A 457,628-nucleotide genomic window follows, 5' to 3' on the forward strand; every position below is an offset into this window, starting at 1 on the left:
CCAGGTCGAGGGGCCGCTCCAGGGCATGGGCGATGGCCCGCGACAGTTCGGCCTCGTCGCCGGGGCGTGGGATGGCCACCCGGCGCACGTGACGGGTCAGGTCGAAGTCCGGGCAGTCGATCCACTCCTGGCTCAGCGGGTGCGCCCGTAGCAGCTGCGTGCATCGGGTGATCGGCTGGATACGTTCGGCCAGAAGGCTTTTGAGGCATTCATAGTCGGGTGCGGTGCCGTCGACGATGGCGACCGCGCCGATCGCCAGGCTCGCGTGCTGATCCGGATCGTGGGCTTGAAGGAACGCCGTGTCCAGTGTCTGTGCCATGCCGGCCCCCGATGTAGTCCGCTTTTTGAACTTGTACCAGTATCTGTGGAGCTCACGATCCGCGGTAGTGCCGCAGCGTTAAGACCTTGTTTAGGAGTTGAAGATCGGTTTAACAACGGTTGTACTGGGCCGCGGTTAAATCGAACACCAGTTCGATATACTGGCGTCCGTGGGCTGGTCTAATGGGCCGCCGAGCTGGGCGGAAATGGAGCGGGTGCTCGACAGCAAGCCGCGCCATGCCGGGGAGTCGGCGGGCCCGGAATCCGACGGCCCCCTGTCGCGCAGGCGCGCGACGTACCAGCCGCCGGATGGCGGCCGGGCGTCCCGCTCGTCCGTCGCTTACGCCGAGCTGCATGCGCATTCGGCATTCAGCTTCCTGGACGGGGCGAGCACGCCCGAGGAGCTGGTCGAGGAGGCGGCCCGGCTGGACCTGCGCGCCCTGGCGCTCACCGACCACGACGGTCTGTACGGGGCGGTGCGGTTCGCCGAGGCGGCGGCCGAGCTCGACATGCGCACCGTGTTCGGCGCCGAGCTGTCTTTGGGGCCTCAGAGCCGCGAAGGCGGCGACATCGGGGCCAGTGCGCGCACCGAGGCGCCGGATCCGCCCGGCCCGCACCTGCTGGTGCTGGCCCGCGGGGCCGAGGGGTACCGGCGGCTGTCGCGGCAACTGGCCGCGGCGCATCTGGCCGGCGGCGAGAAGGGCAAGCCCCGGTACGACTTCGACGCGCTGACCGAGGCCGCCGGCGGGCACTGGCACATCCTGACCGGCTGCCGCAAAGGCCATGTCCGCCAAGCGCTTTCCGACAGCGGTCCGGCGGCTGCGGAGCGTGCGCTGGCCGATCTGGTGGACCGGTTCGGAGCGCAGCGGGTCAGCATCGAGCTGACCCATCATGGTCAGCCGCTCGACGACGAACGCAACGCGGCCCTGGCCGCGCTGGCCCCCGCTTCGGGGTCGGCGTCGTCGCCACCACCGGCGCGCATTTCGCGGGGCCGTCGCGGCGCCGGCTGGCCATGGCGATGGGCGCCATCCGGGCGCGACAGTCGCTGGATGCGGCCGCCGGGTGGCTGGCCCCGCTGGGCGGTTCGCACCTGCGCTCGGGGGAGGAGATGGCCCGGCTGTTCGGGCCTGTGCACCTGGGGGCCGCGACGTGGTGACCGCGGCCGCCGAGCTGGGCGAGCAGTGCGCGTTCGGGCTGGCGCTCATCGCGCCGCAGCTGCCGCCGTTCGACGTGCCCGCCGGGCACACCGAGGACAGCTGGCTGCGGCAGTTGACCATGGCCGGGGCGCGCGACCGCTACGGGTCGGCCGAGCACGCGCCGCGCGCGTACGCCCAGATCGAGCACGAGCTGAAAGTCATTGCCCACCTGACGTTTCCGGGCTACTTCCTGGTGGTGCACGACATCGCCCGGTTCTGCCGGGACAACAACATCCTGTGCCAGGGCCGGGGATCGGCGGCCAACTCCGCGGTCTGCTACGCCCTGGGCGTCACCGCGGTGGACCCGGTGGCCAACGAGCTGCTGTTCGAGCGTTTCCTGTCGCCGGCCCGCGACGGGCCGCCCGACATCGACATGGACATCGAGTCCGACCAGCGCGAAAAGGTCATCCAGTACGTCTACGACAAGTACGGCCGCGACTACGCCGCCCAGGTCGCCAACGTCATCACCTACCGGGGAAAGATCGCGGTGCGCGACATGGCCCGCGCCCTGGGTTTCTCGCAGGGCCAGCAGGACGCGTGGAGCAAGCAGATCAGCCACTGGAACGGGTTGGCCGACTCACCCGACGTCGAGGGCATTCCCGAACCGGTGGTGGACCTGGCGAACCAGATCCGGAACCTGCCGCGGCACATGGGTATTCATTCCGGTGGCATGGTCATCTGCGACCGTCCGATCGCCGACGTGTGCCCGGTGGAGTGGGCACGGATGGAGAACCGCAGCGTGCTGCAGTGGGACAAAGACGACTGCGCGGCAATCGGATTGGTGAAGTTCGACCTGCTCGGGCTGGGCATGCTCTCCGCGCTGCACTACGCCATCGACCTGGTGGCCGAGCACAAGGGGATCGAGGTGGACCTGGCCCGCCTCGACCTCTCCGAACCGGCGGTGTACGAGATGCTGGCCCGCGCCGATTCGGTCGGCGTGTTCCAGGTGGAGTCGCGCGCGCAGATGGCCACCCTGCCGCGGCTGAAGCCGCGGGTGTTCTACGACCTGGTGGTGGAGGTCGCGCTGATCCGCCCCGGGCCCATCCAGGGCGGGTCGGTGCATCCCTACATCCGCCGGCGCAACGGGCTGGACCCGGTGGTCTACGACCACCCGTCGATGGAACCGGCGCTGCGAAAGACGCTGGGAGTGCCGCTCTTTCAGGAGCAGCTGATGCAGCTCGCGGTCGACTGCGCCGGATTCAGCGCCGCCGAGGCCGACCAGCTGCGCCGCGCCATGGGATCCAAGCGCTCGACCGAGCGCATGCGCCGGCTGCGCGGCCGGTTCTACGACGGCATGCGCGCGCTGCACGGCGCCGACGACGAGGTGATCGACCGCACCTACGAAAAGCTGGAAGCCTTCGCCAATTTCGGCTTCCCGGAAAGCCATGCGCTGAGCTTCGCGTCGCTGGTGTTCTACTCGTCGTGGTTCAAGCTGCACCACCCGGCGGCGTTCTGCGCGGCGCTGCTGCGTGCCCAGCCGATGGGGTTCTACTCGCCACAGTCGCTGGTGGCCGATGCGCGCCGGCACGGCGTGACGGTGCACGGCCCGGACGTCAACGCCAGCCTGGCGCACGCCACCCTCGAGAACGCCGGCACCGAGGTCCGCCTCGGCCTGGGCGCGGTCCGCCACATCGGCGACGACCTGGCCGAACAACTGGTGGACGAGCGAAAAGCCAACGGCCCGTTCGCTTCTCTGCTGGATTTGACGACCCGGCTGCAACTGAGCGTGCCGCAGACCGAGGCGCTGGCGACGGCCGGGGCGCTGGGCTGCTTCGGCATGCCGCGGCGTGAGGCGCTGTGGGCGGCCGGGGCCGCGGCCACCCAGCGTCCGGGCCGGCTGCCCGGCGTGGGCTCGTCGTCGCACGTGCCGGCGCTGCCCGGGATGAGTGAGCTGGAACTGGCCGCCGCCGACGTGTGGGCCACCGGCGTCTCCCCGGACAGCTACCCGACGCAGTTCCTGCGGGCCGACCTGGACGCGATGGGGGTGGTGCCCGCCGCGGGGCTGGGCTCGGTGCCCGACGGTGACCGGGTGCTGATCGCGGGCGCGGTGACCCACCGGCAGCGGCCCGGCACGGCGCAGGGGGTGACGTTCATCAACCTCGAGGACGAAACCGGGATGGTCAACGTGCTCTGCGCGCCGGGGGTGTGGGCGCGGCATCGCAAGCTGGCGAATTCGGCCCCGGCGCTGCTGGTGCGCGGGCAGGTGCAAAACGCCAGCGGCGCGATCACCGTCGTCGCCGAGCGGCTGGGCCGCATCACCCTGGCGGTCGGCTCGAAGTCCCGCGACTTCCGCTGAGATCTTCGCGCCGAGTGCGCATTTCACGACGCGACACGCCGCAAACGCGTCGTGAAACGCACGTTCGCCAGCCGGCGCGTCAGCCGGTGGGCGTCGTCCACTCTTTGGTCGGGGTGATGACCAGCCGGGTGCTGTAGGAGCCCATCGCCTCGGTCAGGCCGAACTGGGCGGCGACCTCGCTGTACTTGGCCCAGTACGGCTCGTCCTCGCGGCAGTCGACGCCGGTGGCCTCCACCGTCGCGGTGCCGCCGACGACGATGATGCCGCCGCCGTTGCCGTTGGAATCCAGGTTCAGGCTCACCCGCGGGTGCGCCTTGACGTGGGCGACCTTGGCCGACTGCGGCATCGAGTACACCGTGAGCTTGGCGCCGTCGAAGTAGAACCAGATCAGCCGCGGAACCGGTTGCCCGGACTTGGCGACGGTGGTCAGCCACCCGTAATGGTCGGATGTAAGCCTGCCGGCGACCTCTTGCGTGAATTCGATGCTCATGGCGCCACGCTAGTCTCCACACATGCCCCTGAACTTGTCCGTCGATGAACTGCTCACCACCACCCGCTCGGTCCGCAAGCGTCTCGACTTCGACAAGCCGGTGGGCCGCGACGTGTTGATGGAATGCCTCGAACTGGCGCTGCAGGCGCCCACCGGCTCCAATGCGCAAGGCTGGCAATGGATTTTCGTCGAGGACGCCGAGAAGAAGAAGGCGATCGCCGACATCTACCTGGCCAACGCCCGCGGCTATCTGAGCCTGCCGTCGGCCGAGTACCCCGAGGGCGACACCCGCGGCGAGCGGATGCCCAAGGTCAAGGACTCCGCGATCTACCTCGCCGAGCACATGCACGAGGCGCCGGTGCTGATGATTCCCTGCCTGGAGGGGCGGGTGGAGAAGGCGCCGTTGGGGCTCAGCGCGTCGTTCTGGGCGTCGCTGTTCCCGGCGGTGTGGAGCTTCTGCCTGGCGCTGCGCTCGCGCGGGCTGGGCACCTGCTGGACCACGCTGCACCTGATCAACGACGGCGACAAGCAGGCCGCCGAGGTGCTCGGCATCCCGCATGACCGGTACAGCCAGGGCGGGCTGTTCCCGATCGCCTACACCAAGGGCACCGACTTCCGCCCGGCCAAGCGGCTGCCCGCCGAGCAGCTCACCCACTGGGACACCTGGTAGATCACCTCGCCCCGGCGTAGCCGTGCTGGCGCCAGGCCTCGTAGACCGCGATCGCCGCGGCGTTGGACAGGTTCAGCGAGCGCCGGCCCGCCAGCATCGGGATGCGCACCTGGGCGGTGATGTGCGGGTCGGCCAGCGTGGCGGCGTCCAGCCCGGTGGGTTCGGGGCCGAACATCAGCACGTCGCCGGCCCGGTAGTCCACATCGGCGAACGAGGTGGGCGCGTGCGAGGTGAACGCGAACACCCGCCGCGGTGCGAGCGCGGCCCAGGCGGCCGCCAGCGAGGCGTGCACGGTGACCGAAGCGAGGTCGTGGTAGTCCAGCCCGGCCCGGCGGAGCTTCGGTTCGGACAGGTCGAACCCCATCGGTTCGACCAGATGCAATTCGCAGCCCGTCGCGGCCACCGTCCGGATGGCGTTGCCGGTGTTGGGCGGGATCCGAGGGGACACGAACATCAGCTTGAACACAACGCCGATAATGGTCGCATGGTCGAGCAGAGCTACTGGATGCAGAAGGTCGCTGCCGATCCGGGGCATTCGCAGTGGTACATCGAGCGTTTCCGCGCCATGGCCCGCGCCGGTGACGACCTGGCCGGCGAGGCCCGGTTCGTGGACGCCATGGCGCCGCGCGGCGCACGGATCCTCGACGCCGGCTGCGGGCCGGGCCGGCTGGGCGGCTACCTGGCCACGGCGGGCCACCGGGTGGTCGGCGTGGACGTCGACCCGGCGCTGATCGAGGCGGCCGAGCAGGACTACCCCGGCCCGCGCTGGCTGGTCGGCGACCTGGCCGAGCTGGACCTGCCGGCGCGCGGCATCGCCGAACCGTTCGACGTCATCGTGTCCGCGGGCAACGTCATGGCGTTTCTGGCCCCGAGCACCCGGATCCAGGTGCTGAGCCGGCTGCGGGCGCATGTCGCCGACGACGGCCGGGCGGCGATCGGCTTCGGCGCCGGCCGCGATTACGAGTTCGACGAATTCCTCAACGACGCCGCCGACGCGGGCTTCGCGCCCGACCTGTTGCTGTCCACCTGGGACGTGCGGCCGTTCACCGACGACTCCGATTTCCTGGTCGCGCTCCTTCGGCCCGCCTAGGGGTTTCGCACCCGGCGGTGTTTGCCAGGGGTGACGGCGCGGGCCCGGCGCCACCTTGGAGGGACCTGTCTGCTCAGTAACGATTCTGGTGGCCTGCGCCGCGGGCTGTCATACTCGTCGGATTGCCACACCCACACGCACACGCCTGTCTGGCGCGGGGCGGGCGAAATAAAGCAGGAAGTTTCATGAGCCACTCGTTTCACTCAGCGCTCAGGGTCAGCGCGGCGGCCGGTCGTCCGGCCGCGATGACGTGACCATGTTCACCCGCCCGACCAACCCGGTCGAGGCGGATGTCGTCGAGACCGCGCCGAAGCCCGGCGCCGGGGCCGCGCCGACCAAACGCCCGCCGACCTGGTCGCTGAGCAACTGGCCGGTGCGCTGGAAGGTGCTGGCGATCGTGCTGGTTCCGCTGGTTCTGGCGACGGTGTTCGGGGTGCTGCGCATCCACGGCGCCATGGCCAACGCGGCCGGGCTGCGGCTCGCCGCCACCCGGGCCGACGTGGTGCCGGTGATCACCAAGTACATGTCGGCGCTGGACGTCGCGCTGCTGGCCAGCTCCACCGGGCGAGACGTCGACGGGGCCAAGAAGAACTACGAGGCGCGCAAGGGCGAACTGCAGGCCAGGCTGGACGACACCGACGTCAGCGACGACGTCCGCTCCGGGGTGAACAACCTGCTCGACGGTGGCCAGATGCTGGTGAGCAAGGCCGCCGACCCGGCCCTGGGTTTGCGGGAGCGGGTGACGCTCTACGCGCCCATCCTGCTCACGGCCGAAGACGTCATCAACGCCTCGGTGCGAGTCGACGACGAGAAGATCCGGGCGCAGGCGCAGGGCCTGAGCCGGGCCGTGGGCGCCCGCGGGCAGATGACGATGCAGAAGATCCTGGTCACCCGCGGGGCCGACCTTCCCGAGCCCCAGCTGCGCACCTCGATGGCCACGCTGGCGGGCACCGAGCCGTCGACGCTGTTCGGCATGAGCGAGGTGCTGGGCGCCGGATCGCCGGAGGCCAAGACGCTGCAGCAGCAGATGGTCAGCCGGATGGCGATCATGTCCGACCCCGCCAGCGTGCTCGTCGACAACCCCGACCTGCTGCGTTCGATCCAGACCACCGACGACATCGCCGACCAGGTCATCAAGAACACCACCGGTTCGGTGACCAGGACGGTGCACGCCCGGGCCGCCGAGCGGCGCTCGGCCGCGATCCTGGACATGGTCCTGGTGCTCGGCGCAATCGTGATCGCGCTCGCGGTGGTGCTGCTGGTGGCGCGCGCCCTGGTGCGGCCGCTGCGCATCCTGCGTGACGGCGCCCTCAAGGTCGCCCACACCGATCTCGAGGAGGAGGTCGCGCTGGTGAAAGCCGGTGGGGCCGAACCGATTCCGACCCCGCTTCCGGTGTACACCACCGAGGAGATCGGCCAGGTCGCCCACGCGGTCGACGAGCTGCATACCCAGGCCCTGCTGCTGGCCGGCGACGAGGCGCGGTTGCGGCTGCTGGTCAACGACATGTTCGAGACCATGTCGCGGCGCAGCCGGACGCTGGTGGACCAGCAGCTGGCGCTCATCGACCGGCTGGAGCGCAACGAGGACGACCCCGAACGCCTGGACAGCCTGTTCCGCCTCGACCACCTGGCGGCGCGGCTGCGCCGCAACAGCGCCAACCTGCTGGTGCTGGCGGGCGCGCAGCTCGCCCGCGACCAGCGCGACCCGGTGCCGCTGGCCACCGTGATCAACGCCGCGGTGTCCGAGGTCGAGGACTACCGCCGCGTCGAGCTCGCCGGGCTGCCCGAGTGCGAGCTGATCGGCTCCGCCGCGGGCGGGGCGATCCATCTGTTCGCCGAGCTGATCGACAACGCCCTGCGCTACTCGCCGCCGACGACCTCCGCCCGGATCTCGGCGTCGCGCGGCGGCGACGGGGGAGTCGTGGTGCGGATCGCCGACGCCGGTCTGGGGATGAACGACACCGACCGGCGGATGGCCAACATGCGGCTGCAGGCCGGCGGCGACGTCACCCCCGACAACGCCCGGCACATGGGTCTTTTCGTCGTCGGCCGGATCGCGTCCCTGCACGGCATCCGGGTGGGGCTGCGCGGCCCCGCGGCCAACGAGTCGGGCTCGGGCACCACCGCCGAGATCTACCTGCCGCCGACGGTGCTCGCCGGCCGGGCGGTCGCCGACTCGCCGGCGCCCCGACACATCCGCGCGGTCTCCTCGCCGAGCGCCAAGCTCGCCAGCGCGACCGCCGCCCCGCCGAGGACGCCGGGCGCGACGACGGCACGCTCGAGCCCGCGGACGCCACCGGCCCGTCGGTGACGTTGCTGCCGCGCCGCAACCCCGGTTCCAGCGGCATCACCGAAGTTCCCGCGGTGCCCGCCCCGGCCGCCGAAGAACAGCCCCGCCGCCAGCGCCGCGAGCTGGCCACGCCCTGGTGGGAGAACGCCGCCGCGCCGGCGCGCGCCCCCGAGCCGAAGCCCGCCCCGAGCCCGAGCCGGCGCCCGCCCAGCCGGCCCGGGCGGCGTCGGACACGTCGGCCTTCTTCTCCGCGCGCGCCCGGGAGGCCGACAGCCGCACGCAGTCCCGGCAGGACCGGCCGGCCCCGGTGGCGTCGATCCCGCCGGCCCCGAAGGCCCCGGCGGGCCCGGCCGACGACGACGTCATCTACCGGCGGATGCTGTCGGAGATGCTCGGCGACCCGCACGACCTGGTCAACAGCCCCGACCTGGACTGGCAGTCGGTCTGGGACCGCGGCTGGACGCTGGCGGCCGCGGCGGAAGACAAGCCCGTCGAGGAGCACACCACCGACCACGGCCTGCCGGTGCGCACGCCGGGCGCGCGGCTGGTGCCCGGCGGCGCCAACGGCGGCGAGCGGGACGAGCCGGCCGAGCCGGACCAGGGCCTGAACGGACGATCGCCGTCGCACCGGGAGCCGCAGCACGCGGCCGCCGGACCCCTGGCCCGGGACCCCGAGGCGGTTCGCGCCTCGTTCAGTAACCATTTCGGTGGCGTGCGCACCGGACGCTCCCACGCCCGTGAAACCGATCAAGGATCCGACGAATAATGACCTCCCCCGACAACTCCCTGGACTGGCTGGTGACCAGGTTCGCCCGCGAGGTCCCCGGCGTCGCGCACGCGCTGCTGGTGTCCGTCGACGGGTTGCCCATCGCGGCCAGCGAGCATCTTCCGCGCGAGCGCGCCGACCAGCTGGCCGCGGTGGCCTCCGGGCTGGCCAGCCTGGCGACCGGGGCCGCGCAGCTGTTCGAGGGCGGCCAGGTGCTGCAGTCGGTGGTCGAGATGCAGAACGGCTACCTGTTGTTGATGCGGGTCGGGGACGGCTCGCACCTGGCGACGCTGGCCGGCGCGTCGTGCGACATCGGTCAGATCGGCTATGAGATGGCCGTCCTCGTCGAACGGGTTGGCGGCGTGGTGCAGTCGACCCGCCGGTCGGCCGTGCAGCAGCACTCGTGAGCCGCGATGGACACCCCGCAGAACTGGCCGGCACACCGTAAGGGGAACCTGGTCCGTCCGTACACCCTGACGTCCGGGCGCACCGACACCAAGGTGGACCTTCCCCTGGAGGCGCCGATCCAGACCCTGCAGGCCGGCCTGACGCACCGGTGGCCGCCCAACGACGCGCGGGGCAGAATCATCCAACTGTGCGTCGAGCACCCGTCGGTCGCCGAAATCTCGGCCCGGCTGGACCTTCCGCTCGGCGTCGCGCGCGTCCTGGTCGGGGATCTGGTGCTGTCCGGCTACCTTCGAGTGCATAAGACGTTGTCCGAGCGTTCCACCAGAGATGAGCGCCACGAACTCATAGGAAGGACCCTGCGTGGCTTACGCGCCCTCTGACGTGCAGGCCGATTCCGCCGCCCACGCGTCGACCAAGATCGTGATCGCCGGCGGATTCGGGGCCGGCAAGACCACCTTCGTGGGGGCGGTGTCGGAGATCATGCCGCTGCGCACCGAGGCGATGCTGACCGACGCTTCGACCGGCGTCGACGCGCTGGAGGCCACCCCGGACAAGCGGACCACCACCGTCGCAATGGATTTCGGCCGGATCACCCTGGCCGAGGACCTGGTGCTCTACCTGTTCGGCACGCCGGGGCAGCGCCGCTTCTGGTTCATGTGGGACGACCTGGTGCGCGGCGCGATCGGAGCGGTGGTGCTGGTCGACTGCCGGCGGCTGCAGGACAGCTTCGCCGCGGTCGACTTCTTCGAGCACCGCAACCTGCCGTTCCTCATCGCGGTCAACGAGTTCGACGGCGCCCCCCGCTACCCGGTGGCCGAGGTCCGCGAGGCGCTGACCCTGCCGCCGCACATCCCGGTGATCAGCATCGACGCCAGGGATCGCCGGTCGGCGACCGACGCCCTGATCGCGGTCAGCGAATACGCCCTGGCCAGCCTGTCGGCCAATTGACCACGCGGTGGGTCGACCAGGAATTCGAGGGCCACGACTTCACCGACGACGACCTCAGCCGGCTGCAGACCGAGCGGGTCGTGTTCACCGAATGCAACTTCGGCGGCGCCAACCTCGCCGAGTCGCAGCACCGCGGTTCGGCCTTCCGTAACTGCACCTTCCGGCGGACGTCGTTGTGGCACAGCACCTTTGCACAGTGCAGCATGCTCGGCTCGGTGTTCGTGCAGTGCCGGCTGCGGCCGATCACGTTCGACGAGGTCGACTTCACGCTCGCCGTGCTCGGCGGCATCGACCTGCGCGGCGTGGACCTGAGCGGCTGCCGGCTGCGGGAAACCAGCCTGGTGGAGGCCGACCTGCGCAAGGCCGTGCTGCGCGGTGCGGACCTGCGCGGCGCGCGGACCACCGGCACCCGCCTGGACGACGCGGACCTGCGCGGCAGCACCGTGGACCCGACGCTGTGGACGACGGCCTCGCTGGCCGGCGCCCGCGTCGACGTCGACCAGGCCGTCGCGTTCGCGCTCGCCCACGGGCTGCGCCTGGACGGGGGCCCGGCCGGCTGAGCCGTCACCGGCCGATCGTTCAGCGGGTGAGCCGGATGCGCCACCGCACCAGCGCCGGGTAGGCGACGGTCAGCAGCGCGAGCATGCCCATGTCGAAAAGCCAGGCCGCAGGCGTGTGCTGGAAGTGGCTGTCCCGCGGGCTCTGCGGGCCGGGCGACACCGCCCACAGGTCGACCGTCGACCCCTGCGCCGCGTACCCCCACCGGGAGGGCACCAGCCAGGACAGCTGGTCGAGGAAGATCCGGTGGGTGACCGGCACCATGCCGCCGGAGAGCACCATCTGCATCATCAGCGACACCACCAGCAGCGGCATGATCTGCTCGTTCGAGCGCGCCAGCGCCGAGAGCAACAGGCCCAGCATCGCCGCGGCCACACACGTCGCGGCGACCCCGGCGAACAGCTCCAGGGTGGCGTTCCCGAGCAGCACCGCAGGACGCGTCGGCGGCCCCTTGCCCACCACCACGATGGCCGTGGCGATGGCCGCCTGAATGACGGCGAACGTGCTGAACACCGCGACCTTGGCCAGCAGGTAGGCCGTGCTCGACAGGCCGACCGCCTGTTCGCGCCGGAAGATGGGCCGCTCACCGATCAGGTCGCGGATGGTCAGTGCGGTACCCATGAACGCGGCCGCCATGGTGAGCAGGGTCAGGATCATCCCGGCCTCACCGGCCGATTCACTCACCGGGTCGGCGTAGCCGAAACCGACGCTGCCGGGCACGGTCAGTGACAGCGCGCCCATCACGAACGGCAGCACCGCCAGGAACAGGAAGTAGGCACGGTCGGAGACCACCAGCCGGACCTGGCGGCGGGCGATCGTGGAGAACTGGCGGCGCTTGCTGGTGCGCGCCGGGACGCCCAGCTCCGCCGGCGCCTCGGTGCGGGTGGGCGGCGGCGGTCTGTTCTGGGCCAGGAAGCGGCGGTTGGCCTCGTCGGGGTTGGCGCCCACCTTGGCGAAGATGTGCGCCCAGTTGGTGGTGCCCATGGCCGCGCCGATCTGGCCGGGCGGGCCGAGGTACGCCGTCTTGCCGCCGGGCGCCATCAGCAGCACTTGGTCGCAGACGTCGAGGTAGGTCAGCGAGTGCGTCACCACCAGCACCACGCGGCCGGCGTCGGCGAGTTGCCGCAGCATGGTCATGACCTGCAGATCCAGCGCCGGGTCCAGGCCGGAGGTCGGCTCGTCGAGGATCAGCAGCGACGGTCCGGTCAGCAGTTCCAGGGCCACCGACGCCCGCTTGCGCTGGCCGCCGGACAGGTTGTCGACCCGGGTGTTCGCGTGCTCGGTCAGGCCCAGCTCGTCGAGGACCTGGGCGACCACCTGCTCGCGGTCGGACTTACTGGTGTCGGGCGGCAGGCGCAGCTCGGCGGCGTAGCCCAGCGCCTGGCTGACCGTCAGCTGCCGGTGCACGACGTCGTCCTGCGGGACCATCCCGATCCTGGTGCGCAGCGAGGCGTACTCGGTGTGGATGTTGTGGCCCTCGAAGGTGACCGAGCCCGACGACGGGCTGGCGTACCCGGCGATCAGCCGGGACAGCGTCGTCTTGCCCGCGCCCGACCCGCCGATCAGCGCGGTCAGCGTGCCGGGCCGCGCGACGAACGAGATCCGCTCCAGCAGGTTCTTGCCGTCGACGCCGAAGTTGACCTCGCGCACCTCCAGGCCGCCGGCCCGGGTCGCCGCCTCCTGGCGGCGAACCAGCACGCCGTTGTGGAACACCAGGTCGACGTTGCCGATCGTCACCACGTCGCCGTCGGACAGCGCCGCGGACCCCACCCTGACGCCGTTGACGAAGGTGCCGTTGCTGCTGTTCGCGTCGCGGATCTCGGCGCCCGTCGCGGTCGGGTTCAGGAAGGCGTGATGGCGCGAGGCCAGCACGTCGGGCACGACGATGTCGTTGTTGAGCGCGCGCCCGATCCACGCGGTGCGGCCGGGCTGCGGCCGGAGCTCGGAGTCGGATCCCGGGACGCCGGCCCAGGTGGTCGGGAATTCACCGGCTCGGCCGGCCTGGGTGGGCGGGTTCAGCGCGGCGGAGTGTGGCCCGGACTGCGGTGCGGCGCGGGTCGCGGGGTCGGGCGGGACGTTCGGGGCGGCGGACCGGCGCTGGGCGTCGCGCCGGGGAAAGGGGCGCGGCGGCGCGGGCGGCCGAGGGGGCGGCGCGACCGGGCGGGACGCCGCCGTCGCCGGGTGCGGACCGGTGGCCGGCGGCGGTGCGGCGGGCCGCGCGGTGATGACGGGGAACGACTTGGTGGTCGGCGGAAGCAGGCCGACGCTGCCCGTGTGCTGGCCGACCTTGAAGGTGATCCGGGGGCCGTCGGGTTTGCCGATGTTGATCGTCTGGCCGTCGTGGATGTCGACGACCGGCACCCGCTGGCCGTCCAGGTACACGCCATTGAGCGAGTTGTTGTCGACGGCCCGCCACCGCCCCTGATCGAAGCGCAGCAGCACGTGCGCGCGGGCGATCAGCGGGTGCGCCACGCGCAGGTCGGCGCGCAGGTCGCTGCCCACGACCACGTCGCGGCCGGCGGCGAAACTACCTTCGGAGCGGTCAGATCGAGCCGTCAGCACGGGCTGCTCAGGTCGAGTCATCACATCCAGGTTGGGGGTCGAGGTTGGGGCGTCGGCCTAGCGTTTCAGCCGGATATGCCAGCGGACGAAGCCGGTGTAGCCGATCGACAGCGCGGCGAGCATGAACATGTCGAACACGAAGATGTGCTTGGAGTGCTGCCAGATCGGGTCGTTGGTCGGGATCTGCTTGACCTTCACCAGCGACGGGAAGTCGATCGAGGACGCGCCCGCCGCGTAGCCCCACCGGGCCGGCGTCAGCCACGCCATCTGTTCGAGGCCGATGCGCTGATACACCGGGATCATGCCGCTGGAGAACACCAGCTGGGACATGATCGACACCACCAGCAGCGGCATGATCTGCTCGTTGGACTGCGCCAGGGCCGACAGCAGCAGGCCCAGCATGGCCGACGCCACGCAGGTGCCCGCGACGGTGACGAACAGCGAGAAGGTGGAGTTGCCGAAGAATTGGGGATGGGCCGTCGGCGCGCCCTTACCCAGCCGCACGATGATCGTCGCGATCGCCGCCTGGCCGGTGGCGAAGACGCAGAACACCGCGATCTTGGCCAGCAGGTAGGCGGTGGTGGACAGGCCGACCGCCTGTTCTCGGCGGAAGATGGCGCGCTCGCCGATCAGGTCGCGGATGGTCAGCGCGGTGCCCATGAAGACGGCGCCGATATTCAGCAGCACCATGATGTACTGCGGCTGCGTCGGCGCCGGGCCCATCGGGTCGGCCGGGCCGAGGCCCGGGTGCGGGCCCTTCACCGTCAGCGACAACGCGCCGATGAGGAACGGCAGGATCGCCAGGAAGATCGTGTAACCGCGGTCGGACACGACGAGGCGGACCTGGCGCCGCGCGATCGTGGACAGCTGCCGGAACAGGTCGGTCTGCGGTGGTTCGCCCAGATCCGCCGGGCTCTCCGGGGTGGGTGGCCGCGACGACTGCTGGTTGCGCTCCTTGAAGCGGCGGTTGGCCTCGTCCGGATCGGCACCGACCTTGGCGAAGATGTCGGCCCAGTTGCGCGTCCCCAAGGCGGGCTCCACCTGGTCGGGCGGCCCGCAGAACGCGGTCTTGCCCCCGGGTGCGACCAGCAGGATCTGATCGCACACGTCCAGGTACGACACCGAGTGGGTCACCACCAGCACCACGCGGCCCGCGTCGGCCAGCTGACGCAGCATCAGCATGACCTGACGGTCCAGTGCCGGGTCCAGACCCGACGTCGGCTCGTCCAGCAGCAGCAGTGACGGCTGGGTGAGCAGCTCGAGGGCGACCGAGGCGCGCTTGCGCTGACCGCCGGAGAGCTTGTCGACCCGGGTGTCGGCGTGCTGGGTCATGTCGAGTTCCTCGAGCACCTGCGCGACGACGCGGGCCCGTTCCTCTTTGCTGGTGTCCGGCGGCAGGCGCAGCTCGGCGGCGTAGTTGAGGGCCTGGTTGACGGTCAGCTGGCGGTGCACCACGTCGTCCTGCGGGACCATCCCGATCCTGCTGCGCATGGACGCGTACTCGGTGTGGATGTTGTGGCCCTCGAAGGTCACTGTGCCCGAGGTCGGGCTGGTGTAGCCGACGATGAGCCGCGACAGGGTGGTCTTGCCGGCGCCCGACCCACCGATGATGGCGGTCAGGGTGCCGGGCCGGGCGGTCAGCGAGATGTGATCGAGCAGCTGCTTGCCGTGGTCGACGGTGTAGCAGACGGAGTTGACCTCCAGCCCGCCGGTGCGCGTCGCCGCCTCGGTGCGCCGGACCAGGCCGTCGCCGGTGAAGACCAGGTCGACGTTGCCGATGGTGACCACGTCGCCCTCGGTCAGCACCGCCGAGCCGACCCGCACGCCGTTGACGAACGTCCCGTTCACGCTGTGCGCGTCGCGGATCTCGGTACCCAGCGGCGTCTGGATCAAGAAGGCGTGGTGGCGGGAGGCCAGGACGTCCTGGATGACGATGTCGTTGTCGGTGGCCCGGCCGATGGTCTGCGATCCGGCCGGCTTCTGGATAGCGCCGGACCGCGACGGGCGCAGCGCGTGGAACATCTTGGTCGCCAGGTTTGCCACCTCGGGCGGCTTGGCGGAGACCGGGGGGCCATCTGGGTGTGCGGGCTCCCCGAGACGGCCGGCATGTGCGCGACGGGCGGGGCGTTGTGCGGCGGTGGTGGCGCGGCGGGCGGGTACGCGGGCGGGCGTCCACCGCCGCCCCCGTACATGGTTTGGCCTGGCGAGGCTTGCCGCTGCACCGGCGCGGGCTGCGGTCGCCGCGGCGGCGCCGCCCAGCTGGGGGTGCGCCCGGGCGGCGGAGGCGGTGGGGCGACGGGTGGGGCCGGCTGCGCCGACCACGCCGCGGCCTGCGGCGGAGCCGCCACCGGGATGTTCATCGATTCGGTCCGGGGCGGGCGCCCGGCCATGCCCTGGTGGCGCCCGACGTCGAAGGTCAAAAGCGGCCCGTCGGGGTTTCCGATGTTCAGGGTCTGCCCGTCGTGGATCTCGACCACCGGCACGCGCCGGCCGTTGACGAAAGTCCCGTTGAGCGAACCGTTGTCGATGGCCAGCCACTTGCCCTGGTCGAAACGCAGCAGTAGGTGGGCACGCGAAATCAACGGGTGGGTGATACGCATGTCCGCTCGCAGATCGCGCCCGACTACTACATCGTGGCCCGCTGCGAAGGTGCGTTCCGATCCTTCGTGATGGACGGTTAGCGCTGGCGGGGCTGGTGCTGACATCGCCACAACTGTAGCTTGCAGCCCTGTGGTTTAGCTCTGAGCGCCCACAGCGTCAGGCGCGCCGGTCACCACGCAGTGCGTTCGGGTGTAGATCGTCGGCATGCACTGATTGCAGTGCGTGCACGCCGAATGCACCTGGTGGCGGGCGCCGTCGGCGGCGATCCGGTTGATCAGATCCGGCTCGGCCAGCAGCGCCCGGGCCATCGCGACGAACTCGAATCCCTCGGCCATCGCCAGGTCCATCGTCTCCCGGGTGGTGATGCCGCCGAGCAGGATCAGCGGCATCTTCAATTCGTTGCGGAACAGCTTGGCGTCGCGCAACAGATAGGCCTCGCGGTAGGGGTATTCGCGCAGGAATTTCTTGCCCGTCATGCGCATGCCCCAGCTCAGCGGCGGCTTGAACGCCCCGGCGAACTCCTTGAGCGGCGCGTCGCCGCGGAACAGGTACATCGGGTTGACCAGCGAGCTGCCCGCGGTGAGTTCGATCGCGTCCAGGCCGCCGTCCTCCTCGAGCCACTTGGCGGTGGTCAGCGATTCCTCCGTGCTGATGCCGCCGCGGACCCCGTCCGCCATGTTCAGCTTGGCGGTCACCGCGATGGGTGTGCCCTCCTTCTCCACCGCACGCCGGACGGCCATCACCATGCCGCGGGCGACCTTGGCGCGGTTCTGCAGCGATCCGCCGAACTCGTCGTCGCGGCGGTTGATCAGCGGGGACAGGAACGAACTCGCCAAGTAGTTGTGACCCAGGTGGATCTCGACGGCGTCGAACCCGGCCTCGATCGCCAGCCGGGCCGCGTTGGCGTGCCCGGCGATCACCTCGTCGATGTCCTCGCGGGTCGCTTTCTTGGCGAACCGCATCCCGATCGGGTTGAAGAACCGGACCGGCGCCAGCGCCTTCGCCTTATTGGACTTGGCGTTGGCCACCGGGCCGGCGTGGCCGATCTGCGCGCTGACCGCGGCGCCCTCGGCGTGGATCGCGTCGGTGAGCCGGCGGAACCCGGGCACCGCCTCGGGTCGCATCCAGATTCCGTTGCCCTCGGTGCGGCCGCCGGGGGAGACGGCGCAGTAGGCGACGGTGGTCATGCCGACCCCGCCCGCGGCCGGCAGCCGGTGGTATTCGATGAGGTCGTCGGTCACCAGCGCCTCGGGCGTGCGCGCCTCGAAGGTGGCGGACTTGATGGTGCGGTTACGCAGCGTTATCGGACCGAGCTTCGCGGGGCTGAACACGTCCGGAGGGGTAGGCATACCGGGAGCGTGCCAGACTGTCAGCGTGGGAGCAATCACGCTGGACGGCAAGGCCACCCGCGACGAGATCTTCGTCGACCTCAAACAGCGGGTGACCGCGCTGACCGCCGCGGGCCGCACCCCTGGACTGGGCACCATCCTGGTGGGCGACGACCCCGGCTCGCAGGCCTACGTGCGCGGTAAGCACGCCGACTGCGCGAAGGTCGGCATCACCTCGATCCGCCGCGACCTGCCCGCCGACATCAGCACCGCCACCCTGAACGAGACCATCGACGAGCTCAACGCCAATCCCGACTGCACCGGTTACATCGTGCAGTTGCCGCTGCCCAAGCAGCTGGACGAGAACGCGGCGCTGGAGCGGGTGGACCCGGACAAGGACGCTGACGGGCTGCACCCGACCAACCTGGGCCGGCTGGTGCTCAACAACCCGGCCCCGCTGCCGTGCACCCCGCGCGGCATCGTGCATCTGTTGCGCCGCTACGACGTTGAGATCGCCGGCGCGCACGTGGTCGTCATCGGCCGCGGCGTCACGGTCGGCCGTCCGCTGGGGCTGCTGCTGACCCGGCGCTCCGAGAACGCCACGGTGACGTTGTGCCACACGGGAACTCGCGACCTGCCGGCGCTGACCAGGCAGGCCGACATCATCGTCGCCGGCGTGGGGGTGCCGCACATGGTGACCGCCGACATGGTGCGTCCAGGCGCCGCGGTGCTCGACGTCGGCGTCAGCCGGGTGGACGGCAAGCTCACCGGCGATGTGCACCCCGACGTGTGGGAGGTGGCCGGCCACGTGTCGCCGAACCCCGGCGGCGTGGGCCCGCTGACCCGCGCGTTCCTGCTGACCAACGTCGTCGAGCTGGCCGAGCGGCAATGACCCCACGCGCCGTGCTGCGGGCCCAATGGCCAATTGTATTGGTGGGCTTGATCTTTGCGGCGGCACTGGCGTTGGTCGGGGCCAACTTCTGGCGTCGCGGTTCGCTGTTGATCGGGATCGGCGTCGGCGTGGCGGCACTGCTGCGGCTGGTGTTGTCCGAGGACCGGGCCGGCCTTCTGGTGGTGCGCGGCAAGGGAATCGACTTCATGACCACCGCGACGGTCGGGGCGGCGATGTTCTACATCGCGTGGACCATCGACCCGCTGGGCACCCGTTAGAAGCGTCAGACCCCCGGCAGGGCCGGAACCTGCCCGGCCATTCCCGTCATCCCCGGCACCTGACCCGTCATCGCGGGGAGCTGCCCGGCCATGCCGGGGATCTGTCCCGCCATGCCCGGGATCTGTCCCCCCATGCCCGGGATCTGTCCGGCCATGCCTGGCATCTGTCCGGGCATGCCCGGCACCTGCGGCATGGCGCCGGACAGGTTGCCGTTGGCGATGTTCGCCATCTCCTCGGGGCAGTAGGTCTGGATCGCGATCGTGGTGAACATGCGCGCCATCGTGGGTGACATGCCCCGGCCGGCGACGCTGGACGCGACGGCGGCGAAGTTGCCACCCGGCTGCGACAGCATCGGGCACACCGACTCGCCGACGGACATCGCGTTGCCGGGCTCGCCGAAATCGACGCCGGCGTGGTTGAGCGCGTCGATGAAGTCGTCGCCGTTCCCGTTCGCTCCGGCCGGTGCCGCGAACGCCGAGGCGACCGTAAGCAGGCCGGCGGCGGCGGCCAGCAGGCGAATGGTGAAGGGCTGATGACGCAAAACCCAGATCCATTGATGAGTTCGTGCAAATGCCTTCACGCCAGCCTCCCCGTCCGCCATGGAGTGCGCGTCTGAGGCACTCGAATCACGCCTACGAACTCTGAGCCATGACTGTCACGTTTACGACACGGTGGGGTAAAGGTTCGCACAATATGCGTTTCGCGAGGTCACGGTCTCCGCGACGTCGGTTATTACGCAGCCCCGTTGCGCAAGGCCGGGCGGCGGATCGACGCCACACTGTGATGTGACACGGGCGGCGACACCGGAATTCTGGGCGCGACATGAACCAGAATCTGCGCGCATGACGACTAATCGCAGCCGTCCGCCCAGCCATGGGATCTCTCGTCAGGCGTTTCTGCGTGGCGCCGTCACGCTGGCGACGGGAGCGGTGTTCGGCACCGGACCGGCGGCGGCGGACCCCGCCACCGGGTGGTCCGGATTGGCTTCGTCGATCGGTGGCAGCGTGTTGTTGCCGGCCAACGGATCCCAATTCTCCACCGGCAAGCAGGTTTTCAACTCGTTCTACAACAACTCCAATCCCGCTGCGGTGGTGCGGGTTTCGTCGCAGGCCGACGTGCAGAAGGCGGTCGCCTTCGCGAAGGCCAACAACCTCAAGATCGCGCCGCGCGGTGGTGGGCACTCATATGTCGGCGCTTCCGGCGCCAACGGCACCATGGTGCTCGACCTGCGCGGCCTGCCCGGCGGCGCGAACTTCGACGGCAACAACGTCACGGTGACCCCGGCGACGAATGTGTATGCGGTGCACCAGTCCCTGGCCGGCGCGGGCCGCGCCGTTCCCACCGGAACCTGCCCGACTGTCGGCATGGCGGGGCTGGCGCTGGGTGGCGGGGTGGGCGCCGACGCCCGTCGCGCCGGGCTCACCTGCGACGCGTTGCAGTCCGCGACGGTGGTGCTGCCCAGCGGCGACGTGGTCACCGCGTCGGCCAATGACAACCCGGATCTGTTCTGGGCGTTGCGCGGTGGCGGCGGCGGCAACTTCGGGGTGACGACCTCGATGACGTTCGCGACGTTCGCCACTGCCGACAGCGACCTGGTGCGGCTGGACTTTCCGCCGTCATCGGCGGTGCAGGTGCTCACCGGTTGGCAGTCCTGGCTGGCGGGCGCGGACCGGAACGCCTGGGGGATGGTCGACCTGTCGGTCGGTTCGGCGCAGGCGAATTGCCATGTGCTGGCGACGGCTCCGGCCGGCACCGGCTCCGCGGTGGTGGACGCCCTCAAGTCCGCGGTGGGGCTGGCGCCCAGCGCGGTGACCAACAAGACGCTCAGCCACATGGACCTGGTCACCTATCTGGCCGGAGGCAGCGGGACCAGCCCGGCGCGCGGCTTCGTCGCCGGGTCCGACGTGATCGGGCCGATGACTTCGGCTGCGGCCCATGCCATTGCGACCGCGGCCGGGCAGTGGCCGGCCTCGGGGGCCGGACAGGCCTCGGTCCTGATCGACCCGCTCGGTGGCGCGGTGGCCGATGTCGCCGCGGGCGACACCGCCTTTCCGTGGCGCAATCAGTCCGCGGTGGTGCAGTGGTATGTCGAGCCCGCCGCCAACCAGGTCGGCGCCGCGACCACCTGGGTGGGCAGCGCGCACCAGGCGGTGCAACAGTTCTCCGTCGGCGGCTACGTCAACTACCTGGAGCCCAACCCGACGCCGTCCCGCTATTACGGGTCGAATCTGCCGCGACTGACCACCGTGCGGCAGAAGTACGACCCCAACCGGATGATGTTCTCGGGGCTGGATTTCTAGCCGCGCCCGGCTACTGCGTGGTCCAGAACGGCCCCCGCCGGGGGGCACCAGCCCGGGGTCGCCAACGCAGTAAGCCTTGTCCGCGGCCGCCCCTGCCTGCCCTACCTTGGCGATCACCGCGGCAACGGCGGCCTCACGGGTGGCGCCCCAGGCGCCGAGCAGGCTGGGGCCGTCATCGGAGAGGGCCACGCAGCCGCCCTCGCCTTCGGCGAGGATGCGGCAATCGGTTGCGCCGTGCTTCTGCGCGCATTGGTTTATCGCAAACGCCTCGATGCGAGTCTGGGTGGCGAGACCCCCGCCCACTGTGGTTTCGAAGGCATGGGCCGAATCCGATCCCGCCATCACGATGTAGCCGCCGCTGGCGTTCGCCGGCGCAGCCAGCCCGACAGCGCACGCGGCCGACACCACCGCGGACGCGAAAAGCTTGACCATAACGCCACCTCTACTGCCGCAAGTGTAATCGCGGCGATGGCACCGCGCAGCTTTTGCAACCGCCCGGCGAGGGGTGGTTCCTGATCGCCGAAATCGCCATCGCGCCGGTCGATGTCACCGCGGACGGCATCGCTGCGAAATCATTTGCGCGAGTGTGTATCTATGGCGGTCGGGGCGCCGGTATTTGTCGGTGGGTGCGGCTAGCTTCGGGGTGTGGGTGATCAGCAGGATGTCGACGAGGTGTTCGACGCGCTCGATGCGGCCTGGGGTCGCTTGTGCGCGCTGTCGTTGGACGCGTTGAACCCGCGCCAGCAGTTGGCGGTGTTGCAGCGCTGCGAACAGCAGCGTCGGCGCCTGCCGGCCGTCGAGCATCCGCTGATCAATTCCCTGGCCGGCCAGTCCCCCTCCGAGGAGCTCGGCGGCACAGTGGTCCATGCGATCACCGAGGCCACGCTGATCAGCCGCGCCGAGGCCTCCCGGCGCATCAACGAAGCCCGCGACCTAGGCCCCCGCCACGGCCTGACCGGCGAACCCCTCCCGCCGCTGCTGGCGGCCACCGCGGCCGCCCAACGCGCCGGCGCGCTCGGCTCCGGCCAGGTGGCGGTGATTCGCAAATTCTTTCACCAGTTGCCCGGCTGGATCGACATGCCGACCCGCGAGCAGGCCGAGGCTCGGTTGGCCAAGGAGGGCAGCCGGTTTGGTCCCGAACAGCTCACCGAACTGGCCCGCGCGATGACCAACGCGCTCAACCCCGATGGCACCTTCACCGACGAGGATCGCGCCCGGGCCCGCGGCCTGACCCTGGGCAACCAGCAAGCCGACGGCATGTCGGCGCTGCGCGGGCTGATCACCCCGGAACTGCGCGCCACCCTGGAAGCGGTGCTGGCCAAACTGGCCGCGCCGGGCATGTGCAACCCGTTCGACGAGACGCCGTGTGTGGACGGCGCTCCCACCGAAGAGGCCATCGAGCGCGATCCGCGTTCGGCGGCCCAGCGCAACCACGACGGACTCAACGCCGCCCTGCGCGCGCTCTTGGCGTCGGGAGAGTTGGGTCAGCACAACGGGTTACCGGCCAGCATCGTCGTCACGACAACGCTCCAAGAGCTGGAATCTGCCGCCGGGCGCGGGTTGACCGGTGGCGGCACCATCCTGCCGATGAGCGACGTGATCCGGCTGGCCCGCCATGCCCGTCACTATTTGGCCATCTTCGACAAGGGCAAGGCGCTGGCGCTGTATCACACCAAACGACTCGCCTCACCCGGACAGCGAATCGTGTTGTACGCCAAGGACCGCGGCTGCTCAAACCCGGGCTGCACGGTGCCCGGGTATTACAGTGAAGTCCACCACGTCACCGACTGGGCTACCTGCCACACCACCGACGTCAACGACCTCACCTTCGCCTGCGGACCCCACCACCGCCTGCTGCGACCCGGCGGCTGGACCACCCGCAAAAACACGCGCGGCGACACCGAATGGAAACCACCCCCACACCTCGACCGAGGCCAACCGCGCACCAACACCTTCCACCACCCCGAAAAACTGCTGCGCGAGGACGACGATGACGAGTGGTAGCGGGAGTGGGCCTCAGCCGGCCAGCGTCGCCCGCGTACACATGGTGACGTAGGGCAGCGCCAGGCCGGTCGAATTCGCCAGCGCCGGGTGGGTGGCGAGCAGCTGGCGCACCTGGTCGAGCGTCTGGGTGCGGACCTCGGTCGGCGAGGTGATGCAGTAGCTGCGCGACGCGACCAGGTCGATCAACGCCTGCGGCGTAAGGTAACTCGTCCACTCGACCTGATGATGCGCCAGGTCCGTGAACGGCTCGGGCAACGTCACCCGGGTGCGGCCGTCGCCGTCGCTGCCGATGATCCGGCCCAGTTCGCGCACCCAGCCGAGCCGCTCGTCACGGGTGTTCCACACCAGGCCCAGTCGGCCGCCGGGCCGCAGCACCCGGGCCACCTCGGGAATCGCGCGCTCCGGATCCACCCAATGCCACGCCTGCGCCACCAGCACCACGTCAACGCTGTTGTCCTCCAACGGAATCTCCTCCGCGGTGCCCAGCAGCGCCCGGGTCTCCGGCAGCGAGGTGCGCAACACCTCCAGCATGTCCTGAATCGGGTCGACGGCCACCACGTCCAGGCCGCGTTCCACCAGCCTGGTGGTCAGCTTGCCGGTGCCGGCGCCGAGATCGAGCACCCGACGCGCCCCGACCGGCAACAGCCAGTCGATCGCTTCCGGGGGATAGGAGGGGCGCCCACGCTCATACGCCGCGGCCGCCGAGCCGAACGAGAGGGAGCGGTCGTGCCGCGAGCGGGTCATGCGTTACGAGGCGCCTTCCCTGTCGTCCGCCAATACCAGTGTCTTGCGGATCATTTCGCCGACGGCGTCGGCTTCCACCAGGAAGCCGTCGTGGCCGCACAGGGAATCCACGACCTGCAGGTCGGTGCAGCCGGGCAGCTGCTCGGCCAGCTCCTGCTGCAGGCGCAGCGGGTAGAGCCGGTCGGAGGTGATGCCGCCGACCACCACCGGAACCGGGCAGTTGCGCAACGCTTTACGCACCCCGCCGCGGCCCCGGCCGACGTCGTGACTGTTCAGTGCCTCGGTCAGGGCCACGTAGCTACCCGCGTCGAAACGCTCCACCAACTTGTTGCCCTGGTACTCGAGATAGCTCTGCACCGCGTAGCGGCCGTGGTTGGTCGGGTCCTCGTCGTCCTGCCCGAAGTTGCCGAACCGGGTGTCCAACTCGGCTTCGCCGCGGTAGGTCAAATGCGCGAAGCGGCGGGCGATCGCCAGCCCGGCATCGGGCGCGAGCCCGGTGTCGTGGTAGTCGCCGCCCTGCCAGTTCGGGTCGGCCTTGATCGCCGCGATCTGGGTGGACTGGGTGCCGATCTGATCGGCGGTGGCACGGGCACCGACCGCCAGCAGCAGCCCGGCCCGGACCCGGTCGGGGTAACCGACGATCCACTCCAAAGCCCTTGCGCCACCCATGGATCCGCCGGCCACCGCGGCGACCCGTTCGATGCCGAGCGCGGCGAGCGCGGCGATATCGGCCTCGACCTGGTCGCGGATCGTGATTCGGGGAAACCGTGAGCCCCAAGGCTTTCCGTCTCGGGTCCGCGAGCTGGGGCCCGTGGAGCCGCGGCAGCCGCCCAGCACGTTGGTGGCCAGCGCGCACCAGCGGTTGGTGTCGATCGGGGCGCCTGGCCCGACGATGCCCTCCCACCAGCCGCCGGTGGGATGTCCGGGGCCGGCCGGCCCGGTGACGTGCGAGTCGCCGGTGAGCGCGTGCAGCACCACCACCACGTTGTCGCGCGTCGGCGACAACTCGCCCCAGCGCTGGATGGCGATGTGAACGTCGTCGATGACCGCGCCGCCCTCGGTGGTCAGGGAGCCGATGTGGGCGAAGCCGATCTCACCTTCTTCGGGCAGCGTCTGGGTCGGCACGTCGGGGATGGTCATGGGCGGTTCCTAGAACGCCGCCACGGCTTGCGGGTCGGTCCCGGACGCACCCGCGGTCGCACCGAATTTGCTTGCCGCGGCGAAGCCGAGCTCCAGGTCGGCCAGGATGTCGTCGATGCCCTCGATGCCGACGGCCAGCCGCACCAGGCCGGGGCTGACCCCGGTGCTCAGCTGCTCCTTCGCGGACAGCTGTGCGTGCGTCGTCGACGCCGGGTGGATCACCAGCGAGCGCACGTCGCCGATGTTGGCGACGTGGCTGTGCAGCTTCAGCGCGTTCACGAACGCCTTGCCGGTCTCGACGCCGCCGGCCAACTCGAAGGCCAGCACCGCGCCGGTTCCCTTGGGCGCCAACTTCTTTGCCCGCTCGTGCCAGGGCGAGCCGGGCAGGCCCGCATAGTTGACCGACAGCACCCCGTCGTGGCCGGCCAGATACTCGGCCACGCGCTGCGCGTTGGCGACGTGGCGCTCCATGCGCAGGCTCAGCGTCTCGATCCCCTGCGCGACCAGGAACGCGTTGAACGGCGACGCGGCCGAACCGAGGTCGCGCAGCAGCTGCACGCGCGCCTTGAGCGCGTAGGCCGGCGGACCGAGCTCGGCGAACACCACGCCGTGGTAGCTCGGGTCGGGCGTGGTGAAGCCCGGGAACCGCCCCTGCGTCCAGTCGAACGTGCCGCCGTCGACGATGACGCCCGCGATCGCCGAACCGTGCCCGCCGAGGTACTTGGTGGCCGAGTGCACGACGATGTCGGCGCCGTGCTTGAACGGCTGGATCAGATAGGGCGTGGCGATCGTGTTGTCGACGATCAGCGGGATGCCGTTGGCGTGCGCGACGCCGGCGACCCCGGGGATGTCCAGCACATCGATCTGCGGGTTGGAGATCGTCTCGCCGAAGAAGGCCTTGGTGTTCGGCCGCACCGCCGACTGCCAGGAATCCAGGTCGTCGGGGTCCTCCACGAAGGTGACCTCGATGCCGAGCTTGGCCAGCGAGTAGTGGAACAGGTTGTAGGTCCCGCCGTAGAGCCGCGGGCTGGAGACGATGTGATCTCCGGCACAAGCCAGGTTCAATATGGCGAACGTCTCAGCGGCCTGTCCGGAGCTCAGAAACAGCGCCGCCACCCCGCCCTCCAGCGCGGCGACACGCTGCTCGACGACGTCGGTGGTCGGGTTGCCGATCCGGGTGTAGATGTTGCCCGGCACCTCCAGCCCGAACAGGGCGGCGGCGTGCGTGGTGTCGTCGAAGGTGTACGACGTGGTCTGGTAGATCGGCAGGGCGCGGGCGTTGGTGGCCGCGTCGGGGTGCTGGCCGGCGTGCACCTGCTTGGTGTCGAACGACCAGTTCGCGGTCGGATCGGCTTCGAGATCGGAGTTGTCGGAGGTCACGAGGGTGCTTTCTGCTGGTAGGGAATCTGCTGGCGGACGGGCGGGACGCCGGAAGGCGGCGTCAACCGGCGCCGCGGATTAGCAGCGACACACGATGAGGAGTGAATGAGCGAAGCGAGCGCACATCACGTTTCCCTGTCTACTCAGGGGCCCGTCACGGCGGACCCGCGCTTGCCGGATAGCCGGTTGTCTGGCTACTCAACCTGGTCATCACCCGGGGCACCCCACCGCGGTTGGAGGGTTGCCGGCCAGCAAGCCGGGGCTTGATGCTGGCGCTCATGACCAATACGAAGACTATCTTACTGTGCCGAGCCGGTGCCAACCCTCGCGGTACATGTGCAGGTCGACACCTGTCCAAACACCCTTGCTAACGTGGCAGTCAGACCGCTGAGCCCCAAGTTTTTCCACCCATCATTGACGCCGGGAGAGGGACCGTGAGCGCCGAACAGCCGACCGTCATCTACACACTGACCGACGAAGCGCCGCTGCTGGCGACTTACGCGTTCCTGCCCATCGTGCGTGCCTTCGCCGAGCCGGCGGGCATCGAGATCAAGACCAGCGACATCTCCGTGGCCGCCCGCATCCTCGCCGAGTTCCCCGAGCACCTGACCGAAGAGCAGCGGGTGCCCGACAACCTTGCGGAGCTGGGCCGGCTGACGAAGCTGGCCGACACCAACATCATCAAGCTGCCGAACGTCAGCGCCTCGGTGCCCCAGCTGATCGCCGCGATCAAGGAACTGCAGGGCAAGGGATTCAAGATCCCGGACTTCCCGCACAACCCGAAAACCGACGAGGACCGCGAGATCCGGGACCGCTACGCCAAGTGCCTGGGCAGCGCGGTCAACCCGGTGCTGCGGCAAGGCAACTCGGACCGGCGCGCGCCCAAGGCCGTCAAGGAGTACGCCCGCAAGCACCCGCACAGCATGGGCAAGTGGTCGCAGGCGTCGCGCACCCACGTCGCGACCATGCGGCACGGCGACTTCTACCACGGTGAGAAGTCGATGACGCTGGACCGGGCGTGCAACGTGAAGATGGAGCTGGAGACCAAGAGCGGCAAGACAATTGTGCTCAAGCCCATGGTGTCGCTGCGCAAGGGCGACATCATCGATTCGATGTTCATGAGCAAGAAGGCCCTCATCGAGTTCTACGAGGAGCAGATGCAGGACGCCTACGAGACCGGCGTGATGTTCTCGTTGCACGTCAAGGCGACGATGATGAAGGTGTCGCACCCCATCGTCTTCGGCCACGCCGTGAAGATCTTCTACAAGGACGCGTTCGCCAAGCACGGCGCCCTCTTCGACGAACTCGGCGTCGACGTCAACAACGGATTGTCCGACCTGTACGACAAGATCGAGTCGCTGCCCGCGTCGCAGCACGACGAGATCATCCGCGACCTGCACGCGTGCCACGAGCACCGGCCCGAGCTGGCCATGGTCGATTCGGCCAAGGGCATCACCAACTTTCACTCGCCCAGCGACGTGATCGTGGACGCGTCCATGCCGGCGATGATCCGCGCGGGCGGCAAGATGTGGGGCGCCGACGGGCGGCAGAAGGACACCAAGGCCGTCAACCCCGAGTCCACCTTCTCCCGGATCTACCAGGAGATCATCAACTTCTGCAAAACCCACGGCCAGTTCGATCCGACCACGATGGGCACCGTGCCCAACGTCGGGCTGATGGCGCAGCAGGCCGAGGAGTACGGCTCGCACGACAAGACGTTCGAGATCCCCGAGGACGGCGTCGCCAACATCGTCGACCTCGACACCGGGGAAGTGCTGCTGACCCAGAACGTGGAGGAAGGCGACATCTGGCGGATGCCGATCGTGCGCGACGAGCCGATCCGCGACTGGGTGAAGCTGGCCGTCAACCGGGCGCGGAATTCGGGCATGCCGGTGGTGTTCTGGCTGGACCAGGAGCGCCCGCACGAGAACGAGCTGCGCAAGAAGGTCAACACCTACCTGGCCGAGCATGACACCGATGGCCTCGACATTCAGACCATGTCGCAGGAGCGGGCGATGCGGCACACGATCGAGCGCGCCATGCGCGGGCAGGACACCATCGCCGCGACCGGAAACATCCTGCGCGACTACCTCACCGACCTGTTCCCGATCCTGGAGCTGGGCACCAGCGCCAAGATGCTGTCCATCGTGCCGTTGATGTCCGGCGGCGGGATGTACGAGACCGGGGCGGGCGGTTCGGCCCCCAAGCACGTTCACCAGCTGCTCGAGGAGAACCACCTGCGCTGGGATTCCCTGGGTGAATTCCTCGCTCTCGGAGCGTGTTTCGAAGACATCGGCATCAAGACCGACAACGAGCGCGCCAAGGTCCTGGGCAAGACGCTGGATGCCGCGATCGGCACGCTGCTGGAGAACAACAAGAGCCCGTCACGCAAGACCGGCGAGCTCGACAACCGGGGCAGCCAGTTTTACCTGGCGCTGTACTGGGCGCAGGAACTCGCGAAGTCCGACGACGACGAGTTGCGCAAGCACTTCGCCGCGCTGGCCGACTCGCTGGCCGAACACGAAGAAACCATCGTGTCCGAACTCGCGGCGGCGCAGGGCGAGGCGGTCGACATCGGCGGCTACTACCAGCCGGACACCGAGAAGACCACGGCGATCATGCGGCCCAGCAAGACATTCAACGAGGCGCTGGCGGCTTCGACAGGCTAGGGCCGCAAACAGGAAGCCGGACTCGACATGGCAGGCGAAGGCAAGATCAAGGTCAAAGGCCGCGTCGTAGAGCTCGACGGTGACGAAATGACCCGCGTCATCTGGAAGTTCATCAAGGACATGCTGATCCTGCCGCACCTCGACATCGACCTGGACTACTACGACCTGGGCATCGAGCACCGCGACCGCACCGACGACCAGGTGACCATCGACGCCGCCTACGCCATCAAGAAGCACGGCGTGGGCGTCAAGTGCGCGACCATCACCCCCGACGAGGCCCGCGTCCAGGAGTTCAACCTCAAGAAGATGTGGCTCTCGCCGAACGGCACCATCCGGAACATCTTGGGCGGCACCATCTTCCGTGAGCCCATCGTCATCTCGAACGTGCCGCGACTGGTGCCGGGCTGGACCAAGCCGATCGTCATCGGCCGCCACGCGTTCGGCGACCAGTACCGCTCGACCAACTTCAAGGTCGACAAACCCGGAACGGTCGCAATCACTTTCACCCCGGCCGACGGCAGCGAGCCGATGGTGCACGAGGTGGTGTCCATCCCCGAGGACGGCGGCGTGGTGATGGGGATGTACAACTTCAAGGACTCCATCCGGGACTTCGCCCGCGCCTCGCTGAAGTACGGGCTGAACGCCAAGTGGCCGGTGTACCTGTCCACCAAGAACACCATCCTCAAGGCCTACGACGGCATGTTCAAAGACGAGTTCCAGCGGGTCTACGACGAGGAGTTCAAGGACCAGTTCGAGGCGGAGGGGCTGACCTACGAGCACCGGTTGATCGACGACATGGTCGCGGCCTGCCTGAAGTGGGAGGGCGGCTACGTGTGGGCCTGCAAGAACTACGACGGCGACGTCCAGTCGGACCTCGTCGCGCAGGGCTACGGCTCACTGGGGCTGATGACGTCGGTGCTGATGACCGCCGACGGCAAGACGGTCGAGGCCGAGGCCGCGCACGGCACCGTCACCCGGCACTTCCGCCAGTATCAGGCCGGCAAGCCGACCTCGACCAACCCGATCGCCTCGATCTTCGCCTGGACGCGCGGGCTGGCCCACCGCGGCAAGCTGGACGACACCCCCGAGGTGATCGAGTTCGCGCAGACCCTGGAGAACGTCGTGGTCTCCACCGTCGAAAGCGGCAAGATGACCAAGGACCTGGCCATCCTGATCGGCCCCGACCAGCAGTGGCAACAGACCGAGGAATTCCTCAACTCGATCGCCGAGAACCTGGAAAAACAGCTGGCTAGCTAGCCGGCGGCTGGTGCCGGTCTGGAAGCCGGTCGGCCCCGCCGGTGCACTCGTCGATGAAGCCGGCGATGGCCGCGCTGACCCGCTCGGGCGCCTCGAACATCGGCACGTGCCCGACGCCGTCGAGCTTGGTGATCCTCGTTCCCGGCGGCAGGTAGTGGGTGAAGTGCCGGTTGAACCTGCTCGCGGGCACCACCCGGTCCTTCTCGCACAGCACCAGCTGGACGGGCACCGCGGTGTCGGCCAACTGCAGCAGGCCCGGATCCAGCAGCGACTTGACCAGCAGCTGGAAGTAGGCGGGGCAGTGCGCGGCGTCGTCGACGACAGCGCACAGCTGCTCGTCGGTGATCCCGTCCGGCGTCGCGGTCAGCGGCAGCGTGGCCAGCCGCCGGCTCAGCGGCAGCCGCAGGGTGCGCTGGCCGAGGAGCCGGGCCAGCGCCAGGAACGGCATGCCGGCGATGAACTTGCTGATGACCTCGAATTTCACCGGGCTCCAGCGGGTCCAGCCACCCGCGGCGCCGATGCCGGTGACGCTGCGCGCGCGCCCGCGCCGCTCCAGCTCGAAGGCGACCCAGCCGCCCAGCGAGTTGCCCACCAGGTGGGCGCTGTCCCAGCCAAGCTGGTCGAGCTGGCGTTCGACGTGATCGGCCAGCACGGACGAGCTCAGCAGCCAGGTGCCCGCGTAGGGCCCGCCGTTGTGCCCGGCCATGGTGGGGGCGAAGACCTCGAAGCGGCCGGTATCGGCCAGCCGCGGGGCCACCGGCTCCCACACCGTCTGCGACATGAGGAATCCGTGCAGCATCAGGACCGGCTCCCCAGAACCATCCCTGGGACCGAGGTGGATCGGCGAACGGGCCGCAGCCGACGCCGAGTGAGCGGGGCTCACGAGGAAGGAGCCGAGCAGACGAGCTTGCGCATAACCCGACATTAAATGCGGTACCGCCGGTACCGCAACCGCCGGGGTGGCGGCGGGCGCCGGTCCGTGCGGCTGCGGCGGCCGCCCGTGAAAAGATCGGTGCATCATGAGCACCGCTACCGGATCCAGCCGGATTTTCTCCGGCGTGCAGCCCACCTCCGACTCGCTTCACCTGGGTAACGCGCTGGGCGCGGTCACGCAGTGGGTCGCGCTGCAGGACGATCATGACGCGTTTTTCTGCGTGGTCGACCTGCACGCCATCACCATCCCGCAGGATCCCGAGGCGCTGCGCCGGCGCACCCTGATCACGGCCGCCCAGTACCTGGCGCTGGGCATCGATCCGGCCCGCAGCACCGTGTTCGTGCAGAGTCACGTGCCCGCGCACACCCAGCTGGCCTGGGTGCTGGGCTGCTTCACCGGCTTTGGGCAGGCCTCGCGGATGACGCAGTTCAAGGACAAGTCGCTGCGGCAGGGCGCCGATTCCACCAACGTGGGGTTGTTCACCTATCCGGTGCTGCAGGCGGCCGACGTGCTGGCCTACGACACCGATCTGGTGCCGGTGGGCGAGGACCAGCGTCAGCATCTCGAGCTGGCGCGCGACATCGCCGAGCGATTCAACAGCCGCTTCCCGGAGACGTTCGTGGTGCCGGACATGCTCATCCCGAAGGCCACCGCGAAGATCTACGACCTGCAGGACCCGACGTCGAAGATGAGCAAGTCGGCGGCCACCGATGCGGGGCTGATCAACCTGCTCGACGCACCGGCGGTGTCGGCCAAAAAGATTCGCTCCGCGGTCACCGACAGCGAACGCGAGATCCGGTTCGACACCGAGGCCAAGCCGGGTGTGTCCAACCTGCTGAGCATTCAGTCCGCGGTCACCGGCGTGGGGATCGAGGAGCTCGTGGGAGGCTATGCCGGAAGGGGTTACGGCGATTTGAAGAAGGACACCGCCGAGGCGGTCGTCGAATTCGTCGCCCCGATCAAGGCCCGGGTCGACGAACTGACGGCCGATTTCACCGAATTGGAGGCCGTGCTCGCGGCCGGCGCGGAAAAGGCCAACGATGTGGCCGGGAAAACGGTCCAGCGGGTTTACGATCGGCTTGGGTTTCTTCCACAACGGAGCTAGAACCGCTACTCATTTGGAGTCGTGCGATGAGTGAGCCGGCCAAGCCGGGCTTTTTCGATCGGCTGCGCGCGCGGTACGGGTGGATCGATCACGTCATCCGCGCCTACCAGCGTTTCGACGAGCGCAACGGCGGGTTCTTTGCGGCCGGCCTCACCTACTACACGATCTTCGCGTTGTTTCCTTTGTTGATGGTCGGTTTCGCGGTCTTCGGGTTCGTGCTGGCCCGTCGGCCAGAGTTGTTGAGCACGATCGACGACCACATCCGTTCCCAGGTGACCGGCACGCTGGGTAATCAGCTGCAGGAGTTGATGAACTCGGCCATCGACGCCCGGACCTCGGTCGGCGTGATCGGTCTGGCCACCGCGGTGTGGGCGGGTCTGGGCTGGATATCTCACCTGCGCCAGGCGCTGACGGAGATGTGGTGGGACGAGCAGATCGAGTCACCGGGCTTCGTGCGCAACAAGTTTTCCGACCTGCTGGCGATGGTGGGGACGTTCGCGGTGATCGTGGCCACTGTCGCGCTGACCACCGTCGGCCATGCCGTGCCCATGCGCGCGCTGCTGAAATGGCTTGGCATACCGCAGTTCGTGGTGTTCGACTGGCTCTTCTGGCTGTTCTCGATCCTGATCGGGACGCTGGTGTCGTGGCTGCTGTTCACCTGGATGATCGCCCGCCTGCCCCGTGAGAAGGTCAGCCTTGTCGATTCGATGCGGGCCGGGCTGATCGCGGCGATCGGCTTCGAGGTGTTCAAACAGGTCGCCTCCATCTATCTGAAGACGGTGCTGCGCAGCCCGGCCGGCGCGGCCTTCGGCCCGGTGCTGGGATTGATGGTGTTCGCCTACATCACCGCGTATCTCGTGCTGTTCTGCACCGCCTGGGCGGCGACGGCGTCCAACGACCCGCGCAGTCAGCCCGTCGCGCCTCCGGCCCCGGCGATCATCGCGCCGCACATACAGATGGATGAAGGCCTCAATACCCGCCAGACCCTGACCGCGATGGGATTGGGGGCCGTTGTGGCGCTGGCGTTTTCCCGTCTCGCCCGGTGGCTGCGCTAGCCGGTCAGCTTCAGGCCCGCGACGCAGGCCACGATCCCGCCGATCAGCACCAGCTTGATCAACGACGCCGGCTCGTCGCCGATCAGCATCGCGTATGCGACGGTGAGCACCGCCCCGATGCCGACCCAGACCGCATAACTGGTTCCGACCGGCAGGGTGCGCATGGCCACCGCCAATCCGGTCATCGAAAGCGCCACGGCGACAAGGAATACCAGCGACGGACCGAGGCGGGAGAAGCCATCGGATTTGTTCAGGGCCGTCGCCCACACCGCCTCGAGGACTCCCGACACAATCAGGACGAACCAGGCCATCACGCACCTCCACGGCGCCCGTCTTGTCGCCGGCCGGGTACGGGCCTGGTGTCAGGTGCCGACGGGATCGATGCTAACAAACATCCGACGGCGGACTGCGCCAGGCGCCGCGCACCATGACGTCCGAGACGCCTAAATGCTCATCCAGCACAACAAGATTGGCATCATAGCCGGCGGCCAGCACGCCCACCCCCGGCAGGCCGAGGGCGCGCGCCGGCGTCGCGGCGGTCGTCTGCACCGCGGCGGCAAGGCCGGCGCCGGCGTGCACGGTGCGGAATAGCCGGTCCATGGTTGCGGTGCTGCCCGCGATCGTCGACGTCCCGTGCACCCGTGCGACACCGGCGGCGACGTCGACGCGCACCGACCCGAGCCGGAACGCGCCGTCGGGCCGGCCGGCCGCGGCGATCGCGTCGGTGATCATCGCGACCCGATCGGGTCCGGCGGCCGCGATCACCGCCGCCACCACGTCGGGGTGCAGGTGCACGCCGTCGGCGATCACCTCGACGGTGACGCCCGGGTCGCGCAGCAGGGCCAGCGCCGGGCCGGGCTCGCGATGGTGCAGCGGTGGCATCGCGTTGAACAGGTGGGTGCCGACCGTGGCACCCAGCGTGATGGCGTGCCGGGTCTGCTCGTAGGTGGCGCCGGTATGCCCCACCGCCACAACGACTCCCGCGTCCACGAAGCGCCGGATCGCCGCGTCGGCCCCGGGTAGCTCGGGTGCCAGCGTCACCATCCGGATGGTGCCGGCGCCCGCGTCCAGCACCGTGTCGATCTCGGCGGGGTCCGGCTCGCGCATCTTCGCGCGATCGTGGGCTCCGCAGTGCGCGCGGCTCAGCCACGGCCCCTCCAGGTGGACGCCCGCGACCGTGCCCCGGCGGGTGGCGTCGGCGAGCGCGCGCACCCCGGCGAGCAGTTCGGCCGGGGACGCGGTCACCAGGCTGGCCAGCGTGGTGGTGGTGCCGTGCCGCAGGTGGAATCCGGCGGCGCCGGCGATGCCGTCGGCTTCGGTGTAGGACGCGCCGCCGCCGCCGTGCACGTGCATGTCGATAAAGCCCGGCACCACAGTGCCATCGGGGAAGTCCCGGTCGGCCGCCCCGGGCGGCGGGCCGGGCGCGCAGGCGGCGATCCGTCCGCCGGAGGTCTGCAGCCAGCCGGGCCGGCAGACCTGACCGTCGAGCACCATGGTGCCCGCGGCGATCACGACCATCGGCCGCCGTTTTCCCAGAAGTGGCGGATGTCCTCGAGCTGGCGGCCCTTGGTTTCCGGCGCGTAGCGGTACACGAAGACGAACGCGACCGCCGCGAGCGCCGCGAACAGCGCGAAAGTCCCTGCGCCGCCCAGTGAATGGAGCAGGCTCAGGAAGACGGCGGCGATGATGGCGTTAGCCACCAGGTTGGAGGTCAACATGGTGCTCGACCCGATCGAGCGTAGCCGGGACGGGAAGCTTTCGCTGGCGTACACCCAGCCCAGCGAGCCGAAGCCCATCGTGTAACCGATGATGAACAGCAGGATGCCGGCGAAACCCGCGATCGCGCCGCCGAAGCCCTGACCGAACACTGCCATCAGGACGACGTCGGCGACGATCATCATGGCGGTGCCCCACAACAGGATTGGTCGCCGGCCCACCCGGTCGACCAGCAGCAGCGCCGCGCCGACGGCCGCCAGCCCGGCGACCTGCAGCAGGGCCGGCAGCCCGAGCAGCGCGAAATTGCCGGTGAAGCCCATGGCCTCGAAGATCCGGGGGCTGTAGTAGATGATCGCGTTGATCCCGGTGATCTGGATCAGGAACCCGAGCACCACCACGAAGGCGGTCGCCCGCAGGTACGGGGGTCGCAGCATCTCGGTGAACCCGCCCCGCGCACCGGGCGCGGCCTCGCTCAACGCGCGGCCGATCTCGGCGAGCTCGTCGTCGACCTGCGCGGTGGGCTCTACCCGCAGCAGCGCGCTCCGGGCGTCGTCCAGCCGGCCCTTCAATACGTACCAGCGGGCCGTGTCGGGCATCCGAATCATCAACGGCAGCAACAACATTGCCGGTACGCAGGCCAGCCCCAGCATCCACCGCCAGCTGTGGGTGCCGGCCAGCAGGTAGCCGGTCAGATAGCCGACGATCAGGCCGCTGACGATCGCCAGCTGATAGGCCGTCAGCAGCGAACCGCGCACCGCCGTCGGCGCCGATTCCGCCACGTAGACCGGGACCACCACCACGGTCACGCCGATGGTCAGCCCCAGCAGCAGCCGCGCCGCCAGCAGCATCGGCAGCGAGACCGAGAACGCGGCCAGCAGCGCGAAGATCGTGTAGGCGAACAGGATCAGGACGACCGACCGTTTCCGCCCGATCACGTTGGCCAGCACGCCGGCGCCCAGCGCCCCGGCGATCTGGCCGAGCACCACCATCGTGGTCAGCAATTCCTGCTGGCGCGTGGACAATCCGAAGTCCTCGGTGACGAACAACTGCGCCCCGGCGATGATGGACAGGTCGTAGCCGTAGATGACGCCCACGCTGGCCGCGGTCAGCCCGACCAGCAGTCCGCGCCGCGATCCGCATGCCACGGCGTTCAGCGGTGAAGTGGTCGGCGGTTCATCGAGCGGGCCATCATGATCAGCGCGAACACGACGATGGTCCCGATCACCGCCACGCCCACCCGGATCGGCAGGGCGTCCGCCGACGGGATGATCCCGCCGGCCGCGGCGTTGGTCGCCAGCGGGTCGGCGGCGTCGTGCTTGGCCGGCGCCAGGGACGGGTCGGGCGCGATCAGCGAGCCGACCTGCGTGCCCTGTGGCGTGGAGAAGCCGTAGTCCAGCAGGTGCGCGGCCTGTTCCCACGGCGCGATCGGCACCCGCGTCCCGTGCAGCAGCACCGCCACCAGCCGTCGACCGTCGTGGTTGGCCGCACCCACGAACGTCTGGCCCGCGTCGTCGGTGTAACCGGTCTTGCCGCCCAGCGCGCCGGGATACTTGTAGAGCAGCTGGTTGTCGTTCTCCAGCTCATAGCCCGGGTGATCGCCGTGGCCGGGAAAGTCGAAGGTCCGCGTCGCGACGATGTCGGCGAACGTCGGGTTCTGCCACGCGTAGCGGTAGAACAGCCCGATGTCGTAGGCCGAGGTGCTCATTCCCGGCGCGTCCAGCCCCGACGGCGACGCCACCCGGGTGTCGGAGCCACCCAGCTTGGCGGCCAGCACGTTGATCTTCTCCAGCGCCGGCTCCATGCCGCCCAGCTGCATGGACAGCGCATGGGCGGCGTCGTTGCCGGAGTGCATCAGCAGCCCGTGCAGCAGCTGGTTGACGGTGAAGACGCCGCCCTCCTCGACGCCGACCTTGGTGCCCTCCGCGGCGGCGTCGTCGGCGGTTCCGGGGACCGACTTGTTCAGGTTGAGCGCGTTGATGGAGGCCATCGCGACCAGCACCTTGATGATGCTGGCCGGGCGGTGCCGCCCGTGCGGGTCCTTGGCCGCGATGACCGCGCCGCTGTCCAGGTCCGCCACCAGCCAGGCCTCGGCGGACACGTCGCCCGGCAGTGGCGGCGTATTCGGCGCGGCGACGACGCCGCAGCTGCCCAGCGCGTCACCGCCGACCGGCTTGGCGGGCACCGCCAGCGGGATCGGCGGGTCGCCGGCGGTGGGCGCCTCCGACGAGTCCACGGCCTTCGGGGTGTTCACCCGGTACGGGCAGTCCGGGGGCGCGGCGTTGGGTTCGGCGCCGGGTTCGGCATTCGCGAGCGGCGTGCCGAGCGGCAATGTCGCCGGTGCTGCCAACGTGACCGGGGCGGCCATCAGGAAAAGGGCCGCTGCCAGGCATGATGCGGAACGTAACAGGGTCATCGTCTGTGCACAGTAAGCGATCGGCGGCCCGAATCCGGGGAGCCGCGCTGTGACTGGTGATGCGGATGTTACAAATTCGTCGACGCGCGGGGGAGGTGTCCAGCCCCTACACTGACGGCTATTCCAAAAGACGGGTTGTGGTTCAGGCGGCGGGGCCCCCGCGACGGTGCCGGGGCGCCCGGTCCCCGGCCGCTGCAGGATCTGCTCAAGCTTGTCGAGAAGGCGACGCAGGTGCGGCGTTCCGGGCTGGACCAGGCGCTGGCCGAGCTGAAGCTGCACCGTGACGCCGCCACCGACGCCGAGTTGCGGTCGGCGCTGGCCTGGCTGTGCAACGCCGTGACGCGGTTCGGCCGCAACCCGAGCGCCACGCACGCCCGCGAGGTGGTGATGGCCGCCGACGCGGTGCGGCGGGCACCCGCCGGCTAGCGAGGCTTACAGCGTGGTGGCGGCCAGGTCCACGTGGGCCAGCGCCGGGTAGTTGATCGTGCCCATCCAGAGCCGGCCGGCCGCCTCGACCAGGCCGGTGACGGAGCCGAAGTCCGGATGCTCGGTGCGCAGGCCGGCCACCGCCGCGCCGCTGTCCGGGTCGAACGCGACCGCCCAGATCTCCGGCTTGATCCGCGGTTGCAGCCGCTCGGGCAGCCGCCACACCACCTTGCGGATGATCGGGGCGCGCGGGAACAGCGATTCCAGCGCCGGGTTCGCCTCGGCGACCAGCGCGGTCCAGATGCGGCCGTCGGCCCCGGTGGACAGGTTGTCGGGCATGCCCGGCAGATGCACCGCCAACGGCGTCACCGATCCGGCCCGCGGCCCGGTCAGCCAGTACTTCGACAGCCGGCGCGCCAGCGTCTCGGCGAACACCAGCGCCGACCCGTCGGCCGTGGCCGTCACCCCGTTGGCGAAGTACAGCCCGTCGGCCACGGTGGTGACGGCGCCGTCCGGGTCGAGCCGGTACAGGCCGCCGGTTGCGCGTGCCTCCACGATGGGCGCGGTGAAGTGCTCGAAATGGTAGTCGCTGGTCGACTCGGTGAAATAGATTGTGCCGTCTGCAGTTTCGGTGACGTTGGAGCAGAACTTGAGCCGCCTGCCGCCGACCGATTCCACCAGAACGTCCAGTGTGCCGCCGTCGGGGTGCAGCGCGAGCAGGCCGCGATGGCTGTCGCAGATCAGCAGCCGGCCGTCGCGGGCGACGTGCAGGCCGAGCGGCCGGCCGCCGGTGTCGGCGATGACTTCGGGGGCGGTGGCCCGGCCGTCGTCGGCGGGGATCCGCACGATGCGGCCGTCCTCCAGGCCGGTCCACAGGCGGCCGGCCGCGTCGACGACCACGTCCTCGGGGCCGTTGCCGGGCAGCGGGACGACGGTGACGCCGGGCGCCGGCACGCCGGGCAGCGTGTCGACCGGCGGCGGCTGCCAGCGCACCGGGCGGATGCGGGGTTTGCGCGCCATGCCCAGGACTTTAGAGCCGCGCGTGGGTCCGCGTCAGCACCTCGCGCAGGATGGCCTCGATGGTGTCGAATTCGGCCTGGCCGCTGATCAGCGGCGGCGCCAGCTGGATGACGGAATCGCCGCGATCGTCGGTGCGGCAGTACAACCCGGCCTCGAACAGCGCCGCACCGACCCGGGCGAGCAGCGGCCGGCGCTCGTCGTCGGTGAAGGTCTGCTTGGTCGCCTTGTCCTTGACCAGTTCCACGCCGTAGAAGAAGCCCTCGCCGCGCACGTCGCCGACGATGGGCAGGTCTAAGAGCTTGTCCAGGGTGGCGCGGAACGCGGGGGCGTGGGTCCGGACGTGGTCGTTGAGGCTCTCACGCTCGAAGATGTCGAGGTTGGCCAGCCCGACCGCCGCCGAAACCGGGTGGCCGCCAAAGGTATACCCGTGCGGGAACATGGTGGAGCCGTCGTTGAACGGCTCGAACAACTTCTCGCTGGCGATCATGGCGCCGATCGGTGAGTAGCCCGACGTCATTCCCTTGGCGCAGGTGATCATGTCGGGCACGTAGCCGAAGTCGTCACAGGCGAACATCGACCCGATCCGGCCGAACGCGCAGATCACCTCGTCGGAGACCAGCAGCACGTCGTAGTTGTCGCAGATCTGGCGCACCCGTTCGAAATAGCCTGGGGGAGGCGGGATGCTGCCGCCCGCGTTCTGCACCGGCTCCAGGAAAACCGCGGCCACGGTGTCGGGGCCTTCGAACTCGATGGCCTCGGCGATCCGGTCGGCGGCCCACTGCCCGAAGGCCTTCGGGTCGGATCCGAACGGTTCGGGCGCGCGGTAGAAGTTGGTGTTGGGCACCCGGAAGCCGCCGGGCGTCACCGGCTCGAAGGGCGCCTTGTACTTCGGCAGCCCGGTGATCGCCAGCGCACCCTGGGTGGTGCCGTGGTAGGCGATCGCGCGCGAAATCACCTTGTGCTTACCGGGTTTGCCGGTGAGCTTGAAGTACTGCTTGGCCAGTTTCCATGCGGTTTCGACGGCCTCGGTGCCGCCGGTGGTGAAGAAGACCCGGTTCAGGTCGCCGGGGGCGTAGCCGGCGAGGCGTTCGGCGAGCGCGATAGCGGGGGGAGTCGCGTAGCCCCACAGCGGGAAGAACGCCAGCGTGCCGGCCTGCCGCGCGGCGACCTCGGCGAGTTCGGTGCGGCCGTGCCCGACCTGCACGGTGAACAGCCCGGACAGGCCGTCCAGGTAGCTCTTGCCGCGGTCGTCGAAGATGGTGACGCCCTCGCCGCGGGTGATGATCGGCGCCGTGATGTCCGGGCCGTGCCGGGCGAAATGCAGCCACAGGTTGTCAGTCATCTTGCCGCTGAGCGTAGCCTCGCGATATGACCGCGGCGCAGCAGGTCAGCGAGTTCGAGTCGCTACGGCCCCATCTCATGTCGGTCGCCTACCGGCTGACCGGCACGGTCGCCGACGCCGAGGACATCGTGCAGGACGCCTGGCTGCGCTGGCACCGGCAGGACCCCGGAAAGGGATCGGAGATCACCGACCTGCGGGCCTGGCTGACCACGGTGGTGAGCCGGCTGGGCCTGGACAGGTTGCGGTCGGCCGCGCATCGTCGCGAGACCTACACGGGCAACTGGCTGCCCGAGCCGGTGGTCACCGGGTTCGGAGATTCTGCAGCCGACGATCCGCTGTCCGCGGTGGTGGCCGGCGAGGACGCGCGGTTCGCGGCGATGGTGGTGCTGGAGCGGCTGTCACCCGATCAGCGCGTCGCGTTCGTGCTGCACGACGGGTTCGCCGTGCCGTTCGCGGAGGTGGCCCAGGTGCTGGGGACCAACGAGGCTGCCGCCCGCCAGCTGGCGTCGCGGGCCCGCAAGGCCGTCTCGGCCGAGGCGCCACCCGAGCCCGATCCGGCGCACGCCGAGGTGGTCGGGAAGTTGCTGGCCGCCATGGCATCCGGCGATCTGGAGGCCGTGGTGGCGCTGCTGCATCCGGACGTGATCCTGACCGGCGATGCGAATGGCAAGGCGCCCACCGCAATCAACGTCATCCACGGCGCGGACAAGGTGGCCCGGTTCTTCTTCGGCCTGGCCCAGCGTTACGGCCCGGCGATGTTCACCTCGTATCAGCTGGGGCTGGTCAACGGGGAGCTGGGCGGCTACACCGCGGGCGTGCCCGCCAGCGACGGCTATCGCGAGTTGATGCCGCGGATCATGGCCGCGACGGTGCGCGACGGAAAGGTCTGCGCCCTTTGGGATGTCGCCAACCCCGACAAGTTCAGCGGCTCCCCGCTGCGGGCTCGTTGAGCTCGGCGGTCTCGGTGGCCCAGGGAATGCGGCAGGCGTCACCGGAATTGAAGCCCTGCTCGGTGATGCCCAGCGCGGTGTTCATCCGGGCCCGCATGTTCTCCACCCCGATCTGGTAGGTCAGTTCGATGACCCCGGCGTCGCCGAAGCGGGCCCGCAGATCGGCGACCTGCTCGTCGGTGACGGTGTGCGGATCGGTGGTCACCGCGTCGGCGTAGGCGATGGCCGCGCGCTCGTCGTCGCTGAACGCCGGTGAGCTGGCGTAGTTGTCGATGTCCTTGAGGCGCTGCATGTCCAGGCCGTCCAGCCGCTGCAGCATGGACCCGAAGTCGACGCACCACGAGCAGCCGACCGTGCGTGCGGTCCAGAACACCGCGAGCTCGCGCACGCTGCCCGGCAGCGTCTTCGACGCCCGGTCCAGCATGGTCTCGTGCACGGCGCCGGCGATCATCAGCCCGCGATGGTGCGCGGTGACCGCGAAGGGTTCGGGAACTTGGCCGTAGCGGCGCTTGGCGATCCGGTACATGGCCCGGATCAGCAATCCGGCGCGCTTGGGGGGCAGGGGCTCGATGCGGGTTTTCTGTGTCATACCCGTCAGACGAGACAGGGCCGCGATGTGTGACGGGCGCGGGCGCCGGCTAGCGGGAGAACATGATCGCGCGCTTGACCTCTTGGATCGCCTTGGTGATCTCGATGCCGCGGGGGCAGGCCTCGGTGCAGTTGAACGTGGTGCGGCAGCGCCACACCCCGTCGACCTCGTTGAGGATGTCCAGGCGCTCGGCGGCGGCCTCGTCGCGGCTGTCGAAGATGAAGCGGTGCGCGTTGACGATCGCCGCCGGGCCGTAGTAACTGCCCTCGTGCCAGAAGATCGGGCAACTGGTGGTGCACGCCGCGCACAGGATGCACTTGGTGGTGTCGTCGTAGCGGGCGCGGTCGGTGGGGCTCTGAATGCGTTCGCGGGTGGGCGGGTTGCCGGTGGTGACCAGGTACGGCTTCACCGCGCGGTAGGCGTCGAAGAACGGCTCCATGTCGACCACCAGGTCCTTCTCCACCGGCAGCCCGCGGATCGGTTCGACGGTGATCGTCAGCGCCTTACCCGGCTTTTTCGGCAGCAGGTCACGCATCAGCACCTTGCACGCCAGCCGGTTGACACCGTTGATGCGCATGGCGTCCGATCCGCACACCCCGTGTGCGCAGGAGCGCCGGAAGGTCAGCGTCCCGTCCAGGTAGCTCTTGATGTAGATCAGCAGGTTGAGCATCCGGTCGCTGGGCAGGCAGGGCACCCGAAAGCTTTGCCAGCCACCGGTTTCCGCGAAGGCGTCGGGCTGGTCGGGATTGAACCGGGCGATCTTGACCGTCACCATCACCGCGCCGTCGGGAATCGCCGGCAGCGGCGGGTCCAGGCTGGTCTCGACCTCGGCTGCCTCTTCGGTTCCGGCGCTCTCGGCCATCAGTACTTCCGTTCTTTGGGTTCGTAGCGCGTCTGCACCACCGGCTTGAAGTCCAGCGCGATGTCGCTCAGCAGGTCGCTGCCCTGCTTGTAGGCCATCGTGTGGCGCATGAAGTTGACGTCGTCGCGGTTCGGGTAGTCCTCGCGGGCGTGGCCGCCGCGCGACTCCTTGCGATTGAGCGCACCGACCACGGTGACCTCGGCGAGCTCCAGCAAAAAGCCCAGCTCGATGGCCTCCAGTAGGTCGCTGTTGAATCGTTTTCCCTTGTCGTGCACGCTGATTCGGGCGTAGCGCTCCTTGAGGGCGTGGATGTCGGTGAGCGCCTGCTTGAGCGTCTCCTCGGTGCGGAACACCGCGGCGTTGTTGTCCATCGACTGCTGCAGGGCGATGCGGATGTCGGCCACGCGCTCGTTGCCGTGCTCGCTCAAGATGTCGCCGACCCAGCCGACGACCATCGCCTCGGGCTGCGGCGGCATGTCCACGAAGTCATGCCCCCGCGCGTAATTGGCCGCGGCGATGCCGGCCCGCCGGCCGAACACGTTGATGTCCAGCAGCGAATTGGTGCCCAGCCGGTTGGCCCCGTGCACCGACACGCACGCGCACTCGCCGGCCGCGTACAGCCCCGGCACCGTGGAAGTGTTGTCCCGCAACACCTGTCCGGTGACCGTCGTCGGGATGCCGCCCATCACGTAGTGGCAGGTCGGGTAGACGGGGACCAGCTCGTGCACCGGGTCAACGCCCAGGTAGGTGCGGGCGAACTCGGTGATGTCGGGCAGCTTGGCCTCCAGCACGTCCTCGCCGAGGTGGCGGACGTCGATGTAGACGTAGTCCTTGTGCGGGCCCGCGCCGCGGCCTTCCAGGACCTCCAAAACCATGGAGCGGGCCACGATGTCGCGCGGGGCCAGGTCGACGATCGTGGGGGCGTAGCGCTCCATGAAGCGCTCACCCTCGCCGTTGAGCAGCCGGCCGCCCTCGCCGCGCACCGCCTCGGAGATCAGGATGCCCAGGCCCGCCAGGCCGGTCGGATGGAATTGGTGAAACTCCATGTCCTCCAAAGGAAGTCCCTTGCGGAAGACGATGCCGATGCCGTCACCGGTCAGGGTGTGCGCGTTGGAGGTGGTCTTGTACATCCGGCCCGAGCCGCCGGTGGCGAGCACGACCGCCTTGGCGTGGAAGACGTGGATGTCGCCGGTGGCAAGCTCGTAGGCGACCACGCCGGTGGCCACCGGCCCGCTGGGCGTCTGCGTCAAAACCAGGTCCAGCGCATAGAACTCGTTGAAGAACTGCACGTCGTGCTTGACGCAGTTCTGGTACAGCGTCTGCAGGATCATGTGGCCGGTGCGGTCGGCGGCATAACAGGCGCGGCGCACCGGGGCCTTGCCGTGGTCGCGGGTGTGCCCGCCGAACCGGCGCTGATCGATGCGGCCCTCGGGGGTGCGGTTGAACGGCATCCCCATCTTCTCCAGGTCCAGCACCGCGTCGATGGCTTCCTTGCACATGATCTCCACGGCGTCCTGGTCGGCGAGGTAGTCGCCGCCCTTGACCGTGTCGAACGTGTGCCATTCCCAGTTGTCCTCTTCGACGTTGGCCAGCGCCGCGCACATGCCGCCCTGGGCGGCGCCGGTGTGGCTGCGGGTCGGGTAGAGCTTGGTCAGCACCGCGGTGCGCACCCGCGGACCCGCCTCCACCGCGGCCCGCATGCCGGCACCACCCGCGCCGACGATCACCACGTCGTATCGGTGTTGCTGGATCACGGCTTAGCCTCCGATATTGGGGTCGAATGTCAGCAGCACATAGGTGCCCAGCACCAACGTGAAGCCCATGGACAACAGCAGCAGGCTGTTGAGCCAGAACCGGGTGCTGTCCTTGCGGCTGTAGTCGTCGATGATGGTGCGCAGCCCGTTGCCGCCGTGCAGCTGCGCCAGCCACAGCAGCGCCAGGTCCCAGAACTGCCAGAACGGCGACGCCCAGCGCTGCGCCACGTAGTTGAAGTCGATGCGGTAAACGCCGTTATCCCACATCAGCATGATGAACAGGTGGCCGATCGCCAGCACGAACAGCGCGATCCCGGAGAACCGCATGAACAGCCAGGCGAACTTCTCGAAATTGGGGATGCCGGCCCGCCGCCGCGGTGAGCGGGGGTTGTCCAGGCTGGCGGGACGGTCGTAGAGGCGCTGTTTGACCGGGGCGACCTCGCCCCGGCCCAGCTGCAGGTCCGGACTGCTCATCGGAAGTGCTCCATCATGTGGATGACGGTCACCACGCCGGCGGGGACCATCAGCAGCAGGAACACGATGCCGACGATCCAGAACATCAGCTTCTGGTGGCGCGGCCCCTCGGACCAGAAGTCGATCAGGATCACCCGGATCCCGTTCAGGCCGTGGAAGAGCACCGCCGCGACCAGGCCGTATTCCATCACGCCGACGATGGGCATCTGGTAGTCGTGGATCACCGCGTTGTACGTCTGCGGGCTCACCCGCAGCATCGCGGCGTCCAGCACGTGGACGAACAGGAAAAAGAAGATCGTCGCGCCGCTGATCCGGTGCAGCACCCACGACCACATGCCGGGGTCGCCGCGGTACAGCGTCCGTGGTGGCCTGCGCTTGCGCGAGGGAGCCGATCCCTGTGCCGCCGGATCCGCGGTCGTCGGTTGCGTAGTCACCCCAGTCCTCACCGCCTTCTTCCGACTTCAACGTCAGCCACTCCGGGCACTTGAGCTTAGCTCGGACACGGTGTGACTTGCGCCAATGTCCGCCAAGCGAAATGCCGTTTTGCGACTAGGGTTGCTCTCGGAATCGACGATGGGTGAACGGGGTTTCGTTATGCCTGAGATCGACTGGAATATGTTGCGGGACAAGGCAATCGACGTCTCTACGGGTGCCTACGCACCCTACTCGCGGTTCCGGGTCGGGGCGGCCGCACTGGTCGACGACGGCCGCGTGGTCACCGGCTGCAATGTGGAGAACATCTCATATGGCCTTGGTCTCTGTGCCGAGTGTGCGGTGGTGTGCGCCCTGCATTCCACCGGCGGTGGCCGCCTGGTGGCGCTGGCATGCGTGGACGGACGGGGATCGGTGCTGATGCCGTGCGGGCGGTGCCGTCAGGTGCTGCTCGAACACGGCGGCGCCGAGCTGCTGATCGACCACCCGGGCGGGCCGCGCCGGCTCGGCGACCTGCTGCCGGACGCCTTCGGCCCCGACGACCTGACCGCGGGGCGCGGCTGAACGCCTTCGCCCAACCGGCGCGGCCGTGGCTTGCTGAGCGTTGCCGGTCGGCTTACCGTCATGCGTGTGCAACGGGGGAGCGCGCCGCCGGCGGGATCGCTGCCCAGACGTGTTGTCGCCGGGCTGATCGCTGCGGCTATGGGAGCCGCGGGATGCGCGTCGCACCCGCCCACCGCAAAACCGCCGTCTCCGATCCCGTCGTCGGCATCGGCGTCGTCCTGGGTGGAGGACGCCGTCTCCTTCTCGGTGGCGGATATGACGGTGTACGGCACGTTGCGTCATCCGGCGGGGCACGGCAGGGCCGTGCCTGGAGCGCTGCTGATCGCCGGAAGCGGGCCGACGGATCGCAACGGTGACTCGGCCGCCATGCCGGGTCAGGTCGATACGCTGCGGAACCTGGCGCGGGCGCTGTCCGACGACGGAGTCGCCAGCTTGCGCTACGACAAGCTCGGCACCGGTCAGACCGGGCTGGGCCCGTACGCGACCGACCCGACGAAGGTCGATATCGGCGTGTTCCAGGACGAGGCGACCGCCGCGTTGAACTTCCTGGCCGGCCAATCGGGCATCGACCGGACCCACCTGATGGCGCTCGGCCACAGCGAGGGCGCCCTCTACGCGATGATGCTGGCCACCGCCGCGCCCGGGACCGCCCCCGCGATACAGACCCTGGGCCTGGTGGAGCCGGCCAGCCGCCGCATCCTCGACCATGTGTCCGAGCAGGCCCACGCCCAGGCCGACGCGGCCGTCAGGTCCGGGCGGGTCACCGCCGCGCGGGCCGCCGAGAACACGGCGGCGATCGATGACGCGATACGGGAGTTCCGCGCAACCGGCCAGGTCCCGCCCGACGAACCGCCGGGGCTGAGGCCGGTGATCAACGCCACCAATGCGCATGCTCTGTTGCAGGAAGACGCGATCGATCCGGCGGCGTTGGCCGCCAAGCTGCCGCGCGACATGCCGGTGCTGGTCACCTGCAGCGACGCCGACCTGCAAATCACCTGCCAGGACGTCGATTCGCTGGTATCCGGCCTGACCAGCGCGGGCACCAAGACCGACTACGTCCACCTGACCGGGGTGGACCATGTCCTGAAGGAAGACGCCAGCCGAACGCCGGCCAATTACGCGAAGCCCTTGCCGTTCTCCACCCAGCTCGTCGGCGCGCTGGCCTCGTTCCTCAAGGAGAACGGGATGACACCCTGAGCCTTGGGGACCTACGTGACTGAGTCCGCGTTCGACGCGCCCACGGTGATCAGGACCAAGCGCGACGGCGGCCGGTTGTCCGACGCCGCCATCGACTGGGTGATCGGCGCCTACACCGACGGCCGGGTGGCCGAGGAGCAGATGGCGGCGCTGCTGATGGCGATCCTGCTGCGCGGTATGGACCCCGGCGAGACCGCGCGGTGGACGGCGGCGATGCTGGCCTCGGGCGACACGCTCGACTTCGGCGACCTGGGCCTGACCACGGTCGACAAGCATTCCACCGGCGGCGTTGGCGACAAGATCACCCTGCCGCTGGTGCCCGTCGTCGCCGCCTGCGGAGCCGCGGTCCCGCAGGCGTCGGGACGCGGGCTCGGTCACACCGGCGGCACCCTGGACAAGCTGGAGTCCATCGCCGGGTTCAGCGCCGAGCTGTCCAGCCGGCGGGTGCGCGAGCAGCTGCGCGACGTGGGCGCGGCCATCTTCGCCGCCGGCGACCTGGCGCCGGCAGACGCCAAGCTCTACGCGCTGCGCGACATCACCGCCACGGTGGAATCGCTGCCGCTGATCGCCAGCTCGATCATGAGCAAGAAGCTGGCCGAGGGGGCCGGCGCGCTGGTGCTCGACGTGAAGGTCGGCTCCGGGGCGCTGCTGGCCTCGGAGGCGCAGAGCCGCGAACTGGCGCACACGATGGTCGAGCTCGGCGCGGCGCACGGGGTGCCCACCCGCGCGCTGCTGACCGACATGAACCGGCCGCTGGGGGCGACCGTCGGCAATGCCCTGGAGGTCGCCGAGTCGCTCGAGGTGCTGGCCGGGGGCGGCCCGCCCGACGTCGTCGAGCTGACGCTGCGGCTGGCCACCGAGATGCTCGAGCTGGCCGGGATCGACGACCGCGATCCCGCCGACACCCTGCGCGACGGCACCGCGATGGACCGGTTCCGCCGGCTCATCGCGGCCCAGGGCGGCGATTTGACGGTGCCGCTGCCCGTCGCCGGGCATGCCGAGACCGTGATCGCCCCCGCGGGCGGCACAATGGGCGATATCGACGCGATGGCAGTGGGGCTGGGGGCATGGCGGCTCGGTGCGGGCAGGTCCCGCCCGGGTGAGCGCGTGCAGTTGGGCGCGGGTATCCGCATCCACCGCCGCCCCGGCGAGCCGGTCACCGCCGGTGAGCCGTTGTTCACCCTCTACACCGACACCCCGGAGCGCTTCGCCGCCGCGCTCGCCGAGCTGGACGGCGGGTGGAGCGTCGAGCGCACACCTCCGGCCTCCCGACCCCTGATCATCGATCGGATCGTCACATGACCACACCGCTGGGACTCGAGCAGATCAGAAAGGCCCCCAAGGCCCTGCTGCACGATCACCTCGACGGCGGGCTGCGCCCGTCGACCGTGCTGGACATCGCCGCGCAGGTCGGCTACGACGGGCTGCCCGCCACCGACGTCGACGAGCTGGCGACGTGGTTTCGCACCCGTTCGCACAGCGGCTCTTTGGAGCGCTACCTGGAGCCCTTTTCGCACACCGTGGCCGTGATGCAGACGCCCGAGGCGCTGCATCGGGTGGCCTTTGAGTGCGTGGAGGATCTGGCCGAGGACTCGGTGGTCTACGCCGAGGTCCGGTTCGCGCCCGAGCTGCACATCGATCGCGGGCTGTCCTTCGACGAGATCGTCGAGGCCGTGCTGGCCGGGTTCGCCGACGGCGAGAAGGCGTGTGCGGCCGAGAATCGGCCGATCGTGGTGCGCCTGCTGGTCACCGCGATGCGGCACGCGGCGGTCTCCCGCGAGATCGCCGAGCTGGCGATCCGGTTCCGGGACAAGGGCGTCGTCGGCTTCGACATCGCCGGCGCCGAGGCCGGCAACCCGCCGACGCGGCACCTGGAAGCGTTCGATTACATGCGAGACCACAACGCGCGCTTCACCATTCACGCCGGTGAGGCGTTCGGCCTGCCGTCCATTCACGAGGCGATCGCCTTCTGCGGCGCGGACCGGCTGGGCCACGGGGTGCGCATCGTCGACGACATCGAGGTGTCCGACGACGGGCGCGTCCGGCTGGGTCAACAGGCATCCATCTTGCGGGACAAGCGAATTCCGCTGGAACTGTGCCCCAGCTCCAACGTGCAGACCGGTGCGGTCAAGAGCATCGCCGAGCATCCGTTCGATCTGCTGGCCCGCGCCCGCTTCCGGGTAACCGTCAACACCGACAACCGGCTGATGAGCGACACCTTCATGAGTCGCGAAATGCACCGGCTCGTCGAGGCTTTCGGCTACGGGTGGAGCGACCTCGAGCGCTTCACCATCAACGCGATGAAGTCCGCGTTCATCCCGTTCGACGAGCGGCTGGCGATCATCGACGAGGTGATCAAGCCGCGCTATGCCGTGCTGATCGGCTAGGCCCGTCTGAGCCGGGTTCCCCGGAGCTATCGATCAGTCTGCGGCACGAGCGCCAAATCCAGTGGCCCAGAACGGGTCCGGTTGGGCCGAGAGGCCCATGGCCCGCACCGTGCTGGCCAGGTGGGTCTGCACCGCCCGCAGTGCGCGCGGTAAGTCGCCGTCGCGCAAGGCTTCCGCGATGTCCCCGTGCTCAGCCATGATCGTGGCGACCCGATCGGGTTCGCGCAGCGCCGATTCCCCGATCATCCGCATCTGGCGGTCGCGCAATGTCGAGTAGAAGGCCGACAGGATGGCGTTGCCGGACTCTTCCAGGGTGATGGCGTGGAAGGCCCGGTCGGACTCCAGGAACTCCCGCCAGTCGGCCGCCGCCACCGCGTCGCGCTGCCGGCGCAGCTCGCCCGACTGCCGTTCGAAGACCACGGCGCAGACGGCCGGACCGCGACCGATCACCTTGCCGGCCGCGAACTGCTCGAGCACCAGCCGGGCCTCCATGACCGCCCGCACCTCGTCGGGCGAGACCGGGACCACCAGGGCGCCGCGCTGTGGATAGAGCCGCAACAGCCCCTCGGCCTCCAGTCGCAGGAACGCCTCGCGCACCGGGGTGCGCGACATCCCGAGCGCGGTGGCGACGTCGCCCTCGCTGATCAGCTCGCCGCCGGGGAACTCGCCGGTGAGGACCTGCGTCTTGACGTAGTCCAGCGCGCGGTCCTTGGCCGTGCCCGCCCGGGGATCCTTTGCTGCCACGACGCCCTTCTCTGGTAGCTAAGTCGTATCTCACGCGTGGTCATGACGGTACACCCGGGCGATCTACCTGCGGGGATTGGCGGCGGTTGACACTGAGATACAAGATAAATACTATTCAGATACGAGATGTACTCTTACCGAAGGAGGCCGCAGATGCCCCAGCAGTTGGTGGTGCCGAACCTGGACCCGACGATCCCGGCGCCGATGATCAACGTGGCCGAGTACGGCTTCGAGGGCCGTTTCGAGGAGTGGGCGCAGCAGGCCGAATACTTCGAGTACTCCAAGGCGGCCAACCCGATCGGATCCGGCCACGTCCCGCCCGTTCCGCTGCGGCGCTTCGATCCCGAGATCTACCTCGGCGCGCCGACCGGGGTGATCCCGTTGGACCTGTCGCAGGAACTGGGCATCGACACCGGCGCGGCGACCAGCCCCGCGCTGCTGGCCAACTTCGTCAGCATCCGCGCCACCGAGCAGGTCGACACCAGCCCCAACGCCACCTCGCAGCTGTACTACGTGCTCTACGGCCGCGGCTTCGCGGCGGTCAACGGCCGGCTGGTCGAGTGGGAGAAGGGCGACTTCCTCACGCTGCCCGCCGGCAGCCAGTCGGTGTTCTACGCCGCCACCGACACCGCCATGTACTGGGTGCACGACGAACCGCTGATGAGCTACCTGGGCGCCGACGCCACCCGGCCGCGGTTTGAGGCGACCAAGTTCCGCCGCGCCGACGCCGTGGCCAAGCTCGAGGAGATCGCGTCGCGTCCCGGCGCCAACGACAAGAGCCGGGTGAGCGTGCTGCTGGCCAACGCCAACCAGGAGCAGACGCTGACCATCACCCACGTGCTGTGGGCCATGTTCGGCGTGCTGCCGCCCAACCAGGTGCAGCGCCCGCACCGGCACCAGTCGGTCGCGCTGGATCTCATCCTCGACGCCCCGGAGTCCGGCTGCTACACGCTGCTGGGCACCCGCCTCGACGCCCGCGGCGACATCGTCGACCCCGTCCGGGTGGACTGGAGAGCCGGCTGCGCCTTCACCACCCCGCCGGGCATGTGGCACGCCCACTACAACGAGACCGACGAGCCGGCCCACCTGATCCCGGTCCAGGACGCCGGGCTGCAGACCCACCTGCGCAGCCTGGACATCAAGTTCACCCAGCGCCGCGATCTCGTCGCCGGGTAGTCCCCGGCGGCGGTCCATGCACCGCCGGAGTTCGACGCATAGTGTGGCTGGACATGAAGGTGCCCCTGCTGGGACCGGTGTCGCTCACGGGCTTCCAGAACGCCTGGTTCTTCCTGGTCCTGCTGATCGTGCTGCTGGTGATCGGCCTCTACGTCGTGCAGCAGTTCGCCCGTCGTCGCCGGGTGCTGCGCTTCGCCAACATGGAGGTGCTGGAGCGGGTGGCGCCGCCGCGGCCCAGCAAGTGGCGGCACGTGCCGACCATCCTGCTGGCGATCTCGCTGGTGTTGCTGACCACCGCGATGGCCGGGCCGACGTCGGACGTCCGGATTCCGCTCAACCGTGCGGTCGTGATGCTGGTGATCGACGTGTCGGAGTCGATGGCCTCCACCGATGTGCCGCCCAACCGCCTGGACGCGGCCAAGGAGGCCGGCAAGCAGTTCGCCGACCAGCTGACCCCGGCGATCAACCTGGGGCTGGTGGAGTTCGCGGCCAACGCCACGCTGCTGGTGCCGCCGACGACCAACCGCAGCGCGGTGAAGGCGGGCATCGACAGCCTCAAGCCGATGCCCAAAACCGCGACGGGAGAGGGCATCTTCACCGCTCTGCAGGCGATCGCGACGGTGGGTTCGGTGATGGGCGGCGGCGACGGGCCGCCGCCGGCGCGGATCGTGCTGGAATCCGACGGCGCCGAGAACGTGCCGCTGGACCCCAACGCCCCGCAGGGCGCGTTCACCGCGGCCCGGGCCGCCAAGGCCGAGGGCGTGCAGATCTCGACGATCTCGTTCGGAACCCCGTACGGCACCGTTGACTACGAGGGCGCCACCATCCCGGTTCCGGTGGACGACCAGACCCTGCAGAAGATCTGCGAGATCACCGATGGCCAGTCGTTCCACGCCGACAGCCTGGACTCGCTGAAGAGCGTGTACTCGACGCTGCAGCGCCAGATCGGCTATGAGACCGTGAAGGGCGACGCGAGCCTGGCCTGGATGCTGCTCGGCGCCTTCGTCATGGCCGGCGCCATCTTGGCCGGCCTGCTGCTGAACCGCAGGCTGCCCGCCTGACTGCGCTCAGCTGGGCAGGCGCCGGTTGATCAGCAGCGCCAGCGCCGTCGCGATCAGGGCGGTCAGCACGCCCAGGCGCAGCCAGCCGGCGCTGCCCGGCCCCGGCACGGTGCGGTAGCCGATCTCGTTCTCGATGGCGTTGTAGCTCTTTTCCAGCTCGCCGAGGGTGGTGGCGGTGTAGGACTGCCCGCCGGACAGCTTGGCGACCGTCTTCATCTGGTCGGTCGAGACCGGGACGGCGACGCGCTGCCCGTCCATCTCGATCTCGCCGCCCTTGGTCCCGAACGAGATGGTCGAGATGGGCACGCCCTCGTCCTTGGCCAGCCGCGCCGCGGTGTAGACGCCGTCGTGCGGATCGCTGGGATTGGAGGGCTTGTTCTCGCCGCCGTCGGAGAGCAGCACGATGCGGGCGGGTGGCGGTTTGTCGCCGCCGGCGACCGCGGTGGCGCTGATCGCGTGCAGGGCGGTGAAGATCGCCTCGCCGGTGGCGGTGCTGTCGGCGAAGTCCAGCTTCTTCAGCGCGTCGATGGTGGCCTGGTGCTGCGGGGTCGGCGGCACCAGCAGATAGGGCGTGCCGGCGAACCCGACCAGCCCGAGGTTGATGCCGGGCGTGAGCTGGCCCGCGAACTGCGTGGCGGCCTGTTCGGCGGCCTTGAGCCGGTTGGGTTCGACGTCGGTCGCCCGCATGGACTGCGACATGTCGATCACCAGCATGATGACGGCGCGGTTGCGCGGGATGCGCATGTCGTGGGTGGGGGTGGCCAGCGCGATGGTCAACAGCGCCAGGCACAGCAGCGACACCGCGATGGGCAGGTGCCGCCACGGCGACTGCGCGACGGGGGTGTCGGTGTAGCGGTGCAGCCGGCGGCGGCGCCGCGCCTGGACCAGGACGTAGACGGCCAGCAGTGCCAGGGGCACCAGGCCGAACAGCAGCAGGACCGGACGCTGGAACCCGTAGAGAGGTAGCGGGCCGATACCGGGAAGCGACACGTCACCCAACCTAGCCCGTCAACCGACGGCGTTACTCGCGGCGCAGTCGTCCGTCGACGAACTGCTCGAGTTTCTCCCACTCCCGCACCGCCGCGGCGTACGGCGGCGACGGCTTGGTGACCGAGTCGGGCTCGAGCACGGCGGCCACCAGCTTGCCCAGCGGCTTGCCCGTGTCGAGCGCCTTGTCGACGGCGGGATCCTCGGAGTAGTCGCCGATGTCGCGGAGCACCTCGACGGCGAGTTCCAGCTGCTCGCGATCCACGGCGTCGGGTCCGTCGGCCAGGTCGTCGGCCAGCCCGCTGAGCACGTAGATGTTGTCGTCGGTGATCTCGATCGCCAGCGAGCCGTCGGTCGCGGCGGTGCGGATGTCGTCGTAGGTGCTCAGATCGGACAGGTCGTGGTCGTGCTCGTCGGCGAGGTAGCGGGCCAGCGCGCGCTCGGAGGTGAAGACGCTGATGCGGCCGTTGCGGCCCAGGAAGATCGGCTGGTCGTCCAGGTAGCAGCGGAGCGTGTAAAAGGTGCCAGAACTCGTCATGATCCGGATCGGATCGATGCCCACCTGCAGCCAGAAGTCCTTGTCGCTGCCGAGCACGACGGTGTCGCCGGTCGCGCGGGCGGGCTCGTCGCCGGTGTCCTGGTCTTCGGCGGCGTCCTCGTCCTCGGTTTCCTCGGGGGCCTCTTCCGCGACGGCGTCCTCGGTGCCGGTGTCCTCCTCCGGCTCGTCGTCCTCGCGCTCCTCGGCCAGCTCGTCGGCGGCCTTGTCGGACAGCTTGGCGTCGACCTCGGGGGTGCTGACGATGCCGTCGATCGCGGCGAGCACGTCGTCCCAGCTGCGCCCGATCACCTCGGCGATCGCATTCCAGCGCTTGGCGCCCGCCTTGCCGGTGAAGTGCTCGATTCCGCCGGACACGGTGCCCAGGCTGGGGTTGCCGTTGAAGAACTTCGACACGGCCGCCAGCTCGCACACCGATCCGATGGACGACACGATCGACAGCGTGCCCGCCAGCGCCGCCACCGACTCCTCGGTGGGCTTCTCCGCCACCAGCTCCTCGACGGCGACCAGGTCGAACTGCTTGTCGTCGGCGGGGAGGAACGCGTGCGCGTGCGCCGCGCGCAGTTCCTTCCACGCCGGGTGGTCGGTCAGGTCGTTGTCGTCGTCGGAACGCACGAACGCGACCAGGTCGGCGACGCTGGCGAACCCGAACAGGTCCTCGTCCTTGCCCAGGAACGCCTCCCACTCGTCGCCGGAGTCGCGCCAGCGGGGTGCCCACACGGTGTAGCGGTCACCTTCGGACAGGCTCAGGCGGATGGGGACGAGGTCAGCAACCATGCGGCACAGAATAGCGACGACCCGCGAAGGTGCTTATGGTGCCATCGGGGCTAGCCCCAGATATCGGTGATGGGCGCGGCGTTGGCGGCGTAGCCAGTCTTGGGCAAGCCGTACATCTGCTCGACGGTGGAAAGCACGTTGTAGTGGTTGATCTGTTCGCTGTAGTTGCCGGGACGGATGTGGGCGCCGTAGAACACCGTGGGGATCTGGTTGCGGCTGCTGTTGTCGTCCTCGTCGAACGTCACGATCAGCAGGCTGTTGTTGGCCACCGCCCAGTTCGCGTACCCGGACAGCTCACGGTTCAGCCAGGCGTCAGCCTGCGCGATCGAGCCGTCGTGCATGTTGTCGCCGTTGTCGGGGATGACGAACGAGACGGTCGGCAGGCTGGAGTAGTTGCCCCTCGGGAACGCGGAGAACGGCAGCGAGTTCGCCGCCGGCACATTGGTGAAGTTGGCCCAGGGCACATGCTTGCGCGCGTACTTTCCCGCGCTGCAGACCGGTGACCCGGCCGCGGGCAGGCCCTCGGCGAAACCGACGAATGTGTAGCCCGCGGCCAGCAATTCGGAGCCGAGGTTCGGCGCGGCGCCGCCGTTGACCGGGCACAGGTCCTTGGTCACGCCGAAGGTGTTGCCGGCGAACAGCGCCAGGTAATTCGGCTCGCTGGGGTGGGTTTCGGCGAACGACTGGGTCATGTTGGCGCCGTTCGCGGCCAGCGTGGTGATGAAGGGCGACGACTTGTTGCCGATGATGCCGTTCTCGGAACGGTTCTCCTCGACCACGATCACGACGTGCGCCGGTTGCGGAATGGCCGCTGCCGCAAGGCCTATGCGCGGGGTCAGCGGGCTGACCGCCAGCGCCACCAGCGCCCAGGCGCCCAGGATGCGCAGGCTCCGGTATGCCCCGCCGATCAGCGTTCTCGGACTTCGTTTTTCGCGCAACACGCCCGGAGTATAGGAACGGGCGCAGGCGACTTCCGGCTCGGACGCGAGCGTGTCAGAAGGGCTTTGCCCGATCGTTATATACCCTCGACCCCATGGAAATGTGCGTCATCGACCACCCGTTGGCCGCCGCCCGGCTGACGGTGCTGCGTGACGAACGCACCGACACCGCCGCATTTCGCGCCGCGCTGCACGAGCTGACGCTGATGCTGGTCTACGAAGCCAGCCGGGACGCGCCGCGAAAATCGGTGCGGATCCGCACCCCGGTGGCCCCGGCGGTCGGGACGCGCTTGGTCAAGCCGCCGCTGCTGGTGCCGGTGTTGCGGGCCGGGCTGGGCATGGTCGACGCGGCGCATGCGGCGATACCGGACGCCGAGGTGGGCTTCGTCGGAGTCGCGCGCAACGAGGAAACCCACCTACCGGTGCCCTATCTGGAGGCGCTGCCGGCCAAGCTCGCGGGCAGGCCGGTGATCATCCTGGATCCCATGCTGGCCACCGGCGGGTCGATGGTGCATGCGATCGACCTGTTGGCGCGCCGCGGCGCCACGGACATCACCGTGCTCTGCGTGGTGGCGGCCCCGGAAGGCATTGCGGCGGTGCAGAATGCGGCGCCGGACGCGCGGGTGTTCACCGCTGCGGTCGACAAGGGGCTGAACAAGGCGGCCTATATCGTGCCCGGCCTCGGCGACGCCGGCGACCGGCAATTCGGGCCCAACCTGTTCACCAGCTCTGCACCGCAGCGACCAGCTGCTCGCGCAGGGCACCGGCGCGCCGCCGCGAAGAGCCCAAATCGTCGTGAACCGCGCAGCGAATCTCCAAGTAGCACTTCAATTTCGGCTCGGTCCCGGAGGGCCGCACCACCAGCCTGATCGACGTGTCGTCGTCGCCGCCGGTGAAGATCAGCGCGTCGGTGATGTCGGTGAGGCCCGCGGCGTACCCCGCCAGCGTCTGCGGCGGCGCCGCCCGCCACCGCCGCATGAGTTCGACCGCCTCGCCCGCGTCGGCGACCCGGCGCGACACCGCGGCGACGTCGTGCACCCCGTACCGCCGCGCCAGCTCGTCGAGTGCGCCGGGCACGGTGCGGTCACCCGCCTTCAGCGCGGCCACCAGGTCGCACACCAGCACGGCGGCGCTGATGCCGTCCTTATCGCGGACGGCCGCGGGGTCGACGCAGTGCCCGATCGCCTCCTCGTAGGCGTAGATCAGCGTGCCGCCGGGCACTTTCGCGTCGGCGCGGGCCAGCCATTTGAAGCCGGTGAGGGTCTCGACGTGGACGGCGCCGTGGCGCGCGGCGATGGCCGACAGCATCCGCGACGACACCACGGTGCTGGCCACCACCGGTCTGCCCGGGTGGGTGGTCGACAGCAGGTAATCGCCCAGCAGCCAACCGGTTTCGTCGCCCGACAGCATCCGCCACCGCCCCGCGTCGGGAATGCCGACCGCGCACCGGTCGGCGTCGGGGTCCAGCGCGATCGCCACGTCGGCGCGGACGTCGGCGGCCAGGGCCAGCAGCGCGTCGGTGGCGCCGGGCTCCTCGGGGTTGGGGAACGCGACCGTCGGGAAGTTCGCGTCCGGCGCGAATTGGCTTGCGACGGAGTGCACTTCGGCGATTCCCGCCCGGTGCAGGGTCTCGACGGCGACCGCGCCGCCCACCCCGTGCAGCGCGGTCAATACCACCCGCACCGAACCGGTGCCGCGCCGCAATCCCGATGCCCGCTCGATGTAGCGCTCGATCAGCCCGGTGCCCGCGGGTTCGACCGGCTCCCTGCCGATCCGGTCGGCAGGCGGGGCGGCGGCCATCGCGGCTTCGATCTCGCGGTCGGTGGGGGACACGATTTGGATGCCGCCGTCCAGGTACACCTTATAGCCGTTGTCGGCGGGCGGGTTGTGCGATGCGGTGATCTGGATCCCGGCCGCTGCGCCGGTGTGCCGCACCGCGAACGCCACCACCGGCGTGGGCACCGGCCCGGGCAACAGCGACACGGAAAACCCTTGGCCGGCAAGCACTTCGGCGGCCACCGTGGCGAATACCGCCGAACCGTGCCGGGCGTCGCGTCCCACGATCACCGACGAGCCGTGCAGGCCGCGCCCGATGAGCACCTGCGCCACGGCCCAGCTGGCCCTCGACACCACCGCGACGTTCATGGCGTCCGGCCCGCCGCGCACCGGGCCGCGCAGCCCCGCCGTGCCGAACCTCAGCGGGCGGGCGAATCGCGCGGCGAGCTCGTCCGGGTCGCACGCCGCGAGCTCGGCGGCCGTCGCCGGGTCGGGATCGTGGGCGATCCACTCCTCGGGCGTCACGACTCTAGAACGAGCTGCTCGAGAATCATGGCCAGCAGCGCCCCCATCCGGGTGGCCGCCGCGGCGCCGGCGGCCAGCACCTCGGCGTGGCTCAGCGGCTCGCCGCTGAGCCCGGCGGCCAGGTTGGTCACCAGCGACACCCCGAGCACCTCGGCGCCTGCGGCCCGGGCCGCGATGGTCTCGTGCACCGTCGACATGCCGACTAGGTCGGCACCCAGCGTGCGCAGCATCCGGATCTCGGCGGGCGTCTCGTAGTGGGGGCCGGGCAGTCCGGCGTAGATGCCCTCGGTCAGCGTCGGGTCGGCGTGGCGGGCCAGTGCCCGCAGCCGCGGGGAGTAGGCGTCGGTCAGGTCCACGAATTGCGGGCCGACCAGCGGCGAACGGGCGGTCAGGTTCAGGTGATCGCTGATCAGCACGGGTTCGCCGACGGCCATGTCGGAACGCAGGCCGCCCGCCGCGTTGGTCAGCACGACCGCGCGCACGCCGGCCGCGCAGGCCGTCCGCACCGAATGCACGACGTGGCACAGGTCGTGGCCCTCGTAGGCGTGGATGCGCCCGACCAGCACCAGCACCCGGTGTGCACCGATGCGCATCGACAACAGCTCGCCGGTGTGCCCGACCGCGGTGGGTGGCCTGAACCCGGGTAGCTCGGCCTGCGGCAGCACGGCGGTGGGGGTGCCGAGCGCGGCGACGGCCGGCCGCCAGCCCGATCCGAGCACGATGGCGGCGTCGTGCTCGGCGATTCCGGTGCGCTCGGCGATGACCTCGGCCGCCCGGCGCGCGAGGCCGCCTGGGTCGGACGGGGTTTCGGTCACAGTGGGGGAGCCTAGCCGCGCGACGGCGAGCGCCGATAGCGGCGCGAGTGAGGAGCGCGGCGATCGAGCCTAGCCGCGCGACGGCGAGCGCCGATAGCGGCGCGAGTGAGGAGCGCGGCGATCGAGCCTAGCCGCGCGACGGCGGTGGACCCTAGCCCTAGCGCGGCGGTCGAGCCTGGCCGCGCGACGGTGTCCCCGGTATATGTCAGGATCTGCCGTATGAATCTTCGTAGGTGGCCGGTGGTTGGCCCGGTCATGGGAATAGCCGTCGCCGTTGTGCTGTCGGTGGTTTCGATCACATTCGCTCCGGCGCCGTCGGCGAAAGCGGACTGTCCCGACGTGCAACTCATCTTCGTTCGCGGCACCGCCGAGCCGCCCGGCCTGGGCGCGGTGGGCGACGCGCTGTTCGCCGTGCTGCAGCCGGCGCTGGGCTCGCGCAACGTCGACTCCTACGCGGTGAACTACCCGGCTAGCTACAACTTCCTGACCACCGCCGACGGCGCCAACGACGCGCGCGACCACATCGCGCAGATGGTCGACCAGTGCCCGTCGACGCGGCTGGTGCTGGGCGGCTTCTCGCAGGGCGCCGCCGCGGTCTCGATGCTCGCGGGGGTGCCGCCGGTGGGCCAGCGCATCGGCAACTTCGGCTCGGCTCCGCCGCTGGATCCCGCGCTGGCCAACAAAATCAGGGCGGTCGCGGTGTTCGGCAACCCCGGCAACCGGTTCAACACGCCGCTGTCGTCGACGGGCGCCTTCGCCGGCCGCGCCATCGACCTGTGCAGCGAGGGCGATCCCGTCTGCGTCGTCGGTGGTCGTGACCGCGACGCGCACCACGACTACTCCGAACCGCCGTACCCCGGCCAGGCGGCCGGATTCATCGCCGGGCTGGTGTAGCCCGGCGGGGTTGGGCGCGGAAAACATACTGCGACATACTGCGAGAGTGCCCATAACCCCGTTAGACAGCGTTGAAGATGTCATACGGCGGCGTGGTGCCGACCTTGTCGAGTTGTCTCATGACATCCACGGCGAGCCTGAGCTGGCCTTCGCCGAGCATCGCAGCTGCGCCAAGGCGCAGGCACTGGTCGCCGAGCGCGGCTTCGAGATCACCGCGGCCGCCGGCGGGCTGGACACCGCGTTTCGCGCCGACTTCGGCAGCGGGCCGCTGACCATCGGGATCTGCGCCGAATACGACGCGCTGCCCGAGATCGGCCACGCCTGCGGCCACAACATCATCGCGGCGTCGGCGGTGGGCACCGCGCTGGCGCTGGCCGAGGTCGCCGACGACCTGGGGCTGCGGGTGTCGCTGCTGGGCACGCCGGCCGAGGAGGCCGGCGGCGGCAAGGCGCTGCTGCTGAAGGCCGGGGTGTTCGACGACATCGCCGCAGCGGTCATGCTCCACCCGGGGCCCGCCGACATCGCCGCGGCGCGCTCGCTGGCCCTGTCCGAGGCGACGGTGAACTACCGGGGCAAGGAATCCCATGCGGCCGTCGCGCCGCATCAGGGCATCAACGCCGTCGACGCCGTCACCGTCGCTCAGGTGGCCATCGGGCTGCTGCGCCAGCAACTGGCGCCCGGGCAGCTGGTGCACGGGATCGTCACCAACGGCGGGCAGGCGGTCAACGTGATCCCCGGGCACGCGACGCTGGAGTACGCGATGCGCGCGGTCGAGGCGGAATCCCTGCGCGAGCTGGAGGGCCGCATGTACGCCTGCTTCGCGGCGGGTGCGCTGGCCACCGGCTGTGAATACGAGATCGACAATCCCGCACCGCCGTACGACGAGCTGCAGCCCGACCAGTGGCTGGCCGACGCCTTTCGCGACGAGATGTGCCGGCTGGGCCGCGAGCCGGTGGCCCGCGAGTACGAGGCCGCGCTGCCGATGGGCAGCACCGACATGGGCAACGTGACGCAGGTGCTGCCGGGGATCCACCCGGTGGTCGGGGTCGACGCCGGCGGCGCCATGGTGCACCAGCGCGCCTTCGCCGACGCCGCCGCCGGCCCCAGCGCCGACCGCGCGGTGGTCGAGGGCGCGATCATGTTGGCGCGCACGGTGGTTCAGCTGGCCCAGACGCCCGCACAGCGCGACCGGGTGCTGGACGCGCTGGAGCGCAGGCGCGGCGGGGCGCGATCATGAGCCTGGTCGACGCCGCCGATGCCTGGCTGGCCGCCCACCACGACGAGTTGGTCGAATGGCGCCGCCACATCCACCGCTATCCGGAGCTGGGCCGGCAGGAGTACGCCACCACCCAGTTCGTCGCCGAGCGGCTGGCCGGGGCCGGGCTCAACCCGAAGGTGCTGCCCGGCGGCACCGGACTGGTCTGCGACCTCGGCCCCGAGCACGAGCCCCGGATCGCGCTGCGCGCCGACATGGACGCCCTGCCGATGGCCGAGCTCACCGGCGCCCCGTACGCCTCCACCATGCCGAACGTGGCGCATGCCTGCGGTCACGACGCGCACACCGCGATCCTGCTGGGCACCGCGCTGGTCCTGGCGTCGGTGCCCGAGCTGCCGGTCGGGGTGCGGCTGATCTTTCAGGCCGCCGAGGAGCTGATGCCCGGCGGGGCGATCGACGCCATCGCGGCCGGCGCCATCACCGGGGTATCGCGGATCTTCGCCCTGCACTGCGACCCCCGGCTGGAGGTCGGCAAGGTCGCCGTCCGGCACGGCCCCATCACCTCGGCCGCCGACCAGATCGAGATCACGCTGTATTCACCCGGCGGGCACACGTCGCGCCCGCACCTGACCGCCGACCTGGTGTACGGCCTGGGCACGCTGATCACCGGGCTGCCCGGGGTGCTGTCGCGGCGCATCGACCCGCGCAACGGCACCGTGCTGGTGTGGGGCGCGGTCAACGCCGGCGTGGCCGCCAACGCCATCCCGCAGAGCGGCGTGCTCGCCGGCACCGTGCGCACCGCGAGCCGGCAGACCTGGGTGGGCATGGAGGAGATCATCCGCGAGACGGTGTCCGGGCTGCTGGCGCCGCTGGCCATCGAGCACACGCTGGCCTACCGGCGCGGCGTGCCGCCGGTGGTCAACGAGGACGTCTCGACGCGCATCCTCACCCACGCGATCGAGTCGATCGGTCCCGACGCGCTGGCCGACACCCGCCAGTCCGGCGGCGGCGAGGACTTCTCCTGGTATTTGGAGGAGGTTCCCGGCGCGATGGCCCGGCTGGGGGTGTGGCCGGGGGTCGGGCCGCAGCTGGACCTGCACCAGCCGACGTTCAACCTCGACGAGCGGGCCCTGCCGATCGGGGTGCGCGTGATGACGAACATCGTCGAGCAGTCGGCCGCGTTCGAGCGCTCCTAGCCGCCGGTGGCGCGGACGACGTGTTCGGCGATGCGGGCGTAGGTGCGCCGCGTGACGTCGCCGGCGTCGCTCATGATGTTGTAGCCGTGGTCGACGCCGGCCACCTCGTGGTACTCCGCTAACGCCCCGACGTCGGCGAGTTTGCTTGCGTACCTTCGGGCTTCGTCGCGCAGCCGGTCGTGCTCGGCCGTCACGACCAGCGCGGGCGCGATGCCTGCGATGTCGTCGGCGTTGTCACCCCAGGCGGGCGAGGCCAGGCGGTCGCGCCGCCGCGCCCGGTCGGGGATGTAGGCGGTGTCGAAGACCTCGCTCATCCACGGCTTCATGATCGCGCGACGGCCCAGGGTGGATGGCTTGTCGCCGCTGGGCGTGACCAGATCCAGCGGCGCGTAGTGCAGCACCTGCAGCGCGATGGCGGGGCCACCGTTCTGTAGCGCGAGCCGCGCCGCCGCGGCGCTGAGGTTCCCGCCCGCGCTCTGACCGCCGACGCACAGCCGGGTGCCGTCCCAGTCGCGGCCGGGGTCGGCCGCCCAGCACACCACGTCGTAGATCTGCTGCACCGCGGCGGGAAAGCGGTGCCGGGGTGCCAGGACATAGTCGGAGTTGACCACGATTACGCCGGCGTTGGCGGCCAGGTAGCGACACCACGGGTCGTCCTGCTCGCGGTGCCCCACCACGAAGCCACCGCCGTGCACGTTGACGTAGACGGGCGGGTTCGTCGCCGCGGGCGGGTGGTAGACGGTCGCCGACACCGGGCCGTGGCGGGTGTCGACGGTCACCTCAGAGTTGTGGCCGGCGATCTCCGGGAAGCGCACGGCGGCTTTGGGGGCGGGGTTGATGGCCGCGGAGAAGGCGCGCGCCACCGCGTCGGCGACCAGCGGCATGGACAAAATGGACAGCCGTTTTTCCTTTCTGGGCGGCGCGGCTCAGAATGGCGGCGCGCATCGTCGGTCTGTCTTTCTACCCGCCCGATCGCCGAAGGGCGAACGATTTTCGGGCGGCGGCGTCGGGCCGCCCGGTCAGGCGCCGGTTCCCGGACCGATGTTGCGCGCCGGGCGGGTCCGCAACCAATGCACGTATTCGCTTGGCGCCCCGGCGATCTCGGCGGCGTCGGCCATCACGCCCAGGTAGCGGGCCGACGGCATCCCGCCTTCCCAGGCGTCCAGGACGTACAGCCACGCCAGCACCGGGTCGGTGTCGGTGTCCGAGGAGATGCGCTCCACCCGGCACCGGATCTTCTTGTGCACGCCGAACTCCGAGCCCTCCCAGCGGTCCAGGTTGTTCTCGTCCGCCGGTGTCATGTCGTAGAGGACGACGAACACCTTCGAATCCGGGTCCTCGACGACGCTGGCCAGCGCGCCCTCCCAGCCGATGTCCTCGCCGCCGAAGGTCAACCGCCACCCGTGCAGCCAGCCGGTTCCGGCCATCGGCGAATGGGGCGCGCGTTTCTGCATCTGCTCGGGATCCATGTTCGACCCGTACGCGGCGTAGAGCGGCACGGGGAAAGCTTAGACGTCCGATGCTGGTGGGTCTTCCCCCGAGCGTTCGCGGGGTCCTCGCCGCTTCGTTAGGTTAGGGGCTGTGGTGACCCGCATCGTGATCCTCGGCGGAGGCCCGGCCGGATACGAAGCCGCGCTGGTGGCCGCGACCTCGCACCCCGACACGACCCGCGTCACGGTGATCGACTCGGAGGGCATCGGCGGGGCGGCCGTGCTGGACGACTGCGTGCCGTCCAAGACGTTCATCGCGTCGACCTGGCTGCGCACCGAACTGCGCCGGGCGCCGCGGCTGGGTTTCGACATCGACATCGACGACGCCAAGATCTCGCTGCCGCAGATCCACGCCCGGGTCAAGCAGCTCGCCACCGAGCAGTCCGCCGACATCACCGACCAGCTGCTGAGCATGGGCGTGCACGTGGTGGCCGGCCGCGGCGAGCTGATCGACCCCGCGCCGGGCCTGGCCTGCCACCGCATCAGAGCGACCCATTGCGATCCGGGGCCCGACGGCCCGGTGACCAGCGAGTACGAGGCCGACGTCGTGCTGATCGCCACCGGCGCCAGCCCGCGCGTGCTGCCGTCGGCGCCGCCCGACGGCGAGCGGATCCTCACCTGGCGCCAGCTGTACAACCTGGAGGCGCTGCCCGAGCACCTGATCGTGGTCGGGTCCGGGGTCACCGGCGCCGAATTCGTGCACGCCTACACCGAATTGGGCGTGCCGGTCACCGTGGTCGCCAGCCGCGACCGGGTGCTGCCCTACGAGGACGCCGACGCCGCCCTGGTGCTGGAGGAGGCGTTCTCCGAGCGCGGCGTCGAACTGGTCAAGAACGCCCGCGCGCAGTCGGTGACCCGCACCGAGAGCGGCGTGCTGGTCACCCTGGCCGACGGGCGCACGGTCGAGGGCAGCCATGCGCTGATGACCATCGGCTCGGTCCCCAACACCAGCGGTCTGGGCCTGGACCGGGTCGGCATCGAGCTGGGCCGCGGCGGCTACCTGACCGTGGACCGGGTGTCGCGGACCTCGGTCGCCGGCATCTACGCCGCCGGCGACTGCACCGGGCTGCTGCCGCTGGCCTCGGTGGCTGCCATGCAGGGCCGGATCGCGATGTATCACGCCCTGGGCGAGGGGGTCAGCCCCATCCGGCTGCGCACCGTGGCGGCGACGGTGTTCACCAGGCCCGAGATCGCGGCCGTCGGGGTCCCGCAGACGATGATCGACGACGGTTCGGTGCCGGCCCGCACGGTCATGCTGCCGCTGCGGACCAACGCGCGGGCCAAGATGTCCGGGCTGCGCCAGGGCTTCGTGAAGCTGTTCTGCCGCCAGGCCACCGGCGTGGTGATCGGCGGCGTGGTGGTGGCCCCGATCGCCTCCGAGCTGATCCTGCCGATCGCCGTGGCGGTGACGAACCGGATCACCGTCAACGAGCTGGCGCAGACGCTGGCGGTGTACCCGTCGCTGTCCGGCTCGATCACCGAGGCCGCCCGCCGGCTGATGGCGCACGACGATCTGGACTAGCGGTTAGCCTTGGTGCAGCACGTCCTACTGACGAGTAACCCAGTGAGGAGTCCTGGTCGTGACTGATCCCATCCACGCGCCCACCCAGCGCAGCTCGCCGGTTTCCGTGCTGGGACCGCGGCAGCGCGAGGCCGCCTGGGAACGACTGGGCACCGAGCAGTTCGACGTAGTGGTGATCGGCGGCGGCGTGGTGGGCTCCGGCTGTGCGCTGGACGCCGCGACCCGGGGGCTCAAGGTGGCGCTGGTGGAAGCGCGCGACTTCGCCTCGGGCACCTCGAGCCGTTCGTCGAAGATGTTCCACGGCGGCCTGCGTTACCTCGAACAGCTGGAGTTCGGGCTGGTGCGCGAGGCGCTGTACGAGCGTGAGCTGTCGCTGACCACGCTGGCGCCGCATCTGGTCAAGCCGATGCCGTTCCTGTTCCCGCTGACCAATCGCATGTGGGAGCGTCCCTACATCGCCGCCGGGATCTTTCTCTACGACCGGCTGGGCGGCGCGAAATCGGTTCCGGCGCAAAAACATTTGACGCGCGCGGGCGCGTTGCGGCTGTGCCCGGGCCTCAAGCGCAGCTCGCTGATCGGTGGAATCCGGTACTACGACACGGTTGTCGACGACGCCCGGCACACCATGACCGTCGCCCGCACCGCCGCGCATTACGGCGTGGTGGTGCGCACCTCCACCCAGGTGGTCGCCATGCTGCGCGAGGGCGATCGGGTGACCGGTGTGCGCGTCCGCGACTCCGAGGACGGCGCGATCACCGAGGTCCGCGGCCACGTGGTGGTGAACGCGACCGGGGTGTGGACCGACGAGATCCAGGCACTGTCCAAGCAGCGCGGGCGATTTCAGGTCCGCGCGTCCAAGGGCGTGCACGTGGTGGTGCCGCGCGACCGCATCGTCAGCGACGTCGCGATCATCCTGCGCACCGAGAAGTCGGTGATGTTCGTCATCCCGTGGGGGAGCCACTGGATCATCGGCACCACCGACACCGACTGGAATCTCGACCTGGCCCACCCCGCGGCCACCAAGGCCGACATCGACTACATCCTTCAAACCGTGAACACGGTGCTGGCCATCCCGCTGACCCACGCCGACATCGACGGCGTGTACGCCGGGCTGCGGCCGCTGCTGGCCGGGGAGAGCGAGGAGACCTCGAAGCTGTCCCGCGAGCACGCGGTGGCGGTGCCCGCGCCGGGCCTGGTGGCCATCGCCGGCGGCAAGTACACCACCTACCGGGTGATGGCCGCCGACGCGATTGACGCTGCGGCCCAATTCATTCCGGCCCGGGTGGCGCCGTCGATCACCGAGAAGGTCAGCCTGCTGGGCGCCGACGGCTACTTCGCGCTGATCAACCAGGCCGAGCATGTGGCCGAGCTGCAGGGCCTGCATCCCTATCGGGTGCGCCACCTGCTGGACCGGTACGGCTCGCTGATCGGCGACGTGCTGGCGCTGGCGGCGCAAAGCCCCGACCTGCTCAACCCGATCAAGGAAGCGCCGGGTTACCTGCGGGTGGAGGCGCTGTACGCCGTAACCGCCGAGGGCGCTTTGCATTTGGAGGACATCCTGGCCCGCCGGATGCGCATCTCCATCGAATACTCGCATCGCGGTGTCGACTGCGCGCGCGAGGTCGCCGACGTGGTCGCGCCGGTGCTCGGCTGGTCGGACGAGGATGTCGAGCGTGAGGTGGCGAACTACACCGCCCGGGTGGAGGCCGAGATCCTGTCCCAGGCGCAGCCCGACGATGTGTCCGCCGACGAGTTGCGGGCCAGCGCGCCCGAGGCGCGCGCCGAGATCCTCGAGCCGGTGCCGCTCAGTTGAGTCTGTGATGAGGTCCGCGTGAGGCCCGCGCCACTTCCGGTGCGGGACGGACTCGGCCCGGCGCGGCTGCGGCTGCGCGGCGGGCCGGTGCTGGCCGAACTCACCGCCCGGTTCGGCGCGGCCGCGCGCGCCAAGGTGCTGGCCGGTGAGGTCGTGGGCGCCGACGGCGCGGTAATCGACGCCGGCACAGTGCTTCCGGCCGGCGCGAGTGTCTACCTGTATCGCGAGCTGCCAGATGAGGTGCCCGTCCCGTTCGACATCCCGGTGCTGCATCGCGACGCCGACATCGTGATCGTCGACAAGCCGCACTTCCTGGCCACCATGCCGCGCGGGCGTCACGTCGCGCAGACCGCGCTGGTGCGGCTGCGGCGGGAGCTGGGGTTGCCCGAGCTGAGTCCGGCGCACCGGCTCGACCGGCTGACCGCCGGGGTGCTGCTGTTCACCGCCCGGCGCGAGGTGCGCGGCGCGTACCAGACGCTGTTCGCCCGCGGGTTGGTCGCCAAGACGTACCTGGCCCGGGCCGGCGTCGACCCGGAGCTGGAGCTGCCGCGGGTGGTGCGCAGCCGAATCATCAAGCGCCGCGGTCACTTACAGGCGGTTTGCGAGCCGGGTGCGCCCAATGCGGAGACGCGCGTGGAGCTGATATCAGCGGACGGGCTCTACCGGCTCACGCCGCGCACCGGACGCACCCACCAGCTGCGCCTGCACATGGCCTCGCTGGGGGTACCGATCGACGGTGACCCGTTGTATCCCAACATCATTGACGTCGCGCCCGACGACTTCAGCGCCCCGTTGCGGCTGCTGGCGCAGCGCATCGCGTTCACCGATCCGCTGACGGGCGCGCGGCGTGAGTTCGTCAGCCGCCGGGTTGGCCCCTGAGCCCCTTGCGCTACTAGGACTCCTCCGCTCCACGAGAGGCGATCGGGGGCAACCGTTCGAGTTCCCGAAGGTGATCGATGATGGCCGCCAGGCTCTTGAGGGCCCGCGGGGTCAGCCCGGATGCACGCGCTGCGAGGTCGCGCACGCCGTTGTCGCGCAACGCCTGTAGCAGGTCGAGTTGGGCGTCTACCGCAGGGTCCGGGTCGCGATCGATCAGGTACGACGCCGGCACACCGAAAAACTCTGCGATCGCCCGCAAATGCGCGACCGTCGGGTTTCTCTTGATGCCGCTTCTGAGCTGCCACAGATAGGCCGGACTGATTGATACACCGGTCTTCTTGGTGATAGCCGCCGCCGCGGCGGCGTTGGACAGCGGGGCCGTGCCGGCCTTCCGCATCACCTCGAAAAGCTTTGTTAAACGCGCCGCCAACTCGCCGTTATCCGGCCCTGCGGCCTCGGCATCGTCGACTCCCAATGGTCTCCCGTTTCATGCGCACGCCGGCAAGATTTGCCCATGTTACAACCCGGCCGTTTCCGGACCGCCTCGCGAATCGTCGCCCGAACCGAAACTCGTTCGCGCAGAGGGAAGTACGTAGTAGACGCGGTGTGTAGCGGCCCGGCGCTGTCTCGCCAAGACCGACCGGACGCTGAGTTGAGCGCCGGAGCTCGACGACATATCGAACCCAGCGCCCACGATCCGCCGCCCTTCCAGCGGCATGGACGACGCGGGACCGGGTAGCCCGCGGCAATGGACATCACCGTCACGTTCGTCGGCAACGCCACCACGCTGATCTCCGCGGGCGGCCTGACGCTGCTGACCGACCCCAACTTCCTGCACCGCGGCCAACGGGCCTACCTCGGCCACGGTCTGGTGTCCAAGCGGCTCGAGGAGCCGGCGCTGCGCCTCGGCGAGCTGCCGCCGGTGGACGCGATCGTGCTGTCACACATGCACGGCGATCACTGGGACCGGGTGTCGCAGCGGGGCCTGGACCACGGACTGCCCGTCGTCACCACCCCGCACGCCGCCAAACGGCTGCACCGGCGAGGCTTCGCGCGGGCCCGCGGCCTGCGGACGTGGCAGCAGCACACGATCGCGAAGGGCGGCACCACGCTGACCCTCACGTCGCTGCCGGGCCGCCACGCGCCGGGATGGAGCCGGCGCCTGCTCCCGCCGGTGATGGGCACCATGGTGGAGGTCGCCGCCGACGACGGCTCGCCCCGGCGCCGGCTCTACATCGCCGGTGACACCCTGCTGATCGAGGAGCTCAAGGAGATTCCCGCGCGGTTCGACCCGATCGACGCGGGCATGCTGCACCTCGGTGGCACCCGGCTGCCGGCCGGAAACCGGCTGCCGTTCGGTCTGACCGTCACGATGGACGGCCGCCAGGGCGCCGAACTGGTCGCGATGCTGGCCCTTCCGAAGGCGATCCCGGTGCACTTCGACGACTACGCGGTCTTCGCGTCGCCGCTGGCCGACTTCACCCGCGAGATGCAACGGCGCGGCCTGGGGGACCGGATCGTCACGGTGGACCGCGGCGCCTCGGTGACCGTTTGATGGACGGCGGGTGTCGCGGGGGTGGCCCTGGCCAGCAAATGTCAAATCGCTCTCAGCCAAAGGTATAGGGTGTCCTAACACGTGGCGGTCGAACTGGGAGGTACCGACCGCAGGTGACAGGCTTCGATGTACAGAGTTTCAGGGTTCTTCGTTGCCTGGTTAACACAAATTTGCTGAGGACGTTCTCAGCGTGGGCATTGTGAGATGTGATGGATCTTTTTGCACCCCCCGAGGTCACCTCGACGCTCATCCACACCGGGCCGGGAGCGGGCTCGCTGATCGAGGCCGCCGGAGCCTGGCAGCGGCTGGCTGTCGAGCTGGAGAATTCGGTCTCCACCTATGCCTCGACACTGTCGTCGCTCATCGAGTCCTGGGACGGTCCGTCGGCGATGGCGATGCTGCAGTCCGTCCAGCCGTACTTGCTGTGGCTGCGTGAGACCGCACAGCAGGCCGCCCAGATGGCCACCTCGGCCGAGGCCGCCGCGACGGCGTTCAGCACCACACGGGCCACGGTGGTCCATCCCTCGGTCGTCACGGCCAACCGGACGCGACTGGCGCAGCTGCTGGCCACCAACCGGTTCGGGACCAACACGGCGGCCATCGCCGAGACCCAAAGCGAATACCAGACCATGTGGGCGAACAACTCGGCGGCGATGACCCGCTATCAGGCGGCGGCCTCGCAAGCCACCACCCAGCTGTCTCAGTTCAACTCCCCGCTGTCCATCGTCAACCCGGCCGGGACGGCCAACCAGCAGGCCTCGGTGATGCAGGCCAACGCGTTGGGCACCGGCAATGCGGGATCGTCGGTGGGGTCCGCGCTGAACTCCCTGAACATGCCGGGAGGGTTCGATCCGAACGCCGGCTGGTTCAACTACTTCAGCACCTGGGGCAACCAGTTCATCTCGTCCGGCTTCCCGATCAACCTGCTCGGCGTGTGGGCGCAGCTGGCGACCGCCCAGGGGGTGCAGTCCGTGGGCGGCGACATCGGCAGCGGCCTGTCCGAAGGGCTTGGCGCGGCCACGGCGAGCCTGTCCAACGCGGTCAAAGGCCTCGGCGCGGGCATGGCCCCGACGGGCGCGATGGGCGTCGGGGTGACGGTGGGCAAGCTCACCGCCCCTCCCGCCGTGGTGGGGCTGCTGCCCGGAACCCAGACCGGAGTGCAGCTCGCCTCCGCGGCCTCGCCCCTTCCCGCGGCGGAACCGGGCCTTCCGCTGATGCCGATGATGGTGCCGCCGACGACGGCGTCGGCCGGCACCGGTTGGCGCAAACGCAAACAGCAAAAGTACGAGGACGTCGACTACGGCCAGCAGGTCAAGGGCAAAGTGATGCCCCGGAACCCATCCGCTGGATGACCTCGATGGTGCCCCACGACTGCGGACGCCGAACCCCGCGTTCCACGGCGACCATCAGCGGGACACTCGCCACCACCAACTCGCGAATCGCCGGACGGGCCGACGCGCTGCGTTCGCCCCTGCCACGTTCTTCCCCAAGGTAAAGGTTCATGGATTTCGGGATACTGCCGCCGGAGGTCATCTCGGCGCTGATCCACGCTGGACCCGGCGCCTGGTCATGGATCGAAGCCGCCGGCATGTGGCAGACGCTGAGTGCCGAGCTCGAGCTGTCCGCCAACAGCTACACCGCGGAGTTGTCGGAGCTGGCCACCACGTGGCATGGGCCCTCCTCGATGGCGATGGCCCAAGCCTTCGAGCCCTACCTGGACTGGCTGCGCGTCACCGCGCAGCAGTGCCAGCAGGTCGCGACGTCGGTGGAAGTCATGGCCACGGCGTTCGAATCGACGCACTGGACCGTGGTGCATCCCTCACTGGTGGCCGCTAACCGCGCGCGCCTGGCGATGCTGGTGGCCACCAACTTCTTCGGGATCAACTTCCCGGCCATCGCCGAAACCGAAACCGAGTACCACGCCATGTGGGTGACCGACTCGGCGGCGATGTACCGCTACGCCGCGACGGCGGCCGCCTCGGTCAGGCCGCCGCAGTTCTCGTCGCCGCCGCAGGTGGCCAACCCCTCGGGCGTCAGCACCCAGGCCGCAATGATGCCGGCCACGACCACGACCAATTCCGGCGTGCAGGCCGCCGTCACCGGCACCACCCAGAGCACCGGCGCCGCCGGCAACCTCCAAGCCGCCTCCCTCGCCTTCTTCGACCCCGACTCGGGCTGGTTCAAATACTGGAGCACCTGGGGGTGGCAGGGTATAGCGGCGGCCGGGTTCCCGATCAACCTTCTCGGCGTGTTGGCGCAAGTCGGGACCGCAAACGCGTTTCAGTCGCTGGGCGCCGACGTGGGCCCCGGTTTGGCGGATGGCGCCGCCGCGCTGTCGTCGGCGGAGACGCAGCTGATCAGCGCGGTCAACGCCGCCGGATCCTGGGCGCCCCGCGCGGCGCTGGGCATCGGTGTTTCGCTCGGCAACCTGACCATGCCGCCCGCGGCGGTGGGAATGCTGGGCTCGTCGGCGCCGGTGCAACTGGTGTCGGCGGCCTCCGCGCTGCCGGCGGGGCCGGCCAGACCCCCATGCTCCCGATGGTCCCGATGCGCCCGGGGAGCGGCTCGGCGAACGGTCGCCGGCGTAAGGGTGGACGCGACTACGACGATATTGAATACGGCGCCGAGTTGCCCGGCACCGTGATGCACAGGCCGCCGTCGGCGGGATAGCGCTGGTTGGGCGACTCCATCATGCGGTTGCGCACGATGTGCTCGACGAGGATGGGGACGAAGGTCTGCACCGGTGCGTCGATGAATCGTTGCGCCGTCTCCTCGCACCAGCGCCTGATCTGGGCGGTACGCCGTTCGTCGTCGAGGCCCTCGTGACGGGCCAGCTTGTCGGCGACGTCGGCCACCGATCGCCCGACGGTGACCCGGACGGCCGGGGCAGCGCGGCGTGGGCGGGTGTCCGCACCGCGTCGAGCGCCCGGCGGGCGGCGTCGGGGTCGGTGTCCGGCCTGATGACATGAAGGGTGATGTGGCGGCCGTTCTCGCCCATCACGATGACGCTGGCCTCCTCGTCATTGATGAAGCCCAGCAATTCGATTGGGTGCCCGTCGATTTCGACCAGCGGCGGTGTCTCGTGCCAGGCATTGCGGCGGTAGCCCACCATGACGATCTGCTCCAGCCGGTCGGACAACGACGCCACCAGGCCCGGCAACTCCGCGGCAAGGTCCGTCGACCGCGGCCACCAGGCGCCGTCGACGTGCTCGGACACGGTCCGATATGTCTTGAGCTGCAACCGGTTTGATTGCTCCATGTCACCCACCTGCTCGCCGAATCTCCCGGGTCGGCCCGACGGCCCCCCGCACGTTCAAGACCATCACGGATAGTCGGCGGCCACGGCGCGAGCGAGTGGCTGGTGGGTTTACCGATCGTGAACAACGATTGAGAAGATGTCGTGATGCAGATCGCTTCGAGTATCCAGGGCCGGGTGTGGCGCGGCGGCACGGCGCACGAAGAGTTCGAGTTTGACAAGATCTCCGACTACCTCACCGAACCCGACACCCTGGTGTGGGTCGACCTCTGCGAACCGGACCACGACACGATGTGCGGCCTGGCCGACGAACTCGGCCTGAACCGCTGGGCGGTCGAGGACGCCGTGGCCGCCGCCGAGCGGGTCAAGGCCACCGCCTATGAGAGCCACACCTTCTTCACCGTCTACGCCGTGGCCGTCGCCACCGATGCCGCCGGGCCGGGCGAGCGGATGCTGTCGATGCAACGCATTTCGGGATTCGTGCTGCCGCAGGGGCTGATCACCGTGCGCCTGACGCCCGACTTCGACATGGCGCAGGTGACCCGGCGGTGGCAGGAGATCGGCGGCCAGAGCTACGGCGTCGGCGCCCTGGTGCACGGCCTGCTCGACGTGGTGGTGGACAGCCATTTCACCGCCGTGGAGGCCCTCGATGACTGCATCGAAGCCATCGAGGACGAGCTGTTCGACGGCAGGCCCCGCAAGGGAGAGTTTCAGCGCCGCACCTTCCGGCTGCGCCGCGACCTGGTGAACCTGCGCCGGGTCGCCCTGCCCATGCGCGAGGTCGTCAATGCGATTGCGCATCATCGTGTTTCGGATGGCTCCGATCGCCGGCTGGACCCGCTGTACGCCGACCTGTACGACCACGTGCTGCGGGTGTCCGAATGGACGGAATCGTTGCGCGACATGATCACAACGATTTTCGAGACCAACCTGTCGCTGCAGGACGCGCGGTTGAACATGGTCATGAAGAAGCTGACGGGATGGGCGGCCATCATCGCCGTGCCGACGGCGATCACGGGCTTCTACGGGCAGAACGTGCCCTACCCGGGCTTCGGTACCCACGCCGGGTTCGCGGCCAGCACCGGCGTGATACTCGTTTTGATGGTGGTGCTCTACGTGATGTTCAGGCGTCGCGACTGGCTGTAGCGGGCGCCGGGTTACCCCGCGGCGGGTGCTGCCGAAATGCCTTGGTGGATACCCTGATTGATCTTGTCGCGCAGGGCGGGGCTGCCCGCGGGATCCGAGTCCTTACAGGCGCAGCTGAGATGACTGTAGGGGTTGGGGTCGGTGCTGGCGGATGCCGTCGCCGCGCCGGAAACGCCGAGCGCGATCGCCATACCCGCAACACCGACCAAAAGTTTCGGAATCATTTTCCGCCTTGCACATCTTCGTATCGGATACCTGAAATTTTATCCGCGATTGCATAACGAGCCTGTCAATCGCCGGTAAATTTCAGGATCCGGACGATGCCGCCGCGTCCGCGTATTTCGGGCAGTACGCCTTGATGCTGACCCCGACGAAGTAGCCGGCGTGATAGCTGTCCAGCGTGCTGCTGGACAACACGCTGTTGGCGACCTGCTCCGGCGTCTGGCCCATATCGAGTTCGTGACACACCGTGTGCCCGGAGTTGACCGCGGCGTCGGCCGACTCGTAGTTGATCCCTTTGGCCTTCAGCGCGGCCAGGAACGCGTCATCGGGGTTGGTGGCGTGCGCGGTGGCGGCCGCGGCCAGCGCGAGAAGCCCGGCCACCGGCGCCACGCCGATCGCCAGCAGCGAGCGCCGCCGGATGGGCTTGCGCATCTGGGTGGTCGTCATTTCTGATACTCCCGTGGAACAGAAGTGCCGTTGCTTGCTGAAGGCGGGGCTAGTTCGAATGTTTGCATGTCGGGGCGGCACCCGGCGCCGGATCGCCGATAATGCGGTGTGTGCCACACAAGGGTTTGCTCCGCCGTCGGACGCGCGTTACCGGCGAGCCCTCGTCGACGCGCCGTCGGTGATCTGACGACATGGCATACGCGCGGTGGCTGTGGCTCGCTGTGGTCACGATAAGCGTGGTCGGTTGCGGTGTGCGGCACGTTTCGGCGGCCAGCGCTCGAGACATTTCCGGCGCCTTTCGATCCGGCGGCATGGACCGAACCTACATGTTGCACGTGCCGGCGGGCGACCCCGTCGGCCTGGTGCTCAGTTTGCACGGGGGCGGCGGCACCGGGATCTCGCAGCGCGGCCTGACGGCCTTCGACACCGTTGCTGACGCGCACAACCTTTTGGTGGCCTACCCCGACGGCTACGACAAGAGCTGGGCGGACGGGCGCGGCGCCTCGCCCGCCGACCGCCGCCACATCGACGACGTGGCCTTTCTGGTCGGGCTGGTGAACAAGCTGCAGAACGACTACGGCATCGCGCCCGGGCACGTGTTCGTCACCGGGATGTCCAACGGCGGCTTCATGACCAACCGGCTGGCGTGCGACCGCGCCGACGTCTTCGCCGCCGTCGCCCCGGTGGCCGGCACGCTGGGCGTGGGGGTGGCCTGCAATCCGTCGCAGCCGGTGTCGGTGTGGGAAGCCCACGGGACCGCCGACCCGCTGGTGCCTTTCAAGGGTGGGGTGGTGCGCGGGCGCGGCGGTGTCAGCCACTCGGTCTCGGCGGACAACATGGTCGCCAAGTGGCGCTCGGCCGACGGTTGCCAGGGCGAGCCGGCCATGGAGGCGCTGCCCGACGTCCGCGACGGCACCGTCGTGCACCGCTACGAGTCGACGGGCTGCGCGGCGAACACCGACGTGGTGTTCTACAAGATCGACAGCGGCGGGCACACCTGGCCGGGTGGCAAGCAATATCTGCCCGCGGCCGTCATCGGCCCCACCACCCGCGCGCTCGACGGGTCTGAGGCCATCGCCCAGTTCTTCCTCGCCCACACCCGCGACTAGCGCGGCGCCTCAGCGCTGGCAGGACGGGCACCAGTACGTGACCCGCTCCCCGGAGTCGTCGAAGTTGATCCGGGTGCCGCAGCGGCGGCAGGCCTGCCCCGATCGACCGTAGACCCACAGCTGCCGGCCGTTCCGGGTGTCGCCGGTGGTGCATCGGTTCCAGCGGAAGCGATTGAGCCACAACATGTCCCGCGCGCGCGAGACCAGTCGGTGGGGGTCGGCGATGTCGCGCACCGGGGCGGTGGGCAGATGCCCGGACAGGAAACACAATTCGTTGCTGTAGACGTTGCCGACCCCGGCCAGCACCCGCTGGTCCAGCAGCGCCTCGGCGATCGGCCGGTCCGGGTCGGCCGCCAGGTTGGCGGCGGCCAGCGCGGGATCCCAATCCTCGCCCAGCAGATCGGGGCCCAGATGCGCGACGGCGTCACCGTCACGCTCGCGCTCCAGGACCTCCAGCACGCCGAGATCGACGCCGACGGCCCGGACGCTGTCGGTTTCCAGGATGATGCGCGCGCGGTGGTCGACCCGTACCGGGCGGTTGTTGCCGACCCGCCAGCTGCCGTCCATCTTCAAATGCGAGTGGATGCTGGCGGCCCCCACCCGGACGAACAGGTGCTTGCCGCGGCTGAGCACCTCGTCGACGACCTGGCCGGTGAGATCGACCGTGGCGAACCGCGGCACCCTGATGTCGCAGCGGGTCAGGGTGGCGCCGACCAGGTGCTCGCGCAGCACGGCGGCGGTGTGCCAGACGGTGTCGCCCTCGGGCATCTCAGCGCAGCCGCATTCCGCGCGGGGTGCGGGCGAAGCCGGCGTCGGAGAGCGCGCCGGCCACGCCGGGCCCGTCCGCGCGGGGCTGCAGGGCCGGCACCCCGTCGATGCGTTCGACCAGGATCGACGCGACCCGCCGGGACGCGACCAGATCCGCCAGCGCCGTCGCCGCGGCGTGATTCGCGGCGGGGTCGTCGGTGAAGGTGAGCAGCGACCGCCCACCCCGCTCGAGGAACCAGGCCAGCTCGCCGTCCACCAGCACCACCAGCGCGCCGGCCTTGCGGCCCGGGCGTGCCCCCGGCCCCCCGGAGCCCGAGCCCTCGCCACGGGGGGCGGGCCAGGGCAGCGCGGCGCCGTACGGGTTGGCCGGATCCGCGGCGGCCAGGGCGATCGCCCGGTACTCGGGCCGTTCCGGGTCGACCCCGTCGGAGTAGGCGCGCAGCCGGTCGACCGTCGACGCCACCGCGAACTGTGCGCCGCCCAGCGACTCGATGAAGTAACCGCGCTGGCACCGGCCGGCGTCCTCGAAGGTGCTCAGCACCTTGTACAGGGTGGCGAACCCGCCGGGCACGCCCTCGGCGGTCACCGCGCCGCGGGTCAGCACGCCGTGCCGGCCCAGCAGAAGCTCGGCCTGGTAGTGGGCGCGCAGCGTGGAGTCCGGTTCGGGGGCCGGCAGGATCGACCACCGGCCGGCCACGGTCGGGTCGGCGGGCCGCGACTGCGGGTGCGCGACGCTGTATCGGCTCAGCCGCGGCGGGCGATGCGACCGGTGCGCGGGCGCGGAGCGCCTGCGGGCGCCGGAGCCGGCGATCAGGGCGCGCACCGGGGCGAACGTGTCGCCGGTGATCCAGCCGGCCCAGATCAGTTTCCACAGCGCGGCTTTGAGCTCGGACTCGGGCAACCCGCCCTGCGTGAGCTGGCGGAAGAAGTAGGCGCCCCCGGGAGCCAGGATGTCCAGCACGGCGCGGTGGGCGTCGCCCAGGTCGATGTCGGCGGGCCCGGGCAGGGTCAACGGCGCGGATTCGCTGGGGTGCAACGCGATCCAGCCGTCGCCGCTGGAGATCGACCCGGCGCCCGACCAGGTGACCTCGCCGGTGGCGAGCAGCTCGTCGAGCAGCGCGGGGGAGTAGTCGCGGATCCGCGGGGCCAGCACCAGCGGCTCGATCGCCGAAGCCGGCATCTTCACCCCGGCCAGCTGGTCGATCACCGTCATCAGGCCGTCCAGCCCGGAATAGCTTGGCGAGCGCGACGATTCGGCCGCCCCCACCCGGTGCCAGGCCGGCAGGAACCGGCCGTAGGCCGCCGTGCTCACCGGCTCGACTTGGGCCCGCAGCGCCGCCAGCGACCGGCGTCGCAGGATCCGCAGCACCTCGGCGTCACACCACTGCTCACCCCCGGCCACCGGCGCCCCGGGCGCCTCGGCCGCGGCGACGAAGTCGCCGCGCACCAGCCGGCCGTCGCCGGCCAGCCGGCCCAGAATGTCGGCGGTCACCCGCAGCCCCAGCCCGAACCGGGCGGCGGCCTCGCCCGTGGTGAACGGGGTGTGGGTGCGCGCGTAGCGGCCCAGCAGTTCGCCCAGCGGGTCGGCCACCTCCTCGGTGAAGGCGGCCGGAACGCCCAGCGGCACCGCGATGCCGATGCCGTCGCGCAGCCGGCCGATGTCCTCGATGGCCACCCACCAGCTGCGGCCGGCGAACGACACCGTGAGCGCGCGCCGGGCCGCGCGCAGCCCTTCCAGCCAGCCGGCAACGTTTTTGCCGTCGGCGACGTCGGTGCGGGCGGCCACCTCCTCCTCGGTCAGCGGGCCCAGCAGCCGCAGCAGGTCCGCGACGCCCTCCGCGTCGCGGGCGGCCCGGTCCGGCGCGAGATGCTGAAGCTGGCGGCCGGTGGCGGCGATGATCTCGGGATCGAGCAGGTCGCGCAGCTCCACCCGCCCCAGCAGCTCGGCCAGCAGGGTGCTGTCCAGCGACAGCGCGGCGGCCCGGCGCTCGGCCAGCGGGCTGTCGCCTTCGTACATGAACGCGCCGACGTAGCCGAACAGCAGCGACGCCGCGAACGGCGACGGACGCTGGGTCTCGACCTCGAGCACCCGCACCCGCCGCTGCGCGATGCCGGTCATCAGCTGCGTCAGGGCCGGGACGTCGTAGACGTCCTGCAGGCATTCGCGGATGGTCTCCAGCACCACCGGGAAGTCGGGGTATTTGCGGGCCACCTCCAGCAGCTGGGCGGCGCGCTGGCGCTGCTGCCACAGCGGCGAGCGGCGGCCGGGGTGCCGGCGCGGCAGCAGCAGGGCGCGGGCCGCGCACTCGCGGAACCGCGACGCGAACAGCGCCGAGCCGCCCACCTCGGCGGTGACGATCGGGTCGATCTCCTCGGCGTCGAACACGAAAAGGTCGGCGCCCGGCGGACTGTCGCCGGTATCCGACAGCGTGTCCGGCAGCCGCACCACCACGCCGTCGTCGGAGGCGGTGGGCTTCTCGTCGATGCCGTAGCGCTCGCGCAGCCGGCGGGCCACCGCCAGCGCCAGCGGTCCGTTCACCGCAAGCCCGTACGGGGAGTGCAGGATCACCCGCCAGTCGCCCAGTTCGTCGCGGAACCGCTCGACCAGCAGGGTGGTGTCGGTGGGGACCACCCCGGCGGCGCCGCGCTGCTCCTCGAGCAGGCGCAGCAGGTTGTCGGTGGCGTAGGCATCGAAACCCAGCCCGGCGCAACGTTTTTCGAATGCCTCCCGGCTCAGGCCGGCCAGCTCACCGGTGAACGCGCCGAGCGCGGCGCCCAGCTCGGCGGGGCGGCCCAGGCCGTCGCCGCGCCAGAACGGCAACCGGGCCGGCTGGCCGGGCGCGGGGATGACGAGCACCCGGTCGTGGGTGATCTCGGTGATCCGCCAGCTGGTGGCACCCAGCGAGATGACGTCGCCGGGGCGCGACTCGTAGACCATTTCCTCTTCGAGTTCGCCTACCCGCGAAGGCTTTTCGGCTTCGGAAGCGAGGTACACGGTGAACAGCCCGCGATCGGGGATGGCGCCACCGGAGGTCACCGCCAGCCGCTGCGCGCCGGGCCGCGCGGTCAGCGTGCCGGTGTCGCGGTCGTACACCAGTCGCGGTCGCAGCTCGGCGAATTCGGTGGACGGGTACTTGCCACTCAACAGGTCCAGAGTGGCCTCGTACACGCTGCGCGGCAGCGTCGCGAACGGGGCGGCCCGCCGGACGGTGTCGAACCACCGGTCGGCGTCCAGCGGTTCCAGTGCGGCGGCCGCCACCGTCTGCTGCGCCAGGATGTCGAGCGGATTGGCGGGCACCCGCATGGTTTCGATCTGGCCGGTCAGCATGCGCTGCACGCTGACCGCGCAGCCGATCAGGTCGGTGCGGTGCTTGGGGAACAGCACCCCCTGCGAGACCTCGCCCACCTGATGGCCGGCCCGGCCGATGCGCTGCAGGCCGCTGGCCACCGACGGCGGCGCCTCCACCTGGATCACCAGGTCGACGGCGCCCATGTCGATGCCCAGCTCCAGGCTCGAGGTGGCCACCACCGCCTTGAGCAGTCCGCGTTTGAGGTCCTCTTCGACCAGGGCGCGCTGCTCCTTGCTGACCGACCCGTGGTGGGCGCGGGCCAGTATCGGGGCGGCGCCGTAGGTCTGGCCGCTGCCCATGATGTGCGCCGGGGCGCCGCCGGCCACCTTCGGATTGGCGTCCGCGGACAGTTCGACGCCGCTGCGTTCGGCGTGAATCTCGTTGAGGCGGGCGGTAAGTCGCTCCGCCAGCCGGCGCGAGTTGGCGAAGACGATGGTCGAACTGTGCGATTCGATGAGGTCCACCAGGCGGTTCTCGACGTCGGGCCAGATGGTGTTGTTCGCCAGGTTGGCCATGTCGGGCACCGGCACAGCCACGGTGAGCTCGACCGTCTTGGCCGACGGCGGGGCCACGATCGTCGTCGGCGCCTGACCGGACAGGAACCGGGCGAGTTCCTCCGGCGGGCGCACCGTCGCCGACAGCCCGATGCGCTGGGCGGGCTTGTCCTCGCGCAGAGCATCGAGCCGCTCCAGCGACAGGGCCAGGTGCGCGCCGCGCTTCCCGGCGGCGATGGCGTGGATCTCGTCCACGATCACCGTCTGCACGCCGGCCAGCGTCTCGCGCGCGGCCGAGGTGAGCATCAGGAACAGCGACTCGGGCGTGGTGATCAGCACGTCGGGCGGGCGGCTGATCAGCTGGCGACGGGCGGCGGGCGGGGTGTCGCCGGAGCGGACCCCGACGCTGATGTCCGGGGCCGGCAGGCCCCGGCGCTCGGCGATGCGGGTGAGGCCGGCCAGGGGAGTGCGCAGGTTGCGTTCGACGTCGACGGCCAGCGCCTTGAGCGGGGAGACGTAGAGCACGCGGGTGCCGGAGGGTCGCTCCGCGGACCCGGCCAGGCTGTCCAGCGCCCACAGGAACGCCGCCAGCGTCTTGCCCGAGCCGGTCGGCGCGATCACCAGGGTGTTGTGGCCGTCGGCGATCGCGTTCCAGGCCTCGGCCTGGGCGGTGGTGGGGGCGTCGAAGGTGCTGGTGAACCACTCGCGGGTGATCGCGCTGAACCGGCCCAACGGGTCGGTGCGGCCGGAGGGCCCGGGATCAGCGCGAGTGCTCACCTATTCATGGTGCCAACGGGCACCGACACCCCGGCGGCTAGCGCGGCTCGATACGCGCGGTCGACATCGCGTGGGACAGTTCCTCGGGGATCTCGGGGACCCGGGCGATGGCGTCGAACAGCGAGTGGGCGCACGCATCGGCGAGGCGATCGGCGTTGGTGGTGGGGTCGATGATCCGCTGCCGGCACAGCTCGAAGGTGAACGCCAGCCAGCCGTGACAGATCACCCGGAGATCCCGTTCGACGTCGGGCTCCAGCTTCCGTGCGGGGGTCTTGGCCACCAGGTCGGAGATGCGACTCATGATGTGCTCGAGCTGACGGTTCTTGGCTTCGTCGTCGACGCCCAGCAGGACCGGGTCGGAACGGCCCAGCCCGACGTACGCGGCCCACGCGGCCTCGGGGTTCTGCTCGTGGTAGGCCATGTAGGCCATCACACCGGTCCGGACCTCTTCGTACATGGTCAGGCCGGTGGCGTCGTCCATGTTGGTGTTCTCGTACAGGCGGTCGGCCTCGTCCTTGACCACCGCCGCGAAGAATGCCCGCTTGTCCGGGAAGTAGTGGTACATCAGGGCCCGCGACACCCCGGCGCGTTCCGCGATCTCGTCGATGCGGACCTCGTCGTAGGGTCGCTTCCCGAAGACCTCTGCCCCTAAAGCGAGCAGCTCAGCGCGTCGATCCTCGGGGGATAAGCGCCTGCGGGCTGTCGGCATGTGTCAGATAGTACTCATACGACATGAGACGCCGGCCACATTGGATTCATCCGAACTGCACGCCCTGGGCCAGCGGCAACTCGCCGGAATAATTGACGGTATTGGTACTTTGGCGCATGTAGGCCTTCCACGAGTCGGTGCCGGACTCGCGTCCGCCGCCGGTTTCCTTCTCGCCGCCGAACGCGCCGCCGATCTCCGCGCCGGACGTGCCGATGTTGACATTGGCGATTCCGCAGTCGGATTCGGCCAGGAACCGCTCGGCCTCCCGCAGGTCGGTGGTGAAGATGGCCGATGAAAGGCCCTGCGGCACGGCATTATTGAGGGCGATCGCGTCATCCAGTTCGTCGTAGGTCAGCACGTAGAGGATGGGTGCGAACGTCTCGGTCGCCACGATGGCCGTCTGCGCGGGCATTCGCACCAGGGCCGGCGCGGCGTAGTAGGAACCCGGGTGGTCGGCGACATCGGTGCGCTCGCCGCCGATGACCTCTCCGCCGTCGGCGCGCGCCTGTTCCAGCGCCCCGACCATGTCGCGGTAGGCGGTCTCGTGGATCAGCGGTCCGACCAGCGTGCCCGGTGCGGAGGGGTCGCCGATCCGGAGCTGGCCGAAGGCGGATGCGACGCGCGTGACGAGATCGTCGGCCACCGAGCGGTGCGCGATCAGCCGGCGCAGGCTGGTGCAGCGTTGACCGGCCGTGCCGGCCGCGGCGAACACCACCGCCCGCACCGCGAGGTCCAGGTCGGCCGACGGCGTCACGATGGCGGCGTTGTTGCCGCCCAGTTCCAGCAGCACCCGCCCGAACCGGGCGGCGACGCGGGGGCCGACGGCCCGGCCCATCCGCACCGAACCCGTCGCGGACACCAGCGCGATGCGGGGGTCGTCCACCAGCAGCTCGCCGAGGTCGCGGTCGCCCAGCAGCAGTGAGCTCACGGCGGGCGGGGCGCCGACGTCGGCGGCGGCCCGGGCGATCAGCGCCTGGGTGGCCAGCGCCGTCAGCGGCGTCAGCTCCGAGGGCTTCCACACCACCGGGTCGCCGCACACCAGGGCCAGCGCGGCGTTCCAGGCCCAGACCGCGACCGGGAAATTGAACGCGGTGATCACGCCGACCACACCGAGCGGGTGCCAGGTCTCCAGCAGCCGATGGCCGGGCCGCTCCGAGGCGATGGTGCGGCCGTAGAGCTGACGCGACAGGCCGACGGCGAACTGGCAGATGTCGATCATCTCCTGCACCTCGCCGGCGGCCTCGGAGGTGATCTTGCCGACCTCGAGCGTCACCAGGGTGGCCAGCTCGTCCTTGTGCGCGGTCAACAGCTCGCCCAGGCGCGCCACCAGGGCGCCGCGAACCGGTGCCGGGGTGGCGCGCCACACCGAAAACGCCTGCGCTGCCTCGGATATCGTCCGCTCGGCCCGCTCGGGTGTGGTGGGCGCGACGGTGAACAGCACCTCGCCGGTGATCGGTGTGCTCATCGGCATCCCGTGGGCGTCGGGTTCGCCGAGCGCGATGTCGGCTCCGATCGCCCGCAGGGCGTCGCGCGCGCGGGCGCGCAAGTCGTCGGCGGTGGGCATGGTCATCGGGGTGCCTCCTGGGCGAGCGCTTCGTAAAGCGGGTAGGGGTCGTAGATCTCGCGGCCGATGGACCCGGCCAGCCACTGCGCGTCGTAGCCGGAATCGTCGACGGCGCAGCCATTGCCGAAGCCGGCGGGCGGGTCCAGGTTCGACCGGAAAATGCCCGCCGCGGACGCGGGCAGGAAGTCCTCGTAGACGATCGGCGCCGACGGGTCGCCGCCGCGGTAATAGGCCAGTCCCGCGGCGGCCATTTCCGCGTCGGTGCGCGGGAAGTACTCCGCCCACACCGCGGCCGGGTCGGCGGCGGCCATCGCGGCGTCGTAACGCTGCCGGCCCTTCGGCGTCAGCGCGACGCCGCGCGCCTCCACCTCGCCGAAGCGCACCCGCACCGTTGCCTCGGTGATGTGGCCGTCGTCGCCGCGGAAGCGGCGGGGTTCGGCCAGCGCACGAAAAGAGGTCTGGCGCAACAACACCGGAGGACCCCCGGTGGCGGGTGGCCCCTGAATGGCGTCGATCATGGTGATGCCGCGCGCGGTCATCCGCCGGTACAGGTCGTCGATGTCGAGCACCCGGGGTGTCAGGTGGTTGATGTGGGTCCAGGCGACGCCCGCGATGTCGGCGGCCACCGCGGAGACTCGCGCCAATTCGTCGTACCAGGATCGCTCGATCGGCTCGCGGGACAATGCGAAGGCCGCCACCGCCGCGGCGACGAACGCCCCCGCGTCGTCGGCTCTGCAGCCGCCCTCGGCGGCGACGACGCGCGCCCGGCTCAGCAGCGCGGGGTCGAACAGCCGGCGCCGCGCCAGGAAGGCGTCGACGCGGCGGCGCAGGTCGCGGTCGAAGTAGCGCGGGTCGCGGGTGGCCAGCATCGAGGTGAACACCCGGAACGGGTTGCGCGACAATTCGGTTGCGTCGATGGGCCGGAAGGCGGTCGAGACGACCGGGACGGGGGACGCCGCGCGACGCAGGTCGTAGAAGCCCACCGGCAGCATGCCGAATGCGGCGAAAAGGTCGGCTGCGGCGGCCAATTCGGCCGGGCTGCCCACCCGGACGGCGCCGTGCCGCTCGGCGGTGACCCGCCGCAGCGAGCCGAACCGTTCGGCATTCCCGTGCCGCGCCGCGTAATCGGCGTTCACCCGCTCGCTGACCTCGACCAAGGTGCGGTAGGCGGGCACCTCTGCCGCATACATGGCCGACAGGCCCGCGGCGAACTGTGCCCGAAGCTGCCAGGTTTCCAGCCATTTCGTGCGGGTCACGGCGGGCCGTTCCTGCGATAGTCTCCGGCCATGAGTGAGACGCTCGACGAGGTCGACCGGATTCTGGTGCGCGCGCTGGTCGCCGACGGCCGCGCGACGCTGGCGGAGCTGGCCGCCAGCGCCCGGCTGTCGGTCTCGGCGGTGCAGTCGCGGGTGCGCAGGCTCGAGGCGCGCGGCGTCATCTCGGGATACGCGGCGCGCGTCGACCCGGAGGCGGTCGGACACCTGCTGTCGGCGTTCGTGGCCATCACTCCCTTGGATCCCTCTCAACCCGATGATGCGCCCGCCCGCCTCGAGCACATCGAGGAGATCGAATCGTGCCACTCGGTGGCCGGCGAGGAAAGCTACGTCCTGCTGGTGCGCGTTCCGTCCGCCCGGGCGCTGGAGGACTTGCTGCAGCGGATCCGGACCACGGCGAACGTCAGGACGCGGAGCACCATCATATTGAATACTTTTTACGCTGATAGGCAACGAATACCATAAAATATACGGCATATGCCTCATGATTCCGTAAAAAATCGACTACTATGGGGCGCATGACCGCCACCCTGGAACGCTTCACCCGCACCGAGCCCGACCGGGTCCACGAGGTGCTGGCGCGCAGCATTCTGGTCGACGGGTTCGACTTCGTGCTCGACCTGGCCCGCTCCGCCGGCTCCTACCTGTACGACGCCCGAGACGGCCGGCGCTACCTGGACATGTTCACCTTCTTCGCGTCGTCGGCGCTGGGCATGAATCACCCCGCGCTGGCCGATGACCAGGAGTTTCGCGCCGAGCTGGCGCAGGCCGCGCTGAACAAGCCCAGCAACTCCGACGTCTACTCGGTGGCGATGGCCCGCTTCGTCCAGACCTTCGCCCGGGTGCTCGGCGACCCGGCGCTGCCGCACCTGTTCTTCGTCGATGGCGGCGCGCTCGCGGTCGAGAACGCCCTCAAGGTGGCGTTCGACTGGAAGAGCCGGTTCAACGAGGCCCGCGGCATCGACCCCGCCCTGGGCACCCGGGTGCTGCACCTGCGCGGCGCGTTCCACGGCCGCAGCGGATACACGCTGTCGCTGACCAACACCAAGCCGGCCACCGTCGCCCGCTTCCCTAAGTTCGACTGGCCGCGCATCGACGCGCCCTACATCCGGCCCGGCGCCGATATGGCTGCGGCCGAAGCCGAGTCGCTGCGGCAGGCCCGCGCGGCCTTCCAATCCCACCCGCACGACATCGCCTGCTTCATCGCCGAACCCGTCCAGGGCGAGGGCGGCGACCGTCACTTCCGGCCCGAGTTCTTCGCGGCCATGCGCGAGCTGTGCGACGAACACGACGCCCTGCTGATCTTCGACGAGGTGCAGACCGGCTGCGGCCTGACCGGAACGCCTTGGGCCTACCAGCAATTGGGCGTGCGACCCGACGTGGTGGCGTTCGGCAAGAAGACCCAGGTGTGCGGCATCATGGCCGGCCGCCGGGTCGACGAGATCGCCGACAACGTGTTCGCGGTGTCCTCCCGGGTGAATTCCACGTGGGGCGGCAACCTGGCCGACATGGTGCGCGCCCGCCGCATCCTGGAGGTGATCGAGGCCGACGGACTGTTCGACCGCGCCGCCGAACACGGGGCCTACCTGCATGCCCGCCTCGACGAACTCGCCGGCGAATTTCCCGGGATGGTGCTCGACCCCCGCGGCCGCGGCCTGATGTGTGCGTTCAGCCTGCCGACCGCCGCTGACCGCGACGAGTTGATCCGCCTGCTGTGGCGCCGCGCGGTGATCGTGCTGCCCTCCGGGCGCGACGGCGTCCGGTTCCGTCCGGCGCTGACCGTCTCGCGCGCGGAGATCGACGCCGCCGTGTGCGCGATCCGCGCCGCTCTGCGGGCCCTGCGGTAGGCCTTGACCTCACATCGATCCCGTTTACCCCGGTTTACCGCCGGGTATCTGTTCCCGTGCGCCTTCCGCTGCTACCAGCGCGGTGATGATGCCCGGTAACTAATGCGACGTAGCGAGCGATGAACAAAGCGCGGGCCCCAAAGAGGGAGGTGACCAACGATGCAGAAGGCGGACGCCCGATCAGGTGGAGACCGCTTGGGCCAGGAAGACGGCGAGGTGCACGCCGCCATCCGATTTGCCGTGCTGTCCACCCTGGCCGCCGTCGGGTTCCTCTTGATCGCCGCGGTGTGGGTGAGCACCTGCCCCGGAGTCAGCGTGGACACGGTGGCCTGCGGCGCGCCGCAGCGCACCCTGCTGGCGTTCGGCGGCCCGTTGATCGCGCTCGTCGCCGGAATCTGGGCGTTTGTGCGCACTTACCTGGTGTGGAAGGCCCGGGGCACCTGGTGGGCATGGCACGGCGCGGGCTGGTTCCTGCTGACCGCGATGGCGCTGATGATCGCCATGGGCGTCGCCCCGATCGCCGGTCCGGTACTGGCTCTTTAGGTTTGTCCTCCCGCGATCTAACGTTGATGGTGCGGTGAGGAGCAGTTATGGGAGACACCTACCACGACCCCGTCGACCATCTGAGGACAACGCGGCCGCTCGCCGGCGAGTCGCTGATCGATGTCCTGCACTGGCCCGGGTATCTCTTAGTCGTCGCGGGCGTGATCGGGGCCTGCGGCAGCCTTGCGGCCTTCGGCAGCGGACATCACCACGAGGGCATGACGGCGGGGATCGTCGCGGTGATCGCCGCGGTGCTCGGGCTCGCCTGGCTGGCGGTGGAGCACCGCAGGATTCGCAAGATCGCCGATCGCTGGTACGCCGAACATCCGGAGGTGCACCGGCAGTGGCCGGCCAGCTGAGAGCCACCCACTAGCCGCCGCGCGAGCCGAGACCGCGAAGTTTCCCCCGGTGACCTGCCCCGACACCGGGCGCTGTGAAATGCCGTAGGAAAGCAGATTCCGCGGTTACGAGCGCTGACTTGTGGGTATCAGGTCTGCACCATGATGAGTGCCGGAACGGTTGCGTTAGCGTGGTCACCCCATCGTGGGAACACCGATCACGAGCACACCGCTATACATGCCTACTGCAACGACTATCGAAATGACCAGCGTGACTCCGGCGATCACCGCGACGCGCCCCTACCGGCGCGTCCCAACGGTGTCGGTCGTATCGGACCCGCCCGCGGCGGGCCGAACTCCCGGCGGCGATCATGACTAACCGGCTCGAACGCGAGGTCCACGGCGGACTGCGAAGCAGTAGTAGTGTCAGTCAAACATTGCCGGGAGACCATATGAACGATGCTGGATTGCACGCTAACAAGCGTCCGCGCGGCCATCGCGCCGTCGAACTTCACGTTGCTGCGCGACTGGAGAACCTCGCGATGCTGCGCACCCTGGTCGGTGCCATCGGCACCTTCGAGGACCTGGATTTCGATGCGGTGGCGGACCTGCGGCTCGCGGTCGACGAAGTGTGCACCCGGTTGATTCGTTCGGCCACTCCCGACGCGACCCTCATCGTCGTGGTCGATCCCCAGGACGACCAATTGGTGGTGGAAGCTTCCGCGGCCTGCGACACCCACGATGTCGTGGCGCCCGGAAGCTTCAGTTGGCACGTGCTGACGTCGCTCGCCGACGACGTCCAGACTTTCCATGACGGTCGCGAACCCAATGAAACCGGCAGTGTCTTCGGCATCACACTGACGGCGCGACGGGCGGCCTCCAGCAGGTGACAGCGCGAGCTGCCGGCGGTTCGGTGTCGCGTCCGAACGAATACGCCGATGTTCCGGACATGTTCCGTGAGTTGGCCACTGCAACGCCCGACTCGATGGAATTTCAACGTCAACGGGACAAGATCGTCGAGCGGTGCCTGCCGCTGGCCGACCACATCGCGCGCCGCTTCGAGGGCCGCGGCGAACCGCGTGACGACCTGGTTCAGGTGGCGCGCGTCGGGTTGGTGAACGCGGTGGTGCGCTTCGACGTCGACGCCGGTTCGGACTTCGTCTCCTTCGCGGTGCCCACGATCATGGGCGAGGTCCGCCGCCACTTCCGCGACAACAGCTGGTCGGTCAAGGTTCCGCGGCGGCTGAAGGAACTGCACCTGCGGCTGGGCACCGCGACCGCGGACCTGTCGCAGCGGCTGGGCCGGGCACCCACCGCCACCGAACTCGCCGCGGAACTCGACATGGACCGCGACGAGGTCGTCGAGGGCCTGGTCGCGGGCAGCTCGTACAATACCCTGTCGATCGACAGCGGTGGGGGCGGCGAGGAGGAGGAAGCCCGCGCGATCGCGGACACCCTCGGTGACGTCGACACCGGCCTCGACCGGATCGAGGATCAGGAATCGCTGCGCCCGCTGCTCGAGGCGCTGCCCGAGCGCGAGCGAACCGTGTTGGTGCTGCGCTTCTTCGAGTCGATGACGCAGACGCAGATCGCCGAGCGGGTCGGCATCTCCCAGATGCACGTGTCGCGGTTGCTGGCGAAGTCGCTAACGCGGCTCCGTGACCAGCTGCAGTAGTGGCCCGGGCCCTTCCTCAACCCACAGCGGCTCCAGCAGCGGCTCGGCCTGCTGCGTCGTCACCGGCAGGGTGCCGTCCGGGTCGCAGACCCGCAGCAACCTGGCTACCGCCGGGCTCGGCGCCATGGCCCAGGACACCTGGGCGCCCGAGCATTTCACATTGATCCGGTGCAGCGCCGAAAAGCCGGCGGTACCAATGAACTTCAGCCCTCGTAGGTCGAGGATCACCCGCCGGGAGCGGCTGGTGCTCTGCTGCACGTACGCGACCAGCTGATCGGCGTTGGCCGCGTCCAGCTCGCCGTCCACCGTGATCAGGGTGCCCGTCGGCCCCCAGCGGGCGGTGAATTGTGCTGTGCGGCTTTGTTGCCAAGATTGCGCCACAGACATCGCTGACTCCATCCATTCAGGAGGATTCCTGCTGTGGATACGTCAGCCACGTGCAAAGAGTTCGGAGAAGGAGGGAATTCCGCCTACCCCCACGTCATCGACGTATCCCGGGCGGCTGTGAACTCAACCTTGACCGAAACCCTACTCGCGTCGGCCGGGGCCGACAACGATGTCTGGGAAAACTCTCAGGTGAGCTACTTGATCTCGGCGAGCACCGTGCCCTGGGTGATGGCCGCGCCGGGCTCGACCGCGAGTCCGGTGATGACACCGTCCTTGTGCGCGGTGACCGGGTTCTCCATCTTCATCGCCTCGAGCACCACCACCAGGTCGCCCGCGGCAACCTCCTGGCCCTCCTCGACCGCGACCTTGACGACGGTGCCCTGCATCGGGGCCGTCACCGCGTCGCCCGAGGCGGCCGCGCCCGCGTGCGCCCCGCGCTTGCGCGCCTTCGGCTTCTTGCGGATGACACCGGCCGGGTCGGCCGCGCCGCCGCCGGACAGCGCCAGGTCGCCGGGCAGTGACACCTCGAGCCGGCGCCCGCCGACCTCCACGACCACCTTCTGGCGGGGCCGGGTATCCCCTTCATCGTCCAGCGGCTCCCCGCCGGTGAACGGTTCGATGGTGTTGTCCCACTCGGTCTCGATCCAGCGGGTGTGCACCGAGAAGCTGTCGCCGTCACCGATGAACGCCGGGTCGGACACCACGGCGCGGTGGAACGGGATGACGGTGGCCAGGCCTTCGACGTGGAACTCGTCCAGGGCCCGGCGGGAGCGGGCGAGCGCCTCCTCGCGGGTGGCGCCGTACACGATCAGCTTGGACAGCATCGAATCGAACTGGCCGCCGATCACCGAGCCGGCCTCGACGCCCGAGTCCAGCCGGACGCCGGGCCCGGTCGGGATGTCGTAGCGGGTCACCGGCCCGGGCGCGGGCAGGAAGCCGCGTCCGGCGTCCTCGCCGTTGATCCGGAACTCGATGGCGTGCCCGCGCGGCGTGGGGTCCTCGGTGAGGTCCAGCTTCTCGCCGTTGGCGATCTTGAACTGCTGCAGCACCAGGTCGATGCCGGCGGTCTCCTCGGTGACCGGGTGCTCGACCTGCAGCCGGGTGTTGACCTCCAGGAACGAGATCAGGCCGTCCTGGCCCACCAGGTACTCGACGGTGCCCGCGCCGTAGTAGTGCGCCTCCTTGCAGATCCGCTTGGCCGACTCGTGGATCTCCTTGCGCTGCGCGTCGGTCAGGAACGGCGCCGGAGCCTCTTCCACCAGCTTCTGGAACCGGCGCTGCAGCGAGCAGTCGCGGGTGCCGGCGACGATGACGTTGCCGTGCTGGTCGGCGATCACCTGCGCCTCGACGTGGCGCGGCTTGTCCAGGTAGCGCTCCACGAAGCACTCGCCGCGGCCGAACGCCGCGACGGCCTCACGGGTGGCCGACTCGAACAGCTCGGGGATCTCCTCGAGGGTGCGGGCCACCTTCATGCCGCGGCCGCCGCCGCCGAACGCCGCCTTGATGGCGATCGGCACGCCGTACTCCTTGGCGAAGGCCACCACCTCGTCGGCGTCCTTCACCGGGTCCGGGGTGCCGGGCACCAGCGGGGCCTGCGCGCGGGCGGCGATGTGGCGGGCGGTGACCTTGTCACCGAGGTCGCGGATGGACTGCGGGCTGGGCCCGATCCAGATCAGGTTCGCGTCCAGGACCGCCTGCGCGAAATCGGCGTTCTCGGACAGGAAGCCGTAGCCGGGGTGAATGGCGTTGGCGCCCGACTTGGCCGCCGCGTCAAGGATTTTGCCGAAGTCCAGGTAGGACTCCGCCGACGTCTGACCGCCCAGAGCGAACGCCTCGTCGGCCAGACGCACGTGCGGCGCGTCGGCGTCGGGCTCGGCGTACACCGCCACGCTGGACAGGCCCGCGTCGCGGGCCGCGCGGATCACTCGGACAGCGATCTCGCCGCGGTTGGCGACGAGCACCTTGGAGATCCTCGAGCTGGCGTGACTAGCCACTGCGCCTCCTGTTTGGCATATCCGCAGACGTATTTCTGCGGGCTTCTCTAAGAGAATTTCTTACAACGAGTTCTGGGGAAGTCTAAGCGCCGCGCCGTTCGGCCCGACGAGGCGGTCCGGATTTTTAGGGTTTCTCAGGCACTCTCGCGCACCCTGCGCTTGATGCGGGCGAGCATCGCCGACAGGCCGCGCAGCCGCAGCGGGCTGATCAGCGCGGCCAGCCCGAGGTCGGCGTAGAAATCCTCGGGCACCGCCAGAATGTCGGCGGCGGGCTGTTCGTCGAGGCCGGCGGCCAGAATCGACGCGAACCCCCGCGTGGTGGGGGATTCGGCCGGCGCGCTGAAGTGCAGCCGCACCCGCTCGGGGTCGCTGGCGTCGACATGCAAAAACAGCGGGGTCTGGCATTCGGGCACCGGCTCCATCGCCGCCTGCTCGAGGTCGGGCGGCAGCGCGGGCAGTTCGTTGGCGAACTCCAGCAGCAGCGCCAGCTTGTCCTGGCCCTCGACCTCGGCGAAGTCGGACACCACCTCGGCCAGCGGCGCGGGCATGCTCATCGCGGCGCCATCAGACTTCGACGGTGCCGGGCTCTTCACCCGCCACGATCGGCGTGCGCACGGTGTTGCCCCACTCCGTCCACGACCCGTCGTAGTTGCGCACCCCGGGCTTGCCGAGCAGATGCGTCAGCACGAACCAGGTGTGGCTGGACCGCTCGCCGATGCGGCAGTACACGACGGTCTTGTCGTCAGGCTGCAGGAAGCCGTACAGCTCCTCGAGCTCCTCGCGGCTGCGGAAACGGCCGTTCTCGTCGGCCGCCTTGGCCCACGGGATCGACCGGGCGGTGGGGATGTGGCCCCCGCGCAGCACGCCTTCCTCGGGGTAGTCGGGCATGTGGGTGCGCTTGCCGGTGTACTCGTCCGGCGAGCGCACATCGATCAGCGGCTGGCTGCCGAGGATGCCCAGCACGTCGTCCTTGAAGGCGCGGATGGGCTCGTCGTTGCGGGTGACGACGGGATAGCCGCTGGACGTCTTGGTGGGCACGTCCAGCGTGGTCTCCCGGCGTTCGGCCAGCCACAGATCACGGCCGCCGTTGAGCAGCCGCACGTCGGGGTGCCCGAACAGCGTGAACACCCACAGCGCGTAGGCCGCCCACCAGTTGCTCTTGTCGCCGTAGATCACCACGGTGTCGTCGCGGGCGATGCCCTTGCGGTCCATCAGCGCGGCGAACTGTTCGCCGTTGATGTAATCGCGGACCCGGGGATCGTTCAGGTCGGTGTGCCAGTCGACCTTCACCGCGCCGGGGATATGGCCGACGTCGTAGAGCAGGACGTCCTCGTCGGATTCGACGATCGCCAGGCCGGGGGCGCCTTGGTGGGCGGACAGCCAGTCGGCGGTGACCAGGCGCTCGGGGTGTGCGTAGGCCTGCAATGTCGGGCTTGGATCGGGGGGTAATGCCACAACGTCGAGCCTACCGCCAGGCTCAGTTGCGGTCCCACAGCGCGGACACCGACAGCCCGACCCGGCCCAGCAGCGAGCGCAGCAGCGGCAGGCTGACGCCGATCACGTTGGACGGGTCGCCGTCGATGCGGTCGACGAACCAGCCGCCCAGGCCGTCCAGGGTGAAGCCGCCGGCCACGTGCCACGGCTCCCCGTGCTCGACGTATGCCCGCAGGTCCGCCTCCGACGGCCTCGCGAAATGCACTGTGGTGCCTAGTGATTCGACCTCACGGTGGGTGATGGCGCCGTCGGCGAGCCGCAGCAGGCAGTGCCCGGTGTGCAGCTCGCCGGAGCGGCCCCCCATCAGGCGCCACTGGCTCGCGGCGGCATCGGCCGATCCGGGCTTCCCGCACAGCCGGCCGTCGATGGAAAGCATCGAATCACAGCCCACGACAACGCAATCGGCCGCTGTGTCGCCGTCCAGCTCGCCGGCCACCCGCTCGGCCTTGGCGCGCGCCAGGGCGCACACCACGTCGCCCGGGGACGCGTCGGGACCCAGCGCGGCGGCGACGGCGTCCTCATCGACGCCGGAGACCAGCACCAGCGGATCGACGCCGGCCTGGCGCAGGACCTTGAGCCGGCCGGTAGAGGCCGACGCCAGTACCAGTCGGGTCAATGCCTCATGTGGGTCATCTGCTGGAACGTGAGCCGCTGATAGTTGGTCATCGCGAAGCGCAGCCGGTCCACCGGCAGCCCCCAGCGGGTGCGCTCGGGCTGTTCGGGCTCCGGCGCACCGCCGGCGCAGCCCAGCACCGCGACCAGCGCGGCCACCTCCTCGGCGGTCGGTTCACCCTTGAGGATCTGGATGTGCGGCTCGTGCGGCGCCGCCGGGGCGGCGTCGTCGGCGACGGCGTCGGTCTGCTCGCTCATAGCGGAATGTTCCCGTGCTTCTTGGGGGGCAGGTGGGAGATCTTGCGTTCCAGCAGGCGCAGCGCCGTGCCGATGTAACCGCGGGTGTGCGACGGCGGGATCACCGCGTCGACGTAGCCGCGCTCGGCCGCGACGTACGGGTTGACCAGCGTGTCCTCGTACTCCTGCTGCAGCTGCAGCCGCAGCGCGTCGACGTCCTCGCCGTTCTTCGCGGCCTCGCTCAGCTGCTTGCGGTAGACGAACCCGACGGCGCCCGAGGCGCCCATCACGGCGATCTGCGCCGACGGCCACGCCAGGTTGACGTCGCAGCCCATGTCCTTGGACCCCATGACGCAGTAGGCGCCGCCGTAGGCCTTGCGGGTGATCACGGTGATCTTCGGTACCGTGGCCTCGCCGTAGGCGAACAGCAGCTTGGCGCCGCGGCGGATGATGCCGTTGTACTCCTGGCCGGTGCCCGGCAGGAAGCCCGGGACGTCGACCAGCATGATGATCGGGATGTTGAAGCAGTCGCAGGTCCGGACGAACCGCGCCGCCTTCTCCGAGGCGTTGATGTCCAGGCAGCCGGCGAACTGGGTCGGCTGGTTGGCCACGATCCCGACCGGCCTGCCCTCGACGCGGCCGAAGCCGACGACGATGTTCTGCGCGTAGCCGCCCTGAACCTCCAGGAACTCGTCGTCGTCGAGGATGCGGGTGATCACCTCGTGCATGTCGTAGGGCTGGTTGGGCGAGTCCGGGATCAGCGTGTCGAGCTCGAGGTCCTCCTCGGTGAGGTTGTCCTCGATAGCGCCCGGGGGATGCGGCTCGGCGTAGCGCGGCGCGTCCGTGGCGTTGTTGGGGGGCAGGTAGCTGAGCAGGTCGCGAACCCAGTCGAAGGCGTCCTGCTCGCCGGAGGCGACGTAGTGCAGCGTGCCCGACTTGGCCATGTGGGTGTGGGCGCCGCCCAGCTCCTCCATGGTGACGTCCTCGCCGGTGACGGTCTTGATGACGTCGGGCCCGGTGATGAACATCTGGCTGGTCTGGTCGACCATCACCACGAAGTCGGTCAGCGCGGGGGAGTACACGTGCCCGCCGGCGGCGGCGCCCATGATCAGCGAGATCTGCGGGATGACGCCGGACGCCAGGATGTTGTTGCGGAAGATCTTGCTGTACAGGCCCAGCGAGACGACGCCCTCCTGGATCCGCGCGCCGGCGCCGTCGTTGATGCCGATCAGCGGGCGCCCGGTCTTGATCGCCAGCTCCTGGACCTTGACGATCTTCTCGCCGTACACCTCGCCGAGGCTGCCGCCGAACACCGTGGCGTCCTGGCTGAAGATGCACACGTCGCGGCCGTCGATGGTGCCGTAGCCGGTGATCACGCCGTCGCCCAGCGGGCGGTTGTTCTCCAGGCCGAAGTTCTTGCTGCGGTGCCGGGCCAGCGCGTCGAGCTCCACGAACGAGTCCTCGTCGAGCAGGGCGAGAATGCGCTCGCGGGCGGTCAGCTTGCCCTTGGCGTGCACCTTCTCGACGGCCTCTTCGCCCACCGGGTGCAGCGACTCTTCGCGACGCTTGTGCAGCTCGGCCAGCTTGCCCGCGGTGGTGTGGATGTCGATGGAGTGCTCGGCGGCCGGTTCCGCAGTGTGGTCGGTAACGCTCGTCATGGGAGTCGAGCTTAGCGGCGCGGTACTCTCCGCTGATGGACGCCCGCCCGTTGGGAACCGCGGACTGGGCGGACGAATGCGACGTGCTGGTGGCGGGGTCCGGTGGCGGCGGCGTGACCGGCGCGTACACCGCGGCGCGCGAGGGTCTCGACGTCGTGCTGGTCGAGGCCACGTCGAAATTCGGTGGCACCACCGCGTATTCCGGTGGGGGCGGCGTCTGGTTCCCGTGCAACCCGGTCCTGATGCGCGCCGGCAGCTGGGGCGGTATCGAAGACACCATCGAGGACGCGCTCACCTACTACCGCGCCGTCGTCGGCGACCGCACCCCGCGCGAACTGCAGGAGACCTTCGTCCGGGGCGGCGCGCCGCTGATCGAGTACCTGGAGGCCGACGCCAACCTGAAGTTCGTGCCGTTGCCCTGGCCCGACTACTACGGGACGGCCCCCAAGGCGCGCCTGGACGGTCAGCGCCACATCGCGGCCAAGCCGCTGGCGGTGGCCGCCGCCCCCGAGTTCCGCGAGGCGATCCGCGGGCCGCTGGACACCGACCGGCTCGGCGCCGAACCGCCGTCCGACTACTACCTGGGGGGTCGTGCCCTGATCGCCCGATTCCTCAAGGCGATCGGGCGGTACCCGTCGGCGTCGCTGCGGCTCGGCACCGCCCTGGTCGAGCTGGTGGTGGAGGAGGGCCGGGTGACGGGCGCGATCGTCGAGACCGCCGGCGAGCGTGCCGCGATCCGCGCCCGCCGCGGCGTGCTGCTGGCCGCCGGGGGCTTCGAGGCCAACGAGGAGTTGCGCCGGCGCTACGGCGTGCCCGGAACGTCGCGAGACACCATGGGCGGCCCGGGAAGTCGCGGCCTGGCGCTGCAGGCCGGCATCGCCGCGGGCGCCGACACCGACCTGCTGGACCAGGCCTGGTGGTCGCCGGGCATGATCCATCCCGACGGCCGGTCGGCGTTCGCGTTGTGGTTCACCGGCGGCATCTTCGTCAACCAGTCCGGCAATCGGTTCGTCAACGAGTCCCGGGCCTACGACCGCGCCGGCCGCGAGATCATCGCGCAGCTGCAGGACGGCTCGATGACGTTGCCCTACTGGATGATCTACGACGACAAGGAGGGTGAGGTGCCGCCGGTGAAGGCGGCCAATGTCGCCATCGTCGACACCGAGAAGTACGTCGCGGCCGGCCTGTGGCACACCGCGGACACCCTGGAGGAACTGGCCGCCAAGATCGGCGTGCCGGGCGAGCGGTTGGCGGCCACGGTCGCACGGTTCAACGGCTTCGCCGCCGCGGGCGTCGACGAGGACTTCGGCCGCGGCGACGAAGCCTTCGACCGCGCCTTCTCGGGGGCGCGTCGCCGCTGGTGCCGATCGACCGTCCGCCGTATCACGCCGCCGCGTTCGGCATCTCCGATCTGGGCACCAAGGGCGGGCTGCGCACCGACGCCGCGGCGCGGGTGCTCGACGCGGCCGGCAACCCCATCGCCGGCCTGTACGCGGCGGGCAACACGATGGCCGCGCCCAGCGGCACGGCCTATCCCGGCGGCGGCAACCCGATCGGAACCAGCATGCTGTTCAGCCATTTGGCCGTGCTGGACATGCGCGACCGCCGGCCCTGAGTTCTAGGCTGGGTGCGGTGATGCAACGAGATCAGCTCCGAACACCCTTGGACGAGAGCGCATTGCGCGCCGAGTTGATCGGCACCGGGCTGGGCTGGCGCAAGCTCGACGTCGTCGAGGAGACCGGCTCCACCAACGCCGACCTGCTGGCGCGCGCGGCGTCGGGCGACGACGTCGCCGGTGCCGTGCTGATCGCCGAGCACCAGACCGCCGGCCGGGGCCGGCACGGTCGCGGCTGGTCGGCCACGCCGCGGGCCCAGGTCACCATGTCGGTCGGGGTCAGCGTCGTCGACGTCCCGACCACCGGATGGGGCTGGCTGCCGCTGGCCACCGGGGTGGCGGTGGTCGACACCGTGACGCCGCTGCTGGCGGGGACGGGCGCACAGGCGGGCCTCAAGTGGCCCAACGACGTGCTGGCCGGCCCGCCCGAATCGCCGGGCAAACTGGCCGGCATCCTCGCCGAGGTGGCCAAGCCCGTCGTGGTTATCGGCCTGGGGCTCAACGTGACTCAGTCCGCCGACGAGATCGACGGTCCCGGCGCGACGTCGCTGCTCGACCTGGGCGTGGCCGCGCCCGACCGCACCCGACTGGTGTCGGCGTTGCTGCGGGAGCTGGGCCGGCGGATCGTGGCGTGGCGCGCCGCGCGGGGGCCGACTGGGCGCTGGCCGCCGACTACCGGGCGCGCAGCCTGACCCTGGGCACCCGGGTGCGGGCGCACCTGCCCGGCGGCAAGCAGGTCGACGGGACCGCGACCGCCATCGACGACCAGGGCCGGCTCTGCCTGGAGAGCGGGGGTCAGACGGTCGTCGTCGCGGCCGGCGACGTGGTGCATCTGCGCTAGCGATCGCCGCTGGTTGCCCGCGGAATGTGGCGCTGCACCGCTAAGGTCGGCGGGCATGGGCTACCCGGATAACGTTCTGGCCGCCGGCGAACACGTGATCGTGCATCGACACCCGCACTGGAAGCGGCTGATCTGGCCGGTGCTGGTCTTCATCCTGGTGACGGGGCTGGCCGCGTTCGGCTCCGGATACCTCAACTCGACGCACTTCGAGCAGCTCGCCAAGAACATCATCCACGGCGTCATCTGGGGCATCTGGCTGGTGATCGTGGGCTGGCTGACGCTGTGGCCGTTTCTGAGTTGGCTGACCACCCATTTCGTGGTGACCAACCGGCGGGTGATGTTCCGGCACGGGGTGGCCACACGCACCGGCATCGATATCCCGCTGGCCCGGATCAACAGCGTGGAATTCCGCGACCGCATCACCGAGCGGATGTTCCGCACCGGGACGCTGATCATCGAGTCGGCGTCACAAGATCCGTTGGAGTTCTACGACATTCCGCGGCTGCGCGAGGTGCACGCGCTGCTGTATCACGAAGTCTTCGACACCCTGGGTTCGGAGGAATCGCCGAGCTGAGTGAGCCGGCTGGCCCGGTTGCGCCAGGCGCGCAGCAGGGTGACGTTGTCGTTCTCGATCTCGTCTTCGAAGATCTCGGCGATGCCGCCGGCGGTGAGCGCGGATTCCAGCGCCTTCTCGGGGTCGCGCGCGAACTGGTCGGGGAACACCCAGCGCCGGAACGCCCAGAACCGGAACGCCATCTGCAGCAGGTTGCCGATGATGTAGGCCGAGATGAAGTCGGCGACGTTCTCCACCGCCAGTGACACCGTCGGCTCGCGCAGCTGCAGCACGTAGCTGGAGAACCACAGCGGCGCCATGGAGAGCAGCACCCCGACGCCGCTGAACGCGAAGAACAGCAGCGCCTCGTGGTGGCGCTCGCGCCCGCCGCGATTGCGGAAGCTCCATTCCCGGTTCAGCACGTAGGACGCGATGACGGCCACAATGCCGGCGATGACCTTGGCGGTCACCGGTTTGGGTTCGAGAATTGTCAGCTTCAGCGTGTAGAAAATCGCCGAGTCGATGACGAATGTGGTTCCGCCGACGATGGCGAATTTGATCAGTTCGTGGTGGCGTAGCAAATAGGGCTGCATAACCCGAGGCAGACGCGCGATCGTGGCTTCGGCGAAGGACACAACACGTCAGTCTACGGATGGACACAAATTCGACGCAAAATCGTACATAACAATTCGGTGTCGGCCCCGGTCAACACGCCTTTCGCGCCGGATTGTTTCGTCGTGACACCATGATGGCCGTGCCGAGTACACGCCCGCCAGGCGCAGCCCCAGCCGCAGCCCCCGAGCCGCCCCCCGCGCCGTCCCCGTCGTCGCAATGGTCGGGGGCGGCCAGCTCGCCCGGATGACCCACCAGGCGGCGATCGCGCTGGGGCAGTCGCTGCGCGTGCTGGCCACCGCCGCCGACGAGCCGGCCGCGCTGGTCGCGCCCGACACCGTCATCGGGTCGCACACCGATCTCGACGCCCTGCGCCGGGTGGCCGCCGGCGCCGACGTGTTGACCTTCGACCACGAACACGTGCCGAGCGAACTGCTGGAGAAGCTGGTCGCCGAGGGCGTCAACGTGGCGCCGCCGCCGCAGGCCCTGGTGCACGCGCAGGACAAGCTCGTGATGCGCCGCCGGCTGGAGGCCCTCGGCGTCCCGGTGCCGCGCTACGCCGAGATCCGCAGCGTCGACGAACTCGACGCCTTCGCGCGGCGCATCGCCGGGCCCGTGGTGGTCAAGGCGGTCCGCGGCGGCTACGACGGGCGCGGGGTGCGGATGGCGCGCGACCCGTCGCACGCCCGCGAGATCGCGACCGCCTTCCTGGCGGACGGCGTGCCGGTGATGGCCGAGGAGCAGGTGGACCTGCGCCGCGAACTGTCGGCGCTGGTGGCCCGGTCGCCGTTCGGGCAGGGCGCGGCGTGGCCGGTGGTCGAGACCGTGCAACGAGACGGGATCTGCGTGCAGGTGATCGCGCCCGCGCCGGAGCTGGCCGGCGAACTGGCCGCCGCCGCGCAGCAGCTGGCGTTGCGGCTGGCCGCCGAACTCGGTGTGGTCGGGGTGCTCGCGGTCGAGCTGTTCGAGACGGCCGCCGGCGAGCTGCTGGTCAACGAGCTGGCGATGCGGCCGCACAACTCGGGGCACTGGACCATGGACGGGTCGCGCACCAGCCAGTTCGAGCAGCACGTGCGCGCGGTGCTGGACTACCCGCTCGGCGACACCGACGCCATCGCGCCGGTGACGGTGATGGCCAACGTGCTGGGCGCTCCCGAGGTCCCGAAGATGAGCGTCGACGAGCGGATGCACCACCTCTTCGCGCGGATGCCCGACGCGCGCGTCCATCTCTACGGCAAGGAAGAACGTCCCGGCCGCAAGGTGGGACACATCAACTTCGCCGGCTACGGGCCGGCGAATCGGGAAAGCGTGGCGAAGCTGCGGGAACGCGCCGAGCTGGCGGCACACTGGTTGTCACACGGGCAGTGGACGGACGGATGGGATCCGCACGCCGGCGACGAGGCAGAGCGTAGCGATGAGGAGAAGCGGCATAAATGACCATGAGTAGCGATCAGCAGGCCAGGGTCGGGGTGATCATGGGCAGCGACAGCGACTGGTCGGTGATGCAGGATGCCGCCGCGGCGCTGGCCGAGTTCGACGTGCCGGCCGAGGTCCGGGTCGTCTCCGCGCACCGCACCCCGCAGGTGATGTTCGACTACGCGCGCGACGCGGCCGGGCGCGGCGTCGAGGTGATCATCGCCGGGGCCGGGGAGCCGCGCACCTGCCCGGGATGGTCGCGTCCGCGACGCCGCTGCCGGTGATCGGCGTGCCGGTGCCGCTGGCGCGCCTGGACGGACTGGACTCGCTGCTGTCGATCGTGCAGATGCCGGCCGGCGTCCCGGTGGCCACGGTCTCCATCGGGGGAGCCCGCAACGCCGGGCTGCTCGCGGTGCGCATCCTGGGGTCATCGGACCCGGAGCTGCGCGCCCGGATCGTCGACTTCCAGGACGAGCTGGCGCGCAGCGTGCGGGCCAAGGATGAGGCCCTGCAGCAGCGTCAGGGTAAAGTTACCGGCTAGTAGCCCGGCGACGAGGCGGGCCGCGCCCGCAGACAAGCCGGGCATGTCGGCAGAGTGCAAGAGGAGGCCGAGATGGCTGGATGGGCCGGAAACCCCGACTTCGATCTGTTCCAACTGCCCGAGGAACACCAGGAGTTGCGCGCCGCGATCCGCGCGCTGGCGGAGAAGGAGATCGCTCCGCACGCCGCCGACGTGGACGAGAACTCCCGCTTCCCCGAGGAGGCGCTGCAGGCGCTGAACTCGTCGGGGTTCAACGCCGTGCACGTGCCCGAGGAGTACGGCGGGCAGGGCGCGGACTCGGTGGCGGCGTGCATCGTGATCGAGGAGGTCGCGCGCGTCGACACCTCGGCGTCGCTGATCCCGGCGGTGAACAAGCTGGGCACCATGGGGCTGATCCTGCGCGGCTCCGACGAGCTGAAGAAGCAGGTGCTGCCGTCGATCGCGGACGGCACGGCGATGGCGTCCTACGCGCTTTCCGAGCGCGAGGCCGGCAGCGACGCGGCGTCCATGCGGACCCGGGCGAAGGCCGACGGGGACGACTGGATTCTCAACGGCGCCAAGTGCTGGATCACCAACGGCGGCAAGTCGAGCTGGTACACGGTGATGGCGGTGACCGATCCGGACAAGGGCGCCAGCGGCATCTCGTCGTTCATGGTGCACAAGGACGACGAGGGCTTCACCGTGGGGCCCAAGGAACGCAAGCTCGGCATCAAGGGCTCACCGACCACCGAGCTGTACTTCGAGAACTGCCGCATCCCGGGGGATCGGATCATCGGCGAGCCGGGCACCGGCTTCAAGACCGCGCTGGCGACCCTGGACCACACCCGGCCCACCATCGGGGCGCAGGCCGTCGGCATCGCGCAGGGCGCGTTGGACGCGGCCATCGCATACACCAAGGACCGCAAGCAGTTCGGCCGGCCGGTCAGCGACAACCAGGGTGTGCAGTTCATGCTGGCCGACATGGCCATGAAGGTCGAGTCCGCCCGGCTGATGGTGTACCACGCCGCGGCCCGCGCCGAGCGCGGCGAATCCCACCTGGGCTTCATCTCCGCGGCGTCCAAGTGCCTGGCCTCCGACGTCGCGATGGAAGTCACCACCGACGCGGTGCAGCTGTTCGGTGGGGCCGGCTACACCATCGACTTCCCCGTCGAGCGGATGATGCGCGACGCCAAGATCACTCAGATCTACGAGGGCACCAATCAGATTCAGCGCGTGGTGATGTCGCGGGCGCTGCTGCGCTGATCGTTTTCCGGCGGTTCGTTTAGAAATGCTAAGCGGCAACGAATACGATGTCCCACGGCAACCATTCGGGGCGGTAACGCCACACGTAGAGTCGGCGTCGGCGCGCCGGAGCTAACCAGGTCGGAGCGCCGTCACGCCACAGGTCTCACCGACGGCCAGGGGGTCATAGTGCACAACGCGATGTCCCCTGCGCGGCGCCGGTCGACCGGGATCTGATGCCCGTGCAAGGACCAGTCACCCCGACGGCGAGTTGGCAGTCGATGTCGTTGCTGTTGGTCGAGGACGACCGTGCCGACGCGGTGCTGGTGGAAGACCTGATCACCGATGCGGTCACCGACATCCGGGTGGTGTGGGCGAAGTCGATGGCGCACGCCGAACGCGAACTGGAGTCCGCCCGGCCCGACTGCGTGCTGCTGGACCTCCACCTGCCCGACGCCAGCGGGATCGACGCATTGAACCGCATCGCCAACCTCGATGCGACCGTGCCGATCGTGGTGCTGACCGGACTGAACGACGAATACTTCGGGGCCTCGGCGGTGGCCGCCGGCGCCCAGGACTATCTGGTCAAGGGCCGGGTCGAGCCGGAGATGCTGCGCCGCGCGCTGCTGTACGCCATCGAACGCAAGCGCGCCGAACTCATCGCCGCCGACCTGCACGCCACCCGGCTGCGCGCCCGGGAGAACGCGCTGCTGGAACGCGGCCTGCTGCCCTCGCCGCTGCTGCTGGACAACCCGGGCGTCGACATCGTCGCCCGGTACCGGCCGAGCCGCGAAGACGCGCTGTTGTGCGGTGACTTCTACGACGTCGTCCAGACACCCGATCGGGTCGTGCACGTGCTGATCGGCGACGTCGCCGGGCACGGCCCGCACGAGGCCGCGCTGGGTGCGGCGTTGCGGATCGCGTTCCGCGCGCTGACCTTTGCCGGCGTGCACGGCGTCGAACTGATGCGCCAGCTCGAACGGGTCCTGCATTCGGAACGTACCGACACCGGTGTCTTCGCGACCGTGCTCAGCCTGGAGATCTCGCCCGACAGCCCGCGCGTCAGCGTCATCCGCGCCGGCCACCCGCCGATGTTGGTGCAGGCCGGCGGGACCGTGGAGTGGCTCGAGCCGGCGGGCGGCCCGGCGCTGGGCCTGCGCGCCGGCGACTGGCCGTCCGAAGAGCTACAGCTGCCCGCCGGGCATGCCCTGCTGTTGCTGACCGACGGACTCTTCGAGGGCTATTCGGGCGAGGGCGCCCAACGGCTGGGCGAGGACGGCCTGCTCGCCCTGGCCCGCGCGCACGCGGAGCGGCCCGGCCCCGCGTTCGTCGACGCGCTGATCAACGGTGCCCAGGAACTCGCCCAGCCCCGCGGCGGTTTGACCGACGACATCGCCGTCCTGCGTATCGAGAGGACGACCGCGTGATCCCATCGCGTCCGCTTCGGCTCACGGAGCTCACCGTGCGGGGATGGCTGGCGTTGCTGCTGTGGGTCATGGGCGCCACCGTGCTCGTCGGGGCGTTGGTCGGCGCCGTGTTGCTGCACCGCACCGACGAGGTGTCGCGCCAGATGGCCCAGAACATCCAGCCGGCGCGCGTCGCCGCGGCGCGCCTGCAGGCGGCGCTGCGCGATCAGGAGACGGGCATGCGTGGCTACCTGATCTCCGCCGACCGGCAGTTCCTCGCGCCGTATTACGACGGGCAGCGCGCCGAACAGGCTGCGGCCGAAGAGATCCGGCGTCTGGTGGGCGGGCGCCCCGAGCTGATCGCCGATCTGGACGCGGTGGAGGCGGCCGCCGCGGACTGGCGGACGAACTATGCCGAGCCGCTGATTTCCAACGTGTCTCCCAAGACGCCGAGCTACATCAGCACCAGCACGGCCGACACCGGCAAGAGCAAATTCGACCGCCTCCGTGAGCTTTTCGACACGCAGAACGCGCACCTCACGGTGGCCAGCGCCGCCGCCACCGACGAACTCGACGAGATCAACGGCTGGCGTGACTGGGTGCTGGGCGCCACGGTGTTCATCGTGATCGGTACCGCCGTGCTGCTGGGGCTGCTCAGCCGCGCCGCGATCACCCGGCCGATCGCGGCCCTGGCGGCGTCCTGCCGCAGCATCACCCAGGGCAACTTCGAGGAGACGATCTCACCTCCGCGGCGGCCCAAAGACATTCGCAAGATGGCGATCGACGTGGAGAACATGCGCAAGCGCATCGTCGACGAGCTCGAGGTGTCGCGGTCGGCGCAGACGCAGCTGGACGAACAGGCCGCCGAATTGCGGCGGTCCAACACCGAACTCGAGCAGTTCGCCTACGTCGCATCGCACGATCTGCAGGAACCGCTGCGCAAGGTCGCGTCCTTCTGCCAGCTACTGGAAAAGCGCTACGGCGACCAGCTCGACGAGCGCGGCATCGAATACATCGGCTTCGCGGTCGACGGCGCCAAGCGGATGCAGGCGCTGATCAACGACTTGCTCACCTTCTCAAGGGTCGGCCGGCTGGGTACCACGGAGACCGAGGTGCAGCTCGACGCGACGCTCGACGCGGGCCTGGCGAACCTGGCCACCGCGATCGAGGAAACCGAGGCGCAGATCGTGCGCCCGGAGCAGCCGCTACCGCAGATCATCGGGGACCCGATGCTGCTGACGATGCTGTGGCAAAACCTGATCGGCAACGCGATCAAGTTCCGGCACAAGGATCGTCGGCCCCGGGTGGTCATCGAATGCGCGCCCGGCGCCGATGACGGCGAATGGCTGCTGAGCGTGGCCGACAACGGCATCGGCATCCCGGAGGAATTCTCCGACAAGGTCTTCGTGATCTTCCAGCGGCTGCACGGCCGCGACGTGTACGCCGGAACCGGAGTCGGCCTGGCGCTGGTCAAGAAGATCATCGAGCATCACGGCGGCACCGTCTGGATCGACACGTCCTACACCGATGGGACCCGATTCGAATTCACCCTGCCCGGTCCCAGACCCGTCGACGAAGCAGACTCGGTCGCTTTGGAAGGAGCGCATCAATGACCACACCGGAAGGCAGGGCGATCGATATCCTGCTCGTCGAGGACGACCCGGGTGACGAGCTGATCACCCGAGAAGCGTTCGAGCACAACAAGCTCAAGAACAGGCTGCACGTCGCGCACGACGGGGAGGAGGGCCTCGACTACCTCTACCGGCGCGGGAAGTTCGCCGACGCGCCGCGGCCCGACCTGATCCTGCTCGACCTGAACCTGCCCAAATACGACGGTCGCCAGCTGCTGGAGAAGATCAAGTCCGACCCCGACCTGGCTCGCATCCCGGTCGTGGTGCTCACCACCTCCTCGGCCGAGGAAGACATCCTCAAGAGCTACAAGCTGCACGCGAATGCCTACGTCACCAAACCCGTTGACCTGGACCAGTTCATGAAGGCCGTTCGGCAGATCGACGAGTTCTTCGTTCAGGTGGTGCGGCTGCCGGGTGCCGGGGCCTAGCGGCGCGAGGTGCGCGCGGACAGCCAGGTGATCAGCCGTCCGAGCAGGATCAGCAGCAGCAGGAACACGATGAGCAAGAAGGCGGCGTCGTAGGACAGGTTCTGGGCCGTCTTCGACGGCAGGTTGTAGAACGTCCAGATCGGATAGGTCAGGTAACCGACCTGCGAGTGGGTGAGTTGGCCCGTCGGAAGGGAATTCGACCATCCCGCCGTGTACAGCATCGGCGCCGTCTCGCCCACCACCAACGCGATCGCCAGCAGGATGCCGGTGACGATGCCCGGAATGGCCGACTTCAGAACGATCTTGCGCAGGGTCCACGTCACCGGCAGCCCGAGCGCCTCCGCCCCCTCCCGATAGGCCGTGGGCACCTGCGCAAGCGCCGATTCGGTGGCCTTGGCGATGTACGGGATGCTCAGGACCGACAGGGTCAACACCCCGGCGGCCAGTGAAAATCCCCAGTCGAAAACCACCACCAGCGCGAGGTAGCCGACGTAGCCGAGGACGATGGACGGGATGCCGGCCAGCACCTCGTAGGCGCCACGCAGGATGGAACGCCTTCTGCCCGTTGCGAATTCGGAAAGGTAGATCCCGGTCAACACGCTGATGGTGCCGCCCACCAGCATGACTCCGACGCACAGGACGACGGTTCCGGCGATCGCGTTGCGCAGGCCGCCGCCGTTGCCCTGGGTGTCCTGCACCAGCACGCTGAAATGAAACACCGGCAACGCGCGGGCCAGGATTCCGATCAGCATCCACAACGTCGGGCCGACCACCGCCGCCAAGCAGCAGAAGCAGGTCGCCCAGAAGAGCCCGTTGACGGTTCTGCGCCGGACGCGTACCGACCGGGTCATGTCAGACCCCCGTCCCACCGGCAGCGCTCTGCCGGACTCCCGGCGCACCAGCAGGCGCGCGGCGATGTTCGTCAGCAACGTGATCAGCATCAGCACCAGGGAAACCTCCGCCAGCGTTTTCACCGCGAAGTTGGTGGAGTCGGTCATCGCCGAATCCAGTTGGGAGACAACGGTGGCGGCGATGGTGGTCATGGTCGAGTAGATGTTGGCCGGCATCGCGCCCAACTCCGCGCCGGACACCATGGCGACGGCCATCGTCTCTCCCAGCGCGCGTCCCAGTCCCAGCACCACCGCGCCGACGATGCCGCTCGACACCCACGGCAGCGTGATCCGGCGCGCGCACTCCCAATCGGACATTCCCAGCGCGGTCGCGCCCTCGCGGGGCAGCGCCGGAACCGCGCGGAACAGGTCGCGAGAGGTGCTGGCGATGATGGGGATGATCATCACCGCCAGCACCAGGCCGGACACCAGCATGCCTTCGCCGTTGCCGGTGTTGCCGCGAAAGTAGTTCAGCACCGGCACGTCTGGCGCGTTGCGGGCGATCACCGGTGCGATGTGGTGCGCGACGAACGGTCCGAAGGTCATTGCGCCCCAAAGCCCGACGACGACGCTGGGAATGCCGGCCAGTAGCTCGAGGACCATGCCGACGGCCCAGGCGAGACGCTTCGGCAGTTTCTCCACGATCGCGAACGCCGCTCCGACGGATACCGGCACCGCGATGACCAACGCGATCAAAGAGCTCGCCAGGGTGCCGACGATCAGCGGCAACGCCCCGTAGGAGACGCCGACGGGATGCGAGACACCTTGGGTGACAACGGTTTCGCCATACAGGTTGCCGGGGTTCCATTCCGTGCCGGTCAAGAAGTGCAGCCCGTTGACCTTGATCGCGCCCACCGCCTCGATCACGAGCGTGGCCAGCACGAACGCCAGCGCGAGCAGCGGGATCACCGCGCTTATCCCGCCGGCCCACCGCATGATGAGTCCGGCGCGGCTGGCGCTGCGGATGCGGTCCCGCACGCGCACCAAGGCGGCCTTGCGGCCGGACGGCCGGGCGTGCACGGAGGTCGTCACCGTGCCCACTTAGCCGTTGATTTGGGCGATCTGGGCGTCGGACAGCTTCACCAGCGACGGCGGCAGCGGCTGGAAGTGCACCGCGTTCAGGAACGAGGGGTTGCTCCCGTCGGTCACCGCCCAGTGCAGGAACGCCTGTAGCGTCTGTGCCGTCGCGGCGTCCTTCTGGCTGTTGTAGACCACGGCGTACTCGTAGTAGACGATCGGGTAGCCGTCCGCGGCGGGGCCGTTGACCAGTGAGATCGCCTGGTTCGCCGGGGTTTGCGGGGCGAAGCCGGTGGCCTCGGCCGCAACGCTTTGGGCGTCGGGCAGCAGATACTTCCCGGAGGCATTGCCCAATTGGGCTACGCCCAGTCCCTTTTGGGTAGCCTCGTCGAGGTAGCTGCTGCCGATGTAGGCGACGCAGCCGGGGGTGTCGGCGCAGCCGGTCACCATGCCGCCCGCGCCGTTCTCACCCAGGGCGCCGGGTACCGCGGGGAAGTCGACGGTGGTGCCGAAGCCGGGCGACTTGCCCCATCCGTCGGGGTCCTGCTTGGACAGGTACTGGGTGAACACGAAGGTGTCGCCGGCGCCGTCGGAACGATGCAGGGGGACCACCGGAGTTGCCGGCAGGTTCACCCCGGGGTTGAGGGCGGCGATCTGCGGGTCGTTCCACGTTTTGATCTGACCCCGGTACATGGCGCCCAGCACTTTGCCGTTCAGCTGCAGGTGCTCGGTGACTCCCGGCAGGTTGTAGTTGACCTGCTCGGCGGAGATGGCCAGGGCGATGTTCATCAGCCCCTTGTGCTTGGCCATGTCGCCGTTGGACAGGTAGGCGCCCGAGGCGCCGATGTCGACGGCCCGCGCGGCGGCCTGGGAGATTCCCGCGCCCGACCCGGTGGCACCCGTGGTGATGGTCACGTTCGGGTATTTCGAGTGATATGCCGAAACCCACTGATTCATCAGCGGATACAGCTCGGTGGCGCCGGTCTCCGTCAGCGCGATGTTGGTCGTCGCGGGCGCAGTCGCGGGGGTGCTGGAGGCGCCGGAGTTCGATTGCCCGCCCGGCTTGTTCGAACCGCAGCCGGCCGCGACCAGCACCAGCGGAACGGTGGCACAAAGAGCCAGCAGGATTTGCAGACGATTTTTCATGGTCTTGCCCTTCTCCTGTTTTCGCTGTCCGCCCTAGGGGGCGCTGTCGGCCCCGACGACGACGCCGAGGAGCCTGCGGTCGCCGAACAGTCCGGAGACGTATCGGACGGTTTCCGCATGCTTCGGTGACAGGAATAGCTGTTCGGTGGGGCCCTCCTCGACCAGCCTGCCGTCGAAGAACAGAGCGGTCCGATCACCGATCCGCGCGGCCTGGGCGAGGTCATGGGTCACGATGACCACGGTCAACCGGCCGGCCAGTGACCGGATGAGGTCCTCGATCTTCTCGGTCGTCGACGGGTCCAGGGAGGAGGTGGGCTCGTCGAGCAGCAGCACTTCCGGGTTCACCGCGAGCGTGCGGGCCAGGCACAACAACTGCTGCTGACCGCCCGAGAGCCGGAACGGTGAATCGCCGAGCCGGTCCTTGACCGCGTCCCACAGGCCCACCTCGGTGAGCCGGGCCTCGGCAACGTCGCCGAATTCCTTGCGCGGCACCAACTTATGGGCGCGCACACCCGAAAGCACATTGTCGCTGATGGACATGGGGAACGGGTTGGGACGCTGGAACAGCATGCCGACCCTGCGCCGAAACTCCATCAGGTCGCGTTCTTTGAAGATGCTGCGCCCGCCCAGCAGGACGTCGCCGCTGTGGCGGTAGCCGGAGACCTTGTCGTTCATCCGGTTCATGGAGCGCAGGAACGTCGTCTTTCCGGAGCCCGTCGGGCCCAGCAAAGAAGTGACCGCGCGCGGCGGAAAGCTCAGGGATACCTCTTCGAGCACGGTTTTGGCCCCGAAACCCAGCGTGAGGTGCACCGCTTCCATCGCCGGAGCAGCGACATCGACGTCCACCGCGCCGGGTTCGGCGTCCAGCTGTGCACGGTTCATCTGCAGCCGATGCTACTGGCGCCACACATCCGCGGGCGGGCGCCGTTCAGACTCTGTCCATCTTCCAAGGCGTTGCTCAGACAGCGCTCAGCTCTACAAATTTTCTACATCTACCTTTGTATATTCAGGTGGTGTTCACCTTTTGGCGCCCGAGCGCGGGTCCGAGACCGCGGTCTGGTGGCAAAGTGAATATTGGTACGGAGAATCTTCAGAGGAGTTCCGTGAGATTCAACCGATCAGGAGCGGCGTTGAGCCTGCTGAGCGCGGGCGCGCTGGTGTTGTCGGGGTGCGGCGGCGGTTCCGGCGCCTCGCAGTCGGCGGTGCAGTGCGGCGGCAAGAAGTTGCTGCACGCCAGCGGCGCGACCGCGCAAGAGAACGCGATGGCGCAGTTCGTCTACGCCTACGTCCGGTCCTGCCCGGGTTACACGCTGGACTACAACGCGAACGGCTCCGGCAAGGGCGTGGAGGACTTCGTCAGCAACGTGACGGACCTGGCGGGCTCCGGCGTGGCGCTGGACCCGTCGAAAGGCGAGCCGGAACGGGCCACGGCCCGGTGCGGCTCACCGGCCTGGGACCTGCCTGCGGTGTTCGAGCCGATCGCGGTCACCTACAACCTCAGCGGCGTCAGTCCGCTCAAACTCGACGCACCGACTTTGGCAAAGATTTTCAACGGCGGCATCACCAAGTGGGACGACCCGGCCATCAAGGCGCTCAATGGCGCCACCAACCTGCCGTCGGTGCCCATTCACGTCATCTACCGCAGCGACAAGTCCGCGAACTCCGCCAACTTCCAGCAGTATCTGGATGCCGCATCCAACGGCGCCTGGGGCAAGGGCGATGGCGAGAAGTTCAACGGCGGCGTCGGCGACGGAGCCGCCGGAGACGAGGGCTCGTCCGGAGCGGTGCAGAGCACTGACGGTTCGATCACCTACAACGAGTGGTCGTTCGCGGTGGGCAAACAGTTGAGCATGGCCCAGATCATCACCTCGGCGGGCCCGGATCCGGTGTCGATCACCACCGACTCGGTCGGCAAGACGATTGCGGGGGCCACCTTCAAGGGGCAGGGCAACGACTTGGTGTTGGACACCTCGTCGTTCTACAAGCCGACGCAGTCGGGCGCGTACCCGATCGTGGAGCCGACGTACGAGATCGTCTGCTCGAAGTACCCGGATTCCGCGACCGGCCAGGCGGTAAAGGCCTTCATGCAGGCCGCCATCGGGCCGGGCCAGGACGGCCTGGACCAGTACGGTTCCATCCCGCTGCCCGCCTCGTTCAAGGCGAAGCTGTCGACGGCGGTCAACGCGATTTCCTGACGAGATGCGATGTCGTGACGAGATGAAAGGGGCTCGACGGTGACCGATAACGGGCCGGCCCCGCGGGTCGGGTCCTGGTTCGGGCCGTACCGGTTGGTGCGGCTGCTGCGCCAGGGCGGCATGGGTGAGGTGTATGAGGCCGAGGACTCCCGCAAGCGCCGCATGGTGGCCCTGAAGTTGATCTCGCCGGAGTTCTCGGCCAATGCGGAGTTCCGCGCCCGGCTACAGCGCGAGGCCGATATCGCCGGGCGGCTGACCGAGCCGCACGTGGTGCCGATCCACGATTACGGCGAGATCGACGGGCGGTTCTACGTCGACATGCGCCTCGTCGACGGCGTCGACCTGGCGACGCTGTTGCGCCGCGACGGGCCGCTGGCCCCGCCGCGCGCGATCGCCATCATCAGCCAGGTGGCCGCGGCGCTGGACGCGGCGCACGCCGCCGGGGTGACGCACCGCGACGTCACACCGGGCAATATTCTGGTCACCCCCAGCGACTTCGCCTACCTGGCCGATTTCGGCATCGCGCGGGGCGCGAGCGATCCGGGGCTGACCCAGGTCGGGACCGCGATAGGCACGTACTACTACATGGCCCCGGAACGCTTCACCGAAGACGAGGTCACCCACAGCGTCGACATCTATTCGCTGGCATGCGTTTTGACCGAGTGCCTGACCGGTTCGCCGCCCTACCGGGCCGAGACCATCGAGCGGCTGATCGCCGCGCACCTGACGAAGACCGCCGCGCCGCCCAGCCAGTTGCGGCCCGGCGCGTTTCCTCCCGCCCTGGACCAGGTGATCGCCAAGGGCATGGCCAAGAACCCCGCCGAGCGCTACCGCACGGCGGGCGAATTCGCCGCGGCGGCCCACCAGGCGCTGACCACGTCCGAGCAGCGCAAGGCCGCCACGATTCTGCGCGAGGGGGAAAGCGCGGCCGTGGGCTCGGGTGCCATCGATCCACGCCTGACGCGCGATTCGCCGGCCCTGTCCCCGAGCGCCGAGACCATGGCGGGACCGCTGCCCGCAGCGGCGAACAGCGCGAACAGAAGCGACCGGTCCGGCCCTGGGCCGTCGCTGATCCGCGCCGCACCAACGACTTCCGGCCGCGTTTACGGGCCCGGCCCGGACTTCGGGCGGCCCGCGGTGCCGGCCGACAACAAACGAAGGCAGTGGATCCTCGTCGGCGCCATCGCTGCGGTGGCCCTCGTCGCTTTCGTCATGGCGGTCATCGGTTACATGTCGACGGGCTCGTCGCCGTCGAAGGAGGCGAGCGGTCAAAGTGTGCTGCCGTTCAACGGCATTGACTTCCGTCTGTCGCCGGGCGGGGTGGCGCTGAACAAGGCGGGCGACGTGTTCGTCACCAACCAGGGCATGTACGGGCGGGTGGTGGAGTTACCGGCCGGGGCGAGCACGCCGACGGTGCTGCCGTTCACCGGTCTTTATCAGCCCCAGGGCCTGGCGGTGGACAGCGCCGGCGCGGTGTACGTCGCGGATTTCAACAACCGGGTGGTGAAGTTGGCGGCGGGGTCGAACAACCAGGCCGTGCTCCCGTTCACCGGCCTCAGTTACCCGGAGGGTGTCGCGGTGGATCCTCAGGGCGGCGTCTACGTCGCCGACCGGGGCAACAGCCGGGTGGTGAAGTTGGCGCCGGGGTCCAGCGCTCAGACGGTGCTGCCGTTCGCCGATCTGAAAAACCCCGACGGTGTGGCGGTGGATACCGCCGGCAATGTCTACGTCGCCGACACCGACAACAACCGGGTGCTGGAGTTGCCCGCCGGGGCGACCGCCCAGACGGTGCTGCCGTTCACCGGGATCTCCGTTCCGTGGGGTATCGCGGTGGACAGCTCGGGCAGCGTATACGTCACCGAACACGACACCAGCCGGGTGCTCAAACTGCCCGCCGGGTCCAACACCCCGACCGAGCTGAAGTTCGACGGGCTGAACACCCCGTTGGCGGTGACGGTCGACAAGGACCAGAACGTCTACGTCGCCGACCGCGGCAACGACCGGGTGGTCAAGCTGACGCCGTGAGGCCTACGACGCGGGCTGCGGCGCGCCCAGATACTCCTCGGTGTGCTGGCCCAGGGCGGGCGGGGGCTCGGCGGCCGCGGCGTCAAAGCTGGAATACCTTGCCGGAGTGCGGATCACGGTGACCTCATCGGCGCCCTCGCCGACCGGCAGGGCCAGCTCGTTCTCGGCGAACAGCGCGGTGCCGACCACCTGCTTCCAGGTGTAGGCGTGGCAGGCCATCAGGCCGCCCTCCTGCAGCAACCGCACCCATTCGCCGGCGGTCTTGGCGGCCAAAGCCTTCTCGAGCTCCTCGGTCAGCTCCGGGTAGTTCAGCGCCCGCGCGCGCTGGTCGATGAACCGCTCGTCGTCGCGCATGTCGGGGCGGCCGATGATCTCGCACAGCTTGTCCCAGTGCTTGGGTACATACGCGCTGATCACCAGGTAGCCGTCGGCGGCCTTGAAGGCGTCCGACGGTTGGGTGGCGAACCCAACACCCTTGCGCTTCTTGGCTTTTGGTGCCGCGTCCGGCTTCGGCGCCTCGCTCGGTTTGTTCAGGTGGATGGTCAGCTGGCTGGCCTGCAGGCTGACCGCGACGTCGTACATGGCGACCCGCACGACATCGGCCACCCCGTGGCGCTCGCGGTTGAGCAGCGCGGCCAGCACGGCCTGGGCCAGCACGTGACCGCTGGCGGCGTCGACGAGCTGGAACGGGATGATCTGGGGTTTGCCGGTGGGCGTGGGCATTCCGGTGGTCATGCCCGACTCGGCGGCGACCATCAGGTCGACGCCCGGCCGGCTGCCCTCCGGCCCGTTGCCGCCGTAGGCGGACAGCCGCGCGTAGATGAGTTTGGGGTTGCGGGCCTGCAGCTCGTCGGGGCCCAGGCCCATGCGTTCCATCACCCCGGGCCGAAACCCTTCCAGCACAACGTCGGCCGTATCGACCAGCCGCAGGATCTGCTGCTTGGCCTCGTCGCTGCGCAGGTCGGCCATCACCGACTTCTTACCCCGGTTGTGGGGGAGGAACAGGGTGGCCAGCGGCGGGCGCCCGGGCAGCACCGCGGTGATGTGCCGGGCCGCCTCGCCGACGGGCGCCTCGATTTTGATCACCTCGGCACCCAGGTCGGCCAGCACCTGACCGGCCATCGGCCCGGCGATGTTCTGGGTGAAGTCCAGCACCCGGAAACCGTCAAGTGGCTTGGCGGGCTTGCTGTTTGGCTTGCTGTCGGGCACGGTGTTCGCCTTCCTAAGAGCCTGACCGGTGCAGCACCGCGGTGCAGTAGTAATTCTGCGCGAAGGGCGCGCCGGGATCGGTCGACTGCAGCGGCAGGCCGTTGTTGGCCAGCATCTGGTTCAGCGGGGTGCGGACCGGCTGCCAGCCCCGCTGCTGCAGGTAGGTCGCCACGTCGTTGCGCTCGCCGGGGAAGCCGAGCTCGCCCAGGGCGATGTCGAGGCCGCCCTGCCGCCACTTCTCGCTCGCGGCATTCAGGGCGTCGCCGCTGACCCCGGTGTTCGCGAAGACCTCGACCACCAGCTGACTGCCGTCGGCGGACAGCGCGGTGACGTTGTCCAACAACCGATCCTGGGCCTCGGGCGGCAGGAAGCCGACCAGGCCCTCGGCCGCCCAGGCGGCGGGCCGCCCGGTGTCCAAGCCGGCCTGCCGCAGCGCCGACGGCCAATCGTGGCGCAGGTCGATCGGAACGTCGCGCACCTCGGCGGTGGGCTGGGCGCCGAGCTGCGCCAAGGTGGCGGCCTTGAACTGCAGAACCTGCGGCTGGTCGATCTCGAACACCGTGGTGCCCGGCGCCCACGGCAGCCGGTAGGCGCGCGCGTCCAGGCCGGAAGCCAGGATGACCACCTGGTCGATGCCCGCCGCGCCCGCCTCGGCGAAGAACGCGTCGATGTAGCGGGTGCGGGCGGCCAGCATGTCGGTCATGCGCTGCATGCCCCACGGGGCGCCCGGCTCGTCGACGTCGGCGGAGGCGAGCTCGCCGGCGGCCCACCGGGTCATGAAGTCGACGCCGACCGCGCGCACCAGCGGTTCGGCGAACCGATCGTCGATCAGCCCGTCCAGGGTGGCCCGGGCTCGCCCGGCGGCCACCATGGTGGCGGTCGCTCCCACGCTGGTCGCCAGGTCCCAGGTGTCGTCGTCGGTGCGCGCCATGGCGGAAATCCCTTCGGGTCTACTGGTTAGCCACAATAACTACCCGCGCCGGGCGCCCCGGCGCGAGGTGCGACACAGATCGGTCACGGCCGGGCGTTGCGGCGGCGGGCCCCGCCGCGGCGCCGCTAGCCTCGCGCCATGACCACTTCGGTTGCCATCACGCAGGAGTGCCGGGGCAGCGCCGCGCACGACGCCGACTGGCGGCGCGGCGCCGGGTGGGCGCGGCGGCTGGCCTGGGTGAGCCTGGCCGTGGTGCTCGTCGAGGGCGTCGTCGGGCTGTGGCAGGGATTCGCGGTCGGCTCGGTCGCCCTGACCGGGTGGGCCCTGGGCGGCGCGTCGGAGGCGCTGGCCAGCGCCATGGTGGTGTGGCGGTTCAGCGGGGCGCGCGCCTTCTCCGCCACCGCCGAGCGGCGCGCGCAACGCGGCGTCGCGGTGTCGTTCTGGCTGACCGCGCCGTACATCGCCGCCGAATCCGTGCACGACCTGATAGGTGGACGCCACGCCGAGACATCGGTGATCGGCATCGGGCTGACCGCCCTCGCGCTGGTGCTCATGCCGGTACTGGGCCGGGCCAACCACCGGTTGGGCACCCGGTTGGGGTCGGAGGCCACCGAGGCCGAGGGGATCCAGAACTACCTGTGCGCCGCCCAGGCCGCCGGGGTGTTGGCCGGACTCGCGATGACGACGCTGTGGTCCGGCGCGTGGTGGATCGACCCGGCCGTCGGGCTGGCCATCGCCGGCGTCGCGGTCTGGCAGGGCGTGCGCGCCTGGCGCGGCGAGGATTGCGGCTGTTGACTTTTCAGCCGGCGCGCTCGCCGTTCGCCGCCCCGCGCGGCGCGTCCAGCCGGTAGCGGATCAGCCGCGAGCTGTTGGCCACCACCGCCACCGAGGACGCGTTATGCAGGATCGCGGCCAGCACGGGGGACAGCGCCCCGCCCGCGCCGATGATCAGCCCGGCGGCGTTGACGGCGATGGACATGCCGTAGTTCTCCTGGATGACGTCGACCGCGCGGGCACCCAGGTCGCGCACGTCGAGCAGCCGGTGCAGGTCGTCGTTGGCCAGCGCCACGTCGGCGGTCTCGACGGCGACGTCGGTTCCGGCCAGCCCCATCGCGATCCCGATGTCGGCGGCGGCCAGCGCGGGCGCGTCGTTGATGCCGTCGCCGACCATGCCGACGGTGTAGCCCTCGTCCTGCAGATCGCGCACCGCCGCGAGCTTGTCCTCCGGCATCACCTCGGCGCGCCATTCGTCGATCCCGAGCTCGCCCGCGACCACCTCGGCGATGTCCGGGTGGTCGCCGGTGAGCATGACGATGCGACGAATGCCGTTGGCGCGCAGCTTGTTCAGCACCTCGGCGGCCTCGGGGCGCACCTCGTCGCGCAGGCTGATCAAGCCCACCAGCTTCCCGTCGACGGCGAGCAGCAACGGGGTCTCGGCCTGGCGGCGCAGCCGGTCCACCCACTCCGACGCCTTCTTGGACACCCGCACGTTTTCGGCGCGCAGCAGCCCGGGGCTGCCCAGCAGCAGGGTCCGGCCGTCGGCCCAGGTCCGCATGCCCAGGCCCACCAAGACCTCGCACTCCTCGTGCGGCGGGATGGTGATGTGGCGTTCCTCGGTGGACCGGATCACCGCCTCGGCCAGCGGGTGGCGGGAATGGATCTCCGAGCTGGCCGCATACGCCAGCACCTGCTCGGGTTGCCAGTCCTTGTGCAGCGCAATGATATTGGTGACCACCGGGCGCCCGACGGTCAGCGTGCCGGTCTTGTCGAACACGATCGCGTCCACCCGGCCGGCCTGCTCGAGATGCGAGCCGCCCTTGATCAGGATGCCGCGGCGCGCGCCGTTGCCGATCGCCGCGCTGATCGCGGTCGGGGTGGCCAGGCCCACCGCGCACGGGCAGGCGATCAGCAGCATGGTCATCGCGCGGCGGACGTCACCGGTGACCGCCAGCGTGATGGCCGAGACGATGAACGACGTGGGAACGAAACGGCGGGAGAAGTTTTCGCCGACGGTCTGGATGGGCGCCCGGTCGTGCTGGGCCTCCTCGACCCGGGTGATGATGCGGCCGATGGTGGTCTGGTTGCCGACGGCGCGGGCGCGCACCACCAGGCGTCCGCGCACCACCACCGAGCCGGCGTGCACGTGCGCGCCGACCACCACGCTGACGGGCAGGTTCTCCCCGGTGATCGCGGACTGGTTGACGATCGCCTCGCCGTCGACCACCTCGCCGTCGACCGGGATGGCGACGTGGTCGTGGACCACCACCTCGTCGCCGATCTGCACGGTGTCGATCGGCACCTGAACCTCGGTGCCTGCCTCAGGACCGTCGGTGAGCCGGATCCAGGCCGTGTCCTGGCTGCCGCGCAGCAGTTCGGAGATGGCGCGGCGGGTCCGCCGCAACGTCAGATCCTGAAGGTACTCACCGATATTGAGCAACCACAGCACGGTGAGCGCGACGACGTTCTCGCGCAGCACCAGGCTCGCCACCGTGGCCGCCGACACCAGCGCGTCGGTGCCGGCCCTGCCGGAACGCAACGAGCGCAGCGCGCCGCGCAGGAAGGGGTAGCCGGTGAAGACGGTGACGCCGGTGGCGAACAGCCGGCCGCTGGGTCCCAGCAGCGGCGGGCGGGCGAACACGTAGCGGCGCACCCCGAGCAGGGCCAGCGCGGCGCCGCCGATGACCATGCGCAGCACGTCGGCGTTGCGGATCTCCGAGGAGTGCGGCGCGCGGGCCGGGATCAGTTCGGCGGCGACGTGCAAGGCGTCGCCGATGGCGGCCAGCACCGCGGAGAGGTCGCAGCGCCGCGGCGAGTACCAGACGACGACCGATCCGGTGCGCGGGTAGGCGTGCACCACGCGCACGCCCTCGCACTTGGCGACGGCCTCTTCGACCGCCACGGCGCGCCGGGAGTTGGCGCGCACCCAGTCGACGGCGACCCGCATGCGTCCGGCCGCATCCGAAATGACTTGCAGCGCGGGGTCTTCGGTGCGCGCCTCGTCTGCGATGTCGGGGACTAGGGCGAGGTCCATATCGCTTCGATCAGTGGTCGTGGTCGTGGGTGTCGGCGATCGACGGCGTGGGCGCCTCCTCGCCGATGCGCTCGCGGGCCTCGGCCATGACGTCGGCGAGCCGCAGCCGCGCCGACTCGGCGGCCTCTTCGGCCTTGCGGGTGCCGCGCAGCCCGAGCTCGGCGCCCTTGACCGCGGTCTCGTGCAGCGGCGCCTTGGCCACGGCCTTGCGCACCACCTCGTAGGCCGTCACTCCGACCAACCCGGTGACCACCGTGCCTGCCGCCTTCGCCAGGAGCCCGTACACCGCCATTGCCGCAACCTTCCTATCGTCTGAAGCGTTCAGCCCATGCTTGCACGACGTTAACATCGAAATATAGCGATATCAATATGTATCGGGGGGGCGACGTGGCGTCCGCCAGGCCCGCGGGGCCCCTACAGCACCCGGGTGACTTTTTCGGTCGCGATGCGGCGCTCTTGTGCGGCCGGATCGGCGTTGGCCACCTGAACCAGCGAGCCGCCGACGACCAGGATCGCCAGCAGGCCGTCCACCAATTCGGCGGGCCCCGACCACGACGCGCCGGACAGCACCCGGTCGCTCGACGTCAAACCCCTTGCGGCGGCTGAACTTTGACAATCGGCCAACACCTCGTCGGCCGATCGCCCGCCCAGCGCCGGTCCCGGGCTCGGTTCGGGCAAGATCTGATCGCCGTGCACCCGCACCGCGGTGGCGTAGTCGGTCACGCCGATCGGCAGGTCGGATGCCGGGCGGCCGAACGGATCCAGGGACAGCACCGCCACCTCGCCCCCCGATGCCGCCTCGTCGGCCTCGTCCAGGCGCGCGGCCGTGCACAGCGCGAGGTCGGCGGGGCCCGCCAGCACCGCCTCGGCGCCGATCCACCACACCCCGAACAGCACCGCCGCCGTCTGCCAGTGCGCGGGCAGCAGGATGCCCACCCGGCTGCCCGGTCCGGCGCCCAGCTCGTCGCGCAGCAGGTTGCCCGTCTTGGCGGCCCAGTTGGCCAGCGTCACGCCGGACAGTTCGATGCGTTCGCCGGTCGCGTCGTCGTAGTAGGTGATGCGCGGGCCGACCGGATCGGCCCGCAGCATCGGATCGAGGATGGCCCCGCTCAGCGTGCTCAGTTGATGCACTCCGGCTTGTCGGAGCCCGCGGTCAGAATCGGCGAGGGGGCCGGGACCCTGGGGTCGGCGGTCACCGCTCCGGCGGTGGACACCTTGGCGGGCATGATCTCGGCGCTGCCGGACAGGCCCGAGCCCGGACCGCTGTAGTCGTTGGCCAGCACCACCCGCACCGCACCCGGCGCCAGCGAGGCGTCGGCGACCACCGGCAACCCACCCAACTCCTTGGAAACCTCCTTGGCCCCCAGGTCGTCGCTCTTGGCGGCGCGCACCTGGCTGGCCTTGACGTGCCCGCTCTCGTTGTTGCCCACCGTACCCGTGGCAAAGCCCTTGGCGCTCAACACGTCTGACACGGCCGAGGCCAGGCCGTTGATGTCGGTGTCGTTGACCACGCTGGCCGTGGTCTTCGCGGGGGTGTAGGCGATCTCCTCGGTCTTGCCCTGCTCCTGGTCGTGCAGCAGGCCGGCCACCCAGTCGGCGACCTGATGCGGGTCCAGCCGCACCACGCTCTGCATGCCGTCGTCGCTCCAGCCGGCGCCGTCGAGCACCGGGATGGTGGCGAAGGCGACGTTGCCGCCGGCCAGCTTCTGCATCTGCTGCACGAAATCCATCACGTCCCAACCGGCGGAGATCACCACCGAGCGCTGGACGGCGGCCTCCAGCCGCTTGACCGTGGTGGGACTGGACAGCGTCTGGCCGGAGATCACCCGGTGGGCCAGCGAGGCCATCACCACCTGCTGGCGCACCACGCGGTCCAGGTCGCCGCGCGGCAGCTCGTGGCGTTGCCGCACGAAGCTGAGCGCCTCGGGCCCGTTGAGCCGCTGCGGGCCGGCCGGGAAGTCGGCACCCGACAGCGGTTCGAACACCGGCTCCTTGAGGCACACGTCGACACCGCCGAGGGCGTCGGTGATCAGCGAGAAGCCGAGCAGGCCGATCTCGGCGTAGTGGTCGACGGTGACGCCGGTGAGGTCGGCGACGGTCTTGATCAGCGCCTCGCGGCCGGCCTCGGTGCCCTGGGCCGCGGCCTCGGTGGCGGAGGCGCCGGCCTTGACCAGGGCGGTGCGCTTGGCCTCCCGGGTCTGGCCGTAGACGCCGTTGATCTTGGTCTTGCCCAACCCCGGGGCGGCGACGTAGGAGTCGCGCGGGATGGAGATCGCGGTGGCCGACTTCCCGTTGTTGGGGATGCGGATCAGGATGATCGTGTCGGTGTTGGTGGCTTCCTCGTCGCCGGCCCTCAGCGTGTCCAGCTCCTCCTGCGACAGCGGGTTGCCGTGCGCATCGGTGCGGCTGTCCAGCCCCACCAGCAGGATGTCGATGGCGCCGTCGTCGCCGCCTTTGCCCAGCGAGGGCGCGGACATGTGGAAGATGCCGTCTTCGAACGATCGGACATTGCTCCACGCGATCCCGGTGCCGAGGACGACCGCGAGCGTCAGCGCGGTGGCAATCACACGAACCACATGTTGCACAGGCATCCCACTACATTACTTGCGACACAGTGGCTTCACGGGTAGCGAAGCCCCGCGTGCCCCGGGCTTGGCCCGTCGTTTTCGGGCCATGCCAAACTCGAACCATGTCAGGCAGGATCGTGATCGCCGGTGCCGGCGGGCAGCTGGGCGGCTATTTGACCTCGCTCGCAGCAAGTCAGGGCCGTGACGCGGTGGCGTTCACGTCGTCGCAGTGGGACATCACCGACCCCGCGGCCGCCGAGCGGATCGTGCGGCCCGGCGACGTCGTGATCAACTGCGGGGCCTACACCGACGTCGACGGCGCCGAGACCGACGAGGCCGGCGCGTTCGCCGTCAACGAGACCGGGCCCGGGCACATCGCCCGCGCCTGCGCGCAGGCCGGCGCCCAGCTGATCCACGTCTCCACCGACTACGTATTCAACGGCGACTTCGGCGGCGCGCCGCCCCGCCCGTACGAGCCCAGCGACCAGACCGCGCCGCAGGGCGTGTACGCGCGCAGCAAGGTCGCGGGGGAGCGGGCTGTGCTCGCCGCGTTGCCGGAGGCGGTCGTGGTCCGCACCGCCTGGGTCTACACCGGCGGCACCGGCAAGGACTTCGTCGCCGTCATGCGCCGGCTGGCCGCCGGGGACGGCCCGGTAAATGTGGTGGACGACCAGATCGGCTCCCCGACCTACGTCGGCGACCTGGCCGCCGCGCTGCTGCAGATCGTCGACGACGGCGTTCCCGGCCCGATCCTGCACGCCGCCAACGAGGGCGCGTGCTCGCGGTTCGAACAGGCCCGCGCCGTCTTCGAGGAGTGCGGCGCCGATCCGGAGCGGGTGCGCCCGGTCACCACCGACCACTTTCCGCGCCCGGCGCCCCGGCCCGCCTACTCCGCGCTGTCCAGCGGCCAGTCCGTGGCCGCGGGAATGCGGCCGCTGCGGCCTTGGCGCCCTGCGCTTGTCGCGGCGCTGGCCGCCTCTCACAACGCAGCTGGCGCTGTCGCGGCCGATCGACCGTTACCCTCTACGCGTGACTGACGTCCTGCCGGTCGTGACGGTGACCTACTCACCGGGCCCGCACCTGGAGCGCTTCCTGGCCTCGCTGTCGCTGGCCACCGAGCGAGAGGTGTGCGTGCTGCTGGCCGACAACGGCTCCACCGACGGCACCCCGGAGGCCGCCGTCGAGCGCTATCCCAACGTGCGGCTGTTCCACACCGGCGCCAACCTCGGCTACGGGACCGCGGTGAATCGCGCCGTCGCGCAACTGGATCGCGACGACGACTGGGTGATCGTCGCCAACCCCGACGTGCAGTGGGGCCCGGGCAGCATCGACGAACTCCTGGACGCCGCGTCACGCTGGCCGCGCGCCGGCGCGCTGGGCCCGCTGGTCCGCGATCCCGACGGATCGGTCTATCCGTCGGCGCGCCACCTGCCCAGCCTGATCCGCGGCGGCATGCACGCCGTCGTCGGGCCGTTCTGGAAGAGCAACCCGTGGTCGGCCGCGTACCGGCAGGAACGGCTGGAGCCCAGCGAGCGGCCGGTGGGCTGGCTGTCGGGCTCGTGCCTGCTGCTGCGCCGCTCGGCGTTCGGCCAGATCGGCGGCTTCGACGAGCGCTACTTCATGTACATGGAAGACGTCGACCTCGGCGACCGGCTCGGCAAGGCCGGCTGGCTGTCCGTCTACGTCCCATCGGCGGAGGTGCTGCACCACAAGGGCCACTCCACCGGAGGGGACCCGGCCAACCACCTGGCCGCCCACCACAAGAGCACGTATATGTTCCTGGCCGACCGGCACTCCGGTTGGCTGCGCGCTCCGCTGCGCTGGACCCTGCGGGCATCGCTGGCGGTGCGGTCCCGCCTGATGGTGCGCAGCGCGCTGCGCGCCACCGGACGGCGGAAACTGGTAGAAGGGCGACACTGAGGTGGCAGATCTTTCGCGGGGTCCGCAAGTCGATGTGGTGATCCTGGTCGGCGGCAAGGGCACCCGGCTGCGGCCGCTGACCCTGTCGGCGCCCAAGCCGATGCTGCCCACCGCGGGGCTGCCGTTCCTCACGCACCTGCTGTCGCGGGTCGCCGCGGCCGGCATCGAGCACGTCATCCTCAGCACGTCGTATCGGGCCGCGGTGTTCGAGGCGGAGTTCGGCGACGGCTCCAAGCTGGGCCTGCAGATCGAATACGTCACCGAGGAGCACCCGCTGGGCACCGGCGGCGGTATCGCCAACGTCGCCGGGCACCTGCGGCACGACACCGTGATGGTGTTCAACGGCGACGTGCTCTCCGGCGCCGACCTGGGCCAGATGCTCGACTTCCACTCCGCCCAGCAATCCGACGTCACCCTGCACCTGGTCCGGGTGGGCGATCCCCGGGCGTTCGGCTGCGTCACCACCGACGACACCGGCCGGGTCACCGCCTTCGTGGAGAAGACGCAGGACCCGCCGACCGACCAGATCAACGCCGGCACCTACGTCTTCTCCCGCCAGGTGCTCGACCGGATTCCGCGCGGCCGCGAGGTCTCGGTGGAGCGCGAGGTGTTCCCCGCGCTGCTCGCCGACCCCGGCGTGAAGGTGTGCGGCTACGTCGACGCCAGCTACTGGCGCGACATGGGCACACCCGAGGACTTCGTCCGCGGCTCGGCGGACCTGGTGCGCGGCATCGCGCCGTCGCCGGCGCTGCGCGGCCACCGCGGCGAGCAGCTGGTGCACGACGGCGCCGCGGTATCGCCGGGCGCGGTGCTGATCGGCGGCACGGTCGTCGGGCGGGGCGCCGAGATCGGCCCCGGCGTCCGGCTGGACGGCGCGGTGATCTTCGACGGCGTCAAGGTCGAGGCCGGCAGCGTGATCGAGCGCTCGATCATCGGCTTCGGGGCGCGCATCGGCCCGCGGGCGCTGATCCGCGACGGCGTGATCGGCGACGGCGCCGACATCGGGGCGCGCTGCGAGCTGCTGCGTGGCGCCCGGGTGTGGCCCGGCGTGTCGATTCCCGACGGCGGCATCCGGTATTCGAGCGACGTCTAGGCAGGCGATCTTTTCGCCCCGTTCGCCGAATGTGAAGCTAGCCGCACACCCGGCGTCGAACGTGAAGCCAGCCGCACACTCGGCGAGTGATTAGGGCTGAGTGGCCCGCGAGACCAGATGGGCCAGCGCGTGATCGGTCCCGTCCGGCAGCGCGTCGGCGGGCCACCACCGCAGGTCGTCGGACTCGTCGCTGATCGCGATCCGCGCGCCGGCCGGCGCGTGCGCCACGAACTGCAGATCCAGGTGGCGGGTCGGCACGCCCAGCGAGCAGGTCACGGGATGCACGTGCACCGCGGCCAGCCGCGGCTCGATGCGCAGGCCGTCGATCCCGGACTCCTCGGTGGCCTCGCGCAGCGCCGCGGCGAGGACGTCGGCGTCGTCCTCGTCGCAGTGGCCGCCCAGCTGCACCCAGCGACCCACGCGGGGATGCAGGGTCAGCAGCACCTGGCCGCCGGTGTGGTCGAGCACCAGCGCCGAGGCGGTGACGTGGCCGGGCACGCACTCGCGCAGGCACGCGTCGGCGCGGGCGTGCGCGAACGCCAGGACGGCGTGCCGCAACGAATCCTGGGCCGGGTCGGGGGCTCCCAGTCGGAGAGCACGGCGATCGCCGATTCCCGAACGCTCATCGTGATCTCCGCCGTTTCCGCCGATCTCGCAGCGACACCCACGCCGCGCGGCAGTCCGCCACCGCCTCGGCGGGCATGCCCAGGCCGTCGATCAGCACGCGGCGGTCGACCACGTCGAGCGCCTTCTCGATCTCGTTGGCCTTCAGCAACAAATCCACATCGCAGGCGAGCTCGGCATCGGCGTGCGCCGGCGGGGGAATGGGCAGCTGCTCGGCCTCGCGGGGCTCGAGCTCCAGGACGCCGCCGCCGTAGCTGCGGCCCATGATCTCGGTGAAGGCGAACGTCACGCTGTTGTGGAACGCCGCGGCCAGCGCGGCCGGCTCGACCCGGGCGGTCAGGCGCACCCGGTGCACGGTGTCGGTGCTCGTGGCCGCCGCGGCGTTCACGGTCAGCCGCGGCGCCCGGTGGATCTGGCGCAGCAGGAACAGGTCGGGCACCCAGAGCGACGGCGTGGTCCACCACGGCGTGCGGATCGAGCACTTGTAGCCGCGATGCACGCCGGCCGCCTCGCCGGCGCGGATGTGCGCTCTCAACTCCGGATCGGCCGGCTCACGCGGCGCGTTGAGCAGCCAGCCCCGCTGCCCGGCGGCGAGATCGGTTGCCCGGCAATCGGTGTCGTAGACCAACCCGGACAGCTGGGCGCTGCGCGCGACGAGCGGGACGCAGTGCGGCCGCAGCCCCAGCTCGCCGGCCTGGGCATCGGTGAAGGTGAAGAAGGCGTTGCGGCCGGTCACGATGCCGACGTCGACCTCGGCGACGGACCCGAGCCGGGTCAGCGCGCCCGAGCTCCTGAGCGCCCGCAGCAGCCGGATCGCGGCGGGGTCCAGGAAGTACTTGGTCCACTTCTCGTTCTCGTGCAGCAGCGCCGGCCCGAACGCAGTGTGCTCGACGCCCAGATCCGTCTGTGTGAGGGCGTCGGCGTCGGCGAGGTGGACCGTGCGGATGCGCGCCGGGCCGGCGCCGACGACACCACAGAACAACACGACCTCCTGCAGGATGCCGTCGAACACCAGCCGTTCGAAGGTCAGCAGGGTGATCTCGCGGAACCGGCTCAGCAGGAAGTCGCGCAGCTGGGCGGCGTAGCCGACCTGCAGCAGCTCGGCCGGCAGCACCAGCCCCACCCGGCCGCCGTCACGCGCGAGCACCGTGCTCGCCACGACGAACGGGACCCAGGCGTTGGTCAGCCGGGTGGGACGCAGACCCTCGCGCCGCATCAGGTCCAGCGCCGGATCGCGCTGCCGCGACGACCAGTTGCCGAACCGGATGTAGGGCGGGTTGCCGGCGACGCCGTCCCAGCCGCCGGCCTCGGCGGTGGCGAGCCAGGCGAACAGGCTCTCGGCGTCGACGGGCGCGAACCGGCGGGACTTCGCCGCCTCGTCGGCGATCAGCTCGACGCCCCGGGCCTGGTCGCTGAGGCTTGCCAGCTCGCGCAGGATGGCGCCGTCGCCGCAGGAGGGTTCGACGATCCTGGGTCCGGCCGCGCGGACCCAGGCGGCCAGGAAGCGGGCCACCGGCGCCGGCGTGTAGTAGCCGCCGCGGACCTTGTCGGCCGAGGCCGCCGCCTTGCCGGCGAACTTCATGGGCTCAGTATCTGGCACAAACTGCGGCTCACTTGCGGATCAGCAGATCACCGGGGTCTGCCGGATCACGGGGCCCGGCCGGTTCGGCGGCGTAGCCGATGGCGATGGCGCCCAGCGGCTCCCAGTCGGCGGGCAGTTCGAGCTCGGCGCGCACCAGGTCGGCGGCGAAGATCGTCGAGCCGATCCAGCAGCTGCCCAGCCCGCGCACCGCCAGCGCGACCAGCAGGGCCTGCACGGCCGCGCCGACCGCGACGGTGAACATGGTGTGCTCGGCGTCGGTGCGGGCGGCGTCGGGATAGGCGTGGGCGCCGTCGGGCACCAGGATCGGGATGACGACTTCGGGCGCGTCGTAGAGGATCTGGCCGCGCGCCACCCGGCGGTCGATGGAGTCGGCGGGCCGGCCGTCACCGGCGAGGTCGGCGCGCCACTGGTCCTTCATCCGGTCCAGCAGCCGGATCCGGGTGGCCGGGGTGCGCAGCCAGACGAACCGCACCGGGCGGGTGTGGTGCGGGGCCGGCGCGGTCAGCGCCTCGGCGACGGCGGCCTCCAGCAGCTCGGCCGGCACCGGCTCGGCGCTGAACCGGCGCACCGATCGGCGCAGCAGCTGCGCCTCGCGGCGGCCCAGCTCCAGGGCCTCGGCGGTGCCGAGCCAGAACAGGTCCTCGGTGCCCGGCCGCAGTAACCGCCGCGCCGTCGAGCCGTCGTCGGTCACCAGCCGTGCCGGCAGGCCGCGCACCACCGCCACCGGCATCGCGGTCAGTTTGCCCTTGACCAGGTCGGCGGCCGCGGCGATCTCGTCGGCGACCGCGACCTCGGTGACCAGCAGCTCGTTGCCATGCTGATCGACCGCCCCCGAATAGCCGTGCAGCACAGCCAGACCCGCCGCGCCCACGGCCGCGTCGGTCTGGCCGTTGCGCCAGGCGCGGCCCATCGTGTCGGTGATGACCACGGCGACCTCGACGCCGAGCCGCTCGCGCAGCCCGGCGCGCAGCGCCGCGGCGCTGCCGTCCGGGTCGACCGGCAGCAGCGCCAGCTCGTCGCGGCCGACGTTGGATCCGTCCACGCCCGCGGCGGCCTGCACCAGGCCGATCCGGTTCTCGGTGATCAGGGTCCGGCCCTTGCGGGCGAGCACCCGGACGGCTTCGTCGTCGACCAGCTTGCGCCGCAGTTCGTCGCGCTCCTCGGGATCCCGCGGCGCCGGCACCAGCCGGCCCTCGCACTTGGACACCGCCTTGCTGGTGACGACGACGACGTCACCGTCCCGCAGCCACGGCGCGGCCGCGGCGACGGCGGCACCCAGGTCGTCGCCGGGCCGGAATTCGGGCAGCCCGGCGACGGGCAGGATCTCGATGGCGGCGGCGCTGCCGTGCTCGCCGGGGGCAGAGGTCATCGGCGCCGCTCCTTCGCATCGCTTCGCTCTGCACCGTCGCCGGCGCGCGTCACGGCTTCACCCCCGCCAGGTCCAGCCCGGCCCGGACCATCTCGGCGGTCGCCGCCGGGTCGGTCATCACCAGCGGCACCGAGCGCACGCTGACGCCGTCGATGTCGGCGCTGTCGTCCTCGCTCACCAGCCAGCCGTCCAGGATGCCGGTGTCGCGGCGCGCGCCGTAGTGGCGGCCGACCGCCTCGGCGGTCGACTCGACCCCGATCACGGACAGGCAGGCATCGGCCATGCCGCGCAAGGGCTTTCCACCGATGATCGGCGAGTAGCCGACGATCGGTGCCCGCGCCGCGCGCAACGCGCCGCGAATGCCGGGCACGGCCAGGATGGCGCCGACGCTCACCACCGGGTTCGACGGCGCCAGCAGGATCACGTCGGCGTCCGCGATGGCCGCGGTGGCATCAGTTGTGGCGGCCGCCTTTTCGGCGCCGACGAAGGCGAAGCTGTGGGTGGGCACCTGGGCCCGGTAGCGGACCCACCACTCCTGGAAGTGGATGGCGCGCCGGCTGCCGTCGTCGGGATCGGTTATCACCACGTGGGTCTCGCACCGGTCGTCGCTGGCGGGCAGCAGCCGCGCGCCGGGCTGCCAGCGGTCGCACAGCGCGGTGGTGATCTGTGACAGGGGGTAGCCGGCGTTGAGCATCTGGGTGCGCACCAGGTGGGTGCCGATATCGCGGTCGCCGAGTCCGAACCAGTCCGGCTGCACGCCGTAGCGCGCCAATTCCTCTTTGGCGTGCCAGGTTTCGTCGCGGTGCCCCCACCCTCGCTCCGGATCTACACCTCCACCTAAGGTGTACATGCAGGTGTCCAAATCGGGGCAGACTCGCAGTCCGTGGATCCAGGCGTCATCGCCAATGTTGACGATCGCCGTGAGCTCGTGACTGCCGGCGTCGCTGTCCGGGCGCCGTTGCGATTGAAATTGACCGAGCCCGAACAGCTGTTGAACCCCCAGCAGGAAGCGGGCGCCGCCAACCCCACCGACCAGAACGGTGACCTTCACTTGAGCCTCACAACGCACGACAGTACTGCCCGGCCGCGGTGCTGTGACGGGCCCGTTGGGGGTGCCTCAAAGTTGCGGTTCCCCAGCGGTTGTGGGCAACGTGTGGGAAAGTTGAGGGCTGTGTGATCGACACGCCGAAGGCCCAAAACAACAGAAACGCCGAAATTCGATCACGAGATGGTATGGAAATGCGCCGAAGTGCTTGACCCGGCAGATCAACCCGTGTCTAATCACAACAGTGTCATTTCCCGGTTGGCCGGCCGACTCCGGTGTCGCAGACCGAGATTCGATCACTTGTTCGAATTGTCTGTACATCAGAACAGTGGGAAACCAATCACACTCTCTCAATCAAGCTGAGGAGGCGGACGACCGTATGTCTTACGAAACTTTTCGAGGCGCCATGGCGAGCACGCCGCACACCGACATCGACCCGGCTCTGGACCGCCCCGCTCGGCCCCATTTGACCGTGGTTCCTGATGCGCCAACCGCTTTCGAGCCCGAGCCCTTGCCCGAGCCGGCCGCCGACCAGTGGCAGGACCGGGCGCTGTGCGCCCAGACCGACCCCGAGGCCTTCTTCCCGGAAAAGGGTGGTTCCACCCGCGAGGCGAAGAAGATCTGCCTGGGTTGCGAGGTGCGTCATGAGTGCCTCGAGTACGCCCTCGAGCACGACGAGCGCTTCGGTATCTGGGGCGGTTTGTCCGAACGGGAGCGCCGCCGCCTCAAGCGCGGCATAATCTGACGCACGCTGATCGCAACGCGCGCTGAGCGTTAAGCCTCCAGCTCTCAGCCCGCAGCGAGAAGCTAGTCGTCGTCGATCGTCGGATCGATGACCGACGGCTCAACGTCCAGATAGATCGCGACCTGGGCCACCAGGATTTCGTGCAGCAGGTCGCCGAGCTCGACGGTGTCTTTCGCCCGTCGCTCAATTGGCTTGCGGAACAACACAATTCGTGCCCGCGTGGCGTTGCCGCGGATGTCGACGCCGGCCGGGATCAACCGCGCCAGCGGGATCGGCCCGTCGGCGATCACCTCGGGCGGCCACTGCACACTCTCGGGATCCTTGGCCGAGATGCGCGGAATCTCGTCGACCGCCACGTCCAGTTCGGCCAGCCGGTCCTGCCAGCTCCGCTCGATGGGTTCGTAGGCCTCCAGCACCGCCATGTCGAAGCGCTCGGCGCGGCTGCGCCAGCCCGGGACGGTCGGGGGCAACAGCGGGCCGCGCATATCGCGGCCCCGGCGGAAGGGTCGATGGCCGGCGGTTTGCCGCGGGGCCGAACCGTCGGAAAACCGATCTCTCCGCGGGGAGCTGCGCGAATCACCCACGCGCCGATGGTAACGGTTGCACATCGAGGGCCCGGGAGTTGCGCGTGTCCGGCGCTTCGGCGGCGTTTGCGCACGATAGCCTTTCGATCGTGAACGTTCCCCGTCGCTGTTGCCGGCCCGGGTGCCCGCACTACGCCGTGGCGACCCTGACGTTCGTCTATTCGGACTCGACGGCAGTCGTCGGTCCGTTGGCGACCGCGCGGGAACCGCATTCCTGGGATTTGTGCGTCAACCACGCCGGCCGGATCACCGCGCCCCGCGGATGGGAGCTGGTGCGCCACGCCGGGCCCCTCCTTTCCGAGCCCGCCCACCCCGACGAGGACGACCTGGTCGCCCTGGCCGACGCGGTGCGCGAGGGCGACGACCGCGCCGCGCCGTACGCGGCCACGCCGGTGAACGGCTTCGCCGACGCGCACATCCACCACGGCGGGTCCCAGGCCACCGCGCCCAGCAGCAGCCTGCTGGCACCGCCCGAGCATCGCTCCGGACGGCGCCGCGGCCACCTGCGCGTGTTGCCCGATCCCAGCGACTAGCCCCGATGGCGACGACCCGCCATGGACCGCGGTCCTGACCGGCGGGACGCGAAATCCGCACGCACCGCCGGGGCTCCAGCGCTTCGTGGCCCGATAGGCTGACGGCCAAGAGTTCACGTCGTCAGGAGTCCCGCATGTCTCGGCCCGCCGCGACTGTCCACCGTGTCGTCAAGGCGTACGACGTGCGTGGGCTAGTCGGCGAAGAGCTCGACCAGCCGCTGGTCACCGATCTCGGCGCAGCCTTCGCCAAACTGATGCGCGGCGAGGGTGCCCGTCAGGTCGTGATCGGCCACGACATGCGGGACAGTTCGCCCACGCTGGCCGCCGCGTTCGCGGCGGGGGTGACCGGTCAGGGACTGGACGTGGTGCGCATCGGCCTGGCGTCCACCGATCAGCTCTACTTCGCCTCCGGGCTGCTGGACTGCCCCGGCGCCATGTTCACCGCGAGCCACAACCCGGCGGCCTACAACGGCATCAAGCTGTGCCGGGCGGGGGCCAAACCGGTGGGCGCCGAGACCGGCCTTCGCGTCGTCGCCGATGAGGTGATCGCCGGCGTCGAGGGTTACCACGGCGAATCGGGCACCGTGAGCGACCGCGACGTGCTGGCCGACTACGGGCAGTTCCTGCGGTCGCTGGTGAACACCTCCGGGCTGCGCCCGTTGCGGGTGGCCGTCGACGCCGGCAACGGCATGGCCGGCCTGACCACGCCCGCCGTGCTCGGCCCGATCGGCTCGATCACGTTGGAGCCGTTGTACTTCGAGCTGGACGGGTCGTTTCCCAATCACGAGGCCAACCCGCTCGACCCCGCCAACCTGGTGGACCTGCAGGCCTTCGTGCGCGAGACCGGCGCCGACATCGGGCTGGCCTTCGACGGCGACGCCGACCGCTGCTTCGTGGTCGACGAGCGCGGCAACCCCGTGTCGCCGTCGACGGTGACCAGCCTGGTGGCCGCCCGCGAGCTGGGCCGCGAGATCGGCGCGACGATCATCCACAACGTGATCACCTCGCGCGCGGTGCCCGAGCTGGTCGCCGAGCGCGGCGGCACGCCGCTGCGGTCGCGGGTGGGGCATTCCTATATCAAAGCGCTGATGGCAGACACCGGCGCGATCTTCGGCGGCGAGCATTCGGCGCACTATTACTTCCGCGACTTCTGGGGCGCCGACTCCGGCATGCTGGCGGCGCTCTACGTGCTGGCCGCCCTCGGCGAGCAGGACCGCCCGCTGTCGGAGCTGACCGCGGACTACCAGCGCTACGAATCGTCCGGCGAGATCAACTTCACGGTGTCCGACGCCGCCCAATGCGCCGAGGCGGTGCTGAAGTCGTTCGGCACCCGGATCCACTCCCTCGACCACGTCGACGGGGTGACGGCCGACCTGGGCGACGGCAGCTGGTTCAACCTGCGCAGCTCCAACACCGAGCCGTTGCTGCGGCTGAACGTGGAGGCCCGCACGGCCGAGGACGTGGCCGCGGTGGTGGCCCAGATCAGTGCCGAAATCGCCGCGACGACCCCGGCCGTGAAGGCCGCGCCGTGAACGCCACCCGGGCGATCGATCTCGAGGACACCGAGGGCCTGCTGGCCGCCGATCGCGACGGCCTGCTGCGGGCCGCGTCCTCGGCCGGCGCCCAGGTTCGTGCGGTCGCCGCCGCGGTCGACGAGGGCGCACTGGACCTGCTGCGCGCCGACGACCGTCCGCGCAGCGTCATCTGGGTCGCCGGCCGCGGCACCGCCGAGACCGCCGGGACGATCCTGGCCGCCACGCTGGGCGGGACGGCCTCGCAGCCTTTCACTCTCGCCAACGAGGCGCCGCCGTGGGCGGGCCCGCTCGATGTGCTGATCGTCGCGGGGGGCGAACCGGGTGATCCCGCGCTGGTCGCCGCGGCCGCGACCGGGTTGCGCCGGGGCGCCCGGGTGGTGGTGGCGGCGCCGTATGAGGGCCCGCTGCGAGACGCCACCGCCGGGCGCGCCGCGGTGCTGGCGCCCCGGCTGTCGGTTTCCGACGAGTTCGGCCTGTGCCGGTACCTGGCCGCCGGGCTGGCCGTGCTGCACGCCGTCGACCCCCGACCGAAGGTCGACCTGGCGGTGCTCGCCGACGAGCTGGATGCCGAGGCGCTGCGCAACAGCGCCACCCGCGAACTGTTCACCAACCCGGCCAAGCTGCTGGCCGCGCGTATCGCCGAGCGCCAGGTGGCGCTGGCCGGCGACGGCGCCGCGACGCTCGCGTTGGCCCGGCACGGCAGCTCGGTGCTGTTGCGCGTCGCCAACCAGGTGACCCCGGCCGCCGGGCTGGCGGACGCATTGGTCGCCCTGCGCGCCGCGGCGTCGGACGGCTATCAGGATCCCGACGCCGCCCTCTTTCACGACGAAGAGATCGACGGACCGCTGCCGGAGCGGTTGCGGGTGCTGACCGTGGTCCTGGCGGCCGAGCAGGCGGGTGTCGCCGCCCGGACCGCCGGGCTGGACAACGTGTACCTGCTCGCTGCCGAGGACGTGCCCGACGGGCCCGGCGGCTCGGCCGGCTACGGCGTTTCGCCGGCGCTGGGGGGTCCCGGTAGCCCCGAGCAGCAACTGGCAGTATTGGCCGTCCGGCTGGAAATGGCCGCGGTTTATATGCGACTGGTGCGGGGATAGATACAACAGTGGAACTGCTTCGCGGGGCCTTGAGAACGTACGCCTGGGGTTCGCGTACCGCCATCGCCGAGTTCACCGAGCGACCGGTGCCGGCGGCGCATCCGGAGGCCGAGCTCTGGTTCGGGGCGCACCCCGGCGACCCGGCGTGGCTGGAGACGGGCAACGGCGAAATCACCTTGCTCGAGGCTCTGGGCGACGACCCGGAGGGACAACTCGGGCAGGCGTCGCGGGCTCGCTTCGGTGACGTGCTGCCGTTCCTGGTGAAGGTGCTGGCCGCCGACGAGCCGCTGTCCCTGCAGGCGCACCCGAGCGCCGCGCAGGCGGCCGAGGGGTACCTGCGCGAGGAGCGGGTGGGCATCCCGCTGAACTCGCCGGTGCGCAACTACCGCGACATGTCGCACAAGCCCGAGCTGCTGGTCGCGCTGCACCCGTTCGAGGCGCTGGCCGGGTTTCGTCAGGCGTCGCGCACCGTCGAGCTCTTGCGCGCCCTGGCCGTCTCCGACCTGGACCCCTACATCGACCTGCTGAACGACCAGTCCGACGCCGACGGTCTGCGCGCCCTGTTCACCACCTGGATCACCGCGCCGCAGCCCGACATCGACGTGCTGGTGACCGCCGTGCTGGACGGCGCCATCGCCTACGTCAGTTCGGGTGCAACCGAATTCGCCGCCGAGGCCAAGACGGTGCTTGAGCTCGGCGAGCGCTATCCCGGCGACGCGGGCGTGCTGGCGGCCCTGCTGCTGAACCGCGTCAGCCTGGCGCCCGGCGAGGCCATCTTCGTCTCCGCCGGCAACCTGCACACCTACCTGCGGGGTTTCGCGGTGGAGGTGATGGCCAACTCCGACAACGTGTTACGCGGCGGCCTCACCCCCAAGCACGTCGACGTGCCCGAACTGCTGCGGGTGCTGGACTTCGCGCCCACCACCGAGGAGCAGCTGCGCCCGCCGATCCGCCGCGAGGGCTTCGGGCTGATCTATGAGACGCCGACCGACGAGTTCGCCGTCGCGCTGCTGGAGCTCGACGACGAGTACGTCGGCCACGAGGTGGACGCGACGTGCAGCCACGACGGGCCGCAGATCCTGTTGTGCAGCCAGGGTTGCACGACGGTGCACGGCAAGTCCGGCTCGCTGACGCTGAAGCGGGGGATGGCCGCCTGGGTGGCGGCCGACGACGCCCCGATCCGGCTGGAGGCGCACGAGCCCACGAAGCTGTTCAGGGCAACGGTTGGGTTGTGAGCTGGCGCCGCTTGCCGGCTTCGCGCCGCTCGCTCACCCATAGCCGCAGGTTGTGCGCCATGGCACGGCCGATGATCCGCGGCGGCGGAATCATATAGAGGCTGTCGAGTAGCGAGAAGCGACGCAGGAACCATTCCGCCAGAACGGGTTCGGTCTCCGCGGCGCCCAGGAATTGATCGAACAGCGCGCCCGACGGCCGCCACCACCAGGGGATCGGCCCCTTGGTGCCGGCGTGGTGGAACGTGACATCGCCGATCGCGTTCATCATCCAGACCGGGAAGGTGCTCTTGGCGGTGGCCCGGTTCAGCTCCGCGGCGACCCGATCGTCGGGCAACCGCAGCGCGCGGCGCAGATGCCCGGCCTGCAGCGAGGTCATCGTCATGCCCTGCCCGAAGGTGGGATTGAAGCTGGCCACCGCGTCGCCGAAGGCGATGATGCCGGCCGGCAGGCGCTCCAGCTTGTCGTAGCGCCGCCACTTGCTGGCCGGGAAGGCGTGGAACGCCGGGTCGCCCAGCGGCTCGGCCCGCGTCAGCGCGCCGTGGAAGTGGGCCGGCAGCAGCTGGCGGGCCAGCTCCAGCATCTCCGGGAAGGTTCCCGGCGGTTTGGCGTTTGCCACGCCGAACGTGGTCAGCACCCAGGTGCCGTCCTCGTAGCAGAGCATGCCCAGCCCCAGCGACTGGTCGTGCGAGGCGCCGGCGACCACCACCTTCTCCGCGATCAGCCCGTCGGGGATGGCGAACTGCTGGGTGGCGTAATGGATGCCGATGTCCACCACCTGTTCGACCGGGCGCTCGAACCCCCACTCCGTCAGCCACGCCGGTAGCCGGGTGCCCCGGCCGGCGGCGTCGACGACGAGGTCCGCGGCGATGAACTCCGGGTCGCCGCCGTCGGGGGGATCCAGCAGCACGCCGGTCACCCGTTGCCGCGCGCGGTCGAACCGCGGCTCGGCCACCGAGCGGCGCGCCACGGTGACGTTGTCGAGGTCGCGAACCCGTTTGCGCAGCTGCCATTCCAGATGCGGGCGGCTGGGCACGTAGGCGGTGAACTCGTCCCGCAGGGTCTGCCCGGTGCCCAGCACGTGGCCGGCGGCTCCCAGGTGGATGCAGTCGGGCCGATTCTGGAGTTTGATCACGCCGGCGGCCACCATGTCGTCCAGCAGGCCGGGGAAGAGGTCCTCGAATTCGATGGCCCCGCGGGCCATCAGCATGTGCAGGTGCCGGTCCTGGGGGACCGTCGCCCGGTTCGCCGGCTCGGCCGGCAACTCGTCGCGCTCGTACACCGTCACCCGCGAATACGAATCCGAAAGCACCCGCGCCGCGCAAAGGCCGGCGATGCTCCCCCCGATGACCACGGCATGGTCCCTGGCCGTTGCTGTGCTGTCCGGCATTTGCGGAGAGTACCCAGTACTGTGACGGACCAATGGCGCGTTGGAAAGGGCGAATGCATGGCCAATCGATGGCGGACCAAGTCGATCGAGCAATCAATCGCCGATACCGACGAGCCGGACACCAAGCTGCGCAAGGACCTGACCTGGCGGGACCTGGTCGTGTTCGGCGTCGCGGTGGTGATCGGCGCCGGTATCTTCACGGTCACCGCGTCGACGACCGGCGACATCACCGGCCCGGCGATCTGGGTGTCGTTCGTGATCGCGGCGGGCACCTGCGCGCTGGCCGCGCTGTGCTACGCCGAGTTCGCCTCGATGCTGCCGGTGGCCGGTAGCGCGTACACGTTCTCCTACGCCACCTTCGGCGAGTTCCTGGCCTGGATCATCGGCTGGAACCTGCTGCTGGAACTGGCGATCGGCGCGGCCGTGGTGGCCAAGGGCTGGTCGAGTTATCTGGGCACGGTGTTCGGATTCGCCGGCGGCACCGCCAAATTCGGCTCGGCCCAGGTGGACTGGGGGGCGCTGGTGATCGTCGGCGGGGTCGCGACCCTGATCGCGCTGGGTACCAAGCTGTCGTCCAGGTTCTCCGCGGTGGTCACCGCGATCAAGGTGTCGGTCGTGCTCTTCGTGGTGGTGGTCGGCGTCTTCTACATCAAGCGCGCCAATTACTCGCCGTTCATCCCCAAGGCCGAGGCCGGTCGCGAGGCCAAGGGCATCGACCAGTCCGTCCTGTCCTTGCTGACCGGGGCGCACAGCAGCCACTACGGCTGGTACGGCGTGCTGGCGGGGGCGTCCATCGTGTTCTTCGCGTTCATCGGGTTCGACATCGTGGCCACCATGGCCGAGGAGACCAAGAATCCGCAGCGCGACGTGCCGCGGGGAATCCTGGCGTCGCTGGGCATCGTCACCCTGCTCTACGTCGCCGTCGCGATCGTGCTGTCCGGCATGGTGTCCTACACCCAGCTCAAGACGGTCCCCGGGCGCGGGCAGGCGAACCTGGCCACCGCCTTCACCGCGAACGGCATCCATTGGGCGAGCAAGATCATCTCCATCGGCGCGCTGGCGGGACTGACCACGGTGGTGATGGTGCTGATGCTCGGCCAGTGCCGGGTCCTGTTCGCGATGGCGCGCGACGGACTGTTGCCGCGGTCGCTGGCCAAGACGGGCTCGCATGGGACCCCGGTGCGGATCACGGTGCTGGTCGCCCTTGTGGTGGCCGTGACGGCATCGGTGTTCCCCATCACCAAGCTCGAGGAGATGGTGAACGTCGGAACCCTGTTCGCGTTCGTCCTGGTCTCGGCCGGCGTGATCGTGCTGCGCCGGACGCGGCCGGATCTGGAGCGGGGCTTCAAGGCGCCCTGGGTGCCGCTGCTGCCGATCGCCTCGATCGCCGCGTGTCTGTGGCTGATGCTCAACCTGACCGCGCTCACCTGGGTCCGGTTCGGGGTGTGGCTGGTGGTCGGCACCGCGATCTACGCGGGCTACGGCTACTGGCACTCGGTGCAGGGCCAGCGGGGGGAGGGGGAGACCGAGCGCGACGACGCCCTCCAGGCCGACCCGCACAGCCCGGTGCCCTAGAGGAGAACTTTACAAACAAACTTCTTTTGTCTAGACAGGAGACGCAAACCTCGGTATTGTCCAACCTCAACGTGGCGTGACTCACAAGGAGGTTTGGCATATGACCACATTCGAACAGCAACTGGGCTCGGAATCCGAGCCGCTCGCCTGGCGGGACAAGAAGCGCCGCCTGTGGCTGATGGGGCTGATCGCCCCGACGGCGTTGTTCGCGGTGGTGCCGCTGATCTGGGGCCTGAACCGGCTGGGCTGGCACGCCGCCGCGCAGGTGCCGCTGTGGATCGGGCCGATCCTGCTCTGGGTCCTGCTGCCGATCCTCGACCTGCGTTTCGGGCCCGACGAGCAGAACCCGCCCGACGAGGTGATGGAGCGGCTGGAGAACGACAAGTACTACCGCTACTGCACCTACGTCTACGTGCCGTTCCAATACCTCAGCGTCGTCTTCGGCGCCTACCTGTTCACCGCCTCGAACCTGGGCTGGCTGGGCTTTCCCAGCGGTCCAGGCGGCCCGCTCGGCTGGGCGGGCAAGCTGGGGCTGGCGCTGTCGGTCGGCGTGCTGGGCGGCGTCGGCATCAACACCGCCCACGAGATGGGCCACAAGAAGGACTCGCTGGAGCGCTGGCTGTCCAAGATCACGCTGGCGCAGACCTGCTACGGCCACTTCTACATCGAGCACAACCGCGGCCACCACGTGCGGGTCGCCACCCCGGAGGACCCGGCGTCGGCGCGCTTCGGCGAGACCTTCTGGGAGTTCTTGCCGCGCAGCGTGTTGGGCAGCCTGCGCTCGTCGCTGCGGCTGGAAGCGCAACGCATTCGCCGGCAGGGCGCCAGCCCGTGGCACCCCAAGACCTACGCGACCAACGACGTGCTGAACGCCTGGCTGATGTCGGTGGTGCTGTGGGGGGCGCTGATCGCGATCTTCGGCCCCGGACTGATTCCGTTCGTGATCATCCAGGCGGTCTTCGGCTTCAGCCTGCTGGAATCGGTCAACTACCTGGAGCACTACGGCCTGCTGCGGCAGAAGAATTCCAACGGCCGCTACGAGCGCTGCAGCCCGGTGCACAGCTGGAACTCCGACCACGTGGTGACCAACCTGTTCCTCTACCACCTGCAGCGGCACAGCGACCACCACGCCAACCCGACCCGTCGCTACCAGACGCTGCGCAGCATGGACGGCGCGCCCAACCTGCCCAGCGGCTACGCGTCGATGATCTCGCTCACCTACTTCCCGCCGCTGTGGCGCAAGGTGATGGATCACCGGGTGCTGGCGCACTACGACGGCGACATCACCCGGGTCAACGTGCAACCCAGGCTGCGCGAGAAGTTGCTGGCGCGCCACGGGGCCCCGCAGGCCGGTGCGGCATGAGCGCGTATCGCTGCCCTGGCTGCGACTACACCTACGACGAAACGAAAGGCGCACCGCGGGAAGGGTTTCCCGCGGGCACGCCGTTCGCCGACATCCCCGAGGACTGGTGCTGCCCCGATTGCGCGGTGCTCGAGAAGGCCGATTTCACCCAGATCCGAGAAGGAGTGAACCGATGAGCGACGACTACAGGGTCTTCATCTGCGTGCAGTGCGGATTCGAGTACGACGAGGCCAAGGGCTGGCCGGAAGACGGCATCGCCCCCGGCACCCGGTGGGACGACATCCCCGAGGACTGGAGCTGCCCGGACTGCGGCGCGGCCAAGACCGACTTCGAGATGGTCGAGGTGGCAAGGCCCTGAGCGCGGCGAAAACCGATATTGTCGCGCCTGTGAAGCGGATGCCCTACGCCGAGGCGTCGCGTGCCCTGCTGCGTGACTCGGTGCTGGATGCGATGCGGGATCTGCTGCTGACCCGCGACTGGTCGGCGATCACCCTGTCCGACGTCGCCCGCTCGGCCGGCATCAGCCGGCAGACGATCTACAACGAGTTCGGCTCCCGGCAGGGCCTGGCGCAGGGGTATGGCCTGCGCCTGGCCGACCGGCTGGTCGACGCCGTCAACGCCGCGCTGGAAGCCAACGTCGGCAACATCTTCGAGGCGTTCCTGCGGGGCTTCCGCGACCTGTTCACCGAGCTGTCGGCCGACCCGCTGGTGATCTCGCTGCTCACCGGCGTGGCCAAGCCGGACCTGCTGCAGCTCATCACCACCGACAGCGCCCCCATCATCAACCGCGCCTCCGAGCGGCTGACCGCGGCGCTGACCCACAGCTGGGTGGCCACCAGCGACGAGGACGCCGGGGTGCTGGCGCGGGCCATCGTGCGGCTGGCGCTGAGCTACGTCTCGATGCCGCCGGAAGCGGACCACGATGTGGCGGCCGATCTGGCCCGCCTGATGACGCCGTTCGCGGAGCATCACGGCGTCATCAACATTCCCTGAGCCGCGAGGCGCGGCCACCCGCGACTACAGTGGCGCAAGAACATACCTAAGCTAATTACCGCTTGGATCCGAGCGAGCCGAAAAAGGAAGAACACACCTATGACGACGACCGAAAACGCACTGACCCCCGACGTCCGAAACGGCATCGATTTCAAGGTCGCCGATCTGTCGTTGGCGGACTACGGTCGCCGGGACATCGAGCTCTCGGAGCAGGAGATGCCGGGTCTGATGTCGCTGCGCCGCGAGTACCACGACGTGCAGCCGCTCAAGGGCGCGCGCATCTCGGGTTCGCTGCACATGACCGTGCAGACCGCGGTGCTGATCGAGACCCTCGTCGCGCTGGGCGCCGAGGTCCGCTGGGCGTCCTGCAACATCTTCTCCACCCAGGACCACGCCGCCGCCGCGGTCGTCGTCGGCCCGCACGGCACCCCGGAGGAGCCCAAGGGCGTGCCGGTGTACGCGTGGAAGGGCGAGACGCTCGAGGAGTACTGGTGGGCGGCCGAGCAGGTGCTGACGTGGCCCGGCGAGCCGGCCAACATGATCCTGGACGACGGCGGCGACGCCACCATGCTGGTGCTGCGCGGCGCGCAGTACGAGAAGGCCGGCGTGGTGCCGCCGGACGAGGAAGACGACTCGACCGAGCACCGGGTGTTCCTCAACCTGCTTCGCAAGCGGTTCGAGACCGACAAGGACAAGTGGACCAAGATCGCCGCGTCGATCAAGGGCGTCTCCGAGGAGACCACCACCGGCGTGCTGCGGCTCTACCAGTTCGCCGCCGCCGGCGACCTGGCCTTCCCGGCGATCAACGTCAATGACTCGGTCACCAAGAGCAAGTTCGACAACAAGTACGGCTGCCGGCACTCGCTGATCGACGGCATCAACCGCGGCACCGACGTGCTGATCGGCGGCAAGAAGGTGCTGATCTGCGGCTACGGCGACGTCGGTAAGGGTTCGGCCGAGTCGGTGGCCGGGCAGGGCGCGCGGGTGACCGTCACCGAGATCGACCCGATCAACGCCCTGCAGGCGCTGATGGAGGGCTTCGACGTCAAGCGGGTGGAGGACGTGATCGGCGAGGCCGACATCGTCATCACCACCACCGGCAACAAGGACATCATCACCCTCGAGCACATGAAGGCGATGAAGGACAAGGCGATCCTGGGCAACATCGGCCACTTCGACAACGAGATCCAGGTGGCCCGGCTGGAGCGCTCCGGCGCCACCAAGGTCAACATCCGCCCGCAGGTCGACCTGTGGACCTTCCCGGACACCGGCAAATCGATCATCCTGCTGTCCGAGGGCCGGCTGCTGAACCTGGGTAACGCCACCGGCCACCCGTCGTTCGTGATGAGCAACAGCTTCTCCAACCAGGTCATCGCGCAGATCGAGCTGTGGACCAAGAACGACGAGTACGACAACGAGGTCTACCGGCTGCCCAAGCACCTGGACGAGAAGGTGGCGCGCATTCACGTGGAGGCGCTGGGCGGCGTGCTGACCAAGCTCACCAAGGAGCAGGCCGAGTACATCGGCGTGGACGTCGACGGCCCCTACAAGGCCGACCACTACCGCTACTGAGCCGACCGGCCGCCGAGTGTCGCGCCGGAGCGGCGCTCGGCGGCGATAGGCTCGCGCCGTGCTGATCGCGATCGAGGGCATCGACGGCGCCGGCAAGCGGACGCTGACCGACAAGCTCCGCAACCTTTTTCAGGCGGACGGCAGGTCGGTGGCCATGCTGGCCTTCCCGCGGTACGGGCGGTCGGTGACCGCCGACATCGCGGCCGAGGCCCTGCACGGCGAGCACGGCGACCTCGCGTCGTCGGTCTACGCGATGGCGACGCTGTTCGCGCTGGACCGCGCCGGGGCGGTCGGCGAGATCGAGGCGCTACGCCGTGAGCACGACGTGGTGATCATGGATCGCTACGTCGCCTCCAACGCGGCCTACACCGCCGCGCGTCTGCACCAGGACGCGTCCGGGCCGGCCGTGGAATGGATCCACGCGCTGGAGTACCGGCGGCTCGGGCTGCCCGCGCCCGACTGGCAGGTGCTGCTCGCGGTGCCGGCCGAGCTGGCCGGGCGGCGCGCCCGCAGCCGGGCCGAGGCCGATCCGGGCCGCGCGCGCGACAGCTACGAACGCGACGACGGGCTGCAGCAACGCACCGCCGCGGTCTACGCCGAACTGGCCGCCGCGGGCTGGGGCGGCCCCTGGCTGAGCGTCGACGCGGACGTCGATCCGGGGCGGCTGGCCGCCGCGTTGACCGGCGCCGGGGGCGCCGCGGCGGCGCGCGAGTGACGCGCCCGGGCCGGCCGAATCGGCGAAATTAACGGAATTTGCATCCAAAATTGGCCATCGGGCCAAGAAACGCCCGTGTGGCGCCCCAATTTTGTCCCGATCTGGTGACACCATGGACTCCATGAGGCAAAGGATTCTCGTCGTCGATGACGACGCTTCGCTCGCCGAGATGTTGACCATCGTGTTGCGGGGTGAGGGTTTCGACACTGCGGTCATCGGTGACGGTACCCAGGCCCTGACTGCGGTGCGCGAACTGCGCCCCGATCTGGTGCTGCTGGACCTGATGCTGCCCGGCATGAACGGCATCGACGTGTGCCGGGTGTTGCGCGCCGACTCCGGCGTGCCGATCGTGATGCTGACCGCCAAGACCGACACCGTCGACGTGGTCCTGGGCCTCGAGTCGGGTGCCGACGACTACATCATGAAGCCGTTCAAGCCGAAGGAGCTGGTGGCCCGCGTGCGGGCGCGGCTGCGGCGCAACGACGACGAGCCCGCCGAGATGCTGTCGATCGCCGACGTCGAGATCGACGTGCCGGCGCACAAGGTCACGCGCAACGGCGAGCAGATCTCCCTGACACCGCTGGAGTTCGACCTGCTGGTGGCGTTGGCGCGTAAACCGCGGCAGGTGTTTACTCGTGATGTGCTGCTCGAACAGGTGTGGGGCTATCGTCACCCGGCGGATACCCGCCTGGTGAACGTGCACGTCCAGCGTCTGCGCGCCAAGGTTGAGAAAGACCCTGAAAACCCGACCGTAGTGTTGACCGTTCGAGGAGTGGGTTACAAGGCCGGACCTCCGTGACCGGCGGCGACGTTGTAGAGCGTCGCGTTAGGGAGGAGCGCCGGCAGTGATCTGGGGCTCCCGGCGACGCACTCGAAGCCGCTGGGGACGTTCCGGCCCCATGACTCGTGGCATGGGCGCGTTGAGTCGCGCCGTGGCCATTGCCTGGCGGCGCTCGCTGCAGCTGCGGGTGGTGGCGCTGACCCTGGGACTTTCCCTGGCGGTCATCCTGGCGCTCGGCTTCGTGCTGACCAGTCAGGTCACCAATCGCGTGCTCGACGTCAAGGTCAAGGCCGCCATCGAACAGATCGAGCGGGCACGCACCACCGTGGGCGGGATCGTCAACGGCGAAGAGGCGCGCTCGTTGGACAGCAGCCTGCAGCTGGCCCGCAACACGCTGACCTCCAAGACCGACCCGGCCTCGGGCGCGGGGATGGCCGGCGCCTTCGACGCGGTGCTGATGGTGCCGGGCGACGGCCCGCGCGCCGCGACCACCGCCGGGCCCGTCGACCAGGTGCCCAGTTCGCTGCGCGGCTTCGTCAAAGCGGGGCAGGCGTCCTACCAGTACGCCACCGTGCACACCGACGGGTTCTCCGGACCGGCGCTGATCGTCGGGTCGCCGGCGTCGTCTCAGGTGGCCAACCTGGAGCTGTACCTGATCTTCCCGCTGAAGAACGAGCAGGCCACCATCCAGCTGGTGCGCGGCACCATGATCACCGGCGGCGCGGTGCTGCTGGTGTTGCTGGCCGGGATCGCGCTGCTGGTGTCGCGGCAGGTGGTGGTGCCGGTGCGATCGGCGTCGCGCATCGCAGAACGGTTCGCCGAGGGGCATCTGTCCGAACGCATGCCGGTGCGCGGCGAGGACGACATGGCGCGGCTGGCCATGTCGTTCAACGACATGGCCGAGAGCCTGTCGCGCCAGATCACCCAGCTGGAAGAGTTCGGTAATCTGCAGCGCCGCTTCACTTCTGACGTGAGCCACGAACTGCGCACCCCGCTGACCACGGTGCGGATGGCCGCCGACCTGATCTATGACCACAGCGCGGACCTGGACCCGACGCTGGCGCGCTCCACCGAGCTGATGGTCAACGAGCTGGACCGGTTCGAGTCGTTGCTCAACGACCTGCTCGAAATCTCCCGCCACGACGCCGGTGTCGCCGAGCTGTCCGTCGAAGCGGTCGACCTGCGCACCACCGTGCAGAGCGCGCTGGGCAACGTGGGGCACCTGGCCGAAGACGCCGGCATCGAGCTGAAGGTGGACCTGCCGAGCGAAGAGGTGATCGCCGAGGTCGACACCCGCCGGGTGGAGCGCATCCTGCGCAACCTGATCGCCAACGCCATCGACCACGCCGAGCACAAGCCGGTGAAGATCCGGATGGCCGCCGACGAGGACACGGTCGCCGTCACCGTCCGCGACTACGGCGTCGGGCTGCGACCGGGCGAGGAGAAGCTGGTGTTCAGCCGGTTCTGGCGGGCCGACCCGTCGCGGGTTCGCCGCTCCGGCGGCACCGGGCTGGGCCTGGCCATCAGCATCGAGGACGCGCGCCTGCACCAGGGCCGGCTGGAGGCGTGGGGCGAACCGGGCGACGGCTCGTGCTTCCGGCTGACCCTGCCGCTGGTGCGCGGGCACAAGGTGACCACCAGCCCGCTGCCCATGAAGCCGATCCCGCAACCCGCCCCCGGCGGCCCGCAGCACGCGAAAGACCGTCCGCGGCAACGAGAGCACGCCGAGAGAAGCCTGTGATGCGCCGACTCGTGGGACTGCTGATGCTGGCTGCGCTGCTCGCGGGCTGCGCGGGCGTGCCCAGCTCGTCGGCGCCGCAGGCCATCGGCACCGTCGAGCGGCCGGCGCCCTCGAACCTGCCCAAGCCCACCCCGGGCATGGACCCCGACGTGCTGCTGCGCGAATTCCTCAAGGCCACAGCCGATCCCGCGAACCGGCACCTGGCCGCCCGCCAGTTCCTCACCCAGTCGGCGTCCAACGCCTGGGACGACGCCGGTAGCGCGCTGCTGATCGACCACGTGGTGTTCGTCGAAACCCGCGCGGCCGAACGTGTTTCGGCGACGATGCGGGCCGACATCCTGGGTTCGCTGTCCGACATGGGCGTGTTCGAGACCGCCGAGGGTGTGCTGCCCGACCCCGGGCCGATCGAATTGGTCAAGACATCCGGCGGCTGGCGCATCGACCGGCTGCCCAACGGCGTCTTCCTGGACTGGCAGCAGTTCCAGTCCACCTACAAGCGCAACACGCTCTACTTCGCCGACCCGACCGGCAAGACGGTGGTTCCCGATCCCCGCTACGTCGCGGTGCCCGACCACGATCAGCTGGCCACCGAGCTGATCTCCAAGCTGATCGGCGGGCCGCGGCCCGAGATGGCACACACGGTCCGCAATCTGCTCGCCCCGCCGCTGCGGCTGCGCGGGCCGGTGACCCGGGCCGACGGCGGCAAGAGCGGCATCGGGCGCGGCTACGGCGGGGCGCGCGTCGACCTGGAGAAGCTGTCCACCACCGATCCGCACAGCCGGCAATTGCTTGCGGCGCAAATTATTTGGACCCTGGCCCGGGCGGACATCCGGGGCCCCTACGTGATCAGCGCCGACGGCGCGCCGCTGGACGACCGGTTCCGCGACGGGTGGACCACCTCCGACGTCGCGGCCACCGATCCCGGCGCGGCCGACGGCGCGGGCGCGGGGCTGCACGCCCTGGTGAACGGCTCGCTGGTGTCGCTGGACGGCCAGCACACCGTCACGGTGCCCGGCGCGTTCGGGCGGGTGGGCGACCAGACCGGCGCCGCGCTGTCGCGCACCGGCCGGCAGGTGGCGTCGGTGGTGACGCTGCACCGCGGCGCCCCGGACATGGCGGCGTCCCTATGGATCGGTGACCTCGGCCAGGAAGCCGTGCAGGCCGCCGACGGGCACAACCTGTCGCGGCCCACCTGGTCGCTGGACGACGTGGTCTGGGTGGTGGTCGACGGCAACAACGTGTTGCGGGCCATCCAGGAGCCGGCCTCGGGGCAACCCGCGCGCCTTCCGGTGGATTCGGTGGCGGTGGCCACCCGGTTCCCGGGGCCGATCACCGACCTGCAGCTGTCCCGCGACAGCACCCGCGCCGCGATGGTGATCGGCGGCCAGGTGATTCTGGCCAGCGTGGAGCAGACCCAGGCCGGCCAGTACGCGTTGACCTTCCCGCGCCGGCTGGGTTTCGGGTTGGGCAATTCGGTGGTGTCGCTGTCGTGGCGCACCGGTGATGACCTCGTGGTGACCCGCACCGACGCCAGCCATCCGGTGTCCTACGTGAACATCGACGGGGTGAACTCCGACGCGCCGCCGCACGGCCTGCAGATGCCGGTGACGACGGTGGTCGCCAACCCGTCGACGGCCTACGTCGCGGGTCCGCAAGGGGTGCTGCAGTATTCGCCGTCGGCCGACGGTCAGCAGGGCTGGTCCGAGGTGCCGGGGCTGACGGTGCCCGGGGCGGCCCCGGTGCTGCCGGGCTAGTGGCGATCGCCAGCGTGGCGTGGCCACGATGATGCGCGCAACGGCTAGGCCATTCCCGTTGAACTGCATAGCTTTACCCTCGTGCGAACATGCCGCCTTTGTGAAAGGCGCGACGTCTACCAGGCATTGGGCGCAACCGGCCTCTTTGCCAGGACCGACCCAGCGGTGGTATCCGACTTTTCCACCCAGCTCGAGCCGCAACGATTCCCGCAGGGGCACCGGATTGACGCGCAATCCGACTTTGACGGCCATGTCTACGTCATCGTCTCCGGAAAGGCTGAACTTACGTTTCGGTGTCCCGACGGCCGCGAGATCGGGCTCACGGTCCTCGGCCCGTCCCAAATATTCGGTGTTAAAACACTTTTCGATCCTGATTCGCGCGGCTTCAGCCTGACAACACTGACCGATGTGGTGGTCGCGCCGATCGCACGCGATCAACTCCTAGCCTGGATGTCCAAACGACCGGAGATCGGCGAGCAACTACTGCGGCTGTTCGCCCGGTGGGCCAAGGAGGCGGCGAATTCGCTGGTCGACTTCGCGTTAGCCGATGCCCGAAGCCGCACAGCGAGCCGGCTGTTGATGTTGAGCCAGCGGTTTGGTTGGCGAGACGGCGACGCGGTGCGTGTGGTTCACGACATGGCATTGACGGATTTCGCCATGCTGGTGGGAGCTGCTCCGCACGTTGTCGACGCGACGTTGCGCGATTTCGCGGAAAGCGGCGCGATTCGGCTGGAACGCGGCAGCGTGGTGATCACCGACGCCCAGGCGCTCGAGTCGGTGCGGCTCGGCGGCCGCGGTGATCGCGGACCCGCTGAGCGGACGCACTGCGACGCACTGTCCGACCGAGAACGCGATTGATTCTGCTGCTGGCGGCCGATTCCGGTGGTGCGGCATTTTCAGCGCTCGGCGCCGTCTCGCGAGGGTATCGAACTCGATTGCGCGCGGCCGCAACTCGAGCTGTCCCTTGTCGACAGGATCGGCTTTGTGACCTCGCCTGTCAACGGAACCTAGCTATCTCCGAGGCGAACGGTGAGGTTCGTCGGATCGGGTTTGGTGGCCTTGAGGCCATACATGACGGGAAACGTCGGCTCGCTCGGCGGCAGTGTCCACCACCCGTCATCGGTGCGCACCATCCGCGGCCAGCGGGGCCAAGGCAGAAGGTCTGTCTCGGTGACGCTTTCGATGACCAGACCGGCCCGTGCGATGGCGGTGACAACTTCCCCCAGGCCATGTGGCCACTCGTAGTGTCGGGTGGGACCCCGCAGCGGCGGGCCGTCGGTGTAGCTGTGGGCGCTGTCGCGCTCGACAGGACCGCGCCCGCCTAGATAGTCGTGCCGAATCGTCAAATCGTCTGGCAGACCTGGCTTCTGGGTGGGGCCTAGCGCGTTCAGCAACGGATGAAACTCCACCACATAGAGGAACCCCCCGGGCCTGAGCAGTCTCGTCACCGTGTCGGCCCAGGCCGGCAAGTCCGGCAGGTAGCAGAGTGCCCCCTTGCCCGTATAGGCGATGTCGAACCGCTGCGCCCCAAGCGCGTCGACGGCGTCATAGACGTCGGCGCACACATAGTCGATCGACAAGCCGAATTGGCACGCAATCTGCCGGGCTTCCCGCACGGAAGCGCTCGAGAAATCCAGCCCGGTGGTCATCGCGCCCTTGCGGGCGAAGGCCATAGTCTCCGTGCCCAAATGGCATTGCAGATGCACGATCTCGCGATCCACGAGTGGGCCCAGGTCGCGCCATTCGAACGGGGCAAACCAGCTCACCGGGTCGCGACTGCCGATGCCGTAGAAGCGGCTCTGCGCGTGGATCGGTGCCCGCGCGTCCCAATTGCGCATGTTGGCATCGAGCTTGGCTCGCACGCCGTCGTCGAACGCAGCCATCACGCGAAATGCTGTGCGCTCGTGATCGATAAAGTCGGCACGCCTTCATCTTTGCGAACTTTGGTGGCGACCACAACGGCATGCCGATGGCGTCCCTCGTTAATCGCATGCCACCCGATGAAGGCGTTCCGGCCGCCGGCAAGGTGGTTGACATCGTCAGAGGCCGATGGACGCACGATCCTGGCCATTTCGCGCAAATGCGCAGGGACGGCAGGCCCACGTTGCCCGTGTCGGCGGATCGGTGCAATATCGTTGGCATTACCGTTGGTGTAGCGCGGGTGGGAGAGATGTTGGCGGGTCCAGACGAGCGACACAGTGCGCAAGGGGCAGAGGATGTTTCGGCGACGTCTGACTGGGGCTCGCTGAGGAGTTTCGACGAGTTCGCCCTCGCTTGCTGTGGTCGCCCGCACTTGAAGCTGAAGACCGACCCCGAATCGTTTTCCCTAGTTCAGCGGCTGGGTCAGATGGGTCCGGTGACGGTTTCCGAATTCGTCGTAGGTTCGGATACGTGGATGGATAACGGCGCCGAATGCGGCGCGTATCGCGTGCTGGTCCTTCAGACCGGACGCACGGAACGGGTCCGCAGCGGATTGACGTTCAGCGCCGGTCCCGGCACCGCGACCGTGTACGCGCCGCGCGGCCTGGGCGCGGCGCGGTGGGCGGCGGGAACCAAGATGACCTGTTTTCGGATCGACGCCTGTACCGCTCACGACGCTCTCAGCGATGCGCTCGGTCACTCGGTGACGGCACACATCGACCTCAACCCCGTGCTACCGATGCGCGCGGAACCCACTCGAAGCTGGATCGACATGCTCTTGCTATTCAAGGAGCAGTTCTTCCGTCCGGACAGCTTGCTCAATCACCCCATGGTCGGGCTGCCGTTTGCCGAGAGTTTGGTGCGCGGCTTCTGGATGGCCGTCGAGCACGGCCACCGTGATGCCCTCGCCGGTACAGCGCGCCTGGTTGCGCCACGCGCCATCCGCACCGCGATCGAAATCATCCAAGAGGAGGCGCACGCGCCACTAACCCTGACGGCAATCTCCGCCCGCTGTAACGTGAGCGTCCGGTCGCTGCAGCAGGGTTTTCAGCGGTACCTCGGCACCTCCCCGATGTCCTACCTCCGCGAAGTCCGGCTACGCCGGGCGCACCAGGCGCTTTTGCATTCCGACCCCTCGACGACAACGGTGGCCTCGGTGGCCTACCACTGGGGCTTCAGCAATCTCGGCCGGTTCGCCGCCGCGCACGCCGCTCGCTACGGTGAGCCACCCGCGCAGACCTTGCGGCGCTCCGCGTAACTGCGTCTTCCGGCCGCCGATGCGCGCGTTGTGGCTAGGCGAGTTCCGTTGGCACGCTTAGTGTTAACCCGCATGGGGGACATCTGGCACACACCTGACATAGATCTCACGGACGGCCACTTCTACGCCAGCGGGCGCGCCCGCGAAGCGTATCGCTGGATGCGGGCGAATCAGCCGATCTACCGCGACCGCAACGGCTTAGCCGCGGCCGCTACGTACCGGGCCGTCATCGATGTCGAGCGCAACCCGCAGCTGTTTTCCAACGCCGGCGGCATCCGGCCCGCATATCCGGCGATGCCCTACATGATCGACATGGACGATCCGGAACACCTGTTGCGGCGCAGGCTGGTCAGCGCGGCGTTCACCGGCAGGCGGATAAAGGACAAGGCGTCGTCCATCTCGAGGTTGTGCGACGAGTTGATCGACGATGTGTGCGAGGCCGGAGCTTGCGACTTCGTCCGCGACATCGCCGCACCGCTGCCGATGGCGGTGATCGGCGACATGCTCGGGGTGCTGCCCGAGGATCGCGCGACGCTGCTGAAATGGTCCGAAGAGCTGGTGGGCGGACCGAGATCACCGGACCAGGCTTCGCTGCAGGCGGTTATGGAGGCGTTCGGCGCGTACACCTCGTTCGCCGAGGAAACCATCGCGCAGCGCCGGCGGGAACCGACCGACGACCTGTTCAGTGTGCTGGCAAACGCCGAAGTCGCCGGCCGGAGGTTGTCGGACGACGAACTGATTTTCGAGTCACTGCTGATCCTCATCGGCGGGGACGAAACCACCCGGCACACCCTCTCCGGCGGGATCGAGCAATTGCTGCGGCATCGCGACCAATGGGAGCGGCTACGACGAGACCCGAGCCTGCTGCCCCGGGCGGTCGAGGAGATGCTGCGGTGGACCTCGCCGATCAAGAACATGTGCCGCACGCTCACTGCGGAAACCGAGTTCTACGGGGTCCGGCTCCATCGCGGCGAAAAGATCCTGCTCTTGTTCGAGGCGGCCAACTTCGACGAAGACGTTTTCGGCGACCCGGACCGTTTCCGTATCGACCGGGACCCGAACAATCACCTGGCGTTCGGTTTCGGCACGCATTTCTGCCTGGGAAACCAGTTGGCGCGGTTGGAACTTTCGCTGATGCTCGCACGGGTGCTCGACCGGCTGCCCGACCTACGGCTCGCGGGCTGCGCGGAGGTTCCGTTGCGGCCGGCCAACTTCGTCAGCGGGCCGGAGTCGATGCCGGTGATCTTTACGCCATCGGATCCCATCGGCCCGCGGTGATGAAAGCCCTCCGGTGGCGACCTAGCGCCCTAGCCCGCTTGTCACACCCACCCGCCACACTGGCGCGATGCTCGACCTGTTCCTGCCGGCCGAATGCGGCGGCTGCGGTGCGCCCTCGACCCGCTGGTGCGACGCGTGCGCCGGCGAGCTGTCGGTGGCCGCGGACCAGCCGCATGTGGTGAACCCGCGCATCGACCCGGGCGTCCCGGTGTTCGCGCTCGGGCGTTATGCCAACGCCCGCCGGCACGCGATCCTGGCGCTCAAGGAGCGGGGCCGCGCCGATCTCGTCGACCCGCTGGCGCGCGCGCTGGCCGTCGGGGTGCACCGGCTGCTGTCGTGGGGGATCATCGACACCCCGTTGACCGTCGTGCCCGCCCCGACCCGGCGCTCGGCCGCGCGCCGGCGCGGCGGTGACCCCGTCGCCCGGCTGGCGCGCGCCGCGGTGGCGCGGCATCCGGACATCACCGTCGCGCCGGCCCTGCGGCTCAAGGCGCTGACGCGCGACTCGGTGGGCCTGGGCACCGCCGCGCGCGAGCGCAACGTCGCCGGCCAGGTGGTGCTGCGCGGCTCACCGCCGCGCACCGAAGTCATGGTCGTCGACGACATCGTCACCACTGGGGCGACAGCCCGCGAATCGGTGCGGGTCCTGCAGGCCGCCGGGGTCCGCGTCGCCGCGGTGCTGGCGATCGCCGCGGTCTGAATCGGCCGCGGCCGCGCCCGACCCATGAGCCGGCCAAGAGGTTGTGAAGAACTCGCAACAGCTCGACCAAATTAGTGGCATCGGCAGGCGAACACGAGCTAACGTCGAGAACAACGAAGAACGACTCATCGGTCTGACTCACTGGTCGCGAAATTTCCAGGTGAGACCCATCCGCGGGAAGGGGTGAGTAATCGACACCTTGCTCCGGCGGGCAGCCTGCGGCGGTAGCCAGTCTCGAACCGCTCCCACCTCGTCGGCGCATCAAGCAGCCGGGCACGCAGGGCGCGTGTGACGTGAAGAGAGAAACGAGTTGTCACGTATGTCAAGGCTATCCGTGGATTCCGGTCAGATTCTGGACCAACCGCCCGTCACCGACGGGCAAGCCCCACCGACAACCACCGCCGACGTTGTGTTCAAGGGCCGCAACGTAGAGATCCCCGATCATTACCGTCTGTACGTCTCGCAAAAACTCGCCCGCCTCGAGCGGTTCGATCGCTCCATCTACCTCTTCGACGTCGAGCTCAAGCACGCGCCCAACCGGCGTCAGCGCAAATCCTGTCAGCGCGTGGAGATCACCGCCCGCGGCCGCGGCCCGGTGACACGCGCGGAGGCATGCGCCAACAGTTTTTATGCCGCGTTCGAATCCGCGGTCGACAAGCTGGAGAACCGGCTGCGCCGCGTCAAGGACCGCCGCAAGGTTCACTACGGGGACAAGACGCCCGTGTCACTGGCCGCCGCCACCGCGGTGCCGCCGCCCGCGCCGTCGGGCACCGCGGCGCAGGCGCCGTCGGCCGAGCACGACGGCACCGAGTCCGACCACGAGCCCGGACGGATCGTGCGGACCAAGGAGCACCCGGCCACGCCGATGACGGTCGACGACGCGCTCTACGAGATGGAGCTCGTCGGGCACGACTTCTTCTTGTTCCACGACAAGCAGACCGAACGGCCCTGCGTGGTCTACCGACGGCACGCCTACGACTACGGCTTGATCCGACTGGGCTGATCAGGCTCTCCTGGGTTTTAAGGCGGCGACCCGCCGCGCCCGGCAGCGCCGCGCTTGCGATCGCCGCAGGTTCGGCGGCCGTTGGGGCGTCGTCGCCTACCATGGGAGTCGCTCATTCGAAGACTCCTACCAACAGGGGACATAGCTGTGCTGTCGAAGTTGCTGCGCCTTGGCGAAGGTCGCATGCTCAAGCGTCTCAAGCGGGTGGCTGACTACGTCAACACCTTGTCCGACGAGATCGAGAAGCTCACCGACGCCGAGTTGCGGGCCAAAACCGACGAGTTCAAGAAGCGGCACGCCGACGGCGAAAGCCTCGACGACCTGCTGCCGGAGGCCTTCGCGGTGGCCCGGGAGGCGGCCTGGCGGGTGCTCGACCAGCGCCCGTTCGACGTGCAGCTGATGGGCGGCGCGGCGCTGCACTTCGGCAACGTCGCCGAGATGAAGACCGGTGAGGGCAAGACCCTGACCTCGGTGCTGCCGGCCTACCTCAACGGCATCGGCGGCAAGGGCGTGCACATCGTCACCGTCAACGACTACCTGGCCAAACGTGACAGCGAGTGGATGGGCCGCGTGCACCGCTTCCTGGGCCTGGACGTGGGCGTGATCCTCGCGCAGATGACGCCCGACGAGCGCCGGGTGGCCTACAACGCCGACATCACCTACGGCACCAACAACGAGTTCGGGTTCGACTACCTGCGCGACAACATGGCGCACTCGCTCGACGACCTGGTCCAGCGCGGGCACAACTTCGCCATCGTCGACGAGGTCGACTCCATCCTGATCGACGAGGCCCGCACCCCGCTGATCATCTCCGGCCCCGCCGACGGCGCGTCGAACTGGTACCTCGAGTTCGCCCGGTTGGCGCCGCTGATGCAAAAGGACACCCACTACGAGGTGGACCTGCGCAAGCGCACGGTCGGCGTGCACGAGCTGGGCGTGGAGTTCGTCGAGGACCAGCTCGGCATCGACAACCTCTACGAGGCCGCCAACTCGCCGCTGGTCAGCTACCTCAACAACGCGCTGAAGGCCAAGGAGCTGTTCAACCGCGACAAGGACTACATCGTGCGCGACGGCGAGGTCCTGATCGTCGACGAGTTCACCGGCCGCGTCCTCTACGGGCGCCGCTACAACGAGGGCATGCACCAGGCCATCGAGGCCAAGGAGCACGTGGAGATCAAGGCCGAGAACCAGACGCTGGCCACCATCACGCTGCAGAACTACTTCCGGCTCTACGACAAGCTCGCCGGCATGACCGGTACCGCCCAGACCGAGGCGGCCGAGCTGCACGAGATCTACAAGCTGGGCGTGGTGCCGATCCCGACCAACAAGCCGATGATCCGCGCCGACCAGTCCGACCTGATCTACAAGACCGAGGAAGCCAAGTACATCGCCGTGGTCGACGACGTCGTCGAGCGTTACGAGAAGGGCCAGCCGGTGCTGATCGGTACCACCAGCGTGGAGCGCTCGGAGTACCTGTCGCGGCAGTTCCAGAAGCGCCGCGTCCCGCACAACGTGCTGAACGCGAAGTTCCACGAGCAGGAGGCGACCATCGTCGCCGTCGCCGGCCGCCGCGGCGGCATCACCGTGGCCACCAACATGGCCGGCCGCGGTACCGACATCGTGTTGGGCGGCAACGCCGACTTCCTCACCGACCAGCGGCTGCGCGAGCGCGGCCTCGACCCGGTCGAGACGCCCGACGAATACGACGCGGCGTGGCACGAGGAACTGCCCAAGGTCAAGGAGGAGGTGAGCGCGGAGGCCGCCGAGGTGATCGAGGCCGGCGGGCTGTACGTGCTGGGCACCGAACGCCACGAGTCCCGCCGCATCGACAACCAGTTGCGCGGCCGCTCCGGCCGCCAGGGCGACCCGGGCGAGTCGCGGTTCTACCTGTCGCTGGGCGACGAGCTGATGCGCCGGTTCAACGGCGCCGCGCTCGAGGCGATGCTCAACCGGCTGAACCTGCCCGACGACGTGCCCATCGAGGCCAAGATGGTCACCCGCGCGATCAAGAGCGCCCAGACCCAGGTGGAGCAGCAGAACTTCGAGGTCCGCAAGAACGTTCTGAAGTACGACGAGGTGATGAACCAGCAGCGCAAGGTGATCTATGCCGAGCGCCGCCGCATCCTGGAGGGCGAGAACCTCAAGGAGCAGGCGCTGGACATGGTCCGCGACGTGGTCACCGCGTACGTCAACGGCGCGACCGCCGACGGCTACGCCGAGGACTGGGACCTCGAGGCGCTGTGGACGGCGCTGAAGACGCTGTACCCGGTGGGCATCGACCACGCGACGCTGACCCACCACGATGCGGACTCCGACCGCGACGACCTCACCCGTGAGGAACTGCTCGAGGAGCTGCTCAAAGACGCCGAAAACGCCTATGCCACAAGGGAAGCCGAGCTCGAGGAGATCGCCGGCGAGGGCGCGATGCGTCAACTGGAGCGCAATGTGCTGCTCAACGTCATCGACCGCAAGTGGCGCGAGCACCTCTACGAGATGGACTACCTCAAGGAGGGCATCGGGCTGCGCGCGATGGCGCAGCGCGATCCGCTGGTGGAGTACCAGCGCGAGGGCTACGACATGTTCATGGCGATGCTCGACGGCATGAAGGAGGAGTCGGTCGGGTTCCTGTTCAATGTCACCGTCGAGGCGGTGCCCAGCCCGCAGGTCGCGCCGGTCGAGGCGCCGGAGGGGCTGGCGGAATTCGCCACCGCCGCGGCCGGCCAGCAGGGCGGCGCCGCGACGGCCGTGCGCGAAGAGGCCCCAACCCAGTTGCGCGCCAAGGGAATCGACAACCAGGCGCCGGCCATGACATACTCCGGACCGTCCGAGGACGGCACGGCCGCGGTGCAGCGCAACGGCGGCGACGGCAAAACGCCGGCCGGGGTGCCCGGGGCGCCAGCCGGCGCGAGCGGCGCGCCGCGGCGCGCCAGCAGGGCCGCGGCGCCAAGCCGCCCAAGTCGGTCAAGCGGCGCTAAGCGGGCCCGCCTCCACTCGAGTGTGCGGCAGGCCGCACGCTCGGCACCCAAGGTGCGGCTGGCCGCACACTCGGCGGGCGCGGCACGCGATTTGAGGCATCCGCCGGCTCGGGCCATTTCGAGGCGTTCGACGCGCGGCGGCACCAGGCGGTGCGGCGCACTGTCCCGATCGGGTGACCTACGCCGATTAGCTGGGCACAATGAACCTCATGTCGGAGACCGAATTACCGACCCGCGCGGAGTTGCTGGCTGCGCTGTCGGTGGCGATCGACCTCGGTCTGGGCCAGCCCGCCGAGCACATGCTCCGGGCGGCGCTGATCGCGACCAGGCTGGCCGACCGGCTCGGTCTGGACGCCGACGAGCGCGACTGCGTCTACTACACGACCCTGATCATGTGGATCGGCTGCCACGCGGACTCCCACGAATACGCGCGGTGGTTCGGCGACGACATCGCGGTGCGTCATGACTCGTATCTGGTCGACTGGTCCGGGATTCCCTACCTGCGCTTCCTGGCGAGCAACGTGGGGCGCGGCCAGCCGCTGGCGCACCGGATCAGCCTGATGGCGACGCTGTTCGCCGACGCGCGGGGCAACATCTCCCGGCTGATTCATTCGCACTGCGCGTCCGCGGCCCTGCTGGCCGACCGAATGGGCTTGGGCCCCAACGTGCAGGCCGCGCTCGCGTTCGCGTTCGAGCGCTACGACGGCGGCGGTCTGCCCGCCGGCGCCCGGGGCGACGCCATCCCGATCCAGATGCGCATCGCCCAGCTCGCCGACATGGTCGAGGTGCACCACCGCACCTACGGCGTCGCCGGGGCCGTCGCCATGGTCGGCGCCCGGCGCGGCGGGCAGTTCGACCCCCTGATAGCCGATGCCTTCGTCCGCGACGCCGACGCGATCCTGGCCGGCCCGCCGGCCGGCGATGCGTGGGCGGCCGCGCTGCGCGAGGCGCCCGATCGCCGGCAGCGCCTCGACGATCGGTCCCTGGACGCATTGCTCGTCGCGTTGGGCGACTTCGTCGACCTGAAATGTCCTTTCACGCTTGGGCATTCGCGCGCGGTGGCCCGACTCGCCGGAGAGGCCGCGCTGGCCGCGGGCCTCGGGCCCGACGCGGTCGCGCTGACCCGGCGCGCCGGCCATGTCCACGATCTGGGCCGCATCGGGGTGTCGAATCGGATCTGGTCGCGGCAAGGGCCGCTGAGCGCGTCGGAGTTCGAGCGGGTGCGCCTGCATCCGTATCTGACCGTGCGCATCCTCAACCAGGTGCCGGGCCTGGCGCGGCTGGCCGAGGTCGCCGGCAATCACCACGAATGCGTCGACGGGTCGGGATATCCGCGCGGCCTGGCCGGGGCGGCGCTGGGCCTGCCGGATCGCATCCTGGCCGCCGCCGTCTGCTACCAATCCGCCTGCGAGCCCAGGCCGTATCGCGAACGCATGACGCAAGCGGCGGCCGCGCGCCGGCTGCGCGGGCGGGCGCAGGCGGGTGAGCTCGAATCGGTCGCCGTCGAGGCGGTGCTGCACGCGGCGGGACGGTCCGCGCAGCGGCCGGTCCCGCGACCGGACGGGCTCACCCCCCGCGAGATCGAGGTGCTGTGCCTGGTCGCGCGCGGCGCGTCCAACAGGGAGATCGCCGCGGCGCTGGTGATCAGCGAGAAAACGGCCCGCAACCACGTCGAGCGCACCTACGCCAAGATCGGCGTCTCGAACCGCATCGGCGCCAGCATGTACGCCCTGCAACACGGGCTGGTGCTCACGGGAACGGCGGAACAATAACGCCGGAACAATGAGGCAATCGCCCCATGTTCTTCGGGGTCGATCAGGCGCACAATCAGCTAATGAAGCGTTACCTGACGGTTGGCTACGGCGCGGCCGCTTATCTGCTCTTTCTTGCCGTATTTCTGTACCTTGTCGCCTTCCTCGGCAACTTCTGGGTGCCACGAACGGTCGATCACGGGCTGTCGGCGCCCATCGGCGAGGCGGTGTTGGTCAACATGGTGCTGCTGGGCCTGTTCGGCCTGCAGCACAGCGTCATGGCGCGCCCCGGGTTCAAGGCGTGGTGGACGCGGGCGGTGCCGCCGTCGATCGAGCGCAGCACCTACGTGATGCTGTCCAACGCCGTGCTGGTGCTGCTGTATTGGCAATGGCGAACGATGCCGGCGGTCATCTGGCAGGTTGAACTACCCGCCGGGCGCCTGGTGTTGTGGACGCTGTTCTGGCTCGGCTGGGCGATCGCCCTGGCGTCGACGTTCATGATCAACCACTTCGACCTGTTCGGGCTCCGGCAGGTGTATCTGGCGTGGCGCGGAAAACCCTACACGCACATAGCTTTTCACATTCGGATGTTCTACCGGCTGGTGCGCCACCCGCTGATGCTCGGTTTCGTCATCGCCTTCTGGGCGGCCCCCACCATGACGGCCGGGCATCTGCTGTTCTCCGTCGCCATGACGGGCTACATCCTGGTCGCCACCCGGATCGAGGAGCACGACCTGGTGGAGGCCCTGGGCGACGACTATGTCAACTACCGGCGCGAGGTGCCGAGGTTGCTGCCGCTGGGACGCCGGCCGCGCGGCGGCCCCAGCCGACCGGCGGGCGCCCCGGGCTGACGGATTTTGCCGCCATCCGCTTACGGCGGCCCCCGTCGACCTGTCAGGATTGACGGTATGGATGTCAAGGAGGTGTTGCTCCCCGGGGTCGGCCTTCGCTACGAATTCACCGATCACAAGGGCGACCGCATCGGCATCATTGCGCGGCGCAGCGGCGATTTCGACGTCGTCGTGTATGCCCGCGAAGATCCGGACGAGGCGCGGCCGCTGCTGCATCTCAGCGACCAGGAGGCTGAGGCCGTGGCCCAGATCCTGGGGGCGCCGCGGATCGCCGAGCGGTTCACCGAGTTGGCCCGCGAGATACCCGGGCTGGAGACGGGCCAGGTGCACATCCTGGCCGGCAGCCCCTTCGTGGATCACCCGCTGGGCGACACCCGGGCGCGCACCCGCACCGGCGCGTCCATCGTGGCGATCGTGCGCAACGAGCAAGTGCTCGCCTCGCCCGGGCCCGCCGAGATGCTGCACGTCGAAGACGTTCTGATCGTGATCGGCACCGAAGACGGCATCGCGGGCGTCGAGAAGATTATCGACAAAGGCTGAACCGGTGCAGATTTCGGGGACGCTGCTTTTGCAACTCGGCGCCCTCCTGGCCACTCTTGCCGTATTGGGCGCCGCCGCAAGGCGATTCGCGTTGTCGCCCATCCCCGTGTACCTGTTGGCGGGCCTGGCCCTGGGCAACGGCGGCATCCTGCCGGTGGCCGCCGGCGGCCAGTTCATCACCACCAGCGCACCCATCGGCGTCGTGCTGCTGTTGCTGACCCTGGGCTGCGAGTTCTCGGTGGCCGAATTCTCTTCCAGCATGCGCCACCACCTGCCGTCGGCGGCCGTCGACATCGTCCTCAACGCGGCGCCCGGGGCGATCGCCGGCCTGCTACTGGGACTGGACGGCGTGGCCGTCCTGTGCCTGGCCGGCGTCACCTACATCTCCTCCTCGGGCGTCATCGCGCGGCTGCTGGAGGACCTGCAGCGGCTCGGTAACCGGGAGACGCCGGCGGTGCTGTCGGTGCTGGTGCTCGAAGATTTTGCGATGGCGGCCTACCTGCCGCTGTTCGCGGTCCTGGCATCGGGCGGCGGCTGGCTGCACGCCATCGGGGGCATGGCCGTGGCGGTCGGCGCTCTGGTCGCGGCGTTCGCCGCGTCCTACCGGTGGGGTCACCACGTCGAGCGGCTGGTGCAACACCCCGACTCCGAACAGCTGATGCTGCGGGTAATGGGCATCACCCTGATCGTGGCGGCGATGGCCGAGTCCCTGCACGCATCGGCCGCGGTCGGCGCCTTCCTGGTGGGCCTGACCCTGACCGGCGAGACGGCCGAGCGGGCCCGTCAGGTGCTGAGCCCGTTGCGAGACCTGTTCGCCGCCATCTTCTTCCTGGCGATCGGCTATTCGGTGGACCCGCACGAGCTGGTGCCGATGCTTCCGGCGGCGCTGATCCTGGCCGCGGTCACCGCGGCCACCAAGGTGGCCACCGGGATCTTCGCCGCGCGCCATGACGGGGTGGCGCGGCGCGGGCAGCTGCGCGCGGGCACCGCGCTGATCGCCCGCGGCGAGTTCTCGTTGATCATCATCGGGCTCGCCGGCAAGTCGCTGCCCGCGGTCGCGGCGCTGGCGACGTCCTACGTGTTCATCATGGCGATCGCGGGGCCCATCCTCACCCGCTACACCGGAGGCCCGCGACCGGCCGGCGCCGCGCCGGCGGCCTGACCGGCCGCGGTCACCCGATGTGCAGGGCCACCACCATCCAGCGGGTTGCGCCCGCGGCGTCGACCTGCTCGACCCGGCAGGCGATGGCGTGGATCCGGTTCCCGCGGCTGTAGGAACCGAACACCTCGGCCGCCGAGTCCGGGTCGCGGTGACCGGCCGCCTGTAGCCGCATGCGGCGCAACACGGCGGCGCCGCGGTGGCCGCCCGCGGCCGAACGGCCAACCGCGGCCACCGAATCCACCAGGCTGGGCGCCAGCAGCGGAGTCAACTGGGCGGCGGGCCGGCGGCGGTCGATGACCTCCAGCACCCGGCGCAGCGCGGCGTCGGCGAAGACGGCGGCCTGACGCAGCCGCGGGGACATGACCGCGCCGGGACCCGGTTCCGGAGTCCTGCTGGGCTGCCCGGTGTAGGACCGCGGCGGCGCGTGGCCGCCGCGGCGGCGCAACGTCGGTCGCGCGGATTGCCGGCACTGCGCGGCGGGGTGCGGCACGTCGTGCGTTGGCGGCTCGTAGTCGACGACCGGTACGACGGTGAAAGCGTCAGGTGGATTCGCAACAGGGCTAGGGTTCAACGCGCACTCTCCAACTCTCGGCCGGACCTTCAAGCCTGCTGGAGAGGGGCAGACGGTGGTTAGTCAGTGGTCATCATGGCACAACTCGGCCGCGCGCGTACCCACGCTGACTGGTGCACGGCGGCACGGTTACCGTGGGCGGGACATGGGTCCCCGGGGGCCCGAGGGCACGGGCAGGAACTGACCAGGAGGACTGCGCCGCATGGTGAGTCGCTTGTCCCCGCCGGACGCCTCGTTCTACCGGATGGAGAACACCGCGACCCCCATGTACGTCGGATCGCTGTCGATCCTGCGTCGCCCCCGGGCCGGCCTGAGCTACGAGACCCTGCTGGCCACCGTCGAGCAGCGGCTGCCGCAGATACCGCGCTACCGGCAGAAGGTGCGGGAGGTGCGGGTCGGCACGGCCCGGCCGGTGTGGCTCGACGACAACGACTTCGACATCACCTATCACGTGCGGCGCTCGGCGTTGCCGTCGCCGGGCAGCGACGAGCAGCTGCACGAGCTGATCGCGCGGCTGGCCGCGCGGCCGCTGGACAAGTCCCGCCCGCTGTGGGAGATGTATCTGGTCGAAGGCCTGTCCAAGAACCGGGTGGCGCTCTACACCAAGTCGCATCAGGCGTTGATCAACGGCATGTCGGCGCTGGAGATCAACCACGTCATCGCCGACCGGACGAAACGGCCGCCACCGTTCCCCGAGGACATCTGGATCCCGGAGCGCGACCCCGGCAACACCCGGCTGATGTTGGGCGCCGTCAGCGAATGGGTGACCGGGCCGGGCGCGCAGCTGCGGGCCGTCGGTTCGATGGTGGGTGGCCTGTTGACCAACCACGGCGACTGGCTCGACGCCGGCCGCCGGGCGGTCGACCTGGTGCGCACCGTGACCCGGGGCACCGCCCCCAGCAGCCCGCTCAATGCCACCGTGTCGCGGCACCGGCGCTTCACGGTCGCGCGCGGCAGCCTCGACGATTACCGCGCCGTGCGCGCGCGCTATGACTGCGACGTCAACGACGTGGTGCTGGCGGTCATCGCCGGCGCGCTGGGGAACTGGCTGATGTCACGCGGGGTGGCGGTCTCGGCCACCGCGACGGTACGGGCGATGGCGCCGCTGTCGGTGTACGACGACGGCGACCTCGACACGAGCGGGCCGGGCCAGGCGATCAGCCAGGTGATGCCGTTCCTCGTCGACCTGCCGGTGGGGGAGCCGAACGCGGTGGTGCGGCTGTCGCAGATCGCCCACGCCACCGAATCGAATCCGACGGCCGCCCAGCTGGTGGACGCCAGAACCATCGTCACACTGTCGGGTTTCGCCCCGCCGACGCTGCACGCGATGGGCATCCGGGTGGCGACCAGCTTCCCGAGCTTCTCCAAGCGCACCTTCAACCTGCTCATCACCAACGCCCCGGGTGCCCAGTCGCAGATGTACATCGCCGGCACCAAATTGCTGGAGACCTACGCGGTGCCGCCGCTGCTGCACAATCAGGCGCTGGCCATCGGCGTGACGTCGTACAACGGCGAGCTGTACTACGGAATCAACGCCGACCGCGAAGCCATGAGCGATGTCGAGCTGCTGCCCGGACTGCTGAACCAGGCGCTCGAAGAACTGCTGGAGGCGTCCCGGTCCTAGTCGGCGGTGAAAAGGCCTGCGTGGGGCTATTATTCGTTGCTGTGAGCACCGCGAAAACCGACCGCGCACCGGCGAAGGCGACCAAGAAGAAGTCGGCGGGCTCGGCCGGGCCCAGGATCTCCGACGAGGTCTACGAAGCCGAATTGTTCCGGCTGCAAACGGAATTGGTGAAGCTGCAGGAGTGGGTGCGGCAGTCCGGGACGCGGCTGGTGGTGCTGTTCGAGGGCCGCGACGCCGCCGGCAAGGGCGGTGCCATCAAACGGATTACCGAGTACCTCAGCCCGCGGATCGCCCACATCGCCGCGCTGCCGGTGCCCTCGGATCGGGAACGCGGCCAGTGGTATTACCAGCGCTACATCGCCCACCTGCCCACCAAGGGCGAGATCGTGCTCTTCGACCGGTCCTGGTACAACCGGGCGGGCATCGAGAAGGTGATGGGATTCTGCACGCCGCAGGAGTATGCGCGGTTCATGCGGCAGACGCCGATCTTCGAGCAGATGCTGATCGACGACGGGATCCTGCTGCGCAAGTACTGGTTCTCGGTCTCCGAGGCCGAACAGCTGCGCCGGTTCAAGGCGCGGCGCAACGATCCGGTCCGGCGCTGGAAGCTGTCCCCGATCGACCTGGAGTCGGTATACCGGTGGGAGGATTATTCACGCGCCAAGGACGAGATGATGGTGCATACCGACACCCCGGAAAGTCCGTGGTATGTCGTGGAATCCGATATCAAGAAGCACGCACGACTGAACATGATGGCCCATTTGTTGTCCTCCGTCCCGTACCACGACGTCGAGACGCCCAAGGTCAAGCTGCCGGCGCATCCCGTCGTCAGTGGCAACTACCGGCGCCCGCCGCGGGAGCTGTCGACGTACGTCGACGACTACGCGGCCACGCTGATCTAGCCCCCATGACGGTCGTCTATATCCCCGCCACGCTGCCCATGTTGGCGCAGCTCGTCGCCGACGGATCGTTGTGGCCGGTCAGCGGCACCGCGTTCGCGCTGACGCCGAGGCTGCGCGAGGCCTACGCCGAGGGCGACGACGACGAGCTCGCCGACGTGGCGCTGCGTGAGGCGGCGCTGGCGTCGCTGCGGCTGCTGGCGGCCCACGACGCCGAAGCGGCGGAGGGCGAGCCCCCGCCGCCCCGCCGTGCGGTGCTGGCCGCCGAGGTCGAGGACGTCACGTACCGTCCCGACCTCGACGACGCCGTGGTCAGGCTTTCGGGGCCGGTGCCGATCGCCGATGTGATCGCCGCCTACGTCGACAACGCCGGGGCCGAGCCGGCGGTGGCGAGGGCGATCGAGGCGATCGACGCCGCCGACCTGGGCGATGAGGACGCCGACCTGATCGTCGGCGATGCGCAGGACCACGATCTGGCCTGGTACGCCAACCAGGAGCTGCCGTTCCTGCTGGAGCTGATGTGACGCAGGATGTGAGGCAAATCGGGCCACAACGCTAGCTACGCAACCGTAGGTTACGGTACCGTAGGTTTCGTGAGGCCCCCAGAATCGATCACAATGGTGAGCGCAACCAAGACGCCGCGTAGTGAGCAGGAGCTTCCCCTGGGCAGACGTAACCCCTCGATCACGGGCAACGTCGTCGACACCAAGCGCCCCGTGGTCGCCGGCGCCGACCGGCACCCCGGCTGGCACGCGCTGCGCAAGCTCGCCGCCCGCATCACGACACCGCTGTTGCCCGACGACTATCTGCACCTGGCCAACCCGCTCTGGTCGGCGCGCGAACTGCGAGGCCGGATCCTGCAGGTGCGCCGCGAGACGGAGGATTCGGCGACGCTGGTCATCAAGCCCGGCTGGGGCTTCAACTTCGACTACCAGCCGGGCCAGTACATCGGCATCGGACTGCTGATGGACGGACGCTGGCGTTGGCGGTCGTACTCGCTCACCTCCGCCCCGGCCGGCGGGGGCGCGCGCTCCGGCCCGGCGCGCACCGTGACCATCACCGTGAAGGCGATGCCGGAGGGCTTCCTGTCGTCGCACCTGGTGGCCGGTGTCGAGCCGGGCACCATCGTCCGGCTGGCCGCTCCGCAGGGCAACTTCGTGCTGCCCGATCCGGCGCCCCGTCGATCCTGTTCCTCACCGCCGGCTCCGGGATCACGCCGGTGATGTCGATGCTGCGAACCCTGGTGCGCCGCAACCAAATCGGAGACATCGTCCACCTGCACTCGGCACCCACCGAGTCCGGCGTGATGTTTCGCGGCGAGCTGTCCGCGCTGGCCGCCGAACACCCCGGCTACCGGATGCGGCTGCGCGAGACGCGCAGCCAGGGCCGGCTGGACCTGTCGGTGCTGGACGACCAGGTACCGGACTGGCGCGAACGCCAGACCTGGGCCTGCGGTCCGGAGGGCATGCTCGCCGAGGCCGAGCGGGTATGGTCGGCCGCGGGTATCGGTGAGCGCTTGCACCTCGAGCGGTTCGCGGTGTCCAAGGCCGCGCCCACCGGCGCCGGCGGCACCGTCACCTTCGCCCGAAGCGGACGCACCGTCGACGCCGACGCTGCGACGTCGCTGATGGACGCGGGCGAGGGCGCCGGGGTGCAGATGCCCTTCGGCTGCCGCATGGGGATCTGCCAGTCGTGCGTGGTCGGGCTGGTGGAGGGCCACGTGCGCGATCTGCGCACCGGCCAGGAGCACGACCCGGGCACCAGGGTGCAGACCTGCATTTCCGCGGCGTCCGGCGATTGCGTGCTCGACATTTAAAGGCTACTCATAGGTAACCTACGGCTTCGTAGGTTACGATAGCGTAGGTCTGGAACACGTTAAGGACCGAAAAACTACCGCAGGGAGATCACGACGATGGCGATCACAGACGTCGACGTATTCGCCCATCTGACGGACGCCGACATCGAAAACCTGGCCGTTGAGCTCGATGCCATCCGCCAGGACGTGGAAGACTCGCGCGGCGAGCGGGATGCCCGCTACATCCGCCGCACCATCGCGGCCCAGCGCGCGCTGGAGGTGAGCGGCCGGCTGCTGCTGGCCGCCAGCTCGCGGCGCTCGGCCTGGTGGGCGGGCACGGTGACCCTGGGCGTGGCCAAGATCGTCGAGAACATGGAGATCGGCCACAACGTCATGCACGGCCAGTGGGACTGGATGAACGACCCCGAGATTCACTCCTCGACGTGGGAGTGGGACATGAGCGGGTCGTCCAAGCACTGGCGCTACACGCACAACTTCGTGCACCACAAGTACACGAACATCCTCGGAATGGACGACGACGTGGGCTACGGCCTGCTGCGCGTCACCCGCGACCAGCGCTGGAAGCGCTTCAACATCTTCAACCTGGTGTACAACACCCTGCTCGCGCTGCTCTTCGAGTGGGGCGTCGGCCTGCAGCACGTGGAGCTCGGCAAGATCGCCAAGCGCCGGATGGACAACGACGAAGCCCGGCAACGCGTCGATGAGTTCCTGGCCAAGGCCGGACGGCAGGTGCTCAAGGACTATGTCGCGTTCCCCGCGTTGACCTCGTTGTCACCCGGCGCCAGCTACACCTCGACGTTGAAGGCCAACGCGCTCGCCAACGTGATCCGCAACGTGTGGGCCAACGCGGTGATCTTCTGCGGCCATTTCCCTGACGGCGCAGAGAAATTCACCAAGACCGACATGATCGGCGAGACCAAGGGGCAGTGGTACCTGCGCCAGATGCTGGGCAGCGCCAACTTCGAGGCCGGCCCAGCACTGCGCTTCATGAGCGGGAACCTGTCCCACCAGATCGAGCACCACCTGTTCCCGGATCTGCCGAGCAATCGGTACGCCGAGATCGCGGTGCGGGTGCGCCAGGTGTGCGACAAGTACGACTTGCCTTACACCACAGGGTCTTTCCTGCTCCAGTACGCCAAGACGTGGCGCACGCTGGCCAAGCTGTCGCTGCCGAACAAGTACCTGCGCGACGACGCCGACAACGCGCCGGAGACCCGCAGCGAGCGGATGTTCGCCGAGCTCGAGCCGGGTTTCCTGGGTACCGATCCGGTCACCGGCCGCCGCCGCGGCCTGAAGTCCGCAATCGCCGCGGTGCGTGGTTGGCGCCGCGGGAAGCGGACAGCGGCGGCCCGTGCCGCCGGCGAAGGCCTGGCAGCCTAACCGGCCGTTGGCTTTTCGGGCCCGGCCGTCATCTGCTGGGGTGGTCGATCTGGATCAGCCGGTGGGCCAGCTCGGCCAGCGGCGTGTTCGAGGTCTGCGACAACCTCACCAGCAGTTCGAAGGCCGCCGCCGCATCGATGTCGAAGCGTTCCATCAGCACGCCCTTGGCCTGGCCGATGATGTCGCGGGTTTCCAGAGCGCGCTGAAGTTGCTGAATCTCTTGGGTCATCGCTGATGTGCCGTCCGGCCCCGCGCGGGGCTGGGCGGCCAGGGCCGCCAGCACATGGAGTTGTTCGGCGCCGTCGAACGCCCGACCGCCCGCGCTGGTGAGCGACAACGCCGCCAGCGCCTGGTCGAGTGATGTGACCTCGGCGACCTGGTGCAGCACGCCGATGGCTTCGTCGCCGTCGTGCACCGCAACATTGCGGGCCGTCCACAGTTTCGGCAGGAAGATGTCGGGATCCCGCGGGTCGGTGATGTCGTAGCGCATGATCGGCATGACGTCGGTCCCGTTGCGGCCCAGCGCGGAGTCCACGGACGCCGCCAGCAGCTCCAGGCCGCTGGCCTGCGGGTCATCGGGATTCTCCGGGAACACCTCGGCGACGTAGCCGCCGAGCAACTCGTTGCGCCCGCGCAGGGAGATCCTTTCGTACGCCGCGTTCAGGCCGCGAATGCGCAGGTCCGGGTCCAAGAACATCAGGGCGGTTTTGGCCGATCCGGGCGCCAAAACCGCTGACAGCGCATGGAAACGGTGTTCGTCCAGCACTCGAGAGATTCGTCGGTTCGGCTGCATTAATAGCGCGTACCCAGTCTGTTACGAGCTATTGGTCATCCGGCGGCTGAAGTCCGCTGCCACATTCATAGAAGTCCGTAGCAAGTGTGGAGCCGACGCCGAGTTCGCCGGCGACCGCGTCGATCGCCCGCTGCGCGAGGCGCACGTCCACCCGATAGGCGGGGGTGAAGTACGGGCCGACATAGCGCTCGTAATGCCGTTTCGCCTCATCGGCGGTGAGCCGGTCGAGGAACCAGTTGACGTAGTCGGCGGCGCGGCCGGGTTGTTCGGCGAGCAGCCGCAGCGCCCGCCGATGGGCCCGCAGCATGGCCTGCAGCGGCGGGCTGTCCGGGGGGAGGTGAACGGGGTCGACCGCGACGCCCACCGTGGGGATCTGGAAATGATCGCCGACCCAGGCCAGCAGGTGAAAGCCCTCTTCGGTGGCGACCTGCTCGGGGGACAGGGTGCTGCCGACATAGGCCGCATCGATCGAGCCGTCGCGCATCCGGCGCAGGTCCATCTGGTAGTCGCCCGGATGCCGCACCACGCAGTGCACGTCGCGGTCGGGGTCCAGGCCGTGCTGACGCAGAACGATCCGGGCGAACGTGCCCGGCGGGCTGTGGGCGGCGTGCACGGCCAGGCGCCGGCCGCGCAGATCCGCCATGGACCTCACCTGTGCGTTACCGAGAAACCAGAACAATGGGCGATCGGTGTTGACGCCCAACGCTTTCCAGCCGATCCCGTCGTGCAGCCGCGACAGCAGGGCCCGACCCAGCCCGATCACCGCGGCATGGCGCAGCCGCTGTGCGCTCCAGCCGACGCCATCGCGGATGGCGACGTGGATGCCTTCGTCGCGGTAGTAGTCCTCCTGATCGGCGACGTGGGCGACCAACTCCTCGTGAATGCCCCGCCCGACGTAAGCGAGATCGATCGTCTGCACGCCGAATCCCCTTTCCCGGTCGCAGAATCCGCTGCTAATCCATGGCGAGGCCGCCGTTGACCTCCAGGCAGTGGCCGGTGATGAAGCCGGAATCCTCGCCGGCCAGAAACGCCACCGTCTTTGCCACTTCCTCGGGGCTGACGAGCCGCCCCATGGGATTCGCCGCGCCGAGCTGGCGTATCTCATCGGCCGTCAACAGGGCGCTCGCCGTGGGATCGGCGACGGTGGCCGGCGAGACGAGGTTGGCGGTGATCTGGTGCGGGGCCAGCTCGAGTGCGACGTAGCGGACAAACTGGTCCATTGCCGCCTTGGCGGTTCCCACCGTGATCATGCCCTGCCTGGGCCGGCGGGACAATATCGTGGTGAGATAGATCAGCCGGCCATACCTGCGCGAAACCATGTCGGGGACAACGGCTTTGGTCACCAGGAAGGCGGCGTGCAGTTCGCGGTCCAGTTTGCCGCCGAGCTGCTCCCAGCTCAGGTCGGCGAACGAGGTGACGTCGTAGGGGATCAGCGCGTTGTGCACGAGCACCTCGACGCCGCCCCACCTCGCGTCGATCTCGCCAACCATTCCGGCGACCTGGTCGGGTTCGGTGACGTCGGCCCGGATCGCGACGGCCTCACCGCCGGCCGCGGTCGCGGCCCCGACCACCTCGTCGGCCTCCGCGGAGCTGGACCGGTAGTTGACGACCACCCGAAAGCCCTGCTCCGCCAGAGTCAATGCGGTCGCCGCGCCGATGCCCCGGCTGGCTCCCGTGATCACCGCAACACGACCCATCGGCGCTACCTCCGACCGTGCTCAGCGCCTGGCTGGCACGCGCGAACGATACTCCCGAGGTGCACCCGGGTAAAGGGGATGCGATTGGCTCCGCGGTCCGGAGGGGCGTACTCGCCGTCAGGGATGGGTGACCAGGTAGGTCTCGTTGTCCAGGTCGGCGGTGAGTTCCTCGACGTCGAAGGGGCGGTCCAGCCGCGCGTGGAACGCCTCGCAATCGATGAGCAGGCTTATCTCCGCGGTTTGACGGGCGAGCAGTCGCCCGATGAGGGGATAGATTCGGCGCATGATCGCCCGCTCCGCGGCGGTGCAGCGCGACGCGCAATAGCCGACGTGGCCTATCTCGTCGGTGAGGATCTCGCTGTAGAGCAGTTCGATTCGTTCGGCGACGTGCGGTTCGTCGGCGAAAAGCCTTCTGCCGGCACGGCGTAATTCATCGAACAGGATGCAGCCCGCCATCTCCCCGGCCCCGACGAACAGGAAACCGAGCCGTTCGGGCAGGAAGACGTTCGCTTTGACGAACTGGCGGACGACGAAGGGTGGGGCCACGACCTGGAAGGTCAGGTCGAACGCCTCGAGCGCGTAGGCCAGCAGCCGGGTGTGGTAGTGCTCTTCCAGTTCGACGTAGACGCGCTCGGGCGGCACGCTCTCGTCGCTGTTGCGCCCGTAGGTTTCACCCAGTCCCACGCCGAATCGCTCCGCCTGATTGAGCTTTGCGGTTGCCAGCAGGAAGAGCATCCTGTCATCCAGGCCGGGTTCGGGTCGCCGGCGGCGCAGGTTGCGCAGGAAAACGGCGCGGTCGGCGGGATGGACCGACCGGACGGGATTGGATTCCAGGTCGCTGAAGAACTGCTCGCGATTGGCCAGGCGCCTGTTGAGCAGATCGGCCTCGCCGTCACGCTTGGCCAGGAAGTCCCGATAGCCCTCGATTCCGGTGCGATTCATCGCTTCTCCATCCCTTTGACAACCGTTGTCACGTAACGGCTTAACAGCGCGGCATCGTGGGCCCCCGTGGCCAGCAGCGCGAAGAGGCCGGTGAGGAAAAACGAGGCGAGTTCGGTCGCGTCGACCTCGGGGTCGACCTGGCCATCGTCCTGGGCCCGACCGATGACGTCCACCACGAATTGTCCGAGCGGGTGCCGGGCGAACTCGTCCTCGATCGGACGGGTCGAGGAGAAATGCAATCCGAGCATGTCCCGGAAAACCGCTTCGCCCAAACGTTTTTCGGCGCTGAGCACGTGCCGTACGAGCTGGGACAGCACCGACATCAGATCGCCCTTGGCGACGCCGAGTTCGCTGATGATCCGGGTCTCCTCGACGCGTTCCACCTCGACGAGGACGTGCTCCTTCGTCGGGAAGTGGAAATAGAACGTCCCCGGGCGACGCCCGCGTCGGCGACGATCGCGCTGACATCGGCGGCGGCCAGTCCGCGCCGCGAAATCTCGGCCAGCGCCGCGTCGAACAGGCGCGCCCGGGTTTCCAGCCGTCGGGTTTCGCGGACGCTCCCGCCCGGCGACCCGGTCGCGGATGGCGCGCGCGGTGACCCCATGGAGGCACCGTACGCCCACTGACTGACGGTCGTCAATGACGGGTGTCAGTCAGTGCCGATCGCGGGAGCCGGGGCACCCGCTTGCTAGACATGTATCGTCAAGCTTCCGGCAAGCGCGCACGTGCACGTGCGTGTGCGAATAACTGAGGACGCCCGACGATGAGCGGTCAATGCAGCGACGACATCGAACGCATCGCCAACCGCCTGGGGTTCAGCTGCGAGCACGCCTCGCCCTGGGTGACGTTGAGAAACCCGTTCGGACTGGCGAATTGGACGCTGCCCGTGGTCGAACTGCTCATCGTCGCGGGCGCCGTGCTGGCACTCTGGTGGGCGATCCGCCGACTGCGCCGCGACGGGGACCCGGCGAACATCGTGATCTGGTTCGCCACGGTCGTCTATCTGCTGATCGTCGAGCCGCCCCTGTACTTTCCGACCGTCTTCGGCATTGACGACTCCATCGGTGCGGTCTTCGCGCACAACGTCTTCACGGTCCAGTTCATGTACGACCGGCTGCCGATCTACATCGTCGCGCTGTACCCCGCGATGATGACGTTGGCCTACGAAGTGGTCCGCAGCCTTGGCGTGTTCCGCGACTGGGGCGCGGTCGTCGGCGCGGTGTGTGTGGGATTTGTGCACAACTGCTTCTACGAGATCTTCGACCAGTTGGGTCCGCAGCTGCGCTGGTGGGCGTGGAACACCGACAACGCGATCAACCGTCCGATGCTGGCCGCGGTGCCGATGAGCAGCGTCCTGCTGTTCGCCACCGTGGGTCCGGCCTGCGTCGCACTGTTCACCCAGCTATTGGTCACCCGTCCCATCGAGCGCGGGCGATATCTGAGCCGAATGTCATTGACCGGCCGGACATTCTGCGTGGCCGCGCTGGTGCCCGTCGGCCTGGTCGTTGCCAATATCCCGATCCTGCTGGCCGGTGGGGACCATCCCGACGGCGGACCGCGGCGGGCGCTGTACTTCGTGATCCTCGGCGCGTTCGCCGTGGTGGCGATCCCGATCCTGTTGCGGCAGTGGCGCAATACCGCGTTCACGCCCGGCGCGCGAAACCCCGTCGTCGCGGTCTTCGGGTCCGCATTCTTACTCGTGCTCGGGGGTTTGTGGTTGTCGGCGCTGCCCGCCTACGAAAAGGCCTCGCACGGCATCACGCCCGACGGGGCGCCCGCCGGCAGCCTGGCCTACGCGACGACGTGTTTCCTGCTCGCCGCCGCACTGACGCTGTCCGTGACCGTGCGCGCCGGCAGACCGTCGGCGCTCATCCGACGAAAACAGCTGACCCGCGCGCGCTAACGCGAGTCAGGCAGGCACCGACGCACCGGTCGTCAACAGCCTGGCACCCCGCGCTCACCGGTCGAGCCGGCCGACCACCGTCCGCGCAGCGCTCAGCCGGCCACCTTCTCGGCCAGCGCGGCCAGCTTCGCGTCGAGTTGCTCCGCGGCGCTGAGTAACTCCGGGTTGGGCTGCACGACCATCAGCGACGACGGCTTGACGTAGGTCAGGCTGCTGCCATCGTCCTCCTCGAGCAACAACAGCTCGACCGGGGCGTACAGGCCCGCCGTCACGTCGTGGCGCAGCATGGTGATGGCGATCAGCGGGTTGCCGAGGATGACGCGCAACGCCTTGCGGTCGATGCCGGCCTTGGTGATCCAGGCGCCGTGGTCGACCACGCCGAACAACATGAATCCGCTTGGGCCGACGTGGGATTCGACGCGCTGCCGGTAGGACTCCCAGTCGCCGGAACCCACCGCGATGTCGTTGATCGGCACCGGTTGCTCGCCGATGTCGGCGAGCAACGCGGCACGCAGTTCGTCGTAGCTCTTGGTGCTGTCGTAGCGCACCCGAACGCCGTCGAATTTCGTTTCCTGCATGATCTCAGCCCAATCGCTCGATGATGGTGGCGTTGGCCATGCCGCCGCCCTCGCACATCGTCTGCAGCCCATAGCGGCCGCCGCGCTGTTCCAGCGCGTTGACGAGCGTGGTCATCAGCCGAGCGCCGCTGGCGCCCAACGGGTGACCGATCGCGATCGCACCGCCGTTGACGTTGGTCTTGGCCAGATCGGCGCCGGTGTCCTGCGCCCAGGCCAGCACGACGGGCGCGAACGCCTCGTTCACCTCGAACAGGTCGATGTCGGCCAGCGTCAGCCCCGCCTTCGACAGCACCTTCTCGGTGGCCGGTATGACGCCGGTGAGCATGTAGAGCGGGTCGGAGCCCACCACGGTGGTGGTGTGGATCCGCGCCAGCGGGCGCAGCCCCAGCTTTCTGGCGGCCTCGCTGCTGGCGATCAACACCGCGGCGCTGCCGTCGGACAGCGGCGAGGAGTTGCCGGGTGTGATCTCCCAATTGATCTGCGGGAAGCGCGCTTTGGCGGCGTCACTGTAGAACGCCGGCTGCAGTCCGGCCAGCGTCTTGACCGTGGTGCCGGGGCGGATGATCTCGTCGGTGGCCAGCCCGGCGATCGGAACGAGCTCGTTGTCGAACAGCCCCTCCTTGGTGGCACGCGCGGCCTTCTCGTGGCTGCCGGCCGAGAACTCGTCGAGCTGGGCGCGCGAGAAGCCCCACTTCGCGGCGATCAGCTCGGCGCTGATGCCCTGCGGCACCAGGCCGTCGGGGTAGCGCCGGGTCATGTCCTCGCCCATCGGGTTGCTGCCCGGCGGCACCTGCGAGCCCATCGGCACGCGGCTCATCGACTCCACGCCGCCGGCGATCACCAGGTCGTAGGCGCCGGCGATCACGCCCTGGGCGGCGAAGCTGATGGCCTGCTGGCTGCTGCCGCACTGGCGGTCGATCGTGACACCGGGAACCGATTCGGGAAAGCCCGCGCCCAGCAGCGCATTACGGGCGATGTTGGCCGCCTGGTCGCCGACCTGGGTGACGGCGCCGGCGATGACGTCGTCGACTTGGGCCGGATCCACGCCGGTGCGCGCCACCAACTCGCGCAGGCTGTGGGCCAGCAGATCGGCGGGCAGAACGTCGTGCAGCGCGCCACTGGCCTTGCCCTTGCCGATCGGGGTGCGGACGGCTCCGACGATGACGGCATCGCGATTCATGACTCCTCCTCGAGTCTAGGTATATAACGCTGTACTCAGGTAAACACCTCGGTATGCTTAAAGCAACCCAGCCGCGGAGGTGATTTGGATGACACTGCTGCAAGGACCGCTGGCCGACCGCGATGCCTGGTCGGCGGTGGGCGAGTGCGCGATCGAGAAGGCGATGGCGGTCGTCGGGACCAAATCCGCGATGCTGATCATGCGCGAGGCCTACTACGGCACCACCCGGTTCGACGACTTCGCCCGCCGGGTCGGCATCACCAAGGCCGCCACCTCGGCGCGGCTGAGCGAGCTGGTCGAGCTGGGGCTGCTACGGCGCCGGCCCTATCGGGAGCCCGGGCAGCGCAGCCGCGACGAGTACGTGCTCACCGACGCCGGTCTCGATTTCATGCCGGTGGTGTGGGCGTTGTTCGAGTGGGGCAGACATCACCTGCCGGGCCGCAACCGGCTGCGGCTGACGCATCTGGGCTGCGGCGCCGAGGTGAGCGTCGAAATACGTTGCAGGGAAGGCCATCTGGTGCCGCCCGACGAGCTAGGGATGCGGCTGGCTAAGAAGTCTGGTTGAGCGCGGCCAGCAGCCGGCGGGCCGCGGCGACGCGCCGCGCCGCGGGCCCGGTCAGGGTGTCCAGCGCGCACTCGGGGTCGGCGGGTGGCCCCATGTGCCCGCAGCCGCGCGGGCAGTCCGCGATGGCGTCGGCCAGGTCGGAAAACGCCATCATGACGTCGTCGGGCCGGATGTGGGCGAGCCCGAAGGAACGGATGCCCGGCGTGTCGATCACCCAGCCGGTGGTGCCCAGCGGCTGGGTCAGTGGCAGCGCCACCGACTGCGTCGACGTGTGCCGCCCCCTGCCGATGTCGGTCACGTCGCCGACGGCGCGGTCCGCGTCGGGCACCAGGCGGTTCACCAACGTGGACTTGCCGACGCCGGAATGCCCGAGCAGCACGGTGATCTTGCCCGCGAGCAGGTCCGCCACGGCCAGCAGGGGATCGTCGCGGCCCGCGGTCACCACCGTCAGGTCCAGGTCGACGAACTGCTCCGCGAACGGCTCCGGCGGGGCGAGGTCGGTCTTGGTCAGGCACAGGATCGGCGTGAGTCCGCCGGCGTAGGCGGCGATCAGCGTCCGGTCCACCAGGCCGGTCCGGGGCGGCGGGTCGGCCAGCGCCACCACGATCAGCAGCTGGTCGGCGTTCGCGACCACCACCCGCTCGGTCGGATCGGTGTCATCGGCGGTGCGGCGCAACACCGTTCGCCGCTCCCCGCGACGCACGATGCGGGCCAGCGTGTCCGGCCGCCCGGACAGGTCACCGACCACGTCGACGTCGTCGCCCACCACGATCGGGGTGCGGCCCAGTTCGCGGGCCCGCATGGCGGTGACCCGGCGGTCGACGTCGCCGCCGAGCACGCATCCCCAGCGGCCGCGGTCGACGCTGACCACCATCGCGGCCTCGGCGTCGGCGTGCTCGGGACGCGTCTTGGTCCGCGGGCGCGAGCCCCGGCCGGAGCGGATCTTGACGTCCGACTCGTCGTAGTCGCCGGGCCTCACATGCCGCGCTCTTCCCCGGGCTCCAGCATGCGGGCCCACAGCTGCGGAAAGTCCGGCAGCGTCTTGCTGGTGGCGCCGATGTCGTCGACCTCGACGCCGGCCACCCGCAGCCCGACGATCGCGCCGGCCATCGCCATCCGGTGGTCGGCATAGGAGTGCCAGACCCCGGACCGCAGCGGCGTCGCGGTGATCTTCAGGCCGTCGGGCGTTTCGGTGCAGTCGCCGCCCAGGCGATTGATCTCGGCGCTCAGCGCCGCCAGCCGGTCGGTCTCGTGCCCGCGCAGGTGCGCGATGCCGGACAGCCGCGACACCGACCCCGGCGTCGCCAGCGCCGCCAGCGCGGCCACCGACGGCGTCAGCTCGCCGACCGCGCGCAGGTCGACGTCAAACCCGCCGTAGTCCCCGGACCCCCGCGCCTCCAGGAGCGAACCATTATGCGTCACAACGGCATTGAGCTTGCCCAACACGTTCAGGATGTGCTCGGCGGGCTGCACGCTGCTGGCCGGCCAGCCGGTGATGCGCACCGCGCCGCCGCTGACCACCGCCGCGGCCAGGAAGGGAACGGCGTTGGTCAGGTCCGGCTCCACCTCCCAGTGCCGCGCCGCGACGGGCCCGGGCCGCACCGTCCATTGGTTGGCGACGGAATCGTCGACGTCGACCCCGGCCTGGCGCAGCATCACCACCGTCATCGCGATGTGCGGCGCCGACGGCAGCGATGCACCGGTGTGCCGCACGGTCAGGCCCTCGGCGAACGAGGCCGCGCACAGCAGCAGTCCGGAGACGAACTGCGACGAGGCCGAGGCGTCGATGTCCACGGTGCCGCCGGCGACCGAACCGTTGCCCAGCACCCGGAACGGCAGACCGGAGCCGTCGATCCGGACGCCGAGCCCGCGCAGCGCGTCCAGCAGCGGCGCGATGGGTCGCGCCCGGGCCTGCTCGTCGCCGTCGAACTCCACCGCCGATTCGGCCAGCGCCGCCAGCGGCGGCACGAACCGCAGCACCGTGCCGGCCAGGCCACAATCGACTTGTGCCGGCGGTGTGGGCGCGACGTGGCCGCTCACCGTCAGCTCGGAACCCGACCCGTCGACCCGCAAGCCCAGCGTGCGCAGCGCCCCGATCATCAGGTCGGTGTCGCGGCTGCGCAGCGCCCCGCTGATGGTCGGGCTGCCCTGGTCCTGCGCCGCCGCCAGCGCCGCGAGCACCAGGGCCCGGTTGGTCTGCGATTTCGAACCCGGCACGGTCACGGTCGCGTGCACCGGCCGCGATGCCAGGGGGGCCGTCCATGTCGTCACCGGTCCATCATCGCCTGTCGCCGGTTTCTGCCACCATTGACGTTATGTGTGGACGGTTCGCGGTGACCACCGATCCGGCCCTGCTGGCCGAGAAGATCAAGGCGATCGACGAGGCCACCGGCGCCGAGGGGGCCTCGAACGCCCCGAACTACAACGTGGCCCCGACCTCGACCATCGCGACCGTCGTGAGCAGGCATTCCGAGCCCGAGGACCAGCCGACGCGGCGGGTGCGGCTGATGCGGTGGGGCCTGGTGCCGCCGTGGGCCAAGGCCGGCGCCGACGGTGCGCCCGACGCCAAGGGGCCGATGCTGATTAACGCCCGCGCGGACAAGGTCACCACCTCGCCCGCCTTCCGGGCCAGCGCCAAGTCCAAGCGGTGCCTGATTCCGATGGACGGCTACTACGAGTGGCGGGTCAACTCCGACGACGCCGCCGGCAAGAAGACCCGCAAGACGCCGTTCTTCATGTACTCCGAAGACGGGGAGCCGCTGTTCATGGCGGGCCTGTGGTCGGTGTGGAAACCGGCCAAGGACGCGTCGCCGCTGCTGAGCTGCACGATCATCACCACCGACGCGCCGGGGGAGCTGGCGCAGATTCACGATCGGATGCCGTTGGTGCTGCCCGAGCGCGACTGGGACCGGTGGCTCGACCCGGACGCCGCGATCGACGAGGGCCTGCTGGCCCGCACGCCCGATGTGCGCGCCATCCGGATGCGCGAGGTATCGACGTTGGTCAACAACGTCCGCAACAACGGCCCGCAGTTGCTCGAGCCGGCCGAGCCGCAACCCGAGCAGATGAAAATCCTGTAGCGCTGCTTCAGCCACTACGCCGCCTCGTCGTCGTCTCCGTCGCGCAGCAGTTTCTCGGGGTGGTGGAAGGTATTGGTGCGCGGTTGTCCTCTGTCGAGGTGTGGGGGTGGTTTCCATTCGGTGTCGCCGCGCGTGTTTTTGCGGGTGGTCCAGCCGCCGGGTCGCAGCAGGCGGTGGTGGGGTCCGCAGGCGAAGGTGAGGTCGTTGACGTCGGTGGTGTGGCAGGTAGCCCAGTCGGTGACGTGGTGGACTTCACTGTAGTAGCCGGGCACCGTGCAGCCCGGGTTTGAGCAGCCGCGGTCCTTGGCGTACAACACGATTCGCTGTCCGGGTGAGGCGAGTCGTTTGGTGTGATACAGCGCCAGCGCCTTGCCCTTGTCGAAGATGGCTAAATAGTGACGGGCATGGCGGGCCAGGCGGATCACGTCGCTCATCGGCAGGAGGGTGCCGCCACCGGTCAACCCGCGCCCTGCGGCAGATTCCAGCTCTTGGAGCGTTGTCGTGACGACGATGCTGGCCGGTAACCCGTTGTGCTGACCCAACTCTCCCGACGCCAAGAGCGCGCGCAGGGCGGCGTTGAGCGCGTCGTGGTTGCGCTGGGCCGCCGAACGCGGATCGCGCTCGATGGCCTCTTCGGTGGGAGCGCCGTCCACACACGGCGTCTCGTCGAACGGGTTGCACATGCCCGGCGCGGCCAGTTTGGCCAGCACCGCTTCCAGGGTGGCGCGCGCCTCGGGAGTGAGCCAGCCGCGCAGCGCCGACATGCCGTCGGCTTGCTGATTGCCCAGCGTCAGCCCGCGGCCCCGCGCCCGGTCCTCGTCGGTGAACGTGCCGTCGGGGTTCAGGCAATCGGCCACAGTGCTGGCCAGCGCGGCCAGTTGCTCGGGGCGAAACCGGCTGCCCTCCTTGGCCAACCGAGCCTCGACCTGCTCGCGGGTCGGCATGTCGATCCAGCCGGGCAACTGGTGAAAGAATTTGCGGATCACTGAGACCTGGCCGGAGCCGAGCGTGCCGGCGCGTTGGGCGGCCGCGGTGGCCGCCAGCAGCGGCGGGAGGGGTTCGCCGGTCAGGCCGTGGCGCGGGCCCAGGTCGCGGGCTTCTTTGATGCGCCGCGAGGCCTCGGCGCGGCTGATCAGCGTGGCCTCGGTGATCGCATGGACCACTGTGCCGCCGAGTTCCTCGGAGGGGGATTGGCGGGCCAGGGAATTGATCAGCGGATGCTCGACGGCCGGCAGGCGCCGGCGCTGCTGTTCGCAGCGCTGCAACACCGCCAACTGCTGGCGCGGGTTCAACGCGTCGAGCTTCAGCGCGCACAAGCGATCCCAGGCCGCATCGAGCGCGTCGAACACCTCGTCGACATCCTGCTGATCACTCACACCGCCAAACTAGCCGCACCCACCGACAAAAAAGGCCAACCTGATACCACTGAAACTAAAGTGGCACAGGAGATTTCGCTATGCGTTTTCGATATCCGAATTCAGGCGCTCAAGGCACACCGGACCGTCGTGGGTGACGGCTCACCACACCAAGCCCAAATCAGTTGCTGAGGACCAACTTCCAGTTGCCGTTGACGTTGCGGTCCGGAACGCACCAGAAGTTGTTCCAGCTTCCCGGCGTCGTGGCCTTCACGCCGGGGCCGGCGTTCTGGCATGCCTCCCGCGTCGGGTAGTTGCCCTCGGTCTGGATCGTGTCGGCGCCGCTGACGCCCACACCGATCGTCAACAGCCCGGCCATTGCCAGCATGCCCGCGGCGGCCAATCGCTTCATGTCCATCGCCCAACGGTATGCGGAATCGACGGGCCTCGGAGTGCTTTTCGCCGGACACTTAACTTCGCTGGGCCGCGACCGCCACCGCGGTGGCCACCGCTTCCAGCAACCGGCCGAGTTGCTCGGCGTCCCCGACGTCGCGGTCGCCGGCGGCAAGGCGGGTGAAGACACCGGCGATGAACGTGGTGACGGCGGTGGTCTGCGCGGCCAGCAGCGCCGGGTCGCGGGTGTCGGGCCGCAGGTGCGCGATGGCGTCGCGGGCCAGGCCGTTGATCCGGGCGACGAACACCTGCGACGTCTCGGCCAGGCCGGGATCGCGGGCGGCGCCGAGTAGCAGCTCATGCCGCGCCCTGTTGAGCATCAGGCCGGACCCGTCGGCCTGGATCATGGTCAGCCGCGCCAGATGTGCGAAGGGCGACAGCGGATCGACCGGCTCGTCGATCACCGATTGCAGGTTGGCCACGTCGATCTCCGCGACGCGCTTGCCGACGCCGCGCAGCAGGGCGGCGCGGGTGCGGTAGTAGTACGACGTGGTGCCCTCGGGGACGCCGGCGACGCGGTCGACCCGCCCGTGCGTCAGCCCGCGCGAGCCGTGCTCGGCCAGCACCCGGATCGCCGCGTCGCACAGGTCGCGGCGGCGTTCGTCGCCGTTGCGTCTGCGCGATCTGTCGGTGGCCATGCCCGTCCTCAGCGCAGCACCGTGCCGCCGTCGACGTTGACGACCTGACCGTTGATCCATTCGCCCTCGGCCGAGAGCAGGAAGGCGACCAGCGCTGCGACGTCGGCGGGCTCGCCGACGCGGGGCCCCCGGATGCGCTTGAGCGCCGCGGCCTCCAGGTCCGGCCATTGCGGCACCGAACGGATGGTCTCGGTGGCGGTGAAGCCGGGCGCGACCGCGTTGCAGCGGATGTTGTCCTTGCCCCACCGCGACGCGACGTGGCGGGTGAGCGCGCCGATGCCGGCCTTCGCGGTGGCATAGGCGGGGCGCGCGGGCTCACCCTGGAACGCCGCCGCCGAAGACATGTTGACGATCGCCCCGCCGCCGCGCTTCTGCATTTCCGGGATGGCGTATTTCATCGCCGCCACATACCCGCGCAGGCTCACCGTCATCACCCGGTCCCAGACGTCGAAGTCGATGTCGACCACGTCGGTGTCGGCGCGGATGGTGCTCATGTCGGCGCCCACGTTGAACAGCAGGTCCACTCCGCCGTACGTGGTTGCGGCGCAATCGATCAGGCCGGCGACCGACGCCGGGACGGACAGGTCGAACGCCACCTGGGTCGCGGTGCCGCCGGCCGCGGCGATCCGCGCCGCCGCCTGTCGCGCGGCGTCGACGGCCACGTCGCCGATGACCACCCGGCAGCCCTCCTCGGCCAGCCGGGCGGCGGTCGCCGCACCGAGGCCGGTGGCACCGCCGGCGACGATCGCCACCTTGTCGGACAGGCCGCGCAGTCCCATGAGTGCCCCTTCCCGCGTCGAAGATATTGACTTTACCTCTAGAACTGTAGAGGATCGCCAGTCATGGCAGGGATTCATCGGGAGCGCCCCGGGGCCGGCGACCTCTCGGCGGCGACGGACGCCCCCGCGCGACCCCTGGGCGACGGCGTCTGGATGTCGCCGGGCGTCTCCAACTCCTATGCGGTGGCAACCGACGACGGTCGGGTGATCGTCAACGGCGGGCTGGTCTTCGAAGGCCCGTTGCACCGCAAGGCTTTTGCCGACGTCCCCGGGCCGACGCGGGCCATCGTCGTCACCCAGGGCCACGCCGACCACTGGGGCGGGGTGAACTCGTTGCGCGACTCGGAATCCCACGTGGTCATGCACCGCAACTACCGGTACTGGCGCGACGACAACGCCCTGCTGATGGGCTACCGGGTGCCCAAGACGTCGTTCGCCTTCCAGAAGTTCTCCGACGCCGTGCTGCAACACTTCAAGACCATCGACCCCGCGACCATCGACTTCTCGTTCCCCGAACCGACCACGACCTTCGACCAGCGCCACACCCTCACCGTCGGCGGGCGCGCGTTCGAGCTGGCGTGGACGCCCGGCGGCGAGACCACCGACGCGCTGGTGGTGTGGCTGCCCGAGGACCGAATCCTGTTCACCGGCAACCTGTTCGGGCCGCTGTTCGGCCATGTGCCGAATTTGATGACCATCCGCGGCGACCGGTACCGCGATCCGGTCCTTTACATCGAGTCGTTGAACACGGTGCTGGACTACGGACCTCGGCGGCTGATCACCGGCCACTTCGACCCCATCGAGGGCGCCGATCGCATCGCCGAGGAGGTCACCGCGATGCGCGACGGGATGCAGGCCGTGCACGACCGCACGGCCGAACTGATGAATTCCGGTGCCGACATCCACACCGCGATGCGCGAGGTCGAGATGCCCGAGCACCTCGACATCGGCGAGGGCTACGGCAAGACCTCGTGGAACGTGCGGGCTATCTGGGAGATGTACACCGGATGGTTCCGGCATCGCTCCACCACCGAACTCTATGGCGTGGCGCCGGATTCGGTTGCCGTCGACGTGGTCAGCGCCGCGGGCGCCGACGTGCTGGTGGACGCCGCCCGGGCCCACCTGGCCGTCGGCCGCGCGGTGCAGGCCATCCACCTCACCGACCTGATCCTGGCCGCCCAGCCGATGCATGCCGCCGCGCGGGAGGTGGCCGCCGACGCACACGAGGCGCTGCTTGCCGGCACCGAAAACTTCTGGGAAAAAGCCTGGCTCAACAAATGCATCAATGAATTGAGGGTGGCCGAATGAACTCCGTCAACTTCGATTTCACCGGGGCCCACGTGCTGGTGACCGGCGGTACCAGCGGCATCGGCAACGCGATCGCCGCCGCGTTCGCCGGCGCCGGGGCGGCGGTCACGGTGACCGGCACCCGCGCCTCGGCCGCCGACTATCCCGACACGGACCTGGACGCGTTCACCTACCGCCAGTGCCAGATCCAGGATCCCGGATCCGTTGACACCCTTGCGGATTCGCTGAGCGACCTGGACATCCTGATCAACAACGCGGGCGGCCCCTATCCAGCCGGCGACGAATACGATCCGGACGGCTACGTCGCGTCGGTGACGCAGAACATGCTGGGCCCGATGCGGCTGACCATGCGCTGCCACGAGCGCCTCAAGTCCAGCCGGGCCGCCGGCGGCGCCAGCGTGGTCAGCGTCGTCTCGATGTCCGCGTTCCGCTCGGCGGTCTTCGTCCCGGGTTACGCCTCGTCCAAGATGGGCCTGATAGCCCTGACGATGAATTTGTCCCGCCGGTGGGCCGACGACGGGATCCGGGTCAACGCCATCGCGCCCGGGCTCATCAACACCCGAATGACGCACCCGGCCATGGGGATTCCCGAGGTGATGGACGTCGAGATCGGCTTCCACACGCCGCTGGGCAGGCCCGGCACACCCCAGGACTGCGCCGGGGCGGCGCTGTTCTTGTGCACCGACGCCGCTTCGTACATCACCGGCAGCACCATCGCCGTCGACGGCGGATACCTGACGGTCTAGGGCCATGGGCGACTTCGACCGAGCGGTAACCGCTGACGACGTCTTCGAGCTGGCCGCGCGACGCTCTGGCCGCAGCGAGATCGACTCCGACTCATGGCGAGACGGGCTGCAGCTCATCGTCGACGAGCTCAACACCTCGCCGGCCTTCACCCCGTTCGGCCGGGAACGCGTCCTGAACGACGCCACCGACGCGCTGGCGCGCCGCATCCGGGTGGACGGCTACATCCAGGCGCACCCCGGCGTGCTGGACGCGCCCGTCGAGCGGCCGCTGATCGTGCTCGGCATGCCCCGCACCGGCACCACCGTCATCAGCTACCTGCTCGACCAGGACCCGGCCCGGCGGTCGCTACTGCACTGGCAGTGCGTGGACCCGATCCCGCCCGCCGGCACCGACACGCTGCGCACCGACCCGCGGTGCCTGGCCCTGCTGGAGGAGCAGCGCAAGATCCTGGAGCTGGTCGCGCAGGCGAAAATGCCGCTGCCGCACTGGGAGGACGCCGACGGCCCGACCGAGGACATGTTCATCCACAACCAGGATTTCAAGGGCCTGTCCTGGGACTCGTTCCTGCCGACGGATCGCTACGCCCGGTGGCTGTTCGACGAGGCCGACATGAGCAGCACCTACGAATACCAGAAGCGCTACCTGCAGGTGCTGCAGTCCACCGCGCCGGGCAACTGGAGCCTGAAGATGCCGTCGCACTCGGTGCACATCGAGGCGCTGCTGAAGGTGTTCCCGGACGCGCGCCTGATCTGGGCGCACCGCGACCCGTACAAGGCGACGGGTTCGCTGTGCAACCTGTGGCGGCTGCCGCAGAGCCTGGTGATGAACACCGAGCTGCTGGATCAGACGGACATGGGCCGGCTTGCCATGTGGCAGATGGGCTATCACGTCGACCGGCCGCTGCGCGCCCGCGACCGCATCGGCGACGAACGCTTCTTCCACATGTACTACCACGAGATGATGCGCGACCCGATGGACGTGATGCGGCGCATCTACGAGTGGGCGGACGAACCGTTGACCGCGGAAACCGAAGCGCGGATGCGTAATTGGCTCGCCGAGCATCCCCAGGACCGGTTCGCGCTCAACGCCTACCGGCTCGACGAGTACGGCCTGAGCGTCGAACAGCTCGCGCCGACGTTCGCCGAGTACCTCGATACCTTCGACATCGAGCTGGAGGGCACACCGTGAAAGCATCCGTGGTCACCGGGCCGGGCAGGGCGGAGGTCCTCGACACCGAACGCCCCGACGTCGGCCCGCGCGACGTGCTGGTCCGGATGCGCGCCTGCGGCATCTGCGGGTCCGACGCGTTCTACATCACCATCGGCGGCCTGCCCCCGCGGCAGGGACACACGCCGCTGGGACACGAGCCCGCCGGCGAGGTCGCCGAGGTCGGCGCGCAGGTGAGTGGCGTCGCCGTCGGCGACCACGTCGTCATCAACCCGATGGCCGCCCCCAGCGGCATCATCGGCAACGGCGGCCCCAGCGGCGCGCTCGCCGACTACCTGCTCATCGAAAACGCCGTCCGCGGAACGAGTCTCGAGGTCATCCCCGACCACATCCCCTGGGAGGTGGCCGCGCTCAACGAGCCGATGGCCGTCGCGCGCCACGGGGCCAATCGCTGCCGGCCCAAACCGACCGACAAGGTGCTTGTGTTCGGGGCCGGACCGATCGGGCTGGGCGCCGTGCTGGCCTTCAAATCCCTCGGCGTCAGCCACGTCGCCGTCGCGGACCTGATTCCCGGGCGCCTGGACAAGGCACTGCAGATCGGCGCCGACGCCGTCATCAACTCCGCCGACGAGGACGTCGTCGCGCGCCTGATCGAACTGCATGGGCAAGGCGAAGCCGGAATTCCCGGGTTACCCGGACGCGCCGGCACCGACATCTACCTCGACGCCGCCGGCGTGCCCGCGGTCGTCAACACCGCGCTGGCCGCGGCCAAAAAGGGCGCCACCCTGGGAATCGTTGGCGTGCACAAGGAACCGGTACCCGTCGAGTTCGTCAATGTGATGAGCAACGAGATCACCATCCTGGGGTCGATGGGGTATCCCGACGAGATCTTCGAGGTGACCCGGGATCTCGTCGCGAACTGGGAGAAGTACGCGCTGATCGTCAGCCACACCATCCCGTTCGAGAACGTCGGCGAGGCGCTCGAACTGGCGCACACACCGGGGGCCGCCGACAAGGTCGTCGTCACGTTCGGCTGATGGCGGCGGTGATCGCGCCGGTGACGCGGATCAGATCCTGCGGCGCCACGGCGACCTCCCAGCCGCGGCGGCCGGCGCTGCAGAACACCCGCTCCCACGCCAGCGCACCGGAATCGACGACCGTCGGAAGCTTTTTGCGCTGACCGAACGGCGACACCGCGCCGAGGACGTAACCCGTGGCCCGTTCGGCGACCGCGGCGTCGGCCATGGACGCCCTGGCGACCCCGAGCGCCGCGGCGGCCGCCTTCAGTGCGAGCCGCGCGGTGACCGGCACGATCGCCACCGCCAATCCGCCGGGCACCGCGATGATCAGCGTCTTGTAGATCTGCCCGGGTTCGATGCCGGCGGCCGCGGTGAGCGCCTCGACCGCCTCGGCGCCGAACGAATGCTCCCGCCGATCGTGCTCGAACGTCAGGACTTCATGCGGCACACCGGCTTTCACCAACGCCGCAATGCCCGGTGTGGCGGCCACCCTGATGCCTTGGGTCGGTTAGGGACCCGTGTAACCCGGCGGGTTGACGCCGTCCACCCAGAAGTCGACGCCCAGCTTGGAGCCGGGGATGCAGTCGTAGGTCGAAAGGTCCGTGACACCGGAATCCACCAGCACGTCCTCGCACAGCAGCATGTTGCCGGTGAACTCCTTGGACGGCTTGTTGAGGATGACGTAGGCGGCGTCGGAGTAGATCTCCGGCTTGCGGGCGCGCCCCATCGCCTCGTCGCCGCCGAGCAGGTTCTGCACCGCGGCGGTGGCCACCAGGGTGCGCGGCCACAGCGTGTTGGACGCGATGCCGTCGGCGCGCATCTCCTGGGCAATGCCCAACGCGCACAACGTCATACCGAACTTGGCCATCATGTACGCCGTCGGCTTCAGCCACTCCTGGCCGAGCAGCACCGGCGGAGACAGCGTCAGGATGTGCGGGTTCTCCCGGCCCTTCATGTGGGGCAGGCACGCCCGCGAAACCGCGTACGTGCCGCGCACCTGGATGCCGTTCATCAGATCGAACCGCTTCATCGGCACCTCGGTGATGGAGCCCAGGTTGATCGCCGACGCGTTGTTGACGCAGATGTCGATGCCGCCGAACTGCTCGACGGTCTTGGCCACGGCCGCCTCCACCGAATCCGGGTCGCGGACGTCCCCGACGATCGGCAGCGCCTGTCCGCCGGCTTCCTCGAGCTCTTTGGCCGCCGTGAACACCGTGCCCGGCAGCTTGGGGTGCGGTTCGGCGGTCTTGGCGATCAGCGCGATGTTGGCGCCGTCCTGCGCGGCGCGCTTGGCGATCGCCAGGCCGATACCGCGGCTGGCGCCGGAGATGAACATGGTCTTGCCGTTCAGAGACATGGCGTCACACTAACGCCAGGCGCGGATCGGGCGGATCGGGGTCCGGCCGCCGCCGCCGGCGCCGGCATCGGGCCCGATCGCGCTGCGGAAATAGCGCGGTCACCCGCGGCGTTGATCCAATCGGTCTCACATGCGGTGAAGCGGACCCGGACGGAAGGTGTCGGGGTCAGCCTTTAGATTGGGAGGAGCAGCGTGGTGTCAACGGCGACGAGCCTGTTAGGCGAGGAGCGGTTGGCTGGCTTCCTTGCGACTCCGGTGGCGCTTTCGGTGCTCTCCGGTAACACCGCCGCAGAAGGGACCGGGTTGATCGACATGGCCGACTTCGAAGATGGCCGCGATGGCGCGACAGGGCCCGGCATTCCCGAGCCCGCACCGCGCGAAGAGACGGACGCGGAATTAACGGCGCGATTCGAACGCGACGCGATTCCCCTGCTGGACCAGCTTTACGGCGGCGCGCTGCGCATGACGCGCAATCCCGCCGACGCCGAGGACCTGCTGCAAGAAACCATGGTGAAGGCCTACGCGGGATTCCGCTCGTTTCGGGCCGGCACCAACCTGAAGGCGTGGCTGTACCGGATCCTGACCAACACCTACATCAACAGCTACCGCAAGAAGCAGCGCCAGCCCGCGGAGTATCCGACCGAGGAGATCACCGACTGGCAGCTGGCCGCCAACGCCGAGCACTCGTCCACCGGGCTGCGATCGGCCGAGGTGGAGGCGTTGGAGGCGCTGCCGGACTCGGAGATCAAAGAGGCGCTGGCGGAGCTGCCGGAGGAATTCCGGATGGCCGTCTACTACGCCGACGTCGAGGGCTTTCCGTATAAGGAAATCGCCGAGATCATGGATACGCCGATCGGAACGGTAATGTCACGGCTGCACCGCGGCCGACGGCAGCTGCGCGGCCTGTTGGCCGACGTTGCCAAGGAGCGCGGCTTCAACCGCGGTCAGCAGACGCACGAGGAGGTGTCGTCATGAGCGAGCTCTCCGGCCCGGGCGCTGCCTCGCCCGATGCCTGCCCCAACGACGAGTCCCACGGCAGCGTCGGCTGTGCGGAGGTCATCCGCCAGGTCTGGCTGCTGCTCGACGGTGAATGCGGCCCGGACACCCGCGAGCAGCTGCGCCAGCACCTCGAGGCCTGCCCCGGCTGCTTCAAGCACTACGGGCTCGAAGAGCGGATCAAGGCGCTGATCGCCACCAAATGCAGGGGCGAGAAGGCCCCCGAGGGGTTGCGCGAGCGGCTACGGCTCGAGATCCGGCGCACCACGATCATCCGGGGTGCGCAGTAGCGCCCGTCAGGCGTTGGGGCGCTTGCCGTGGTTGGCCTTGCTGTGCTTGCGGTCGCGCTTCTTCCGGCCTCGTTTGGCCATGATGTAAACCTCCGTGATTGCTTGTCGAACGAGGCGCCCGGCGCCCGTCGGCTTGACCGCCATTCTCTCACGAGACGTCCTATGCAGTGTCTTCGCCCTGGTGTGCACGGCTCGGGGCACGTGCGCCGCCGCCCCGAGTGGCGCTGTGGTTCGATGTATGAGCCTGATAGAACCGTGATGACCAGCAGCCAGCCTGCGCGAAGGCCGAGACGAGTGGGGTGAAGATGGCGGAGGATGTGCGTGCCGAGATCGTGGCCAGCGTGCTCGAAGTCGTTGTGAACGAGGGTGACCAGATCGGCAAAGGCGACATCGTGGTGCTGCTGGAGTCGATGAAGATGGAGATCCCCGTCCTCGCCGAAGTCGGCGGCACCGTCAGCAAGGTCAGCGTGTCGGTGGGCGACGTCATCCAGGCGGGCGACCTCATCGCGGTGATCAGCTAGCCGTCGGGCCGTCTCGACCAGCCGCCGGGGAACGACCCGGGGAGTAAGCGATGTCAACTCTCGGTGATCTGCTCGCCGAACACACCATGCTGCCGGGCAACGCGGTGGACCACCTGCACGCGGTGGTCGGGGAGTGGCAGCTGCTGGCGGACCTGTCGTTCGCCGACTACCTGATGTGGGTGCGCCGCGACGACGGCGTGCTGGTCTGCGTGGCGCAGTGCCGGCCCAACACCGCGCCGACGGCGCTGCAGACCGACGCGGTGGGCACCGCCGTCGGATCCGACCGGTTGCAGCTCGTGGCCGAGACGTTCGAGTCGGGCACCGCCAAGCGGAACGATGTTGCGGGACCTGAAGATTCGTGGTTGCCCGGCACCCACGTCGAGGCGTCCCCGGTGCGCTACGGCGGCACGGTGGTGGCCGTGCTCACCCATCATCAGACCGCGTTGGCCGCCGACCGTGCGTCCGGTCAGCTGGAGATCGCCTACCGGGAGTGCGCCACCGATCTGGTCCAGATGCTCGCCGAGGGCACCTTTCCCGACGTGGGCGACGTGGTCATGTCGCGCTCGACCCCCCGGGCCGGCGACGGCTTCATCCGCCTCGACGTGCACGGCGTCGTCGCCTACGCCAGTCCGAACGCGCTGTCGGCCTACCACCGGATGGGCCTGACCACCGAGCTGGAGGGGCACAACCTCATCGACGTCACCCGCCCGCTGATCTCCGACCCGTTCGAGGCACAGGAAGTGGCCGAGCACGTGCGGGACCTGGTGGCAGGCGGGCGCAGCATGCGCATGGAGGTCGACGCCGGGGGAGCCACGGTTTTGCTGCGCACGCTGCCGCTGATGGTCGACGGCGTCAGCGCCGGCGCGGCGGTGCTGATCCGCGACGTCACCGAGGTCAAGCGCCGCGACCGGGCCCTGATCTCCAAGGACGCCACCATCAGGGAGATCCACCACCGGGTGAAGAACAACCTGCAGACCGTGGCCGCGCTGTTGCGCCTGCAGGCCCGCCGGACCGCCAACGCGGAGGGGCGGGAGGCCCTGATCGAGTCCGTGCGCCGGGTGTCGTCGATCGCGCTGGTGCACGACGCGCTGTCGATGTCGGTGGACGAGCAGGTCAACCTCGACGAGGTGATCGACCGGATCCTGCCGATCATGAACGACGTGGCGTCGGTGGACCGCCCGATCCGCATCAACCGGGTCGGTGACCTGGGTGTGCTGGACTCCGACCGGGCCACCGCGCTGATCATGGTGATTACCGAACTGGTGCAGAACGCGATCGAACACGCCTTTGATCCGGCGGCCGCGGAAGGGTCGGTGACGATCCGCGCCGAACGCTCGGCCCGCTGGCTCGACGTGGTGGTCCACGACGACGGTCGCGGGTTGCCGGCGGGATTCAGCCTGGAGACCTCGGACAGCCTCGGTCTGCAGATCGTGCGGACCCTGGTGTCGGCCGAGCTGGACGGCACCCTGGGCATGCGTCAGGCGCCGGTCACCGGCACCGATGTGGTGCTGCGGGTGCCGATCGGCCGGCGGACCCGTTTGCTGCTGTAGGCGGGCGTCGCGGTCGAACCCACACGCAAAGGTGCGGCCCCGACTTTCGTCGAGGCCGCACTGTTTGCGTTATGTGGGTTATACCCCGCTGCGGGCCTTCGTCCGGGCGTTGCGACGCTTCAGTGCGCGCCGCTCGTCTTCGCTCATGCCGCCCCAGACGCCCGAGTCCTGGCCCGTGTTCAGGGCCCAACCAAGGCACTCTGTGGTCACCGGGCACCGATTACAGACCAGTTTCGCGTCAGCGATCTGCGCGAGAGCCGGGCCGCTGTTCCCTACCGGGAAGAACAGCTCCGGGTCTTCGTCACGACAGACCGCCTTGTGGCGCCAATCCATACGTCTTTACTCCTCACTGAGTGCGCAGCAAGGCGCACGGCCATTTTCTTCGGCTGTTTAACGCGTGCAGAAGAAAAGGAGTCCGGACTCCTACGTAAAACTCTGCATGCAACCTTTTGATCGTTTCACAGGCTCAACAGATGTCAATAGCGTGAGTTCGCTCGTGGGCTATCTCACTTTGATGATCTCGTAGCCGAGCCCTTACTCCGTTGTACTACACTCCACGGGCCGCCCCCCGAAAGATTTTCCCGGCACGCGTCCGCGGCGCATCATTGTTGCAGGTCAACGCCATTTCTGCTGAGGGGGAGCGACCACCGCGAGCGCATCCGGGACCGCCCGGAACGTCATGGTTTCGCGCACGCCGAGGTAATCGCCGTCGAACTGGCACGCGACGGGGCCCCCGGTCGAGGTAACTCGCAGGCATGGCAGGTCGTCCTCGGTGACGAGGTGCTTGAAGTTGAACGTGGGCCGCTTGGCGAACATCTGCCGGACGATTCGCAGCGTGGGGATCGGCTTCATGGTGGTGGGCGCGAACACCCCGAGGCCCGCCTCGAAGCTGCAGCCGGGGTTGGTCCACACCGGGCGTTCGTTGGCGAAGGTCCACGGGCTGGAGTTCGACACGAACGCGAAGCTGACGCCGGTGATCGGTTCGCGGCCGGGGAGTTCGAGCGTCAGCATCGGCTCGCGGCGGGTGTAGGCCCAGACAGCGGGCACCGCCGCGCGGATGTAGCGCCACGCCGAAACCTTGCCGCCCTTGCCGCGTTCGGCCTCGACGGCCGCCACCACCTCGGCGTCGACGCCCATGCCGGTGTTGAACACGGCCCAGCGCTCGCCGCAGTCGATCAGCCCGATCCGCCGCCAGGTGCGGCGCCGCTGGTAGTCGTCGAGCAGCTGGATCAGCTGGTTGGTGGCCGCGACTGGGTCCGCGGAGATGCCCAGGGACCGCGCCAGCACGTTCGCCGAACCGCCGGGCACCACGGCCACCGCCGGCACCGGGCCGTTCGGCAGCGGCCCCGGCCGGCCGAGCAGGCCGTTGACCACACCGCTCACCGTGCCGTCGCCGCCGTGCACCACCACCAGGTCGACACCGTCGGCGACGGCCTTCTCCGCGAGCTCGGTGCCATGACCGCGGTGGTTGGTGTGTTCGACGGCGAGCTGCAGGCGGCTTTTGAGCGCGTGGGCCAGCAGGTCGCGACCGGCAGGCGTGGTGGAAGTTGCTGTGGGGTTGACGATCAGCACGGCCCGCATGAGGCACGAGCTTATGCGGGCCGCCTAAGGCCACGCTGTGGGGGAACCGCCGGGGACGCGCGGGCGCCGTGACTACGCTGACGCTGTGACGCCGCCCGCCGCCCCCACCCCCGTTCGCCGCGCCGGCCAGATCGTGGTGCTGCAGGGGATTGCGGCGCTGATCGTGGCGGTGGTGTTGGTGGTGCGCGGCATCGCCGGAGCCAACCAGCAGGTGGTCAACGGCCTGGCGACGGCCGGCTGGTTCGTCCTGGTCGGTGCCGGGGTGATCGCCGCGGGGCGCGCGCTGATCCTCGGCAAGCGTTGGGGCCGCGGGCTGGCCGTGATCACCCAGCTGCTGTTGCTGCCGGTGGCCTGGTACCTCGCGGTCGGATCACACCAGCCGGGCTTCGGAATTCCGGTGGGCGCGCTGGCGCTGATCGTGCTCGGGTTGCTGTTCAGCCCCGCCGCGGTGCGCTGGGCCGCCGGCGATCAGGGCGATTCCGCGAGGCCGGCCAACGGCGCGCCGGACAGCCGGTAGGTCGTCCATTCGTTCTGCGGCTCACCGCCGATGCCGTCGTACAGGGTGATGGCGTCGGCGTTCCAATTCAGCACCGCCCAGGACAGCCGGGTGTAGCCCCGCCGCAGGCACTCGGCGGCCAGCGCGGACAGCAGCGCGCGGGCCAGCCCGCGCCGGCGGAACTGCGGACGCACGAACAGGTCTTCCAGATAGATGCCCGCCACGCCGTCCCAGGTGGAGAAGTTGACGAACCACAGTGCCATCGCGGCGATTTCGCCGTCCACCTCGGCGACGTGCCCGTACACCGTCGGCACGTCACCGAAAAGCGCCGCAGAGATTTGCGCTTCGGTCACCGTGCACTCGTCGACGGCGTGCTCGAATTCGGCCAGCGCATAGATCATTTCGGTGATCGCCGCGGCGTCGGGCGGCGCGGCGCGCCGGATGTGCCGGTTCATTGCTCCACTCCCAGCGCGTTGAGGATGGTGCCGAATTTCGTTGTCGTTTCGGCGACTTCCTCGTCGGGGTCGGATTCGGCGACGATGCCGCCACCGGCTCGCGCCAGCGCGCTGCGCCGGTCGGCCGACAGCTGCGCGCAGCGCAGTGACACCACCCAGCGGCCGTCGCCGCGGGCGTCGCACCAGCCCGCCGCACCGGCATAGAAGCCGCGGTCGCCCTCCAGTTCGCCGATCAGCCCGATCGCGGCCTTCGTCGGGACCCCGCCGACCGCCGGGGTGGGATGCAGCGCCAGCGCCAAATCGATTGCGGTGCTTGATGTGTCACGAAGCCGGCCGGTGATCGGGGTGCACAGATGCCACACCGTCGCGGTGCTGCTCAGCCGCGGTTCGGCGGCGATGGACAGGTCGTCGCACAAGGGTTCCAGGGCGGCCCGGATGGTCTCGATGACCAGCCGGTGCTCGTGCCGGTTCTTGGCCGAGGCGGCCAGCGCGGCGCCGTTGGCGGCGTCGGTCTGCGGGTCGGCGGCGCGCGGGGCCGAGCCGGCGAACGGCCTGCACTCCACGCGGTCGCCGTTGCGGGCAACCAGCAGCTCCGGGCTCGCCCCCACCAGCGCCGTCCCCGCGTACTCGCCGCCGGCGGCGGTCAGGTCCACGAGGTAGCCGTAGGCCGCCGGGTCCGCGGCGACGAGCCGGCGCAGGATCACGCGCGCATCCAGCGGGGCGTCGGCGACCAGCCGCAGCGCGCGGGCCAACACCACCTTGTCCAGCGGGTTGTCGGCCGCGGCGAGCTGCTCGCACGCCCGGCGGATGCGGTCCCGGTAGTCCGCAGGCGCCGGCAGTGCTTCGGCCACCCGCACCGGCGGCAGCCGGTCGCCCGGCCAGTCCGGCGGCCCATCCGTGACGTTCACCGTCTCAGGCGTCAGCAGCGCGGCCGGGCGCGTGACGTCAAAAGGCAACGCGCCCACCACGATCGGCGCATCCCCCGCGCGCAGCGCCGCCTGCGCGGCACCCACGTCGTCGTAGCGACGCCGGACCCCGCCCGCGACCAGGGTTCGGGTCGGGCCGCACAGCGCGAACGGCGGTTCGGTGTTCAGATGCTCGACTCCCTCTCGCGCCGCTGCCCGGGCCGCATCGCCGTCTTCGCTGCTCACTGACCGGTCAATCCGAGCGCGCGCAACTGCCGCACCCCGTGCTCGAACCCGCAGACCGCGATCGACGCGGTGATCATCGCGAACCGGCTGCCCTCGACCAGCGGCAGCTCGACCCAGCGCGTGATGACGGCGCGGGAGAAGTGGCCGTGGCTGACGAAGACCACGTCGCGCGACTCCATGTGCTGCAGCGCCGTCGCGACGGCCGCGTCGGCCCGCTCGCTGACCTGGGCGACGGTTTCACCGCCCGGGCAGCCGTGCGTCCACACCAGCCAATCGGGCACCGTCTCCTGGATCTGCGCCGTGGTCAGGCCCTCGTAAGAGCCGTAGTCCCACTCCGCCAGCAGCTCGGACACCTCGTCGACGGGCAGCCCGGCCAGCTGCGCGGTGGTCAGGGAACGCTGCCTCGGGCTGCTGATCACCAGCGGGTCAACGAGTTTGAGTTCACCGAGCGCGCCGCCCGCCAGCTTGGCCTGCGTCCGGCCGGCCTCGGTCAGCTCGACCTCGGTGCGGCCGGTGTGCTGGCCGGATTTCGACCACTCGGTCTCGCCGTGGCGCAGCAGCACCAGACGGTGATTGTGCAAGCCCATATCGACTGATTCTGCCGGACGACATGCCGGGCCCGTCGGCCGCAGCGTACGGCGAACGGACGAACGTGCCAGGATGGGCGTTGTTGAGCGCATGGCGACGACGCAGAGGGGAGAGGCGCGCCTATGGCTGCTAAGACGCGGGTATTGGCGGTGGCCAACCAGAAGGGCGGTGTCGCCAAGACGACCACGGTCGCGTCGCTGGGGGCGGCGCTGGTCGAGGAGAACAAACGCGTGCTGCTGGTCGACCTCGACCCGCAGGGCTGCCTGACCTTCTCGCTGGGCCAAGACCCCGACAAGCTGCCGGTGTCCGTGCACGAGGTGCTGCTCGGCGAGGTCGAGCCGAACGCCGCGCTGGTCGAGACGGCGGAGGGAATGACGCTGCTGCCGGCCAACATTGACCTGGCCGGCGCCGAAGCGATGCTGCTGATGCGGGCCGGCCGCGAATACGCGCTCAAGCGGGCCCTGGCCAAACTCGGCGACCAGTTCGACGTGGTGATCATCGACTGCCCGCCGTCGCTGGGCGTGCTCACCCTAAACGGGCTGACGGCGGCCGACGAGGTCATCGTGCCGCTTCAGTGCGAGACGCTCGCGCATCGCGGGGTCGGCCAATTCCTGCGCACGGTCTCCGACGTCCAGCAGATCACCAACCCGGAGCTGCGCCTGCTCGGCGCCCTGCCGACCCTGTACGACTCGCGCACCACCCACACCCGCGACGTCCTGCTCGACGTCGCCGACCGGTACAACCTGCCGGTGCTGGCCCCGCCGATCCCGCGCACCGTGCGGTTCGCCGAGGCCAGCGCCTCGGGCTCGTCGGTGATGGCCGGCCGCAAGAACAAGGGCGCGGCGGCCTACGGCGACCTGGCGGCGGCGCTGCTCAAGCACTGGAAGAGCGGCAAGCCGCTTCCGACGTTCGCCGTCGAGGTCTAGTGGCGATCGGCAGCGCGGCGTAGCCGGGCGCAGCGATCTTGAGTGTGAGCTGACGGCTTCGAGTGTGCAGTGGCGGCGCGCCCGATCGGCGTGTCGCCGCCGCAGATGCACACCGAAAGCCAACGATTCACACTCGAAAAGGCGGCGCCCGTCGCGGCTTCCTTAGCGCTCAGCCCAGGGCGACCAGAGTGTCGCCGCGCTGCTCGAGCACCCGCGACCCGATCACGGCGGGGAATACGGGTTTGCCGGCCGGCGGGGCGCTCGTCGAGCGGTCCACCGGAATGTAGCGTTCGTTGGCGCCGCTGAGCGGGTCGTAGACCCCGATCGCGCCGGTGACCGGCACCAGCAGCCGGCCCGCCATCATCACCCCGGGCCCCAACGGCGCCGTCCTGTCGCCCGCGGCGATGGTGTAGCGCAGCGCCAGCGTGTTCGCGTCGAAGACCATCAGCGAATCGCCCGTCCACCAGGTGACCTGGCTGCCGGGGTGGGAGACCACCGCCGAGCGCGACGGCGGCTTGGGCAGCGGGGTGCTCGACACGGTCGCCCCGGTTTGGTCGATGACGTCGACCCTCGGCTGCGGCGCGGGCAGGTAGACCGCGGTGGTGTTCTCCGCCACGGTCAGCACCCGGGCGCCCGAATCCGGCGTGATGCCCGGTTCGGCCACGATGTGTTGCTGGGGTTCGTCGTCGTCCTTGCCCGGGCGCAGCAGCACCAGCCGCAGGTCGGCCTGGTTCGCGCAGCTCTCCAGCACCGACACCGCCTGCGAGCTGGCCGCGGCCGAGATCAGCTTGCATCCGGAGTGCAGGCCCCGCGTCGACGGCTTCACCCGCGCGTCGGTCTCGCCGTAGGCCACCATCCGGACCATGTCGGAACGCCACAGCTCCAGCCGTGTGTCGCCGACCGACAACACCGTCATGCCGTCGGAGGAAAGCCGCACCTTCGGATCGGCGTAGCCGCTGCGCGCGGGGCCCCGGCGACCGGTGGAACCGTCCAGGGTGCTCACCTGCCCGCAGCCGCGGTCGTCGCGGTAGACGCCCACGGCGTAGCGGTACAGCCAGGTGACCCCGCACAGGTCGATGTCGCGGGCGTAGCTCCAGCGGGACTGGCCGGTGCCCGGATCGCGCCCGTCGATTTGGCGGCCCGCGGCGGTGACGACCTCCCCGCCGGCGACCACCGGGGCGGTGGTGGCGGGACTGGCGGCGCTCCACAGCTGCTTGAGCCCGGCCGGCACCTGCTTGGCCGGCGCCGGGTTGGGTGCGGGCACGGCGGCGGGCCGGCTGCTGGTGGCCCGGGCGTCACTGCTCCACCAGATCAGCGCCGCGACCGCGGCGACGACGACCGCGATGGCCGCGGCGGCGAGCATGTCGCCCTTGGTGCGGCGCTCGGGTCTGACCATGCGGCGGCGCGAGCCGTCAGTTGCTCTGCGTGGTGGTGGCGGCGGCCTGCCCATCGGCGGGCTTGCGACGCCGCCGGCGGCGGCGGGTGGAGCCGGCGTTGCCCGGGGGCGAGGCGGCCGGGGCTTCCGCGGTGGCCTCGCCGTTGGCGCTCGCGGTCCCGTTGCCCGACGGGTGCGCGCTGACGGGCTGGCCGCCACGGGTACGCCGCCGGGTGCCGGAGCGGCGCGCGGGCCTCTCCGACTTCTGCTCCGGCTTCTTGCCGCTCCGGTCGCTGCTGCTGCTGCGGCGCTGGCCTTGCGGCTTGCGGGCCGCGCCCACCGTGCCGCCGGCCTCGGCCGGGATGCCCAGCTCGGCGTGGAGGTGCGGCGAATTGGAATACGTCTCGGCGGGCTCGGGGCAGTCCAGACCCAGCGCTTTGTCGATCAGCGACCAGCGGGGCAGCTCGTCCCAGTCCACCAGGGTGACCGCGATACCGGTCTTACCGGCGCGGCCCGTACGGCCGATGCGGTGCACGTAGGCCTGCTCGTCCTCGGGGATCTGGTAGTTGATGACGTGGGTGATGTCATCGATGTCGATGCCGCGGGCGGCGACGTCGGTGGCGACCAGCACGTCGATGTCGCCGGTCCGGAAGGCCTTCAGCGCCTTCTCGCGGGCCGCCTGGCCCAGGTCGCCGTGCACCGCACCGACCGCGAAGCCGCGCTCGGCCAGCTCGTCGGCCACCTTCTGCGCGGTGCGCTTGGTGCGGGTGAAGATCATCGTCGCGCCGCGGCCCTCGGCCTGCAGCACCCGGCTGACCAGCTCCACCTTGTCCAGGGCGTGGGCCCGGTAGACGTACTGCACGGTGGTGTCGTGGGTGGCCGCCGAGTGCGGCGCCTCCGCCCGGATGTGGGTGGGCTGGTTCATGAACGTGCGGGCCAGCGTGATGATCGGGTCCGGCATGGTCGCCGAGAACAGCATGGATTGCCGGTCGGTGGGGATCTGGCGCAGGATGCGCTCGATGTCGGGCAGGAAGCCCAGGTCGAGCATCTCGTCGGCCTCGTCGAGCACCAGCACCGACAGCCCGCCCAGCTGCAGGTGGTTCTGCTGGCTCAGGTCGAGCAGCCGGCCCGGCGTGCCCACCACGACGTCAGCGCCGGCGCGCAGCGCCTCGATCTGCGGCTCGTAGGGGCGCCCGCCGTAGATGGGGACGACCGACAGCGCCCTGTCACGGCCGGCATCGTCCTTGTCGGCGGACAGGTACTTGGCCGCCAGCGTCAGGTCATCGGTGACCTGCAGGCACAGCTCGCGGGTGGGGACCACGATCAGGGCCCGCGGCGTGCCGTTGAGGGGCGTGCGGCGGTGCCGGAGGTGATGCGCTGCAGCAACGGCACGCCGAAGGCGAAGGTCTTGCCCATGCCGGTGCGGGCCTGGCCGATCAGATCGTCGCCGGCGAGCGCCATCGGCAGGGTCAGTTCTTGGATGGCGAAAGGGCTTTCGATGCCCTTTTCGGCGAGCGCGCGCACGATCTCGTCGCGGACGCCGAGTTGCGCGAATGTTGGGGTCAGTTCAGTTGTGCTGGTGAGTGTGGTCATGCGTGGGTAAGTAGCCTCTCGGTGACGTTCGGTTGATGTCGGTATTTCTCTGTCGCGGTCACGCGCGCACGAGTTCCGACTCCGAATACGTCGCCGAGTCGCCGGCCCTGGCTCAGTCTGGGAGGGCCCCAGTCAGGGCGGGCCAGCTGTGCACGCACATTTCGCCGATAGCGGCTTGAAAAAACAATTACGGCATGAGTACAGCCGCCATCTACCTACATGATAGCTGGTCGATAGCTGGCCCCCATTTCGCGCTAAGTCAGCCGACTACAGTGTTGCCATGACCCGGCCCTCCTGCCAGCCCCCCGAAGCCGATCTGGCCGCCGACCAAACCGATGATTCGCCCGCGCCGCGGCTGTCGGCCGATCACCCGGGCGTCAACGAGCTGTTCGCGGTGCTGGCCTACGGCGAGATCGCCGCGTTCTACCGGCTCACCGACGAGGCGCGGATGGCCCCCGACCTGCGCGGACGAATCTCGATGGCCAGCATGGCCGCCGCCGAGATGCAGCACTACGAGCAGCTGCGCGACGCGCTGGAAAGCCGCGGCGTCGACGTGGTGTCGGCGATGTCGAAGTACGTCTCGGCGCTGGAGAATTACCACCGGCTGACCATGCCCAGCACGTGGCTGGAGGCCTTGGTCAAGACGTACGTGGGCGACGCCCTGGCGGCCGACCTGTACCTGGAGATCGCCGACGGCCTGCCCGACGAGGTCGCCGACGTGGTGCGCGCGGCGCTGTCGGAAACCGGGCACTCGCAATTCGTCGTCGCCGAGGTGCGCGCCGCGGTGACGTCCAGCGGCAAGCAGCGCAGCCGGCTGGCGCTGTGGTCACGGCGCCTGTTCGGCGAAGCGATCACGCAGGCCCAGTACCTGCTGGCCGACCACGACGAGCTGGTCGACCTGGTGATGTCGGGCGCGGGCGGGCTGGGTCAGCTCAACGCGTTCTTCGACCGGATGCAGCAGACGCACGATCGGCGCATGCACGAACTCGGCCTGAGCTAAGCGCGGCGCGGCCGTCGGATCAGCGCGCGCAGGTCGCCATGTTCGAGACGTTGGTCGACGCGATGACCCGCTGACCGGCGGCGTTGAAGATCGAGCAGCTGAGCTGACCGTAGAAGCTGGTCGCGACCACCGATTCGGTCTGCACGCCCGGGTTCAGCACCACGACCTTCGACCACGGCAGCGACACGTTGAACTCGGTCTGCGGCACGCCCCGCGCGTCGGTGTAGACGACGTTCACCAGGTCCAGCAGCTGCTTGGTCCCGTTGACGCTGTAGAGCACGGTGCGCGGGTTCAGCGCGGCCGTCGGCGGCGCCGCGGCGAGCGGCGGCGCGACGGTGGGCGCGGCCACCGCGGGGGCGCGACGGGCGCGGCGCTGGGGGTGGTGACCGTCGTGAACGTCTCGGCCGGCAGCTGGGACGGGCCGGTGGAGGCCTTGGGCGGCGCGGAGGCCTTGGTCGTCGCGGGTGCCGAGGTCACCGGTTGGGGAGCGGGGGCACCCAGCGTGGCCTTGGTCGACGCGCTGTCGCCGCTGTTGATGATGACGGCGGTGGCGATGGCGCCCAACGCCACGACCGCGCCAACCACCAGCGTGGCGGGACGCCAGCGCGAGTCGGCGGGCCAGCCCGTCCAGTTGTAGTCGGCGTTCAGGTAGGGATCGGTATCGCAGGCGTCGTCGACGTCATCGTCAACGGCGTCGTCGGGGTAGTCCCGGATCCTGTCGTCAAGGTGCGCCCACGTGGTACCCATGGTGCCGAAGTTAGCCATGTGAAAACACGGATCGGGTATCGCGCGGGGGTGTGAGACAACCTGCAAGCGAATCGTTACCGGGCCGCGACCACGGTTTCGCTGACCGCGAAGTGGGGGGACGCGGGGAGGTGGGGGTCAGCCGCGTCAACTAGCCTGCTGCTGACAGGGCCGGGACTGCAACACCTGCGCAAGACTGCAAGACCCATGGAAGGGGTGACCGTGGAGGTCAAGATCGGTATCACGGATAGTCCGCGCGAGCTGGTCCTTGCCAGCACCCAGACGCCCGCGGAGGTCGAAGAACTGGTCAGCGCCGCGCTGAGCGACGGGTCGGGCCTGCTGCGCCTGAGCGACGAGCGGGGCCGCCGCTTCCTGATTCACACCGCCAGGATCGCCTACGTCGAGATCGGCGTCGCCGACGCGCGCCGCGTGGGCTTCGGAATCAGCGCCGAGTCCGGCAAACACGCCGGCAAGGGGCGCTAAGAGCGGGTCAGCGGCACGTGTGACAGACCGCCCCAGGCGAACTGGACGGTGCCGTCGACGGCGTCCGCCTTGGAGATCGGGCGATCCGAGTCCAGCCAATACCTGGCGCAGTCGACGCTGATGCCGACCAGTCCGACCGCGATCATCCGGGCCCGGTGCGGATCCAGCCCAGAATCCTCGCTGATCAACGCGAAGACCGCGTCGATGCAGGATTCGGTGGCCACGCGCACCTGGGCGGCCACCTCGGGTTCGGTGACGTAGTCGTTCTCGAAGATCAGCCGGTAACCCTGGCTGTCGTGCTCGATGAAGTCGAAGAAGGCCTGCACCGCGGAGTGCAACCGGCGCCGGTTGTCGGTGGTGGTGCTCAGCGCATTCTGAACGCCCGAGACCAGGTTCTCCACGTGCCGCGCCAGCACCGCCAGGTACAGCTCGAGCTTGCTCGAAAAGTGTTGATACAACACGGGTTTGCTGACCCCGGCGCGGTCGGCGATTTCGTCCATGCCGGCCGCGTGGTAGCCGCGGTCGACGAACACGTCGCTGGCCACGACGAGCAATTGACCGCGCCGCTCGTCGCGGGGCAACCGGTTGCCCCGCCGGTTGGAAACCGCGGATCCGTCCGCCGGCCGACCGCGGTCAGCCGATCTGACGGCGCGGCGCGCCGGCACCTTCGCGAGTTCGCTCATCGATTCCTCATCTGATTATCGGCGGCCGGCCGTCGGTAAACCGGGGTCAGCCGCTCGCAGCCCGTGGAAAAGACCTTACTACCCGCCGCCTCGATGCGACCGTCATCGCGGTCGTCGCCGCAGGCAGAAGCGGTGTCGGAGGGCGGATTCGGGCGCGCCACGGATGGTGCCCGCGCCCGGCTGTGTAATCCTGGGGAAATGACGTCGCCCCGGCCCCCGCGCAGCACAGATCGTGTGCCGGTGCTGCACGACGAGTGGCGCGAGCCCCTGCGGGCGCTGCGCGACCCCCTCGCGCGGGAAGCCGGACGCGTCCGCGCCGACCGTGAGCGGCCGCGTCAATGGCGCAAACAGACCTGGCTGGGGCGCTTCGTCTCCACCTACGGGTGGCGCGCGTACGCCCTGCCCGTGCTGGTGGTGCTCACCGCGGTGGTGATGTACCAGACGGTGACCGGCACCGGCGCGCCGAAGCCGACGGCCAGCCAGCCCATCCAGAGCCCACCCGCGATCGGCGCGGTGGGCACCACGATCATCGATGCCCCGCCGCGTGGGCTCGCCGCGTTCGACGCCAACCTGCCGGCCGGGACCCTGCCCGACGGTGGACCTTTCACCGAAGCGGGCGACAAGACCTGGCACGTCGTGCCGGGCGCCACACCGCAGATCGGCCAGGGCACCGCAAAGGTGTTCAGGTACACCGTCGAGGTGGAGAACGGCATCGACCCGACCATGTTCGGCGGCGACGATGCCTTCGCCCAGATGGTCGACCAGACGCTGGGCAATCCGAAGGGCTGGACGCACAACCCGCAATTCGCGTTCGTCCGGATCGACAACGGCAAACCCGACTTTCGGATCTCGCTGGTGTCGCCGGTGACGGTGCGCGAAGGGTGCGGCTACGAATTCCGGCTCGAGACCTCTTGCTACAACCCGGTATTCGGTGCCAACCGCGAGGCGCGGGTCTTCATCAACGAGGCGCGCTGGATTCGGGGAGCCGTGCCGTTCGAGGGCGACATCGGCTCCTACCGGCAGTACGTGATCAACCACGAGGTCGGCCACGCCATCGGCTACCTGCACCACGAGCCGTGCGAGCAGCAGGGCGCCCTGGCGCCGGTGATGATGCAGCAGACGTTCTCCACGTCGAACAACGACGCCGCGCAGTTCGACCCCGACGTCGTCAAAGCCGACGGAAAGACCTGCCGGTTCAACCCCTGGCCGTACCCGATCGCCTAGCTCGCCGACGATGTGCGCCGGTGCGCGTTGCCGCGCCCTCGACGGGCTGCTGTGATGGTGGTAGACGCTTTCCGCTAGGCCGACCAAGGAGATGTTTCGCAGTGTCGACGCCGCTGCCGCCTCTGGTGGCACCCGCAGACCAGCTCAGTGGCGACGAGGTGGCCCGCTACAGCCGGCACCTGATCATTCCCGGCCTGGGCCCCGACGGGCAGAAGCGGCTCAAGAACGCCCGGGTGCTGGTGATCGGCGCGGGCGGGCTGGGCGCGCCGACGCTGCTCTACCTGGCCGCGGCCGGGGTCGGCGCCATCGGCATCGTCGATTACGACGTGGTCGACGAGTCGAACCTGCAGCGCCAGATCATTCACGGGGTGGCCGACGTCGGGCGGTCCAAGGCCCAGTCGGCCCGCGACTCTATCGCCGCGATCAACCCGCTGGTCGACGTGCGGCTGCACGAGTTCCGCCTGGATTCCACCAACGCCGTCGAGTTGTTCGGCCACTACGACCTGATCGTCGACGGCACCGACAACTTCGCGACCCGGTATTTGGTCAACGACGCGGCGGTGCTGGCGAAGAAGCCCTACGTGTGGGGGTCGATCTACCGCTTCGAGGGACAGGTCTCGGTGTGCTGGGAGGACGCCCCGGACGGACGCGGACTCAACTACCGCGACCTCTACCCGGAGCCGCCGCCGCCCGGCTCCGTCCCGTCCTGCGCCGAGGGCGGCGTGCTGGGCATCGTGTGCGCGTCCATCGCCTCGGTGATGAGCACCGAGGTGATCAAACTCATCACCGGCATCGGCGACTCGCTGCTGGGCCGGCTGATGATCTACGACGCCCTGGAGATGACGTATCGCACCATCGCGATCCGCCGCGATCCGTCGGACGCCTCGAGGCCGAAGATCACCGAGCTCGTCGACTACGAGCAGTTGTGCGGCGCGGCGCCCGGGGCCGCCGCCCACGACGACACGTCGGCCATCACCCCGCGGGAGTTGCGCGAGTGGCTGGATTCGGGCAAGAAGCTGGCCCTGATCGACGTGCGTGAGCCGGTGGAGTTCGACATCGTGCACATCGACGGCGCCCAGCTGATCCCGCAGTCGTCGATCAATTCCGGTGAGGGTCTGGCGCAGCTGCCGCAGGACCGCCTGCCGGTGCTGTACTGCAAAACCGGGGTGCGCTCGGCCCAGGCGCTGGCGGTGCTGCGCCAGGCCGGATTCGCCGACGCGGTGCATTTGCAGGGCGGGATCGTGGCGTGGGCGCAGCAGATGCAACCCGACATGGTCATGTACTGACCGTCGAACGCGTGCTGGACTGCGGTGCCCCGCCGCTGTGCAGCTGGCGGCGCGCTTGCGATCGCCGCCTGTTGGACTCGTTTAGAGTACCGGTGTGACAGTCGAGCCACCGCCGGATCATGTGCTGTCGGCGTTTGGTTTGGCCGGCGTTAAACCCGTCTATCTCGGCGCCAGCTGGGAGGGCGGCTGGCGGTGCGGCGAAGTCGTCCTGTCGCTGGTGGCCGACAACGCCCGCGCGGCCTGGTCCGCGCGGGTCCGCGAAACCCTGTTCGTCGACGGCGTCCGGCTGGCCCGGCCGGTCCGTTCCACCGACGGGCGCTACGTCGTCTCCGGTTGGCGGGCCGACACCTTCGTGGCCGGGACACCGGAGCCCCGTCATGACGAGGTCGTCTCCGCGGCGGTGCGCCTGCACGAGGCGACGGGCAAACTGGACCGGCCCCGCTTCCTGACCCAGGGGCCCACGGCGCCGTGGGGTGATGTCGACATCTTCATTGCCGCCGATCGTGCCGCGTGGGAGGAACGGCCCCTGGCGTCGGTGCCGCCGGGCGCGCGGGTGGCCCGCCGACCGCGGACGCCGAGCGGTCGGTGGAGCTGCTCCACCAGCTCGCCACCCTGCGCAAGCCGACCAAGAGCCCCAACCAGCTGGTCCACGGAGACCTTTACGGCACAGTGCTTTTCGTCGGTACGGCGGCGCCGGGAATCACCGACATCACCCCGTACTGGCGGCCCGCGTCGTGGGCGGCCGGCGTGGTCGTCATCGACGCGCTGTCCTGGGGCGAGGCCGACGACGGCCTGATCGAGCGCTGGAACGCCCTGCCGGAGTGGTCGCAGATGTTGTTGCGCGCGTTGATGTTTCGCCTCGCGGTGCACGCGCTGCACCCGAGGTCCACGGCCGAGGCGTTCCCCGGGCTGGCCCGCACCGCGGCGCTGGTCCGGTTGGTGCTCTAACCCCCGTCGGTTGGTGCTCTAACCCCCGTCGGGAAACTCGTGGCGAACCTCGCGCAGCGCGATCCTGCCGTCGGTCGCCAGCACGCCCTCGGCGCGCAACAACTCCAGCTGCCGGGTGGTCAGGTGCCGCGCCGGGCGCCCGGACGCGGTGATCACCCGGTGCCAGGGCAGGTCCGAGGAGTCGGTCCGCATGATCCAGCCGACGATGCGCGGGCTGGAAAGCCCTGCGACGCTTGCGATGTCGCCGTAGGTGGCCACCCGGCCGGACGGGATCGCGGCGACCAGGGCGCGCACCCGCTCGACCTGCTCGTCGGTGACCGGCGCCATCCTCAGCGCGCTCCCAGCAGTTCACGGGTCAGCGCGGCCACCTCGTCGGGCCTGGCGTAGGGCACCATGTGGTTGCAGTCGAGGTCGACCAGCCGGAAGTCTGATCCCAACCGCCGCGCCAAGCCGTCGATGAGCTGGTCGGTGACATAGGGCGGCGTGGTCCGCTTGGCCCGCACCAGGACGGTCGGTGTCTTCGCCGGCGGCAGCACGGTGTCGCGGGCCAACTCGCTCCAGTACGCCGTCATGGCCGGCAGGCTGACCCGCCAGCCGTAGCGCCCGCCCGGCAGCGCGATCAGGTGCTCGTCGACCTCGGCGTCCAGCAGGGCGGGCTCGACATCGGACCACGAGCCGTGCACCTTCTCCAGGCGCGCCTCCTCGGCGTCCGGATAGTCGGGCGAGGACAGCATCGCTTCGGCGATCTCCCGCATCCAGTCGCCGTCCAGCCCGACCGCCGGGTCGAGCAGCAGCAGCCCCGCCACCCGGTCGGGCCGGGCGGCGGCCAGCTGCATCGCCAGGCCGCCGCCGAACGAGTGGCCCACGATCACCACCGGGGTGCCGGGCTGCTCGTCGAGCAACGCGGCCAGGGCCGCGACATTGGCGTCGATGGTCCACGGCGCGGCCCACGAGGAGCGGCCGTGGCCGATGAGATCCGGTGCCGCGATGCCGATTCCGGGCAAAAGGCCGGACAGGTGCTCCCAACGCCGGCCGTGGCCGGTCAACCCGTGCAACGCCAGGATCTGCACCGGACCGGGCGGGCCGTAGCGGTGCACATGCAACTTCGCGGTCACCCGTCGATGGTGCCAGCCGCCACGATCACGACGCGCGGGCGGTCCTCACCGGTCGTCATCGCGATCGTCCTCGGTGGGGACGATGTAGGCCTGCTCGATGACGTCGGCCTCGTTGGCTTCCCGGTCGCCGGCGGTCAAGTAGTCGGTGTCCAGGCCGGTCTCGTCGTCGGAATCCGCGGACCGCAGTTGTTCCACCGCGTCGCCTTCGGGCGCTTCGTCGATGGGATTGCCGCGTTCGTCGTCCTGCATGGTCTTCAACCCCTCCTTCTGGGCGTGGGTCGCTCCGGCCTCCAGGGTAGGTGCCGCCAGGTACGCTGAACCGCTCGATCATGTCGACGACCCAACGGGAGCGGTCATGGGCAGAATCAGGCGCGGTTGGGCGCTTTCGCAGCAGAGCTGGAAGGTCCTGAAACGGGACCGATCGCTCGTCTTCTTCCCGATCCTGTCCACCCTGTTCGCCGCCCTGGCCACGATCGCGATCTGGGTGCCGACGCTGCTGGTGCGCGGGGTGTTCGGCGGCCATCAGATGGACAACCAGGACCCCGTCTACTACATCGCGGGCGCGGCGACGGCCTACGCGTGCACGTTCATCGCGATCTTCTTCAACGTGGCGCTGGCCGCGTGCGCGGTGCGCTCGATGCGGGGCGAGGACACCAGGGTCGCCGAGGGCATCGGCGCGGCGGCGCGCCGGATCGGTCCGATTCTGGGGTGGACGGTGGTGGCGACCACGGTCGGCCTGATTCTCAAGGCGGTCGAGGAGCGCTTGCCCAACGCGGGCAAGCTGGTCGCGGACCTCGTCGGCGCGGCGTGGGCCGTCGCAACGTTTTTCGTCATACCGGTGATCGCGCTCGAAGGCGCCGGGCCGTTTCGGTCGCTGCGCCGCTCGGTGGACACCATCAAGGCGCGCTGGGGTGAGAGCGCGGCGGGGGCGGCCACCATCGGGGTGGTCACGTTTCTGGTCACCCTGGTGGTCGTGGTGGGCGGCGCGGCGGGCGGCATCGCGCTGATCGTGGCGCGCCTCGCGCCGCTGGGCCTCGCGGTGCTGGCCGCGACGTTCGCGTTCGCCGTTGTCATCTCGTTCATCTCGACCGCGCTCAGCCAGATCTTCCGTGTCGCGGTGTACCAGTACGCGGTCACCGGCGAGACGGTCGGCGGGTTCGACCACCAGCTGCTGCAGGCCGCGTTCGTCGCGCGCTAGCGAATCTGTCGGACCCTCGTGATGTCATGCCGTCATGGCCTACACGTGGGATGCCGAAGCGCACACCGTCTTAGACCCGGGTGCGCGCGGTCGGCTGCGCATTCTCGGTGGGCCCGGCACCGGCAAGAGCAGCCTGCTGATCGACGCCGCCATTGCGCAGATCGACGCCGGGGTCGGCCCGGAATCGGTTCTGCTGCTTACCGGTTCCGGCCGGATCGGGATGGCCGAGCGCAGCGCGCTGACGACGGCGTTGCTGCGCTCGCGACCCACCGGCGGAGGCCGGGCCGCGGTGAGCGAACCGCTGGTGCGGACCGTGCACGGGTACGCCTACGCGGTCCTGCGGCGCGCGGCCGAGCGCGCCGGCGAGGCGCCCCCGCGCCTGGTCACCAGCGCCGAACAGGACGCCATCATTCGGGAGCTGCTGGCCGGAGACCTCGAGGACGGGCCGCGCGCCGCGACGGCCTGGCCGGCCCAGCTGCGGCCCGCGCTGAGCACCGCCGGTTTCGCCACCGAACTGCGAAACCTGTTGGCCCGCTGTGCCGAACGTGGGGTCGATCCCCAGGACCTGGAGCGCCTGGGCCGCCGGTGCCGCCGGCCGGAGTGGACCGCCGCCGGCCGATTCGCGCGTCAGTACGAGCAGGTGATGCTGCTGCGCGCCGCGGTGGGCACGGCCGCGCCGGAAGCCACCACGCCCGCGCTGGGCGCCGCCGAATTGGTCGGCGCCGCACTGGAAGCGTTCGCCGTCGACCCCGAATTGCTGGCCACCGAACGCGGCCGGATCCGCATCCTGCTGGTCGACGACGCCCAACAACTCGATCCGCAGGCCGCCCGCCTGGTTCGGGTGCTCGCGGCGGGCGCCGAGCTGGCGCTGATCGCCGGGGATCCCAACCAGGCGGTATTCGGCTTCCGGGGAGGCGAACCCGCCGGATTGCTCGGCGGCGACGGGCCTTCGGTGACGCTGACGACGTCGTACCGGTGCGCCCCGCCGTCGCGCGCGCGGTCAGCGGCATCGCCGGGCGCTTACCGGGCGGGAGCGCCGGCCGGCGGATCGACGGCGCCGGGCCGGGGGAAGGGTCGGTCACGGTGCGTCTGGCCGCGTCGGCGCACGCCGAGGCGGCGGCCATCGCCGACGCACTGCGGCGCGCGCACCTGGTCGACGGCGTGCCCTGGTCGCAGATGGCGGTCATCGTGCGGTCGGTGCCGCGGGCCGGCGCGCGTCTGCCGCGCGCGTTGGCCGCCGCCGGGGTGCCGGTGGCCGCGCCGGCGGTCCCCGGGCCGTTGTCCGAGGAACCGGCCGCGCGGGCCCTGCTCACCGTGCTGCTGGCCACCGCCGACGGGCTCGACGGGCAGCAGGCGCTCGCGCTGCTGACCGGCCCCATCGGCCGGGTCGATCCGGTGTCGCTGCGCCAGCTGCGCCGAACACTGCAGCGCGCCAACCCCGATCGCACGCCGGCCGATTTCGCCGAGCTCTTGGTCGAGGCGCTGTCCGGTGCCGCGACGCCGCCGGGTCCGCAGTTCGCCGCGCTGCGCAAGGTCCGCGCGGTGCTGGACGCGGCCGCCCGCTCGCACCGCGCCGGTGACGACCCGCGCTACACCCTGTGGGCCGCCTGGCACCGGTCCGGGTTGCAGCGCCGCTGGCTGACGGTGAGCGAGCGCGGCGGCCCGGCTGCGGCGCAGGCCACCCGGGACCTCGAGTCGGTGACCGCGCTGTTCGACGTCACCGACGACTACGTGTCGCGCACCTCGGGGGCGTCGTTGCGCGGCCTGGTCGAGCACATCGCCGCGCTGGCGCTGCCCGCCGCCGCCCCCGAGCCGGTCGCCCCGGCCGAACAGGTCAGGGTGCTCAGCGCGCACGCCGCGCTGGGGCACGAATGGGATTTCGTGGTCATCGCCGGATTGCAGGATGGCTTGTGGCCCAACACCGTTCCGCGCGGCGGCGTGCTGGCCACCCAGCGCCTGCTGGACGTGCTGGACGGGGTCGGCGCCGACGCCTCGGTGCGCGCGCCGCTGCTCGCCGAGGAGCGCAGGCTGCTGGTGGCGGCGATGGGCCGGGCCCGGCGCAGGCTGCTGGTGACGGCGGTCGACAGCGACACCGGTGGGGCCGGCCTGGAGGCGGCGCTGCCGTCGGTGTTCTTCGCCGAAATCGCGCGGTGGGCCGACGACGACGCCGATGACACCGGCGCGCAACCGGTCTCGGCGCCGCGGCTGTTGTCCGCGGCCGCGCTGGTGGGCCGGCTGCGCGGCGTGGTGTGCGCGCCCGAGGGCGCGGTGGACGAGCTCGCGCGCGATTGCGCGGCAACGCAATTGGCCCGGCTGGCCAAGGCCGGCGTGCCGGGGGCCGACCCGGCCGGGTGGCACGGCCTGACCCCGGTCAGCACCAGCGAACCGCTGCGCGGCAGCGGCGACGTGGTCACCCTGACGCCGTCGACCCTGCAGACCCTCAACGACTGCCCGCTGCGCTGGCTCGCCGAGCGGCACGGCGGAGCCGCTCCGCGCGACGTGCGCTCGGCGATCGGGTCGGTCGTGCACGCCCTGATCGCCGAACCGCAGCGGAGCCAAGCGGAGCTGCTGGCCGAGCTGGACCGCGCCTGGAAGCACCTGCCCTTTGCGGCGCAATGGCATTCGGACAACGAGCTGGCCCGGCACCGCGCCATGCTGGAGGCGTTCATCGAGTGGCGTGTGCAAACCAGGGGCGCCCTCACCGAGGTCGGCGTCGAGGCCGAGATCGAGGGAACCGTGGCCACCGGCGACGGTGGCGAGGTGCGGCTGCGCGGCCGGGTCGACCGGCTGGAGCGCGACGCCGCCGGCCGACTGGTGATCGTCGACATCAAAACCGGCAAGACGCCGGTCAGCAAGGACGATGCGCAACAGCACGCCCAGCTCGCCATGTATCAGCTGGCGGTGGCAGAAGGATTGGTGGACAACGGGTCCGGCAACGCCGAGCCGGGCGGAGCACGACTGGTCTACGTCGGCAAGGCCGGGGCCGCCGGGGTGGCCGAACGCGAGCAGGATCCGCTGACCGCCGCCGCCCGTGACGAATGGCGCGAGGTCATCGGCCGCGCGGCGGGCGCGACGTCCGGCCCGCAGTTCATCGCGCGGCGCAACGACGGCTGCACCCATTGCCCCATCCGGCCGAACTGCCCGGCCCACGCCGACGGGGGGCGGTGATGACGCCGCCGCAGCCGCGCTACAGCCCCGCCGAATTGGCCGGCGCGCTGGGGCTTTTCCCGCCGACCGACGAACAGGCCGCCGTCATCGCCGCGCCGCCGGGACCGCTGGTGGTGATCGCCGGGGCCGGCGCCGGCAAGACCGAAACCATGGCGGCGCGGGTGGTGTGGCTGATCGCCAACGGCTACGCCGATCCCGGGCAGGTGCTGGGCCTGACGTTCACCCGCAAGGCCGCCGGCCAGCTGCTGCGCCGGGTCCGGTCCCGACTGGCCCGGCTGGCCGGCGTCGGCCTGGGCGCGGCCGTCGACACCGAGGGCGCGCCGACGGTCAGCACCTACCACGCCTTCGCCGGGTCACTGCTGCGCGACTACGGGCTGCTGCTACCGGTCGAGCCCGACACCCGGCTGCTGGGCGAAACGGAGCTGTGGCAGCTGGCTTTCGACGTTGTGAATGGATACCCGGGGGAGCTGCGGACCGACAAGACCCCGGCGGCGGTGACTTCGATGGTGCTGCGGCTGTGGGGGCAGCTGGCCGAACACCTGGTGGACACCGGCCAGCTGCGCGACACCCACGTGGAGCTGGAGCGGCTGATCCACTGCCTGCCCGCGGGCCGCTACCAGCGGGACCGCGGCCCCAGCCAATGGCTGCTGCGGCTGCTGGCCACCCAGACCGAACGCACCGAACTCGTGCCCCTGCTCGACGCGCTCAACGACCGCATGCGTGTTGCGAAGGTGATGGACTTCGGGATGCAGATGGCCTCGGCGGCCCGGCTGGCGGCGACGTTCCCTCAAGTCGGCGAGGACCTGCGCGGCCGCTACCGGGTGGTGCTGCTCGACGAGTACCAGGACACCGGCCACGCCCAACGCATCGCGCTCTCAGCACTATTCGGCGGCGGGGTGGACGACGGGCTGGCGCTCACGGCCGTCGGCGACCCCATTCAGTCGATCTACGGCTGGCGCGGCGCTTCGGCGACCAACCTGCCGCGGTTCACCACCGACTTCCCCCGATCCGACGGCACCCCCGCCCCGATGTGCGAGTTGCGGACCAGCTGGCGCAATCCGCCCCGGACCCTGCGGGTGGCCAACGCGGTGTCGGCCGAGGCGCGGCGGCGCTCGGTGGCCGTGCACGCGCTGCGCCCGCGCCCGGACGCCCCGCCCGGCACCGTCCGCTGCGCATTGCTGCCCGACGTGGCGGCCGAGCGCGAGTGGATCGCCGACCACCTCGACGCGCGGTACCGGCAGGCCCGCGACGAGGGCGTCGGTCCGCCGACGGCCGCGGTGTTGGTGCGCCGCAACGCCGATGCTGCGCCCATCGCCGACGCGCTGCGCGCCCGCGGCATCCCGGTGGAGGTCGTCGGGCTGGCCGGGTTGCTGGCCATCCCGGAGGTCGCCGAGGTGGTGGCCATGCTGCGGCTGGTGGCCGATCCGACGGCGGGCGCGGCGGCGATGCGGGTGCTCACCGGTTCACGCTGGCGCCTGGGCGCCCGTGACCTCGCCGCGCTGTGGCAGCGCGCGCGTGCGCTCGGCGGGCTGGCCCAGCCCGCCGAACCGTCCTCGCCCGAGTCGATCGCGAGCGCGGCCGGCCCCGACGCCGACACCGCGTGCCTGGCCGACGCGATCGCCGATCCCGGTGCGGCCGGGGCGTATTCGGCCGCCGGATACCAGCGCATCACCGCGCTGGGCGCCGAACTGAACGCCCTGCGCGCCCACCTCGGGCATCCGCTCCCGGACTTGGTCGCCGAGGTGCGCCGGGTGCTGGGCATCGACTGCGAAGTCCGCGCCGCGGCGGGGGTCGGGGCCGGCTGGGCCGGCACCGAGCACCTGGATGCGTTCGCCGACGTCGTCGCCGGGTACGCCGAACGCACCGGCGCCGCGACGGGGCCGGCGGACGGATCGGCGGCCACCTCGGTGACCGGCCTGCTGGCATACCTGGACGTCGCCGAGTCGGTCGAGAACGGTTTGGCGCCCGCACCATTGGCGGTCGCCCGCGACCGCGTCCAGGTGCTCACCGTGCACTCCGCGAAGGGGCTGGAATGGCAGGTCGTGGCGGTGGCCCACCTGTCCGGCGGCACCTTCCCGTCGACGGCGTCGAAGAGCACCTGGCTCACCGACGCAGCCGAGCTGCCCCCGCTCTTGCGCGGCGACCGCGCCGCCGCGGGCGCGCTGGGCATCCCGATGATGGACACCTCGGACGTCACCAATCGAAAGCAGCTGTCGGACAAGATCTCCGAGCATCGCCGCCAGCTCGAGCAGCGCCGCGTCGACGAGGAGCGCCGGCTGCTGTATGTCGCGATCACCCGGGCCGAGGACACGCTGCTGGTATCCGGGCACCACTGGGCGGCCACCGGCATCAAGCCGCGCGGCCCGTCGGACTTCCTGTGCGAAATCAAGGCCGTCATCGACGATTCCACCGCGGCCGGTGACCCCTGCGGAACGGTCGAACACTGGGCGCCGCCGCCGGCGGATGGCGAGCGAAACCCGCTGCGCGACAACGTCGTCGAAGCCGTATGGCCGCCCGATCCGCTGGCGGCGCGACGTGGCGACGTCGAGCATGGCGCCGCGCTGGTGGCCCAGGCGCTGCGGGCGGACGCGACCGAGGCGTGCGTCGATGTGGACGGCTGGGCCGCCGACGTCGACGCGCTGCTGGCCGAGCGTGCCCGGCTGGCGCAGCCGCCGGCCACCGTCCTGCCGGGCCAGCTGTCGGTCAGCTCGCTGGTCGGCCTGGCGCGCGATCCGGCGGGCACCGCGCAGCGGTTGCGGCACCGGCTGCCGTCGCGGCCGGAGCCGCATGCGTTGCTGGGCAACGCCTTCCACGCGTGGGTCCAGAAATTCTACGGCGCCGAGTGCCTGTTCGAGCTCGGTGATCTGCCGGGCGCGGCGGACTCCGACGTCGGCGACACCGCGGAACTGGCCGCGCTGCAGCATGCCTTCACCGAATCACCGTGGGCGGCAAGGATTCCCGTGGCGGTCGAGGTGCCGTTCGAGATGCCGATCGGCGACACGCTGGTGCGCGGACGCATCGACGCGGTGTTCGCCGATCCCGACGGCGGCGCCACCGTGGTCGACTGGAAGACCGGCGAACCGCCGCACGGGCCGGAAGCGATGCGGCAGGCCGCCGTCCAACTCGCCGTGTACCGGGCGGCCTGGGCGGCGCTGGCCGGCATCCCGGAATCGTCGGTGCGCACGGCCTTCCACTACGTGCGCGCCGGCACCACCGTGACCCCCGAGCAACTTCCGAGCGCCGCCGAGGTCGCCGGGCTGCTGACGGATCCGGCCGGCGACCGTCGCGCCCGGGTGTGACCTGCGCCGCCCGAGTATTGGGGACGCTGTGGCCGTGGTTACATAAGACGGTGCGTGTCTCGTGCGCAGCAGCCAATCCGATGACGGGCCGCCGTGGGCAACGGTAGGTCCCGCAAGCTGAGCGGTCTGGACGAAACCCTGACGGCTCAGCGCGGTCACCAGCTGATCGGCGTGGTGCGCATCCCCGAGGAGCACGCGAGCCCCATCCGCGTCATCACCCGGCGCCTGGCCATCGCGCTGGTGGTGCTGTTCGCCGCGGCCGTCATCGTCTATCTGGACCGCAACGGCTACCGCGACGTGCGCAACCAGCCGCTGACCTTCTTGGATTGCCTGTATTTCTCCGCGGTGTCCCTGTCGACCACCGGCTACGGCGACATCACGCCGTACACCGAAACCGCGCGTCTGGTGCACACCCTGATCTTCACCGCGCTGCGGATCGCGTTCCTGGCCGTGTTGGTCGGCACCACGCTCGAAGTGCTCTCCGAGCGGTCCCGGCAGGGGTGGAAGATTCAGCGTTGGAGGAGCAGAGTGCGCAATCACACCATCGTGATCGGCTACGGCACCAAGGGGAAGACCGCGGTCGCGGCCATCCTCGGTGACGAGACCGTGCGGACCGAGGTCGTCGTCGTCGACACCGACCGCATTACGCTCGAGCACGCCGAAAGTGCCGGCCTGGTCACCCTGCACGGCGATGCCACCAAGGCCGATGTGCTGCGGCTGGCCGGCGCCCAGCATGCGGCGTCCATCATCGTCGCCGCCAGCCGCGACGACACCGCGGTGCTGGTGACGCTGACGGCGCGCGAAATCGCGCCCAACGCCAAGATCGTCGCCTCCATCCGGGAGACCGAGAACCAGCACCTGCTGCAGCAGTCGGGCGCGGACTCGGTGGTGGTGTCCTCGGCCACCGCCGGCCGGCTGCTCGGGCTGGCCACCACCACGCCCAGCGTCGTGGAGATGATCGAGGATCTGCTGACGCCCGACGTCGGGCTCGCCATTGCCGAACGCGAAGTCGAGCAGGCCGAGGTCGGCGGATCGCCGCGGCACCTGCGCGACATCGTGCTCGGTGTGGTGCGCGACGGCCACCTGCTGCGCATCGGCGCCCCGGAGGTGGACGCCATCGAGGCCAACGACCGGCTGCTCTACATCCGAAACGCCGACCACTGATGGCGATAGCGGACTTTCAGCTGCGCAGTGTGCCGCTGCTGTCGCGGGTGGGCGCCGACCGCGCCGACCAGCTGCGCACCGACGTCGAGGCGGCCACCGCCGGCTGGGCGGACGCGGCGCTGCTGCGGGTGGATTCACGCAACCAGGTGCTGGCCGCCAACGGCCGGGTGGTGCTCGGCGCCGCCGCCGAAGTGGGCGACAAGCCGCCGTCGGAGGCGGTGTTTCTGGGGCGCCTCGAGGACGGCCGCCACGTCTGGGGCATCCGCGGCGCGCTGCAGGCCCCGGACGACCCCGCCGCGCATGCCGAGGTGGTGAACCTGCGCAGCCTCGGCCCGATCTTCGACGACACCAGCAGCCAGCTGGTGTCCGCGGCCGTCGCGCTGCTGAATTGGCATGAGAAGGCGCGGTTCAGCTCGGTGGACGGTTCGCCGACGAGGCCGGCCCGGGCGGGCTGGTCGCGCGTCAACCCGGTAACCGGTCACGAGGAGTTCCCGCGTATCGATCCGGCGGTGATCTGCCTGGTCCACGACGGCGCCGACCGCGCGGTGCTGGCCCGCCAGGCGGTCTGGCCGGAGCGGATGTTCTCGCTGCTGGCCGGATTCGTCGAGGCCGGTGAGTCGTTCGAGGTGTGCGTCGCGCGGGAGATCCGCGAGGAGATCGGCGTGAGCGTCCGCGACGTGCGATACCTGGGCAGCCAGCCGTGGCCGTTCCCGCGGTCGCTGATGGTCGGCTTCCACGCCGTCGCCGACCCGGCCGAAGAATTCTCGTTCAACGACGGCGAGATCGCCGAGGCGGCATGGTTCACCCGCGACGAGGTGCGCGCCGCACTGGCGGCCGGGGACTGGTCCAGCTCGACGGACTCGAATCTTCTTCTGCCCGGGTCGATCTCGATCGCCCGCGTGATCATCGAATCCTGGGCCGCGATCGACTGAGCGGCGCCTAGTTGCCGACCTCGGCCAGTTTTGCCTTCACCTCGGCGGCGCTGGGGTTGGTCAGCGTCGACCCGTCGGCGAATTTCACCGTCGGCACCGTCCTGTTGCCGCCGTTGACCGAGCTGACGAAATCAGCGGCCGCCGCGTCGTGCTCGATGTCGACCGCCTCGTAGGGAATGCCGTTGGACTTCAGCACCGTCATCAGCCGATGGCAGTAGCCGCACCAGGAGGTCGTGTAAACGGTGAGCGGGGCAGAGGTCATAGCTCGTTAACGTAGCCCGGCGACGACGTGTTCCGCGCAGCGGGATGCGGAGGAGTGGGCGATCGGGTGTAGCCCGGCGACGACGTGTTCCGCGCCGGGGGTTGCCGCCGGATCCGCCGACTCGCCGGGGCGACACGCCAGGTCCGAAGGTTATGGCGTGGCGATGCGGCGGCTTTGTCAGTATGGGAGGCCAAGATGGACGCCATGCCGACGGTCGCCGACCCTGTGACAGCCGGGCTGGACGACGAGCAGCGCGAGGCCGTGCTCGCTCCCCGCGGCCCGGTCTGTGTGCTCGCCGGCGCCGGGACGGGAAAGACCCGCACCATCACGCAGCGGATCGCCCAGCTGGTCGCCGGCGGTCACGTCGCGGCCGGTCAGGTGCTGGCCGTCACCTTCACCCAGCGGGCGGCGGGGGAGATGCGCTCGAGGTTGCGGATGATCGATGCCGCCGCGGGCGCGGGCACCACCGTCGGCGCGGTCTCGGCGCTGACGTTCCACGCGGCCGCCCACCGGCAGTTGCGGTACTTCTGGCCGCGCGTGGTCGGCGACACGGGGTGGCAGCTGCTGGACAGCAAGTTCGCCGTCGTCGCCCGGGCCGCCAGCCGCGCCCGGATCAACGCCGGTACCGACGACGTGCGCGACCTGGCCGGCGAGATCGAGTGGGCCAAAGCGTCGCTGATCGGGCCCGAGGAATACCCGGCCGCGGTGGCCGCAGCCGCGCGCGACATCCCGTTGGACGCCGCCCGGGTGGCCACCGTCTACGCCGCCTACGAGGCGCTCAAGGCCCGCGGCGACAACGTCACCCTGCTCGACTTCGACGACCTGCTGCTGCACACCGCGGCCGCGATCGAGAACGACCCCGCGGTCGCCGAGGAGTTCCGCGACCGCTACCGCTGCTTCGTCGTCGACGAATACCAGGACGTCACGCCGTTGCAGCAGCGGGTGCTCTCGGCCTGGCTCGGCGATCGCGACGACCTGACGGTGGTCGGGGACGCCAACCAGACCATCTATTCGTTCACCGGGGCCTCGCCGCGCTTCCTGCTCGACTTCTCCCGCCGGTTCCCCGACGCCACCGTGGTGCGCCTGGAGCGCGACTACCGCTCCACCCCGCAGGTGGTGTCGCTGGCCAACCAGGTGATCGCATCGGCTCGCGGCCGGGTCGCGGGCAGCAAGCTGCACCTGGTGGGTCAGCGGGCGCCCGGCCCCGCGCCGTCCTTCCACGAGCACCCCGACGAACCGGCCGAGGCCGCCGCCGTCGCGGCGTCGATCAAGCGGCTCATCGAGTCCGGCGTCCCGCCGTCGGAGATCGCGGTGCTCTACCGGGTCAACGCGCAGTCGGAGATCTACGAGGAGGCGTTGACCGAGGCGGGCATCGCCTATCAGGTTCGCGGCGGCGAGGGCTTCTTCAACCGCCAGGAGATCAAGCAGGCCCTGCTGGCGCTGCATCGGGCCGCAGAGCGCGGCTCTGAGCATGGCCCCGAAGGACCGTTACCCGCCGTGGTCCGCACGATCCTGGAACCGCTGGGGCTGACGGCCGAAGAACCCGTCGGCGCCCGCGCCCGGGAGCGCTGGGAGGCGCTGACCGCGCTGGCGGAGCTGGTCGACGACGAGGTGGCGCAGCGCCCGCAGCTGGAACTGCCGGGACTGGTGGCCGAGCTGCGGACGCGGGCCGACTCGCGACACCCGCCGGTGGTGCAGGGCGTGGCGCTGGCGTCGCTGCACGCCGCCAAGGGACTGGAGTGGGACGCGGTTTTCCTGGTCGGCCTGGCCGACGGCACGCTGCCCATCTCGCACGCGTTGGCGCACGGCGCCGAGAGCGAGGCGGTCGAAGAGGAGCGGCGGCTGCTCTACGTCGGAATCACCAGGGCCCGAATACATTTGGGGCTCAGTTGGGCGCTGTCCCGCAGCCCCGGTGGGCGCCAGAGCCGCAAGCCGTCGCGCTTCCTCAACGGCATCGCGCCCCAGGCGCGGGCCGACGCGACGCCGAACAAGTCCCGGCGCAACCGGGGCACCGCGACCCGCTGCCGGATCTGCAACAACAACCTGACCACCCCGGCGGCCGTCATGCTGCGGCGTTGTGAGACCTGCGCCGCCGACATCGACGAGGACCTGTTGCTGCGGCTCAAGGCGTGGCGGCTGGACGTCGCCAAGGAGCAGAAGGTGCCGGCCTACGTCGTCTTCACGGACAACACGTTGATCGCCATCGCCGAGCTGCGACCCGGCGACGAGGACGCCCTGATCGCGATTCCGGGCATCGGCGCCCGCAAGCTGGAGCAGTACGGCCCCGACGTGCTGGAGTTGGTCCGCGGGGGCTGAGTGGTAAACCCGCTGGTCAGAAAATCGGTTGTGGTCACCGGCGCCGACCGTTTACCCTCGAAACCGCAACTCGGCACTACGGAGTCGGCACTACGGAGAAGGAGGGTGGCCACGATGCTCAACGACGCGTTCGGTGTAGCACGTGCGACCCGCCCTGTCCTGGCCGCGGGTACCGCGCACGCCGCACACGCCGCCTCGGCGGCCGCGCGTAAGCATCGCGCCGCCGCCGCGACCGACGCGTCCGCAGATGTCGGGGGCCCACCGAAGGCAAGGTAAGCACCAGCCCGGTTTTCTCCCAGATGGCCACGGACCCGAAGTCGCAAGGATCCGTGGCCATAGTTGTAGGGTCGGCACCTCTTCGACCTGGTCCGGATCACTGCCAAGGACAGCAACCCGACCAGGAAGTAGGTGGTAGGACATGTCGGCACCGACAGTCCCCAGACAAGCCCTGCCGTGCCACGTCGGCGATCCCGACCTGTGGTTCGCCGACACCCCGGCCGATCTCGAGCGGGCCAAGACGCTCTGCGCCGGCTGCCCGGTCCGGCGCCAATGCCTGGCGGCCGCGCTGGAACGGGCCGAACCCTGGGGTGTCTGGGGCGGCGAAATCATCGACCGCGGTTCGGTGCTGAGCTTCAAACGGCCCCGCGGCCGTCCCCGCAAGGGCCGGCAACAAGACGGCGCCGCCGCGTAGGGCGAAGGGGCTAGATGACGGCGCTGTCGGGTTCGGCGAAGCCGGGCACCAGCTCTTCGGACAGCGCCTTGATCGGCACGTGGGCGTCCAGCTGGCACAGGATCGCGGCCACCGACATGATCACCCGCATCGGGATCACCAGTTTGGGCGGCAGGTCCATCTGCCGGGCCGTCCGGATCTGCGATACCGACCGATCGATCTCGATGGCCGACATTTTCTGCAGCCACTTACGGGTGTAGTGGAAGACCTCGACCTCGACCGGTTCGACGTACTGGCGCAGCATGTCATCGATGTCGCGCACCGACACCTGCTGGCCCTTCTGGATGAAGCCGGCCTTCTCCATCGTCGGCAACAACATGTCGTAGTTCTTGTCGCGGGCCAGCCGGATGCTCATGCCGAGCTCGATCGGCAGGCCGTCGGGCAGCGCGGCCACGGCGCCGAAGTCGATCACACCCATCCGGCCGTCGGGAAGCAGCATGAAGTTGCCCGGGTGGGCGTCGCCGTGCAGCATGCCCAGCCGGCGCGGCGCGTCGAAGGTGAGCTCGAGCAGCCGGGTGCCCATCAAGTCGCGCTGCTCGACGGTGCCGTGCCGGATGATCTCGGCCATCGGGGTGCCCTGCATCCACTCCTGGATCACCACCTTCGGCGCGCTGGCCACGATGCGCGGCACCGCGAAGTGCGGATGGTCGTGGTACGCCTTGGCGAAGGCGCGCTGGTTCTCGGCCTCCAGCCGGTAGTCCAGCTCCATCTCGGTGCGCTCGATCAGCTCGTCGACCACGCCCTGGACGTCGGCGCCCGGCGCGAGCTGCTTGAACACGCCGACCAGCCGCTGCATGGTCTTGAGGTCGGCCCGCAGCGCCTCGTCGGCGCCGGGGTACTGGATCTTGACCGCGACCTCGCGACCGTCGGACCAGACGCCCTTGTGGACCTGGCCGATGCTGGCCGAGGCCACCGGGGTGTCGTCGAAGGAGCTGAACCGGTCGCGCCACTTGGTGCCCAGCTGCGCGTCGAGCACCCGGTGCACCTTGGCGGCGGGCAGCGGCGGGGCGTCCTTTTGCAGCTTGGTCAGCGCTTCGCGGTACGGCTCGCCGAATTCCTCCGGGATGGCGGCTTCGAGCACCGACAGGGCCTGGCCCACCTTCATTGCGCCGCCCTTGAGCTCACCCAAGACGGTGAACAGTTGGTGGGCGGCCTTTTCCAGAAGCTCGGCCTGGACCTCGTCCCTGGACTTTCCGGTGAGCCGTTTACCGAATCCGATCGCCGCCCGGCCGGCGAAACCGACCGGAATGCTGGCCAGCTTCGCGTTTCGCGCCGCACGGCCCCGTTTGATGTCAGCCACGTACCCATCATCCATGATGGCCAGCGCGATGGGGAGAGACGTCGACAACGCACGTTGTCAAACTAATTAACGGCCTGGTCAACGGAACTGGGGCGGCCGATGTGGCCTTCGCAACACCCCGCCGGAACGCTCAGCAGGAGCACAGCGGGTGTTTGGCCCAGCGCCGCGTGACGATGGCGCCGGCGTGCAGGTCGAATTCCAGCGTCGCGTTCAGCGTTTGGGGCGGCGCCGGTTCGGTCGCCGCCCCGGGCCCGTGCACGGCCGCGATCACCCGGTTCACCTGGCTGAGCGCCAGCGCCGCCGTGGCCAGCACGGTGGGCCGATCGGCGACGCCGACGGTCTCGCGCAGCTGCGCGCAGATGGCCGGCCACGCCTCATCGCGGTCCCGGCGGTGTAGGTCGGCGCAGCCCAGGCAGCTGGTCACGCCGGGAATCACCAGGGGGCCCACCAGCCCGATGCCGTCGCGCACCCGCACCAACAGATGCGCGACGCCCTGCTGGTGCAGGTCGCGCACCATGCGCGGGTCGGCGACCAGGAAATCCGACAACACCACCAGATCGACGTCGTCGGCCGACACCGCGGCGTGCGGTTGGCTGCTGTGTGCGATCCGGGCGCCCGAGCAGCGCAGCGTCTCCACCAGGAGTTCGGACAGCGGTCCGCGGCCGTGGATGCGCACCGAGGCCGCCCGGGCGCGCGGCCGACCGCATTCGCTGGCCACGCCCGCGTCGACCAACTGCGCGACCAGGTTTCGCAGGCCGTCGGCGTCGGTCAGGCCGCGATCGAGCGCGCGGCGCTGCAGTTCGGGCAGCGGCGTCGGCGACCCCATGGTCCGCAGCAGGGTGGCCAGCTCGGCCGCGGCCAGGCCGGCCGGCGGGTGGACCAGCACCGCGCGGCGGGGATCCCAGCCCACCTGGACCGCGCCGTCGGGACGCAGCAGCACCGGCAGCGCGGGATCCAGCGCATAGGTGGAAGGGGGTGCCGCGCACCGCTGAGTCACCGCGCAACTGTGGCACGGCGGCCGCGCTGGCTTCGGTCAGTTATCCACAGAACCGGGGCCCGGGTCCCCGGGGTCCTGGCCTTCGCGCTCGAGTTTGGCGATGGCCTCGTCGATTCCGCTGGTGTCGCCGCCGATCACGCGGTCGATGAAGCCCGCGGGTTCGTCGAGGTCGTCGGCGTCGGGCAGCAGGTCGGGGTGTTGCCAGATGCCGTCGCGGGCGTCGACCCCGGCGGCCTCCGTCAGGCGCTCCCAGAACGCGGCGGCCTCACGCATCTTGCGGGGCCGCAGCTCCAGCCCGACCAGCGTCGCGAAGGTCTGCTCGGCGGGGCCGCTGCTGGCCCGGCGGCGGCGCATGGTCTCGCCCAGCGCGGCCGCGCCGGGGATCCGGTCGCCCAGCGCGCCGGCCACCACCACCTGCACCCAGCCCTCGATCAGGGCGAGCAGCGTTTCCAGGCGCTCCAGCGCCTGCATCTGCGCGGGTGTCGCCTTGGGCTCGAAAACGCCCTGCCCGAGCAGGTTTTCGATCGCCGCCGGGTCCGACAGCGAAGCCGGATTGAAGTCGCGCGCCAGCTCCTCGATCCCGGACATGTCGATCTGCATGCCCATCGCGTAGGCCTCGACGGCGCCCAGCAGCTGACTCGACAGCCACGGCACGTGACTGAACAGCCGGTGGTGGGCGGCCTCGCGCGCGGCGAGGAAGGTCAGCACCTCGCTGCGCGGCCGCTCCAGCCCGGAGGCGAACGATTCCACGGCCTCGGGCATCACCGCCGCAATTCCCTTGGGCCCCAAGGGTAAACCGATGTCAGTCGAGGTCAGCACCTCGCGCGACAGTCGGCCCAGCGCCTGCCCGAGCTGCGAGCCGAACGCCATGCCGCCCATCTGCGACATCATCTGCAGCAGCGGACCGGCCATGCTCTTGGCCTCTTCGGGCAGCGACGCCGCCCACACCGTCGAAATCTGTTGTGCCATCGGGTCGCACAGCCGCTTCCACGTCTCAAGCGTGTTGTCGACCCAGTCGCCGGGTGTCCAACCCACCGCCTTGGCGGTGCCCGCGGGCAGGGCCGTTGCGCCGTCCAGCCAGGTCTCGGCCAGGCGCACCGCGTCGGCGATCGCCGAGTTGGTGGTGTCCGGAACCGGGGCCACGAAGCCGATCGAATTCGTCGCGACCCGCCGTGCCAATTCGTAATTGACCGGTCCCGAGGAGCTTCCGCCGGGCCCGACGGTGCCCGCGCTGGAAAACATCTGACCCAGCTGCGTGAAGATCTGCCCCAAATCGCCCATGCCGAATTCACCGCTCATGCCGAACGCGGCGAACGGGTCGGACGGGTTCGAGCCCGAGTCGGGATCTTTCTTCCCGTGCTTGTCGGGGTCGTCTCCAGAAGAGAAGCCGAAAGGCAGGTCAGCCATACCCTCAACGGTACTCACCACTTGCTCAGACGGCGCGACCTCGGGTCAGCTTGTAGCTGAACCATCCTGACCGAGCGTTGTGGCTGAACACCGCACCGCGGCCGCCGTCTAGTGTGATCGGCGTGAACAGGCGCATCCTGACCCTGATGGTCGCGCTGGTGCCGATCGTCGCGTTCGGCGTGTTGCTGGCGGTGGTGACGGTGCCGTTCGTGTCGCTGGGGCCCGGCCCGACGTTCGACACGCTCGGCGAGGTCGACGGCAAGCAGGTGGTGGCGATCGAGGGCACCCAGACGCACCCGACGACCGGCCACCTCAACATGACGACGGTGTCCCAGCGCGACGACTTGACGCTGGGCGAGGCGCTGACGCTGTGGCTTTCGGACCAGGAGCAGCTGGTGCCGCGCGACCTCATCTATCCGCCCGGCAAGTCGCGGGAGGACGTGGACAAGGCCAACAACGCGGACTTCAAGCAATCCGAGGACAGCGCGGCCTACGCGGCCCTGGGCTACCTCAAATACCCGGCGGCGGTGACGGTCGCCAAGGTCCCCGAGCCGGGTCCGTCGGTGGGCAAGCTGAAGGTCGGCGACGCGATCGACGCGGTCAACGGCGTCCCGGTGGCCACCGTCGACGAGTTCACCGGATTGCTGAAGAACACCAAGCCGGGCCAGGTGGTGACGATCGACTATCGCCGCAAGAACGAGCCGGCCGGTGTGGCGCAGGTCACGCTCGGCGCCAACAAAGACCGCGACTACGGCTTCCTGGGCGTCGCGGTGCTCGACGCGCCGTGGGCGCCGTTCACCGTCGACTTCAACCTGGCCAACGTGGGCGGGCCCTCGGCCGGATTGATGTTCAGCCTGGCGGTGGTCGACAAGTTGACTACCGGCGACCTGGCCAAGTCGAACTTCATCGCCGGCACCGGAACCATCTCCTCCGACGGCAAGGTCGGCCAGATCGGCGGCATCACCCACAAGATGGTGGCCGCGCACGCGGCCGGCGCCACGGTCTTTCTGGTGCCGGCCAAGAACTGCTACGAGGCCAGCTCGGACAATCCGTCCGGCCTGCGGTTGGTCAAGGTCGAGACGCTCGGCCAGGCAGTCGACGCGCTGCACACGATCGGCGCGGGCGGGCAGCCGCCAAGCTGCTAGCGAACCTCGACGATCACGGGTAGCGCCATGCGTAGAGTTATCACCGTCTAGCAATCGATCAGGGAGCGTAGCCAGTGGGGATGCGGCCCACCGCACGGATGCCGAAGTTGACTCGGCGTAGCCGGATTCTGATCCTGATCGCACTGGGTGTGATCGTCCTGCTGCTCGCGGGTCCGCGGCTGATCGACGCCTACGTCGACTGGCTGTGGTTCGGCGAGGTCGGTTACCGCTCGGTGTTTTCCACCGTGCTGGTGACCCGGTTCGTCGTCTTCCTGGTCGCCGGGCTGCTGGTCGGCGGCATCGTGTTCGCCGGCCTCGCGGTGGCCTACCGCACCCGTCCGGTGTTCGTGCCGAGCAACGACAACGATCCGGTGGCGCGCTACCGCGCGCTGGTGCTGTCCCGGTTGCGGTTGGTGAGCGCGGGGATTCCGGTGGCGATCGGCCTGCTGGCCGGCATCATCGCCCAAAGCTATTGGGTCCGCATCCAACTGTTCCTGCACGGCGGCGACTTCGGCATCAAGGATCCGCAGTTCGGCAAGGACCTCGGCTTCTATGCCTTCGAGCTGCCGTTCTACCGGTTGCTGCTCAGCTACCTGTTCGTCGCGGTCTTCCTCGCGTTCCTGGCCAACGTGTTGGCCCACTACATCTTTGGCGGGATCCGGCTGTCCGGTCGCACTGGCGCGCTGAGCCGGTCGGCGCGGATCCAGCTGGTCACCCTGGTCGGGGTGCTGGTCGTGCTCAAGGCGATCGCGTACTGGCTGGACCGCTACGAGTTGTTGTCGCACACCCGCGGCGGCAAGCCCTTCACCGGGGCCGGCTACACCGACATCAACGCGGTGCTGCCGGCGAAGCTGATCCTGATGGCGATCGCGCTCATCTGCGCGGCCGCGGTGTTCTCCGCGGTCGTGCTGCGGGACTTGAGGATTCCGGCGATCGGTCTGGTCCTGTTGCTGCTGTCGTCGCTGATCGTGGGTGCCGGGTGGCCGTTGATCGTCGAGCAGATCAGCGTCAAACCCAATGCCGCGCAAAAGGAAAGCGAATACATCAGCCGCAGCATCACCGCGACCCGACAGGCCTACGGCCTGACCTCGGACCAGGTCACCTATCGCAACTACACCGGCGACGCGCAGGCCACCGCCCAGCAGGTCGCCGACGATCGCGCGACCACGTCGAACATCCGGCTGCTCGACCCGACGATCGTCAGCCCCGCGTTCACCCAGTTCCAGCAGGGCAAGAACTTCTACTACTTCCCGGATCAGCTGTCCATCGACCGGTACCAGGACCGCAACGGGGCCTTGCGTGACTACGTCGTGGCGGCGCGTGAACTCAACCCCGACCGGCTGATCGACAACCAGCGCGACTGGATCAACCGGCACACCGTCTACACCCACGGCAACGGTTTCATCGCCTCGCCGGCCAACACGGTGCGCGGAATCGCCAACGATCCCAACCAAAACGGCGGATACCCCGAGTTCCTGGTCAACGTGGTCGGCGCCAACGGCGGCGTGGTGTCCGACGGTCCGGCGCCGCTCGACCAGCCGCGGGTCTACTTCGGGCCGGTCATCTCCAACACGTCGGCCGACTACGCGATCGTCGGTCGCAACGGCACCGACCGCGAATACGACTACGAGACCAGCAACGAGACCAAGAACTACACCTACACCGGCCTGGGCGGCGTCCCGCTCGGCGACTGGCTGTCCCGCAGCGTGTTCGCCGCGAAGTTCGCCGAGCGAAACTTCTTGTTCTCCAACGTGATCGGCTCGAACAGCAAGATCCTGTTCAACCGCGACCCGGCGCGGCGGGTGGAGGCGGTGGCGCCGTGGCTGACCACCGACAGCTCGGTGTATCCCGCGATCGTCAACAAGCGACTGGTGTGGATCATCGACGGCTACACCACGCTGGACAACTACCCGTATTCCGAACTCACGTCGCTGGAATCGGCGACCGCGGACTCCAACGAGGTGGCGTTCAACAAGCTGGCGCCCGACAAGCGGGTCTCCTACATCCGCAACTCGGTGAAGGCGACCGTGGACGCCTACGACGGCACCGTCACGCTGTACCAGCAGGATGAGCAGGATCCGGTGCTCAAGGCCTGGATGCAGGTCTTCCCGGGCACCGTGAAGCCCAAGAGCGACATCAGCCCGGAGCTGGCCGAGCACCTGCGCTATCCCGAGGACCTGTTCAAGGTGCAGCGGATGCTGCTGGCCAAATACCACGTCAACGACCCGGTGACGTTCTTCTCCACCTCGGATTTCTGGGACGTGCCGCTGGATCCCAACCCGACGGCCAGCAGCTACCAGCCGCCGTACTACATCGTCGCGAAAAACATTGCGAAGAACGACAATACGGCGTCGTATCAGCTGACCAGCGCGATGAACCGGTTCAAGCGTGACTACCTGGCCGCCTACATCAGCGCCAGCTCCGACCCGGCGACGTACGGCAGGATCACCGTGCTGACCATCCCGGGTCAGGTCAACGGGCCGAAGCTGGCCAACAACGCGATCACCACCGATCCGGCGGTGTCGCAGGACCTCGGCGTGATCGGGCGGGACAACCAGAACCGGATCCGGTGGGGCAACCTGCTCACCCTGCCGGTGGGGCAGGGCGGGCTGCTCTACGTCGAACCCGTGTATGCCTCCCCGGGGGCCAGCGATGCGGCATCGTCCTACCCGAGGCTGATCCGGGTGGCGATGATGTACAACGACAAGATCGGGTACGGCCCCACCGTGCGTGACGCGCTGACCGGGCTGTTCGGTCCGGGTGCGGGCGCGGCCGCGACGGGCATCCAGCCCACCGAATCCGGGACACCCGCGGCGAGCCCGCCGGCCAGTGCGCCGGCGCCCGCCGTGACGCCAGGGTCGGCGCCGCCGGTGGCCGCCCCGCCGGTGTCCGACGGGTCCGTGACGCTGTCACCCGCTAAATCCGCTGCCCTGCAAGAGATTCAGGCCGCGCTCGGCGCGGCGAAAGACGCGCAGAAGAAGGGCGATTTCGCCGGCTACGGTGCCGCCCTGCAACGCCTGGACGACGCGATCACCAAGTACAACAACACCAAGTAGCCGTCACGCGTAGGCCGTTCGGAACCTGTCCCGATAGGCCTTCGGGCTGATGCCCAGGTGGTTGACGAATACCCGTCGCAGGGTTTCGATGCTGCCGAAGCCGGCCATGCCGGCGGTCTCGGTGACCGACCGGCCGGATTCCAGTGCGTTGCGCGCGAAATCGATCCGAACCAGTTCGACGTAGCGCGCCGGCGTCATCCCGAGCTCGGATTGAAACAGCCGGGTCAGCTGACGGGTGCTCAACGCCGCAAGGGCCGCAAGCTTTTTCACGCTGTAGTCGGCGCCTGGGTCGGCCGCGATCGCGTCGGTGACCGGGCGCAGCGGTGACTGCGGCGGGGGATCGGCCTCGACCAACACCGAGAATTGTGATTGGCCGCCCGCGCGTTTGAGGTAGACGACCAGCCACCGGGCCACGTCACGGACCAGCTCTGTCCCGTAATCCATTTCGACCAGCGCCAGCGCCAGGTCGATGCCCGACGAGATGCCGGCGGAGGTGAAGATGTCGCCGTCGCGGACGAAGATCGCGTCCGGTTCGACGGTGACATCGGGGAACGCCCGGCCCAGCAACCGGGTGTCGTGCCAGTGCGTGGTGGCGCGCCGGCCGCTGAGCACGCCGGCCTGCGCCAGGATGAACGACCCCGTGCAGATGGACGCCAGCCTGCGGGTGCGTGTGGACAGCGACCGGACGGCGTCGACCAGGGCGGGGTCGATGGGTCGCCCGGGCAGGTCGTCGCTGCCGGCGACCAGGACGGTATCGGCGGACTCGATCGCCGAGATGCTGTCGGTCACGCCCAGCCTGGCGCCGATCGAGCTGGTCACGTCGCCGCCGTCCAGCGACGCGATCTTGAGCCGGTAGTCAGCGCCGAATCGGTTGGCCTCGGCGAACACCTCGCCCGCCCCCGCGACGTCCAACAACGTCACCCCGTCGAAAACGACGATCACCACCACCCGCGAACGCGCTCCGGCTGCAGCCACGCAAGCCATTCTGTCGCTTTCTGAGGACTTGACGGCCCGAACGGCCACGGTCGATTCGTCCGCGCCGCCGCACACTCATACCAACAGCCACCCGCAAGGAGACGAGAACATGACCACCAGCTCAATCGACACCGTCGCCGGCATCCACGTACCCGACACCGCGCTGGCGCGTGAGGCCACCGAGTTCATCCGCGACACCGCGGACGAGTTGCTCTTCAACCACTCCCGGCGGGTGTTCTTCTTCGGCGCGCTGCAGGGTGTGCGGCGCGGCCTGAAGCCGGACGCGGAGCTGCTCTACGTCGCTGCGATGTTCCACGACCTCGGCCTCACCGAGCGCTACCGCGGCTCCGGCATCCGCTTCGAGGTCGACGGCGCGGACGCGGCACGCGATTTCCTGACGGCCCGTGGTGTCGACAAGGCCGAGGCCGACACGGTGTGGCTCGGCATCGCTTTGCACACCACCCCCGGCGTGCCCGAGTTCATGGCCCCCGAGGTCGCCCTGGTGCAGGCCGGCGTGGAGGTCGACGTGGTCGGCGTCGGGCGCGAGCAGGTGGCGCCCGAGGCGCTGGCCGCGGTGACCGCCGCCCACCCGCGCCCACAGTTCAAGCAGCGCATCCTGGCGGCGTTCAACGACGGCATGAAGCACCGGCCGCGGACCACCGACGGGACCATGAACGCCGACGTGCTGGCGCACTTCGATCCCACCTTCGAGCGCGTCGACTTCGTCGACCTCATCCTGCACAACAGCTGGCCCGAGTAACCGGAAGAAGCAGAACAGCGGCCAATCGCGGCTGGGTGATCAGCCCTTGCGGCGCAAGGGATTTGCGAGGAAGGTATCCCACATGAGCGGTCCAGACCCGATCGGCGTCACCGTGGTGCAGCCGGGGGAGGGCGACGTGGTCACCCTCCCCGGCTTCGGGGCGGTGTTCAAACTGTCCGGCAAGACCAACGGCGGCGAGGTGTCCATCGTCGAGCACCCCTTCGCCGTCGGCCTGCTCACCGCGGCGCACCGGCACACCCGCGAGGACGAGCATTCGATCGTGCTGGCCGGCGAGATCGGCTTCCGCTCCGACGACAGCGAGGTGGTCCTGGGTCCCGGCGGTTACATCACCAAGCCGCGCGGGCAGATGCATGCGATGTGGAACGCGGGCAGCGAGCCGGGGCGCATCATCGAGGTCATCACCCCGGGCGGATTCGAGAACTACTTCCGCGAATTGGGCGAGCTGCTCGTCGAGCACGACCGGGACCCGGCGGGCACGCCGCTGCATGAGTTGCCCGAGTTCGGCGAGCTCGCCGACAAGTACGGGCTGACGTACGGGTCGCCGGAGTGGATGGACGACATCGCGCGCCGGTACGGGCTGAACCCGCCCTCGCACTGAGCCGGATTTGAGCCTCCGATCGCCGCTGACAGGGCGATTTGGTCGCCGTGACACGCGTTCGGTAACCTGGCATTCACCAACGCGGGGTGGAGCAGCTCGGTAGCTCGCTGGGCTCATAACCCAGAGGTCGCAGGTTCGAATCCTGTCCCCGCTACCAGGTAAAGCGGCCCCCGGAGAATCTCCGGGGGCCGCTTTCATGCTTAGCGGGGCAGCACGGCCTCGATGGCGCTGATGACCTCGGGGGCGTCCGGCTCGGTGCGGGGCCGGAACCGCCGCACGACTTCACCGCCGGGGGCCAGGAGGAACTTCTCGAAGTTCCACTGGATGTCTCCGGCCTGGCCGTCGGCGTCGGCGGTTTTGGTCAGCTCGGTGTACAGCGGGTGGCGGTCGTCGCCGTTCACGTCGGTCTTCGCCAACAGCGGGAACGTCACCCCGTAGGTGGTCGAGCAGAACTCCCGGATCTCGTCGGCCGTGCCCGGCTCCTGGCCCATGAACTGGTTGCAGGGGACGCCGACGACCGTCAGCCCGCGGTCACGGTAATCCTTGGCCAGCTTCTCCAGCGCCGTGTATTGGGGAGTGAGCCCGCACTTGGAGGCGACGTTGACGACCAGCGTTGCGCCGCCGGACAATTCGGCCAGCGTGGTGGGCCGGCCGTCGAGGGTGGTCAGAGCGATGTCGTTGAGGGTCACCCGACGACGCTAACCCACCGGGGCGGCAACCATCGAGACCCGTGTGCGCTCGCGCCGTTCGATGGCGTCATCGACGCCGGTTTCGCGTCGATGACGACCGGTTATCTAGCCATGGAAGGCACACCGGCAGCACCCCGAGGAACGCCATGTATGACGGCAAGCGCAGCTCGACATTCGACGAAGTTCGCACGACGCTGGCGCGAGCCGAAGCCGCCAGACAAGCCGCGAAGACCGCCCGGGACAGAGCCGCCGGCGTCATCAAGCGTGCCGTCGAACTCCAGCGCCGCGGCACCGGGCGATCCGTAGGCGCGCAGGTCAGCGCATCGCATTAGCCGTTACGTAACGGCTATGCTGCAGCTATGTTGGTTTGCGCTGTCTGCAGCGCCGGTTTCTACGGCCGCTCCGATGCCGTGTACTGCTCGGCGGCGTGCCGGCAGAAGGCCCACCGGGCGCGCACCGCCGAGGGCCTCGCCGCGTTGGCGTCGCGCCGCCGGCTCGGCACCCATCCCCAGCGCTCGGTGAGCCGGGCGGACCTGCACGCCACGCGCCGGCGGGCGCACGCCGCCGTGGACCGGGCCCGCGAATTGTGCGGCGTGAGCGCCGAGCAACTACGCCGCGCGCAGGGCGCGCAACAACAACGCGCACACGCCGGCGCCACCGCAGTCGCACCTACCGGGCACGGGCGATGACGGCGGAACCAAAGCTTCCGACAACTCTTTCTACCGAAAACAACGCCGACGGCGAAACTCCGCGCCGCGCAGGGACATTCAGCTTCTTCTTCGATGACCAGCGTTGGGAATGGTCCGACCCGGTGCAACGGATGCACGGTTACGTACCGGGATCGGTGACACCGACCACCGAACTCGTGCTCTCCCACAAGCACCCCGACGACCGCGACCGGGTGGCCGCCGTCGTCAACGACATCCTCACGTCCCATCAGCCGTTCAGCACGCGTCACCGCATCGTCGACACGGCGGGCGCGGTGCACCACGTCATCGTGGTCGGCGACCAACTTCGCGACGGCACCGGTGCCGTGATCGGCACGCACGGCTTCTACATCGACGTCACGCCTCCGTCATCCTCCGCGCCTCAAGAGGCCATCACCGCGGAGGTGGCCGAAATCGCCGAGCGCCGCGCCGCCATCGAGCAGACGAAGGGCATGCTCATGGTGATCTACGACATCGACGAGAACGCCGCATTCAACCTGCTCAAGTGGCTGTCTCAGGAAAGCAACACCAAGCTGCGGGTGGTGGCTCAGCGGCTCGGTGACCGGTTGCGCGCCACCGCCCACAGCGCTTTCACGCCGCGGTCCATCTGCGACCAGATTCTGATCGACTCACGCGAACAGCCGGACGCCACGAAGCAGGCGGACCGGTGATGGCTGACGCTTCCGAAGGCGACGGACCGAGGTCGGCAAGACGCACGGCCAGGATCAAGCAGCGGGTGCAGGAACTTCGGCGACGGCGAGGTGAGTTGGCCGCAGGCAACCGGGCCTCACCCGAATCGGTCGACTTGGCGCGTCAGCACGCGGAGGAGTCGCTGCGGAATGCCAAGGACGCTCACCATGCCGCCGCCCGACGTCACCAGGAGTTAGCTCGGACGCACGAGCGGACGGCGAACAACTACCAACAAGCCGCGATGCGATTTGCCCAGCGGGGAGTGGACGATCCGGATCAGCTCCAGAGCCAGGCCGACCAACACTGGCAGGCCGCACACGACAACCGGCTAGAGAGCATCGAAGACGAAGCCAAGGCCGATCATCCCGAACAGTCCTCGTCGGGCTGAGCCATGTCGCCCGGGCCGAAAACCTACAGCCAGCCGGTGCGGGCGGCGGCGACCGGCTCGGCGGGCGCTGGGGCCAATTCGCCGTTGCGCACGCCCTCGAGCAACCGTTGCACCGCGGCGACAATCTCCGGGGCCGCCGCCGCGAGCCCGGCCGTGTCGGCCTCGCTGACCTCATCGGCGTCGACGCCGGCGCGGGTCAGGATGGCGGCCGGGTCGGCCAACTGCTCGGTCAGCCAGGCCAGCGGGTCGGCGGACAGCTCGGCGACGAAGTGCCGGCGACTGGGTTCCCAGCCGTTGAACCGCGGGTGGTGGTGGGCCCGGTCCAGCGTCCCGGGTGGGCTCTCCGTGGACCCGAAAAGGTCCACCCGCCACACCGGGCGGGTGAAGGCGATCGGGACGCCGGCGTAGATCGATCCCTGGGGCGCCGCCCGGTCGACGAGGCGCAGCTCCAGCCTGACGCCCCGCTCCGGGGTTTCCTGCCCCTCGAGCGGGGACGGGTCGATGAAGTACATGTCGCCCACGACCACACCCAGGGATTCGAATCCGAACGCTGCCAGCATCGCGCACCTTTCCTCGTTGCGTCCGAGCGTAGACCGGTGCCGCGAATGAGGGCATCGACGATGCCCGCCCGGGGCCCGCGATCTTGTGAACCGCGGTTCGCGCGGGCGCGGTCGTCACGGTAGATTTCACTGGTCTTCCAAATGCATGAGTGTGAAGCCCCTGACAAACGCAGGGGGTGATTCGCCGCGGTTCCCGGGACGCCGCGGCGCGGACGTGAGGGGCAGCTGCGGTCTTGTCGACACATTCGGGTCCCGGCTCACCTGTTCAGATCAACTCGCAACGAACCCCGCCATTCAAGTTGATTGCGGTCGCCGTGTTCATTGTGTGCACGCTGATTTTGGCGTTGGTGTACGGGCAATTCCGCGGCGCCTTCACCGACAAGACGCAGCTGACCATGATCGCCGCCCGCGCCGGGTTGGTGATGGATCCGGGTTCGAAGGTGACCTACAACGGGGTGGAGATCGGCCGGGTGGGGTCGATTGCGGAGACGGTGCGCGACGGGAAGCCGGCGGCGAAGTTCACGTTGGAGGTGTACCCGCGGTACCTCAAGCTGATCCCGTCGAATGTGAATGCCGATATCAAGGCGACGACGGTGTTCGGTGGCAAGTACGTGTCGTTGACGTCGCCGGCCAACCCGTCGCCGCAGCGGATTTCGTCGCACACGGTGATCGATGCGCGGTCGGTGACCACCGAGATCAACACGCTGTTCCAGACGATCACCTCGATCGCGGAGAAGGTGGATCCGGTCAAGCTGAATCTGACGTTGAGCGCGGCGGCGCAGTCGTTGGCGGGGCTGGGGGAGAAGTTCGGCCAGTCGGTGACCAACGCCAACGTGCTGCTCGATGATGTGAATCCGCAGCTGCCGCAGGCGCGCAAGGACATTCAGCAGTTGGCGGCGCTGGGCGACACGTACGCCAACGCCGCGCCGGACCTGTTGGATTTTTTGAACAACGCGGTGATCACCTCGCGCACCATCAACGCCCAGCAAAAGGATCTGGACCAGGCGCTGCTGTCGGCGGCCGGGTTCGGTAACACCGGCGCGGAGCTGTTCACCAAGGGTGGGCCGTATCTGGCGCGCGGCGCCGCCGATCTGGTGCCCTCCGCGCAGCTGCTGGACACCTACAGCCCGGAAATCTATTGCACGCTGCACAATTACCACGACATCGTGCCCATCACGGGTGCCTCCGAGGGCGGGTTCAACGGCTACTCGCTGAACATGGACACCGAGGTCACGTCGGGCCTCGGTCTGATCGCGAACCCGCTGTCGCTCGCCGCCGTCGCCGCGCTCACGCTGGGCCTGGGCGCCACGGCCGGCCTGGTCGGCGGTGCCCCCAACCCGTACGTCTACCCCGAGAACCTGCCGCGGGTGAACGCGCGCGGCGGCCCGGGCGGTGCGCCGGGGTGCTGGCAGCCGATCACCCGCGACCTGTGGCCCGCGCCGGAGCTGGTGATGGACTCCGGCAACAGCCTCGCGCCGTACAACCACCTGGACACCGGATCGCCGTACGCGATCGAGTACGTCTGGGGCCGCCAGGTCGGCGACAACACGATCAACCCGTAAATCCCGCTTGGCGCGCGAAAGGTCTGCCGGCCAACATCATTCGCTCTCCGGCATCGGCGGTCACCCGCCGCCGGCGGGAACGATGATTCGCAAAATGATGTTGTGCGACCGCCGATTCCGCTGTTGCTTTGTTTGTGCCACGGCGTCGCGGTACATTTCACTGATCTTATTGCATGCGTGTACAGGCTGGGTGGCGGCGGCACCGGGATGAGGGGCAGGGTTGGCGACCGTGGGTTATCTGGACAACCACCCGCATAGGTGGCTGCCCCTGATGACCGTCGGGAGCGCGGCGTAGCGCCATGGAGGGTTCACCCGTTCAGATCAACGACTCGCGCGAGCCGCCCTACAAGGTGATCACCTTCATCGTGGTCGTGGTGCTCGCGGTGATCTTCACCCTGGTCTACATCCAGTTCCGTGGAGGTTTCACGTCCAAGACCGAGCTGACGATGTTGGCCTCGCGGGCCGGGTTGGTGATGGATCCGGGTTCGAAGGTGACCTACAACGGGGTGGAGATCGGCCGGGTGGGGTCGATCTCGGAGACGGTGCGCGACGGGAACCCGGCCGCCAAGTTCACCCTCGAGGTGTACCCGCGGTATTTGGCGTTGATTCCGTCGAACGTCAACGCCGATATCAAGGCGACGACGGTGTTCGGCGGCAAGTACGTGTCGTTGACGACGCCGGCCAACCCGTCGCCGCAGAAGATTTCGACACACACGGTGATCGATGCGCGGTCGGTGACCACCGAGATCAACACGCTGTTCCAGACGATCACCTCGATCGCGGAGAAGGTGGATCCGGTCAAGCTGAATCTGACGTTGAGCGCGGCGGCGCAGTCGTTGGCCGGGCTGGGGGAGAAGTTCGGCCAGTCGGTGACCAACGCCAACGTGTTGCTCGATGACGTGAATCCACAGCTGCCACAGGCGCGCAAGGACATTCAGCAGTTGGCGGCCCTGGGCGACACGTACGCCAACGCCGCGCCGGACCTGTTGGATTTCTTGAACAACGCGGTGATCACCTCGCGCACCATCAACGCCCAGCAAAAGGATCTGGACCAGGCGCTGCTGTCGGCGGCCGGATTCGGCAACACCGGCGCGGAGCTGTTCACCAAGGGTGGGCCGTATCTGGCGCGCGGCGCCGAAGATCTGATCCCGACGGCGCAGCTGCTGGACACCTACAGCCCGGAAATCTATTGCCTGATGCGCAGCGAACACGATGCGCTGCCGGCCACCGGCGCGGCCGAGGGCGGGTTCAACGGCTACTCGCTGAACATGGACACCGAGGTGCTCTCCGGGTTGGGGCTGATCGCGAACCCGGTCTCCGCGGTGCCCGTCATCGCGTCGCTGGTGGGCGGCATCGCCGGGGTGGTCGGCGGCGCCCCCAACCCCTACATCTACCCGGAGAACCTGCCGCGGGTGAACGCGCGCGGCGGCCCGGGCGGCGCGCCGGGGTGCTGGCAGAAGGTCACCCGCGACCTGTGGCCGGCGCCCGAGCTCATCATGGACACCGGCAACAGCATCGCGCCCTATAACCACCTGGACACCGGATCGCCGTACGCGATCGAGTACGTCTGGGGCCGCCAGGTCGGCGACAACACGATCAACCCGTAGCGGCGTGCACCGCGCGCGGCCGGGTGGTGAAAAGGCTTATCGGGCAAGGTAATGCGCCGACCGCTCAGGCTTGGGAGGCCGCCTTCGGTCTGGCGGTGGCCTTCACGTCCCGCCCCGCCCCGGCCGACATGGAGGCTGCCTCGCCGCGAGCCAGGCCGATCGTCGCAACGATCACCACGACCAGCGTCACCGCGAGGACGAACCACTCCCAGCCGCCGGCTGCCAGCGTCTCGGCGAGCACGGTGATGCCGAGGATCCCGCCCACCACGGGCTTCGCCACGATGATGGTCGGCAGGGAGGCGGTGAGCGCGCCGGCTCGATACGCCGATTGGTGATAGACCATGCCGGCGCCCCCGCAGAACACCAGCGCATACAGCTCGAAGGATTGCCAGATGTCGCCGGGGTGGTGTTCCAGGACGTCGACGACGCCCTTCATCAGGACGGCGAACACCGCCAGCAGCGTGCCGGCCACCGCCGCCAGCAGCAGCGCCGCCAGCGGGCGATCCGACCAGATGCGCGCGCCCAGCAAACCGAGCAGCAGCAGGGGGCCGATCACCGCCGCCACCACGAGCCACGTGTGCAGCGGCGCCCGCTGCTGGCCGCCGGTCGGGTCTCCGACCGCGATGAGCACCGCCAGCGCCACCGCCAACACCAGCGCCCAGCTCCACTCGCGGCGGGTGATGCGGTTACCGGTCATCCGCGAGTAGATCGGCAGCGCGAACAGGAGCGCCGTCACCTGCAACGACATCACCAGCAACACCGAGCCGTCGTCCAGGGCGGCGGCCAGCAGCACGTAGCTGCCGATGTCGCCCAAACCGCCCAGCCACCAACGCTTGTCGCGCAGCAGCATGCCGAACAACGTCAGGTGCCCGACCCGTTTGTCGGTGACCTCCTGCGCGGAACGTTGCCGGACCACGTTGCCGATCGCGGACGCCAGCGCAGCGCACAGGGCGAGAATGGCCGCCAGATGCACGTCCGACATGGCGTTACCTCCTCGCTGGGTGCGGTTGCGCTACCCATCCAATCTAGCCGCGCCCCGCGCGGTGGGCGCGGCACAGGGTTGCCCGGCCCGAGGACCGGGGCCGCGTGGGCACCTCAGAGCGGGAATTTCGTCCCGGTGAGTCGCTCCGACAGTTCCCAGAGGGCGGCGGCGGTGCCGGCGCGCTTTGCCGGCCAGTTGCGCCACGTCGGCTGGGTGCGCCCGTACAAGCCGAACCTCGGGCCGACGAACGTGTCGCCCGGCAAATCCTGGGAGACCGCGTACAAGGTCTGGCGGGCGCCGAAATCGGCATCGGTGGACACGATCCGGTCGACCGCCAGGACCGCCGCGTCGCCCAGCTTGCGGCCGGAGTTTCCCTGCAGGTTGGTGTGCGACCACCCGGGGTGGGCGGCCAGCGCGCGCAACGAGGTGGGGACGCCGTCCAAGCGCCGTTGCAGCTCCTTGGTGAACAGCAGGTTGGCCAGCTTCGACTGGCTGTAGGCCAGCCAGGCCGAATACGGCCGGGACTCGAAATTGAGGTCTTTGAGGCTGACGTAGCCGAAGTGGTGCATCAGCGAGGACACCGTCACCACGCGGTCGGTCAGCTTGGGCAACAGCAGGTTGGTCAACGCGAAGTGGCCGAGGTGGTTGGTGCCGATCTGGCCCTCGAAGCCGTCGACGGTGACGGCGTGTTTGGTGGCCATGATGCCGGCGTTGTTGACCAAGACGTCGACCGCGTCGATGCCCTCGGCAAAGCGCCGCACCGAGGACAGGTCTTGCAGATCGAGCTGGCGCACCTCGGCCGTCCCGGTTGCCGTCCCGGTTGCCGAACCGGTCATGCGCGTCGCCGCGGCCCGGCCTTTGTCGGTGTTGCGGACGGCCAGGATGACGTGGCCGCCGACCCGGACCAACTCGCGGGCGGTGATCTCGCCCAGTCCGGCGTTGGCGCCGGTGATGACGACGGTTCGTCCGGCGAACGAGGGTAGCTCGGCTGCGGTCCAATCGGGCATGGCAAACACCCTAACTTCGCAACTGCGACGGGGGCCGGTCGGCCGGGGCGCCCTGCGCCGGCGGGCGGCGGCGTTGGTGGCCCACGGATACGCCCAGGTATCGTGCCTGGGATGGCCAGCGAAAGCCCACCTGCATCGGGGATCGCCGGATGTATCTAGGCGTCATCGTCAATCCGAAAGCGCGGAGGAATCGCGCCGCTTCCGCCGACCGCATCGCCGAACTGCGTCGCATCGTCGGCTCCCGCGGCGAGGTGCACGAGACCAACTCGATCGAGGAGCTTCGCGACGCCATCCGGCAGCTCGCGCCGCGGGTCACCCATCTGGTGGGCGACGGCGGTGACGGCGCACTGCACTGGTTGATCAACGAGATCGAGCGCTGCGTCAGCGATCCGCAGCGCTGGCCCGCGTTCGTCCCGACCAACGGCGGCAGCGTCAACGCCGTCGCGCGCAAGGCCCGGGTGCGCGGGCGGCCCGAAGCGATCATCCGTGCGCTGGCCGCCGCCGCGGAGGCGGACCGACCACCGTCCGACGTCAGCCTGGACACGTTGGCGCTCGACGGCGAAACCGCCGACGGCGCGGCGTTTCACCGGCTTTGCTTCGGGCTGGCGGCCGGAGGCGTCGGAAACCGTTTCTACGACCGGTATTACGACTCACCCGATCACAACCGGCTGGCCGTCGCCCGGGTGATCGCCCGCAGCTTCGGCGACTACATCACCTCCAAAATCGCCCCCGGCCACGTGAAGACGCCGAACTACGCCTCCATCCTGTTCACCCCGACGCGGGCGCGCGTGGTCATCGACGGCGACGAGGTCCCGTCGCGCACGCACAGCCTGCTGCACGCCGGCGCGATCGACCTCCGCATCGGCGGCCCGCTTCGGTTGTTCCCCAAGGCTTCCGAACCCGGCGCGCTGCATTTCCAGGCCGGAAACCTACGGCCGTCCAGGATCGTGGCGCAGCTCCCGACGGCCCTGACCAACGGGATGCTCCGCGGCGAGGGGCTCCGCGATGTCATCGGGCACGAGATGATCATCGAAGCCGAGGACGAGCCGCTGTCGCCCATCATTGACGGCGAGCGTTTCCTCGGCATCGTGAAGCTGGTGGCCCGCGCGGGCCCGCACATCCGCATCGCGCGGCCCGCCTAGCCGGCTCTCGAACGCCGGGCTTGCACGGCCCACGAGGCCGGTTAGAAATGGCGTTTTTGGCTTTGCGATTTCGTCAATAGGTGTGACGAAGATAAAAGTCTCATTTCACGCTCACCGCGCGCCTGGCCGGCAATACTGAATACGTGAATTCGTAGATACGTAGGTCAGTATTTCCTGTATAGGAGCAGCGGTAATGCCAGGTAAAATGCCACTGAGATACTGAAGTACGGATGCGCGTAGATCAGCATCCGCGCAATTGATTTTCGCCTCTAAGTTTATCCTGTGAATGTAGTGTGCGACCGCCATTAATGCTGGTCGACGTTTTGCTCGCGGTAGGTGTACGGCGCTACATTGGTTTTATATTCACGGACGGAAGTCTTTCTCGGGCCACGCCAACCTGGAAGGGGGATCACTCCTACGATGGAGACACTGATCGACTACCTGCAGATGTGGGAAGCGCAGAGGCCGGACCAGACCCTCTTCCGGTTCGTCGACGCCGACGGCCGCGAACTCGAGCACTACACCTACCAGGCCTTCGCCGAACGCACCCGCGAACTGGCCGCCTACCTGTCCCGGGAGGCCGGCCTCAAGTCGGGTGATCGCGCGCTGCTGGTTTACCCGCCCGGCCTGGAGATGATCGCGGCGCTGTACGCATGCGCGCGCATCGGGGTGATCGCCGTTCCGGTCAGCCCGCCCCTGCCGATGTCCTTCGATTCCGGGCTCGCCAAGCTCAGCTTCATCGCTCGCGACTGCCAGGCCGTGGCCGTGCTGTCGACGAAGCAGTTCGAGTACGACTTCCGCCAGTTGCTCGGCCAACGCGACGGCGAGCAGGTGTGGGCGGGCGCCGGTGCCGGCCTGCCGGACCTGCCCTGGTACGCGACCGATGGCGCGCAGGACTTCGGCGGCGCCCCCGTCGCGGACACTCCCGGTGAGGTGTTCTTCCTGCAGTACACCTCGGGCTCCACGAGCGACCCCAAAGGCGTGATCGTCACCCACTCCAACGTCATCGCCAACGGCTCCGCCTTCACCGGCGACGTGGTGCTGGCGTCGTGGCTGCCGCAGCACCACGACATGGGGTTGATCTCGGCCTACATGTTCATCGTGCTGCTGGGCGGGTCGACGCACGCGATGTCGCCCCTGGACTTCCTCGCCCGGCCGTCGTCGTGGCTTCGGCTGATCAGCGATGTGCGCGCCACCCACACGCCGGGCCCCAACTTCGCGCTCGAATACTGCCTGCGCGAGGACAAGCTGCCCGACTCCGAATTGGCCGGTGTCGACCTGAGCAGCCTCGAGTGCATCGTGGTGGGCGCAGAACCATTGCGCGCCAACACCTTCGCCCGATTCCGGGAGCGGTTCGCCGAGTACGGTCTGCGGCCCGAGGCGCTCACCGGCGCCTACGGGATGGCCGAATCCACCTTGATCGTCTCGATCCGTGGGCGCCAGACCATCGCGGTGAACAAGCGTGGGCTGGAACGCAACGTCGCTCGCGTCGAAAAGGCGCTGCCGGAGAACAGCAATCAGGTCCCGTTGGTCAGCTGCGGCAAGCCCATCGACAGCAGCATGGTTCGCATCGTCGATCCCGAATCGCGCCAGGCGCTGCCCGACGGGCGGGTCGGCGAGGTCTGGTTGGCCGGGCCCTCCAAGGGCGCCGGTTACTGGAACCGCCCGGAACTCACGGCGGAGATGTTCGGCGCCCGCGTCGCCGGCGACGACGAGCACACCTACCTGCGGACCGGCGATCTGGGCTTCCTCTACGAGGGCGAGCTGTTCGTCTGCGGCCGCAGCAAGGACCTGATCATCGTCCGCGGCGTCAACTGCTATCCCTCCGACGTCGAAGCCGTCGTCGAGCGCAGCGCCCCACACATCCGCAGCGGCTGCGTCGCCGCCTTCTCGGTCGAGCACGACGAGTCCGAGGCGCTGATCGTGGTCGCCGAGGTGCGCGACGCGCACAACCTTCCGGACGCCAAGGCCATCGCCCGCGCGATCCGGCGGCACTGCCACATCGACCCGCACGCGATCGTCTTCGCGCCGCCGCGCAGCATCCCCAAGACCACGTCGGGGAAGATCCGGCGCGCGTCGACCCGCCAACTGTGGCTGGACGACCAGCTTCCCGCCTTCGCGAGCTGGATCAACCAGTCGGCCAACAGGATTCACGATGGCCTGGCCGCGGGCCCGCTGGAGCGTTTCCGCAACCTCATCGAGAGCTACGACCTCACCGGCGACGAGGACTGCTCGTTCGCCGATCTCGGCATCGACTCGCTGGCACTGGCCGAGCTTCGCACCGACCTGCAGGCGCTGCTGGAGGAGAATGGCGCGGGCGAGCTGGCCGAAGAGGTCAACACCCGCCTGCTGCAGCGGCTGACGGTGTCCGAATTCTTCGCGCTGATAAGCCGATTCGGCGACGGATCCGGGCAGGCGCTCGACGCCCTGCGCCGGGCGCTGGATCAGATCTCCGCCGAGTACGAGGCCCACGAGGCCGCCCAGATGCGCGCCGACGCGGCGCTGCCGCTGCCCGAACTGGCGCCCGAGCGCCCGGGTGAGCCCACCGACCTCCTGCTCACCGGCGCGACCGGATTCCTGGGGCCGTTCCTGGTGAGCAGCCTGCTGACGCGGACTTCCTACACGGTGCACGCGCTGGTGCGCGCCACGGACGCCGCGCACGGCCTGGACCGCATCGTCGCCTCGCTGCGCCGCGCCCAGCTGTGGACGCCGGCGCTGGAAGCCGACGTGCGCGCCCGGGTCCGCATTGTCTGCGGCGATCTCGCCGAGCCCGCGCTGGGCATCGGCGAGGCGGCCTTCCAGCAGCTGGCGGCCGACGTCGATGCCGTCGTGCACAACGGCGCGCTGGTCAACTACGTCCGCACCTACGACGCCCTGCGCCCCGCCAACGTGGAGGGCACCCGCGAGCTGCTCCGGCTGGCAATGACCGACCACCGCAAGGTTTTCCACCTCGTCTCCAGCACGTTCATCTACGGCTGGAGCACCGAGCCGGTGGTCGGGGAGTGGGATGCCAACGAAAAGATGGCCGGCCTGGACTTCGGCTACTCGCAGACCAAGTGGGTCGGCGAGCAGCTGGCCCTGGCCGCGCAGCGCAAGGGACTCGACGTCCGCATCTACCGGCCCTCGCTGATCTCGCCGACCCGCGCGGGCTTCGGCAGCCAGGACGACATCCTGGTGCGGCTGACGGCGTTCATGATCGAGCACGGCGTCGCCGTCAACGCGCTCAACCAGATCAGCCTGCTGCCGGCGGACCTGATCGCGGAGCACATCGTCGGACTGATGGGCCTGCCCAAAGATGACAGCGTGGGCAGTGTTTTCAATATGACCGCCGACGACTACTACAACCTCACCGACATCACCCGGATCCTGTCCGAGCGGTACGGGTATCGCTTTGAGTACCACGACATCCCGTCGTTCACCGAGCAGCTGAACCGCCGCTGCACGCCGAACGACCAGATGTACCCGCTGGTCGATTTCCTCACCCGGTCGGCGGACAAGATCGCGGCGATGCGGGACAAGCGCTACGACAACACGCAGTACCGGCACCGGCGGGGGTTGGCGAACGTCCACCTGCGCGAGCCGGCCCTGACCGAGACGGTCGATCATCTGGTCCGGTTCCTGCGCAGCGAGCGGTTGATCACCGAGGTGGAGGACGAGGCGCAGCGCAGCGCCTAGCCTGAAACTTGGACGCCGCGGGTCGCCGCAAGACGGAAAGGGGTGGCGACGATGTTCACCGTCGATGACAAGGCAACGGGCCCGCACGACGCGTCGCTCGACCACGAGCGGATCGTCCTGCAGGCGCGTGACGTCGACTTCGACTGGTCGACGCTGCCGTTCTACTACGTGCCCAACGAGCCCTTCACCACGCACTTCTGCAACGTGCTGCACCTGTTGCTGCCCGCGGGCGAGGAGTTCATCGTGGACGCCTTCAAGGACACCTTGCCGCTGATCAAAGACGATCAACTGCGGCGCGACGTGCAGGGATTCATCAGCCAGGAGGCCATGCACTCGCAGGCGCACGCCGGCGTGCTCGGGCATTTCGCGGCGAACGACATCGACGTGACGCCGTTCACCGACCAAATGCGTTGGCTGTTCACCCAACTCATCGGCGACCGGCCGCGGTGGAGCCCGCGGCGGCGCCAAAGCTGGCTGCTCGAGCGGGTATCGATGGTGGCCGCGCTCGAGCACTACACGGCCATCCTCGGTGAATGGATCCTCGACACCCCGCAGCACGACGCCATGGGCACCGACCCCGTGATGCTCGACCTGTTGCGCTGGCACGGCGCCGAGGAAGTCGAGCACAAGGCGGTCGCCTTCGACACCATGAAGCACCTGCGCGCCGGCTACTGGCGGCAGGTGCGCACCCAGCTGCTGATCACACCGGCGCTGCTGTGGTTGTTCGTCCGCGGCGTGCGTTTCATGTACTCCGTCGACCCGTACTTGCCGCCCGGCACCAAGCCGCGCTGGCGCGACTACTTCCGCGCTGCGCGCCGGGGCCTGGTGCCCGGGCCATTCCAGTTCCTGCGGGTCATCGGCGCCTACTACACCCCGAGTTTCCATCCCTCCCAGCTGGGCGGGGTGGGGCGCGCGGTCGACTACCTGGCCCGCTCGCCCGCCGCCCGCGCGGCGCACTGACGATGACGACCGAAGTGGCTTCAACCACGGTCGCCGCCTCCGACGGCGTGCGACTGGCGGTGCACACCTACACCGACCTCGACCCCGGCCGGCCGACCATCCTGGCCATCCACGGCTACCCGGACAATCACCACGTCTGGGATCCGGTGGCAACGACATTGAGCCGCCGATTCAACGTCGTGGCGTACGACGTGCGTGGGGCCGGCCAATCCTCAACGCCGGCAGACCGTTCGGGGTATCGACTGCCGCAGCTGGTCGCCGACGTCGGCGCGGTGATCGAGCGCCTCGGCGTGGACAGCGTGCACCTGCTGGCCCACGACTGGGGGTCGATCCAGGCCTGGGCCGCGGTCACCGACGACGCGGTGATGGGCAAGATCGCCTCCTTCACCTCGGTCTCCGGGCCGCACCTGAACTACGCGGGCAAGTTCCTGCGGTCAGCGCGCACGCCGCGGGCGCTTTTCGACGTGGCCAAACAGATCCTGGCCTCGTCCTACATCTGGTTCTTCCTGTGCCCGGGCGTACCGGAGCTGGCGATCCGATCCCGGGCGACGGTGAAAGTCTTTGAGGCGGTTGAGCGCATCGGTGGATCGGACACCCGCGGCGGTCGCGGTGCGACGTACCGCTCGGCCGACGATTACCTCAACGGGCTCAACCTGTACCGCGCGAACATGCCCGCACCGATCCTGTCACCCCCTGCGCAACTGCCGCAGACCACCGTTGCGGTACAGGTGCTGGTCGCACGCCAAGACTATTTCGTATCGCCTGCCCTGCAACGGTTTACCGGGTCCATCCCGGAGGGCGGCAGGGTCGTCCCGATCGAGGGCGGCCACTGGGTGGTGACCGCGTACCCCGAGGTCATCGCCCGGCTCACCGGCGAGTGGGTAGACCTGATCGCCCAGTCCACCGACCGTCGTGGCCTCGGCTAGATGTGAGGATGATTGTGGCACAGACTATTTGGGACGGCATCCCGGCCGACCTGTACGGCCGCCGCAAACGGGACCGGATGTACACCGCGTTGTACGGGGTGGGTGCCCTGTTCGGCGGCCTCGCGACGGCGTCGCGGTGGACGTCCGCGCGGGTGCAGCCGGTGCGGCGAACCACCACCGCGGTCGTCACCAACCGCGAACTGCTGGCGCCCGATGTGGTCGCGTTGACGCTGGCCGACCCGTCCGGAGGATTGTTGCCGTCCTGGACACCGGGTGCGCACATCGACGTTCGGCTGCCATCGGGCCGGCGCCGGCAGTACTCGCTGTGTGGTTCGCCCGGGCGGCGCACCGACTATCGCATCGCGGTGCGGCGCATCGCCGACGGCGGCGGTGGCTCGATCGAAATGCACGAGGCCTTCCACGTGGGCGACAAATTCGAGTTCGAAGGGCCCCGCAATGCTTTCTATCTCGTCACCGACGAGCGCGAGGTCTTGTTCGTGATCGGCGGCATCGGGGTGACGCCGATCCTGCCCATGATCCAGACGGCCCAGCAGCGTGGAATCAATTGGCGCGCCGTGTATGCCGGCCGCGGCCGGGAGTACATGCCGTTGCTGGACGAGGTGCTGGCGGTGGACCCGGACCGGGTCACCGTGTGGGCCGACGACGAACGCGGCCGATTCCCCACCGCGACCGACCTGCTTGCCGGCGCCGGGCCGGCGACGGCCGTCTACGTGTGTGGCCCCACCGCCATGCTGGAAGCGGTGCGCACCGCGCGCAACGAACACGCGAACGCGCCGCTGCACTACGAGCGTTTCGGCCCTCCGCCGGTGGTCGACGGGGTTCCCTTCGAGCTGGAGCTGGCCCGGTCGCAGCGGGTGCTCAGCGTGCCGGGGAACCGGTCGGCGCTGGACGTCATGCTCGATCGCGACTCGACCACCGCCTACTCGTGCCAGCAGGGGTTCTGCGGCACCTGCAAGGTGAAAGTGCTTGGCGGGCAGGTCGATCGCCGCGGGCGCACCGCGGAGGGCCAGGACGAGATGCTGGTCTGCGTTTCCCGTGCGAAATCCGGGCGCGTGGTGATCGACGCCTGATCGACGCCTGAGCGCTCAGATGCGCCACGTTTGACCCCGCACCGTGCAAAATGGCCACGTGCAGGGTTTCGGCTTTAACACCTTGGCGTTGCTGACCGCCGTCGGTTTCGCCGGCCCGGCGCTGGCCTCGCTGCCCCGCCTGCGGATACCGGTGATCGTCGGCGAACTCGTCGCGGGTCTGGTCATCGGCAAGACCGGTTTCGGCGTCATCGATGCCACCGACCCGACCTTTGAATTGTTCGCCAACATCGGCTTCGCGCTGGTGATGTTCGTGGTGGGCAGCCACGTTCCGGTGCGCGACCCCGCGTTGCGCTCGGCCGTGCCCAAGGCGCTGGCGCGGGCGGTCCTGGCCGGCGCCGCCGCGGCGGGCCTGGGGTTCGGGCTGGCCACGCAGTTCGGCACCGGACATGCGGCGCTCTACGCGGTGCTGATGGCCTCGTCGTCGGCGGCCGTGACGCTGCCGATGATCGATTCGCTGCGATTGCGCGGCCCGCAGGTGCTGTCGGTGACCGCGCAGATCGCCATGGCGAATGCGGCCTGTATCGTGTTGCTGCCGTTGGTGATCGATTTCCGCCACGCGGTGACGGCGGCGCTGGGCGGGTTGGCGATCACGGGTTGCGCGGCGTTGCTTTTCGTGGTGCTGCGCTGGGTCGACCGCCGGGGCTGGCGTCAGCGCATGCACGACTATTCGCACAGGAATCGGTTGGCGCTGGAATTGCGGATCAACCTGCTGGTGCTGTTCGGGCTGGCGTTGCTGGCCGTGGCCACCGACGTGTCGATCATGTTGGCGGGCTTCGCGCTTGGATTGGTGATCGCCATGATCGGCGAGCCGCGGCGGCTGGCGCGCCAGTTGTTCGGCATCACCGAAGGCTTCTTCAGCCCGCTGTTCTTCGTCTGGCTCGGTGCCTCGCTGCAGGTGCGCGAGCTGGGGGCGCAGCCCAGATACATTCTGCTCGGCGTCGGCCTCGGACTGGGCGGTGTGCTGGCGCATTGCGTGGGGAGGCTGCTCGGCCAGCCGCTCACGTATGCGGTGATGTCGTGCACCCAGCTCGGCGTGGCGGTGGCCGCCGCCACCATCGGCACCCAACAGCACCTGCTTGCCGCGGGCGAAGCGTCGGCGTTGATGTTCGGTTCCCTGCTGACCATCGCGTGCACGTCGATCGCCGGCGCGCTCGCGGCACGCGGCCAGGGCGCCGGCGCACCGAAGGAACCCGCCACGACCCCGGGCTAACCGGCGCGAACACGGCCAATTATGTTCGGGCGCAGTCGGTCTCGACGACCTACATCGGCCCGGGAAGCTCTCCCAAACTGGACAGCTCCGCGTGCACGGGTCCGATGGCGGCCCGGTATTGCTCCTCGCTGAGGGTTTTTGCGTAGTAGCGGTTCATCCGGAGCTGGTACTGCTGCTCCCGGAGTTGCCGGATGCGGTCGAGCCGCGCGGTATCGGCCGCCGACAGGGTCAGGTCCTCGATGCTGATGTGGCCGGCCATGACATGTTCGACCGGTGAGAGCCGATAGCCGCAATGGGCGAGCAGCTCCAGATAGGCTTTGCAGTAAGGCCTTTCGCCGACACGCCAGGTGCCGCGCTGGGTTCCCCACTCGAAAGCGGCCAGCACCATCGCCAGGATCACGATGTCGGAGCGCACGTCGACATTGGCCCGCGCCGCCAACTGCTCTCCGCCGGATTCGTTCATCCCCAGCATCTCTGCCGCCAAAGTCATGCTGGCGGGGCAGTGCAGCTCGGTCAGGTAGTGGAAGTTGCGGGCGATGAAGATCTCGATCCACGGCGGCGGCGCCATCAGCAGATTGGCCCGGACCCAGTCGCGGCGCGCATCGGCGACGGCGGAGGCGCGTCGGTCCAGTTCGCGCATCATCACCCAGTCGCGTTTGGCGTCGGCGGCCGCCTCGGACTCCAGCTTCGCAGGCCGACAGCCGGTGAAGGTGGCGCCGCCCGTCACCTCGTCCAGTGCCAATGGGCGGGCTCGGTCAAAGGTCAGGTACGAGGCGTACACGTCGAGCTCCGGCAATCCGGACCGTCGGGCCAACTCGCCCAGCGTGGTACTGCCCGGCGACAACCTGCAGATCTGATCCTGCTGTCCGAGGTCATCGCGGGTGTAGATGAGGCCGATTTCCTGTTGCTCGTCGCGACGGGTCCCGAGGTACACGCGCCACCCGGCCGGTCCGGCGATTCCTGGCAGAAAGTGCGAAGAGAATTCGACCAGCAGGTCGTCGACCGTGGCCGACGCGGGGTAAACCCAGAACTCGCGGTGCGAGTCGACATCGTCACCCATGGCGACCGAGCTGCGGTCGACGGACACCCGCACCGTGTCAGACATATTCGAGCCCTCACTGCCGTTGGACCTACAAAACTAGCGAAACCGGTGCCGCGTTGCGGGACCGATTGCGTGCCGCTACGTCATGCTTAGGCAATGCCGAAGAAAATGCTGCGGGCGAGTCCGCGGCCGGGGTCTGGCTCGAAGAAGTCTCCGCTGGGCACCTGGCAGGCCGCCGGCCTGAGCATGGCCGTGATCGTGTCCGCGGCAGTGCACGGGTTGGGCGCCGTGGTCGGGGCCGCCGTCATGGTTCCGGTCATCTACGCGTTGGCACGGCTGCATGCGCACGCGCCCACCGCGCGCAATACCGCCGAGTTGGTCGGCGCGACCCTGGGCCGGCGGGCGGGCACGGCCGCGGGCATCGTTCAGCTGTGCGCCTACCTGGTGCTGGCCGCCAAGTTCGCCGCCACCCTGGGACTGGAACTGCTGCAGCTGTTTTCACCGAGCAAAGATCCGGCCAGCATCGTGTCGTGGTTGCCGGTGGTCGCAGTCGGTGCCGTGGTCGTCGTCGGTGCCGCCGCCTGTGGGCTTCCGACTCGGGGTGTCGCTGCGGTGGTGGCGCCGCTGGTGTTCACGGGCCTGCTTATCTACGTCTATCTCGCCGTGGCGGTCACCGCCCGCGTCGCCGCGGGCAGTGACGCGGTCGTCATCGGCACGGCCGCAACGCAGGCTCAGCTGTCCGGCCAGCTCGTCGGGTTCGGCCTCGGGATGGTTGGCGTTGAACTCATCACGGTCCGCAACGCGCGCGTAACCAGGCCGGGCAGATCCATGTCGCTGGCCGTTGTGCTGGTGGCCGTGGCGGCGGTGGTGCTCTGGGTCGGTGATCACCAGGGGGTGGTGGGACCGTGGCGGTGGAGCGCGAAACACCTGGCCGAAGCGGTGCCACAGTTCTACGCCGACCCGGGCCAGAGATGGATGGCCATCGCGGGCATCAGCCTGGCCGTGGCCGCCGCGTTGGCCTCGGGGTGGGCCGCGGTGCGCGCGGCCGCGGGCCTGGCGGTCATGCGTGAGGCGACACCGAACGCCGGCCTGCGGGTGGCGGTGCTGGGCCTGGTCGCGGTGGTTGCCGCCGCAGTCTCGGCGCACGGTGCGCGCTGGATCGGGCTGGTGATCCTCGGCGCGGCGCCGCTGCTGCTGATGGCGCTGTATGTGTTTGCCACAGAAGCGAATTCGCGCATTCCAGGCGACAGTGTGGTGGCCTGGTGGGTCAGGCTGGTGATGCCCGCGGTGGCCGTGGCGGCGGTGGTCAAACCGCTGGTGGACTCCGGCTTCGCCGCGGTCCAGGTGGCGGCGGTGGTTGCCGCGGCGGTCGTCGTGTGCGCCGCGGGGCCGCGGCGGCGCTGCCGGCGCGGCCCCGCGATAGCGCCGCCGAATCTGAGTAGTCTTACGGATTTCGTCAACGGTCCGCTGCCGCAGGCTTATTGGCATGACCGTTCCCAACAGCATGTCGAAAACCACCGTCGCCTTCTTCGTCCAGGCCGCCGTCGCGTTCGCGATCAGCTTCGTGGCCGCACTCGCCGGGATCTACTTCCTCCCGCTTGACCCGTGGCCACGATTGTTCCTCGGCGTCACCTTCCTGTTCCTGGTGTCGAGCGCGTTCACCCTGGCCAAGGTGATCCGTGACCAGCAGGAGGCCGCCACCGTGCGGGTCCGGCTCGACGAGGCCCGCATCGAAAGGTTGCTCGCCGACTACGACCCGCTCAACGGCCCGAACTGAGTAGTTCTACTCAGCCCCAACGCGTAGAAGCGCGCAGGCGCGCGCCCACGCCGTCGGCGATGCTTCTCTCATCGCACCACTCCCGCTCCACCACAACGCATTCGCACCAGCAGAAGGGCTATTTCGCTCCCATGACAACTCTTGTGAAGTTCCCAGGCGTCGCCGAGGTGGCCGCGAGCACCCCGGCCGACCGCGACCGCGTCCTGGACGTCATCCGCATCACCTCCCTGGTCGGCGTGGTGCTCGGCCATACCGTGATGGCGGCCAGCATTATTCGCAACCACGTGTTGATCTGGGACAACCTGCTCACCACCTCGGTGTTGTTCCAGGCGATGACGTGGCTGCTGCAGATCATGCCGCTGTTCTTCTTCGCCGGGGCCGCGGCCTGCGTGTGCTCCTGGGCGCCCGGCGCCAACTGGGGAGACTGGCTGATGAGGCGCTGCACCAGGCTGTTCCGGCCGGTGTTCTATTACCTGGCATTCTGGGCAGTCACCCTGACGGTGCTGTATCACGCGCTGCCGCAACACATCTACGAACCGATCGCCGGCGTCAGCACGCAGCTGCTCTGGTTCCTGGGGGCCTACGTCCTGGTGCTGGCCGCCATGCCCGTGCTGTACCGCATCACCACCGCCGGGCGCCTGGCCGCCGGCGTGGCGACGGTCTACGGGGCCATCGCGCTGATCGACGCGATTCGGTTGCACTGGCCGGCGATGATGCCGCTGGGCTACCTCAACCTGGCCGTCTGGCTCATTCCCGCCATGTTCGGGGTGGCCTACCGCCGGGGCTGCTCGGCGGACGCGCCGCGCTGGCCGTCGCCGCCGCCTTCTTCGCCGTGGATGTCGCCCTCGTGCGGTGGGGCCCGTATCAGATCAGCATGGTCGGCACCGGTGACCACCACCTGTCCAACACCAGCCCGCCGAGCCTGTTGCTGGCCGGACACGCAATCATCCTGAGCGCGTTGGCGATCGCGGCCGCACCGGCGATCGCGCGCTGGGCGCAGCGACCGCGGGTGTGGTGGTGGACCGCCATCGGCAACTCAGGCGCGATGACCCTGTACCTGTGGCACATGCCGGTGCTGCTGGGCGTGCACCTGGCCTTCGATTACCTTGGCCACCCGCGCTTTCCGGGCGCGCCGGATTTCCTCGCCGTCAGCCTCGCGCAGGTGCTCGTCGTGGTCGTCGCGGTGGCCGCGCTGTTCGTCGCGCTGCGGCCGCTGGAGAACAACCCGCTGTCCGGCTGGGACGGCGCGCCGGCGGTGACGTCGCGCGGGCGGGGCGCGGTCATCGGTGCCCTGTTGTGCGCGGCCGGTGTGGCGCTGCTCGCCGCGATCCGATGGGGGCTCAAGGACGACGGGTTGGTGTGCATGGCCGTGGTGGTCACCGCACTGGTGACCGCGCGGATCGTGGCCCAGCGCAACGCCGAAGTGGCGGCGCGGTAGCCGCAGGATCCGTCGACCCGCGGGGCGCGAGTTGTCCGCGCGCCCTGCGGGTCATGGTTCTTCGTCCAGGCCATGCTCGATGGCGTAGCGGGCCAATTCCACCCGGTTGGCGACCTGGAGCTTGCGAAACGTCGCCTGCACGTGGTTTTCCACCGTGCGGTGGCTCAGCGAGAGCCTTTCGGCGATCTGCTTGGCGGACAGCCCTTTTGCGACATAACGCAACACCTCGGTCTCGCGGTCGGTGAGGCTGGGGCGGGCGGGGCCGTCGTCCTTGCTCTGGGCGATGCGCCGGTATTCACCGAGCACCAGCCCGGCCAGGCTCGGGGTGAACACGGCCCGTCCGGCCGCGGTGTCCGTCACCGCCTGCGCCAGTTCGGCTTTCGAGGCGCTCTTGACCAGATACCCCGTCGCGCCGGCCTTCACCGCCTCCAGGACGTCCTCGCGTTCGTCGGACGCGGACAGCACCAGCACCCGCGACGAGGGCGAGACCGCCAGCACCGCGGCGGTCGCCTGCGCGCCGTCGCCGTCGGTGAGCTGCATGTCCATCACCACCACGTCGGGCCGGACCACGCCCGCCCGCCGCTGGGCGGCGGCCACACCGTCGGCAGTGGCCACCACGGTGAATCCGCCCTCGGCCAGGTCGCGGGCGACCGCGTCTCGCCAGATCGGATGGTCGTCGACCACCATCACCGTCGTCGGCGTCGCGTCATCGGGCATGGCGTCCCTCCCCGCGCGGCACGCACAACTCCCACTCGGTGCCTTCTCCGGGCTCACTGCGCATTTCGGCGCTGCCGCCCAATGACGTCAGCCGCCCCACGATGGACTGGGCGATGCCGAGGCGCCCCTGGCGCGCCGCCTCCTCGAGGCGGCCGGCGGCGATCCCCACGCCGTCGTCGCGGACGCTGACCAGGATGGAGTCGCCAAGGTCCTCCACGAGCACGAACGCGTGCGCGTCCGGGCCGGCGTGGGCGACCACGTTGTCCAGCGCATTACCCACCGCGGCGTCGAGTTCGGTTGCCGCCCAACGTCCCAACGGCACCGGGGTGGCGGGCAGGCTGATCGACACCTGATCGGACTCCCGGCAGCGCAGCAACGCGCGCACGTCGACGGTGGCGCCGTCGGCGTCGGGATCGATGTCCGCGCACGCCAGCCAGCGCCGCAGCGCGCGCTCCTGCTCGCTGGCCAGGTCGGCGAGTTCGGCTGTGGCTCCGCCAATTTCGTGCCCCTTCTTGGCGACCAGCGCCAGCACCTGGATGGCTCCGTCGTGGACCTGGCGGGACAGCCGGTCGCGTTCTTGCACCGCGGCGGTCAATCGGGCCGCGCGTTGCAGCTCGTCGTGGGCGCGCCGCGCGGTCTGCGCGGCCATCCCGATGGCCATGCCGATCGCCAGTTCGATGATGACGGTGGCGTTGTGCCCGAGGTTGAGCGCGAAATAGTTCTTGACGCCGAAATTGGTGGCCATCACCGCCAGCCCCGTCAGCATTCCCCCCACGGGGCCGAACTGGATGGCGGCCGAAATCGTGGGATTGCTGGCCCACAACGTCGTCGGCCAGGTCTGGTTGTCGGCCGCCCAGTGCGGACTCGCTACGAGGTTGTTCGAGCACATCAGCAAGACGACGACCACGAGCTCGGCGAGCACCCACGCCGGTGTGCGGCCGAACCCCCGCAGATAGGCGAATGCACAGGCCGCGCTCCAGCCGATCAGTCCGGCGAAAAGCACCCAACCCAGCACGGGCCGAACCAGATCCGGGTTGATCGCGATTTGAAAGCCGGTGGCGTAGACGCAGCTCAACAGGCGGAACACTTGCGCCGCGCGCCACAGCGGCGTGGTGGGATCGGGGCCGTGATTCGCCATCGTGGTCAGCATAGAGGCGCAGGGCCCCGCGGCGGACCGGCCGCGGATATTGGCCAAAAGTCCCTTGAGCGAGTGCCGTCGTGCTCTCGCGGCGCCGCCGAGAACGCGTGATCGTGGATATCGGTAGGCCCTAGGAGAGAGGGGGACGGGGTATGGACACCCGCTTTCCGGACGCCGGAACGATCCGGACGGCCCTGACTTTGGCATCGCGCGCCCCGTCGGTGCACAACACCCAACCCTGGCGGTGGCGTGTCGACGCGGCGAGCCTGCAGCTGTACGCCGACCCGGGCCGGCAACTGCCCAACACCGACCCCGAGGGCCGCGACCTGATCCGCAGTTGCGGCACGGCGCTGCATCACTGCGTCGCCGCGTTCGCCGCGGTGGGCTGGCGATCCCGGGTGAGCCGCCTGCCGAACGCCGACGACCCCGCCCACCTCGCCACGATCGAGCTTTCCCCGCAGCCCGCCGATTTCGTCGACATCGCACTCGCCGCCGCCATCCCCCGGCGGCGAACCGACCGGCGCCACTACAGCTCGTGGCCGGTGCCGACGGGCGACATCGCGCTCATGGCGGCGCGCGCCGCACGCGCCGGCGTCACGCTGTGCCAGGTGGAGGACATCGACACGCTGCACGACATCGTCGCCGAGTCCGTCCGCGATCACCTGACCCAGGACTATCTCGCCGAACTCACGGCGTGGAGCGGGCGCTACTTCTCGGTCGCGGGCGTTCCCGCCCACAACGCGCCGGTCTCGGATCCGGACGCGAAGATCCCGAGTCGGCTGTTCGCCGGTGCGGCGCTGCCGATGGCCCCGGATTCGTCCGCGGCCGACGACAACGCCGTGGTCCTCGCGCTGGGCACCCGCCACGACGACCGGCTGGCGCAGCTGCGCGCCGGCGAAGCCACCAGCGTCGTCTTACTGACCGCGACGTCGACGGGCCTGGCCAGTTGCCCGGTGACCGAACCGCTGGAGACGACCGAAACCCGCGAGGCCGTGCGCTCCGACATCTTCGGCGACAGCAACTATCCGCAGATGCTGCTGCGGGTGGGCTGGGCGCCGATCAACGCCGATCCGCTGCCGGCGACGCCGCGGCGCGACCTCGGCGACTTCGTCGAGTGGGCGATCTGATCGCGCGAGCTACACGTCCCCCGGCGCCGACCCGAACTGGAACCGGCGGCCCGTGACGCTTTCCGGGACGATGCGCACATAGTGCGTCTTCTCCGGCCTGGTCCACGGCAGCACCTGCGCGCGTTCGGCCTCCTCGAGTTCCTCGGGCGTGCGTAGCGAACGCGCCCGGCCCCGGACGATCACGCTCCATGCCTCGGCGACGTTGTGGTCGTCGGCCTCGAACAGCACCCGGTCGTTGATCGCGGAGCTGACCAGCTTGGTGCCCGCCGCGGTGCGGAACAGCACGGTCCGGCGCTGGACGACGTAGTTGACCGGGAAGATGTCGGGCTGGCCGTCGGCGTAGGTCACCAGCCGGCCCAGCGCCAGGCTGCCGAGCAACTCCCAGCATTCGTGCACCGGCAGGATGGCGACTCCGTCGTCGGTCATCGAGATCCCCTTCCCGCGTGCGCGCAATAAACCACTGCCGCAACGCTATTGACGCGCCATCGCTGACAGCGGCGGCCGAAGGTCCTCACCCGTGGGGACCAAAGTCGTTGAAGCCGTTGCTTCTCGATGGCTCCCGTCGAGAATATGGGATATTGGGTTGGTCTGCCGCAAATCTTTCCAGTTGCGAGACCGGCAGGAAAGGGCCCGCCATGGTCAAGGTATTCCTGGTCGACGACCACGAGGTCGTCCGCCGCGGTCTGGCCGATCTGCTCGCCTCCGATCCCGATCTTCAGATCGTCGGCGAGGCGGGCACGGTGGCGGAGGCAAAAGCGCGGATACCGGCGTTGCAGCCCGATGTCGCCGTGCTCGACGTTCGCCTGCCCGACGGCAACGGCATCGAATTGTGCCGCGACCTGGTGTCGGATCACCCCGACTTGCGCTGCCTGATGTTGACGTCCTTCACGTCCGACGAGGCGATGCTCGAGGCGATCCTGGCCGGCGCCAGCGGGTTCGTCGTCAAGGACATCAAGGGCATGGAGCTGGCCCACGCGATCAAAGAGGTGGGCGCGGGCAAGTCGCTGCTGGACAACCGGGCGGCCGCCGCGCTGATGGCGAAGCTGCGCGGCGCCACCGCGCATGACGACCCGCTGTCCGGGCTGACCGAGCAGGAACGCACGCTGCTGGGACTGCTCAGCGAGGGATTGACCAACCGGCAGATCGCGGCGCGGATGTTCCTCGCGGAGAAGACGGTGAAGAACTACGTGTCGCGATTGTTGGCCAAACTCGGCATGGAGCGCCGCACCCAGGCGGCGGTGTTCGCGTCGAAACTCACTCAGCGGTCCGGCCCACCGTCGATGCCGCCGGACTGGTCTGGGTGACCGGCGGCGAGAAGGGCTCGGCGTTCGCCGGACTCGGACAGCGCGGGCTGGTCGGCAAGATGCATGCCCAGCTCGACGAGCTGTTGGCCGCGCGCGACCAGATGGAGCAATTGCTGCGGGTGATCGTGGAGATCGGCGCGGGCCTCGACCTCGACGCCACGTTGCACCGGATCATCAGCGCGGCAAGGGAATTGACCTCGGCCCCGTACGGCGCGCTGGCCATTAGAGATCGCGACGGCGACTTGGTGTCGTTTGTCCACGGGGGCATGGACGACGAGACGGTCCGGCGCATCGGGCACCTGCCGGTCGGCAAGGGGCTGCTGAGTCTGTCGCTGCTGGACACGCCCGCGCTGCGGATGGACGATCTGACCACCCACCACGCCGCGGTCGGTTTTCCCGAACACCATCCGCCGATGCGCGCCTTCCTCGCGGTCCCGATCACCATCCGCGGCACCGTGTTTGGCAACCTGTATCTCACCCACGTCGATCGGGCGCGGGTGTTCTCCGAGTCCGACGAGGTCGCCGCGCGCGCGTTGGCGTTCGCGGCCGCCGTCGCCATCGACAACGCGCAGGTCTTCGAACGCGAGCGGATGTCGGTGAAGTGGGTCGAGGCCAGCCGCGAGATCACCACCGCGCTGCTGTCGCGCCCCGAACCGCATCGGCGGCCCCTGCAACTGATCGCCGAACGCGCGCGCGTGCTCACCGACGCCGAACAGGCCATCGTGCTGGTGCCGGCCGACTCCGACGCGCTCGACGACGACGTCGATACGCTGGTAGTTTCCGCGGCGGTGGGATTGCACGCCTCCGATGTGCTCGGTCAGCGGGTTCCGGTCGACGGTTCCACCACCGGCGCGGTGTTCAAGTCCGGCGAACCGCTGATCACCGAGGAGTTGCGGTACCCGATCCAGGCCTTCACCGACGTCGGGCAGCGCCCGGCGGTCCTGATGCCGCTGCGCGCCCGCGACGAGGTGGTCGGCGTGATCGCCATCGCCCGCGGCGTCGACGAGCCCCCGTTCGACCAGAGCTACCTGGACCTGGTCAGCGATTTCGCCACGCACGCCGCGATAGCGCTGGCGCTCGCGTCGGCGCGCGACGACGCTCGGCAGCTGACCATTCTGGCGGAGCGCGAGCGCATCGCGCACGACCTGCACGACCACGTCATACAGCGACTCTTCGCGGCCGGCATGAACCTGCAGGGCACCCTGGCCAGGGCGCAGTCGCCGGAGGTGGCCGACCGGCTCAATCGCACGCTCGACGACCTGCAAACCATCATCGAGGAGATCCGCACGACGATCTTTGCGCTCAAATCCCCGTTGGCCGCCAGCGGCGATTTCCGGCAGCGCATCCAGCGGGTGGTCGCCGACCTGACCGAAAACCGCGGCCTCGTCACGACCGTGCGCCTGGACGGGCCGATGACCGCCGTGGGACCCGAGCTCGCCGATCACGCCGAAGCGGTCACCACCGAGGCCGTGAGCAACGCGTTGCGCCATTCGGGGGCGTCGCGACTGACCGTCGAGATCAGCGTCGCGGACATGTTCATCCTCAACGTGATCGACGACGGATGCGGCATCCCGGCCGGCAACACGCGGCACAGCGGCCTGGCCAACATGGAGCGGCGCGCCGAGCAGCTCGGCGGCACCTGTGAGATCACCGGCCCGCCCGAGGGCGGCACCCGGGTGCATTGGGTCGCCCCGCTGATCGATCACTGAGGGCGAAAGATGCCGCCCCGCAAGGGCGTTTACTGGTTGGAGCGGATGCGCTGGTGCGCGGTCAGCATCAGGTGGTCGAATTCGGACTGGGTGTTCAGTGGCAGGCCGGCGCGGCGGAAGTCCTCGGCGATCTGCTCGGCCAGCGGCCGCAGCTTGACATTCGCCTCCTGGGACAGCCACTTGAGCAACTCGAAGGCCGCGCGTTCGCCGATGCCGTAGATCAGCATCAGCATGCCCTTGGCCTGTTCGATGGCGGCCCGGTTCTCGCTGATCTCAGCGACTTTCGCGCTCATCTCGTCTTCGCGCGCCTGTTCGTAGGGCGCCGAGACCTCGATGTAGAAACCGTGCGTTCCGATCACGTCGCCGTCGTCATCGAAGATCCGGTCACCGACCACGATGACGTGGTGCACCGACCCGCGCGTGTCGATGATCCGATGGCGCATGCTGAAAGGCTGGCGCGTCTGGACGATTTGGCCGATGGTGGCCGCCACCTGTCCGCGATCGTCGGGATGCTTGTGTGACAACACCAGCTCGGTGGTCGGGGTGACGGTGCCGGGCTCATACCCGTGCATGCGTTGCACCTGATCCGACCATTCCCAGCGCTGGTCGGTGAAGTAGAACCGAAACCAGCCCGCCGGTTGTGCGGCGCCACCGGCCAAAGCCTGTTCGACGTTGGCGGCCTGGCCGTTCAGTTCCCATTTCATGGTGCATCCGATCTCCGTCGCCCCGGTGGTCTGGGGCCGGCGGCGGGCGGCGGTTGGGGGAGTCGGCACTCGGTGCGTGCCGGGGGACCGCCGCCCGGCCGCCGGTCGGTCAGGCGTTGATGACCTCGCGCTGTCCCCCGCCGTCCCGGACGGCCCGGGGCGTGTCACCGCGGCCGACCGTGATCTTGCGCGGCTTGGCCTTCTCGGCCACCGGAACATGCAGGCGCAGAACGCCTTCGGCGTACGAGGCCTCGATCTTGTCGGTATCGAGGTTCTCGCCGAGCACCAGCTGGCGGCTGAACACGCCGCGCGGCCGCTCGGTGGCCAGCATCTCGCGGTTGGGATCGACGGCCGGTCGTTCGGCTCGCACGGTCACCACGTTGCGCTCGATGTCGATGTCCAGCGAGTCGGCATCGATGCCGGGCAGGTCGAACTCGACGACGAACTTCTCGCCTTCGCGCCAGGCGTCCATGGGCATCACCGCCGGGCGGGCGGCGGTACCGAGGACCTGGTGGGCGAAGCGATCGAGGTCACGGAACGGATCTGAACGCATCAGCATGGTGGTCACCTCTCACTCCAATCTAGGCGGTGGGTCGGCAATTTCCTATGTCTAATGACATAGATTTGATATATCACTATCGACAGAATGCCGCAAGTGTGCTAAATAGATTTTTTGAGCCGGTAGCTAAAAGGAGATGGGTGATGGTCGACTACCGCGGCGACGCGGGTGCCCCTCCGTCCGACCATGGTGTGTACGGCATTTCGGTGGCCGCCGAATTGTCCGGGATCGCCGTGCAGTCGCTGCGGCTCTACGAGCGCTATGGCTTGATCACACCGGCCCGCAGCCGGGGCGGAACTCGCCGATACAGCGCCGACGACCTGTTGCGGCTCCGGCGCATCAGTGAACTCGTCGAATCCGGGGTCAACCTGGCCGGCGTCGCCCGCATCCTCGACCTGGAGGACCACAACGCCACGTTGTCGGCGGCCAACACCGACCTGCGGTCCACCAATCGCAGCTTGCGGGAGGCCGCGAAGGCGGCCAAGCCCGCCGACCCGGGCACCCCGTAGCGCCCGTCGCGGATTGCCCCGGCCGGCGCCGGGTACTCGTCCCGCTATGCCTGTGAGGAGAAGCGATGGGTGAGTTGACGGAAACCGGTGCCCAGGTCGCCGGGAGCGCACGGCAGGAAGCGGATGCCTACCGCGGCGACAACGACCGGCCGCTGGGCGGCTACCTGGCGGTGATGGCGGTCTACGGCGTCGTAGTGACCCTCGCGGTGCTGGCCGCGCTGGTCATCGGGCGCAGACTGCCGCCCCGGTGGCGGTTCCAGGACCTGCTCCTGCTCACCCTCGGCACCCACAAGCTGTCGCGCACCCTGACCAAGGACGCGGTAACCAGCCCGCTGCGCGCGCCCTTTACGCACTACAAAGGCACGGGCGGACCCGCGGAAGTCCAGGAAGAGGTCCGCGAGCAGAGCCAGCTCCGGCACAGCCTGGGGGAGCTGCTGACCTGCCCGTTCTGCCTGGACATGTGGGTCGCGACGGGGCTGGCCATCGGCCTGGTGTTCGCGCCCCGATTCACCCGGCTGATCGCCGGCGTGTTCAGCGCGCTGGCCGGCGCGGACTTCCTGCAACTCGCCTACGCCATGGCGCAGCGGTCGGCCGAACGCTGAGATTCGACCGAATAAGGCTGCGTCAGCTCGTCTTCGGCATCGGGATGCCTTCGCTGGCGGTGAACTGCGCGGCATCCTCGGAGGACAGCCCGATCGAGACGACGGAGCGGGTGAACAGTGTGTCGGTCAGGTAGGCCAGCGACACCGCCCACCGGTTCACGCCCCGCGGAATCGCGTACAGGTGATACGACCGGGTGACCGCCTTGGCGGGCAACCCGGACAAATGGATGTTGAGCGGGTTGGCCACCGCGTAGCGCGGTCCGAGGTCGACCACCAGGCCCAGGTTGCGGTGCTTGTAGTCCTTGCTGCTGCCGTAGCCCAGGCTGGCCGCTACGTTGCGGGCCAGCGCCTTGCCCTGCCGGGTCGCGTGTTGCGCGGTCGGCGGGGTGATTTTTCCCGGCTGGGTCAGATCGGGGACCGCGGCCGCGTCACCGGCCGCGAACACCTCGGGGTGATCGGGCACCTGTAAGTCGGCCTGTACCGTGAGCCGGCCCCTCTCGGTCGGTAGTCCCAGGTTCTGGATCAACGGGGCGCCCGTCACCCCCGTCACCCAGGCGATCGTGCGGGTCTCGATGCGCGAATCATCGCTGAGCACAACGTGATCGGCGTGCGCCTCCTTGAGGGTGATGCCGAGCCGGACGTCGATGCCGCGCTTGCGCAGCACCTTGAGTGCGGCGTCGCCCAGCTTCTTCCCCACCTCGGGCATCACCTGGTCGGCCAGGTCCAGCAGCAGGAATCGGACCTCGGCGGGGTTGAAGCCCATCTGTTTGGCCGCGGCGTCGGCCAGCGCCCGCAGCTGGGCCACCAGCTCGGTGCCCGAATAGGACGCGCCGACCACCACGACGGTGCGCCGCGCCGCGGCCACCCGCGCATCGTCCTCGATGCTGGCCAGCTCCAGCTGTTCGACGAAATGGTCCCGCAGGTAGAGGGCCTCGGCGGTGGACTTCAATCCGCGCGCGTGCCTGGCGAGCCCCGGGACATCGAACAACCGGGTCACCGAGCCCGGCGTCAGCACCAGCCGATCCCAGGACAGGGAATGACTGCGCTCTTCGGGGTCGCAATAGGTCAGCGTGCGTTCATCGAAGTCCACACCGTCCACCCGACCGCGCACGGCTCGGACGCCCTTGAGCGAATTGGCCAGTGGGACAGCGACAAAGCGGGCATCGACAACGCCGCCGGCGACGTCGGGCAGCAGCGGCGTGTACAGCATGTAGTCGACCGGCGAGATGATCGTGATGTCGACGGGCGCACGCCGCCGGCGCAGAATCCGGGCCAGCCGACGGGCGCAGGTGAATCCGGTGAAGCCGCTTCCCACGATCACAATGGAGGTCACTGCCCCGAGTGTAGGCGGCCTGCGGGGCCGGGCCGGCACCCGCATCCCGGATCAGCGCGGTCGTTGTCACGAAATACACTCGCTATCAACAAGTTTGAGGTCGATGGGGGGGTCGGTCCTTGGCTCCCTTTCTCCGGGTGCTGGGCCCGGCCGGGGGACTCGACTTATTCGTTATCTGGCCTTGCGCTTCGCTGAATGGCTCATAGACTTCTGGTTGGACGTTGGCGGCCTCTGGAGGTGATCTCATGCGAGACGGCAGTGCCACCATCGCCAGTGAGCTCGTCGAGCTGGTGACGAATCTGGAGCGTGGAAACGGCGGCACCGCTGCGGGGCTGCACGAGCTCATCGAAAATGGGGTGCACCACGTCACCGGCGCCCAATATGCGGGGATCACGCTGGCCGAGAGAAGCAGGTCGGTCAGCAGTGTCGTTGCCACGCACCGCTACCCGATGGTTCTGGACGCGATTCAGAACAGGTTCGCCGAGGGGCCGTGCCTCGCCGCGGCCTGGGAGCACCACGTCATGCACATCGCCGAGCTGAGCGCCGAACAGCGTTGGCCGCGCTACCGGCGGTACGCGCTTGAGCAGACCCCGATCCGGTCCATCCTGTCGTTCGAGTTGTTCGTCGACGGCACCAGCATGGCCGCACTCAACTTCTATGCCGACACCCCGCACGCATTCAACGCGGAGTCCGTGGAGCTGGGCACGGTTTATGCCACTCACATCGCCTTGGCGTGGTCGATGATGCGCCGCCAAGACCAATTCCGCAGCGCCCTGGCCTCGCGCGACATCATCGGCCAGGCCAAGGGTGTGATCATGGAGCGCTTCAACCTCGACGCCGTGGAGGCGTTCGAACTGCTGAGGCGGCTCTCGCAACAGTCCAACACCCGGCTGGTGGACATCGCGGCCGCCCTCATCGACAGCGAACATCCGCTGAAACACCGGCGCACTGAATAGGACCGCCGGCAGGCGCGCGGCCCGGGCCCAACCGGTGGAAGTGACGGTGCCGTTTCGACGGGTGCGAGGCGGGTATCGCCCTTCCCATGAAAGCTGTCACGTGGCACGGCAAACGCGATGTACGGGTGGAATCGGTGCCCGATCCCAAGATCGAGGAACCCACCGATGCCATCGTCGAGATCACCTCGACCAACATCTGCGGGTCCGACCTGCACCTGTACGAGATTCTCGGGGCGTTCATGAACCCCGGGGACATCCTCGGCCACGAGCCCATGGGCATCGTGCGGGAGGTCGGCGCCGAGGCGGGCGACCTCAGGGTGGGCGACCGGGTCGTCATTCCGTTCCAAATCTCCTGCGGCAGTTGCCACATGTGCCACGAAAAGCTCTACACCCAGTGCGAGACCACCCAGGTGCGCGAGCAGGGCATGGGGGCGCCGCTGTTCGGCTATTCGGAGCTCTACGGCTCCATCCCGGGCGGGCAAGCCGAGCTGCTTCGCGTCCCGCAGGCGCAGTTCACTCACATCAAAGTCCCTGTGGGACCGCCGGATTCGCGGTTCGTGTATCTCTCCGACGTGCTGCCGACGGCGTGGCAGGCGGTCGACTACGCGAACATCCCGGACGGCGGCTCGGTCACCGTGCTCGGGCTGGGTCCGATCGGGGACATGGCCGCGCGGATCGCCGATCACCTGGGCTACCGCGTCATCGCCGTCGACCTGGTGCCCGAGCGGCTGGGCCGGGCGGCCAAGCGCGGCATCCACACCATCGATTTGGGGCGGCTCGACTCCTCCCTCGGGGACGCGATCCGTGACCTGACCGACGGCCGGGGAACCGACTCGGTCATCGAGGCGGTCGGCATGGAGGCGCACGGCTCGCCGGCGGCCAAACTGGCGCAACAGGTCGCCGGGTTGCTGCCCGATGCGCTCGGCAAACGCGTCATGCAGACCGCAGGTGTGGACCGGCTGTCCGCCCTGTACTCCGCCATCGACATCGTGCGGCGCGGCGGAACGATCTCACTGATCGGTGTGTACGGCGGCATGGCCGACCCGCTGCCGATGCTCACCCTGTTCGACAAGCAGGTGACCCTGCGGATGGGACAGGCCAACGTCAAGCGCTGGGTCGACGACATCATGCCGCTGCTGACCGACGAGGACCCGCTGGGCGTCGAGGGCTTCGCCACCCATGTGCTGCCACTGGATCAGGCCCCGCACGCCTACGACATCTTCCAGAAGAAGCAGGACGGTGCGGTGAAGGTCATACTCAAGCCGTGATCGGTTATGCCCCAGAGCTTTCCGGTCAGCCCAGGCGACGGGGGGCGCGGCGCGCCGTTTGACGGCTGGATAGGCAGGGTATTGAAAGCGCCATGACCACCGCAGACGCCCTCGCCCCCACGCCCACCGGAGAGGTGTGGCCGGGTAGGGCCTACCCACTGGGTGCGACCTACGACGGCGCGGGCACCAATTTCGCCGTGTTCAGCGAGGTGGCCGAGCGGGTGGAGTTGTGCCTGTTCGACGCCGAGGGCGCCGAGAGCCGCGTCCCGCTGCCGGAGGTCGACGGCTTCATCTGGCACGCCTACATCCCCAACATCGAACCGGGCCAGCGCTACGGCTACCGCGTGCACGGCCCGTACGACCCCGCCGCCGGGCAGCGCTGCAACCCGAACAAGCTGCTGGTCGACCCGTATTCGAAAGCCATCGACGGGTCGTTCGAGTGGAACCAGTCGCTGTTCAGCTACAACTTCGGCGACCCGGACAGCCGCAACGACGACGACTCGGCCGCCAGCATGCCCAAATCGGTGGTGATCAACCCCTACTTCGACTGGGGCAACGACCGGCCGCCGGACCGTCATTACGCCGACACGGTCGTGTACGAGGCGCACGTCAAGGGCCTGACCCAGACCCATCCCGGCATCCCCGAGCAGCTGCGCGGCACCTACTCCGCGGTGGCGCACCCGGTGATCATCGAGCACCTGCAGAGCCTCGGGGTCACGGCCATCGAACTGATGCCGGTGCACCACTTCGCCAACGATTCCACACTGGTCGACAAGGGGCTGTCGAACTACTGGGGCTACAACACGATTGGCTTCTTCGCGCCCGACTTCAAGTACTCCAGCGCCACCACGCCGGGCGGTCAGGTGCAGGAGTTCAAGGCCATGGTGCGCTCGCTGCACGAAGCGGGCATCGAGGTCATCCTCGACGTGGTCTACAACCACACGGCCGAGGGCAACCACCTGGGTCCGACCCTGTCGATGCGCGGCATTGACAACGCCGCCTACTACCGGCTGGTCGAAGACGACAAGCAGTACTACATGGACTACACCGGCACCGGTAACAGCCTCAACGTCGGTCACCCGCACGCTCTGCAGCTGATCATGGACTCGCTGCGCTACTGGGTGACCGAGATGCACGTCGACGGCTTCCGCTTCGACCTGGCCGCCACGCTCGCCCGCGAGTTCTACGACGTCGACCGCCTGGCGACGTTTTTCGAACTCGTGCAACAGGATCCGACCGTGAGCCAGGTGAAGCTCATCGCCGAGCCCTGGGACGTCGGCCCGGGTGGATATCAGGTGGGCAACTTCCCTCCGCAATGGACGGAGTGGAACGGCAAGTACCGCGACACCGTCCGCGACTTCTGGCGCGGCGAGCCCGCCACCCTCGACGAGTTCGCCTACCGGCTCACCGGATCGGCGGATCTCTACGAGCACACCGCGCGGCGGCCGGTGGCGTCGATCAACTTTGTGATCGCCCACGACGGGTTCACGCTGCGCGACCTGGTGTCCTACAACGAGAAGCACAACGAGGCCAACGGCGAGGACAACAACGACGGCGAAAGCCACAACCGCTCCTGGAACTGCGGTGCGGAGGGGCCGACCGACGACGAGCAGGTCAACCAGCTGCGCGCCCGCCAGCAGCGCAACTTCCTGACCACCCTGCTGTTGTCCCAGGGCGTGCCGATGATCTGCCACGGCGACGAGCTCGGTCGCACCCAGAACGGCAACAACAACGGCTACTGCCAGGACAACGAGCTCACCTGGATCGACTGGTCGGTCGCCGACACGGGCCTGCTGGAATTCACCCGGACGGTGTCGGCGCTGCGGGCCGATCACCCGGTGTTCCGCAGGCGCCGGTTCTTCTCCGGCAAGCCGCTGGGCCGCCGCGGCCAGGACGGGCTGCCCGACATCGCCTGGTTCACCCCCGAGGGCGCGGAGATGACCGACGAGGACTGGGGCGCGGGGTTCGCCAAATCGGTCACCGTTTTCCTGAACGGTCACGGCATCCCCGACCGTGATCCGCGGGGGCAGCGGATGCTCGACGACTCCTTCCTGCTGTGCTTCAACGCCCACTACGAGCCGATCGAATTCACCTTGCCGCCAAAGGAATTCGGCGCGTCCTGGCGGGTCGTGCTCTTCACCGGACCCGAAGAGGACACCCCGGCCGACGAGGTGCCCGGGGGCGGCACCTTCACCGTGGACGCCCACACCGCGGTGGTGCTGCAGGCCCCCGACGGCGGCTGAAGACCGTGACACAAATCCGCCCGAACGTTACGTAGCGCCCCGCCTGCCGATACGCTGTGCCTGCAGCGAGCTCGTTACAGGAGAGGGCAAATATGTCAAGGACAGTGGTGGTCGGCGCCTCGAGTGGGCTGGGGCGTTGCATAGGCGTCGGTCTTGCGCAGCGCGGCGATCAGGTCGCACTGCTGGCGCGACGCCGGGAGCGCCTCGAGACCGCTGCGAAGGAGGCTGGGTCGGGCGCGATCGCCGTCGAGTGCGACATCTGCGACCAGGCATCGTGCCGATCGGCCATCGATCATGTCGCCGACGCGTTCGGCGGCATTGACAACATCGTCTACACCCCCGCCATCAGCCCGCTGGTCCGCATGGTGGACACCGACGCCGACACGTGGCGGCGCATCTTCGACACCAACGTCGTCGGGGCGTCGCTGGTGACCGCGGCGGCCATGCCCCACCTGACCGAGTCGGCGGGCAAGGTGGTCTACCTGTCCTCCGACGCAGGCCCCTACGGGCCGCCGTGGCCGGGCCTGGGCGCCTACGGCGTCAGCAAGGCGGCCCTGGAACGACTCGTCGAGGCCTGGCGGTCCGAACACCCCGACGTCGGCTTCACCAACCTGATCGTGGGGGAGTGCGCGGGCGGCGAGGGTGAGTCGGCGACGGGGATGAACGCCGGCTGGGATATGGATCTCACCATGCAGGCTTATCCGCTCTGGGTCTCGCGCGGCTGCATGCCCGGCAAGCTGATGCCGGTCGAGGACCTCATCGACGTGGTGCACACCATCCTGCGCACCAACGCCTCGACGTCGATGCCGCTGGTGGTTGCCCGCGGCGCGCCGGCCAGCCCCGCCGCGTTCGCCGAGGCCAATCAGTCTTAGCCGCGGCCGAGCCTCTCCTTGGCCAGGTCGGTGAGGAAGCGCGCCGCCGACGTCGGCCGGAAGGCCAGCGCCGCCTCGGTGAGCGCGTCACGCGACGCGGTGGGCAGCTCGATATCGGCGGCGGCGACGTTGAACTCGAGCTGTTCGACGCTGGACGCGCCGGGAATGGCGACCACGCCCGGGTAGCTGATCAGCCAGGCCAGCGCCACCTGTGCGGGTTTCGCGTCGACGTCCTTCGCGACGTCGCGCAACAGCTGCAACAGCGGCTCGACGCGGCGCAGGTTTTCGGTGCCGAACAGCGAGTTCACCGCCCGGACGCCGCCGGGACGGTTGTCGACGCCGTACTTGCCGCCCAGCAGCCCCTGCTCCAGCGGGCTGTAGGCGATCACGATGCGGTTCTCCCGTTCGGCGAACGGCACCAGGTTCTTCAGCGCCTTGGGGTAGGCGAGCGAGAAGTGCACCTGGTTGCTGATCACCGGCCGGCCCAGCGCGGCGTCGGCTTTCTGCCAGCGTTGCAGCGAGTAGTTCGAGACGCCGGCCGCGCCGATCTTGCCGCTGTCGAGGAGGTCGCGCATGCCCGGCATGATCACCGAATCGGGGAACACCGGGTTGGGCTGGTGAATCTGGTACAGCGGGATGCGGTCCAGGCCCAGCCGCTGCGCGCTGGCCCGGGCGCGCTGCTTGACCACCGCGGGGAAGGGGGCGACCGGCATGATCTTGCTGGCCACCGCGACGTCGGCGCGCTCGTCGCCCAGGGCCTCGCCCAGGATCCGCTCGCTCTTGCCCAGGCCGTAGACCTCGGCGGTGTCGAACAGCGTCACCCCCAGGGCGCGGGCGCGGCGCACGATGTCGCCCGCGGCGCCGGCGGCGTAGCTGTCCCCGTAACCCCACTCGCGTGAACCGAACTGCCAGGTGCCCAGGCCGATTCGGCTGACCCGGCCGACTCCGTCAACGTCGACAAATTTCATGGCCTGAGCCTAGTGGCGATCGCAAGCGCGGCGGAGCCGGGCGCGGCGGGTCGCCACCATTGGGTCAGTGGTGATCGCAAGCGCGGCGGAGCCGGGCGCGGCGGGTCGCCACCATTGGGTCAGTGGCCGTCGATGCACCTGCGCCGCTCAGCCGGGGATCTTGCCGAGGATGTAGTTGGCGATGCTGACCGCGGCGGCCCGGGGCGCCGCGCTGTCCGTGGTGCCGCTGGCGGAGACATTCAGGTCGATGACGACGTTGGCCTTGGCCGCGATCGCGCGCGCCGAACGCACCTGGATGCCCTTGGGCGTCAGGTCCAGGGTGGTGATGCCGTTGCCGGCGTCGGCGGGCGCGCTCACCGACATCGGAATCGGCTGCCCTTCGGGCGCGCTCACGGTGACGGTCGAGCCGCCGCACGCGCGCCATCCCGACAGCAGGGAACCCAGCTGCGCCTGGGCCGCACCCGGATCGCGGAACGCCGCGACGCCCTGGATGACCTGCATGGACTTCATCATGCTGCGGGTGTCGGTGAACTCACCGGCGTGGTATCCGGCCAGCGTCCCAGGGGTGTAAGCATCCGGGCTGCCGGCGGCGATGCTTTCCCAGCACTCCGGGCGGTCGATGCTGCCGTCATCCGGGGTGCGTCCGGGGCTGTTCCAGGTCGGGCCGACGTCGAGGTTCGCGTCGCCGGTGATGTTGCGCAGCGCGTCGAGCCCGGGCAGCAGGGTGGCGATCGTCTCGGGCGGGACCGTCGGCGGCGGCGGCCCGGCGGCCGTGCTGGAGCCGGGGGAGTTCCGGTGCGACGAGGTGGAGCCGCCCAGGGTGGCCCAGCCGGCCAAGGCGACGACCGCCAACATGATGAAGATGTACGACAGCGTCACGCCCACCAGCGCACGGTCCCGGCCGAGCTCGCCGGTGCGGCGGATCTGCGCCAGCCCCACGTGTCCCAGAACCGCTCCCACGGGCGCGAACAGGAACGCGAAAACCAGCGACAGCGTCGCCATGGTGTTGATCGGCGGGCGGTAGGGCGCGGACGCGGGTGGCGGCGTGAACGGCGGCGGCGACATGGCGGGCGGCTGCGCGGGTGGTTCCAGGTCGGGCGGCGGGACGCGGCCGAGCGGGTCGTAGCTCAGCGGGTTTTGCCAATACGGGTCCTGCGGGTTGGTCACCCCAGCGCCTCCTTACCGGCCGAACCTGCCCGAAATGTAGCCGACGAGGGCCCTCGCCTAAACCGGGACCGTCACAGCCGCGGCTTGGCGATGCTGACCACGTAGGGCGCGCGCGCGAACGTCAGGTAGACCCGATGCGGTCCGACCGCCATGCCCGACAGTTCGGCCGCCCGGGCATCGGGCGGCAGCCCCGACCGGTAGTCGATGGTGCGCAGCACGTGAATCCGCCCGTCCGGAAAGCCGGTGAAGCTGGCCGCCTCCAGCGTCACCAGCTCGTGGTCGGTGGCGGCGTAGATCCTGGTGTCGTCGGTGCCGAGTTCGCGGATCGGCGACGGCAGCCGCGCGCTGGCCAGTTCCTCCAATCCCTTTCCGCCGCGGCGGGAGTCGATCGCATGCAGAGTGGCGTCATCGTGGCCGGCGACGTAGCTGCGGGTCACCGCGGTGCCGTCACCGGCGGAGACCGCGACGTCGAAATCCAGTGAACCGCGTTGCGGCGCCGGCGACGACGTCCCCTGGAAGTGGCGGATGCCCGACGCGCCGAACAGGTGGTAGTCGAGCTCGCGGCCGCGGTTCGCGCCGTCGATGGTGTCGGCGCGCGCGCCGCTGACCGCGGTGGGGAGCTTGTGGTAGCCGTATTGGTCCACCGGTGTCACCGCCGTCCCATCCGCCGACAGCGCCAGCAGCATCCGCAATCCCGAGTCCTCCGACAGGTACGCCGGGGCCGGTCCGGCGTCGAAATCGTCGACCTGGCGCAGACTTTGCAGGTCGACCACGGCGACCCTGCCGCGGTCGGGCTGCGGCACGAACACGTCACCCTCGTCTTTACGGCTGATCTGCAGGTTGCGTCCGGTCGCGATGGGTGCGGAGGACTTCGTCTTGGCGTCGCCGCCGCGGTCGCCGGCGGTGACCTCGGCCAGCCGGTGATCGTCGGTGAGCGCGACCAGCGCATGCGTGCGGTAGGACCACACCGGCTCGTGCAACGTGACACCGGCGCGCCAGAGTTCGACGTCGGGCGCGGATTCCAACGACGCCCCGGGATGCGAACATCCCGTGGTGATGGCGGCCGCCGCGATCGCTCCGATGACTCCGTAGCGCAGCAGCGCGTGTGTGCGCTGGCCCGCGCGGGGACCCGTTCCGGCGCCCATTGACCGCGTGCTCCTTTCGCCGTTTGTCCAGGACATACCCCTTGCGGCCGGGGCCACACCCCGTTTGACGGTCGGATTCGTCGGGTAGCCGTTTCAGCGAGCGCGCACAGCCCCGCGCGCCCAACCAAAGATGGGAGGGGACACTGTGGCACCGACCGCCATCAAGTCGCCCACCGATGTGGTCGACTTCCTCGTCAGTCAGCACGAGCAGATCAAGGCGATGTTCGCCGAGACCCTGGCGGCGTCCGGAAAGGCCCGCGAGCAGGCCTTCGTCGAGCTTCGGCGGCTGCTCGCCGTGCACGAGACCGCGGAGGAAGAGATCGTTCACCCCCGCGCCAAGCGCAAGATCTCCAACGGCAGCGCCGTGGTGGACGAGCGGTTGAACGAAGAGCACGAAGCCAAGACCGTTCTGCAGAAGCTGGAAAAGCTCGACGTCGACAGCGAGGAATTCACTCGCGGATTGACGAAGCTGCGCGACGCCGTCATCGAACACGCCGAGCACGAGGAGCACGACGAATTCGCCAAGCTGGGTGAGGAATTGAGCGGCCAAGAGCTGGAACGCATGGGCCGCGCCGCCAAGCTCGCCGAGGCGATCGCCCCCACCCGCCCGCACGCCGGGGTGGAATCCCAGGTGGCCAACCTGGCCGCCGGGCCGTTCGCGGCGATGCTCGACCGGGCCCGCGACGCCATCATCGGCAAGGGCTGACACAGCCGCCCGCAGGCGTGGTCCCCCCGCTCGGTGGGGGAGCGGGGGTACCCACGCCGTCCGTCTCGTCATGGCCGCGACATCGAACGCCCCCGGCGCCGCCCGCTACCTCCCCGACGGGCGCGGACTCGACGCGCTGCGCGATGCCGCCCAAACCTGTCGTGGCTGTTCGCTTTTCGAGGACGCCACCCAAACGGTGTTCGGCAACGGGAACCCCGGGGCGCCGCTCATGCTGGTGGGCGAGCAGCCCGGTGACCAGGAGGACCGCGCCGGCGAGCCGTTCGTGGGCCCGGCCGGACGCCTGCTCGCCCGCGCGCTCGAGGACGCCGGCGTCGACCCGGCGATGGTCTACGAGACGAACGCCGTCAAGCATTTCAAGTTCACCCGCAAAGGCGGCAAGCGACGCATCCACCAAAAGCCCGGCCGCACCGAAGTGGTCGCCTGCCGACCCTGGCTGATCGCCGAGATCGAGGCGGTGCGACCGCGGGTCATCGTGTGCCTGGGCGCCACGGCCGCACAGTCGTTGCTGGGCAACGCCTTTCGGGTATCCACCCAGCGCGGCCAGCAACTGCGCCTGCCGGCCGGCGCCGAAGTGCAACTCACACCCGAGCCCATAGTCGTGGCGACGGTGCATCCTTCGTCGGTGCTGCGTGACCGCAGCGACCGCCACGACGAGGTGTACAAGTCGTTCGTCGACGACCTGCGTAGCGCGGGTTCAGGACTCACCAAAAGCCCGTGAGTCCTGAACCCGCCGGAGTCAACTCTTCTTGTGCGGCAAGAACTCCTGGGCCTTGGTCTTCAGGCCGACCTTGACGAAGCCCACCCGATCCTCGTCGCCGGAGAGCACCGCCGTGGTCGCCGACTTGAACTGCTCCCAGGTCGCGTGCGGCGGGATAGGCGGCATGTCCGGGTCGGTGTAGACGTCGAGCACCGTGGGACGATCCGCGGACAGCGCCTGGCGCCAAGCGTCGGACAATTCCTCCGGATCCTTGATGGCCATGGCGTTCAGGCCCAGGCTGGCCGCGAACGCGGCGAAGTCGATGTCCGGAAGGTTCTGGGACTCCGCGAATTTCGGCGCACCGGCCATGGCCCGCATTTCCCAGGTCACCTGGTTGAGGTCGTTGTTGTGCAGGACAGCGACGATCAGCCGGGGGTCTTTCCATTCGTTCCAGTACCGCTTGATCGTGATCAGTTCGGCCATACCGTTCATCTGCATGGCGCCGTCACCGCTGAACACGATGACGGGCCGGTCCGGGTGACCGAACTTGGCGCCGATGCCGTACGGAACCCCGGGACCCATGGTGGCCAGCGTGCCGGACAGTGAGCCGCGCATGTTGCCACGGAAGCGCAGGTTGCGCGCATACCAGTTGGCCGACGAGCCGGAATCGGCTGCGACGATGGCGTTGTCGGGCAACTGCGGCGACAGCTCGGAGAACAGCCGCAGCGGATTGACCGGGTGGGCGCTGACCATCGCTTCCTTGTCCATGGTCTCCCACCAGCGGGCCACGGTCTTCTCGATGCCCTCGCGCCACGAGCGGTCCTCCTTGCGGCGCAGGTGCGGGATCAGCGCCCGCAGTGCGGTTTTCGCGTCGGCGACCAGGTTGACCTCGTAGGGGTAGCGCATGCCGATCATCCGGCCGTCGACGTCGATCTGCACCGCACGGGCCTGACCGAACTCCGGCAGGAACTGCGTGTACGGGAAGCTCGACCCGACGGTCAGCAGCGTGTCGCAGTCGCGCATCATCTCGTAGCTCGGCCGGGTCCCCAGCAGACCGATCGAGCCGGTGACCCAAGGCAATTCGTCGGACAGCACGTCCTTGCCCAACAGCGCTTTCGCCGCGCCCGCACCGAGCAGGTCGGCCACTTCGGCGAGCTCTTGGTGGGCGCCACGGGCGCCGGTGCCCGCCAGGATGGCGACCTTCTTGCCGGCGTTGAGCACGTCGGCCGCGCGGGCGATGGCGGTGTCGTCCGGGGCGATGTCCGGGTACTCGATGCCGAGGCTGGAGGGCACCATCTTGAACGCGTGCTCGGGCGGCGAGTACGGCAGCTCTTGGACGTCGCTGGGGATGATCAGCGCCGTCGGGGCCCGCTGCGTCATGGCTATCCGGATCGCGCGGTCCAGCACGTTGGGCAACTGTTCGGGAACGGTGACCATTTGGACGTAGTCGCTGGCGACGTCCTTGAACAGGTTCAGCAGGTCGACCTCCTGCTGGTAGTTCCCGCCCATGGCGCTGCGGTTGGTCTGACCGACGATCGCCACCACCGGGACGTGGTCGAGTTTGGCGTCATAGAGGCCGTTGAGCAGGTGGATCGCGCCGGGGCCGGAGGTGGCGGCGCAAACGCCGACCCGGCCGGTGAATTTCGCGTAGCCGACCGCCTCGAAGGCGCTCATCTCCTCGTGGCGCGACTGGATGAACTTGGGCTTGTTGTCCGCGCGACCCCACGCCGCGAGCAGCCCGTTGATGCCGTCGCCGGGGTACCCGAATACATGTTCAACGCCCCACGCCCGCAAGCGCTCTAGCAGATAGTCGGAAACCTCTTTTTTGGACATGCTTTCCCTCCTCGGCAGACGGTTCTCAGTGCTGGCGGATGGGCGTGTGTGGCTATTGTTTGAACCACCCGCACGGCGGCGCCTTCGAGTCGCGGACCGGCCGATGACGGCCGCCGGTGACAGGCGTGACCGGTGCAGGCTGCCGCCGCGAGGGCGGCTTGGGCACTTCCCACACGAGCCCGGTTACCCGCATTCGCCGTTGTTATTCGCCGAAACGCGGCGGGTCAGGCGACTCTCAGCCAGCTTTCAGCTGGCGGTTGTGCAATGACCGATCGGGCAGGGCTCTGAGCCGGCTGCCCGGCCGCCGGGCGCGGGCGTGGTTCACGCGGTCTTAGGTAAGTCAGAGGATCCGGAAGCGCTGTGGCCCTTGGCCACTCGCCGGATCAGCATCCGGGTCGCCTTGTCCAGGATTTCCTGGGCCACATCGGGCTTACGAGCGCGTTCGGCGCGCCGCGCCGCCGCGGCGATGGTCAGCCCCTGCTCGTAGCCGGTGACTACGCGCGGGTCCACATAGGAACCACGCGCGACGGCCGGGGTGTTGCCCAGCTCCTCGGCCACCTCTTTCATCACCGCGGATTCGACGCGCTTGGCGACGCGGCGCGACACCGCCTCGTCGGCATCGGCAAACGCGGCGGCCGCCAGCACCGTCCCGTGCCACGTCCGCAAATCCTTCACGGTGTATTCGTCGCCGACGAGCTCCTTGAATCGCTCGTTGAGGTCGGCGGCACGCACATCGAGCCAGCCGGTTGAGGTGCGGCACACCAGCAGTCGCTCGGTGCGGTCGGGCCGGCGCATCAGCGCACGCACCGCCCGGACCACTTCGGGATCCTCGATCTCCACGGTGCGACGCACTCCGCTCTTGGCCGGAAAATCGAATTCCACGGCGGCACTGCGGACCACGACGTGCTCACACAACAGCGTGGACAGGCCGTAGGACTCGTGTTCCTCGGCGTATTGCTCGCCGCCGGCGCGAAAGTAGCCCCGATCGAGCAGCCGCAGCGCGAGCGCCAACACCCGCTTGCGGGTCAAGCCCTTGCGCGTCAGGTCTTTGGCGATCTCGGCCCGCCACGCCGGCAGCCGGGTGGACAGTTCCAGCACGCGATCGAACTTCTCCTCGGCGCGTTCCTGCTGCCAGGCGGGGTGGTACAGATACTGGCGGCGGCCCGCCGCGTCGACGCCCACGGCCTGAATGTGGCCGTTGCCGTACGGAGAAATCCACACTCTCTTCCAGGCCGGTGGAATCACCAGATCCTTGATGCGCTGCAGGGTTTCCGGGTCGGACACCCTCTTGCCATCCGGCCGGTAATAGGCGAAGCCTTTACCGCGACGCTTGCGCGCTATACCCGGCTTGCTCAATACGCTCCGGCGCAGCCGCATTGTTCGCCCTCCAGTTCTGGTAGCTGACTGCACAATTACCCGCCGGAGAAGTTGTTCACACCGTGAGAAAAGGCGCCGCGACGCGGAAACGACCCGCCACGGCGTCGTGGCGGGTCGTCTCGGACCGCGATCAGCCGGCCATGAACTCCTGGTACGCCGACTCCAGGTACGGCGGCAGGGCGGAAACGTTGCACTGCCGTTCGGTGTCGCCGATCGGTGCCAGGATGCCGCGCAGATCGTTGTACTCCTGCGGGTGGCCGGTGAAGTAGCCGCGCAGGCTCGATTCGGCCTGCGGACGCGGCTGCCCGTAGGCGGCCGTCACCACCTGGTTGGCGCCCGGATGCGCGGCCAGGTACTGCTGGGCGGAGCCCTGCACCGAGGAGACGGTGTTGTTCACACCGGCCGGGCTGCAGTCGGGTGCTGCGGCCGCCGATGGCGCACCGACGACGCCCATGGCCATTCCCCCGAGCACGCAGCCGGCACTGATCCCGGCAACTTTTCGGCGCGCGACAATGCTGCTGATTTTCATGATGTTTGTTGTCCTTCGAAACGAAAATGACTTCACTCGCAAGAGGCTCCCGATCCTCGAAATCCAAAGTAGCGGAAGCCGGCAGTGGCGTAGTTCGCTGACGACGAACGCCGGCGGCCGCCAGGGCGCCACACCGGGTCTTTTGCTAAGCGAACGATCAAGGGATCGAATCGTTTTTAAGAAAGCGGGCCGGTTCCTAAGGAATAGTCCTCGGGATCGTGACGAAATCGTTATCCGGGACCGGGATTGCAGCCGTTCCCGTCGGGACCGTGGTGGCCGTTGGTGCTGGGCGGAGCCATGGTCTGCAGCCACGTGTCGACGTCGGGGCCGACGACCACCGCGCGCCCGGACGCCAGCAACGCTCCGGCGCCGAGCGCGACGACCGCGGGCTCCACGGTTCGCACCTGTCGGCTATCACCTTGCTGGGCAAGGAGTTTCGAGGTCAGATCGGGCAACCGAATGGGGTCCGGACCGGTGATGGTGCGCGGCGAGTGCGTCTGCCCCAGGGCCGACTCGACCAACACGTCGGCGACGGTGTCGGCGGCGATGGGCTGGATCAGCCAGTCCTCGACGATCACCTCGTCGGCGCTACAGGTCACCGCGTCGTGGTTGGTTGCGAATTCGTACCACTGCGTCGACTTGACGATCGTCGCCGGCACCGGACCGTCCAGCAGGATTTCCTTGGCTTCGCGTTTGGCTTCGTAATAGGGGAAGCCGTCGAACACCGGGTCTTCGATGCCCGCCATCGTCGACACCACCAGGCGCTGCACTTCCTGGCGGGCGCACGCGGCCATGATGTTGCGCGAGGCGGTGGCGAGCGTCTGGGTGATGTCGGACCGCCCGTCGGGTGGCACGGGATTGGATACGTCGATGGCGACGTCGACGCCCTCGAGCGCCCGTGAAAGGTCCCGCCCGTTGAACAGGTCGACGCCGTGCTCACGCGAGATTTCGACGACTGCGACGTCGCGCGTTTTCAGCCTGGCGGTGACGCGGGAGCCGGCCGTTCCCGTCGCTCCGATGACGGCGATGGTGGTCACTTGCTCTTCCCCCCTTCCATGCCGCGGCCTACATGTACCCGGTTAATCCTCGTTCAAACTGATTGATTGGCCGGTTGATACGTGAGCCGCGGCGGGAACCGCCGCGGCCGTGATCACGCGCACATCGGCCGCCGCCGTCCGGGCGTAACGCGAACCGCGGGCGTTTGGCGGGCCCTGCGGTGGGAACGCCCTTGGTGCCATCGAGCGCAAGCTCAGTAACCACCGAGAGCGAGGTCGAACCCATGGGGGATGACAAGAGCGGGCCGGAAGAAGCGGTCAAGGGCGCCGTCGAAGGCGTGAAGGGCAAGGCCAAAGAGGTCGGCGGGGCCGTGCTCGGCCGCGACGATCTGTCCAGAGAGGGCCAGGCCCAGCAGGACAAAGCGGACGCGCAACGCGACGCGGGCAAAAAGGAAGCCGAAGCGGAGTCGGCGCGCGCCGGCGCGGACGCCGCCGAGGAGCGCCAGAAGAAGAACCAGTAGGCCACCCGCAACGGGGCCCGGTCCGATTGTCGGGCCGGGCCCCTTTCGCGCGTAAGGTATTCCGTCGGCGTAGGCCGATCGATGTTTCAAGCCGTTCCACCGGGCAATCCCCGGCTTGAGCCGCCTTTCGGCACGCGGAGCGCGGTGAAAGAGCGAGGTGGAAGATGGGCCTGCGAAGTCGGTTGTTCAGCGTGGTCGCCTTTTTGCGCGCGGGCTACCCCAGGCCGGCGCCTGAGGTGGGATACGCACCGCTGCTGGCGTTGTTGCCGCGGCGAGTGTCCGACGACGAAATCCTCGCCATCGCCAAGCGACTCCTCACGCCCCGCCGGCACGCCATCGACGCCGTCGAGGTCGGCGTGGAAATCATCGGCGTGACCGACGAAATGCCTTCCGCCGCCGACGTCGAGCGGGTTCTGGTCGCCGTGCAAGCGGGCCGCCACGACGGCTGAACCGTCACACCCGCTGGAGGTCCACCACCAACGGACGGTGGTCGGAAATGGTCATGGGATCCGACTCCACGGCCCCGCCGCGCAGCCGGTGATCGTCGGTCAGGATGTGGTCGAGCTGGCGGCTGGGCAGGTCCGCGGGAAAGGTCGGGGCGGCCGCCAGCGCCCGCATCCCCGACCAGCGGCGCACCGTTTTCGGGGTCATGTTCAGGTCACCGGTCAACAGCCGGGGTCCCGGAAAACCGCGCAGGTCGTGAATCAGCCGGCGCAGCTGGCGCCGATTCCAGCCCGGGACGAAGGACAGGTGCGTATTGGCCACCGTGAGCCCGCCCAACGGGGTACGCAATTGCGCGATGACCGCCGCACGTGGTTCCTCGTCGACGACCATGACCCGGTTCGGGCCCGGCAGGTACATCGGAAAGCGCATCGGGATGCGGGGTAGCCGCAGCACCTGCCAGCTGTCCACCGGGTATCGGGACAGCAGCGCGATTCCGTACGCGGCGGTGCCGGGCTGCTCGCGGCCGGTCGCGGCCATCCACGTTGCCCCGGGCGTGCCCGAAATGGCCGCCACGAACCGGTGTTCCACCGCACCCATGGCTTCGGCCGCCGCGGCGGTCAGGTCGGCGCGCTCGGAGCGGGGTTGATCGCAGTCGACCTCTTGCAAGCTGAGCACGTCCGGGTCGAGGCGGCGCACGCAGTCACGCAGCCGCTGGACGACGACACCGTCGCCGACGGTGCGGCCATGCAGGATGTTGAACGTCGCGACACGCATAGGTTTTCGCCTACCCACTTTCCCCCTCGTGCAGTCGCGTGCGTTACCGCCGCGGGCTGAGTGCGCTGCGGCGAGCCGGGTGCGCCCGGTCTCGGAGCGGGCTAGCGGAATACGACCTCGCCCACCGCGAGCAACCGGGGCAGCACGAAGCCCGGCAACCTGGGGGCGGCTCCTGCGGCACCGCGCTCGAACTGGCTTCGATAGCACTGCGCGGCACGGCGTTTGCGCTCCATCGCCCAACTGGAAGTGGGCACCGCGTAGGCGCGGTCCCAGGGGACGGCGTCATCGGCCGGAAATGCCCAGTGCCACATCCACACCGGATACTCCAACAACGTCGACCCGGTGAGTGCGCAGGCGGCCGAGGCCGCACGCCCCACGGCCTCGTGATCGGGATGACCGTCGCCCCGCCACGTCGCGGCACACCAGGTTGCCGGGCCCGGGCCGGCGTCGTCGAGGACGGCGGTCAGCATCTCGGTGATTGTGTCCTCGTGCCGTGTCAGCTCAGCGTCGGGCAGGCCCAGGGCCTCCGGCGGAGGAATGTTCAAAAGGTTTGTTGCTCTGCGTAATTCGTAACGACGGATGGTTTCCATCCGAAGCCGCTCCGACGCCGACGTACCGGGCCGGGCGGCGCCACCGTCGGTGGCGCAGACCACTCGAACGGGAACTCCGGCGGCGGCCAACTGGGTGATCATCGCACCCACGCCTAGGGTTTCGTCATCGGGATGCGCGGCCAGCACGATCAGCTGCTCGCACTCCGTCAGGTCCAGTGCCGGCAGCGGCCGCTCCTCGAAACTGGCCAGCCACAACGGCGCCGGCGTGCCGCCGTGGGTCAGCGGCTTGGCCGCAAACCGGGTGCAGTTGCCCGCCGACACCGTTTTCATGGCGCCCGCATCCCCTGCTGGCCCGCCAGCCGGCCGAGCTCGGCAAGATCCCGCTCGGCGTGGCTCTGCCGGATGTAGATGCTCAGGTCGGCGACCCGCTGCGCGTGCCGGCCGTCCTGGCACAGCGGCCCGGGGCCCAACGCGCGTCCGGTGCGGGTGATGGCTTCGTCGACGGCGTGTTCCACCACCGTGCGCACTCGACGGGCCAGGAGCTGCGCGGTGCCGGCCCGGTCGAACGGATCATCATCGATCTGACTCGCGGCCGCCGCCAGGATCGCATCGCTCGCGGCGAGCGCGGCGTCCACCGCGCCGAGGTGCGCCAGCGAGTATGCGTCCGCCGACTGGCTTGCGGCGCACCGGTATAGCGGGTCGGCGACCCTGCGCGCACCGCCCAGCCAACACGCGGCCACACCGATGGCGCCGTGCCAGAACCCGGGCCGATCCAGGTAGGCGTCGGGGTCGCCCACCGCGACGGCTTGAGTGTTGGTGAACTGGACGGGCCGAGTATCGCTGCCCGCCATCCCGGCGTTCCACCAGGTGCTGGGCAGCGCCTTGACGGTTGGATCGGTCGCGGCGACCGCGAACAGCCCGCGCGTTCCGTCGTCGAGCGTCGCGGTCACCAGCGCATGGGTGCAGAATCCGGCGCCCGCACACCACACTTTGGTGCCGTTCAGGGTGACCGCGCCATCGCTTTCGGTGGCCGTCAACGTGGCGTCGGGCGCTTCGGCGGCCCACACGCCCCACAGCTGACCCGGTTCCGGTGGCTTGCCACCCAATTCGTTGAGTATCGCGACCGCATCGACATGGGATTCGGCGATCCGGGCCGCCACGATGTTCTCCTCGGCCAGCCGCGCCAGACGCTGCCAGCGTTCGGCCGTGCGCCCCGATGCCGGGAAGGGCAACTCGAGCCGCCCGGATTCCAGCCAGTGCTCAACCAGACCCGCCGTCACGCGCAATCACCCGCCGCCGTTCTCCCCAATTGCGTGAGGTAGTCGGCGAATCCGTAAGGGTCCCGAGCCTGGATCCGCTTCGATGTGATCACCGACAAGTCGGTGTCTCGATGTATGTGGTAGCCGGCGGCCTCGAACCGCTCGACCAGGTCGGCCTTTTCGCCGGTCGCCCCGATGTGAAAACCTCCGACGTGCCAGTACGCGCGCGCGGCGAACCCCATGTCGCCGTCGACGACCTCGTGCTGGGTCTGCCGGGCGTGGGTGCCGGCTTCGTAGCACCGCATGACGCCGACGACCATGTCCGCGCCGGACCGCAGCTGATCAAGCAGCCACCGCGGGTCCACCCGGCTGCCGGCGTCGGCGGTGGCGAACCAGGTCCTGGTGTCGTCGCCCAACAGCGATCGGGCGTAACCGAAGCCGACCGCGCGGGCGGTGCCGGCGTTGCGGACGTCGACGCTGATGAAATGCACATCGGGGCCGTACTCGCCGGCGAACTCGTCGCTGCCGTCCTCGCAGCCGTCCAAAACCACCACGACCGTGACGGGGATCGGCGCGCACAGGGCGGCGGTCAGCACCGCGCGCAGACAGGCCGGCAGCTGCGCACGCTCGTTGTGGGCGGGGATCACTACGGCGGCAGCGTCGTATGCGCGTGGCACGGCGGTTGACATAACCCGAGATTTCCCAACTAGCAGGAAGTTAAACGGCCCTGGCGCCCGCCCGGGTTCCCCCCGCGGCAGGCCGGGTATCACCTATCCACCATGGCAGCCAGCGACGCCCTCCCCGACGCCACAGCGTGCACCGCCCAGCTACGGGACGCGCTGCGCCGCGCTGCGTCGGCGCTCAAGGAGAACGGGCCGCGGTTCGCCTTGGCCGGCAGCTACGCGTTATGGGCCTACGGCGCACCGGAACCCAGTCACGACGTGGACCTCGTGGTGGCCGAGGCCGATGTGGAGGCCGCCGTGGCGACCCTGGCGGACGCCGGATTCGCCATCGAGCGGCCGCCGGAGGATTGGCTGTTCAAGGCGCGTGCCGGCGGCATGCTGGTGGACGTCCTGCATCGCATCAACGGCGTGCCGGTCGATACCGAGACGCTGGACCGTGCCGAACAGTACGACGTGTTGGCCATCGCCATGCCGGTGTTGCCGCCCACTATGGTGCTCATCCAGCAACTGCGCGCGCTGGGTGAGCATCACTGCGACTTCGCCAGGTTGCTGCCCGCGGTGCGCGCGGTGCGTGAACGGCTGGATTGGGATGACATCAAGCAGGCGACCGCCGACAACGATTACGCGGCCGCCTTCCTGGTGCTGGCCGACCGGCTCGGCCTGACCGCCTAGTGGTTACGCAGTTTGGCCACCAGCTTGTCTTTGGTCAGGCTCGAATAGCCCGACATGCCAAGCTCTTTGGCGCGCTTCCTCAGTTCGGGAACTGTCCAGTCCTGATACGACCCGGACTTGCCGCCCCTGCGGGAGACCTTTGACTTCCCCTGTCCTGCGGCCGCATTCGAGATGCGCGCGGCCTTTTCCTTGGAGTCGCCCTTCTTGCGCAAATCCTGGTACAACTTTTCGTTCTTGATCGACGAACGCGGCATGATTCATCCTCCTGTCCACGATGAGACGCCCTAACTGTCCGAGTGCCCACCCGGGTCGCATAAAAAACACACGTCCTAGGCGGGAACCGGGTCTGTGCGCCGCTCCCAGCACCGGTGTCGCGCGAGGGCGGCGGCGAATTCCTCGGCGAAACGGTCCGGCAACTCGTCGGCCGCGGCCTTGGTGGTGATGACGGACTGATCGTTGAGCACGTCGGTGTCCTCGGCCAGGCGGTTGGTGACTCCGGCGGTGCGCAGCAGGTCGACGCCCGCACCGTAGGCGCCGATCGGCTTCAGGTGCTTGTAGGCCTCGGTCACGAAGTGCACGGCGTAGCCGTCGTTGGACAACGTCGATATCGACCGCGGCCCGCACGCCACCACGACGGCGTCGTAGAGCACCGAGGCCATCGACGTGAACGACCGGTCGACGGGCAGTTCGCCGCCGGACCCGCCCTCCAACGTGCCGCCGGCGACCGGGGCAAGCACCTCGACCACCGCGCCGCGTTCGCCCATCTGCTCGATGAAGCGTTGGGTGCCCACCACGTCGACCCCGTCGGCGGCCAGGACGGCGATCTTGCGCGAGGCGATGGTGTCGCTGACACCGATCTGCGAGAGCGCCGGGGACGCGGTCACCCCGTCGTCGACCGGTTCCTCGGGCGGCTCGGGCAGCCCCAGCTTCGCGGCCACCTGCGCGGCCAGCCCTGCGTCGACCCGCGCGAGTTGTTCCACGACGGCCGAACGGATCTCGGGCATTTCGACCTTGCCGAGTTCGAAGGCGAACGCGGCGACGATGTGTTCGGCCTCCACCGCCGACATGCTCTGCCAGAACATGCGCGCCTGGCTGTAATGATTTTCGAACGACTTGGCGCGCTTGCGCATTGCCTGCCCGTCCAGCCGCTCGGTGTAGTGGCGAAACACGTTCTCGTCGGCCAGCGCGGGACAGCCGCCGCCGATGCTGTTCTTGAAGTAACTGGTGCGGCCCTGCGGGATCGCGTGCTGCCCGTACCCGTCGTGCTGGTTGGTGCGGACCTCGGCCACCGGCCGGTTGATCGGCAGCTGGGCGAAGTTCGGGCCGCCCAGGCGGATCAGCTGGGTGTCCAGGTAGGAGAAGTTGCGGAACTGCAGCAACGGATCGTTGGTGAAGTCGATGCCGGGCACCACGTTGGCCGTGTGGAACGCCACCTGCTCGGTCTCGGCGAAGAAGTTGTCCGGGTTGCGGTTCAATACCATCTTGCCCACCGGGCGGACCGGAACCTGTTCCTCGGGAATGATTTTCGTCGCGTCGAGCAGGTCGAAGTCGAACTTGAACTCGTCCGCCTCGGCGACCAGCTGCACCCCGAGCTCCCATTCCGGATACTGGCCCGATTCGATGGCCTCCCACAGGTCGCGGCGGTTGTAATCGGGGTCCTTGCCCGCGATCTTCTGGCATTCGTCCCAGATCAGCGAGTGCACGCCCAGCCGGGGCTTCCAGTGGAACTTCACGAAAGTCCCTTCGCCGCTGCTGTTTACCAGCCGGAAGGTGTGCACGCCGAAGCCCTGCATCATGCGGTAGCTGCGCGGCAAGGCCCGGTCCGACATCAGCCACATGATGGTGTGCAGGGTCTCGGGCTGCAGCGACACGAAGTCCCACAGTGTGTCGTGCGCCGACTGCGCCTGCGGAATCTCGTTGTGCGGCTCGGGCTTTACCGCGTGCACGAAGTCGGGAAACTTGATGCCGTCCTGGATGAAGAAAACCGGGAAGTTGTTGCCAACCAGGTCGTAGTTGCCTTGTTCGGTATAGAACTTGGTGGCGAAGCCGCGCACGTCGCGGACCGTGTCGGCGGATCCGCGCGACCCGGCCACCGTGGAGAAGCGGACGAACACGGGGGTCTGAACCCCCGGACTGGTCAGGAATTTCGCCGCGGTGTAGTCGGCCAGCCAATCGTCGTAGGGCTCGAAGTAGCCGTAGGCGCCGGCTCCCCGCGCGTGCACCACGCGCTCCGGAATGCGCTCGTGGTCGAAGTGGGTGATCTTCTCTCGGGCGTGGAAGTCCTCCAGCAGGGTCGGGCCCCGCTCTCCGACGGTCAGCGAGTCGTCGGTGTGGTCGACGCGAACGCCCTGCTGTGTGGTCAGGTATCCGGTGTCGCGGCGGAACCGCGCGGGCTCGAGATCGCGTTGCTTCGGATTCTGATCGGTGGCCATGTCGTGCCTCCTTTCAACGGAGGGGAGTACCACCGCGCAACCGGGGCAAACGGCGCGAATGCGGCCCTATTCATCGCGTGAGCGGTTGCCTACCATCTATAGGGGTAGTCGAAAGTGGTGATTCAGACGGCTGAAGTCGGCGCCCTGCAAGGTGTGGTAGCGATCGGTGCCTCGGCCGGTGGCGTCGAAGCTTTGTCCAAGTTCGCCGCGGGGCTGTCGCCGGACGTTCCCTACGCCTATCTGATGGTGTTGCACGTGCCCGCCGGCGCGCCGAGCATCCTGGCCCGCATCGTCGACCGCAGCGGACCGCTGCCCGCGACCGCCGCCGAGAACGGTGGGGCGCTTGAGCCCGGCCAGATCTACGTCGCCGTCCCGGACCGCCACCTGCTGGTCGCCGACCATCACGTGTTGCTCTCGCAGGGCCCCACCGAGAACGGGCACCGGCCCGCGATCAACGCGTTGTTCCGTTCGGTGGCTCTGACATTCGGGCCCCGGGCGGTGGGTGTGCTGCTCTCCGGCGTGCTCGACGACGGCGTGCTGGGAATGGGCGCCATCCGCTCGCGCGGCGGCGTCACCATCGGCCAGTCGCCCGAGGACGCGCTGTTCCCGGCGATGCCGACCAACGCCCTGGACGCGGGTGTGGTGGACCGGCAGGCCGCGGCGGCCGACATCGGCGCGGTCCTCAAAGAGCTGTCGCACCGAGAGATAGGGGATCCTGACATGGAGCGCGACGCCGCGATGGAATTGGAGAATCGCATCGCGATGATGTCGCGGTTCGCGACCGATTTCGACACCGAAAAACTGGGGCCCCCGTCCGGCTACACCTGCCCGGACTGCAACGGCTCGCTGGTTTCGATCAGCGAGGGCAATTTCCGCTGCCAGGTCGGCCACGCGTGGACGGCCGAGGCGCTCCTCGGAGCGAGGGACACCGAACTCGAGGGGGCGATGTGGATCGCGGTGCGCAGCCTGCAAGAGAAGGCCAGGCTGGCCCGCGACATGGCCGGCAAGGCGGGAACCGGTCTGCTCTTTCGGCGTTACACGGCGATGGCGGAGGAGACCGAACGCGCGCTGATCCTGCTCAGCGACCGGCTGTCGGACACCGCTCAGCACGAGGGTGAAGCCGGATGACCGAGGAGCTGAATCCCGCCGTGCGGATCCATCCGGAATCGCATCAGGACGCGGCCACCCTGACGGTGGAGGGCGTGCTCGACAGCTCGACCTATCGGACCGTCCGCGACGCCGTCATCAAGGCGGCCATCGACGAACCGCGCGCGGTGATCGTCGACATCAACCGTCTGCATGCGCCGTCGGCCTCGGCCTGGACGGTGTTCACCAGCGCGCGCTGGCACGTCAGCGTATGGCCCGATGTTCCGATCCTGCTGGCGTGCGCCGACCCGCGGGTGCAGCGGGAGTTGGCCAAGGCCGGCGTCACCCGCTATGTGCCGATCTACGCCACCCTCGAGCTGGCGCTGGACGCGGTGCGGCGCCGGGCCCTGTCGGTGCGGCGGCGGGCGCGCACCGAGCTGGCGCGCAACATCAGCAGCCTCGATACGGCTCGTAGCGTGATCGCCGACTGGCTCACCCGATGGGGTGTCCCGGACGCGATCCCGACCGCGGCGACGGTGGCGACCGTCTTCGTCGAGAACGTCCTCGATCACACGGAGAGCGCCCCGGCGCTGATCGTCGAGAGTTACCAGGACAGCGTCGCCGTCGCGGTGGAGGACGGCAACTCGCATCTGCCGGGCCGGCATGAGGACGCCGACCGCGGCGCCGACCTCGTCTCCGGGCTGGCCATCGTGGCCGCGCTGTGCCGGGCGTGGGGCGCGACGCCCACGTCGTCTGGGAAAACGGTGTGGGGATCGGTCGGACGAGAAACCCAGCTCTGACGCGCGAGTAGTGTTCAAGTCCTTCGGTGAACCCCTGATCCGGACGGGACTTGCATGGAATCCACGACTGACGAGGCGTTCGAAGCCCTGTTGCGCTACATGCGCGATTCCCGCGGCTTCGACTTCACCGGTTACAAGCGCACGTCACTGATGCGCCGCGTCCGGCACCGGATGGACCAGGCGGGCTACGCGGCGTTCGACGAGTACCTGGATTTCCTGCAGGCCAGCTCGGACGAATTCACCGCGCTCTTCAACACCATCCTGATCAACGTCACGTCGTTCTTCCGCGACCCGGACGCCTGGGAGTTCGTCAGTAACGAGGTCATTCCGCGGCTGCTGGCCGAGCGGGGCCCCGACGACCCGATCCGGGTGTGGAGCGCCGGCTGCGCCTCGGGGCAGGAGGCCTACACCCTGGCCATGCTGCTGGCCGAGGCGCTGGGACCCGACGGGTTCCGGCAGCGGGTCAAGATCTATGCCACCGACGTGGACGAAGACGCGCTCACCGAGGCGCGCATCGCCTCCTACGATGCCAAGGCGGTGGAATCGGTGCCGCCGGATCTGCTGGGCCGCTACTTCGAACAGGTCAACGGCCGCTACGTCTTTCACAAGGACCTGCGCCGCGCGGTGATCTTCGGCCGTAACGACCTGGTCAAGGACGCTCCCATCTCGCGCGTCGACCTGCTGGTGTGCCGCAACAGCCTGATGTACCTCAACGCTGAGACTCAGCGAAACGTCTTGGGGCGCTTGCATTTTGCGCTTGCGCCGCAGGGCACGCTGTTCCTCGGGCACGCCGAGATGCTGCTCAGCCACGGTGACCGCTTCGCCCCGCTGAACCTCAAGCACCGCATCTTCCGGAAGGCGGCGGGAACGCACGGCGGCGTGGACCGCTACGACCCGAACGCCGCGTTCTACGAACGCAACGCCGACCTGTCGGGGTTGACGACGGTGCGCGATCTGGCGTTCCGCGCCAGCCCGGTGGCCCAGATCGTGGTCACCGGCGAGGACACCGTCGCGATGATCAACCAGCAGGCCGAGACCATCTTCGGGCTCTCGGCCCGCGACATCGGCCGGCTGCTGCGTGACCTCGAGGTGTCCTACCGTCCCGTCGAGTTGCGTGCCTACCTGGAGCAGGCCAAGGTGGAGCGCCGCTCGGCGCGTATCCAGGACGTCAAGTGGCAGCGGCCGGGCGCCGAGACGGTGTGGTTCGAGATCCACGTCAATCCGCTCGTCGACGCCGAGAACGGCTTGCTCGGTGTGTCGATCGTCTTCTTCGACGTCACCGCGACCCGCGCGCTGCTGGACAAGGTCGTCCAAACCAACCGGCAGCTGGAGGCGGCCTACGAAGAGCTGCAGTCCACCAACGAGGAACTCGAGACGACGAACGAGGAATTGCAGTCCACCGTCGAGGAACTCGAGACGACGAACGAGGAATTGCAGTCCACCAACGAAGAACTCGAGACGATGAACGAGGAGCTGCAGTCCACCAACGACGAGCTGCACACCATCAACGACATGCTGCGCGAGCGCAGCCTGGAACTGGACGAAGCGAAGCTCTTCCAGGATTCACTGATCGATTCGGTCCGGATGGGCATGGTGGTCGTCGACCGCGAGATGAAGGTCATCCTGTGGAACCGCGGCTGCGAGGAGCTCTGGGGGTTGCGCGCGGACGAGACGACGGGAACGGGGCTGACCAATCTGGACATCGGTCTGCCGCTCGACGCGGTGCGGCCGTTGATCGGCAACGCTTTCGTCGACCCGGAGAGCTCGGGCGAAGTGGTGGTGGAGGCGGTCAACCGGCGCGGGCGCCCGGCCACGGTGCGCATCACCTGCACGTCGTTCCGGTCGACCGAGGGGACCGTCGGAGGCGCGCTGCTCTTGATGGAGGTGGTGGGTTAGTCACCGCGACGGCGCGGTTTGACGTTACGGATGGACGCATCCTCGGCGGCCTGATGGGCCAGTTGCGCCCGGCAACGCGACTCTTCGGCCCTGCGCCGTGCCACGGCCACCGTCTCCCGCGTGGCGCCGAACCCGACCATCAGCTCCGTGCGGCGGCGTTCCAGCTCGGCCGCGCGCAGGCGCGCCAGCTCGCCGCGCGCCGCCGCGCTGTTCGTCCCGAACTTCGGTCCCAACCGGTCGAGGACGTCGTATGTGGTGGGGATGGCACAGGATTGACCCGCCGGGGCTTGCGCCGGTGGTTCCCGCCGCGGGGGCAGTGCCGCCCCCCCGATGATGCCGGTCAGGACGCCGCCGATTTCGCCGACGTCCAGCACCAGGTCGGCGCCGGCCTGCGCGGCCGCGATCGGCATCGACGGGTACTGCGCGCTCTCCGGGCTTTGGGCGATGACGATGGCGCCGGCCCGCTTCATCGCGACGGTGCCCGCCGCGCCGTCGTGTCCGGAGCCCGACAGCACCACCGCGACACTTCTCGGGCCGTACGAACCCGCGAGCGACGCCAGCAGCACGTCGAACACCAGTGCCTGATGATTCTGCGCGTCCCGCAGGCGGCAGCGGCCCTCGGAGGTCAGTTCCAGCAGCACGCTCGGTGGACAGACGACCACCTGTGCGGGGCGCAGCAGCATCCCGTCCTGAGCCCAACCGATCGCGCGTCCCGTTTGCCTGCGCAGGATCGTGGTCAGCAGGCTGTCGTGGCCGCCCAGGTGTTGTTGCACGACGACGGCGGCGGGAAAGTCCGAAGGCAGATCCCGTAACACGGTCGACAGGGCTTCCAAACCACCCGCCGACGCCAGCAAGACCACCAGCTGAACGCCTCGGACTTGCCCGTCAGTCGTCACCTCTCAAGTCTCCACCTTGTCGACCTACCCCACATAGTCCTGCGGTAGGCGATGCCGCGTGAGTGCGTCCAAGCAGCTCACGGCGGTCCCGCAGACGAATCCTCGGCCGGCATGCGAAGAGGCCGCTCGGTCCGTTTCGCAGGAATCGGGCAGGGTATGCCATCGGGTACTGGTGGATTGACGATGGCGCGCGGAGGGAATTGCAGTTGAGGATTGCAATTGTCAGCGGCGATGACGTCGTCGGGGAGGACCCCGAGCAACTGTGTGCCGCGCTGACGGCCCAGGGACACGATGCGACGGTGTGTCTCCGGCGAGCCGGTCGACGATCGGTACAGGCAGCGGCGGACGGCCACTACCGCTGCCTCTCGGTTCCCGTCGGACCACGCGACGTCGCATCACCGGTTGACGTGCTGCCCTACGTGGGGGACTGGGCCGTCAGGCTGGAGCGGGCCTGGTCGAAGGAGCGGCCCGACGTCGTGCACGCCTACGGCTGGCTCGGCGGGTTGGCCGCTCAGCTGGCCGCTCGTCGCGGGCGCATTCCCGTCGTGCAGACATTTCTGGGCCTGGCCGCCACGTCACGCGGTCAGGGCGACGGCGGCCCCAACAGCGAGCGCGAGCGCATCGAACCGCTCCTGGCGCGCAGCGCGAGCTGGGTGACGGGCGAGAGCAGTGCCGACGTCGACGCGCTGACCCGGCTGCGCCGCCGCCGGACCCGAGTGTCCGCCTTGACCTGCGGCGTAGACGCCGAGCGCTATGCCCCGACCGGCCCGACGGCCCCGCGAAACGCCCTGCAGCGAATCCTGTACGTGACGCCGAATGCCCTGTGGTACAACGGCATCGACATCGCGATCCGCGCGTTGCCCAAGGTGCTCGGCGCCGAGCTGGTGATCGCGGAGCATGACACCACCAACGCCGACCACGATGAGGCCCGGGCCCGGCTGCAACATCTCGCAGGGGACTTGGGCGTGGCCGACCGCGTCAGCTTTGCCGGCATCATCACCGATGACGACATGCCGAAGATGATCCGGTCCGCCGATGTTGTGGTGTGCACTCCCCGGCAACCACCGCGCGCCACCACCGTCTTACAGGCCATGGCCAGTGCGGTGGTGGTGGCCGTGGCCAGCGTGGGCGTGCTGGCCGATGTCGTGCTCGACGACATCACCGGACTCCTGCTCTCGCCGGAGGATCCCGTCGGACTGGCCGCCGCATTGAGAAAGCTTCTGAGCCAGAGCTTTCAGTGCGAGAGCATGGGCGCGGCGGGACGCAGCCGTGCCATGTCGCGCTTCGCGTGGGAGCGGATGGCGCTCGACGCGCTGAACATTTACTACAGCGTCGGTTCGCCGGACCGGGCTTCGGCAGTTACGGCGGCGCAGTGATGCGGGTGCCGGCGGTGCTTCCCCGGGTCCGGCCATGACCACCACCGCGACCAGGGCGATCGACGGCAAGATTCCCGGGCTGGTCATCGATTCCGACGGTGCGGGCGCTCGCCCCGACTTCTGCGCCGCCCGCCCCGTGCTGGCAGCGGATGGCGAGCATGGATTTCGCTCGGTCGCCGTGCAATACAAGCAGTTTCGCACCGCCGACGCGCAGGCGGCGCGGCGATTCTTTGCCGGGGCCTACCAGCCGGGTTGGCGAATCTCCGGGCTCGGTAACCACGCCGCGGTGTCCCACCGGCGCAGTGACGCGGGCTCGATGACCGTCGACGAGGTAATGATCCAGGGGCGTGTGGCGCTCGAGATTCCGGCCGCCGACACCATGGTCGTGATCCAGCCGCGGGCCGGATCGCTGAGCGTCGCGGGCGGTCCCGTGGCCACCGCGGAATTCCCGATCCTCGTCGCGCACGAGATGTCTTGCGTATTGCACTGCAACGGTGCACGTTTCGACGTGGTGACCGTGGAGCCCGACGCGCTGCACAAGGTCGCCGCGGACTGGCACACGGCGGTGGCTCAACAGACCCAATTCGTGAACTGGCGGCCACGTTCCCGTGCCGCCGTGCGGGCGTGGCACCGCGCGCTGGATTATGTGACCACCAGCCTTGCCTCCGCCGACACCGCCCACCAGCCGCTGATCGCCGCGGGCATGGCCAACCTGATCGCCGGTGCGCTGCTTGAGTGTTACCCGTCCAACCTCACCGAACAGGACCCCGCCAGCGATCTCGCACTGCCCGAAACACTCAAGGAGGCAGTGTCTTTCATCCACCGCCACACCGCCGAGGACATCGGCATCAACGACGTCGCCGAGGCGGTGCATCTGACACCCCGGGCGGTTCAGTACCTCTTTCGCCGGCAGCTCGACACGACGCCGACGGAGTACATGCGTCGCATCCGGCTGGGCCACGCCCATCAAGAGCTGGTGGCGGCGACCGCCGCCACCTCCACCGTCACCGAAATCGCCCAGCGGTGGGGCTTCGCGCATACCGGCCGATTCGCGGTGCTCTACCGGCAGACCTACGGCCAGAGCCCGCACACCACGCTGAGGCAGCAGGCCTCGTCATCCTGAGCCTGCAACGGGTCACCCATTCAACTTGTGCAGCAGTTGATTCGCGGCGTAGCGACCGCTGACCAAGGCACCCGTCGCGGTGGATGGATTGTCGACGCCCACCGCCTCGCCCGCCAGATAAACCCGGTCACCGACCGGTTGCTGCAGCCGCCGCCGGTCGTCCAGGCCGGCGCCGGGCGGGTGAAACGAATACGCGCCCAGCGCGTACGGGTCGAGGGTCCAGTCCGACGTCCGCACATCCGTCAGCGCCACGTTGTCGCCGAAGAGCCGGCGGGCCACCGGAAGCGCGCCGGCCAGCAGATCCTTCGGCGCGCAGGATTCCACGTGTCGTCCCCGCTCGCCGCCGTGAAAGGCCACCGCGATGGGGCCGGCGGCGCTCGGCAAGGTGAACCACTGCGACCACAGCCCGCCTTCGGATCCGATGTATTGATAGAAAGCGTTGTCTGCGTTCCACGTTCGTCGATCGAAGCGAAAGAAGCTCTTGGACAACGCTCCGAAGCCCAGTGCCTGCACGGCGCGGGCGTGGCCATCGGGCAGCGGCGGATCGAAGGCGATCGCACCGGATTTCAGCACGCCGAGGGGAACCGTCACGATCGCCGCCGGCCCCTGGAACGACCTGTCCTTGGTCCGCACGATGACGGCGCCGTCGCGCTGCACGATCGCGGTGACCGGCGAGTTGAGCTCGATGTCGAGTCCGTCGGCGAGCGATTTCGGCAGGGAGTCAAAGCCGTTCGTGATGACGTCCTGGTCGCCGCCGGCGTAGTCACCCTTGTCGAATGTGGCGGCGGAGAGCTGGTTCGCGTCCGCGGCGTATTCGTCCTCGATCTCGGTGGTGAGGTAGAACGCCAGCTGGGTGCGGTCGGCCGCGGACAGCCGCGCGCCGTCGGCGGCCGCTTGCACGGCGGCGCCCAGACTTCCCGCGGCGGCCTGAGTGCGCGCCCGCTCGACAAACGATCGCCAGGTTGCGCTGCGGTAATCGAGCGGTGCCACGGCGGGATCGACCACGAGCTTGGCCCATCCGTAGTAGTCGGTGCTGATCAGCTGCGCCCCTGTGCGCCGGGCCAGCTCGGTCAGCGGGTTGTCCGCCGTGCCGTGAATCCACGACGCACCCAGCTCCAGGGGCGTGCCCCAGCCGCGGTCGGTGCACACCCTGCCGCCGATGCGGCCGCGGGCTTCGATGACGCGCACCGGATGGCCGGCGTCGGCGATGCTGCGGGCCGCGGACAGACCCGCCATCCCGGCGCCGACGACCAGGACCGACGTGGTGTCCGGCGATGGTTGATCGGGCGGGCGCCCGCCCGCGCGCGTCGGCGGGTGCGACGCGCAGCCGCCCGTCAGCCCACCGGCGGCCGCACCGGTCGCGGCCGCGAAGAACGCCCGACGCGACAACCCAGACACGGGTCTAAGCGTCTCATAAGAAGCGTTTGCCGGATTTCGGTAAAAGCGAACCCGACTTAGGGATAAAATCGTCTCATCCTTAGCTGCGGCAATGGGGCCGCGTTCGGAGGGGGGAGCGGTGATGAGTGCTCGACGATCGGCTCGCCCGGTGTATCCGTTCCCCGACCAGCTGCCGCCGAGTGAGACGGTGTCGGTCCGGGCGGCCGACGGCACCCGGCTGCATGCTGAGGTGTTCGGGCCGCCCGGTGGCTATCCGATCGTCTTGGCGCACGGCATCACCTGCGCGATCAGGGCGTGGGCCTACCAGATCGCCGACCTGTCCAGCGACTATCGGGTGATCGCGTTCGATCATCGCGGCCACGGCCGAAGCGGAGTGCCGCGCCCGAAGGACTACAGCCTCAAACACCTTGCCTCCGACCTGGATTCGGTACTAGATGCGACCCTGGCACCCCACGAGCGGGCCGTGATCGCCGGTCACTCGATGGGCGGCATCACCATCGCCGCGTGGTCGGAGCGCTATCGACACAAGGTTCCCCGGCGCGCCGATGCCGTCGCGCTGATCAACACCACCACCGGAGATCTGATCCGGCAGGTGCAACTGCTGCCGGTGCCTTACGGGTTGTCGCCGGCCCGAGTTCTCGCCGGGCGCGCCCTGATCAACGCGTTCGGTGGCTTCCCGGTCCCGGGTGCCGCCCGCATCCCGAGCCGCTACATGGTGGCGATGCTGGCCACCGGACGGGACGCCGACCCGAGCATCGCCGGCCTCGTCTACGAGCTCTTCGAGAAGACACCGCCGGCGGGGCGTGCCGGCTGCGCGAGGGCGCTGGTCACGTCGCTGGGGTCGAGGTATCTCAGCCTGGACGGCCTGACCGTGCCGACGCTGGTCATCGGCAGCGAACGCGACCGGCTGACCCCCATCAGCCAGTCGCGCAGGATCGCACGCACCGCCCCCAATCTGCTCGAGCTGGTCGTGCTCCCCGGTGGGCACTGCTCGATGCTGGAACACCCGCGCGAGGTCAATCGCCAGTTGCGCGCACTCGCGGAGATGGCGGTGCACAGCGCGGCCACCCGGCGGATCAGCTCATAGCAGGGCGGTGATCTCGGCGGCCGCGCGCTGCCCGGAGCGGATCGCCCCGTCGAGGAACCCGGTCCACTCGTCGGCGGTTTCGGTGCCGGCCCAGTGAATCGGCCCGACCGGTTCACGCAACCACGGCCCGAATCGGGTCCACGACCCGGGGGGCACCGCGGCGGTGGGGCCGCCGGGTGCGAATTCCTCTACCCCCCAACGATGATCGACATAGTCCAGCGGTTTGAGCGCGTCATCGCCGAAAAGCGTTGCAAAGCAGCGCAACGCGTCGCGACGACGCTGATCGCTGGGCAGCGAGTCGAACGCGCGGGCGTCGACAAACCCCATCAGGATGCCGGGGCCGTCCGGGTGCGGGCTGACGTCGAAGGTGATGAAAACCGGGCCCTCGTCGGACAGCGCCTGCCCGGAAAAACCGTTGGTCCGCCAGAACGGCGTGGAATAGGCCGCGTACGCCTTGCTGAGCCGGCCCTGTGGCCAATGCCGGGCGAGCTGCTCGTACTCGGTGGGCAGCGGGGGAGTGAACTCGATCGCGGCGCGATGCGCCGGCGGGATGGCGACGATGACGAACCCGGCCTCGGTCTCGCCGACGTCGGTGGTGACGGTGACGCCCGCGCCGTGGCGCTCGATTCGGCGCACCGGCGCGCCCAGCACCACCCGGGTGCCCAGCTCGGCGGCCGCGGCCTCGGCGATCTGTTGGGTGCCGCCGGGGAAGCGGTCCTGTTGGGCCCCGTCCTCGACGTCGAGCAGCCGGTCCAGGCCGCCGGCCGCGTGCGCGTAGCGGGCGGCGTGCAGCATCGACACGTCGTCGGGTTCACATCCCCAGGTCACCCGCGCCACGATCGCCAGCAGGGCGTGCGAGGAAGCGGTCGCCCGCACCGAGCGCAACCAGCCGCCGAGCGACAGGCCGTCGAGTTCGTGCGCCCGACGGGCATCCCACGGTGCCGCCAGCGGGATGCTGCGCGCGATCCTGTCGAATTGCCATCGCAGCCGGCCGATGTCCAGCAGTCCGGTCAGCGAAAGCTTGGGGATGGTGCCGTGATACGCGTGCGTCCACCCGCGCCAATGGATGAGGTTCTTGCCGTCGTGGTGCGTCGGCGTGGTCGGGACGTCGAGTTCGGCGGCCATCGCCAAGACGGCGTCCTGGGTCGGCCCGACGAACGTGCCGCCCAGATCGGCCGGCAGTCCGGCGACGCTGCCGGTCAGCGACCGCCCACCGACCCGGTCACGACCCTCGAAAACCACCACGTCATGGCCTTGCTGATACAGCTCGCGCGCCGCGGCGAGTCCGGCAAAGCCCGCACCGACCACGACAACGTCGACGATCCGCGGGGGTTTTGACACGCGGTCCAGTGAACCGCATTTCTGCGGTTTTCACGACAATTTCTGCAAGCTGACACCCGAGCCGATGGACGTTTCGCATCACGGCGATGGCAAACATATGCCGACCTGGCTATGTTAATTACGCTGCGACCACGTGATTTCCGCAATTCCTGCCACCGGTTCGGCCGGTCCGGCCGGTGCGGCGCCGGCCGCCGGCGCCAAGCCCGACCTGCGAACCGTGGCCCTGGGCAGCATGATCGGCACCACCATCGAGTGGTACGACTTCTACCTCTACGCGACCGCATCCGCGCTGGTCTTCAAACCGCTGTTCTTCCCGAACATCTCACCGACGGCGGGAACGTTGGCGTCGTTCGCCACCTACGCCGCCGGATTCGGCGCCCGGCCCCTGGGCGCGGTGCTGTCCGGGCACTTCGGCGACCGGTTGGGCCGCAAAGCTGTTCTGGTGGGGGCGTTGGTGGTGATGGGTCTGGTCACCACCGCGATCGGCGTGCTGCCGACCTTTGCCAATGCAGGTCTGCTGGCGCCGGCGCTGCTGGCGTCGCTGCGGGTGCTGCAGGGGCTGGCCGTGGGCGCCGAATGGGGTGGCGCCGCGGTGCTCTCGGTGGAGCATGCACCGCCCGATCGTCGCGGATTGTTCGGCAGCTTTACGCAACTGGGCTCGCCGGCCGGCATGCTGCTGGCGACCTCGGTGTTCTTTCTCGCCCGCAAGGCCACCGGGCCCACCGCGTTCCTGGCGTACGGATGGCGAATCCCGTTCCTGCTCAGCATTTTTCTCGTCGGAATCGGCCTGTTCGTGCGCCTGCGGCTGACCGACGCCGAGATCTTCGAGCGGGCCAAGGCGCGTGACGAGCTGGCCCGTCTGCCGATAGTCGAGGTGCTGCGCACCGATTCGCGCAACGTTGCCATCACCACGGGTTTACGACTGTCGCAGATCGGGCTTTTCGTGTTGCTGACCACGTATTCGCTGACTTACCTGCAGGATTCGTTCGGCAAGGGCAGCTCCGTGGGGTTGATCGCGGTGCTGGTCTCGTCGGCCCTGGGGTTTTTGAGCACGCCGGGCTGGGCGCTGTTGTCGGATCGGGTGGGGCGACGGCCGCCGTATCTGTTCGGCGCGGTGGCCGGTGTCGTGGCCCTGGTGTTGTTCTTCGTGGCCGCCGGCAGCGGGTCGGCGCTGTGGGTGGTGCTGTCAATCGTGTTCGGCATCAACGTCGTTCATGACGCCATGTATGGGCCCCAGGCGGCCTGGTTCGCCGAACTCTTCGACACCCGGGTGCGCTACAGCGGCGCCTCGCTGGGTTATCAGATCGGCGCGGTGCTCTCGGGCGGCTTCGCGCCCTTGATCGCCGCGTCGTTGCTGGTGGTCGGCGGCGGCCGGCCGTGGCTGATCGTGGGCTACTTCGCGGTGCTGGCTGCGATCACGGCCGCCGCCGCGTACGCGGCGGGCGAGACGCGCGAGGATCACCTCGGATGAGCGCACCGCGCAGGATCTTTCTCAACGCCTTCGACATGGCCTGCGTCGGCCATCAGTCCGCGGGGCTGTGGCGCCACCCCGACGACCAGGGACATCGCTACCGGGAGCTGGGCTACTGGACTGAGTTGGCCCGCATCTTGGAGGCCGGCGGGTTCGACGCTGTGTTCCTCGCCGACGTGCTGGGGGTCTACGACGTGTACGGGGCGTCGCGCGACGCGGCGGTGCGCGACGCCGCCCAGTTCCCGGTCAACGACCCCACGGCCGCGGTCTCGGCGATGGCGGCCGTGACCGAGGGCCTCGGCTTCGGGATCACGCTGTCGCTCACCTACGAGCAGCCATACGCGCTGGCGCGCAGGCTCTCGACGCTGGACCACCTGACCGGCGGCCGGGTGGCGTGGAACATCGTCACGTCCTATTTAGACAGTGCTGCAAGGAATTTGGGGTTGGATGCCCAGATTCCGCACGACCAGCGTTACGAGATCGCCGACGAGTACCTCGAGGTCTGCTACAAGCTGTGGGAGGGTTCGTGGGAGGCCGACGCGGTGGTGCGCGACGCCGAGCGGGCGGTGTTCACCGACCCGGCCAAGGTGCACGACATCGAGCACAAGGGCCGCTATTTTTCGGTGCCAGGCCCGTTCCTGTGCGAACCGTCGCCGCAGCGCACCCCGGTGCTGTTCCAGGCCGGGGCCTCGCCGCGGGGCGTCCGGTTCGCGGCGGCGCACGCCGAGGCGGTCTTCGTCTCGGGGCCGACGCCGCAGATCGTTGCCGGCCCGGTGCGGGCGCTGCGCGCGGCCGCCGCCGAGTTGGGACGCGACCCCCGGTCCATCAAGGTGTTCACCATGGTGACCCCGGTGGTCGCCGAGACGCACGACGAGGCCGTTGCCAAGCTGGCTGAGTACCGGCGGTTCGTCAGCCCCGCCGGTGCGCTCGCCCTGTTCGGCGGCTGGACCGGGGTCGACCTCGCCGAACTCGACCCCGACGCACCGCTGACCTACGTCGAGACCGACGCCAATCGCTCGGCGCTGGCGTCGTTCACCACCGCCGCGCCGGAGCGGGCTTGGACCGTGCGCGAGGTGGCCGACGAGATCGGCATCGGCGGCCGCGGCCCGGTGCTGGTGGGTTCGCCGGCCGAGGTGGCCGACGAACTCGAGCGGTGGGTCGACGAGGCCGACGTCGACGGGTTCAACCTGGCCTACGTGACGACCCCGGGCACCTTCGTCGACTTCGCGAAATTCGTTGTCCCCGAGCTGCGTCGGCGGGGGCGAGTGCCCGGGGAGCCGCCGCGCTCCACCCTGCGCCAACGGCTGGGCGGGCGCGAGTCGCTGCTGCCCGACGATCACCCGGGCGCGAAGTACCGGCGCTGAGCTACGGCGCGACCGTCAGCCAGTCGGCGAACCCGGACGGGTCGTGCCGGCCCAGCGCGCCGTGCTCGTAGAGGCCCCAGCCCTCGACCGGCTCGCCGTCACCGTCACGGCAGACCGCGCGCCCGACATGGTCGATCACGCCGAATCCCGCCCGGCCGATGATCGCCGGGTCGGTCATGTCGTAGGTCAGGCGCTCGGCGAACTTCTCGCCCTTCCACATGCCGTGGATCCAGTCGGAGTCGCCGCCGTAGCCGCCGCCGACGTGAATGGGCACCGGCAGCTTGGACTCGACGTCGAAGTGCACCGGGGTGCCGTCGGGGGTGGTCGCGTCGATCGTCGCCCCGGTCGGGATGCGGGTGCCGGAGCGGTAGTGGATCTTGACCCGAGGCCAGCCCAGCTGCTCGACGCGGCCGTCGCGCCAGATCCGGGTGCAGTCGTTGAGCGAACGGAATCCGCTGGGCTCCTCCTGGATGATCAGCACGATCGCGAATTCGTCGAAGGCCATGGGCACGTACAGCCACCACATGCCCTCGAAGGGTGGGTCGGCGGGGCGTCCCGGGGGCTCGGCCTCGCCGATCGGGCGGATGCCCCAGGACCGGTCGCGGCTGCCCAGCCAGGTGTTGGGGTCGACGGTGATCTCCTCGCCGTCGATGACGAGGTGTCCGCTCCAGCTGCCCAGCTGCGCAAAACGCTGCGCGTCCAGCGTCACCCGGTTGCCCGACCGCAGGACGTGCGGCTGTTCCTGGACGACGTCGAACAGCCCCTTCCAGGTGAGATCGGCTGCGATGCCTTCGGTTTCGTCGAGGACGATCCGTAGCTTGTGCAGCGGTTCGATGACCTCGACGCGGTAGCCGTTGACGTGCTGGTTGAGCCGGTCCTGGTCGATGGCGTCCGACACGTGCACGGCGGTCTGGGTGTCCCCGCGCCGGACGAGCAGGAACGCGTCCTTGACCCCGAGGTTGGGGTAGTACCCGATGCCGCTGATCACGAAGATGTTCCCGGTGCGGTCGTGGGCGTTGAAGTAGGAGCGGTCGTAGAAATTGCGGTCCGAGGAGCCCGGCCACGCGATGGGCTGGGGAATCTGGTGTACCGGGAACTCGTCGAGCGGTCCGAGCATTACAGGTCCTCTCCGATAGCGCTCTCTCCGATTAAGCGGCGCATCAATCCGGCGTGGTAGAACAGCGATTCGACATCGTCGGGCTTCTCGGTCTCGCCGAAGTGCACCCGGCGGGCGCCGGTGCGCATGAAGACACAGGCCCACATCACGCCCGAGTACACGTAGAACCAGTGCAGGTCGCCGACTTCGACCCCGGCCAGCCGCTTGTAGGTGGCCCGCACGTCCTCCTCGCGCATCACCCCGGGCAGCCCCGGCAGGGTCGCCAGGCCCGCGAGTTCTTGAAAGACCATGTGCGCGAAGATCATCCACGCCACGTCGAGCTCTCGTGGCCCCAACGTGACCATCTCCCAGTCCAGCACCGCAACCGGGCGGAAGTCGTTGTACAACACGTTGCCCACCCGGGCGTCACCCCAGAGCAGCACCGGCTCGGCGGCGGCCGCCTCGGCCGGCCAATTGGCCTCCAGCCAGTCGAAGGTCCGCTCCAGCAGCGGTGATCGCCCGATGTCGGGTACCGCGAAGTCATACCAGGACCGCACCCAGTTGAAGTGCTTGCGCAGCGCCGTGTCCCCGGGCTGACCCTCGGCGAGGAATCCGAACGTGCTCTGCGCGTTGGGAATCGAGTGCAGCGTGGCCAGCACGCCGACGGTGGCGTCCTGCAGTTCGCGCTGCCGCTCGGCGGGTGCGTCGGCGAACCAGTTGCCGCCGAAGGTGTACGGCATGACGTCGGGCGGTACCTCGCCGGCGACGTAGTCCATCACGAAGAACGGCGTGCCGAGGACGTCGCCGGTGTTCTCCAGCCAGCGCACCCGGGGCACCGGGACGTCGGTCAGCTCGCCGACTTTGCGGATGACGTCGAATTGGTGGTCGAGCCGGTAGGTCGGGAAGACCTGCACGTCCTCGGCGGCGGGCGCGACCCGGGTCACGAGCTTCTGCTCGATCGGCCGCCCGTCCTGCTGCCAGCGGGCGGTCAGGATGATGGTCTCCGACGACATGCCCGTCGAGTCCACGCCGCTTTCCACGGTCACCTCGGGATTTGCGCCGTCCGGCAGTACGGTGGAGAGCCAGCGTGACATCACCGTCGGCAACGTCGTGACGTCACGGCTGGAGCGCTGGAGCCGGTCGACGTTGTCGACCGCGGGTTCTGTTGCCATAAGGTGCCTCCTTCGTTGAGGCAATTACGATACGGTAGGTAGCGTTATGAAAGCAGACCCGTCCGGCCTTGACAAGGCCTCCGGCGCCGGCCGCCCGCGCGATCCGCGTATCGATTCGGCGATCCTATCGGCGACCGCGGAACTGCTTGTCCAAACGGGCTATTCCAACATCAGTCTGGCCGCCGTCGCCGAGCGTGCCGGCACCACGAAATCCGCGTTGTACCGGCGGTGGTCGAGCAAGGCCGAACTGGTGCACGAGGCGGCCTTCCCCACCGCACCGACCGCGCTGGAGTCGCCGGCCGGGGATATCGCCGCAGACATGCGGATGATGATCGAGGCCACCCGCGACGTGTTCACCACCCCGGTGGTGCGCGCCGCGCTGCCCGGCCTGGTCGCCGACATGACGGCCGACCCCGCGCTCAATGCCCGGGTGATGGCGCGGTTCGTCGACCTGTTCACCGCGGTGCGGGTGCGGCTGCGCGAGGCGGTTGACCGCGGCGAAGCCCATCCTGATGTGGATCCGGACCGATTGATCGAGTTGATTGGGGGAGCGACGATGCTGCGGATGCTGCTGCGTCCGGAAGAAGAGCTCGACGACGCGTGGGTAGAGCAGACGACGGCCATCGTGGTGCACGGGGTGCGGCGGTGACCGGGCGGCTTGCGGGGCGGGCCGCCATCGTCACCGGCGCCAGCCGCGGCCTGGGCCGCGCGATCGCGCTGGCGTTGGCGGCCGAGGGTGCCGCGGTGGCGGTTGCCGGGCGGACCGAGGAAGTGTGGGACGAGCGGTTGCCGGGAACCATCGGCGAGACGGTCGCCGACATCGAGGCGGCGGGCGGGCGCGCGGTTGCGGTCCGCGCCGATCTGACCGACCGCGATCAGATCGCCCGACTGGTGGAGTCGGCGCGAGAGACGTTGGGCCCCATCGGGATTTTGGTCAACAATGCGGCCTTCACCGCGCCGGGGCGACCGCCGGTGCCCGGTGCGCAACCGGGCGCCAAGCCCGCGGGTGCCGGTGCGCAAGCGGGCGCCAAACCCGCCGCGGGTGCTGGTGGCAAACGCGCCGCGGGTGCTGGCGCCAAACCCGGCTGGCCGGGTTTCGTCAGCACGCCCCTGCATGCGTATCGCCGGCATTTCGACATCGCGGTGTTCGCGGCCTACGAACTGATGCAGATGGTGTGCCGCGACATGATCTCGGCCGGTGGCGGCTCGATCATCAACATCACCTCGGTCGCGTCGCGACTGCCCGGCGACGGCCCGTACGCCGATCGCAGCGGCGGGGTGCTGCCCGGCTACGGCGGATCCAAGGCGGCGCTCGAGCACCTCACCCAGTGCGTGGCCTACGACCTCACCGACCACAACATCGCGGTCAATGCGTTGGCGCCGTCCAAGGCGATTCTCACGCCCGGGCTGTCCTACTATGCCCGTAACTTCGACGACACCGCCTCCGAGGACGAATTCGCCCGCGCCGCAGTCGAATTAACCCTCGTTGACCCCGCCAAGGTCACCGGGCGCACCATCGGTCACCTTCAGGTGCTCGACGGCAGCTTCCGGCCCTTCACGGTGGGCTAGACCGGCGCTCTCGCGGTCACCTCATTCGCCCCGTGGCGGGTCGGGGTCGCCGCGCAGGAGCTCGTCGGGATGGTGGGCATGATTGACCTCGGGCGGGCCCTTGTCAGAAGCCGAGCCGTCGGTCCAGCCCAGTCGCCCGTTGCCGACGACCGACGTGCGCCATTCGCCCCTGCCCACCGCGCCGTGGTCGGAGCCGCAGGCGAAGAACAGGTTGTCCGCGTCGGTCCGGCCGCCGTCTGCCCATTCGTGTGCATGGTGGACTTCGCAGTGATAGCCGGGTTCGAGGCAATTGGGGTGAGTACACCCGCGGTCCCGGGCGTAGCAGATGAGCCGCTGGTCAGCGGTGGCGATGCGCTTTTGGCGCCCGAGATACAAAGGCCTGCCGGTGTGCTCGTCGAACACGGCGAGGTAGTGAATTGCCTTGGCGGCCATGCGAATCAGATCCGCCATGGGTAGTCGTGAGCCACCGCCAGTTTGTGCCGGCGCGGGCACCGGAATCGACGAGTCGATCGCGGCGTGCGCGGCCCGGTCGAGTTCGGCCAGCGTGGTGGTGGCGATCACCGTGACGGGGTGGCCGCGGTGCGTCCCGAGCCCTCCCGACGCCAGGGCCGTTTCGAGGCCGAGCTTGAGGGCGTCGTGGCAGCGCTGGGCCGCCGTGCGGTCGTCGCGCGCCTCGGGATCGCCGGCTGCGTCGTCAGGCTGATGGCGCCCGGGCCGTACCGCCGCTTCGAGGGCCTCGAAGTACGCTCGGGCCTCGGGATCCAGTAGACCGGTGAGCCGCGACATCCCGTCGGGGCCTTGCGTGCTCAGGTGCAGACCCCGCCGGCGGGCCCGATCGACATCGGTGAAACGGCCGTCGGGATTGAGATGGTCGGCGATCCGGTGGCCCAGCCGGGCGACCAAGGCGGCGTCGAGCTTCATCGCGTGCCGCACCAGCGTGCGCTCCGCGTCGGCCGCGTCGGTGGGGGAGACGCGGGACGGCAACGTGTCGACCGCGGTGCACACGGCGCGGATGTGGTCCTCGCCGATCCCGCCGGCGGCCACCGCCGCGGCCACCGCCGGGAGCTCTGGTTCCAGCGGTGCGCCGGTCAGCGAGCGGCGCGGCCGGATGCGGACCGCAAGTCGCAACCGCCGCGCGACTTCTCTGGGCGTGATGCGAAGCCGCGCGCACAACATGCCGCGCACCGCGGGGACGCACCCGGCTTCGTCGGGCGGATCGTCGATCTCGCCGAAGACCCTGTACATCAGGCCCCGGTTGGTGCGCTCCTGGTGCTCCAGTCGTTCGGCAACCCCGACCCGGAAGGCGTTGCCGACCACGTCCGACGAGGTCTGCCGCAGCACGTCATGGGCCGCGTCGACCGCATCGAGCGCGGCGCGCATCCGTTCCCGGGCCTGCCACGCCTGCATCACAAGACCCACGCTATAGAACATATGTTCGAGCGCAAGCGGGCAGCCGAGATTCTGTGGATGAACTGCCGACTGTGCATAACCGAGCTCCCCGGTCCTGGCCCCAGGGCCGCCTGACGTGCAAGTATGAGGAAAGCCAGTGCCGCAACAACCAATCGAGCGGTGTGCCAATGCCTGGTATGGACAAGCCGACAGGGCGAGTCGTTGCCCTGATCGTTCTGCTGCTCGTGGTCGCTGCCGCCCTGCGCGGTTACCTCCCCGCTCGCCACGATGCGATGCGCAGCGAGTCGGGCGGCCGGGCGGCGCTGACGTTCGTGGTAGCGATTCTCGCGGTGACACTCGCACTGATCGCTGTCGCCGTCGTCGCGCGGTTGCGAGACCCCCGCGCTCCCGCGCCGTCCGCCGGTGGTCTCTCCGACATGCTGGGCACCGGTAAGGGGCGGCCGAGCTGGCGCGTGTTGTTGATCGGGGCCGCCGTGATCGCGGCCTGGCTGCTGATCGTGATGCTCCTGGCCCGGTTTTTGGCCCACGGTATCGCCCCCGTCCTGCAACCGCCCGACAGCGGCGCGGCGCCGTCGACGCACCCGCCCGCGCAGCCGGCGCCGCAGCAGCATCCGCACCGTCCTCGCGACGGCTCGCAGAACCTGCTGGGGATCCTGCTTGCCTGCACCGTCGCCATGTTGGTGATGTTCGTCGCCGGGACGGTCGCCTCGGCGCGGCGGCGCTGGCGTCCGTCGGCTCCCGCCATCGCCGACGAGCCGGCGGAACCCGCGGCGCCCGCGCCGCGTTCGGAGTCACTGGCGCGAGCCGCCGAACGCGGACTGGCCGAGATGGCCGACCTGAGCCGCGAACCCCGGGAGGCGATCATCGCGTGCTACGCGGCGATGGAACGCGAACTCGCCCAGGTGCCCGGCGCCGTACCCCAGGAGTTCGACACCCCGACCGAGGTGCTGGCCCGCGCCGTCGAACACCACGCCCTGCACGCCGACAATGCCGTCCGATTGGTGAACCTGTTCGCCGAGGCCCGGTTCAGCCCCCACGTGATGAACGAGACCCACCGCGACATCGCGGTGGGCGTGCTTCGCCTGGTCCTCGATGAGCTGGGCGCGCGGAGTGCCGCATGAACAAGACTATTTCCCTGGGCGTTTGCCTGATCGTCGGCATCGAACTGCTGGCACTGTCGCAGCACGATCGACGATGGGTGCTGGCGGCGGCCGGTATCGGGCTGGCCGTGGTGTTGCTCGGTCTTCGTCGGGCCCTGGCACGCGGTTTCGACGCGGGCGCCGAGGCGGGCGCCGACGAGCTCGGCGATTCGTTGCGCCGCTGGCTTTCCACCACCGAGACGACGATCCGGTGGTCGGAGGCCACCCGGGCCGACTGGGACCGCCACCTGCGTCCGATGCTCGCGCGTCGTTACGAGATAACAACGGGCCAAAGGCAATCCAAAGACCCCGCGGCCTTCCACGCGACCGGGCGCATGCTCTTCGGCGCGGAACTGTGGGAGTGGGTCAATCCGAACAACGTCAGGCGCAGCGGTGACCGCGAACCCGGCCCGGGTCGTGCTGCGCTGGAAGAGATTCTGCTGAGGCTGGAGCAGGTATGACAGGAGGCGCGATCCCGACATGACGCTGCCGGCCGCAACCACGACCGCACACTGCGAAGCGATTCTCGACGAGATAGAACGCGTGGTGGTGGGAAAGCGCTCCGCACTGCGGCTCATCCTGACCACGGTCCTCGCGCGCGGCCACATCCTCATCGAGGACCTGCCCGGCCTGGGCAAGACGCTGATCGCGAGATCCTTCGCCGCCGCGCTGGGGCTGCAATTCACCCGGGTGCAGTTCACGCCCGACCTGTTGCCGGCGGATCTGCTCGGCTCCACGATCTACGACATGCAGTCCGGCCGTTTCGCGTTCCGCCCTGGCCCGATCTTCACCAATTTGCTGCTGGCCGACGAGATCAATCGCACGCCGCCGAAAACCCAGGCGGCGCTGCTGGAGGCGATGGCAGAAGGCCAGGTCAGCATCGACGGCGAAACACACCAGCTGCCAAAGCCTTTCATCGTCCTGGCCACCGACAACCCGATCGAGTACGAGGGCACTTACCCGCTGCCGGAGGCGCAGCTCGATCGGTTCGCGATCCGGCTGGAACTGCGGTATCTCAGCGAGCAGGACGAGACGTCGATGCTGCGCCGCCGGCTCGAACGCGGCTCGGCCGAGCCGACGGTCAACCAGGTGGTGGACGCGCACGACCTGCTGGCCATGCGGGAATCGGTCGAGCAGGTGACCGTCCACGAAGACGTCCTGCACTATGTGGTGTCGCTGGCCAATGCGACGCGACACCATCCCCAGGTTGCGGTGGGCGCCAGCCCGCGCGCCGAACTGGACCTGGTGCAGCTCGCCCGCGCCCGCGCGTTGCTGCTCGGCCGCGACTACGTCATCCCCGAGGATGTGAAAGCGCTCGCCATCGCGGCGGTCTCGCACCGAATCACGTTGCGCCCCGAAATGTGGGTGCGAAAGATCCAGGGCGCCGACGTGATCGCAGAGTTGTTGCACCGCCTGCCGGTGCCGCGAACCGGCGCCAGCGCGGGAGGCACGGGGTGACGTCGAGCGTTGTGGCCGAGTTCCGCTGGCGTGCATCGGAATTGACGCGTACGATCGCGACGTGTGCGGGGTTCGCGATGGCCGCCGCCGTGATCGGCGCCCGGTGGCAGCTGATCGCCTTCGCCGCGCCACTGCTGGGCGTGCTGTGCTCGATCAGCTGGCAGCGGCCGGTCCCGACGATTCACGTGCACGGCGAGCCCGACGCCCAGCGTTGCTTCGAAAGCGAGCAGGCGCACGTCAGGGTGTGGGTGACACAAGAAGGCACATCGGCCGTCCAGGTCACGATCCCGGACATCGTCGGCATGCAGCTCGAGATCCCCGAATCCGATGTGGGCCAGGAGAAGACCATCACTGCCACCGCGCAGCGCTGGGGCCGGTATTCCATCGGCGCTCGCGTCGACGCCGTCGCCCGTGGTGGCTTGCTCACCGGGACGGCCACCGTCGGGGCGGCCGAGGTCATCGTGTTTCCCTTGACACCGCCACAGCCGACGCCCATCCCGCAGACCGAACTGCTCGACCGGCTGGGCGCCCACCTGACCCGCCATATCGGGCCCGGAGTGGAATACGCCGACATCCGCCCCTACGTGCCCGGCGACCAACTGCGCGCGGTGAATTGGCCGGTGAGCGCACGCCGCGGCCAACTGCATGTGACGCAGCGACTGACCGACCGCGCCGCCGACGTCGTCGTGCTGATCGACGGGTATCGGCAGCCCGCGGGTCCGGCGACCGAGGCCACCGAGCGCGTCGTGCGCGGAGCGGCGCAAGTGGTGCAGACCGCGTTACGCCACGGCGACCGGGCCGGCATCGTCGCTCTCGGCGGGAACCACCCGCGCTGGCTGGGCGCCGACATCGGCCAGCGCCAGTTCTACCGGGTGCTCGACACCGTCCTGAACGCCGGCGACCGATTCGAACACACCACGGGCACGCTGGCGCCGCGCGCCGCGGTTCCCACCGGAGCGATCGTCATCGCGTTCTCCACCCTGCTCGACACCGAATTCGCCCTGGCGCTGATCGATCTGCGCAAGCGCGGCCATGTCGTGCTGGCCGTCGACATCCTGGACAGTTCGCCGTTCGAAGACGAGCAAGATCCCCTGGTGGACCGGATGTGGGCGCTGCAACGTTCCGCGATGTACCGCGACATGGCCACCATCGGCGTGGACATCGTGTCGTGGCCGGGCGACAGCGGCCTGGAGCAGTCGATGGGCGTGTTGCCGGATCGCCGCCGACGGTTGCGGGGGAGGCTTCGTGGATAACGCCGGTTCCGGGGGGCTCGCGCGGGTGGGCGCGCCCGCGTTCGCGACGGGTTTCGGCCTGCTGATGGTGGGGCTGGCGGCCGACGGTTGGCAGGCCCCCGCGGTGGCCGCCTGGGTGGCGGCGCTGATCGCGGTGGCGGTGGGCACCGTATTCCGGCGCGCCGCAACGGTTGCCGTGCTGCTAACGGTGATCACCGTGATGCTGACCGACCCGCCGCTGATCTTCGTCGCGCTGTCCGGATTGTCCGCCGCCGCCTACCTGGTCTGCCGCCACGGGGGCGGCGCGGCCGCCGCGGTGGTTCTGGACAGCTGGCCGAGCGCCGTTGGCGCCGTTGGGTTTACGTTCGCCGGACTGGTTGCGACGGCGTTTCCCCTGCAGCTGCCGTGGCTGCCGCTGGTGGCCCCGCTGGGCGCATTGGTGATCTACCTGCTGGCCATCCGCCCGTTCATGAGCTGACCACCGGCGCCGGACGCAACGGAGGGGCAGTCGAGCACTAAAAGCTGAACCTCAGGATGCGCGCAGACCGTGCGGTCGACTTGCTCCACCCCGCCATCCGTGTCGAGATTCGCAACCACGTCGGAAACAGATCCACCTCGGGCACACTCGTCAGGCTGGTCTCCTCGACGAGCTTGAGTTTGGGGTTCCAGCGTTCCGGTGTGTGGGGGTCGTTGTAACCCTCGAACGCACGGAGCTGGTTTACCTTCTTGAACATCTGCTGCGGGAACAACTTTGAGATCCACAGGCCAATCACCATGCGTCCGTAGTCGTTGAACGCCAGTTGTCCGGCGGGGAAGTGGTCGGTGATCCCGCGCATCACCGCGATGATCTGCTCCTTGTTGAGGAAGGGGAACAATCCGTCGGCGACGACGATGGCGGGGCGGTTCGCCGGAATCGCCGATATCCACTCGGGGTCGGTCACGGAGATTCCGATGGTGTGTTCGTGAGGTCCCGGTGGCATCACTTTGTCGCGCAGGGCAGCCAGCCCGGGCAGCTCGACGCTGTACCAGTCGATGGTGTCCGGCGGATCGATACGGGCGTACCCGTCGTCCAGCCCCGCGCCCAGATCGACCACCACGGCATCGGCGTATTGGGCGGTGAACGCACGTACTCGGTCGTCGAGAAGTTTTGCGCGCAGTGATGTCTGACAAACCACGGGTGTCACGAGCCCCAGGCCGTCGAAGTCGTAGTCGATCTTTGTCACGGCATCGGCGGCACCTGGGTCCGGCAGGATGGGGCGTGCCCATCCGTTGTTGATCGCACGAGCCTTCAAAGTCAAAAATGCGGTCTCTTCCTCCGCGGTGATGGCGCTGGTGTCAATGCCCATATGCGTGCCTCCTTGAACCTCGGTTGCCCTCGACTATACATCTGTGTAGTTTATCGTCCAGTCGTGTAATCTGTGGCGATGACCACGACGGATCCCGCCGATCTCACTGCCCGCGCCCGTATTAGGCATGCAGCGCTGCGCGAGTTCGGCGAAAAGGGATACGAAAGGGCGACGATCCGCAGCATTGCGGCGGCGGCAGGGGTGTCGTCCGGGCTGCTGCGGCACCACTTCGGTTCCAAGCAGGAGCTTCGTCAAGCGTGCGACGACTACCTCGTCAAAACCATGCGCGACCTGAACGCCCAGGTGCGCGACAACGCCAAACGCGGTGACGTGCACTACGTTTCAGCCCGTATTCCTCTTGGGCAATACCAGGACTACATCACCCGCGCCCTGGTCGAGGGCGGCGCCGGTGAGCTGTTCGACGCACTGGTGTCGATGACCGAGGAATGGCTTGCCTCGGCCGATGAACATCGTGCCGAGCCCGCCGATGTCGACGCCAAGTCGCGTGCCACGCTCATCACCGCAATGGCTCTTGCGGTGCCGTTGCTCCGCGATCACATATCGCGGGGCTTGGGCGTGGACGTCAACACCGCGGAGGGCGATCTGCGGGTCGCGGCCACCTTGGTCGACATCTATTCAAATCCGCTGTTGACGCCCGAACAGGCCAAGTCTGCGCGCGACGACCTCGCGCGCAGAACTGGGTAGCAGGCGAGCACTTGCAGCCGCCGCGTCAGTGCAGCAGCTGGGCGGCCTGGTCGGCGAGGTCGAGCAGCGGCTGCGGGAAGATGCCGAGCACGACGGTGACCGCGGCGCACAGCGCGATGGCGGCCTTGCTCAAAATGCCCGGCGCCACCACGTGCGGGGTGTCCTCGGTCGCTTCGGTGAAGAACATCGACACGATCACCCGCACGTAGAAGTACGCGGCGACCCCGCTGGCGACCACACCGACGATCACCAGCGGCGCGGCCCCGCCCTGGGCGGCGGCCTTGAAGACGGCGAGCTTGCTGACGAAGCCACTGGTCAGGGGGATGCCGGCGAACGCCAACAAGAACATCGAAAACATCACGCCCACAATGGGTGAGCGCTGACCCAGGCCCGCCCAGTGCGCCAGCGTGGCGTCCTCGACCCCGTCGGCGTCGCGGATCAGGCCGACGATGGCGAACGCGCCGACGGTGCTGAAGCTGTAGGCGAGCAGATAGAACAGCGTGGCGGACAGACCGGTGTGGTTGTCCGCGATGACGCCGGTGAGGATGAACCCGACGTGGGCGACCGACGAGTAGGCCAGCATGCGTTTGACGTCGGTCTGGTTCACCGCGGTGATGGTGCCGACCGCCATGGTCAGGATGGAGATGGTCCACAGCACCGGGCGCCACTGATCGTGCAGCGGCGGCAGCGCCACGTAGACAACCCGAAGCAGCGCACCGAAAGCCGCGACCTTGGTGGCCGCGGCCATGAACCCGGTGATGGGGGTGGGGGCGCCCTGGTACACGTCGGGAATCCAGGAGTGGAACGGAACGGCGCCGACCTTGAACAGTAGGCCGACCGACAGCAGCGCGACGCCGACCAGCGCCATCGAGGTGTCACCGTGTGCGGCAAGCGCATCGCGGATGCCGGTCAGCAGCAGCGTGCCGGTCGCACCGTAGAGCAGCGCGACACCGTAGAGGAAGAACGCCGACGAAAACGCGCCCAGCAGAAAGTACTTCATCGCCGCTTCCTGCGAGAGCAGGCGGCGGTGCCGGGCAAGGCCGCACATCAGGTACAGCGGTAGCGACAACACTTCCAGCGCAACGAACATGGTCAAGAGGTCGTTGGACGCGGGGAAGACCATCATGCCGCCGACCGACAGCAGCGCCAGCGGGAACAGCTCCGTCTGGGCGGCCCCGGCCCGCTCGGCCTCGCGTTCGGCGTCGCTGTCGGGCACCGCCGATGCCTGCGGGGTGAAGGAGTCCAGGCCGCCCTTGCCGGCCGCGCCGACTCCCACGGACACCCTGCTGTCCGCCCCGGCCTGCGTGCGTTCTGCGATGAAGATGACCGCCATCACCGCGACCAGCAGCACGGTGCCCTGCAGATACAGCGTCGGGCGGTCGATGGCCATGGCGCCCAGCACCGCGACCCGGCCCGAGCTTTGGATCGAGCGGCTCACGGCGATGACCGCGACGAACGCCGCGATCAGACCGGCGAGTGAGAGCGTCACCTGCCCGGCGTAACGAATTCGCCTGGGCAGGAACGCTTCTGCGAGGACACCCAGCACGGCGACGCCGAACACGATGAGCGTCGGGCACAGCAGGAAGTACTGAATGCTCGGGGTAGGCAGGGTCATCGCGGTCCTTCGGCGGTCCGGTGCAGGTCGGCCGGTCTGGGTGTTCCCATCGGGACGGCCGGCTTGGGGTCGTGCTGGCCGATGGTGGTCATGGTGTTCTCGACGGCGGGATTGATGATGTCGAGCACGGGCCTGGGATAGATGCCGAGCACCAGCAGCAGCGCGATCAGCGGTGCGACGACGACCAATTCGCGTGCGCGCAGATCGCCGATCCTCTCGTTGCCCTTGAGCACCGGCCCGGTCATCACACGCTGGTACAGCCACAACATGTAGACCGCGGAGAGCACCAATGCGGTGACCCCGAATGCGGCGGCCAGCCAGTACCGGTTGAAAGTGCCCAGCAGCACCAGGAATTCGCTGATGAACGGCGCCAGGCCGGGCAGCGACAGGGTGGCCATCGCCGAGACCAGGAAGGTGCCGGCCAGTATCGGCGCCACCTTCTGCACGCCGCCGTAGTCGGCGATCGCCCGGCTGCCGTGCCGCGATATCAGGAATCCCGCGATCAGGAAGACCGCGGCCGTGGACAGGCCGTGGTTGAGCATGTACAGCGTCGACCCGCTCTGCCCCTGGCTGGTCATCACGAAGATGCCCAGGATGATGAACCCGAAGTGCGAGATCGAGGTGTAGGCGATCAGCCGCATGATGTCGGTCTGGCCGATGGCCACGATCGCGCCGTAGATCACCCCGATGACCGCCAGCACGACGATCAGCGGACGGAAATACGTTGAGGCGCCGGGGAACAGCTGCAGGCAATAGCGCAACATCCCGAAGGTGCCGACCTTGTCCATCACCGCCATCATCAGCACCGCGGTCGCCGGGGTGGCCTCGACGGCGGCGTCGGGCAGCCAGCGGTGAAACGGCCAGAGCGGGGCCTTGATCGCGAACGCGAACATGAAGCCCAGGAACAGGGCCTTGAACACCGCCGAGTCCGCGCCGTACCGACCCGAGGCGACGCCCGCCACGATCTCGCGGAAGTCGAAGGTGCCCGAACCGTGCTCGGAGGTCACCACGTACAGCCCGATCACCGCGGCCAGCATGATCAGACCGCCGAACAGGTTGTACAGCAAGAACTTCACCGCCGCGCGCGACCTGCCCGTTCCGCCGCCGAAGCCGCCGATCAGGAAGTACATCGGGACGAGCATGGCCTCGAAGAACACGTAGAACAGCAATACGTCCAGGGCGATCACCGAGATCAGCACCATGGATTCGATGGCCAGCGTCAGCGCGATATAGGCCTGCACTCCGCGGCTGCGCTCACCGCCGTCGTTCCAGCCGGCCACCTGCAGCACCGGAATCAGCACCGCGGTCAGCAGCACCAGCACCACCGCGATGCCGTCGACGCCCAGGGTGTAGCCGGCGCCGAACGCCGGGATCCACTGATGGCTTTCGACGAATTGGTATGGCGCGCCGCCGGTCTTGAACCCGAGGGTGACCACGACGGCGATCGCCAGGGTCAGCGCGCCGAAGACCAGGCCGGTCCACTTGGCGAGCTGCCGCAGCCCGGGCGGCATCAGGATGATCAGCACGGAACCGGCCAGCGGCACCAGCCACAGCACGCTCAACCATGGAACGCTATTCACCAGCGCCCGCTCCTTTTCGTTTCGCCGCCGGAGGTCATGCGCCGCTCCTCCTCGTCGCTTCGCTCTGCATCGTCGCCGCCGCGAGTCACCACAGTCGCACCGCCAGGATCAGCGCGACCACCAGCACCGCGCCCGTCAGCATCGACAGTGCGTAGTTGCGGGCGAAGCCGGTTTGCAGCCCCCGCAGCCGATTTGACGTCGAACTCACCAGCGCGGCCAGGGCGTTGACCGAGCCGTCGACACCCGCGTTGTCGACGTCGACCAGCGCGCGGGTCAGTTGCGCGCCGGGGCGCATGAAGACCTCTTCGTTGAAGGCGTCGCCGTAGAAGTCCTTGCGCACGGCCGTCGTCAGCGCCGAGACGGACAGCGGCGCCACCCGCGGGATGGGTCTGGTCGCATACAACCGGTAGGCCACCGCGATGCCGATGACCACGACGCCCAGCGCCAGCGCGGAGCTGACCCAGACCGGGAACGCGTGCGTGACCTCTTCGTGCTTGCCGACGACGGGCTCGAGCCAGCGCTGCAGGGTGCCGCCCACCGCCAGCAGGCCACCGGAGAACACCGAGCCGACGGCGAGCAGGATCATCGGCCACGTCATCAGCCCGGGCGCCTCATGCGGGTGGGCGCCAGGGGCCCAGCGCTTCTTGCCGAAGAAGGTCATCAGCATCACGCGCGTCATGTAGAACGCGGTGACGCCGGCGCCCAGCAGCGCGGCGCCACCCAGCAGGTACCCCTGCAGGCCGCCCGAGGCCAGCGCCGCCTCGATGATGGCGTCCTTGGAGAAGTAGCCCGCGAAGGGCGGCACGCCGATGATGGCGAGGTAACCCAGGCCGAAGGTGACGAACGTAATGGGCAGCGCCGCACGCAAACCGCCGTAGCGGCGCATGTCCTGCTCTTCGTGCATCGCGTGAATCACCGCGCCGGAGCCGAGGAACAGCCCGGCCTTGAAGAAACCGTGGGTGAGCAGGTGCATGATCGCGAAGGCGTAGCCGGCCGGGCCGAGGCCCGCCGCCAGCACCATGTAGCCGATCTGGCTCATCGTCGACGCCGCGAGCGCCCGCTTGATGTCGTCCTTGGCGCAGCCGATGAACGCCCCGAGCAGCAGCGTGACCGCACCCACGATGACCACGGCCAGCCGTGCCTCGGGGGACAGGTTGTACAGCGGATTCGACCGCACGATCAGGTACACACCGGCCGTCACCATGGTGGCGGCGTGGATCAGCGCGGACACCGGGGTGGGGCCCTCCATCGCGTCACCCAGCCAGGCCTGCAGCGGGACTTGGGCGGACTTGGCGCAGGCGCCCAGCAGCAACAGCAATCCCATGGCGGTCAGCGCACCGTGGCCGGCGGCGGGCGCGCCGGCGAACACCCCGGCGTACGACAGGGTGCCGAAAGTGCTGAACATCAAGAACATTCCCAGCGCCAGCCCGGCGTCGCCGACCCGGTTCATCACGAAGGCCTTCTTGGCCGCGGTGGCCGCGGTCGGCTTGTGGTACCAGAAACCGATCAGCAGGTAGGACGCCAGGCCGACGCCCTCCCAGCCGACGTAGAGCACCACGTAGTTGTCGGCGATCACCAGCAGCAGCATCGACGCCAGGAACAGGTTGAGGTAGCCGAAAAACCTTCGGCGGTCGACGTCTTCGGCCATGTAGGCGACCGAATAGATGTGGATCAGCGACCCGACCCCGGTGATCAGCAGTACGAAACACACCGACAGTTGGTCTATTTGCAGCCCGAGGTCGACCTGGAGCTGGCCGACCGGGATCCAGCTGAACACCTTCTGGTGAATGAAGCGGTCGTCGCCCGCGCGGCCGAGCAGCTCCGAGAGCAGGCTCAGGCCCACCCCGAACGCCGCGAGGGCGGTGGCGCAGCCCAGCCAGTGCCCCCACCGGTCGGTGCGTCGCCCGCCGAACAGCAGGATTGCGGCGCCCGCCAATGGCAGCGCGACCAGCAGCCAGGTGTTTTGAGTCATCGTGGCGTCTTCAGCCTTTGAGTAGGTTCGCGTCGTCGACGGACGCCGATTTGCGGGTACGGAAGATGGTCATGATGATGGCCAGTCCGATGACCACCTCGCAGGCGGCGACCACCATCGTGAAGAACGCGATCATCTGCCCGTCCAGGTGGCCGTGCATCCGCGCGAACGTGACGAACGCGAGATTGACCGCGTTGAGCATCAGCTCGACGCACATGAACATCACGATGGCGTTGCGGCGCAACAACACACCGGAGGCCCCGATGGTGAACAGCAGCGCCGAGAGGTACAGGTAATTGGCCGGATTCACGACGTACCGCCTTGGGAGAGAGTCGGGCTCGGCTCGGGGGACGGGGACGGGGTCTTCTTGCCGTCGGCGCCGCGGCTTTGCAGCATCGGCGAGACCGACAGCTTCGAGTACGAGCCGTCCGGCAGCAACGCGGCCACGTCGACGGCGTTGTGGCGTGCGTACACACCGGGGCTGGGCATGGGGGTGGGGTGTCCGCCCGAGCGGAACCGTTCCTGCGAGAGCTCGCGCTGCGTCTTGCGGCGCTCGAAGCGCTCGCGGTGCGCCAGCACCATCGCGCCGACGGCGGCGGTGATCAGCAGCGCGCTGGTGAGCTCGAACGCCCACAGGTACCGCGAAAAGATCAGTGCCGCCAGCCCTTCCACGTTGCCGTTGGCGTTGGCGGTGGTCAGGCCCGCGAAGCCGCCGGTGGTCAGGTTGCCGATGGCGGCGATCAGCAGGATGCCGAACCCGACACCGGCGGCGACTCCGGCGATACGCTGACCGCGCAGCGTCTCCTTGAGCGATTCGGCGGAGTCCACACCGATGAGCATCAGCACGAACAAGAACAGCATCATCACCGCGCCGGTGTAGACCACAACTTGAACCACACCCAGAAACAGCGCGTCCTGGATCATGTAGAAGATCGCCAGGATGATCATGGTCATCGCCAGGAACATCGCCGAGTAGACGGCGTTGACGGCGGTGACCACGCCGATCGCGCCGATCACCGCCAGGACGCCCAGCACCCAGAAGGCGACCGCTTCGCCGGTGGAGGTGCGGACGATGGTGTCCTGCGCAAAACTTGACGCCACGACGACGGCGTGGCCGGTCAATCCGGTCACCGGGAGTCTCCGGCTTGCTGGGTCTGCCGCAACCCGTGTGCGGTCACATTGCCTTGGTAGTAGTCCTTATCGGTGGCGCCTTCGGCCCTGGGGTGCGGCGGCGCGAGCATGTCCTGCAGCAGCGGCGCCAGCAGCCGGTCCTTCTCGTAGATCAGGTCCGCGCGGTTGTCGTCGGCCATCTCGTAGTCATTGGTCATCGTCAGCGCCCGGGTGGGGCACGCCTCGATGCACAGCCCGCAACCGATGCACCGCAGATAGTTGATCTGGTACACGCGGCCGTAGCGTTCCCCCGGCGAATACCTGAGTTCCTCGGTGTTGTCCGCGCCCTCGACGTAGATCGCGTCGGCCGGGCATGCCCAGGCGCACAATTCGCAGCCGATGCACTTCTCCAGACCGTCCGGGTAGCGGTTCAGCTGGTGGCGGCCGTGGTAGCGCGGCATGACGGGGCCCGGCTTTTCCGGATACTCCTCGGTGACATTGCGTTTGAACATCGACCCGAAGGTCACGCCGAACCCGGCTATGGCGTCCAAGAATTTAGCCACGGGCTTTCTCCTTGCTCGCCGCCGCCAGGGATTTCTGGGCCGTCGATGGCAGCGGCGGTGTCGGGAATACGGGTGTGGAGTCGAGTGCGGTCGGTAGCTTCTTCGCCTCGCGGCGCAGCTGTTTCTCCAGCGCGCGAATACCCGGCGCGCTGAACGGTTTTCGCAGCAACAGCACGAGCGCGGTGGCGAACACGGCGCTGCTGACCACCAGGATCGGGGTCCAGTGCGCGTAGCCCTGGTTCTGCAGCGTGCGGATGACGGCGGCGATCAGCACCCAGACCAGCGAGGCGGGGATCAGCAGCTTCCAGCCCAGCCCCATGAACTGGTCGTAGCGCAGCCGGGGCAGCGAGGCCCGCAACCAGAAGTAGACGAACAGGAAGGTCCACATCTTCGCGGTGAACCAGAGCACCGGCCACCAGCCGGTGTTGGCGCCCGCCCACATGTTCAGCGGCCACGGCGCGTGCCAGCCGCCGAAGAACAGGACGGTGGCCAGCGACGAGACCGTCATCATGTTGACGTACTCGGCCAGCATGAACATCGCGAACTTCAGCGACGAGTACTCGGTGTGGAACCCGGCGACCAGCTCACCCTCGGCCTCGGGCAAATCGAAAGGCGCCCGGTTGGTTTCACCGACCATCGAGATGAGGTAGATGACGAACGACGGCAGCAGCAGGAACGCGTACCAGACCCGGTCCTGCGCGGCGACGATCTGCGACGTCGACATCGTTCCGGCGTAGAGGAAGACCGCCGCGAACGACAGCCCCATCGCCACCTCGTAGGAGATGACCTGGGCCGTCGAGCGCACCCCGCCCAGCAGCGGGTAGGTGGACCCGGAAGCCCAACCGCCCAGCACGATTCCGTAGACGCCGATCGCCGACAACCCGAGGATGAACAGCACCGCGACCGGCAGATCGGTCAACTGCAGCGGCGTGCGGTGGCCGAACACCGACACCACCGGACCGAACGGGATGAACGCGAAGGCGGTGAACGCCGGAATCGTGGAGATGACCGGCGCCGCGAAGTAGACGAACTTGTCCACCCCACCGGGAGTGATGGTTTCCTTGAGCGCCAACTTGATTCCGTCGGCCAGGCTCTGCAGGACGCCCCACGGTCCGGCTCGGTTGGGCCCGGGCCGCCGCTGCATCCAGCCGAGGATCTTGCGTTCGAGCAGAATCGCCACGAGCACGTTGAGCATGAGAAAGACGAAGATCGCCAGCGCCTTGCCGAGCACCAGCCACCAGGTGTCGTGTCCGAAAACGGTCAAGCCGGTCATGAACCAACTCCGATCTTGACTGTGCTGCCGACCGATACGCCGAGCTGGCGATGCACCGCCGAGGCGGGCGAGTTCACCGGAAGCCAGACCACCCGGTCGGGCATGTCGGTGATCATCAGCGGCAGGCTGATGGATCCGTGTGACGTGCTGACCGTGATCGCGTCGCCGTCGGCGGCGCCGATCTCGGCGGCCGTGTCGGCGGATAGCCGGGCGACGGGTTTGCGGGCGGTGCCCGCCAGATGCGGCTCGCCGTCCTGCATCCGGCCGTTGTCCAGCAACATCTGCCAGCCGGCCAGCACCGCCTCGCCCGAGGCGGGTTGGGCCGGCTCCGGGGCCGCGACGTCCGGGTTCGCGGCGCGCTTGCCGTCCCAGTGTCGCAGCGCGTTCAGTTCTTCGCGGGCCGCGGCGACGGTGGACATGCCCAGGTACACGCCCATCTCATCGGCCAACGTGTCGAGCACCTGATGGTCGGATTGGCCGGCGTCCTGGGTGTTGCGCAGCGCCGGGTCGAACGGCCGGAAACGGCCCTCCCAGTTGACGAATGCACCGGCCTTCTGCGTCGTCGACGCGACCGGGAAGACGACGTCGGCGCGTTCGGTGACGGCGCTGTGCCGCAACTCCAGGCTGACCACGAAGCCGACGGCGTCCAGCGCCGCCAGCACCGCTTGCGGGTCGGTGAAGTCGTTCGGATCGACACCACCCACCAGCAGCGCGCCCAGCGTGCCGTCGGCGGCGGCGGCCAGCATCGCGTCGGCGTCACGTCCACTGCCGGAAGGCAATTCGGACACGTTCCACGCCTGGGCGACCTGCGCCCGGGCGGTCTCGTCGTCGACCGGACGGCCGCCGGGCAGCAGGCCCGGCAGCGCACCGGCCTCCAGCGCGCCGCGCTCGCCGGCGCGACGCGGCACCCAGGCCAGGCGGGCACCGGTGGTGTCGGCGAGCCGTGCCGCCGCGGACAATCCGCCCGGCACCGTGGCCAGGCGCTCGCCGACCATGATGACCGCACCCGGCGTGGAGAGCAGGTCGCCCACCTCGCCGGTGGCCAACCCGTCGAGCGCCGAAGCTTCGGCGCCGGGAACGGTTTTGATCAGCCGCCCGGCCATCTTGGTCAGCGCGCGGGTGGCGAACGGCGCGATGGCGTAGACCGGCAACCCGTGCTTGCGGGCCGCCTTGCGCAGCCGCAGGAACACGATGGGCGACTCGTCCTCGGGCTCGAAGCCGACCAGCACGACGACCGGGGCGGATTCCAGGTCTGCGTAGCTGACCGTGATCGGCTTGCCGGCGATGCGGGCGGCCAGGAAGTCGGCCTCCTCGGCCGAGTTCGGCCGGGCGCGGAAGTCGATGTCGTTGCTGTCCAGCACGATTCGCGCGAATTTCGAGTAGGCGTAGGCGTCTTCCAGGGTCGCCCGGCCGCCGACCAGCACGCCCGCGCGGCCGCGCGCCGCTTCGAGGCCCTTGGTCGCGACGGCGATCGCGTGCGACCACGACGCCGGTTGCAGCGAGCCGTCGGCGTCGCGGATCAGGGGAGTGGTGAGCACGTCGGGCTGGGTCGCGTAGGTGAACGCCCACCGGCCCTTGTCGCAGTTCCACTCCTCGTTGACCTCGGGGTCGTCGCCGGCCAGCCGGCGCAGTACCTTGCCGCGGCGGTGGTCGGTGCGCTGCGCGCAGCCGGACGCGCAGTGTTCGCAGACGCTGGGGCTGGAGACCAGGTCGAACGGGCGGGCCCGGAACCGGTACGACGTCCCGGTCAGCGCGCCCACCGGGCAGATCTGCACGGTGTTGCCCGAGAAGTAGGAGTCGAACGGTTCGTCGGCGTAGATGCCGACCTGTTGCAGGGCGCCCCGCTCCTGCATGTCGATGAAGATGTCGCCGGCGATCTGCTCGGAGAACCGGGTGCAGCGCGCGCACAGGATGCAGCGCTCGCGGTCCAGCAGCACCTGCGAGGAGATGTTGATCGGCTTGGCGAACGTGCGCTTGACGTCGGTGAAGCGAGAATCGGCGCGGCCGTTGGACATTGCCTGGTTCTGCAGCGGGCATTCGCCGCCCTTGTCGCACATCGGGCAGTCCAGCGGGTGGTTGATGAGCAGCAGTTCCATCACGCCGTGCTGGGCCTTGTCGGCGGCCTCCGACGTGAGCTGGGTGCGCACCACCATGTCGTCGGTGGCGACCGTCGTGCACGACGCCATCGGCTTGCGCTGACCCTCGACCTCGACCAGGCACTGCCGGCACGCGCCGACCGGCTCCAGCAGCGGGTGATCGCAGAACCGGGGAATCTGGATGCCCATCAACTCGGCGGCCCGGATCACCAGAGTTCCCTTGGGAACGCTGATCTCGTTGCCGTCGATGGTCAGCGTCACCATCTCCGGCTGGTCTACCTTCTTTTCCGTGTCGGCGGCCTGCGTCACGCCTTACCTCCGTCCGCCGTCAGCATGGAGTCTCGGGGATCGAAGGGGCATCCGCCGCCCTCGACGTGTGCGACGTATTCGTCGCGGAAGTACTTGATCGACGACATCACCGGGCTGGCGGCGCCATCGCCCAACGCGCAGAACGATTTTCCGAGAATGGTGTCGGAGATGTCCAGCAGCTTGCCGATGTCCTCGCTGGTGCCCCTGCCGGTTTCCAGCCGCTCGTAGATCTGGTCGAGCCAGAAGGTGCCCTCGCGGCACGGCGTGCACTTTCCGCACGACTCGTGCTTGTAGAAGTAGGTCCAGCGCCGCACGGCGCGCACCACGCAGGTGGTCTCGTCGAAGATCTCCAGCGCCTTGGTGCCCAGCATCGAGCCGACGCCGCCGACGCCCTCGTAATCCAGCGGCACGTCGAGGTGCTCGTCGGTCAGCAGCGGGGTCGACGAGCCGCCGGGCGTCCAGAACTTGAGCCGATGCCCGGCGCGCACACCGCCTGCGTAGGCGAGCAACTCCCGCAAGGTGATTCCCAGCGGCGCCTCGTACTGGCCGGGCCGGGCCACGTGGCCCGACAGCGAATACAGCGTGAAGCCAGGGGATTTCTCGCTGCCCATCGAGCGGAACCAGTCCACGCCGTTGCCGATGATCGACGGCACGCTCGCGATGGTCTCGACATTGTTGATCACCGTGGGGCAGCCGTACAGCCCGGCGACGGCGGGGAACGGCGGGCGCAGCCGCGGCTGGCCGCGCCGGCCCTCCAGCGAGTCCAGCAGCGCGGTTTCCTCACCGCAGATGTAAGCACCGGCACCGGCGTGCACCACCAGCTCGAGGTCGAAGCCGGATCCGTTGATGTCGCGGCCCAGGTAGCCGGCGGCGTAGGCCTCGGCCACCGCGTTCTGCAGGCGGCGCAGGACCGGCAGCACCTCCCCGCGCACGTAGATGAAGGCGTGGCTGGCGCGGATCGCGTACGCGGCGATGATGACGCCCTCGAGCAGGACGTGCGGGGTCGCCAGCATCAGCGGAATGTCTTTGCACGTACCGGGTTCCGACTCGTCGGCGTTGACCACCAGGTAATGCGGCTTGGCGGCCGCCCCGGTGTCGCCCTGCGGGATGAACGACCACTTCGTGCCGGTCGAGAATCCCGCGCCGCCGCGCCCGCGCAGTCCGGAGTCTTTCACCAGCCCGATCACCGCGTCGGGCTCCATCGCCAGTGCCTTCTTCATCGCCTCGTAGCCGCCGTGCCGGTGGTAGGTGTCGAGGGTCCACGACTCGGGGTCGTCCCAGAAGCGGCTGATGACCGGGGTCAGCGGTGTCGCCTGCGAAGTGTCAGAAGTCGTTGTCATCACTGGCTTTCCGGCGCGCTGGGCGCCTGCATGCCGTGTTCCTTGGCTACCTTCAGGCCGGCCAGGGTGGCCGCCCCGGCGCCGCCCTGGCCCTGGTCGGGACGCTCGTCCGGCAGGCCGGCCAGGATGCGCGACGTCTCGCGGAAGACGCACAGCGGGGCGCCGCGGGTGGGCGGCTGCGGCTCACCGGAACGCAGCGAGTCGACGAGTTCGCGCGCGGACTCCGGCGTTTGGTTGTCGTAGAACTCCCAGTTCACCATCACCACCGGTGCGTAATCGCAGGCGGCGTTGCATTCGATGTGTTGCAGAGTGACCGAGCCGTCCGCGGTGGTCTCGTCGTTGCCGACGCCCAGGTGTTCTTTCAGGGAGTCGAAGATGGCGTCGCCACCCATGATGGCGCACAACGTGTTTGTGCAGACACCCACCAGGTAGTCGCCGGTCGGGCCGCGCCGGTACATGGTGTAGAAGCTCGCCACCGCGGACACCTCGGCCCCGGTGAGTCCGAGCTGCTCGCCACAGAACTCCAGGCCCGCCGGTGTCAGGTAGGAATCCTGCGATTGCACCAGGTGCAGCAACGGCAACAGCGCCGAACGCTTGTTGGGGTAGCGGCCGATGATCTCCTTGGCGTCGACCTCCAGCCGGGCCCGCACCTCGGGCGGGTACGTCTTGGGCGCGCCTTCGACGACGAACGCGTTGGGTTCGTCGGGTGGCGGACCGAGGCGGAGGAAGACCGGCTGCCCCTGCGGCCCGGTCACCGGTCCACCCCGCCCATGACCGGGTCGATGCTGGCGACCGCGGTGATCAGGTCGGCGACCATCCCGCCTTCGCACATCGCCGCCACCGACTGCAGATTCGTGAACGAGGGGTCTCGGTAGTGCACCCGGTAGGGCCGGGTGCCGCCGTCGCTGACCATGTGCACCCCAAGCTCCCCGCGCGGCGATTCGACCGCGGTGTAGACCTGGCCGGCGGGCACCCTGATGCCCTCGGTGACCAGTTTGAAGTGGTGGATCAATGCCTCCATCGAGCCGCCCATGATTTTGGCGATGTGTTCCTGTGAGTTGCCCATGCCGTCGGGGCCCACCTTCAGGTCGGCCGGCCAGGCGATCTTGCGGTCCTCGACCATGGTCGGGCCCGGCTTCAGCTTGTCCAGACACTGCTCGACGATCTTGATCGACTCCCACATCTCGTTGACGCGAATCATGTAGCGCCCGTAAGCATCACACGTGTCTTCGGTGATTACGTCGAATTCGTAGTTTTCGTATCCGCAGTACGGTTCGCTCTTGCGCAGATCGTGAGGTAACCCGGTGGCGCGCAGGATCGGGCCGGTGATGCCCAGCGCCATGCAGCCGGTCAGATCCAGGTATCCGACGTCCTGGGTGCGGGCCTTCCAGATGGCGTTCTCGTTGAGCAGGCCGCTCATTTCGCGCAGCACCTGCTTGAGTCCCTTGAGGCCCTCGACGATTTCGGCCTCCGCATTAGGCGGCAGGTCCTGCGCCACACCGCCGGGGCGGACGTAGGCGCTGTTCATTCGCAGGCCGGTGATCGATTCGAAGAGGGTCAGCACGATCTCGCGTCCGCGGAATCCGACGAACATCGGGGTCATGGCGCCCAGTTCCATGCCACCGGTCGCCAGCGCCACCAGGTGCGACGAGATCCGGTTGAGCTCCATCATCATCACCCGGATGACGTTGACCCGCTCCGGAATCTGATCGGTGATGCCGAGCAGCTTCTCCACACCCAGGCAGTACGCCGTCTCGTTGAAAAACGGTGAGAGATAATCCATCCGGGTCACGAACGTGACACCCTGGGTCCAGTAGCGGTACTCGAGGTTCTTCTCGATGCCGGTGTGCAAATACCCGATGCCGCACCGGACGTCGGTGACCGTCTCGCCCTCGATCTCCAGGATCAGCCGCAACACCCCGTGCGTGGACGGATGCTGCGGCCCCATGTTGACGACGATGCGTTCGCCGGGATCGACCCCGCGGGCCGCCTCGACGACCTTGTCCCAGTCCTGGCCGCCGGCGACCACGAAGGTCTCGCCGGCGCCGTCGTGCGTCGATTCAGTGGTGGTGCTCATCAGTTGTACGCTCTCCGCTCGTCGGGCGGGGGTATCTGTGCGCCTTTGTATTCGACCGGGATCCCGCCGAGGGGGTAGTCCTTGCGCTGGGGATGCCCGTGCCAGTCGTCGGGCATCTCGATCCGGGTCAGCGACGGGTGCCCGTCGAAGATGATCCCGAAGAAGTCGTAGGTCTCCCGCTCGTGCCAGTCGGTGGTCGGATAGATCCGGAACAGCGAGGGGATGTGCGGATCACCTTCGGGCGCAGACACTTCCAGGCGGACGCGGCGATTGTGCGTGATCGACTGCAACGGATACACCGCGTGCAGTTCGCGTCCCGTCTCGTGCGGGTAGTGCACCCCGCTGACACCCAGGCACATTTCGAAGCGCAGCCGCGGGTCGTCACGCAACCGGTGGGCGACCTGCTCCAGCGCGTCGCGCCGCACGTGCAGCGTCAGCTCGTCGCGGTACACGACGACTTTTTCGATGGCGTCGGTGAATTCGACGTCGGCCTCGCTCAGCGCCGCGGCCAGCGCATCGACCACCTCGTCGAAGTAGCCGCCGTAGGGCCGCGGGCTGCTGCCGGGGAGCAGGACCTCGCGCACCAGCCGGCCGTAACCGGACGTGTCACCCGAGCCCTTGGCGCCGAACATGCCGCGGCGCACGTCGATGACTTCTTCGTCGGCGCGGCTGATCGCTTCTTTGGGATCTTGGTCCGGTGAGCTCATCGCAGCAGTCCGCGCATCTCGATCGTGGGCCGGGCCGACAGCGCCGCCTGCTCGGCTTCGGCGATGGCTGTTTCCCGGTTGACGCCCAGCGGCATCTCCTGAATCTTCTCGTGCAGCTTCAGGATTGCGTACAACAGCATCTCCGGTCGCGGAGGGCAGCCGGGCAGGTAGATGTCCACCGGGACCACGTGATCGACGCCCTGCACGACCGCGTAGTTGTTGAACATCCCACCGGATGACGCGCACACCCCCATGGCCAGCACCCATTTCGGTTCGGCCATCTGGTCGTAGATCTGTCGCAGCACCGGAGCCATCTTCTGGCTGACGCGCCCGGCGACGATCATCAGATCGGCCTGCCGGGGGGTGGCCGAGAATCGCTCCATCCCGAACCGCGCGATGTCGAATCTTGGCCCGGCCGTTGCCATCATCTCGATGGCGCAGCAGGCCAGCCCGAACGTCGCCGGCCACAGCGAGTTCTTGCGGACGTAGCCCGCGACCTTCTCGACCGTCGACAGCAAGATCCCGCCGGGCAGCTGTTCCTCAAGACCCACGTCTTACCTCAATCCCACGTCAGGCCGCCGCGGCGCCACACATAGGCGTAGGCCACGAAAACCGTCAGCATGAAAATCACCATTTCGACCAGTGCGAACGTGCCCAGCGCGTCGTAGCTGACCGCCCACGGATACAGGAACACGATTTCGATGTCGAAAACGATGAACAGCATCGCGGTGAGGTAGTACTTCACCGGAAAGCGCTGCCCGGCTGTCGCATGCGGGCCGCTCACCGATGTCTCGGTGGGTTCGATTCCGCACTCGTAGGCCGACATCTTCGACTTGTTGAAACGTGACGGGCCGGCCAGGCTCGCGATAGCCACCGAGCCCACTGCAAAGGCGGTGGCGATGGCGCCTAGCACCAGGATGGGTATGTAGACGTTCAACTCGCTCCATGATCCGTCGTACGAGCCGCCTGCAGCGGCCAGGCGGTAACCGGGCTGCTGTGACGAACCGGGCCGCAAGCCCGCCACAGTGATTTACAACATAGCGTCGCGGCGCGCGGCGCGCTTGCCCGGGGTGGCCGTTTTGCAGTATCCGCGGCGCGATGTCGCGCTGTGCTGCGCAAACTCGAAAGCCGGTACAACCAACGCGCATCGCCGCGCGGAATCAGCCGGACCAGTCGCTAGATGAGCACCAGCAAAGGCGCGGCCGCGCCGATCGCCGCGCCGCTCAAGATCAGGGGCGTCGCCAGGGCGGATGGCCCGTCGTCAGCAACGTCGCGGCCGACATCGGTCGGGGTGCCGGCGGGGGCCGAAGTGGTCATGACTGCCGCAATCGGCGGCAGCGAATCAACGGCCGGGAATCAACGGCCGCGGCAAATACGCGGCTGTCAATGAAGTGGGATGAATCAGCGAAGTGGGATGAATCAGCGAACGGGGGCTCGCAGCAGGCTGAGCACCGTGCGGCCCAGCAGGATGGGATCGATGGGGTGCGGCACCGCGCCCTCGGCGCGCGACCAGGAGGCCAACCACGCATCGTCGGGCCGTCCGGTCAGCACGACCAGGGGTGGGCAGTTCTCGAGTTCGTCTTTGAGCTGCTTTGCGATTCCCATGCCGCCGGTCGGGGTGGCCTCGCCGTCCAGGATGGCCAAGTCGATGCCGCCCTTGTCCATCGTCGCCACCACCATGGGGCCGGTCGCCACCTCGACGTAGCTCAACTCGGGCAGATCGGGATGCAGCTGCTTGCCCAGGGCCCGCATCACCCGTTCGCGGGTTTGGACGTTGCTGCTGTAGACGAGGATCCGCAGGGCGACGCTGGACTGGGGGGTGGAGTCGGACACGGTGCAGATGCTACTGGTGCCCCACCGGGTTCACCCGCGGTGCCCGCAGAAATCCTTATCGCGATACCCGCACGAAGATGGCGTCGGCCGCGACCGTCGCCGTCGAGCTCACCATGCCGAGCCGGTTCCAACCCAGGTCGAACCGGTCCCGATCGAGCTTGGTTTCAGCCGTGATTCGGACCGACCCGTCGTCGAGCTCGCAGATCGTGACGGGCAGCTGCACCTCCGCGGCGACGCCCTTGATGGTGAACGTGGTGCGCAGATCGGCCGCCTTGCCTTTGGTCGGCTGCACGCCCGTCACGACGACGCTGATCTCCGGGAAGCGGTCGGCGTCGAAGAAGTCGGCCGACCGCAGGTGTGTGTCGCGACGGCCGATGCCGGTGTCCAGCGAGGCGGTCCGGATGTCCACTCGGCCGAAAACCGCTCCCTTGCCGGTCAGTTGGCCGTCGCCGGTGAAGTCGGTGAAGCGGCCCTTGACGTTCACCAGGCCCCACATGTTCCTGATCTTGAAAGTGATGGTCGAGCGATCCGGGGCCAGGTTCCACACGCCGGCCATGTCGGGATCGTGAAGCAGCGTCTCCAAGGTCGTCATCGTCACCCCCCAATGTGTCGTGATCCCATGTGTCGTGGCGAATCTAGCGCTAGTTCATCAGCGGCGCGATCCCGGCGGGGTCGAAGTATTCGTCGATCCGCTCGATCAGGCCGTCGGCGCCCACCCGGATGACGATGCAGACCCGCAGTGAGATCGACTGTCCGGCATGCCCGGTGGCGTGCAAGATGTGCTGCTGGACGAAGCCCCGGGCGGATCCGTCGTCGAACAGCTGCCGGTCCAGGATTTCGTAGCGACGCTGCGTCGTCGCGCCGATGAACCAATCGATGACGCGCATCGCGCGGGCCTTATCGTCATCGCGCCGCGAGCCGACGCGCCACACCGCGATCTCGTTGCTCCACATCGCGTCAACCGCGGCGACGTCGCTTCGCTCGATCGCCGTGAACAGGCGGTTGGCCACATCGATGACCGTCTCGGTGCTGGAAGCGGGCATGGGTGGCTCCTTTTCGGTTCGCGAGGCTATTCGCTGTCGTATCCGGGATGCGCGACGGCCAATCGGCGTCGCACCAGGGTGCGCAGGCAGGCGGTGACCTGTTCGGCTTGCCCGTCCAGCTCGCCGGCCCGGATCGCCGCGGCCAGTTGTTCCTCGTCGGCGAAGCCCAGGCCGGCCAGCGCTATGCGGGATTCCGCCTCGCTCTCGTCGAGCAGTTCGCGCTCGACGATGCGCAGCGCGTTGGCGGCGACCCTGGCGTGGAAGTTGACCTGCCCCTCGGTCGCGGCGCGCACATCGCTTTCCAGGAATTCGGCGACCGCGGCCACGAGTTCGGCGGCCAGCGGTCGGCCGTATGCGCCGATCACGCGCTCAGCCCCGAAGCGGGCGCCTCGAGCAGGTTGAGCAGGTCCCACTCCGTCTCGCAGACGCGACGTCCGATCGTGGCCAACTCGACCGAGCGGTTCTGTCCGCTCAGGTGCCGCTCGGCCTGGAAGCGGCAGATGACACCCCACCGCAGGGTGGCCAGCACCAGCCACCAGTGAAACGCCACCCGGTCGACGGTAGTCCCGCTGGCCTGCTCGTAGGCGCGCAGGAAGCTTTCGATGCTGCCCAGGCCGCCCGCGCCGAGGCTGGCCGGGGCGCCGAACCGCCAGGCCCGGATGCAGAACCACGCCAGGTCCTCGTAGGCCTGCCCGACGTGCACCAGCTCCCAGTCCAGCACCGCGGCGAGGTTGGACCCGTCGACGATGAGGTTGCCCATCCGAAAGTCGCCGTGCACCAACACCGCCGGCGACGGCTGGGGCCGGTGGGCGGCCAGCCAGCGGAACCCCCACTCGAATGTCGCGGTGGTGTCGCCCATGTCGTCGAGGCGCTGGCGCCATTCGGCGAGTTGGTCCTCGTCGGTCAGCTCCGGGATGCCGGTGTCGGCCCGGTGAATGGCGGCCATCGCCTGCGCGCACTGCTGCAGCAATCGCGTGCGGGAGGCGTGCCCGCCGGCCCCGTCGAGCTGACGCTGGATGCGCCGCACGATGGTCTCGCCCTTGATCTCGTCACAGATCAAAAACGGATTGCCCAGTGCGGCAGCAGAATTGTCGGCGATCAGCACGTGGGGGACCGGCGCGCCGGCTGCGGCAGCGGCGGCCTGGGCCTTGGCCTCCAATTCCATCCCGGCATGGACATCGTCGGGTGGCCCGGTGCGCAGGATCAGCGCGCGACGCTGCGCGTTGATGACGGCGTCGAACGCCCAGGTGGTTCTGCTGGCGCCACCGGTCAGCGCGCGCAGGTTCTCGACCGTGGTGTCGGTGCCGACGGCCGCCGTGAGCACCCCGGCCAGCTTGGCGCCCAGTTCCGCTGCCTCGTCGACGTCCATCACTTCGTGCCGAATTTGAACAGCCGCTGCGCCACCCGGCGGATCTGGATCTCTTCTGCGCCCTCGGTGATCCGATAGCGACGGTGGTGGCGGTAGATGTGTTCGAACTGCTCGTGCCGGCTGTAGCCGAGGCCGCCGTAGACCTGCATGGCGCGGTCGGCGGCGTCGCAGACCAGCCGGTTGGCGCGGTAGTTCGCCATCGACACCTTGTCGGAGACCTCCATGTGGTGGTCGCGGTCCAGATGCCAGGCGGCGTACTGCACGAGCAGCCGCACCATCTGCGCCTCGGTTGCCAACTCGGCCAGCGGCCACTGCACGGCCTGGTTCACCGACAGCGGTTTGCCGAAGACCTTCCGGCGGGCCGCGTATTCGGCGGCACGGTCGATACAGTACTGCGCCGCGCCCAAACTGCTCGCCGCCTGCCGAATCCGGTTCTCGTGCAAGAAGGTTTGGGCGACTTCCAGGCCGCGGTCCACCTCGCCGAGCACCGCGTCGGCGGGAATTCGAACATCGGTCAACTCGACTTCGCCGTGGTCGGTGGGCATGTTGAACGTCCACCAGTAGTACGGGACGTTGAATCCGGGCGAATCGGTGGGCACCAGGAACGCGGTGATGCCCACCGCGGCCCCCGGCTCACCGGAGGTGCGGGCGAAGACCAGGTCGTGGGTCGCGCGGTGCACGCCGGTGTTGAACCGCTTGGAGCCGTTGATCACCCAGTCGTCGCCGTCGCGTTCGGCCCGCGTCTCCAGCCAGGTGGCATCCGATCCGTGCTGCGGCTCGGTCAGGCCGAACGCCATGGACCGCTCCCCGGTGATCAGCGCCTCCGACCACTGTCTGCGTTGCTCGTCGGTGCCGAACCGCTCCATCATGATCACCTGCGGGAAGTTCCCGACGATCGAGGATTCGTTCTGTAGGTCGTTGTGCAGGCCAAGGCCCTTGTGCGCCAGGTGTTCCCGAATGACCGCCATGTCGACGTTGCTGCCGTCGCGCCCGCCCAGCGCGGCCGGCAGCCCGTAGCGCAGCCAGCCTGCCTTGTCGGCCCGCCGGCGCATCTCGGAGAGCAGATCCTCCCATTCGCGGGTGGGGATGCCGTCGTTGTCCCAGTCGGTGCGCGCGTGCTCGCGACGCTGGTCGAAGTACTGCATGTTCTCGCGTTCCAGCGGCTTGATCTCGGCCTCGATGAACTCGTCCATCTCGGCGAGCAGGCCCGGGAGGTGCTCTGGCAGGGTGAAATCCACGTCTTCTCCTACGATTTCGTGAGGCCGCCGTACAGCGTTTTCTTCCAGATCGTCGACAGGGTCGCGATGGCGTCCTCGTCGCCGATGTCCACGCCCAACCCCACCGGTCCGGACGGTCCGACGAACACGGTGGTGAAATTCTCGAACAGCAACGCGATGGCCGCCGCGGTGTGCTGGGGGTGCAGCTCGGCGCCGTAGCCCTGATCCTGGGCCCGGCGCACCGATGCCGCCACGAGATCCATTCCGAACCGCCGGAATTCGTTCTGCACGGCCGCGAAGCGCTGCTGGGTGGCGGCCAGCTGGGCCACGGCGATCATGATGCCGATGTTCTGCTTGAACATGTTCCAGTAGCCGGTGACCACCGAGGTGAAGAAGGCGTCGTCGTCGGGAGATTCCGGCAGGTGCACACTCAGGCCCGACGGCGTCACCACCTCGTGCAGGAACGATTCGGCGAGGGCGGCCAGCAGGTCTTCCTTGTCGGTGAAGTAGCGGTAGAACACCGCGGGCGATTTTCCCGCCGCCGAGGTGATGTCGGCCAGGGTGGTGCCGTGAAAACCCCGTTCGGCGAACAGCTTCCGGGCGGCCTGCTCGATCGCCTGCCTGGTCTGGCGGCCTTTGGCGGTCAGCTCGCGGTTCGCCTCCGGGGCGGACATCAGTTGCGCATCCGGTCGCCGGCGCGCAACAGGGCGCTCGGCAGGTCGTGTCCCACCAACGACTTCGCCACGCCGGCCGCGGCGATGGCGGCGTGCAGGTCGACGTCCACGTCGATGCCGCTGTCACCGAGCAGGTATACGAGATCCTCGGTAGCGATGTTGCCGGTGGCGCCCGGCGCGAAGGGGCAGCCACCCAGGCCGCCGACGGAGGCATCCAGCCGCGTCACCCCGGAGCTGACCGCGGCGTAGGCGCTGGCCAGACCGGAGCCGCGGGTGTTGTGGAAATGCCCGCCCAGCGGCAGGTCGCCGATCACCGGATGCAGTTGTGCGATCAGCGAACTCACCCGGCCCGGGGTGGTGGTGCCGATGGTGTCGGCGATCGACAGGCGGTCGGCGCCGCGGTCGCGGGCGGCCGCGGCGATCTCCAGCACCCGCTGTGGCGGGGTGGGGCCTTCGAACGGTGAGTCCCATGCGGTGGCGATGACGACTTCGACGGTGACGTCACTGTCGTGCGCGATCGCGACGATCTCGTCGATCGCCTTGGTGGCCTCGGCGCTGGTGCGCCCGACGTTGGCCTTGCTGAAGGTGTCGTCGGCGGCCACCACATATTCGATGGAGCGCAGTCCCGCGGCGACGGCCCGCTTGGCGCCGTTGGGGCTGGCCACCAGGGCCGAGAATTCGATATCGGGGTAGTCGTGCAGATGGGCGGCCAGCTCGGCGGCGTCGGCCATCGACGGCACCTTGGTGGGGGAGACGAACGCGGTGACCTCTACCTCGCGAACACCGGTGGCCGCCACCGCGGCCAGCAGCTCCAGCTTGGCCGACAACGGAATCGGTGCTTCGATCTGCAGACCGTCGCGCAGGGCGACCTCACGGATGTCGACGTGGGCGGTCATAGCACCTCCTCGGCGCGCAGCTCCTCGAGCTCCTCGGCCGTCTTGCCCAGCAGCCCGATGTAGACGTCGTCGTTGTGCTGGCCAGGGCGCGCCGGCCCGGCGTTGCGGACCTGCCCCGGCGATTCCGAGAGAATCGGTACGATCCCCGGCCCCAACACGTTGCGCTGCACGCGCTCGTCGTAGTGCTCCACGAGCATGCCGCGCGCCCGCAGCTGCGGGTCGTTGACCACCTCGGCGACGGTGTTGATCGGCCCCGCGATCACGCCTGTGGCGCAGAGGGTTTCGATGATCTCGCCGGGATGCCGCTCCGCGGCCCACGCCCCGATGATGTTGTCGAGTTCGTCCTGATTACGCCCGCGCGCGACGTGCGTGGCGAACCGGTCGTCCGTGGCCAGCTCCGGACGGCCCATCGCCTTGCACAGCCGGGCGAAGACGGTGTCCTGGTTGGCGGCGATCACCACCCATGAGCCGTCGGCGCTGCGGTAGATGTTGGACGGGGCGATGCCGTCGAGCCGGGTGCCCGACGGTCCGCGCACCACGCCGCCGACGTCGTAGTCGGGGATGGTGGATTCCTGTACGGCCAAGCATGATTCGGTCAGCGCGACGTCGACCACCTGGCCGCGGCCGGTGACGCTGCGCCGGTACAGCGCGGCCAGCGCACCCTGGGCGCCGAACATGCCGGCGAGGCTGTCGCCGAGCGAGAGCGCCAGCCGGGGCGGCGGGCCACCCGGAAACCCGTTGAGGTGACGCAGCCCGCTGGCCGCTTCGGCGACCGAGGCGTAGCCGGCCTTGGTGGCGTCGGGTCCGGTCTGCCCGTAGCCGGACACCCGGACCAGGATGATGCCCGGATTGCGTTCGCTGAGCACGTCGTAACCCAGGTTCCACTTTTCCAGGGTGCCCGGACGGAAGTTCTCCACCACGATGTCGGACTTCTCGACGAGCTCGCAGAACAGTTCGCGCCCGCGGGGGCGGCGCAGGTCGAGGGTGATCGCCTTCTTGTTGCGTGCGTGCACCGTCCAGAAGACGTGCTGCCCGTCGAGCTCGGCCTGACCCCAGGTGCGCAACGGGTCCGGGGTCTTGGGCAGTTCCACCTTGATGACGTCGGCACCCATGTCGCCGAGCAGCCGCCCGGCGAAGGGCCCGGCGATCAGGGTGCCCAGTTCGAGCACCCGAACGCCGTCCAGCGGGCCGGTGGGAGTCATCCTTTGTCCGCGAAATCGTGCCGGATCAGCCAGTCCGTGACGATGTTGACGGCGTCACGCAACGGCCCCCGCTGATCGGGTCCCGCGTAATAGTGTGTGGCGCCGGGGATTTCGTGCATCTCCTTGTCCTCGTGTCCGATCGCCTGGAACAGCCGCCGGGTGTGGCTGGGGGTGCAGGCGTCATCCGCCAGGTTACCGATCACCAGCGCGGGGATCGCGATGTCGGGTCCGCAGGCCACCGCGTCGCCGCGGGCGTCGTCGTAGCTCCACTGCGACAGCCAGCCGCGCAGGGTGCTGAACCGGGCCAGCCCGACGGGGCTCATGTTCACCACCTGAGGATCCCCCAGGTAGCAGGTGCCGGGAACGCGTTCGTTGGGATCGACGGCCGGGTCCAGCCAGCGCGGGTCGGCCATGGTGCCGTGCACGACGAAGCCGAACTCGTCGTCGGGCCGGCCGGCGGTTTTCAACTCGGCCAGCTTGCCCCTGACCCATGCGGTGATGCGGCGGTTGCGGTCGATCTGCGCCTGCCGGTAGCGGTCCAGGAATTCCTGGCTGTAGGGCGGCTGATTGGGGTTGTCGGGGTTGTACAGATCCAGCTCGGGATCGCGCTTGGTGGGGTCGGACTCGTCGAGGATCGACGCGTCCAGCCATTCGGTCAGCGTGCCGTGCCTGCTGATGTGCGCGGCCAGCAGCATGATGCCGTCGGCGGCGGGCAGGTCGAGCTTGGTCAGGTCGGGGCCGTCACCGGTCGGGCTGCACGTGATGGTCGGATTCTGCGCCTGCTGCTGGTAGAACACCGACAGCGAACCGCCGCCGCTCCACCCGGCCAGCACGACCTTCTGATAGCCCAGCCGCTTCTTGGCGTCCTTGATGCACTCGCCGAGATCCTCGACCACCTTCTCCATCAGCAGCGCCGAGTCGGTGCCGCGGAAGCGGCTGTTGCAGTAGATGACGTGATGGCCGGCCCGCGCCAGTGCGTTGATCATCGGCAGGTAGGCGCCCCCGCCGATGGGATGCATGAACACCAGCACGGTGTCCGACGGCCTGTCCTTCGGCTTGAGCAGGTAGCTCTCCAGGACGGTGATCTCGGCCAGGCCGCCGTAGACGTCCCGGACCCCGGAATTGTTCTGGAAGGCAACGAGATAGGGGATTCGCTCGTATTCGTGCTTAACCGCGTGCGTCATCAATGTTGTCCTAGGTCGTGGGCCAGTACCTCTGCCGACGGGGTGAGCCGCCGGCGCGTGTCGATGGCGATTACCTGCCAGTCGACGCGGGAGTAGTCGTCGAACTTGCGGCGCGCCCGTTCGCGTGCCTTCTCCGGTGCACCGTGGTGAACCCCTTGCGGCGCATGGGAAATCAAACCAGGCGGCATCGGGATGCCGTACAGCGAGCCGCCGTGGAAGAAGGCGATCTCGTCGTAGTCGACGTTGCGGTGATACCACGGCGTGCGTTCGGTACCCGGGATACCCTCGGCGGGCTTGGGCAGGAAGTTCATCACGTAAACGCCGGTGGCCTGCATGAACAGGTGCACCGTCGGCGGCAGGTGGACGCTGTCGGAGGTCACCACGTTGTAGTCGGCGATGTTGAATGTGAACGCGAAGTTGTCGCCACGCCAGCCCTCGACGTCGAGCGGATTGTGTTGGTAGAACAGCGTTGTCGGGCCGCCCTGGTGGATGAGCCGAACCTCGAATTCGCCATCTGCCTCGTCCGCCTCGTCGGCCGGCGCCGGCTCGGGGATCACGACCTGCGACGGGTCGAAGGGGAAGTGGCGGCCCAGCGCGCCGGGCGGCGGCACCCGGAACTCGTCGGTGGCCTCGATCATCAGCATCGTGGTCGCTCCGTCGGCTGAGGGGTCGGGCAGCTGGCGCCAGGTGCATGCCTTCGGGATGTACAGCCAGTCACCCTCCCGATAGCGCAGCGGTCCGAATTCGGTTTCGGCCAGGCCGCTGCCCTGGTGCACGAAGCAGAGCAGGTCGCCGTCGACGTGGCGGACGAAGAACGGCATCGGTTCGTGGCGACGGCTCAACAGGATTCGGCAGTCGTCGTTGCTGAACATCAGCAGCGGACCACCGTCCGCTTCGGTGGCGTCGCTGGGCTTGAGCTCGCTGGACAGCACGTCGATGGGCCGCAGCGGACCGACCGAGCGGTACGCGGTGGGGTCGTGGCGCCGGTACATGTTGGCGGTGCGGCCGGTGAATCCGCCCCGGCCCAACTCGTCGTCCTTGAGATCTTCGAGGTCGGCGTGCAGGCGACGCGGCGTACGGCCTTTTCGCAGGTGCACAAAGGATTCCATGGACGGCTCCTCCGAGGGGGACCAGCTGGATGGGCGATCAGGGTTGCAAAACTGAAAGTGACATTACTTTTTCTTTTCGAGCCGCACAAGGGCCGCGGGGCTCAACGACACGAGGGCCGCGGCCGGTCGCCACACAGGGCCGCCGCCGGGCTCAACGACACGAGGGCCGCGGCCGGTCGCCACACAGGGCCGCCGCCGGGCAGGACTGGCTTTGTGCCCACCTCACAGCGACAACATCGATGCGCAGCTTAGGGGGCGATTGTCGCTACGAGGCGGGCAATCAGGCAGGGGCCGAGCGCAGCGCCTAACCGCGGACGCGCAGCACGACCTTCCCCTTGGCGCTGCGGTTCTCCAGCGACGCGACGGCGGTCCCGGCTTCCTCCAGCGGGTAGGTCACCGGTTCGGGCGGGGCCAGCTCCCCGGAGGTCAGCAATCGCTCGAGTCCGGCCCACTGCTCGTCCAGCGCGCCCGGATGCGTTCCCGCCCAGGCACCCCAGCCCACACCGACCACGTCAACGTTGTTGAGCAGCAACCGGTTTACCTTGACGGTGGGAATCTCGCCGCCGGTGAACCCGACGACCAGCAGCCGCCCACCGGGAGTGAGCGAGCGCAGGGAGTCGGTGAATCGGTCGCCGCCGACGGGGTCGACGACGATGTCGACGCCGCGGCCATGGGTCAACTCCTTCACCGCGTCCTTGAAACCGTCGGCCAGCACCACGTCCGTCGCGCCGGCGGCCGTCGCGATGTCGGCCTTGTCCTGCGTGCTGACCACGGCGATGGTGCGGGAGGCGCCCAGCGCCGGCGCCAGCCGCAGCGCCGAGGTCCCGATGCCGCCGGCCGCGCCGTGCACCAGAACCGTCTCGCCGCGCTGTAGCCGACCCCGGACGGTCAGGGCGAAGTACACCGTCAGGTCGTTGAACAGCAGGCCGGCGCCGGCCTCGAAGCTCACGTTGTCGGGCAGCTTGAACACCCGGTCCGGGGCCAGCACCGCGACCTCGGCCATGCCGCCGGACAGCATCGTGAGGCCGACGACCCGGTCACCGGGGCGCACGTGCGCGCCCTCGGGTGCCGATCGGACCACGCCGGCGATCTCGGCGCCGAGCACGAACGGCAACTCCGGACGGTATTGGTAGAGGCCCCGGGTGAGCAGGGCGTCCGGGAAGGCGACCCCGGCGGCGTGCACGTCGACGACCACCCCGTCGCCCGACGGTTCGTCGATGTCGGTCAACTCGACCGCGTCCGGACCATCGAGCCGAGTCACTTGTACCGCGCGCATGGCACCAGAGCCTACTGGCCGCTCAAAATCCGCCCTCGACCCGCACGACGGCCCGGCGACGTCCTTCACGTCGACGTCGCTTTCGACGCTAACCTCACCGTATGGATCCCTTTCCACTCGGTGGGTTTTCGGTCAACCGCCTCGGCTTCGGGGCCATGCAGCTGCCCGGGCCCAACGCGTTCGGTCCACCGGGCGACCGCGACGAGGCGCTGGCCGTGCTGCGCCGGGCGGTCGAGCTCGGCGTCGACCACATCGACACCTCGCAGTTTTACGGTCCCGACGTCGCCAACGAACTGATTCGCGCCGCGCTGCACCCCTATCCGCAGAACCTGGCGCTGGTCAGCAAGGTCGGCGGGCGCCGCGACGACACGGGTGCCTGGCTGCCGGCCGGCTCGCCGGCCGAATTGCGTCGCGACATCGAAACGAACCTGCGCAGCCTCGGCGTGGAGCGACTGGCCGTGGTCAACCTGCGCCTGTTCGACAGCGACGGGCCGGACCAAGGGTTCGACGACCAGTTGTCGGCCATGATCGAGGCCCGCGACCGGGGATTGATCGGCGGAATCGGGCTGAGCAACGTCAACCGCGAGCACCTGTTGCATGCTGTGGGGCGCACCGAGATCGCTTGTGTGCAAAACGCTTTCAATCTGGTGCACCGGGAGTCGGCCCCGGTGCTCGAGGAATGCGCGGCGCGGGGGATCGCCTTCGTCCCGTTCTTCCCGCTCGGTGCGGCCTTCGTACAACCCAACCCGGTGCTGGGCCACCCGGTGGTCCAGGAGATCGCGCAGCGGCTGGCGCGCACACCGGCTCAGGTCGCGCTGGCGTGGACGCTGGGCGTCGCGCCCAACGTGCTGCTGATCCCCGGCACCTCGTCGCGCAGCCACCTGGAAGAGAACATGGACGTCGCGTCTATCGAACTGGACGACGACGACCGCGGGCGGCTGAACGCAATCGCTACTTGAGCTCGGCGGAGGACAGACCCAGCAGTCGGCGGGCGACCACCAACTGCTGAATCTGTTGCGTGCCTTCGAAGATGTCCAGGATCTTCGAGTCGCGCGCCCACTTCTCCAGCAGCAACTGCTCGGAATAGCCTGCGGTGCCTGCCAATTCGACGGTCTTGAGCGTGACGTCGGTGACCATCCGGCCGGCCTTGGCCTTGCTCATCGATGCTTCTTTGGAGTTGGGGATCTTGTTGTCGGCCTGCCACGCCGCGCGCAGCGACAGCAGATAGGCGGCCTCCCAGTCGGCCTCCATCCGCAAGAACTCCGAAGCCGCCGCGCTCTGGACGTGCGAGGGCTTGTCGTAGGAGATCTCCACGCCGGCCTCGGTGAGGATCTTGCGAATCTCCTCCAGCGCGGCGCGGCCGACACCGACCGCCATGGCCGCGACGATGGGACGGGTGTTGTCGAAGGTCTCCATCACTCCGGAAAAGCCCTTGCCCACCTCGATTTCGGGGTTGCCGAGCAGGTTTTCCTTCGGGATGCGGGCGTTGTCGAACCGGATGACCGCGGTGTCGGAACCCTTGATGCCGAGCTTGTGCTCCAGCCGTTCGACCGTCACACCGGGGTGCTCGCGCGGGACGACGAACGACTTGATCGCCGCGCGGCCCTGTGACTTGTCGAGCGTCGCCCACACCACGATGTGGGTGGCGCGCGATCCGGCGGTGACGAAGATCTTCTCGCCGTTGATCACGTACTCGTCGCCGTCCAGGGTGGCGGTGGTCGACACGGCCGCCGAGTCCGATCCGAAGCCCGGCTCGGTGATAGCCATCGCCGCCCACACCTTGCCCAGGCGTTGCAGCTGCTCTTCGTTGGCGACCGCGGAGATGGCGGCGTTACCCAGCCCCTGATAAGGCACGGACAGCATCATCGCCAGGTCGCCCCAGCTGGCTTCCAGCGTCTGCAGCAGCGCGGCCATGTTGGCGCCGTTGTGGTTCTTGTCCCGTTCTTCGTCCTCGCCGCCCAGCGCGTTGGCTCCCGCGAATTCGATTGACTCCGAGGCGCCTTCGAAGAGACTGAACAGCGTGTCCAGCTCGACCGGGTATGCGTGCTCCTTGAGGTCGTACTTGCGGGCGATCGGTCGCATCAACTCGGCGGCGCCCTGATGCGTCTTCGTCGTCACCGCTTGCATCTTGCGGGGAAGTTCCAGATTGATTGCCATGATTGAACTTTCAGTTCGAGTTGGATAACGACCTAGATGACGACGACGCCCTCGGCGACGCCGATGGCCCGCAGGTCGCGGTACCAGCGTTCGACCGGGTGCTCTTTCGTGTAGCCGTGGCCGCCGAGCAGCTGGACGCCGTCCAGGCCGATCTGCATGCCCTTGTCGGCGCCGAGCCGCTTGGCCAGCGCCGCCTCGCGAACGAACGGCAGGCCCTGCTCGGCCCGCGCCGCGCCGCGCCAGGTGATCAGCCGCAGCCCGTCCAGTTCGATGGCGATGTTGGCGCACATGAAGGCCACCGCCTGCCGGTGAGCGATCGGCTCGCCGAACGCCTCACGCTCCTTCACGTACGGAACGACGTAGTCGAGCACCGCGTGTGAGGTGCCGACGGTCAGCGCCGCCCAGCCCAGCCGGGCCAGCGCGATCGCTTCGGAATAGTCCTCGTCGGTCGCCTCGTCCTCACCGAGCCGGGCGCTGTGCGGCACCGTCACGCCGGACAGTTCCACGTGGCCCAGGGCCGCCGCGCGAATCCCCATGCTCGGATCCGCCTTCACGGTAAGGCCTTTCGTCGAAGACTCGACGATGAACAGGGCCGGCTTGCCGTCCAGCTGCGCGCCGACGATGAACAGCTCCGCGTCGGCGGCGGCCGGGACCAACGACTTCACCCCGTCGAGGCGGTACCCGCTGGGGGTGCGCATCGCGGTGGTCTTCAGCCGGGTGGGGTCGAAGAGCGGCTGCGGCTCGGCGATGGCCACGCACGCCTGGGGCACATTCTCGCCGGCGAACTCCGGCAGATAGGTGGCCTGTTGGTCGGCGCTGCCCCAATGGGTCAGCGCGGAGGCCACGCCCCCGGCGCCAGCAGTGGCAACGCGAGGCCCATGTCGCCGTAGGCCAGCGCCTCGGCCACCAGCACGTTGGTCACGCTGGACCGGTGCGCGGCGATGCCGTCGAAGTCCTCGGGGATGTTGATCGCGGTGATGCCCAGCTCGGCGGCCTTGCTGATCAGCTCGTGCGGGTAGGTCGCCGCCTCGTCGGCGTCGTGCGCGGCGGGGCGCAGCACCTCCGCGGCGAACTCGTCGAGAGTCTCGACGATCATCTTCTGCTCGTCGTCGGGCGTCAGGTCGAAGTAGTCCTTGCCACTGGACTTGAGCCGGGTCGGCCCGCCGCGCAGGTTCTGGATCCGCTTGAACTCCCGAGACGACGTGGCGGCCGTGGAGAAGACGGTCTTCGTGCCGTAGCGCAGGGCGCGGTTGAGCGGGTCACGCAGCCGGTATTTGTCCAGGAACTCCTGCCCGACGAGGGGGGTGATCAGCGCGATCGCGATGTCGACGCCGGTGCGCTTGTGTGGTTGCAGCCCGACCGCGGACTTATGGTCGCGCCGTTTGACGCGGGAGCGGGCGGATTTTGAAGTCTCTTTGGAACCGGAACCGGTCATTTTCAGCAGCCTCAGGTCGATGGGCAATGCGGATATCGCCGATCTTACTCCGGAGTAAGATCGCAGAGAACACTTGTTAACTAATTCACACCCGCGGGCCCGAGAGGCTGGCGAGGACCTGCTGTTGCAGCAGGCCGTTGGTGGCCACGGCGCTGCCGTGGTGCGGTCCTGCGGTGCCGTCCAGCGCGGTCAGCGCCCCACCGGCTTCGCGCACCAGGATGTCGAGCGCGGCGAGGTCCCACACCGACACTTCCGGTTCGGCGGCGATGTCGACCGCGCCTTCGGCAAGCAGGCAGTAGGACAGAAAGTCGCCGAAGGCGCGCACCCGCCACACCGCGTCGGTCAGCGCGATGAATCGGTCCCGCACGCCGAGCTGCGCCCACCCGGACAGGCTGGAGAACGACAGGCTGGCCGAATCCAGTTGTGCCACTGACGAAACGGAGAGCCGGCGCGCGGGCGCGCCGTCGACCGTGACGAACGCGCCCTGGGTGTGCGCGGCCCACCACCGGCGCTGCAACGCCGGGGCGCTGACGACGCCGACGACGGGGACGCCGTCGTCCAGCAGCGCGATCAGGGTGGCCCACACCGGCACCCCGCGCACGAAGTTCTTGGTGCCGTCGATCGGGTCGATGATCCATTGCCGCCCGGTGAAGGTGGTCTCGCCGCCGAACTCCTCGCCGACGATGCTGTCGTCGGGCCGTTCCCGCCCGAGCGCGTCGCGCAGTTCGGTTTCCACCGCACGGTCGGCGTCGGTGACCGGCGTCAGGTCGGGTTTCGTGTCGACGCGCAGGTCCAGCGCGCCGAAGCGGGCGGACGTCAACCTGTCCGCGCGGTCGGCCAGCGCCAGCGCCAGCGCCAGGTCGCCGGTGCGATTCATGACGCAGTCTTATCACGGACCTACCATGGCCTCGTGTGGGAATTCGGACTGCTGCTCCTGCTGGTGGCGATATTGGGCGTATTCCTCGTCCAGCGGTTCGTCCCGCGCGGCCCCCGCGGTGAACTGCTGAGCGGCACGCTGCTGGTGACGGGGATAAGCCCCCGACCCGACGCCACGGGCGAGCAGTTCGTGACCATCGCCGGCGTGATGAATGGGCCCACCGTCAACGAGCACGCGGTGTATCAGCGCATGGCCGTCGACGTGGATCACTGGCCGACCATCGGCCAGCTGTTCCCGGTGGTCTATTCGCCGAAGAACCCGGACAACTGGAGGTTCGCGCCGGCGGTACCACCGCCCGGGCCGCCCGCGCCACCCGAGGCGCCGCAGCCGCCCGCGGGCTGAGTTTCCGTCAGCCCGCCGCGAAGGGGCGCGCCATCACCGTGATCCGTCTGCCGTAGCGGGGGACCACGAGCGCCGCCCGCCGGACCGTGCCGCCCGGGAGCGCGGGGATGCCGGGCGTCGCGGAGGTTCCGGCCCGGGCGACCGCTTCGGTCGCCGTCAGGTCGGACAAGCCGCCGCCCGGCAGTGCCGCGACTTGGTTGCCGGTCGCGCTGGTCCATCCCGCGGGCACCGACATCGGGCCGATCCGTGCGGCGCGCGCGAGCACCGCGTCGACGTTGCCCATGCCCGACGTCGCGCCGCTGAGCGCGGGGGCCTTGGGCAGCGCGGCCGGAAGCGCGCCGAGGTTCGGCAGAATCCCTAAGGTCTTGTCGGCCTGGATGATTCCGGCGGGAGTACCCTCCGCGGTGAAAATGGATCTGAACGTGAACTGGGCGGCCTGGATGGTGTCAAGGATCCGGAAATCGAGCGGGATTTCCGACGTCCCGGGTGGCGAGGAATTCGCAACTACCTGCGATCCCGATTGCACCCCCGAGCTCGAGGTGTTCGCGGCAGCTTGCACGACGGCGTCCTGCTGCGTCGCCACCCCATTGGTGGTCGTGGTCTGGCGCGGGGAAGCGAACGGCGAGAACTGAACGGCCGCAGTCGAACTGGCGGAATAGCCGTACATCGCGGCGGCATCTTGGGCCCAGTATTCGGCGTACTCGGCTTCGGTGGCCGCGATGGCCGCGGTGTTCTGGCCGAAGAAATTCGTTGCCACCAGCGTGGCCAGCTGCGTGCGGTTGGCCGCGACCACGGGCGGGGCACGGTCATGGCATGGGCGAGTTCGTAGGCCGCGGCGGCCGCCCGCGCCTGCATGGCCGTCTGCTGTGCAAGCTCGGCGGTCGAATACAGCCACGCCACGTACGGCGCCGCACTCGCCGCCATCGCCCGGGCTGCGGGCCCATGCCAGTGCAAACCGGTCAGCCCGGACAGCACCGATTCGTACACCGCGGCCGTGACACCCAGCTCGGCAGACAGCGAATCCCAGCTTCCCGCGGCGGCCAGCAGCGAACCCGACCCGGGGCCCGCGTACATCCGCGCAGAGTTCACCTCTGGTGGCAGAAAACCGAATTCCATTGTCTTACAGCCCTAAAGGCCGCGTGAAACGAAACTGCATGCGGTGAAAGGTTCGTCCTATGACCGACTGCAGTTGGAAAAGTGGTGGCACGTCACCCGGCGGCCGGCGGGCGTGGCATCACGGTGAGCCGCACGCCGTAGCGTGGCGGGACCCCCGCGCCGGCCGATCGCGCCGCACCACCGCCCGGCAGGCCGGGGTACCCGGGATACCCGGAGGCAACCGGCTCCTCGGTCCCGGGAATCGTGGTGAAGCCGGCGGGTTCCAGCGGCGAGATATGGGTGCTCGTGGGTGCGGCCCAGCTTGCGGGGACCGACATCGGCCCGATGGTGCCTGCGTGCGAGAGGGTGGCGGTGACGTTGCCCAGGCCACCGCCGAGGCCCGCCGTGGCGCCGCGGAGTGCCGGCGCCGCGATCGCGGGAGCGAGGTTGGCCGCCGCCGCGCCGGGCTTGGCCAGGATGCCGAGATTGTTCTCCGCCCCGATGATGCCGGACACGAACTGCTCCATGTTGTAGGGAGCGGTGAAGCCGAGGCTCGTTCCCTGAATCGCATCGAGGACCCGAAAGGCGTTGGTGCCCGAGCTCGTCGTCGATGCGTCCAGGTAGTAGATGTCGCCAGGGGTGCTCCCCGGTCCGGTTGGACTGGTATCCAACGGTGAAAACGTCTGCGCGGCAACCTTGGTCGCGCCGGCGTTGGTGTTGGCCGTGGCCACGGCGGCGTTCTGGGCGCTCACGCCGGATTCGGTGGTGGATTTGTTCGCGGTGGCGAATCGGGGCAGCTGCGCCGTCGCCACGGTCGACGACGCGGAGTAGCCGGCCATGGCGGCGGCGTCCTGCGCCCAGAAGTCGGAATACTGTGCCTCTGTGTCGGCGATGGCCGCGGTGTTCTGCCCCACGATGTTCGTCGCCACCAGGGATGCCAGCAGCGTGCGGTTGGCGGCGATCACCGGCGGCGGCACGGTCATCGAGTACGCCTGCTCGTAGGCCGCCGCGGCCGTCCGCGCCTGCATGGCCGTCTGCTTCGTCTGCTCGGCGGTCGCTTCCAGCCAGCCCATGTAGCGGGCGGCCGAATACGCCATCGACTCGGCGGCGGGGCCACGCCATTGCAGGCCCAGGCCCACGAGCACCGATTCGTAGGACTCGGCGGTGGAGGCCAGCTCGGCCGAGAGCGCGTCCCAGCTTCCGGCGGCGGCTAACAGCGAGGCCAATCCGGGCCCGGTGTACATCCGGGCCGAATTGATTTCGGGTGGAACAAAAGCCCAATCCATCTGTGATACATCCCCTCAATGTGCGGTTTTCGGGCAAACGCCAGTGGCGCCGGCGCTCGCCGCATCGGCGTGTTCGAAAGAAAGGGCCGCTCCCGGATTCGCTTTGCGATTCGGCAAAGCCCACCCCGCGTCAGGTGAGAGGGCAGCCCGGCGCGATCGCGCTACCGCCGACTGGCGGTCAGCGTGGCGCGTGTTATCGGGCTGGCGGAGCGTGCGCGCAGGGCATTACAAAAGACCTTCGGTTTTCGGGCCCTTCAAACGTCGCAGGTGCGGCTGACGCGTGCGGGGTTTTGCCTATTTCCCGATGCCGACCAGGCAGAATTCAGCCTGTGTTCATCTTACGTTTACCTTTCGTTAACCACCGTCCACGCTAGCTTGACGCTTGTTGAACAACGAAAGTATCTGACGTGCTTGATAATTGGTGATCCGCGCGGTGGTCACCCGCGATGGTTGAGGCTGTCGACCACACCCTGCAGCGCCTCGGGATGCCGCAGGAACGGCGTGATGATGTCGACCGGCAGCGGGAAGACGACGGTCGAGTTCTGGTCCGCCCCCAGCTCCAGCAGCGTCTGCAGATAGCGCAGCTGCAGTGATGCCGGACTCTTCGAGAGGGTCTCCGCGGCTTCGCGCAGTTCCTCCGACGCCTGCAGCTCGCCGCGGGCGTTGATGACCTTCGCGCGGCGTTCGCGCTCGGCTTCGGCCTCGCGGGCCATCGCCCGCTGCATCGACTCGGGAATCTCGACGTCCTTGATCTCCACCACGCGCACCTGTACACCCCAGGGCTCGGTCTGCTTCTCGATGATCGTGCGCAGGTCGCTGTTGAGGTCCTCGCGATGTGCGAGCAGCGTGTCCAGGTCCGCCCGGCCCAGCAGCGAACGCAGTGTGGTCTGGGCGATCTGCGACGTCGCCACCGCGTAGTTTTCCACCGCCAGAATCGCTTTCAGCGGTTCCACCACCTGAAACATCACCACGGCGTTGACCCGCGCCGGCACATTGTCGCGGGTGATCACCTCCTGCGGTGGAATGGTCAACGTCACCAGGCGCTGGTCGACGCGAATCATCTTGTCCAGCAGCGGGATCAGAAATCGCAATCCGGGACCGTACAGCGGGCGCGCGTGGCCCATCCGGAACACGACCCCGCGTTCGTACTCGCGCAGCACGGCAAGCGACCACGTCGCGAGCACGGCTAGCAGGACCAGCCCGGCGCCGATCAGGCCAACCACAAGGGCAGTCATGTCGTGTTGTCCTCCTTGCTTTTCCACCCACCCCAGCGCGTGGAGTACCGGTCGATTGCGGCGGCCACCTGGTCCTCGATCGCGGTGCGGTGCGGCAGGTGGTCGGGCGCGTTGGACGGAGTGTTCCACAGGTGACGGACCAGCGGCAGCCCCAACAGCGCGACGATCAACACGGTCGCCGTCAGGACCAGCGCGTCGGCGGCGGAGTGGTTGGCGACCAAGGTCGCCAGCGGCAGCACGATCCCCAGCGCGGCCACGCAGCAGGCGATCCCACGGTGGAATCGTCCGGCGTCCGAATGCGGCCACGGGTCGACCTCGCGGCTGATCTCCCGGCCGTGTTCGGAGGTCGTGCAGTCGGATTTGACGGGACAGCTGTTACACACCACCGGCAGTGCGCGATATCGCATGACCCGGTGCTTCGGATCGAACGAGGTCGGCCACAGCCAATGGTCCTGCGGACAGACCCACGCGTCATGGTCGGGCCGGTAGGTGAATTGTCCTGTGCGCCAACGTGCCGCGTGCGCCGAAGCCCGCCGGGCCATCACGTCGAAGGACCAGCCGACGGCCAGCAGCGCCAGGGAGTATCCGGCGATCATCCACACCGAGGCGGTCGGCGCGGTCACCGCTCAATCCTTCGCCGGCACCGCGGCGCCGGGCTCCGGCTCCGTCGGTGCCTGGGTGTACAGGGGATTTTCCGGCAATTCGTCGACGGTGGTCCCCGAGCGGAAGTTGAGCAGCGCGGTCAAGGCGATCCAGACAAACGGCACCACACCACCGACTATCAGGATGACGTCGCCCGGGAGCCGGAGCCACTCCAGGACGGCGTTGCCCGGTTTGGTGATGTAACCCAGCGACCGGGCCTCGAAGTAGCCGTCGTTGACCGAGTGGTAGAGCTGCAGCACGCCCAGCGGCAGCAGGGTGGCGAACACCATCCACGCCAGCCCGATGTTCATGCACCAGAACGAGATTCGCGCCAGCTTCTCAGGCCATTTGTCGGGCGGGATCACGTAGCGGAAGGCGAACATGGCCAGGCCGACGGCCAGCATGCCGTACACGCCCATCATCGCCGCGTGCGCGTGGTTGGCCGTCAGCGCCGTGCCGATCTGGTAGTACGACACCACCGGGAGGTTGATCAGGAACCCGAAGATGCCGGCCCCCAAGAAGTTCCAGAATCCCACCGCGACCAGGAACATGACCGCCCAGCGGTGCGGGAAGGGGTTGGCGTCGCCGGATTGCTGGCGCGCACCCAGTTGCAGGAAGGCCCACGCCTCGACGGTCAGGAACGTCAGCGGGATGACCTCGGCCGCCGAGAAGAACGCGCCCAGCGCCATGTGCTCCACCGGGGTGCCGGAGAAATACAGGTGGTGCATGGTGCCGATGACACCACCGGCGGAGTACAGGATGACGTCCAGGAAGATCACGCCCAGCGCGATCTTCTCGCGCACCACCCCGAGCAACACGAACATGTACGCCACCATCACGGTGGTGAACAGCTCGAGGAAATCCTCGACCCACAGGTGCACGACCCAGAACCGCCAGAAGTCCGCGACGGTGTAGTGGGCGTCGCTGCCCGCCAACAGACCCACGGCGTAGAAGCCGGGGATGGCCAGCCCAGAGAAGAAGAACAGCCAGGGCATGTTCATCTTCGACTCGCCCCTGAGCCGGCCGCGGATGCCGCGCCAGATGATGGCGATCCAGACGAACATGCCGATGATCAGCAGGATCTGCCACAGGCGCGGCAGGTCGAGGTACTCCCACTGCTGGGAGAACAGCCCGCCCGCCGGAATCACGCCGTAGATGGACAACGCCTCGCAGATCAACGAGCCGAACACCACCACGGCGACCGCACCCAGCAGCACGTACGCCAGCAGCGCCTGGCGTTTGGGCTCCCGTCGGGCAATGAACGGCACCAGGAAGATGCCGCCGGCCAGGAAGGCCGCCGCGGTCCAGAACAGCGACAGCTGCAGATGCCAGGTGCGGGCCAGGTTGTAGGGCAGCACGCGGGCCAGATCCAGCCCGAAGAAGTTGGACAGGTCGGCCCGGTAGTGCTCGGCCGCGGCCCCCAGCAGCGTCTGGGCCAGGAACAGCACCGACACGACTGCGAAGAACCAGATGCAGGCGCGCTGCGCCGGGGTCAGGCTCACCTCGCCGGGCTGGCGGAAGGACAGGGTCGAGGACTCGGCGCTGTGCCAGCCGACCTTCTGGCTCCAGCGGCCGTAGACCGCGAACATGATCCCGATGCCGCCCAGCAACGCGATCAGCGACAGCGCCGACCAGACGATCACCGCCGCGGTGGGCCCGTTGTCGACGCGCGGCTCGGCCGGCCAGTTGTTGGTGTAGGTGTACTTGTGGCCGGGACGTTCGGCCGCCGCGGCCCAGGCCGTCCAGGCGAAGAACGCCGTGAGGTCACGGATCTGCGCCTTATCGGTGATCATGTGGGGCAGCAGCCCGTATTTCGTTGAGTTCTCACCGAAGTAGGCGGCGTACTGGCTCTGAATGTGGTCGAATGCCACTGCCTGGCGGTCGGTGAACACCAGCGTCTTGCTGGCGGGGTTGTAGCGATTGGTGCGGAATTCGGTGACGACGCGTTCGCGCGGATCGGTGACGCCCTGCGCGCGAAGTTGGCCGGCGACGTCCTCCGTGGCGGTCCGCAGGTATTCGGCGGTGTAGTCGGGTCCGAGGTAGGCCCCGTGGCCGAGCACCGAGCCGTATTCCATCAGGCCGCGGGCCTGGTAGAGCTCCTGGCCCCGGGTGATGTCCTGACCGGTGAACAGGAGCTGGCCCGATTCGCTGACGACCTTGTCCGGCATCGGCATCGACGCCGAATACGTGCGGTAGGCCAGAATGCCCATCACCAGGAAGCCGAAGATCATGACCAGGGCGACGCCCTGGGCCCAGCCCTTTCCGACCAGGGGCTGTGACGATGACTGTTGAGCGGATGTCTCTTGAGCGGTCATGCGCGAGGTCTCCCGTCCAGGCGATGGGTGGTAATGCCCCTGTCTCGCTTTTCGAACACACTGGGTTCGTCCGCACCTAATACTCGATCTCCGGCGACACGATGGCAACAGTCAATTCGGTTATGTGAGCGCGACGTAGGGTCCAATGGCACCTATTTCGGGACCAATGCCTCTGGGGGAGCGGGGTTTACGAACCATAAAGTTCTAGCTGAACGGTGCAATGAACACCTTTCGACCGCGCAATGAAGGAAGTCGCGATGAGCAACGTGTATCCAGCTCCCGCAGTTTTGGTAGGTGTCGACGGATCCAGGGCGGCGATACATGCGGCCGTGTGGGCGATCGACGAGGCGGTCAGCCGCGACATTCCGCTGCGATTGGTGTACGTCATCGATTCGCACGACGCGTCGGGTGTGCGCGCCGGTGACACCCGCCTTGCCGTCGCCCGTGCCGCGTTGGCCGACGCCCACCGGGCAGTCGACGCGGCGGGCGAACCGGTCAAGATCGAAACCGAAATCCTCTGGGGCAGGACGGTTTCCAAGCTGCTCGAAGCGTCCAGGTCGGCCGTCATGGTCTGCATCGGGCAGATCGGGCTCAACCACGCCTGCCACGGCGGACCCGCCGTCGCGGCTTCCTTGGTCCGCTCCGCGCTGTGTCCTGTCGCCGTCATCCAACAGTCGGCGGGCCGTCCGACGGCGCCTCGCATCAGCGGCGTGGTCACCGAGGTGGACAACGGCACGGTGTTGCGGCACGCGTTCGACGAAGCGAGGCTGCGCCGAGCGACCCTGCGGGCGGTGTCGGTATCGAAAGTCGCGAACGTTCGCGACGAGACTCCTGGAAAGGCTTCGGCGCAAGGGCAATTGGATCGCAGGCTGGCGCGATGGATGCGGCTGTATCCCGACGTGCAGGCCGAGCCGGTGATCGTGACCGGTGGCGTGGACCGGTATCTGCGTGCCCACCACGATGCCGGCCAGCTGTTGGTCACCGACTCCTATCGGGCCGAGGCGCTGTGTCACGACGGCCATTCCGTCCTTGCGATACGTTGCGGCAACCTGTAGCTCGGGCGGCGCCGGACTGTGGTCTGAAACACACTGCTCTGCAACAGGTTTCAGCGAAGCCAAGGCGGCATGTACCGGGGATTTCCTCCCGCCGGGCGCCGGTTTCGCCGCGGTGTCAAGGGACCAAGGGCCCTGTTGCGGGCACGCGCCTCCGGAGCAAGATGGTGTTACTCTGAGTTGCAGATATATCGGGAGGGTTGCCGACCATGAGCCAGCTGACGACGGCCGAGGCGGGTGTCGACCTGGTCGACCGCGCCGACGTGGAGGCGTTGCTGCGCCGCTTCTACGGACGGGCCTTGGACGACGAGGTTCTGGCCGAGCCGTTCGCCGGGTTGCGGGCCACCGGCCTGGAGGCCCACGTTCCGACGATGTGTGACTTCTGGGAGACCGTGCTGTTCCGCGCGGGGCTCTATCGCGGCAGTGCGCTGCAGGCACACCGCGAAATCCACCGGCGTGCCCCACTGTCGGATCGTCACTTCCGGCGCTGGCTCACCTTGTGGCACAACACGGTTGACGAAATGTATCGCGGACCGGCGGCCGATCGGGCGAAAGTTCAGGCCGGACGGATCGCCTGGGCCATGCACCGGCGACTGACCGGGGCCGATGCGCCCGAGTTGCTCGTCACGCAACCGGCTCGTGCCGGTCAGGCTCCGGACCGAACCGGAAGTGACGGCCGGTGACTTCGGCCGGCGTGATGCGCACATAGTGCGGTTTGAGCGTCGCCGTCCACGGCAACAACCGCGCGCGTTCGGCCTGTTGAATGTCCGTGTCCGCCTTCAGCAGTCGCGCGCGACCGCGCACGATCACGCTCCATCCCTCGACGAGGTTGTGGTCGTCGACCTCGAAAACCACCGCGTGATTGGCCACGGCCGAGAACAGTTTGGTGCCCTCGGCGGTGCGGAACAGCACGGTGCGATCCTGCACGACGAAGTTGACGGGGAAGATCTCGGGCTCACCGGCGAAGTTGGTGACGAGGCGGCCCAGCGAGACACTGCCCAACAGATTCCAGTTCTCGTCTTCGGAAAGCACGGTCACCGGTTGGTCGCTACCCACGGCCCCAACGCTACGGAGAATTGTGGGCGTTGAGTAGAGCCATTCGTACTCTCGGGGCGAACTCAGCCGTGGCTGACCCGAAGCAATTTCGCCAGGCTCGGCAGCTTGACGCGGGGTCGTCCGTGCGGTTCGCCCGCCGCGCGCTCGTGGGCGTCGATGAGGTCCCAATGCGCCGAGGTGACCAGCTTGGGCTGGCGCGACGCCAGCCAATCGGCCAACTTTTCGGCGTGGTCGCCGGGGAAATCGCCCAGACCTTCGGCGGCGGACAGATCGGCGAGCAGCGTGTCCACGGTGTCCTGGGAGTCCTTCTTATTGGTGCCGATGACACCCGTCGGCCCACGCTTGATCCAACCGACCACGTATTCGTTGCGGCTGCCCTCGACCCGGCCGCCGCTGTTGGGGATCGTCGCGGTCTTCTCGTCGAACGGCAGCCCGGGGGTGGGCACGCCGCGGTAACCGACCGAGCGCACCACCAGCTGGACAGGTAGCTCTTCGCGCTCGCCGGTGTCGCGGGCGGATACGCGCCCGTTGTCGTCGGTGACCAGCTCGTTGCGGCCGAGCACGATCGCTTCGACCCGCTCGTCGCCCTTGATCTCGATCGGCGAGGTCATGAAGCGCAGCACGATGCGCCGGTGTCCGGGGCGCGGGTCGCGCTTCGCGTAGTCGCGCAGCACGTTGATGTTCTGCTTGGCCGTCTTGCCGGCCGCGGCGGCGTCCTCATCGGTCACGCCCTCCAGCTGGGCGGGGTCGACGATCACGTCGACGTTGTCCAGGTCTCCCAGCTCGCGGAGCTCCAGGGTGGTGAACGCGGTCTGCAGCGGCCCCCGCCGGCCGATGACCACCACCTCGTCGACGCCGCACGGGCGCAGCGACTCCAGCGCGTGGTCGGCGATGTCGGTCAGTCCCAGCACCTCGGGATCGGTCACCAGAATGCGCGCGACGTCGAGCGCGACGTTTCCGTTGCCGACGACGACGGCCCGGGATCCCGAGAGATCGGGCGTGGCCTCCTCGAAGTTCGGGTGTGCGTTGTACCAGCCCACGAAGTCGACGGCGGCGATGCTCCCCGGCAGGTCCTCGCCGGGGATGTTCAGCGCGCGGTCGGATTGCGCCCCGACCGCGTAGACGACGGCGTCGTAGCGCTCGGCGAGTTCGTCGGCCTGCACGTGTTCGCCGACCGAGATGTTGCCGAAGAAGCGGAAGCGCGGGTCCTGGGACGTCTTCTCGAACTGCTTGCTGATCGACTTGATCTTGGGGTGGTCGGGCGCGACGCCGGAGCGCACCAGCCCCCACGGGGTGGGCAGCATCTCCAGCATGTCGACGGCGATATCGATGTCGTCGGACCCGTCGGCCGCCTTCAACAAGGAGGACGCGGCGAAGAAGCCTGACGGTCCGGAACCAACGATTGCAACGTGATAAGGGCGCATTCTCGACCTTCTATTCGTGCCCGAATGCGCGCGAGGGGCTGGAGCGCGCAAAGCGGGGCGCACATGATCGTGACTCGATGCTAAACGCATGACCGCTGGTCGCGACCTGGACACTCGCTGCGAGCGGAAGCTGCCCGGAGGGCCCCGGTAACGTTGTCGGCTGTGGAACCCGACCGTCAAGCCGATATCGCCGCCCTGGACGCCACCCTGACCACGGTGGAGCGAGTGCTCGATGTGGACGGTCTGCGCGCGCGCATCGAGAAGCTCGAACACGAGGCATCCGACCCCCAGCTGTGGGACGACCAGGCGCGCGCCCAGCGGGTCACCAGCGAGTTGTCGCACGCTCAGGGCGAGCTGCGCCGGGTCGAGGAGCTGCGGGGGCGCCTGGACGACCTGCCGGTGCTCTACGAGCTGGCGGCCGAGGAGGGTGAGGGCGCCGCGGACGCGCTGGCCGAGGCGGACGCCGAGTTGAAGGCGCTGCGTGCGGACATCGAAGCCACCGAGGTGCGCACCCTGCTGTCGGGCGACTATGACGAACGCGAGGCGCTGGTCACCATTCGTTCCGGTGCGGGTGGAGTGGACGCCGCGGACTGGGCCGAGATGCTGATGCGGATGTACATCCGGTGGGCCGAGCAACACAAGTATCCCGTCGAGGTGTTCGACACGTCCTACGCCGAAGAGGCGGGCATCAAGAGCGCGACGTTCGCCGTGCACGCCCCGTTCGCTTACGGCACCCTCTCGGTGGAGCAGGGCACCCACCGGCTGGTGCGAATCAGCCCGTTCGACAACCAGAGCCGCCGTCAGACATCGTTCGCTGAAGTCGAGGTGCTTCCGGTGGTGGAGACCACCGACCACATCGACATTCCGGAAGGCGATGTGCGCGTTGACGTTTACCGCTCGAGCGGCCCGGGAGGCCAATCGGTGAACACCACCGACTCTGCGGTACGTTTAACCCATATCCCAACGGGTATCGTCGTGACTTGTCAGAACGAAAAATCGCAGTTGCAGAACAAGATCTCGGCGATGCGAGTTCTTCAGGCAAAGTTGTTGGAGCGCAAGCGTTCCGAAGAGCGCGCTGAGTTAGACGCATTAAAAGGCGAAGGTGGCAGTTCGTGGGGCAACCAGATGCGCTCCTACGTTCTGCAGCCGTATCAGATGGTCAAGGATCTGCGGACCGAGTACGAGGTCGGCAATCCTGCGGCCGTCCTGGATGGAGACATCGACGGATTCCTGGAAGCGGGAATCCGTTGGCGCAACCGAAAAGATGACGAATAACACAAGTTTTCTCGCCGCGTCCATGACGCACCGCTGGCACGACTTCTGGCGGGGCGAACTCGGCGAGTGGATCATCACCCGGGGTCTACGGATCGTCATGATCCTGATCGCCGCGGTGCTGGCGGCCCGGTTCGTCAACTGGGTGGCCCAGCAGGTGACGCATCAGCTCAATTTGGGCTTCGCCGAAAGCGACGCGCTGGTGCGCTCGGAAGCGTCCAAGCACCGGCAGGCCCTGGCGTCGGTGATCTCCTGGGTGTCGGTCGTCATCATCGGCATCTGGGTCATCATGCAGATCTCGTCGGTGCTGCAGTTCTCGGTGGGCGGACTGGTCGCGCCGGCCACCGTGGTCGGCGCCGCCCTGGGTTTCGGCGCGCAACAATTGGTGCGAGATCTGTTGGCCGGCTTCTTCATTCTGGTGGAGCGTCAGTACGGTTTCGGAGACCTGGTCACCATCACGGTGGTTTCGGCCACCGAGGCCAGCGGCACGGTCGAGAACGTGACGTTGCGGGTGACCCGGCTGCGGTCGGCGGATGGCGAAGTGTTGACCATTCCGAACGGGCAGATCGTCAAGGTGGTCAACCTGTCGAAGGACTGGGCGCGTGCGGTGGTGGACATCCCGGTGTCGACCAGCGCCGACCTGAACCGGGTCAACGAGGTCCTGCATCAAGAATGCGACCGCGCGATGGACAACCCCGTGCTCGGGGAGCTGCTGCTGGATGCGCCCACGGTTATGGGTGTGGAAAGCATCGCGGTGGACACGGTAACGCTGCGTCTGGTCGCGCGGACGCTGCCCGGCAAGCAGTTCGAGGTCGGCCGGCAGCTACGCGTGCTGGTCATCCGGGCGCTGGCCCGCGTCGGGATCGTGACGGCGGCGGATGCGAGGGTGGGCCTGGTGGAAGACCCCTCGGTTCCGGTCGCGCAGGCCGCCGAACAGCAAAACGACGATGAAGTCCAAGGTGCGGTGCAGAAGCGTTGAAGTTCACCCTGAACATCCTCGAGAAGCGCGGCGACGACTCGGATGCGGAGCATCGCTGGCCGAAGCACATGTTCGGCGGGCGGATGCGCACGTCGACGTTCGTCTTGGTCGTCGCTTTCTTGGTGGTGTGGTGGGTCTACGACACCTACCGTCCGGAACCGGCGCCCAAGCCCCCGGCCCAGCAGCTGGTGCCACCCGGCTTCGTACCCGACCCCAACTACACCTGGGTGCCGCGCAGCCGGGTGCAGGCGCCGCCGGCCGTCACCTACACGCCGACGCCGACCAGCACTCCGCCGCCGCCACCACCGCCACCGCCGCCGCCACCACCGGTGACGACGACCACGACCACCACCACGCCGCCGTTTCAGCTGCCGCAGCTGCCGTGCATCCTGCCGGCGCCGTTCTGCCCGCCCAGCTCAAGCCCCGCCACACCGCCGCCGCAGCAACCCCAGCCGGGGCCCGGCCCGGTGCCGACTTCCCCGCCACCGGCCAGTTGACTTCGCCTGCCAGCGAAATTCACCGCTACACTGGCGTGCCGTGATGATCACCCTGGACCATGTCAGTAAGAAGTACAAAGCGTCGGCCCGCCCGGCGCTGGAAGACGTCAACGTCAAGATCGACAAGGGTGAATTCGTCTTCCTGATCGGCCCGTCGGGGTCGGGCAAGTCCACCTTCATGCGGCTGCTGCTCGGCGCGGAGAACCCGACCAGCGGCGACGTCCGGGTGTCGAAGTTCCACGTCAACAAGCTGCGCGGGCGGCACGTGCCGAAGCTGCGCCAGGTCATCGGCTGCGTTTTCCAGGACTTCCGCCTGCTGCAGCAAAAGACGGTCTACGAGAACGTCGCGTTCGCGCTGGAAGTGATCGGCAAACGAACCGACGCCATCAACCGGGTGGTGCCGGAGGTGCTGGAAACCGTCGGCCTGTCCGGCAAGGCCAACCGGTTGCCCCACGAGCTGTCCGGTGGTGAGCAGCAGCGGGTGGCGATCGCGCGCGCGTTCGTCAACCGGCCGCTGGTCCTGCTGGCGGACGAGCCGACGGGCAACCTCGACCCAGATACCAGTAAGGACATCATGGATTTGTTGGAGCGGATCAACCGCACGGGGACGACGGTGTTGATGGCGACGCACGACCACCACATCGTCGACTCGATGCGCCAGCGCGTCGTGGAGTTGTCGCTGGGCAGGCTGGTTCGCGACGAGCAGCGCGGCATCTATGGGATGGACCGCTAAGTGCGCTTCGGTTTCCTACTCAACGAGGTCCTGACCGGGTTTCGTCGCAACGTCACGATGACGGCCGCGATGATCCTGACGACCGCGATCTCCATCGGCCTGTTCGGTGGCGGTCTGCTGGTGGTCCGGCTGGCCGACAACTCGCGCGAGATCTACCTCGACCGCGTCGAGACCCAGGTGTTCCTGACCGACGACATATCGGCCAACGACACCACGTGTGCGTCCGCGCCCTGCAAGGGGCTGCGCGAGAAGATCGACGCGCGCCAAGACGTGAAATCGGTGCGCTTCGTCAATCGTCAGGACGCCTACAACGACGCCATCAAGAAGTTCCCGGAGTTCAAGGACGTGGCGGGTAAGGACTCGTTTCCGGCGTCGTTCATCGTCAAACTGAACAACCCCGAACAGCACGCGGAGTTCGACGCCGCGATGCAGGGCCAGCCGGGGGTGCGCAGCATCCTCAACGAGAAGGACCTCATCGACCGGCTGTTTGCGGTGCTCGACGGCCTGCGCGACGCCGCGTTCGCCGTTGCTCTGGTGCAGGCCGTCGGGGCAATCCTGTTGATTGCCAACATGGTGCAGGTCGCCGCGTACACCCGGCGCACCGAGATCGGGATCATGCGGCTGGTGGGTGCCAGCCGGTGGTACACCCAGCTGCCCTTCCTGGTAGAGGCCATGCTGGCGGCGGCCATCGGTGTGGCGATCGCGGTCCTCGGACTCATGCTGGTGCGCGCATTGTTCCTGGACAATGCGCTCAGCCAGTTCTACCAAGCGCATCTGATCGCCAAGGTCGACTACGCCGACATCCTCTATATCTCGCCGTGGCTGTTCCTGCTCGGCGTGTCGATGGCGGCGGTGACGGGGTACGCGACCTTACGCCTCTATATACGGCGGTAGCTGTGGCCAAGGGTTCCGGCCGGGCCAAGGCGGCGGGCGGCAAAGGTGGCAGCAAACAAGTCATCGCCACCAATCGCAAAGCGCGGCACAACTATTCGATCATCGAGTTGTTCGAGGCCGGCGTGTCTCTGCAGGGCACCGAGGTGAAAAGCCTTCGCCAGGGCCAAGCATCGCTAGCCGACGCGTTCGCAACAATCGACGACGGCGAAGTTTGGTTGCGTAACTTGTACATTCCGGAGTATCGGCACGGTAGCTGGACCAATCATGAGCCGCGCCGCAACCGAAAGTTGTTGTTACATAGGCAACAAATTGACAGGCTGGTCGGCAAGATACGAGATGGTAACCTCGCCTTGATGCCGTTGTCTCTGTATTTCTCCGAGGGCAAGGTCAAGGTCGAGCTTGCCCTTGCGCGCGGTAAAAGGGCTTACGACAAGCGCCAGGACATGGCGCAGCGCGATGCACAGCGCGAGGTGGTTCGTGAGATGGGACGTCGAGCAAAGGGCATGACCTGATCGGGGCGGCGTACGCCCAGCTGTCTGCCGTCACGTACGGAGTCAGCGATTTCGTGGGCGGTGTCGCAGCTCGGCGGGTGGCCGCGCTGCGCGTGATGCTCGTCGCCTACCCGATCGAGACGCTGTTGCTGGGCGTGATGGCCGTTTTCGTCGGCGGACCCATCCATGTCGGCGCCGTTCTGTGGGGATGCCTCTACGGCATCGGAATGGCGTTCGGTATGTGGGCGTTCTTCGCCGCGCTGGGTTCCGGGCCGATTTCGGTGGTCTCACCCTTGGCGGCCGTGCTCAACGCGGCGGTGCCCGTCGCGGTGGGCATGGCGCTGGGGGAGCGGCCCGGCCAGGCCGCCCTGGTGGGCGTCGTCCTGGCGCTGGGCGCGGTGATGCTCGTCAGCCGTGAGGCCCCCGTCGAGGGCACCCCGTATCGATTCACGCCAAAAGTGGCCTGGCTCACAGTAGTTGCGGGCTCGGCGATGGGGTTGAACCTGGTATTTCTGCACCAGGCGCCACACGTGTGCAAGCTTTGGCCCCTGGTCTTCGCCCGGGTGGCGGCAAGCCTGGTGGTGTTCGCCATGGCCAAAACCAGCGACAACCTGGTGATGCCGCGCGGACGGCCGCTCAAATTGGCCGTCGCCGTCGCCGTGCTGGACATCTTCGCCAACATCACCATGCTGGCGGCGCTGCACACCTGGCTGCTGTCGTTGGCCAGCATCCTGATCTCGCTGTATCCGGCCGCGACGGTCGTGCTGGCGATGGTGGTGCTGCGCGAGCGGGTGACCCGCCTGCAGGGGATCGGCATGGTGCTCGCCATGGGCTCGGTGGCGATGATCGCGTCCGCCTGACGGCCTACGATCGGTGACCATGGCCGATCGCCCCGTCACCAAGCTCGACAAGTCCGCCGTCCTCTCGGCACTCTTCGCGGTGTGGGACGACATCGACGGGTTGCTGGCCGGGCTGTCCGAAGCGCAGTGGCGGGCGGCCAGTCCGCTACCGGGCTGGGACGTCAAAGCCGTGGTGGCGCACATGATCGGCACCGAGTCGTTCCTTGCCGGCATCGCCGCACCCCAGCCCGACATCGACGTGTCGACGCTGAAGCATGTGCGCAACGACGTGGGCGTGATGAACGAGTGTTGGGTTCGCCACCTGAGCGCGCACGCCGACGCCGACGTGCTGGAAAGCTTCCGGGCGATCACCACCGATCGGCGCGAGGCGCTGACGGCCATGTCGGGCGACGAGTGGGACGCGGTGACGATGACGCCCACGGGCCCGGATTCGTATGGCCGGTTCATGCGGATCCGCGTGTTCGACTGCTGGATGCACGAACAAGACATTCGCGTGGCGTTGGAACGGCCGCCGACCGACGACGAACTGGCCGGCCCCGCCGCGCCGCTGGCCCTCGACGAGATCGCCGCGACCATGGGCTACGTCGTGGGCAAGCTGGCCAGGGCGCCCGAGGGTTCGCGCGTCCAGTTCGACCTCACCGGACCGCTGGCCCGCACCATCCGGGTCAGCGTCGACGGGCGCGCCGCGGTGGTCGACGACTTCGCCGGCCGAGACCCGACCGCGACCGTCCGCCTGGACGGGCTGCAGTTCACCAGGCTCGCCGGCGGCCGCCCGATGTGTCCGGCCCGACCCCAGGACATCGAGCTGGGCGGCGACCAAGACGTGGCCACCCAGGTTGTGGAGCACCTCAACTTCGTGATCTGATCGCCGCCCGGCCGGGAAGACAATCCCGTTGCTGCTGGTTGTTAGGCAGGTACCATTGATATTCCTGCCGAAAGTCGGCGGGGTGCGAGGGGCTGAAAGGTTTCGACTTCGCGCATCGAATCAAGGGAAGCGTGCCGGTGCAGGCAACTGACCACCGTAAGCGTCGTTGCAAACAGATAAGCGCCGATTCACATCAGCGCGACTACGCTCTCGCTGCCTAAGCGACAGCTAGTCCGTCAGACCGGGAAAGCCCTCGACCCGGACCCTGGCGTCAGCTAGAGGGATCCACCGATGAGTCCGGTCGCGGGACTTATCGGGACACCAACAGCGACTGGGATCGTCATCCTGGCTTGTTCGCGTGACCAGGAGATCCGAGTAGAGGCATAGCGAACTGCGCACGGAGAAGTCTTGAGGGAATGCCGTAGGACCCGGGTTCGATTCCCGGCAGCTCCACTACAGAATGTGCGGTCATCAGTGCTTGGCAACGGCCTGGTGACCCACTACAGCGAGCAGGCGCAGCTTGTCTGCTGACGATGTGCCGGCGGGCGGTGTCAGTATTACCAGTGACTGACCGTCGGTGGTCGCCAGTACTTCGCAGTCCAGCGTGATCGGGCCGACGCGGGTGAGGAATGTCTTGCGCTGCATGCGCCGTACCGCAACCTCGTGCCGGGCCCACAACTTGCGGAACTCGTCGCTGTGCTTTAGCAGGCCGTCGACGAGTTCACACATGTCGGCGTCGCGGCGCCGCCGGCCCCACGCCGCGCGTAAGTCCGCGACCCGGCTTCGGCTGTGTTGGTCACATTCTTCTGGCGGTATCGCCTCGCGGGCACCTGGATCGGTGAACCACCGCCAGCACATGCTCGCCTGCAGCCCTGGCTCTTCACTGACCAAGTCGCCCATCAGGAGCTTGGCCATGTCGTTTTGCGCGAGCACGATCTCGGTGTCCGAGCAGACGAAGGCCGCCGCGTCGGTCATCTGATCGAGCAGGTACATCAGTGCGGGCCGCACATGAAGTGAACACCCGGTTCGATCCGGCACCGCGTGTCCAGCGAGTCGGTAGAGGTGCTCAGTCTCGTCAGTGGTGAGGCGAAGTGTGCGTGCGAGCGCGCGCACGATCTGTAGCGACGGCTGAGTGCTTCGAGCCTGCTCAAGCCGGCTGTAGTAGTCAACCGACATCCCGGTCAAGTGGGCTATCTCCTCGCGGCGCAGGCCGGCCGCGCGGCGCCGTGCACCCGGCGGGAGTCCTACGTCGGCGGGGCTGATCGATGCTCGGCGGGTCCGCAGGAACTCAGCCAGCGCGTCAGATTCCATCTCCCCATTGTCATCGATGGTTAGCGTTTAACCAGGGACTCTCAGACCCCGGTTAAGTGCGGCCTGGTCGCACCGTCTGATTCGGCGCAAGAGTGGCCGTACAGACGGAAACGGACATATGGGAGAACACCGCCATGCAATATCGAACGCTGGGTCGAACCGGAATCAACGTCAGCCCATATTCCTTGGGGGCCATGATGTTTGGCGGGATGAACACCGATCATGACGACTGCATCCGCATCATCCATCGAGCGCTGGACGCCGGGATCAACGTCATCGACACCGCGCCCGCGTACTCGGGCGGCGAGTCCGAAGAGATTGTCGGTAAGGCGCTCAAGGGCCGGCGCGACGACGTAATCGTGGCGACCAAAGTGCACCTTGTCAGGGGCGAAGAGACCATTCAGCGCGGCAACTCCAGGTCATGGATCACGGCCTCCGTCGAAAAATCGTTGCGGCGCTTACAGTCTGACTACATCGACGTATACCAGCTGCACCGACCCGACCCGCAGACTGACATCGAGGAGACGCTGTCGGTGTTGACGGACTTGGTCCGCTGCGGCAAGGTGCGAGCCATCGGATCCTCGACGATGCCTGCGTCTGACATGGTGGAGGCTCAGTGGGTCGCTGAACGGCGCGGCTTGGAACGGTTCCGTTGCGAGCAACCCCCGTACTCCATCCTCGATCGCGGCGTCGAGGCCGAGGTATTGCCCGTTGTCCAGCGTTATGGCATGGGAGCCCTGGTGTGGAGTCCGCTGGCGCAGGGAATGCTCACCGGTCGCGTCCGGAAGGGGCAGCAGACGGATCTGCGCCGCGCGGCGCTTTTCAAGCACATCAGTGACGAACGCCGACTCGACGCCGTCGAAGAGTTGACCGCTTTGGCCGCCGACGTCGGACTGCCACTGCGCCGCCTGGCGATGGCGTTCGTCGTCGCCCACCCGGGGGTCAGCAGCGCCATCATCGGGCCGCGCACTATGGAGCATCTCGAGGACCTGCTCGCCGGACTCGACGTCGACCTTACTGAGGACATCCTCGATCGAATCGACGGCATCGTGGCCCCTGGAACCGATGTCGGCACCCTCGACATGGCCTACCGGCCTCCAGCCCTGCTTGAGCCCGGGCTGCGCCGCCGGCCTCGAAGCCCGCAGGCAGGCGCAGGGGGTCGGTATAGCCAGGGGTGCAGCCGTTGATCGCGGGCGCGGTAGGCGTCGATGTTTTTGCGGTGGCGCAGATTGTCATCGATGTCGTCCAGTCCCTCGAGAAGCAGTTGGCGGGGCCGTTCGTCGATGGGGAAGGAGCGCCAGGGCCCTCCAGTGGCGCGCACGCGGCTGTGTTCGAGGTCGATCTCTGCTTGTGGTGGTTCGCCGGCGTCGATGTGTAGTTCGGCGACCAGACGGGCGTGTTCGTCTGGTGGGAGGGCCAGCGGCAAGATGGTGTTGTGGTAGCAGTTGGCGGCGAAGATTGACCCGAAGCTGGGGGCGATGATGGCTTTGATGCCGAATCCGTGTAGCGCCCACACGGCGGATTCTCGGGAGCTGCCGCAGCCGAAGTTTGCGCCGGTGAGAAGTATGGTCGCGGTCCGGTAAGCTGCCTGGTTCAGGATGAAATCCGGACTTTCGCAACCATTTTCGTCGTAGCGCCAATTGCCGAACAGGATCGATTCGTATCCGGTTTTGCCTAGGCCGGTCACCTGAAGGCGGGAAGGTGCGATGACGTCGGTGTCGATGTTGTCGCGCAGCAGAGGCGCGACCACGCCGGCGAGGTGTCTTAGTGATCGGTCGATCATGGCAGGGTCCTGGGATCGGTGATGTGTCCGGTGAGTGCGGAGGCGGCGACGGTGGCGGGGCTGGCCAGGTGTGTGCGCACGCCGGGGCCTTGGCGACCTTCGAAGTTTCTGTTGGTGGAGCTGATCACGCGCGCGCCGATCGGGAAGCCTTCGCCGCCGCCGAAGAAGCAGAAACCGCAGCCTGATTCGCGCCACTGAAAGCCGGCGTCGACGAAGATGCGGTCGATGCCCTCGGCTTCGGCAGCGCGCTTGACCGCGCTCGACCCGGGGATGCAGATGGCGGTGACTCCGTCGGCGACGTGGCGTCCGGCCAGCAGTGATGCCGCGGCTTGCAGATCGGAAAGCCGTGCGTTGGTGCAGGATCCGATGAAGGCGGCGTCGATCGGTATACCGGTCATCGGTGTACCGGGGGTCAGGCCGATGTAGGCGAGCGCTTTTGCGGCTCCGGCGGGATCGGCCAGTGTGTCGGGATGCGGTACCGATGCGCCGACGCCGACGCAGTGCTGGGGACTGGTGCCCCAGGTGATCCGCGGTGTCAAGGCGGTGACGTCGATGTCAACGGTGCGGTCGAAGCGTGCCCCGGCGTCGGTGCCCAACGCCAACCATTGCCGGGCGGCGCGCTGCCAGTCACGACCGGTAAGTGCTCCTGGCCTGGTCTTGAGGTAGTCCAGGGTGATGGCGTCGGGGGAGACGATGCCGGTGAACCCACCGGCTTCGACGGCCATGTTGCACAGCGTCATTCGGCCTTCGATGGGCATCGATTCGATAATCGGCCCGGTGTACTCGATGGCGTAGCCGGTGGCGCCTGCGGCGCCGATGGTCGCGATGAGCGCCAGAATCAGGTCTTTGGCGTAGACGCCATCGCCGAGCGATCCGGTGAAGCGGGCCTGCAGGGTCTTCGGCCGTTTGACGGCCAGCGTCTGGGAGGCCAGGGCGGTCTCGCAGGTGCTCACGCCGACGCCCCAGGCCAGTGCGCCGAGACCTCCGTTGGTGCCGGTGTGGCTGTCGGCGCACACCATCGTCATGCCGGGCAGGACTAGCCCCTGCTCGGGGAAGGTGACGTGACAAATTCCTTGGCGGTCGTCGTCGAGGTCGAAGATCGGTATTCCCGCTTCTGCGGCGGTGGCTCGGAATCCTTCAATGAATTTCTGACTGTCGGGGGCGGGACTGGTGTCGGTGCGTCCGGGTCGGGTGTCCACCGAATGGTCGATGGTGCCGAATACGGTGTGCGGGTCAAAGACCTGTCGGTGAGCGTCGTGCAGGCTGGTGAGCGCGAACGCGCCGCTCTTCTCGTGCAGGAAGATCCGGTCGATATAGAGCAGCGCCGTGTCGGCGTCGAGTTGGGATACCGCGTGGGCATCCCAGATCTTGTCGACGACTGTGCGCGGTTGCGGTGCCATCACTGCCTCCCCCCGTTGGGCACGAGACCGGCGAGGTAGCGCTGCTCGAGCTCGGCGACCAGCGGCGTACCTGCCAGGCCATGGACGTCGGCGAAGCTGGCCGTGCGCGGACCCAGATTCCAGGTCCCGTCATCTTCACGAATCTGCTTGAGTGCGTCGGTAATCCCGGTGATCGCGGCGGCAAACAGGACGCCGGGCAGACTGACCCGGGCCACGCCGAGTGTCTGCAGCTCGGTGAACGTCAGGCGGGTCGGCGACTTGCCGCCCTCGACGATGTTGATCCCCACCGGCCCGTCGATACCTGCAACGGCGGCGACGATCTCCTCCCGCGCGTGCAACCCCTCCACGAACACCAGCGTCGCGCCGGCATCGAGGTAGGCGTTGCCGCGCTCGATCACCCCATCAATGCCCTCCACCGCCAGTGCGTCGGTACGGGCGGTGATGACAAAGTCCGGGTTGTACCTGGCATCGGCGGCGGCACGAATCTTGGCCACCGCCTCGTCCAGGTCGATGACGTGTTTGCCGTCGAGGTGACCACACCGTTTGGGCATGACCTGGTCTTCTAAGTTGACCCCCGCGAGGCCGTGGCGTTCGAAGGTTTGCACCGTGAAGAACGTGTTGACCGCGTTGCCGAATCCGGTATCGGCGTCACCCACCACGGGAATGTCGACCGATCGGGCGATCACGCCGCACGCGCCGGCCATCTCGGCCAGAGAGGCGATGGAGTAGTCCGGGACTCCGTAGTGCACCGCGGCGATCCCCAGGCCGCTGCACTGCAGCGCACTAAACCCGGCTTGCTGGGCCAGTTTGGCGCTGATCGGATCGTATACGCCGGGCATCACGACCAGATCGGGTCCCAGGAACAGTTCTTTGAGTCGGGACGGCTTGTCATCTATGGGCGTCATCTCCACCACCTCCTATCTAACTTATATAGCTATAAATCATAGCTGTCAACACATTGCCGAGATGCAGCGTTGATTAACCGAAGGTGGGATTAGGGTTATTCGAGATGGAACACGAGGAGGCGTCGCGGCTGCGGCGCCAGCTGATGACACTGCAGCGCCGGATTCGCCGGGAGATGAAAACCGGTCCGGTGGCGCTGTCAGATGCGTTGGTACTGGGCGCAATTGAGCGCCACGGGGGAACGGTGTCTCCGGGGCAACTCGCCGAAGACCTGGTCATGACGACATCCAACGTCGCCGCGGCGCTGCGATCGCTCGAGGCGGCGGGGCTGATCAGCCGTAAACGTGACTCCACCGATGCCCGGCGGGTGCATATCGAGCTCACTGAAGACGGCCGCCGCCTGGTCGTCGACGATCGACGCCGGCGCGACGATTGGCTGCGTGACACCATCAACACCACCCTGAGCCCGCGTGAACAGCAAATCCTGCAGCAGGCCGGAGAGTTGATGAGCCGCCTGGCCTACGAGGGCCTCGACAATCGCGACGAGCTCGATCGCGGGGACACGGCTGCAGGCTGAGCCACGCGCTAGGCGCTGCGGCTCGCATTGCCGCGCGGGGCGAAATTCCCAGGCCTAGGGAAGAACTGAGGGCAGGTAAGCCACTATGGCTTCGGCGACAGCGTGGGGTTGTTCGGGGAATAGCGCATGGCTGGCACCCTCGATGATCGTCGTGCTAACGCGGTCACCGTAGCTCTCCCGCAAGTCACCCCATTCAGCAGCGATGTGGAACGGATCGAGCGCTGCAATGATCTCGAGAATCGGCGCAGCACCGGCACCCCAGTAGCGGCCGACTTCGGTGCGTTGGACACAGTCGACCTGCATCGCCAGGGTCGCGGGGTACCAGCCCGTCAACCACGGCGAGGCGTCATGCTCTGGGGCGAAGAACGCCAGGCGCAGCGCATCCATCCGGACGGCATCCGGCAAGGAAAGGTCACCGGCACGCATCGGAGCCGAAGCCACTTCGGGTGCAACGGTTTTCCCGGACGCGGCCGCCAAGATGACGGCGGCTACCTTGTCGGGATGGTGCACCGCCGTTGCGCGGGCGACGAAGTTGCCGAATGCGTGACCCAGTATCACCGCCGGCCCGTCGGCGAGTTCGTCGATCACGCAAGCGATATCACCCGCCATGTCTTCAAAGGTGACCGCGCTCATTGGGCCGGCCGAGCGGGCGACCCCGCGCGGTTGGGGCCGCAGCACTTGGTAACCGGCGTCGACGAGCACGTCGGTCAGTGCCTCGAAGTCAGTGCCGCCGTCGCGTCCGTAGGACGGGACGATCACTAGCGCTGGGCCGCGCCCGTCGACGTAAGTCTCGATAGAAGCCGTAGCCGAGTCGATGATTGCGCTGTGCCGGATCATGATTGGTCGCGATGCAGTTCGACGCGCAGCAGCGCCGCGTTTCGAACGATGCCCTTCGGAGGGGCGGTCGTGCCGCCGTCGGTGGTGACGTACAAAACTCGGCCATGTTCTGCCGGCAGACGTCCCCATGACGCGCTCGACGGTCCGATGAGCGCTTCGTCGAACGGGTCGCCGATGAGGTGACGGACTTCGCTGCCGTGACGAGGATGTAGTGGCACCCGGTCGATGGTGTTGGCGCGGTGGCGGGTGACGTAGGCAAACCCGGTCTCGTCGTCGAGGCAGAAGTCATCGGCATTGTCGATCGCGGCGACGAACTCTGGCGGCCCGTCCGCCTCCAGCGTGGAGGGGTTGACCGGGACGCGCATGAACACTTTCTGCGCTGTGGAGGTGTAGTACAGGTAGCCGGTGCGGCGGCTGTAGCGCACACCGTTGACGCCGGGTTGCGGCGGCGGTGGCACGCCGCTGTCCGGGTCGAAAGCCATGGTGTCGTGAGCCAGCCACACTCGCGCGTTGGCTGTACGGGCCTCGTCGGCAAGGTCGACCCGCCAAATCAGGCCGGCGAAGCAGTCGGCGATCGCCAACACTCCCTGCCCGAGAACGCAGGTGCCATTGAGTCCGCGAGCGCGGTCGTCGAACCGGTAGATGGTCTTCGCGGTGACCGGTTGGCCAGGCCTCCAGTCGGTGAGATCGACTTGCACGAGCGAGGATTCGTGGGTGGTGTAGGCCTCGGTGAGGCTCACGACGAACACATCCGGGGCAATCTCGACGATCCCGGTCACGGGGTGGTCGAAGCGATGCACCAGAACAGGGCCAACTGTCGAGCCGAGGTGTGCGGGCGGGACATACCAGAGTTCTTTCTGCAGCACCGCGGTGATCAAAGTGGAGCCGTCAGTGCGCACCGCGAGGTTCTCCAGAAAATAGTTCTTCGGGAAGTAGGCCACGGGTGTCAGCGTGACCGACGGCAGAGGTGCGATCGGCATGTTCTAATCTCCTCTCGGCGTGGGCCCGTGCGACGCCGTCACGGGGCGGGAATTGCAAACGCGGCCAGGATCGCGCAGACCGTGTGATAGATACCGGTCAGCACGGTAATGTCGAAAACTCCTGCAGCGCCGAAGATCTGCTCGGCGTGGTCGTACACTGCTTGATCGACGCGGTGGCCGGTGGACAGTTGGCGGGCCAAGCGGTGAGCCGCGGTCTGCGCGTCGGACAGTTCTTCGGGCTCACTACCGCGTGTCAGTTCGGCGATCACGGCCTCCGACAGACCGGCGTGCCGCGCGACCGCGCTGTGCGCATAAAGCTCGTACGGCGCCTGCCACACTGCGCCGACGGTCAAGATGACCACCTGGCGGACCCGCTCGTCGAGAGAGGTGTGCTGTTGCTCGGCCTCCTGCAGTTGCAGGAATGCCATGGCCAGGGCGGGGCTGAGCAAGCTGGGGTTGAAGGGGCCGATGAGCCGACCGTCCGGGGTGGTCGCGGCGAAGCCGCTGCGTTGGGCCCAGCGTACGGCGGTGTTTGAGATGTGGTCGAAGAGGCCGCGTTGTGCCACGCTCAACTCATCGCGTTCGGCCAGCGCCAGTCGTCCGCCCAACCCGTAATCCTTCGCGCTCACTGATCCAAACCCGTTGCGTTAGCGGGCACGTCGAACGCCGCGAGCGTCATGCTGACCATGGTGAACCAGCCAAGCAGCACTGCGACGTCGACGATGCCGGCGTCGCCCAGTAGCTCCTTGGCGCGCCGGTACAGCCCCGTCGGGATCACCCGCTGGCCAACCAGCGCCGAGGCGAGCTCGTAGACCACCTGCTGGCGCGGGTCGTCGAAGGATGTGGGCAACCCGGAGATCAAGGCTTCGACGGAACGTGCCTCGAGGTGGCCGTCCCGCTCGCCGATGATCTCGTGTTCATAGCTCGCGTACGCGCTGCGCCACCGCGCGCATACCAGGTTGGTCGCGATCTCGATCTCTGCTTTGGTCAGTGTCGATTCGCGTTGGTAGTAGGCCCCGGTCGGCACGATTGTCTTGGACAGTTTGGGATTGGCCAGCCAGATCCTGTGCGGGCCCGGCACCAGACCCCGTAGCGCTTGAGTGAAGTCGTAGGCCTCTTTCATGTCGACCGACATCGCGTCCACCGGTGTCTCCACAAACCGGCCGAAGGTGCCGAAGTCGGCGTTGTCACTCATCGATTTATCTCCTTCTCGACGTCACCCGCCAGGATGGCGGTAGATGCTAAAGAGAACGGACGCTCATGTTTTTATGATGACCTGTAGCCGGCCTTGCTGTCAAACGCGAACGTTCATGTTCTTTGAGATATAGTGTGGACATGCCGAAGGTGTCAGCGGAGTACCGTGCCGAGCGGCGAGCGCACATCCTCGCCGCGGCACGCAGATGCTTCGTCCGTGACGGCTTCCACGGCACCTCGATGCAGGATCTTGTCGATGAGGCTGGTGTCTCTTCGGGCGCGGTGTATCGCTACTTTTCGAGTAAGGGCGCCGTGATCGAGGCGATCGCCGCAGAGAACCTCGATCAGGTTGTCGGCGTCATGCAGAAGTCGGTCGAGGATGGCTTGACCGCCGACGCGGCTATCGCTGCCGTCCTCAAATTCGTCACAGCCCGTCACTCCGAGGATGGATTCGCGGCGATCGCGCTACTCGTCTGGTCGGAAGCGATGCGCAACGCCACGCTGGCTCAGCGACTACGCGATGCGATCGGGGCCGCAACGCGGCTACTGGGCACGTCGAATGGCCCGGGCAACGACGAGGGGGTACTGACCGACTCGCTGTTGTGCGTTCTGCCTGGCTACTTGATGCAGCTGGCCCTGGGCGGACCGCCAGCTGCCAAGCACATACCCCGGACGGTCGAAAGCGTTTTCGGCCGCCATTTCGTCGCAAACCAAGAGGCATCAAAGTCATGATCATCGGCGCCTTACAAAGTGCCGTGGCACCGCTGGCCTGCACAGCAGCCGAAGGCCGCCGGTGTCGCTGTCAAGACCCGAAACGAACCCGCAAGTAGCGCACTGACTGAACGCGAACGAGAAGTCCGAACCGACAGTTCGCAGGGCAAACGGCCAGGTAGGGGCGGAGGGGTTCCATTCCCGGCAACTCCAGTGCAGACTGTGCTGCTCAAAGCCAGATCTGTGGTTGGCTTATCCCTGGGGTGACCGGCTTTAATCGTCATACGACGGCCATGTCGCGTTGTGCACGCCCGAGACCGCATCGCAAGGAGCTCTGATGACCTATCGCCGTTTTGCTTGGGCGCTCGGTGCGGTGGCGGTGGTGGCGGCGGCCATCATTCCCATCGAGGCCCATGGCGAGCCGCCGACGAAGTGTCTGACCAACACCCCCAAGGGCAAGCAGGTGTACGTGCCCTGCGATCTGCTCAACGCCGGAGCTAATTTCCCGCCGGGGCAACGTTGTCCCCCTCCCCTCGAGCAGTATCCGAAAGACGTGGCGGACTGGTGCGGCGAAGGCCCGGGCCTTGCGAGTACGACGCCCACGACTCCGACGAGCCCGACCACTCCGACGAGCCCGACCACTCCGACGAGGCCTACGAGTCCGACTAGTCGCGCGACCACAACCAGTCCCGCGACCACAACCAGTCCCGCGACCACAACAAGTTCTGCAACCCCCACGAGTCCCACGAGCCCGGCGGCTCCGGGCAATGCGCCGAGCGGCAACGAATCGTAGTGAATCGGCAGTTCGGAAGCCAAAAGCTCTGGTACTGGGTCGGTTTCGATTTTCGGCAGCCGGACTATTGAACATGCGGCACCCGCACAACGTCAGACGAGAACCAGCGCGCCTTGTACCGCGAGCTCCGCGTTGAGCACCGCAGCGTAGCGGTCAGCCGCGTGCGAGAACTCGGCTTGTTGTAATTCGCCTGCATACGTCTTCGCGGACGGCTCTCGGGCGCGACTTAATTCTCGCCGCCGCAGTAAGCGTTCACGCGATCGACAAAAAGGCGAAAAACACTTGCAACCGGGTAGTTTGGCGACGCGAGACGGAGACGGCGCACGAGATGTTTTATGTGGGCCGCTGCTGTTGCTGCATCGGTCTGGCGGCCACCCCGGGAATCAACCCGGCGACGATGGCGTTCGCCTAGCCGTGGCGCACGCGAAAAGATGGCTTAATATCAGCTCGTCGAGCATTCCTAATCTGGGGGCACGGTGTTGACGCTTCTCAAGCGGGCGTGGGTTCCGCTGGTTGTGGCCGTGGCGCTGATCGTCGGCGGTGTCGCAGTGGTGCGACTCAATGGCGTTTTCCCGGGACCGGGCCTGCCCAAGCCCGATCCCCGGGATGCGACCCCTCCGTACGCGGCCAAGACAGCCATCTACGAAATCCTGGGACCGCCCGGCACAACCGGCGTCGTCAACTGGATGGATGCGGAGTCGCTACCGCAGAAGGCGAGCTTCACCACCCTGCCGTGGTCGAAGACGATCGTCGCCCAGATGCCCGGCATCTTCGCCTACGTCGTCGCCCAGGGTGACAGTCCGTCCATCGGTTGCCGCATCACCGTGGACGGCAAGTTGGTCGATCAACAGCAGGTCAACACCCGGGACGCGCAGGTTTCCTGCTTGGACAAGTCCGCGTGAGCGACGACACGAGCGACACCGACAGAATCCCCGTCGCGCAACCCACCACCGTTGAGCACAAACCGCGGATCGCCCGCACCATGCGCGTGCTGGCGCTGCCGATCATCGTGATCTGGCTGCTGATCGCGGTGGGCGTCAACGTCTTCGTCCCGCAGTTGGAGAAGGTTGCCGAGGAGGTCTCGGTGCCGCTCTCGCCGTCCGACGCACCGTCGGTGACCGGGATGAAGCACATCGGGCAGAAATTCAAGGAGTACGACTCCGACAACCTCGTGCTGGTGACGCTGGTCGGTGACAAACCGCTCGGCGAGGACGCGCACCGGTTCTACGACGATCTGGTCAACAAGCTGCAGCAGGACCACGAACACGTCGAGCATGCGCTGAATTTCTGGGGGCAGCGATTCACGGCCTCCGGTGTCGAGAGCTACGACCACAAGGCCGCCTATGTCCAGGTCAACCTGCGCGGTGACCAGGGCGGTGCCGTCGGCGACAAATCCGTTGCCGCCGTTCGTAAAATAGTCGCGGACTCGAAGCCCCCGGCCGGGGTGAAGGCCTATGTCGCCGGCCAGGGAGCCCTGACCGCCGACACGATTGTTGTCGGCGACGCGAGCCTGGCCAAGATGACGATCATCACCATCATCATCATCGCGATCATGCTGATGTTCGTCTATCGATCCATCGGCACGGTGCTGCTGACGATGGTCATCCTGTTCGTCGGACTGGCCACCGGCCGCGGCGTGGTAGCGCTGCTGGGCGAGACCGGCATCATGGGGCTGTCGACCTTCGCCGTCAACTTGCTGACGGCACTGGCCATCGCGGCGGGTACCGACTACGCGATATTCATGGTCGGCCGCTACCAGGAAGGCCGCGAACGAGGCCTGGACCGCGAAGCGGCCTACTACGACACGTTCGCCGGAGTCACCAAGGTGGTGCTGGGCTCGGGTCTGACGATCGTCGGGGCGCTGGCCTGTCTGAAATTCACCCGGCTGCCGTACTTCAGTTCGCTGGCGTTTCCGTGCGCAGTGGGCCTGCTCGTGGTGGTGGCCGCCGGGGTCACGCTGACGCCGGCGCTGATCGCGTTCGCAAGCGGCTTCGGCCTGTTCGACCCGAAGCGCGAGTTCAACTACACCCGGTGGCGCCGTTTGGCGACGGCCATCGTGCGGTGGCCCGCGCCCATCCTCGCTACCTCCGTCATCCTGGCGATCGTCGGCGCAATTGGCTTGATGGGCTTCACTCCGCGCTACAACGACCTGTACTACCTGCCGGAGAGCGCATCGTCAGTGAAGGCGTACACCGCGGCCGATCAACACTTCACCCAGGCGCGTTTGAACCCGGACCTGCTGATGATCGAATCGGACCACGATCTGCGCAATCCCAGAGACATGCTGGTCCTGGACAAGATCGCCGGCGCCATCTTCCGGGTCCCCGGCATCGAACGGGTGCAGAGCATCACCAGACCTCTGGGCCCACCGATTCAAGATGGATCAGTTCCATTCCAGCTCAGCGTGCAAAGCGCGCCGATCCGCAGCAACCTGAACTACCTGAAGGACCGTGTCGGCGACATCAAGAAGATCACCGGTTTCCTCGACACTCAGATCGCGCTGTTGGAGCGCCAGTACGCGGTGACCCAGAAGCTCGCAAACGCCGCGGACGACAGCTCGAAAACCACGGCGGAGACGGCGGCCATCACGGACGAAATCCGGGACCACATCGCGGATTTCGACGACTTCTGGCGACCGATTCGCAGCTACTTCTATTGGGAGAAGCACTGCTACGACATCCCGATCTGCTGGTCATTACGAAGCCTGTTCGACGCGCTGGACGGGTTCGACAAGCTCGCCGAAAAATTCCACGCCCTCACCGGCGACCTCACCGACACGGCCAAGGCCACGCGCGAATTGCTGGCGATCATTCCCGAGAACATCGCGGTCTCCAAGTCGATCCGGGATACGACGCTGACCATCTACAGCACGTTCGACAGTCTGATCGATCAGTTCGACCGGCTGACCGACACGAACGCCGTGATGGGCAAGTCGTTCAACGACTCTCAGGTGGAGAGCCTGTTCTACCTGCCACCTGAGATCTTCCAGAACCCCGACTTCCTGCTGGGGTTGAGCCTGATGGTGTCGCCCGACGGCAAGGCCGCCCGTTTCATCATCACTCACGCGGTGGATCCGGCGACGACAAAGGGGATCGCATCTGTCGATCAGGAACGCCAAGCGGCCAAGGAGGCGCTGAAGCTCACCTCGCTGGAGAACGCCGACATCTACCTCGGCGGTACGGCCGCAACGTTTTACGACATCGCCAACGGCGCCAAGTTCGACCTGATGATCGCCGGCGTGGCCTCCATCGTGCTCATCTTCATCATCATGGTGATCGTCACCCGCGCTTTGGTCGCAGCGGGTGTCATCGTCGGCACCATCGTGCTGTCGTTGGGGGCCGCCTTCGGGTTTTCGACCCTGATCTGGCAGCACCTTGGGAACTTCCAGCTGCACTGGGTGGCAACCGAATTCGCGTTGATCGTGCTCTTGGCCGTGGGTTCCGACTACAACCTGATGTTGGTGTCCCGAATCGAGGAGGAGATCGGAGCCGGCCTGAAAACGGGACTCATCCGCGGCATGGGCGTGACCGGGCCGGTGGTGACTGCCGCCGGTGTGGTCTTCGCCGTCACCATGGCCACGATGATCACCAGCGACCTGCGGGCGATCGGCCAATTCGGCACGACGATCGGCATCGGTCTGCTGTTCGACACCTTCGTCGTCCGATCGCTCATCACACCATCGATCATGACGGTGATGGGGCGCTGGTTCTGGTGGCCGAAGCGGGTACGCGTCCGCCCGGCCAGTCAGATGCTTCGGTCGGTGGGGCCGCGCCCGTTGGTTCGTGCCCTGTTGTACCACCCGCGGCACGGGGCCCCGCCGGATCCGCAGACGTAGCGGGCGTCGCCGAGTGCGGATTGTCTCGGCTACCGCGCCGCCTTGGCGGCCTCGCGCCGAGCCTTTTCCTTCGCGTGGGCCGAGCAGCAATGCCCCATATCGCAATGGAACCGGTCACTACAATCATGCGAACAATAGACTGATGCGGCCGGAAGCCATTCCGGATCGGACAGGTCACGCGGCCGGTCATCCGGATCGAACGTATGGCCGCAATGTATGCAGACCTTGGTCCTGGCCATACCGCTCAGGGTACGCGCTATAGCCCTGATTCGGAGCTGGTTTCAGACCGAGGGCAAACAAACTAGTTTCGCAATGCAATGGCGCGCCATTGAAGATAACCGCCATTTACGCGGACGAAATTAACAATCTTCACCGCCCTGTTCATTCACGCTTCGCTTGACGGCGGCGTCCTCACTTCACCCGGGTGAACGGGTGGTCGGGGTGATGACAGCTCACCCCGGCTGGCCGCAGTCTCAGTGCGAGCGCGGCCGGGCGGGATTGTCACTCCGGGTCGATCGGCCCCTTTGCGGCCGGGGAGCGCCGGTCAGTTGCCTGCCTCGATGGACGCCACTCTTGCGGCCGCATCGGGACCACAGAAGCGCTGCAGGTCCACTCCGCCCGCGCCGAGGAGATCGTCAATGCGGCGCTTGAGGTCGCCCGAGGAGATGTGGGCGTACAGGTTTGCACCGGGGCAGGAGGTTTGGGCCAGGTCCCGATGGCCCGCCAGAGTGTCGGTCGAGACGTGAAAATTCTGAGCCGCCCACGCGAACGCGCGAGCTGCTCCCTCGAGCTGGGCCTCCGGTACGGCCTCCTGATCGAAGTCTCCCTCGCAGAGGACCAGGAAATGGCCCGTCGTGTCGTAGTCGGTCGCGGTGTCACCCGCGATCTCGGTGCTGCGCAGTTCGTAGATATTGCCATTGCGGTCGACGCCGACGTGATAGGCGATGTCGATCCATCCGTGGTGGTCCTGGTGGTAGCGCTGATCCTGTCGGAGATGGCTTGGAGCATTGCGGTTTTCGCCAAGAAGGACGGCCTCATGGTGCAGAGTCATCCGGGTGATGGTCTGGCGCTTGCCTCCGGAGCGCGCCGGTCGCGCGCCCCAGGCGTCCCGGCACAGCAGCAGTGCCGAAGTCGCGGCGGTCAGGCGTGCACCGATGGTCGCGGGGGGAACCGTCACCGAGCGGGTCTGCGACGCCGGGGCGGAGTCCGTTCGCGTCGCGCAGCCGCCGACCAGGGACGCCACGCCGGCGCCGCCGGCCACCTTCAGCAGCTGACGGCGGCTGACGTGACTCGGCCCGCCGCGCGCTGGCTCACACACGGTCCTCACGATACGGGTGTGACGCCGGACCGCGGAATGTTTCGTTCATGTCCCGCCCAGGGCGTCGCGCACCCGGCCGCGGGCCCGGTTGAGCCGGGCGGCGGCCTCGGTCGCGTCGACGCCCGCGAGCAGGGCGACGATCGCGGTCTTGGCGTGACCGCCCGCGGCGGCGAGCGCGGCGGTCGCGGTCTCCTCGTCGACACCGGCCGCGTCGCGGACGATCCGCACCGCCCGGCGGCGCACCTTCGCGTTGGTCGCGCGCACGTCGACCATCCGCGGTCCATACGCCTTACCGAGCGCGATCATCACGCTCGTCGAGAGCGCGTTGAGCACCACCTTCTGTGCCGTGCCCGCGGTCAGCCGAGTGGAACCGGCGAGCACTTCGGGCCCGGTCAGCAGTTCGATCACCACCTCGGCGGACGCCTCGCTGCCCGGGTTGTTGACGATCGCGACGGTCAGCGCGCCCGCCGCCCGCGCGTGTTCAAGCGCCCCGAGCACGTACGGCGTGCGGCCCGACGCCGTGATGCCGACGAGCGCGTCGGCGGCGGTCAGGTCCGCGAGATCGGTTGGGTCAAAGGCATCTTCGGCGCCCTCGATCGCCTCGGTGAGCGCCGCCGGCCCGCCGGCGATCACGCCGCGCACCAGGTCGGTGCCGAACGTCGGCGCGCACTCGGCCGCGTCGAGCACGCCGAGCCGGCCGGGCGTCCCGGCACCGGCGTAGACCAGGCGGCCGCCGCGCTCGAGCCGCGCGGCGATCGCCTGCGCCGCGGCCGCGATCCGTGGGACGGCCGCCGCCACCGCGCCGTGCGCTTCGGCCTCGGCGGCAACGAGCAGCGCGACGACCTCCGGGATGGGGCGCGCGTCGAGATCGTCAAGGTCTGGCCGTACCGCCTCGGTGGCGAGCGCATCGAGACCTTGTGGGACAACGGCTTTCGGACCCGCCTGCAGGCGAATCACGTGTGGCTCGTGGATCGCCCGGAGTTGCAGCGCGCCGTCGAGCGCGTCGCCGGCGGCCGGGATGACGTCGAGCTGGGCGCGCAGCGCCTGGACTCCCGCCAGTCCGCCGACCATCGCGACGGGGCCGTCCCCGACCGCGCGGGCGGTCGCGGCCAGCGCCTCCGCCGCGGCGCTGCTGATCGCCAGCGCTGCGGCGTCGTCCCGCGCCGCCAATACATACGGCGCGAACGAGGCGACCTCGGCGGCCCCGCCGAGCCGCGCGGGCCAGGTCTCGGGAGCGCCGAAGCGGGCCCGGGCGGCGTCGAGCAGCGTGGTCGACGGTCCACGTCCGTCGTGAGCGCGCAACGCCGCGCGCAGCCCGGCGGCGCCGATCCACGCGCCGCCGCCCTCGTCGCCGAGCCAGGGACCCCACCCGTCGGCGGTGCGCAGCGCGCCGTTCGCGTCGATCGCGAGCGCCACGACGCCGGTGCCGGCGATCAGCACGGCGCCCGGCTTTCCGCCCAGGGCGCCCGCATGCGCGATCACCGCGTCACTGGTGATTCCGGCTCGTTGCGCCCCAAGCGATTTCAGCAACGCATCGCCCAGCGCGCGCGCCGCGTCCGGCGCCGCCAGCGCCCCGGCGGCGCCCACGATCACCTCGTCGACCGGGCCGAAATTTCGCGCGACCGCCAGGATCGCCGCCTCCGCGGCCCGCACACCGCCGGGCGCCGCGAGGCCGGGCGCGCCGACGACCTCGGCCCTGCGGCCGCCCGCCGCGGCCCGGCAGGACGTCTTGCCGAGGTCGACGGCGAGGATCACGTCAGCTTCTGCGCGAACTCGATGATGTTGCCGTCCGGATCGGCGATGTGCAGCGTCCGTTCGCGCCATGGCCGATCCACCGGTCCGGTGAGGATCTCGACGCCGAGCCCGCGCAACCGCTCCGCCTCGGCGTCGACGTCGTCGATGAGAAAGCCGATCTCACCGCAGGGCGGTTCGCCGCCGTCGCGACCGATGAGCTCCGGCAGCTTCGAGCGTTCGAAGAGCGAGAACTTCGTGTTTTCCATGTCGAACTCGACGTAGCCGTCGCCCTCGATTCGCACCCGAAGACCGATCACGTCGCGGTAAAACGCCACCGACCGGCGCAGCGACTCGACGTAGTGAATGACGTAGTCCACACGACGCATGCAATGCACCGTATCGGCTCAGTCCGCCTTGGGCGTAGCACACGCGGCGTAAGGTTCGAGCCGACCATCTGTTCTTCACCGGTGACGTCGTCGACCTGGTCGCCGGGTCGGGCCTGCGCCGTGCCGCGCTAGGTTTCGGTCAGCCGAGGTATCCGCGAATCCCAAATCCGTTGTGTCTCAACACCGACGGAGGGGTTGTGGATCTTCTGGAAGTTCCGTCCACCCCGATTGAAGGTGGCGACGACGGCGGCAGGCGCGTCCTGTTCCAGGATTGGGATGGACAGCCACTCGCAGGGTCGTATGTGCACCAAATCCACCGCCTTCGCGGTTTTCCCGGCGTCGTAGCCATAAGGCCCGCAGATGCGGCCCAGCCAGAACCAGCCGTGCGTGTCGCGGGTCCACACGAAGGAGCCTTCGTCGAGCTCGGCGAATCGGGCGACCCGACGGGCCAGCCGGTCCTGTTCGGCTGAACTGGTCACAAGTCGGCCAAACCCGCACACGCCGAGCTGGCGAGCGCGATCGATGGTGGCTTGTGGCTCGACGGCATCGTTGCGGGATCGCATCGGCGCGCGGTAGACGGCGACCATGAGAGACATGGTGCCCCGACGATGCAGCCGCCCCGATGCGGCCCTCTTCGCGCATCGATTGCGGCTGGGCGCAGAATTGATACGGTCAACCCGCGGACGCCGATGTGGCCGCCGTCCATCTCGCCAGCCCACAACCGCACTGGAGGAGCTCATGCGCAGGAGCGCGCCATGACCGATGCGGCGTGGGCCCTCTACACCGAGCAGATGAACAACGTCGACGGCTGGTTCTTCGAGGCCGACGTCGAGCTCTTCAGCCAGCTGCTCGCGTGCCAGACGGCCGAGGGGATCAAGGGCGACATGCTGGAGATCGGCGCCTACCAGGGCAAGTCCGCGATCTTGATGGGTTACGGACTGCGTGACGATGAAGAACTGGTGATCTGCGAGCTGTTCGGCGCCGTGATGGATCACGCCGACATCGCCCAGGCTCCCCGCCAGGAGTACTCGGGCCTGGATCAGCAGCAGTTCCTCGCCAACTGGGATCGATTCCACAGCCGCCGCCCCACGCTGCAGGTCTGCGAATCGTCGGCGCTCGATCTGGGCGAGCGGGCGCTGCGTTTCGTCCACATCGACGGTTGTCACGCGTACCGGTGCGTCGCCAACGACATCAGCCTCGCCGTGACCCACGCGGCCGAACGGGGCGTGATCGCGATGGACGATTATCGCGGGGTCGAAACGCCCGGCGTGGCGGCGGCCGTCTGGCAGGCCGTCGGCAATGGCTTCCTGTTCCCCTTCGCGGCGACATACATGAAGCTCTACGCCTGCACGTCGGCCGCTGATCAGAGTTACTGGTTGGAGCGGATCCGGGATCGCGGCGACATCTGCGCCTTCCCCGACTTCGACTTCCCGTCATACCGCAGCGTTTCGGACATGCACCTGGGCCGCTCCGCCGGCGAGCCCTGAGGGCGGTCAGGCCTGGCCTTGGCCGACCATCGTTTCCAGCAGATCGGCGGCAGTGGCAGCGCTTTCGGCGGGCGTGGCCATCTGGGCGGCCACCTCGAGGGTCCGAGCGATGCAGTGCGGAGTGAGGATGGCACGCAGATCGGCCAGCAGCGAATCCGGTGTGGTTGCGGAAAAGTGCCGTCCGATGCCGACCCCCAGCTGGCCGACCGCGGCGGCCCACATCGGCTGGTCCACCGAAACCGCAAGCGCCAACGTGGGTTTGCCGGCGCGTATGCCCGCGAACGTGGTGCCCGGACCCCCGTGGTGAACGACCGCGCGGCAAGCGGGAAAGACGGCCGAGTGGTTCACCGCGCCCACCACCTTCACATGGTCGAATTGCGGGACGCCGGCCAAATCGCTTACGCCGCTGCAGATCAGCGCGCGCTCGTCTAGTTGCGCGCAGGCCCCGCAAATCATCTCGAGCAGCCCGGCGGGAAATGCGACTCGGGCGCTGCTGCCGAAGCCGAAGTAGATCGGCGGCGTTCCCGCGGCGATCCAGGACGACACGTCGTCGTCCACAGCGGTCGGCAACTCCAGTGTCAGCCCCCCGACGAAAGGCCGGCGGACATCCCATTTCGCCCACTCGGCTGCCAACCCCGGGAAGAAGAGTTCGTCGTAGGCCTGGAGCTCCAGCGGTTGCCGCGCCGAGGGCGGCGATGCCTGCGGCAGGCCCAACGTCTGGCGCTGGGCATCCTCGGCCTCTTTCGTTACCTGCGAACCCACCTCGCGCCCGAGCGGGTAGATGTGCAGCGCCGCCTGCGGAATGTCATAGCATTCCGCAACGTTGGCGGCCAGCCCCTGCTGGCTCGCGTCCGTCAACAACAGGTCGGCCCCGTCGGCCAGTGACGTCAGCGCCGCGCCCAGCTGGGGCCAGAGTCGTTTGAGATCCTCCGAAATCACCCACGCCATGAAGACGGGATTCGGTGTGTCCCCGTACTTGCGCGCGATGTCCGCGTTCTGCTGTACCTGGTCGGGGCCGTGGGGGATCGCGGCAAGCCCCGCCGACTCGACGAAGCCGACGTAGTTGGGCGGGACGGCCATGCGTACGTCGTGACCCCGGCGCTGCAGTTCCCGGCCGATGGTGGCGCAGGGCTCGACGTCTCCCCGAGTTCCCAAGGTAGCCAGCGCAATCCTCACCGCTGGACGCTCCCGCGGGAGCCGGGCCCGACGATGCCCCGGAAAAATTCGATCGTCCGTTCGACGCCTTCTTCGAAGGAGACTCGTGGCGTCCAGCCGAGGCCGGACTCGGCGAGCGTGATGTCCGGCCTGCGCTGCTTCGGGTCGTCCGGCGGCAGGGGCTCGAACACCGTGGCCGATGGCGATCCGGTCCTTTCCTTGATCAGGCTCGCGGTTTCGAGGACGGTGCGCTCGGCCGGGCTGCCGAGGTTGACGGGTCCGGTGAAAGACGCTTCGCTGGCCGCCATCTTCACGAGCCCTTCGACGAGATCGTCGACATAGCAAAAGGATCGGGTCTGGCTACCGTCCCCGAACACGGTGATCGGTTCTCCGCGCAACGCCTGGACGATGAACGAGGAGATGATTCGGCCGTCCTCTTGGTCCATCCTCGGGCCGTAGGTGTTGAAGATGCGGACAACCTTGATCCGGACATGGTAGCGACGCGCGTACTCGAGCATCAGTGTCTCCGCTACCCGCTTGCCCTCCTCGTAGCACGCCCGCACCCCGAAGCAGTTGGCGTTGCCCCAGTAGGTCTCGACCTGAGGATGGATCGTCGGGTCCCCGTACACCTCGCTGGTGGAGGCCTGCAGAATCGTCGCCCCGCGCTCGCGCGCCAGTTCCAGCAGGTTTCTGGTCCCGGCGTAGTTGGTCTCCAGGGTGAACAGGGGATCCCGCTGGTAGGCGCGCGGCGATGCGGGGCAGGCCAGGTTGAAGATGACGTCCAGCGGACCCGACACGACCACGCCGACCGGTCGGGTGATGTCATGCTCGACGAAACTGAAGCCCGGGTCCCCGTCCAGCTGCACGATGTTTTCGCGGCTGCCGGTGCAGAGGTTGTCGAGCCCGATGACTTCGATGCCGTCGCGGCGGAGACGATCGCACAGGTGGGACCCGAGGAACCCGGCGGCGCCCGCGACGAGGGCTCTCACTGCTTGTTCTCCTTAGCTCCGGCCGTCGAACACGTAGCTTCGCATGACCGACGTGACGTCCCGCAGGACGCCCGCTGGAACCGATTGCACTCACACCGGCGGTTCCTGGCGTGTTCAGCTGAAGTTCACGGTTTGGGAGCCAGGACCACGACGGGAATGGGTCTGGACGTCTTCTTCTGGTATTCGTTGTACCGGTTTTGATTGTTCTTGTTGACGATCTGCCAGAGCCGTGGGTAATCGGGATCGTCGGGCAGCACCGGTCGCGCGGTGACGGCGAAACGTCGTGGGCCGACGTTGATCTCGACGTCGGGATGCGCCTTCAGATTGTGGTACCAGCCGGGGGCCTCGGGCGCGCCGCCCTTGGAGGCGACCACCAGGTAGTCGTCACCGTCGCGGGCGTAGGTCAGCGACGTCGCGCGTTGCTTACCGGTCTTCGCGCCGACGGTATGCAGCAGCAGGCTTGGTATCCACAGGGCGCGGTGACCGATCCAGCCGTTCGTCTTCTTATACACCGTGTCGTGCACCCGCAGCACCTGCGGGAGCAGCTTCTGCTCGAGGAAACTCATGGCTATCAGTCTCGCTCGCTGGCGGCGAACTTCGCCAGTGCCTTCCGCGAGGCGCGGCGGGCTAGTGGTGATGCGGCGGTCGCTCGTCGCGCAGCCGGCGCTCGTCCCACGCATCGCGCACCTGCTCCTCGTCGCCGAACCGCTCGACGTCCTCGGGCGTGACGTGTACGCGCTTGGGTTTCGGCGCGGGCCGTGGTGGGTCTCGCGGTTCACTGGGCATGAGGCGATTATCTCTCGGCTTCGGACGAACTCTAGGTCTGCGCCCTGGCGATGTTCTCGACGATGATCTGGCAGGCCGTGTCGTAGAAGGCGCTGATCAGGGTGGAGAAGGACAGCTCGAAGGGATAGATCATGTGCACGGCCAGTGGTTCGACCGTCCAGTCGGGCAGGATCGGCACGATGGTGCCCTCGCGCAGTTCCTCGGCGCAGATGATCTGCGTGGGCATGGCGCCGATACCGAGCCCCTGCAGGATGTACTCCTTGCACACCTGAAAGTTGTTGGCCCGTGCGCGTACTCGCGGGGACAACTCGTGGCGCCTGTCGAGTTTGGTCACCGCCAGCTTCAGCTTCTGCGGCCCGCAGAAGCCGAAGTCGATGAACGGCAGGGTGTTCACTTGGGCGGGTTCGGTGATCGGATCCTTCAGTTGCCCGACGAAATCTGTTGAGGCGCAGAGGAAAAGGCTCAGGTCGAAGACCTTCCGCGCGATCAGCGTCGAATCCTGCAGCGGTCCGGGCCCGAATACGACGTCGTAACCGTCCTTGATCGGGTCGACGATGTTGTCGACCAACCGTATGTCCAGGCGCGAGTTCGGATACCGCTGCAAGAACAGGGCGCCGACGCGCGACGCGTAGTCGATGCCCAGGCTGACCGGTATCGCCACCCGCAGCTCGCCTTGGGGTTCCTGCCTACTGCCCTCCACGAGGGCCCGCACACCGTTGGCCTCGGTCAGGATGTTCATCGCGTGGTCGTAGATCTGCTCGCCGATGTCGGTGACCGTCAGCTGATGGGTGTTCTTCCGCAGCAGCTTGATGCCGAGGTCGGATTCCAGCTTGGTCAGCTTCCGGCTCACCGTGGACTTGGGCATGCCCAGCGCCGTCGCCGCCTTCGAGATGCCGCGACAGTCCACCACCTTGCCGAACACCAGCAGGGCATCGAGGTCGAAGGGCAGATTCTGTTCCATCGGTGTTCCAAGTATGCAACAGGGTGTTGCGTCCGTACACCTTATTGGGGGTCCCCGCAGCTGCTAGCGTCGGCCGCACCACGTAGGAGGTACGCGGGGATGAATCAGCCCATCGCCGTCGCCAAGCCCCCGAACGGGCACTGGACCGACGGATATCCCGAACTCGGCCGCGGCCCGGTGTCGCTCGAAGATTGTGTGTCCGAAGAGTTCTACGACAAGGAACGGGAGCACGTCTTCAAGAAGACCTGGCTCTACGTCGGGCGAGTGGAGCGCGTCCCGCGCTCGGGCAGCTATTTCACCCGCGAGCTGCGGTTCCTGAACACCTCGATCATCGTCGTGCGCGGCAAAGACCAGGTGATCCGTGCCTTCCACAACATCTGCCCGCACCGCGGCAACAAGATGCTGTGGGAGGACGACCCCTTCCAGGAGGTGTCCGGCCGCGCCCCGCTGCTGTACTGCCGCTTCCACGGATGGCGCTACAAGCTGGACGGATCGCTACACTCGGCCACCCGCAAGGACCTGCTGCTGGACTTCGATGCGGACAGCTGCCGGGTGCCGGCGGTGCAGTGCGAGGTGTGGGAAGGCTTCATCTTCATCAATCTCGACCCGGACAACACCGAGCCGCTGAGGTCCTTCCTCGGTGAGTTGGCCCATGGCATCGAGGGCTACCCATTCGACGGCCCGCACCAGGTGTACAAGTTCTCGGCCGAATTGCAGTGCAACTGGAAGATTTTCGTCGACAGCTTCGCCGAGAGTTACCACGGCCCGTACCTGCACGCATCGTCGTTCGGGGCCCTCACCGCGGAGGCCAGAGACGCGTTCGATCAGCCCAACCCGTTCACCGACGCACTGGCCTACCAGCTGTCCGGCCCGCACCGGATGTTCTCGTTCTCCGGTGAACCCTCGCAAAAGACGCCATACTCCAAGCCCATCGAATGCGTGATGGAAGCCAGCGCTGCGGGTCCCTGGAACAAGAAGATCGATCGAGGGCCGATGCCCCCGGGGATCAATCCCACGCGGTCGGAGAAGTACGGTTTCGACTCGTTCCAGTTCTTCCCGAACTTCGTCATCATCTTCGGCGCATCCGGGTTCAGCACCCACGCACACTGGCCCACCGGCCCGCACTCGCACGTGTTCGAAGCCGAGATGTTCTATCAGCCGCCGAAGACGCACAAGGAGAGGCTCGGTCAGGAGCTCACCGTGACCTTCCTCAACGACATCATCCTCGAGGACGCCAGCCCGTCGGAGGGTCTGCAGGCGATGCTCAACAGCGGTGTGCTGACGCATTTCACGATGAATGACGAGGAGATCCTGCTGCGCCACCTGCACAAGGTGGTCGGCGATTACGTGGCGGCCGGGGAAGCGGCGAAGGCGGGTCGATGATGAGTGTGGTTCTGCCGGAAGAGTTCTCGCAACTCGAGCACCTGGTGCCCGAGTGGGCGATCGAGGACGGCCACCAGCGCTACGTCAAGCGCGTCAACAGTTCGATGGAGCAAATCCGGGCCTTTTACGACGAGGTGTTCCCGCACGCCGAGGAAGCCGTCGCCTACATCGACAAGTTCGACTACGCCGAGCCGCTGCCCGACGACGTCGCCAATCTGCGTAACCTGCTCTACTCGCTGATCACCGTCTCGCTGGCGGTCGAGCTATGGAAACAGCCGCGGGTGAAGCATTCGGCCAACACCATTCTCACGAGAGTCAGCTGAAACATGGGACTCACTTCCGCGCAGCTGGAGATCGTCGACCTCACCCCGAGGATCGGCAGCGAAATCCGGACCGATCTCGACACGCTACTGAGCGGACGGGAGGCGCCGACGATCCGCGACGTTCTCGAGCGGCGCGGTGTGGTGTTCTTCCGCGGGCTGGACATCGGTGACGAGGAGCAGGTGACCATCGCCAAGACCCTCGGCACGCTCGTCGCCAACGAGGGCCAGGGCGGCATCAACAAGATCTCCCTGGATGAGAAGGTCAATCAGCGCGCCAAATACCTGCAGGGCTCGATGTTCTGGCATTTCGACGGATCGCTGCAGCCGCTGCCCAACCTGGCCACGCTGCTGCGCGCGGTGCGGCTGTCGGAGACCGGGGGGCAAACGGAATTCTGCAACACCTACGCGGCCTACGACGACCTTCCGGATGCCGACAAAGAGGCGATCGCCGAGCTGCGCGTGGTGCACAGCGCGGAGCGCTCGCAGTATTACGTCACCCCGGAGATGAGTTACGACGAGGTGGCGTTCTGGCAGAAGTCGCCGACGAAGGCGTGCCCGATCGTGTGGACGCATCAATCCGGCCGCAAGTCCCTGCTGTTGGGTGCGACGTCGGATTACGTGATCGGCCTGCCGGTAGAGGAGGGCCGCGCTCTGCTTGCGCGGCTTCGTGATTGGGCAACCCAGCCGCAGTACGTCTACCAGCATCAGTGGCAGCCGGGCGACCTGCTGATCTGGGACAACACCGGGACCATGCACCGGGTGCTGCCGTATTCGGTGGACAGCGGTCGCCTCATGCACCGAACGATTCTCGCGGGCGAAGAGCCCCTGCAGTGAAGCTGGGCATCGCCACCCCGGTCGTCACGAATGTCGCTGGAGCGCCCCTTCAGTGGGAGAAGGACGCCGGCATCGAGGACATCGGCCGGGTCGCGGAGGCCGCGGATCGGCTCGGCTATCACCACATGACCTGTAGCGAGCACATCGGCATCCCCTCGACGGAATCGGGCCGGCGCGGAGCTCGTTACTGGGATCCGCTGGCGACCTTCGGTTACGTTTCGGGGCGCACCAAGCGAATTCGCTTCGCCACGATGACGTTGGTGCTCGGATACCACCATCCGCTGGCGATCGTCAAGCGTTACGGCACTCTCGACCACGTCAGCGACGGGCGGGTGATCCTCGGTGTGGGCGTCGGCTCGCTCAAGGAGGAGTTCGACCTTCTCGGTGCGCCTTTCGGCGATCGAGGCGCCCGCGGCGACGACGCCCTGCGGGCGCTGCGGGCGGCGCTGCCGAGCAATGAGCCGGCGTATCACGGTGAGTTCTATTCGTTCGGCGGGCTGACCGTGGATCCCTGTGCCGTACAGCCGCACCTGCCGATCTGGGTCGGCGGGCGCACCCGACGTTCGCTGCGCCGAGCGGCCACCCTCGCCGACGGTTGGTGCCCTTACTACGTGTCGATCCACACCGCCGCGGACTGGTTGCGGCAATTCGAGCTACCGCCGGGTTTCGAGGTGGTGATGCCCGCCGAGCAGCCCCTGGATCCGGCGGGGAAACCCGAAGCGACGCAAGATGTCCTGCGCGAGTTGGCCGACGGCGGCACCACCACCCTTTCGGCTCGCTTCGTCCACCACTCGTTGCAGCACTATCTCGAGCAGTTGCACGCCTTGACCGAACTGCACCGCGAAACCTTCGGCGCGGACGCGCAGACGCAATAGACGGGAATCCCATGACCACCAGGACCGCCGACGACCTGTACTACGACCCGTGGGACGTCGACCTGAACGCCGATCCCTATCCGATGTTCCGGCGCATCCGCGAAGACGCGCCGCTGTATTACAACGCCGAACACGACTTCTACGCGCTGAGCCGGTTCGACGACGTCAACCGGGCGCTGGTCGACCACCAGACTTTCAGTTCAGCCCGCGGCGTCGTGCTGGAGATCATCAAGGCGGGCATCGAGATTCCGCCCGGACTACTCATTTTCGAAGATCCGCCGGTGCACGACATCCACCGCAGCCTGCTCTCCCGCGCATTCACGCCCCGCAAGATCAACGCCCTCGAGCCGATGATCCGCGAGTTCACGCAGCGTTGCCTGGACCCGCTGGTCGGCGGTGACCGCCTGGACTTCGTCAAGGACCTCGGCGCCATCATGCCGCTGCGCGTGGTGGGCATGCTGTTCGGCATCCCCGAGGACTACCAGCGCCGAGTCCAGGAGGACGGCGAGAAGTTCGTCCGGACCACGCGTGGCGGACGCATGACGGACAACACCGATGCCAAGCTGGCCGACGGGGAGGTGTTCGCCGACTTCATCGACTGGCGCACAACCCATCCCGCCGACGACCTGACGACCGAACTGCTCAACGCCGAGTTCGAGGACGAAAACGGCGTCACCAGAAAGCTGCACCGCGACGAGCTGCTGATGTTCATGAAAGTCGTTGCGGTCGCCGGCTCGGAGACGACCACGCGGTTGATCGGCTGGTCGGGCAAGTTGCTGTCCGAGCATCCCGATCAGCGCCGGCGGCTGGTCGACGACCGGTCACTGCTGCCCGGCGCCATCGAGGAGCTCCTGCGTTTCGAGCCGCCCGCGCTGCAAGCGGCACGGTACGTCACCCGCGACATCGCATTCCACGGGCAGACGGTGCCCGAGGGGAGTGCGATCCTGACCCTGATCGGCGCCGCCAACCGCGACGAGCGGCGGTTCGGCGAGACTGCCGAATCCTTCGACGTGATGCGGGCGCCGCGTCAGCATCTGACGTTCGGGGTCGGTGCCCACTACTGCCTCGGCAACGCGCTGGCACGGATCGAGGGACGAATTGCCCTGGACGAGATCATGAATCGCTTTCCCGATTGGGAGGTGGACCTGGACGCCGCGGTATTCTCGTCGTCTTCGGCCGTGCGCGGCTGGGACAGCATGCCGGCCCGCGTCTAGGCGGCACGCGTGGGCGTCCAACGACGGCCAGCACGCCTCAGCTGTTTTCGCCGATCCACGTGGTGGTGAAGCGCAGCATCTCGGGGATGCCCTTGGCCAGATCGGCTCCGATGGTCTTCTCGAGCTTGCCGCCCACCAACGGGATCTTGACCTCCACCCGCAGGGCGGAGTGCAGCTGTGAACCCCCGTCATCCGTCGGCGCCAGCCGGGTTTCCGCACGGCCCGACCCCAACCCGCCGGACGCCGAGACGCTGACGTGCCCGCGAACCTGGCGGTCGCCGTCCGGTCGCCAGGTCTCGGTCTGGACGATTTTCACGTCGCCGGTGACGAATTTGGCGACCAGCCCGGGGAGGAGCTGACGGCCCAGGTGCTGGATCGTGCGCACCGTCACCGTGCCATCGGCGTCGGTCACCAGCGTATCCAAGGTGGCGTCGGCGGCACCGGCGGCGATGCGGGCCAGCCAATAGTCCTCGCGACCGAACGCGGCATGAATTTGCTCGACCGTGGCGGACGACTCGGTCGAGACGTCGAATGAGCGCGACATATCCACTCATTCTTACAGGGACCCGCATCACGGCCGCTCAAAGTGCTGGTAGTCGACGGGCGACGTCCAGTGACCGCCCCACAGCCAACCCCGGTCCGTAAACACCCGCACCGCCGGGTCGCCGTCGTGCACGAGCCCCGGATCGCCGCGGCCGCGATCCACGTATTCGGCTGCGTTGTGCGGTTCGAACCTGCCGGTGGCGTAGACGCACGGGTTCAGACGTGGGTTCAGATCGATTGCCCGACCGTAGGCGTGCTGGGACCAGTGCTCGCTTCCCGGGATGCCGCGGCAGTTGAACGCCGACGTGTTGTCGTCCTCCATGGAGAGCTCGTCCTCGGCGGCCGGGTAGCGGTCCACCGCGCGGATCCTCTCGATCGGAAATCTCAGCCGGTAGAGCTGCGCGAAGATTGCGATGACCTCCGGCACCAGATCCTGGTGGACGATCAGCTCGCCGCGGTGGGTCCGGCCGTCGAAACCGACGTGGTCGACCTCGACCCGTCGTAGCTGGGCGGGGTCCACCGGGCAGCCCGGCCGCCAGCTCGCACCGAGCTCCGCGGCGGTGACCGGGTGAACGTTGCCAGCGACCGGCGCCGACGACGCGGTGGACGGTGGACTGGCCGCGGGGGGTGGTGGTGGCGCGGCGCCGCAGTGCGTCAACGTGGCCCCGGCCGTCACCGTGCCCGCCAGCACGGCAACCCATCGCCTGCCGGGGGTCACCGGGGATGGGTCCTCACCGCGTGCTCCATCGCGACAAGACCGTCGCGACCGGGCGTCGCGAGACAGGTCCAGCGTCAACGCTACTGCAAGTCGTTGCTAATCCGCTGCGCAACAGCCCCTTTGCGTCGACGCGCAAGGCACGGTAGCTGCCGCCGGGCCCGTCGACTTACCCTTGCCGTATGCCGGTAGTCAGTGGCAGGTGGAAGTTCCGGCCACCCTCGCTACGCAAGACGGTCGTGGTCGCAAGTGTGTTGCTGGCCCTCATCGCGGTTTCTCCGTGGACCTTTATGGCGCGGACACCGGTAGCCGACCGTCCCCCGGAGCCCGCACAGCGGCCGCAGCCCGCCCCGGTGACCGCCGCGGCTCCCGCATTCGACTTCACGGCCGTCTCCAAGCTGATGAACGACGCGATCGCGGCGGACGGGCTGCCGGGCGGCGTGGTGGTGGTCGGCCACGGCGGCAACGTCGTCTTCCACCAGGCCTACGGGTTGCGCAAGCTCGCGGGTGAGCCGGGGCTGGATGGATCGCCCGCACCCGCGGAGCCGATGACCGAGGACACGATCTTCGACATGGCGTCCTTGACGAAGTGCCTCGCAACCGCGGTCGCCATCATGCAGCTCTACGAGCAGGGCAAGGTCGCGTTCGACGATCCGGTGCAGAAGTACCTGCCCGACTTCAACACGACGAACGATCCGCGACGGGCACAGGTCACGGTGCGCATGCTGCTGACCAATACGTCCGGCGAGGGGATCGACGTAAGACTGGCAGACCCGTGGGGGTTGAGCGGACCCGACAAAGCCGAAGGCATTCGTCGCGCGCTCGCCACCCCGCTGCAGTCGGGGCCGGGTGAGTTGTTCCGATACTCCGACATCAACTACATCCTGCTGGGCGCGCTGCTCGAAAAGGCCACGGGCGAAGCCGAAGACACGTACGTCCAGCGCAACGTGTTTGCACCGCTTGGCCTGCAAGACACCCGCTACCTTCCGGTGGCCAAAGCCTGCGGCCCACACGTGGTGCGCGGGGCGGCGGTTGCCTGGGCCCCCGGGACGACGGGGGGTGCGTGTCCCGCGGGGGCATGGGACACCGGCCTGCTGCCCCGCATCGCGCCGACTGCGCGCGACGAGGAGAGCAGAGACGACCCGAGCAAGAATCCGGATTTCTTTGCCCTGCTTCGGGGTACGGTGCATGACCCGACCGCGCGCCGGATGGGGGGAGTGGCCGGCAATGCCGGCATGTTCTCGACGGCACACGATGTCGGCGTCTTCGCGCAGGCGTTACTGGATCGGCTCGCCGATCGTCCGAGTGAGTTTCCTTTGCGGCCAGAAACTCTCGCGATGATGACGGCTCCCCAGCAGCCCGGGCATACCGCCGAACAAGTCCCAGCGGCAAACCGTGCCGCTGGACGGTCTCAGACTCCGACCTATCCGGCGATCGAAGGGCAAAGCCTGTTCGGTTTCGGCTGGGACATCGACACGGCCTTTTCCAGGCCGCGCGGGACGGTCTTTCCGGTCGGTAGTTTCGGCAACACCGGATTTACCGGAACCACGCTGTGGATGGACCCGGGGTCGAATACCTATGTCATCCTGCTCTCGAACTCCATCCACCTACGGGGCAGCCCACCGATCTCGCATCTCCGGGGTGCGGTGGCCACGGCCGCGGCGAAGGCCTTGCACCTCTACGGGAAAAAACCCTAGCGCCTTGTCATTTCACGCAGGGGATGCCATCGGCGGTCATCCGTGAGAGGTTGGTAACGGCGGGTTGCTGCGTACCGGTGCCGGTGGCGGGCACCGTGGTGACCGGCGCCGCGGCGGTCGTCGTGCTCGATTCCGGTGTGAAACCGTGGGTCTGGTCGAACCGGGAGTAATCGGTCCCGACCGTCAGCCGCACCGTGTTGCGGTCGACGCTGTCGGATGCGGTCGCCGTGATGTCGTACTGGTCGGCGAGCTCGGTGGCCGCCACCTTCGCGCCGGCCCCGTAGACGATGGTGCTCGTCTCGGTGGTGGAGTCGGCCGTGCTGACCTTGCCTTCGCTGAATTTCCCAGTCGCCAAGAGCATTTGGATATTCGCCGCCTCGCCCTGGCGGCCCGAGGCGTTGACGACATCGAGCGCGACGACACCGGTGGTGCTCTGCGCGCCGCCGTCCGGTTGTGCTGCCGGGGTGGGGCCGCTGGTCGACGGTGTTGCCGACGAATCGGCGCCCACCAGGTTGTGCACGATGGAGCGGATGGTGGGTATGTCGATGAAGTTCACATAGGCGCCGTTTGAGAGTTGACCGAAGCCGGTGACCGGCAGCGTGTACAGCGTGACCGGTCTGTTGGGGAATGCCAACGCATTACGAATGAATTCGTCAAAGTCGAAACCGGCATCGACGGCGACGTTCTGCTTAGCGACGCCCAACAGCGCATGCAATTTGGTGGGGTCCGACAATGTCCCGCCGCGGCGCATCGCGCTGACCACCGAGACGATGAACGCCTGCTGGCGCCGGCTTCGATCGAGATCGGTGAACGCCGCGTCGTCGGGGTCCCGGCGTTGCCGGACGAAGGCCAGCGCCTGCGTTGCGCTGATCTGTTGGACGCCTTTGTGAAAGTCCGCGCCGGAGTAGTACCGGTCCGAGGTGTCCGCGCTGAGGCACACCGTGATCGGTTCGACCACCCGGGCGAGTTGGAAGAACCCGGCCAGGGTGACTTCGACGAAATGATCGATCGGGATTTGCAGAAGGCTCTTGACCGTGCTTATTTCGGCTTTGCGGCCCGCCTCCCGTGCCGCCTGTTCCTTGGCCGCCGAATCTTGCCCTTGGAGCGGCGTCGGATTCGGCTGCGAGCCGGCCGAACCATGGCCGGCCATCACCCGCTGGTAGGCGTAGCTGTAAGCCTCCTTGATCTTGCCGCGGCAATCCGAGGTCGGGCATCCGGCCAGATCGACATAATCGTCGCGGGGGATCGAGATCGCCGTGGCCGGACCGCCGCCGGCAGGCAGGTGCACCACGATGAGCGCGTCGGAATCGCCGTCCGCGGAATCCTCGTTGCCTGCGTGCAGCGCGTCATAAATGTCGGGCGGCAGCGGCTGTCCGTGCTGGTCACGGCGGCTATCCAGGCCCATGATCAGGATGTTCTGGTCGCTTCCGGTCGACGCTGGTTCACCGGCCAATGCCTCGGATTTGGTGATGCCCGCCGACGCGCTCCGGTAGGTATGCCAGGCGATGCCGATGACGGCGACCACCACCAGCGATATCAACGCGGCCAGCACCTTGGCACCGGCCACCATCCTGTGGTTGCGGTGCAAGCGATTCCGGGGCCCGGCCGTCGGTGAATCCGCTTCTTCGCCGGGCGGGCCCGCTCGACGCGTCATGACAGAACTGAGAATAGCCGGGTAAGGGCGCTTCAAACCAGGGTGCGCGGCTCAACTTCCAACAGCCGCAACGGATGCAGGCCGTCGACGTTGCCGACGAACGGCGGGTGGATGCTGTAGCCGAGCATCCGGCGCATGTCATCGGAGACCGCCCGCGCGATGTCGCGCGATATCGACAGGGTGTAGGCCTCCATCGGCCGCAACCACGGTTGGCAGTACTGGGCGGTGACGGCGAGGCGCTCGCGGTCGGTGTTGTTGGCACCCCCGCCGTGCCAGAGGGTGCCGACGAAGAAGACGCACGAGCCGGCGGGCATCACGACCGGCAGGGCCTGATCGGCCGGGCCCGGCCGGCGCTTGCCCCAGCGGTGGCTGCCCGGGTAGACGACGGTGGCGCCGTTGTCGGCGGTGAAATCGTCGATCGCCCAGATCGTCGCGGCCGCCAGCGGCTCCCGGGGACGCGGAATCGGGTAGAAGCCGTCATCGTGGTGCGCCAGCTGCGCGGCCTCGCCGGGCTGAATGTTGATGGCCTGCAACGCCGAAAGCAAGTAGTTGGGCATCAGCAGCCGATCGAGCGCCGCGAGCACCCGCGGGTCATCGACCAGCGGGTCGCACACCCGGGTCCTGCTCAACACGCTGTAGATGCGCTGGGTGCGCAGCCCCTCGAAGGAGTTGCGTCCGGTGTGACCCAGCCAAGGGCGCACGACCTCACGGATCTGCGAGCACTGCTCGGCGCTGAGCAGGTTCTCCCAGATGACGTAGCCGTCGCGATCGAGTGCCGCCATGTCGGCCTCGGCGATCGCGCTGTCCACCGCGCTTCCACCGGTCGGCGTCCGCTTGTACCGCTGCGCCAGGTCGCCCCGCAAATCCTCGAGCGTGGTGGCGGAGTCGTCGTCGATGCTCATCGGTGCTCGTCCTTAGTCCAGTGGCGCTGCTGCCCAGACTAGGCCGAGTCCGGGTCGAGCCACACCCAAATCGCGGACCGGTCAGCCCCGCAGGCCGGTGATGAACCGTTGCACGCTGCGGGTCAGCGACCGCGGGACGTGGTCGGGATCCATCAGGTCGTTCTCCGCCAGCGGGCCGGCCTCGTTGGCGACGGTCCGCTCGGTGAAGGGCCGCAACGTCTTGCCGTCTCCGCGAAGCGCCTCGATGGCCTTGAGCACCGACCGGTGTTCGCGGATCGCGTCATCGAACTCGCCCACCGAAACCCCCAGGTGCTCGGCGATCAATTCGCTTCGCACCGAGGTGATTTCACGGCGGAGCTCGTCGTGCTCGGAATTGGCCGGCTGCGCCTCGATCGCGACGTCGCACTCGCTGTCGAACCCCATCGAGCGGTTGTTGAAGTTCGACGAGCCGATGCGCAGCAGCCGATCGTCGACCACCAGCACCTTGGAATGCACGTAGATCGGCGTCCCGCCGTCGGTCGCCGGCCAGTAGACGCCCAGCCGGCCGTGAGCGTCGGCTTCCCACAGCAGCCGGATGAGGCGGTGGCGGGCGCTGTCCATGGTCCCGCGCTCGAGCGGATTGTTGCCTCTGCGGGCCAGCACGATGACGATCTCCGGGCCGGCGTCCTCGCGGAGCCGCGCGGCCAGCGCCTGGGCGATGGTTCGCGACGCCAGGTATTGGTTCTCCACGTAGATGGTGTTGCGGGCCGCCGCGATGGCGGCCAGGTTGAGCGCCTCCACCTCCCGCACCTCGGTGCGGTCGTCGAGCTCCGGCACGGTGCGTGCGATTCCGACATCGACGTTGCGCAGGTTCGGTTCCAGCTTGCTGGGCCAGGTGCTGTGCTTGGCCTGTACCGGCGACAACGCGCGTTTCGTCGCGGTCTGCCATCGGATCAGGGCCTGCTCACCCAGCGCCCGGGCGGCCGCACCGTCGACGGCCAGGCCGACGTCGTGCCGCGGCCCGTAACTGCGCCCGGACGTGCGGCGGTGATGGTTGTCATGCGTGTGCGCCCGGGTGTCCCATCGTTCGAGCGTCAGATCGATGCCGCCGCAGAACGCCACCGCATCGTCGACGACCGCGATCTTCTGATGATGCACGGAGCCGATCGGGTGGGCGCCGTCGATCGCGAAATGCATTCGCCTGCTGCTGATCTGGTTCAGCAGCGACACGGGGGTGAGGCCAAACCAGATGCCGTCGAACGCCGGCAGCAGACGCAGATTGGACTTCAGCAGGTAGATGTCCAGGCCCTGTCGTTTCCACAGCATCCAATAAAGGAACGCCCCCAGCTGATTCGGTCCGGGAAGCGTCTTGTGGCCCCGCTCGAACGCCACCCTCGAATCGAAGTCCCAGCCGATCAGCATGATTCGATGGCGGGCGCGCAGCATCGCCGCCTTGACGTGCTTGAAGTAGTCGGCCGCGTCGATGATGGCGGCGAATTGGCCGGCCCGTGCCGTGCGCCAGCAGGTCTGGCCGGGAGTCAGAAGTCGATCGTCGTGCACGCCGGGCCTCTCAACGAAGTTGCTGGGACAGCGCGGACATAGCCACTGTGTACCACATCGGCCTCGGGTGTCAGGATTCGTGCGAGATCGGCGCTCGGCGGCCCCACGTGGGCGTTTGCCGCCGTTATGCACAGCCTGAGGGGCTCGGCAGGACAAGGGCGCCGATCTGTATGACGATGAAGCGATGCGAATGCTGGTAGTGCTTGCGGGTTGCGCCGCCCTCGCCGGTGCGGCCGCGCCCGCGTACGCCGACCCGGTCGGCACTTCGGGAGCCGACGCGAGCTTCATCGCCGCGCTCAACCAGGCGGGCATCACCTATCAGGACCCGGCCGCGGCCGTCGGGGTCGGCAAGAGGGCATGCCAACTGATGGACGAGGGCAGTCCCCAGGTTGAGGTCATCAAGAGCGTGTCGTCGAGCAATCCCGGATTCACGGAGGACGGCGCCGCCCAGTTCACCATGATCGCGGCGAGCGCCTACTGTCCCCAGCACCTGGGGCAGCCCGTCAACCAGGCACCGCAACCCGCCGCGACGCAGCAGCCAGCACCGGGCACGAACCCTCCGCCGCTCACGCCGGGCGCCGCCTAGCCGCCCGTGCGGGTCATGCCGCGGCCTCGAGGCTGAGCAGGACGCGTTTGGCCTCCACGCCCCCGAGGTAGCCGCCCAGCGCGCCGTCGCTGCGCACCACGCGGTGGCAGGGCACCACGACCGGTAGCGGATTGGTGGCGCAGGCACTGCCGACGGCGCGAACCGCGTTGGGGTTGCCCGCCAGCTTGGCCACCGCGGCATAGCTCGCGGTGTGGCCGTAGCCGATCTCGGGCAGGTGACGCAGCACCGTGTTGCGGAATCCGGCGGAGAGCCGCCAATCCAGCGGCACGCTGAAGTCCCGGCGCTTCGCGGCGAAGTACTCGTCGAGTTGCCGAGCGGCCGTGTCGAGGCGGCCGGGTGCGAGCAGGATGCGTGGGCTGATCCTGTCGGCGAGGTTTTGCAGGACAGTGTCGTGCCCTTCGCTGGCATAGGCGACGCGGACGAGCCCGAGTTCGGTGGCCGCGATGAGCAAGGCGCCGACCGGGCTGTCGACGAGGCGGTAGGCGATGTCCAGCAGCCCCTGGGCTTGCGCGGCGGTGGCGAGCCGGGCGTGCAGTGTGTTCAGCTCGCCTGGGGTGGCGTCGGTGATCCGCGCCAGGTCGCGGGTCAACTCGTGTTCGTCGATCATCGGTGTTCTCCTGTCCCGGCCGGGCCGGCGGTGACGCCGGGGTACGTCCGTCTGAGGGTGGCGATGCCGTCGGCGGCGGCGCGCCTTGCGGCGTCGGCACTGCCGCCGAGGATGGCGGCGATGTCGGAATAGGGCAGGCCGGCCAGGTAGTGGTAGGCCACGGCCTGCTTCTGCTTGGCGGGCAGCCGGGCCAGCGCGTCGGCCAGGTCATCGTCCCCGTCAGGATCAGCTTGGGCGGCCGTTTCGGGAACGTTGTCGGTCGGCACCGCGCGCCGCGCCCGGGCCCGGGTGACGTCGATGGCCTTGCGGTGCGCGATCGTGACCAGCCAGGCCTCGACGTTGGCGTCGGCGGGCAGGTCCGGGTAACCGCGCAATGCGGACAAGAAGGTCTCCGACCACGCGTCGTCCGCGTCGACCGGCCCGACGATGGCGCGGCATACCCGCAGCACGGCGGGACCGTGGTCGACGACCACCGCCTCGAACGGTCGTTTGGCTGTCACGCCATGTAGACGTTTCGCCGGGGGAGTTCGTGAGATGTCCCCAGTGTCGAACACCGGCCGGGCGGCGACTACACGGACTGGAAGCTGCGCTCCACCTCGGAGCGGCTGCGAATCTGATCGCTGCCGAGCACGTAGGTCGGCAGGGTGTGCGGGACCGTGGTGCCCCCCTTGACCCTGGCCTGGGCCTGCCGGAATTCCGGCGCCGGGCCCGACGCGGCGTGGATCCCGTTGATGATCGACCACACCGCGGTGCGACGGGCGGTGCGCTCGATGATGTTGCAGTCGCGGTGCTGCAGCATCTGCTTGGCCCACTTCGGCATGGTGTCGCGGATGGCCCAGTCGACGGCCGCCTGCGGCATGGCGACATTGGGGCCGGTGCCCATCGCTTTGCCATGCGTGACGGCCAGTTTCGGCAAGTAGGCCTCCAGGCACTCGAGCGTCTCGGCCTTGGTGGTCGGCAGGTCGGTGCCGCCCAGCGCGTGCCCGACCCGGACGAATTCACCGTAGTAGCGGTCGAGGCTCTTGCCGCGCAACGGCATTGGGTGATAAAGCTCGTGCGCGGTGGCCAGGCCCCAGACCACCGTCGCGTAGTTCCAGCGCAGCCACTCGGGTTCGTCGGCGTCGTAGCGGGCGCCGTCGGGGCGAGTGCCCTTGATGGTGTGGTGCATCGCGCGCACGGATTTCGCAAGGCGCTCAGCGGTTTCCGTCGACCCGTATGCCGTACCGATGAAGAACGCGACGGAATGGCCGAGGCGCGTCGCGGCGCCTGCGGGATCGATCTGGGGCACTTGCGATATCGGGTTGCCGTTGCTGTCCCGCTTGATCAGTCGGGAGTGGTGCATGCCCATCCAGTAGATCGACGGGTCCAGGGTCTCCATGAAGGCGGCGCACTGCAGGCCGAAGATCAGCGCGGGCAGGTGTGAGTGCACGCGCCAGACGGCGCTGTCGGGGCCGAACCACCCCGGATCGCCGACCGGCGCGGCGAACTCCATGCCGCGGAAGAAGTATCGCCGCATGTTGTCGTCCAACCGTTTGTTGATCAGCTGCCCGACGATCTGGTGTGGCAGGAACACGGCGCACTCCCTCGACATTTCTGGTCACGACTGTAACCAGAATAAGTTTTGGCTACGGGTGTGACAAGACCCGGGCCATCCCGACTTACGCTGTAGGGGTGTCGAGTCCCACCCGGTGGGCCGGTATACCGCTCAAGGACCGCCGCGCCGAGCGTCGTGCGCTGCTGGTCGAGGCCGCCTATCGACTGTTCGGCAGTGGCGGTGAGGCGGCCGTCTCGGTGCGTTCGGTGTGCCGGGAATGCGGGCTGAACACGCGGTACTTCTACGAAAGTTTCGGCGACACCGACGATCTGCTCGGCGCCGTCTACGACCGGGTGAGTGGTCAGCTCAGCGAAGTGATCGAGGCCGCCATCGAGCAGGCGGGGGATTCGCTGGGCGCCCGGACCCGGGCCGGCATCGCGGCGGTGCTGGGCTTCTCGTCGGCCGATCCGCGGCGCGGCCGGGTGCTATTCACCGACGCGCGCACCAACCCTGTGCTGGCGGCCCGGCGTCGCGCGACGCAGGACATGCTGCGCGCGGGCGTGCTGACCGAGGGCTGGCGCCTCAACCCCGATTCCGACCCGGTGGCCGCGGAGGTCGCCGCCGCCCTGTACACCGGCGCCATGGCCGAGCTCGCGCAGCAGTGGCTCGCCGGGCATCTGGGCACCGATCTCGATGTCGTCGTCGATTACGCGCTGAAACTGGTGCTGCGGTAGGGAGTGCGATCATGGGCGGAATCGAGCACGCGATGGACCCGGTCCGGCGCATCCTCGGGCACAAGGTCAGCGTCGGCGGGCTGATCGAGCTGGCGCTGTGGTCGCTGATCCCCTACCTGTGTATCGGGTTCGCGTGGACAGCTTTTCATCCCGAGCAGACCCAGCGGATTCAGGCGCGGATAGAAGCCGTGGCGCCCACCGCCGCCGACGCGATGGCCTTCGGGGTGGCGACCGTGCTGTGGCCGGCGTCGCTGCAGATCGCCGACTCCTGCCCGGCGCCGTGAGCGACTCTCGGGTGGAATGCGTGCACGATCGGACGGTTTGCTCCTAGGCTCTTTAGACCATGTCCATCGACCGGTTCGGCCTTCTTGCAGGCACCATCCGACTTGCCTCTGGCGTTTCCTTCCTCGTCGACCCGCTGCGGGCGAACAAGTTGTGGGGGGACCCGGACGAGCCGACACCGACCGCGCAGCTGTTGTTGCGGTCGATGGGTTATCGCGACGCGCTGATCGGTGTCCTGCTCGCGTCGGCGGCGCTGCGCGGTAAGAACACCCGCGGCTGGTTTTTGGCCTCCGCGGGTGCCGACGTTTCCGACCTGGTCGGCGGGTTGAGCGTGCACGGCGAGTTGAAGCCTTCGCAGCAGATGATCGGCCTGGGCGGCGCCGCGGTCGGTGTCGCCGCCGGACTGTGGGGCGCGGTACGTCCGGCCGGGCGACGGCCAACCCGCGCGGTGCCGGCCGACGGAACAAGCTCGCGCTGACAGGCGAGCCACGATGCTGTTGACTGAGCGTCATGGGTTTCGGAGTGCTGACATTTGTTACCGACGACGGCATTGGTCCCGCGGAGCTGGGGGCGGCGCTCGAGCAGCGCGGTTTTGAGTCGCTCTTTCTCGCCGAGCACTCACACATCCCGGTAGACGCGAAGACCCCCTATCCGAGCGGCGGCCCGATTCCGCCGAAGTACTACCGGACGCTGGATCCGTTCGTGGCGTTGACCGCCGCCGCGGTCGCCACCGAGCGGCTCGTCCTGGGCACCGGGATCGCCCTGGTGCCCCAGCGCGATCCGATCCACACGGCCAAGGAGGTGGCGTCGCTGGATCTGGTGTCGCAGGGGCGTTTTCGATTCGGCGTGGGCGTCGGCTGGCTGCGTGAGGAGATCGCCAACCACGGCGTGGATCCGTCGGTCCGCGGGCGCGTCGTCGACGAGCGGCTCGACGCGATGATCGAGATCTGGACGCACGAAAAAGCCGGGTATCACGGCGAATTCGTGAACTTCGACCCGATCTACAGCTGGCCCAAACCGGTCCAGAAGCCCTATCCGCCGCTGTACCTCGGCGGGGGACCGGCGGGTTTCAAGCGCATCGCCCGGCTGAACGCGGGATGGTTGTCGATGACGGGGTCGGCGCAGGAATTGTCTGCTCCGCTCGAGCAATTGCGTGAGGTGGCCGGCAAGGACGTGCCGGTGATCCACTTCCACGGCGGCAAGCCGACGGCGCACGAACTCGAGGCTTATCGTGACCTCGGAGTGCAGCACCTCTTGGTGGACCTGCCGACCGAGCCTCGCGATGAGACGCTACAACGCCTCGACGGGTTGCAGGCCGAGCTCGCCAAGGTGTCGTAAGGTCAAGTGCCGCAGAAGGTTTGATACTTGCCGAAGTCCTCGGGCGCGGGCGCGGCGTAGCGCTCGAGGCCGGGCCGTTCCGTATAGGGGTCCGTCACCGCGGCGAGCAGTCGCTCCAGCGGATCGAGCTCGCCGGCCGTCGCGGCGCCCAGGGCCTCCTCGACCAGATGGTTGCGCGGAATGTAGACCGGGTTGCTGCGATCCATCGTGTCGGCGTCGGGACCCAGTGCCCGCCAACGCGTCAGCCACGCGTCGAAGCCGGCCAGGTCGGCGAACAATCCGCGCACGGGTTCGGCATCGGATTTGGCATCCCCACGCGCCGCCCCGCTGAGCCCGCGGAAGAACGAGGTGTAGTCGACGTGGTTCTGCTTGAGCAGCGCAAGCAGTTCCTCGACGAGCACCGTGGCGACGTCGACGTCGACACCGCCGGGTAGGCCGAGTTTGGCGCGCATCCCGGAGCTCCACTCGGCGTCGTAGCGGGTCTGGAAAACACCGAACGACTGCTCCGCGAGCGCGATGGCCTCCTCGGTGTTGTCCGAGAACAATGGAAGAAGCGTCTCGGCGAAGCGGGCCAGGTTCCATCCCGCCACCGCCGGCTGGTTGCCGTAGGCGTAACGCCCCCAGAAGTCGATCGAACTGAAGACGGTGTCGGGGTCGTAGGCCTCCATGAAGGCGCACGGCCCGTAGTCGATCGTCTCGCCCGAGATGGTGGTGTTGTCGGTGTTCATCACGCCGTGGACGAAGCCGATCAGCATCCACCGGGCGATCAGCGACGCCTGGACGGCGACCACCGCTTCGAACAAGGCGAGGTAGGGATTCTTCGCCTCGGCGGCATCGGGGTGATGGCGGGCGATCGCGTGGTCGGCGAGGCGGCGCAGCAGGTCCTCGTCGCCGGTGGACGCGGCGAACTGGAAGCTGCCCACCCGCAGATGGCTGCTGGCCACCCGGGCGAGCACGGCACCCGGCAGGGTTTCCTCGCGATGGACCGGACGGCCGGTGCCCACCACGGCCAACGACCGCGTCGTCGGCACGCCCAGCGCGTGCATGGCCTCGCTGACGATGTATTCGCGCAGCATCGGCCCCACCGCGGCCAGGCCGTCACCGCCGCGGGCGAACGGCGTGGCACCGGAACCCTTGAGGTGGATGTCGCGCAGCCGCCCGTCGGCGTCGACGAGTTCGCCGAGCAGCAGCGCGCGACCGTCGCCCAACCGCGGAACGAACCCGCCGAACTGGTGACCGGCATAGGCCTGGGCCACCGGGGTGGCCCCGTCGGGCACCGAGCTGCCGACCAGGAAGCGCAACCCGTCGGGGCCGCGCAGCCAGGCGGCGTCGAGGCCCAGCGACTCGGCGAGCGGCTCGTTGAGCACCAGCAGCTGCAACTCGGGGAACGTCTCCGCTTGCCAGCGGACCGCCATCTCCGGCAACTCGCGGAAGAACCGGTCGTGGAGGGCAACGGTGGTATCCGGGGCAACGCTCATCTCGTCGAGCCTACGGAAACCCGAAGGGGCTATCCGAGGGCTTTGCCGATGAGGTCGCGGGCGCGGTCGAGCATCGATGCGAACGGCCCGAGCGCGAAGTTCAACTTCGCCGATTCCACGCCGGGGTGGGGGCGCGTCGGAGCGATGGCTTCGGCGGCGCGTACCGCCGCGCCCATTCGCTCGAGGTCGTCGGTGTCGACCTTGCGCTTCAGGACGGGGAACTCCTCGTCCTCCTCCTGCCGGGCGTGCTCGAGCACGGCGTCGCGCAGCTTGGTGAGCTCCGCGATGAACTTGTCCGAGGTGATGTCGAGCTTCTCGATCGCCGACAGCAACTCCTTGGCTTCATGCTCCTCGTGCAGGCGGGCGTCGACGATGGCGTCGCCGGCATCCCCGTCCTCGCGCCGCACCCGCGGGTGCACCACCATTTCCTCGGCCGTCTCGTGGACGGCCAACAGCTGACGCAACGTCGCGAACGGCTCTTCACGCGCCTTCGGATCCGTGGCGTGCAGCACTTGGTCGAACATGTCCTCGATGAGGTTGTGCTGCGCTTTCAGGAATGCGACAACTTCGTCGGGCGACTCGACAATGAGGTCTGCCATCGCCGATACCTCCAATGAACTTGGGATTGGGACTTCGCACTGTGGGCTGAGTGCGGCTTGACCAGGAGATACCCGGCGTACGCGCTGCTAAACGCCGCAGCCCGGCCGCGGCGGGCCCGAAACCCTGTATTGCTGTGCGGCACAGCTGATTTCGGTGGATTCGGTGGTTGATCCGGGCGTCGCCGCGCGGGGCCGGGGCCAGGTCGTCTTCGCTTCCCTGGGGCATCTGGGACCGCCGGTTCTAGATACTCGCTACGGTTAAGGGCAACAAGCCCGACACCGACGCACAGAGACGACAGATCAGCTCACATGTACGAACAGGTCAACAGCACCGCCGCCGAGCCCGAAGACATCGGCTCTCGCATCGACCCGGTCCTCGCCCGGAGTTGGCTCCTGGTCAACGGCACGCATGCCGATCGGTTCCAATCGGCGGTGGACTCGCGCGCCGACATCGTCGTGTTCGACATCGAGGACGCGGTGGCGCCCAAGGACAAGAGCGCCGCCCGCGACAACGTGGTGGGCTGGCTGGGCGCCGGCAACGTCGACTGGGTCCGCATCAACGGTTTCGGCACGCCCTGGTGGGCCGACGACCTGGCCGCGCTGGCCACCACCCCGGTCGGCGGGGTGATGCTGGCGATGGTCGAATCGGTCGACCACGTGACCGAGACCGCGAAGCGGCTGCCCGATGTGCCGATCGTGGCCCTGGTGGAAACGGCTCGGGGCCTGGAACGCATCACCGAGATCGCCGCGACCAAGGGCACCTTCCGGCTCGCCTTCGGCATCGGCGACTTCCGCCGCGACACCGGCTTCGGGGACGACCCGGCCACCCTGGCCTACACGCGATCACGCTTCACCATCGCTTCGAAGGCCGCCGACCTGCCCAGCGCGATCGACGGGCCGACCATCGGCTCCAATCCGCTGAAACTGATCGAGGCGACCGCCGTGTCCACCCAGTTCGGGATGACCGGCAAGATCTGCCTGACGCCCGATCAATGTGCCGTCGTCAATGAGGGGCTCTCGCCGTCGCAGGACGAGATCTCCTGGGCGAAAGAGTTTTTCGTTGAGTTCGAACGTGACGGGGGAGAGATCCGCAACGGCTCCGATCTGCCCCGCATCGCCCGGGCCACCAAGATCCTGGAGCTGGCCCGCGCGTACGGCATCGAGGCGTTGGACATCGACGAGGAAGAGCGCGATCACTCGCCCGCGCCGTCGGACACCTACCACTACTGAGCGTTATGCCGCGTGTCGCGCGAGCGAGACCCCGATCCGGAGCTCCACCTCGCTCACCGTGATTCTGAGTACGGGCGGCGGAGCCGTCGACCGATAGCTCTTGCCCGTTGGCGTCGTGAATAGTGCTGTGTGGGTGTGGTTTTCATCGACCGCGGTGCTTACCCGCCAGCCCGCGTTTTCCTTGACGTAGTTGCAGGCCTCGCACAACCCGAGGCCGTTGTCCGCGGTGGTCCGGCCGCCGCGCGCCCACGGTTTCGCGTGGTCGCGGTGCCGGACCGGTGCGTCGCAGTACGGAGTGCGACAAGACTGATCGCGTAGTCCGATGAATTCGGCCAGGCCGCGCGGAAAGATGCGTGCCCGCGATTCCATGGCGACCAGCGCCCCGGCCCGGGGATGCGCGTAAAGCCGGCGCAGGGTCGCCCGCGACCGTCGATCGGTGACGGCGCCGGCCACCATCGCACGCGCGACCGGCGCGGGGACGGGGCCGTAGCCGGAGATAGTGGCCGGCGCGTCGTCACCGCCGAGCAGCGTCTCGTCGGAGAGCACCAGGTTGACCGCCGTGGGGACGGGGACCGAGGCGCTGCGGCCGGTGATCCTTTCGACCAACGTGTCTGCCATCACCTGTCCGCGCGGGCGCCCGTCGCCGCGGGTGTCCGCCTCGCGGCGCAGCGCCGCGTACACCGAAACCCCCTGAGCCACCGGCAGTAACGCGGTCAGGTACGTCATCGTGTCGGGCGCGGGCCGGATGGTGACGGTGCGTTCGTTCTCGGCCTTGGCCGCCCGCTCGACGACGGCGTGCGGATCCAGCCGATAGGCGATCGCCTTGGCGGCCGCGGCCACCCGAGCGTCGCCCAGGCCGCTCAGGCTCGCGAGATCGGCGCACAGTTCCGCGTCCAACGCGCGCCGGTCCTCGACGTCCAGGCACGCGCTCTCGCGCACGATCAGCGTCGCGCGCCACTCCGACAGCGCCCCGCATTCCAGTGCCGCCAGAGTGTGCGGCATCTCGTGGACGAGCGCTGTGGCAAAGCCAAGGTGTCGGCCTCCCCGGGAGGGTGCGTCGCGCCGAGCCAGCGCAACCTCGCCGGCCACCCCGCGCCCGCGCCGCGTGGCCGGCACCCCGGCGGCCGCCTCGGTGGCTCGACGCAGCGCGTCCAGCTCGGCCGCCGCCCGAGCCTGACCCGCGGCGGCGGCGCTTTTGGCCGTCTCCAGCTCGGCGATCCGTTCGATCAGCGCCGATTCGTCGGCCGCAGGGTCGACGGTAGCCAATTCTTCGAACATGGGTTCGATAGTAAGCGGCACCACCGACACGCGCCGATCGCTACCCTGAACAGGGTGAGCGCCAAGGGCCGGATCCGGGTGGCGCGGGTCTACGACGACGTCGGCCCCGACGAGGGCCAGCGTGTGCTGGTCGACCGCGTCTGGCCACGAGGGGTGCGTAAAGACGATCCGCGGGTGGGCATCTGGTGCAAGAACGTCGCCCCGTCGAAGGATCTGCGCGAGTGGTATCAGCACGATCCGGAGCGGTTCGACGAATTCGCGTCACGCTACAAGAGCGAACTGCGCGACAGCGGTGCCTTGGACGAGCTGCGCAAGCTCGCCAAGCGCGGCCCCGTCACGCTGGTGACGGCGACCCGGGACCTGGACATCAGCCAGGCGGCCGTCCTGGCGACGCTGCTCAAATCCCGCTGAGCCGCGTTCGAACCGGCAACGTCGTAGGCTCGTCGGCGTTGATATGACCAGCCCCGACCCGATCCTTCCGCGGGAACTGACCGGCCTTCCCGAGGCGATCCGCGGCGTCCCGCCGCCGCCCATCCCGGAGTTGCCCGCGCCGTACGGTCTGCGCGTCGCCGACCCGGACGCCGACGCCGAGATGATCGCGGAGTGGATGAACCGGCCGCATCTGGTGCAGGCGTGGGAGTCCGACTGGCCGGCCGCGCGCTGGCATCGCTATCTGAGGGCGCAACTGGCGGGCGAGTTCTCTCGCCCGCTCGTCGCCACGCTGGACGGTGTCGACCGCGCGTACATCGAGTTATACAGGGCGGCAAAAGATTCCATCGCGAGGCGGTATGAGCATGACCCCCACGATCTGGGTCTGCACGTCGCGGTCGCCGACCTGGACCACATCGAACGCGGACACGTCAGTTACCTGCTGCCGCATCTGGTGGTCAGCATTTTCACTCTCGACCCGTCGTGCCGCCGCATCATGTTCGATCCCGATCACCGCAATGCGTTGGCGCGCAAGTTCTGTGAGCGCAGCGGGTGCGCGTTTCTCGGCGAGCACGACATGTCGAATCGGCGGATGGCGCTGTACGTGCTGCCCCGCACCCCCGAAGACGTCCCCCGCCGACTCGACGCCTGAACTCCCATCAAAGCCGCTGTGCCAGTTGCTGTCCGATGAACGCGGCCGCCTCGCCGAGTAAGACGCTCATGACGATGTTGGCCAGCGCCGCGCGAAGCCGGCGTTCCTCGCCGAGCCGCTGCGTTTCCAGCATCCAGGTGGAGAACGTGGTGTAGGCGCCGACGAAGGCGGTGCCGGCCAGCAGGGCCACGTCCTTGTTCAGCGCCAGTCCACCGAGGAAGCCCAAAAGCGCTGCGCCACTGATGTTCACGGCGAGCGTGCCGAACGGAAACGGCCGCGAGAGCCGGCGCGCCACCGTGCGGTCGACGACGAAACGCAGCACCGACCCGACGCCGCCGATGAGCACCACGCCGACCCAGACCAGAGCCGTCGTCACCATGGCGGCGGTCATCGGCGCACCCGGACCCGGCGCACCAACTTGGTGGCAAGGTGCACCGCAAGCAGGCCGAGCGCGATGCTGGTCACGGTGTAGCCGACGGCCAGCCCCCAGTGGCCGTGTTCGAGCATCCGCAGCGTCTCGACCTGCATCGTCGAGAAAGTGGTTAAACCGCCGCACAATCCGGTGCCGAGCAGGGGTCGCCGATAGCTCGAGGTGGGCAACCGCTCGAGCAGCCGGGTGGTGAAATAGCCCACCAGGAACGCCCCGACGATGTTGACCGTGAACGTCGGCCACGGCCAGCTCGCCGGGTCGGCGCCGGCCAGGGTGCTCAGCGCCGCGCGCGCCAGTGAGCCCAGCGCCCCACCGGCAAACACCGCGGCCAACTCGCGATAGTCCCGTTGCGCCACTGCGCCGATTCCCTTCGTTTGCCGGTGCGCTACGCAGCGTATGGCCGAAGTCCAGACCGGCGCAGCCCGGGGGCACGCGGGCACGGGCAGAATTGGTAACCATGGTCGCCAACCCCCGCGCCGGTCAGCCGGCCCAGCCCGAAGACCTCGTCGATCTGCCGCATTTGGTGACGGCGTATTACTCGACTCAGCCCGACCCCGGTGACGTCGCTCAACAGGTCGCCTTCGGCACGTCGGGTCACCGTGGATCGGCGCTCGACGGGGCGTTCAACGAGGCTCATATCCTGGCGATCACCCAGGCCATCGTCGAGTACCGCGCCGCGCACGGCACCACGGGTCCGTTGTTCATCGGCCGGGACACGCACGGGCTGTCCGAGCCGGCCTGGGTGTCGGCCCTGGAGGTGCTGGCCGCCAACGACGTCGTCGCCATGATCGACTCGCGCGACCGGTACACCCCGACACCCGCGGTCAGCCACGCCATCCTGACCTACAACCGCGGCCGCACCCAGGCGCTGGCCGACGGAATCGTCGTGACGCCGTCGCACAACCCGCCGCCTGACGGCGGCTTCAAATACAACCCGCCCAACGGCGGGCCTGCCGACACCGATGCCACGAACGCGATCGCCAACCGCGCCAACGAGATCCTGCGCGAGGGATCGGGCGTCAAGCGCATTCCGCTGGCCCGGGCGCTGCAGACCGCCCAACGGCACGATTACCTGGGCAACTACGTCGACGACCTGCCCAATGTGGTCGACATCGACGCGATCCGCTCGGCCGGGGTGCGCATCGGCGCCGATCCGCTGGGCGGGGCCAGCGTGGACTATTGGGCCGAGATCGCCCAGCGCCACCGCCTGGACCTGACCGTGGTCAACCCGCTGGTCGACGCGACATGGCGATTCATGACGCTCGACCACGACGGCAAGATCCGGATGGATTGCAGCTCGCCGGACGCGATGGCGGGGCTGATCCGAACGATGTCCGGCAACCCCGACCGTTATCAGATCGCCACCGGCAACGACGCCGACTCCGACCGGCACGGGATCGTCACGCCCGACGGGGGCCTGCTCAACCCGAACCACTACCTCGCGGTGGCTATCGAATACCTCTACACCCAGCGGCCGTCGTGGCCGGGCGGCATCGCCGTCGGCAAGACCGCGGTCAGCTCGTCGATGATCGACCGGGTGGTGGCCGGGATCGGCCGCAAACTGATCGAGGTGCCGGTCGGGTTCAAGTGGTTCGTCGACGGCCTGATCGGGGGCACCATCGGCTTCGGCGGCGAGGAGTCGGCCGGGGCGTCGTTCCTGCGCCGCGACGGCTCGGTGTGGACCACCGACAAGGACGGCATCATCCTGGCGCTGCTGGCCTCGGAGATTGTCGCGGTCACCGGGTCGAGCCCGTCGCAGCGCTATCAGCGGCTGACCGCCGAGTACGGCACGCCGTTCTACGCGCGGGTCGACGCGCCCGCCGACCGTGACCAGAAGGCCCGGCTGTCCAAGCTCTCCGCCGACCAGGTGACCGCGACGGAATTGGCGGGGGAGCCCATCACCGCGAAGCTGACCGCGGCGCCGGGCAATGGCGCGCCATTGGGCGGATTGAAGGTGACGACGGCCAATGCATGGTTTGCCGCGCGCCCATCGGGAACGGAGGACGTGTACAAGATTTACGCGGAATCCTTCAACGGGCCCGAGCATTTATCGGAGGTGCAGGAAACTGCGCGCGAGGTAGTTAATAAAGTCATTGGGTGACACTTTCCCCTCGCCTTAACCGTCCCGGCGAGCGTGGGCTGCGTTCTAGCCGTCTGCCGCGCGAAGTCTGGATTCTCAGCTGGGCGAATATCATGGTCGCGCTGGGCTACGGGGTGATTTCGCCGGCGCTGCCGTCCTTCGCCCGCAGTTTCGGGGTCAGCATCAAGGCGGTGACATTTCTGGTCACCGTCTTTTCGTTGAGCCGACTGTGTTTCGCGCCGATAAGCGGCCAGCTGGTGCAGCGGCTGGGGGAGCGCCGGATTTACATCGGCGGCATGCTGATCGTTGCGGTGGCCACCGCCGCGTGCGCATTTTCGCAGGCTTACTGGCAATTGCTGGTTTACCGCGTCATCAGCGGCGTCGGGTCGACGATGTTCTACGTCTCGGCGCTGGGGCTGATGATCCACATCAGCCCGCCCGACGCGCGCGGGCGGGTGGCGGGCCTGTTCACCACGTCGTTCATGGTGGGCGCGGTGGGTGGGCCTGCCGTCGGCGCGCTGGCGGCCGGCTGGGGGCTGACCGCTCCGTTCATCGTGTACGGCGTCGCACTGCTGGGCGTGGCGGTGGTGCTGTTCTTCAGCCTGCGGAATTCGGCCCTGGCCGCCCCGGGGCCGCCGACGCGATCGACGGTGACGATGCGAGAGGCGCTGCGGTTCCGCGCGTACTGGTCGTCGCTAGGGGCCAACTTTGCGACCGGCTGGTCGGCCTTCGGGCTTCGCGTCGCGCTGATCCCGCTGTTCATCACCGACGTCATGGGGCGCGGCGTCGGAATCATCGGGATTGCGCTGGCGGCCTTCGCCGGAGGCAATGCGATCGCCATGATCCCCAGCGGCTACCTGTCCGATCGGATGGGACGGCGCACGTTGATGATCGTGGGGCTGGCGTTGTCCGGTGTGGCGACCGTCTTCCTGGGTGCCGCGTCGTCGTTGCCGGTGTTTCTGGCCGCGGCGGTGGTGGTCGGTGCGGTGACTGGCATCTACATGTCGCCGATGCAGGCCGCGGTCGCCGACATCCTGGGCAGCGAGGCGCGTGCGGGCAGTCCCGTGGCCGCGGTGCAGATGATGTCCGATCTGGGCGCCATCGTCGGCTCGATGACGCTCGGGTGGGTGGCCGAGCAGTTCAGCTACGGCTGGGGCTTCACCATCAGCGGGATCGTGCTGCTGCTTGCCGCCGTCGGCTGGGTGGCGGCGCCGGAAACGCGGACGGTGCCCGTCCCGGAGCCCGACCCGTTGCCGTCTCCGCACACGTTGAACTTGCCTGAGCAGCAACTTTGAACGGCGGTTGCCGGTGGTGTAACTTCGATGGGCACCACTTCTCGGGGCTATGGCGCAGCTGGTAGCGCACCACACTGGCAGTGTGGGGGTCAGGGGTTCGAGTCCCCTTAGCTCCACCGTTTGACCTGCAATTTATGTACAATCTGGCCGTATGACAAACGGTTTGACAAACAGGTCGGTCTCCCCCCAGGACTACTGGGCGTCAATCCGCAAACGCGAACGGGCCAATGGGCAGCCGTCCTACGCCGTTCTGTACCGGCTCGACGGCGGTCAACGAACCCTGACACTGCACGACGAGTGCCAAGCCGAAGCCTTCAAAGCGGCCATCAAAGCGCACGGCATCCATCGCGCGCTGGCGATGAACGGATACGAGGTCCGCACGGACAATCCGGCACCGACAACGACGGTGGCGCAGTGGATCCGCCAGCACATCGACAACCTCACCGGCGTCGAGCGGTACACGATCGACAGCTACGAGCGTTATCTGCGCCAAGACATCGAACCCCACCTCGGAGACATCCCATTGGACAAACTGACCGAGGAAGACATCGCTACGTGGGTTAAGCAGCTCGAGTCCACGCCGCGCGCCAAGACCGGACGCGTACCCACGCCCAAGACGATCAAGAACCTGCACGGCTTCCTGTCCGGCGCGCTGGGCGCCGCCGTCCCGAAGTACATTCCGGCCAACCCCGCCGCTGGCCGGCGACTGCCGCGAGCCACGGGAGAGGTCCCTGACCGTGACGTCGACGGTGACGACATTCGAATGCTCACCCACAAAGAATTCGCCGCGCTGCTTGATGCCACGATCGACCACTACCAGCCAATGCTGAGATTCATGGTCGCTAGCGGTTTCCGGTGGGGCGAGGTGTCCGCGCTCAAGCCCGCCGACGTTGATCGCGAAGCGGGGACTGTCAAGGTTCGGCGGGCATGGAAGTACGCGTCGAATGGCTACCACATCGGGCCGCCCAAGACGAAGCGAAGCCGGCGCACCGTCAACATCCCCGCCGACGTGTTGGATGCGTTGGATTACGGCCACGAGTGGCTGTTCACCAACGCCCTCGGCGGTCCGGTGCGCTACCCGGCCTTCCGGGCTATGTGGGACCGTTCCGCCACAAAGGCGAAGCTGGCCGACAAACCGACGCCGCACTGCCTGCGTCACACGTGCGGGTCGTGGCTGCTGGCCGCCGGCGAGCCGCTGGTCAACGTCAGCCGGCACCTAGGCCACGAGAACGTCGCCATCACCGCCGACGTGTACGCGCACGTCGACAGGCGCGGCCATCAGGCGATCGCCGAAACCATGGCGAAACTGCTGACACCACCACGCCAGTCCTAAACGGCCTCAAGTAGGGCCTACGTGGCTGGTTCATCCTCGGCAAGTGGTTCATCCTCGTCGGCACCGAACAAAGTCCGATCAACGGCGTCTAACAGTCCTGTGGGAAGGACTGGTGGAATCATTACGGCCGGCAAGCCAACCGATCGAGTCATGTCGGCCAAGACGCCGCGTTGCATGCCAAGCAGATAGGGGATTCCCTGTTCGCGGACGAAGTCCGCAGCCTGGTCAGGGGCGAGGTCCTCACCGGCGCCGAACGAGAACTCGGCTCCGCCGTCAAGTTCAGCAGAGACTTTTGGTTGTTCTAAGTACAGCACCAAGCGAACGCGGATGGACGGAGCAGTAGCTTCATCGTCGTCCGGTTCGACAATTTGGGCGCCAAACTTAACGTGGATGCCAGTGTCTTCGGGAGGGTCCTTCTCCCACGCTTCAACTTCGGAATCGAAGCGACGCGTGACAGACCGGGTGTACCAGCGCAAAGTCACACCAGTGGCGACCAGCCGATCGGACGTCAACGAGGAGCACTTATCTGTTTCAAATGAAACTCGGGTGAGACCACCTCGGCCGACGAGGGGGCCTCGTCACGGCTCTCCCACGCTTCAACAGATCGCTTCACCATGCGCGTCTGCTCATCTTGCCAATGTCGTACCTGGACCCGAAAAACCGCACCGACGGCCTTGGCGTAGCGACGCAAAGTGGCCATAGTCGGGTTGGTCGCCCCGCTTTCAAGACGCGATACCTGAGCTGGATCGACCTTCATCGCTTCCGCGACCTCGGAGATCGACAGACCGCACTCTTGGCGGACTCTACGCATCCCGAAGATCATCCCTAACTGCTCGTCCGCGAGTTCGATTCCAAGCCGGTCGCGAGATGTCGGCTTGGTGATGCCGGGGAACAGATCGATGCCCATCGTTCCTACCTCCGCTCTCCGTGCTGACGGTCAGCATGACATCACGGATTCCCGATAACCTGACTTATAACGCAAAAGGTATCAGGCTGTGTTCCATTTTCGCCAAACGAATCTCGTATTGATACAAAAGTCGATCGCTGAGTTCATCGCGTTCCAGATGCTGTCAGTCTGCTGGTCAGGGGTCCAATCCGTGTTTTCTGCTACCGGCTTGGTTCCGACGCCACAGCCGACGATGTCGGTCGTTGGCGGAGCCCACGATGACCTCCGCTCTGCGAAGTACAGCCGAAATAAGGTCTGGCCGTCCTCGGACTCGGCGTACAGCTCACCTGTCCATGGCATGGGCCGCTTGTTGGTAAACCCGTGATTTTCTCTGGCTAGAACTTGGTCGCCCACCGGGCACCGATGGGACACTTGTCTGCGATCGTCGCGGTTGCTGTTTTCAAGAGGGGGAACGCCGTCTCGGTACGCGCGTCGAGCTTGCGCGATCAGTATCTCGACGGCCTCCTCGTCGACCTGGCGAAACTTCGCGAAGTCTTCGTGGCATTCGTTCGTCCAATTCCAGGGGCAGCCCGGCTGATGGATTCTGGAGGCGAGTACTGCGGGTGTATGGCCTTCGGTCACTCGCTGGGGTCCTCGTCCCCGTCGGCTTCTAGGCCGATACCCGCGTTCATAACCGGGCACTGTACTGACCCGTAAGGAGACTGTTCAGCTTTTCGAGACGCATACCACTGCCTCTGTCGGTTGGGGTGGCTTGCGCGCTCGGGGGTCAAGGTGCGAACTTTGCGACCTCTCATTCAGCCCGCCGCAACGGTCTCCGTTTGCGGGCTGAACACCAAAGGGCTGCAAGTCTCGAAGTAGAGAAGCGGCAATCGGGCAGAAAATAGATCTTGTGACAGCTCCCGATTCAAATGCCGAAGACACCCATTCAGCCCCGGACTGGGCTACATGGCCGGCACCTTGGGACGGGGTAAGCGCCAAACTGGAGCACGCACGGCGCCACTTCGATCTACTCAAGACCCACGCCTCCCGCTACATGGCGCAGAACCCAGTCAGAACAGAGGTCGCCGCCGCTCCGGAACGCGGCCCGAACTGGCTCAAATGCGAACTGCACGTGCAGCATCCCGGAAGACTCCTATCGCTGATACTCGGGGACTTTGTGAACAACCTCCGATGCACCCTCGACCACAGCTTGACCGCAATCAGTCCGCGAACAGGGCGCAACCTCAACTTCCCTGTGGCGATCGCCAAGGGCGACTGGGAGAGCTGGGCAGAGAAGTGGCTCAAGGCCGGCGTCGGGGAAGGCGCGCTGGCGGCGATCGGCGCGGACCAGCCGTATCACGTTGCCGTTGGCCAAAACCCTGAGGATCACCGTCTACGGATACTCTCTCGGCTCAACAATGCCGACAAACACCGGCTACTGCAGGTGACACGAATGGGACATCCGACGAGCAGCCTCCCGATCTGAGGATCGACTCGACTGCTCCAGTGCGGTCATATGAGTACGTCCTGTGCCACGGAAGCGTGTTGCAGGAACGGCAAACAGCATTGTTTGTCAAACTCGAAATCCCCATACCGGAAGCAGGTTTCGAGCTCAAAGGCAGCATCCCGACAGCGATCGCGGTAGATAACTACTTTGACATCATCGAGTTGGGTGACGGCCTCCATAGCGGCGTCGTCGAAACCTGCCGACGTGTGCGTGACAGATCTCTCGACAACTGGGGGTCCGATATGCCAGCGGGTCAGCACCGGTTATGAGGTCGTCCAATGATCCCAGCATTACTGGATCCTCCTGAGACGGTTACGGCTTCGGCTCGACAAGCCATCGTCGAACGAAACCGTTGGGGCTGCAGCAGGTTCGGGATTCTCCCGCTGGTTGCAGTAAAGCTCCAACATGAATTGGATGTCACTGGCGGTCATTCGCCATTGGCGGCCGATCCTGCGGCCTTGTAACTCGCCTGAGCACAAGCGCCGGCGCAGCCATCTCTCGCCGTCCCAAGCGGCTGGCAGATGCGCTGACGCGACCTCCAGCAGGGAATAACTGCGCTCCATGCCAGACCCTTCCCGCAAAAGACTCCCGGCGGCGGGCCGAGTGACCGGAGGACTCTCGTGGGTGAGTCATTTATACCAACTGACATGCTTTGCTGTAAAGCCATCTGCGGCGACATAACTGAGTAAAGGATCCATCAGCACGCTGTAATAACAACGCGTTTGGGTCGACACGCCGACTGAGATCCCCACATCGCCGGTTAGCCAGTGCCATGATTCCCGGTACCGGGCAACCTGCCGGGACACCACGAGATTGGAGACCACGCCTAGCCCGACCGGGTTAGGCGGACCTTCGATGCTCGAAAGGACGTTCCGAGGGTGACTCAAACATTCCAGGTGTGGATCGATAGCCGCGAAGCCGCGGAGATGCTCGGCCAAACCAGCTACACAACGAGGGAATGGCTGAAAGCTGGCCAACTCCGTGGGGTCAAAATGCCCGGCGGCCGCTGGCGCATCAAACGCTCCGATGTTGAGGCGCTACTGGACGGCGAAGCCCAGAAATGACGACGCCGCCCCGTGTCGGGGGCGGCTATCGCGGTGAATGTGAACCTGACCCAGCCCAACGCCGCGAGCGTACCTCGCCTCACCGACAGACCGGAAGCCGCGAAATCGATTGGTGTGCGGTTGCCGTTTTCGCCGCCCCGCTGATTTACCGTTACAAGTCGCTGCCGTTGCCAGGAACGCCGGCATGGTGTTCGTTGCCCGCGGCAGATCCCCGCAAGATGGCTGCCTTGATACTGGCGGGGCAGTATTGGGCGTTCGACTCCGCCCTCAGGCAGGAGCGCCAGCGGGAAGCTTCGGACGCTATCTCGGGGTGCGCTGACTGGGCTGGATTCAGCCGAACGCTACAGCAGCACAGAGCGTTTCACATCAGGCGGTCGCCATGAATGCCACGGTCCGCCCGAGCAATACCGGCGAACGCACATGGTTGTCAGTGGATCTCGAGCCGGTTCTATCCGGCACCTGGAGGCCGGCGCAGCCCACTGTCGGCCGTAGAAACGACGGTATTGGCTTGTTCTATCCGCGCAAAATTAACACCGTCGCCGCCGAGTCCGAGGCAGGCAAAACATGGTTGATGCTCGCCGTGGCGTTCGATGAGCTGCGTGCCGGTAATTCGGTGCTGTACATCGATTTTGAAGACGACGAGGGCAGCGTTGTGGGGCGCCTACTCGCGTTGCAAGCTTCGCCTAATTGGGTGCGCGAGCGATTCTGCTACCTGCGCCCCACCGAAGCACTAGGGGTCAACGACAACCTAAATGATCTGTGCAAGCTCGTGATGGCGTACCGGCCGACCCTCGCCGTTGTCGACGGTGTCACCGAAAGTATGACCCTGCATGGATTGGACCCGTTGTCGAATCGCGATGTCGCCGCGTTCTGCCGCATCCTTCCACGACGGCTCGCGGCGGCCGGTTGCGCGACGGTATGCCTTGACCACGTCGTAAAATCGACTGAAGCCCGAGGGCGGTACGCGCTCGGCGGTGTCCACAAACTCAATGCGGTTGATGGTTGCGCCTTAATCCTGGAAAGCCGTGAGCCGTTCGGCATCGGACTCACCGGCCGTAGCGCGATTCTGATCGCCAAGGACCGGCCCGGAATGCTCCGCAAATACGGGCAACGACGCAAGGACGGTCTCGACCACTTCGCCGACCTCGAAGTGACTTCGCATGACAGGAGTTACAACGAATTCGAGATCCGCCCGGCCCGTGACACCGACCGCGAGTTCCGGCCCACACACCTCATGCGCAGGATCTCGGAGGTCCTGCAAGAGCGCGGTGCAATGTCGCAACGGCAGATCATCGCGACAGTGGGAGGCCGCCGCCAGTACGCGATCGACGCGCTGGCGTTGTTACAGCGCGACGGACACGTATCCGACAAGTCACCGCACCGACTGTTGAGGCCGTTCACCGACAGCGATGACGGGAAAGAATCCTGAGCGTTCCCCGTTCCCTGACCGTTCCCACAGCGTTCCCAGGGAACGCGCCGAAACCCCCGTTCCCGCGTTCCCCTCCCCCTAAAGGGGGAACGCGGAATGGGAACGGTTCAACCACACGACTCGCGCGCACCTGAAGGCGTCTGCCGTTCCCCTCATCTAGACAAGGCCCACCCCGAGCTTCTCGAATGCCCTGTCGGGTGGGTCATCCGCGTCACCTCTTCCCGCTACACGCCCCGGCCGACAATCCTGAAAGGCCGAGCCCGTCCAAGGTAAAGCGCCAAGTCGACCAACACCGCTGATTCGTCGTTTACGACCCGGACGCGTGACTATAACCGCCCGCCGCTCGCGTCGCCGCCATCGCTGGCAACGCTGGCTGCCCCGCCCTCACCAGAAACCCCACCTTGCCCACCACGCCATCAACGGCGCCCCAGCATCCGATACGTCGCAACGTGACGGCGTCGCAACGGCGCGTGTCAAAACCAGCGTCCCGGCGTAGCGATGAGAAAATTATGATTGTGGATCGCCGCGAATCGGACGTCTTGCGCCTTGCTGCGCTGCGGCAGACGCTGGCCCTCTGCCGCAAGTTGGCAGCCGACGATCCTCAGCTATCCGGTCTGATTGCGCACGCACTGGATCAACAGCAATTGTTCGCGGCCGCTCGGCTCAGCATTGCCGTTGGGGAGGTCCGGAATTAACTTTTTCGCCGAGTAGCCGTGGCGTGGCGGCCCAGCTCTAATCGCTAATCGGCGAAATAATGCTGTACATGACGGCGGGTCGCAGTGCTGAGGAAACTAGGGCACATCAGTTACAGCAACTCAGCGAGCTCGAGCACACCTTGGCTACATGCGCGAAGCTAGCCGCAAGTGAGCCGGCATTCCGCGACTTAATCGATCGCGTGGATCGGCAGTTCGCCGCGCTGAGCCGATCAGCCCAGCGGTCCGCCGCGCGCGCCAACGCGTCGCGTGATGCGGAGCTGGCTCGCGTTTACGCACATCACGCGGCCACTACCGTGTCGCAGGCCGCGCGTGAGTTGCGCGCTTCGGCGGGGATGGTGCCGACCACGACCACGACTGTCAGCAGCGGTCTGCGCCGCGTAGCCACCGCTGGAACCGCGGGAGCATTGCCGTTAGGCGGACATGTCGCGGAGAGGGTGTGCTCAGACTGCGGCGAAGGCTTTGACAGTTCGATGGGGGCGCGCCGCTGCTCGCTCTGCGCTGAGCGGCGCGAAAAGCGCCGCCAAGATGATTTGGAACGCGCCCGAAACCGCCTTCCGCCGACCATGCTCAGCGACGGATGGGCACAAATATCGGAGGAAGAAGCCGAAACGATGCGGCGCATTCTCCGGCGAGGTGATCGCTAGGGCGCGCAGTCTGGATAGGCTGGCGCTGTGTTCATAACCGTTGCGGGTGCGGCGATCAACGCCCGTGGCCATCGTCGCCGCTGCGACACCGTCTTGTGTGTGCTTTACCAACTGTGAGTGACAAGCTGGAGCACGACGAAAAGGGACGCTATCCTCCGGTCAAATCGGTACAGTTAGCTACCTGCGTCACACCGTAGTCGTAAATAGCTTTCTTCCGGAGACTCGATGACTTCGATACCAGCGCCGCCTCTCAAGCCTGATCCCGCCAAGTCGTATTACGTGATCATCGGCTGCGGATTTTCGGGGATTTTGAATCACGTCCTGCTACGACGTGCCAGCACTCGATTGGGTGGTCGAGACGTCCTTCACATCGGGATGACGGACCCCTGGCGGGACTATCATTCGATGGCTATGGGCCAATGGCCCAGTTTGCTGACTCTGCCGGGTTTCACTAAACCGCCTTCCGCGCTTAGCCCCTTTGATAATCTTGGATCCAGCGAATTTGCCGACAACAATGAATTCGAATGGAATCGGCTCCTTGCGACTAATCCCTTTTACCATGCGGTTAGCCGAGTCGTTGCGATCAAAGCGTCTAAGATCGGGCCCCCTTATAAAGTTGAACTCGATGACGGAAGCATTTTTCAAGCGGAATACATCGACGTCTGCGGCGGGCCTGGCCCTGCGAGAACGCCATCTATGAACGTCGACTCAACCCTGCTCAGCGAATTCAGCGGCAGCGCCCCCGGCCCATTCGGCTGGCCGAGGCTCGTTTCCGGAGAAGATTTCCTGACCAGCACGACGCCGGCCGTGCCTGCCGGGCGCCGCATCTGCGTGTATGGCGGAGGACCTACGGGAGCGTGGTGTGTCGAGCGCGCCCAACAGCTCGGGCATCAGGTCTACTGGGTAGCGAAAGAGGAACTCAATACCGCTTTTGTCGCCAGTCGCCGCAACGACGGCCTGCTGCAGGGTACGGTGGTCCGCAAGATTATTAGAGGCAATCACGTTGTCACGGGCCGTCTTCGACCAGCAAGTTCATCCACGTTTTTTGGTGAGAATCTGGCTGCCACGACGATCGCGGAAACCGCGTCGGGTGAAGTGGTAACGGTTTTTGCCCCGGCAACGCCTGCAGCTCGGTTCACCGACAACAGCGGGCCAATGCCGGTCCCATCGGCGCTAGAGGCTGATCAAGTGGTGCTTTCGATCGGTCAGGAGACCCGCTACAAAGATCCTCACTCTTGGGCCTCCCTCCTACGCCCGGTCCTCAGACCCGCCATTCGTACGCGCACGCACCTGATTACCGACAATCAGGGGCGGGTCGTGGGCCTGCATTCGCACGACGACCGCATCCGCGTGCTCGGGGCTGCAGCCTTGTCGCACCCCAAAGTCGCTGTCGAGTGGCGAAGGTCAGGATCAAAGTCGAATCTTTTCTTCCGCTCGCTCATCGAACAGGCCCGCGTGCCAATTGGCATTACCGTGTCCGCCATCTCGGTTGCGGAAGCAAATGATTTCTGGTCAGGCGCGCGAAACGACAACCTGAATACCTGTGGACTCGAAGACCTTAGACATCTGATCGCAAGCTGGCCCGCAGAGCTGCACGGCGCCGAGACCTGGTTTGAAATGCGCGGGCACCGGATACCACCTTTCGACCGTTTTGAATTCGCGGATTTTGCGAAAGGAGGCTTCAGCTACTGACAGCAAACCGGTCAGGCTGCACATACTGACCGCCGCGAACAGTCTTTGTTAGCCAAGGAATGTCCGCTATATCGGCAAAACGCTCATTCTCGCGCCGTTCGATGACAATCCCTTGGTCGTAAAAAAGCTCTGTGGTCGGGTCAAATGGATTACCTTCCAGGTTGACAAATTGCAGATTTCTGAGTCTACCGTTTAGCAGCATCAATACCCCTTCCACATCAATATTGTTGTCCTCGAGAGACAACCATCGCAGCCGCTCAAAACGGGCTCCGTTGAGGATTCCCACACTCTCATCATCTAGCCCTTGACCATCGAGCCCCAACGAAACGAGCTTCTGGAGATGCCCGTATTCGGCAAGGGAGTCGAGTAACGACTTCAGGTCCTGGGAACCTTCGAGATCTACGATGTCGATGTGCTCGATCGGCGCGTCCGCAAATAGCCGATCCTGGTACTCGCGTAAGGTTCCTGCAGGCACTGCAAGCAACTCGACAAACCCTCGATGGAACTCTATTTCTCCCAAGGGAAGGTCGCGGAACAAACCTGGAATCCACTGGTCCCCGTAACGCAATTCCAAAGCGTAGGCCCTGGTGGCTAGGCGCATATATTCTGCATCGCTAGGACTTAATCCACTGAGCGCGAGCTGAATGTGAATGAATTCGGCTCGAGCGCGATTTAAGCTCTCCTCAGGTTCGTCTCGCTCAAGTTCACGCGCAAACGCATATCGCAGATCGTCATCCCACGGATGGGCAACGATCTGTGCGCCTGTCGCAGCCCAGAGTTCGCGCGCGTCGGTCATGGACGTAAGTATGCGCTTCTACGGGGACGGTGCGTACGTCTACGGGACAGAACAGGCATCCGGCGCCAACGATCGACCCGTATCAGCGGCCGGCGGATCGGTACTGCTCGCGGCTCTTATGTGGCTAGGCATTCACTAGCCGTCGAAGCTGCCTTGCGTGGTGGATGACCCGTGTCCTGGGGGTGGCTAGCATTGCTAGAACATCAAATGCGGGATCGCCGTCGGGCCGATGGAGAGTCCCTAGTGTGCTGCTGTGTCGGGGCCCTTCTCAAGCTGCGTCAGAGCAATTTCTTGGCATTGTTAAGCGGTGGTTGACTCGACCTCAGAGCCGCCGAAGTCGGCAACAACGGGCGGTGGCTCCCAGTTCACCGTTTTGAGGTAGCGCTTCAGGAGCGCGTTCCTTGAGTCTCTATCGAGCACAGCCACAATAGTCCCGCGGTCCGCCTGGGCGCGCAGTAATCCAAGCGCGAAAATTCTCAACAGAAGCGGGTCGGATGTCGTGTCAGATCTAGCCCGCATGACATCCCGAGCCAACGTAGGGTTGATCGCGCTCATTCGCTCTACGGCGATTGCGACTTGCTGGAGATTGGAACTTGACTCAAGCCAACGAACGAGCACGTCGGTGATCCGGTTTGAAATATTGTCATCGAACGCCAAGGCAAATTGTGAAGTAACCCATGGCTGGCGCCCCCAAGCCGACTCCACGTATTGGTGAAACCAGTTGACGTTGTTCGTGACTTCTGGATCGAAAGACGATGCATCCATTGCTCCGCGCAGATACCGTCCAAGCGCGTCGGCGAGGTGTGGTATTCGATAGGCAATTGAACGCCAATCGCTCGACCTATCGAACAAGTGAAATTTTCGGAGTGAACCGAGCACTGCTCGTATTGTAGGTCGACCGAAACCATCCGGAGAGACGAGGATCTCAGCTTCGAGACTCCGCAGAACATCAGCATTGATTGGCACCGCGGTTTCTACGTCGGAGTACTCCGATAGTTTCATTCTACGAAATTCGACTTCAATTTCGTTAAGCGTTTCGGACCGCAAGCCCCTCGCCGTTGTACTGGCGGCGGAGAGCTGAGTTTTCGATGAATTGAGTTCGAGCCCTATCTGACGTGCGCGATCCTGTAATGCTAGAAGCAGCGCGTAGAGGGCATCTTCTGGGCCCTCGGCACTGATATCGTCCATCCAGCGCCGAACTGCAACGATGTTTTGGTCCCGACTCCCATATGCCGCACCCAGGACATCATCGATTGGCTGCAGGAAGCTATTGGCAAGAATCGCTGAGGCAAAGCTTCGTTGCGGTAGCCCACTGCGGCCAAGCATTTTAGAGTGCGTCGCGATTACGGTTTCGATTACTTGTCGCGGAATCGTGTTGCCAGCCGAGGACGCCACAAGCTCGCACACTCGGCTTGGCTGAATAGACGCAAAGAATGACGTGATGTCGGTAACGAGTCCGAACCCCGCATCATCTGTAGTTGGCAGGCTGTCTACGTAAGCGTCCCATTCGGGGTCATTCTTTGCGACTTGGTCACCCCTCAAGCGCCAGCCATACACCCAAGGCTGCAATCCGCTGTGGAGGTCGTGCGCGCCATTAAGCACTGCGGCGTTGTACACCAGCCGACTTAGTGGGTCTTGGACAACAGCGGGCCTGACGCCTAAATATGTTTTGGGTAAATCTATCGGATAGAAGTGCGGTTTAAGACTCGAAGCGACGTTAGCCTTATCGATTCCAAGGTCCTGCTCGGGATCTAGTTTGGCAACAAACTCCTTCGAGAGGATCTCTGGCCATCCCCATGGATCGCGGTACCAGTCGCCGTAGAGTTCTTTCGCCGCGAGTTCGCGACCGCTATTCAGATCCAAGCCGAATTTGGCCATCACTCACCTAACCACAGCCAGCGTGGAGCTATACGAACACGGAAGCGGATGCATGCTGGCTTCCCGTCAAAGCACCGGACCGACCCGGACGTTCGCAGCCAGCGTGCACGCAACGCGCGCCGAGTGGCCGGCCTTGCGAGTCCTGACGCCTTCGAAATCGCCCCAGGATCGAACTTACGTCCCATAACATCTGCGAGCGTGGGGGTATTCACCGATCTGTTCAATCAACTTGATGCCGATGACCGCGTTAAGGGCAAGCAGTTCGAGCACATCTGCAAGTGGTTCCTGACTAATGACCCTGTCTACAAGCACGAACTTCGCCGTGTCTGGCTGTGGGGCGAATGGCCCGGCCGATGGGGAGGTGACGCCGGCATCGACTTGGTCGCTGAGGACCGCCAAGGCCACCTGTGGGCAATCCAGGCGAAGGCGTACAGCCCTGCCTACCGTGTCACGAAACGGGACGTGAACAAGTTCCTCGCCGAGTCGGGGCGGCCCGAGTTCACCTACCGCATGTTGATTGCGACCACTAATCTGATCGACCGCATCGGCGAGCGCACGATCCAGGATCAAGACAAGCGGGTCACGTTCTTCCGGCTCAGCGACCTCGAGGCCGCGAATGTCGCCTGGCCACGTTCCCCAAAAGACCTCAGGCCAGCCCCGCAGCGTAAACCGGCTCGCCCTCGCAAATATCAGCGGGAAGCAATCAGCAAGGTGCTCAAAGGATTCGCTTTGGCGGAACGCGGACAGCTCATCATGGCCTGCGGAACCGGCAAGACCCTCACCGCCTTGTTCGTCAACGAAGAGCTTGGCGCCGCCCGGACTCTCGTACTCGCGCCGTCATTGTCGCTTTTGAAGCAGACATTGAATGCTTGGCGCGCTAACTCCACCAATGAGTTTGCGTCGTTGCCCGTCTGCTCAGATGACACAGTCGCCAACACTGATGACGACGTAGCTCTCGCACACACCAGCGACATCGGGGTGCCTGCCGAAGCCGACCCCGAGCGGATCGCGGCGTTTCTGCGGCAACGGTCCTGTCCGCGAGTCATTTTCGCCACGTATCAGTCATCACCGCAGATCGCAAAAGCGTTCGCGCTGGGTAAGGTTCCCGCCTTCGATCTGGTTATCGCCGACGAGGCCCACAGGTGCGCCGGGAAGGCTTCGTCGGACTTCGCCACCGTTCTCGACGCCGACAAGATCAAAGCTAAGCGGCGGCTGTTCATGACCGCCACCCCGCGCTACTTCACAGGGCGTGTGCTGAAGGCAGCCAAGGACGCCGAATTTGAGTACGCCTCAATGGATGACGAAGCCAAATTCGGCAAAGTGTTTCACCGCCTGAGCTTTGGAGAAGCCATCAAACGTGATCTCCTGACGGACTATCAAGTCGCCATCGTCGGTGTGGACAACGCCACCTATCTGGACTGGGCGAACAACCGCATGCTCGTCACCCGCGACGGTGTGGAGGTATCCGACGCAGCCGAGTTGGCGGGACAGATCGGGTTGGTGAAAGCCATACGGAAGTACGACCTACACCGGATCATCTCGTTTCATTCACGAGTCAAGCGGGCGCGAGAGTTCGCCGCCTCAATGCCAGATGTGTTGACCTGGATGCCCGCCCGGCAGCGCCCCAAAGGCAAATTGTGGTCGAAATACGCCTCGGGTGAGATGCCCGCCGGTGACCGCTACGTCCTACTCCAGCACCTCGGACACCTCGACGACGGCGACCGAGGACTCCTCGCCAACGCCCGCTGTCTGGCGGAGGGCGTCGACGTCCCCACCCTGGACGGGGTGGCGTTCATCGACCCGCGTCGGTCAGAGGTAGACATCGTGCAGGCGGTCGGACGTGCCATTCGCAAGTCCGAGGACAAGACGGTCGGCACCATTGTGATACCGGTGTTCATAGACACAGACGCAGATGCCGAAACTGCCTTGGACAGTTCAGCATTCAAGCCGGTGTGGGACGTCATAAAAGCGCTCCGCGCGCACGATGAGGAACTTGGTGAACAGCTCGATGAACTGCGTCGAGCGTTCAGCAAAAAGCGCGGCCGGCTCCGACTTCCAGACAAGATTCACGTCGACATCCCAATCAGGGTGAACGCCGAATTCGCTCGCGCATTCGACGTGCGCCTCGTGCAGCAGACCACCGCGTCGTGGGAGGAATGGTTTGCGCAGATGGAACTGTTCACCAACGAACATGGCCACGGTCGCGTCCCGTTCTCCTACGTCGTTGGCGATTACCAACTTGGTCGCTGGGTCAACGCACAACGCAACAACCACTTCAGGGGCACTCTTGATGCCGAGCGTGAGCGGCGTCTTGAACAGCTTCCGGGCTGGACATGGACTGCCCGTGCCGATAAGTGGGAGGACGGGCTTGACCTGCTCCAAATGTACGTCGAAGAACACGGCGACGCTCTTGTCCCGTATACGTACGAAGTCGACAAGTACAAGCTAGGCATCTGGATAGCAACGCAGCGCAGTCGTTACACCAGGGGCATCCTTGATGCTGATCGCAGACACCGACTGGAGGCTCTGCCCGGCTGGACGTGGGACGTTGACAAAGCCCAGTGGGAGGAGGGCTTTAGCCGATTAGTGTGCTACGTCGAACGCCACGGCGACACACTTGTCCCTCATTCGTATACCGATGACGGCTACAGCCTGGGCAATTGGGTTGCAGTACAACGGCGCGACCACACCCGAGGTGTCCTTGACGACGACCGTGACCAACGGCTTCAGAAGATCCCCGAGTGGACATGGACACCCAACACCGACCGTTGGGAAAAGGGTTTCACTCAACTACGACAGTACGTCGACCGCCACGGTGACGCCTGCGTTCCCTCAGACAAAAAAGTTAAGGGTTTCAACCTGGGGCGCTGGGTGGTTACTCAACGACGGTTTTATTCGAACGGCCGCCTTGACGCTGATCGTCAACGGCGATTGGAGGAACTACCCGGGTGGTCGTGGACTCGGCAGGCCGACCAGTGGGAAAAAGGCTTGGCTCAACTGCTGCTTTATGTCGAACAACACTGTGATGCAAGCGTGCCGCAGTCCTGCAAGCTCAATGGCTTTGGACTCGGTTCTTGGGTGAATGCTCAGCGAGCCAAATACGCAAAAGGCGCACTCGATGCTGATCGGGTTCGCCGCCTAGCGAATCTTCCTGGCTGGACTTGGAATCCACTCACAGCGCAGTGGGAGGAGGGATTCAACCGCCTGCTGGCTTACGTCGAGCAACACGGTGACGCACGCGTGCCGCAGTCCTACACAATCGACGGTTACAAGCTCGGTCAGTGGGTGATAAACCGGCGCTCCGACTACCGCAAAGGCACCCTTAATGACCGACGGCAGCAGGAACTTGACGCAGTGCCCGGATGGGCGTGGGATCCCAAGGCCGATAAGTGGGAGAACGGCTTTACCCGATTGCTTGCATACGTCGAACGTGAAGGTGACGCGCGCGTGCCGGCGTCCTATCGAGACGATGACGGCTACAAGCTCGGCGGCTGGGTCCTCACGCAGCGGATCAGCCGAATCGACGGCACCATCGACTCTGACCGGGAACGCCGACTCGACGAGGTGCCCGGTTGGTCATGGGCTCCCAAGCTAGATCGGTGGGAGGAAGGTTTCGCCCGGTTGCTGGATTACGTTGCGAGGCACGGAGATGCGCGCGTACCCGACGAGTATCTATTGAATGGCTTCAGGCTTGGTCAGTGGGTTGGGGTGCAACGCGGTGCCCATCGAAAGGGAACCCTTGGAGCCGACAGGGAACGCCGACTAGACGAGCTACCCGGGTGGACATGGGTCCTATTTGCCGACCAGTGGGAGGATGGTTTCAAGCGTCTCCGCGAATACGTTGAGCACCATGGTGACGCCCGCGTGCCACAGTCCTACAAGGTCGATGGCTACGGATTGGGGGTGTGGGTTGGCCGTCAACGCCGCGAGTACAAGAAAGGAACTCTTGACGTCGATCGCCAGCGCCGACTCGAAAGGGTGCGCGGTTGGACGTGGGATCCGCATGCCGATAGGTGGGAGCAATCCTTCGTTAGGCTTGAGGAATATGTCAAGGATCATGGTGACGCCCGCGTCCCGGACGCCTACAAGGTCGACGGGTACGCGCTTGGCGCGTGGGTGGGCATTCAACGTGCTTCCCACCGGAAGGGCGCCCTTGACACTGTCCGTCGACGACGGCTAGAGGAACTACCCGGCTGGACATGGAGCGCACTACGCACGGACGGCTAAGCTCACGCCGGCCCGCTGCTTGCGTCGCTGATCTTCCGACTGGTAAGCCATGCAGCCCTTCCGGGCCAGGCTGAAATTCCACCACGTCGTTAGCTTCGCAAAATCGAAGGCGCGAACTGCGTACGATTTACACGGTCACCCGCCAATTCCGGTTGAAGGCCGTTGGCTAGCTCTTCTTTCGCAGCAGGGCCGAGCATTACCCCCTGCTGGCCGGCTCGAACTGCGGTTCGCTTTGGGTCGTGCGGGTTCACTCTTCCGGTCGGTAGTGGACGTGGTCGTCGCCGTCGTACTCTGGGCGGTTCCCCATGATGGTGTTGGGATCAATCAAGGGGCGCGGTGACGCTGGCCCGGTGATGGAAGTCCATTCCGGGTCTGTGTACAGGTTGATTCGGCGGTCCCGGATCCAGCGGCAATACCAGTAGAAGAAGATGGTGAACAGAGCCATCAAGGCCACCATCGCGACCAGTCCGAGAATTGCGGTCATCATGCTGGACACGCGGCCTGCAGTGCCTGGCCGGCTTGCCGGCTTTGCGCGGCGTAGTCGGTGTAGGCGCGCTGGAAGTTCTGACTTGCTGCTGAGCTGTCGTCCGATCCGTTCTGTGACTGTCCCGGAATCGTCTGGCGCCACACGGCGAGCATCTTGTCATCGAGATTGACTAAAGCGTAGGCCTTTTCACGCAGAGCGGGGTCGTGGATCTGGTCGGCGTACTGTCGCAGGCGGGTTTCGCGAGTTTGGTACGCATCCACGAGTTTCTGCGGGTCGTCGATGCTGGTTGGGATGAGGTCGCGCATTCGCGCGCTCTCGGATTTCGAGTACTTGAGCATGTCGTTGACGACCGCGCAATCCGAGTTCGGACTTGGCCTCAGATACAGCCACACCGACACCCCGGCTATGGCCAAGACCAGCACGGCAGCGGCCGCCGCGGTGATGACGGTGCGCTTAGTTGCCACGGGTCATCACTGGTGGGCTGGGGATGCCGGTCGATGGTAGGCCGCCGGCCCACCAGCCGTTTTGGATGTCGATGCTGCCGCCGTTGAGGTCGGGTAGGTGGATGGTCGCTTCTGGATAGACCGTAGAAGTTTGCATGAGTTGTCCCAGGGTGACTGGCTTCCATGTGTGCGCTTGGCTCATATCTGGAAGTGTCAAATCGCCGAACGGTCCTCCAACACCTTGCCAGACTGGAATGGTGTTGAGTTGGTACTGGTATTCCTGCCATTGCGCCTGATACCAGCGGCCGTTGATCTGAACCGCCTTAGTGATGCCGTTGAATTCAGTACCACTAATCCGCACCTTGGATGTGCCCTGGAGATCTAGTCCCCAGGCCTTCGCCTTCTGCGGATTGTCAGATCCGCCACCGATTGAAGTCACGCCGGTCGATGGGCCGGTCAGCAGATCGGGCCGCACGCAGGGCGGGTCCGATTGATACAGCGAGGGGTCTGGCAACCCGTTAGGGCTGTCGGATGGATGGTCTGGATCCACTGTCCAGTAGCCGGTGCCGGGGTGCCAGCCGGGCGGCGGCGGTCCGTCCCATCTGCCGGCCGGCGGATCGTGCCGCGGCAGTTGCGGAATGCCACCGTTCGAGTTGTCGTCGCCGTGGGTGTTGTCCACGAGCTGGATACCGCTGTTTTTTCCGTTATGTGCAAAGGTGGCGTTCCCCAGACCGGTCGTGGCGGTGGTGAGTTGATCCGCGACCTTGACTTCGGTTCCGTCGAGTTGTTTGGCGCGCGACCAGATTTGACTAGCCATCTGTTCGGCTTGCGCTTGGCGCGCGGCCTGCTGGGATGCTGTGCCGCCATGGTCGGTGTAAGAGACTGACAGGTCTTCTCCGACATCGAATCCCGCATTCTCGGCGTCCGCGACGGCGTTCAGCACGCTTCGTTGGGCTGCGCTGATGTCGCTGGCTCCGCTGCGCGCTATTCCGGCTGCCTGGCGGAGCTGGTCGGCTTTGCTGCTGACGGTGGATAGGTCGGCTGCGGTGCGTTGCCGCAACGCATCACCCCCGGCGCCTTTCCATGCGATGGAGTGGGACTGGTTGCGCATCGTCAGGAATGTGTCTTCCCACTGGTCGGCGGTCTTGCTCCAATAGCTGGCCGCATCGGTCAAGTGCGCGGTGCTCCATGCACGGATTTGTGAGAGGGTTGCGGCGGCCATCAGACCATCGTCACTTTTGGCACGTTAGCCATTTCCCCTGCAGATTTAGCCTCCTGGCTGCCGTAGCCGGCGGCGGCGTTAGTCACCTGTCCGGCAGTCTCCTGGGTACGAGATGCGAACGCTGCTGCATCAGTGCTGACCATCGAGTTGATACTGCTGACCGCTGCGGTCGTGGGTTGAAATGGTTGTCCTGGCGACGGTGGCGTGGTCGCCGTGAGTTGGGCGCTCAGTCCCTGCCATTGCCCCGCCGTCGTGGCTAGCTGGTCCAGAACGACCTGCAGTCCGTTCGATCCCATCTGGCGATCTTAAAGCCGATCGCATGCACGACACTATTCACTGCATTCTCAACTTCACCGATTCATGCGGAAACTTCCTCACGGACGACCCATCGGCGATACATTTGCGCCTCAGGCGTCGGGCCTTCGCCCTTGGGAAATTTCCACACGAAACAACGGAGTTGAGTCATATCGCGTGTCACCAAAATCGTCGTGGCCCTGATGATCGCCTGCAGCGCCCCGACGACCTCAGGGTGCACCTCTTGCACTACAGATGCTCTGGGTTACAACGCTTGTTGGTGAGTAACAGCGACGCGCACTTGACGCAACGAGACGCGCACTTGACGCAACGAATGGTGCCGAGCCGCTGCTCACTCTCGCTCGGCGGCCAGCACCGGCGCCAACCGCCCAATCGGCACGAACCGAATTAGCCGCAGATGCGGAAGGTGCCGGACTACATGCAGCAGTCGCGCTGCCCGCGCCAACCTCAACAGCCCGCCATCGAGCCCGAACATCGGCAGGCAACTCGCGGCGATCACCGCAGCATCGAACGCGTTGAGAGGCTTGCGCAGGAAACGCCAGCCATGCATCCGCAGATGAACGCCAAGCTCGACGACGAAGAAGCTCAGGATGACGTCGTGGGCAAGCTCGAATAGTTCCTCGTGCCCGTCGATCAACTGCCCCGCGATGAGCACGCCGACATTGGCGATGATGGCGCCGGTCACCGTCTGGTCAAACCATCGCGCGGTCACAGTGCCGCCACCTGCACGCCGTCCGCGTGCTGTCGTTTCCACAGCTCGAGCGAGCCACCGCGGCCAACAAATGAACGCCACACCTCTAGCTCAGAGAGTGCATCCACGAGCAGCCCGAAATAGCCGGTCAGACACCACGTCTCGGCGGTTACCGCGTAAAGCTGATATGCGGTCCGGCCAGACGCATCAACACGAACAACCGCCATCGTGAGGCCACCCAGTTCCGCGATATGGACCGCCTCATGGGAGCGGGCAACAGGCGCCACCGCGGGAAGATCGAACTCGTACAGCTCCGTCAGCCCTTCCGGGAAATCAGGCACCACCAAATCCGACGGGTCAAACATGATCGGGGCTCCCGTCCAGCGCACGGCGCAATGCAGCCGCGAAGGTGGAGCACCGACCGCGCGACACGACACGACCAGCCTCAAAGGCGAACACCTCGAACACACTCGCGCGCTCGAACTCGACAACCGTGACCACCGCACCGAACAACGTGCGTCGCCACACCGGAACACCCGCGGCCATCATGACGCCGCCGGCCGAACGATCGCTGCGCGCCAACCGAAGTGCCCGCAACGCCAATCGGCGCCAGCGCAACCACATTCGATGAAATCAAGCTGAGCTTGCCATTCTTCGACAGCACATTCCGCCCCGTCGAGATGCCCCAACCAACCGTCCCACCATCGACGGTCATCCGCGCCGACGTCATCTACATCCGCGTCAGTTACCAGCAACGCGACCACCTCGCCGCGCTCTTTGCTCACCTCGCCCAATGACCGTGCACGCATAGCAATTGACTCCAATCCCGCGGTGAATGAATCCGACCGGGCGACAAGCCCTTCGGAGATGAATCGACCGGAGAAACAAGCCCGATCGCACGTCCGATATTACCGCAGAGATGTTTGCTGTTCAAGCGATGGAAGCATCAAAAAGAGGCCTGAACTGCAAAGTCTCCGACGTTGAGGGAAGCTGGAGCGGTAGCTCGCGGTTCCCAGCCCTGGATACGCGAAACTGTTTCGTCGGCATCGCGCTTCAGCAAACTCGCGGTGTCTGAGCTGCGGTTATGCTGGTGGAATACGTTGGACTGCGGGGAATACACCGATACTGCGTGTTTGCTAGGAGGAGTAAAGTCAATGCCGGCAAGGGATTTCGAGAGGCCATCGAATGTGCGGCGCCGATTGGACGGTCACGAGATGATGGAGCGTGACGCGGAGATTGCCCGGTTGCGCGAGCAGTGTGTGTCGTTTCGAGGCATCGCGGAGCGGTTGGGCTGTTCGCTGGGCAGCGTTCAGAAGGCGGTGGGACGGATCAACAGGCGGAGCGCATCGGCCCCATCTGCCCCAGTTGTGTCCGTCAGTAGCCCGGCTGATCCGATCCTGCGACTGCTGAGCCCGGATGACCTGTGCCGGTTGGGCATGACGGCTCAGGAAGTGGAGCGGGGGCTAGATTCGCTCACCCGTTACCGGTTCCTCGGGTTGCCGGAGGGGTCACTAGCAGGTGATCGCGCCCGCGCCCTGTTCGATCATGGTCGAAACGCTGAGGAGTTCACAGTGTGGATGGAGGGCGGCACGACGGGGCGAGCCGTGAGCACTGCAGCGTCGCGCCCCTAGTTAATTGCCGTACCGGCCGCGGAGGTCATTGCGTGCTGCGTCTATCACCTTGTCGCAGAGCGCGATAACTTCATCAACGTCGAGGTTTGAGTCGTTCCCGATCTTGTCCAATGTCTGTGTCTCAGAAGTGCTTAGCACCTGCCACCGATGAAAGGTGTCAAGCGCGGAGCTCGTCGAAGGCGCAGCGGCGGTCTCATTTCGTGGTTCCGGCAGTTGCTCGTACAACTGCGAGAGTTGCTTCGCAATGTTCTGCAGAATCATGAGCGACATAAGGTGCCTACGCCGCTGTTCATTGACTTCCGCTAGTAACCGGTCAACCGCTTCACGGACAGGATCGGCGGCGTACGCGAGTAGCTCAGCTATACCGTCTTCGTTTCCGAGCTTGGCGCGGAACTCGTGCAGCGCCCGTATAGTGACGGCGCGCCTATGTGATTCGTCGGTGTTGGGCGCTCCGGTCAACTGGGCCCGCCATTTGACGTACTGAGTGGCGGCGATAAGAGTTTTCAGCGCGTTGACCTTGTCCTGCCCGAACCGTCGCTCTACCTCTAGCGCAATTTCGTGCTGGCGGTCTTCACGCTTGCTGCGCGCGTCGATGCGCTTGCTCCACACCGCGACGGTCGCAGTTGCGATCACTGACACGGATGGCACCGCGATATTGGAAACCAGGCTCATCCAGTTCACAGGACGACACTAGTCCGCACCCCTGTCACGTTAACTCCACCTCGCCGCGAGCGGCGCCCGGCACAATAGGTTGGTGGCGAAAATCTTCGATTGGCTTGTCGACCCGAGTTTGCCCGGGGAATACGCGGACGGCGTACTTCATCGGTACACCTTCCGGTACATCACTTTGGACGGCCTTCTCGCCACAATCAACAGCAAAAAGCTACGGATGAACGCGTGGTCCAAGATGAATGACCCACGGGAAGCGATGGTGTGGCGACCGACGGGGATCGCTGCGGCCGGCAGTTACACCGAGGCTGAAATGAATAAGCGGATCGACGACGTACTGCGACGAAGCGCCTGTCTGCTGGCAATGACTGCCGATCGGGAGCCAAGCCCTCGCGCAAAACCGGGCTCTCTGTTCCACCGCGGATGGGGACGAGCGCCGATGTGGGCCCACTACGCAGATAATCACCGCGGAGCGTGCATGTTGCTGGATGCTGGGGCGGTCCACCAAGCCCTTGACGAACATGTTCCGATGAAGGATGGTCGATACCATTTTCGGGGCCGAATCAAGTATGTAGACGGGCCGATCCAGATTGGCGGCGTGGCAGGGGGACCTTTCACTGACCAAGCCTCTCTGGACGAAGCGATCATGGAATCCCTCGACGGCACCGGATGGATCACTGGCCTTCATATGACTAAGAACACCGACTGGGCTTACGAGACCGAAGATCGGATCGCCGTCATCAACTTCTACTTGGACGAGCACGAGCTCGACACCCCCGTGGATGTTCCTCTGGGAGATTGCCTCAAGGCCGTGATCTTTGGCCAAGACCATCCAGCGCCGAGGGTTATTGCCGCCGGGATTCAAGGCACGCTTGGCAGCGACTCACCGCAGTTCTTTCAGTGCCGCTGGGAGGACGGGGCTCCGACACTGACGCTGCTCTGATTCCGTACCCGTGCACCGCGGCGTACGGCGCTGTCGGTAGCGAAGCCGTGCTGACGCGTGTCGTTGCACTGTCTTACATGTTCCCGTCGGCACGCTGCCGGAGAATCGTGTTCATGAACTTCGAACCACCCGGCGCACTTGGACGCTGCAAGCCCGCACCTTGGCGGGCGGCGGGAACCGCCGTACTCGTCCAAGGCCCGCGACGACGACTCGCGTTGGAATCTCGTGAACGAGCGCCCCATTTGCAGGATGTGCAAACGTCTGAGAGAGACGCGCTCCTCGCGCCGGGGTGACGGTGAACGTCGCCGATGGCACGGCTTGTACATTCGACCCGGACGACTGGATCCTGATCGGGCCGACGATCGCCAATGGATGAGGCCTTCAACGACGAGGCATCGGTGGGGTATGTATTCGATTTCCGCAATTCGGACGTCGTCGTCGTCGACGTAATGGGCGCGAAGATAGGTCCCACCGTCGTACCCGTGCTTTACCGCCATGACGGCACGCGGACGTCCATCGAGGGAAGTGCATTCTGTATTGCTTCGTCACCCGACTCACCTCAGGCGCTGTACGTAACCGCCAGACACGTAGTTGAACAACTGGTGCCGCCTCGATTGGGTGTCGAGCCCTTCGTACTGATCCCGGGTAACGAACTGCATGTCGACGGAGCTACCCCCAGATACCTGCACGCTGTGCCCATCAAGCACGTGACTATGGCCGAAACCTATTGTGACGTCGCTGTGCTGATTGTCGATAGAAGCGACAGTCCAACAGAAGGGATCGTGCCGAAAACGTTGCGCTTGTCCAGCTCTGAGCCGGCCGTGGGAGAGCACTGTATGGCGCTCGGCTACCCACAGAACGTGGACGAGCTTCTATATATCCTTCAAGCCTCGCGTGGTCGGATCGAGGAAGTGCATCCCCGACAACGCGACTCCTCGTTGGTCGACTTTCCGAGCTTTCGTACAACAGGCACGTACTTACCGAGCATGAGTGGCGGGCCAATCGTCGCCGATGACATGGATGTCATTGGCGTGGTCTCAACGGGCACCGACACTGCTGACGGGCAGCCCTTGGGGTACGGAGCATGTGTCGCTTCAATCCTTGAGCTGACCGTCAACATGTTGGACGGCAACGGCGTTCGTCGCGATTTTCGTATTCCTGATCTACTACGTGAGGGTTACATTAAGCGGGGGGACGGCGACTTAGAGATGACCCGAACACCGGGTGGTGTTGAGCTTCGTTGGTTATAGCCGCGAACACGACGGCCCGTTGTTGTCCACGTTGACTCGCGTCAAATCGCCGTTGCGCTAGTCGTGTGCTAGGGGAGTGGGTAATGGTATGTCTGGGCAGGTCAGATGTTTTGCGCGACAATGGGATTGAAGCAGGTTCGGTGCGTGTGCAGTGGCGTGTCCATTGAAGGGCAGGGACGAGATGCAATATTTCGCTGACTTCAACATCGGTAGCGACGAATGCCATGGCCTAGTGCGAGTGCACTGCGACGACGATGCCGATCATAAGACCTTCATGGGTGCCAAGGCCGAGCGGTGGTCGCCGCGCGCTGGCTGGTTCGACCTTCCGCATTTTCAGCTCGACTTCGTTTATGGCGGCGAAGACATTACCCGCGACTACGCGCCGCTCGCCGCCGACCGCGTGGAAGCGGCCATGGAGTCGTATCGCAAGTATTGCGGCAGGTTCGACTCGTTGCCGTAGTTGCCACGGTCTTCGGAGACTGAGCTGCTGGCGCATCACCTAGAACGGCCCGACTAAGAACACGGTCTCCGAGGTCGCCGCCTGGTTTACTTTCATTTGCAATGGAAGCGAAGAATGATTCAGGTCAGGCATTCGCGCAGTGGTTATCCAGCCTGACGGTGATGACTGGTACGCAGCACGCGGCCAAGGCCTGGCGGGAGCACCGCTACCGGTTCGCCCACCGCTTGGGGGACGCGCTTGCCGGCGCGACCCATACTGCTGAGGCCGTCTCCGGACCGGTCATCTACGGCATCTGGCTCGAGTGGGGGTGTCTTTATGTCGGACAGACGACTGATGCATCGCGGCGGCTGCGGGACTTGCCGGTCGGGGAAAGCCATCACGTCGCCACAACTTTTCCTCCTGAAACCTGGGATCGCATCATCGTGGTCACGTGGCCCGCGCTACCGGAAGCGAATAACCTTCGAGCCGACTTGGACCAAAAGACGATTGGGCTAGCACTTGAATACAAATTGCAGGTTCGGCTTAATCCGTTGGTGAATTCGTGGCAGCGAACGCGCGATGGTGGTTGGCGCGCGGTCGAGTGGCAAAGGAGCATGTCGTTGGGCGCTCGGTCGGCAGCAGCAATCGGTAGCTTGGCAGACCAAGTCGATGCGCTTTTCGACCTTGCAGTGAATCATGAGGTGGGATGTACAGCGCTTCCTGACAGTGTGCGTTGCGTCAGGCCAAAGCAATTCCTGACCGATAAATCTGCGCTCAACTCGACGCCGGGCGGCCGGTACTGATACCGAGAATCGGGATTATGAAAATCCGCACCTGGGCAGTCGGTGCCCTGCTGGCGGTCACTTCGGTAGCCGCTGGCTTGGGCATCCCTACCGCATCTGCTGATGACCAGGCTGCGACGGTGAACAGTTGTTGGTCCGGCCCAGAAACCAAGCCGTCAGAAATGACGATTATCTGCGACAACACCCTGCGCGTTGACAAAATAACCTGGAGCAACTGGAGCGCTGTTCGCGCATCAGGCCGTGGTACTCAGTTTCTGGTGGTCTGCGAACCGGACTGCGCTACTGGCACGCCGATCTACACCCCGGTGGCGATCACCCTGGAGGGTGCCAACGCGCCAGATTTTCGGTTCACTAGCGCAACGATCACCAGCCTGACCACTGGTGAGGTCCACTCCTACCCGCTGGGTGGCTAGCTGGTGGCGCAACATCAAGAATGTATTTCAGAGGAACAACGTGACCAATCCCGAACCGCGCGTCGTCTACGGGTACAACCTGCTCGTAGACCAGAACGGCGAAAAGACCACCTACAAGGACATGTACGTTGACATGGCCTCGGCGCTTGCGTGGCCCGCATGGAAGCCGGGCCATGCGTGGTTCAAGCTGCTGCCGCTCGCGGAGATCGGCACGCTTTGTGGGCTACGGAACGAGCCGTGCCTGTCCGCGCTCGTGCGTGAACAGGACCGCATCCGCATCGGCAAGGGCTACCAGACGGCGCACTTCAACTGCCACGGCGTGAGCCTGGTGGGCCACACTGTTGGCGACGACTTCGATTGCCCGCGCTGTGTGGAGGGCGGCCCGCATTGGGAAATCATTCAGAAAGCCGCGAAGGCCGAGACCCGACTGGTCCGAGCGCACACGTACGGGCACTGGTGAACGGCGCGCAGCCACGTAGCAATCCGACCTCCCACTGCCGCGAATGGAGAACAGGACCGTCGTCGCGTCCAACAGCAGCTACTCCCAGGGTGGGGTTTTGTCGGTGACGGTCCACTGCCAGGAGTTGAACTCCCCGGCCCCGTTTTCGACAAGGCCTTCCTTCTTTAATTCAGTGAGGGTGGCGCTCACGCTGTTTGTGTTAGAGCTCCCGAGCATCTCAGGAATGGCCTTGGCCTGGATGCCCGGGTTGAGCCGCACGTATGAATAGATTTGTTGACGGAGAGGCTGGTGGCGCAGCGAAGGTTGCGGCGCCGGCAGGGAAATGTCTGCTTCGGCGGTGGGCACTTGGGTGCGGAAGTCTGCGAGGACGGTCCCGTCAGATGTGGTGACTTTGAGTTCAATGATCAGGTTGTTCATGAGGGAACCTTACCAAAATCGCCATTTATACACAAGAAAATGCCAAAAATTACCTCAGTTCACCAAATAATACTGGTAAGCGACAGGTGGAGGGGTGTTTGACCTCAGCGGTCGGACCATCGGCGCGGGCTGCCGCGGGACTGGCCAGCAGCAGTGCGGCGAATAGGGCTGCGATGAAGCGGCCGGTCATTCCGATACCTCCGCTTGTCCTGTTTGTCATTGACAAAGGCGGGGGAGGTTTTCCCAGGTCGGCTCGTGCCATTTCGTGTCGCGAAGACGATTTACATAATCACGTTTGCCCAGCTAGAGAGGGGTTTCTTGCCCGTTTGCTAGTGGTTCGAGTCCCCTTAGCTCCACCAAGAAAACCTCAGGGCTTGCGCGAAAGCGCGAATTCCCGTCAAACCGCATCGCTCGCGATGGCGACTGTGCTCGAAAAAAGGACGGTTGCGTGTTCTGCGCGCCTTGCTGTGCGCCGCGGTCAAGTAAGCGATGCGTGAACCGCGTGCCGCAGGGGTAACCGTGCGCTGAGCCCCGCGGCCGAAGGCATGCAGCGTGCTGCCACGATCGCTTGGCTAAAACGATTGGAGTGGCGAAGTGATAACGCTCGGCGTAATTCTCATCATCATCGGCATTTTCCTCTTCCACCCGTTGCTGGTGCTCGGCGCTATCCTCGCCATCATCGGGGTCATCTTGTGGATTCTTGGCGCGACTGGCCGCACTATTGCCGGTCGGCGTCATTGGTTCTGATGGCCGACGCGGACGACGAGGCTAAAGCCGCGACAAAACCGCAGTGACGAGCGGCATTAGCAAAGCGGGACGGAACCTCGAGTCGGATGTCGGCACATGACGTGGCGCAACACCGCTACCGGGGCGGCTAGCAGAGGACGGCGGCCGAGAACCACCCACCGGCGACCAGCGCGATCAGGAGCGCGGCGGTGGTTTGTCCCATCGCCGCGGCCGCGATGGCGCCCACGATCGCGCAGATGAGCATGGTGACGGTGAGAAACGCGACGAGCAGACGGTGTGAATTGACCGCCGCGCCGGCACGGGGCGCAATGACGGACTTTCGAGAGCGATCCACGCCAACCATGAAATCTCCTTAGGTGTGACGCCCGCAACATAGCTGAGCCATGTGTGGCCTACGTCACATTGTAAGCTGTCTCGATGCTGAATCGGGGGACATGGTCCCCATGCCGACCGAATTCAGCCACGCAAGGCCAAGTTCCCTGCCCGATTCGGCAAACGTTCCATAACGCTCACTTGCACTATCGGCGATGCGATGGGCACGGCGACTGACCCATCGTGGTTTGTCAAGCACTCCGCTGGGGCCCTCCCCGTGGCCGAATCCGACGGCCGAAATCGCTTCGAGCCGCGCAAGATTCACTGGGGTGCCCGCAGGCCGCGCCATCGTCGAGACGCGGTGCGGGACAAGCGGGTCGAGCTTCGCGGCGGGCAATGTGACGCGATCCTGAATTGCCCACGGTTCGCCGTTATCCGGCTGAGACCGCCGATTAGGTTTTCGCCTCGATGCGGATTACTCTTGCCCGCGGTTCGTCCGCGACTCAGGAAAGCAGCCATGTCTGTTCAGCCCACTCTGCTGCGCCGTCAATCGTTGCGCAGCGCCCGCCGTCAGCGGGTCGCTCCCCGCGTGAAGTGTCCGATGGTCGGCCAGTGCTTCGACATCGAAATCACTCGCGACGCGGACGGATGGATGATCCGGATCCCCGAGATCGGCAGGGCCACCCGCGCCGTCAGCCGGGCCACCGTGGAACTGGCGGCTCGCGAATGCGTCGCGACCTGGACCGGCATCCCGATCGGGTACGTCGCCGTGTACGTCGCCAGCGAGACCAGCTAGTTACCTAGCCCGCCGCGATCGCGATCGACTTGGTCTCGAGGTAGCCGTCGAGCCCTTCGGGCCCGAGCTCTCGGCCGTAGCCGCTCCCCTTGACGCCGCCGAAGGGCGCAAACGGATCCATCGTGTAGCCCTGGTTGATGCCGAGCGTGCCGGTGTGGATCCGCGTGGCCAGCGCGAGGGCCCGGTCGGCGTCGTTGCCCCAGACCGATCCGGCCAGTCCGTAGTCGGAATCGTTCGCGATCTCGACCGCCTGCTCCTCGTCGCGGTAGGGGATGACCGTGATGACGGGTCCGAAGATCTCTTCGCGGGCGATGCGCATCGCGTTGTCGGCACCCGCGAACAGGGTGGGTTTGACGTACCAGCCGCGGTCGAGCCCGTCGGGCATGTCGGCGCTGCCGACGACCAATCGCGCCCCCTCGTCCTGGCCGATCCGGATGTAGTCGCGAACCCGCTGCTGCTGGCGCCGCGACACCAGGGGGCCGAGCTGGGTCTGGGGGTCGCCGGGGTCGCCGACGCGAAGGCCGCTCATCTCGGCGGCGAGCGCATCGACGTACTCGTCGTGACGGGCCTGGGGGACAAGCACCCGCGTCAGCGCATTGCAGATCTGCCCGCTGTTGGACAGGCTGGCCGACCGCACCCCGGCGGCGACCTTGTCCGGCGCCGCGTCGTCGAGAACCAGCGCCGCCGACTTGCCGCCGAGTTCGAGGCTGACCTTGGTGAGGTTGGCGGCGCAGGCCGAGGCGACGGCCCGGCCGGCCGTGGTGGAGCCGGTGAAGGACACCTTGTCGACCCCGCGGTGGGCAACCAGGTACGCGCCGAGAGCGGCACCGCCCGGGAGGATGCTGACCACGCCGGGTGGCAGGCCGGCCTCGCCGAGCATCTCACCCAAAAGCAGGGCGTCCAACGGGCTTTCGGGCGCCGGCTTGAGCACGACGGTGCAGCCGGCCAGCAGCGCGGGCACCAGTTTGGTGACGATCAGGAACTGGGGCATGTTCCAGGGCACGATCGCCGCGACGACGCCGACCGGCTCCTTGTGGACCAGGATGTCGCTGCCGAAGAAGCCGGGCCTGGCCTCCTGCCACTGGTGTCGCTCGGCCAGGTCGCAGAACGCGCGAATCATGAATGCGGGCAGGCCGACTTGTGCACGCTGGGCGAAGCTGGTCGGGGCGCCGATCTCGGCGGTGATGGTGTCGGCCATCTCGGGGCGGCGTCGATCGTAGATGTCGGCCAGGCGCCGGATGGCGGCGATCCGTTCCGCCGGCTCGCTGTGGGCCCACGGCGCCGCGGTGAGGGCCGCGCGCGCGGCGGCGATTGCGGAGTCGGCATCCTCGGGTCCGGCCGCGTCCACCTCGGCGACGGGTTCCTCGGTATGTGGTGAGATGACTTGCACGACCTTGGGGTCCATCCGCGCCTCCCGGGGGCCAATATCAACTACTTGCTATTGCTGGGTCGAGGATATACCGTCGGCCGTAACGGAGCTCTCAGGGATCGGTGAAACCGGTGCGCAGGTCGGTTGTTTCGCGTCGGCAGTGCAGAAGTGAGCGGCTGGGCACGCAGGGTTTCGCCACGTTGGACTGTGTGAGGAGCGATGATGGCTCGATTCCCCAAACCGCCGGAGGGCAGCTGGACCGAGCACTACCCCGAATTGGGTACCGGCCCGGTGTCGTACCAGGACTCCGTCAACCCCGAGACCTATGAACTGGAACGCGAGGCCATCTTCAAGCGGGCCTGGCTCAATGTCGGTCGCGTCGAACAACTTCCGCGCAAGGGCAGTTACCTCACCCGCGAGCTGAAGGTCGTCAACACCTCGATCATCTTGGTGCGCACGACATCCGGTGACATCAAGGCCTACCACAACGTGTGCCGCCACCGCGGCAACAAGCTGGTGTGGAACGACATGCCGCAGGAGGAGACGCGCGGCGTGTGCCGGCAGTTCACCTGCAAATACCACGCCTGGCGCTACGACCTGGATGGCAACCTCACCTTTGTGCAGCAGGAGGAGGAGTTCTTCGACCTCGACAAGAGCCGCTACGGACTGGTGCCCGTGCACTGCGATGTGTGGGAGGGCTTCATCTTCGTCAACTTCGCCAAGAAGCCCGAACAGTCGCTGCGAGAGTTCCTGGGGCCCATGATCACCGAACTGGAGGGCTACCCGTTCGACAAGATGACATCCCGGTGGTACTACCGCTCGGAGGTCAAGGCGAACTGGAAGCTCTACATGGACGCCTTCCAGGAGTTCTATCACGCGCCCGTGCTGCACGCGAACCAGTCGCCGACCGCGTACTCAAAGGCGGCCGCCGAGGCGGGATTTGAAGCCCCGCACTACCGGCTGGACGGGCCGCACCGGCTGGTCAGCACCTCCGGGGTGCGGGCCTGGGAAATGGCCGACGAGATGCGAAAGCCGATCGAGGACATCTGCCAGAGCGGGCTGTTCGGCCCCTGGGACAAGCCGGATCTGGGGCCGATGCCCGCCGGCCTCAATCCCGCGAAATGCGATCCGTGGGGCCTGGATTCGTTCCAGCTGTTCCCCAACTTCGTCATCCTGTTCTGGGGCCAGGGTTGGTACCTGACCTACCACTACTGGCCGACCTCGCATAACAGCCACCTTTTCGAAGGCACGCTGTACTTCCCGGCGCCGCGCACCCCGCGCGAGCGGGTGGCCCAGGAGCTCGCGGCGGTGTCGTTCAAGGAGTACGGGTTGCAGGACGCCAACACCCTGGAGGCGACGCAGACGATGCTCGAATCCCAGGTGATCGACGAGTTCTTGCTCTGCGACCAGGAGGTCCTGATCCGTCACCTGCACAAGGAGACCGCGGCCTGGATCGATGACTATCGCCGGACTTCCACGGCAGGAGTGTGAACGCGATGCCGAAGCTGCCCGCCGAGTTCGCCGACCTCGAACGGTTCGCCGAGTGGTGCCTGCCCAGCGAGCCGGAACGCTACGCCAAGAGGCTGGCCAGCTCCATGACGCAGATGAAGGCCTTCTACGACGCGATCACCCCGCGTGCCGAAGAGGCGCTGGCGTTCTGCGACAAGTTCTCTCTCGACGACTTGCCCGACGACGTCCAGAATCTGATGCACCTGCTGTATTCCATGATCATGGTGTCGTTCCCGGTGGAGTGCTGGAAGCAGCCCCGCGTCCCCGATTCCGGGGCGTCGACGCTGGACTGCGTGTCCGAGCCCGTTCCATGACCACCGTGTTGCGGGCGGCCCGATGGGCCGACGTCGCGACCGGCCAGATCCACACCCCGGCTGAAGTGGTGATCGACGGCGAACGCATCACCGCGATCAATTCCCAAGAGCCGCTACCGGATTCGTCGACCATCATCGAGCTCGGCGACGTCACGCTGCTCCCGGGCCTGATGGACATGGAACTCAACCTGCTCATCGGCGGCCCCGGCGGCCCGAGGGCCTGCCGGCGCCCATGCACGGCGTGCAGGACGACCCGCCTACCGCACGCTGCGGGGAGCGGTCAACGCGCGCACCACGCTCGAGGCGGGTTTCACCACGGTGCGCAATCTCGGGCTGATGGTCAAGACCGGGGGATACCTGCTCGACGTCGCGCTGCAGCGCGCCATCGACCAGGGCTGGCACGTCGGGCCACGCGTCTATCCCGCCGGTCACGCCGTCACTCCCTACGGCGGGCATCTGGACCCCACGGTGTTCCAGCGATTGGCCCCCGGGATCATGCCGCTGTCGGTGGCCGAGGGCATCGCCAACGGCGTGCCCGACGTGATCGCCTGCGTGCGTTACCAGATCCGGCACGGCGCCAAGCTGATCAAGGTCTCCGCCTCGGGCGGGGTGATGTCGCACAGCACCGCGCCCGGTGCGCAGCAGTACTCCGACGCCGAGTTCGCCGCGATCGCCGACGAGGCCCACCGGGCCGGGGTGCGGGTGGCCGCACACGCCGTGGGGGACAGCGCCATCCAGGCGTGCATTCGCGCGGGCATCGACTGCATCGAGCACGGCTTCCTGGCCAGCGACGAGACGATCCAGATGATGGTCGACCACGGCACGTTCCTGGTCTCGACCACGTATCTGACCGACGCCATGGCCATCGACCGCATCGCACCGGAGCTGCGCAAGAAAGCGCTCGAGGTGTTTCCCCGGGCAAAGTCGATGCTGCCCAAGGCGATTGACGCCGGCGTGCGCATCGCGTGCGGCACCGACGCGCCGGCGATCCCGCACGGACAAAACGCCAAGGAGCTCGGCGCGCTGGTGGAACGGGGCATGACACCGGCGCAAGCGATCCGTGCGGCCACCGTGGTGGCCGCCGAGTTGATCGAGGCGGACGACGAGTTGGGCAGGCTGGCGCCCGGCTATCTGGCCGACATCATCGCCGTTCCCGGAGACCCTTTCGACGACATCGCCGCCACCCTCGACGTCCGCTTCGTCATGAAGAACGGACAGATCTACAAAACCCCCGCGGCGTAATGGAGGCGGGCATGGAACTCACCGACAACATCCTGTGGCTGCTCAAGCAGGCCTTCTACTACTCGCTGACCACCATCAACGAGGCGATGCGCGAACACGGTGTGAGCACCGCGCAGATCGGGGTGCTGCGCCAATTGGCCAACGAACCCGGTTTGTCCGGCGCCGAATTGGCGCGGCGCCTGCTGATCAGCCCGCAGGGCGTCCAGCTCGCGCTCACCGCACTGCAACGGCGCGGCCTGGTGGAAAGGAAGCAGGATCCCCAGCACGCCCGCATCCTGCGGGCCTACCTGACCGGGGAGGGCCGCAAGGTCGCCGAGACGGTGGTCAACGACGCGATCGCCGCACACCAGGAGGTGTTCGGCGTACTGAACGAGCAAGAGCAACGGACCCTGCGGGAATTGCTGGGCCGTGTGGTCGAAAAGGGCACTGGCCATGAGCTGTTCGACGACCACGTCGACGGCTGACACCGCCCGGGGCGGGGCGACCTCGGGCATCGGCGTGCGGCACCTGTATCTAGTACTTGAGACTAATCACAAGTAGTTGATACTCTGGCCGGGATGGGTGAAAACCACGTGACTTCCGACGTCGGATCGGCGACGGTGGCCGAGGCGGCTTCGGGCGGACTCGACGTCGCCGCCCTGCCGGATGGCTTTGTGCCACTGCGGATCAAACGCGTGATCCCGGAGACCCGCGACGCCGTGTCCATCGTTCTCGATGTCCCGCCGGCCAGCGTGGAACAGTTCGGCTACCAAGCCGGGCAGTTTCTGACGCTGCTGGTCAGCGTCGACGGCAACGAGTACCGGCGGTGCTACTCGATGTCGTCGTCACCCGCTCTGGGCGAGGACCTGCGGATCACCGTCAAGCGCGACCGCGACGGCCTGGTGTCGAACTGGCTCAACGACAGGGCCGCGCCCGGCGACCAGTTGCCCGCCCTGCCACCGCAGGGCCGCTTCGTGCTGCACGACAGCGATCGAGAGCTGATCGCCTTCGCCGGCGGAAGCGGCATCACCCCGGTCTTTTCGCTGCTGCGCACCGCGCTGGCCGCCGGCAAGCGCACCGCGCGACTGTTCTACGCCAACCGAAGCCGTGCCGCGGTGATCTTCGACGAGGAGCTGGCCTCGCTCACCGCGCGGCACGCCGATCGGTTCGTCGTGCACCACCATCTCGACGACAACAGCGGCTTCGTCACCCCGGCGGACATCGAGGCGTTCGCCCGCGAGGCCGGTGACGCCGACGTTTACCTCTGCGGGCCCAACGAATTCATGGAGACCGTGCGAACCGCCCTGTCCGCGTTGGGCGTGCCGGCCGATCGCCTGCACGTGGAGCACTTCGACGTGAACGACATCGCCGCCGCGGCGCCGCCGGACACCGACGTGGCCACCGATGAGGTCACCATCGTGCTGGACGGGGTCACGACGACGGCGTCTTACGATCCGGGCAACACGTTGCTGCAGACGGCCCGGATGGCCGGCCTGCGGGCCCCGTCGTCGTGTGAGATCGGTTCGTGCGGAACGTGTATGGCGCGCCTGACGCAGGGCAGCGCCCGGATGATCAACAACGACGCGCTCGAACCGGACGAGGTGGAGGAGGGTTGGGTGCTGACGTGTCAGGCCCTGCCCACCAGTCCCACGGTGCGGGTGGTCTACGAATGAGCGAGAAGGCGGAGCGGAGTCGATGAGCAGGGTGGCGGTGGTGACCGGCGGCGCATCGGGGATGGGCGAGGCGACGTGCCATGAATTGGGCCGGCGCGGACTCCAGGTCGCGGTGCTCGATGTCAATGAGCGTGCGGCACAACGTGTCACCGACGACCTGCGCGCGGGCGGCGTGACCGCGCTCGGGGTGGGCGCCGACGTCACCGACCGGTCGGCCGTGGAGCAGGCGTTCGCGAAGGTGCGCAGCGAGCTGGGCCCCGTGACGGTCCTGGTGACCAGCGCCGGCATGTTCGACTTCTCGCCTTTCCTGGAGATCAGCGCCGAAACCTGGTCGCGGATCATCGACGTCAACCTCACCGGCACCTTTCACTGCTGCCAGGTCGCGCTGCCGGACATGGTGGAGGCGAATTGGGGGAGGATCGTGATGATCTCGTCGTCGAGCGCGCAGCGCGGCTCGCCGTTCGCCGCCCACTACGCGGCGTCCAAGGGTGGGGTCATCACCCTGACCAAGTCGCTGGCCCGCGAATACGCGCCGCACGGGATCACGGTGAACAACATTCCGCCCTCGGGCATCGAGACCCCGATGCAGCACCAGGGCCAGGCCGCCGGGTACCTGCCGTCCAACGAGCAGATCGCGAGCAACATCCCGTTGGGCTACCTCGGCACCGGGGCCGACATCGCCGCGGCCGTCGGGTTTTTGTGTTCGGAGGAAGCTAGGTACATCACCGGCCAGGTGTTGGGCGTCAACGGCGGAGCGGTGATGTGATTGTGAGGATTCGATGACCAGAGCAGGCAGGCCGCCGGAGGGCTCCTGGACCGAGCACTATCCCGAATTGGGCACCGGGCCCGTGTCTTTCAAAGACTCGACGTCGCGGGAGTTCTACGAACTCGAGCGCGAGGCGATTTTCAAACGCGCGTGGCTCAACGTCGCTCGCGTCGAGGAATTGCCGCGCGTCGGCAGCTACCTGACCAAGGAGATCGAGGTCGCCGGCGTCTCGGTGATCCTGGTCAAGGGCAGGGACGAGCAGATCCGCGCGTTCTACAACGTCTGCCGTCACCGCGGAAACAAGCTGGTGTGGAACGACTTTCCCGGCGAGGAGACCCGCGGGACGTGTCGGCAGTTCACCTGCAAGTACCACGGCTGGCGCTACGACCTGCAGGGTGCGCTGAAATTCGTCCAACAGGAGTCGGAGTTCTTCGACCTCGACCTCTCGAAGTACGGGCTGCGTCCGGTGCGCTGCGACGTGTGGAACGGCTTCGTCTTCATCAACCTCGACACCGAACCGCGCCAGAGCCTGCGTGAGTTCCTCGGTCCGATGATCACCGGCCTCGACGACTATCCGTTCGGCAAGCTGACCGAACGCTACGAGTGGGTGGCCCACAACAACAGCAACTGGAAGATCTTCGCCGACGCCTTCCAGGAGTACTACCACGTGCCCTCGCTGCACTCACAGCAGGTGCCCGCCGAGGTTCGCGACCCCAACGCCGGATTCACCTGCGGGCACTTCCAACTCGACGGCCCGCACCGGTTGGTGTCCACGGCCGGGCGGCGCCGCTGGCTGCTGCCGCCGGAATACATGTACCCGATCGAGCGGGCCACCCGCAGCGGGCTGGTGGGACCGTGGCGCACCCCCGATATCGGGGAACTGCCGGCCGGCCTCAACCCGGGCGGCATCGAGCCCTGGGGCATCAGCAATTTCCAGATCTTCCCCAACACCGAGATCCTGATCTACGGCGGCTGGTATCTGCTGTATCGGTACTGGCCCACCTCGCACAACACCCACCGGTTCGAGGCCTACACTTACTTCCATCCCGCGCGCACCGTGCGCGAGCGCGTCGAGCACGAAGTCGCCTCGGTGGTGCTCAAAGAGTTCGCGCTGCAAGACGCCGGGATGCTCGGCGGGACGCAGGCGGCGCTGGAATACGGCATCGTCGACGAGTTCCCCCTCAACGACCAGGAGATCCTGGTGCGCCACCTGCACAAGGTCGCCGTGGACTGGGTCGACGCCTATCGCCGCGAGCGGGATTCGGTGGGGGTGTGACGATGCCTCCGATGCTGCCCAGCGCGTTCGCCGAGCTGGAGGAATACGCCGAAACCTGGTGTCTGGCAACGGAAACCGAGCGCTGGAACGCGCGGGTGAAAGCGTCGATGCCGGAGCTGCGCGACTTCTATGACGCGTTCTTCCCCCGCCTCGAGGAGGCGATCGACTACTGCGACAAGTTCCCCCTCGACAACGTGCCCGACGACGCACTGAACCTGCTGCACCTGATTTATTCGCTGATCATGGTCGCCATGGCGGTGGAGATCATGCACCAACCAGCCCCGGTGGACGCCGCCGACGCGGTCATGATCCGCACCGGCGGACCAGTGCCCTGAGGAAAGGAGCGACCATGAGTCTGCTCACCATCACCAAGCTCACCGACTCCGTCGGTGCCGAAGTAGCGGGCCTTGAGCCGGCCGCGCTGGCAACCGACGACTCGGTCGGCGAAGCGGTGCTGGATGCGTTGGAAGACAACGGGGTCCTGGTCTTTCGCGGCCTGCGGCTCGACCCGGCGGCCCAGGTCGGCTTCTGCCGTCGCCTCGGCGAGATCGACCACTCCTCCGATGGTCACCACCCGGTGCCCGGCATCTACCCGATCACGCTGGACAAGTCGAAGAACGCCTCGGCCGCCTATCTCAAGGCCACCTTCGACTGGCACATCGACGGCTGCACACCGTTGGGCGACGAATGCCCGCAGAAGGCCACCGTGTTGTCGGCGGTACAGGTCGCCGAATGGGGCGGCGAAACCGAATTCGCCAGCTCGTACGCGGCCTATGACGCCCTGAGCGACGAGGAGAAACAGCGGTTCGGCACCCTGCGGGTGGTGCACTCGCTGGAGGCGTCCCAGCGCCGCGTCTACCCCGACCCGTCGCCAGAACTGGTGCAGCGCTGGCGATCTCGCCGCACCCACGAGCACCCCCTGGTGTGGACGCACCGCAGCGGCCGAAAGTCGCTGGTGCTGGGCGCCTCCGCGGACTACGTCGTCGGCATGGATCTCGATGAGGGACGCGCCCTGCTCGACAGCCTGCTCGACCGAGCGACGGTGCCCGACAAGGTCTACAGCCACAACTGGTCGATCGGCGACACCGTCATCTGGGACAACCGTGGGGTGCTGCACCGCGCCGCCCCGTACGATCCGGATTCGCAGCGCGAAATGCTGCGCACCACCGTGCTCGGCGACGAACCGATCCAGTGATGACCGCAGCCGACCAGCATCCGCTGCGCCTGCCACCGTTGCCCGCCGGCGAGTGGGACGAGCGCACCCGGGCGGCCCTGGCGTCGCTGATCCCGGCCGAGCGAGCGAATCCCGTTGGCGCGGGCAATGTTTTGTCGACGATGGTCCGCCATCCCGACCTGACCGCGGCCTACCTACCGTTCAACGCCTACCTGCTCACCCGATCGACTTTGACGCCCCGGGTGCGCGAAGTCGCGTTGCTGCGCGTGGTGCACCGCGCAAATTGCGGATACCTGTGGTCCCACCACATTCCGATCGCTCTGCGCGCCGGCCTGACCGAATCCGAGGTCGACGACATCCGCTCGGGGCGCTGCGCCGATGAGACCGATCAGGCCGTGGTGCGGGCCGTCGACGATCTCATCGCTGACAGCACGATCGGCCAGGCGACCTGGGACCTGCTGGGCGAGTTGTTCACGGAGCAGCAATGCATGGATCTGACGTTCACCATCGGCGGCTACCTCTTGCTGGCGCTGGCCGTCAATACGTTCGGCATCGAGGAAGAGCAGGGGTAGACGCGCTGCTCGCGGTGCGGGCTAGTCCTCGCGGGACAAGGCGGCGCGCGGGCACTCGGCGATGGCCCGCTCGACCAGCGCCTCCTGTTCGGCGGGGACCGGATCGGCGATGACCACCGCGTAGTCGTCATCGTCGAGCCGGAAAACATCCGGCGCGATGTTCACGCAGTAGGCGTTGCCTTCACACCGATCGAGGTTCACTACCGGCCGCATGAAGATCCTCCTTCGCCGACGCCTCTGTCCGTCACTCGGAGTTTTTACAGTACTACTTGTGTAAACGCTAGCCTAGCGCGGCCGGGCGGGAAACGACGCGTGGCGACTTCTCAGTGACCTCTCAGTGGCGCGGTCCTACGCTGGGAGTCTGGGCCCGGGAGGTCGATGATGAAGATCGCATCCGTCATCGCGCGCCAGCTGCTGGACTGCAAAGCACGGCCCCTGCTCGAGGTCGAAATCACCACGGACACCGGCGTTGTCGGCCGCGGAGCCTCGCCGACCGGCAGCTCGGTGGGTTCGCATGAGGCGTTCGTGCTGCGCGACGGCGACCGCACCCACTACAACGGGCTCGGCGTGCACCGCGCCATCGCCGCGGTGGCCGACGAAATCGCCCCGGCCCTCATCGGCGCCGAACTCGACGATCCGCGCTCCCTGGACCGGGTCATGATCGACCTCGACGGCACCCCGGACAAGCGCCGGCTCGGCGGCAACGCGATCTACTCCACCTCGATCGCGCTGCTGCGGGCGGCCGCCGCCGCGGCCGGCACGCCCACCTACACCTACCTCGGCGCGCTGCTCGGGCTCGAGCCACCGGCGACCGTCCCGGTGCCCAGCTTCAACATGATCAACGGTGGCCACTACGGCGATGTCTACCAGACGTTCAGCGAGTTCCTCGTCGTGCCCTATCGCGCGGACTCGATCGAAGCCGCGGTCGAAAAAGGGGTGAGCCTGTTCGAGACGCTCGGCGAGGTGCTCACCGAACGGCTCGGCCGCGCGCCGATGCTGGCGTCCTCGTATGGATACGTCGCGCCGTCCGGCGACCCGCGCGTGGTCCTGGAGGTGCTGGCCGAGGCCGTCGAGCGCGCCGGCTGCGCCGACATCATGGCGTTCGCGCTGGACTGCGCGTCCAGCGAGGTCTACGACACCGACTCCGCGACATACGCGTTCAACGGCGAACGGGTGACGGCGGAGGCGTTGATCGACTACGCCCGGGCGCTCTCGCAGGAGTTCCCGATGCTGTTCATCGAAGACCTGCTGGACGGGGACGACTGGGCCGGGTTCGCCAAAGCGGTGCAGGCGGTGCACCGTTCCATCATTCTCGGCGACGACCTGATCGTCACCAACCGCGCCCGCTTGCAGCGGGCCGTCGAGACGTCCGCCGTGGACGGTTTCATCCTGAAGCCCAACCAGGTCGGAACCATCGCCGAAGCCCTGGACTGCTTCGAATACGCCACGCAGAACGATGTTTTGGCGATCCCGTCCGGCCGCTCCGGCGGGGTCATCGACGACGTGGTGATGGACCTGGCGGTGGGGCTGGGGGCACCGTTTCAGAAGAACGGCGCACCGCGTTCGGGCGAGCGCATCGCGAAGCTCAACTTTCTGCTGCGCGCGGCCGAAGGCATCCCGGACTGTGCGCTGGCCGACGTCGCGGCGCTGGCGCGGTTCTGAGCGCTCGGGTCATCTGGCGGCGAACAACGTGAGCTCGGCCGCCACGGCCGTCCCGCACACCGCCAGCACGATCGAAAGTGCCAGCCAGTCAGCAGGTTTCGGCCGCGACGGGGCCGCGGAGATCTGGCCGGTGCCACCGCGGGCGGTGATGGCATCGCCCATCTCGTCGGCGCGGCGCAGCGTCACCGTGATGACCGCGACGACCACGTCGATCACGTCCGCCGCCGGTCGGCGCAGCCGCGCCCAGCGACTCTGCGGCGCCCGCTTGGGCCGCAGCCGGCGCGCGGCGAACAGCACCCGGAATTCGTCGATGAGCATCGGGAAGGTGCGCAGCGCCAGCGCCAACGCGACCGACCAGTCGTCGACGGGGATCCGCAGCGGCCGCAGGAAGCGGCCCAACGTGGCGACCGCCGGGGCGATCTGGGCGACGTTGGTGGTCCACGACACCAGCGCGCCCAAGGCGAGCAACACCACCGACAGCGCGGTAAGGCGCAAAAAGTCCAGCAGGCCTCCGAAGCCCAGTGACACCGTGCCCAGCTGGACCCTCGGGCTCCCGCCGGCGAAGGCCGCGTTGACGCCGACGATGACCAGCACGACCCACAGCCAGCGCGGCACCGACGGCAGCACCCCCCGGGGGATGCGCGCGAGCCGGATTCCCGTCACCGCCAGCGCGCCGGTGAGCCCAATCGCGACCCAGCCCGGGAAAAACGTCAACAGCAACGAGATACCAAACGCCACAAGCAGTTTGGTGCCGGCCCACAGCTCGTGGATGGGCGAGCTGCCCGGCACCGGCCGCAACAGCACGACGGGGCGCCGGCGGCCGGACGACCGCTTGGCCGCAGCGGCGATGGCCACCGTATTGTCCTGGGCCTCAGCCGGTACCGGCCGCAGAGAACCGTCGTGCAGGTGCAGGGTGCGCGGACAGAGCTCCTCAAGCCCGGCGAAGTCATGCGAAATGACCACCACGGTCAGGCCGGTATCGCGGCGCCGCTCGGTGAGCAACTGGACGAGGCCGCGCTGACTGGCGGCATCCAGCCCCGCCAGCGGCTCGTCGAGGATCAACACCCGCGGCGATCGCGCCAGCAGCCCGGCGAGCACGACGCGACGCATCTGGCCGCCGCTGAGCTGGTCGATGCGGCGCCGCGCCAGCCCGGCATCCAGGCCCACGGCGGCAAGCGCCGCGGTCACCCGGTCGTGATCGGCGGGTGAAAACCCGGCCGCCGAGGCCACTTCCAGATCGACCCGGCTGCGCATCAACTGCAACCGTGCCGCCTGGAACTGCAGCGCGACGACGCCCACTTGATCGGCGGTCGGGCGCCCGTCGAGCAGGCAGGCACCGCTGGCCGGCGCGGTCAATCCGGCCATGATCCACGCCAGCGTCGATTTGCCGGAACCGTTTCCGCCGTGGATCAGCAGCCCGTCGCCCTGGTGCACGGTGAAGCTGACATCGCGCAGCGCGGTCTGGGCCCACGGCGTGCCGCCGGCGTATTCGTGTCCGACGTGGACGAGTTCGAGCACCGGGGCGCCGGCGTCCAGACCGGTGGTCACCGTCGGCGCCGGGGCGGTCGCGCTTCGCACCAGGTCGATGTCGAGCGACGCGTCGCCGAGTTTGATTGCGCGGTCGGCGTATTCGGCCTCGTCGTTGTAATGGGTGATGTGCACCAGCGCTGTGTCGTGGCGTTCGGTCAGGCCGGACAGCACGGCCAGCAGTTTCTCCCGGCCCTGCCGATCGACCATGCTGGTGACCTCGTCGGCGATCAGCAACGCCGGCTCGCGCGCCAGCGCCGCGGCCACGGCCAGGCGCTGCAGCTCTCCGCCGGACAGGCTGCCGGTATCGCGGTCGGCGAGTGCGGCAAGGCCGACCTCGCCGAGTAGCCGCTCGATGTCGGTGCTCTTGCCGGGCGGCAGTCCCCAGACCACGTCGTCGGCGACCCGGGTGCCCAGCACCTGGCTCTCCGGGTGCTGCATGATGACCGCGGTGCCCCCGGGCTCGCCGAGCCCGACCGCCCCGGGACGGTCGACGGTGCCCGACGTCGGTTCGCGGCCCGCCAGGATCAACATCAGCGTCGTCTTCCCGGAGCCGTTGGCGCCGGTGACCGCGATGTGCTCACCCGTTCGCACGTCCAGGTCGACCGCGTGCAGCGCGTCGTGCTCGGCGTGCGGGTAGCGCAGGCGCACCTGGTCCAGTCGCACCGGGACGGGCCGGATCGGTCCATCACCGGCGGGCGTGTCCAGCTTGTGCACGTCGGGAATTCCGCGGAGTCGCTCCAGCACCCGGGACAGCGCCCACCAGCCGACCAGCGAGGCCCCGACGGTGGCGAACACGGCGTATCCGAGGACCAGCCATTGCCAGTACTGCAGGGCCTCGGCGAAGAACGCCTTGAACTGTTGCGCGGGCGGACGCAGTTGCGGCACCCGCGACACCACCGTCGAGGCGCCGTTGACGGCGGCGCTGGCGGCGTGGAAGGCGAGCTGCCGGAACCGGGTCAGGACGGTCAGCGCGACGACCATCCCGGCGCCGACGACGACGCCCGCGCCGGAGGACACCACGACGACGGTGGGCGTGCCGCGGTGGTGGCGCTTGACGGTGCCGGCCAGGCCCCCGACGTAGGCGCAGAGCCCGATCGCACCCAAGCCGCTCAGGCCGACGACCAGGAAGCCGATCACACCGGCGGCGACCGTCGCGGTGATCAGGACGCGGATCCGGTAGCGATAGGCCAACAGCCCGGTGGGCACGCTGCCGAGCAGGCCCAGCCCCCCGCCGTGCGGAAGGACGACCGCGATGATGGCGATCGCCGCGCACAGGGCGCCCATCACCGACGCTTGCGCCAGTTCGCCGGGTCGCAGCGATCCGGCACGCGTTTTCGGCGTTGCAACGCCGGGTGCCTTCACGACACGATTATGCCCGCGCTCGCCGGTGCGCCCGGCCACGCTCTCATCAGATCTTCAGGTAGCCCTTGTCGGCGGGAATTTGCGCGGCCGTCACGAGTGAGGACGCGTCGCCGGCGAGCCAGACAACGATGTCGGACACCAGGTTCGGGTCGGCGAGCGAGTCGGTGGGCAAGGCGCCGGGGGAGAAGCTGTGAATGTAGGTCTGGTTGTCGGCGAACAACTGCCACATCGAGGGGTCGTTGCCCATCGGCGTGTCGGTGCCGTACGGGTGCACCGAGTTCACCCGGATGCCGTAGCCGCCGAGTTCGACCGCCAGTGAGTTCGTCAGGCCGACCACACCGAACTTGCTGGCGCAGTAGTGACCGCAGCCCGGCACGGCCTTCACGCCCGCGGCCGAGCTGATGGTGATGATCGAGCCGCCGTTGCCCGCCCGGATCATCGCGGGCACAGTGGCTTTGATGGTGTTCCAGACGCCGGTCAGATTGGTGTCGAGGACGTCCTGCCATTGCTGAGTCGAAATCTCCCACAGGCGGCCCCAATTCAGCACGCCGGCGTTGGCGACGACGATGTCGAGGCGGCCGAACTGGGCGATCGCCTCGTCGACGATCCGCTGTTGCCCCGCCGCGTCGCGGACATCGACCTGTGCGGCCAGCATCTTGCGGCCTTCGCTTTCCACCAGGCTCGTCGTTTCGGCCAGGTCCTCCGGCGTCGATGCCGGGTATCCGTTGTTCGCCGCGACCGGGCCGCAGGCGTCGATGGCGACGACGTCGGCCCCGGCCCGGGCCAGCCGCACGCAATGCGAACGGCCCTGCCCGCGTGCGGCGCCGGTGACGAACGCGACCCGGCCGGCCAGGGGTTTGTCGTTGTCGCTCATGCGGTCTGGGCCTTTCGTCAACGCTGCGGGAGCGGGCGGGTACGCACCAGCGTGGGCCACCAGAACCACGGCCCGAGGATTCGCAGTATGCACGGCACGACGAACGAACGCACGATCATCGTGTCGAGCAGCAGGCCGATGCACACCGTCGATCCCACCTGACCGACGGTGCGCAGATCGCTGGTCAGCATCGCCAGCATGGTGAACGCGAACACCAAACCCGCGGACGTCACCACGCCGCCGGTGCTGCCGAGCGCGCGGATCAGGCCGGTGTGGATTCCGGCGTGCAGCTCCTCTTTGACACGAAGGATCAACAGTAGGTTGTAGTCCGACCCCACCGCCACCAGGATGATGAACGTTAGCGGCAATACCAACCAGTGCAGAGGCAGGCCGATCAGGTGCTGCCAGACGAGTATGGAGAGCCCGAACGCCCCGGCGTAGGAAAAGGCGACGGTGCCGGGGATGACGACGGCGGCCATCAGACTTCTGGTGAGGAACAACATGATCAAGAAGATCAGCACGAAGGCGGCGATCGCCACGATGAGCAGATCGGACGCCGCGTATTGCTTGATGTCCTTATTGGTTGATCCCGAACCACCGATGTAAACCTTCGAGCCGGCCAGCGATGTCTCTTTGAGCGCCACCGTGATCGCGGTGGGGAACTGCTCGACGTGCTGCACGCCTTCCGGGCCGTTGGCGTCCCCCTCATGGGTGATGATGAGCCGGGCGGCCTTGCCGTCCGGCGACATCAGCAGCTGCATACCGGTTTTGACATCCTCGTTGTCGAACCCCTCGTGTGGGATGTAAAAGAAGTCGTCGCTGCGGGATTGGTCGAAGTCCAGGCCCACATTGATCTGGTCGTCGAAGGTCTGGTCGGTCTGGGTGGACTGCAGAGAGGACTGGCCATAGGTGCTGACCAGAAGAGAGGCCAAAGCGTCCGAGTCGTCGGCCGTGAGTTTGAGCTGCGTGATGATCTGCGGCAGGGTCTTGTCGATGACCTCGAGAGACGTTACGGCGTCCTTGATGTCGTCGGCCATCTTGTCCAGGCCGTCGATCGACTCGAACAGCGACCTGAATGCGTAGCAGATGGGAATGTCGAAACAGTGCTTCTCCCAATAGAAATAGCTGCGCATCGGCCGGAAGAAGTCTTCGAGGTTGGCAAGGTTTGACCTCAACTCGTCGGTGACCTTTTGCATGTCCTCCATGGTGAGGACCGTCTTGTGCATCTCGTCCGACATCGTTTGGAAGAAGCCGATCTCTTTGCGCAAGACCGCGACCGTGTGCTGCGTAATCTGTGCCTGCTCGTTCGTATTTGCGTTCTGCTGCTTGGTGAACGGGAGCTGTTGACCGCTCCCGCTGCCTTGGGTGGTGAACAGGTAGGGGATGGTCGCGTGCTCCAAAGCTCGGCCCATCGGCCTGGTGATGCTCTGCACCATCGCGACGCCGGGAAGGCGTGCGAGAGCCTTGGCCGCTCGGTCCAATGAGATGAAGTCCGCCGAGTTTCGCAAGTCGTGATCCGACTCGATCATCAGCATCTCGGAGAACAGCTTGCTCTTCGGGAAGTGCCGATCGGCCGCCTGGAAACCCAGATTGGCGGGGGAATCGTGCGGTTGGTATTGGCGGTCGTCGTAGTTCTGCCGGTACGTCGGCACGAAGATCGCCCCGAGCAGAACGGCAGCGGCGCTGGCGAAGAGGATCGGCACCGGCCACCGCACCACGCTCGTTCCAAACCGCCGATACAGGTGGGCCTTGGCCTTGCTTCTCGGGTCGAAGAGCCCGAAGAGGCTGCCGACGGTCAAGAAGGCCGGGCCCAGTGTCAGCGCCGCCGTGATGGTGAACAGCATGCTGATCGCAACGGCCGGCCCCATGGTGTGGAAGTAGTTAAGTCGTGCGAAAGTCAAGCAGTAGCACGCCCCCGCGATCGTCAGCCCCGAGCCGAGAATGACGGGAGTGACGCTCTTGTAGGCGGTGTAAAACGCCTGCTCGCGGCTTTCGCCATCGTGTCGCGCCTCGTGATAGCGGCCCATCAAGAAGATGCCGTAGTCCGTCCCCGCGCCCAGCGTGAGCGCGACGACGATGTTCACGGCGAATGACGAGAGCTCGATGTACCCGAGATGCCCCAGGGTGGCGATAACCCCCTTCGCGACCAGCATCTCGAACAGAACTCCGGCCAACGGCACGAACAGACTGACGATGGAGCGGTAGACCAGCAGCAACATCGCGATGATCAGGAAGATCGTCACGATGGTGATGTTGTTCAGGCTCGAATTCGCAATGGCGACAGTGTCTTTGGCGAGCGGGGCCGCGCCGCTGACATAGACCTTGAGCCCGGGCGGCGGAGCGACCTTGGCGACGATATCCCGAACGGCGGAAACGGACTCGTTCGCTTGCATCTGGCCGATGTCGCCCGCGAGGCGCAGCAGCACGTATGCGCACTTGCCGTCGAGGCTCTGGGCCCCTGCGGCGGTGATCGGCTTCCCCCAGAGATCCATCGCATACTGCACATGCTTGGGGTCTTGCCTGAACCGGCGTATCAGATCGTCGTAGTACCGATGATCCGTGTCGCCCAGCGGCCGGTCGGCTTCGAGCACGATCATGGCCAAGCTGGTCGAATTGGACTCGTGGAACTTCGCGCCGATCGACAGCAACGCCCGCTGCGACGGCGCGTAGTGCGGGACCAGCGGCCCCGCGAGCTCTTCAGCGACCCGCTCGACCTGCGGCATGAAGGTGTTTGTCGAGACGGCGAGCAGGCCCCAAAAAGCGATGATCGGTATCGCGAAGATGCGGACCATTCTGGGGACGAAGGGTCGTTTCACCCGAGGCTCCGCCTGGTGCTCGCTCATGCCGATTTCACCAGGCAAAAGACGTGAGCGTCCTGATGGGCATCGGACTGTTCAGCGCGGACAATGCCATTCACCCGCAGCCGGCAGCCGACCTGACCACCATGAACCTGTGCCGAGATGCTGCCGGACACCACGGTCAGTGTGGTCGCCTCCGTGTGCGACCACGGCAACGTCGTGAGGTCGACCTGATGTGGATGCCCGTTGATGTCCACCCAGACGAGCATCCCGCCCTCGCCGAGGTTGCCGAACAATTCGTACGTGAGCCGTTTGATACTGAACTCCGGAGGTGCTGCCGGCTCATTGACCGTGATGACCGGCGGGGGGTTGGAGAACTCGTGGACCTTCACCATGGCCACCGCGCCCACGCTGACCACAACGACGGCGACCAAAGGCATCCAGACTCGCGCCAAGACGGTCCGGCCGACCGAACGAGGGCTCACTCGATCACCGGTCCCATCGTCGTCACGCCTCGCTCCTGCCGTCAGGTCAAATGCAAATAGTAGACGGTCGTGTGCTCAAGGGACAGTGATGGGGCCAAACACGCCTCGGGTTGCCGTCAAGACATTTTCTGCAATCGCCGCTTCAACCTGGCGCTTCGCAGGATCTGAGTGGTGAGGTTGACCGACGCCAGCATGGGAAACAGCCCCAGAAATGTCCGCTCCGACGGCGTCGCACCGTGCAAGTGGTACAGACTGCCGAACACATAGAAGCAGCCCAGCGAGAACAGGGCAGCCGGGATGCACAACGCCAGCAACGAGCTACGGTTCGCGAGGAGTTGCTTCGCATAATCCAACTCGTCCTGCGACATCGGTTGGCGTTTGCGCACTTTCGTCACAACCGCTTTGGCGCTTCCCACTTCTTCACCCGCGGGGGTGGTCGGCCGATCACCCAAACGTTTGATGAATACCGCGGCGACGGAAGCGAACACCAGCGCCAGCGCGAGGGCCAGCACGGTCAGCAGGCCATATAGACTTGAAATCATTCTCCAGTCCTTGCTTCGCCGTGGGACAGCCGAAGGCTCGCGAAGAACGCTACCCCAACGATCCGGGCGCAGCGCTTTCTTCAGTCCCGGTCCTTGACCACATCCCGCACGATCAACACCACCAGGACGATCAGGGCGAGCGGCACCAGCAGTTTGAAGACGATCGACGCGTGGCTGTACAGCAGGCCGTAGGCGACCGCTCCGATCACCACCATGACAAGCAGGATGGCGCGGTTGATCTTGTCCGTACTCATGGAAGGAACCTAACTTTCCGAGCTACCCGACGTTGTGTCAAAACCCGAAGTCGCCACCGCCGGAATCGGACCCGCCGCCGAAGTCCGAACCGCCGCCGAAATCGGAGCCGCTGGAATCCCAGCCACCGGAGTCCCATCCGCCGCCAAAACCCACGTCGGCGCCGCCGGAGTCCTGGTACCCGCCGGTGAATCCCACGTCGGCCGGTGGGCTGTCGTAGCCCGCGGCCTGTCCGCCGTCATAGCTGTAGCTGTTGGCATCCGCGAAGGCGGAGTCGCGGCCGGCCTCGAAGCCGCGCTCGTAGCCGCCGCCCCAATGGTCGTCGAGCAGCGCATCCATCAGCAGCACGTCGGTGAGCGCCCACGTCCAGCCCGGGCCCCAGAACGCATACGGGTAATAGCCGGGGTAGAAGAACATCCCGTTGTGGTAGCCACCGCCGTAGTAGTACGGGTAGCCCGGCTGCGCCGTGGTGCTGTAGTTGTTGTTGTTGATCGTCACCGATTCGCCGGTGTCGGGGTTCTTGGTCCGCACGGTGGCCTGCTTGCGCTCGTCGGCCGGCACCGAGGTCACGGCGGCAACGTCGGGCCTGGGTTGCCGGGGGTCGAGCTTCCGGTTGGCCTTGGCGACCGTGGACTCCACCACCCGAAGATGCGCCCGCGCGGCGCCGTAATCGCCTTTGTCGTAAGCCTTTCGGGCGTCGTACAGGCTGGAGTTGGCTTTCAATGACTCGGCGCTGACATCGGTGCCGCTCTCGCTCAGCACCGCGTTGTCGAGGTCGCTGACACTCGACGTGGCCGCAATCAATTCCTGCTTGATCTCCTCACGCGCCTCGGAGTTCTTGCGGTGCTTGCGGTTTCGGCCCACGGCGAACCAGAGCAGGCCGGCCATGGCCATCCCGATGCCGGCGATGACCAGCGTCACCTTCAGCCAGGCCCAGTCGTCGTGCTTTTCGTGCGCGACGGGAGACGTGGTAACCGGAGCGCGCGGGGGCGCGCTGACACTCGCCAGCTTGCCGACGAAGGCGCTGGTCGCGGCGTACGGGTCGTTGCGATGATCTTTCGCCGACTGATTCATGAGTTGATCGACGTTGTCCGCGATGACCCTGGGCACGTTGTAGGCGCGCACGTGATAGCCGCGCGAGTCGATCACCAGAATGACCCCGCTGAATCCGGCGTTGCGGGCCAGCATCGCGTCGTGGACGGCGTCGGGCGTGGTCACGCCGCTCTGCGCGGGCGACACCGCCGCGACCCAGACCGGCGGACCCGAACTCCACGTCCACGAGCTGGTGAGGATCTGTTCGTTCAGCTTGTCGGGGTTCTGCAGCGGCGGTCTGGCACCCGGGTCGACCACCACGTGCCTCTGGGCGTCGAACCTGTTCACCAGCTGATCCGTGTAGCTGTCGGCCGACGCGGACGGAGCGAGCAGTAGCGCCAGCACCATGGTCAACGCAGCCAGCGTGAGGCTGCGGAAGCGTAAGGTCACATCTCTCCTGCGGTCGTTGCGTGAGCGCCCACCCTAGTCCGTTTCGGGCGGCTCTGCCGCGCAGCCGGCTCGCGCTGGTTACCGGGGCGGCCGGCCAACCGCGTGCCGGATCTGCCCGGTCATCGCTAGATCTTGACCGTCAGCGGCCAGACGTTCCAGATCTCGTCGCAGTACTCGGTGATCGCGCGATCCGACGAGAACTTGCCGCTGCGCGCGGTGTTGAGGATCGACATCTTGGTCCACGATTCCCGGTCCTGCCACGCCGCGCCGACCCGCTCCTGGCAGTCCAGGTAGGACGCGTAGTCGGCGCACACCAGGAAGGGGTCGTCGTAGCGCAGGTTGTCCACCAGGGGCCGGAACACCTCGGTGTCACCGCGCGAAAACGTGCCGGCGGCAATGAGATCCAGCACCGCACGCAGCTCGCCATCTCCAGCTTGGGGGCCGTCGATGTAATCGGCCGGGCGATAGCCGTCGGCCTTGACCGCCTCGACCTGCTCCTCCGTCAGGCCGAACAGGAAGAAGTTCTCCGGCCCGACCTCGTCGCGCATCTCGACGTTCGCCCCGTCCAGGGTGCCGATGGTCAGCGCCCCGTTGATCATGAACTTCATGTTCCCGGTGCCGGAGGCTTCCTTGCCGGCGGTGGAGATCTGCTCGGACAGATCGGCGGCCGGATAGATCATATGGGCGTTCTGCACGTTGAAGTTCGGCACGAATGCCACCTTCAGGAATCGGTTCACGTCCGGGTCCGCGTTCACCGTTTCACCGACCGCGTTGATCAGCTTGATGATTCGCTTGGCCAGGAAATATCCGGGAGCGGCCTTGCCACCGAAGATGAAGGCGCGCTGCGGGATCGACAGGCCCGGATTCTGCTTGAGCCGGTGGTAGAGCGCGACGACGTGCAGGACGTTGAGGTGCTGGCGTTTGTATTCGTGGATGCGCTTGACCTGGACGTCGAACATCCAGTCCGGGTTCAGTTCGACGCCGGCAACCGACTGGATGTATTTGGCCAGGCGGGACTTGTTGTTGCGCTTGATGTCACGCCACTCGCGCCGAAAGGCGGCGTCGTCGACGAACGGCTCGAGCCCGCGCAGGCGGCCCAGATCCGTCAACCAGCCGTCACCGACGGTGCGGTCCAGCAGTTCGCGAAGCCCGGGATTGGCCAGGGCGAGGAAGCGGCGTGGCGTCACACCGTTGGTCTTGTTGCTGAACCGCTCCGGCCACATCTCGTAAAAGTCTTTGAGCACGCTGCTTTTCAGCAGTTCGGAGTGCAGTGCGGCGACCCCGTTGATGGCGTGGCTGCCGACGGTGGCCAGGTGCGCCATCCGCACGCTCTTGCCGCCGTTCTCGCCGATCAGCGACATCCGGGCGACGCGGTCCTCGTCGCCGGGGAACCGGGCGCGCACCTCGTCGAGGAACCGGCGGTTGATCTCGTAGATGATCTCCAGGTGGCGGGGCAGCGACTCGGCGAACATGTCCAGCGGCCAGGTCTCGAGCGCCTCGGGCAGCAGGGTGTGGTTGGTGTAGCCGAACGTCGCAACGGTGATGTCCCACGCCTCGTCCCAGTCCAGCTCGCGCTCGTCGACCAGCAGCCGCATCAGCTCGGCGACCCCGATCGAGGGATGGGTGTCGTTGAGCTGCAGGGCAAACCGCTGCGGAAGTTCCTTGACGGACACGTCGGCGAGGTCGTCCATGATGTGCAGCACGTGTTGCAGCGAGCAGGACACGAAGAAGTACTGCTGCAGCAGGCGCAGCCGCTTGCCGGCCTCGGGCTCGTCGTTGGGATAGAGCACCTTGGTGACGGTCTCGGACGTCACCTCGTCCTCGACCGCCTTGTAGTAGTCGCCGGTGTTGAAGGCCTCCAACGCGAACGACTTGACGGCGCGCGCGCTCCACAACGTCAGCACGTTGCACGTGTTGACGCCGTAGCCCTGGATCGGTGTGTCGTAGGCGGTGCCCTTCAGCAGCCGTCCGGGCACCCAGCGGACGCGGTCGTGGCCGGCCTCATCGGTGTAGTGCTCGGCGTAGCCGCCCCACTTGACCAGAAAGCTGACGTCGGGTTTGGCGATCTCCCAAGGGTTTCCGTTGTCCAGCCAGTTGTCGGTCTGCTCGACCTGCCAGCCGTCGTGAATTTCCTGATCGAAGATGCCGAATTCGTAGCGGATGCCGTAGCCGATCGCCGGGCGCTCCAGGGTGGCCAGCGAGTCCAGGTAGCACGCGGCGAGCCTGCCGAGGCCGCCGTTGCCCAGCCCGGGCTCCTCCTCGCAGGCCAGGATTGTGTCGAGGTTCTGGCCCATCGCCGCCAGCGCCTCGCGCGCGGCCCGCTCCATCTGGAGGTTCAGCAGATTGTTGCCCAGTTGCGGGCCCATCAGGAATTCGGCGGACAGATAGCAGGTCACCTTGCGCCCGAGGTCGAGTGAGGTCTGCGTCGAGGCCACCCGGCGGTCCTGCATGCGGTCCCGCACCGCCAGGGCGAGCGCGCGGTAGTAGTGCTCGGGGCGCCGGGCCGCCGCCGGGCGCCCGATCGAGTAGCGCAGGTGGTCGTTGATCGCCCGCTGCAAAGCGGCCGCGCCCATTCCGGTGCGCGAGTGCTCGACCAGGTCGGCCCGGGTGGGGTTGCCGGGCGAGAGTCCGTCGGAGGGGGTCTGATCGACATCGGTCATGGTCTGTCCTACTCCGTTGGGATGTGCCGGGTGGCGGGCCGTCAGTCTTGCAGCGACGTTTGCACATCAGACCCGCAAAACGTGAACGCGAGTCCACCGGCTAGCAACGAAACGGGAGCAGTCGTCAAACCGGTGGATGGGAGCGCCGCTGACGCTAAGGGCCTATGCCCAGCGTCGACGTGTAGTAGGTGACGCCATTCATCGTCTGTCGATCGTCATCGGTCCGCGCGATCGCCTCCAACCCGTGGCCGGCAAGCAGCTCGGCCATCGGCGTTGCGACCGACGTCCAGCCGTGCGCCTCCAGGTACGCGCCGACATCTTGGCGCTCACCCTCAAACCCGATCACGTCGAAGTCGAGTTCGAAGCCGTGGTCGCGCCACTTGGCCGTCGCTTCGCGCATGCGTTCGCGTGCTGCGTCGGGGTCCATGTCGGCGGTATTCGGCACGGCCTCACTCCCGAGTCGGCTGCCCGGCGCGCTGAGCGCGGTGATCTCATCGAGCAGCCCGTCCTGGGCCTCGGGTGCCAGATAGCCGAACAGACCTTCGGCGATCCACGCCGTGGGTTTGCTGCTGTCCAAACCCGCCGTCGCCAGCGCCGTCGACCAGTCGTCGCGCAGGTCGATCGCGACCGTGCACAAGTCGACTTTCGGTTCGGCACCGAGCCGCGACAGCGTCGTGGTTTTGAACTCGATGATGGCCGGTTGATCGACCTCGAACACCTTCATTCCTGTCGGCCAGTCGAGCCGATAGGCGCGGGCGTCGAGGCCCGAGGCGAGGATGACGGCTTGGCGGATGCCCGCCGCCGCGGCATCGGCGCAGAACTCATCGAAGTACCGCGTGCGGGCCGCAATCGATGCGGGCATCTGCGCCAGGCCCCATGGGCTGCCCTCGACGTCGACATCCGAGGCGACCAGCTCACCGGTAGCCCAGCGGGTCAGAAACTTCACACCGACCGCCCGCACCAACGGCTCGGCGAATGGATCGTTGATGACCTCGTCCCTGGTGGCGATGGCCCTTGCCGCAGCCGCCATCGTGGCCGTGGCTCCCACATTGGTGGCCGGACCCCAGGTGTCGTCGTTGGGTACCGTCATCGTGAACCTCCCAAAGTCGACTGGATACAGTACAACCGCTGCGGGGTGATCGCGCCCCGGTCAGTGCGCGCCGGTCAGATTCAGCGTGACCACCCCGGCGATGATCAGCCCGACGCCGAGAACCTTCGTCAGCGATATCGACGAGCCCAGGAACAGCACGGCGATCAGCACGATCAGGGCGGTACCGATCGCGGACCACAACGCGTAGGCGACGTCGGTCTGCATGCCGCGCGAGATCGAAACCGCCAGCAGCGCGAAGGAGACGGCGTAGCCGATCAGGCACACCACGGTCGGCCACAGTCGGCTGAAGCCGTCGGTGCTCTTGAGCAGGCTGGTCGCTATCACCTCGGCGAAGATGGCGCCGAGGAGAAAGAGATAGGTCACAACGCCTCCTTGCCGTGCGGACATACACGTACGTGTGTACAGGACATGTCGTGGAAGGATTGCGCCGTATGACGTTTGCCGGGCAGCCCATGAAGTTCGATGTCAGCGAGGCGATCGGGGAGCGCGCGGCGCTGGCCGCCACGTACTATCCCGCCCGCGGCGACGAGCAGGCCCCCGCGGTGCTGGTTTGCCTGCCGGGCGGCACCTACAGCCGCGGATACTGGGACCTCGCCATTCCCGGCCACCACGGGTACAGCTTCGCCGCCTTCGCCACCGAGAACGGCTACCCCGTCGTGACGATCGATCCCCTGGGCACCGGCGAAAGCTCGCGGCCCGCAAGCGATTTCGGGTTCAGCGAGATCGCCGCGACACTGGCGTGCGCCGTCTCCGCGTTGCCGGACACGATCGGCATCCACGCGCCGCCCGTCGCCGTGGCGCATTCGCTGGGCGGATACCTGGCCATCACTGCGCAAGCGCTGTTTCCCGGTTACGCCGGGCTGGCGGTGCTGGGCTGCACCAATCAGCACGTCGCGCCACTGAACCTCGATGCGGCGGTCATCGCGCGCTGCGCCACCCCGGCAGGCCGCACCGAGCTGGCCGCCGAAATCCTGGCCGCCCTTCCCCAGCCGTATTTCGAAGGGCCACGCGAGCACCTGCAGAGCTGGTTCCACCTCGCCGACGTGCCCGCCGCCGTCGTCGCCGCCGACTCCGTCACCGCCAAGTCGGTGGTGCCCCGCGTGTTCGGCACGGCGATGATCCCCGGCGTCGTCGCCGAGCACGCGGCGCGGATCGACGTCCCGGTGCTCGTCGGCTATGGCGTGGTCGACGTCTCGCCGGATCCGCGCGCCGAGGCCGGCCTCTACCGGAGCAGCCCCGACATCACCACGATCGTGTTGGCCGACAGCGCACACTGTCACAACATGGCGTCGAGCCGGCATCGGCTGTGGCGGCGCCTGCTCGCCTGGGCCGCCACCGTAACCTTGCCGGCGTGATGAATGGGCTCGATCAGAGACTGGCCCGCTACGCCCCTGCCGTGCTCGGCCTGTTTCGCTGCGTCTACGGTGTGCTCTTCGCCGCGTACGGGTCGAGAAGCCTCTTCGACTGGCCCGTCCGCTCGCCCGTTCATATCGGGTTCGGCGTTTCACCGGAGTGGTATGCCGGGCTGATCGAAATCGTCGCGGGCCTGCTCATCGCCGGCGGGTTGTTCACCCGCGCCGTCGCGTTCGTCGCCTCGGGGGAGATGGCGGTCGCCTACTTCTCGATTCATCAACCCAAGGCGCTGTGGCCCGTCGGCGATCCGCCCGCAGGCAATGGCGGGGCTCTGGCGATCCTGTTCTGTTTCGCGTTCTTCCTGCTGGTCTTCTCCGGCGGCGGCGCCTA

At 68.1% G+C, this 457,628-nt stretch carries 428 protein-coding genes, 2 tRNA genes, 1 other RNA gene, 24 pseudogenes and 1 riboswitch (2 of these 456 cut by a window edge); of the genes and pseudogenes, 229 read left to right on the plus strand and 226 right to left on the minus strand.

The genetic code is table 11. From position 1 onward, the window contains the following. A protein-coding gene (locus B9D87_RS24055; protein WP_007773375.1) for a wax ester/triacylglycerol synthase domain-containing protein crosses the window boundary here: on the minus strand, positions 1-319 show its 5' end (the start). The gene continues 1,010 nt to the left of window position 1, outside the view; 319 of the gene's 1,329 nt are visible here — the first part of the coding sequence; the start codon lies at positions 317-319; the stop codon falls past the left edge of the window. 169 nt (positions 320-488) lie between these two features. On the opposite strand from B9D87_RS24055, the pseudogene B9D87_RS24065 reads away from it, so the two are divergent. Next, positions 489-3,810: pseudogene (locus B9D87_RS24065) on the plus strand (error-prone DNA polymerase). Positions 3,811-3,889: 79 nt separating this feature from the next. On the opposite strand, the gene B9D87_RS24070 reads toward B9D87_RS24065, so the two are convergent. After that, positions 3,890-4,300 carry a TIGR03667 family PPOX class F420-dependent oxidoreductase gene (locus B9D87_RS24070; protein ID WP_007773372.1) on the minus strand — a complete coding sequence of 137 codons (411 nt, stop codon included), beginning with the start codon at positions 4,298-4,300 and terminating at the stop codon, positions 3,890-3,892. A 22-nt stretch (positions 4,301-4,322) separates the two neighbouring features. Here B9D87_RS24070 and B9D87_RS24075 point away from each other — a divergent pair, with 22 nt between their 5' ends. Beyond that, complete coding sequence (locus B9D87_RS24075; protein ID WP_007773370.1) at positions 4,323-4,970, plus strand: nitroreductase family protein; 648 nt, start codon at positions 4,323-4,325, stop codon at positions 4,968-4,970. Between the two features lies 1 nt (position 4,971). Here the strand turns inward: B9D87_RS24075 and B9D87_RS24080 are convergent, their stop codons facing one another. Continuing rightward, positions 4,972-5,436: a tRNA (cytidine(34)-2'-O)-methyltransferase gene (locus B9D87_RS24080; RefSeq protein WP_007773368.1), complete on the minus strand. Its 465-nt coding sequence runs from the start codon at positions 5,434-5,436 to the stop codon at positions 4,972-4,974. An 18-nt stretch (positions 5,437-5,454) separates the two neighbouring features. Between B9D87_RS24080 and B9D87_RS24085 the strand changes: the two genes are divergently transcribed. The 6 genes and pseudogenes from B9D87_RS24085 (at position 5,455) to B9D87_RS24110 (ending at position 11,032) form a co-directional block, all read left to right on the plus strand. Further along, positions 5,455-6,060 carry a class I SAM-dependent methyltransferase gene (locus B9D87_RS24085; protein WP_007773363.1) on the plus strand — a complete coding sequence of 202 codons (606 nt, stop codon included), beginning with the start codon at positions 5,455-5,457 and terminating at the stop codon, positions 6,058-6,060. A gap of 250 nt (positions 6,061-6,310) precedes the next feature. Beyond that, positions 6,311-9,116, plus strand: a pseudogene (locus tag B9D87_RS24090) (sensor histidine kinase). Then, positions 9,116-9,523 (plus strand): serine protease inhibitor, encoded by a 408-nt coding sequence (locus tag B9D87_RS24095; RefSeq protein WP_007773360.1) that lies wholly within the window; start codon positions 9,116-9,118, stop codon positions 9,521-9,523. Before B9D87_RS24090 ends, B9D87_RS24095 begins: the two are co-directional and overlap by 1 nt. Positions 9,524-9,529: 6 nt before the next feature. Next, entirely contained in the window at positions 9,530-9,904 is a 375-nt protein-coding gene (locus B9D87_RS24100) for a DUF742 domain-containing protein (RefSeq protein ID WP_007773359.1), read from the plus strand. Position 9,905: 1 nt separating this feature from the next. Beyond that, on the plus strand, positions 9,906-10,472 hold the full coding sequence (locus B9D87_RS24105) for a GTP-binding protein (protein WP_415623746.1): 567 nt from the start codon (positions 9,906-9,908) through the stop codon (positions 10,470-10,472). Next, complete coding sequence (locus tag B9D87_RS24110; protein WP_007773357.1) at positions 10,469-11,032, plus strand: pentapeptide repeat-containing protein; 564 nt, start codon at positions 10,469-10,471, stop codon at positions 11,030-11,032. Before B9D87_RS24105 ends, B9D87_RS24110 begins: the two co-directional genes overlap by 4 nt. A 19-nt stretch (positions 11,033-11,051) precedes the next feature. Here the strand turns inward: B9D87_RS24110 and B9D87_RS24115 are convergent, their stop codons facing one another. From B9D87_RS24115 to B9D87_RS24125, 3 genes and pseudogenes are all read right to left on the minus strand, one after another. Then, a complete protein-coding gene (locus B9D87_RS24115; protein WP_040630961.1) occupies positions 11,052-13,613 on the minus strand; it encodes an ATP-binding cassette domain-containing protein in 2,562 nt (853 codons plus the stop codon). 36 nt (positions 13,614-13,649) lie between these two features. Further along, positions 13,650-16,303 (minus strand): annotated as a pseudogene (locus B9D87_RS24120) (FHA domain-containing protein). 24 nt (positions 16,304-16,327) lie between these two features. Next, positions 16,328-17,542, minus strand: a complete 1,215-nt coding sequence (locus tag B9D87_RS24125) for an NADH:flavin oxidoreductase (RefSeq protein ID WP_007773353.1) — start codon at positions 17,540-17,542, stop codon at positions 16,328-16,330. Positions 17,543-17,567: 25 nt separating this feature from the next. On the opposite strand from B9D87_RS24125, the gene B9D87_RS24130 reads away from it, so the two are divergent. Both B9D87_RS24130 and B9D87_RS24135 read left to right on the plus strand, forming a co-directional pair. Continuing rightward, the gene (locus B9D87_RS24130) at positions 17,568-18,413 is read left to right on the plus strand and encodes a bifunctional methylenetetrahydrofolate dehydrogenase/methenyltetrahydrofolate cyclohydrolase (protein WP_007773352.1); all 846 of its coding nucleotides are present in this window, start codon (positions 17,568-17,570) and stop codon (positions 18,411-18,413) included. Further along, on the plus strand, positions 18,410-18,691 hold the full coding sequence (locus B9D87_RS24135) for a DUF3017 domain-containing protein (RefSeq protein WP_040630957.1): 282 nt from the start codon (positions 18,410-18,412) through the stop codon (positions 18,689-18,691). Before B9D87_RS24130 ends, B9D87_RS24135 begins: the two co-directional genes overlap by 4 nt. Positions 18,692-18,696: 5 nt before the next feature. Here B9D87_RS24135 and B9D87_RS24140 read toward each other — a convergent pair whose 3' ends face one another. Beyond that, the gene (locus tag B9D87_RS24140; RefSeq protein ID WP_080598607.1) at positions 18,697-19,272 is read right to left on the minus strand and encodes a DUF732 domain-containing protein; all 576 of its coding nucleotides are present in this window, start codon (positions 19,270-19,272) and stop codon (positions 18,697-18,699) included. Positions 19,273-19,534: 262 nt separating this feature from the next. On the opposite strand from B9D87_RS24140, the gene B9D87_RS24145 reads away from it, so the two are divergent. Further along, on the plus strand, positions 19,535-20,992 hold the full coding sequence (locus B9D87_RS24145; protein ID WP_044484063.1) for an FAD-dependent oxidoreductase: 1,458 nt from the start codon (positions 19,535-19,537) through the stop codon (positions 20,990-20,992). 645 nt (positions 20,993-21,637) lie between these two features. Beyond that, on the plus strand, positions 21,638-22,996 hold the full coding sequence (locus tag B9D87_RS24150; RefSeq protein WP_007773345.1) for an HNH endonuclease signature motif containing protein: 1,359 nt from the start codon (positions 21,638-21,640) through the stop codon (positions 22,994-22,996). A 12-nt stretch (positions 22,997-23,008) separates the two neighbouring features. Here B9D87_RS24150 and B9D87_RS24155 read toward each other — a convergent pair whose 3' ends face one another. The 3 genes from B9D87_RS24155 to B9D87_RS24165 are packed head-to-tail and all read right to left on the minus strand — an operon-like array spanning position 23,009 to position 26,260. After that, positions 23,009-23,740, minus strand: a complete 732-nt coding sequence (locus B9D87_RS24155) for a class I SAM-dependent methyltransferase (protein ID WP_007773340.1) — start codon at positions 23,738-23,740, stop codon at positions 23,009-23,011. Between the two features lie 3 nt (positions 23,741-23,743). Next, on the minus strand, positions 23,744-24,880 hold the full coding sequence (gene metX / locus B9D87_RS24160; RefSeq protein ID WP_007773337.1) for a homoserine O-acetyltransferase MetX: 1,137 nt from the start codon (positions 24,878-24,880) through the stop codon (positions 23,744-23,746). 9 nt (positions 24,881-24,889) lie between these two features. Beyond that, on the minus strand, positions 24,890-26,260 hold the full coding sequence (locus B9D87_RS24165; protein WP_007773336.1) for a bifunctional o-acetylhomoserine/o-acetylserine sulfhydrylase: 1,371 nt from the start codon (positions 26,258-26,260) through the stop codon (positions 24,890-24,892). 162 nt (positions 26,261-26,422) lie between these two features. Next, a riboswitch (SAM riboswitch) is annotated at positions 26,423-26,544 on the minus strand. A gap of 150 nt (positions 26,545-26,694) precedes the next feature. Between B9D87_RS24165 and B9D87_RS24170 the strand changes: the two genes are divergently transcribed. Together B9D87_RS24170 and B9D87_RS24175 are read left to right on the plus strand one after the other, a co-directional pair. Then, the gene (locus B9D87_RS24170) at positions 26,695-28,929 is read left to right on the plus strand and encodes an NADP-dependent isocitrate dehydrogenase (RefSeq protein ID WP_007773333.1); all 2,235 of its coding nucleotides are present in this window, start codon (positions 26,695-26,697) and stop codon (positions 28,927-28,929) included. Between the two features lie 27 nt (positions 28,930-28,956). After that, complete coding sequence (locus tag B9D87_RS24175) at positions 28,957-30,186, plus strand: NADP-dependent isocitrate dehydrogenase (protein WP_007773332.1); 1,230 nt, start codon at positions 28,957-28,959, stop codon at positions 30,184-30,186. Here the strand turns inward: B9D87_RS24175 and ephH are convergent. Further along, on the minus strand, positions 30,179-30,988 hold the full coding sequence (gene ephH / locus B9D87_RS24180; protein ID WP_040631102.1) for an epoxide hydrolase EphH: 810 nt from the start codon (positions 30,986-30,988) through the stop codon (positions 30,179-30,181). The two genes, B9D87_RS24175 and ephH, sit on opposite strands and share 8 nt — an antisense overlap. Positions 30,989-31,205: 217 nt before the next feature. Between ephH and trpS the strand changes: the two genes are divergently transcribed. Then, a complete protein-coding gene (trpS, locus tag B9D87_RS24185; protein WP_007773329.1) occupies positions 31,206-32,225 on the plus strand; it encodes a tryptophan--tRNA ligase in 1,020 nt (339 codons plus the stop codon). 26 nt (positions 32,226-32,251) lie between these two features. Beyond that, positions 32,252-33,280, plus strand: a complete 1,029-nt coding sequence (gene yhjD, locus B9D87_RS24190) for an inner membrane protein YhjD (RefSeq protein ID WP_007773328.1) — start codon at positions 32,252-32,254, stop codon at positions 33,278-33,280. Here yhjD and B9D87_RS24195 read toward each other — a convergent pair. The 4 genes from B9D87_RS24195 to B9D87_RS24210 all read right to left on the minus strand — a co-directional run bounded on the left by B9D87_RS24195 (position 33,277) and on the right by B9D87_RS24210 (position 37,409). After that, positions 33,277-33,591 carry a DMT family transporter gene (locus B9D87_RS24195; RefSeq protein ID WP_007773327.1) on the minus strand — a complete coding sequence of 105 codons (315 nt, stop codon included), beginning with the start codon at positions 33,589-33,591 and terminating at the stop codon, positions 33,277-33,279. The genes yhjD and B9D87_RS24195 overlap by 4 nt on opposite strands. A gap of 73 nt (positions 33,592-33,664) precedes the next feature. Beyond that, positions 33,665-34,798, minus strand: coding sequence for an N-acetylglucosamine-6-phosphate deacetylase (gene nagA, locus B9D87_RS24200; protein WP_007773326.1), 1,134 nt, complete (start codon positions 34,796-34,798; stop codon positions 33,665-33,667). Next, positions 34,789-36,141 (minus strand): sugar porter family MFS transporter, encoded by a 1,353-nt coding sequence (locus B9D87_RS24205; protein ID WP_007773325.1) that lies wholly within the window; start codon positions 36,139-36,141, stop codon positions 34,789-34,791. Before B9D87_RS24205 ends, nagA begins: the two co-directional genes overlap by 10 nt. Before the next feature lie 5 nt (positions 36,142-36,146). Continuing rightward, complete coding sequence (locus B9D87_RS24210) at positions 36,147-37,409, minus strand: D-alanyl-D-alanine carboxypeptidase family protein (RefSeq protein ID WP_040630956.1); 1,263 nt, start codon at positions 37,407-37,409, stop codon at positions 36,147-36,149. A gap of 135 nt (positions 37,410-37,544) precedes the next feature. Here B9D87_RS24210 and B9D87_RS24215 point away from each other — a divergent pair, with 135 nt between their 5' ends. After that, entirely contained in the window at positions 37,545-37,835 is a 291-nt protein-coding gene (locus B9D87_RS24215; RefSeq protein WP_007773323.1) for a hypothetical protein, read from the plus strand. 6 nt (positions 37,836-37,841) lie between these two features. On the opposite strand, the gene B9D87_RS24220 is transcribed toward B9D87_RS24215, so the two are convergent. Both B9D87_RS24220 and B9D87_RS24225 read right to left on the minus strand, forming a co-directional pair. Further along, entirely contained in the window at positions 37,842-38,855 is a 1,014-nt protein-coding gene (locus B9D87_RS24220; protein ID WP_007773322.1) for an SMP-30/gluconolactonase/LRE family protein, read from the minus strand. A 10-nt stretch (positions 38,856-38,865) separates the two neighbouring features. After that, positions 38,866-40,197, minus strand: coding sequence for an aspartate aminotransferase family protein (locus B9D87_RS24225; protein WP_007773320.1), 1,332 nt, complete (start codon positions 40,195-40,197; stop codon positions 38,866-38,868). Positions 40,198-40,223: 26 nt separating this feature from the next. Here B9D87_RS24225 and B9D87_RS24230 point away from each other — a divergent pair, with 26 nt between their 5' ends. Beyond that, positions 40,224-41,147, plus strand: coding sequence for a sigma-70 family RNA polymerase sigma factor (locus B9D87_RS24230; RefSeq protein WP_007773315.1), 924 nt, complete (start codon positions 40,224-40,226; stop codon positions 41,145-41,147). On the opposite strand, the pseudogene B9D87_RS24235 reads toward B9D87_RS24230, so the two are convergent. The 5 genes and pseudogenes from B9D87_RS24235 to sdhC form a co-directional block, all read right to left on the minus strand. Beyond that, a pseudogene (locus B9D87_RS24235) lies at positions 41,119-41,751 on the minus strand (carboxymuconolactone decarboxylase family protein); the annotation flags it as partial. The gene B9D87_RS24230 and the pseudogene B9D87_RS24235 sit on opposite strands and share 29 nt — an antisense overlap. Before the next feature lie 34 nt (positions 41,752-41,785). Beyond that, positions 41,786-42,598, minus strand: a complete 813-nt coding sequence (locus B9D87_RS24240; protein WP_007773312.1) for a succinate dehydrogenase iron-sulfur subunit — start codon at positions 42,596-42,598, stop codon at positions 41,786-41,788. Further along, positions 42,598-44,352 (minus strand): succinate dehydrogenase flavoprotein subunit, encoded by a 1,755-nt coding sequence (sdhA, locus tag B9D87_RS24245; RefSeq protein WP_007773311.1) that lies wholly within the window; start codon positions 44,350-44,352, stop codon positions 42,598-42,600. The genes B9D87_RS24240 and sdhA overlap by 1 nt, the downstream gene beginning before the upstream one ends. A gap of 3 nt (positions 44,353-44,355) precedes the next feature. After that, positions 44,356-44,826 (minus strand): succinate dehydrogenase hydrophobic membrane anchor subunit, encoded by a 471-nt coding sequence (locus tag B9D87_RS24250; protein ID WP_007773310.1) that lies wholly within the window; start codon positions 44,824-44,826, stop codon positions 44,356-44,358. Then, a complete protein-coding gene (sdhC, locus tag B9D87_RS24255) occupies positions 44,823-45,161 on the minus strand; it encodes a succinate dehydrogenase, cytochrome b556 subunit (protein ID WP_007773309.1) in 339 nt (112 codons plus the stop codon). The genes B9D87_RS24250 and sdhC overlap by 4 nt, the downstream gene beginning before the upstream one ends. Before the next feature lie 259 nt (positions 45,162-45,420). Between sdhC and B9D87_RS24260 the strand changes: the two genes are divergently transcribed. The 4 genes from B9D87_RS24260 to B9D87_RS24275 all read left to right on the plus strand — a co-directional run bounded on the left by B9D87_RS24260 (position 45,421) and on the right by B9D87_RS24275 (position 49,406). Then, a complete protein-coding gene (locus B9D87_RS24260; protein ID WP_007773308.1) occupies positions 45,421-45,822 on the plus strand; it encodes a cytidine deaminase in 402 nt (133 codons plus the stop codon). A gap of 66 nt (positions 45,823-45,888) precedes the next feature. Further along, positions 45,889-47,019, plus strand: coding sequence for an alpha/beta hydrolase family protein (locus B9D87_RS24265; RefSeq protein ID WP_148664710.1), 1,131 nt, complete (start codon positions 45,889-45,891; stop codon positions 47,017-47,019). 15 nt (positions 47,020-47,034) lie between these two features. Continuing rightward, entirely contained in the window at positions 47,035-48,321 is a 1,287-nt protein-coding gene (locus B9D87_RS24270; protein WP_007773305.1) for a thymidine phosphorylase, read from the plus strand. Next, the gene (locus B9D87_RS24275; protein WP_007773304.1) at positions 48,318-49,406 is read left to right on the plus strand and encodes an adenosine deaminase; all 1,089 of its coding nucleotides are present in this window, start codon (positions 48,318-48,320) and stop codon (positions 49,404-49,406) included. The genes B9D87_RS24270 and B9D87_RS24275 overlap by 4 nt, the downstream gene beginning before the upstream one ends. 33 nt (positions 49,407-49,439) lie before the next feature. Here B9D87_RS24275 and B9D87_RS24280 read toward each other — a convergent pair whose 3' ends face one another. Beyond that, on the minus strand, positions 49,440-50,150 hold the full coding sequence (locus tag B9D87_RS24280; protein WP_007773301.1) for a GntR family transcriptional regulator: 711 nt from the start codon (positions 50,148-50,150) through the stop codon (positions 49,440-49,442). Between the two features lie 153 nt (positions 50,151-50,303). Here B9D87_RS24280 and B9D87_RS24285 point away from each other — a divergent pair, with 153 nt between their 5' ends. Continuing rightward, the gene (locus tag B9D87_RS24285; RefSeq protein WP_007773300.1) at positions 50,304-51,326 is read left to right on the plus strand and encodes a cupin domain-containing protein; all 1,023 of its coding nucleotides are present in this window, start codon (positions 50,304-50,306) and stop codon (positions 51,324-51,326) included. Positions 51,327-51,379: 53 nt separating this feature from the next. Further along, on the plus strand, positions 51,380-52,387 hold the full coding sequence (locus B9D87_RS24290; RefSeq protein WP_007773299.1) for a VWA domain-containing protein: 1,008 nt from the start codon (positions 51,380-51,382) through the stop codon (positions 52,385-52,387). A gap of 6 nt (positions 52,388-52,393) precedes the next feature. Here the strand turns inward: B9D87_RS24290 and B9D87_RS24295 are convergent, their stop codons facing one another. Genes B9D87_RS24295 through B9D87_RS24305 form a run of 3 tightly spaced genes read right to left on the minus strand, consistent with a single transcriptional unit; the run spans position 52,394 to position 55,648 of the window. Beyond that, complete coding sequence (locus B9D87_RS24295; RefSeq protein ID WP_007773298.1) at positions 52,394-53,377, minus strand: VWA domain-containing protein; 984 nt, start codon at positions 53,375-53,377, stop codon at positions 52,394-52,396. Between the two features lie 31 nt (positions 53,378-53,408). Next, positions 53,409-54,707 carry a protein export chaperone SatS gene (satS, locus tag B9D87_RS24300; protein ID WP_007773297.1) on the minus strand — a complete coding sequence of 433 codons (1,299 nt, stop codon included), beginning with the start codon at positions 54,705-54,707 and terminating at the stop codon, positions 53,409-53,411. Positions 54,708-54,757: 50 nt separating this feature from the next. Then, complete coding sequence (locus tag B9D87_RS24305; protein WP_007773295.1) at positions 54,758-55,648, minus strand: alkaline phosphatase family protein; 891 nt, start codon at positions 55,646-55,648, stop codon at positions 54,758-54,760. Positions 55,649-55,740: 92 nt separating this feature from the next. Here B9D87_RS24305 and upp point away from each other — a divergent pair. Continuing rightward, positions 55,741-56,358, plus strand: a pseudogene (upp, locus tag B9D87_RS24310) (uracil phosphoribosyltransferase); the annotation flags it as partial. 7 nt (positions 56,359-56,365) lie between these two features. Here the strand turns inward: upp and B9D87_RS24315 are convergent. Both B9D87_RS24315 and B9D87_RS24320 read right to left on the minus strand, forming a co-directional pair. Continuing rightward, positions 56,366-57,946, minus strand: a complete 1,581-nt coding sequence (locus B9D87_RS24315; RefSeq protein ID WP_007773293.1) for a phospho-sugar mutase — start codon at positions 57,944-57,946, stop codon at positions 56,366-56,368. Then, positions 57,943-58,761 (minus strand): purine-nucleoside phosphorylase, encoded by an 819-nt coding sequence (locus B9D87_RS24320; RefSeq protein ID WP_007773292.1) that lies wholly within the window; start codon positions 58,759-58,761, stop codon positions 57,943-57,945. The genes B9D87_RS24315 and B9D87_RS24320 overlap by 4 nt, the downstream gene beginning before the upstream one ends. 279 nt (positions 58,762-59,040) lie before the next feature. On the opposite strand from B9D87_RS24320, the gene B9D87_RS24325 reads away from it, so the two are divergent. From B9D87_RS24325 to B9D87_RS24335, 3 genes are read left to right on the plus strand one after another with little or no spacing between them, the layout of a single operon-like run. Then, positions 59,041-59,655, plus strand: coding sequence for a cutinase family protein (locus B9D87_RS24325; protein WP_174320948.1), 615 nt, complete (start codon positions 59,041-59,043; stop codon positions 59,653-59,655). Between the two features lie 46 nt (positions 59,656-59,701). Further along, positions 59,702-60,892 carry a M20 family metallopeptidase gene (locus B9D87_RS24330; RefSeq protein ID WP_040630952.1) on the plus strand — a complete coding sequence of 397 codons (1,191 nt, stop codon included), beginning with the start codon at positions 59,702-59,704 and terminating at the stop codon, positions 60,890-60,892. Further along, on the plus strand, positions 60,889-62,067 hold the full coding sequence (locus B9D87_RS24335) for a M20 family metallopeptidase (RefSeq protein ID WP_007773287.1): 1,179 nt from the start codon (positions 60,889-60,891) through the stop codon (positions 62,065-62,067). The genes B9D87_RS24330 and B9D87_RS24335 overlap by 4 nt, the downstream gene beginning before the upstream one ends. Here B9D87_RS24335 and B9D87_RS24340 read toward each other — a convergent pair. Next, entirely contained in the window at positions 62,064-62,882 is an 819-nt protein-coding gene (locus B9D87_RS24340; protein WP_040631097.1) for an alpha/beta hydrolase, read from the minus strand. The genes B9D87_RS24335 and B9D87_RS24340 overlap by 4 nt on opposite strands. 204 nt (positions 62,883-63,086) lie before the next feature. Next, the gene (locus B9D87_RS24345; protein WP_007773285.1) at positions 63,087-63,566 is read right to left on the minus strand and encodes a gamma-glutamylcyclotransferase family protein; all 480 of its coding nucleotides are present in this window, start codon (positions 63,564-63,566) and stop codon (positions 63,087-63,089) included. Between the two features lie 82 nt (positions 63,567-63,648). On the opposite strand from B9D87_RS24345, the gene B9D87_RS24350 reads away from it, so the two are divergent. The 3 genes from B9D87_RS24350 to B9D87_RS24360 are packed head-to-tail and all read left to right on the plus strand — an operon-like array spanning position 63,649 to position 67,771. After that, a complete protein-coding gene (locus B9D87_RS24350) occupies positions 63,649-65,079 on the plus strand; it encodes an NAD(P)H-quinone dehydrogenase (RefSeq protein ID WP_040630951.1) in 1,431 nt (476 codons plus the stop codon). 58 nt (positions 65,080-65,137) lie between these two features. Further along, the gene (locus B9D87_RS24355) at positions 65,138-66,892 is read left to right on the plus strand and encodes a glycerol-3-phosphate dehydrogenase/oxidase (RefSeq protein ID WP_007773283.1); all 1,755 of its coding nucleotides are present in this window, start codon (positions 65,138-65,140) and stop codon (positions 66,890-66,892) included. Positions 66,893-66,910: 18 nt separating this feature from the next. Next, on the plus strand, positions 66,911-67,771 hold the full coding sequence (locus tag B9D87_RS24360; protein ID WP_007773281.1) for a pseudouridine synthase: 861 nt from the start codon (positions 66,911-66,913) through the stop codon (positions 67,769-67,771). 13 nt (positions 67,772-67,784) lie between these two features. Here the strand turns inward: B9D87_RS24360 and B9D87_RS24365 are convergent, their stop codons facing one another. After that, complete coding sequence (locus tag B9D87_RS24365) at positions 67,785-68,168, minus strand: helix-turn-helix domain-containing protein (protein ID WP_148664722.1); 384 nt, start codon at positions 68,166-68,168, stop codon at positions 67,785-67,787. A 351-nt stretch (positions 68,169-68,519) separates the two neighbouring features. Here B9D87_RS24365 and B9D87_RS24370 point away from each other — a divergent pair, with 351 nt between their 5' ends. The 3 genes and pseudogenes from B9D87_RS24370 (at position 68,520) to B9D87_RS24380 (ending at position 71,996) form a co-directional block, all read left to right on the plus strand. Beyond that, a complete protein-coding gene (locus B9D87_RS24370; RefSeq protein WP_007773278.1) occupies positions 68,520-69,326 on the plus strand; it encodes an MBL fold metallo-hydrolase in 807 nt (268 codons plus the stop codon). 209 nt (positions 69,327-69,535) lie between these two features. Continuing rightward, positions 69,536-70,678: a PPE family protein gene (locus B9D87_RS24375; protein ID WP_007773272.1), complete on the plus strand. Its 1,143-nt coding sequence runs from the start codon at positions 69,536-69,538 to the stop codon at positions 70,676-70,678. A 149-nt stretch (positions 70,679-70,827) separates the two neighbouring features. Further along, positions 70,828-71,996: pseudogene (locus B9D87_RS24380) on the plus strand (PPE family protein). Here the strand turns inward: B9D87_RS24380 and B9D87_RS27665 are convergent. Both B9D87_RS27665 and B9D87_RS27670 read right to left on the minus strand, forming a co-directional pair. Further along, positions 71,927-72,181 (minus strand): three-helix bundle dimerization domain-containing protein, encoded by a 255-nt coding sequence (locus B9D87_RS27665; RefSeq protein ID WP_254425577.1) that lies wholly within the window; start codon positions 72,179-72,181, stop codon positions 71,927-71,929. The pseudogene B9D87_RS24380 and the gene B9D87_RS27665 overlap by 70 nt on opposite strands. Positions 72,182-72,300: 119 nt before the next feature. Then, positions 72,301-72,585, minus strand: a pseudogene (locus B9D87_RS27670) (DUF5994 family protein); the annotation flags it as partial. 144 nt (positions 72,586-72,729) lie between these two features. Here B9D87_RS27670 and B9D87_RS24390 point away from each other — a divergent pair. Then, on the plus strand, positions 72,730-73,728 hold the full coding sequence (locus B9D87_RS24390; RefSeq protein WP_007773269.1) for a magnesium transporter CorA family protein: 999 nt from the start codon (positions 72,730-72,732) through the stop codon (positions 73,726-73,728). An 11-nt stretch (positions 73,729-73,739) separates the two neighbouring features. Here B9D87_RS24390 and B9D87_RS24395 read toward each other — a convergent pair whose 3' ends face one another. Next, the gene (locus B9D87_RS24395; RefSeq protein ID WP_238553466.1) at positions 73,740-73,919 is read right to left on the minus strand and encodes a hypothetical protein; all 180 of its coding nucleotides are present in this window, start codon (positions 73,917-73,919) and stop codon (positions 73,740-73,742) included. 115 nt (positions 73,920-74,034) lie between these two features. Further along, positions 74,035-74,397, minus strand: coding sequence for a DUF732 domain-containing protein (locus B9D87_RS24400; protein ID WP_007773266.1), 363 nt, complete (start codon positions 74,395-74,397; stop codon positions 74,035-74,037). 191 nt (positions 74,398-74,588) lie between these two features. Between B9D87_RS24400 and B9D87_RS24405 the strand changes: the two genes are divergently transcribed. After that, complete coding sequence (locus B9D87_RS24405; protein ID WP_007773264.1) at positions 74,589-75,506, plus strand: extracellular catalytic domain type 1 short-chain-length polyhydroxyalkanoate depolymerase; 918 nt, start codon at positions 74,589-74,591, stop codon at positions 75,504-75,506. Between the two features lie 9 nt (positions 75,507-75,515). Here the strand turns inward: B9D87_RS24405 and nei2 are convergent, their stop codons facing one another. From nei2 to hglS, 5 genes are read right to left on the minus strand one after another with little or no spacing between them, the layout of a single operon-like run. Beyond that, on the minus strand, positions 75,516-76,274 hold the full coding sequence (gene nei2 / locus B9D87_RS24410; protein WP_007773256.1) for an endonuclease VIII Nei2: 759 nt from the start codon (positions 76,272-76,274) through the stop codon (positions 75,516-75,518). A gap of 1 nt (position 76,275) precedes the next feature. Beyond that, positions 76,276-80,895 carry an ATP-dependent helicase gene (locus tag B9D87_RS24415; protein WP_007773254.1) on the minus strand — a complete coding sequence of 1,540 codons (4,620 nt, stop codon included), beginning with the start codon at positions 80,893-80,895 and terminating at the stop codon, positions 76,276-76,278. Positions 80,896-80,932: 37 nt separating this feature from the next. Further along, positions 80,933-81,604 (minus strand): TetR/AcrR family transcriptional regulator, encoded by a 672-nt coding sequence (locus tag B9D87_RS24420; RefSeq protein WP_007773252.1) that lies wholly within the window; start codon positions 81,602-81,604, stop codon positions 80,933-80,935. 46 nt (positions 81,605-81,650) lie between these two features. Then, positions 81,651-83,174, minus strand: coding sequence for an L-piperidine-6-carboxylate dehydrogenase (gene amaB / locus B9D87_RS24425; protein ID WP_007773250.1), 1,524 nt, complete (start codon positions 83,172-83,174; stop codon positions 81,651-81,653). Continuing rightward, positions 83,171-84,424, minus strand: coding sequence for a 2-oxoadipate dioxygenase/decarboxylase (gene hglS / locus B9D87_RS24430; RefSeq protein ID WP_007773248.1), 1,254 nt, complete (start codon positions 84,422-84,424; stop codon positions 83,171-83,173). The genes amaB and hglS overlap by 4 nt, the downstream gene beginning before the upstream one ends. Positions 84,425-84,454: 30 nt before the next feature. On the opposite strand from hglS, the gene B9D87_RS24435 reads away from it, so the two are divergent. The 6 genes from B9D87_RS24435 to B9D87_RS24460 all read left to right on the plus strand — a co-directional run bounded on the left by B9D87_RS24435 (position 84,455) and on the right by B9D87_RS24460 (position 88,845). Beyond that, positions 84,455-84,907 (plus strand): Lrp/AsnC family transcriptional regulator, encoded by a 453-nt coding sequence (locus tag B9D87_RS24435; protein WP_007773243.1) that lies wholly within the window; start codon positions 84,455-84,457, stop codon positions 84,905-84,907. 53 nt (positions 84,908-84,960) lie between these two features. Continuing rightward, positions 84,961-86,289 (plus strand): L-lysine 6-transaminase, encoded by a 1,329-nt coding sequence (gene lat, locus B9D87_RS24440; RefSeq protein ID WP_007773241.1) that lies wholly within the window; start codon positions 84,961-84,963, stop codon positions 86,287-86,289. 159 nt (positions 86,290-86,448) lie between these two features. Continuing rightward, positions 86,449-86,832, plus strand: a complete 384-nt coding sequence (locus B9D87_RS24445; RefSeq protein ID WP_007773238.1) for a hypothetical protein — start codon at positions 86,449-86,451, stop codon at positions 86,830-86,832. Between the two features lie 47 nt (positions 86,833-86,879). Beyond that, positions 86,880-87,191, plus strand: coding sequence for a protein UsfY (usfY, locus tag B9D87_RS24450; RefSeq protein ID WP_007773236.1), 312 nt, complete (start codon positions 86,880-86,882; stop codon positions 87,189-87,191). Positions 87,192-87,622: 431 nt separating this feature from the next. Continuing rightward, a complete protein-coding gene (locus B9D87_RS24455; protein WP_007773234.1) occupies positions 87,623-88,060 on the plus strand; it encodes an ATP-binding protein in 438 nt (145 codons plus the stop codon). Then, positions 88,057-88,845 carry an RNA polymerase sigma factor SigF gene (locus B9D87_RS24460; RefSeq protein WP_007773230.1) on the plus strand — a complete coding sequence of 263 codons (789 nt, stop codon included), beginning with the start codon at positions 88,057-88,059 and terminating at the stop codon, positions 88,843-88,845. The genes B9D87_RS24455 and B9D87_RS24460 overlap by 4 nt, the downstream gene beginning before the upstream one ends. Here the strand turns inward: B9D87_RS24460 and B9D87_RS24465 are convergent. From B9D87_RS24465 to B9D87_RS24495, 7 genes are all read right to left on the minus strand, one after another. Further along, positions 88,816-89,244: an STAS domain-containing protein gene (locus tag B9D87_RS24465; RefSeq protein ID WP_040630943.1), complete on the minus strand. Its 429-nt coding sequence runs from the start codon at positions 89,242-89,244 to the stop codon at positions 88,816-88,818. The genes B9D87_RS24460 and B9D87_RS24465 overlap by 30 nt on opposite strands. A 182-nt stretch (positions 89,245-89,426) precedes the next feature. Continuing rightward, a complete protein-coding gene (locus B9D87_RS24470; protein ID WP_007773226.1) occupies positions 89,427-91,226 on the minus strand; it encodes an acetyl/propionyl/methylcrotonyl-CoA carboxylase subunit alpha in 1,800 nt (599 codons plus the stop codon). A 134-nt stretch (positions 91,227-91,360) separates the two neighbouring features. Next, positions 91,361-91,780: a SufE family protein gene (locus B9D87_RS24475; protein WP_007773224.1), complete on the minus strand. Its 420-nt coding sequence runs from the start codon at positions 91,778-91,780 to the stop codon at positions 91,361-91,363. 10 nt (positions 91,781-91,790) lie between these two features. Continuing rightward, the gene (locus tag B9D87_RS24480; RefSeq protein WP_007773222.1) at positions 91,791-92,681 is read right to left on the minus strand and encodes a sulfurtransferase; all 891 of its coding nucleotides are present in this window, start codon (positions 92,679-92,681) and stop codon (positions 91,791-91,793) included. Between the two features lie 22 nt (positions 92,682-92,703). Then, the gene (locus B9D87_RS24485) at positions 92,704-93,336 is read right to left on the minus strand and encodes a Maf family protein (protein WP_007773221.1); all 633 of its coding nucleotides are present in this window, start codon (positions 93,334-93,336) and stop codon (positions 92,704-92,706) included. Further along, positions 93,333-93,590, minus strand: coding sequence for an acyl-CoA carboxylase subunit epsilon (locus B9D87_RS24490; RefSeq protein WP_007773219.1), 258 nt, complete (start codon positions 93,588-93,590; stop codon positions 93,333-93,335). Before B9D87_RS24490 ends, B9D87_RS24485 begins: the two co-directional genes overlap by 4 nt. Further along, complete coding sequence (locus B9D87_RS24495) at positions 93,587-95,227, minus strand: acyl-CoA carboxylase subunit beta (RefSeq protein ID WP_007773217.1); 1,641 nt, start codon at positions 95,225-95,227, stop codon at positions 93,587-93,589. The genes B9D87_RS24490 and B9D87_RS24495 overlap by 4 nt, the downstream gene beginning before the upstream one ends. A gap of 35 nt (positions 95,228-95,262) precedes the next feature. On the opposite strand from B9D87_RS24495, the pseudogene B9D87_RS24500 reads away from it, so the two are divergent. The 3 genes and pseudogenes from B9D87_RS24500 (at position 95,263) to B9D87_RS24510 (ending at position 98,257) form a co-directional block, all read left to right on the plus strand. Next, a pseudogene (locus tag B9D87_RS24500) lies at positions 95,263-96,842 on the plus strand (FAD-binding protein). A gap of 17 nt (positions 96,843-96,859) precedes the next feature. Further along, a pseudogene (locus tag B9D87_RS24505) lies at positions 96,860-97,683 on the plus strand (biotin--[acetyl-CoA-carboxylase] ligase). 55 nt (positions 97,684-97,738) lie between these two features. Further along, a complete protein-coding gene (locus B9D87_RS24510; RefSeq protein WP_007773212.1) occupies positions 97,739-98,257 on the plus strand; it encodes a PH domain-containing protein in 519 nt (172 codons plus the stop codon). Here the strand turns inward: B9D87_RS24510 and B9D87_RS24515 are convergent. Then, positions 98,212-98,871, minus strand: coding sequence for a GtrA family protein (locus B9D87_RS24515; RefSeq protein ID WP_007773211.1), 660 nt, complete (start codon positions 98,869-98,871; stop codon positions 98,212-98,214). The two genes, B9D87_RS24510 and B9D87_RS24515, sit on opposite strands and share 46 nt — an antisense overlap. Positions 98,872-99,067: 196 nt before the next feature. On the opposite strand from B9D87_RS24515, the gene B9D87_RS24520 reads away from it, so the two are divergent. The 6 genes and pseudogenes from B9D87_RS24520 (at position 99,068) to B9D87_RS24545 (ending at position 105,491) form a co-directional block, all read left to right on the plus strand. Beyond that, positions 99,068-100,285: a 5-(carboxyamino)imidazole ribonucleotide synthase gene (locus B9D87_RS24520; RefSeq protein WP_007773210.1), complete on the plus strand. Its 1,218-nt coding sequence runs from the start codon at positions 99,068-99,070 to the stop codon at positions 100,283-100,285. 2 nt (positions 100,286-100,287) lie between these two features. Next, a pseudogene (purE, locus tag B9D87_RS24525) lies at positions 100,288-100,805 on the plus strand (5-(carboxyamino)imidazole ribonucleotide mutase). A gap of 72 nt (positions 100,806-100,877) precedes the next feature. Continuing rightward, positions 100,878-102,047 carry an acyl-CoA dehydrogenase gene (locus tag B9D87_RS24530; protein ID WP_007773208.1) on the plus strand — a complete coding sequence of 390 codons (1,170 nt, stop codon included), beginning with the start codon at positions 100,878-100,880 and terminating at the stop codon, positions 102,045-102,047. Positions 102,048-102,307: 260 nt separating this feature from the next. After that, complete coding sequence (locus B9D87_RS24535) at positions 102,308-103,453, plus strand: PP2C family protein-serine/threonine phosphatase (protein WP_007773207.1); 1,146 nt, start codon at positions 102,308-102,310, stop codon at positions 103,451-103,453. Further along, positions 103,450-105,045, plus strand: coding sequence for a sensor histidine kinase (locus B9D87_RS24540; protein ID WP_007773206.1), 1,596 nt, complete (start codon positions 103,450-103,452; stop codon positions 105,043-105,045). Before B9D87_RS24535 ends, B9D87_RS24540 begins: the two co-directional genes overlap by 4 nt. Beyond that, positions 105,042-105,491: a response regulator gene (locus B9D87_RS24545; RefSeq protein ID WP_007773205.1), complete on the plus strand. Its 450-nt coding sequence runs from the start codon at positions 105,042-105,044 to the stop codon at positions 105,489-105,491. The genes B9D87_RS24540 and B9D87_RS24545 overlap by 4 nt, the downstream gene beginning before the upstream one ends. Here the strand turns inward: B9D87_RS24545 and pstA are convergent. The 4 genes and pseudogenes from pstA to B9D87_RS24560 all read right to left on the minus strand — a co-directional run bounded on the left by pstA (position 105,488) and on the right by B9D87_RS24560 (position 109,426). After that, positions 105,488-106,342, minus strand: a complete 855-nt coding sequence (pstA, locus tag B9D87_RS26630; protein ID WP_007773204.1) for a phosphate ABC transporter permease PstA — start codon at positions 106,340-106,342, stop codon at positions 105,488-105,490. The two genes, B9D87_RS24545 and pstA, sit on opposite strands and share 4 nt — an antisense overlap. Positions 106,343-106,348: 6 nt before the next feature. Then, positions 106,349-107,317: pseudogene (gene pstC / locus B9D87_RS26635) on the minus strand (phosphate ABC transporter permease subunit PstC); the annotation flags it as partial. A gap of 105 nt (positions 107,318-107,422) precedes the next feature. Further along, positions 107,423-108,544: a phosphate ABC transporter substrate-binding protein PstS gene (gene pstS, locus B9D87_RS24555; RefSeq protein WP_007773199.1), complete on the minus strand. Its 1,122-nt coding sequence runs from the start codon at positions 108,542-108,544 to the stop codon at positions 107,423-107,425. Between the two features lie 33 nt (positions 108,545-108,577). Then, positions 108,578-109,426 (minus strand): ATP-binding cassette domain-containing protein, encoded by an 849-nt coding sequence (locus B9D87_RS24560; protein ID WP_007773197.1) that lies wholly within the window; start codon positions 109,424-109,426, stop codon positions 108,578-108,580. Positions 109,427-109,647: 221 nt separating this feature from the next. Here B9D87_RS24560 and pstS (B9D87_RS24565) point away from each other — a divergent pair, with 221 nt between their 5' ends. Further along, a complete protein-coding gene (gene pstS, locus B9D87_RS24565) occupies positions 109,648-110,739 on the plus strand; it encodes a phosphate ABC transporter substrate-binding protein PstS (RefSeq protein WP_007773196.1) in 1,092 nt (363 codons plus the stop codon). A 39-nt stretch (positions 110,740-110,778) separates the two neighbouring features. Then, the gene (locus B9D87_RS24570) at positions 110,779-112,764 is read left to right on the plus strand and encodes a serine/threonine-protein kinase PknD (protein WP_007773195.1); all 1,986 of its coding nucleotides are present in this window, start codon (positions 110,779-110,781) and stop codon (positions 112,762-112,764) included. Between the two features lie 3 nt (positions 112,765-112,767). Here the strand turns inward: B9D87_RS24570 and B9D87_RS24575 are convergent, their stop codons facing one another. Both B9D87_RS24575 and B9D87_RS24580 read right to left on the minus strand, forming a co-directional pair. Beyond that, complete coding sequence (locus B9D87_RS24575) at positions 112,768-113,973, minus strand: CoA transferase (protein ID WP_007773194.1); 1,206 nt, start codon at positions 113,971-113,973, stop codon at positions 112,768-112,770. Positions 113,974-113,986: 13 nt separating this feature from the next. Further along, positions 113,987-114,904, minus strand: a complete 918-nt coding sequence (locus tag B9D87_RS24580; RefSeq protein ID WP_007773193.1) for a class I SAM-dependent methyltransferase — start codon at positions 114,902-114,904, stop codon at positions 113,987-113,989. 138 nt (positions 114,905-115,042) lie between these two features. Here B9D87_RS24580 and B9D87_RS24585 point away from each other — a divergent pair, with 138 nt between their 5' ends. Next, a complete protein-coding gene (locus B9D87_RS24585; RefSeq protein WP_007773192.1) occupies positions 115,043-115,699 on the plus strand; it encodes a cation efflux transmembrane domain-containing protein in 657 nt (218 codons plus the stop codon). Positions 115,700-115,703: 4 nt separating this feature from the next. Here the strand turns inward: B9D87_RS24585 and ctpC are convergent, their stop codons facing one another. The 4 genes from ctpC to B9D87_RS24605 all read right to left on the minus strand — a co-directional run bounded on the left by ctpC (position 115,704) and on the right by B9D87_RS24605 (position 120,526). Continuing rightward, complete coding sequence (gene ctpC, locus B9D87_RS24590; protein ID WP_007773191.1) at positions 115,704-117,935, minus strand: manganese-exporting P-type ATPase CtpC; 2,232 nt, start codon at positions 117,933-117,935, stop codon at positions 115,704-115,706. Positions 117,936-117,945: 10 nt separating this feature from the next. Beyond that, the gene (locus B9D87_RS24595; RefSeq protein ID WP_007773190.1) at positions 117,946-118,227 is read right to left on the minus strand and encodes a DUF1490 family protein; all 282 of its coding nucleotides are present in this window, start codon (positions 118,225-118,227) and stop codon (positions 117,946-117,948) included. Positions 118,228-118,349: 122 nt separating this feature from the next. After that, positions 118,350-119,066, minus strand: coding sequence for a TIGR03089 family protein (locus B9D87_RS24600; RefSeq protein WP_202950009.1), 717 nt, complete (start codon positions 119,064-119,066; stop codon positions 118,350-118,352). Further along, positions 119,054-120,526, minus strand: coding sequence for an LCP family protein (locus B9D87_RS24605; protein ID WP_040630941.1), 1,473 nt, complete (start codon positions 120,524-120,526; stop codon positions 119,054-119,056). The genes B9D87_RS24600 and B9D87_RS24605 overlap by 13 nt, the downstream gene beginning before the upstream one ends. Before the next feature lie 98 nt (positions 120,527-120,624). On the opposite strand from B9D87_RS24605, the gene rfbD reads away from it, so the two are divergent. The 3 genes from rfbD to manB are packed head-to-tail and all read left to right on the plus strand — an operon-like array spanning position 120,625 to position 123,515. Beyond that, a complete protein-coding gene (rfbD, locus tag B9D87_RS24610; protein WP_040630939.1) occupies positions 120,625-121,539 on the plus strand; it encodes a dTDP-4-dehydrorhamnose reductase in 915 nt (304 codons plus the stop codon). Next, complete coding sequence (locus B9D87_RS24615; RefSeq protein WP_007773182.1) at positions 121,532-122,422, plus strand: glycosyltransferase family 2 protein; 891 nt, start codon at positions 121,532-121,534, stop codon at positions 122,420-122,422. Before rfbD ends, B9D87_RS24615 begins: the two co-directional genes overlap by 8 nt. A 1-nt stretch (position 122,423) precedes the next feature. Beyond that, positions 122,424-123,515 carry a mannose-1-phosphate guanylyltransferase gene (gene manB, locus B9D87_RS24620; RefSeq protein WP_007773180.1) on the plus strand — a complete coding sequence of 364 codons (1,092 nt, stop codon included), beginning with the start codon at positions 122,424-122,426 and terminating at the stop codon, positions 123,513-123,515. A 90-nt stretch (positions 123,516-123,605) separates the two neighbouring features. Here the strand turns inward: manB and B9D87_RS24625 are convergent. From B9D87_RS24625 to cofD, 4 genes and pseudogenes are all read right to left on the minus strand, one after another. Further along, positions 123,606-124,141, minus strand: a pseudogene (locus B9D87_RS24625) (NUDIX hydrolase). Beyond that, on the minus strand, positions 124,138-125,721 hold the full coding sequence (locus B9D87_RS24630; protein WP_007773176.1) for an Eco57I restriction-modification methylase domain-containing protein: 1,584 nt from the start codon (positions 125,719-125,721) through the stop codon (positions 124,138-124,140). Before B9D87_RS24630 ends, B9D87_RS24625 begins: the two are co-directional and overlap by 4 nt. A 28-nt stretch (positions 125,722-125,749) precedes the next feature. After that, entirely contained in the window at positions 125,750-127,111 is a 1,362-nt protein-coding gene (locus tag B9D87_RS24635) for a coenzyme F420-0:L-glutamate ligase (RefSeq protein ID WP_007773174.1), read from the minus strand. A 49-nt stretch (positions 127,112-127,160) separates the two neighbouring features. Further along, positions 127,161-128,162 (minus strand): 2-phospho-L-lactate transferase, encoded by a 1,002-nt coding sequence (gene cofD, locus B9D87_RS24640; protein WP_007773172.1) that lies wholly within the window; start codon positions 128,160-128,162, stop codon positions 127,161-127,163. A 400-nt stretch (positions 128,163-128,562) separates the two neighbouring features. Between cofD and B9D87_RS24650 the strand changes: the two genes are divergently transcribed. After that, entirely contained in the window at positions 128,563-128,901 is a 339-nt protein-coding gene (locus B9D87_RS24650; protein ID WP_040630938.1) for a WhiB family transcriptional regulator, read from the plus strand. Between the two features lie 62 nt (positions 128,902-128,963). Here the strand turns inward: B9D87_RS24650 and B9D87_RS24655 are convergent, their stop codons facing one another. Then, complete coding sequence (locus tag B9D87_RS24655; RefSeq protein ID WP_007773161.1) at positions 128,964-129,386, minus strand: metallopeptidase family protein; 423 nt, start codon at positions 129,384-129,386, stop codon at positions 128,964-128,966. Positions 129,387-129,574: 188 nt separating this feature from the next. Here B9D87_RS24655 and B9D87_RS24660 point away from each other — a divergent pair, with 188 nt between their 5' ends. From B9D87_RS24660 to manA, 4 genes are all read left to right on the plus strand, one after another. Next, positions 129,575-130,018 carry a DUF3499 domain-containing protein gene (locus B9D87_RS24660; protein WP_193787397.1) on the plus strand — a complete coding sequence of 148 codons (444 nt, stop codon included), beginning with the start codon at positions 129,575-129,577 and terminating at the stop codon, positions 130,016-130,018. A 134-nt stretch (positions 130,019-130,152) separates the two neighbouring features. Further along, on the plus strand, positions 130,153-131,550 hold the full coding sequence (locus B9D87_RS24665) for a phosphomannomutase/phosphoglucomutase (RefSeq protein WP_007773155.1): 1,398 nt from the start codon (positions 130,153-130,155) through the stop codon (positions 131,548-131,550). Then, the gene (locus B9D87_RS24670) at positions 131,547-132,647 is read left to right on the plus strand and encodes a hypothetical protein (protein WP_007773154.1); all 1,101 of its coding nucleotides are present in this window, start codon (positions 131,547-131,549) and stop codon (positions 132,645-132,647) included. Before B9D87_RS24665 ends, B9D87_RS24670 begins: the two co-directional genes overlap by 4 nt. Positions 132,648-132,655: 8 nt before the next feature. Beyond that, complete coding sequence (manA, locus tag B9D87_RS24675) at positions 132,656-133,882, plus strand: mannose-6-phosphate isomerase, class I (RefSeq protein ID WP_007773153.1); 1,227 nt, start codon at positions 132,656-132,658, stop codon at positions 133,880-133,882. On the opposite strand, the gene B9D87_RS24680 is transcribed toward manA, so the two are convergent. After that, a complete protein-coding gene (locus B9D87_RS24680; RefSeq protein WP_007773152.1) occupies positions 133,860-135,233 on the minus strand; it encodes an FAD-dependent oxidoreductase in 1,374 nt (457 codons plus the stop codon). The genes manA and B9D87_RS24680 overlap by 23 nt on opposite strands. Positions 135,234-135,326: 93 nt before the next feature. On the opposite strand from B9D87_RS24680, the gene B9D87_RS24685 reads away from it, so the two are divergent. The 11 genes from B9D87_RS24685 to B9D87_RS24735 all read left to right on the plus strand — a co-directional run bounded on the left by B9D87_RS24685 (position 135,327) and on the right by B9D87_RS24735 (position 146,621). Beyond that, positions 135,327-136,844 carry an amino acid permease gene (locus tag B9D87_RS24685; RefSeq protein WP_007773150.1) on the plus strand — a complete coding sequence of 506 codons (1,518 nt, stop codon included), beginning with the start codon at positions 135,327-135,329 and terminating at the stop codon, positions 136,842-136,844. A gap of 100 nt (positions 136,845-136,944) precedes the next feature. Continuing rightward, complete coding sequence (locus B9D87_RS24690; RefSeq protein WP_007773148.1) at positions 136,945-138,207, plus strand: alkane 1-monooxygenase; 1,263 nt, start codon at positions 136,945-136,947, stop codon at positions 138,205-138,207. After that, complete coding sequence (locus B9D87_RS24695; RefSeq protein WP_007773146.1) at positions 138,204-138,383, plus strand: rubredoxin; 180 nt, start codon at positions 138,204-138,206, stop codon at positions 138,381-138,383. Before B9D87_RS24690 ends, B9D87_RS24695 begins: the two co-directional genes overlap by 4 nt. Next, a complete protein-coding gene (locus tag B9D87_RS24700) occupies positions 138,380-138,565 on the plus strand; it encodes a rubredoxin (protein WP_007773144.1) in 186 nt (61 codons plus the stop codon). The genes B9D87_RS24695 and B9D87_RS24700 overlap by 4 nt, the downstream gene beginning before the upstream one ends. 38 nt (positions 138,566-138,603) lie before the next feature. Then, the gene (gene alkX, locus B9D87_RS24705) at positions 138,604-139,200 is read left to right on the plus strand and encodes a TetR family transcriptional regulator AlkX (RefSeq protein ID WP_080598597.1); all 597 of its coding nucleotides are present in this window, start codon (positions 138,604-138,606) and stop codon (positions 139,198-139,200) included. Positions 139,201-139,299: 99 nt separating this feature from the next. After that, entirely contained in the window at positions 139,300-140,772 is a 1,473-nt protein-coding gene (gene ahcY, locus B9D87_RS24710; protein WP_007773136.1) for an adenosylhomocysteinase, read from the plus strand. Between the two features lie 58 nt (positions 140,773-140,830). Further along, positions 140,831-141,487, plus strand: coding sequence for a dTMP kinase (locus B9D87_RS24715; protein ID WP_007773133.1), 657 nt, complete (start codon positions 140,831-140,833; stop codon positions 141,485-141,487). Between the two features lie 112 nt (positions 141,488-141,599). Then, the gene (gene mtrA, locus B9D87_RS24720) at positions 141,600-142,286 is read left to right on the plus strand and encodes a two-component system response regulator MtrA (RefSeq protein WP_007168097.1); all 687 of its coding nucleotides are present in this window, start codon (positions 141,600-141,602) and stop codon (positions 142,284-142,286) included. A gap of 46 nt (positions 142,287-142,332) precedes the next feature. Beyond that, positions 142,333-144,009, plus strand: coding sequence for an MtrAB system histidine kinase MtrB (gene mtrB, locus B9D87_RS24725; protein ID WP_007773128.1), 1,677 nt, complete (start codon positions 142,333-142,335; stop codon positions 144,007-144,009). Beyond that, positions 144,009-145,763, plus strand: coding sequence for an MtrAB system accessory lipoprotein LpqB (gene lpqB, locus B9D87_RS24730; RefSeq protein ID WP_085977837.1), 1,755 nt, complete (start codon positions 144,009-144,011; stop codon positions 145,761-145,763). Before mtrB ends, lpqB begins: the two co-directional genes overlap by 1 nt. Before the next feature lie 81 nt (positions 145,764-145,844). After that, the gene (locus B9D87_RS24735) at positions 145,845-146,621 is read left to right on the plus strand and encodes a Crp/Fnr family transcriptional regulator (RefSeq protein WP_080598596.1); all 777 of its coding nucleotides are present in this window, start codon (positions 145,845-145,847) and stop codon (positions 146,619-146,621) included. 149 nt (positions 146,622-146,770) lie between these two features. On the opposite strand, the gene B9D87_RS24740 is transcribed toward B9D87_RS24735, so the two are convergent. Continuing rightward, positions 146,771-147,646 carry a class I SAM-dependent methyltransferase gene (locus tag B9D87_RS24740; RefSeq protein ID WP_040630933.1) on the minus strand — a complete coding sequence of 292 codons (876 nt, stop codon included), beginning with the start codon at positions 147,644-147,646 and terminating at the stop codon, positions 146,771-146,773. Then, positions 147,646-147,969, minus strand: a complete 324-nt coding sequence (locus B9D87_RS27140; protein WP_167540330.1) for a hypothetical protein — start codon at positions 147,967-147,969, stop codon at positions 147,646-147,648. Before B9D87_RS27140 ends, B9D87_RS24740 begins: the two co-directional genes overlap by 1 nt. Before the next feature lie 87 nt (positions 147,970-148,056). Between B9D87_RS27140 and B9D87_RS24745 the strand changes: the two genes are divergently transcribed. From B9D87_RS24745 to B9D87_RS24785, 9 genes and pseudogenes are all read left to right on the plus strand, one after another. Continuing rightward, positions 148,057-148,941, plus strand: a complete 885-nt coding sequence (locus tag B9D87_RS24745; RefSeq protein ID WP_007773124.1) for an AraC family transcriptional regulator — start codon at positions 148,057-148,059, stop codon at positions 148,939-148,941. 72 nt (positions 148,942-149,013) lie between these two features. After that, on the plus strand, positions 149,014-150,219 hold the full coding sequence (locus B9D87_RS24750) for a cytochrome P450 (RefSeq protein WP_007773122.1): 1,206 nt from the start codon (positions 149,014-149,016) through the stop codon (positions 150,217-150,219). 67 nt (positions 150,220-150,286) lie between these two features. After that, positions 150,287-150,919, plus strand: a complete 633-nt coding sequence (locus tag B9D87_RS24755) for a ComF family protein (protein ID WP_007773120.1) — start codon at positions 150,287-150,289, stop codon at positions 150,917-150,919. A gap of 334 nt (positions 150,920-151,253) precedes the next feature. After that, a complete protein-coding gene (gene hpf / locus B9D87_RS24760; protein ID WP_007773118.1) occupies positions 151,254-151,922 on the plus strand; it encodes a ribosome hibernation-promoting factor, HPF/YfiA family in 669 nt (222 codons plus the stop codon). Positions 151,923-152,069: 147 nt separating this feature from the next. Then, positions 152,070-154,897 (plus strand): annotated as a pseudogene (gene secA / locus B9D87_RS24765) (preprotein translocase subunit SecA). A gap of 209 nt (positions 154,898-155,106) precedes the next feature. Beyond that, the gene (locus B9D87_RS24770; RefSeq protein WP_007773113.1) at positions 155,107-156,669 is read left to right on the plus strand and encodes an HD domain-containing phosphohydrolase; all 1,563 of its coding nucleotides are present in this window, start codon (positions 155,107-155,109) and stop codon (positions 156,667-156,669) included. Between the two features lie 62 nt (positions 156,670-156,731). Continuing rightward, the gene (gene mddA, locus B9D87_RS24775) at positions 156,732-157,499 is read left to right on the plus strand and encodes a methanethiol S-methyltransferase (protein WP_040631072.1); all 768 of its coding nucleotides are present in this window, start codon (positions 156,732-156,734) and stop codon (positions 157,497-157,499) included. A gap of 57 nt (positions 157,500-157,556) precedes the next feature. Beyond that, positions 157,557-158,039, plus strand: a complete 483-nt coding sequence (locus tag B9D87_RS24780; RefSeq protein ID WP_007773110.1) for a cation:proton antiporter regulatory subunit — start codon at positions 157,557-157,559, stop codon at positions 158,037-158,039. A gap of 4 nt (positions 158,040-158,043) precedes the next feature. Then, positions 158,044-159,201: a cation:proton antiporter gene (locus B9D87_RS24785; protein ID WP_007773108.1), complete on the plus strand. Its 1,158-nt coding sequence runs from the start codon at positions 158,044-158,046 to the stop codon at positions 159,199-159,201. Positions 159,202-159,211: 10 nt separating this feature from the next. Here the strand turns inward: B9D87_RS24785 and B9D87_RS24790 are convergent, their stop codons facing one another. Beyond that, positions 159,212-159,772 (minus strand): Rv3235 family protein, encoded by a 561-nt coding sequence (locus tag B9D87_RS24790; protein WP_040630932.1) that lies wholly within the window; start codon positions 159,770-159,772, stop codon positions 159,212-159,214. 202 nt (positions 159,773-159,974) lie between these two features. On the opposite strand from B9D87_RS24790, the gene B9D87_RS27265 reads away from it, so the two are divergent. The 5 genes and pseudogenes from B9D87_RS27265 (at position 159,975) to B9D87_RS24815 (ending at position 165,491) form a co-directional block, all read left to right on the plus strand. Next, entirely contained in the window at positions 159,975-161,396 is a 1,422-nt protein-coding gene (locus B9D87_RS27265; protein ID WP_007773104.1) for a WS/DGAT/MGAT family O-acyltransferase, read from the plus strand. A 41-nt stretch (positions 161,397-161,437) separates the two neighbouring features. After that, positions 161,438-162,298 (plus strand): polyphosphate kinase 2, encoded by an 861-nt coding sequence (gene ppk2, locus B9D87_RS24800; RefSeq protein ID WP_040630931.1) that lies wholly within the window; start codon positions 161,438-161,440, stop codon positions 162,296-162,298. 5 nt (positions 162,299-162,303) lie between these two features. Then, complete coding sequence (locus tag B9D87_RS24805) at positions 162,304-162,819, plus strand: DUF6912 family protein (protein WP_007773099.1); 516 nt, start codon at positions 162,304-162,306, stop codon at positions 162,817-162,819. A 96-nt stretch (positions 162,820-162,915) separates the two neighbouring features. Further along, positions 162,916-164,111, plus strand: a pseudogene (locus tag B9D87_RS24810) (ferredoxin reductase). Positions 164,112-164,207: 96 nt separating this feature from the next. Next, positions 164,208-165,491, plus strand: coding sequence for a fatty acid desaturase family protein (locus B9D87_RS24815; RefSeq protein ID WP_007773096.1), 1,284 nt, complete (start codon positions 164,208-164,210; stop codon positions 165,489-165,491). A gap of 28 nt (positions 165,492-165,519) precedes the next feature. On the opposite strand, the gene B9D87_RS24820 is transcribed toward B9D87_RS24815, so the two are convergent. From B9D87_RS24820 to B9D87_RS24840, 5 genes and pseudogenes are all read right to left on the minus strand, one after another. Continuing rightward, positions 165,520-166,257 (minus strand): ANTAR domain-containing protein, encoded by a 738-nt coding sequence (locus tag B9D87_RS24820; protein WP_007773095.1) that lies wholly within the window; start codon positions 166,255-166,257, stop codon positions 165,520-165,522. Between the two features lie 55 nt (positions 166,258-166,312). Next, the gene (locus tag B9D87_RS24825) at positions 166,313-167,203 is read right to left on the minus strand and encodes an ABC transporter substrate-binding protein (protein WP_007773094.1); all 891 of its coding nucleotides are present in this window, start codon (positions 167,201-167,203) and stop codon (positions 166,313-166,315) included. A gap of 34 nt (positions 167,204-167,237) precedes the next feature. Beyond that, a complete protein-coding gene (locus tag B9D87_RS24830; protein ID WP_007773093.1) occupies positions 167,238-167,981 on the minus strand; it encodes an SDR family NAD(P)-dependent oxidoreductase in 744 nt (247 codons plus the stop codon). Positions 167,982-168,098: 117 nt separating this feature from the next. After that, entirely contained in the window at positions 168,099-168,923 is an 825-nt protein-coding gene (locus B9D87_RS24835) for a hypothetical protein (RefSeq protein ID WP_007773092.1), read from the minus strand. Beyond that, positions 168,920-169,527, minus strand: a pseudogene (locus B9D87_RS24840) (TetR/AcrR family transcriptional regulator). The gene B9D87_RS24835 and the pseudogene B9D87_RS24840 overlap by 4 nt, the downstream one beginning before the upstream one ends. Positions 169,528-169,686: 159 nt before the next feature. Here B9D87_RS24840 and B9D87_RS24845 point away from each other — a divergent pair. Then, complete coding sequence (locus tag B9D87_RS24845) at positions 169,687-170,826, plus strand: hypothetical protein (protein ID WP_007773088.1); 1,140 nt, start codon at positions 169,687-169,689, stop codon at positions 170,824-170,826. A 92-nt stretch (positions 170,827-170,918) separates the two neighbouring features. Here B9D87_RS24845 and B9D87_RS24850 read toward each other — a convergent pair whose 3' ends face one another. Then, on the minus strand, positions 170,919-171,404 hold the full coding sequence (locus tag B9D87_RS24850) for a DUF302 domain-containing protein (protein WP_007773086.1): 486 nt from the start codon (positions 171,402-171,404) through the stop codon (positions 170,919-170,921). A 4-nt stretch (positions 171,405-171,408) separates the two neighbouring features. Beyond that, entirely contained in the window at positions 171,409-172,584 is a 1,176-nt protein-coding gene (locus B9D87_RS24855) for a thiolase family protein (RefSeq protein WP_007773084.1), read from the minus strand. Between the two features lie 88 nt (positions 172,585-172,672). Between B9D87_RS24855 and B9D87_RS24860 the strand changes: the two genes are divergently transcribed. Further along, entirely contained in the window at positions 172,673-173,149 is a 477-nt protein-coding gene (locus B9D87_RS24860; RefSeq protein WP_007773083.1) for a winged helix-turn-helix transcriptional regulator, read from the plus strand. Here B9D87_RS24860 and rsgA read toward each other — a convergent pair. Beyond that, positions 173,133-174,128, minus strand: a complete 996-nt coding sequence (gene rsgA / locus B9D87_RS24865) for a ribosome small subunit-dependent GTPase A (protein ID WP_007773082.1) — start codon at positions 174,126-174,128, stop codon at positions 173,133-173,135. The two genes, B9D87_RS24860 and rsgA, sit on opposite strands and share 17 nt — an antisense overlap. Continuing rightward, complete coding sequence (gene aroA / locus B9D87_RS24870) at positions 174,125-175,420, minus strand: 3-phosphoshikimate 1-carboxyvinyltransferase (protein WP_007773080.1); 1,296 nt, start codon at positions 175,418-175,420, stop codon at positions 174,125-174,127. The genes rsgA and aroA overlap by 4 nt, the downstream gene beginning before the upstream one ends. A gap of 44 nt (positions 175,421-175,464) precedes the next feature. Between aroA and B9D87_RS24875 the strand changes: the two genes are divergently transcribed. Further along, positions 175,465-176,229, plus strand: coding sequence for an SOS response-associated peptidase (locus B9D87_RS24875; RefSeq protein WP_007773078.1), 765 nt, complete (start codon positions 175,465-175,467; stop codon positions 176,227-176,229). A gap of 14 nt (positions 176,230-176,243) precedes the next feature. On the opposite strand, the gene B9D87_RS24880 is transcribed toward B9D87_RS24875, so the two are convergent. The 4 genes from B9D87_RS24880 to B9D87_RS24895 all read right to left on the minus strand — a co-directional run bounded on the left by B9D87_RS24880 (position 176,244) and on the right by B9D87_RS24895 (position 179,454). Further along, the gene (locus B9D87_RS24880) at positions 176,244-177,605 is read right to left on the minus strand and encodes an HNH endonuclease signature motif containing protein (RefSeq protein ID WP_007773076.1); all 1,362 of its coding nucleotides are present in this window, start codon (positions 177,603-177,605) and stop codon (positions 176,244-176,246) included. Positions 177,606-177,765: 160 nt separating this feature from the next. Beyond that, positions 177,766-178,002, minus strand: coding sequence for a hypothetical protein (locus B9D87_RS24885; protein ID WP_007773075.1), 237 nt, complete (start codon positions 178,000-178,002; stop codon positions 177,766-177,768). 52 nt (positions 178,003-178,054) lie between these two features. After that, positions 178,055-178,675 carry a TetR/AcrR family transcriptional regulator gene (locus tag B9D87_RS24890; RefSeq protein ID WP_007773074.1) on the minus strand — a complete coding sequence of 207 codons (621 nt, stop codon included), beginning with the start codon at positions 178,673-178,675 and terminating at the stop codon, positions 178,055-178,057. An 8-nt stretch (positions 178,676-178,683) separates the two neighbouring features. Then, positions 178,684-179,454, minus strand: coding sequence for an SDR family NAD(P)-dependent oxidoreductase (locus B9D87_RS24895; RefSeq protein WP_007773073.1), 771 nt, complete (start codon positions 179,452-179,454; stop codon positions 178,684-178,686). 63 nt (positions 179,455-179,517) lie between these two features. Here B9D87_RS24895 and B9D87_RS24900 point away from each other — a divergent pair, with 63 nt between their 5' ends. The 4 genes from B9D87_RS24900 to B9D87_RS24915 are packed head-to-tail and all read left to right on the plus strand — an operon-like array spanning position 179,518 to position 183,713. Beyond that, the gene (locus tag B9D87_RS24900; RefSeq protein WP_007773072.1) at positions 179,518-180,762 is read left to right on the plus strand and encodes an alkyl sulfatase dimerization domain-containing protein; all 1,245 of its coding nucleotides are present in this window, start codon (positions 179,518-179,520) and stop codon (positions 180,760-180,762) included. Then, the gene (locus tag B9D87_RS24905) at positions 180,759-181,508 is read left to right on the plus strand and encodes an SDR family NAD(P)-dependent oxidoreductase (protein WP_007773071.1); all 750 of its coding nucleotides are present in this window, start codon (positions 180,759-180,761) and stop codon (positions 181,506-181,508) included. Before B9D87_RS24900 ends, B9D87_RS24905 begins: the two co-directional genes overlap by 4 nt. 4 nt (positions 181,509-181,512) lie before the next feature. Further along, a complete protein-coding gene (locus tag B9D87_RS24910; protein WP_007773070.1) occupies positions 181,513-182,697 on the plus strand; it encodes a sulfotransferase family protein in 1,185 nt (394 codons plus the stop codon). Next, a complete protein-coding gene (locus B9D87_RS24915) occupies positions 182,694-183,713 on the plus strand; it encodes a zinc-dependent alcohol dehydrogenase (RefSeq protein ID WP_007773069.1) in 1,020 nt (339 codons plus the stop codon). The genes B9D87_RS24910 and B9D87_RS24915 overlap by 4 nt, the downstream gene beginning before the upstream one ends. Here the strand turns inward: B9D87_RS24915 and B9D87_RS24920 are convergent. Next, complete coding sequence (locus B9D87_RS24920; protein ID WP_007773068.1) at positions 183,700-184,185, minus strand: aminoacyl-tRNA deacylase; 486 nt, start codon at positions 184,183-184,185, stop codon at positions 183,700-183,702. The genes B9D87_RS24915 and B9D87_RS24920 overlap by 14 nt on opposite strands. 18 nt (positions 184,186-184,203) lie before the next feature. Continuing rightward, entirely contained in the window at positions 184,204-185,052 is an 849-nt protein-coding gene (locus B9D87_RS24925; protein ID WP_007773067.1) for an SDR family oxidoreductase, read from the minus strand. 312 nt (positions 185,053-185,364) lie between these two features. On the opposite strand from B9D87_RS24925, the gene B9D87_RS24930 reads away from it, so the two are divergent. Both B9D87_RS24930 and rsrA read left to right on the plus strand, forming a co-directional pair. Then, complete coding sequence (locus B9D87_RS24930; protein WP_007773066.1) at positions 185,365-186,027, plus strand: sigma-70 family RNA polymerase sigma factor; 663 nt, start codon at positions 185,365-185,367, stop codon at positions 186,025-186,027. Beyond that, positions 186,024-186,338 (plus strand): mycothiol system anti-sigma-R factor, encoded by a 315-nt coding sequence (gene rsrA / locus B9D87_RS24935; RefSeq protein WP_007773064.1) that lies wholly within the window; start codon positions 186,024-186,026, stop codon positions 186,336-186,338. The genes B9D87_RS24930 and rsrA overlap by 4 nt, the downstream gene beginning before the upstream one ends. A 6-nt stretch (positions 186,339-186,344) precedes the next feature. On the opposite strand, the gene B9D87_RS27980 is transcribed toward rsrA, so the two are convergent. Then, on the minus strand, positions 186,345-186,419 hold the full coding sequence (locus B9D87_RS27980; protein ID WP_011728008.1) for a 50S ribosomal protein bL37: 75 nt from the start codon (positions 186,417-186,419) through the stop codon (positions 186,345-186,347). A 224-nt stretch (positions 186,420-186,643) separates the two neighbouring features. Here B9D87_RS27980 and B9D87_RS24940 point away from each other — a divergent pair, with 224 nt between their 5' ends. Next, positions 186,644-186,859, plus strand: a complete 216-nt coding sequence (locus B9D87_RS24940) for a biotin/lipoyl-binding carrier protein (protein ID WP_007773063.1) — start codon at positions 186,644-186,646, stop codon at positions 186,857-186,859. A gap of 50 nt (positions 186,860-186,909) precedes the next feature. Continuing rightward, complete coding sequence (locus tag B9D87_RS24945; RefSeq protein WP_007773060.1) at positions 186,910-188,409, plus strand: sensor histidine kinase; 1,500 nt, start codon at positions 186,910-186,912, stop codon at positions 188,407-188,409. A gap of 78 nt (positions 188,410-188,487) precedes the next feature. Here the strand turns inward: B9D87_RS24945 and whiB1 are convergent, their stop codons facing one another. Then, entirely contained in the window at positions 188,488-188,742 is a 255-nt protein-coding gene (gene whiB1 / locus B9D87_RS24950) for a transcriptional regulator WhiB1 (protein ID WP_003874607.1), read from the minus strand. A 282-nt stretch (positions 188,743-189,024) separates the two neighbouring features. Further along, positions 189,025-189,990: a diacylglycerol/lipid kinase family protein gene (locus B9D87_RS24955; protein WP_007773057.1), complete on the minus strand. Its 966-nt coding sequence runs from the start codon at positions 189,988-189,990 to the stop codon at positions 189,025-189,027. A gap of 85 nt (positions 189,991-190,075) precedes the next feature. On the opposite strand from B9D87_RS24955, the gene B9D87_RS24960 reads away from it, so the two are divergent. Then, positions 190,076-190,507, plus strand: coding sequence for a hypothetical protein (locus B9D87_RS24960; RefSeq protein WP_007773055.1), 432 nt, complete (start codon positions 190,076-190,078; stop codon positions 190,505-190,507). Here the strand turns inward: B9D87_RS24960 and B9D87_RS24965 are convergent. From B9D87_RS24965 to B9D87_RS24975, 3 genes are read right to left on the minus strand one after another with little or no spacing between them, the layout of a single operon-like run. Beyond that, a complete protein-coding gene (locus tag B9D87_RS24965) occupies positions 190,459-190,941 on the minus strand; it encodes a GNAT family N-acetyltransferase (protein WP_007773054.1) in 483 nt (160 codons plus the stop codon). The two genes, B9D87_RS24960 and B9D87_RS24965, sit on opposite strands and share 49 nt — an antisense overlap. Beyond that, a complete protein-coding gene (locus B9D87_RS24970) occupies positions 190,938-192,035 on the minus strand; it encodes an isochorismate synthase (RefSeq protein WP_040631069.1) in 1,098 nt (365 codons plus the stop codon). Before B9D87_RS24970 ends, B9D87_RS24965 begins: the two co-directional genes overlap by 4 nt. Before the next feature lie 53 nt (positions 192,036-192,088). Next, positions 192,089-192,679, minus strand: coding sequence for an acid phosphatase (locus B9D87_RS24975; protein WP_007773051.1), 591 nt, complete (start codon positions 192,677-192,679; stop codon positions 192,089-192,091). Between the two features lie 123 nt (positions 192,680-192,802). On the opposite strand from B9D87_RS24975, the gene B9D87_RS24980 reads away from it, so the two are divergent. After that, a complete protein-coding gene (locus tag B9D87_RS24980; RefSeq protein WP_040630930.1) occupies positions 192,803-193,606 on the plus strand; it encodes a ParA family protein in 804 nt (267 codons plus the stop codon). 169 nt (positions 193,607-193,775) lie between these two features. On the opposite strand, the gene B9D87_RS24985 is transcribed toward B9D87_RS24980, so the two are convergent. Continuing rightward, on the minus strand, positions 193,776-195,002 hold the full coding sequence (locus B9D87_RS24985; protein WP_007773049.1) for an Rv3212 family protein: 1,227 nt from the start codon (positions 195,000-195,002) through the stop codon (positions 193,776-193,778). 16 nt (positions 195,003-195,018) lie between these two features. Continuing rightward, positions 195,019-196,574 (minus strand): annotated as a pseudogene (locus B9D87_RS24990) (DEAD/DEAH box helicase). Between the two features lie 280 nt (positions 196,575-196,854). Between B9D87_RS24990 and B9D87_RS24995 the strand changes: the two are divergent. Next, positions 196,855-197,574, plus strand: a complete 720-nt coding sequence (locus B9D87_RS24995) for a ferritin-like fold-containing protein (RefSeq protein WP_007773047.1) — start codon at positions 196,855-196,857, stop codon at positions 197,572-197,574. A gap of 19 nt (positions 197,575-197,593) precedes the next feature. Here the strand turns inward: B9D87_RS24995 and B9D87_RS25000 are convergent. Further along, positions 197,594-198,321 (minus strand): annotated as a pseudogene (locus B9D87_RS25000) (MmpS family transport accessory protein). A gap of 219 nt (positions 198,322-198,540) precedes the next feature. Between B9D87_RS25000 and B9D87_RS25005 the strand changes: the two are divergent. Next, on the plus strand, positions 198,541-198,801 hold the full coding sequence (locus tag B9D87_RS25005; RefSeq protein ID WP_040631068.1) for a DUF3107 domain-containing protein: 261 nt from the start codon (positions 198,541-198,543) through the stop codon (positions 198,799-198,801). Here the strand turns inward: B9D87_RS25005 and fasR are convergent. Further along, on the minus strand, positions 198,798-199,484 hold the full coding sequence (gene fasR / locus B9D87_RS25010) for an HTH-type transcriptional activator FasR (RefSeq protein WP_007773043.1): 687 nt from the start codon (positions 199,482-199,484) through the stop codon (positions 198,798-198,800). The genes B9D87_RS25005 and fasR overlap by 4 nt on opposite strands. Before the next feature lie 93 nt (positions 199,485-199,577). Here fasR and B9D87_RS25015 point away from each other — a divergent pair, with 93 nt between their 5' ends. From B9D87_RS25015 to B9D87_RS25025, 3 genes and pseudogenes are all read left to right on the plus strand, one after another. Continuing rightward, complete coding sequence (locus B9D87_RS25015; RefSeq protein WP_040631067.1) at positions 199,578-200,708, plus strand: DUF3152 domain-containing protein; 1,131 nt, start codon at positions 199,578-199,580, stop codon at positions 200,706-200,708. Positions 200,709-200,809: 101 nt separating this feature from the next. After that, positions 200,810-201,994 (plus strand): adenylyltransferase/sulfurtransferase MoeZ, encoded by a 1,185-nt coding sequence (moeZ, locus tag B9D87_RS25020; RefSeq protein ID WP_007773040.1) that lies wholly within the window; start codon positions 200,810-200,812, stop codon positions 201,992-201,994. Between the two features lie 94 nt (positions 201,995-202,088). Beyond that, positions 202,089-202,942 (plus strand): annotated as a pseudogene (locus tag B9D87_RS25025) (TIGR02569 family protein). Between the two features lie 18 nt (positions 202,943-202,960). Here B9D87_RS25025 and B9D87_RS25030 read toward each other — a convergent pair. From B9D87_RS25030 to B9D87_RS25040, 3 genes are read right to left on the minus strand one after another with little or no spacing between them, the layout of a single operon-like run. Beyond that, on the minus strand, positions 202,961-203,269 hold the full coding sequence (locus tag B9D87_RS25030) for an MGMT family protein (protein ID WP_007773036.1): 309 nt from the start codon (positions 203,267-203,269) through the stop codon (positions 202,961-202,963). 2 nt (positions 203,270-203,271) lie between these two features. Then, on the minus strand, positions 203,272-204,057 hold the full coding sequence (locus B9D87_RS25035; RefSeq protein WP_040630928.1) for an alpha/beta fold hydrolase: 786 nt from the start codon (positions 204,055-204,057) through the stop codon (positions 203,272-203,274). A 45-nt stretch (positions 204,058-204,102) separates the two neighbouring features. Further along, positions 204,103-204,306, minus strand: a complete 204-nt coding sequence (locus B9D87_RS25040) for an Rv3202a family protein (protein ID WP_040631065.1) — start codon at positions 204,304-204,306, stop codon at positions 204,103-204,105. A 106-nt stretch (positions 204,307-204,412) separates the two neighbouring features. Here B9D87_RS25040 and B9D87_RS25045 point away from each other — a divergent pair, with 106 nt between their 5' ends. The 5 genes and pseudogenes from B9D87_RS25045 to nudC all read left to right on the plus strand — a co-directional run bounded on the left by B9D87_RS25045 (position 204,413) and on the right by nudC (position 213,818). After that, positions 204,413-205,255 (plus strand): DUF6159 family protein, encoded by an 843-nt coding sequence (locus B9D87_RS25045; protein ID WP_007773033.1) that lies wholly within the window; start codon positions 204,413-204,415, stop codon positions 205,253-205,255. A 34-nt stretch (positions 205,256-205,289) separates the two neighbouring features. Next, positions 205,290-208,423, plus strand: a pseudogene (locus tag B9D87_RS25050) (PD-(D/E)XK nuclease family protein). Next, positions 208,423-211,722 (plus strand): ATP-dependent helicase, encoded by a 3,300-nt coding sequence (locus tag B9D87_RS25055; protein WP_040631062.1) that lies wholly within the window; start codon positions 208,423-208,425, stop codon positions 211,720-211,722. The pseudogene B9D87_RS25050 and the gene B9D87_RS25055 overlap by 1 nt, the downstream one beginning before the upstream one ends. A gap of 93 nt (positions 211,723-211,815) precedes the next feature. Continuing rightward, entirely contained in the window at positions 211,816-212,886 is a 1,071-nt protein-coding gene (locus tag B9D87_RS25060) for a potassium channel family protein (protein WP_007773028.1), read from the plus strand. Then, the gene (nudC, locus tag B9D87_RS25065) at positions 212,886-213,818 is read left to right on the plus strand and encodes an NAD(+) diphosphatase (protein ID WP_007773023.1); all 933 of its coding nucleotides are present in this window, start codon (positions 212,886-212,888) and stop codon (positions 213,816-213,818) included. Before B9D87_RS25060 ends, nudC begins: the two co-directional genes overlap by 1 nt. Positions 213,819-213,825: 7 nt before the next feature. Here the strand turns inward: nudC and mrx1 are convergent, their stop codons facing one another. Further along, positions 213,826-214,080: a mycoredoxin Mrx1 gene (gene mrx1 / locus B9D87_RS25070; RefSeq protein WP_007773022.1), complete on the minus strand. Its 255-nt coding sequence runs from the start codon at positions 214,078-214,080 to the stop codon at positions 213,826-213,828. Positions 214,081-214,284: 204 nt separating this feature from the next. Here mrx1 and B9D87_RS25075 point away from each other — a divergent pair, with 204 nt between their 5' ends. Next, complete coding sequence (locus B9D87_RS25075; protein WP_007773021.1) at positions 214,285-216,396, plus strand: ATP-dependent DNA helicase UvrD2; 2,112 nt, start codon at positions 214,285-214,287, stop codon at positions 216,394-216,396. A 418-nt stretch (positions 216,397-216,814) separates the two neighbouring features. Next, positions 216,815-217,087 (plus strand): WhiB family transcriptional regulator, encoded by a 273-nt coding sequence (locus tag B9D87_RS25080; RefSeq protein ID WP_007773020.1) that lies wholly within the window; start codon positions 216,815-216,817, stop codon positions 217,085-217,087. A 10-nt stretch (positions 217,088-217,097) separates the two neighbouring features. Here the strand turns inward: B9D87_RS25080 and B9D87_RS25085 are convergent, their stop codons facing one another. The 3 genes from B9D87_RS25085 to B9D87_RS25095 all read right to left on the minus strand — a co-directional run bounded on the left by B9D87_RS25085 (position 217,098) and on the right by B9D87_RS25095 (position 220,848). Continuing rightward, positions 217,098-218,441 (minus strand): macrolide-binding ATPase MABP-1, encoded by a 1,344-nt coding sequence (locus B9D87_RS25085; RefSeq protein ID WP_007773019.1) that lies wholly within the window; start codon positions 218,439-218,441, stop codon positions 217,098-217,100. Positions 218,442-218,556: 115 nt separating this feature from the next. Then, positions 218,557-219,423: a cyclodehydratase gene (locus B9D87_RS25090; protein ID WP_040630926.1), complete on the minus strand. Its 867-nt coding sequence runs from the start codon at positions 219,421-219,423 to the stop codon at positions 218,557-218,559. Between the two features lie 36 nt (positions 219,424-219,459). Next, positions 219,460-220,848, minus strand: coding sequence for a zinc-dependent metalloprotease (locus tag B9D87_RS25095; protein WP_007773015.1), 1,389 nt, complete (start codon positions 220,846-220,848; stop codon positions 219,460-219,462). Positions 220,849-220,952: 104 nt separating this feature from the next. Here B9D87_RS25095 and B9D87_RS25100 point away from each other — a divergent pair, with 104 nt between their 5' ends. Together B9D87_RS25100 and B9D87_RS25105 are read left to right on the plus strand one after the other, a co-directional pair. Beyond that, on the plus strand, positions 220,953-221,975 hold the full coding sequence (locus tag B9D87_RS25100) for a YlbL family protein (protein ID WP_007773014.1): 1,023 nt from the start codon (positions 220,953-220,955) through the stop codon (positions 221,973-221,975). A 74-nt stretch (positions 221,976-222,049) separates the two neighbouring features. Beyond that, the gene (locus B9D87_RS25105; RefSeq protein ID WP_007773012.1) at positions 222,050-225,031 is read left to right on the plus strand and encodes a UPF0182 family protein; all 2,982 of its coding nucleotides are present in this window, start codon (positions 222,050-222,052) and stop codon (positions 225,029-225,031) included. A 3-nt stretch (positions 225,032-225,034) separates the two neighbouring features. Here the strand turns inward: B9D87_RS25105 and B9D87_RS25110 are convergent, their stop codons facing one another. After that, a complete protein-coding gene (locus tag B9D87_RS25110; RefSeq protein ID WP_174320941.1) occupies positions 225,035-226,015 on the minus strand; it encodes a GlxA family transcriptional regulator in 981 nt (326 codons plus the stop codon). Positions 226,016-226,115: 100 nt separating this feature from the next. Between B9D87_RS25110 and B9D87_RS25115 the strand changes: the two genes are divergently transcribed. The 3 genes from B9D87_RS25115 to B9D87_RS25125 all read left to right on the plus strand — a co-directional run bounded on the left by B9D87_RS25115 (position 226,116) and on the right by B9D87_RS25125 (position 227,542). Beyond that, positions 226,116-226,766, plus strand: coding sequence for an HD domain-containing protein (locus tag B9D87_RS25115; RefSeq protein ID WP_007773010.1), 651 nt, complete (start codon positions 226,116-226,118; stop codon positions 226,764-226,766). Between the two features lie 82 nt (positions 226,767-226,848). Next, on the plus strand, positions 226,849-227,385 hold the full coding sequence (locus B9D87_RS25120; RefSeq protein ID WP_007773009.1) for a cupin domain-containing protein: 537 nt from the start codon (positions 226,849-226,851) through the stop codon (positions 227,383-227,385). An 80-nt stretch (positions 227,386-227,465) separates the two neighbouring features. Further along, positions 227,466-227,542: transfer RNA gene (locus tag B9D87_RS25125), tRNA-Met, on the plus strand. Between the two features lie 43 nt (positions 227,543-227,585). Here the strand turns inward: B9D87_RS25125 and B9D87_RS25130 are convergent. Then, the gene (locus tag B9D87_RS25130) at positions 227,586-228,074 is read right to left on the minus strand and encodes a glutathione peroxidase (RefSeq protein ID WP_007773008.1); all 489 of its coding nucleotides are present in this window, start codon (positions 228,072-228,074) and stop codon (positions 227,586-227,588) included. Positions 228,075-228,220: 146 nt separating this feature from the next. On the opposite strand from B9D87_RS25130, the gene B9D87_RS25135 reads away from it, so the two are divergent. The 4 genes from B9D87_RS25135 to B9D87_RS25150 all read left to right on the plus strand — a co-directional run bounded on the left by B9D87_RS25135 (position 228,221) and on the right by B9D87_RS25150 (position 229,859). Then, the gene (locus B9D87_RS25135) at positions 228,221-228,406 is read left to right on the plus strand and encodes a hypothetical protein (RefSeq protein WP_007773006.1); all 186 of its coding nucleotides are present in this window, start codon (positions 228,221-228,223) and stop codon (positions 228,404-228,406) included. A 27-nt stretch (positions 228,407-228,433) separates the two neighbouring features. Next, entirely contained in the window at positions 228,434-228,763 is a 330-nt protein-coding gene (locus B9D87_RS25140) for a hypothetical protein (RefSeq protein WP_007773004.1), read from the plus strand. Further along, complete coding sequence (locus B9D87_RS25145) at positions 228,760-229,452, plus strand: PAS and ANTAR domain-containing protein (protein WP_052002538.1); 693 nt, start codon at positions 228,760-228,762, stop codon at positions 229,450-229,452. Before B9D87_RS25140 ends, B9D87_RS25145 begins: the two co-directional genes overlap by 4 nt. 95 nt (positions 229,453-229,547) lie before the next feature. Continuing rightward, positions 229,548-229,859: a hypothetical protein gene (locus B9D87_RS25150; protein ID WP_007773000.1), complete on the plus strand. Its 312-nt coding sequence runs from the start codon at positions 229,548-229,550 to the stop codon at positions 229,857-229,859. Between the two features lie 23 nt (positions 229,860-229,882). On the opposite strand, the gene B9D87_RS25155 is transcribed toward B9D87_RS25150, so the two are convergent. Further along, a complete protein-coding gene (locus B9D87_RS25155; protein WP_007772998.1) occupies positions 229,883-230,419 on the minus strand; it encodes a hypothetical protein in 537 nt (178 codons plus the stop codon). A 233-nt stretch (positions 230,420-230,652) separates the two neighbouring features. Here B9D87_RS25155 and B9D87_RS25160 point away from each other — a divergent pair, with 233 nt between their 5' ends. Continuing rightward, positions 230,653-231,981 carry an MCE family protein gene (locus B9D87_RS25160; protein WP_040630922.1) on the plus strand — a complete coding sequence of 443 codons (1,329 nt, stop codon included), beginning with the start codon at positions 230,653-230,655 and terminating at the stop codon, positions 231,979-231,981. A 299-nt stretch (positions 231,982-232,280) separates the two neighbouring features. Beyond that, entirely contained in the window at positions 232,281-233,588 is a 1,308-nt protein-coding gene (locus tag B9D87_RS25165; RefSeq protein ID WP_007772996.1) for an MCE family protein, read from the plus strand. 64 nt (positions 233,589-233,652) lie between these two features. Here B9D87_RS25165 and B9D87_RS25170 read toward each other — a convergent pair whose 3' ends face one another. Both B9D87_RS25170 and B9D87_RS25175 read right to left on the minus strand, forming a co-directional pair. Beyond that, complete coding sequence (locus B9D87_RS25170; protein ID WP_007772995.1) at positions 233,653-234,570, minus strand: DMT family transporter; 918 nt, start codon at positions 234,568-234,570, stop codon at positions 233,653-233,655. 113 nt (positions 234,571-234,683) lie between these two features. Beyond that, positions 234,684-235,577: an oxidoreductase gene (locus tag B9D87_RS25175; RefSeq protein ID WP_007772994.1), complete on the minus strand. Its 894-nt coding sequence runs from the start codon at positions 235,575-235,577 to the stop codon at positions 234,684-234,686. Between the two features lie 149 nt (positions 235,578-235,726). Here B9D87_RS25175 and B9D87_RS25180 point away from each other — a divergent pair, with 149 nt between their 5' ends. The 6 genes from B9D87_RS25180 (at position 235,727) to B9D87_RS25205 (ending at position 244,602) form a co-directional block, all read left to right on the plus strand. Beyond that, positions 235,727-236,719 carry a diacylglycerol kinase family protein gene (locus B9D87_RS25180; RefSeq protein ID WP_007772993.1) on the plus strand — a complete coding sequence of 331 codons (993 nt, stop codon included), beginning with the start codon at positions 235,727-235,729 and terminating at the stop codon, positions 236,717-236,719. A gap of 420 nt (positions 236,720-237,139) precedes the next feature. After that, entirely contained in the window at positions 237,140-240,394 is a 3,255-nt protein-coding gene (locus B9D87_RS25185; RefSeq protein ID WP_007772992.1) for a thioester reductase domain-containing protein, read from the plus strand. 51 nt (positions 240,395-240,445) lie between these two features. Next, positions 240,446-241,354: a metal-dependent hydrolase gene (locus tag B9D87_RS25190; protein ID WP_007772991.1), complete on the plus strand. Its 909-nt coding sequence runs from the start codon at positions 240,446-240,448 to the stop codon at positions 241,352-241,354. 2 nt (positions 241,355-241,356) lie between these two features. Continuing rightward, on the plus strand, positions 241,357-242,280 hold the full coding sequence (locus B9D87_RS25195) for an alpha/beta fold hydrolase (protein WP_007772990.1): 924 nt from the start codon (positions 241,357-241,359) through the stop codon (positions 242,278-242,280). An 8-nt stretch (positions 242,281-242,288) separates the two neighbouring features. Then, the gene (locus tag B9D87_RS25200) at positions 242,289-243,371 is read left to right on the plus strand and encodes a PDR/VanB family oxidoreductase (protein ID WP_040630920.1); all 1,083 of its coding nucleotides are present in this window, start codon (positions 242,289-242,291) and stop codon (positions 243,369-243,371) included. Between the two features lie 43 nt (positions 243,372-243,414). Continuing rightward, entirely contained in the window at positions 243,415-244,602 is a 1,188-nt protein-coding gene (locus tag B9D87_RS25205) for a cation:proton antiporter (RefSeq protein ID WP_040630918.1), read from the plus strand. A 49-nt stretch (positions 244,603-244,651) separates the two neighbouring features. Here the strand turns inward: B9D87_RS25205 and B9D87_RS25210 are convergent, their stop codons facing one another. Next, entirely contained in the window at positions 244,652-245,707 is a 1,056-nt protein-coding gene (locus B9D87_RS25210; RefSeq protein WP_007772987.1) for a hypothetical protein, read from the minus strand. A gap of 93 nt (positions 245,708-245,800) precedes the next feature. Between B9D87_RS25210 and B9D87_RS25215 the strand changes: the two genes are divergently transcribed. The 3 genes and pseudogenes from B9D87_RS25215 (at position 245,801) to B9D87_RS25225 (ending at position 248,947) form a co-directional block, all read left to right on the plus strand. After that, positions 245,801-247,246: a hypothetical protein gene (locus B9D87_RS25215; protein WP_254425544.1), complete on the plus strand. Its 1,446-nt coding sequence runs from the start codon at positions 245,801-245,803 to the stop codon at positions 247,244-247,246. Further along, on the plus strand, positions 247,131-247,421 hold the full coding sequence (locus B9D87_RS25220) for a YiaA/YiaB family inner membrane protein (protein ID WP_007772983.1): 291 nt from the start codon (positions 247,131-247,133) through the stop codon (positions 247,419-247,421). The genes B9D87_RS25215 and B9D87_RS25220 overlap by 116 nt, the downstream gene beginning before the upstream one ends. A 131-nt stretch (positions 247,422-247,552) precedes the next feature. Continuing rightward, a pseudogene (locus B9D87_RS25225) lies at positions 247,553-248,947 on the plus strand (acyltransferase family protein). Here the strand turns inward: B9D87_RS25225 and B9D87_RS25230 are convergent. Both B9D87_RS25230 and macS read right to left on the minus strand, forming a co-directional pair. Further along, positions 248,911-249,576 carry a response regulator gene (locus tag B9D87_RS25230; RefSeq protein WP_007772979.1) on the minus strand — a complete coding sequence of 222 codons (666 nt, stop codon included), beginning with the start codon at positions 249,574-249,576 and terminating at the stop codon, positions 248,911-248,913. The pseudogene B9D87_RS25225 and the gene B9D87_RS25230 sit on opposite strands and share 37 nt — an antisense overlap. Then, positions 249,566-250,726 (minus strand): MacS family sensor histidine kinase, encoded by a 1,161-nt coding sequence (macS, locus tag B9D87_RS25235; protein ID WP_007772978.1) that lies wholly within the window; start codon positions 250,724-250,726, stop codon positions 249,566-249,568. The genes B9D87_RS25230 and macS overlap by 11 nt, the downstream gene beginning before the upstream one ends. Positions 250,727-250,866: 140 nt before the next feature. On the opposite strand from macS, the gene B9D87_RS25240 reads away from it, so the two are divergent. Continuing rightward, complete coding sequence (locus B9D87_RS25240) at positions 250,867-251,841, plus strand: Acg family FMN-binding oxidoreductase (protein WP_007772977.1); 975 nt, start codon at positions 250,867-250,869, stop codon at positions 251,839-251,841. A gap of 9 nt (positions 251,842-251,850) precedes the next feature. Here the strand turns inward: B9D87_RS25240 and B9D87_RS25245 are convergent, their stop codons facing one another. Continuing rightward, positions 251,851-252,267: a pyridoxamine 5'-phosphate oxidase family protein gene (locus B9D87_RS25245; RefSeq protein WP_007772976.1), complete on the minus strand. Its 417-nt coding sequence runs from the start codon at positions 252,265-252,267 to the stop codon at positions 251,851-251,853. A gap of 209 nt (positions 252,268-252,476) precedes the next feature. Between B9D87_RS25245 and B9D87_RS25250 the strand changes: the two genes are divergently transcribed. Beyond that, positions 252,477-253,145, plus strand: a complete 669-nt coding sequence (locus B9D87_RS25250) for a response regulator (RefSeq protein ID WP_007772974.1) — start codon at positions 252,477-252,479, stop codon at positions 253,143-253,145. Between the two features lie 59 nt (positions 253,146-253,204). Next, entirely contained in the window at positions 253,205-254,854 is a 1,650-nt protein-coding gene (locus B9D87_RS25255) for a sensor histidine kinase (protein ID WP_040631055.1), read from the plus strand. Positions 254,855-254,883: 29 nt separating this feature from the next. Here B9D87_RS25255 and B9D87_RS25260 read toward each other — a convergent pair whose 3' ends face one another. Continuing rightward, positions 254,884-255,558: a PAS and ANTAR domain-containing protein gene (locus B9D87_RS25260; RefSeq protein ID WP_007772970.1), complete on the minus strand. Its 675-nt coding sequence runs from the start codon at positions 255,556-255,558 to the stop codon at positions 254,884-254,886. A 109-nt stretch (positions 255,559-255,667) separates the two neighbouring features. Then, positions 255,668-256,117 carry an Hsp20/alpha crystallin family protein gene (locus tag B9D87_RS25265; RefSeq protein ID WP_007772968.1) on the minus strand — a complete coding sequence of 150 codons (450 nt, stop codon included), beginning with the start codon at positions 256,115-256,117 and terminating at the stop codon, positions 255,668-255,670. A gap of 143 nt (positions 256,118-256,260) precedes the next feature. Here B9D87_RS25265 and B9D87_RS25270 point away from each other — a divergent pair, with 143 nt between their 5' ends. Continuing rightward, complete coding sequence (locus B9D87_RS25270) at positions 256,261-256,626, plus strand: MerR family transcriptional regulator (RefSeq protein WP_007772966.1); 366 nt, start codon at positions 256,261-256,263, stop codon at positions 256,624-256,626. Between the two features lie 65 nt (positions 256,627-256,691). Next, positions 256,692-257,228, plus strand: coding sequence for a DUF1360 domain-containing protein (locus tag B9D87_RS25275; protein WP_007772964.1), 537 nt, complete (start codon positions 256,692-256,694; stop codon positions 257,226-257,228). Between the two features lie 22 nt (positions 257,229-257,250). Here B9D87_RS25275 and B9D87_RS25280 read toward each other — a convergent pair whose 3' ends face one another. Continuing rightward, entirely contained in the window at positions 257,251-258,561 is a 1,311-nt protein-coding gene (locus B9D87_RS25280; RefSeq protein ID WP_007772962.1) for an NAD(P)/FAD-dependent oxidoreductase, read from the minus strand. 245 nt (positions 258,562-258,806) lie between these two features. Here B9D87_RS25280 and B9D87_RS25285 point away from each other — a divergent pair, with 245 nt between their 5' ends. From B9D87_RS25285 to B9D87_RS25300, 4 genes are all read left to right on the plus strand, one after another. Further along, a complete protein-coding gene (locus B9D87_RS25285) occupies positions 258,807-259,517 on the plus strand; it encodes a GAF and ANTAR domain-containing protein (protein WP_007772960.1) in 711 nt (236 codons plus the stop codon). 86 nt (positions 259,518-259,603) lie between these two features. After that, complete coding sequence (locus B9D87_RS25290) at positions 259,604-260,785, plus strand: zinc-dependent alcohol dehydrogenase (RefSeq protein ID WP_007772959.1); 1,182 nt, start codon at positions 259,604-259,606, stop codon at positions 260,783-260,785. Between the two features lie 92 nt (positions 260,786-260,877). Beyond that, complete coding sequence (glgX, locus tag B9D87_RS25295) at positions 260,878-263,028, plus strand: glycogen debranching protein GlgX (protein ID WP_007772958.1); 2,151 nt, start codon at positions 260,878-260,880, stop codon at positions 263,026-263,028. Positions 263,029-263,132: 104 nt separating this feature from the next. Beyond that, a complete protein-coding gene (locus B9D87_RS25300) occupies positions 263,133-263,900 on the plus strand; it encodes an SDR family oxidoreductase (protein WP_007772957.1) in 768 nt (255 codons plus the stop codon). On the opposite strand, the gene B9D87_RS25305 is transcribed toward B9D87_RS25300, so the two are convergent. The 3 genes from B9D87_RS25305 to B9D87_RS25315 all read right to left on the minus strand — a co-directional run bounded on the left by B9D87_RS25305 (position 263,897) and on the right by B9D87_RS25315 (position 267,180). Continuing rightward, positions 263,897-264,868, minus strand: coding sequence for an aldo/keto reductase (locus B9D87_RS25305; RefSeq protein ID WP_007772956.1), 972 nt, complete (start codon positions 264,866-264,868; stop codon positions 263,897-263,899). The genes B9D87_RS25300 and B9D87_RS25305 overlap by 4 nt on opposite strands. A gap of 147 nt (positions 264,869-265,015) precedes the next feature. Further along, complete coding sequence (locus B9D87_RS25310) at positions 265,016-266,035, minus strand: sensor domain-containing protein (RefSeq protein ID WP_007772955.1); 1,020 nt, start codon at positions 266,033-266,035, stop codon at positions 265,016-265,018. Between the two features lie 71 nt (positions 266,036-266,106). Next, positions 266,107-267,180 carry a hypothetical protein gene (locus B9D87_RS25315; protein ID WP_007772954.1) on the minus strand — a complete coding sequence of 358 codons (1,074 nt, stop codon included), beginning with the start codon at positions 267,178-267,180 and terminating at the stop codon, positions 266,107-266,109. Positions 267,181-267,325: 145 nt separating this feature from the next. On the opposite strand from B9D87_RS25315, the gene B9D87_RS25320 reads away from it, so the two are divergent. Continuing rightward, entirely contained in the window at positions 267,326-267,886 is a 561-nt protein-coding gene (locus B9D87_RS25320; protein ID WP_007772953.1) for a hemerythrin domain-containing protein, read from the plus strand. Between the two features lie 70 nt (positions 267,887-267,956). Beyond that, entirely contained in the window at positions 267,957-268,625 is a 669-nt protein-coding gene (locus B9D87_RS25325; RefSeq protein ID WP_007772952.1) for a UdgX family uracil-DNA binding protein, read from the plus strand. 18 nt (positions 268,626-268,643) lie between these two features. Here B9D87_RS25325 and B9D87_RS25330 read toward each other — a convergent pair whose 3' ends face one another. The 4 genes from B9D87_RS25330 to B9D87_RS25345 form a co-directional block, all read right to left on the minus strand. Beyond that, positions 268,644-270,437, minus strand: a complete 1,794-nt coding sequence (locus B9D87_RS25330) for a thiamine pyrophosphate-requiring protein (RefSeq protein WP_007772951.1) — start codon at positions 270,435-270,437, stop codon at positions 268,644-268,646. A 321-nt stretch (positions 270,438-270,758) separates the two neighbouring features. Beyond that, complete coding sequence (locus B9D87_RS25335; RefSeq protein WP_040630905.1) at positions 270,759-271,814, minus strand: DNA topoisomerase IB; 1,056 nt, start codon at positions 271,812-271,814, stop codon at positions 270,759-270,761. Positions 271,815-271,944: 130 nt separating this feature from the next. Continuing rightward, complete coding sequence (locus tag B9D87_RS25340; protein ID WP_007772948.1) at positions 271,945-272,343, minus strand: heme-binding protein; 399 nt, start codon at positions 272,341-272,343, stop codon at positions 271,945-271,947. A gap of 230 nt (positions 272,344-272,573) precedes the next feature. Beyond that, positions 272,574-273,380 (minus strand): SDR family oxidoreductase, encoded by an 807-nt coding sequence (locus tag B9D87_RS25345; protein ID WP_007772946.1) that lies wholly within the window; start codon positions 273,378-273,380, stop codon positions 272,574-272,576. A 242-nt stretch (positions 273,381-273,622) separates the two neighbouring features. Between B9D87_RS25345 and mbp1 the strand changes: the two genes are divergently transcribed. Then, the gene (gene mbp1 / locus B9D87_RS25350) at positions 273,623-273,859 is read left to right on the plus strand and encodes a microaggregate-binding protein 1 (protein WP_007772944.1); all 237 of its coding nucleotides are present in this window, start codon (positions 273,623-273,625) and stop codon (positions 273,857-273,859) included. Positions 273,860-274,023: 164 nt separating this feature from the next. Next, the gene (locus B9D87_RS25355; RefSeq protein WP_007772942.1) at positions 274,024-274,308 is read left to right on the plus strand and encodes a DUF3349 domain-containing protein; all 285 of its coding nucleotides are present in this window, start codon (positions 274,024-274,026) and stop codon (positions 274,306-274,308) included. A gap of 4 nt (positions 274,309-274,312) precedes the next feature. Here the strand turns inward: B9D87_RS25355 and B9D87_RS25360 are convergent, their stop codons facing one another. The 4 genes from B9D87_RS25360 to B9D87_RS25375 form a co-directional block, all read right to left on the minus strand. Continuing rightward, positions 274,313-275,077, minus strand: a complete 765-nt coding sequence (locus B9D87_RS25360) for an endonuclease/exonuclease/phosphatase family protein (RefSeq protein WP_007772940.1) — start codon at positions 275,075-275,077, stop codon at positions 274,313-274,315. A 101-nt stretch (positions 275,078-275,178) separates the two neighbouring features. Continuing rightward, the gene (locus tag B9D87_RS25365) at positions 275,179-275,958 is read right to left on the minus strand and encodes a PIG-L deacetylase family protein (protein WP_007772938.1); all 780 of its coding nucleotides are present in this window, start codon (positions 275,956-275,958) and stop codon (positions 275,179-275,181) included. Continuing rightward, positions 275,955-276,908: an acyl-CoA dehydrogenase family protein gene (locus tag B9D87_RS25370; RefSeq protein WP_007772936.1), complete on the minus strand. Its 954-nt coding sequence runs from the start codon at positions 276,906-276,908 to the stop codon at positions 275,955-275,957. Before B9D87_RS25370 ends, B9D87_RS25365 begins: the two co-directional genes overlap by 4 nt. Continuing rightward, the gene (locus tag B9D87_RS25375; RefSeq protein ID WP_052002537.1) at positions 276,905-277,576 is read right to left on the minus strand and encodes a glycosyltransferase family 2 protein; all 672 of its coding nucleotides are present in this window, start codon (positions 277,574-277,576) and stop codon (positions 276,905-276,907) included. Before B9D87_RS25375 ends, B9D87_RS25370 begins: the two co-directional genes overlap by 4 nt. A 90-nt stretch (positions 277,577-277,666) precedes the next feature. Here B9D87_RS25375 and B9D87_RS25380 point away from each other — a divergent pair, with 90 nt between their 5' ends. Next, positions 277,667-278,242, plus strand: a complete 576-nt coding sequence (locus tag B9D87_RS25380) for a nucleotidyltransferase (RefSeq protein ID WP_007772932.1) — start codon at positions 277,667-277,669, stop codon at positions 278,240-278,242. On the opposite strand, the gene B9D87_RS25385 is transcribed toward B9D87_RS25380, so the two are convergent. Together B9D87_RS25385 and B9D87_RS25390 are read right to left on the minus strand one after the other, a co-directional pair. After that, positions 278,239-278,496 carry a DUF7218 family protein gene (locus B9D87_RS25385; RefSeq protein ID WP_007772931.1) on the minus strand — a complete coding sequence of 86 codons (258 nt, stop codon included), beginning with the start codon at positions 278,494-278,496 and terminating at the stop codon, positions 278,239-278,241. The two genes, B9D87_RS25380 and B9D87_RS25385, sit on opposite strands and share 4 nt — an antisense overlap. A 75-nt stretch (positions 278,497-278,571) precedes the next feature. After that, positions 278,572-280,674, minus strand: coding sequence for a catalase (locus B9D87_RS25390; RefSeq protein ID WP_007772930.1), 2,103 nt, complete (start codon positions 280,672-280,674; stop codon positions 278,572-278,574). A gap of 114 nt (positions 280,675-280,788) precedes the next feature. On the opposite strand from B9D87_RS25390, the gene B9D87_RS25395 reads away from it, so the two are divergent. From B9D87_RS25395 to B9D87_RS25405, 3 genes are read left to right on the plus strand one after another with little or no spacing between them, the layout of a single operon-like run. Next, a complete protein-coding gene (locus tag B9D87_RS25395; RefSeq protein ID WP_007772929.1) occupies positions 280,789-281,802 on the plus strand; it encodes a chemotaxis protein CheB in 1,014 nt (337 codons plus the stop codon). Next, a complete protein-coding gene (locus B9D87_RS25400) occupies positions 281,799-282,560 on the plus strand; it encodes an STAS domain-containing protein (RefSeq protein WP_007772928.1) in 762 nt (253 codons plus the stop codon). Before B9D87_RS25395 ends, B9D87_RS25400 begins: the two co-directional genes overlap by 4 nt. Before the next feature lie 54 nt (positions 282,561-282,614). Beyond that, a complete protein-coding gene (locus B9D87_RS25405; protein WP_007772927.1) occupies positions 282,615-284,456 on the plus strand; it encodes a CheR family methyltransferase in 1,842 nt (613 codons plus the stop codon). Here B9D87_RS25405 and B9D87_RS25410 read toward each other — a convergent pair. Beyond that, positions 284,453-285,352 (minus strand): chemotaxis protein CheB, encoded by a 900-nt coding sequence (locus B9D87_RS25410; protein ID WP_007772926.1) that lies wholly within the window; start codon positions 285,350-285,352, stop codon positions 284,453-284,455. The genes B9D87_RS25405 and B9D87_RS25410 overlap by 4 nt on opposite strands. Positions 285,353-285,558: 206 nt before the next feature. On the opposite strand from B9D87_RS25410, the gene B9D87_RS25415 reads away from it, so the two are divergent. After that, positions 285,559-286,728, plus strand: a complete 1,170-nt coding sequence (locus B9D87_RS25415) for a glycosyltransferase (RefSeq protein WP_040631052.1) — start codon at positions 285,559-285,561, stop codon at positions 286,726-286,728. 34 nt (positions 286,729-286,762) lie between these two features. Beyond that, the gene (locus B9D87_RS25420) at positions 286,763-287,851 is read left to right on the plus strand and encodes a helix-turn-helix transcriptional regulator (RefSeq protein ID WP_007772924.1); all 1,089 of its coding nucleotides are present in this window, start codon (positions 286,763-286,765) and stop codon (positions 287,849-287,851) included. 12 nt (positions 287,852-287,863) lie between these two features. Here the strand turns inward: B9D87_RS25420 and B9D87_RS25425 are convergent, their stop codons facing one another. Further along, positions 287,864-289,249, minus strand: a complete 1,386-nt coding sequence (locus tag B9D87_RS25425) for a flavin monoamine oxidase family protein (RefSeq protein ID WP_040630903.1) — start codon at positions 289,247-289,249, stop codon at positions 287,864-287,866. A gap of 121 nt (positions 289,250-289,370) precedes the next feature. On the opposite strand from B9D87_RS25425, the gene B9D87_RS25430 reads away from it, so the two are divergent. Beyond that, positions 289,371-290,336 carry an alpha/beta fold hydrolase gene (locus B9D87_RS25430; protein ID WP_040631050.1) on the plus strand — a complete coding sequence of 322 codons (966 nt, stop codon included), beginning with the start codon at positions 289,371-289,373 and terminating at the stop codon, positions 290,334-290,336. On the opposite strand, the gene B9D87_RS25435 is transcribed toward B9D87_RS25430, so the two are convergent. Beyond that, on the minus strand, positions 290,331-291,677 hold the full coding sequence (locus tag B9D87_RS25435) for a flavin monoamine oxidase family protein (protein WP_007772919.1): 1,347 nt from the start codon (positions 291,675-291,677) through the stop codon (positions 290,331-290,333). The two genes, B9D87_RS25430 and B9D87_RS25435, sit on opposite strands and share 6 nt — an antisense overlap. A 232-nt stretch (positions 291,678-291,909) precedes the next feature. Between B9D87_RS25435 and B9D87_RS25440 the strand changes: the two genes are divergently transcribed. Both B9D87_RS25440 and B9D87_RS25445 read left to right on the plus strand, forming a co-directional pair. Continuing rightward, a complete protein-coding gene (locus tag B9D87_RS25440) occupies positions 291,910-293,148 on the plus strand; it encodes an MFS transporter (protein ID WP_085977846.1) in 1,239 nt (412 codons plus the stop codon). Continuing rightward, complete coding sequence (locus tag B9D87_RS25445) at positions 293,145-294,512, plus strand: LLM class flavin-dependent oxidoreductase (RefSeq protein WP_007772917.1); 1,368 nt, start codon at positions 293,145-293,147, stop codon at positions 294,510-294,512. Before B9D87_RS25440 ends, B9D87_RS25445 begins: the two co-directional genes overlap by 4 nt. A gap of 1 nt (position 294,513) precedes the next feature. Here the strand turns inward: B9D87_RS25445 and B9D87_RS25450 are convergent, their stop codons facing one another. Further along, on the minus strand, positions 294,514-295,629 hold the full coding sequence (locus B9D87_RS25450; RefSeq protein ID WP_007772916.1) for an Rv3169 family protein: 1,116 nt from the start codon (positions 295,627-295,629) through the stop codon (positions 294,514-294,516). Further along, on the minus strand, positions 295,629-296,780 hold the full coding sequence (locus B9D87_RS25455) for a phosphotransferase family protein (RefSeq protein WP_007772915.1): 1,152 nt from the start codon (positions 296,778-296,780) through the stop codon (positions 295,629-295,631). The genes B9D87_RS25450 and B9D87_RS25455 overlap by 1 nt, the downstream gene beginning before the upstream one ends. 46 nt (positions 296,781-296,826) lie before the next feature. Between B9D87_RS25455 and B9D87_RS25460 the strand changes: the two genes are divergently transcribed. Together B9D87_RS25460 and B9D87_RS25465 are read left to right on the plus strand one after the other, a co-directional pair. Then, positions 296,827-297,429 carry a TetR/AcrR family transcriptional regulator gene (locus B9D87_RS25460; RefSeq protein ID WP_007772914.1) on the plus strand — a complete coding sequence of 201 codons (603 nt, stop codon included), beginning with the start codon at positions 296,827-296,829 and terminating at the stop codon, positions 297,427-297,429. Then, the gene (locus tag B9D87_RS25465; protein ID WP_007772912.1) at positions 297,426-298,349 is read left to right on the plus strand and encodes an SDR family NAD(P)-dependent oxidoreductase; all 924 of its coding nucleotides are present in this window, start codon (positions 297,426-297,428) and stop codon (positions 298,347-298,349) included. Before B9D87_RS25460 ends, B9D87_RS25465 begins: the two co-directional genes overlap by 4 nt. A gap of 21 nt (positions 298,350-298,370) precedes the next feature. Here the strand turns inward: B9D87_RS25465 and B9D87_RS25470 are convergent, their stop codons facing one another. Beyond that, on the minus strand, positions 298,371-299,756 hold the full coding sequence (locus tag B9D87_RS25470) for an HNH endonuclease signature motif containing protein (RefSeq protein WP_007772906.1): 1,386 nt from the start codon (positions 299,754-299,756) through the stop codon (positions 298,371-298,373). Between the two features lie 179 nt (positions 299,757-299,935). Between B9D87_RS25470 and B9D87_RS25475 the strand changes: the two genes are divergently transcribed. From B9D87_RS25475 to B9D87_RS25495, 5 genes are all read left to right on the plus strand, one after another. After that, positions 299,936-300,880, plus strand: coding sequence for a DUF4129 domain-containing protein (locus B9D87_RS25475; protein WP_007772905.1), 945 nt, complete (start codon positions 299,936-299,938; stop codon positions 300,878-300,880). Next, positions 300,877-301,359: a hypothetical protein gene (locus tag B9D87_RS25480; protein WP_007772904.1), complete on the plus strand. Its 483-nt coding sequence runs from the start codon at positions 300,877-300,879 to the stop codon at positions 301,357-301,359. The genes B9D87_RS25475 and B9D87_RS25480 overlap by 4 nt, the downstream gene beginning before the upstream one ends. Before the next feature lie 19 nt (positions 301,360-301,378). Further along, entirely contained in the window at positions 301,379-302,356 is a 978-nt protein-coding gene (locus B9D87_RS25485; protein ID WP_007772903.1) for an AAA family ATPase, read from the plus strand. Positions 302,357-302,433: 77 nt separating this feature from the next. After that, on the plus strand, positions 302,434-303,609 hold the full coding sequence (locus B9D87_RS25490) for a DUF58 domain-containing protein (RefSeq protein WP_080598593.1): 1,176 nt from the start codon (positions 302,434-302,436) through the stop codon (positions 303,607-303,609). Beyond that, positions 303,602-304,066, plus strand: a complete 465-nt coding sequence (locus B9D87_RS25495) for a hypothetical protein (protein ID WP_007772900.1) — start codon at positions 303,602-303,604, stop codon at positions 304,064-304,066. Before B9D87_RS25490 ends, B9D87_RS25495 begins: the two co-directional genes overlap by 8 nt. 37 nt (positions 304,067-304,103) lie before the next feature. On the opposite strand, the gene B9D87_RS25500 is transcribed toward B9D87_RS25495, so the two are convergent. Further along, positions 304,104-304,934 (minus strand): class I SAM-dependent methyltransferase, encoded by an 831-nt coding sequence (locus B9D87_RS25500; protein ID WP_007772899.1) that lies wholly within the window; start codon positions 304,932-304,934, stop codon positions 304,104-304,106. 78 nt (positions 304,935-305,012) lie between these two features. Between B9D87_RS25500 and B9D87_RS25505 the strand changes: the two genes are divergently transcribed. Next, positions 305,013-305,639, plus strand: a complete 627-nt coding sequence (locus B9D87_RS25505) for a TetR/AcrR family transcriptional regulator (RefSeq protein WP_007772897.1) — start codon at positions 305,013-305,015, stop codon at positions 305,637-305,639. 25 nt (positions 305,640-305,664) lie between these two features. Here B9D87_RS25505 and nuoN read toward each other — a convergent pair whose 3' ends face one another. The 27 genes from nuoN to B9D87_RS25635 all read right to left on the minus strand — a co-directional run bounded on the left by nuoN (position 305,665) and on the right by B9D87_RS25635 (position 332,084). Next, the gene (nuoN, locus tag B9D87_RS25510) at positions 305,665-307,254 is read right to left on the minus strand and encodes an NADH-quinone oxidoreductase subunit NuoN (protein WP_007772895.1); all 1,590 of its coding nucleotides are present in this window, start codon (positions 307,252-307,254) and stop codon (positions 305,665-305,667) included. Beyond that, a complete protein-coding gene (locus B9D87_RS25515) occupies positions 307,251-308,834 on the minus strand; it encodes an NADH-quinone oxidoreductase subunit M (protein ID WP_007772894.1) in 1,584 nt (527 codons plus the stop codon). The genes nuoN and B9D87_RS25515 overlap by 4 nt, the downstream gene beginning before the upstream one ends. Positions 308,835-308,919: 85 nt before the next feature. Then, a complete protein-coding gene (nuoL, locus tag B9D87_RS25520) occupies positions 308,920-310,806 on the minus strand; it encodes an NADH-quinone oxidoreductase subunit L (protein WP_007772893.1) in 1,887 nt (628 codons plus the stop codon). 10 nt (positions 310,807-310,816) lie between these two features. After that, the gene (gene nuoK / locus B9D87_RS25525; RefSeq protein WP_007772892.1) at positions 310,817-311,116 is read right to left on the minus strand and encodes an NADH-quinone oxidoreductase subunit NuoK; all 300 of its coding nucleotides are present in this window, start codon (positions 311,114-311,116) and stop codon (positions 310,817-310,819) included. Then, positions 311,113-311,907: an NADH-quinone oxidoreductase subunit J gene (locus B9D87_RS25530; RefSeq protein WP_174320946.1), complete on the minus strand. Its 795-nt coding sequence runs from the start codon at positions 311,905-311,907 to the stop codon at positions 311,113-311,115. The genes nuoK and B9D87_RS25530 overlap by 4 nt, the downstream gene beginning before the upstream one ends. Positions 311,908-311,933: 26 nt before the next feature. Further along, the gene (nuoI, locus tag B9D87_RS25535) at positions 311,934-312,479 is read right to left on the minus strand and encodes an NADH-quinone oxidoreductase subunit NuoI (RefSeq protein ID WP_007772890.1); all 546 of its coding nucleotides are present in this window, start codon (positions 312,477-312,479) and stop codon (positions 311,934-311,936) included. Then, the gene (gene nuoH / locus B9D87_RS25540) at positions 312,472-313,743 is read right to left on the minus strand and encodes an NADH-quinone oxidoreductase subunit NuoH (protein WP_007772889.1); all 1,272 of its coding nucleotides are present in this window, start codon (positions 313,741-313,743) and stop codon (positions 312,472-312,474) included. Before nuoH ends, nuoI begins: the two co-directional genes overlap by 8 nt. A 5-nt stretch (positions 313,744-313,748) precedes the next feature. After that, a complete protein-coding gene (locus B9D87_RS25545) occupies positions 313,749-316,157 on the minus strand; it encodes an NADH-quinone oxidoreductase subunit G (RefSeq protein WP_007772887.1) in 2,409 nt (802 codons plus the stop codon). Then, positions 316,154-317,497: an NADH-quinone oxidoreductase subunit NuoF gene (gene nuoF / locus B9D87_RS25550; RefSeq protein ID WP_007772885.1), complete on the minus strand. Its 1,344-nt coding sequence runs from the start codon at positions 317,495-317,497 to the stop codon at positions 316,154-316,156. Before nuoF ends, B9D87_RS25545 begins: the two co-directional genes overlap by 4 nt. Beyond that, positions 317,497-318,252, minus strand: a complete 756-nt coding sequence (gene nuoE / locus B9D87_RS25555) for an NADH-quinone oxidoreductase subunit NuoE (protein WP_007772884.1) — start codon at positions 318,250-318,252, stop codon at positions 317,497-317,499. Before nuoE ends, nuoF begins: the two co-directional genes overlap by 1 nt. Further along, complete coding sequence (gene nuoD, locus B9D87_RS25560) at positions 318,249-319,574, minus strand: NADH dehydrogenase (quinone) subunit D (protein WP_007772883.1); 1,326 nt, start codon at positions 319,572-319,574, stop codon at positions 318,249-318,251. The genes nuoE and nuoD overlap by 4 nt, the downstream gene beginning before the upstream one ends. Beyond that, on the minus strand, positions 319,574-320,281 hold the full coding sequence (locus tag B9D87_RS25565; RefSeq protein WP_007772882.1) for an NADH-quinone oxidoreductase subunit C: 708 nt from the start codon (positions 320,279-320,281) through the stop codon (positions 319,574-319,576). Before B9D87_RS25565 ends, nuoD begins: the two co-directional genes overlap by 1 nt. After that, complete coding sequence (locus tag B9D87_RS25570; protein WP_007772881.1) at positions 320,278-320,832, minus strand: NuoB/complex I 20 kDa subunit family protein; 555 nt, start codon at positions 320,830-320,832, stop codon at positions 320,278-320,280. The genes B9D87_RS25565 and B9D87_RS25570 overlap by 4 nt, the downstream gene beginning before the upstream one ends. An 8-nt stretch (positions 320,833-320,840) precedes the next feature. After that, positions 320,841-321,218, minus strand: a complete 378-nt coding sequence (locus tag B9D87_RS25575) for an NADH-quinone oxidoreductase subunit A (RefSeq protein ID WP_007772880.1) — start codon at positions 321,216-321,218, stop codon at positions 320,841-320,843. Positions 321,219-321,457: 239 nt separating this feature from the next. Then, complete coding sequence (locus B9D87_RS27150; protein WP_157373229.1) at positions 321,458-321,598, minus strand: hypothetical protein; 141 nt, start codon at positions 321,596-321,598, stop codon at positions 321,458-321,460. 102 nt (positions 321,599-321,700) lie between these two features. Next, positions 321,701-322,114: an Rv3143 family two-component system response regulator gene (locus B9D87_RS25580; RefSeq protein WP_007772879.1), complete on the minus strand. Its 414-nt coding sequence runs from the start codon at positions 322,112-322,114 to the stop codon at positions 321,701-321,703. Between the two features lie 55 nt (positions 322,115-322,169). Next, positions 322,170-322,706: a YceI family protein gene (locus B9D87_RS25585; protein WP_040631046.1), complete on the minus strand. Its 537-nt coding sequence runs from the start codon at positions 322,704-322,706 to the stop codon at positions 322,170-322,172. 49 nt (positions 322,707-322,755) lie between these two features. Continuing rightward, positions 322,756-323,157, minus strand: coding sequence for a nuclear transport factor 2 family protein (locus B9D87_RS25590; RefSeq protein WP_007772877.1), 402 nt, complete (start codon positions 323,155-323,157; stop codon positions 322,756-322,758). Between the two features lie 26 nt (positions 323,158-323,183). After that, entirely contained in the window at positions 323,184-323,522 is a 339-nt protein-coding gene (locus B9D87_RS25595; RefSeq protein ID WP_040630900.1) for a DUF6285 domain-containing protein, read from the minus strand. Beyond that, a complete protein-coding gene (locus tag B9D87_RS25600; protein WP_040630898.1) occupies positions 323,519-324,526 on the minus strand; it encodes a phosphotransferase family protein in 1,008 nt (335 codons plus the stop codon). Before B9D87_RS25600 ends, B9D87_RS25595 begins: the two co-directional genes overlap by 4 nt. Continuing rightward, the gene (locus B9D87_RS25605; RefSeq protein WP_007772876.1) at positions 324,526-325,764 is read right to left on the minus strand and encodes an acyl-CoA dehydrogenase family protein; all 1,239 of its coding nucleotides are present in this window, start codon (positions 325,762-325,764) and stop codon (positions 324,526-324,528) included. The genes B9D87_RS25600 and B9D87_RS25605 overlap by 1 nt, the downstream gene beginning before the upstream one ends. Positions 325,765-325,772: 8 nt before the next feature. Then, positions 325,773-326,417 carry a TetR/AcrR family transcriptional regulator gene (locus tag B9D87_RS25610; protein ID WP_007772874.1) on the minus strand — a complete coding sequence of 215 codons (645 nt, stop codon included), beginning with the start codon at positions 326,415-326,417 and terminating at the stop codon, positions 325,773-325,775. Then, complete coding sequence (locus B9D87_RS25615) at positions 326,417-327,313, minus strand: hydroxymethylglutaryl-CoA lyase (protein WP_007772872.1); 897 nt, start codon at positions 327,311-327,313, stop codon at positions 326,417-326,419. The genes B9D87_RS25610 and B9D87_RS25615 overlap by 1 nt, the downstream gene beginning before the upstream one ends. Continuing rightward, entirely contained in the window at positions 327,310-328,515 is a 1,206-nt protein-coding gene (locus tag B9D87_RS25620; protein WP_007772870.1) for a CaiB/BaiF CoA transferase family protein, read from the minus strand. Before B9D87_RS25620 ends, B9D87_RS25615 begins: the two co-directional genes overlap by 4 nt. Continuing rightward, a complete protein-coding gene (locus B9D87_RS25625) occupies positions 328,512-329,699 on the minus strand; it encodes an alpha/beta hydrolase (protein WP_007772868.1) in 1,188 nt (395 codons plus the stop codon). The genes B9D87_RS25620 and B9D87_RS25625 overlap by 4 nt, the downstream gene beginning before the upstream one ends. Further along, on the minus strand, positions 329,699-330,808 hold the full coding sequence (locus tag B9D87_RS25630; protein WP_007772867.1) for a homogentisate 1,2-dioxygenase: 1,110 nt from the start codon (positions 330,806-330,808) through the stop codon (positions 329,699-329,701). The genes B9D87_RS25625 and B9D87_RS25630 overlap by 1 nt, the downstream gene beginning before the upstream one ends. A gap of 304 nt (positions 330,809-331,112) precedes the next feature. After that, positions 331,113-332,084, minus strand: a complete 972-nt coding sequence (locus tag B9D87_RS25635) for an NADPH:quinone oxidoreductase family protein (protein ID WP_007772866.1) — start codon at positions 332,082-332,084, stop codon at positions 331,113-331,115. Between the two features lie 101 nt (positions 332,085-332,185). On the opposite strand from B9D87_RS25635, the gene B9D87_RS25640 reads away from it, so the two are divergent. Beyond that, positions 332,186-333,043, plus strand: coding sequence for an oxidoreductase (locus B9D87_RS25640; RefSeq protein ID WP_007772865.1), 858 nt, complete (start codon positions 332,186-332,188; stop codon positions 333,041-333,043). Here the strand turns inward: B9D87_RS25640 and B9D87_RS25645 are convergent. From B9D87_RS25645 to hisN, 3 genes and pseudogenes are all read right to left on the minus strand, one after another. Further along, positions 333,036-334,241, minus strand: a complete 1,206-nt coding sequence (locus B9D87_RS25645) for an acyl-CoA dehydrogenase family protein (protein WP_007772864.1) — start codon at positions 334,239-334,241, stop codon at positions 333,036-333,038. The genes B9D87_RS25640 and B9D87_RS25645 overlap by 8 nt on opposite strands. Before the next feature lie 32 nt (positions 334,242-334,273). Continuing rightward, positions 334,274-335,676 (minus strand): annotated as a pseudogene (locus tag B9D87_RS25650) (acyl-CoA dehydrogenase family protein). Positions 335,677-335,761: 85 nt separating this feature from the next. Beyond that, positions 335,762-336,553, minus strand: coding sequence for a histidinol-phosphatase (gene hisN / locus B9D87_RS25655; RefSeq protein WP_007772862.1), 792 nt, complete (start codon positions 336,551-336,553; stop codon positions 335,762-335,764). 33 nt (positions 336,554-336,586) lie between these two features. Between hisN and B9D87_RS25660 the strand changes: the two genes are divergently transcribed. Then, positions 336,587-336,955, plus strand: a complete 369-nt coding sequence (locus tag B9D87_RS25660; protein ID WP_007772861.1) for a hypothetical protein — start codon at positions 336,587-336,589, stop codon at positions 336,953-336,955. 7 nt (positions 336,956-336,962) lie between these two features. Here B9D87_RS25660 and B9D87_RS25665 read toward each other — a convergent pair. The 5 genes and pseudogenes from B9D87_RS25665 to B9D87_RS25685 all read right to left on the minus strand — a co-directional run bounded on the left by B9D87_RS25665 (position 336,963) and on the right by B9D87_RS25685 (position 343,528). Then, a pseudogene (locus B9D87_RS25665) lies at positions 336,963-338,071 on the minus strand (PPE family protein). A gap of 92 nt (positions 338,072-338,163) precedes the next feature. Beyond that, entirely contained in the window at positions 338,164-339,336 is a 1,173-nt protein-coding gene (locus tag B9D87_RS25670; protein WP_007772859.1) for a PPE family protein, read from the minus strand. A 437-nt stretch (positions 339,337-339,773) separates the two neighbouring features. Then, on the minus strand, positions 339,774-340,571 hold the full coding sequence (locus B9D87_RS25675; protein ID WP_007772858.1) for a slipin family protein: 798 nt from the start codon (positions 340,569-340,571) through the stop codon (positions 339,774-339,776). Continuing rightward, a complete protein-coding gene (locus tag B9D87_RS25680; RefSeq protein ID WP_415623628.1) occupies positions 340,568-341,167 on the minus strand; it encodes a hypothetical protein in 600 nt (199 codons plus the stop codon). The genes B9D87_RS25675 and B9D87_RS25680 overlap by 4 nt, the downstream gene beginning before the upstream one ends. A gap of 30 nt (positions 341,168-341,197) precedes the next feature. Further along, entirely contained in the window at positions 341,198-343,528 is a 2,331-nt protein-coding gene (locus B9D87_RS25685) for a nitric-oxide reductase large subunit (protein ID WP_007772855.1), read from the minus strand. A 257-nt stretch (positions 343,529-343,785) separates the two neighbouring features. On the opposite strand from B9D87_RS25685, the gene B9D87_RS25690 reads away from it, so the two are divergent. Continuing rightward, positions 343,786-344,583, plus strand: a complete 798-nt coding sequence (locus tag B9D87_RS25690; RefSeq protein ID WP_040631044.1) for a universal stress protein — start codon at positions 343,786-343,788, stop codon at positions 344,581-344,583. A gap of 206 nt (positions 344,584-344,789) precedes the next feature. Continuing rightward, on the plus strand, positions 344,790-345,263 hold the full coding sequence (locus B9D87_RS25695; RefSeq protein WP_007772851.1) for a group III truncated hemoglobin: 474 nt from the start codon (positions 344,790-344,792) through the stop codon (positions 345,261-345,263). Here the strand turns inward: B9D87_RS25695 and B9D87_RS25700 are convergent. Both B9D87_RS25700 and B9D87_RS25705 read right to left on the minus strand, forming a co-directional pair. Next, complete coding sequence (locus tag B9D87_RS25700) at positions 345,205-345,636, minus strand: pyridoxamine 5'-phosphate oxidase family protein (protein WP_007772850.1); 432 nt, start codon at positions 345,634-345,636, stop codon at positions 345,205-345,207. The two genes, B9D87_RS25695 and B9D87_RS25700, sit on opposite strands and share 59 nt — an antisense overlap. Before the next feature lie 62 nt (positions 345,637-345,698). Then, on the minus strand, positions 345,699-347,060 hold the full coding sequence (locus tag B9D87_RS25705; protein WP_007772848.1) for an FAD-dependent oxidoreductase: 1,362 nt from the start codon (positions 347,058-347,060) through the stop codon (positions 345,699-345,701). A gap of 162 nt (positions 347,061-347,222) precedes the next feature. On the opposite strand from B9D87_RS25705, the gene prfB reads away from it, so the two are divergent. The 9 genes from prfB (at position 347,223) to ssrA (ending at position 354,107) form a co-directional block, all read left to right on the plus strand. Further along, on the plus strand, positions 347,223-348,335 hold the full coding sequence (gene prfB, locus B9D87_RS25710) for a peptide chain release factor 2 (protein ID WP_007772847.1): 1,113 nt from the start codon (positions 347,223-347,225) through the stop codon (positions 348,333-348,335). After that, entirely contained in the window at positions 348,325-349,311 is a 987-nt protein-coding gene (locus B9D87_RS25715; protein ID WP_234009760.1) for a mechanosensitive ion channel family protein, read from the plus strand. The genes prfB and B9D87_RS25715 overlap by 11 nt, the downstream gene beginning before the upstream one ends. Beyond that, the gene (locus B9D87_RS25720) at positions 349,308-349,808 is read left to right on the plus strand and encodes an Rv3103c family proline-rich protein (protein ID WP_007772845.1); all 501 of its coding nucleotides are present in this window, start codon (positions 349,308-349,310) and stop codon (positions 349,806-349,808) included. The genes B9D87_RS25715 and B9D87_RS25720 overlap by 4 nt, the downstream gene beginning before the upstream one ends. Positions 349,809-349,851: 43 nt before the next feature. Continuing rightward, positions 349,852-350,541, plus strand: a complete 690-nt coding sequence (gene ftsE, locus B9D87_RS25725) for a cell division ATP-binding protein FtsE (protein ID WP_007772842.1) — start codon at positions 349,852-349,854, stop codon at positions 350,539-350,541. After that, a complete protein-coding gene (gene ftsX / locus B9D87_RS25730) occupies positions 350,542-351,435 on the plus strand; it encodes a permease-like cell division protein FtsX (RefSeq protein WP_007772841.1) in 894 nt (297 codons plus the stop codon). It abuts the gene before it with no gap. A gap of 2 nt (positions 351,436-351,437) precedes the next feature. Continuing rightward, the gene (gene smpB, locus B9D87_RS25735; RefSeq protein ID WP_007772839.1) at positions 351,438-351,947 is read left to right on the plus strand and encodes an SsrA-binding protein SmpB; all 510 of its coding nucleotides are present in this window, start codon (positions 351,438-351,440) and stop codon (positions 351,945-351,947) included. Further along, the gene (locus B9D87_RS25740) at positions 351,944-352,786 is read left to right on the plus strand and encodes a DMT family transporter (protein ID WP_077091391.1); all 843 of its coding nucleotides are present in this window, start codon (positions 351,944-351,946) and stop codon (positions 352,784-352,786) included. The genes smpB and B9D87_RS25740 overlap by 4 nt, the downstream gene beginning before the upstream one ends. 19 nt (positions 352,787-352,805) lie before the next feature. Further along, complete coding sequence (locus B9D87_RS25745) at positions 352,806-353,651, plus strand: maleylpyruvate isomerase family mycothiol-dependent enzyme (protein WP_007772835.1); 846 nt, start codon at positions 352,806-352,808, stop codon at positions 353,649-353,651. 88 nt (positions 353,652-353,739) lie between these two features. After that, positions 353,740-354,107, plus strand: a transfer-messenger RNA (tmRNA) gene (gene ssrA / locus B9D87_RS25750). Between the two features lie 15 nt (positions 354,108-354,122). On the opposite strand, the gene B9D87_RS25755 is transcribed toward ssrA, so the two are convergent. Then, positions 354,123-354,962: a helix-turn-helix transcriptional regulator gene (locus B9D87_RS25755; RefSeq protein ID WP_040630892.1), complete on the minus strand. Its 840-nt coding sequence runs from the start codon at positions 354,960-354,962 to the stop codon at positions 354,123-354,125. A gap of 134 nt (positions 354,963-355,096) precedes the next feature. Here B9D87_RS25755 and B9D87_RS25760 point away from each other — a divergent pair, with 134 nt between their 5' ends. Next, positions 355,097-356,149 carry an aldo/keto reductase gene (locus B9D87_RS25760; protein ID WP_040631042.1) on the plus strand — a complete coding sequence of 351 codons (1,053 nt, stop codon included), beginning with the start codon at positions 355,097-355,099 and terminating at the stop codon, positions 356,147-356,149. Here the strand turns inward: B9D87_RS25760 and leuD are convergent. From leuD to B9D87_RS25775, 3 genes are read right to left on the minus strand one after another with little or no spacing between them, the layout of a single operon-like run. Continuing rightward, positions 356,050-356,745, minus strand: a complete 696-nt coding sequence (gene leuD, locus B9D87_RS25765; protein ID WP_080598591.1) for a 3-isopropylmalate dehydratase small subunit — start codon at positions 356,743-356,745, stop codon at positions 356,050-356,052. The genes B9D87_RS25760 and leuD overlap by 100 nt on opposite strands. Then, positions 356,742-358,145: a 3-isopropylmalate dehydratase large subunit gene (locus B9D87_RS25770; RefSeq protein WP_007772830.1), complete on the minus strand. Its 1,404-nt coding sequence runs from the start codon at positions 358,143-358,145 to the stop codon at positions 356,742-356,744. The genes leuD and B9D87_RS25770 overlap by 4 nt, the downstream gene beginning before the upstream one ends. Next, the gene (locus B9D87_RS25775) at positions 358,145-359,050 is read right to left on the minus strand and encodes an isocitrate lyase/PEP mutase family protein (RefSeq protein WP_040631038.1); all 906 of its coding nucleotides are present in this window, start codon (positions 359,048-359,050) and stop codon (positions 358,145-358,147) included. The genes B9D87_RS25770 and B9D87_RS25775 overlap by 1 nt, the downstream gene beginning before the upstream one ends. Positions 359,051-359,154: 104 nt before the next feature. On the opposite strand from B9D87_RS25775, the gene B9D87_RS25780 reads away from it, so the two are divergent. Next, positions 359,155-359,625, plus strand: coding sequence for a MarR family winged helix-turn-helix transcriptional regulator (locus B9D87_RS25780; RefSeq protein WP_007772828.1), 471 nt, complete (start codon positions 359,155-359,157; stop codon positions 359,623-359,625). Positions 359,626-359,679: 54 nt separating this feature from the next. On the opposite strand, the gene B9D87_RS25785 is transcribed toward B9D87_RS25780, so the two are convergent. The 4 genes from B9D87_RS25785 to B9D87_RS25800 are packed head-to-tail and all read right to left on the minus strand — an operon-like array spanning position 359,680 to position 362,637. After that, positions 359,680-360,462 carry an alpha/beta fold hydrolase gene (locus B9D87_RS25785; protein WP_007772826.1) on the minus strand — a complete coding sequence of 261 codons (783 nt, stop codon included), beginning with the start codon at positions 360,460-360,462 and terminating at the stop codon, positions 359,680-359,682. Next, the gene (locus B9D87_RS25790; RefSeq protein ID WP_007772825.1) at positions 360,459-361,442 is read right to left on the minus strand and encodes a hypothetical protein; all 984 of its coding nucleotides are present in this window, start codon (positions 361,440-361,442) and stop codon (positions 360,459-360,461) included. The genes B9D87_RS25785 and B9D87_RS25790 overlap by 4 nt, the downstream gene beginning before the upstream one ends. Before the next feature lie 38 nt (positions 361,443-361,480). Further along, positions 361,481-362,050: a carboxymuconolactone decarboxylase family protein gene (locus B9D87_RS25795; RefSeq protein ID WP_254425545.1), complete on the minus strand. Its 570-nt coding sequence runs from the start codon at positions 362,048-362,050 to the stop codon at positions 361,481-361,483. 17 nt (positions 362,051-362,067) lie between these two features. Beyond that, a complete protein-coding gene (locus B9D87_RS25800; protein WP_007772823.1) occupies positions 362,068-362,637 on the minus strand; it encodes a carboxymuconolactone decarboxylase family protein in 570 nt (189 codons plus the stop codon). A gap of 140 nt (positions 362,638-362,777) precedes the next feature. On the opposite strand from B9D87_RS25800, the gene B9D87_RS25805 reads away from it, so the two are divergent. From B9D87_RS25805 to B9D87_RS25815, 3 genes are all read left to right on the plus strand, one after another. Further along, positions 362,778-363,368 (plus strand): TetR/AcrR family transcriptional regulator, encoded by a 591-nt coding sequence (locus B9D87_RS25805; RefSeq protein WP_238553465.1) that lies wholly within the window; start codon positions 362,778-362,780, stop codon positions 363,366-363,368. Between the two features lie 1,251 nt (positions 363,369-364,619). Then, positions 364,620-365,042, plus strand: a complete 423-nt coding sequence (locus B9D87_RS25810) for an MmpS family transport accessory protein (protein WP_174320945.1) — start codon at positions 364,620-364,622, stop codon at positions 365,040-365,042. Further along, positions 365,039-367,975 (plus strand): MMPL/RND family transporter, encoded by a 2,937-nt coding sequence (locus B9D87_RS25815; protein WP_007772820.1) that lies wholly within the window; start codon positions 365,039-365,041, stop codon positions 367,973-367,975. The genes B9D87_RS25810 and B9D87_RS25815 overlap by 4 nt, the downstream gene beginning before the upstream one ends. A gap of 544 nt (positions 367,976-368,519) precedes the next feature. On the opposite strand, the gene B9D87_RS25825 is transcribed toward B9D87_RS25815, so the two are convergent. From B9D87_RS25825 to B9D87_RS25840, 5 genes and pseudogenes are all read right to left on the minus strand, one after another. Then, positions 368,520-369,218, minus strand: a complete 699-nt coding sequence (locus B9D87_RS25825) for an N-acetylmuramoyl-L-alanine amidase (protein ID WP_367648962.1) — start codon at positions 369,216-369,218, stop codon at positions 368,520-368,522. Between the two features lie 120 nt (positions 369,219-369,338). Then, positions 369,339-370,241 (minus strand): N-acetylmuramic acid 6-phosphate etherase, encoded by a 903-nt coding sequence (gene murQ / locus B9D87_RS27985; RefSeq protein ID WP_040631029.1) that lies wholly within the window; start codon positions 370,239-370,241, stop codon positions 369,339-369,341. A 132-nt stretch (positions 370,242-370,373) separates the two neighbouring features. Further along, positions 370,374-371,117: pseudogene (locus B9D87_RS27990) on the minus strand (BadF/BadG/BcrA/BcrD ATPase family protein); the annotation flags it as partial. Then, positions 371,045-371,413: a VOC family protein gene (locus B9D87_RS25835; RefSeq protein WP_040630888.1), complete on the minus strand. Its 369-nt coding sequence runs from the start codon at positions 371,411-371,413 to the stop codon at positions 371,045-371,047. The pseudogene B9D87_RS27990 and the gene B9D87_RS25835, both read right to left, overlap by 73 nt. A 128-nt stretch (positions 371,414-371,541) precedes the next feature. Beyond that, positions 371,542-372,000, minus strand: a complete 459-nt coding sequence (locus tag B9D87_RS25840) for a GAF domain-containing protein (RefSeq protein ID WP_007772814.1) — start codon at positions 371,998-372,000, stop codon at positions 371,542-371,544. A gap of 168 nt (positions 372,001-372,168) precedes the next feature. Here B9D87_RS25840 and B9D87_RS25845 point away from each other — a divergent pair, with 168 nt between their 5' ends. After that, positions 372,169-372,900, plus strand: coding sequence for a class I SAM-dependent methyltransferase (locus tag B9D87_RS25845; RefSeq protein WP_007772813.1), 732 nt, complete (start codon positions 372,169-372,171; stop codon positions 372,898-372,900). Between the two features lie 6 nt (positions 372,901-372,906). Here the strand turns inward: B9D87_RS25845 and B9D87_RS25850 are convergent, their stop codons facing one another. From B9D87_RS25850 to B9D87_RS25865, 5 genes are all read right to left on the minus strand, one after another. Next, a complete protein-coding gene (locus B9D87_RS25850; protein ID WP_040630884.1) occupies positions 372,907-374,076 on the minus strand; it encodes a glycosyltransferase in 1,170 nt (389 codons plus the stop codon). Beyond that, positions 374,073-375,044 carry a UDP-glucuronic acid decarboxylase family protein gene (locus tag B9D87_RS25855; protein WP_007772811.1) on the minus strand — a complete coding sequence of 324 codons (972 nt, stop codon included), beginning with the start codon at positions 375,042-375,044 and terminating at the stop codon, positions 374,073-374,075. The genes B9D87_RS25850 and B9D87_RS25855 overlap by 4 nt, the downstream gene beginning before the upstream one ends. A 125-nt stretch (positions 375,045-375,169) precedes the next feature. Continuing rightward, a complete protein-coding gene (locus tag B9D87_RS25860; protein ID WP_007772810.1) occupies positions 375,170-375,610 on the minus strand; it encodes a nitroreductase family deazaflavin-dependent oxidoreductase in 441 nt (146 codons plus the stop codon). A gap of 61 nt (positions 375,611-375,671) precedes the next feature. Continuing rightward, a complete protein-coding gene (locus B9D87_RS27155; protein ID WP_167540328.1) occupies positions 375,672-375,830 on the minus strand; it encodes a hypothetical protein in 159 nt (52 codons plus the stop codon). A gap of 31 nt (positions 375,831-375,861) precedes the next feature. Then, positions 375,862-376,791, minus strand: coding sequence for a LysR family transcriptional regulator (locus B9D87_RS25865; RefSeq protein ID WP_007772809.1), 930 nt, complete (start codon positions 376,789-376,791; stop codon positions 375,862-375,864). 99 nt (positions 376,792-376,890) lie between these two features. On the opposite strand from B9D87_RS25865, the gene B9D87_RS25870 reads away from it, so the two are divergent. Genes B9D87_RS25870 through B9D87_RS25890 form a run of 5 tightly spaced genes read left to right on the plus strand, consistent with a single transcriptional unit; the run spans position 376,891 to position 381,420 of the window. Next, positions 376,891-378,174 carry an aromatic ring-hydroxylating oxygenase subunit alpha gene (locus B9D87_RS25870; RefSeq protein WP_007772807.1) on the plus strand — a complete coding sequence of 428 codons (1,284 nt, stop codon included), beginning with the start codon at positions 376,891-376,893 and terminating at the stop codon, positions 378,172-378,174. Continuing rightward, entirely contained in the window at positions 378,174-378,497 is a 324-nt protein-coding gene (locus B9D87_RS25875; RefSeq protein ID WP_007772805.1) for a hypothetical protein, read from the plus strand. The genes B9D87_RS25870 and B9D87_RS25875 overlap by 1 nt, the downstream gene beginning before the upstream one ends. A 3-nt stretch (positions 378,498-378,500) precedes the next feature. Then, positions 378,501-379,331 (plus strand): TauD/TfdA dioxygenase family protein, encoded by an 831-nt coding sequence (locus tag B9D87_RS25880; RefSeq protein WP_007772803.1) that lies wholly within the window; start codon positions 378,501-378,503, stop codon positions 379,329-379,331. After that, on the plus strand, positions 379,328-380,206 hold the full coding sequence (locus B9D87_RS25885; RefSeq protein ID WP_007772801.1) for a TIGR03619 family F420-dependent LLM class oxidoreductase: 879 nt from the start codon (positions 379,328-379,330) through the stop codon (positions 380,204-380,206). Before B9D87_RS25880 ends, B9D87_RS25885 begins: the two co-directional genes overlap by 4 nt. Before the next feature lie 11 nt (positions 380,207-380,217). After that, positions 380,218-381,420, plus strand: coding sequence for a cytochrome P450 (locus tag B9D87_RS25890; protein ID WP_007772799.1), 1,203 nt, complete (start codon positions 380,218-380,220; stop codon positions 381,418-381,420). 37 nt (positions 381,421-381,457) lie between these two features. Here the strand turns inward: B9D87_RS25890 and B9D87_RS25895 are convergent, their stop codons facing one another. Both B9D87_RS25895 and B9D87_RS25900 read right to left on the minus strand, forming a co-directional pair. Further along, a complete protein-coding gene (locus B9D87_RS25895) occupies positions 381,458-381,964 on the minus strand; it encodes a DUF2505 domain-containing protein (RefSeq protein WP_007772797.1) in 507 nt (168 codons plus the stop codon). A gap of 27 nt (positions 381,965-381,991) precedes the next feature. Further along, the gene (locus B9D87_RS25900; RefSeq protein ID WP_040630881.1) at positions 381,992-382,681 is read right to left on the minus strand and encodes a M15 family metallopeptidase; all 690 of its coding nucleotides are present in this window, start codon (positions 382,679-382,681) and stop codon (positions 381,992-381,994) included. A 179-nt stretch (positions 382,682-382,860) separates the two neighbouring features. Between B9D87_RS25900 and B9D87_RS25905 the strand changes: the two genes are divergently transcribed. After that, a complete protein-coding gene (locus tag B9D87_RS25905; protein WP_080598588.1) occupies positions 382,861-384,375 on the plus strand; it encodes a serine hydrolase domain-containing protein in 1,515 nt (504 codons plus the stop codon). Positions 384,376-384,382: 7 nt separating this feature from the next. On the opposite strand, the gene B9D87_RS25910 is transcribed toward B9D87_RS25905, so the two are convergent. The 3 genes from B9D87_RS25910 to B9D87_RS25920 all read right to left on the minus strand — a co-directional run bounded on the left by B9D87_RS25910 (position 384,383) and on the right by B9D87_RS25920 (position 388,470). Then, complete coding sequence (locus tag B9D87_RS25910; protein WP_007772792.1) at positions 384,383-385,945, minus strand: LCP family protein; 1,563 nt, start codon at positions 385,943-385,945, stop codon at positions 384,383-384,385. 116 nt (positions 385,946-386,061) lie between these two features. Continuing rightward, positions 386,062-386,931 (minus strand): phytanoyl-CoA dioxygenase family protein, encoded by an 870-nt coding sequence (locus B9D87_RS25915; protein WP_007772790.1) that lies wholly within the window; start codon positions 386,929-386,931, stop codon positions 386,062-386,064. Between the two features lie 81 nt (positions 386,932-387,012). After that, complete coding sequence (locus B9D87_RS25920) at positions 387,013-388,470, minus strand: phospholipase D-like domain-containing protein (protein ID WP_007772788.1); 1,458 nt, start codon at positions 388,468-388,470, stop codon at positions 387,013-387,015. 184 nt (positions 388,471-388,654) lie between these two features. On the opposite strand from B9D87_RS25920, the gene B9D87_RS25925 reads away from it, so the two are divergent. Further along, positions 388,655-389,056, plus strand: coding sequence for a DUF732 domain-containing protein (locus B9D87_RS25925; protein ID WP_052002536.1), 402 nt, complete (start codon positions 388,655-388,657; stop codon positions 389,054-389,056). A 13-nt stretch (positions 389,057-389,069) separates the two neighbouring features. Here B9D87_RS25925 and B9D87_RS25930 read toward each other — a convergent pair whose 3' ends face one another. The 3 genes from B9D87_RS25930 to B9D87_RS25940 form a co-directional block, all read right to left on the minus strand. Then, positions 389,070-389,684, minus strand: coding sequence for a methylated-DNA--[protein]-cysteine S-methyltransferase (locus B9D87_RS25930; protein ID WP_007772786.1), 615 nt, complete (start codon positions 389,682-389,684; stop codon positions 389,070-389,072). Beyond that, positions 389,681-390,184, minus strand: coding sequence for an RNA polymerase sigma factor (locus B9D87_RS25935; RefSeq protein WP_007772785.1), 504 nt, complete (start codon positions 390,182-390,184; stop codon positions 389,681-389,683). The genes B9D87_RS25930 and B9D87_RS25935 overlap by 4 nt, the downstream gene beginning before the upstream one ends. Before the next feature lie 68 nt (positions 390,185-390,252). Next, a complete protein-coding gene (locus tag B9D87_RS25940) occupies positions 390,253-391,257 on the minus strand; it encodes an oxygenase MpaB family protein (RefSeq protein ID WP_007772784.1) in 1,005 nt (334 codons plus the stop codon). Positions 391,258-391,355: 98 nt separating this feature from the next. Here B9D87_RS25940 and B9D87_RS25945 point away from each other — a divergent pair, with 98 nt between their 5' ends. The 4 genes from B9D87_RS25945 to B9D87_RS25960 are packed head-to-tail and all read left to right on the plus strand — an operon-like array spanning position 391,356 to position 393,572. Then, positions 391,356-391,952 (plus strand): TetR/AcrR family transcriptional regulator, encoded by a 597-nt coding sequence (locus B9D87_RS25945; protein ID WP_007772782.1) that lies wholly within the window; start codon positions 391,356-391,358, stop codon positions 391,950-391,952. An 11-nt stretch (positions 391,953-391,963) separates the two neighbouring features. Further along, the gene (locus B9D87_RS25950) at positions 391,964-392,236 is read left to right on the plus strand and encodes a hypothetical protein (RefSeq protein WP_007772781.1); all 273 of its coding nucleotides are present in this window, start codon (positions 391,964-391,966) and stop codon (positions 392,234-392,236) included. 59 nt (positions 392,237-392,295) lie between these two features. Beyond that, positions 392,296-392,712 carry a DUF4267 domain-containing protein gene (locus B9D87_RS25955; protein WP_007772779.1) on the plus strand — a complete coding sequence of 139 codons (417 nt, stop codon included), beginning with the start codon at positions 392,296-392,298 and terminating at the stop codon, positions 392,710-392,712. Between the two features lie 32 nt (positions 392,713-392,744). Continuing rightward, positions 392,745-393,572, plus strand: coding sequence for an LLM class F420-dependent oxidoreductase (locus B9D87_RS25960; RefSeq protein ID WP_007772777.1), 828 nt, complete (start codon positions 392,745-392,747; stop codon positions 393,570-393,572). Positions 393,573-393,574: 2 nt separating this feature from the next. Here the strand turns inward: B9D87_RS25960 and B9D87_RS25965 are convergent, their stop codons facing one another. Beyond that, positions 393,575-395,050: a protein adenylyltransferase SelO gene (locus tag B9D87_RS25965; protein ID WP_007772775.1), complete on the minus strand. Its 1,476-nt coding sequence runs from the start codon at positions 395,048-395,050 to the stop codon at positions 393,575-393,577. 29 nt (positions 395,051-395,079) lie between these two features. Further along, positions 395,080-395,649, minus strand: a complete 570-nt coding sequence (locus B9D87_RS25970; protein ID WP_007772774.1) for a hemerythrin domain-containing protein — start codon at positions 395,647-395,649, stop codon at positions 395,080-395,082. 309 nt (positions 395,650-395,958) lie between these two features. Here B9D87_RS25970 and B9D87_RS25975 point away from each other — a divergent pair, with 309 nt between their 5' ends. After that, entirely contained in the window at positions 395,959-396,879 is a 921-nt protein-coding gene (locus B9D87_RS25975) for an HpcH/HpaI aldolase/citrate lyase family protein (RefSeq protein WP_007772772.1), read from the plus strand. Positions 396,880-396,882: 3 nt separating this feature from the next. Here B9D87_RS25975 and B9D87_RS25980 read toward each other — a convergent pair whose 3' ends face one another. Next, the gene (locus tag B9D87_RS25980) at positions 396,883-398,157 is read right to left on the minus strand and encodes an HNH endonuclease (RefSeq protein ID WP_007772770.1); all 1,275 of its coding nucleotides are present in this window, start codon (positions 398,155-398,157) and stop codon (positions 396,883-396,885) included. Positions 398,158-398,211: 54 nt separating this feature from the next. Between B9D87_RS25980 and B9D87_RS25985 the strand changes: the two genes are divergently transcribed. Next, on the plus strand, positions 398,212-398,568 hold the full coding sequence (locus tag B9D87_RS25985; RefSeq protein WP_007772768.1) for a DUF488 domain-containing protein: 357 nt from the start codon (positions 398,212-398,214) through the stop codon (positions 398,566-398,568). Positions 398,569-398,611: 43 nt separating this feature from the next. Continuing rightward, on the plus strand, positions 398,612-399,238 hold the full coding sequence (locus B9D87_RS25990; RefSeq protein ID WP_007772767.1) for a GNAT family N-acetyltransferase: 627 nt from the start codon (positions 398,612-398,614) through the stop codon (positions 399,236-399,238). 7 nt (positions 399,239-399,245) lie between these two features. Here B9D87_RS25990 and crcB (B9D87_RS25995) read toward each other — a convergent pair whose 3' ends face one another. Together crcB (B9D87_RS25995) and crcB (B9D87_RS26000) are read right to left on the minus strand one after the other, a co-directional pair. Beyond that, positions 399,246-399,629: a fluoride efflux transporter CrcB gene (gene crcB, locus B9D87_RS25995; protein WP_040630877.1), complete on the minus strand. Its 384-nt coding sequence runs from the start codon at positions 399,627-399,629 to the stop codon at positions 399,246-399,248. Continuing rightward, a complete protein-coding gene (gene crcB, locus B9D87_RS26000) occupies positions 399,626-400,024 on the minus strand; it encodes a fluoride efflux transporter CrcB (protein ID WP_007772764.1) in 399 nt (132 codons plus the stop codon). Before crcB (B9D87_RS26000) ends, crcB (B9D87_RS25995) begins: the two co-directional genes overlap by 4 nt. A 101-nt stretch (positions 400,025-400,125) precedes the next feature. Here crcB (B9D87_RS26000) and pgm point away from each other — a divergent pair, with 101 nt between their 5' ends. The 4 genes from pgm to B9D87_RS26020 all read left to right on the plus strand — a co-directional run bounded on the left by pgm (position 400,126) and on the right by B9D87_RS26020 (position 404,376). Next, the gene (pgm, locus tag B9D87_RS26005) at positions 400,126-401,769 is read left to right on the plus strand and encodes a phosphoglucomutase (alpha-D-glucose-1,6-bisphosphate-dependent) (protein WP_007772763.1); all 1,644 of its coding nucleotides are present in this window, start codon (positions 400,126-400,128) and stop codon (positions 401,767-401,769) included. 92 nt (positions 401,770-401,861) lie between these two features. Further along, positions 401,862-403,043, plus strand: coding sequence for an MFS transporter (locus B9D87_RS26010; protein ID WP_007772762.1), 1,182 nt, complete (start codon positions 401,862-401,864; stop codon positions 403,041-403,043). A 43-nt stretch (positions 403,044-403,086) separates the two neighbouring features. Continuing rightward, positions 403,087-403,159, plus strand: a tRNA-Ala gene (locus tag B9D87_RS26015). 35 nt (positions 403,160-403,194) lie between these two features. Further along, entirely contained in the window at positions 403,195-404,376 is a 1,182-nt protein-coding gene (locus tag B9D87_RS26020; RefSeq protein ID WP_007772761.1) for a tyrosine-type recombinase/integrase, read from the plus strand. Positions 404,377-404,393: 17 nt separating this feature from the next. Here B9D87_RS26020 and B9D87_RS26025 read toward each other — a convergent pair whose 3' ends face one another. The 3 genes from B9D87_RS26025 to B9D87_RS26890 form a co-directional block, all read right to left on the minus strand. Further along, on the minus strand, positions 404,394-404,888 hold the full coding sequence (locus B9D87_RS26025) for a hypothetical protein (protein ID WP_007772759.1): 495 nt from the start codon (positions 404,886-404,888) through the stop codon (positions 404,394-404,396). Beyond that, complete coding sequence (locus B9D87_RS26030) at positions 404,885-405,283, minus strand: helix-turn-helix domain-containing protein (RefSeq protein ID WP_007772757.1); 399 nt, start codon at positions 405,281-405,283, stop codon at positions 404,885-404,887. Before B9D87_RS26030 ends, B9D87_RS26025 begins: the two co-directional genes overlap by 4 nt. An 81-nt stretch (positions 405,284-405,364) precedes the next feature. Next, the gene (locus B9D87_RS26890) at positions 405,365-405,904 is read right to left on the minus strand and encodes a hypothetical protein (RefSeq protein ID WP_148664714.1); all 540 of its coding nucleotides are present in this window, start codon (positions 405,902-405,904) and stop codon (positions 405,365-405,367) included. Between the two features lie 268 nt (positions 405,905-406,172). Here B9D87_RS26890 and B9D87_RS26035 point away from each other — a divergent pair, with 268 nt between their 5' ends. From B9D87_RS26035 to B9D87_RS26900, 7 genes are all read left to right on the plus strand, one after another. Continuing rightward, complete coding sequence (locus B9D87_RS26035; protein ID WP_148664715.1) at positions 406,173-406,748, plus strand: hypothetical protein; 576 nt, start codon at positions 406,173-406,175, stop codon at positions 406,746-406,748. A gap of 56 nt (positions 406,749-406,804) precedes the next feature. Beyond that, the gene (locus B9D87_RS26895) at positions 406,805-407,038 is read left to right on the plus strand and encodes a hypothetical protein (RefSeq protein WP_148664716.1); all 234 of its coding nucleotides are present in this window, start codon (positions 406,805-406,807) and stop codon (positions 407,036-407,038) included. 609 nt (positions 407,039-407,647) lie between these two features. After that, a complete protein-coding gene (locus B9D87_RS26040; protein WP_007772752.1) occupies positions 407,648-407,833 on the plus strand; it encodes a helix-turn-helix domain-containing protein in 186 nt (61 codons plus the stop codon). Next, a complete protein-coding gene (locus B9D87_RS27865; RefSeq protein WP_007772750.1) occupies positions 407,830-408,216 on the plus strand; it encodes a DUF2742 domain-containing protein in 387 nt (128 codons plus the stop codon). Before B9D87_RS26040 ends, B9D87_RS27865 begins: the two co-directional genes overlap by 4 nt. After that, positions 408,213-409,262 (plus strand): AAA family ATPase, encoded by a 1,050-nt coding sequence (locus B9D87_RS26050; RefSeq protein WP_080598587.1) that lies wholly within the window; start codon positions 408,213-408,215, stop codon positions 409,260-409,262. Before B9D87_RS27865 ends, B9D87_RS26050 begins: the two co-directional genes overlap by 4 nt. A gap of 509 nt (positions 409,263-409,771) precedes the next feature. Next, positions 409,772-409,957, plus strand: a complete 186-nt coding sequence (locus tag B9D87_RS26055; protein ID WP_007772748.1) for a hypothetical protein — start codon at positions 409,772-409,774, stop codon at positions 409,955-409,957. An 890-nt stretch (positions 409,958-410,847) separates the two neighbouring features. After that, positions 410,848-412,314, plus strand: coding sequence for a hypothetical protein (locus tag B9D87_RS26900; RefSeq protein ID WP_148664717.1), 1,467 nt, complete (start codon positions 410,848-410,850; stop codon positions 412,312-412,314). On the opposite strand, the gene B9D87_RS26060 is transcribed toward B9D87_RS26900, so the two are convergent. Together B9D87_RS26060 and B9D87_RS26065 are read right to left on the minus strand one after the other, a co-directional pair. Beyond that, entirely contained in the window at positions 412,304-413,110 is an 807-nt protein-coding gene (locus tag B9D87_RS26060; RefSeq protein ID WP_148664718.1) for a hypothetical protein, read from the minus strand. The two genes, B9D87_RS26900 and B9D87_RS26060, sit on opposite strands and share 11 nt — an antisense overlap. A gap of 300 nt (positions 413,111-413,410) precedes the next feature. Next, the gene (locus B9D87_RS26065) at positions 413,411-414,988 is read right to left on the minus strand and encodes an RNA-dependent RNA polymerase family protein (protein WP_080598586.1); all 1,578 of its coding nucleotides are present in this window, start codon (positions 414,986-414,988) and stop codon (positions 413,411-413,413) included. A 198-nt stretch (positions 414,989-415,186) separates the two neighbouring features. Here B9D87_RS26065 and B9D87_RS26070 point away from each other — a divergent pair, with 198 nt between their 5' ends. Further along, on the plus strand, positions 415,187-419,215 hold the full coding sequence (locus B9D87_RS26070) for a DEAD/DEAH box helicase (protein ID WP_007772745.1): 4,029 nt from the start codon (positions 415,187-415,189) through the stop codon (positions 419,213-419,215). Between the two features lie 247 nt (positions 419,216-419,462). Here the strand turns inward: B9D87_RS26070 and B9D87_RS26075 are convergent, their stop codons facing one another. From B9D87_RS26075 to B9D87_RS26100, 7 genes are all read right to left on the minus strand, one after another. Continuing rightward, positions 419,463-419,702, minus strand: coding sequence for a hypothetical protein (locus B9D87_RS26075; protein WP_007772743.1), 240 nt, complete (start codon positions 419,700-419,702; stop codon positions 419,463-419,465). Then, positions 419,699-420,124, minus strand: coding sequence for a hypothetical protein (locus B9D87_RS26080; protein ID WP_040631015.1), 426 nt, complete (start codon positions 420,122-420,124; stop codon positions 419,699-419,701). The genes B9D87_RS26075 and B9D87_RS26080 overlap by 4 nt, the downstream gene beginning before the upstream one ends. Before the next feature lie 31 nt (positions 420,125-420,155). Beyond that, positions 420,156-421,367: a hypothetical protein gene (locus B9D87_RS27680; RefSeq protein ID WP_238553464.1), complete on the minus strand. Its 1,212-nt coding sequence runs from the start codon at positions 421,365-421,367 to the stop codon at positions 420,156-420,158. After that, positions 421,367-421,663 carry a hypothetical protein gene (locus tag B9D87_RS26090; protein WP_080598585.1) on the minus strand — a complete coding sequence of 99 codons (297 nt, stop codon included), beginning with the start codon at positions 421,661-421,663 and terminating at the stop codon, positions 421,367-421,369. The genes B9D87_RS27680 and B9D87_RS26090 overlap by 1 nt, the downstream gene beginning before the upstream one ends. 350 nt (positions 421,664-422,013) lie before the next feature. Beyond that, on the minus strand, positions 422,014-422,394 hold the full coding sequence (locus B9D87_RS26095; RefSeq protein ID WP_007772740.1) for an ion transporter: 381 nt from the start codon (positions 422,392-422,394) through the stop codon (positions 422,014-422,016). Further along, complete coding sequence (locus B9D87_RS26905) at positions 422,391-422,738, minus strand: hypothetical protein (RefSeq protein WP_007772739.1); 348 nt, start codon at positions 422,736-422,738, stop codon at positions 422,391-422,393. The genes B9D87_RS26095 and B9D87_RS26905 overlap by 4 nt, the downstream gene beginning before the upstream one ends. Beyond that, entirely contained in the window at positions 422,731-422,955 is a 225-nt protein-coding gene (locus tag B9D87_RS26100; protein ID WP_040630864.1) for a hypothetical protein, read from the minus strand. Before B9D87_RS26100 ends, B9D87_RS26905 begins: the two co-directional genes overlap by 8 nt. Before the next feature lie 5 nt (positions 422,956-422,960). Here B9D87_RS26100 and B9D87_RS26105 point away from each other — a divergent pair, with 5 nt between their 5' ends. Continuing rightward, a complete protein-coding gene (locus B9D87_RS26105) occupies positions 422,961-423,170 on the plus strand; it encodes a hypothetical protein (RefSeq protein WP_040630862.1) in 210 nt (69 codons plus the stop codon). 834 nt (positions 423,171-424,004) lie between these two features. On the opposite strand, the gene B9D87_RS26115 is transcribed toward B9D87_RS26105, so the two are convergent. Then, entirely contained in the window at positions 424,005-424,685 is a 681-nt protein-coding gene (locus B9D87_RS26115) for a hypothetical protein (protein ID WP_007772735.1), read from the minus strand. A gap of 73 nt (positions 424,686-424,758) precedes the next feature. On the opposite strand from B9D87_RS26115, the gene B9D87_RS26120 reads away from it, so the two are divergent. From B9D87_RS26120 to B9D87_RS26140, 6 genes are all read left to right on the plus strand, one after another. Further along, positions 424,759-425,616, plus strand: a complete 858-nt coding sequence (locus tag B9D87_RS26120) for a DUF2971 domain-containing protein (RefSeq protein WP_040630858.1) — start codon at positions 424,759-424,761, stop codon at positions 425,614-425,616. 368 nt (positions 425,617-425,984) lie between these two features. After that, positions 425,985-426,866, plus strand: coding sequence for a S1 family peptidase (locus B9D87_RS26125; protein WP_007772732.1), 882 nt, complete (start codon positions 425,985-425,987; stop codon positions 426,864-426,866). A 163-nt stretch (positions 426,867-427,029) separates the two neighbouring features. After that, positions 427,030-427,326, plus strand: coding sequence for a hypothetical protein (locus tag B9D87_RS26130; RefSeq protein WP_085382829.1), 297 nt, complete (start codon positions 427,030-427,032; stop codon positions 427,324-427,326). A gap of 101 nt (positions 427,327-427,427) precedes the next feature. Further along, entirely contained in the window at positions 427,428-428,108 is a 681-nt protein-coding gene (locus B9D87_RS26910; protein ID WP_148664719.1) for a hypothetical protein, read from the plus strand. A 17-nt stretch (positions 428,109-428,125) separates the two neighbouring features. After that, positions 428,126-428,521: a hypothetical protein gene (locus tag B9D87_RS26915; protein WP_148664720.1), complete on the plus strand. Its 396-nt coding sequence runs from the start codon at positions 428,126-428,128 to the stop codon at positions 428,519-428,521. A 40-nt stretch (positions 428,522-428,561) separates the two neighbouring features. Then, the gene (locus B9D87_RS26140) at positions 428,562-428,981 is read left to right on the plus strand and encodes a hypothetical protein (protein ID WP_007772728.1); all 420 of its coding nucleotides are present in this window, start codon (positions 428,562-428,564) and stop codon (positions 428,979-428,981) included. 78 nt (positions 428,982-429,059) lie between these two features. Here the strand turns inward: B9D87_RS26140 and B9D87_RS26145 are convergent, their stop codons facing one another. Then, the gene (locus tag B9D87_RS26145; RefSeq protein WP_007772726.1) at positions 429,060-429,398 is read right to left on the minus strand and encodes a hypothetical protein; all 339 of its coding nucleotides are present in this window, start codon (positions 429,396-429,398) and stop codon (positions 429,060-429,062) included. Between the two features lie 594 nt (positions 429,399-429,992). Here B9D87_RS26145 and B9D87_RS27160 point away from each other — a divergent pair. Next, positions 429,993-430,145 (plus strand): DUF6131 family protein, encoded by a 153-nt coding sequence (locus B9D87_RS27160; protein WP_007772725.1) that lies wholly within the window; start codon positions 429,993-429,995, stop codon positions 430,143-430,145. Positions 430,146-430,272: 127 nt separating this feature from the next. Here B9D87_RS27160 and B9D87_RS26150 read toward each other — a convergent pair whose 3' ends face one another. After that, positions 430,273-430,488, minus strand: a complete 216-nt coding sequence (locus tag B9D87_RS26150) for a hypothetical protein (protein ID WP_007772724.1) — start codon at positions 430,486-430,488, stop codon at positions 430,273-430,275. A 570-nt stretch (positions 430,489-431,058) separates the two neighbouring features. On the opposite strand from B9D87_RS26150, the gene B9D87_RS26155 reads away from it, so the two are divergent. Further along, entirely contained in the window at positions 431,059-431,253 is a 195-nt protein-coding gene (locus B9D87_RS26155) for a hypothetical protein (RefSeq protein WP_007772723.1), read from the plus strand. A gap of 4 nt (positions 431,254-431,257) precedes the next feature. On the opposite strand, the gene B9D87_RS26160 is transcribed toward B9D87_RS26155, so the two are convergent. Further along, on the minus strand, positions 431,258-432,658 hold the full coding sequence (locus B9D87_RS26160; RefSeq protein WP_007772722.1) for an aldehyde dehydrogenase: 1,401 nt from the start codon (positions 432,656-432,658) through the stop codon (positions 431,258-431,260). 186 nt (positions 432,659-432,844) lie between these two features. On the opposite strand from B9D87_RS26160, the gene B9D87_RS26165 reads away from it, so the two are divergent. The 10 genes and pseudogenes from B9D87_RS26165 (at position 432,845) to B9D87_RS26210 (ending at position 441,127) form a co-directional block, all read left to right on the plus strand. Next, positions 432,845-434,113, plus strand: a complete 1,269-nt coding sequence (locus tag B9D87_RS26165; protein WP_007772721.1) for an aromatic ring-hydroxylating oxygenase subunit alpha — start codon at positions 432,845-432,847, stop codon at positions 434,111-434,113. Then, the gene (locus B9D87_RS26170) at positions 434,110-434,445 is read left to right on the plus strand and encodes a hypothetical protein (protein WP_007772718.1); all 336 of its coding nucleotides are present in this window, start codon (positions 434,110-434,112) and stop codon (positions 434,443-434,445) included. Before B9D87_RS26165 ends, B9D87_RS26170 begins: the two co-directional genes overlap by 4 nt. Next, a pseudogene (locus B9D87_RS26175) lies at positions 434,442-435,687 on the plus strand (metal-dependent hydrolase family protein). Before B9D87_RS26170 ends, B9D87_RS26175 begins: the two are co-directional and overlap by 4 nt. An 11-nt stretch (positions 435,688-435,698) precedes the next feature. Further along, complete coding sequence (locus B9D87_RS26180; protein ID WP_007772715.1) at positions 435,699-436,151, plus strand: MarR family winged helix-turn-helix transcriptional regulator; 453 nt, start codon at positions 435,699-435,701, stop codon at positions 436,149-436,151. 93 nt (positions 436,152-436,244) lie between these two features. Then, positions 436,245-437,339 (plus strand): ferredoxin--NADP reductase, encoded by a 1,095-nt coding sequence (locus B9D87_RS26185; RefSeq protein ID WP_007772714.1) that lies wholly within the window; start codon positions 436,245-436,247, stop codon positions 437,337-437,339. Between the two features lie 22 nt (positions 437,340-437,361). Beyond that, positions 437,362-438,105, plus strand: coding sequence for an SDR family NAD(P)-dependent oxidoreductase (locus tag B9D87_RS26190; protein ID WP_007772713.1), 744 nt, complete (start codon positions 437,362-437,364; stop codon positions 438,103-438,105). 13 nt (positions 438,106-438,118) lie between these two features. Continuing rightward, positions 438,119-439,381: an aromatic ring-hydroxylating oxygenase subunit alpha gene (locus B9D87_RS26195; protein WP_007772712.1), complete on the plus strand. Its 1,263-nt coding sequence runs from the start codon at positions 438,119-438,121 to the stop codon at positions 439,379-439,381. Beyond that, positions 439,378-439,716 carry a hypothetical protein gene (locus B9D87_RS26200; RefSeq protein WP_040630850.1) on the plus strand — a complete coding sequence of 113 codons (339 nt, stop codon included), beginning with the start codon at positions 439,378-439,380 and terminating at the stop codon, positions 439,714-439,716. Before B9D87_RS26195 ends, B9D87_RS26200 begins: the two co-directional genes overlap by 4 nt. A 14-nt stretch (positions 439,717-439,730) precedes the next feature. Beyond that, the gene (locus tag B9D87_RS26205) at positions 439,731-440,576 is read left to right on the plus strand and encodes a TauD/TfdA dioxygenase family protein (protein WP_007772710.1); all 846 of its coding nucleotides are present in this window, start codon (positions 439,731-439,733) and stop codon (positions 440,574-440,576) included. Then, entirely contained in the window at positions 440,576-441,127 is a 552-nt protein-coding gene (locus tag B9D87_RS26210; RefSeq protein ID WP_007772709.1) for a carboxymuconolactone decarboxylase family protein, read from the plus strand. The genes B9D87_RS26205 and B9D87_RS26210 overlap by 1 nt, the downstream gene beginning before the upstream one ends. 21 nt (positions 441,128-441,148) lie before the next feature. Here B9D87_RS26210 and B9D87_RS26215 read toward each other — a convergent pair whose 3' ends face one another. Further along, the gene (locus tag B9D87_RS26215; RefSeq protein ID WP_007772708.1) at positions 441,149-441,340 is read right to left on the minus strand and encodes a ferredoxin; all 192 of its coding nucleotides are present in this window, start codon (positions 441,338-441,340) and stop codon (positions 441,149-441,151) included. Between the two features lie 165 nt (positions 441,341-441,505). On the opposite strand from B9D87_RS26215, the gene eno reads away from it, so the two are divergent. Continuing rightward, the gene (eno, locus tag B9D87_RS26220) at positions 441,506-442,789 is read left to right on the plus strand and encodes a phosphopyruvate hydratase (RefSeq protein ID WP_040630847.1); all 1,284 of its coding nucleotides are present in this window, start codon (positions 441,506-441,508) and stop codon (positions 442,787-442,789) included. Between the two features lie 9 nt (positions 442,790-442,798). Here eno and B9D87_RS27870 read toward each other — a convergent pair whose 3' ends face one another. The 10 genes from B9D87_RS27870 to B9D87_RS26265 all read right to left on the minus strand — a co-directional run bounded on the left by B9D87_RS27870 (position 442,799) and on the right by B9D87_RS26265 (position 456,248). Then, complete coding sequence (locus B9D87_RS27870) at positions 442,799-445,681, minus strand: ATP-binding cassette domain-containing protein (protein WP_040630844.1); 2,883 nt, start codon at positions 445,679-445,681, stop codon at positions 442,799-442,801. A gap of 46 nt (positions 445,682-445,727) precedes the next feature. Then, positions 445,728-446,555 carry a mycofactocin-coupled SDR family oxidoreductase gene (locus B9D87_RS26230; RefSeq protein WP_007772703.1) on the minus strand — a complete coding sequence of 276 codons (828 nt, stop codon included), beginning with the start codon at positions 446,553-446,555 and terminating at the stop codon, positions 445,728-445,730. Positions 446,556-446,572: 17 nt separating this feature from the next. After that, complete coding sequence (locus tag B9D87_RS26235; RefSeq protein ID WP_040630841.1) at positions 446,573-449,398, minus strand: MMPL/RND family transporter; 2,826 nt, start codon at positions 449,396-449,398, stop codon at positions 446,573-446,575. Beyond that, positions 449,395-449,793, minus strand: coding sequence for an MmpS family transport accessory protein (locus B9D87_RS26240; RefSeq protein WP_040630838.1), 399 nt, complete (start codon positions 449,791-449,793; stop codon positions 449,395-449,397). The genes B9D87_RS26235 and B9D87_RS26240 overlap by 4 nt, the downstream gene beginning before the upstream one ends. A gap of 161 nt (positions 449,794-449,954) precedes the next feature. Beyond that, complete coding sequence (locus B9D87_RS26245; RefSeq protein WP_007772698.1) at positions 449,955-450,380, minus strand: hypothetical protein; 426 nt, start codon at positions 450,378-450,380, stop codon at positions 449,955-449,957. 80 nt (positions 450,381-450,460) lie between these two features. Further along, positions 450,461-450,634 carry a hypothetical protein gene (locus tag B9D87_RS27165; protein ID WP_007772696.1) on the minus strand — a complete coding sequence of 58 codons (174 nt, stop codon included), beginning with the start codon at positions 450,632-450,634 and terminating at the stop codon, positions 450,461-450,463. A 37-nt stretch (positions 450,635-450,671) separates the two neighbouring features. Further along, the gene (locus B9D87_RS26250) at positions 450,672-452,114 is read right to left on the minus strand and encodes a hypothetical protein (RefSeq protein ID WP_007772694.1); all 1,443 of its coding nucleotides are present in this window, start codon (positions 452,112-452,114) and stop codon (positions 450,672-450,674) included. A gap of 125 nt (positions 452,115-452,239) precedes the next feature. Continuing rightward, positions 452,240-454,687, minus strand: coding sequence for a glycogen/starch/alpha-glucan phosphorylase (locus tag B9D87_RS26255; RefSeq protein ID WP_052002546.1), 2,448 nt, complete (start codon positions 454,685-454,687; stop codon positions 452,240-452,242). 241 nt (positions 454,688-454,928) lie between these two features. After that, positions 454,929-455,864, minus strand: coding sequence for an SAM-dependent methyltransferase (locus B9D87_RS26260; RefSeq protein ID WP_007772691.1), 936 nt, complete (start codon positions 455,862-455,864; stop codon positions 454,929-454,931). Between the two features lie 60 nt (positions 455,865-455,924). Further along, positions 455,925-456,248 carry a DMT family transporter gene (locus B9D87_RS26265; protein WP_007772690.1) on the minus strand — a complete coding sequence of 108 codons (324 nt, stop codon included), beginning with the start codon at positions 456,246-456,248 and terminating at the stop codon, positions 455,925-455,927. A gap of 68 nt (positions 456,249-456,316) precedes the next feature. On the opposite strand from B9D87_RS26265, the gene B9D87_RS26270 reads away from it, so the two are divergent. Beyond that, on the plus strand, positions 456,317-457,240 hold the full coding sequence (locus tag B9D87_RS26270) for an alpha/beta hydrolase (protein ID WP_007772689.1): 924 nt from the start codon (positions 456,317-456,319) through the stop codon (positions 457,238-457,240). Next, positions 457,240-457,628 carry the 5' portion of a DoxX family protein gene (locus B9D87_RS26275; protein ID WP_040630836.1) on the plus strand. It continues 37 nt past the right edge of the window, so the window shows 389 of its 426 coding nt (coding positions 1-389); it begins with the start codon at positions 457,240-457,242; its stop codon lies beyond the right edge, outside the window. The genes B9D87_RS26270 and B9D87_RS26275 overlap by 1 nt, the downstream gene beginning before the upstream one ends.

This window comes from Mycobacterium colombiense CECT 3035 (assembly GCF_002105755.1).
GTDB classification, from domain to species: Bacteria; Actinomycetota; Actinomycetes; order Mycobacteriales; family Mycobacteriaceae; genus Mycobacterium; species Mycobacterium colombiense.

Coding starts and splice junctions, on each gene's coding strand:
- B9D87_RS24070 (WP_007773372.1), bottom strand. CDS start 4,300: ATGAGCATCGAATTCACGCAAGAGGTCGCCGGCAGGCTTACATCCGAC.
- B9D87_RS24075 (WP_007773370.1), top strand. CDS start 4,323: ATGCCCCTGAACTTGTCCGTCGATGAACTGCTCACCACCACCCGCTCG.
- B9D87_RS24085 (WP_007773363.1), top strand. CDS start 5,455: ATGGTCGAGCAGAGCTACTGGATGCAGAAGGTCGCTGCCGATCCGGGG.
- B9D87_RS24095 (WP_007773360.1), top strand. CDS start 9,116: ATGACCTCCCCCGACAACTCCCTGGACTGGCTGGTGACCAGGTTCGCC.
- B9D87_RS24100 (WP_007773359.1), top strand. CDS start 9,530: ATGGACACCCCGCAGAACTGGCCGGCACACCGTAAGGGGAACCTGGTC.
- B9D87_RS24115 (WP_040630961.1), bottom strand. CDS start 13,613: ATGACTCGACCTGAGCAGCCCGTGCTGACGGCTCGATCTGACCGCTCC.
- B9D87_RS24125 (WP_007773353.1), bottom strand. CDS start 17,542: ATGCCTACCCCTCCGGACGTGTTCAGCCCCGCGAAGCTCGGTCCGATA.
- B9D87_RS24135 (WP_040630957.1), top strand. CDS start 18,410: ATGACCCCACGCGCCGTGCTGCGGGCCCAATGGCCAATTGTATTGGTG.
- B9D87_RS24145 (WP_044484063.1), top strand. CDS start 19,535: ATGACGACTAATCGCAGCCGTCCGCCCAGCCATGGGATCTCTCGTCAG.
- B9D87_RS24155 (WP_007773340.1), bottom strand. CDS start 23,740: ATGACCCGCTCGCGGCACGACCGCTCCCTCTCGTTCGGCTCGGCGGCC.
- metX (WP_007773337.1), bottom strand. CDS start 24,880: ATGACCATCCCCGACGTGCCGACCCAGACGCTGCCCGAAGAAGGTGAG.
- B9D87_RS24175 (WP_007773332.1), top strand. CDS start 28,957: ATGGCAGGCGAAGGCAAGATCAAGGTCAAAGGCCGCGTCGTAGAGCTC.
- trpS (WP_007773329.1), top strand. CDS start 31,206: ATGAGCACCGCTACCGGATCCAGCCGGATTTTCTCCGGCGTGCAGCCC.
- yhjD (WP_007773328.1), top strand. CDS start 32,252: ATGAGTGAGCCGGCCAAGCCGGGCTTTTTCGATCGGCTGCGCGCGCGG.
- B9D87_RS24195 (WP_007773327.1), bottom strand. CDS start 33,591: ATGGCCTGGTTCGTCCTGATTGTGTCGGGAGTCCTCGAGGCGGTGTGG.
- nagA (WP_007773326.1), bottom strand. CDS start 34,798: ATGGTCGTGATCGCCGCGGGCACCATGGTGCTCGACGGTCAGGTCTGC.
- B9D87_RS24210 (WP_040630956.1), bottom strand. CDS start 37,409: ATGACCCTGTTACGTTCCGCATCATGCCTGGCAGCGGCCCTTTTCCTG.
- B9D87_RS24220 (WP_007773322.1), bottom strand. CDS start 38,855: ATGGCGCGCAAACCCCGCATCCGCCCGGTGCGCTGGCAGCCGCCGCCG.
- B9D87_RS24225 (WP_007773320.1), bottom strand. CDS start 40,197: ATGACTGACAACCTGTGGCTGCATTTCGCCCGGCACGGCCCGGACATC.
- B9D87_RS24230 (WP_007773315.1), top strand. CDS start 40,224: ATGACCGCGGCGCAGCAGGTCAGCGAGTTCGAGTCGCTACGGCCCCAT.
- B9D87_RS24240 (WP_007773312.1), bottom strand. CDS start 42,598: ATGGCCGAGAGCGCCGGAACCGAAGAGGCAGCCGAGGTCGAGACCAGC.
- B9D87_RS24250 (WP_007773310.1), bottom strand. CDS start 44,826: ATGAGCAGTCCGGACCTGCAGCTGGGCCGGGGCGAGGTCGCCCCGGTC.
- sdhC (WP_007773309.1), bottom strand. CDS start 45,161: ATGTGGTCGTGGGTGCTGCACCGGATCAGCGGCGCGACGATCTTCTTT.
- B9D87_RS24260 (WP_007773308.1), top strand. CDS start 45,421: ATGCCTGAGATCGACTGGAATATGTTGCGGGACAAGGCAATCGACGTC.
- B9D87_RS24275 (WP_007773304.1), top strand. CDS start 48,318: ATGACCACACCGCTGGGACTCGAGCAGATCAGAAAGGCCCCCAAGGCC.
- B9D87_RS24285 (WP_007773300.1), top strand. CDS start 50,304: ATGCCCCAGCAGTTGGTGGTGCCGAACCTGGACCCGACGATCCCGGCG.
- B9D87_RS24290 (WP_007773299.1), top strand. CDS start 51,380: ATGAAGGTGCCCCTGCTGGGACCGGTGTCGCTCACGGGCTTCCAGAAC.
- satS (WP_007773297.1), bottom strand. CDS start 54,707: ATGGTTGCTGACCTCGTCCCCATCCGCCTGAGCCTGTCCGAAGGTGAC.
- B9D87_RS24335 (WP_007773287.1), top strand. CDS start 60,889: ATGAGCCTGGTCGACGCCGCCGATGCCTGGCTGGCCGCCCACCACGAC.
- B9D87_RS24365 (WP_148664722.1), bottom strand. CDS start 68,168: ATGCGGAAGGCCGGCACGGCCCCGCTGTCCAACGCCGCCGCGGCGGCG.
- B9D87_RS24370 (WP_007773278.1), top strand. CDS start 68,520: ATGGACATCACCGTCACGTTCGTCGGCAACGCCACCACGCTGATCTCC.
- B9D87_RS24375 (WP_007773272.1), top strand. CDS start 69,536: ATGGATCTTTTTGCACCCCCCGAGGTCACCTCGACGCTCATCCACACC.
- B9D87_RS24390 (WP_007773269.1), top strand. CDS start 72,730: ATGCAGATCGCTTCGAGTATCCAGGGCCGGGTGTGGCGCGGCGGCACG.
- B9D87_RS24395 (WP_238553466.1), bottom strand. CDS start 73,919: ATGGCGATCGCGCTCGGCGTTTCCGGCGCGGCGACGGCATCCGCCAGC.
- B9D87_RS24400 (WP_007773266.1), bottom strand. CDS start 74,397: ATGACGACCACCCAGATGCGCAAGCCCATCCGGCGGCGCTCGCTGCTG.
- B9D87_RS24405 (WP_007773264.1), top strand. CDS start 74,589: ATGGCATACGCGCGGTGGCTGTGGCTCGCTGTGGTCACGATAAGCGTG.
- nei2 (WP_007773256.1), bottom strand. CDS start 76,274: ATGCCCGAGGGCGACACCGTCTGGCACACCGCCGCCGTGCTGCGCGAG.
- B9D87_RS24420 (WP_007773252.1), bottom strand. CDS start 81,604: ATGCCGACAGCCCGCAGGCGCTTATCCCCCGAGGATCGACGCGCTGAG.
- amaB (WP_007773250.1), bottom strand. CDS start 83,174: ATGACCATGCCCACCGCCGACGACTTGCGCGCCCGCGCGCGCGACGCC.
- B9D87_RS24435 (WP_007773243.1), top strand. CDS start 84,455: ATGAGTGAGACGCTCGACGAGGTCGACCGGATTCTGGTGCGCGCGCTG.
- lat (WP_007773241.1), top strand. CDS start 84,961: ATGACCGCCACCCTGGAACGCTTCACCCGCACCGAGCCCGACCGGGTC.
- B9D87_RS24445 (WP_007773238.1), top strand. CDS start 86,449: ATGCAGAAGGCGGACGCCCGATCAGGTGGAGACCGCTTGGGCCAGGAA.
- usfY (WP_007773236.1), top strand. CDS start 86,880: ATGGGAGACACCTACCACGACCCCGTCGACCATCTGAGGACAACGCGG.
- B9D87_RS24455 (WP_007773234.1), top strand. CDS start 87,623: ATGAACGATGCTGGATTGCACGCTAACAAGCGTCCGCGCGGCCATCGC.
- B9D87_RS24465 (WP_040630943.1), bottom strand. CDS start 89,244: ATGGAGTCAGCGATGTCTGTGGCGCAATCTTGGCAACAAAGCCGCACA.
- B9D87_RS24475 (WP_007773224.1), bottom strand. CDS start 91,780: ATGAGCATGCCCGCGCCGCTGGCCGAGGTGGTGTCCGACTTCGCCGAG.
- B9D87_RS24490 (WP_007773219.1), bottom strand. CDS start 93,590: ATGAGCGAGCAGACCGACGCCGTCGCCGACGACGCCGCCCCGGCGGCG.
- B9D87_RS24495 (WP_007773217.1), bottom strand. CDS start 95,227: ATGACGAGCGTTACCGACCACACTGCGGAACCGGCCGCCGAGCACTCC.
- B9D87_RS24510 (WP_007773212.1), top strand. CDS start 97,739: ATGGGCTACCCGGATAACGTTCTGGCCGCCGGCGAACACGTGATCGTG.
- B9D87_RS24520 (WP_007773210.1), top strand. CDS start 99,068: ATGGTCGGGGGCGGCCAGCTCGCCCGGATGACCCACCAGGCGGCGATC.
- B9D87_RS24530 (WP_007773208.1), top strand. CDS start 100,878: ATGGCTGGATGGGCCGGAAACCCCGACTTCGATCTGTTCCAACTGCCC.
- B9D87_RS24535 (WP_007773207.1), top strand. CDS start 102,308: ATGTCGTTGCTGTTGGTCGAGGACGACCGTGCCGACGCGGTGCTGGTG.
- B9D87_RS24545 (WP_007773205.1), top strand. CDS start 105,042: ATGACCACACCGGAAGGCAGGGCGATCGATATCCTGCTCGTCGAGGAC.
- pstA (WP_007773204.1), bottom strand. CDS start 106,342: ATGACCCGGTCGGTACGCGTCCGGCGCAGAACCGTCAACGGGCTCTTC.
- pstS (WP_007773199.1), bottom strand. CDS start 108,544: ATGAAAAATCGTCTGCAAATCCTGCTGGCTCTTTGTGCCACCGTTCCG.
- B9D87_RS24560 (WP_007773197.1), bottom strand. CDS start 109,426: ATGAACCGTGCACAGCTGGACGCCGAACCCGGCGCGGTGGACGTCGAT.
- B9D87_RS24580 (WP_007773193.1), bottom strand. CDS start 114,904: ATGGCGCGCACCGACGACGACACCTGGGACCTGGCGACCAGCGTGGGA.
- B9D87_RS24585 (WP_007773192.1), top strand. CDS start 115,043: ATGACCACTTCGGTTGCCATCACGCAGGAGTGCCGGGGCAGCGCCGCG.
- ctpC (WP_007773191.1), bottom strand. CDS start 117,935: ATGGACCTCGCCCTAGTCCCCGACATCGCAGACGAGGCGCGCACCGAA.
- B9D87_RS24595 (WP_007773190.1), bottom strand. CDS start 118,227: ATGGCGGTGTACGGGCTCCTGGCGAAGGCGGCAGGCACGGTGGTCACC.
- B9D87_RS24605 (WP_040630941.1), bottom strand. CDS start 120,526: ATGCCTGTGCAACATGTGGTTCGTGTGATTGCCACCGCGCTGACGCTC.
- rfbD (WP_040630939.1), top strand. CDS start 120,625: ATGTCAGGCAGGATCGTGATCGCCGGTGCCGGCGGGCAGCTGGGCGGC.
- B9D87_RS24630 (WP_007773176.1), bottom strand. CDS start 125,721: ATGAAGTTCGCCGGCAAGGCGGCGGCCTCGGCCGACAAGGTCCGCGGC.
- B9D87_RS24635 (WP_007773174.1), bottom strand. CDS start 127,111: ATGACCTCTGCCCCCGGCGAGCACGGCAGCGCCGCCGCCATCGAGATC.
- B9D87_RS24650 (WP_040630938.1), top strand. CDS start 128,563: ATGGCGAGCACGCCGCACACCGACATCGACCCGGCTCTGGACCGCCCC.
- B9D87_RS24655 (WP_007773161.1), bottom strand. CDS start 129,386: ATGCGCGGCCCGCTGTTGCCCCCGACCGTCCCGGGCTGGCGCAGCCGC.
- B9D87_RS24665 (WP_007773155.1), top strand. CDS start 130,153: ATGTCTCGGCCCGCCGCGACTGTCCACCGTGTCGTCAAGGCGTACGAC.
- B9D87_RS24685 (WP_007773150.1), top strand. CDS start 135,327: ATGGCCAATCGATGGCGGACCAAGTCGATCGAGCAATCAATCGCCGAT.
- B9D87_RS24690 (WP_007773148.1), top strand. CDS start 136,945: ATGACCACATTCGAACAGCAACTGGGCTCGGAATCCGAGCCGCTCGCC.
- B9D87_RS24695 (WP_007773146.1), top strand. CDS start 138,204: ATGAGCGCGTATCGCTGCCCTGGCTGCGACTACACCTACGACGAAACG.
- B9D87_RS24700 (WP_007773144.1), top strand. CDS start 138,380: ATGAGCGACGACTACAGGGTCTTCATCTGCGTGCAGTGCGGATTCGAG.
- alkX (WP_080598597.1), top strand. CDS start 138,604: ATGCCCTACGCCGAGGCGTCGCGTGCCCTGCTGCGTGACTCGGTGCTG.
- ahcY (WP_007773136.1), top strand. CDS start 139,300: ATGACGACGACCGAAAACGCACTGACCCCCGACGTCCGAAACGGCATC.
- mtrA (WP_007168097.1), top strand. CDS start 141,600: ATGGACTCCATGAGGCAAAGGATTCTCGTCGTCGATGACGACGCTTCG.
- lpqB (WP_085977837.1), top strand. CDS start 144,009: ATGCGCCGACTCGTGGGACTGCTGATGCTGGCTGCGCTGCTCGCGGGC.
- B9D87_RS24740 (WP_040630933.1), bottom strand. CDS start 147,646: ATGGCTGCGTTCGACGACGGCGTGCGAGCCAAGCTCGATGCCAACATG.
- B9D87_RS24750 (WP_007773122.1), top strand. CDS start 149,014: ATGGGGGACATCTGGCACACACCTGACATAGATCTCACGGACGGCCAC.
- B9D87_RS24755 (WP_007773120.1), top strand. CDS start 150,287: ATGCTCGACCTGTTCCTGCCGGCCGAATGCGGCGGCTGCGGTGCGCCC.
- B9D87_RS24770 (WP_007773113.1), top strand. CDS start 155,107: ATGTCGGAGACCGAATTACCGACCCGCGCGGAGTTGCTGGCTGCGCTG.
- mddA (WP_040631072.1), top strand. CDS start 156,732: ATGAAGCGTTACCTGACGGTTGGCTACGGCGCGGCCGCTTATCTGCTC.
- B9D87_RS24780 (WP_007773110.1), top strand. CDS start 157,557: ATGGATGTCAAGGAGGTGTTGCTCCCCGGGGTCGGCCTTCGCTACGAA.
- B9D87_RS27265 (WP_007773104.1), top strand. CDS start 159,975: ATGGTGAGTCGCTTGTCCCCGCCGGACGCCTCGTTCTACCGGATGGAG.
- B9D87_RS24805 (WP_007773099.1), top strand. CDS start 162,304: ATGACGGTCGTCTATATCCCCGCCACGCTGCCCATGTTGGCGCAGCTC.
- B9D87_RS24815 (WP_007773096.1), top strand. CDS start 164,208: ATGGCGATCACAGACGTCGACGTATTCGCCCATCTGACGGACGCCGAC.
- B9D87_RS24830 (WP_007773093.1), bottom strand. CDS start 167,981: ATGGGTCGTGTTGCGGTGATCACGGGAGCCAGCCGGGGCATCGGCGCG.
- B9D87_RS24835 (WP_007773092.1), bottom strand. CDS start 168,923: ATGAATCGCACCGGAATCGAGGGCTATCGGGACTTCCTGGCCAAGCGT.
- B9D87_RS24845 (WP_007773088.1), top strand. CDS start 169,687: ATGAGCGGTCAATGCAGCGACGACATCGAACGCATCGCCAACCGCCTG.
- B9D87_RS24850 (WP_007773086.1), bottom strand. CDS start 171,404: ATGCAGGAAACGAAATTCGACGGCGTTCGGGTGCGCTACGACAGCACC.
- B9D87_RS24855 (WP_007773084.1), bottom strand. CDS start 172,584: ATGAATCGCGATGCCGTCATCGTCGGAGCCGTCCGCACCCCGATCGGC.
- B9D87_RS24860 (WP_007773083.1), top strand. CDS start 172,673: ATGACACTGCTGCAAGGACCGCTGGCCGACCGCGATGCCTGGTCGGCG.
- B9D87_RS24875 (WP_007773078.1), top strand. CDS start 175,465: ATGTGTGGACGGTTCGCGGTGACCACCGATCCGGCCCTGCTGGCCGAG.
- B9D87_RS24885 (WP_007773075.1), bottom strand. CDS start 178,002: ATGGACATGAAGCGATTGGCCGCCGCGGGCATGCTGGCAATGGCCGGG.
- B9D87_RS24890 (WP_007773074.1), bottom strand. CDS start 178,675: ATGGCCACCGACAGATCGCGCAGACGCAACGGCGACGAACGCCGCCGC.
- B9D87_RS24895 (WP_007773073.1), bottom strand. CDS start 179,454: ATGGGACTGCGCGGCCTGTCCGACAAGGTGGCGATCGTCGCCGGCGGT.
- B9D87_RS24900 (WP_007773072.1), top strand. CDS start 179,518: ATGGCAGGGATTCATCGGGAGCGCCCCGGGGCCGGCGACCTCTCGGCG.
- B9D87_RS24905 (WP_007773071.1), top strand. CDS start 180,759: ATGAACTCCGTCAACTTCGATTTCACCGGGGCCCACGTGCTGGTGACC.
- B9D87_RS24910 (WP_007773070.1), top strand. CDS start 181,513: ATGGGCGACTTCGACCGAGCGGTAACCGCTGACGACGTCTTCGAGCTG.
- B9D87_RS24925 (WP_007773067.1), bottom strand. CDS start 185,052: ATGTCTCTGAACGGCAAGACCATGTTCATCTCCGGCGCCAGCCGCGGT.
- B9D87_RS24930 (WP_007773066.1), top strand. CDS start 185,365: ATGGCCGACTTCGAAGATGGCCGCGATGGCGCGACAGGGCCCGGCATT.
- rsrA (WP_007773064.1), top strand. CDS start 186,024: ATGAGCGAGCTCTCCGGCCCGGGCGCTGCCTCGCCCGATGCCTGCCCC.
- B9D87_RS24940 (WP_007773063.1), top strand. CDS start 186,644: ATGGCGGAGGATGTGCGTGCCGAGATCGTGGCCAGCGTGCTCGAAGTC.
- B9D87_RS24945 (WP_007773060.1), top strand. CDS start 186,910: ATGTCAACTCTCGGTGATCTGCTCGCCGAACACACCATGCTGCCGGGC.
- whiB1 (WP_003874607.1), bottom strand. CDS start 188,742: ATGGATTGGCGCCACAAGGCGGTCTGTCGTGACGAAGACCCGGAGCTG.
- B9D87_RS24955 (WP_007773057.1), bottom strand. CDS start 189,990: ATGCGGGCCGTGCTGATCGTCAACCCCACAGCAACTTCCACCACGCCT.
- B9D87_RS24965 (WP_007773054.1), bottom strand. CDS start 190,941: ATGAACCGGCACATCCGGCGCGCCGCGCCGCCCGACGCCGCGGCGATC.
- B9D87_RS24975 (WP_007773051.1), bottom strand. CDS start 192,679: ATGGGCTTGCACAATCACCGTCTGGTGCTGCTGCGCCACGGCGAGACC.
- B9D87_RS24980 (WP_040630930.1), top strand. CDS start 192,803: ATGGCTGCTAAGACGCGGGTATTGGCGGTGGCCAACCAGAAGGGCGGT.
- B9D87_RS24985 (WP_007773049.1), bottom strand. CDS start 195,002: ATGGTCAGACCCGAGCGCCGCACCAAGGGCGACATGCTCGCCGCCGCG.
- B9D87_RS24995 (WP_007773047.1), top strand. CDS start 196,855: ATGACCCGGCCCTCCTGCCAGCCCCCCGAAGCCGATCTGGCCGCCGAC.
- fasR (WP_007773043.1), bottom strand. CDS start 199,484: ATGAGCGAACTCGCGAAGGTGCCGGCGCGCCGCGCCGTCAGATCGGCT.
- B9D87_RS25015 (WP_040631067.1), top strand. CDS start 199,578: ATGCGACCGTCATCGCGGTCGTCGCCGCAGGCAGAAGCGGTGTCGGAG.
- B9D87_RS25030 (WP_007773036.1), bottom strand. CDS start 203,269: ATGGCGCCGGTCACCGACGAGCAGGTCGAGCGGGTGCGCGCCCTGGTC.
- B9D87_RS25040 (WP_040631065.1), bottom strand. CDS start 204,306: ATGCAGGACGACGAACGCGGCAATCCCATCGACGAAGCGCCCGAAGGC.
- B9D87_RS25045 (WP_007773033.1), top strand. CDS start 204,413: ATGGGCAGAATCAGGCGCGGTTGGGCGCTTTCGCAGCAGAGCTGGAAG.
- B9D87_RS25055 (WP_040631062.1), top strand. CDS start 208,423: ATGACGCCGCCGCAGCCGCGCTACAGCCCCGCCGAATTGGCCGGCGCG.
- nudC (WP_007773023.1), top strand. CDS start 212,886: ATGGCGATAGCGGACTTTCAGCTGCGCAGTGTGCCGCTGCTGTCGCGG.
- mrx1 (WP_007773022.1), bottom strand. CDS start 214,080: ATGACCTCTGCCCCGCTCACCGTTTACACGACCTCCTGGTGCGGCTAC.
- B9D87_RS25075 (WP_007773021.1), top strand. CDS start 214,285: ATGCCGACGGTCGCCGACCCTGTGACAGCCGGGCTGGACGACGAGCAG.
- B9D87_RS25080 (WP_007773020.1), top strand. CDS start 216,815: ATGTCGGCACCGACAGTCCCCAGACAAGCCCTGCCGTGCCACGTCGGC.
- B9D87_RS25085 (WP_007773019.1), bottom strand. CDS start 218,441: ATGGATGATGGGTACGTGGCTGACATCAAACGGGGCCGTGCGGCGCGA.
- B9D87_RS25110 (WP_174320941.1), bottom strand. CDS start 226,015: ATGGCTTGCGTGGCTGCAGCCGGAGCGCGTTCGCGGGTGGTGGTGATC.
- B9D87_RS25115 (WP_007773010.1), top strand. CDS start 226,116: ATGACCACCAGCTCAATCGACACCGTCGCCGGCATCCACGTACCCGAC.
- B9D87_RS25120 (WP_007773009.1), top strand. CDS start 226,849: ATGAGCGGTCCAGACCCGATCGGCGTCACCGTGGTGCAGCCGGGGGAG.
- B9D87_RS25135 (WP_007773006.1), top strand. CDS start 228,221: ATGTATGACGGCAAGCGCAGCTCGACATTCGACGAAGTTCGCACGACG.
- B9D87_RS25140 (WP_007773004.1), top strand. CDS start 228,434: ATGTTGGTTTGCGCTGTCTGCAGCGCCGGTTTCTACGGCCGCTCCGAT.
- B9D87_RS25145 (WP_052002538.1), top strand. CDS start 228,760: ATGACGGCGGAACCAAAGCTTCCGACAACTCTTTCTACCGAAAACAAC.
- B9D87_RS25155 (WP_007772998.1), bottom strand. CDS start 230,419: ATGCTGGCAGCGTTCGGATTCGAATCCCTGGGTGTGGTCGTGGGCGAC.
- B9D87_RS25165 (WP_007772996.1), top strand. CDS start 232,281: ATGGAGGGTTCACCCGTTCAGATCAACGACTCGCGCGAGCCGCCCTAC.
- B9D87_RS25170 (WP_007772995.1), bottom strand. CDS start 234,570: ATGTCGGACGTGCATCTGGCGGCCATTCTCGCCCTGTGCGCTGCGCTG.
- B9D87_RS25175 (WP_007772994.1), bottom strand. CDS start 235,577: ATGCCCGATTGGACCGCAGCCGAGCTACCCTCGTTCGCCGGACGAACC.
- B9D87_RS25180 (WP_007772993.1), top strand. CDS start 235,727: ATGTATCTAGGCGTCATCGTCAATCCGAAAGCGCGGAGGAATCGCGCC.
- B9D87_RS25185 (WP_007772992.1), top strand. CDS start 237,140: ATGGAGACACTGATCGACTACCTGCAGATGTGGGAAGCGCAGAGGCCG.
- B9D87_RS25190 (WP_007772991.1), top strand. CDS start 240,446: ATGTTCACCGTCGATGACAAGGCAACGGGCCCGCACGACGCGTCGCTC.
- B9D87_RS25195 (WP_007772990.1), top strand. CDS start 241,357: ATGACGACCGAAGTGGCTTCAACCACGGTCGCCGCCTCCGACGGCGTG.
- B9D87_RS25200 (WP_040630920.1), top strand. CDS start 242,289: ATGATTGTGGCACAGACTATTTGGGACGGCATCCCGGCCGACCTGTAC.
- B9D87_RS25210 (WP_007772987.1), bottom strand. CDS start 245,707: ATGTCTGACACGGTGCGGGTGTCCGTCGACCGCAGCTCGGTCGCCATG.
- B9D87_RS25215 (WP_254425544.1), top strand. CDS start 245,801: ATGCCGAAGAAAATGCTGCGGGCGAGTCCGCGGCCGGGGTCTGGCTCG.
- B9D87_RS25220 (WP_007772983.1), top strand. CDS start 247,131: ATGACCGTTCCCAACAGCATGTCGAAAACCACCGTCGCCTTCTTCGTC.
- B9D87_RS25230 (WP_007772979.1), bottom strand. CDS start 249,576: ATGCCCGATGACGCGACGCCGACGACGGTGATGGTGGTCGACGACCAT.
- macS (WP_007772978.1), bottom strand. CDS start 250,726: ATGCTGACCACGATGGCGAATCACGGCCCCGATCCCACCACGCCGCTG.
- B9D87_RS25240 (WP_007772977.1), top strand. CDS start 250,867: ATGGACACCCGCTTTCCGGACGCCGGAACGATCCGGACGGCCCTGACT.
- B9D87_RS25245 (WP_007772976.1), bottom strand. CDS start 252,267: ATGACCGACGACGGAGTCGCCATCCTGCCGGTGCACGAATGCTGGGAG.
- B9D87_RS25250 (WP_007772974.1), top strand. CDS start 252,477: ATGGTCAAGGTATTCCTGGTCGACGACCACGAGGTCGTCCGCCGCGGT.
- B9D87_RS25255 (WP_040631055.1), top strand. CDS start 253,205: ATGCATGCCCAGCTCGACGAGCTGTTGGCCGCGCGCGACCAGATGGAG.
- B9D87_RS25260 (WP_007772970.1), bottom strand. CDS start 255,558: ATGAAATGGGAACTGAACGGCCAGGCCGCCAACGTCGAACAGGCTTTG.
- B9D87_RS25265 (WP_007772968.1), bottom strand. CDS start 256,117: ATGCTGATGCGTTCAGATCCGTTCCGTGACCTCGATCGCTTCGCCCAC.
- B9D87_RS25270 (WP_007772966.1), top strand. CDS start 256,261: ATGGTCGACTACCGCGGCGACGCGGGTGCCCCTCCGTCCGACCATGGT.
- B9D87_RS25275 (WP_007772964.1), top strand. CDS start 256,692: ATGGGTGAGTTGACGGAAACCGGTGCCCAGGTCGCCGGGAGCGCACGG.
- B9D87_RS25285 (WP_007772960.1), top strand. CDS start 258,807: ATGCGAGACGGCAGTGCCACCATCGCCAGTGAGCTCGTCGAGCTGGTG.
- B9D87_RS25290 (WP_007772959.1), top strand. CDS start 259,604: ATGAAAGCTGTCACGTGGCACGGCAAACGCGATGTACGGGTGGAATCG.
- glgX (WP_007772958.1), top strand. CDS start 260,878: ATGACCACCGCAGACGCCCTCGCCCCCACGCCCACCGGAGAGGTGTGG.
- B9D87_RS25305 (WP_007772956.1), bottom strand. CDS start 264,868: ATGAAATTTGTCGACGTTGACGGAGTCGGCCGGGTCAGCCGAATCGGC.
- B9D87_RS25315 (WP_007772954.1), bottom strand. CDS start 267,180: ATGGGCGCCGGAACGGGTCCCCGCGCGGGCCAGCGCACACACGCGCTG.
- B9D87_RS25325 (WP_007772952.1), top strand. CDS start 267,957: ATGGCCGCGACATCGAACGCCCCCGGCGCCGCCCGCTACCTCCCCGAC.
- B9D87_RS25330 (WP_007772951.1), bottom strand. CDS start 270,437: ATGTCCAAAAAAGAGGTTTCCGACTATCTGCTAGAGCGCTTGCGGGCG.
- B9D87_RS25335 (WP_040630905.1), bottom strand. CDS start 271,814: ATGCGGCTGCGCCGGAGCGTATTGAGCAAGCCGGGTATAGCGCGCAAG.
- B9D87_RS25340 (WP_007772948.1), bottom strand. CDS start 272,343: ATGAAAATCAGCAGCATTGTCGCGCGCCGAAAAGTTGCCGGGATCAGT.
- mbp1 (WP_007772944.1), top strand. CDS start 273,623: ATGGGGGATGACAAGAGCGGGCCGGAAGAAGCGGTCAAGGGCGCCGTC.
- B9D87_RS25355 (WP_007772942.1), top strand. CDS start 274,024: ATGGGCCTGCGAAGTCGGTTGTTCAGCGTGGTCGCCTTTTTGCGCGCG.
- B9D87_RS25360 (WP_007772940.1), bottom strand. CDS start 275,077: ATGCGTGTCGCGACGTTCAACATCCTGCATGGCCGCACCGTCGGCGAC.
- B9D87_RS25365 (WP_007772938.1), bottom strand. CDS start 275,958: ATGAAAACGGTGTCGGCGGGCAACTGCACCCGGTTTGCGGCCAAGCCG.
- B9D87_RS25375 (WP_052002537.1), bottom strand. CDS start 277,576: ATGTCAACCGCCGTGCCACGCGCATACGACGCTGCCGCCGTAGTGATC.
- B9D87_RS25380 (WP_007772932.1), top strand. CDS start 277,667: ATGGCAGCCAGCGACGCCCTCCCCGACGCCACAGCGTGCACCGCCCAG.
- B9D87_RS25385 (WP_007772931.1), bottom strand. CDS start 278,496: ATGCCGCGTTCGTCGATCAAGAACGAAAAGTTGTACCAGGATTTGCGC.
- B9D87_RS25390 (WP_007772930.1), bottom strand. CDS start 280,674: ATGGCCACCGATCAGAATCCGAAGCAACGCGATCTCGAGCCCGCGCGG.
- B9D87_RS25400 (WP_007772928.1), top strand. CDS start 281,799: ATGACCGAGGAGCTGAATCCCGCCGTGCGGATCCATCCGGAATCGCAT.
- B9D87_RS25405 (WP_007772927.1), top strand. CDS start 282,615: ATGGAATCCACGACTGACGAGGCGTTCGAAGCCCTGTTGCGCTACATG.
- B9D87_RS25420 (WP_007772924.1), top strand. CDS start 286,763: ATGACCACCACCGCGACCAGGGCGATCGACGGCAAGATTCCCGGGCTG.
- B9D87_RS25430 (WP_040631050.1), top strand. CDS start 289,371: ATGAGTGCTCGACGATCGGCTCGCCCGGTGTATCCGTTCCCCGACCAG.
- B9D87_RS25440 (WP_085977846.1), top strand. CDS start 291,910: ATGATCGGCACCACCATCGAGTGGTACGACTTCTACCTCTACGCGACC.
- B9D87_RS25445 (WP_007772917.1), top strand. CDS start 293,145: ATGAGCGCACCGCGCAGGATCTTTCTCAACGCCTTCGACATGGCCTGC.
- B9D87_RS25450 (WP_007772916.1), bottom strand. CDS start 295,629: ATGCTCGGACCGCTCGACGAGTTCCCGGTACACCAGATTCCCCAGCCC.
- B9D87_RS25455 (WP_007772915.1), bottom strand. CDS start 296,780: ATGGCAACAGAACCCGCGGTCGACAACGTCGACCGGCTCCAGCGCTCC.
- B9D87_RS25460 (WP_007772914.1), top strand. CDS start 296,827: ATGAAAGCAGACCCGTCCGGCCTTGACAAGGCCTCCGGCGCCGGCCGC.
- B9D87_RS25470 (WP_007772906.1), bottom strand. CDS start 299,756: ATGCAGGCGTGGCAGGCCCGGGAACGGATGCGCGCCGCGCTCGATGCG.
- B9D87_RS25475 (WP_007772905.1), top strand. CDS start 299,936: ATGGACAAGCCGACAGGGCGAGTCGTTGCCCTGATCGTTCTGCTGCTC.
- B9D87_RS25480 (WP_007772904.1), top strand. CDS start 300,877: ATGAACAAGACTATTTCCCTGGGCGTTTGCCTGATCGTCGGCATCGAA.
- B9D87_RS25485 (WP_007772903.1), top strand. CDS start 301,379: ATGACGCTGCCGGCCGCAACCACGACCGCACACTGCGAAGCGATTCTC.
- B9D87_RS25490 (WP_080598593.1), top strand. CDS start 302,434: ATGGCCGCCGCCGTGATCGGCGCCCGGTGGCAGCTGATCGCCTTCGCC.
- B9D87_RS25500 (WP_007772899.1), bottom strand. CDS start 304,934: ATGGGCATTGACACCAGCGCCATCACCGCGGAGGAAGAGACCGCATTT.
- B9D87_RS25505 (WP_007772897.1), top strand. CDS start 305,013: ATGACCACGACGGATCCCGCCGATCTCACTGCCCGCGCCCGTATTAGG.
- nuoN (WP_007772895.1), bottom strand. CDS start 307,254: ATGACCCTGCCTACCCCGAGCATTCAGTACTTCCTGCTGTGCCCGACG.
- nuoL (WP_007772893.1), bottom strand. CDS start 310,806: ATGACTCAAAACACCTGGCTGCTGGTCGCGCTGCCATTGGCGGGCGCC.
- nuoF (WP_007772885.1), bottom strand. CDS start 317,497: ATGACAACGACTTCTGACACTTCGCAGGCGACACCGCTGACCCCGGTC.
- nuoD (WP_007772883.1), bottom strand. CDS start 319,574: ATGAGCACCACCACTGAATCGACGCACGACGGCGCCGGCGAGACCTTC.
- B9D87_RS25565 (WP_007772882.1), bottom strand. CDS start 320,281: ATGAGCTCACCGGACCAAGATCCCAAAGAAGCGATCAGCCGCGCCGAC.
- B9D87_RS27150 (WP_157373229.1), bottom strand. CDS start 321,598: ATGACCACTTCGGCCCCCGCCGGCACCCCGACCGATGTCGGCCGCGAC.
- B9D87_RS25585 (WP_040631046.1), bottom strand. CDS start 322,706: ATGACGACCTTGGAGACGCTGCTTCACGATCCCGACATGGCCGGCGTG.
- B9D87_RS25590 (WP_007772877.1), bottom strand. CDS start 323,157: ATGCCCGCTTCCAGCACCGAGACGGTCATCGATGTGGCCAACCGCCTG.
- B9D87_RS25600 (WP_040630898.1), bottom strand. CDS start 324,526: ATGGACGTCGACGAGGCAGCGGAACTGGGCGCCAAGCTGGCCGGGGTG.
- B9D87_RS25610 (WP_007772874.1), bottom strand. CDS start 326,417: ATGTCCGCCCCGGAGGCGAACCGCGAGCTGACCGCCAAAGGCCGCCAG.
- B9D87_RS25615 (WP_007772872.1), bottom strand. CDS start 327,313: ATGACCGCCCACGTCGACATCCGTGAGGTCGCCCTGCGCGACGGTCTG.
- B9D87_RS25620 (WP_007772870.1), bottom strand. CDS start 328,515: ATGACTCCCACCGGCCCGCTGGACGGCGTTCGGGTGCTCGAACTGGGC.
- B9D87_RS25625 (WP_007772868.1), bottom strand. CDS start 329,699: ATGACGCACGCGGTTAAGCACGAATACGAGCGAATCCCCTATCTCGTT.
- B9D87_RS25630 (WP_007772867.1), bottom strand. CDS start 330,808: ATGGAATCCTTTGTGCACCTGCGAAAAGGCCGTACGCCGCGTCGCCTG.
- B9D87_RS25635 (WP_007772866.1), bottom strand. CDS start 332,084: ATGCGCGCGGTACAAGTGACTCGGCTCGATGGTCCGGACGCGGTCGAG.
- B9D87_RS25640 (WP_007772865.1), top strand. CDS start 332,186: ATGGATCCCTTTCCACTCGGTGGGTTTTCGGTCAACCGCCTCGGCTTC.
- B9D87_RS25645 (WP_007772864.1), bottom strand. CDS start 334,241: ATGGCAATCAATCTGGAACTTCCCCGCAAGATGCAAGCGGTGACGACG.
- hisN (WP_007772862.1), bottom strand. CDS start 336,553: ATGAATCGCACCGGCGACCTGGCGCTGGCGCTGGCGCTGGCCGACCGC.
- B9D87_RS25670 (WP_007772859.1), bottom strand. CDS start 339,336: ATGGATTGGGCTTTTGTTCCACCCGAAATCAATTCGGCCCGGATGTAC.
- B9D87_RS25675 (WP_007772858.1), bottom strand. CDS start 340,571: ATGACTGCCCTTGTGGTTGGCCTGATCGGCGCCGGGCTGGTCCTGCTA.
- B9D87_RS25680 (WP_415623628.1), bottom strand. CDS start 341,167: ATGATCGCCGGATACTCCCTGGCGCTGCTGGCCGTCGGCTGGTCCTTC.
- B9D87_RS25685 (WP_007772855.1), bottom strand. CDS start 343,528: ATGACCGCTCAAGAGACATCCGCTCAACAGTCATCGTCACAGCCCCTG.
- B9D87_RS25690 (WP_040631044.1), top strand. CDS start 343,786: ATGAGCAACGTGTATCCAGCTCCCGCAGTTTTGGTAGGTGTCGACGGA.
- B9D87_RS25695 (WP_007772851.1), top strand. CDS start 344,790: ATGAGCCAGCTGACGACGGCCGAGGCGGGTGTCGACCTGGTCGACCGC.
- B9D87_RS25705 (WP_007772848.1), bottom strand. CDS start 347,060: ATGCGCCCTTATCACGTTGCAATCGTTGGTTCCGGACCGTCAGGCTTC.
- B9D87_RS25715 (WP_234009760.1), top strand. CDS start 348,325: ATGACGAATAACACAAGTTTTCTCGCCGCGTCCATGACGCACCGCTGG.
- ftsE (WP_007772842.1), top strand. CDS start 349,852: ATGATCACCCTGGACCATGTCAGTAAGAAGTACAAAGCGTCGGCCCGC.
- B9D87_RS25745 (WP_007772835.1), top strand. CDS start 352,806: ATGGCCGATCGCCCCGTCACCAAGCTCGACAAGTCCGCCGTCCTCTCG.
- B9D87_RS25755 (WP_040630892.1), bottom strand. CDS start 354,962: ATGGAATCTGACGCGCTGGCTGAGTTCCTGCGGACCCGCCGAGCATCG.
- B9D87_RS25760 (WP_040631042.1), top strand. CDS start 355,097: ATGCAATATCGAACGCTGGGTCGAACCGGAATCAACGTCAGCCCATAT.
- leuD (WP_080598591.1), bottom strand. CDS start 356,745: ATGATCGACCGATCACTAAGACACCTCGCCGGCGTGGTCGCGCCTCTG.
- B9D87_RS25770 (WP_007772830.1), bottom strand. CDS start 358,145: ATGGCACCGCAACCGCGCACAGTCGTCGACAAGATCTGGGATGCCCAC.
- B9D87_RS25775 (WP_040631038.1), bottom strand. CDS start 359,050: ATGACGCCCATAGATGACAAGCCGTCCCGACTCAAAGAACTGTTCCTG.
- B9D87_RS25780 (WP_007772828.1), top strand. CDS start 359,155: ATGGAACACGAGGAGGCGTCGCGGCTGCGGCGCCAGCTGATGACACTG.
- B9D87_RS25785 (WP_007772826.1), bottom strand. CDS start 360,462: ATGATCCGGCACAGCGCAATCATCGACTCGGCTACGGCTTCTATCGAG.
- B9D87_RS25790 (WP_007772825.1), bottom strand. CDS start 361,442: ATGCCGATCGCACCTCTGCCGTCGGTCACGCTGACACCCGTGGCCTAC.
- B9D87_RS25800 (WP_007772823.1), bottom strand. CDS start 362,637: ATGAGTGACAACGCCGACTTCGGCACCTTCGGCCGGTTTGTGGAGACA.
- B9D87_RS25805 (WP_238553465.1), top strand. CDS start 362,778: ATGCCGAAGGTGTCAGCGGAGTACCGTGCCGAGCGGCGAGCGCACATC.
- B9D87_RS25835 (WP_040630888.1), bottom strand. CDS start 371,413: ATGCGTCGTGTGGACTACGTCATTCACTACGTCGAGTCGCTGCGCCGG.
- B9D87_RS25840 (WP_007772814.1), bottom strand. CDS start 372,000: ATGGTCGCCGTCTACCGCGCGCCGATGCGATCCCGCAACGATGCCGTC.
- B9D87_RS25845 (WP_007772813.1), top strand. CDS start 372,169: ATGACCGATGCGGCGTGGGCCCTCTACACCGAGCAGATGAACAACGTC.
- B9D87_RS25860 (WP_007772810.1), bottom strand. CDS start 375,610: ATGAGTTTCCTCGAGCAGAAGCTGCTCCCGCAGGTGCTGCGGGTGCAC.
- B9D87_RS27155 (WP_167540328.1), bottom strand. CDS start 375,830: ATGCCCAGTGAACCGCGAGACCCACCACGGCCCGCGCCGAAACCCAAG.
- B9D87_RS25865 (WP_007772809.1), bottom strand. CDS start 376,791: ATGGAACAGAATCTGCCCTTCGACCTCGATGCCCTGCTGGTGTTCGGC.
- B9D87_RS25870 (WP_007772807.1), top strand. CDS start 376,891: ATGAATCAGCCCATCGCCGTCGCCAAGCCCCCGAACGGGCACTGGACC.
- B9D87_RS25875 (WP_007772805.1), top strand. CDS start 378,174: ATGAGTGTGGTTCTGCCGGAAGAGTTCTCGCAACTCGAGCACCTGGTG.
- B9D87_RS25880 (WP_007772803.1), top strand. CDS start 378,501: ATGGGACTCACTTCCGCGCAGCTGGAGATCGTCGACCTCACCCCGAGG.
- B9D87_RS25890 (WP_007772799.1), top strand. CDS start 380,218: ATGACCACCAGGACCGCCGACGACCTGTACTACGACCCGTGGGACGTC.
- B9D87_RS25895 (WP_007772797.1), bottom strand. CDS start 381,964: ATGTCGCGCTCATTCGACGTCTCGACCGAGTCGTCCGCCACGGTCGAG.
- B9D87_RS25905 (WP_080598588.1), top strand. CDS start 382,861: ATGCCGGTAGTCAGTGGCAGGTGGAAGTTCCGGCCACCCTCGCTACGC.
- B9D87_RS25910 (WP_007772792.1), bottom strand. CDS start 385,945: ATGGTGGCCGGTGCCAAGGTGCTGGCCGCGTTGATATCGCTGGTGGTG.
- B9D87_RS25915 (WP_007772790.1), bottom strand. CDS start 386,931: ATGAGCATCGACGACGACTCCGCCACCACGCTCGAGGATTTGCGGGGC.
- B9D87_RS25925 (WP_052002536.1), top strand. CDS start 388,655: ATGCGAATGCTGGTAGTGCTTGCGGGTTGCGCCGCCCTCGCCGGTGCG.
- B9D87_RS25930 (WP_007772786.1), bottom strand. CDS start 389,684: ATGATCGACGAACACGAGTTGACCCGCGACCTGGCGCGGATCACCGAC.
- B9D87_RS25950 (WP_007772781.1), top strand. CDS start 391,964: ATGGGCGGAATCGAGCACGCGATGGACCCGGTCCGGCGCATCCTCGGG.
- B9D87_RS25955 (WP_007772779.1), top strand. CDS start 392,296: ATGTCCATCGACCGGTTCGGCCTTCTTGCAGGCACCATCCGACTTGCC.
- B9D87_RS25960 (WP_007772777.1), top strand. CDS start 392,745: ATGGGTTTCGGAGTGCTGACATTTGTTACCGACGACGGCATTGGTCCC.
- B9D87_RS25965 (WP_007772775.1), bottom strand. CDS start 395,050: ATGAGCGTTGCCCCGGATACCACCGTTGCCCTCCACGACCGGTTCTTC.
- B9D87_RS25970 (WP_007772774.1), bottom strand. CDS start 395,649: ATGGCAGACCTCATTGTCGAGTCGCCCGACGAAGTTGTCGCATTCCTG.
- B9D87_RS25975 (WP_007772772.1), top strand. CDS start 395,959: ATGTACGAACAGGTCAACAGCACCGCCGCCGAGCCCGAAGACATCGGC.
- B9D87_RS25980 (WP_007772770.1), bottom strand. CDS start 398,157: ATGTTCGAAGAATTGGCTACCGTCGACCCTGCGGCCGACGAATCGGCG.
- B9D87_RS25990 (WP_007772767.1), top strand. CDS start 398,612: ATGACCAGCCCCGACCCGATCCTTCCGCGGGAACTGACCGGCCTTCCC.
- crcB (WP_040630877.1), bottom strand. CDS start 399,629: ATGACCGCCGCCATGGTGACGACGGCTCTGGTCTGGGTCGGCGTGGTG.
- pgm (WP_007772763.1), top strand. CDS start 400,126: ATGGTCGCCAACCCCCGCGCCGGTCAGCCGGCCCAGCCCGAAGACCTC.
- B9D87_RS26010 (WP_007772762.1), top strand. CDS start 401,862: ATGGTCGCGCTGGGCTACGGGGTGATTTCGCCGGCGCTGCCGTCCTTC.
- B9D87_RS26020 (WP_007772761.1), top strand. CDS start 403,195: ATGACAAACGGTTTGACAAACAGGTCGGTCTCCCCCCAGGACTACTGG.
- B9D87_RS26030 (WP_007772757.1), bottom strand. CDS start 405,283: ATGGGCATCGATCTGTTCCCCGGCATCACCAAGCCGACATCTCGCGAC.
- B9D87_RS27865 (WP_007772750.1), top strand. CDS start 407,830: ATGACGACGCCGCCCCGTGTCGGGGGCGGCTATCGCGGTGAATGTGAA.
- B9D87_RS26050 (WP_080598587.1), top strand. CDS start 408,213: ATGAATGCCACGGTCCGCCCGAGCAATACCGGCGAACGCACATGGTTG.
- B9D87_RS26055 (WP_007772748.1), top strand. CDS start 409,772: ATGATTGTGGATCGCCGCGAATCGGACGTCTTGCGCCTTGCTGCGCTG.
- B9D87_RS26900 (WP_148664717.1), top strand. CDS start 410,848: ATGACTTCGATACCAGCGCCGCCTCTCAAGCCTGATCCCGCCAAGTCG.
- B9D87_RS26060 (WP_148664718.1), bottom strand. CDS start 413,110: ATGACCGACGCGCGCGAACTCTGGGCTGCGACAGGCGCACAGATCGTT.
- B9D87_RS26065 (WP_080598586.1), bottom strand. CDS start 414,988: ATGGCCAAATTCGGCTTGGATCTGAATAGCGGTCGCGAACTCGCGGCG.
- B9D87_RS26075 (WP_007772743.1), bottom strand. CDS start 419,702: ATGATGACCGCAATTCTCGGACTGGTCGCGATGGTGGCCTTGATGGCT.
- B9D87_RS27680 (WP_238553464.1), bottom strand. CDS start 421,367: ATGGCCGCCGCAACCCTCTCACAAATCCGTGCATGGAGCACCGCGCAC.
- B9D87_RS26090 (WP_080598585.1), bottom strand. CDS start 421,663: ATGGGATCGAACGGACTGCAGGTCGTTCTGGACCAGCTAGCCACGACG.
- B9D87_RS26905 (WP_007772739.1), bottom strand. CDS start 422,738: ATGTTTGACCCGTCGGATTTGGTGGTGCCTGATTTCCCGGAAGGGCTG.
- B9D87_RS26125 (WP_007772732.1), top strand. CDS start 425,985: ATGGATGAGGCCTTCAACGACGAGGCATCGGTGGGGTATGTATTCGAT.
- B9D87_RS26910 (WP_148664719.1), top strand. CDS start 427,428: ATGGAAGCGAAGAATGATTCAGGTCAGGCATTCGCGCAGTGGTTATCC.
- B9D87_RS26915 (WP_148664720.1), top strand. CDS start 428,126: ATGAAAATCCGCACCTGGGCAGTCGGTGCCCTGCTGGCGGTCACTTCG.
- B9D87_RS26145 (WP_007772726.1), bottom strand. CDS start 429,398: ATGAACAACCTGATCATTGAACTCAAAGTCACCACATCTGACGGGACC.
- B9D87_RS26150 (WP_007772724.1), bottom strand. CDS start 430,488: ATGGTTGGCGTGGATCGCTCTCGAAAGTCCGTCATTGCGCCCCGTGCC.
- B9D87_RS26155 (WP_007772723.1), top strand. CDS start 431,059: ATGGTCGGCCAGTGCTTCGACATCGAAATCACTCGCGACGCGGACGGA.
- B9D87_RS26160 (WP_007772722.1), bottom strand. CDS start 432,658: ATGGACCCCAAGGTCGTGCAAGTCATCTCACCACATACCGAGGAACCC.
- B9D87_RS26165 (WP_007772721.1), top strand. CDS start 432,845: ATGGCTCGATTCCCCAAACCGCCGGAGGGCAGCTGGACCGAGCACTAC.
- B9D87_RS26180 (WP_007772715.1), top strand. CDS start 435,699: ATGGAACTCACCGACAACATCCTGTGGCTGCTCAAGCAGGCCTTCTAC.
- B9D87_RS26185 (WP_007772714.1), top strand. CDS start 436,245: ATGGGTGAAAACCACGTGACTTCCGACGTCGGATCGGCGACGGTGGCC.
- B9D87_RS26190 (WP_007772713.1), top strand. CDS start 437,362: ATGAGCAGGGTGGCGGTGGTGACCGGCGGCGCATCGGGGATGGGCGAG.
- B9D87_RS26195 (WP_007772712.1), top strand. CDS start 438,119: ATGACCAGAGCAGGCAGGCCGCCGGAGGGCTCCTGGACCGAGCACTAT.
- B9D87_RS26205 (WP_007772710.1), top strand. CDS start 439,731: ATGAGTCTGCTCACCATCACCAAGCTCACCGACTCCGTCGGTGCCGAA.
- B9D87_RS26210 (WP_007772709.1), top strand. CDS start 440,576: ATGACCGCAGCCGACCAGCATCCGCTGCGCCTGCCACCGTTGCCCGCC.
- B9D87_RS26215 (WP_007772708.1), bottom strand. CDS start 441,340: ATGCGGCCGGTAGTGAACCTCGATCGGTGTGAAGGCAACGCCTACTGC.
- eno (WP_040630847.1), top strand. CDS start 441,506: ATGATGAAGATCGCATCCGTCATCGCGCGCCAGCTGCTGGACTGCAAA.
- B9D87_RS26230 (WP_007772703.1), bottom strand. CDS start 446,555: ATGAGCGACAACGACAAACCCCTGGCCGGCCGGGTCGCGTTCGTCACC.
- B9D87_RS26235 (WP_040630841.1), bottom strand. CDS start 449,398: ATGAGCGAGCACCAGGCGGAGCCTCGGGTGAAACGACCCTTCGTCCCC.
- B9D87_RS26240 (WP_040630838.1), bottom strand. CDS start 449,793: ATGCCTTTGGTCGCCGTCGTTGTGGTCAGCGTGGGCGCGGTGGCCATG.
- B9D87_RS26245 (WP_007772698.1), bottom strand. CDS start 450,380: ATGATTTCAAGTCTATATGGCCTGCTGACCGTGCTGGCCCTCGCGCTG.
- B9D87_RS27165 (WP_007772696.1), bottom strand. CDS start 450,634: ATGAGTACGGACAAGATCAACCGCGCCATCCTGCTTGTCATGGTGGTG.
- B9D87_RS26255 (WP_052002546.1), bottom strand. CDS start 454,687: ATGGGCGCGGCCGCTTTGCAGCGGGCGATCAACGACCACCTGCGCTAC.
- B9D87_RS26260 (WP_007772691.1), bottom strand. CDS start 455,864: ATGACGGTACCCAACGACGACACCTGGGGTCCGGCCACCAATGTGGGA.
- B9D87_RS26270 (WP_007772689.1), top strand. CDS start 456,317: ATGACGTTTGCCGGGCAGCCCATGAAGTTCGATGTCAGCGAGGCGATC.